This is a genomic window from Endozoicomonas sp. ALC020, from assembly GCF_049275935.1.
In the GTDB taxonomy this organism is placed as follows: domain Bacteria; phylum Pseudomonadota; class Gammaproteobacteria; order Pseudomonadales; family Endozoicomonadaceae; genus Endozoicomonas_A.
The window spans coordinates 6,098,576-6,559,948 of the sequence record NZ_CP184830.1 but is presented as its reverse complement, the minus strand read 5'-3'; the positions used below and the strand labels follow the sequence as shown (position 1 = coordinate 6,559,948).

The window sequence follows — 461,373 nt, the reverse complement described above, 5'->3', positions numbered from 1 at the left end:
ATAAAATACGTGGCCACGATGTCACAACGGCTTACCTGAAGTCTGAAGTGCGGGGTTCGGTAAAGGTTCATGCCAGTGGTATTGAGGGCAATGAGGTGGCAGTTCATAACGATCACATCTACGCCGTTTCAACAACCACTTATGATTACTGGAAAGATCGTCTGGGTGGCAACGATGAAGACTGGCCAAAGGGTCGTTTTGCCGAAAATCTTATCATAGACGGACTGGACGAGGTCGCCCCCAGCCGACCCAGAAGTGCCTACATGCACGAGACTCTGGCGGTCGGAGACAGCTTGCGCGTGTCATCTCCCCTGGGTCAGTTTACCCTTGCTCGTGGCAACCCAAAACCTGTCGTTTTGTTTGCGGGCGGGATTGGCTTGACCCCGCTTCTGGCCATGCTGAAAGCACACACTTCTGTCAAAAACTACCCACCTGTATTTTTCTTTCACGCCGTTCAGGATGGCCTTCATCATGCTCTGCTGTTCAAGACCCGGTTCTGAAAAGGTCACAATCACGCTGCCCTTGAACACAGACAATGGTTTTGATCCTGTTGAAGACTGATGGCAACCTGTCTCGACGTCCAGCTATACCGGTTTGGGTTCAGCGATAGAGCTCTTGATATTTTTTAATTATTCCTGATCGATAGTCAACCGAGTATACCCTGAACTTATCTGAAGAGGTGCTGTAGGCGGCCTCTGGACAATAGGAAAAGCCTGCCAGTGCGCCATCCTGGTCAAATATTGCAACAGTGTTATTGAAGTACCAGTGCCGCAAACTTGCAGGCAGGTGATTGTTCAGGGAGAGTATGTAGGATTGTCTGGTGATGTTAGGTTTTAACCAACGCTTTTGCCATTGCCAGTGAACATCATTCCAGTCTCCGGTCATTGCAAGACACTTCCAGAGAGGCGTCCACCAGATTGGGGTTGCCTGTTTGGAAACTTTGGCAATGCTTTTATTTTCCGGGTGCTCTTCTAAAATGATCGTTACTATCTGTTTCTCATCAATGTTTTTTTTTAGGCTTCTACCTGATTGCCAGTCATGTTGATTGAAACCTTCCCAATAACTGAGTTCCTGCGGGCTTCTGTAGATGGTGTAATTGCCAAATCCACCGTGTTTTGCGCAAGGAACTGAAGTGGTGACCTCTTTCTCTCCTGTTACAACGCCAAGACAAAAGCCGGTCGAAGAAAAGCCATCGTAAATGACAACGAGACTATCTTCCGGGTTGGGGGAGGTTGCCATTGCCTGAAAAGAAAGGGCGAATAGAAATGAAGATGTCAGAAAAAACCTTGCATACAACGGATTAGATGGGACTGGCTGACGTTCTTTATTGTTTGGGTTCCATAACTTTTTCATAATATTGAAGACTATCTCGGATTAAATCAAAACCTCTCAATCTAGCAGACATCAGGATATTAGCCAGTTCACGGGGGGCAGGAAAGCCAGCTCTTGAAAAGATCGATTCTGCCGCAATATAGGATTACAGAAGCAGCCCTATCGGCAAGTAATAAAACGCGGGAGAACTCACTATGCGAGCAGACAGACTGACCAGTAAGCTGCAGTCCGCATTGTCAGATGCTCAGTCACTGGCTGTGGGTAAGGATCACAATCAGATAGAACCTGTCCACCTGTTAATGGCGCTGCTTAATCAGCGGGGTGGTTCTATCAAGCCTCTTTTGAGTCAAGTGGGCTTTAATTTGCAGCAGCTGGCTGATGAGCTCGAGAAGCTGCTTGATCAGGTTTCAGTCATTAATAATCCAACCGGCGATATTCAACCGTCACAGGAAACCATTCGCTTGCTTAATCTGGCCGATAAACAGGCTCAGAAAAGGGGGGATCAGTTTATTTCCAGCGAAACTGTCCTTCTGGTGATGATGGACGGGAGTTCGTCAGTTTCCCGTGTCCTGAAAGGGCAGGGGGTGAGTCAGCAGGCTCTGGAAAATGCCATCAACAATCTCAGGGGAGGCGAATCCGTCAATGATCCCAATGCTGAAGATAATCGCAATGCTCTGGCCACCTACACCATTGATCTAACTGAGCGTGCTGAAGCAGGCAAGCTGGACCCTGTCATTGGCCGGGACGATGAGATAAGACGCATTGTTCAGGTGCTGCAACGCCGTACCAAAAATAATCCGGTGATTATTGGCGAGCCCGGTATTGGTAAAACTGCCATTGTGGAAGGGCTGGCTCAAAGAATTATCAATGGTGAAGTGCCTGACGGTATCAAGGGTAAAAGGCTTTTGTCGCTTGATATGGGGTCGTTGATTGCCGGGGCCAAATTCAGGGGTGAATTCGAGGAGCGCCTGAAGTCGGTACTCAATGAGCTGTCCAAACAGGAAGGGCAGATCATCCTGTTTATTGATGAGCTCCACACTATGGTAGGTGCCGGTAAGGCAGAAGGTGCCATGGACGCCGGTAATATGCTTAAACCCGCTCTGGCCCGGGGTGAACTCCATTGTGTTGGAGCGACGACACTGGATGAATACCGGCAATATATCGAAAAAGACGCAGCGCTGGAGCGTCGATTCCAGAAAGTACTGGTGGATGAGCCTACAGAAGAAGACACTATTGCTATCTTGCGTGGTCTGAAAGAGCGTTATGAGGCCCACCACGGTGTTGACATTACCGACCCGGCCATTGTCGCTGCCGTAAAACTCTCCCAGCGCTACATCACTGACAGGCAACTGCCCGATAAGGCCATCGATCTGATTGATGAGTCAGCCAGTCGTATACGGATGGAGATGGATTCCAAGCCAGAAGAAATGGATCGCCTGGAGCGTCGTCTGATTCAACTGAAAATCGAACGGGAAGCACTTAAAAAAGAAGACGACAACGCATCCAAAGAGAGGCTGGTACTCTTGGATACAGAAGTGGGCCGCCTTGAGAGAGAGTACTCAGACCTTGAAGACATTTGGAAGGCCGAGAAAGTCGTCCTTCAGGGGTCTCAGAAGTTACGGGAGGAGCGTGAGCAATTACTCATTGCCCTGGAAGCTGCACAGCGTTCTGGTGATCTCGCCAAAATGTCAGAAATTCAGTATGGCCAGCTTCCCGAGCTGGAAAAGAAGCTGGCTGAAGCGGATGCTGCCAAGTCAGGTGGAGAAACCAAGCTGCTTCGCAACCGGGTCACGGATGAAGAAATTGCTGAAGTGGTCTCTCGCTGGACTGGAATACCTGTTTCCAAAATGCTGGAAGGTGAGCGTGAAAAGCTCTTGAAGATGGAAGACGCACTTCATGGTCGTGTAATTGGTCAAGACGAAGCAGTAGTTGCTGTTTCTAACGCTGTACGCCGCTCAAGAGCAGGCCTGGCCGATCCCAACCGACCTAATGGCTCCTTCATGTTTCTTGGGCCAACCGGTGTGGGTAAGACAGAACTTTGCAAAGCGCTGGCGGCATTTCTGTTTGATACAGAAGACGCTATTGTTCGCATCGATATGTCCGAGTTTATGGAAAAACACTCTGTTGCCCGCCTGCTGGGAGCGCCTCCCGGCTACGTGGGGTATGAAGAAGGGGGTTATCTGACAGAGGCTGTTCGCCGTAAACCCTATTCGGTGGTGTTGATGGATGAAGTAGAAAAGGCTCACCCGGACGTTTTCAATATTCTCTTGCAGGTATTGGAGGATGGTCGTTTAACTGATGGCCAGGGAAGAACGGTAGACTTTAAAAATACTGTGATTGTCATGACTTCCAACCTCGGCTCTGATGTTATTCAGACCATGCAGGGTGAAGATTTTGAAGCATTGAAATCAACGCTTATAGATGTAGTGGGAGCTCACTTCAGGCCTGAATTTGTCAACCGTGTCGATGAGCTGGTGGTCTTTCATCCCCTGACAGAGAGGCAGATAGAAGGCATTGCGGCTATTCAGTTAAGCCGACTGAACAAACGTCTTGCGGAAAATAGTCTGTCCCTGGAAGTTTCTGATGAAGCAATGAAAAAACTGGCTGAAGTGGGCTTTGATCCTGTGTACGGAGCCCGTCCGTTGAAACGGGCCATACAGCGCAGTATCGAGAATCCTCTGGCAGAATCCATACTGTCAGGTCAGTACTCTCCCGGTGATGTCATCAAGGCAATACTTACAGAGGGTGAGATTACGTTTGAGTAATGCTCTTCAGTCGAGGCCGCTATCCAGCGGCTTCCTTTTTTTGTTATTCCTTCAGGGTTAACCCCTCTGCGTGTAGCAGTCTGGGGATAGTTAGCTCATTAACTTTCGTAGATGCGCCTATTGCCATAAAGTGAGACAAGTGTGCATAATTACAGGGGCTAAGCCACCTGTTTTGTCTGTTCATCACTGTGTCATGAAATAGCATCAGGATACAGATAAAACGTACTCTCTTATGAGGTATACATGTATCCCGTTGTTGTCTCAGACCTTGATGGTACCCTTCTTAATGACCAGCACCAGCTGGCACCTCGCACCAAAGAAGTTATTCGTCGTTTAAGCAATCAGGGAATCCGTTTTGTTTTTGCCACGGGCAGACATTACCTGGATGTTGAAGAGATAAGAGCACAGCTGGACATCGATATGTTCACCATTACTTCTAATGGCGCACGAGCACACAACCCCAAGGGAGAGACGATTGTCAGTCATGATCTTAATCCCAGGTTTATTCAGCCCTTAATTGCGCTTGGCCGTCAATACAGTGATACCGTTTTTTTGAGTGTGTACAGCGAAGATAAGTGGTATGTCGAGCAGCATCATGAAAGCTTGTTGGAGTTTCATAAAGACACAGGCTTCAGCTACACTGTGCAGGATCTGGATACGATTCCTGTCGACAAGATTATCAAAGTGTTCTTTGTAGCCAAAAAGCATGATGAGTTGCTTGATCTTGAGCGGGATATTCATGAAACCTTTGGTGACTCGGTGAATATGGCTTTCTCTCTGGATACCTGCCTTGAAATCATGGCGCCAGCGGTGAGCAAAGGTGCAGCTCTGGAAGAAGTCATGAAACTCAAAGGTCTGGAGCCCAAAGACGCAGTAGCTTTTGGTGACGGCATGAACGACGTTGAGATGTTACAGGTGGTAGGCAAAGGACTGGTTATGGGGAATGCGACAGAGCGTTTGAAAGCGAAACTGCCTGATCATCAGGTGATTGGCCAATGCAATGATGATGCTGTGGCTCAATACCTCGAAAATCATTACCTGAATTGAGTTGCGAACAAGCTCACCGGTGTCCCGGTGAGCATTAATCAATGCCTTTACGAAATTCTTTCGAAACAGCCAAAAAGCACTGAAAATCATTATCAAAAGTCATGTTTTGGCTAGCTCTGACTGGAATCTCAAGTTCCACTTGTGATATTGCGGTAAATGCTCAAATTGTGTTCATTTCTAACGCGAGCAAATTTCTCGAACGATTTAAATATCCCGGAGTCAGGTAAATCTGAGTTTCTTGTCTAGAATAATTTCTTCATTTCTATTTCAAGCTCAGGTATCTCATGACTTTTGTTTTTATTGTGCCTATCTTGCTTTTGTCGTGTAGTAGTCAGGCTTCAGTTCCTCTCGCTTCATCTTTCGTTTCCGGCGACAGTGTCGAAGCAATTCTTGCTTCTTTCTTACCTGATCCCATTCGTCTACCAAAATCTGACGTTGCCCAGCTGTTGCTGTTACAAAAGGGTAAAAAAGGCTCGATAATCAGTTTGCCTGTCTCTGAAAGGGATCGGCTGCAGCCGAATAAAGGTACAACGTTTACTGGCTATCCATTCGAATTAAACCGTTATGGCAATGAAAACAAGGAACAGTCTAAAACCGGGGGTAAATCTCCGCCACCGCAGCAAGAGCAACAAAGCAAAAAGCAAAGCGAGAAAGGGCAGGGCGGTTCTGGCTCTTCTGGCTCATCAGGCTCTGGTGCCGCATCAGCATCAGCTTCCGGTAACGATGAGAGTCATGCCAGGCATCTTGAAAAACTGAAAGAAATCCTCAAAGCCGCTGAAAAGTCATTGAAAACAATGGATCAGAAAAAAAATATTGATGAGTTTCATGCAGAATTGAAAAGATTGTATGCGGAATCCCCCGATATTTTGAAGGAGAAGGGCTCCCTGGAGAGTGGTGAACACCGTTGGAAAGCGATTTTGAGGTTGCTTAAGCTTCATTTTCCCAACAAGATGGAAAAAGGTGAAATGTCACACGTTTTACTTGAATATCCTGGTCTAGCGAGCCTGCCAGAAGAAGTGATCAGATTTTTTGCCAGACAGAAGCTGACAGAACCTGCATTAGCTGAAAGTTTGCCCAAACAGTTGTTAGTTGACAGCATTGTGGATGCTGCCAGCCCGTCAATCCTGAGGTATATACAAGCTCATCTGGGCTACCCCTATTGTCTTCAGCAGCTGATTGGGCTATTTATAACCCAGCTGTCTTTAGTGGCAACGGGTGAATCTAAAGAGTTTATTTTTCAGGATCATACAGGGGGGCAAGTTAGTGTTTTTTCTATCCGGAAAAATGCTAAAGGACGTTATCGTGTTTTTGTCGTTGATGGTTTAAGTGTTGTTAAGCGTTGCTACGAAGATCAGGTCTATTCATCTCTACCACATTTTGTCATTTTCGCTTTGGCACTGGCTTTAAAATATCATGGCTTTACTGATTCCCGATTTTACTTCCTGTCTCAACGTCAGGCTGGTGACTTTGGCTCTGAATCATTCATGCTGCACGACCTGGAAACATTGTTGCAATCCCCTATGGTGACTGGTAACGGTTATTATGCGGATAAAGAACCTATTCCTAATGACAAAGTAGCCATGTTTTCGTTGCAAATAACATTTGACGAGAGTGCTGAGCAACTCGGTCGATTGCGAGTCAATGGGGAGATTAAGTATTTTACGGACACAGCAGATAAACCTGAACTTAATGCACATGACCTAAGCACCCTTATTATTATGTCGTTGCAAACCTGGGTTACAATGGGGCTGGAACCAGATTTGTTTAAATTTTATCAGTTGCGTCAGTTTCCTCAGAGGTTTGCACATCTGACCCAAGGGCAGCAGCGACTAAAGCGATTGCTTGAGAAATTCCCTGAAGAACGGCAAAAAGAGGTGGAACAGGTAGTTGATGAAACACGGGGCTTGTTGTCTGGCGATGATGGAGTCTGCAATAACAATGCTAATCTGGCTGCTACCCTGCTGTGGATGAAAATGAACATTGAGTTGCTGGAAATGAACAACCGTCCCGGGCAGGAAGAATAAACAAGATATCCGTAAGTTCACCATCATCGGTTATGATCAATTTCATAGCATGAAATTAACTCAACCTTCGTGATTTGTTCAAGTAGTTGCCATAAGCAGCTCTCACAAAAAATCCGGTACTGCTTCACCTGTCACTCAGGTGTCCAAAGTCGTCTTTTAGCTAACTCTGAGACTGGACATCTCAGATTCTGCTTGTGATAGTGGGATAAATACTCAAATTGTACTCATTTTTAACCTGAGTGAATTTTTCGAACGATTTAAATATCATGGAGTCAGCAAAATCTGAGTTTCTTTTCTAGAATGATCCTTTTATCTTTACTTGAAGCTCCGGTATTTTATGACTATCGTCTTTATTCTGCCTGTCCTGCTTTTGTCGTGTAGTAGTCAGGCTTCAGTTCCTCTCACGTCATCATTCGTTTCCGGCGACCGTGTCGATGCAATTCTTTCTTCTTTCTTACCTGATCCCATTCGTCTACCAAAATCTAACGTTGCTACTCTGTTGCTGTTAAAAAAGAGTAAAAAAGGCTCAATAATCAGTTTGCCTGTCTCTGAAAGGGATGGGTTGCAGCCGAATAAAGGTACGACGTTTACTGGCTATCCATTCCAATTAAACCGTTATGGCAACGAAAACAAGGAACAGTCTAAAACCGACGGTAAATCTTCGCCACCGCAGCAAAAGCAACAAAGCAAAAAGCAAAGCGATAAAGGGCAGGGCTCTTCTGGCTCCTCAGGCTCCGGTGCTGCATCAGCATCAGCATCAGCTTCCGGTAACGATGAGAGTCGTGCCAGGCATCTTGAAAAACTGAAAGAAATCCTCAAAGCCGCTGAAAAGTCATTGAAAACAATGGATCAGAAAAAAAATATTGATGGCTTTATTGCAGAATTGAAAAGATTGTATTCGGCATCCCCTGATCTTCTCGAGGAAAAGGGGTCACTGGTGAGCAGGAAATACAGCTGGAAAGCGATTCTGAGGTTGCTTAAGCATCATTTTTCCGACAAGCTGGAAGAAGGTGAAATGTCGCACGTTTTACTCGAATATCCCGATATTGAGGGCCAGCCAGAAGAATTAATCAGATTACTTGCCAGAGAAGTGCTCCCGGAAACTGAATTACCTCAGGAGGTGCCCAAAGAGACGTTAGTTCACTTCATTGTGAATTCTGTCAATCCGATAACTCTATGGTATATGCAAACTCATCTGGGCCATCCTCAGTGTCTTCAACAGCTGCTTAGGTTATTTATAACCCAGCTACCGCTAATGGCAAAAGGTGAATCTAAAAAGTTTATTTTTCAGGACCATACGAGTCACATTAACGTTTTTTTTATCCGGAAAAATGCTAAAGGGCGTTATCGTGTTTTTGTCGTTGATAGTTTAAGTGTTTTTAAGCGCTACGACGAAGGTCAAATTTATTCGCCCCTGGCACATTTTGTCACTTCAGTTTTGGCACTGGCGTTAAAATATCATGGCTTTACTGATTCCCGGTTTTACTTCCTGCCTGAACGTCAAGGTCCTAACCTTGGCAGTGAGTCATTCATGTTGCACGACCTGAAAACGTTGTTGGAATTCCCCATGTTGGCTGGTAACGGTTATTATTCGGACAAAGAACCTCTTACTAATGACAATATGTTCAGGTTTTTTTTGAACATAACGTATGATCCGGAAGGTGAGCAACTCGGTCGATTGCGAATCAATGGGGAGATTAAGTCATTTACGGACACAGCAGATAAACCTGCAATTGCTACACATGACCTGAACACCCTTATTCTTATGTCGCTCCATACCTGGACTACAACGGGTCTGGAACCAGATTTGTTTAAATTTTATCAGTTGCTTCAGTTTCCCCAGAGGTTTGCACATCTGACCCAAGGGCAGGAGCGACTGAAGCGATTGCTTGAGAAATTCCCTGAAGAACGACAAAAAGAGGTTGACCAGGTAGTTGATGAAACACGGGGCTTGTTGTCCGTCAGAGGTGGAATCTGCAATAACAACACTAATCTGGCCGCTATTCTGCTGTGGATGAAAATGAATATTGAGTTACTGGATATGAACCCTCCTGGGCAGGAAAAATAAAAAAGATTTCAGGAAATTCGCCATCAATGGCAATGATCAATTTTATACCATGAAATTAACTCAGCCTTGATGACTTGTTTGAGCGGTTGCCATAATCAACCCTCTCAAAAAATCCGGTAACGCTTCACCTGCCACTCAGGTGTCCAAAGTCGTCTTTTAGCTAACTCTGAGACTGGACATCTCAGATTCCGCTGGTGATAGTGGGGTAAATACTCAAATTGTACTCATTTTTAACCTGAATGAATTTCTCGAACGATTTAAATATCATGGAGTCTGCAAAATCTGAGTTTCTTTTCTAGAATGATCTTTTTATCTTTTCTTGAAGCTCCGGTATTTTATGACTATCGTTTTTATTCTGCCTGTCCTGCTTTTGTCGTGTAGTAGTCAGGCTTCAGTTCCTCTCACTTCATCATTCGTTTCCGGCTACAGCATCGATGCAATTCTTTCTTCTTTCTTGCCTCCCATTCGTCTACCAAAATCTAACGTTGCCCCGCTGTTGCTGTTACATAAGAGGAAAAAAGGTTCGATAATCAGTTTGCCTATCTCAGAAAGGGGTTGGCTGCAGCCGAATAAAGGTACGACGTTTACTGGCTATCCATTCCAATTAAACCGTTATGGCAACGAAAACAAGGAACAGTCTAAAACCGACGGTAAATCTCCACCACCGCAGCAAGAGCAACAAAGCAAAAAGCAAAGTGATAAAGGGCAAGGCAGTTCTGGCTCTTCAGGTTCCTCAGGCTCTGGTGCTGTATCAGCATCGGCTTCCGGTAACGATGAGGGTCATGTCAGGCATCTTGAAAAACTGAAAGAAATACTCAAGGCTGCTGAAAAGTCATTGAAAACAATGGATCAGAAAAAAAATATTGATGACTTTAATGCAGAATTGGAAAGACTGTATGCCAAATCCCCCAATCTTTTGAAGGAGAAGGGTTCCCTGGAGAGCGCTGGATACCGTTGGAAAGCGATTCTGAGTCTGCTTAAGCATCATTTTCCGGGGAAGCTGGAAAAAGGTGAAATGCTACACGTTTTAATTGAATACCCCAAGCTAGAAAGCCTGCCAGAAAATTTAATCAGATTATTTGCCGGACGTGCGTTTCCGCAGCTTGTTTTACCTGAAGGGATGCCCAAAGAGTTATTAATTGACACGATTCTGGATGTTGCTAGCCCGTTAACTCTGAAGCTTATGCAAACTTACATTGGCTTCCCTCAGTGTCTTCACCAACTGGTTGGGTTGTTTATAACCCAGCTGCCATTGATGGCAATAGGTGAGACTAAAAACTTTATTTTTCAGGAGCAAACAGGCCATGTTAACGTTTTTTCTATTCGAAAAAATACTGAAGGGCGTCATCGCGTTTTTGTGGTTGATAGTTTAAGTGTTTTTAAGCGTTACTACGAAGATCAAGTTTATTCGAACTTGGCGCATTTTGTCACTTTAGCTTTAACACTGGCGTTAAAATATCATGGTTTTACTGACTCCCGGTTTTATTTCCTGCCTGAGCGTCAGGCGAGTGGCTTTGGCTGTGAGTCATTCATGCTACACGATCTCGCAACATTGTTGGAAGCCCCCATGTTAGCTGGTAACGGTTATTATGCGGACAAAGCCCCCCTTAGTAATGACAATATGGTGAAGTTTTTTTTGCAAATAATGTATCAGGTGGATGCCGAACAACTTGGTCGATTGCGACTCAATGGGGAGATTAAATATTTTACAGACGCAGCAGATAAACCGGCATTTGATACCCATGACCTGAACATCCTTATTATTATGGCGCTCCGGGCTTGGGAGGTGTCTGGGCTGGAACCGGATTTGTTTAAATTTTATCAGTTGCTTCAGTTTCCCCAGAGGTTTGCACACCTGACCCAAGGGCAGCAGCGTCTAAAACGGTTGCTTGAGAAATTCCCTGAAGAACGACAAAAAGAGGTGGACCAGGTAGTTGATGCAACACGGGGCTTGTTGTCCGGCAATGGGGGAGTCTGCAATAGCAACATTAACCTGGCTGCTACTCTGCTGTGGATGAAAATGAATATTGAGTTGCTGGAAATCAACCAGCCCGGGCAGGAAGAGTAAACGGAATATCCGGAATTTCGCCATCAACGACTATTCACATCATGAGATTAACTCAGCCCTGATAATTTGGTCGAGTGGTTGCCATAAGCCACTCTCTCAAAATTCCGGAAACGATTTATAAGCCTCTTTATAACCAGCCGCCCAGATCCTTCCAGCGGTTGACGATAGAGCAAAATAGCTCGGCAGTTTTCTCTGTGTCATAACGGGCAGAGTGGGCTTCACCCTTGTCGAAATGAATCTCTGCGGCCTCGCAGGCTCTGGCCAGCACGGTCTGCCCGTATGCCAGTCCGGACAGGGTGGCTGTATCAAAGCAGGAGAAGGGATGAAAAGGGTTGCGTTTGATATCACAGCGCTCTGCTGCGGCCATCAGAAAGCTAAGGTCAAATGATGCATTATGACCCACCAGCACTGCCCGGTTACAACCCTGTTTTTTAACTTCCTTGCGCACTGTTTTGAAGATACCGTTCAGTGCCTGCTCTTCTTCTGTGGCAATGCGAAGCGGGTGGAAGGGATCAATACCGATAAACTCTATCGCCGCCTGTTCAATATTGGCGCCTTCAAATGGTTTGATATGGAAAGACTGAGGCTTACCGGGGTGCACATAGCCGCTTTCATCCATTTCAATGACCACAGCTGCAATTTCCAGCAGGGCATCGGTGGCGGAATTGAAACCTCCGGTTTCTACATCCACCACAACAGGCAAAAAACCACGAAAGCGGTTGGCCATCAAATGGCTATCATCGACCACGGAATCTCCTTAATTCATTCAGAGTCAGTGGAAAGTCAGCCTTCTGAGGGCTGACTTTCCGGTCTTCAGTGTTAGTCCTGGGTTTGTAAACGCCAGTTCAGGGTTTCGCCTGCACGCAGAGGAATCACCTGATTGTCGCCCAGGGGGATAGACTCTGGCAATTGCCATTCTTCTTTAATCAGGGTTACAGAAGCCTGGTTTCTGGGTAGACCGTAAAAATCCGGACCAAAGTGGCTGGCAAATCCTTCCAGTTTATCCAGTGCATTCATGCTCTCAAAGGCTTCAGCATACAATTCCAGAGCTGCCGGTGCGGTATAGCAACCTGCACAGCCACAGGAGGTTTCTTTTGCATCTACCGTATGAGGTGCAGAGTCGGTGCCAAGGAAAAATTTCGGATTGCCACTGGTTGCGGCTTCCAGTAAGGCCTGCTGGTGGCTATTACGCTTCAGGATTGGCAGGCAGTAATAATGGGGGCGAATGCCTCCTGCCAGCATATCGTTGCGATTGTAAAGCAGGTGGTGTGCAGTAATCGTGGCGGCGACATTGCTGTGGCTGCTTTTGACAAATTCGACCGCATCAGCGGTGGTGATGTGTTCCATGACCACTTTCAGGTCAGGGTGCCGAAGAGTAATGTCTCGCAGGTAACGATCAATGAAAACTTTTTCACGATCGAAGATATCAATGTCTTTGTCAGTGACTTCAGCATGTACCAGCAGCAGCAGGCCAACCTCAGCCATGGTCTTCAGACTTTCCTCAATATTGTTGATATCAGTGACACCTGAGTCAGAGTTGGTGGTCGCTCCGGCTGGATAGAGCTTCAGAGCTTTGACATCGCCTCTGGCCTTGGCTTCACGAACCATTTCGGGGGTGGTGTTATCCGTCAGGTAAAGTGTCATCAGTGGTTCAAACTGACTACCAGCAGGCGCATGCTCAAGGATTCGGGCCTTGTAAGCGGCAGCATCATCGGCGTCCAGTACCGGTGGACGCAGATTAGGCATGACAATAGCCCGGGTAAAGTTTCTGGCTGCTGAACGCACTGTTTCAGCCAGGGCTGCGTCGTCTCTCAGGTGGATATGCCAGTCATCAGGACGTGTCAGGGAGAGCTTTTCTTTCGCTATGGGCATTTGCGTCATCTTCTGAAGAGTACCTGTTCCGGAAAAGAAAGGTTGACTGCTAAATAGCAACAGTTTAATCGTGTTTTTATCTTGAGTCCGCTAAATACAGCACGGGATGATCAAAAAAGCACGTGAATAAAATGGAGTAGATTGGAGAGTTCAGGAGACCCCCTTCACCGGGCTAGCATCGTATCTAAAATCATGCAGGCTTGGTAGTAATATTTGCCGTTCAGAGCATGCCCTTCGATCAATTTGCAGGACTTCAAAGGCGTTGATTTTCAGTTGTTTGCACATTTTCGGTCTTTATCAGTTCAGGTGAAGTGCTTTTGAGATTCCCCGGTCTGGAAAATAGGGAAGCATTCGAGAATAATGGTGTCCGCTCTGTGGCTATCGGAAGTCGGTTGGGTAATTTCCACATCGGGCTTTCAGAGTTAAGAGGTAGCCATAAAAAATGGGAATATTGAATTAATATGTAGGTTTTTTGAATAAATATTGATTTTCAATTTTGGATCATCAATACTCTTCAATCAATCAGGTTTACCGTATCGGGAATTGGGAGTGCACGGTGAAAGAGATCAAAAAAGTGGTACTGGCCTATTCGGGTGGACTGGATACCTCAGTCATTGCCAAATGGCTGGAAGATACTTATCAGTGCGAAGTTGTTACATTTACTGCGGATCTGGGTCAGGGTGAAGAAGTTGAGCCTGCCAGGGCCAAAGCAGAGGCACTGGGCATCAAAGAGATCTATATCGAAGATTTGCGTGAAGAGTTTGTTCGGGATTTTGTGTTTCCGATGTTCCGGGCCAATACCATCTATGAAGGCGAGTACCTGCTGGGTACTTCTATTGCCCGTCCTCTTATTTCCAAGCGTTTGATTGAAATTGCCAATGAGACGGGAGCCGATGCTATCTCCCACGGTGCTACCGGCAAGGGTAATGACCAGGTGCGTTTTGAACTGGGCGCTTATGCTCTGAAGCCAGGTGTACAGGTAATAGCTCCGTGGCGTGAGTGGGATCTGAATTCCCGTGAAAAACTGCTGGCCTATTGTGAAGAGCACGGTATACAGGTTGAAAAGAAGAAAGGTAAGTCTCCTTATTCTATGGATGCCAACTTGCTGCACATTTCATACGAAGGTGGCATCCTGGAAGATCCATGGGCTGAAGCCGAAGAGGATATGTGGCGCTGGAGTGTAGCTCCGGAAAATGCCCCGGATCAGCCACTGTATATTGAGCTGACCTATAAGAAAGGTGATATCGTTGCTATCGACGGTCAGGAAATGACACCCGCAAACGTTTTGACTTACCTGAACAAGGTGGGTGGAGAGAATGGTGTGGGTCGTCTGGACATCGTTGAGAATCGTTATGTCGGTATGAAGTCCCGTGGTTGCTACGAGACTCCGGGTGGAACCATCATGCTGAAAGCGCACAGGGCAATTGAGTCCATTACTCTTGATCGTGAAGTGGCACACCTGAAAGACGAACTGATGCCCAGGTATGCGAAACTGATTTACAACGGCTACTGGTGGTCTCCCGAGCGTGAGATGCTTCAGAAGATGATTGATGAAAGTCAGGGTTGCGTGAATGGTGTCGTACGTCTGAAACTCTATAAAGGTAATGTAACGGTTGTTGGTCGTCAGTCTGATGACTCCCTGTTTGATGAGAATATTGCCACCTTTGAAGATGATGCCGGTGCTTATGATCAGGCAGATGCTGAAGGCTTTATCAAGCTGAATGCATTGAGGCTGAGAATTGCTGCCAATAAGGGGCGTAATCCTGGTTAATTGAGTGAGTAAAATGTTGCTTTTTGAACTCAGTTCATTACCCGCCCCCTACTTCGGGTGTTCTAAAGCTTTCTAAAGCTTTGGTTCCCATGCTCCAGAGGCTGTCGCAAGAGTGCGAGCAAGGCTGAGATAAGGCAAAAAGTGGCAAAAAAGCGCAGTTTACAGCGAGTAAATGAGCATTTTGAGCCACTTTTTAACGCGGTATCAGCGAAGCGCGGCACTTTTGCGACAGCCTCGAAAGGGCTAGATCAGGCCGTTACTTGTGCATTTTACCTTCTGGATTGCTGAATTCATCGTTATTGAACACATCAACATGTTTGCGTTTTCGATGCATTCTTTTATGACAACAAAGTGCTTGAGCATTGTCACAGATCTTTCCGCATGGTCGCAGTTGGCCATCTTTCCCAATCATCTTTTCGTAACAGGTTTGTTGCCCGGTGTGTTCTCTTCTTTTATGATCCGACAGGGCTTTAGGATTCTTGCAGACCGTCCCGCATAGCTGAGGCTGGCCATCCTTCCTGGTCACTTTTACGTCACAGGTCTGTTGCCCGGTGTGTTTTATTTTTTTGTGATCCGTGAGGGCTCGAGAATTCCTGCAGACCGTTGCACATGGCCGCAGCCGACCATCTTCCCCGGGCACTGCTACATTACAGGTTTTTTGTCCGGTGTGATATCCGGCTTTGTGATCTGACAGGGCTTTACCGTTCTTGTAGATCCTTCCGCATGGTCGCGTCTGGCCATCCTCTCCGACCACGATTTCGGCACAGGTTTTTTGCCCGGTATGGCGTCTTCTTTTGTGTTCTGACAAGACTTGAACACTTTTACAGAGCACCCCGCATGGCTGCGGCTGGCCATCTTCCCCGACCGTGGTTACGTCACAGATTTTTTGCACGCCGTGGTTTCTTTTTTTGTGATCCCGCAGGGTGCGAGCATGTAAGCAGACCTTACCGCATGGTAGCGGCTGACCATCTTTTCCAGCCACGATCGCGTCACAGATTTTTTGCTGATAGTCGTATTTGTTTCTGTGACCCGATGAGTCTTGAGGGTTTTTGCAGACCGTCCCACAGGAATCAGGCTGGCCGTTCTCTCCGACCAGGGTTTCGCCACAGGTTTGTTGCCCGGTATGGTGACTTCTTTTGTGATCTGACAAGACTTGAACACTTTTACAGAGCGTCCCGCACGGCTGCGGCTGGCCATCTTCCCCGACCAGGGTTACGTCACAGGTTTTTTCCACGCGGTGGTATGTTCTTTTGTGTTCCCGCAGGGAGCGAGCATGTAACAAGACTCTTCCGCATGGCTGCAGCTGACCATCCTCTACGGCCACGATCGTGTCACAGATTTGTTGCCCAGAGTGGCATCTGTTTTTGTGTTCCGACAGGTCTTGAGCGTTCTTGCAGACCGTCCCGCATGGACCAGGCTGGCCATCCTCCCTGACCAGGGTCACGTCACAGGTTTTTTGCCCGGTGTGAAATTTGCTTTTGTGAGTCGACAGAGTTGGAGAGTTTTTGAAGATCTTTGCGCATGGCCGCAGATAACCATCCTCTGAGGCCACGATCTTGTTACAGATGAATTGCCTGTGGTGGTGCTTGCTTTTGTGACCCGACAGAGCCTTTTGGCAATGGGCAGTGGCTTCGAGAGCAAGGCAATCATTCTCTGGTATTGCCAGATCATCACTGACTGGTCCGGTAGATGCATTTGTATAGGCAGCCCCTGCGCTCATTGAGTCTAAAGCGAACCCATTCAGGGCGACCTCGTCCAGGGCGACCCCGTCTATAGGGTTGCAGTTATTAGCCGGGTTGACATCAATGTCATGCGCCTCTGTCTTAAATACTTTATCAGAATCAAATACTGGAGTGTCAGGGCAATTACCCAATAACCTGAAAATTGAGTTGTTTTGAGAATATGTAGTGTTTGGAGGATCAAAATAGTCCATGCAAATAAAACAGTATCCATTGACCAAATGAGAGCAAAAGCTATTTTCGGCTATCGAAACTTCTTCGATATCCAGCGTCCGTTCTGCGCGCCCCCCGGGATCGGATAATGGTCGGAATTGACAAACGCCATGACAGGGATGGATGAAACAATTTAAACCCAAAGTATGTGAGTCTTGATGAGGGCCTCGGTTACCGCCCCGATAGTCAGTATTCTGAGGGGCAATAAAAGAGCCTGCAGTGCGGGTGTTGGCTTGCGGAGCTTGCTGGTTGGACGATTCTGACGGCTGGTATTGATGTTGGTCGTGTCCGGAGCCAAACGTTACAGTAATGGCCTGATGCGGATGATCATGACTCGGCGCTTGTTGTTCTATGGCGTTAAACAGTGGTGAATCGGCGCTCCAATAGCTTTGCAAAAGCCAATCGACTAATGCAAGCACTTCTGGAGATAGCCGTGAAAAAGGGGATCTCAAGGGAGTCTTTTTGATGGTCAGGATCAGTTTGTAATCAACCAACATATGAGTGGCGAAAAGCAATGGCCAGGAAATCGACTCAATAAGGGGCGTTTTTACCCCATCACCATCGGGTCTCTGTGGTTTGTCATCGGGCGGTGAACCTGCTTCTGCATAGCCGCTTGAGTCGGTGATGTCTGATGATGAGCTGTGCCGTTCAAGCTTTATAGAGAGGCTCTGTTTTTGAAAGCCTGTATGCTGTTCAAACTCGACCAGCAAAGGTTTTGTCAGTGGTTTGGCCTGACAGATGGCAGGCAATGACAGGAACAGCAAAAATGGTGCTACAAAGAGTGGGTGTTTAATAATTCTATCCTTGCTATCCGGTTTCAGGAAGAAAAAATAGATCACCCTATGAAATAGAGTGTTGCAAAAAACCAGGTTCACATGCTCCAGCTCCGGGGCTCTGGGTTTCTCTCAAGTTGTCGATACAGGTTATTCTTTTCTACATTTCTCAAATTCACTTTTTGCAAATTGATAACCGGGAGCATCAGGAGCATAATAGAGTTCATTAAATAAGTCTTCGGTTTTAATCCTTGCTGACTCCCCAGACGTCCAGTGACCTTCAAATCTATCTTCACTGCCAGTTTGTGTTACTGTGAATAACACCTTACCCCTGTAGTAGACGAGATACCAAGTATCGCTATAGCCATCATGGATTGAGTAGTTACAATTTGAGTCAGTCACTTCCGGACCTTGTGAAATATCGGAAGGGTCAAGATGTTCAAGTAATTCAATGGCATTCCTGAATACCTGAATATCCGGGGTAGGGGATTCGACTTTATAATGCGCATCGTTTTCAATGAGAATAGTTATTAATGTATTCATGTGCTCTATGATTTCTGAAACAATGTCATCTGCTGTTGTGTTTGATTCATCAATTTCGATGTCAGGCACGGCGTTAGCAAGTGACTCAGAATACTCGTCTACTTCCTGTAACCTGTTTTTTTTCGCCTTTTGTCCTGTCGAACTTTCTGTGGAACTCAGCTTCTCTTCCTCACTACTATTGGATGCCTGTCGGAGTTTACAAACGCCATGACAGGAATCGACGTAACACTCCAAACCTAAAGTATGCTGGTCTTGTTCAGGGTCTTCTTTATCTTTGTTACATAAAGACGACAATAGTCTTTTGATAGAACCTGTAACATGGCGGGTTGCCCCTAGGGCTTGCCGACCCGATGATTCTGATGGTGGGTTTTGTTGGTTGCTTTGTTGTTTGTTTTGTCCTGGGAGCGTCATAGTGGTGATCGTAAACGGGTCATCCCGACTCAGTTGATCCATTGGGTTAAACAGCAATGAATCGGGGGTCCAATAGCTTTTTAAAAGCCAGCCGACAGCGACAAACACTTCTTCAGGTATCCATGAATAAGTTTTGCCCCTCAGGGCAGGGTTCCTGGTGTTCAGGGCCCATTCGTATGCAACCAGCACGTTAGAGGCGTAAAGCAATGGCCATGAAATAGACTCAATAAAGGTCATTGGTAGCCCGTAAACGCCAAGTTTGTGTGGTTTGTCATCAGGCGGCAAAAAAACTGCGTAGACATTTGTGTCGGGAAGGTGCTTCCGATTGTCCGGCAATGAAATAAGGCTGCGCTTAACAGAAAAGCTCTGAGTGTTCTGTTTATGCTCGACAACAAAATGTCTTGTTAACGACTCTGCCTGACAGATGGTAGACAAAGGCGAAAGCAACAACATCAGTGCAGCAAAGAACGTTTGTTTCAATGTTCGATCCATGTGTTACTGGTTTTATAGTTGGAAATTCCTGCTGTGTTGTCCATTGCAACGCTTTGGAATAGAGCTGTCTTGATCATCAGCCTTCTTATGCACCTGAACATTCACAGGAGTTGTTTGCAGTTTACCTGACTGCTCTGTTTTTTCCTTTGTTCCTCAAATTCCCTTTTTGCAGATTGGTAACCCGGGCCATCAGGTGCATAATATAATTCATTAAATAAGACTTCGGTTTTAATGCTTACTGAAATCCCACATGTAAGAGCAGATGCAAAGCTTGTTTTATTTGCAGTGCGTATTATAGCGAACAGCATCTTGCCTCTGTAATAGACGTGATAATAAGCATAGCCATCGATATCGTCATCGCTATCGCTATCACCATAGGCATGATTGAGGTGATAGGCATTATAGAAATCAATCTCTGGATAGAGACTAAACGGTTCCAAGTCTGTTGAAATATCGGAAGGGTCAAGTAATTCAAGTATCTCGATGGCATTCTCAAATGTCTGAATATCCGGAGAAGGGGAATTCGCGTTGGCATGCACATCGTTTAACGTGTGATTAAATATTAATCGATTAATGTGCTTTATGATTTGTGAGACAAGCACACCTGCTTTGCTCGCGACTTTTGCGACAGCCTCATGGATCTCTGGTTTAAGGGGATGTTCAGCTAGCTCACTACTATTGGATGATTGTCGGAGTTTACAAACACCATGACAGGAATTGACGAAACAATCTAAACCCAACGTATGCTGGTCTTGTTCAGGGCTCTCATTACCATCGTTAGAGCCAGACGACAGGGTGTTGGTGACAGAGCCTCTGACATGGCTGGTTGTCCCTGAGGCTTGCTGGCCAGATGATTCTGATGGCGGATTTTGTTTGTTGCTTTGTTGTTGGTCACTTTGTTGTTTGTTTTCTCCGGGGAGCGTCATAGTGTTGATCGTAAACGGATCATCCCGACTCAGTTGATCCCTCGGGTTAAACAGCAATGAATCGGGGTTCCAGTAACTTTTTAAAAGCCAGCCGACAGCGACAAATACTTCTTCAGGTATCCATGAATAAGGTTTGCCTCTCAGGGCAGGGTCCCTGGTGGTCTGGATCAGTTCGTATGCAAGCAGCACGTTGGTGGCGTAAAGTAATGGCCAGTAAATGGACTCAATAAAGGTCATTGGTAGCCCGTAACCCCCAGCTTTGTGTGGTTTGTCATCAGGCGGCAATAAAACTGTATAGCCTTTTGTGTCGGGAAGGTGCTTCCGATTGTCCAGCAACGAATTCAGGCTGCGCGTAACAGAAAAGCTCTGAGTGCTCTGTTTATGCTCGACAGCAAAACGTCTTCTTAACGAGTCTGCCTGACAGGTGGCAGACAAAGAGAAAAGCAGCAACAGGAATTTCGCAAAAAACGATCGTTTCATTATTCGATTCGTACATTACTGATTTTGGAATAAGGAAAGGTAGAGCAGGGCAGTGGCAATTCAAGAAAGTAAGTGTGTTTTGCCGTCAAAAACTAAATTCAGACATCACCGTTGTAAAAGTCTTTCTGAGCTTTGGTGACTTTTTTCAGATAGTTTCTTGATTCCTGTCTGGGGTGTTTGCGGGTGAGAGACCAATACGCTTCTTCTGGTTCCATCTCATTGAGGATTTCTATAGCCCGGGTGCGATTGGAATGGAAGGTTTTCAAAACATTGCCTGTTCCACCGTTGTAGGCAGAGATAATAGCGTAATGCTTTACCAGTGGATCTCTGACATTTTTCAGATAGCGGGTTTCAAGAAGGTGCAGATAAGCGGTGCCTGCATCAATATTGTTAAACGGGTTGAAAAGATAGTGTCTGCTGGGCTGTCCACTGCGACGTTTGACCAGCTTGAAAACATCTCTTCCTGCCGTTGATGGGATAATCTGCATAAGACCGTAGGCATTAGCATGGCTCACCGCGTAGGGGTTGAAACTGCTCTCTGTCCTCATGATCGCATAGATCAAACTTTCCTTAATCTTGTATCTTTGCGACATCTGTCGAACGATACCGGCGTATTGATACTGTCTTTTGATCATATGGTCGCCAACCAGATCAAGATCAACAGAGTAAACGGTACCCTTGCTGCTGGCACGAGTGGTTAACTGATGGTCGATCAGGTAGTCGGCAAACTGACTGGCCCGCCACTCCCAGCGTATGGGCTGCCCCTGATGGTCCACGACCTGTCCATAAAGCATGGGCTCTTCCCCGATGGGGACGGCTTTGTCGCTGAACAGGTCAACTTCATCAGGATTGTAAGGCGTCAGCAGGGTGACAATAATCGCTTGTTTCAGGTCTTCTCTATCCAGCGTTTCAACGTGAACCTTGCCCTGTTCGAAGTTAACAAATACCCGGGTGCGGTAATGGTTGGTGTATTTGACGTATTCCTTCCTGCTGGCACTTTTTTCGTCACCCCAGTTAACACGGGCCTCTGTTGACAGAATCCTGACCAGGGCTTCAAAGGCGATTACATCTTTCTGGATACTCTTGACGGCCTTAACCGTTGAGTAGACTTCAGCTGCAGGTCCACCCAACTCTCGAACCACAACATCAGTCGCATAGTTAACAGCTGAATGACTGGAGCAGCCTGAAAGCAGAGGGAACATCAGGCAGAGGGCAGCTATTCTCTGAGTCTTTTTGCTAGAGGTATCGGAAGGTTTTTCAGGATTGTCTGGCATTGACTGGTTCACTTCCCTGTGTTTTTTCCTTATCCCTGAAGTCCCCGGGATGCGCTTTTGTTCTGGATCATTTCGATTTTGTAGCCATCGGGGTCTTCTACAAAGGCGATCTCTGTCGTTCCGCCCTTGACCGGACCCGGTTCACGGGTGATCTTGCCACCGTTGGCACGGATGCTCTCACAGGTTGCATAGATATCATCAAAGCCAATGGCTATATGACCAAAACCCGTACCAGGGTCATAGTCACTGGTACCCCAGTTATACGTCAGTTCAATAACGGCCTGTTCTGATTCATCGGCATAGCCAACAAAAGCCAGAGTGTATTTGTATTGCTCGTTATCGTGCTTTCGAAGCAGTTTCATACCCAGGATATCAGTATAAAAAGCAATGGAGCGATCAAGGTCGCCCACTCGAAGCATAGTGTGGAGAAGTCTCACGGAAAGCTCCTGACATTGAGGTAAAGGAGTGTTGCAACAGAAGCCGCCATTTTATCGGAAACCCGAAGCAACAGACAGCGGGTTCGTTATATCCGTAACACAAAACCAGATAGTCTTTTATGAAGCCTTTGTATCGGGACTGGCTGAGATCCCCCGCAAGATCTATTTGGATGGCTTGGGAGTAATTCCTTTAATCGTTTTGCCATCCAGTTCACCACCTTTGAACTGAATCAGATAGTCTGAGCCGTTTTCTTTCTGATGCAGTTGCACAAGAACATAATCCCAGTCTTTGGCAAACCAGATCCAGGTCTCGCGGTCTTTATCTTCGCGAACCACTTTTACACGGGTCGTATTGAGTGGGCCGGCGGGTGTATTCAGTATTTCATCGGCTTCAATCACAAACCGCCTCTCGTAGACTTCATCATCCTCAACAATCGGGTAAACCAGCTCTTTTTTTCCAGCCTTCAAGTCCAGCCGAAGTTGAAGCTGGTATGAGAGAGGGTCCTGGGCGCCAGATTTAAATGAGATCTTTGATTGTTTCTCAGCCTGCTGCCAGGAGGCTTCCATGGATTTCCAGTCAAATCGGGCAGTTTTAGCCGGTTTGCTACCTATTCCCTTTCGCTCGTACTGGTAATCCTGGGGAAGTGCCTGACCCTTTTGTAGATTGAAGCGACTGGTTTCATCCAGACTGATGGAAGCAATGATGACCGATGCACTGGCCCCAAAATCCAGAACCCACTGGTCGCCCTCTTTTTTCAGACTGCGTGTACCTGAGCCACTGATACCGGAAACTTCCGCTTTATACTCCGCTGTGAATGGCTTTAACGTAGCTTCTGTGGGTTGTGCAATGGAAGGAGTGCTGGCGATCAAAAGGCCAGAAGCCAAAATGGCTGAGACGGTCTTGAAAGGGGTCATCAGGATAATTCCTTTTTAAGGGAATACCTCCTGCCAGGAACAGCGAGGTATTCACAGCTTATGGCCACTCATCAATGAAACCGTTTTTAATGCTCGAATCAACAAGAAAAGTCTAAAACGGAATCAGTTTGCCGTGGCGATACTTTTTTCAGATATACGATATCCTTGAGGGCCAAGCGGCTTTTTGTCAAGTAATATGGCATCGTTCTGGATTGTTATCCGGCCAGAAACAATCCAGTCTATAGCCTTGGGATAAAGGTGGTGTTCCATGACCTTGACTCTCTGTTCAAGCGTCTTCGCTGTATCAACATCAGTGATATCCAGCGTCGCCTGCATCACAACAGAACCACTGTCCAGCTTTTCCGTGACATAGTGAACCGATGTTCCATGCTCTTTGTCACCGGCATCCAGTGCTGACTGATAGGTATTCAAACCTTTATGCCTGGGGAGCAGGGAAGGGTGTATATTGATCAGTTTTCCCTGATAGCGCTTAACAAAAGCACGGCTGAGTATGCGCATATAGCCTGCAAGTACAACCAGGTCAGGTTTAAACTCATCAATACGTTGCACCAGCTCAAGATCAAATGATTCCCGGCTTGAGAAACCTTTGTGGTCAAGGCTAAAGGTGTCAAGCCCCGCTTTCCGGGCTCTCTCCAGGCCATAGGCATCAGGACGGTTGCTGAGCACCCCGACCACCTGATAGCAATACTGTTTCTGCTGATCAAGAATGGCCTGTAAAGTGGTACCACTGCCCGATAGCAATACGACGACTCGATGGTTATCCGTCATTTCCGCTCTCAAGATTTTTATCTGCTTTGGTAAAAGGCTTGAAGAACACTAGCAGCCTGTCGGACTTAAGACTGTCCTACTGCGGTCGCGATAAATTGGTCTAAAAATTCCTGCTCCCTCGTCAAATAGCTCGCTATTCTCCTCGGAATCAGAAATTTTTATCCTCAATTTCTCGCAATCCTCGCTACGGACGCTCAAGTCCGACAGGCTGCTAGGAGCCTGACCGAGAATAGACTGCCCTACTGCGGCGGCAGCAAATTGGTCTGAAAATCCGCTTTTGTTCGTCAAATAGCTCGCTATTCTCCTCACAAAACCGAATTTTCATCCTCAATTTTCTGCCGTCCTCGCTACGGGCGCTATTCTCGGTCAGGCTCCTAGGAAAATGTTGATCAAGCCTTTTTTTACCTTAACGGTAAACGACTTTGTCACCAGAACCTGATTCCATATGACCGATGATGAAGGCCTCTTCACCCAGTTCATTCAGTCTGGCTACGGCCTGTTCAGCCTGTAATTGAGGAACACAGACCACCATGCCAACACCGCAGTTGAAGGTCAGGTACATTTCTGACTGGGCAATGTTGCCCGCTTGCTGCAGATGTTTGAAAACTTCCGGGATTTCCCAGCTTTTGGTGTTAATGACGGCGACACAGCCTTCAGGAATAACCCTTGGCAGGTTTTCAGTCAGACCGCCGCCGGTAATATGTGCCATGGCATGGACTGGCAGTTCTTTCTGGAGCTGTAGTAAGGGTTTGACGTAGATTCGGGTTGGAGCCATCAGGGCTTCAGTCAGTGGCTTGCCATCAACTTCACTGCTCAGGTCTGACTGGCTGACTTCCAGAACCTTGCGGATCAGGGAGTATCCGTTAGAGTGCGGGCCGCTGGATTTCAGGCCAATCAGAGCATCGCCGGCGGCAACTTTGCTGCCATCAATGATATTGGACTTTTCAACGACACCAGTGCAGAAGCCCGCCAGGTCATAGTCTTCGCCCTGATACATACCGGGCATTTCTGCGGTCTCACCACCAATAAGTGCGCAGCCAGCTTGTTCACAGCCTGCACCAATACCGGTAACGACCTGCTCAGCAACGTCAATATTGAGTTTTCCGGTTGCGTAGTAATCCAGGAAGAACAGGGGCTCGGCACCAGAAACCAGCAGGTCGTTGACGCACATGGCCACCAGATCAATACCAATGGTATCGTGCCTGCCCAGATCCATAGCCAGTTTCAGCTTGGTGCCTACACCATCAGTGCCGGCAACCAGAACCGGCTCTTTATAACCTGATGGTATCTGGCACAGGGCACCGAAGCCTCCCAGGCCGCCCATGACTTCGGGACGTGAGGTGGCTTTGGCTACATGCTTGATACGATCAACCAGGGCGTTGCCTGCCTGGATGTCGACACCTGCGTCTTTATAGCTCAGGGAAGAAACAGGGGAATTTGTATCGCGGTCGCTTTTGCTCATCGGAGATGTATCCGCACCGTGGAATCTAAAGTGGATTGATCAGAGCGCGCATTCTAACGTAACCCGAAAAATTCATAAAGCCGCCTGCTATTGCTCAGGTTTTATGGTCGGCCTCCTGATGTTTAAGAAAGATTTTCTACAAAACCAGAAAGTTATGGCAAAATGAAGGGATAATCGGCTCCGGGCGTTTCGTCTGGGTAATTAGTACTCTTTACAAAGATAAGCAGTCTTGTCGGAAGTCGCTGTCATCTGTAAACCGGCCTTTGGCTGTATTGATGTTTATGACGGTTTGTTCACGAAGAGTGCCTGTTTTTGATTCCGGACATTATGTATAAAACATGCAAGCTGGAACGATTGTTCCCTCTTTCCAGACTGATATTCACCCTTCTTTTGGCCCTGTTGTCTATTCAGCTGCCTGCTGCAGAGATGAACGGACTTTATCGTGTCGGCGTACCTGTCACCAGTCAGGGGAATGAGGAAAGGGAAGCAGCCATTAAGCAGGCTCTGTCTGAGGTCCTGGTTAAAGTAACCGGGCAGCGCAGTACCCTCAGTAATGAGGCGGTGTTACAGTCACTTAAGAATGCCTCTGCGCTGGTTCGGAGTTTTGGTTATGAACGCCGTGATACCGGGTCAGGACAGCAACTTTTCCTTCAGGTGCGTTTTAATGAAGCGGCAGTTAATCGACTGCTGCGAGAAAATGATTTGGGGATCTGGGGTTCCAACCGACCAGATACCATTGTCTGGTTAGCCATTGAAAAGCAGGGAGGCAGGCAGATTCTGAGAGAATTGGCAGACTCACCTCTGGTGAATAATCTGGAGCATGTTATGGCTGCCCGCTCATTGCCAGTGACTCTCCCTCTTATGGACTTTGAAGACAGTGCCGCGATTTCTGATGTTGATGTTTGGGGACTGTTTTCGGACAAGTTGGCTCAGGCGTCAAGAAGATATGGCTCTGAGGCTGTATTAGGGGGGCGTCTGAGTGAAATGCGCGGACGCTATAATGGCCGCCTGGTTCTTCTCTTCAAAAATCAGCAGTTTGATGCCACAGTCCAGGACCTCTCTGCAGAAGGACTGGCTCTGGCTATTGCTGATCTTATTGGTAATTCCCTCTCCCGGCACTATGCAGTCATCTCTGGTGGCAGCAGTGTCAATCCGATGCTGGAAGTGGAGGGTATTGACAGCACACAGGACTATGCAGGATTAATTAAATACCTGAAAGGTTTGACGGCGGTGAGGGATGTGATGGCAGTCAAGGTCGGCGGTAATAAAATTCAATTGGAGCTGTTAATTGATGGTACGCTTAGTCAATTATCGGATGCTATTGCCCTGGGACGAAAGATGAGAGCGACTGGTACTGATGAGGTCAACCAGACGTTGCAATACCGTTGGCTGGGAGGCTGACAGGAAGTCAGATATTAAATTCCGGAGTGCGTTTTTTGCATGCACCCTGCAAGGCGAGTTGCAATAGAAGGAAGAAAATGACCAGACAGCAACAGTGGATGCTAGCAGGCATCGTATTGGTTGGCGTAGTGCTGATTAATTTTGTCGGGGCGGTCATGACACCCTTTGCGATCAGTGCTGTGCTTGCCTATTTAGGCGATCCGCTGGTTGATCGTTTGGAAAGACTGAAGCTCTCCCGGTCACTTTCGGTGGCACTGGTTTTTCTGGTGATTTTTACTTTTCTGGTACTGATGCTGCTCATTCTGGTACCGGCATTATTCCAGCAAGTTAAAACCCTTATGCAGTTGCTTCCGGTCTGGGAAGAGTGGCTCAGAATCAATGCCATCCCAAAACTGGTTGAATACACTGGTCTGGACCCTGAGTGGTTTGATATCAGTCATCTGGTCAAGGCGATGGCGGGTGAGTGGCAAAAAGCTGGTGGGCTTCTGGCTCAGCTGGGTCGTTCAGTCACCAGCTCGAGTCTGGCAGTAATAGGTTTTCTTGTGAATCTGTTCCTGGTTCCGGTTGTGACTTTTTACCTCTTGCGCGACTGGGATCATATGATGGAACATATCCGTCTGATGCTACCTGTCAACCTTGAACCTATTGTGGTTGAACTGGCCAGTGAATGCGATGAGGTTTTGGGTGCTTTCCTCAAGGGTCAACTTATGGTCATGCTGGCCCTGGGGTTGATCTACGGTATAGGACTCTGGGCGGTAGGCCTGCAGTTTGCGTTGTTGATCGGACTACTGGCGGGGCTGGTCAGTATCATTCCTTATATGGGGTTTGTGGTTGGTTTCACCACAGCCATCATAGTGGCTATTTTTCAATTTGACAGCTACCTGCCGTTACTTTTGGTGACCGGTGTGTTTGCCCTGGGACAGGCTCTTGAGGGGTGGGTGTTGACACCTTATCTGGTGGGTGACCGGATTGGTTTGCATCCGGTGGCTGTAATCTTTGCGCTGATGGCAGGTGGGCAGATTCTGGGCTTCGTCGGGATGCTAATAGCACTGCCATTAGCAGCCATTATTATGGTACTCTTGCGTCATCTGCATCGAAATTATAAGGCGAGCCACCTGTATAATGCTGGTGAGCCGAGGGAGTAAGGTGATCTATGCCCGCAGCGAACAGAAATTCATTTTGCCATGCCATTCAGACGAGGGATAAGTGAAATGATTTTGTTGCAGCTGTCTCTTGCAGATTCAATCAACCCGCTGAAGCTGGCATTTTTCAATACAAATGCTGCAACAGAGGGTTCGGAATGTCTATCCATTGTTAAGGTTGAGCGGCATTTCCCGCTCAAGGCTATTTAATGTCGTATATGAGCCAGCCTGTGCAATTACCGCTCAGTGTTCAGATCAGGGACGATGCCACCTTTGAAAATTTTTTCAGCGGAGATAATGTTGCGCTGGTCAACATGCTGGATATGGATCAGCAGGTCAGTGGGATAGACTCAGAACAGTTTATCTATCTCTACGGAGCTCCCGGCGTTGGTTGCAGTCATCTTCTTCAGGCTGCCTGTCATCAGGTTGATCGCAGAAAAGGTCGTAGTATCTATCTGCCTATGAAAGAGCTTGTTCACTATCCTTCAAAGCTGCTGGAGGGCATGGAAAGACTGCAACTGGTGTGTGTTGATGATGTGAATGCTGTAGCAGGCATATCAGAGTGGGAAGAAGGTCTTTTTGATCTGTTCAATCGCCTCAGGGATTCCCGGACTCGCCTGCTGGTGGCGGCTGATTGCCCACCCAAAAGACTTTCTATCCTGTTGCCTGACCTGGTCTCGAGACTAAGCTGGGGCCTGGTGTTTCAGGTTCAGCCTCTCAGCGACAGGGACAAAGTGTCGGCATTGCAGCTTCGGGCTCACCTGCGCGGGCTGGATATGAATGAAGATGTGGCCCGGTATATCATATACCGCAGTAACAGGGATATGGGGCATTTATTCAAGATGCTGCAGAAGCTGGACAGTGCTTCATTGAGGGCCAAAAGGAAGTTGACCATACCCTTCGTCAAACAAGTCATGAATTGGTAATCAAGAGAAGAAGTATGCAAACCCAGAAGCCGGCTATCCGGTTTGTGCTCTTTGTCGTTGTTATTCTGGCCATTCTGCTGTTTCTGATTTCAGTGATGCTAATGGTTCCTGGTCGGTATACAGACCAGCTGCTCCAGCAAATAGAAAATCAAACCGGGGTTGAAGTCCTTCCCGTTAAGAAAGAGTACTCTTTCTTATCCGGTAAATTCCTGCTCACCAATCCGGAGCTCAGAATCTCGCCCGGAATTACTCTTAAGTCAGAATCTATGGTTGTCAATGTTGCCTGGACTTCCCTGTGGAAACAAGCCATTGACCTGGATCGAATCGACTTTAAAAAGCCCGGAATTTTTATTGATCTGGCGATCATCGGTCAGAAACCACCCATGCCCAACCTTTATCAATTTCTCAGGGAAACGGAGCAGTTTGTTTTCGAAGACGGATCGATGAGGGTAGTGAACTCCGAACAGACCGGTTCCAGTAAAGTGGTCAGTATTGATTTCAGTAAAATGGAGCTGAAAACCTATCGTCCTGATCAAATAGATGTTGAAGTTGTCAGGGATTCAAGTCACATCAAGTGGTCACTGGGTGGTATTATTGATTTAAAGAAACTGGCACTGTCTGGTCAGTTATCCATTGATGAGCTTCCACTGGCTGATGTTGTCAGCCAGAACTTTCTTGAATGTTCAAATTGTTCGCTGGAAGGCCGCCTTTCGACAGACTTATCTGTTGAATGGTCCGAGGATCACGGGGTGGAACTGACTGGCACGGCGAAAGTGCTGGAGGGTGAATATCGTGATTTGAACTCCGGTCTTGATCTGGGCTGGAAAGAATTATTTGCAGAGGGTTTCCAATTCAGATCCCGGAAAGCTTTTGTCGAAGACCTTTCATTCAGGGGTGGCTTGTTGACGATCAATGGCAGTCCTTTGGAGCAAGTCGCAAAAACGCTTAATCGTTCATTATCCGCTGATGGTTCTGTACCATTCACCGTAAAAAATATCGAATTCAATGGCGCTGTCCAGTCATCCCAAAAGCAGAATCGTAAACTATTCAGTAACAGTCGGGTGGAGCTGGCAGTGATGAATCCGGAACAATTCACCTTTCAGCTCAATGGGCAATGGCTTGAGCGTGTTCCACTCTCTATGAAAGGCAGTGTCGATCTGAAGAATGCAGTAACCTCGAGACTTAACATTGCTGCCAGGGATGTGGATTTGTCTTTGCTGCCTGTTTCAGATCGGTCTGTTGCCGGATATGATCTGGCCGGAAGTCGTGTTAACCTTAATCTTACTTCCTCTGCAGGAGGAGGCAGCAAGGGCAAGTTGACTTTTTCAAAGCTTACAGGCAAGCCTGTCAAGCCTGAGCTGGATATCAATCACGTGAAAGCTTTGATGGCTAACCCTCAGTCCATTATTTCCATAGACGTTACGAATCGCGACGAGCTGTCGCCGCAGGTTGCGGCAGCGGAAGCTACGAGGGAGGCATGGGAGCGTGTGCTGGAACAGCCCCTGCAGTACCTTTCCAGCCAGGCCGGTATCAAGCCAATTTTATCCGGTGATATACAGATGCCGTCGGGTAAGGCTGTGTTGACAGAAAACGACAAAACACAATTGAAGGGCTGGGGTCGAGTGCTCAGAATAAGGCCTGAACTCAGTCTGTCTCTGAAAGCAATAGCCAGCAAGAATAAAGATTGGCCCAGTCTCTCCAGGGCAGAGCTTGAGTCCGATCTGGTTGAACTCTATTCGGCCATCCATCAAACAAAGCCGGGAGAGGTGACAGAGATTCCGGCTGACGTCAGAGGGCATTTGATTGAGCAAATGTATCTCAGGGCCCACAATCGAAAATTACCCGAAGTGGGTGATGCCAGTCAGAGCAAGCGTATCAAAGAGGCAGAGCAATGGCTGTTGATAAACTGGCCAGCGAATCAGGAAAAAATGAATAAGCTGGCCACTGACCGTCTTAATCTGGTTTATGATTTTCTGCGGAATGAAGGTGTCAGCGAGAAACGTATCATCAGCAGTCCACCCTCAACGGTGGAAGAGGCCGGTTCAGCCATCGAAGTTCAGCTGTCCTATTAGAATCGGTTGACGAAAAATAAAGCTCTTGCCAACGCAGGAGCTTTTTTTTGAGAAGAAAAAGGTCGGTCTTTCTGGGAAAGGTTCAGTCAGCGGGCTGATTGTTTAACTGCCCCTGCCAGCGGGTAAACATCATGGCAGATACAAACAGCGCACTGCTGAATGCGGTAATCAGCCATCCATGTATGGAGTTTTTGATAAACCAGGCGTCAAGCACACCGCTGATAAAGTAAAAACAGAGAATGAAGCATAACCAGGCCGATGCCCTTGGCTGTCGCCTGATCAACCCGTAAAGAGGTAGCAACAGTGGAACAATCGTGAAAGACGCAATCATCCATAGCGAATTTTGAGGTGGGTGCAGCCAGAGCACTTTTGCGATCTGCGAAGCTAGCAGGCAGAAGTAGAGTAGCAGGCTCAGCCGATAGCATAGCCTGGCTTTTTGATTCAGGTCCACGATTAAAGGATCTCCAGAACGGATTCTGGCGGGCGACCGACACGCGCCCGACCGTTGCTTACGACGATGGGTCTTTCAATCATTTTGGGGTAGGCAATCATTTTTGCAATTTGCTGCTGCTCTGAAAGTTCCTGGCCTTTGATGTGGTCCTTGTACTCCTGTTCGCCCTTGCGCATCAGTTCTTCGGGGCTCTTACCGAGTTGTTTCAGAATGTCAGTCAAAGCGGCTTCGCTGGGCGGGGTATCCAGGTAAAGCACTACCTCAGGGCTGATACCTTTTGCTTCGATCAGGGCCAAAGTCTGTCTGGACTTTGAGCAGCGGGGGTTATGGTAAATCGTAACGCTCATATGGCTTTGCTCTCGAACTATTTTCATAACAGGCAGTTGTTTCGACAGGCTGGTGCCTGAAGTATTATTTCTGTGATGGGAAGATTATCGTTGAATGGGGTTCGGTGCAATTGAAGTCATGTAGCCCGCAAATATTCTGTAAATTCACACACTTCTAACCAAATCAACCCTATAATTCTCCACCGATTACTGTCAGAGCTGGCTGGTGGACGCAGATCTAACAATAAACCCTTTCCAAGAGTGCCACACCCGAAGAGCGGAGTGAAAAAATTAATGCTGCGGTTGAGGGGATACTGAATGGCTTTCCTCCGGGGCATAAGAACTGATACGCTTCTCTGAGCTGGAGCCTGGCTAAAAATCCTCGGGTCAGGCTCTTTTCAATATCAGGGATTCGTTATGCCAGACTCGCTTTTTTCCACTTCTTCACAGGCTCAATATGTTCAGTGGCTCCGTGCCTATTTCCTGTCTGTCTCTGATACTTTCTTTAAGCACCGTTGCCTCAATAACGCCGCTGCTCTGACTTATACGACACTGTTTGCTGTGGTGCCGATGATGACGGTTACTTATAGCATGTTATCGGCTATTCCTTCTTTCCAGGGGGTTGGCGAGATGGTTCAGAGTTTTATATTCAGTCACTTTGTTCCGACAGCGGGCGAGCAGATCCAATCTTATCTTTCCAGCTTTTCCCAGCAGGCTCGAAAGTTGACTGGCTTGGGCGTTGCCTTCCTGGTGGTCACGGCATTCATGATGCTCAGGACCATTGATGGTGCCATTAATCAGATCTGGCAGGTAGACAGGGTTCGCCGGGGAATTGCCGGCTTCCTGCTCTACTGGGCGATTCTGAGCATGGGGCCCTTCCTGCTCGGTGTTGGTTTTGTGCTGACATCTTATCTGGCGTCCCTTAAGCTGATAGCTGATACCACTGCCTATCTTGGGGTTGATCAGTGGCTCTTACGTTTAACTCCCATTCTGTTGAGCAGCATTGTTTTTACTTTACTCTATATGGCTGTACCCAATCGATATGTACCTTTTCGTCACGCTTTTACAGGAGCGCTGATCGTAGCTTTTTTGCTTGAAATGGCAAAGAGTGGTTTTGCTCTGTTTATTACTCTGTCACCGTCGTATCAATTGATCTATGGTGCTTTTGCGGCCGTTCCCGTGTTCCTGCTTTGGATTTATTTAAGTTGGATACTGGTTCTTTTTGGTGCCGTACTGGTCAGGAGTTTCGCTTTATCCAACCAGACCCGGAACGAGGCGCTTCCACCTTTAATGGGTGTTCTGGTGATCCTGAACGGATTTAATGAGCAGTTTCAAAAAGGATTGAGTTTCAAGCTCGAACAGCTGCACCAGTCGGGATGGAATCTCTCTCTTGAGGATTGGGAGCTATACACCAGCTGCCTGTTGGAGGAGGGAGTGGTCAGTAAAAATGATCTGGGTGAAATGATACTGGCCAGGGATCTCAGACATCTGGAACTCAATAACCTTTGCCAGCAGCTCCCCTGGTCATATCCATCGGATCAGCAGCTGGAGTCTGTTGTGACTCAGGATAAGCCTGTATGGTATGGTCAACTGGTTGATCGACTGAAACAGTTGAATGAACAGCAGCGGGTTGTACTCGATTGCCCTTTGGATGACCTCTTTACTGAATCCTTAAAATACTGACCTCAGTCAAAATTTCATTTAATGAATGTGATCGTTTAGGTTTCATGCACAGCCGCAAGCTGATCATCAGGCTTTCGTAACAGGTGTTATCAGTCATTGCCCGTTGTTTTGAATCCTTGATGTCTGTTATTGCCATTATTTTTGTGTTGCAGTCTCGCTCCAACAGGCTTCCGTGCGACTTTATGAGATATTCCAGCTAGAATCAGAACAAACTCATCACAGGGTCTGAGGCTAATGCGACAATTTTTTTTCCGCTTCTTTCCGTTGGTACTGACCACTCTGTTTCTGTCTGCCTGCTCTAAACCGGATTTGACAGATACTCAGGGAAAAGGCGTTTTTCTCAAAGATGATAAGGGTCGGTGGACTGCTATAAACATCTGGGCCCACTGGTGTGGGCCCTGTCGTGAAGAGATTCCGGAGCTGAATGCCCTGGCCAGTGACGGAAAGGTTCAGGTTCTGGGGTATGATTTTGATGACAGTCAGGGAAAAGAACTGATAAAAAAAGCCAGAAATATGGGTATTCGGTTTCCTGTTATTACCGAGAGTCCATTGGTGTTGCTGGAGACCAGAAGTCCTCAGGTATTGCCTGCGACCATGATTGTTAATCCACAGGGAAAACTGATAGAAATATTGTATGGGCCTCAGACAAAGGAAAGCCTTGAAGAGAGCATCCGGGTATTGATGAATATGGTTGATGAAAATGGCTAATCAGTGCAGACGTGCAATGGTTGAGGGGAGGGTGCAGGGCGTCTGGTATCGCGGCTCAACCCAGCAAGAGGCCAGAAAGCTGGGGATTACCGGATGGGCAAAGAATTTGCCAGACGGGAGGGTTGAAGTTTTAATGTGTGGTGAAGAGAGAGAGCTGGACAAGCTGGAAGCCTGGCTGCAAAGCGGTCCTCCCATGGCTCGAGTTACTGGCGTTAGTGTTTCCCTCGAACCTGAACAGGAGTTTTCCGAATTTACTACGGGCTGATCAGGTGCCGACATAGTTTTATGAAGTACATCTCAGTCATTGCGCCAGTGACGATCCCAGTTTTTATACACTCGCTCCGGGTACCAGGTTTTGCCAAGGCTGCCATTGTAACGGGCTAATGCCCGGGTCAGGTTGCCTTTTTCCTTTTCCAGATAATAACTGAGAATATGGCTACCATATTTCAGGTTGGTCTCTACGTCGGTCAGGTTATCTTGTGGGCGGCCAATGACGTCTTTCCAGAATGGCATAACCTGCATAAGGCCCTGGGCTCCGGCAGAAGAAACAGCAAATCGGTCAAAAGAGGATTCTGTCTGAATTAATGCCAGCACCAGTTCGGGGGAGAGTTTAGCGGCAGTGGCCTTTTTGTGAATTTTTTTGAGCAGCTCCAGGCGCTGTCGAGGACTCTGATGTTTCATGAACGGCGTTAGCCGGCCGGACATATCGACCAGCCAGACTTCTGCCTCGAAACGATCTGAAAAGCTCTCAGTGGTGCTGAGAGCCTCTTCAAGATAGATCCGAAGCCCTTCATCCACTTTTTGCTGACTCCAGCCGGTTGTCGGAGTCAACAAAAGTGCGAGGGTAAAACCTGTAATCAGGCTGTTTTTATTATAAAACGACGGCCGTTTGATAAACGGTTCAGGCCAGACGTTCCTTAAGAAAGTCGGAAATTTCACTGAGTGCCACGTCTTCGCGATCTGCTGCCCTGCGATATTTGTATTCTACCTGACCGTTTGCCAGCCCTCTATCACTCAGGACCACCCGGTGTGGAATACCGATCAGTTCCATGTCGGCAAACTTGACGCCCGGACTGGCTTTACGATCATCCAGAAGGACGTCGTAGCCCGCTTCAGTCAGTTCCTTATAGAGGTTCTCGGCGGCTTCCCGAACGGCTTCAGACTTCTCAATCTTCAGACCAATAATGGCGATCTGGAAAGGCGCAATGCTTGCGGGCCAGATGATTCCCCGATCGTCATGATTTTGCTCAATGGCGGCTGCGACGACCCGGGAAACGCCCAGCCCGTAGCAACCCATTGCCATAGTCACGGCTTTTCCGTTTTCATCCAGAACGGTCGCGTTCATTGACTCAGAGTATTTGGTGCCCAGTTGGAAAATATGGCCCACTTCGATGCCGCGCTTGATTTCCAGGGTGCCCTTACCGCATGGGCTGGGATCGCCTTCTACAATATTTCTCAAATCGGCGATGCGGTCGAAAGATGCGTCTCTCTCCCAGTTGATACCTAATTGATGTTTGCCATCTGTGTTGGCGCCAGCCCCAAAGTCAGACATGACCGCAACTGTGCGGTCAACAATACATGGGATACTGATGCCAACAGGGCCCAGAGAGCCGGGTCCGGCTCCCATGACGGGCTTGATCTCTTCTTCTGTTGCAAAGCGCAGAGGTGCTGCAACTTCAGGCAGTTTTTCCGCTTTTATTTCATTCAGTTCATGATCGCCACGAACCATCAGGGCAACAAAGTCCGCTTCTGATTCTTCGTCTGCTGCAACAATCAGAGTCTTGACCGTCTTCTCAATGGGTAGATCAAATTGCGCAACCAGGTCTGCAATGGTTTTTGCTTCGGGGGTATCGACCAGGCGTATTTCTTCAGACGGAGCTGCTCTCTCGTGAGCAGGTGCCAGAGCTTCTGCTTTTTCAATGTTGGCTGCGTATTCACTCTGGTTGCTGAAGACGATGGCGTCTTCTCCAGATTCGGCCAGGACATGAATTTCGTGTGAGGCGCTGCCACCGATGGAGCCCGTATCCGCTTCTACAGCCCTGAAATTGAGGCCCAGACGAGTAAAGATACGGTTGTAGGTATCGTGCATGTTTTCGTATTCACGACCGAGGCATTGGTCATTGGAATGGAATGAATAGGCATCCTTCATAATGAACTCTCGACCACGCATCAGGCCAAAACGTGGGCGGATTTCATCACGGAATTTGGTTTGGATCTGGTACAAATTCATGGGCAGCTGTTTGTAGCTGCTGATAGTGTCTCGAACCATATCGGTGATGACTTCTTCATGAGTAGGACCAATGACGAAATCGCGCTGATGACGGTCTTTAAATCTAAGCAGTTCGGGGCCAAATTGATCCCAACGTCCGGTTTCCTGCCAGAGTTCAGCCGGTTGCACGGCAGGCAGCAGGACTTCCTGTGCGCCAGAGCGGTTCATCTCTTCACGAACAATGTTCTCTACCTTCTGGAGAACGCGCAGACCCATCGGCATCCAGCTGTAGAGACCGGATGCCAGTTTACGGATCATGCCTGCTCGCAGCATCAGCTGATGGCTGATGACGACGGCATCAGAAGGTGTTTCCTTGAGGGTGGAGATCAAGGATTGACTAGTACGCATGTGCTCAGTTATCCGATTATCAAAACGCAAAAGTGGCATATTACTACGGTTGTGCAGAGACGTCATGGCTACTGAGTGAATCACAGTCGAATTTCACCGGCAGGTTAGCTATAGTGCTGCAAATTATTACTGGCAACTCGGCTTAATCGGAGTAATTATGAGCGAATTTCAGCTGGATAAGAGGCTGGATAAGGACTGCTTTGTCATGGGGGATCTGCCCCTCTGCCGGGTTTTGCTGATGAATGACAGTCAGTATCCCTGGTTTATTCTGGTACCCAGGGTGGCAGGGGTTTATGAAGCTTTTCATCTTGATGAAGAGCAGCAGCTACAGCTGGCCTGTGAGTCGTCATTGACGGCAGCCATTCTGAATGATGTCTTTGAGGCGGATAAAATGAATGTAGCGTCTCTGGGTAATGTTGTGAAACAGTTGCATGTTCATCATATTGTCCGTTATGAAAGTGATGTTGCCTGGCCAAACCCTGTTTGGGGCAGGTTGCCAGCCAAGCCATACGGGCAGGTGCAGGTCGCTGAGATCAAAAAGAAGCTGGAATCATTGTTCAGCTGCTTTGAATGAGTGGGGGGAGTGAAATGAAAGAGGAATTGATTGAGCTGCAGACCCAGCTCAGTTTTCAGGAAGATACCGTTGCCCAGCTTAATGAGGTGGTCACCCGTCAGCAGCAGGAAATTGATCGTTTGAAGCAGGAAATGATTCAGCTGAAGAAGCAATTAATGGCTATGGCCAGCTCTCGGTTGGAAGAACAGAAGGAGACTGCTCCTCCTCATTATTAATAGGGGTCAGAAGCCTTAACGGGGCCGGAAAGAGCCCCATTCATTAAAAGTATTGATGTTAGCGGCCTTTGGGTGCAGCAATCACGTCTTCTGCCTGCAGTCCCTTATCTTTTTCCACCACGATAAATTCTACCCTTTGCCCTTCAGACAGTGTCCGGTGACCCTCTCCACGTATCGTGCGGTAGTGGACGAAGACATCTTCACCACTATCCCGGGTAATAAAGCCGAAGCCCTTTGAAACGTTGAACCACTTGACGGTGCCTGTTTCTCTATCGGAATCTACGATTTCCATTGGGCTTGTGGGGTTGAAGGATCTCAGGTTGATTACGACGTGCAGCAGAACCCCGGCAACGAGGAGTAGTGAGGATGGAATCTCAGGTGTCTGGTGAGAAAATATTGCCCAGCCACTGAGTGCAGTCGCTGCAATCAGCATAACTGAAGCCATTGCCTGCAAAAAGGATTTCTTGCCACGATAGACTGTCAGATAGCAGCCAAGGCAGAGGTGAATCAGTGCGGCAGTGAGCAGCAGCATGGTAGCTGAGGCGATAGCCAGTGCGCCACCCAGCAGCACATTGAGGACAGACCCCTCCACAATTAATGCTGCCAGTGAAAGGATGCCTAAGATCATGTGGATAAATTTAAGATGTTTCAAGTGCTGAGTCCTTTTGGTTGTTATGTGTGTGACTGTAAAAATATGCCGATTTCAGGCATTACTGCATTAAAAAGCGCCTTAAACCGGTAAAACATCAATAAAGCTCCTTGCTGCAAGCTCTCTATGAAGTGACTGCCTCCCGAAATTATGGGAATGCTTTGAAATCAGTAATGCGGTCAATTCAGCGCGCAAACAAACGGGCAACAAAAAGCCACAGCGTAACACTGCTGTAAGGATTAATGTAACGTCATTGTGCCTCTATCTCAAACTCTTTCTATGCCCCTTATATAGAGGGCTATGGCAATGCTTAAAAGGGTGTAAAAAAGACTACCACTGTAAAAAATCACTTGTTATAGTGATTTCAGGTGTTTCAAAAGTCTGGTTTTGCAGGCTCTCTGAGGTTAGGGAAGTTTAATGTCCGATTTTTCGGACTTGCCTCGTGAAACATTAAATCAGCCTGGTGAAGTGGCAGATCACAATCCGCTGGTGCGGAAGGTAACCTACAGGGAAAATCCATCAGGAGAGTAATTGTATGGCAGCGAAGAAAGCCACAGCTATCAAGGATAAGTACAGTAAAACCCAGATTCTTGCTGATATTTCAGAGAGTACCGGTTTGAGTCGGAAAGAAGTGGGCGCTGTGCTGGAAGAGTTGGGAATACTGGTAGAACGTCATATCAAGAAGCGGGGCTGTGGCGAGTTCACTCTTCCGGGACTGCTCAAGATCGTGACCAGGAAAAAACCTGCTCAGAAAGCCAAGAAAGGCGTACCCAATCCATTCAAGCCTGGCGAGTTAATGGATGTGCCCGCCAAGCCGGCCAGTATTCAGGTCAAGGTGCGTCCTTTGAAAAAGCTCAAGGAATACGCCGCTTCGTGATGACGCTGGTGTTGACTCTTTGAGTTCTTCTCAGTCCTTCAAGGGAGGTATTCAGCCTCCCTTTTTAGTGTCTGATGTATTTGTTTAGCAATGATTGCCTTTTGATGGGGTGCTGTTTAAGTCGGTTTGCTGCTTTCGGCAATAAAAAAGCCCCTGCATGTGCAGAGGCTTCATAAGGTTGCTTTTCTGATCGTTAGATCAGAATACAGCGACGTTGTACTTCAGGATGACACGTGTGTCGGTCTTGACAACATCGTCTGCACCTTTGGCTTCAACAGTATTATTTGCGTATCTCAGGCGGGCAGTCAGACCCTCAACCTGAGGAATTGCATAATTGATGTCCAGGTTGTATTCAGTTTCGTCCTCAGACTTAACTTCACCCATGACGTAAATACCCTTGACACTCAGGCCGTCAACGACGCCTTCAAAATCATATCCTGCAGAGAAGCCCCAGGCTTTTTGGCCATTGCTGTTGAAGTCAGAGATCTGGATAGAGTTATAGCCAAAGTAACCGGTGTCATCGTCACCGCCAGCCCAGCCAATTTTGTATGCGCCCAAGTCTGTGCTTTCAACTTTTGTGTACGCAATGCCAAAGTCGGCATGGCCTACACCAGCGGCCACTTTCAGGCCATAAGTGTACTGACTCTTGTCTCCAGTCGCTGGCTTGCTGTCGCCAGTAAGTTCGACTTGCCCGTACTGACCAGCCACACCCACTTCAACACCTTCAACTTCTGTAGAGAAGCTGGCTTCGCCCAAGTATTTCTTGGCATAGTTGCTCTGGCTGGCATAGTCTGCGCTTAATTCCAGACCGTTACCAAAGTCGTAGGCACCACCCAGTGTCATTACTGCTTCACTGTCGTCGCCTACCTCGTAATCTTCAAAGCCTGACTCGGTTTTACCATTGCCTTTCGTAATCCAGGCTGTATGAGCAGACAGGCCGGATAAGGTGATGTCTGCATAGAAACCTTCGCTCAGGCTTGGCAGAACACGGCTATCAGAGTCGTTGACCAGAGGTGTGTCCAGGAACATGCGTCCATATTTCGCTACACCCATGTCAGCAAGATTGAATTTAATTGCGTAGGATGTTTTGCCGTAGCTGTGGGAATCGCCGTCGCTATCCACTCTGAGCAAGCCAGGGTTGCCAACAAAACCGTCAATATCGGAAGCGCCAAGCTTCAGAGAGTAGTAACCACCCAGGTCCAGTCCGACTATGTTCTGAAAGTAGCCAGAGGAGAAGTCAAGACGAACGCCTTGAGCCCACTGAGAGTTGGAGGAGTCGGTCGAACCGTCATCCTTGGTTTTGGTTTGATAGAAGTTGCGCAACTCCAGATTCAGGCTTGATTCGTCCAGGAAGGCGTTAGCCTGAGCAGAGGTAGCCATAAAAATGGCAGCACTCAGTGCACTGATTTGTGCGAGTTTCATTAGTGTTCAGCTCCTTGCTGCATTCGATGTGTGTTCTAGCCCTGGTTTCAAAAATCCTTGTACTGCTCGGACGGAATGTACTGCGAAACCTCCCCATAGGGCTAAGAGTGATTCTTATACAATCCTTAACAGGATGCAACAGGGTTTAGAAAAATCTCACATCTTTTGTACAAGCGTTTAGCGGGGCCGCATCCTTGTATGATAAAGCTATCCAGCAATCCCGCCCCTATAAGGCACCGACTGTATAACCGACATCGAGGTGAGTAACAGTCATGTCCTCGTACTCATAGAAGTGCCGCAGAACCGGACATGAACAGAGTCTTGCTCAATTCTGGCAACGCCTATGATATTTTCCAGACCTAATATGCCACAACTATCTCCATCAGCCGACTTGCCAGCTAAACGAATGCCAACATCAGAGCAGCACTCATCGTAGTTATAACGACAAGTTTCAAACGTAAGAAGACATGAAACTTGAAATTATCAGGCCCAGCCCTTTTTGATTAAGTGTTTAGGCAATATGAGTACTTGAGTAAAACAGCGATCTGATATTTTGCAAATTATCTTAATGAATAAAAATTAGTTCTTTTAATTTCTTTTTGTTGGTTTGACAGGATTAATGAATGAAAGTCAGAAAAAAAATGAATGTTTATAATGAATTGAGATCATTTGTTTTTCAGGGATGAAATATGAACAGCTTGCAGCAAAATGCTGAAGCAGGAAAAGACCTTTGGCTGACTTATTTAAGACGGGGCGGAACGATACGTGAATTAAGAGGGCTGGATCAGGGGCAGATGGAAGCCATCTATCAGCTTGGATTCAGTCATTTTGGTATTGGTCACTATGCAGAAGCTCTTAAAGTCTTCCGTTATCTGGCTCTTCTGGATCATCGCAGTTCTCGTTACTATCTGGGAATAGGGTTGGCGCTTCATCATTTAAGCCAGGATGCAGCTGCAATCCCCGCACTGAGTTATGCCGAAAGGTTGGATAATGAAGATCCTCGTCCTTCAATTTGTATGACGGAGTGCTTTATTCGTCTGAAAAATCGAAAATTGGCGGTGAAAGCACTATCAAATGCAGCGAAAATTCTGAAATCATCCAAAGGGTGGGAAGAAGAGCGAAAGCAGGCCAAACAACTAAAGCACTATCTTATAGAACCTTCAGGGAGGAAGTGACTATGAATCCAGTCGATCCCAATTCCGGAATATCCCAGACTCCTGTGCAACAGAGTGGGCAGGTATCTCAAACTCCAGCACAGGCGCAGGTGAGCCAGGGATTCAGTAATTCGAATTCGATTTCCAGCTCGCAAAATAGCAATAGCGGTCAGGCGGTCAGTGTCAGTCCAGATCAGCCAGGCGTCTCCAATGCCGACAGTCGTGACTTTCTCCAAAGAGCTTTTGACGCCAGACTGGATGGCTTCAGGGCAGCAGTGCATGAATTCAATCGTCGCTTCAATGCTGAGGATATAGATATTAGTGACACTCAGTCACTCATTCTTATTGTCAAAGGGATGATCAGTGATGCTCAGGCTATGGTGAGTGCTGCTTCTATCGATCAGAATTTCAGCAATCGGCTCTATCAGCAAAGCAGGAGGGAGGATAGTGCAGTCAATGCCCTTAATCTAAGAGAAACTATTCGATCCAGAACCAGGGATTTAAATGACATAGCGGCTCAGCGGGAAGTCTATGTAGAACTCCTGGCCAGCAAAAATCTTCATAAAACCCTGAAAGAGGCTGAATTGGCTAGTGCTCAGTCTAATCAAGCCGGTAACAATAGCAGCGGTGGTCAAATAAACCGGTTGATGAATGAAATTACAGCGCTCGAGTATCAAATTGCAGGTGTTGCCACAGAAATCAGTGCTCTGAGTCAGCAGATGAAGACATTGGAAGCCAGTAATACCGCAGATCATGCCGCATTACTCAAAGCTAACAGGCAGCTGAATACAGTGACCTCAGAGTTTGTGCGTGTTAACAGTCTGCTGGGGCGAATTCGTCAGCGGTTCGATCCTGCTGCTATGAAAACCGGTGAAGAAGGTGTGCAAGCCGTAAAAGAGCTCGAACAGAGGGCTCAGAAAGAGCAGGTAAGGGAGTTCAGAAGAAGGGAGCAGAACGAGGACGGAGTAAAGTCGCTGGATAAAGAGCACAAAGAAGGTGAAATCCGGTCAGAGGATGACCGGATTGAGCTTGAGGAGGGTGCTAACCAGTTTCTTGCCACTGAGGATCTGGAGACTCTGCAACAGGTATTCTCTCCCTCTGACCCTGCAGAGCTGAGAAGTGCTGTTCAGCTCCTTGACGATAAACCTCAGGCAAGAAACTCTCCTGCAGTGGAAGAAGGGTTCGCTATTGCTCTGAATAGCCTCCCCTCAGAAAAGGCGCTGGAGGATGCAGTCAACCCTGCAGCGGAGACTCACCGGGGTGATAATCTCAGTTTTGAAGGTGCAAGCAGTCCTCAGGTTTTTGCCCGCCTCTGGATGGAATCAAAGCTGGAAGAAGGTCAGGAAACTCAGGATGTGAAAGAAGATCACCTCGATGAAGTGGCTGAGAATGTGGATGCTCAACGCAAGAGTGTTGCTGAGCATCTGCAGGATTTTGAGTCGATTCTACTGGAAGTCGCTGAGTCGCTGGAAAAGCAGCAGGAGGCAGCTGTTCAAATCAGCAAAAGTAATCGAGTTTGAGAGCAACGGGGAGGGGCTCCCTTCCTCGTCTTTCGTAAAGTCTGCACAGTCATCGAAAATATCCCTGATCCCGTCTCTATTTTCTGATTATTGGTCTGGACACTATCTGGTGAAAATCAAGGGTTCAGGTATAATGCCCCAGTTCTGACAATGGCAAACAAAGGATAGACAGATTCAATGCCGATCTACGAATATCAGTGCGGAAGTTGCGGTGGTGTGCAGGAAGTGATTCAGGCGTTCAGCGATGCACCTCTAACTGACTGTGGTGTCTGTGGTGAGCCTGAATTGAAAAAACTGTTGAGTGCCCCGGCCTTCAGGCTGAAAGGTGGCGGCTGGTATGAGACAGACTTCAAGAGTGGCAATAAGAAGAATCTGTCCTGCAATGATAATCAGGGCCCTGCCAAGGGCTCGGGCGGCACTGCAGCCGCCAGTGAATAATTCGGTCATTTGAGTGCTGAGGTTGTGCTTCACCCGGAGTGACTCAAAACCATAAATTCAGGCACAAAATTTCAGATGATTCTGTGCTGAACCTGAACAGCCCCCCAGTTTCGAGGTATGTTATGCGCAGCCATTATTGCGGCGAACTGAATCTCTCCCATGACGGGCATGAGGTTACCCTGTGTGGATGGGTACACCGACGTCGCGACCATGGTGGTGTGATCTTCCTGGATATGCGAGACCGTGAAGGTATCGCCCAGGTTGTTATTGATCCTGACACCGAAGAGGCGTTTGCTCTCGCTGATAAAGCACGCAGTGAATATGTGCTGAAAATCACCGGATTTGTACGCCCCCGTCCCCAAGGCACTGTAAACACCAATATGGGCACCGGTGAAATTGAGGTGTTGGGTAAGCAGGTAGAAATCCTGAATGAAGCCCAGACACCGCCTTTCCAGATCGAAGGCTACACCGATGTAGGTGAAGAAGTTCGTCTGAAAAACCGTGTTATTGACCTGCGTCGTCCGGAAATGCAGGAAAAAATGATCCTTCGCAGCAAGCTGACCAGTGCTGTTCGCAGCTTTATGGATGAGCAGGGTTATCTGGATGTTGAAACCCCTGTTCTGACCCGTGCGACCCCGGAAGGTGCCCGCGATTACCTGGTACCCAGTCGAACTCACGAAGGTAAGTTCTTTGCGCTGCCACAGTCTCCCCAGCTGTTCAAGCAAATGCTGATGGTGGCAGGTTTTGATCGTTACTATCAAATTGTAAAATGCTTCCGTGACGAAGATCTGCGTGCTGACCGTCAACCAGAATTTACTCAGATCGATATCGAAACCTCCTTCATGGACGAGTCCAGGATCATGGGTATGGCTGAAGACCTGGTTAAGACCACTTTTAAAAAGGTAGGTGGTGTTGAACTGGGTGAATTCCCGCACATGACTTTTGCACAAGCCATGAACCTTTATGGTTCTGATAAGCCAGACCTGCGTATCCCTCTGGAACTGGTGGACGTTGCTGATCTGATGGCCGGCGTTGAATTCAAGGTCTTCAAAGGACCGGCTGAAGATCCGAAGGGGCGTGTAGCCGCACTGAAAGTACCCGGTGGAGCTGAACTTTCCCGTAAGCAGATTGATGACTACACCCGGTTTGTCAGCATCTACGGTGCCAAGGGTCTGGCCTGGATCAAGGTCAATGAAATCGAAAACGGCGCAAACGGTCTTCAGTCTCCGATCATCAAGTTCCTGGGCGACGATGTCACCATGAAGATTATGAAGCGTCTGGATGCCAGCAATGGCGATATCGTCTTCTTTGGTGCAGACAAAGAGAAGGTAGTCAACGAAGCTCTGGGTGCATTGCGTTGTAAGGTCGGTGCTGACCTGGATTTGTATACGAAAGAGTGGGCGCCACTGTGGGTTGTTGACTTTCCAATGTTTGAAGAAACAGACGACGGTGAACTGACCGCGCTGCACCATCCATTCACAGCGCCAACGACTTCACCTGAAGAGCTTGAAGCAAATCCTGCTGAAGCACTTTCCCGTGCCTATGACATGGTTATCAATGGCTATGAAGTCGGTGGTGGTTCTGTTCGTATTCACAACCAGGAAATGCAGCAGACAGTATTTCGTATCCTGAAAATTGAGGAAGAAGAGCAGCAGGAAAAGTTTGGCTTCCTGCTGGACGCTCTTAAATACGGTGCGCCTCCCCATGGTGGTCTGGCGTTTGGGCTTGACCGTCTGGTTATGCTGCTGTGCGGGACCGATAATATTCGTGACGTTATTGCCTTCCCGAAAACTCAGTCCGCAGCCTGTCTGCTGACTCAGGCTCCGGGCGAAGTGGATGCTACCCAGCTACGCGATCTGAATATCCGTATTCGTCGTGATCCGGCGTCTGCAACCAGTCACTGAGCGTCTGCGGCTGTTCCAGAAAACGTCTGCGACCATTTTATAAATTGCTGAGGCCGGTTTTTACCGGCCTGTTCAAGAAGAGATAAAGGGTATTTTCTATGGCAGGTCATAGTAAATGGGCCAATATCAAACACCGTAAGGCGGCTCAGGACGCCAAGCGTGGCAAAATCTTCACCAAGATCATTCGTGAGTTGGTGGTGGCGGCCAAGCAGGGCGGTGGGAATATCGAGGATAACCCCAAGCTGCGTCAGGTGGTTGACAAGGCTCTGGGTGCCAATATGACCCGTGACACCATCAACAGGGCGATTGCTCGTGGTGCCGGTGGTGATGACGATTCCAACATGGAAGAAGTGACCTACGAAGGTTATGGTGCTGGCGGTATCGCGGTGCTGGTGGAATGTCTGACAGACAACCGTAACCGTACCGTTGCAGAAGTACGCCATGCTTTCTCCAAGCATGGTGGTAATCTGGGTACTGACGGTTCTGTAGCCTACCTGTTTGAGCGTAAGGGGCAAATCTTCTTCGAACCGGGTCTGGATGAAGACACTGTCATGGAAGCTGCTCTGGAAGCCGGTGCCGAAGATGTACTGACTAACGACGATGGCTCCATTGAAGTGGTCACTGAGTGGACTGAGTTCATGGCAGTAAAAGAAGCTATTGAAGCTGCAGGTTTGAAACCAGCGGGCGGCGAAGTAGCGATGATCGCTTCTACCCGGACTGAACTGGACAAAGACGGTGCGGAAAAAATCATGAAGCTGGTGGATCGTCTCGAAGACCTGGACGATGTGCAAAATGTTTACACTAACGCTGACATTCCTGCCGAAGTGATGGCGCAGTTGGACTAAGTTGTTCTGTCGGTGTGAAGAGCCTCGATAACGAAAGTGTCGGGGTTTTTTTGTTTCTGTTCCGGAGATACCAGCCCGGCTGGAATATCTGTGAACGCCCAGACATTGAAGCCTACCAGCAGCATAAACAATAGAATAATGATGCCTGTGATAATCATTAATGTTTTTAGCAGGTCGGACATTAATCGTTTCCGGATCATCTTGTGGAGTAAAACAGTCTTGAGCAAGAACAATGATCTTTGCGGTTCTCGCCACGAAAGTATTACCAGAGAAATACTAAGCTGCTTCTATCGTTACTCACAGGCAAATTTGGTAATTCAGTGTTCTTGAATTGTAAGTTTCTGATACCCACCGGCACCGCTGGTATATTGTATGGGTGTACAGTATCCTTTTGACATAACCATGACTTTGAACCCTCGCCTGTCAGATTTTTTTGGCAGAAGCTGTCACACTCATTGACCCCGGGGGGCATCAAACGCTGTCATTGAAAATAGCGACATCTGACTTGAGAATACATTCTGAATGGCCATCCTGATGGGGATAGATCCGGGCTCAAGAATTACCGGCTATGGATTAATTGAAGAAGTAGGCAATAAAACACATTATGTGGCGTCCGGTTGTATTCGCATCCGGGAGGCGCCTCTACCTGAGCGCTTGCAGCAGATTTATGAAGGCATCAGCACTTTGATCGAACGTTACATCCCGCAGTCCGTTGGTGTGGAGCAAGTGTTTATGTCCAGAAATGCTGATTCGGCACTGAAACTGGGTCAGGCCAGGGCTGCGGCCATTGTGGCTGTGGTTAATCACAATATTGAGGTGTCGGAATACTCTGCCCGGCAGGTCAAGCAGGCTGTGGTTGGTAAAGGCTCTGCGGATAAGTACCAGGTAAAGCACATGGTGAAGTCGATCCTTGACTTGAATGATACCCCTCAGGCCGATGCTGCGGACGCTCTGGCGGTTGCTCTTTGTCATGCTCATACTCGTTCCAGTCTGGTCAGGATGGCGGGTGCTACGGGTACTCGACGTCGTCGTCTTACGGGGCAGTCTTAGTTTGGGTGGACACAAAGGTGAAAGGAAGCAATGCAAAACACCAGATCCAGGATCTGTTGTGGCGTGTAGATTTTCTTCAGTTCTTTCCAGTTCTCCGGACTTATGATCTGTTCTTTGTAGAGTTCTTCAGTGGTTTTCAGTAACAGGCGTTGTTTGTTGTCCCAGCCCGGTGCCAGATGGCCACGGGAAACCATTTGTACATCACTGGCTTTCAGTCCCGTATCCAGTGCACATTGAGCAATATCCGGGATCAGGTGTCTGGTATTGCAAATGTACGCACTTCTCAGGGCAACCAGAGCGCGATCTCTCATCGGGAGGCTGCTGTAGCCTTGTATATAACTGATGAAGCTGCGAGCAGGCTTATCAAGCTCAGGTGAGTTTGCCGGGCGTCCCGGGAAATCTTCCTTTAACAAAGATTTTTGTGACTTGATGAAAGGGATGGGAATAGGGCCACCGGATACAGCTGGGTGGTATTCACTGGCCAGGCCAGCCTCGGGCAGGATCTGCCAGAGTGATCCCAGAAATGTGCGAAGTTTCTTCAAGGGGGCAGCTCCTTCAGATCATCGAATTGAACTTCTCTTAGTGATTAGAGAGTGACAATTCTCAGGAGTTCTACGCCCTCGTCGTATTGTTAGGCGTTCTGACCTTATAGTCAGAAAATAAAAGATTTGGAAAACAGGATGATTGGAAGAATTCGGGGCCTTCTGGCTGACAAACAGCCCCCTCATTTGCTGATAGAGACCCATGGTATCGGGTATGAAGTGGAAGCTCCGATGTCGGTTTTTTATAAACTGCCGGACGTTGGTCAGGAGGTCGTGTTATATACCCACTTTGTAGTGCGCGAAGATGCTCAGCTCCTATACGGTTTTAGCAATCGTGATGAGCGGGAGTTGTTTAGAACTCTGATCAAGGTCAATGGGGTTGGTCCCAAGCTCGGACTGACCCTGTTGTCCGGTATAGAAGCTGATGCTTTTGTGCGCTGTGTGCAGGAAGGTGATAGTGCCACTTTGGTGAAGTTGCCGGGTGTGGGTAAAAAAACAGCCGAGCGGCTGATTGTTGAAATGAAAGATAAGCTGGATCGTTGGCAGTCAGCACCTCTGCTGGAAGGTAAGCCTCTGGTTGCCGGTGGCGAAATGGCTGCCGAAGCAAAAGATATTGAACAGGAAGCCGTCAGTGCTCTGGTGGCTCTGGGTTATAAACCCCAGGAAGCCGGCAAAGTCATTGGTAAGTTGCTCAAGGATGGCATGACCAGTGAAGAGCTGATTCGTCAGGCTCTGAAAAGTATGATCTGATAACACCGCGTCTTATTTAAAAGGTGAGACGATTGAGTCTCACCTGCTTGTCTGCTTTGTAGTTTACCGGATGAACTTCCTGACCGAGTCAACGCAGATGGCTGCCGTTGCCAGCCAGATAAAGCTATAGCTGAGCCACTGCTGTAAGGTGAAGACTTCTCCGAGAACGGTGACAGCCACCACAAATATCAAAGCAGGCTCCAGGTAGCTCAACAGGCCAAACAAACTGACAGACAGATGCCTGGAGGCGTTGATGTAGCAGATCAGTGACAGGCTGCAGAGTAGCCCCAGACCTGGCAGCAGATACCAAAGAGTGACGGAATGGGTCAGGTTTTGCATAAAACTCTGATCACTCATCAGTATGAAAATACCAGCCGGAAGGAACAACAGGTGCTCAAAAAGCAGGGCTGGCAAGGTATCGACCTGCAAAGGTTTACGGATGATGAAATACACCGGATAAAGTCCGGCCACCGCCAGGCTGACCCAGGGTAATGAGCCCTGTTGCCAAATCATGGCAAGCACGCCTAATGACGCGGACCCCATGGCAAAGTAATGAGCCTTGTTCAGTCTCTCGTTAAATACCAGCTTGCCGGTTAATGCCAGGGTGAGTGGCAGCAAAAAATAGCCAAGGGAGAGATCCTGTGTTTTATCATTCACGGGGCCCCAGACAAACAGCCACCACTGAAAGCCAACAATCAAACCACCCAGGGATAGCATCAGCACAGTTTTCCGGCAGAGAAAAACCGCCCTGAAGCCCCGGAGCCGGTCCATGCGATAGCAGACCATTGTCAGGCAGAGAGCGCTGAAAATGACCCTGTTCCAGAACAGGGTATTTCCGGACAGCTTAATAAACTGTACATAAATGGGCACAAGCCCGAACATCACGGAGGCCATGACCGAGTTAGTCAGGCCTTTTCCAGAAACCAAATGTGTATTCATTCTGAGTACTTCCTTTAATCAGAATTTAAAACAGAGAGTATAGGAGTCCGATGACTCCGAAGTTTAAAAGGTAATGCACCCCCGGGCAGCTAAGTGCTCGCAAGTGCTCTTTTTACGTTCAGAGTGCTTGGACGATTAAATGTAGCGTTTTGTTCCCAAAGCTGGATTATTTTTTTAACAGACTGGAGATGGTACGCTGAGAGTAATGGTAGACGAGCTAGAACATGATTGAAGCAGATCGATTGATATCCTCCTCAGAACGCCCTCTGGAAGAGGTGCTGGATCGGGCTATTCGCCCGGTAAAACTGGCTGATTATGTGGGACAGCCAAAAGTCAGGGAGCAGATGGAAATTTTTATCCAGGCTGCAAGACTTCGTAATGATGCCCTTGATCATACCCTTATATTCGGACCTCCGGGGCTGGGTAAAACCACGCTTTCCCACATCCTTGCCAATGAGATGGGCAGCAATATTCGAACGACTTCTGGCCCGGTGCTGGAAAAAGCGGGTGACCTGGCAGCTCTTCTGACCAATCTTGAGCCCAATGACATTCTGTTTATTGATGAAATTCACCGCCTCAGTCCGGTAGTGGAAGAAGTATTGTATCCGGCGATGGAAGATTATCAGCTGGACATCATGATCGGTGAAGGCCCTGCTGCGCGATCTATCAAGCTGGACCTGCCTCCCTTTACCTTGGTGGGAGCTACAACCAGGGCGGGTCTGCTGACGTCTCCGCTCCGGGATCGTTTTGGTATTGTACAGAGGCTGGAGTTTTATAATATTGAGGACCTGACTTATATCGTAGAACGTTCTGCCGGAATTCTCGGGGTGGGGATTGATAAGGAAGGTGCAGGAGAGATTGCCCGACGCTCCAGAGGAACGCCCAGAATTGCCAACCGATTGCTGAGAAGGGTGCGTGATTTTGCCGAAGTAAAGGGGAATGGTGTGATCCACAAGGAGACGGCCGATGCCGCATTGAATATGCTGGATGTTGATGCCAGCGGTTTTGATCATATGGACAGACGGCTGCTGTTGGCCATGATCGAAAAGTTTGATGGTGGGCCGGTCGGGGTAGACAGTCTGGCGGCTGCCATCAGTGAGGAGAGGGATACCATCGAAGATGTCCTGGAGCCTTATCTTATTCAACAGGGCTATATGATGAGAACCCCCAGAGGGCGGATGGTCACCAAGCACGCATACTTGCATTTTGGGCTTGACTACCGGATAGAAGAATAAGTCTTTCCGGTTTAATATCTGGATCGTTCTTTTGAAAAACGAGTGGCTAAGGAAACGCTGATGCTCATGAGAATTTTAGGAATCTACTGTCTATTTGTTCTGTCGCTCACTGCTCTGAGTGGTTGTCAGACTATTACTACGGAAGCGGCGCCAATGCGTCCAGGGTTCTACTCTGCACCTTTCTCTGTCTCGGCGGCAAGTTGCTCGCAGGTGCTTCATGGTTCCAGCCAGCTGCCGATTGATCTGTATCATGCCGGAGTCTGCTTCGAGCAGGGAGTGGGTACAACAGCTTCCTTAGCCGAGGCTGTTGAGCGTTACTCCATGGCGGCTCGATGGGGGATTCCGGAAGCCACCCAAGCCTTGAAACGTTTGCACAAACCCGTTCCAGCTCCTGATTTGCTGCAACGCAGAACAGAGCAGGAACAACGCCTGAACAAGCAGAGACTGGATGAGGAAAAACTCAATAAAGGCTCCTATCCTCCGCCTCATAATTTCCCTCATTGTGGTCGTTCATCGTGTTATTAACTTGCCAGGGTATCGGCGTCTCTGGCAGTCTCTGATCTGGTTTAATGTTATGTGTACTGCTCTGTGACTGATACCTTTTCTATTCCCATTCGAGTCTATTATGAAGATACCGATGCCGGCGGCATCGTATATCACGTCAATTACCTGAAGTTTATGGAGCGAGCCAGAACCGAATATCTGCGAACTACCGGTTATGACCACCAGAAGTTGTTGAAGGAAAAGAAGCAGCTGGTAGTGGTTGATGCTTCTGTTCAGTTCAAACACATTGCCCGGTTGGATGACTCTCTTAACGTGACTGTCGCAGTTGAAAGTATGGGTAAAGCCAGGATGGTTTTTCTGCAACAGTGTTTTCGTGAAGGTCTTTTGATATGTGAAGGTCGGTTTGTGGTGGCTTGCCTGAACAGTCAGAGCAGAAAGCCCACAGCGATTACAGAATCCTTACGGAATAAATTAAGTCCTGACAGCAATTCGCCCTGAGATTGGTGGTACTATCCATAACTGCCTGTTTATCATGAAAATGCAGTCACAGCGTCTGGCCCGATTCCAGAATGATTGTCGATGATCATTTCTCTAACAAGTATTAATCAAATTAAAAGCGAGGTTTTCAGTGGCAGATAGCATGTCCATTTGGTCACTGGTAGGCAATGCCAGTTGGATCGTTTTACTGGTGCTGATACTGCTGGTGGTGGCATCTGTTGTTTCCTGGGTGATGATCGTTCAGCGTGGCGTACTCATTCGTTCCGCTCAACGCAATATGACGGCCTTTGAAGATCGCTTCTGGTCGGGGATGGATCTGACCCAGCTCTATAAAGAGCTGGACAAAGAAGAAGACCTGGGTGGTCTGGAATTGGTTTTCCGTTCAGGCTTTAGTGAGTTTTCCCGCATGCGTTCTCAGGGTACTGGAGAGGCTGATGCTGTCATGGAAGCCACACAGAGAGCCATGAGAGTGGCCATCTCCCGTGAGCAGGAAAAACTGGAAACGCATCTGCCCTTTCTGGCCAGTGTCGGTTCGACCTGTCCTTATGTTGGTCTGTTCGGTACCGTAGTCGGCATTATGAACTCTTTCCGTGGGCTGGCAAATGTGCAGCAGGCCACTCTGGCATCGGTTGCTCCTGGTATTGCTGAAGCCCTGATGACGACAGCGGTTGGTCTGGTAGCTGCGATTCCTGCGGTGGTAGCTTATAACCGTTACGCATCCAGAGTGGAAGCCCTGCTGTCGAACTACGAGACCTTTGCGGATGAATTTTCCAGTATTCTTCATCGCAAGGTTCACAGTCGTCGCACTGCAGGCTAAGGGAGCGAGTAAAAAAATCATGGCTCGATCCAGAACCCGGCGCAAGCCGATGTCAGAAATCAACATGGTGCCGTTTATCGACATCATGATGGTCATGCTGGTGGCCTTTATGGTCAGTGCCCCGATGCTGACTCAGGGGGTAAAGGTAGAACTTCCGAAGGCAACCAGTAATCCGATGCCACTGCCTGATGATGCCAAGACTCTGATTATCTCTGTCCAGTCCGATGGCAAGTTCTTTATTGATCTGGGCGGTCATCAGGAAAGTGCCAAAGGAATGGATGAAATCAGTGAGAAGGTAGGTAAGGTTCTTTCTGCCAGTCCCGAGACCCGGGTGTTGATAAAGGGGGATCGTAAAGTTGACTATGGCTCAGTGGTTGAGCTGATGGCCAGATTACAGGGAGTAGGTGTTAATGATGTGGGATTGATTACAGATCCTGCGTTGCTCAATGAACGGACGAAGCGCTGATGATAGAAAGTGTTATCCCCTGGTTTGACTGTCAGTCAGAACAAATCATGATCATGGTGTTGTGGAACGCAGGGCTGTAATGAAGAAAATTCCATTGATCGGTGCTTTATTGAATCATAAGCTTTTTCAGGGTTACGGGTTTGCAGTGGTGTTTTCCTTACTGCTGCACGTTCTGATACTGGGTCTGGTGTCCTGGGACTGGTCAACTGCAGATGAGTTGAGGATTGTAGCGCCAAAAAGTATCAAAGCCAGTGTCGTTGAAATTGCCCAGCCAAAGCCAATACCGCCAGCGCCCAAGCCTGTTGTAGACAACTCGGCACAAAAAGCTCGTGAGCTTGCTGCTCAGAAGCGCAAAGAAGAAGCCCGCCGACAGGCAGAAATTAAAAAACAGAAAGAGCTGGCTCTGAAAAAAGAGCATGCAGCCAAAGAGAAAGCAAAAAAGGAAAAAGCAGCTCGTAAAGAACAAGAGCGACAGCAGCGTCTGGCTGAAGAAAACAGGAAGAAAAAGCAACAGGAAGCGTTACTCAGACAGCTTGAGCAGGAGCGGGTTGCCCGTGAACAGGCTCAGGCAGTTGCTGCCGAGCAGGCAGAACAAGAGGCTGGAGAAGTAGCTTACTACTCCGAACTGCTGAAAAACCTTATTGCCCGGAACTGGAACCGACCGCCCAGTGCCCGTAACAATATGGTGGCTCTGGTTCAGCTCAGTCTGTCGCCTTTTGGTGACTTGCTGGAAGTAAGGTTGCTTGAAGGCAGTGGTAATGATGCCTATGATCGTTCTGTCGTACAGGCGATACAGAGGGCGGCGCCTTTTCCTGAATTGAAAAAGCTGGAACGGCGTGTGTTCGATAATAAATTCAAGCGCATTAACTTTAGGTTCAGGCCAGAGGATCTGGTGAGATGAAGCAACAACTGCAATGGTTTTCTGCCGGATTGTCGGGCAGCTTTAAAAGTAAGCAGACTGTCTTCAGGGAAGACACCTGTCGTCGTGTTTACCTATTAATCTCTTCTGCAATATTTTCATGGTTCCGAAGTAGGAGCGTTTTGGTCTCATCTCTGTTTGTTGCCCTGCTGTTATCAATGCAGAGTGCTCAGGCCATTCTCACAATCGAAGTAACCCAGGGTAATGACAAGGCCGTCAAGGTGGCAGTACCACCCTTCAGCTGGAATGGTAAGAAAATTCTGCCCGAAGATATGGCTTCTGTTGTAGAAGATAACCTTCATTTCAGCGGCCTGTTTGCAGCTTTGCCCAGAAAGGATATGCTCAGCTTTCCATCCAGTGCCAAAGATGTTGTTTACCGTGACTGGAATATACTGGGTGCTTCCTACCTGGTTACCGGAGAGGTTAAACAGGAAGGCAATACGTTTGAAGTGGACTATCAGCTGTTTGATATTGTTCGCCAGAAAAGCATTATGAAAGGCAGGGTTCGAGGCGATGAAAGTCAGCTGCGCGGGTTGGCTCATCATATCAGTGATGCGATATATGAAAAGATCACCGGTATTCCCGGCGATTTCTCGACCCGAATCATGTATGTCACTGCTGATCGTAAAAGTGCTGAACATACGGATTACAGTCTAAACTATGCCGATGCCGATGGTCAGCGCCAGCGCGAGATACTTCGTTCAAGAGAGCCTATACTGTCACCGAGCTGGTCACCCGACGGCAGTCGTGTTGCCTATGCTTCTTTTGAAACCGGTCGTCCGGCTATCTATATTCAGGAACTGGCTACCGGTAAACGTCAGAAGATAACTGACTTCAAAGGGTTGAACAGCTCTCCGGTATTTTCTCCTGATGGCAGGCAGTTGGCACTGGTTCTGTCCAAGGAGCAGAATCCGGACATTTATGTGATGGATCTGGCCACTGACAAACTCAGTCAGATTACATCACATTTCTCGATTGATACTGAGCCAGACTGGATGCCAGATGGGAAAAGTCTGATCTTTACATCTAACCGGGGAGGCAGTGCCCAGATTTATCAGATCGGTCTTGAAAGGTTGTCGAACGGTACTGTGGTTGCTGAAGGCAAACCTAAACGGCTGACGTTTACTGGTAAATTCAATGCCCGTGCTAAAGTATTCCCTGATGGTAAATCTCTGGCACTAGTCCATAAAGGTCAGGGAGCCACAGAATTTAACATCGCCATTCTGGATCTTGATACTGGACGACTGCGTCAGCTTACGTCTGCCCGGTTGGAAGATTCACCCAGTGTTTCCCCTGGGGGCCGTCGTCTAATCTATGCGGTATCGGGAGGCAAAAACGGGGAGCTTGGCATTGTTACAGCGGATGGTCGGGTAAAATATCGCTTGCCATCGGCCGAGGGTGATGTCAGAGAGCCGGTTTGGGGGCCATCAATAGCTACACAGCGCTAAATCGGGTTGGATTGGTTCGCTGGAGTCAGTCGAACTTGGCATTCGAGCATAAAATTCAGTAGAGTGAGCCAGCTCTTCAAATGGTCTTGTGCGAATAGTTAATTTATTCAATCAAATTCATCTGTAGCGCTGGACGCTCTTTCCGGATTTCAGGCCGAAGAAGTTGCAAGTTCAGCTGACCCCCTTGGTATTCGGGCTAGTCCGGAGTCTGCAGTTCTGATACTGTACTGCATCAATCAATACATTGATTTTGATTTACCAACATTGAACGAACAATTGGAGCTTGTCATGCGTTTTGCCAATTTTGTCAAAGCCACCGCACTCACTGCCACTGCACTCTGGCTGGCTGGTTGTGCCTCTACAGGTGGTCAGAGTACTTCTGATGTTGAATCTAACACTGACTTCGCGACTGAAGAAGTTGTGATTGAAACCTTCCCTGCTTATAGCCCTGCTGTTCAAGCCGTAATTGATAGCGGTGAGATTCAGGCTACCCCTGAAGAGATCGAACAATTGCTGGCGCATAAAACTTATCACTTTGCTTTTGACAGCTCTAAGCTGAAAGAGAGCGATTATAAGGCTCTGGACGTACAGGCTATTTATCTGAATTCCTCTGAAGGCCGTGGCAAGAAAATCACCATTCAGGGTAATACGGATGAGCGCGGAACTCGCACATATAACCTGGCTCTGGGCGAGCGTCGTGCTAATGCAGTTAAGAACTACCTGGTCAGCAAGGGTGTATCTCCAAGCCGCATTGAAGTGATTAGCTTTGGTTTTGAGAAGCCTCTGGACCCGGCTCACAATGCAACTGCCTGGGCTATGAACCGTCGTGCTCACATTGTGATCAACTGATGGCCATAGTTTTAGAAAAATATTGATTTCATAATGCAGCCATGGCCCATTCACTGGTGCAAAGCCCTTGGGTGGGCAGCATTTCAGACTCATGGCTGCCCGACAGGGAATGAGACTGAATGCCTCTGAAACGATCTGTTTGCTCTGCTTTTGTTGTTGTCGGCCTGGCCTCTTATGTTCAGGCAGAGGTGCCGGTGGTGGACTCCCAGCCTTCTGGAAATGCTTATTCTGTCAAGAGTTCACAAACTCGTGAATCGACTTCAGTGGCATCATCGGCAGGAGGTACTGCCCACTTATTGAACCTGGTGGATGAGCTTCGTCAGGAGACCATGACCCTCAGAGGGCAGTTGGAAGAGCAGGCTTATCAGATCAGGCAGCTGCAGAAAGAGAACCGGGAGCGTTACCTGGATCTTGATCAGCGCATTTCTCGTCTGGGTGACTCTTCTGGTGAGGCGCCTGCTGCCGCAGGAGGCGCTTCAAACTCCCCGGTGACTTTACCTGCTATCGGTAACAAGCCTTCAGTGTCTGAGACTGGTGCCCGCGAGGAAGCTGCTTATCAGGCTGCTTTCTCCCTGATCAAGGACAAGCGTTTTGATGAGGCTATTACGGCCTTGAAAAAGTTGTTGAAAGACTATCCCAAAGGTCAGTTTTCGGATAATGCCCAATACTGGTTAGGTGAAGTTCAGATGGCTCAGGGCAAATACAAGGAAGCTCTGGGCGACTTTCAGTCTCTGATTGACAATTATCCGGACAGTCCGAAAGTATCTGACGCTACCTACAAGCTGGGTCGTATTCTTGATTTGCAAGGCGAAAAAGACGCTGCCAGGAAACACCTTGAATCAGTGATCAGTCAATACCCCGGCAGTGCTGCTGCCCGATTGTCAGATACCTATCTCAGGAATATGTCCGATTCCTGATTAATTCTGCCTGCCTCCGGGTGGGCGTCGACTCTGTTTGGGTATTTCATCCATTTCCTGTTTTCTCCCTTGAGGGGATCTTGCATTCTGCTCGGGCAGTTAAACCAAAATTGACTTAAGTAGGATGGGCTCCTAGTATTGCCGACCTGAATGTCTGGTGAGAGCTCAATGACTGCTGATACCCTCAGAATTACTGAAATTTTTCACTCCCTGCAGGGAGAGTCCCGTACCTCGGGCCTGCCTACAGTGTTTGTCCGTCTGACGGGCTGTCCACTTCGTTGTGTCTGGTGTGATACCGAGTACTCATTTCACGGTGGCACCCGTATGTCTCTCGACGAGATCATAAAGGAGGTAGACGACTATGGCGCTAAATATGTCTGTGTAACAGGCGGTGAACCTCTTGGGCAGCCAAATTGTCTGCCTCTGCTTGAGCAGCTGGTAGACAAAGGCTATGAAGTATCACTGGAAACCAGTGGTGCTCTGGATGTTTCCCTGGTGGATGAGCGAGTGGTCAAAGTGCTCGACCTCAAGCCACCGGCATCTGGTGAAAGTCACAGGAATCTGTACGAGAATATTGAACACCTTACCGCTAATGACCAGGTTAAGTTCGTCATTGCCAATCGGGAAGATTATGAGTGGTCGGTCAGTAAAATGTTGCAGTACAACCTTGCGGGCCGGGTGTCAGATATACTGTTTTCTCCCGTCAACGACCAGTTGGCTCCTGATCGGCTGGCTGACTGGATCATCTCAGACAAGCTTCCGGTTCGGTTTCAGGTGCAATTACATCGCGTGATCTGGGGCGACAAAGCCGGTGTTTGAGTCAAAATCCTAATCAGGTAGGCTGCAAGCTATTTAAGTTAACTCGTAAGCGTTTTATAACAGTCTGGTCAGCGCTGGATCGTCGATTGTCGCGAGCGTCGCTGTAACCCTCGACTTGGCCGCATTTATAGAAAAGCAGGCCATGAGCGAAGAAAAATAGGAATAAAGAGCATGACAAAAAAAGCAGTCATTTTACTGTCCGGTGGTCTGGATTCTTCCACAGTACTCGCCATTGCCAGAGATCAGGGATATGAGTGCTATACCGTCAGCTTTGATTACGGTCAGCGACACAGAGCAGAACTCGAAGCCTCTATTCGTGTTTCTGAGGCATTGGGTGCCAGGGATCATAAAACCCTGAAACTGGACTTGCGTGATCTTGGTGGCTCTGCTTTGACAGATGATGATATTGATGTCCCTGAGGATCTGGGCGAGGGTATCCCTGTAACTTATGTACCAGCACGAAATACTGTATTTCTTTCTCTGGCACTGGGTTGGGCTGAAATTCTCGGTGCCCGGGACATTTTCATTGGCGCTAATGATGTAGATTATTCCGGCTATCCGGATTGTCGTCCTGAGTACCTCGAGGCTTTCGAGAAAATGGCTAACCTGGCCACCAAAGCGGGAGTTGAAGGGGATCACTTTCATATCCGCGCTCCACTGCTGGAGCTGACCAAGGCTGAGATCATAAAGGAAGGCAGTCGTCTGGGGGTTGATTACGGGATGACCGTTTCTTGTTATCAGGCTGACGAACAAGGTCGCGCCTGTGGTGTCTGTGACAGCTGCCGCTATCGTAAAAAGGGCTTTGCCGAAGCCTCTGTCGCCGACCCAACGCCTTATGTAGAATCTTGAGTGATCCAACCTGACCGCTGAACGTTTGCAGGTCTGTTCAAGTTCATACTGTCGTTCTCAAGCCAGTCCTGAGTACGGCAGTCAGGAGATCTATTGCATCTTGAACAGTTTTTCAGGCACTCTGAAGAAGATAACATCAGTGCTTCTTGGCTTGGGAAAATTGGCACCATTATCGCCAACCAGAACCAGTAGCCTGCTGTCGTCAGTCCCGTGAGGTCCAATCGTCACCCCTTCGATATTGATTCTTTTAAAGTCCGGGAAGGTTTTTTCAAAATCCCGGGTGCTCAGCAGAAGCTTCTTTCTCAGTAAGGGCAGAGACGTATTAGCAGTCTCTTTCGGTTGCTCTTCTGGACAGGTGCATTTATTGCCCTGGGTTGGGGGAAGAGGGTTATCCAGATCAACCAGATAAACTTCCGTGTATGTATAGTTTACGGTTTTTCTGTCGGCTTTCCTGATGAAATTTTTTTCGATGACAAGAAACTGGTGATTGTTGACGGCCTGGGCGTCGCTGATGCTCTGTACAATGACGTCTACCTCGGGGTTGTAAAGCTCTGCAGGAACAGAAGTGGGCTGATAGTGGTATTGAATGTCTGGTTTCACAGAAGCTGAAACCTGATGGACCGCTTCAGCCATTGAGAAACGCAATACCCGACCAGGTACAGGGCCTTTATGATGTTGTTTATCCTGAAGAATCCCCTGTTCAGATATAGCAAGATAATCAGGGGTTCCCGGAAGGTGGATGACAGTTTCGAAGCCCCGGTTTCGCTTGACCCCCTTTTTATTGGGGTCTTCACTGTGCCAGTTGAACTGAGTGTCATAGATGCCGGGTACCCAGTGAGGTATCTTCCAGTCAAAGCGCCAGCCGATATTGGAAAATTCTCTGGGGTATTGGTATGCGCCCAGAAGAGATCCGTCTCTTCCTACTTTCAGAAGAGAGCTGTGAATATTCCATCCAGGGAATCGAATCCAGGGGCAGACCAGGTTGAACAGAAAGGTCGCGTTTTGTTCCGAAGCGACCAGAAAAGCACTGTCGCCAAGAAAGTCAAAGCCTTCTGTATCAATATGCCCATGGGTTGTCCAAAAAACAGAGTCATTAGGTTCAATGACAACTTCTCTGACCCGTCTGCCAGACTCTTGCAAGAAAGTACCTTTGCTTTTTGGAATGCCTTTCCTGGTAATCAGGGTTTCTTCCGGGATGAGATAGTATCGGGGCAAGCCGTTTTTGTTGTAATAGTTGGGAATGGCCCCGGTATCATCTGAAAGCAGAATGAATTGATTGTAGGCTTTGTCGTAACGGATGGAAGAAATTCCCAGGATTGGCTGATCTTCACTGTAATCCAGCTTTTTACTGCCGAGAAGCATTACTCCGTTCTGGCTGGCAATGGCAGCTTCAGAGGATAACAAAGCGTAGGTAAAAAAAAGGGAGAGAGGCCATAATCCTTTGGATGACATGAGGCTACCTTAGTTAAAGGAGGTTTATAGAAACTGGTATAATCCTAGTCTAAATTCAGGACGTTACCGGAGGGTCAACTGGTCAGTTTTAGTGGAATACTTCAGGGTTGGAATCATTCGCAGATGAGTATTCAGTGACTAAACAGATGCGTTAGCGCCTGATACCTGACAGGCAGGGAAGGCTGAAGAAAAAACTTGCAAGATTTAACCGACTGAGTAATATGGCGCCGCGTCGGGTCGTTGGCTCAGTTGGTAGAGCAGTTGGCTTTTAACCAATTGGTCGTAGGTTCGAATCCTACACGACCCACCAACTCCTCTTCTCTTTTTCCCGGCTGTCTGAATCTTTCATTTGTGTTAAAATCGCGTGGATTTGCCTAATAATGTCTTCTAGAGACTTTCAGAACAATTTTTATGAGTGTACTTAGTGATAGAGCATTTGTTCAGGAGCATCTCGGTAGCGCACCCGTTCAGGGCCTGGACGAAGCAAAAGAGCAAGCACTGAAGCAGAAAGTGCGAGAGCTTCTGGAACAGGAAAACGCTGTTCTTGTTGCTCATTATTACACTGACCCTGTCGTTCAGGCGCTGGCCGAAGAAACCGGTGGTTATGTAGCGGACTCCCTGGAAATGGCTCGCTTTGGACGTGATCACTTTGCGGATACTCTGGTCGTTGCTGGCGTTCGCTTTATGGGTGAGACTTCCAAGATTCTCAGCCCTCAAAAACGTGTTCTGATGCCAACGCTGGAGGCAGAGTGCTCTCTTGATCTTGGCTGTCCGGTCGATGAGTTTTCGGCTTTTTGTGATCAGCACCCCGATCGTGAAGTGGTTGTCTATGCCAATACATCTGCGGCGGTAAAAGCACGGGCTGACTGGGTTGTGACTTCCAGTTGTGCTGTGGACATCGTTGAGCATCTGATGGATCAGGGCAAAAAAATCATCTGGGGGCCGGATAAATATCTGGGCAGTTACATCCAAAAGAACACCGGGGCAGACATGCTGCTCTGGAACAGTAGCTGTATCGTTCATGAAGAGTTCAAGGCCAGGGGTATTGAAGACCTCAAACGGGTTTACCCGGATGCTGCGATTCTTGTGCACCCTGAATCACCAGACTCTGTTGTCCAGGTGGCAGACGTCGTTGGTTCTACCAGCCAATTGCTGAAAGCCTCTCAGGAAATGCCAAACTCAACCTTTATCGTGGCAACGGATCGAGGTATTTTCTACAAAATGCAACAGGCTTCCCCAGACAAGTCTTTTGTAGAAGCTCCAACTGCGGGTAGCGGTGCTACCTGCAAGAGTTGTGCCCATTGTCCGTGGATGGCAATGAACTCTCTGGAAGCACTGGTTCAGTGTCTGGAAAAACCAGGCAAGTTGAATCTGGTGAATGTCGATGATGAGTTGCGAGAGAAGTCTCTGATTCCTCTGAATCGTATGCTCGACTTCACGGCATCACTATCAGCCTGAGGTATGGCCGCCGACAATGACGGCCTTTTCTGATCAGCTTTTTTCAAGTTTCTTACGATATTCGAATATGTCGTTTAACTTTTTGTCGATCTTGGCTCTCAGGGCGTAATTATCTCCCACCATTTTTCGAGCAAACTGAAGGTGCTTGATGGCATCGTCAAGATTGCCTGTTAAGAAGAAGTACTCTGCCCGAGCCTGGTGTAAGCCCAGAATGTCATCGGACTGACCCTGGGCTTCCGCCAGTTCATACCAGATATCCGGGTCGTCGGGTCGACTGCGACTCAGTTTCAGAAGAAGGTCTCTGGCTTCGCTGAATTTTTTTGCCTGAATCAGAATATCCGCTTTGGTCGCCATCAACGGATAGTTATCCAGATGAATTGAAAGCGCCGCATCCAGTCGTTTAATCGCTTCATCGGATTTTCCGGTAACTGATTCGAGTCTGGCCTGAGCCATAATCAAATGCAGGTTGCGAGGGTGTTTCTTCAGCAGCGCAGTCAGTTCTTTTTCTGCTGTTTTGTAATCTCGTGCTTCAATGCTCGCCAGTGCAAGACCATAGCGGGTAATGTCTTCCGAGCTGGTATGACTGGACTCCAGCTCCTTCTGTAACTGATGTGCGTAACGGGCCGGATCTTCGGTGCTGAGTACGAACAGTCTCATTCGAATTAAAGAATAATCAAGGCTGCTGCCCTGGGAACCCTTGGAAGGCAATTGTGCAGCTCTGGCTCTGGAGTCTGAAATACGGTTGTCGGTAACAGGGTGCGTCAGTAGAAACTCCGGAGGTCTGCTTTGATAACGCCTGGACTTGTTCATGTTCTCAAATATTTCAGGCATGGCCTGAGGATCAAAGCCCGCCTTGGCAAGAGTCAGAATGCCAATATTGTCTGCTTCGCGCTCAAATTGTCTGCTGAAGCGCAAACGACTGGACTGGATGCCGGCCATCGTTGTTGATAGTGCTGCGGCACCTACTTCAGTTCCTGCTGTTGCCATCAGGACAACCGATGCAAGAACAGCGGCAGCGGTCGGCAGGCTCTTGTTTTTGGCGTCTTCAACATTTCGGGCGTAATGGCGCTGGCTCAGGTGTGCTAATTCGTGAGCGAGTACGGCAGCAAATTGAGCCTCTGTGTCCGCGTTGAAGAACAGTCCGGAGTTGACGCCGATGATTCCGCCCGGTGCTGCAAAAGCGTTCAATACGCTACTGTCTATCACTATGGTGTTTAATCGGTGATCTTTAATCTCACTGAATTCAGCCAGGCGATAGGTGAGTCTTTCGAGGTATTCCTTGACCTCGGGGTCACTCACCGTACGGGTTCGGCTACGTATATATTTCAGATAAGTCTGTCCCAGCTCATACTCCTGTTGAGGCGAGACGACTGCGGAGGTGCTGTCCCCCAGTCTGGGCAGTTCAATTGGGGCCGCGCTTACCACTGCGGAAGAAGTTCCGAGCCAGGTGCTTAGCAGGGCTGCCATCAGGAAACCCGGTTGCTTCATAGAATATCCATACTCGTATAATCTGCGGTACACTGTATCGTCATAGAGGTGCTGGCTCAAACAGCCGTGAAAAAAAACATAGTATTTTACGGCCTCCTTACCTTTCGGGTGAGGCCGGAAGTGCGTTTATCATGACTGGCAACTTCTGGCGATGGAAAGAGCAGTCATCTCTCTATTCTACAGGTCAGCGACGTTTGCACCAGAGCCTTTTAGTGAGAGTCGGGTGTGGTAACAACTTGCCTGCCGTTTTTGGGCAAGTGTATGCATGGCACTTGGAAACATTTTTACACTGTAAGCGCTTTACTGGTTTATTAATTATCAGTCAGTGCAGCATAACATTGGCAGCAGAGTTCCTGTACAGCTGAATTTCAGCTTCGCTGAGGGAGAATGAGTTTCATTATGATAGAAGTGGATGTTGAACTGGATCTGAAGGGAATGAGTTGTCCGCTCCCTCTGCTCAAAGCCAAGCAGGCGCTCAGTAAAATGGATCAGGGCGAAGTGTTGCGGATTCAGGCCACAGATCCGGGCTCGGTTCGGGATTTTGCCAGCTTTGCCTGCATCAGTGGTCATAAACTGTTGGCCAGTGATGAAGCTTCAGGGGTATTTATCTTTACTCTCGAGCATAAATAAGATCGGATTGTTAATATCCCGAGCCAGACTGACAATAGACAACCTGGTCAGTTTTCTGAGTAAGTCATAAGGAAGAAAATATGCTGGATATCATCAGGGATTGGCTGAACCGTTACCTGTCAGATCATGAGGCTCTGGTGCTACTGTTGATGCTGGTGACCGGGTTTTTGGTCATCATCTTTATGGGGAATATGTTGGCCCCGCTGCTGGCGGCAATGGTATTGGCATTTTTGATGCAAGGTGTGGTGAACTTACTCGAAAAATGGGGGGTACCCCATCTCCTGGCCGTCAGCCTCATTTTCACTCTCTTTATGGCGGTTCTGCTTATTTCAATATTCCTGTTGATTCCATTGATCTGGCAGCAAGTCACCGGCTTACTGAATGAGCTGCCGAATATGGTGAGGCAGGGACAGATGATTCTGAAAGAATTGCCAGAGCTCTATCCAGCCTTTATTTCGGAATCCCAGACAGCGGCTCTCAGTAGTGCTATCAATATGCATCTGGCCAAGTTCGGACCCTGGGCGTTGTCGTTCTCTATCTCCAGGTTGCCTGGTGCCCTGGGTATCCTGGTTTATCTGATTCTGGTGCCCATCCTGGTATTCTTTTTTCTTAAGGATAAAACTGAACTGCTCGGCTGGATTGGTAACCGCTTACCTATGCGGCGTCGCCTGATTATTCAGGTGGCGGACGAAATGAATGACCAGATTGCCAACTACATACGGGGTAAGGTTATTGAAATTTTGATTGTTGGTGGAGTCAGTTTTGTGGCTTTTGCCTGGCTGGGGTTGAACTATGCCGTTCTGCTGTCTGTGCTGGTGGGCTTTTCAGTAGTGGTTCCCTATATCGGTGCCACTGTGGTTACCATTCCTATTGCCCTGATTGGTCTGTTTCAATGGGGTGTGGGACATGAGTTCATGATGCTGATGATTGTGTACGGCATCATTCAGGCTCTGGATGGCAATGTTCTGGTTCCCCTGCTGTTTTCCGAGGCGGTTAACCTGCACCCGGTTGCTATTATTGTTGCGGTTCTGGTGTTTGGGGGAGTCTGGGGCTTCTGGGGAATATTCTTTGCTATTCCGCTGGCGACCCTGCTAAAGGCAGTGATGAATGCCTGGCCCAGTGTGCATGATGTGGAAAAGGTCAGCTAGCTTTTCATCAATACAACGAAACCGGTCCATCTGATTATCATTGGAATATTTCTTTGAGGGCCATCACGGATAGATGGCCCGTTTGGATGATTAACCCAGTGCCTGAGTAGCCTGTAGAACGTCTTCTACATGGTTTTTGATCCGTACCTTACGCCACTCGTGTTGCAGGGTGCCCTCACGATCAATGAGGAACGTGCTGCGCTCAATTCCCATGTACTCTTTGCCGTACATATTCTTTAACTTGATGACATCAAACAGTTTGCAGAGTTCTTCGTCCGGATCGGAGATCAGCTCGAACGGGAACTCATGTTTAGCCTTGAAATTTTCGTGAGATTTCAGGCTGTCACGGGAGACACCGAAAATCAGGGTGTCAGCTTCCTGAAATTCCTGGAACAGATCCCGGAAAGTCTGGCCTTCACTGATGCAGCCCGGAGTGTTGTCTTTGGGGTAGAAATAGATGACGACCTTCTTGCCTTTCAGTTCGGACAGGGTGACGGTGGTGTTATTGGTTGCCTGGGCGGTGAATTCCGTAACGGGTTGGCCTAGGGTAAAACTCATTGTTCTTCCTTCGATTCTCTTGTCTTTGATAGTAAGTCTGAATAGTAAACGGTTGTCTCTGCTTCAGCTGGCTTTAATAGATGTCAGAATTTTATATTCAGCCACAAAAACGGCCAGATCAACAGATTGTTTTCAGATGCAGCGAACCTGTAGCATAGTGCGAATGACTGACAATGGTCTATAAAGCTGGACTGAGTCGGGCAGAATGTCAACGCTGCTCTTGTTAATGCCGGTGCGCGTCAGTAACATTATGCACAGCTTATGACTGATCTCTTGGAGTGGATAGATGATTACCGGTAGCCTTGTAGCGCTTGTGACCCCGATGCAGGACGATGGAGAGCCGGACTGGGAACGTCTCCAGAAACTGGTTGAATTTCATATAGAGGAAGGTACTGATGGCATCGTGGCAGTGGGTACTACCGGAGAATCTGCTACTCTGACCGTGCAAGAACACTGCGAAGTGATTAAACGGATTGTCAGACAGGTTAGTGGCCGTATTCCGGTGATTGCCGGTACCGGAGGAAATTCTACCCAGGAAGCTGTTTTATTGACAGCAGAGGCAAAAATCCTGGGAGCTGATGCCTGCCTGCTGGTGACTCCTTATTACAACAAGCCAACCCAGGAAGGTTTGTACCTGCATTATAAAACCATTGCTGACTCTGTGGCCATTCCTCAGATTCTCTATAATGTACCCGGTCGTACCGCCGTGGATATGTTGCCTGAAACTGTGGCGCGTCTTTCCGGTCACGAAAATATCGTGGGTATAAAAGAAGCCACCGGCATTGTCGAGCGTGGCATCGAGATTCGTGAACTGTGCGGTAATGACTTTGCTATATACTCCGGTGATGACGCTACCGGCATGGAGATGATGTTGCAGGGCGCTAACGGTGTTATTTCTGTAACCAATAATCTGGCTCCTCGGAAAATGCATGAAATGTGTGTAGCGGCTCTTAATGGAGATCGCGCTACAGCCGAGGCGATTAACGCTAAACTGGACGGATTGCATCAGAATCTGTTTGTTGAGGCGAATCCGATTCCTGTGAAATGGGCGTTGTCGGAAATGGGACTGATTGGAGAGGGCATACGCCTGCCACTGACGCCCTTGTCCGAAGGTTGCCACCCGGTTCTACGTGAAGCCTTGAAGCAGGCTGAACTGATTTAATTATTCAAGGGACCAGGCGTTGAGCCTGATCCCGGCACCTGATTATGACTGAACCCGGGAAACAAAAGGTATCATCCGGGGGATTGTTATGGAGCTTTTCAGAATGGAGATCGTATGTCGCGAGTGATGAAAACCTTGCCGGTTATGGCCTGTGCTCTGGCACTGGCAGGTTGTTCCAATCCATTCGGCAAGGAGGGTTATTTCCGGGATAAATCCGGTGATTATACTCAGGCACGGGTGACCAGGTCGCTGGAAATACCTGAGCAAATGAATGCAGAGCCCATGGTGGAATCCTTGTCTATTCCGCCCATTTCTGCGGACCACTCGCAACTGGAATCCGATTTTGATGTGCCCAGACCTGACCAGCGCCTGACTCAGGAAGCAGGTGGCGTCTATACCATCGAAAGGGCAGGTGATGAAGAGTGGTTGCTGGTGGGGCATTCGCCCGGTGAAGTCTGGCCAAAAGTTCTGGCTTTCCTGGAAGAAAACAACATTCCGGCCAGATCCCGGGATGTCAAACAGGGCGTTCTTGAAACAGAGTGGACTGATCTGGGCAAAGACCCGGAAAAAGGTTATGTCTCCCGTGCCTTCAGTAAGTTGATGGGTGCTGAGGTGACCGGTCCTGTTGAAGATCGTTTCCAGTTCGAAGTGCGCCAGGGTGTGAAACCAGATTCCTCTGAGGTGCGTTTGAAGATCAAGTCTCGCGCCGTTCCTGAAGAAGGCCAGAGAATCACCACTGAGCCAGGGTGGAACAACTTTGCTGGGCGCAGTCAGAAGATGGTTGACAGTATATTGAATGAACTGCTGCTGTTCATGGTGCGTGATGGCAGTGAAAAATCCGTCTCTTATCTGGCTCAGGATCTGAATCTGGGCAACCAGGCTGTTATGGAGCAGGACGGTGCTGGTAATCCGCTACTGAGAATGGATCAGCTCTCCTATGCCCGTAGCTGGTCTGCTGTTGATGCTGCACTGCAACAGGCTGGGGTGGATGTGACCGATAAGAACCGCTCCGCAGGTATTTTCTACCTGCAGGTAGATCCTGAAGGAGTGGTCAAAAAAGACAAAGAATCCAGTGGCTGGTTCAGTGGTTGGTTTGGCGGCGATGAAAAGAAAGAGGCACCCAAGGATGTTCTGTTAATGAGAGTTTCAGAATTGAATGGGGTCGTCAGGGTCTCGGTAGAAAAGGATGCCAATACCTCAGCACCTGCCGAGATCAGTCGTAAGTTGCTGAATCTTGTGAAGGAAAACCTCAAATAGGGTAGAATCGCATTGTAAAAGCCAGTCTCCATGACTGGCTTTTTTGTTTTGTTTGCCAGGCAACGAAACAGTTCCATGGAGCGGCTCCTGTTCGCTTCAGTTGATTGTCCATTAGTAGAATGCAGGATGTTGGCAATGAGCTTTGCTGATAAAGTACTGGCCGTAAATAACGACCTTCCTATTCGAACAGAGCTTCCCGTGCACTCAGGTAAGGTCCGCTCTGTTTATTGGTTGACAGAGGCGGACAGCCGTCGTCTGATCAGGGAAAAGGGCTATGATGTAGCCGGTGATACGCCTCTGGCTATCATGGTGATTTCTGACCGGATGAGTGCCTTTGACTGCATCTGGAAGGGTGAAGGAAACATGCAGGGTGTACCCGGAAAAGGGGCTGCCCTGAATGCGATCTCCAATCACTGGTTCAAATTGTTCAGGGAATCGGGGCTGGCTGACAGCCACATACTGGATATTCCCCATCCCTTCGTCTGGATCGTTCAAAAAGCCCGGCCAGTGATGATTGAAGCGATCTGTCGTCAATACATTACAGGATCCATGTGGCGTGCCTACAGCAAGGGTGAGCGTGATTTCTGTGGTATCCGGCTTCCGGATGGTCTTGAGAAGGATCAGAAATTACCGGAGTTGCTGATAACACCTTCCACCAAGGGTATTCTGAAAGGGATTCCCGGTGTGCCGGAGGTGGATGATGTTAATATCACTCGTGCTGACCTTGAGGCAAATTACAGGTCTTTTAACTTTCACAAGCCCGAAGATATTGATCGTTATGAAAGGCTTCTTAAAGAAGGCTTTGATGTCATTTCCGAAGCCCTTGGCAAGCTGGATCAGGTGTTTGTGGATACCAAGTTTGAGTTTGGGTATGTCGCCACTGCCAGTGGTCAGGACAGGCTAATTTACATGGATGAAGTAGGAACACCGGATTCATCCAGAATCTGGGACGGTGCGTCATACAGAGTGGGTAAGGTGGTGGAAAACTCCAAGGAAGGTTTTCGCCAACAGTTGCTGAATTATTTTCCTGACCCTGACATTCTGCTCAACAAGGACAGAATGCACGAGCGACGGGCCCTGGCCGAAGAAAACGAGCTGCCTCAATCCATTATGATGGCTGTATCCAGAACCTATCTGGATATTGCTGAGCGCATTACAGGCGAGCCTGTTCAACTCTCAGACAGCCCCAAAGCCGAAATTGTAGCCATTCTCAAGGATCAATATGGTTTGATTGATTAAAGGTTTTAGTCGGGCGTTCTTCAGTCGTTTGAGCCGGTTGACGGGGGTTGGCCGCTTAATAGCGATTGGTTATTAGCGAAAACCTGCGGTATGACGGTAATTTGCCCTCTTTTTTCAATAGATGATCTGAATAAGGCTTACGTCATCTGTTTTTTATGCACAAATGTCAAGCCCTTGACGTCAAAAAAACGCATCGGGTCTAAGTAATTGATTTTATAAGGATGAGTTGTAACTTGTTGAAAATTAAAGAAAAATAATTGATCAAAAAGTGATCGATTTGTATGTGAGGCAGTAAGAATCAGTCTTTCTGAATGATTTGGCAGGTTCTTCCACAAAGTTATCCACAGATTTTGTGGGTAAGATTGCAGTAATGCTTCACTAACAAGTCATATGAGCTGCCTTTAACGCCCTTTATGACAACTTTTTATTAAAGAATGCTGCACTCCTGACGAGGCGGCTAGAGAATCTGAGTATGAACGAATTGCCGAATATTGTTGATCTGACAGAAGAAAATGTTCGAGAAGTATTAGTTGAACAGTCGGCCCAGCGACCGGTGCTACTGGATATCTGGGCTGAGTGGTGTGAGCCCTGCAAAAGTCAGCTACCGATTCTGGCCAATCTGGTAGAGAGCTATCAGGGTAAGTTTTTGTTGGCCAAACTGGATGCAGATCAACCTCTGGGTCAGCAGTTAATGGCTCAGCTGGGTGTCCGCAGTGTCCCGACACTGGTTTTCTTCCATCAGGGACAACCTGTGCAGGTGTTGTCCGGTTTACAGACTGAGGTGGCTCTGAAAGAAGTGCTGGATCCTTTGACAATGAGCCCTGTGGAGCGTATACGTTTGCAGGTCGATCAGTTGATTGACGAGGGGCAGCACGAGCAGGCGCTGCTGCTGTTGCAGCAGATTTTACAGGAAGAGCCCGAAAATCAGGCGCTTCAGGTACTTCAGGTTAACCTTCTGCTGGAACTGGATCGTGTTGACGATGCCAAAGCCTTGATGGCTGCACTGCCTGCCGATGCCGCAGGCATTGCCCAGCCCAGGGCGAAGCTGGCTTTCTATGAGATGGTGGTCCGGGCACCGCAAATGGCAGAACTGGAAGCTCGCCTTCATGATGATGAAAACGATCATGAGGCTCGTTATCAGCTTGCTATCCGTCAGGTGATTGCCGATGACAATGAGCAGGCCCTGGAAAACCTTCTTTTGATTGTCAGAACAGACCGTGCCTTCCGTGAAGACGGAGCCAGACTGTTAATGTTGAAGGTTTTTGATCAGTTGGGGGCTGGAGACCCACTGGCCAAGCGTTATCGTGGCAAGCTGTTTGGGTTGATGCATTGACGGATTAGTGAGTTGGTATGAGTTGGGCTTCCTGTGAAGGGAAGCCCGGTGGCGGGTTTTCTTACCTGAACCGTCGCTTAAGATTCAGTTGTCCCTTCTGTAAGTCCGCCTAGCGCCTCTGCCAGGTCATTGATCAGCTTTCTCAGGGAAAGGCTCATGACTGCGAAATCGGCATCGAATTGTTCCGCCGCAGTTTCTGCTTCTACTTCGTCCAGTTGATCCTGGATCACTTCAGTGAACTTCAGCTTTCGTACAATCAGATCATCACTGAGCACAAAAGTTTGTGCTTCATCCCATTGCAGGGACAATTTGCTCACCTGCATGCCGCCCTCCAGGTGAGCCTGAATTTCTTCTGTGATCAATGCCTGCCGACGGACATTGATTTGCCCACCCTCATCACCAGGCTCTCGCAGGTCGCATTCGTCACCCAGAATAAAGGGGGCTGGGACAGCAGGGTTTTCTGAAAGCCATTGTGTCATGGACGCTGAGGGCAGGTTCTTTAAGGGGGGGTTAATAACCGGCAGGCTACCGAGGCATTCTCTCAGACAGCTGGTCAGTTCTTCTGCTTTCTTGAAAGAAGAAGCGTCCACAACCAGCCAGCCCTCTCTTGTATCCATGTAAGCGAACGTTTTCTGATGTTTGGTGAAAGCTCTGGGCAGCAGCTCCATCATAATGTCGTCCTTGAGCGCTTTTTTTTCCTTACTGAACACTTCCCGTTGTTCTTCCTGTTCTATCGTTTCTATTTTTTCTTCCAGGGCATCTTTGATAACACTGGCGGGAAGAATCTTTTCCTCTTTCTTGGCGCAGATCATGACAAAATCACCACTGGTGTGAGTCAGCATATCTCCATGGCGACCCAAAGGTGGCACCCAGCCATAAGAGCTGATGTCCTGACTGTTGCAGCCACGAAAGCGTTTTTCAGAGAGCTTTTCTTCCAGCTCTTCACTGTTCCATGCAATGGGTTTGGTGAAACGATAGAAAATCAGGTTTTTAAACCACATGATTGAGTCCATGCAAAATTGAGTGCCTGCATTATACGCATCAGGCTTACGCTAAGTGAGAGAATGTGTGTTGTTTTCGGTATTGAGTATTCATAAAGCTGCTTTAACCGGGAAGGTTTCTCGTAGCCTCAATATCCTTTTGCAATGCTATGTTATCGATACTTATAAAAAAAGTGTCTAAAGGCGGTTGCGTGAGGTTCGGTTCGCTGCTTATAATGCGCCGCGTTGTTGAGAGACACACGGCCATGACCGAAGGGTGATTAGCTCAGCTGGGAGAGCATCTGCCTTACAAGCAGAGGGTCGGCGGTTCGATCCCGTCATCACCCACCACTTTGAATGTTAAGACGCAAAGTGGCAGGTTAATTGAGCTGTATAGCGGACCGGTAGTTCAGTTGGTTAGAATGCCGGCCTGTCACGCCGGAGGTCGCGGGTTCGAGTCCCGTCCGGTCCGCCATCTGATTCAGGATGCAGTAGTCGATGATTTCTTTTTCATTACTTCTCTCAATCAGGACTTGAACGACAAATGTCTTCATGTATAGTCGGTACCGACTCGTCAGCCAGGGGTCGTTAAAAAATACTTTGGGTGATTAGCTCAGCTGGGAGAGCATCTGCCTTACAAGCAGAGGGTCGGCGGTTCGATCCCGTCATCACCCACCAGTTTTTATAGAGAGCAGTGATTAAATGTGCTCTTTATTAAATGAATGCGGACCGGTAGTTCAGTTGGTTAGAATGCCGGCCTGTCACGCCGGAGGTCGCGGGTTCGAGTCCCGTCCGGTCCGCCAGGTTTCTTGATTGAAAGCAAAGATTGTACGACAGGCGCAATCGATCTCTGAAGCGAAAAGCTTCAGATCAGGGTGATTAGCTCAGCTGGGAGAGCATCTGCCTTACAAGCAGAGGGTCGGCGGTTCGATCCCGTCATCACCCACCAGATTTATAGAGAACAGTGATTAAATACTGTTCTTTATTAAAAAGAATGCGGACCGGTAGTTCAGTTGGTTAGAATGCCGGCCTGTCACGCCGGAGGTCGCGGGTTCGAGTCCCGTCCGGTCCGCCAGGTTTCTTGATTGAAAGCAAAGATTGCACGACAGGCGCAATCGATTTCTGAAGCCAAAAGCTTCAGATCAGGGTGATTAGCTCAGCTGGGAGAGCATCTGCCTTACAAGCAGAGGGTCGGCGGTTCGATCCCGTCATCACCCACCAGATTTATAGAGAGCAGTGATTAAATACTGTTCTTTATTAAAAAGAATGCGGACCGGTAGTTCAGTTGGTTAGAATGCCGGCCTGTCACGCCGGAGGTCGCGGGTTCGAGTCCCGTCCGGTCCGCCATATTCAAGAACCTAGTGATTTTTGTCGCTAGGTTTTTTTCGTTGTTTAGCCCTAAAAAATACGGTTTTTTCACTCCTGCCCGAGTTTTCATCCCCCACCTTTAGCCGGACAGCTTATCTTTCGGGACTCTGGGGTTCTCCAAGCGTTTATGCAGCTTGGCTTTGAACTGTTCTCTCACCGTGGAGTTGAGTTTCTGTCATTCTTTCCACGCCAGTGCAGAAAAATCCAGCTCATAGGTCATCAATATTTACCCGAATCCTCTCATCATTTTTGCGTTCTTCGACGATGGCAGCGAGTTCCAGGTCGTCCAAAGCATCGAGCATGGCTTCATAAAGATGGGCTGGTACCGCATAAAACACGGGTTGATTGCGATTCAGGATGGCCACGGTTTCACCATTGGCTTCTTTCAGAACGGCCATCGGGTTCTTTTTTAGTTCGGATATCCCAGCACTGACGTCAGCGAGAATAGGATGGACTGAGGCCATAGCAAGCTCCTTTTACGGTTCATTAAAAGATCAAATAATAGACCTATTAATAGATTTCTTCAAAGGTTGTTTAAATGGTTAATAGCCTGTCAGTCAAAAGTCCATATTTTGAAGGCTTCTTCAAAGGGCTGAGACCAGACACTCGCCTGACCGTTTCCGAATGGGCTGATCAAAAGCGGATTCTTCCAGCAAAAGCCACCAAAGAAGCAGGACGCTGGCGAACTTCCCGCACACCGTACCTGAAAGAGATCATGGATTGTCTCTCACCATCGTCACCTGTTGAGCAGGTGGTATTTATGAAAGGTGCCCAGGTGGGCGGCACTGAATGTGGCAATAACTGGCTGGGCTATGTGATTGACCATACGCCGGGTCCGATGATGTATGTGCTGCCCACGCTGGATATGGCAAAGCGAACCTCCAAGCAGCGCATTGCTCCGATGATCGATGAAATGCCAGTTAAGGGTTCATCTCAGGCAGGCAAACCTATCGCCACATTTCCCAAAACCAAAAACAAGAAAGGGGTCTACCTGACATTGGTTGGCACCGATACTGCTATCCGTGAGCTATTCACCACTGGGCAACGCTTCACTCCAGAAGCCCGAAATATCAGCTTCAGTGAAATCCGGTTTGATATTGCCCCAAGCAATGCCCATCTTTCGTTTGCTGACTTGCAGCTACACATTGAAGTCGTCGTTTAATAACAATCCAATGCCATCTGCTCCAGCGTCGCCAAGTCAACCATTTCAAGCGCTGCCATATTGGTCGCAGCCAGGTAAACCGGCGGAGCGACACCTGCCTTATGAGCCTCCACCCAGCGACTTACGCACAGACACCAACGGTCACCGGCTTTCAGGCCGGGAAAGCCAAACGCAGGATTAGGTGTGATGAGGTCGTTACCTTTGGACAGGGAAAATTGCAGGAACTCATCGGTCATCCGGGCGCAGACCGTATGACTGCCGGAGTCCTGTGGACAGGTATGGCAATATCCGTTCCGAAAGAAGCCAGTCATTGGACTCTGACAACAAACCTCTAACTGTCTACCAAGCACATTGAGCTGTTCAAACAGCATTTCTAACATGTAAAACCCTCCCATGATTAACCCATGGCCTACAAGATAGGAGAAAAACCATGTCTAGGATAGATCGTAGTTTTATTGGTGCCGGAAGCATCTACCTCAAACCTGCCGATGGCAGCGCGCCTCTGCTGCCCGTTGGTAACGTCAGCGAGTTCAAGTTCAGTTTTGAAGAAGATAAAAAGGAACTGAAAAACTATCTGGGCGGTGGCGGTAACCGAAACACTATCAGCCGGATCTCGTCTATTTCTGCCAGCCTCACTGCCCACGACTTTACGGCAGTTACCGATGAACCCCACACGTCTTTTGGTGTGGCTGATGAACTGATCCCGTTCGATAAAATGCCTGACCTGACCAAGACCATTACGGTTAAGGACAGTCTGAGTACCACTTTGGTAGTAGGCGTTGACTACACACTGACCAAAAGCCGGGATCAAAGTCATTGCAGGCTCTAAAATGGCAACTTAGAAGTTGCCGCCGTCTTCTATTATCGAGTATCTCAATATTTTCTATGCATGTCCCCGGTTTGATATAACTTTTGGATCATCCGAATCAACACTGGTAACGGTTAAAATCAATGATTCCGAAATAATTGGACACCCTTATATTTGACAAACTAACATTTTTTATTTTTTTCCTTCATATGGACGTCCTATTTTTTTCACTTAACTCTTGCCAGTGGGTGGCAAGGGTCAAAAAATCAACAGAGCAGGGGAACTTAACACCTTTCAGGCTCACATCCCGTGCTGTGAGATAGAAATCGTAAAATTGAACGTTGCGCTCGTTTCGGCTCATTGACGTGGCATTTGATGTTGTTGACTGGGATGAAGATTTTATAACTTTGAACGTTGGTACGCTATACACCAACTACTGATATTTCAGTGGATCTATTTATAAAAATTTGAAATATGGCTGTTATCAGAAAATTCTGCAAACGGTTCCCCACCCACCGCCATACATAAAATCGATTATCTTTGGGTAGTCGTTTTTTTTATTCACAGATGGCCAGGTTTCAGGCGAAAAAAAAGCTAGCACTGAACCAGCTTTTTTGGAAGCGGAACGTGCTTTTTGTCAGAAGCGACGACCGCCTTCACGATTACCACCAAAGCCACGACGAGCGCCGCCGTTGTTGTTGCGGGGACGTTCGGTTGCGATACTGACGCGGATGCTGCGACCCGCTACATCCTGACCATCCAGAGCAAGAGCTGCTTCTGCAGCATCTGCGGAACTGAAAGTTACGAAAGCAAAGCCACGAGAACGACCGGTTTCACGATCAAGGATGATTTTCGCCTCCTCGATTTCGCCGAAGGCACCAAAAGCCTCTTCCAGATCTTGTTCTGTTGCGGCGAAGGCCAGGTTACCAACGAACAGTTTGTTTGCCATTTTTTCTCTATCTCCGGGGACGCTGTAGCTGCTTTTCTGCGACCTTTCAAAGCACCAAGTGTCGTTGGAGACACTGTCTTTTCGGGTATCAGGTAAGAGTACAATGTTTAAGTGAGATTCCATTGTAGCACGTAGATCAGTGGAATGAAGGCTTGTTATATTTATTATTTATTACTGATATCGTTTGTATCACTGGCATATTACGCCATCTTCGTTTACTCAGAGTTAAACCAGAAGAGCAAACAGGGTTATGTGTTTTTTAAATCTTATTGGTAATAGTGTACCTGTTGAAAGAATAAATACTTATCTCGTAGGTAATTGCCCTATTGCTGTTGATATCCTTCGCCTTGATCAAGTTGATCCGCTAATCAGCGGTAACAAGTGGTTCAAGCTTAAATACTTTCTCATTGAAGCGCATTCAAGAAAGATCAGAACACTTTTAAGTTTTGGTGGCGCCTGGTCTAATCATCTTCATGCTATGGCGGCGGCAGGTTATCGTTTTGGCTTTCAGACAATAGGCATTATTCGCGGTGAGAAACCGGCTAAACCTTCTGCCATGTTGCAGGATGCAGAACGCTGGGGTATGAGACTGATCTATGTCAGTCGTGCTGATTATAAGAAGCGATACGAGACTGAATATCAGCAGGCGCTTTTAAAACAACTGTCGCTCTCTCTGGATCAGCTGATGATTGTTCCCGAAGGAGGCTCGGGCGAAGAGGGTGTCAGGGGATGTGAGGATATTCTTGACGCAGGCTCCATCCGGGCTTCGGAATATGATGAGATCTGGCTCGCCTGTGGTACCGGAGCCACCATGGCCGGCATTATTCGCAGTGCAGGCAGTGACACCCGCGTGAGGGGGGTTGCCGTGCTCAGGGGAGCAGGCTTTCTGAAGGATGATATTCAGCAGTATCTCTCCCCGGCCGCAACACGATGGAATCTTGAGCTCGATTACCATTGTGGCGGCTATGGCAAAACCACCCCCGGTCTTATTCAGTTTATTCTGGAATTCGAGCGGGAAACCGGAGTCCCTCTGGACCCGGTTTATACGGGTAAACTATTTTTCGCTCTGAAAAAGATGGCCCAATCGGGAGGGCTGTCGGGGATCAGCAGGCTGCTACTCATTCATACCGGCGGCCTCCAGGGGCGTCGTGGCTTCAGGGAGTGGGCTACTTGAATTTATTAATCAGCGAGCCCACAGTGTCGGTTATCCCCGAAGGAAGAGCCGAACTTAACAGCCCGGCGGCTTTGCCACTGGGGCTAGCCTTGAGATAATCGATCAGTATGGTTGAAAACTTCGAAATCATCTCGTCCTTCAGACCCAGTTTTGTAAACTGCTGACTCAGGGTGTCGAAATTGCCCAGTAAACTGGAACTGCTTAACAGCGACGATGAGTTTTTGTCATGGGTCACTTCCGGAGCTGCCTTTAATAAGTCCGATGTTTCCGGTAGAGCTTCCTTGATTACACTGAAGTCTTCTTTTGATAATTGGGAGTTGGCTAACTGAAGAAGGGCGCCTGCACCTCCTTCGGCCTGGAACTTGCTGACATTTAGTTGGCTGGTCAGGGTATCAATCAACCCCATGGCATGACTTGCCGGTGATTGCAGAACAAAAAGAGTGGCAAGAATGAAGAACAGCTTACTGCAGAAACGGTTGATGAAGAAGCTCCGGCGTTTCATAAAACAATACCCTATTAGCAAAAGTAATCCTTTTAATTATTTATCAATGCCGATAAATAGTTGTTACAAATTGTTATATAAAAATGATTGGTTAACAAGAGTCGTTTATATTTTGGCGGCTATTCTCGCCCTGGCTTCCCAGTCATCGGGCACCACAAAAAAACGACTGTTTTCACACAGTTCACCCTCTTTTTCATGGCATCGAACCACCATTTGAGGGCGCGCACTGTTGGATAGTTGCAGTTGCATGCGCTTGATCAGTTCGTCTCCGGAGAGATGAGTCGCTGCATCAGACAGGCCTCTGTAGGACGATAGCCAGAGCGATTTTGGCAGAGGCAGGTAGCAGACTTCGCCTTCCTCGAGTTCCAGCCAGGACGACAGCTGATTAAAGGGTAGCCAGTGTCCTCTCGGATGATAAACAGAGCAATCTTCAGGGGGTGGGCAGATGCCTGTGACCGGATAAAAAAGGTATCCCTGAAAAAGTATTTCCGTCTCTATCCCTGAGATATCCAGAGCGTTGAGTGCACGTTGTCCAGCCAGCGTCTGTGAAAGCGTAATCTGATGGTGCAACATATGGTTGAGCTTCTTGTCCATGCGGTCGTGCAGACCTGGTCCAATCCAGTGGTGCCATGGGCTGGCCGAGTGAGTGTGGGAGGGAAGACCCAGGTAGTACTTGACGGCGAGTTCCCGGTGAATAAAAACCTCGTCCTTGAGGGACTTGAGAATCAGGTCGAACTCACCCAGTGTCTGGTGATTATTCTGAATCTGAAGATTGCAGGCAATCAGCTGATAGTTTTCTGAATGTCTGAGGATGTATTGCCAGAGTGATTCATAATAGATACCCAGCAGATGACTCCGTCGCTGACGCAGAATCTCTACTAGCTCTGAATAGCCAGAGCCTGTAATCTGGGCATTATGCACCGGGCAGGTTGCCGGGCAGATAAACCTCGCATCATAATCAGGGTTAATGATGGAAGGGCTGCTGAGTAACCATTGCACATCCCGGGCTATCTGCTGATGAGAGAGGCGAATCATTTTTGGCAGTTCATGGTGTCCGAACGATGGCTTTGAATAATAAAATGATGGCTGATCATTGCCGACTGTGAGAAGCCGACAGGTGATGAATAAGAGTAACAGATTCAAATCAGTGTGTTTACATTCAAAGGATAACAACGGTCACCCAATCCTGGGTGTGGTGTCATCCAGGCAGGATAAATTCACCAACGATAAGTGATTTAGACCGATGGAAGAATTCAAGCAGGTTGGGATTACCGGGCGTCAGGGTAAGGCCCATATCGAAGACACCTTGAAGCGTCTGACCGATTTTCTGCAGTTGCAGGGAGTGACTGTATCTCTGGATGAGCAATTGTCGGGCCTTTTGCCGGGGCATGGTTTTCAGGTCTGCGACCGGGCGAGCATGGGTAAAACCTGTGATCTGGTGGTAGTCATCGGAGGTGACGGCAGTTTATTAGGAGCAGGCAGAGAGCTTTCTGTCCATGATGTTCCGGTAGTGGGTGTCAACCTTGGACGTTTGGGCTTTCTGACCGATGTTTCACCCGATGAGCTGGAAACCTGTATTGGCGAAATGCTCAATGGCCATTACCGAATGGAGAAGCGGTTTCTGCTGGAAGCCAAGGTTGAGCGCCAGGGTCAAACCATTGGTTGTGGCGATGCTCTCAATGATGTGGTGCTGCATCCGGGGGTGTCCACCAAGATCATAGAGTTTGAATTGTTTATTGAAGACCAGTTTGTCTATCGCCAGCGTTCTGATGGTCTGATTATGGCAACGCCTACAGGCTCAACAGCTTATGCTCTGTCGGGTGGTGGACCCATCATGCATCCAAAGCTGGATGCTATTGTGCTGGTCCCCATGTATCCTCATATGTTGACTAACCGGCCCCTGGTTGTGGATGGTAACAGTCAGTTGAAGCTTGTGATTCATGAAGGCAATGAAATCCATCCACGCATCAGCTTTGACGGGCAGGTGGATATCGAGCTGATGCCTGATGATGTCATCCTGATTCGTAAAAAGAAGCAAAGTCTGAGATTGTTGCATCCTTTAAATCACAATTTTTACGAAGCCTGTCGATCCAAATTAAGATGGTATCCCAATGAGGATGCAGAGTGACATTTTTGTCTACAATTACCTGTTTGAGCATTACAAGAGTTGACTATGTATAGGGCGCTTGAGCTTTCTGCACATAAGGATTTGAGTGCATTGTCCTACTTTCTTTACCGGCAGGGAGTGCCCCACAGAATTACCGAGGAATCCGGGAAACAGGTACTGTGGACCCAGAATGAGCAGCAGGGAGAAGCGGTAGAAAAGTTTTACCGGGACTGGCAATCCGGAGAACTTGAGCTGGAAGTGGCGCCTCCCCGAAGAGGACCTGAAGTGGGAAACTTTTTCAAAAACATTCCCTGGAAACGCTTTCCCTTCACCTTCCTGATTCTTGCGATTTGTCTGGTGGTGGCTGTCCTGACTCATCTGGGCGAGAATATTCAGGCTATTTCCAGTTTCACCTTCGTAGACTTCAAGCTAGCTAATGGCTACATCTATTATGCCACTCTGGAACATACTCTGGAGAGTCATCAATACTGGCGTCTGATCACTCCGATCTTCATTCATTTCGGGATTCTGCATCTGGTGTTCAATGCCCTGATGTTCTATGTGCTGGGTGGCAGAATCGAAATGCATCAGGGCGGTATCCATCTGCTGGGGCTGGTTTTGCTGACCGGGGTTCTGTCAAATTTTGCCCAATATGCCATGTCAGAGGGGTCTGTGCTGTTTGGTGGTCTTTCCGGTGTGGTGTACGGTCTGATGGGTTACAGCATGGTACGTGAAAGGCTTGACAAAAGTTTTTATATGGGACTGCCACCGGCGATCTACGGCTTTATGCTTGTCTGGCTGGTGATTGGTTATACCGGTGTTCTGGGGCCATTGCTGGGACAGATGGCAAACGCTGCACACCTCGGAGGACTGGTATCCGGGGCTTTATTGGGTGGGCTGGCCGCTTTGATGTTCAAGTCCAGAATTAAGACTTAATGGTTAAGGAGGGGGCTGGCCTGGGTGCTGTCGGTTGCCGTCGGCAGAGCTCGAATGCAGAAGGCTGGTGAAAGAAGCTGCAGGTTCGATGATTGTTTCTGATACCTCCCCGAAATAAGTCGTTTGCGAGGAACTGATACCCAGGGTCTCGTTATAAGAATCTGCCAAGTCCTGCTGTGCCTCCATGCCCGCTACAAAATCCGGTGATTGTGCCAATGATGACAGGTCCCCTCTGCAAAGTGGGCAGGACCATCGTGTTTCTGCCGTCCTCGCTACGGGGTCGCCTAGACGGGCGCTATTCTCGGTCTAGTGATCATAACTGACCCAGACTTTAATCTTGCTGCTATCGCTATTGTCAATCCATAACAATCCGTCTGGATCTGCATCTTCGCCTATCGTTGCATAGGGATCCTGATGCAAATCTTTAAACCACAAAAGTTGGGCTGATCTTCCAGAGTGATTTTTGCTTTTTACCTTGAACAGCACGGAAGCCCAGGACCTGTCACAGATCCCCGTATCAACGTAATGAATATTCATAGTTTGTCCGTTCTCATATCCCGGAACCGTCTGCACAGAGGCCGGTGAGACATAATCAACGCATGCATCCGATGGATCCTGCACTGGCTTAGCTATGTAAACATCTTTATCGGTCCCGATTTTCTGTAAGAATTCTATGTGCCCGAAACCATCGGAGGAAGCATCCGGGGAAGAGAGTAAGAACACAGCCACCAATAGCGCGGGTAGAAAGCTTTGGCTTGTCTTTTGCTTCAACATAATCGAACCTACTGCCGTATAACGACAGTGAGTATTCTAGGACACTCTGGTGTTTTTGCTAGGAGCCTGACCGAGAATAGACCGCCCTACTGCGGCGGCAGCAAATTGGTCTGAAAATACGCTTTTGTTCGTCAAATAGCTCGCTATTCTCCTCACAAAACCGAATTTTCATCCTCAATTTTCTGCCGTCCTCGCTACGGGCGCTATTCTCGGTCAGGCTCCTAGTGCAGCTAAGCTCTGATATCCATACACCCCTCGTTCCCACGCAACAGAGGGTGTCGCAAAAGCCTGGTTCCCCTCCCGTCATTTCCGGCCTCACTCCCGTCATTCCCGCGAAGGCGGGAATCCACACAGACTCACCACCAGAACCATACTGCCCGGTGCCCCCCTGGCCTTTTCATCCGCGAGAAGGCAGAGACCCGCTGTTGGCGCTGGATTCCCGCCTTCGCGGGAATGACGACCTCAGAGTATCGGAACGAGTGGGCTGTATGGATATCAAGGCTTGGCTGCACTAGGAGGCCGACCGAGAATAGACTGCCCTACTGCGGCGGCAGCAAATTGGTCTAAAAATCCGCTTTTGTTCGTCAAATAGCTCGCTATTCTCCTCACAAAACCGAATTTTCATCCTCAATTTTCTGCCGTCCTCGCTACGGGCGCTATTCTCGGTCGGCCTCCTAGCAGCCTGACCGGCAATGTATTCAGATTATGCTTTATGGAAAAGACCCGATCCGGAGAACCTGTCCCCTGATGCGGTGCAAACTCGACAATAAAACGTCTTGTCAGCTTTTCGGCCTGACAAATAACAGACAGCGAAAGCAGCAATAATAGAAGCACCGTAGAAAGTGTTTTTACCATCATTATCCAGACATCTTTTCTTTCTGTTTGTGCAAAGTAGACTAACAACAAGAACAAGTGTTTATTTCTGTCAAAAACCAAAGGTTGCAGCAGGTAAAAGTTTGTTGAGAATAAAATGGCAGGTACCTTGGCGTCATCAAAGGCTATTCTTGATCACGCATTGAATAATAAATTTGGGACAAACAATGAGTGAACTATTAATCTACCAGGCTGGTAACGGCAATATACAAGTCAAGCTTTCCGAGAAAACCGTCTGGCTAAGCCTGAATCAGATGGCAGACCTGTTTGATAGAGATAAATCGGTGATTTCGCGCCATTTGCGTAATATTTTTCATGATGAGGAACTGGTACGTGAGCAAGTAGTTGCAAAAAATGCAACAACTGCCAACGACGGTAAAACGTATCAGGTGGAGTATTACAATCTCGATGCCATTATTTCTATTGGTTATAGAGTCAACTCTAAAAAAGGCACTCAGTTCAGGCAGTGGGCTACAAAAGCTCTGAATGATCACCTTACTCACGGTTTCTCCATCAACCAGCAACGTTTTGAAGAAAACGCCAAAGAGTTGGAAGCTGCTTTAGCGCTGATTCGCAAAGCAGCAGCAACGCCGGAACTGGAAGCAGAGGCGGGCAGGGGGCTGGTTGAAATTGTCAGCCGGTATACTCAGACCTTTCTCTGGCTGCAACGCTACGATGAGGGCTTATTGAACGAACCGGCAGGTCAAACCGGCGGCACCTTGGTCGATGAGCATCAGGCCATGGCATCATTACATGAACTGAAAAAGCAATTAATTCAGCGAGGCGAGGCCACAGAGCTGTTTGCAAAAAACAGGGATGATGGTTTGGGCGCATTATTGGGAAATCTTGAGCAGACGACTTTCGGTGAACCTGCCTACCCAACCGTAGAGAGCAAAGCAGCGCACTTGCTCTATTTTGTGGTAAAAAACCACCCGTTTGTGGATGGTAACAAGCGCAGCGGTGCTTTCCTGTTTGTAGACTTTCTGTATCGCAATGGTCGCCTTATGAACGAGGATGACCAACCAGTGATTAACGACACAGGTCTTGCAGCGTTGACTCTGTTGGTTGCAGAGTCAGACCCGAAACAAAAAGATATCCTGATACGCTTGATTATGAACATGCTGACTCCTGAGGCAGCCTGACTATAAATGACTTCACTTTCAACTGAATCTGTCAATACTCCACGCTGCTTCAACAGTTCAGGAACAGGATGAAAAGAATCCATTATGGCCCTTTCATCCAGCTTTGTTCTCTGTTCCTTCAGATATAAGTGAATCGTCGTCTTTATTCTTTGCTCATAAATTCCAGATGTCTGGAATGCACATCCAGATGGGTCTCCCGTATCGTTTTATCCAGTTCTTCGTCTGACATAAACTGTTCGGAGAATCCCGGCATCACCGGGTCCAGATGAAGTTTTGCACACGCCTTGAACTGTCTTATCAGATCTCTCGGGTTTTCATCGCCCATGGCGACACGAATAGTGGTCAGAAAAATGCCCGCCTCTCTCTGGGCGGATTCGTCCATTTCTGAATGAGACGTTAAGGCCGGACAGAGTACCAAAGTATTGCTCTGACCAAGGCTGACCATATGACCAAAAGCCGGTTCCAGGGCATCAAAGAAACGGATGAAAGCTTCTCTCGGAATCCGGGCTTTCTCCATATCAATACTGAACAGCGGGCTGGGCAGGCCGAGATAGAGCTGCTGTTCCCGCAAGTCTGAGTTAGGGTGGCTGCTCAGGGCATGGCTGTTGACCTGGATCTGGTCGTGGGCATTAAGATAGTGACTGAACACCAGAGTATTAATGCACTTGGATAGCATTCGGTTTTCCAGGGTTTTCAGACCATTGATAATGTCCAGAGATTTATCGGCATCCAGGAAAGCGCCCTTGATGTAGTACACGTCCCAGAACAGGGTTTCATGCCAGCTTACGCCTTCATGCTCAGTGTTCTTGGGCAGGAACATACGACGGCTTTCAGCAACGATACCACCTGCAGTGGCGCTGCCAGAGCCGGAGATGTCTTTGGTGTAACTGTGGATGACCCAGTCAGGTCGCTTGCTCTTGTCCTTATTGCGCAGTGGGCGATGAAGGAAGGGCGTGGCCAGAGTTGAATCGAGAGCCACCAGATAACCTTTCTCATGACTTTTTTTACAGATGCTGGCGACATCAATCACATTGCCGTGGGGATTGCAGGGGGATTCCAGATAAACCAGGATTTTTTTGCCATCTTTCAGGGCTGACTTATATTTCTCTTCGACCTGTTTGAGTTTCTCACTGAATGCTTCGCCAGAAAATCCGTCAAACCATTCCAGCTTGACGGCCATGCGGTCAGGGCGGGCATAGAAATCCTGCATCAGCTGGAAAGTACCGCCATAAACATTGCGGGAACTGAGCAGAATGTCGCCATGCCTGAGCTGGTTTGCCAGCAGGGCATCAATCGCAGCCATACCGCTGTTGAAGTTCCAGGTCATGTAGTCACCGGCATTTTCTCCTGCTTCCAGAGCGGTCAGGGTGTTGGCCAGAGAGATCGATGTCGGGTTGAGCAGGCGGCTGTAAATCGGGTGAGTGCTTTCCTTGCCGTTAAAGGCATCTTCGACCCACTCGGTACAGGCATAGAGATAAGTGGCAGTCTTTACCACGGCGGGCGTGGCCGAGAACAGGGCGCCGACATTGGCAAACAGAGGGTAGTCACCTTTGACAACCCGGCTGCTGACATCCATTCCCAGGGCATGATAATCCTGCTTCATGCTGGGTTGCAGCATGTCGATCAGCTTGGCCAGCTGGAAACAGAGAAACTTTTTGGCATTAAAGTGGCTGATTTTGTCCGACTCAGGCAGTGAGGCTATGGCCTGACAAAGGCTCTCGAACTGGCTGATATCGGAACCTGCCTGATAAAGACTGCTGGCGGCGCTGAGTAAGGATTGGCCAAAGGGCGTGTCAGGTTGAATACCAAAATGTTGAAGCTGCTCAGCGGCCAGCGCATCGGCATCCTGAGCCCGGGTAGTGTTGCGAATGGGTGACAAACGCTGCATAACAGGAATCTGGTTAGTCATGAGTGTGTCCTCTTTATTAAGAAAATGCCCCGACTTCGTGATACAGAGCTGGTGGCACCTTCCGCTTAAGGCTTTTTTTATCGGAAATTACAGCAAACATCCCGGTAAGGTGATGCAGACTGCGTTTTTTCGCTTGTGGCGATTTGATAGTATTATCCTTCCATATTTGTTTTGCCTTGTAACGGGCTAAAAAGCCTGAAAGGCAAAATTCTTTTCCTGGATTGCTAACTGTCCACCAGGAACTATTCAGATGAGGATAAGTGGATTTGATGCAGCTTAAAGACTTTCTGGCTCAGATGACGCCAGAAATTTACCAGAACATGAAACAGTCACTGGAGCTGAGCCGCTGGCCCAATGGTGACAAGCTGACACCAGACCAGAGAGAAGGCATCCTGGAGGCTCTGATCGCCTGGGAGCACGATAACCTGCCCGAAGAAGAGCGCATTGGTTACATGCCTGTGAATTGCAAAAGTGCATCCAGACAGGATGAGTCTGAAACCACCATTCTGCGCTTTAAAGACTGAGGTATAGAACTTGACTCAACGTCTGAGTGGCGCACTGCGCAAAATGGAATCGCTACTGAAAGAAGGCCAGCCGGTGGAGTACCAGCTGCCTGTGGGCGATGATCGGCTGCCCCTGAATGAACTGATGGGAAAAAAGCTGACCCTTGAATACCAAGGCGCAATCAACTGCTGCCACTGTGGCCGCAAGACCAGGAAAAGTTTCAGCCAGGGTTTCTGTTATCCCTGTTTCAAAAAGCTGCCCCAGTGTGACAGCTGTATTATGAGTCCCGAAAAGTGCCATTATCATGAAGGCACTTGTCGGGATGCCGCCTGGGGTGAAAAGTTCTGTATGACCGATCATGTCGTCTATCTCGCCAACTCCTCGGGTCTGAAGGTCGGTATCACCCGCGCAACTCAGGTACCCACCCGCTGGGTGGATCAGGGGGCGACCCAGGCCCTGCCTTTTGTCAGAGTCTCTACACGACAGCAGTCCGGTTTGATCGAAACCCTGTTCAAGGCGTTTGTGAATGATCGAACCAACTGGCGTGCCATGTTGAAAGGGACGGCAGAACCTCTGGATCTCAAAACACAGGCCAGTGATCTGCTGGAGATGAACGCTTCACGGCTGGAAGCGCTTCAGGAACAGTTTGGATTACAGGCCATAACACCGGTGGTCGATCCGGAAGTCGTCGATATTCGCTATCCCGTCGAGCAATATCCTGTCAAAGTGACTTCTATGTCCTTTGATAAAAAACCGCTTATTGAAGGCGTACTGCTGGGCATCAAGGGGCAATACCTGATCCTTGATACCGGTGTCATCAATATTCGTAAGCACACTTCTTATCAAGTCAACGTATCAGTTGCAGCCTGATCGGCATGGAGAGGAAACATACCTCTCCCCCTATTGAGCTAAAAGCTCTAACAACAAAAGCACGACCATGGTAAAGGAAGGTTGAAAATGAAAGACGCCCAACCCAGAGCTATTTACCTGAAAGATTATCAGGCTCCGGATTATTGGATTGATACCACCGACCTGACCTTCGACCTGTTCGAAGATCACGCACTGGTGACCTCGGTACTCGGCTTGCGCCGTAATGAAGATCGTGGACAAGATACCCCCGACCTGACTCTGGTTGGTATCGACCTGGAGCTGGTCAGTGTCTTTATTGACGGTTCCGAACTGACCTCTGATCAGTACATCCTCGGTTCTGAAAGCCTGACTGTACCGGTCACCCGTCTCTCATTCTCTCTGACGGTTGTGACCCGTATTCGTCCTCAGGAAAACACTTCTCTGGAAGGACTGTATAAATCCAACGGCATGTTCTGCACCCAATGCGAAGCAGAAGGCTTCCGCAAAATTACCTACTATCTGGATCGTCCGGATGTTATGTCCAAATTCACTACCAAGGTGATTGCCGACAGAGGCCGTTACCCGGTACTGCTGTCCAATGGTAATGATATTGCCCGTGGCGAGTTTGAAGGTGGACGACACTGGGTGACCTGGGAAGACCCGTTCAAAAAGCCCAGCTATCTGTTTGCCCTGGTAGGCGGTGATCTGGAAATGGTGGAAGATGGTTTCACCACCATGAACGGCAGGGAAGTAGCACTGCGTATTTTCACCGAGTCTCACAATATCGACAAATGCGACCACGCCATGCTTTCTCTGAAAAAGTCCATGAAGTGGGACGAAGAGGTGTATGGCCGTGAGTACGATCTGGATATCTTCATGATCGTAGCGGTAGATCATTTCAACATGGGGGCGATGGAAAACAAGGGTTTGAACATTTTCAACTCTTCCTGTGTACTGGCAAGCCCCGATACGGCTACTGACGCCAGTTATCAGCGTATAGAAGCGATTGTTGCCCATGAGTATTTCCATAACTGGTCTGGCAACAGGGTCACCTGTCGTGACTGGTTTCAGCTGAGTCTTAAAGAAGGCTTCACTGTATTCCGTGACGCTGAATTTTCGGCAGATATGAATTCACGGGGCGTCAAGCGGATTGCAGACGCTGCGGTAATGAAGACGGCACAGTTTGCTGAAGATGCAGGCCCCATGGCTCATCCTATACGCCCGCAGTCATTTATCGAGATCTCCAACTTTTACACCCTGACCGTTTACGAAAAGGGTTGTGAAGTGGTTCGGATGATTCAGACCATTGTCGGTAAAGACCATTTCCGCAAAGGTTCAGACCTGTACTTCGAACGTTTTGACGGTGAAGCAGCGACCTGTGAAGACTTTGTAAAAGCCATGGAAGAGGCTTCCGGCGTTGACCTCGGTCAGTTTCGTCATTGGTATAACCAGGCGGGAACGCCGGTTGTTACCGTGACCGACAGTTTTGATCAGGCGTCAGGTCGGTACCTTCTGACAATAGCTCAGAGTTGTCCGGCCACTCCGGGTCAGGAGACTAAGCTGCCTTTTCATATTCCTGTGGCTGTTGCCCTGCTGGACAAGGATGGCAAAGCCCTGCCACTGAACGAAGCCGGTGAGACTGAACGGGTTCTGCATGTTACAGCGGCTGAAGACACCTGGACATTCGAAGGACTGACTGAAAATCCATTGCCGTCTATTCTGAGAAACTTCTCTGCGCCCGTTCGTGTCAAATACGATTACCGTCGTGAAGATCTGGTTTTCCTGATGAAGTACGACAGCGATAGTTACAATCGTTGGGATGCAGGTCAGCGTCTGGCCACTGCGGTTATTGAAGATCTGGTCGACGGACTGCTGAAGGACAAAGAAACCGCGATTGATTCAAGGCTGGTTGATGCTTTCGGTGTCGTGCTCGCCGATGAAGAGCTGGACAAAGCGGTTAAAGCAGAAATGTTGAAACTGCCCTCTGAAGCGAGTCTGGCTGAGCAGGCGGAAGAAATTCACCCCCAGCAGATCTGTGAATCCAGAAGTCGTGTTCGCAAAGCCATTGCTGAGGCTCACAAAGATAAACTGCTGGAGCTTTATCAAACTCTGCACCTGAAGGGTGAGTATCGCCCGCAAGCCGGAGATATTGCCAAACGTACCCTGAGAAATATCTGCCTCGGCTACCTGGTTGAACTGGAAGACGACAGTCTGCAACAACTGGCTGAAGATCAGTACAACAATGCCAGCAATATGACCGACCTGCGTGCAGCCATGGGCGCCGTCATTAATTCCAGTTTTCAGAGTCGGGAAACCATTGATTCTCTGCTCAATGACTATCTGGATCGTTATAAAGATGACGCAGTGGTCATGGACAGCTGGTTTATGATGCAAAGCAGCAGTCCGTCTCTGGGTACTCTGGAGCATCTAAGGTCACTTCAGGAGCATGAATCTTTTGACAGCACCAGCCCGAATAAGCTGAGAGCTTTATTGGGCGGATTTGCCAGCGGGAATATGAAGCAGTTTCATTCTGGCACAGGCGAAGGCTATGAGTTCCTGGCAGACTGGATCATTACCCTGGACAAGCAGAACCCGCAAATCGCTTCTCGTCTGATGACGCCATTGACACGCTGGAAGAAATACCAGCCAGCTATAAGGGAGCGCATGAGGAAAGCGCTGGAGCGAATCAAGGCAGTGCCTGATCTGTCTACCGATATTTATGAAGTAGTCACCAAGAGTTTGTGATCTCTACCTCTTTCTACCCTGCTGCCGAGTTGGAAGCAGGGTGGAACCCATTTAACGGACACCCTGCCTGCGACAACAATCTTCACTTTTTCCTGAACAGAGCAACAGCTGCGGAACTTATTAGCACTTTAGTGCTCTATATATATAGTGAGCAAATGGATCATGGTAACTAAAAAAAAGAAGGGGGCGCGCGCGCAATGGATCAAATCAAATTAGGTGTTCTGTCGGCACTTTCACATTCGTGGCACAATCATTCAGAATCCTTGATGTCAGTCAGGGCTATAACATCCCTTGTTAATGGCATCAAGGCATGTTTTGGTGGTTATTCTGTCAGCATTTTGCACTCTACCAACACAAAACTGATGAAAGAGCATCCTGATGCATGGTTTACTAAAGCACTCCATAAACCATTAAGTGCTTATAATATTAACATCCCGCTAGCCTGCGAGGGATCAACTCACTATGTTAAAAACAAGGTAAATCAGCTGCATGATCAAGGGCGAAGTCTTCAGGTTAAACTTGCCTTCCAGGAGGATGGTATTAGTGTTCCAATCCCCATCTATGACTCCGACAATTCCCAGTTCCCCACAAACCTTAATTTTCAAGTCCATCGCTCTGATAATGACACCATAGCACCAGGGAAAGAGATAGCCTGCCGTCATTTCGCTTGGGCTTATGCCAGAAGAGTCTTTGGTCGGCGGAAGGATTTTGAAATAATAAATACCCCAGAAAAAATACAGTTAACCTTTGCAAATACAGCTGATGATCCATTAAGAGAGTCATACTATCTTCCAGTTAGATTGGCAGATGGTCAAATGACTAAGAGAGCCTGTTTTGCTGACTTGTATTATTTTCATAAAGGCAAGTTTGCAGAAGCTCTTACAGGGCTGGTAGAAAAGTACTGGAATATGTCGGACAGTGATGAAAAGAATTTTTTTTTCCGTTCCCGAGAACATGGAAGATTTTCTCACTCAATGGCCCTGAGATTAAAGAAGCAGAATGGATGCATGAAGGTTATTTTTTACGACCCTAACGCCACACTCAGGCACAAAACATTCCTTCTCTCGGAACCAGGTTTGGCTGCATATATCGCCGGTGAAGATCTTCAAGCCAGCTTCCTCTCTTATGGAGTGCTTATGAATATTGATGATAGGAAGAAATCTTATGATGAAAGTGATATCCGGAGTTTTGGTGGCTCACTGAAGAGTAATCATTTAATGATAGATCCTGGGCATGAGACTCATGCTGTATTAAGGGGATAGTGGAAATAAGTATTCGGAAAATAGTACTTTTGTTTCAGATAAGTAACTATACAGGCACTTGATATTATCCAAAGATTTATAAGGTAATTATAAATTTTTTGGCGATTTATAGAGGTTTGTTTTGAGTTGGGTTTCAGGTAAACACTGGGTGTTATTTAATTTTTCATTTAATTTGAACTTACTGGCAAGTTTGAACTCTAAGTACCTGGTCAGTTGGTTTCGCATATTCTGGCGAGTGGATTTTTTCATCCTTCAAGGCGCAACGATGGGCGCGTAGCCATAGCTACGCAACCAGAGTTGGAACGCAGAAGGGTGGAAAAAGCCGCCGTCCAGAATATGCGAAACCAACTGGTTAGGTACTTATAGGTTTAAGAAAATTGATCATGATTGTTGATAATGAAAGGAATATCATGAAATGGATCAGATTAATCTTGGTGTTCAGTCGGCACTTTCACATTCCTGGCACAGACATTCAGAATCCTTGATGCCAGTCAGGGCCATAACATCCCTTGTTAATGGCATTAAGGCATGTTTTGGTGGTTATTCTGTCAATGCTTTGCGTTGTCTTACCACAAAGCTGATGAAAGAACACCCTGATGCATGGTTTACTAAAGCACTCCACAAACCATTAAGTGCTTACAACATTAACATCCCGTTAGCCTGCCAGAGATCAACTTGCTATGTTGCCAACAAGATAAAACAACTGCATGAAAAAGGGCGAAGCCTTCAGGTTAAACTTGTTTTCAAACAGGATGGTTCTATCGTTCCAATTCCTATGTATAACTCTGATGATTCCTGGTTTCGAAAAAACCTCAATGGTCAATTCTGCCGGTCTGACAATGACATTAGAGCACCTGGAGAAAAAATAGTCTGCCGACATTTTGCCTGGGCTTATGGCAAAAATGTATTTGGCCGTGGGAAAGATACTTTTGAAAGAATAAATACCTCAGAAAAAATACAGTCAACCTTTGCAAATACATCTAATTTTCCATACGAAGTAGTAAACTACTCTAAATATGGAATATTTGCTGATGGATATTATTTCCTTGAGGGAAAGTTTTCTGAGGCTCTTACAGGGCTGGTAAAAAAATATTGGAATATGTCGGCTGGCGCTGAAAAGAACTTTTATTTTCGTTCACAAAACGATGGCACAATTGACCACGCAATGGCCTTGAGATTAAAGAAACAGGATGGATGCATGAAGGTTATTTTTTATGACCCTAACGCTACACTCATGCACAGAACAATCCTTCTCTCGGAACCAGATTTGGCTGCACACATTACCGGCGACGATCTTCAAACCAGCTTCCTCTCTCACGGAGCACTGATTAATATTGATGATTTTAAGAGATTTTCTAATCAATGTGATGTTCAGTGCTTTGGTGCCTCGCCCAATGTGATGAGTCGTCATATACAAATAGCAATTGGACATTATCCCGAAATACCACGGTGGAAAATGGGTGGCTTTAGATAGATCACTCTGCAGGTAATGCACCCAATCACCTGAGTTAATTCGTGGTGATCGGGTGTCACCCGGATAAGTTTCTTCAGATCAGAATAAGAAACTATCGGTATCCAAATCCCCAGAGGGAATTTCTAACCTGCTTTCACTAACAGGGCGTTGAGAGCTGGGCGTGATACAATCTGGGACTGCTGTTTCTCCCCGGCTATTGGAATGAAAATCGTCAACAGTATCAACCTCCCACCTCTCAAAAGCTACCATCCGAGAAGATTGATTAAATGCTAAAAATTTTTCAGAAGGGGTTGTTTCGAATAACTTCTTATATTCAAAACCCTTTTTTTCCAGCTCCTGTTTCAATCTATCCCAGCTAAAAGATTTAGTAGATGGATCGAAAATGGTGCGAAGAGGCACGGAGTTATGTTCGTCATTGATGAAAATAGCGTTGTATCTCCATAAATCATGATGGAAGATGTATAGATCTGTGCTTAGGTCAAAAATGGCTGGATGCGTGTTTCTCAGGCTGAGAAATAACAAATCGGTTCGCATGTCTTCCAGAAGATTTTTGAAAGCAGCTTCCGGAGTTTTCGCTTTGTTAATATCTTCAGCCCAATAGGACAATTCTATCTCGGGCTGGTTGGGTTTGAGCTGCACAGAAAGCGCAATCGCTGGTTTCTCGTGAAGGTGTACGAATTGGTCTGTTACGCAATGTTTTTCATCATAATGCACATGAGCGGTTTTGTACTTTTTTTCAGCAAATGACTCACGGAGCCATTCAATAATTGGAGCATGGTTGTTCTCCAGAAAGTTTTCTGCCGCTTGATATGGGAAAGTTGCAAGAGGATAAGGGCAGAGCGCTTTCTTGCCGGAGCTAATCGAGGCATTGGCACCTACCACAGAACAAAGGTTTTCAGCGCATTCCAGTGGCAAATCTTCTCTTAATGATGTGCTATTTTGGTAAATTTTAATCGTTGAAGGACTGGCATGATTCCTGCACTCAGGACAGGACTGTTTGTTTAATTTAGTACCGCATTCTGAATGGTACACATGGAAGCATGGCAACAAGGATAATGGTTTGATTTCAGTATTGGTGAAAGGATCCAGGCAAATACTGCACTTACCTTGAAGAGCAGCTTCTACTCGCCGAGATGAATTTGTAGCTTGAAGTTGGTGTCCCTTAAAGTTTGCATTATTAGCTGGAGACGTTGATTCAGAAGAATGGGCTTTAGTCTCAGGCATAGCGCATTTGGGCTCTGTGCCATTGCTGATGTTATTCATGTTGTACCTCACTTATCTAATTGGTTAATTTTATATCTTCGACTATGACTATTTTCACAAGAAAAAGTTCCTAACCGGGCATACAGGAGGTTTCGTTCTAATGGAGGTATGGCCGACAGTTGGGGGGGCATGCAGCCAAAATGCTTCTAACTGGCTGTTATCGTTGATGAAAAATGCAATTTTTCTTTTTTGAGGCAGTGTGTCGAAGAAAAGGTCATCAAGTGGTTCCAAAGGACTGTGAACCAGAGGTTATATCGAGGGCCCAATGACAATTTTATAGTGGCCTCTCAATGAAAGAGCTTCTTTCTATCATTTTCACAGTTCAGAACTCTTCTTTTCCCTGGTTTCAATGACCTCAATATTTTGAACTTCTGTTATAAACCCCACTCTAACAGATTTAATTAATTTTAAATGTCCTTTTTAAGGGAGGACAATTAATGACTTTGTAGCTACGGAAAAATCAGGAATGAACTCTATCAAGAGCAATTTCAGCATACACGAACCAGTCTCGCGAACATTTGAGCAAACCCAACTGGAAGAAGCAGCAACGGGTGTCAGTGAAAGCAGGGAGGTTACTCTGTATCACAACAATAACTCTCCATTCTTTGAGTTGCCCGAATTAATACATTCAAAAATTATTCGCTGTTTGGGTTTGCGTGAGGTTACCCGTTTAGCAGAGGTATGCAGATATTTTCGCCATCTTGTTAAACAAAATAAAGCTCTGGAAAGAGCATGGAATCGCCGTTTCCCTTCATCACACCAATATCAACTGAAGACCACCATTAAGACAAAAAATGAGCACCAGCTCCGTGATTGGCTGAAGCCGTTTGCAAATAAGGAGACCATTGAGCCGCTCATAAAACAACAAAAGAATATTCATTTTCCTGCTCAGTTACTTTTCACCAACAGTAAACTGATGTCTCTATGTAAAAAATTCGAGTTAGTGGAAAAACTGGAAATTACCCATAGTGATAGAGTCTTTGAAGCCAATTTCAGCCCCGATGGCCAACATCTGGCAACCGCCAGTCGCGATGAAACAGCGAAAATCTATGGTCTGGAAGATGATGGCTCGTGGAAACAAAAAGCCATCATTACACATAATGAATGGGTCAGATCAGCCATTTTTAGCCCCGATGGCTGCTATCTGATAACCACCAGTCACGATCAAACAGCGAAAATCTATGGTCTTGAGGACGATGGCTCATGGGAAGAAAAAGCCATCATTACCCATAATAGTTTCCTCCTTTCAGCCACCTTTATTGGTGACGGTCGCCGCGTGGTGACTGCCGCTCTTGGTGATTCGGTGAAAATCACTGGTCGGGGGAACAATGGATCATGGGAACTGGAGGACGCTTTTCATAAAGATACGACCTACTCGACCCTACTTAGCCCTGATGGCCATCACATGATAATTTTCAATCCTGCGAGTTTCGTTATTGAAATCCTTGGTCAGTCAGCTGCTGGATTATGGGCAGTAACATCTAGCATTCAAACAGAGCAGGGCGGAGTCGGCCCGGCCCAGTTCAGTGCCGATAGCTGCCATCTGGTCATCATCACTTTTGCTAGCACAGCGATAATCTGTGACCTACAGGCTGATGGATCGTGGAAAAAAATGGGCACAATCAAACATGATTTCTGGGTCAAATCAGCCAATTTCAGCGCGGACTGCCTCCATGTGGTGACTGCCAGTGACGATCATAAGGCGAAAATCCATAGCCAGAATGCTGGATCATGGAAAGAAAAAGCCTGTATTGTCCACGATAACAAGGTCACCTCTGCAAACTTCAGTGCCGATTGCCAGCATGTGGTGACCGTCAGTGATGATGGCACGGCGAAAATCAGTAGCCTGCAGACCGATGGATCATGGAAACTAAAAGCCAACATTGTCCACCAGGATAAGGTTCTCTCTGCCAGCTTCAGTGCCGATGCTTGCCATGTGGTGACCGCCAGTATCGATGGTGTCGTAAAAATTTATGGCCTGCAGGCCAATGGCTCATGGCTGCAAAAAGCCGCCATTCAAAAAAAGACAGAATTCACCGCAGCCAGCTTCAGCGCCGATAGCCGCAATGTGGTGACCGTCAGTCGAGATAACAAGGTGAGAATCACTGAACTACGCAAGAAGGATTGATGGTTGAATGAGCGTAGACAACTTTTTCGTATGTAAACGCAGAATCTTTATATTGTGCTTCCTTATATTCTTTATTGCGAAAAACTGTGCTGTTGGATAATAAGCTTCTTGAAACTAGATTTCCTGATTTTTCTTGGGGGGAGTGGTGATTGTATTTTGAGTTTTTTAATGGAACTTTTATTTCAAAATCGAATCCAATTTACAGCATCAATTTTGAATGCCCTCTTTAACCGGGGAGATAGTAACTCAGGAGAAACCCAGCATGGACTCTAACGCTAACATTTCCAGCACAGTCGCTTCACTCTCGCTACAGCCTGTGGACACTCCAATAGAGAGCGAGCCATCGGGTGTTAGTGCGGGCAGATCCATCGCTCTACCTGATAAGGACATTGAGAAAACAGTTTCATTGCACTCTTTGCCCGAAGAATTACAAATTAAAATTTTTCGTTTGTTGGAGTTTCGGGATATTATCGGTTTACAACAGGTATCTACTCACTTTAACAATCTTATTAAAGACGATCATTCCTTGGAAAAGGCATGGTATCGCCGGTTTTCTTTACAACACCAGGATCAATTAAAGAACATCCTTCCGACAAAGGATAAAGAACAACTCCGTAATTGGCTGCGACCCTTTACGAAAGATGAAGCGTTAGTTGAATCACTCATCAATCACCGGGAGAAAGTTTATTTTCCTGCTTTGTTCCATTTCAACAAAGCTAGACTGATGTCTCAATACAAAAAGTATTATTTGGATACACAAGCGGTCATTGCTCATAATGGCAGTCCGAACCGAATCGAATTTAGCACCGATGGCCGCCATTGGCTCACCAGCAGTATAAATGGCGAGGTGAAAATCATTGCTCAGAAGGGCGATGGGTCTTGGGAGCAAAGACTCACCCTTTCCCATGAAAACGGTCTCATATCAGCCGTCTTTAGTGCCAATGGCAAGCACTTGGTGACCATCAGTGTCGATGAAACGGCGAAAATCTGTAGTCAGGGTGATGATGGGCGATGGGAAGAAAAACTCACCATTTCCCATTCACATTACAGTTGGTCCTACTCAGCCACCTTCAGTGCCGATGGTCGTCATTTGGTGGTTGCCAGTGACTTCACTGCGGCGAAAATCTATGGTCAGGAAGTCGATGGATCATGGGTAGAAAAATTGACTCTTGCCCATAATCTGACAATCGCCTCAATCACCTTTAGCGCCGATAGTCGCCGAGTAGTGACGGCCAGTGTTGATAAAACTGCGAAAATCTACGTTCAGAAGAGTGATGGTTCATGGGAAGAAGAAACGACTATTCACCATGATGAAACTGTCCAATCCGCCATCTTTAGTGCGGATGACCAGCATGTGTTGACTGTCGGTCAAGATTACAAGGCAAAAATCCTCAGCCAGAAGCTCAATGGATCATGGGTAGATAAAGTCACCATTTCCCATGACCGACTGATCAACTCGGCCACTTTCAGCACCGATGGTTACCGAGTGGTAACGGCCAGTGAGGATAATACGGTGAAAATCTATGGTCTGAAGACCGATGGGGCATGGGAAGAAGAAGCTAATATTTCCCATGATCACTGGGTCAAATCAGCCAGCTTTAGCCCTAACGGCCGCCATGTGGTGACCGCCGATCGTAATAACACGGTGAAAATCTACGGTCATAAGGACGATGGATCATGGGAAGAAAAGCTCACTATTTTCCATGATGAAAATATTATCTCAGTCATCTTCAGCCCCGATGGTTGCCATGTCCTAAGCAGCTGTAAGTATGGTACCAGGAAAATCTCTGGCAGGAAGGCTGATGGATCATGGGTCGAAAAAGCCATCATTTGCTATGGAGATTCTTTTCGCCCAGCCGTTTTCAGTACCGATGGCCGCCATTTGCTTACTACCCATTTAGATGGAACGGCAAAGATTCATGGTCAGGAGATTGATGGATCATGGGTCGTAAAAGCCATCCTTTCCCATGATTGTTCGATCGAATTAGCCACTTTCAGCACCGATGGTAACCATGTATTGACTTTCAGTAGTGATAATAGAGTGCGAATTAATAAACTACGGATGAGTGAATGATTGATTACTGTGACAAATAAAAGGGGCGCCATTCTGGTTGTGAAAGACAAAAAGACAAGCCTTCCTACAGAGGATAAAGAACAACCCCGTAATTGGCTGCAACCGCGTACGAAGTCTGCGTTTTTTACCCACTTTGACCTAACTCCTCAATCTCTTCTTTTATTTCTTGAAGCTTATCTGTTAGTCCTAATTCAGTAAATGAGTTTATAACCTCAGTATTCTCATTAAGTATTTTCAACACCATGAGCAAGACCTTCTTTAAGTCTTCATTCAAACCTTTGTTTCTTTGCAAACCCTCAAGAGTTCTATCAAGTACACCACCTGGCCCGGTAAATGGGGAATCGCTAGCAAAAGTACTTAAAAGATTAGACGGAGTATTGCCAACGCCGGCTTCTACCAAGTTCCATAATTGCCCTAAATATATATCTTTCGGATCTATCGGGTTAGGTTGACCTTCACTTAAAAGCACTGCTCTCATCATTCTAACTGACGCAATCATTGTTGAAAGCCTGGATGATTCACAAGCATCCAAAAGCATTGTATGACTAGCTTCGCTTTTTTTAAATGATATCGTTAAAGCTTTGTCATTCAATGAGATGAGGCGAGTAGCAGTTGAGAGGACTGTTGCCCTTGAATAACAAGAAAGTAAACATATTAATAACACTAAAATCGTATTTGTGAGTCTCATACTAAATTAGTCTCAAATTTACATTACGATGAAAAAGTAGCATTGGATACGTGGAAAAGCAAAGCACCTGAATCAAATTCACCGTTTGCGTCCTTATCTCGATTTTTAGTAGTTATTGGGCCTTATCCCCAGCCTGTCGAAGCGAAGAATAAATAAGGAGATAAATCAAAAATAGAAAAAGTCTGGTCACGCAAAAATTTTATAAATTAGAAACTAATTTATAATTCATCTTGCTTAAGATTCACCGCAACGGCTCAAACTTTTACTTTGGTAATAGCGGCAAACTCAATAAAGCGTTGAAAAACGACTGCATAGGTTTTAAAAGACACACAATGTCATCTCACCAAAGTTATTCAGTAAAAATGATGAAGTATAAGACCAAAAAAATGAATCAAACAGTCAAAATAAACGACTACAATAATTTAACTCACAAAACCATAATTGAACTGTACTTATGAGCCTTCAAAGCCTTGATTCGCCCAACAGCACGATAGAATCGATTATTGCAACTCATGATTCTTAGTCATTCGTCTGCATCGATTGCAAGCCTTTTCAGAACAGGAGTATGCATTCTGATATAGAGCCTTTTCCGTCTTTTCTTACCGCTCTTCCACTCCAGTCGACCGTTTCCGGGTAATCATGAAGAATTTAACATCCTTCTCCATCTGAATACGGTGTTCCAAAACCCGGTTCCCACGCTGAAACATGGGAGCCAGAATTTTGCGACAGCCTCGATTCAGGTGGGGGAGAATGGCAATCAGCACTTAACTCCAATTAATGAACTTTTATTTCGAAATCTACTCTTAAGTACTCAACCATACGAAATCATATTTTCTGACTTATTGTTCAGGTACTCGCGGCAACTGCTCCTGCGTTGCTCTAGCTCCTGCATCCATGCAGTCGTGCTGCGTTGCAACTCTGGTCACATAGTTTGCTATGTTCCCGTCGTTGCGCCTTGCAGAGCACCTGCCCAATAAGCCAGAAATATTCGATTCCGTATGGCTGAGTACTTATTAATTGCATCAGTTTTGAAAGCTCTTTTTTAATTGATTGAAAGTTCTAACATAGGAGAAACCAGGTTTGGATTCTATGAATAGTGAATCCGGCGTAGCCGGTTCAGTCTTGCTGTCAGATGGTTACGCTCGATTGGAGGGAAAATCATCAGGTGTCAGTAAAGTTAGATCCATCGCTGTACCCGACAAAGAAATACAGAAAACTGCTTCATTGCACGATTTGCCCGAGGAATTAACCGTCAAAATTATTCGTTTGTTGGAACTTCGGGATATTGTCCGCTTGCAACAGGTATCGACTCACTTACACAGGGTAATTAACGACAATCATGCTCTGGCAAAGGCATGGTTTCAGCGGTTTTCTTTACCGCACCAATATCAATTAAAGACAAGCCTTCCTGCAGAAGATAAAAAACAACTCCGTCTTTGGTTGAGGCCGTTTACGAAGGATGAAGCGTTAGTCGAATCACTCATAAAATGCCGAAAGAAAGTTTATTTTCCTGCTTTGTTTTATTTCGCCAAAACTGGGCTAATGTCTCAATGTAAAATATTTGATTTAGAGAAAAAAGCTACCATTGCCCACTATGACCGTGTCAGATCGGCCAACTTCAGCGCGGATAGCCGTCATGTGGTGACCGCCAGTAACGACAAAAAGGCGATAATCTATGGCCAGAATGACAATAAGCGATTATGGGTAAAAGAAGCCACCATTTCCCACGATGGTGACGTCAACTCAGCCATATTCAGTGCCGATGGCCGCCACGTGTTGACGATCAGTAAGGATCGCACGGCGAAAATCTATGGGCAGGGAGTCGGTGGGTCATGGGTACATAAACTCACCATTTCCCATAATGGTTTCGTCATCTCAGCCTCTTTCAGCCCGGATGGTCTGCACTTGATAACCGGCAGTATCGACCGCACGGCAAAAATTATTAGCCAGAAGGATGATGGATCATGGGAAGAAAAGCTCATCATTTCCCATAATTACCGGGTCGACTCTGTCACATTCAGCTCTGACAGCCGTCGTGTGATGACCGGCAGTTTCGATAACACGGCGAAAATTTATGGTAAGAGGACTGATGGATCATGGGAGGAAGAAGCCTTCATTATCCATGATCACTGGATCCAGTTAGTCGCTTTTAGCGCTGATGGTAGCCATGCGCTAACCGCCGGTGATGATCACAAGGTGAAAATCCACCACCTGGAAGAGAATGGATCATGGTTAGAAAAAGTGACCATTTCCCATGATAACTACGTGGAGTCAGCTACCTTCAGCGTCGATGGCCATCATCTGGTGACGGGCAGTTTGGATAACACGGCGAAAATCTATGGTGAGAAGACTGATGGCTCATGGGAACAAGAAGCCATTATTTCCCATAATCACTGGGTTGCATCAGCCAACTTAACTGCCAATGGCCGCCATGTGGTGACCGTCGGTAGAGATTACAAGGTCAAAATCCATAGCCGGCAGGTCAATGGATCATGGGTAGAAAAGCTCACCCTGTCCCATAATGATTGGATCAACTCAGCCACCTTCAGCCCTGATGACCGCCATGTGGTGACCGCCAGTATGGATGGCACGGTGAAAATCTGTGGCCTTAAGATCAATGGATCATGGGAAGAGAAACGCACCTTTTTCTGTAATGATTGGGTCAACTCTGCCACCTTTAGCCCCGATGGTTGCCATGTGGTAACCGCCAGTGATGACTGCACGGTGAGAATCATTGGCCAGCAAACTGATGGATCATGGGTCGTAAAAGCCATCCTTTCTCATAAACGTTCAATCAAATCAGCCACTTTCAGCGCCGATGGTAACCATGTATTAACTATCAGTAGGGATAATAAAGTGCGAATTATTAAACTACGGATGAGTGAGTGATGGTTTCCTGTGACAAATAAAAGGGGCGCCATTCTGCATGTGCTGAAAGACAGAAACTCAGGACAGCATTTTATGAACTTTTATTTCAAAATCGACTCTAATTTGCTTCATCAATTTTGAACCTCCTTATCAATCTTCGGTAACACTAACCAGGAAAAATCAGTGATGGAAGCTGCAAATAATAAATCCAGCATGGTCGGTTATTCCTCGGCCCTAACCAAGTTCGCGCGTTCGGCACCCGAACCATCGGGTTACACTGCGGGCAGGTCTGTCGCTGCAGCTGAAAAAGAAATAAAGAAAACACCCTCATTGAACGATTTGCCCGAGGAATTAACCATCAAAATTATTCGCTTGTTGGAACTTCGGGATATTGCCCGTTTGCAACAGGTATCGACTCACTTACACAGGGTTATTAAAGATAATCATGTTCTGGCAAAGGCATGGTATCAGCGGTTTTCTACACCGCATCAATATCAATTAAAGACCAGCCTTCCTGCAGCAGATAAAAAACAACTCCGTTGTTGGCTGAGGCCGTTTACGAAGGATGAAGCGTTAGTCGAATCACTCATAAAATACCGAAAGAAAAGTTATTTTCCTGCTTTGTTTCATTTCACCAGAACCGGACTGATGTCTCGATGTAAAACATTTAATTTAGAGAAAAAAGCTACCATTACCCACGATGACTTTGTCAGTTCAGCAAGCTTCAGCGCCGATGGCCTTCATGCGTTGACCGCCAGTAACGACAAAAAGGCGAAAATCTATGGCCAAAAGGACGATGAATCATGGATAAAAAAAGCCACCATAGCTCACGCCTTTCAAGTCACCTCAGCCAAATTCACTGCCGATAGCCGCCATGTGTTGACCGCCAGTGTTAACACTTCGAACATCTATGGTCAGGGAGTTGGTGGGTCATGGGTACATAAACTCACCATTTCCCATAATGGTTTGATCTGCTCTGCCTCCTTCAGCCCTGATGGTCGCCATGTGGTAACTGGCAGTTGCGACCACACGGCGAAAATCATTAGCCAGAAGGATGACGGATCATGGGAAGAAAGGCTCACCCTTTCCCATAATCACTGGGTCAACTCTGTCTTCAGCACCGATAGCCGTCATGTGATGACCATCAGTTTCGATCACACTGCGAAAATCTTCGCACAGAGAGACGATGGATCCTGGGAAGAAAAAATCATCATTCATCATAATGGCTTGATCCAGTCAGCTACCTTTAGCGCGGATGGTCACCATGTGGTGACCGTCAGTGGTGATCACAAGGCGAAAATCCACCATTTGGAAGAGAATGGATCATGGTTAGAAAAAGTGACCATTTCCCATGATCAGCGTGTGAACTCAGTTGACTTCAGCGCCGATGGGCAACATCTGGTGACGGCCAGTTTGGATAACACGGCGAAAATCTATGGTGAGAAGACTGATGGCTCATGGGAGCGAGAAGCCACTATTTCCCACGATGACTGGGTCTTAACAGCCAACTTAACTGCTAATGGCCGCCATGTGCTGACCTTGGGTGGAGATAACAAGGTCAAAATTCATAGCCGACAGGTTGATGGATCATGGAAAGAAAATGTCACCATTTTCCATGATGACTCTATCAACTCAGCCGCTTTCAGCCCTGATGGTCAGCATCTGGTGACCGCCAGTAATGATCGCACGGTGAGAATTTATGGCCTGAAGGTCGATGGATCATGGGAAGAAAAACGTACCTTTTACCACAATGATTCTGTCAACTCTGCCACCTTCAGCTCCGATGGTCGCCATGTACTAACTGCCAGCGATGACTGCACGGCGAGAATCATTGGCCAGCACACTGATGGGTTATGGGTCGTAAAAGCCATGTTTTCCCATAAACGTTCAATCAAATCAGCCACTTTCAGCGCCGATGGTTACCATGTATTAACTATCAGTAGCGATAATAAAGTGCGAATTATTACACTACGGATGATTGATGATTGTGACAAATAAAAGGGGCGCCATTCTGCATGTGCTTAAAGACAGAAACTTTTAAGTCCATGTTTTGAACTTTTATTTCAAATCCAACTCTAATTTTCTCCATCAATTTTGAACCTCCTTGTTTATCGACGGCAAGACTAGTCCAGAGAAAATCAGGTATGCATAGCGCAAATAACAACTCCGGCGTCGTTGGATTTTCCTTGCCTCCAACCAAGCTCACACGATCGGGCGGAGAACCTTCTGGTGACGGAGCGGGCAGGTCTATCGCTGTCGTTGAAAAAGAAATAAAGAAAACAGCCTCATTGCACGATTTGCCCGAGGAATTAACCGTCAAAATTATTCGTTTGTTGGAACTTCGGGATATTGTCCGCTTGCAACAGGTATCGACTCACTTACACAGGGTAATTAACGACAATCATGCTCTGGCAAAGGCATGGTTTCAGCGGTTTTCTTCACCTCACCAATATCAATTAAAGACAAGCCTTCCTGCAGAAGATAAAAAACAACTCCGTCTTTGGTTGAGGCCGTTTACGAAGGATGAAGCGTTAGTCGAATCACTCATAAAATGCCGAAAGAAAGTTTATTTTCCTGCTTTGTTTTATTTCGCCAAAACTGGGCTAATGTCTCAATGTAAAATATTTGATTCAGAGAAAAAAACGACCATTGCCCATCGTAATATTGTCAGATCAGCCAACTTCAGCGCCGATAGTCGTCATGTGGTGACTGCCAGTGACGACAGAAAGGCGAAAATCTATAGCCAGAATGACAAGGGAAAATGGGTAGAAAAAGCAACTATTGCTCACAATTTTGATGTCAACTCAGCCACCTTCAGTGTCGATAGCCGTCATGTGGTGACTCTCAGTTTCGATCATACGTCGAAAATCTATGGTCAGGGAGTCGATGGGTCATGGGTACATAAACTCACCATTTCCCATAATAATTTCATCAACTCAGCTTTCTTCAGCCCTGATGGTCGTCATGTGGTAACCGCCAGTGACGACCACACAGCGAAAATTATCAGTCAGAAGGATGATAGATCCTGGGAAGAAAAGCTCACCCTATCCCATAATGATTGGGTCAACTATGCCACCTTCAGCGCCGATAGCCGTCATGTGTTGACCGTCAGTGCCGATCACACTGCGAAAATCCTCCACCTGCGGGACGATGGATCATGGGAAGAAAAAGTCACCATCTCCCATGATCATTGGATCAGATCAGCCACCTTTAGTGCTGATGGTAGCTATGCGGTGACCGTCGGTGATGATCGCAAGGCGAAAATCCACCACCTGGAAGAGAATGGATCATGGTTAGAAAAAGTGACCATTTCCCATGATGACTTTGTGCAGTCAGCTACCTTCAGCGACGATGGCCATCATTTGGTGACGGCCAGTTTGGATAACACGGCGAAAATCTATGGTGAGAAGACTGATGGCTCATGGGAACGAGAAGCTACTATTTCCCATGTTTACTGGGTCACTTCAGCCGCCTTCAGTTCTGATGTCTGCCATGTGGTGACCGCCAGTGAAGATAAGAAGGTCAAAATCCATAGCCAGCAGGACAATGGATCATGGAAAGAAAACGTCACCATTTCCCATGATGGCACTGTCAACTCAGTCACCTTCAGCCCTGATGACCGCCATCTGCTAACCGCCAGCAACGATGGCGCGGTGAGAATCTTCGGCCTGAAGGACGGATCTTGGGAAGAAAAACGTACCTTTTACCACAATGATTCTGTCAACTCAGCCACCTTTAGCCCTGATGGCCGTCATGTGGTAACTGCCAGTGACGATTGCACTGCGAGAATCATTGGCCAGCACACTGATGGATCATGGGTCGTAAAAGCCATCCTTTCCCATAAATGTCCGATCATATCAGCCACTTTCAGCGCCGATGGTAACCATGTATTGACTATCAGTAGGTATAATAAAGTGCGAATTATTAAACTATGGATGAGTGAATGATTCTTTGCTGTGATAAATAAACGGGGCGCCATTCTGCATGTGCTCAAAGACAGAAACTCAGGACACCACTTTTTGAACTTTTATTTCAAAACCGACTCTAATTTGCTTCATCAATTTTGAGCCTCCTTATCAATCGTCGGTTACTCTAATTCAGGGAAAATCAGTGATGGATGCTGCAAATAATAAATCCAGCATGGTCGGTTATTCCTCGCCCACAATCAAGTTTGCGCGATCGGCATTAGAACTATCGGGTTACAGTGTGGGCAGGTCTGTCGCTGTCGCTGAAAAAGAAATAAAGAAAACACCCTCATTGCACGATTTGCCCGAGGAATTAACCCTCAAAATTATTCGCTTGTTGGAGCTCAGGGATATTGCCCGTTTGCAACAGGTATCTACCCATTTACACAGGGTTATTAAAGACAACCATGCTCTTGCAAAGGCATGGTATCAGAGGTTTTCTTTGCCACACCAATATCAATTAAAGACGAGCCTTCCTTCAGAAGATAAAAAACAACTTCGTCTTTGGCTGAGGCCGTTTACGGAGGATGAAGCGTTAGTCGAATCACTCATAAAATACCGAAAGAAAGTTTATTTTCCTGCTTTGTTCTATTTCACCAGAGCTGGACTGATGTCTCGATGTAAAACATTTGATTTAGAGAATAAAGCAACCATTGCCAACCGTAACCGTATCAGATCAGCCAACTTCAGCGCCGATAGCCGTCATCTGGTGACCGCCAGTAACGACAGAAAGGCGAAAATCTATGGTCAGAATGATAATAAGCGATTATGGGTAAAAGAAGCCGTCATTTCCCACCATGGTCACGTCACCTCAGCCACATTCAGTGCCGATGGCTACCATGTGGTGACCGTCAGTGTGGATAACACGTCGAAAATCTATGCTCAGGAAGTCGGTGGGGTATGGTTGCATAAACTCACCCTTTCCCATAATGGTTTTATCGGCTTAGCCTCCTTCAGTCCTGATGGTCGCCATTTGGTAACTTGCAGCGACGACTTCACGGCAAAAATTATTAGCCAGGAGGATGATGGATCATGGGAAGAAAAACTCATCCTTTCCCATAATAATTGGGTCACATCTGTCGCATTCAGCTCGGATAGTCGTCATTTGATCACTGCCAGTTTTGATAACACGGCAAAAATCTATGGTGAGAAGACTGATGGTTCATGGCAAGAAGAAGCCTCCATTACCCATGATCACTGGGTCTTATCAGCCACCTTCTCTGCCAATGGCCGCCATGCGGTGACCGTCGGTGGTGATTACAAGGCGAAAATCCACCATCTGGAAGAGAACGGATCATGGTTAGAAAAAGTGACCATCTTCCATGATTACCGTTTGCAATCAGCTACCTTCAGCGCTGATGGCCACCGTATGGTGACGGCCAGTTTCGATAGGACGGCGAAAATCTATGGCGAGAAGACTGATGGATCATGGGAACATGAAGCCACCATTACCTATAATCACTGGGTCGAATCAGCCAGGTTAACGGCCAAAGGCCACCATGTGGTGACCGTAGCCAGAAATGGCAAGGTCAAAATTCATAGTCGGCAGGTCAATGGATCATGGCAAGAAAATGCCACCATTTCCCATGATGGCACCGTCAACTCCGCCGCCTTCAGCCCTGATGATCGTCATTTGCTGACCGCCAGTAACGATGGCACATTGATAATCTTCGGCCTTGAGCTCAATGGATTGTGGAAAGAAAAGCGCACCATTTCCCATGATGGTCCGATCAACTCTGCCACCTTTAGCCCTGATGGTCGCTATGTGGTAACCGCCAGTGATGACTGCACGGCGAGAATTATTGGCCAGCACACTGATGGATCATGGGTCGTAAAAGCCATACTTTCCCACAAACGCTCGATCAAATCAGCCACTTTCAGCGCCGATGGTAACCATGTATTGACCATCAGCAGCGATAATGAAGTGCGAATTAATAAACTGCGGACGAGTGAATGATGGTTGACTGTGGCAATTTATTTCGCAACCGACTCTAATTTACTCCACGTAACACCGTGAAAATCTTTGGCCGGAAAGACGATGGACTATGGGAAGAAAAGCTCACCATTTCCCATGATGGCCGTGACATCTCAGCCATCTTCAGTGCCGATGGCCGCTACCTACTGAGCACTCATATAAACGGAACGGCAAAAATCCATGGTCAGGAGATTGATGGATCCTGGAGCGAAAAAGTCATTATTTCCCATGATGAATCGATCATATCAGTCGGCTTTAGCGCTGGTAGCCAATACGTCATTACGATCACGAAAAATAACAACGTGCATTTTAATAAATTATTGATGAAGCTGGATTAAAACAATAATTGATTGTTTGCTGTGAGAAATTAAAGGGACTCAATCCTGCCTGTGCTGAAAGACTGAAAGTTTATTAGTTGCATTTAAGACCCTCTAATGAACTTTTACTTCAAAACCGAGTCTGATCAACCGTATCAATCTTTAATGATCTTTTTACAGGAAGAATATTAACAAAGGAGAAATCAGATTTGGATCCTACGAATAATAAATCCAGTATGGCTGGTTCGCTCTCGCTGTTAATCAATCGCACTCAGTTGGGGGAAGAACTATCTGGTATTAGTGCGGATAGATCCGTCACTATACCTGAAAAGGAAAAAAACAAAAAATCTTTATTGCTCTATTTTCCTTTCGAAATAACAATCAAAATTATTCGTTTGCTGGAGTTTCGAGATGTTACCCGCTTACAGCAAGTTTGTACTCACTTTAACAATGTCATTAAAAACGATTATGCTCTGGAAAAGGCATGGTATCGTCGGCTTTCTTCACCACATCAATATCAATTAAAGAAGATTCTTCCTATAAAGGATAAAGAGCAACTCTGTAATTGGTTGCGACCGTTTACGAAGGATCAAGCGTTAGTCAATTCACTTGTAGAACAGCGAGAGAGAGCTTATTTTCCTGCTCTCTGCCATTTCACCAAAGCTCGACTGATGTCTCAATACAAAAAGTATTATTTAGTTACAGAGGCTGTCTTTGCTCATCATAGCCAGGTGTACTTTGACACCTACAGCATCGATGGTCGCCATTTGTTGACCGCCAGTAGAGATGGTGAGGTGAAGATCATTAGTCAGAAGGTTAATGGGTCATGGCAGTGTACGCTCTCCTGTTTCCATGGAGACGATATCAGATTAGCCAGCTTTAGTGCCGATGGCAGCCATTTGGTGTTTGGCAATTACAGAGATGATAGGTTGAAAATCTTTGGTCAGGGAGACGATGGATCATGGAAAGAAAAGCTCACCATTTTCCATGATGATTGGTTCGAATTTGCCGTCTTAAGTGCCGATGGTAGTCATTTGGTGACTGATGTTTTCGGAAAGGGGGTAAAAATCTATAGTCAGGAAGACGATGGATCATGGGCAGAAAAAGTCACTATCTGCAATGTCTCATTGGTCAAAGCAGCCACCTTCAGCGCCGATGGTCGCTTACTGTTGACGGCCAACTGTGATAAAACCGCGAAAATCTATTGTCAGAAGACCGATGGCTCATGGGAAGAACAAACCACCATTCGCCATCATGACTTTCTCAAGTCGGCCATTTTTAGTGCTGATGACCGCCACGTGTTGACCCTCGGTGGTCATTACAAGGCGAAAATCCATGGCCAGAAGGTCGATGGATCATGGGTAGAAAAAGTCACCATTTCCCATAAACGATTGGTCAACTCAGCCACCTTTAGCGCCGATGGTTGTCGAGTGGTGACGGCCAGTGACGATGAAACTGCGAAAATCTTCGGTCAGAAGACCGATGGCTCATGGCAAGAGGAAGCCTCAATTTCCCATGATTACGGCGTCAGATCAGCCACTTTTAGCCACAATGGCCGCCATGTGGTGACCATCAGTCTTAACAAGGCGAAAATCTGCGGCCAGAAGGACGGTGGATCTTGGGAAGAAAAACTCACCATTTCCCATGATGGCAATATTATCTCAGCCATCTTCAGCCCGGATGGTTGCCATGTGTTAACCAGATGCAGAGATGGTACCAAGAAAATATCTGGCAAGAAGGTTGATGGATCATGGGTCGAAAAAGCCATCATTTCCCGTGATAATCCGTTTAACCCAGCTATCTTCAGCCCCGATGGCCGCTTAGTGCTTACCACCCGCAAAGATGGAACAGCAAGGATCTATGGTCAGGAAATTGATGGATCATGGAGCGAAAAAGTTATTATTTCCCATAATGATTGGATCACAAGAGTCGGCTTTATGGCTGGTGGCGACTACGTGGTGACGATCACTAGCGATCACATAGTGCGAATTAATAAGTTAAGAATGAAGTTGGATTCAAGCAATAATTGATCGTTGACTGTGGCAAATAAAAGGGACGCCATTCTGCATGCGGCGAAAGACAGAAACTTCGTTAATTGTACGTAAGACCCTGTTTTGAACTTTTATTTCGCAACCGACTCTAATTTACTCCATCAATTTAAAAAGTCCTTGTTAATCGAGGGGAGGACTCATTAAGGAGAAGCCAGATATGGATATCAAGACTAGCAACTCAGGCATGACCGGTTCGCCATTGCCCTCAACCAAGGTGGCACGGTTCGGCGGAGAACGATCTGATTTTGGTGCTGGCAGCTCCATCGTTGCAGCTGACAAAGAATTAAAGGAAACAGCTTCATTACTCGATTTGCCCGAGGAGTTAACCATCAAAATTATTCGCTTGTTGGAGTTTCGGGATATTGTACGTTTACGGAAGGTCAGTACTTACTTTAACAGGGTTATTAAAAATGATTATGCTCTGGAGAAAGCATGGTATCAGCGGTTTACTGCTCAAGACCAAGATCAATTAAAGACAATCCTTTCTGTAGAGGATAAAAAACAACTTTGTCTTTGGCTACCGCTGCAGCCCTTTACAAGTAATCAAGCATTAGTCAACTCACTTATAAAGAAACGAAAGATTTCTTATTTTCCTGCTCTGTTTTATTTCACCAAAGCTCGACTGATGTCTGAATGCAAAACATTTAAAGCAGTTACAAAAGCGATTATTGACCATGATTACTCGGTCACGTCAACCCGCGTCAGCCCTGATGGTTCCCACATTGTGACAGCCAGCTTCGATAATACAGCGAAAATTTATAGTCAGAAGACCAATGGATCATGGGTAGAAAAAGCCATTATTTCCCATGATGGCTTTGTCTACTTTGCCATCTTCAGCCCCGATAGCTGCAAGGTGGTGACCGCCGGACGCGATGGTCAGGTAAAAATCCATGATCTGAAGGCTGATGGGTCATGTGTACATAAACTCACTATTTTCCATAATGCTACGATCAGCACAGTTGACATCAGTCCCGATAGTCGTCACCTGGTGGTCGGCAGTTGGGATCATACTGCGAAAATTTGCAGTCAGAATGACGATGGATCCTGGGAAGAAAAACTGACCATTTTGCATGATCATAGGCTCTTCCTGGTCACCTTCAGTGCCGATTGCCGTCATCTAGTGACCGTCAGTATGGATAAAAAGGCGAAAATCTATGGTCAGAAGACCGATGGGTCATGGGAGGAAGAAGCTACCATTTCTCATAAAGATATTATCTACCAGGCCAGCTTTAGCAACGATAGCCGTCTTGTGGTGACCGCAGGCAGTGGCAAGGAGGTAAAAATCCATAGCCAGAAGGCTGATGGTCAATGGGAAAAAGAAGTCATCATTTTGCATGACGAATGGGTCTACTCAGCCAACTTCAGCGGCGATTCTCGCCGCGTGGTGACCGGCAGCAGAGACGGCACAGCAAAAATTTTTCGTCGGAAGGACAATGGCTCGTGGGAACAAGAAGCCACCATTTTCCACGATCGTTGTATCGAGTCGGCCATCTTTAGCCCTGATGACCACCATGTAGTGACCGCCAGTGACGATAACACCGCAAAAATCTTTAGTCTGAAGGACGATGATGAATCATGGGAAAAAAAGCTCATCATTTGCCATGATAAAGCTGTTACCTCAGCCATCTTCAGCCCCGATAGCCGTCATGTGGTGACCGCCAGTAAAGACGGCAAGGCGAAAATCTGTGGTCAGAAGGCTGACGGATCATGGGTCGAAAAAACCACCATTTCCCATGAATGTGTGGTCGATTCAGTCAGCTTCAGCGCCGATGGCTGCCAAGTGCTGACTACCAGTAAAGATGGAACGGCAAAAGTCTATGGTCTCAGGAAGAATGGATCATGGGTCGAAAAAGTCATCATCTCTGGCAAACGTCCGATCAAATCAGCCAAATTCAGCGCCGATGGACATCACCTTGTGACCAATTCGTACGATAATAAGGTGCGAATTATTAAACTACAGAAGAATAAATGATTGTCTGTGTGCTGTGACAAATAAAAGCGGCGTCATTCTGCATGTATTGAAATACAGAAACTTTTTAAGAGCATTTTTTGAACTTTTATTTCAAAATCGATTCTAAGCTACTTCATCAACTTTGAGCGTCCTTGTTTTTGCGGCGTTACTAACTTTGGAAAAACCAGATATGCTTTATGATGTTAATAAATCAGGCATAGTCGGTTCCTCCTCGACTCCAACCAAGCTCGCGCGATTAGAGGGAGAGTCACCTGGTGTCAGTGTGGCTAGATCCGTCACTATACCTGACAGAGAAATTAAGAAAACAGTTTTATTGCACGATTTGCCCGAGGAATTAACTATCAAAATTATTCGCTTGTTGGAACTTCGGGATGTTGCCCGTTTACAACAGGTATCGACTCAAATAAACAGGGTTATTAAAAGCGATCATTCTCTGGCAAAGGCATGGTATGAAAGGTTTCCTTCTTTACATCAATATCAACTTAAGAAAATCCTTCCTGCCAATGATAAAGAACAACTTCGTAGCTGGCTGCGACCATTTACGAAGGATGAAACGTTAATTGAATCACTCATAAAAAGCCGTAAGAGCGTTTATTTTTCTGCTTTGTTCCATTTCACCAGAACTGGACTTATGTCTCGATGTAAAACATTTAATTTAGGTACAAAAGACACCATTTCAAATAATTGGGTCATTTCAGAAACCATCAGCGCGGATGGCCGCCATTTGGTAGCGTTCTTCGACTGTGATCATAAAAAGGTACAAGTATATGGTCAGGAGGTCGATGGGTCATGGCTAGGAAAAGTGACCATTTCCCATGATGACTGGATCGACTCAGTCACCTTCAGTGAAGACGGTAGCCATGTGGTGACCCTCAGCAGTTTGGCTAAAAAGGTGAAAATCCACGGTCAGAAAGCCGGTGGTTCATGGGAAGAAAAAGCCACCATTGCTCATGATGAATACATCAACTCAGCCTCTTTCAGCCCGGATGTCTGCTATCTGGTAACCGCCAGTAACGATAACACGGCAAAAGTCTATGGTCAGAGCGGCGATGGCTCATGGCAACAAAAACTCACCATTTCCCACAACGATTGGATCAACTCAGTCTGTTTCAGTGCAGATAGCCACCATCTGGTGACCGTTAGTTGCGATAACACGGCAAAAATTTATGGTCTGAAGTTCGATGGGTCATGGGGAGAAGTAGCCATCATTTCCCATACTGGTTGGGTCTCTTTAGCCACCTTTAGCCCCGATAACCGCCATCTGGTGACCGTCGGCGATGATTTTATGGCCAAAATTCACTGTTTGAAGGACGATGGATCATGGGAAGAAAAAGCTATCATTTCCCACGATACCTGGGTCAACTCGGTCACTTTCAGTGCTGATGGTTGCAAAGTGGTGACCACCAGTAACGATTACACAGCGAAAATCTTTGGTCTCAAGACGGGCGGGTCATGGGAAGAAGAAGTTACCGTTAATCACGATCACGAGGTCACCTCAGCCACCTTCAGCCCCAATGGCTGCTATGTAATTACCATCAGTAACGATCACATGGTGAAAATCTGTGGTCTGAAGGTTGATGCTGTATGGGAAGAAAAAGCCACCATTTCCCATGATGACTTTATCAAGTCAGCGATCTTCAGCGCCGATGGACGCAGTGTGGTGACCGCCAGTATAGATGGAACGGCAAAAATCTATGGTTTGAAGGCCGATGGATCATGGTGGGAAGAAGTCACCATTTTCCATACCTCTTCGGTCAACTCAGTCGCCTTTAGCCCTGATGGCCGTCATGTGGTGACCGCCAGTAAAGATCGAACAGCAAAAATCTATGGTCAGGAAATTGATGGATCATGGGTCAAAAAAGCCATCATTACAGAGAATGGTTCGATTGACTCAGCCACTTTTAGCGCTGACAGTAACCATGTAATGACTACCCGTTCTTTTGCACCCGTTGACCAGCTGTTGAAGAAGTATACGTTCACTGCTTTTCCAGGATCCATAAGCCCGCCCTGTAGGGGACAATTTCGGGACGTTACAAATAAAAGGGACGCCATTGTGCATGCGCTGAACTTTAATGGCACTTAAGACAATGTCATGAACTTTTATTTAAAAACCGAGTCTGATTTGCTGACTTAATTTTTAACGCCCTTTTTAATCCGGGGAAAATGCTTACCAGGAGTCACAAGGTTTGGAAGCTACCGATAATAAATCCACCAGGTTTGGTTCACTCTCGCCGTCAACTAATCGTGATCAACCGGAGGGGGAGGGATTATCCGGTGTCAGCGCAGGCCGGTCCGTCGCTATACCTGATAAGAGAAAAACGAAAAAATCTTTATTTTTCGATTTACCTATTGAAACAACCAATAAAATTATTGGTTTGTTGGAGTTTCGAGATGTTACCCGCTTACAGCAGGTTTGTAATTACTTTAACTGGGCTGTTAAAAACGATCATGCACTGGAAAGGGCCTGGTACCGCCGGTTTCCTATACCACACCAGGATCAATTAAAGAAAATCCTTGCTACAAAGAATAAAGAACAACTCCGTCATTGGCTGCGACCGTTTACCAGGGATGAAGCGTTCGTTAAATCACTCGTAAATGATCGAGAGAAAGTTTATTTTCCCGCTCTCTTTTATTTCACCAAAGCCCGGCTGATGTCTGAATACAAAACCTATAATGCAGTCGGAGAAGTCGAGATTACCCATGAAATCGGTGTGTATTCAGTCACCTTCAGTGCCGATGGCAGCCGCCTGATGACCGAGGGAGGCGATGGCGTGAAAATCTACGGCCAAAAGGCCAATGGATCATGGGAAAGAGAAATCTTCATTCCCCACGAAGACAATGTTGAATTGGCCATCTTATGCGACGATGGCCGCCACCTGGCGATCGCCACTTTTGATTATAGGGTAAAAATCTATGGTCAAGTCGATGGGGTATGGGCACAGAAACTCGCCATTTCCCATGATGACGATTGCTCCTCAGTTGCTTTCAGTGCCGATGGCCGCCATTTAGTGACCTCCGGCCATGATAAGACGGCGAAAATTTGTGTTCAGGGAGACGATGGGACATGGGAAGAAAAACTCACTATTTCCCATGATGAATGGGTTGTCTCAGCCACCTTCAGCGCCGATAGTCGCCATTTGGTGACCGCCAGTTGCGACAAGACTGCAAAAATCTATGGTCAGAAGGACGATGGATCCTGGGAAGAAGAAGTCACCATTTTCCATGACGCTAGTATCATATCAGCCGACTTCAGCCCCGATAACTGCCATGTTGTGGCTGTCGGTGTCGATTACAAGGTGAAAATCGTTTACGGATCATGGGGAACAGAAGCCTCCATTGACCATGATGACAGGGTGCGCTCAGCCACCTTTAGTCCCGATAGCCGCCATTTGGCAACGACCGATATGTTTAAAACGGCGAAAATCTGCGGTCAAAAGGACGATCGGTCATGGCAGGAAGAAGTCATCATTACCCATAAGGACTATGTCAAGTCAGCTGTCTTTAGCCCCAATGGCCGCCATGTGGTAACCGCCAGTTGGGACAAGACTGCAAAAATCTACGGTCAGAACGACGACGGATCATGGGAAGAAAAGTGCACTATCCGCCATGGTGACCGTGTCCTCACAGCCATCTTCAGCCCCGATGGTCGCCATGTGGTGACGGCCAGTCTCGATCACACGGCGAAAATCTACGGTCTGAAGACTGACGGATCCTGGATCGAAAAGGCCACTATTTCCCATCTGGGTGCTGTCAAATCAGCCATCTTCAGCGCCGATGGACGCCTTGTGGTGACCACCAGTTCGGATGGTAAGGCAAAAATCTATGGTCAGAATACTTTTGAATCCTGGGTAGAAAAAGCCATCGTTACCCATAGACATAAAGAATCGACCGAAGTAAATCGCCTTAGCGCCAGTGGCCACCATCTGGTGGCACCCCTTAACGATAACTGTGTGATCATTTATAAACTGTCGATGAATGATTGACTGTTTGCTTTCAGAAGTAAAAGGGACGCCATTGTGCCTGTGCTGAAATGCAGAAAAATTTTTAAGACCTTGTTTTGAACTTTTATTTCAAAATTGATTCTAATCTACTTCATCAATTTTGAGCGTCCCTGTATTTTGGGGCATTACTTACTTTGGAAAAACCAGATATGCTTTATGCTGCTAAAGAATCAGGCATAGTCGGTTCATCCTCGACCCCAACCAAGCTCGCACGATTAAAGGCAGAGTCGCCTGGTGTCAGTGTGGGTAGATCCGTCACTATACCTGACAGAGAAATCAAGCAAACAGTTTTATTGCACGATTTGCCCGAGGAATTAACCATTAAAATTATTCGCTTGTTGGAACTTCGGGATATTGCCCGTTTACAACAGGTATCGACTCACATAAACAGGGTTATTAAAAACGATCATGCTCTGGCTAAGGCATGGTATGAAAGGTTTCCTTCATTACATCAAGATCAACTTAAGAAAATCCTTCCCGCCAATGATAAAGAACAACTTCGCAGTTGGCTGCGACCATTTACGAAGGATGAAACGTTAATTGAATCACTCATAAAAAGCCGGAAGAGCGTTTATTTTTCTGCTTTGTTCCATTTCACCAGAACTGGACTCATGTCTCGCTGTAGAACATTTAATTTAGTTACAAAAAACACCACTTCAAATAGTTGGGTCATTTCAGAAGCCTTTAGCGCCAGTGGCTGTCATCTGGTGGCGTACGGCTGTGATCATAAAAAGATGAGAGTCTATAGCCGGGAGGTCGATGGGTCTTGGGTAAGAAAAGTAACCATTTCCCATGATGACTTGATCGACTCAGTCTCCTTCAGTGCAGATGGCAGCCATGTGATGACCCTCAGCAGTTCGGATGGCAAGGTGAAAATACATGGTCATAAAGCCGATGGCTCATGGGAAGAAAAAACTACCATTTCCCATGATGACTACACCAACTCAGCCTCTTTCAGCCCGGATGGCTGCTATCTGGTAACCGCCAGTAACGATAACACGGCAAAAGTCTATGGTCAGAGCGGCGATGGCTCATGGGAACAAAAACTCACCATTTCCCATAATGATTGGATCTACTCAGTCTGTTTTAGTGCCGATAGTCACCATTTGGCGACTGTCAGTTGCGATAACACAGCAAAAATTTATGGTCAGAAGACAGATGGATCATGGGGAAAAGAAGCCACCATTTCCCATGGTAAATGGGTCACCTCTGCCTGCTTTAGCCCCGATGACCGCCATGTGGTGACCGTCGGCGATGATAACATTGCGAAAATCTTCAGCTTTCAGCTCGATGGATCATGGGAAGAAAAGGTCGCAGTTTCCCACGATCTCTGGATCAGCTCGGTCACATTCAGTGCTGATAGTCGCAGAATGGTGACCACCAGTAACGATTGCACAGCGAAAATCTTTGGTCTCAAGACGGGTGAGACATGGGAAGAAGAAGTTACCATCAACCACGATCACAGGGTTAACTCAGCCAGCTTCAGCCCCAATGGCTGCCATGTAATCACCGTCAGTAACGATAACAAGGTGAAAATCTGTGGTCTGAAGGTTGATGGATTATGGGAAGAAAAAGCCATCATTTCTCATGATGACTTAATCAACTCAGCCACCTTCAGCGCCGATGGACGCAGTGTGGTGACCGCCAGTAAAGATGGAACGGCAAAAATCTATGGTCTGAAGGCCGATGGGTCATGGAGGGAAGAAGTCACCATTTTCCATGCTTCCTCGGTCAACTCAGCCTCCTTTAGCCCCGATAGTCGCCACGTGGTGACCGCCAGTAAAGATCGGGCAGCAATAATCTATGGTCAGCAGATTGATGGATCATGGGTCAAAAAAGCCATCATTGTACAGAATGGTTCAATTGACTCAGCTGCTTTTAGCGCTGACGGTCACCATGTAGTGACTACCCGTTCTTTTGCACCTGTTGACCAGCTGCTGAAGAAGTATACGTTCAGTGCTTTTCCGGGATCCATAAGCCCGCCACCTTTGTAGGGGACAATTTCGGGACAAAGCTTGATATGAAAGGCTGAATAGGTGGCCGATAGCAGGTACTATGCAAGCCCGGTACCTAAAGCAGTCACCTTTCGTGCAATACACCCATTTACTGGCAATTTTGTTCAGGCTGTTAATGTAACGCTGCGCTCATTAAGTCCAACGTTATTTTGTGCTCACTTTCCAAGCCAGAACTAGTACACTTTGTTAAAAAAAGCTCATCATTTTTCAACAAATTGTAGAATTTTGATAAAAAATCTTTTGCCTTTTCGCTGATTTCTTTATCTTCCAGCTTGTCTATGTCAGAAAAAGTTACAGTTTGGCAGTCATCATATACTTCTCCTGTTTCATGAAATGGAAAGTAACCCACTCCTTCACAAAGAGATATTAACTGATCTAAATTCTGCTCCTCATGTTGCAAAGAACATTCAGGCACACGGCGAAGCAGTCGTTCTTTCATTTTTCTTGCATAGAACTTTTTTGAAGAAACTGCTCTTGGCTGCTCTCTGGCAAGTAATGAAGCGCGGTATAGATCTAGCATCTCGAGATTTCTATTCAACACGGAATGAGAAAAAGTGTATAAGACCTGTCCAGTTAGTCGAAACTCTTTTAAATGTAACTCATCAATGAGGGTGGTCAGACTGTTGAACGCATTATAGAGCGGTGATGCATTGGCATTATATGTGTAAAAAACAGAAATAATAAAAATAATTCGAGTGATTGCAATGGCTCTGTGATTTTTCATGTGCTTCAGGTTTCTTTACTTTGAAAACTAACCCTGAAAGGTAGCACTTTTTTATTATTCTGCAGGAAGACAATAGCGCTGAAGTCAGCACTAAGTACTCAGCCATACGAAAAGTCCACCATTGCCTGGCTCTCAGGGTCAACTCAGCCAGCTTCAGCACCGATGGAGACACCATTGGGCATGCGCTGAATGACTGAAGCTTCTTGAATGGCACTTAAGGTAATGTCAGGAACTTTTATTTCAAAACCGAGTCTGATTTACTGTCTTAATTTTTAACGCCCTTTTTAATCCGGGGAGAATGCTTACCAGGAGGAATAAGGTTTGGAAGCTACGGATAATAAATCCACAATGGTCGGTTCACTTTGGCCGTCAACCAGTCGCGCTCAATCGAAGGGAGAATTATCGGGTGTCAGTGCGGGTAGGTCCATCGCCATACCTGTAAAGAAAGAAACGGAAAAAAATTTATTTTTTAATTTGCCTTTAGAAGTAACAACACGAATTATTCGCTCGTTGGAGGTTCGGGATGTTGCCTGCTTACAGCAGGTTTGTCATTACTTTAACGGTATTATTAAAAACGATCATGAACTGGAAAGGGCCTGGTATCGACAGTTTTCCTCACCACACCGATATCAATTAAACAAAATTCTTCCTGCAAAGGATAAAGAACAACTTCGTAATTGGCTGAGACCGTTTACGAAGGATGAAGCGTTAATCGAATCAGTCATAACACAACGAGAGCAAGTTTATTTTCCTGATCTATTCTATTTCACCAAAGCTCGACTGGTGTCTGAATGCACAAGGTTTAAAGTAGATAGAGAAATCTTCATTAGCCATTATGAAGATGTATTCTCAGCCATCTTTAGCGCCAATGGAACCCGCTTGGTGACTGGCGGTAGCCATGGGGCGAAAATCTGTGGTCAGAAGGCCAATGGGTTTTGGGAAGAAGAAATCTTTATTTCCCATGTCACCAATGTCAGATCAGCCACCTTCAGTGCAGATGGTCGCCATGTGGCGACCGCCAGCAAAGATCGAACGGCAAAAATCTATGGTCAGGTCGATGGGTCATGGGAAGCGAAACTTACCATTTCCCATGATGATTGGGTTAACTCAGCCACCTTCAGCGCCGATAGTCGCCATTTGGTGACCGCCAGTATGGATACAACGGCGAAAATCTGCGTTCAGGGAGCCGATGGATCATGGGAAGAAAAACTCACCATCTCCCATGATGGTTCTGTCAACACAGCCAGCTTCAGTCCGGATGGCTGCTATGTGGTGACGGCCAGTGACGATAACACGGCCAAAATCTATTGTCAGAGGACTGATGGATCATGGGTAGAAAGAGCCAACATTTTTCATGATAAGTTTGTCCTCTCAGCCACCTTCAGCCCCGATAGCCGCCATGTGGTGACTGTTGGTTACGATCACAAGGTGAAAATCGTCTATGGATCATGGGCGTCAGAAGTCTCCATTGATCATGATGATACGGTCACATCAGCCACTTTTAGTGCTGATAGCCGCCATCTGGTAACGGCCAGTTACGATAAGACGGCGAAAATCTTTGGTCAGAAGATCGATGGCTCATGGGAAGAAGAAACCGTTATTTTCCATGATGACCGTGTTAACTCAGCCGCGTTCAGTCCTAAAGGCCGCTATGTAGTCACGGCAAGTGACGACAAAACAGCGAAAATTCATGGTCAGAAGGGCGACGGATCATGGGAAGAAAAGCGCATTATTTATCATGATGACCGTGTCCTCTCGGCCATTTTCAGCCCCGATGGCCGCCATGTGGTGACGGCCAGTCTCGATTACACGGCGAAAATCTATGGTCTGAAGACTGACGGATCTTGGGTCGAAAAGGCCATCATTCCCCATCTAAGTTTTGTCGAATCAGCCACTTTCAGTGCTGATGGCTGCCTTGTGGTGACCACCAGCTCAGATGGGAAGGCAAAAATCTATGGTCAGAATACTTTTGGATCCTGGGTAGAAAAAGCCATCGTTACCCATAGACATAGAGATTCGACCAAAGTAAATCGCCTTAGCACCAATGGCCACCATCTGGTGGCGCCCTTTGACGATAACAGCGTGATGATTTATAAGCTTTCGATGAATGATTGACTGTTTGCTTTTAGAAATAAAAGGAACGCCATTTTGCATGTGCTGAAATACAGAAACTTTTTAAGACCCTGTTTTGAACTTTTATTTCAAATTAGATTCTAATTTTCTTTATCAATTTTGAACGTCTTTGTTTATCGGGGCGGTACTAACTCAGGAAAATTCAGAGATGCTTTCTGATGCTAATAACTCAGGCTCAGTCGATTCATTCTCGACCCCAAACAATCTCGCACAATCAGAGGGAGAGTCATCGGGTGTCAGTGTGGGTAGAACCGTGGCTGTAGCAGATACAAACCTTAAGAAAACCGTTTTATTGCACGATTTGCCCGAAGAATTAACCATCAAAATTATCCGCTTGTTGGAATTTCGGGATATTGCCCGTTTACAACAGGTGTCGACTCACTTAAACAGGGTTATTAAAAACGATCATGCTCTGGCAAAGGAATGGTATCAACGGTTTCCTTCAGCACATCAATATCAACTTAAGAAAATCCTTCTAAACACAGATAAAGAACAACTTCGTAACTGGCTGCGACCGTTTACGAAGGATGAAGCGTTAATTGAATCAATCATAGAAAAGCGAGAGAACGTTCATTTTTCTGCTTTGTTCCATTTCACCAAAACTGTACTGATGTCTCAATGTAAGACATTCAATTTAGATACAAAAGCGACCATTTCAAAATATTGGGTTTTTTCAAAAGCCTTCAGCGACGATGGCCGCCATGTTTTGGCGACCAATTGTGATAATAAGAAGGCGAAATTGTATGGGCAGGAGGTCGACGGTTCATGGGCAGAAAAAGCGATCTTTCCCCAAGATTACTGGATCATGTCAGCCACCTTTAGCGGAGATGGTAGTCATCTGGTGACCTTCAGTGGTTTTGAAAACATGGTGAAAATCCATGGACAGATAGCCGATGGCTCATGGGAAGAAAAAGCTACCTTTTCCCATGATGAATGTCTCAACTCAGCCTCCTTCAGCCCAGACGGATGCTATGTGGTAACCGCCAGTAACGATAACACGGCAAAAATCTACGGTCAGAGCGTCGATGGCTCATGGGACCATAAACTCACTCTTTCCCATAGTGGTTGGATCAACTCAGCCTGTTTCAGTGCCGATAGCCAGCATCTTGTGACTGTTGGTTGCGACAACATGGCAAAAATTTATGGTCAGAAGACCGATGGAACCTGGAGAGAAGAAACCACTGTTTTCCATAATAATTGGGTCACCTCAGCCACCTTTAGTCCCGATGACCGCCATTTGGTGACCGTCAGCAATGATAGTAGGGCCAAAATCCTCAGCTTCGAGGTCGATGGATCATGGGAAGAGAAAGTCACCATTTCCCACGATCGCTGGATCAGCTCGGTCACTTTCAGTGCTGATAGTCGCAGAGTGGTGACCAACAGTAACGATTACACAGCAAAAATCTTTGGTCTCAAGACGGGTGGTTCATGGGAAGAAGAAGCCACCATTTCTCACCATCTCAGGGTCGAATCGGCCACCTTCAGCCTCGATGGCTGCTATGTAATGACTGTCGGTGACGATGACGTGGCGAAAATCTGTGGTCCGAAGGCTGATGGATCATGGGAAGAAAAAATCACCATTTCCCATAATGACATTATCGAATCAGCCACCTTCAGTGCCGATGGACGCCGTGTGGTGACTGCCAGCAGAGATGGAACGGCAAAAATCTATGGTCTCAAGATCGATGGATCATGGAGAGAAGAAGCCATCATTTCCCAGGATAACTGGATCAACTCAGCCTCCTTCAGCTCCGATGGCCGCCATGTGGTGACCGCCAGTATTAATGGAACAGCCATAATCCATAGTCAGCAGGTTGATGGATCATGGGTCGAAAAAGCCATCATGATACAGAACACTAAGATTCACTCAGCTACTTTTAGCGCTGACAGTCACCATGTGCTGACCACCAGTACTTTTGCACCCATCGACCAGCTGCTGAAGAAGTATACGTTCAGTGCTTTTCCACGATCCATAAGCCCGCCGCCACCTTGATCACTTTTCTTGAAACTTCGAACAGGGTTTTATAGCAATCGAACTTTTATTTCAAAATTGACTCAAAGTTCCTGCGTCAAATTCGAACGTCCTTTTCAATCGAGGGTAATACTAACTCAGGGTAAATCAGGTATGGATAGTGTAAATAATAAATCCGGCATGGTTGGTCCATGCTCGCCTCCAACCAAGCTCCTGCGATCGGAGCGAGAACCCTCTGTTGTCAGTGCGGGCAGGTCTGTTACTGTAGCTGACGAAGCAATAAAGAAAACAGCTTCATTACAGGATTTGCCCGAGGAATTAACCATCAAAATTTTTCGCTTGTTGGAGTTTCGGGATATTGCCCGTTTACAACAGGTCTCGACTCACTTTTATGGGGTTATTAAACGCAATCATGTTCTGGCAAAGGTCTGGTATCAACGGTTTTCTTCACCAGATCAATTTCAATTAAAGACAATCCTGCCTGTAAAGGATAAAAAACGACTCCGTCACTGGCTGCGACCATTTACTGAGGATAAAGCGTTAGTCAAATCACTCATAAAAAAACGGAAGAAAACTTATTTTCCTGCGCTGTTTTATTTCACCAAAGCCCGACTGATGTCTGAATGCGAAACCTTCAGAGTAGTTAAAAAAGTTACCATTACCCACGATATCTGGGTCAACTCAGCCACTTTCAGCTCTAATGGCCGCCATATTGTCACGGCCAGTCTTGATAACACGGCGAAAATATATGGCCAGAAGGACGACGGGAAATGGGTAAAAGAAAGGACTATTATGCATGATCACTTTGTCGACTCAGCCACCTTCAGTGCAGATAGCAGTCATCTGGTGACCGTCAGTGGTTGGGATAATAAGTTGAAAATCCATAGCCAGAAGGCCAATGGGTCATGGGAAGAAAAAGCCACCATTTCTCATGGTGACTATATCAACTCAGTGACCTTCAGCCCCGATAGTTGCCATCTGGTGACCAGCAGTCAGGATAATACGGCGAAAATCTGTGGGCAAAAGGACGATGGATCATGGGAAGAAAAAATCACCATTTTGCATGATAACTGGCTCAACCCGCCCACCTTCAGCCCCGATGGCCGTCATCTGGTGACTATGAGTAGAGATAAAAAGGCGAAAATCTATGGTCAGAAGACCGATGGATCATGGGTAGAAGAAACCACCCTTTCCCTTGATCACAATGTCTACTTAGCCAGCTTTAGTGCTGATAGCCGTCTAGTGGTGACCGCCGGTACAGGCAACAAGGTACAAATCCATAGCCTGGGGGCTGATGGTTCATGGGAAAAAGAAGTCAATATTTTGCATGATCGCTGGGTCACTTCAGCCAATTTCAGCTCCGATGGTTGCCGTGTGGTGACCGCCAGCAGAGATGGCAAGGCAAAAATCTGTGGTCAGAGATTCAACGGCTCATGGGAAAAAGAAGTCACCATTTTGCATGATAATTGGGTCAACTCAGCCTGCTTTAGTCCCGATGACCGCCATGTGGTGACTGCCAGTAAGGATCGCAAGGCGAAAATCTGTAGTCAGAAGGACGATGGAGTCTGGGAAAAAAAGCTCAGCATTTCCCATAATGACGATGTCATCTCCGCCACCTTCAGCCCCGATAGCCGCCATGTGGTGACTGCCAGTATGGATGGCAAGGCGAAAATCTGCGGTCAGAAGACTGACGGATCATGGGTCGAAAAAGCCATCATTTCCCATAGAGATGGGGTCAAATCAGCTACCTTTAGTGACGATGGCTGTCATGTACTGACCGTCAGTCGGGATGGAACAGCAAAAATCTATGGCCACAAGACCGATGGATCATGGGTCGAAAAAGTCATTATTTCCCGCAAAAGCCGGATCAACTCAGTTACTTTCAGTGCCGATGGATACCACTTTGTAACCGTATCTGACGATAACAAAGTGCGAATTAATAAATTAAAGAGGGATAAATGATTGTTTGTTTGCTGTGACAAATAAAGGGTATGCCATTCTGCATTCGCTGAAAGATAGAAACTTAAGACCCTGTCAGGAACTTTTATTTCAAAGCCGCCTCTAATTGTTTTTATCAATTTAGAACCTCTTTGTTAAGAGGGTGTCGCAAAACTCTAACAACTCGTTCCCACGCTCTGCTTGGGAATGCATACCTCCCCTGAAAAGCGGACTCTGCAGCGCGAGATGGGTATGGGTTCCCACGCTGGAGCATGGGAACCAGAGTTTTGCTACACCCTCTTAATCGAGGGGAGATAATAGCTCAGGGGAAATCAGATATGCATTCTGAGTTTAGTCACTCCGGCATATCCGGCTCGCACTCGCTACCGGCCAATCTGGCAAGACCGGAGGGTGAAGAATCTGCTGTCATGGTCTGCAGGACTGTCACTTTAGCTGACACAGAAATAAAGAAAACCGCTTCATTGCAAGGTTTGCCCGAGGAAATAACCGTCAAAATTATTCGCTTGTTGGAACTTCGGGATATTGCCCGACTGCAACAGGTGTCGAGTCACTTGTACAGGGTTATTAAAAACGATCATGCTCTGGCAAAGGCATGGTATCAACGGTTTTCTTCACCACATCAATATCAACTAAAGAAAATCCTTCCTGCACAGGATAAAGAACAACTTCGTAATTGGCTGCAGCCGTTTACGAAGGACGAAGCCTTAGTAAAATCACTCATAAAATATCGAAAGACAGTTTATTTTCCTGCTTTGTTCCATTTCACCAGAACTGGATTGATGTCTCGATGTAAAACATTCCATTTGGATACAAAAGCTACCATTGCACATAATATTGGGGTCTCATCAGCCGTCTTTAGCACCGATGGCCGCCATCTGGTGACGGCCAGTTACGACGACACGGCGAAAATATATGACCAGGAGGACGATGGTAAATGGGTAGAAAGAATCACCATTTTTCATAATCATTTTGTCGGTTCTGCCACTTTTAGTGCAGATGACCGCCACGTGTTGACCGTCTGCGGTTGGGATAACAAGGTGAAAATCCATGGTAAGAAAGCCGATGGGTCCTGGGAAGAAAAAACCACCATTTCCCATGAAGACTTCGTCGTGTCAGCTACCTTCAGCCCGGATGGCTGCTATGTAGTGACCGCCAGCAACGATAACACGGCAAAAATCTATGGTCTGGGCGTTGATGGGTCATGGGAGCAAAAACTCACCATTTCCCATAATCACCAGATCAACTCAGCCACCTTCAGCGCTGATAGCTTTCATGTAGTAACCGCCAGCTACGATATGACGTCAAAAATCCTTAGCCGACAGACTGATGGGTCATGGCAAGAAAAAGCCATCATTTCCCATGATAGCTGGATCGAATCAGCCACTTTTAGCGCCGATGACCGTCATTTGGCGACCATGAGTCGCGCTTTCGAGGTGAAAATCCACAGCCAGGAGAACGATGGATTATGGCAAGAAAAACTCACTATTTCCCACGCTCGCTGGGTCAGCTCAGTCATATTCAGTCCTGATGCCAGCCGTCTGTTGACCGCCAGTTGGGATAAGACGGCGAAAATCTTTGGTCTGAAGGCCGATGGGTCATGGAGAGAAGAAACCACCATTTCCCACAGTCTCGGTGTCCATTCAGCCGCCTTTAGTCCCGATGGCAGCTACACAGTAACCGTCAGTGCGGATAAAACGGCGAAAATCTGTGGTCCAAAGGATGATGGATCATGGGAAGAAAAAGTCACCATTTCCCATCCTAACTCAATCATCTCAGCCACCTTCAGTGCCGATGGACGCAGTGTGGTGACCGCCAGCAAAGATGGAACGGCAAAAATCTATGGCCTGAAGACCGATGGATCATGGCAGGAAGAAGTCACCCTTTCCCATGATTCCCGGATCAATACAGCCTCCTTTAGTCCCGATGGTCGCCATGTGTTGACTGCCACTCGCGATGGTTCGGTAAAAATCTATGGTCAGCAGATGGATGGATCATGGATCGAAAAAGCCATCATTTTCAATGAGGGTTCGATTGACTCAGCCAGCTTTAGCTCTGATGGCCATCATGTGGTGACCACCTGTACCGATGGCCGGGTGCAAATTTATAGGCTAGGGGCGTCTGATTCAGGAGAAACCAGACATGCATCCTAATGCTGACAACTTTGGCGTAGTCGATTCAACCTCGCTACCACCTGTGAGCACTTCATTGGGGGAAGAACCATCGGGTGTCAGTGCGGGCAGGTCCGTCGCTGTGCCTGAAAAAGAAATAGAGAAAACCGCTTTATTGCACGATTTTCCCGTGGAATTAACCCTCAAAATTTTTCGCTTTTTGGAACTTCGCGATATCATTAGTTTGCAACAGGTATCTACTCACTTAAACAGGTTTATTAAAAACGAACATGTTCTGGAAAAGACATGGTATCGCCGGTTTTCTTTACCTCATCAATATCAATTGAAGAAAAGCCTTCCCGTAAAGGATAAAGAACAGCTCCGAAATTGGCTGAGACCGTTTACGAAGGATCAAACGTTAGTCGAATCACTCATAGAACACCGAGAGGCCGTTTATTTTCCTGCCCTTTTCCATTTCGCCAAAGCCCGACTGATGTCTCAATGCGAAAAGTATAATGTCGATACAGAGGACGTTATTGCTCATGAAGACAGGGTGAACTCAGCCACCTTCAGCGCCGATGGTAGCCACCTGGTGACGGCCAGTGACGATGCAACGGCGATAATCTATGGTCAGAGGGCCAATGGATCATGGGTAAAAAAAGGCATCATTTGCCATCAAAACATTGTCAAATCTGCCATCTTCAGCGCCGATGGCTGCCATCTGGTGACTGTCAGTTGGGATTGTAGGGCAAAAATCTATAGTCAAATCGATGGGACATGGGAAGAGAAGCTCACCATTTCCCATGATGATTTCTTCTCAGTCACCTTCAGTGCCGGTGGCCGCCATTTGGTGACCACCAGTGAGGATAACACGGCGAAACTCTGTGTTTTGGGAGACGATGGTACATGGGAAGAAAAACTCACCATTTCCCATGATGATTGGGTCAGCTTTGCTGCCTTCAGCGCCGATAGTCGTCATTTGCTGACCGCCAGTTTTGATAACACAGCAAGAATCTATAGTCAGGAAGCTGATGGGTCATGGGTAAAAAAAATCATCATTTTCCATGACCAACGGATCAACACAGTTACCTTCAGTGCCGATAGTCACCGTGTGGTGACAGCCTCTAACGATGGCACAGTGAAAATCTATGGTCAAAAGGACGATGGCTCATGGGAAGAAGAAACCATCATTTCCCATGATCACCATGTCAACTCAGCTACCTTTAGTGCCGATGACCGCCATGTGGTTACGGCCAGTGAAGATAACACGGCGAAAATCTGTGGTCTGAAGGACGATGGATCATGGGGAGAAGAAACTGTCATTTCCCATAATCGCTATGTCAACTCAGCCGCCTTCAGCCCCAACAGCTGCCATGTGTTGACGACCAGTCACGATAACACGGCGAAAATCTTTAGTAAGAAAGACGACGAATCATGGGAAGAAAAACGCACTATTTCCCATGATAACTATGTCAGCTCTGCCACCTTCAGCCCCGATAGTCGCCATTTGGTGACGGCCAGTAACGATGGCATGGCGAGAATCTATGGTCTGAAGACTGACGGATCCTGGGTCGAAAAGGCCGTCATTTCTCATTTGAGTGCCGTCAAATCAGCCACCTTTAGCGCCGATGGCCGCCTTCTGGTGACCACCAGTACAGATGGAAAGGCAAAAATTTATGGTCAGGATATTAATGGATTATGGGTAGAAAAAGCCGTTGTTGCCCATAGAGGTTTGGCCCAATCAACTGTCCTCAGTGCCAATGGCCACCATTTGGTCTCACCCTTTCCATATAACTATTTGAGAATTTATAAGCTATCTATGAATACTTGATTATTGGCTGTGATAACAAAAGGAACGCCATTGCGCATGTGCTGAAAGGCAGAAATTTCTTTAGTGGCACTTAGCAACCTACTTATGAACTTTTATTTCAAAGCCGACTCTAAGTACCTAACCAGTTGGTTTCGCCTATTCTGGACGGCGGCTTTTTCCATCCTTCTGCGTTCCAACTCTGGTTGCGTAGCTATGGCTACGCGCCCGTCGTTGCGCCTTGAAGGATGAAAAAATCCACTCGCCAGAATATGCAAAACCAACTGGCCAGGTACTTAACTGACTTCATCAATTTTCAATGTCTTTGCTCAGCGGAGAGGTGAAGACTTAAGAGAAACCAGATATGTATTCTGACGTTAATCATTCCGACATAGCCGGTTCACCTTCGCTACCACCTCTGAGCAGTTCATTGGAGGAAGAACCGTCGGGTGTCAATGCGGGCAGGTCCGTCACTGTGCCTGAAAAAGAAATAGAGAAAACCGCTTTATTGCACGATTTGCCCGAGGAATTAACCCTCAAAATTTTTCGCTTTTTGGAACTTCGGGATATCATCAGTTTGCAACAGGTATCTACACACTTAAACAGGTTTATTAAAAACGAATATGTTCTGGAAAAGACGTGGTATCGCCGGTTTTCTTTACCACATCAATATCAATTGAAAAAAAGCCTTCCTGTAAAGGATAAAGAACAGCTCCGAAATTGGCTGCGACCGTTTACGAAGGATCAGGGATTAGTCGAATCACTCATAAAACACCGAAAGGCCGTTTATTTTCCTGCCCTGTTTCATTTTGCAAAAGCCCGACTGATGTCTCAATACGAAAAGTATAATGTCGATACAGAGGCCGTTATTGCTCATGAAGACAGGTTGAACTCAGCCAACTTCAGCCCCGATGGCAGCCACCTGGTGACGGCCAGTGACGATGCAACGGCGATAATCTATGGCCAGAGGACTGATGGAACATGGGCAAAAAAAGGCGTCATTTCTCATCAAGGTGGTGTCAGATCTGCCATCTTCAGTGCTGATGGCCGCCATGTGGTGACCGCCAGTTGGGATCACACAGCAAAAATTTATGGTCAAGTCGATGGGGCGTGGGAAGAGATGCTCATTATTTCCCATGATAACGATGTTACTTCAATTATCTTCAGTGCTGATGGCTGCCATTTGGTGACCGCCAGTAAGGATAAAACGGCGAAAATCATTGTCCTGGAAGACGATGGGTCATGGGAAGAAAAACTCACCATTTGCCATAGTGGTTGGGTCCACTTAGCCAGCTTCAGCGACGATAGTCGTCATTTGGTGACTGTCAGTTACGATAACACGGCAAAAATCTTCTGCCTGCGGGACGATGGATCATGGGAAGAAAAAGTCACCATCTCTCATAATTATTTGATCAGATCAGCCGCCTTTAGCGCGGATAGTAGCTGTGTGGTGACGGCCTCTATCGATGAAACAGTGAAAATCTATGGTCAAAAGATCGATGGCTCTTGGGAAGAAGAATCCATCATTTCCCATGACCACTGGGTCAACTCAGCTACCTTCAGTGCTGATAGCCGCCATTTGGTTACGGCCAGTAACGATAAAACGGGAAAAATCTGTGTTCACAGGGACGATGGATCCTGGGGAGAAGTAGCTGCCATTTCCCATAAGGGCAATGTTGACTCAGCCGCCTTCAGCCCCGATGGCCGTCATGTGGTGACAACAAGTAGCGATAAAACGGCGAAAATCTTAAGTAAGAAGGACGACGGATTATGGGAAGAAAAACGCACCATTTCCCATGGTTACGGTATCAGGTCAGCCACCTTCAGCCCCGATGACTGTCATGTGGTGACTGCCGGTAACGATGGCAAGGCGAAAATCTATGGTCTGAAGACTGACGGATGCTGGGTCGAAAAGGCCATCATTTCCCATGAAGCTTCACTCAAAACAGCCACCTTTAGTGTCGATGGCTGCCTTGTGATTACCACCAGTATGGATGGAACGGCAAAAATTTATGGTCAGTGGGCTAATGGGTCATGGATAGAAAAAGCCGTTGTTACCCATAGAGGTATGGCCAAAACTGTCCTCAGTGCCGATGGCTACCATTTGGTTTCACCTTTTCTCTTTGACAATTTGAGAATTTATAAACTATCGATGAAGAACTGATTGTTTGCTGTGATCAATAAACGAACGCCATTGCGTATGTGCTGAAAGGCAGAAATTTCTTTTAGTGGTATCTAACAACACTCTGTGAACTTTTATTTCAAAGCCGACTCTAAGTACCTAACCCGTTGGTTTCGCCTATTCTGGACGGCGGCTTTTTCCATCCTTCTGCGTTCCAACTCTGGTTGCGTAGCTATGGCTACGCGCCCGTCGTTGCGCCTTGAAGGATGAAAAAATCCACTCGCCAGAATATGCGAAACCAACTGGCTAGGTACTTATACCAATCGTGCTTTCTAACTCCCGTGATGAGCATGGAGATTTGAGCCTTAAGACAAGGCGGCGTGAGGAGTCATAGCCTTAGCTATGGCGACGATCGGCAACGCAGGATTAAGGCTCAAATCTTCAGCGCAATAGGGAGTTAGAAAGTTCGATTGGTATTAACTGACTTCATCAATTTTGAATGTCTTTGCTTATCGGAGAGGTGAAGACTTAAGAGAAACCAGATATGTATTCTGACGTTAATCATTCCGACATAGTCGGTTCACCTTCGCTACCACCTGTGAGCATTTCATTGGAGGAAGAACCATCGGGTGTCAATGCGGGCAGGTTCGTCACTGTGCCTGAAAAAGAAATAGAGAAAACCGCTTTATTGCACGATTTGCCCGAGGAATTAACCCTCAAAATTTTTCGCTTTTTGGAACTTCGGGATATCATCAGTTTGCAACAGGTATCTACACACTTAAACAGGTTTATTAAAAACGAATATGTTCTGGAAAAGACGTGGTATCGCCGGTTTTCTTTACCACATCAATATCAATTGAAAAAAAGCCTTCCTGTAAAGGATAAAGAACAGCTCCGAAATTGGCTGAGACCGTTTACGAAGGATCAAGCGTTAATCGAATCACTCATAAAACACCGAAAGGCCGTTTATTTTCCTGCCCTTTTCCATTTCGTCAAAGCCCGACTGATGTCGCAATGCGAAAAGTATAATGTCGATACAGAGGCCGTTATTACTCATAAAGACATCGTGAACTCAGCCACCTTCAGCGCCGATGGTAGCCATCTGGTGACGGCCAGTGACGATGCAACGGCGATAATCTATGGTCAGAGGGCCAATGGCTCATGGGTAAAAAAAGGCATCATTTGCCATCAAAACATTGTCAAATCTGCCATCTTCAGCGCCGATGGCTGCCATCTGGTGACTGTCAGTTGGGATTGTACGGCAAAAATCTATAGTCAAATCGATGGGACATGGGAAGAGAAGCTCACCATTTCCCATGATGACGCTATCACCTCAGTCAACTTCAGTGCCCTTGGCCGCCATTTGGTGACCGCCAGTAAGGATAATACGACGAAAATCTGTTTTCAGGGAGACGATGGGTCATGGGAAGAAAAACTCACCATTTTCCAGGACGATTGGGTCCGCTGTGCCGCCTTCAGCGCCAATGGTAGTCATTTGTTGACCGCTGATCACAATAACACGGCGAGAATCCACGATCAGGAAGTCGATGGATCATGGGCAAAAAAAATCACTATTTTTCATGACCTACGGATCAACTCAGTCACTTTCAGTGCCGATAGTCACCGTGTGGTGACAGCTTCCACAGATGGCACAGTGAAAGTCTATGGTCAAAAGGACGATGGCTCATGGGAAGAAGAAATCATCATTTCCCATGATGAGAAGGTCAACTCAGCTACCTTTAGTACCGATAGCCGCCATTTGGTAACGGCCAGTGAAGACAGCACAGCGAAAATCTGTGGTCTGAAGGACGATGGATCATGGGGAGAAGAAGCTTTCATTTCCCATAGGAGCTATGTCAATTCAGCCGCCTTAAGCCCCAATGGCAATCATGTGGTGACGACAAGTCACGATAACATAGCGAAAATCTGTAGTAAGAAGGGCGACGGATCATGGGAAGAAAAACGCACTATTTCCCATGATAACTATGTCAGCTCTGCCACCTTCAGCCCCGATAGCCGCCATTTGGTGACGGCCAGTAACGATGGCATGGCGAGAATCTATGGTCTGAAGACTGATGGATCCTGGGTCAAAAAGGCCATCATTTCCCATCTGAGTGTTGTCACATCAGCCACCTTTAGCGCCGATGGCCGCCTTGTGGTGACTACCAGTACAGACAGAACGGTAAAAATTTATGGTCAGGATAGTAGTGGATTATGGGTAGAAAAAGCCGTTGTTGACCATAAAGGTTCGCCCAAATCAACTGCCCTCAGTGCCAATGGCCACCATTTGGTTTCGCCCTTTCGCCATAACAAATTGAGAATTTATAAGCTATCTATGAATACTTGATTATTGGCTGTGATCAATAAAAGGGACGCCATTGCGCGTGTGCTGAAAAGCAAAAATTTTTTGGTGACACTTACAACCTGTTATGAACTTTTATTTCAAAGCCGACTCTAATTGACTTCATCAATTTTGAAATTCTTTGTTAATCGGGGGGGGATAGTCAATCAGGAGAAACCAGATATGTATTCTGAGGTTAATCATTCCGACATAGCCGGTTCACCTTTGCTACCAGATGTAAGCACTTCATTGGCGAAAGAACTAACGGGTGTCAGTGCGGGTGGCAGGTCCGTTGCTGTGCCTGAAAAAGAAATGGAGAAAACCGCTTTATTGCACGATTTGCCCGAGGAATTAACCCTCAAAATTTTTCGCTTTTTGGAACTTCGGGATATTGTCAGTTTGCAGCGGGTATCTAAACACTTAAACAGGTTTATTAAAAGCGAACATGTTCTGGAAAAGACATGGTATCGCCGGTTTTCTTTATCACATCAATATCAATTGAAAAAAAGCCTTCCTGTAAAGGATAAAGAACAGCTCCGAAATTGGCTGCGACCGTTTACGAAGGATCAAGCGTTAATTGAATCACTCATAAAACACCGAAAGGCCGTTTATTTTCCTGCCCTGTTTCATTTCGCAAAAGCCCGACTGATGTCTCAATACGAAAAATATAATGTCGATACAGAGGCCGTTATTGCTCATGAAGGCAGGGTGAACTCAGCCACCTTCAGCCCCGATGGTAGCCACCTGGTGACGGCCAGTGAGGATGCAACGGCGATAATCTATGGCCAGGGGACTGATGGAACATGGGCAAAAAAAGGCGTCATTTCTCATCAGGGTGGTGTCAGATCTGCCATCTTCAGTGCCGATGGCCGCCATGTGGTGACCGCCAGTTGGGATCACACAGCAAAAATTTATGGTCAAGTCGACGGGACGTGGGAAGAGATGCTCACCATTTCCCATGATAACGATGTTACTTCAATTATCTTCAGTGTTGATGGCTGCAATTTGGTGACCGCCAGTAAGGATAAAACGGCGAAAATCTTTGCGCTGGAAGACGATGGGTCATGGGAAGAAAAACTCACCATTTGCCATGGTGCTTGGGTCCACCTGGCCACCTTCAGCGACGATAGTCGTTATTTGGTGACTGCCAGTTACGACAACACAGCAAAAATCTTCTGCCTGCGGGACGATGGATCATGGGAAGAAAAAGTCACCATCTCCCATAATTGTTTGATCAGATCAGCCGCCTTTAGCGCTGATAGTAGCTGTGTGGTGACGGCCTCTAACGATCACACAGCGAAAATCTTTGGTCAAAAGATCGATGGCTCTTGGGAAGAAGAATCCATCATTTCCCATGATCAATGGGTCAACTCAGCTACCTTTAGTGCTGATAGCCGCCATTTGGTAACGGCCAGTGAGGATAACACGGCGAAAATCTTTGGTCTGAAGGACGATGGATCCTGGGGAGAAGAAGCTGTCATTTCCCATAAGGGCAATGTTGGCTCAGCCACCTTCAGCTCCGATGGCCGTCATGTGGTGACAGCAAGTAGCGATGAAACGGCGAAAATCTTTAGTATGAAGGACGACGGATTATGGGAAGAAAAACGCACCATTTCCCATGAATACGGTATCAGGTCAGCCACCTTCAGCCCCGATAACCGTCATGTGGTGACCGCCTGTAGCGATGGCATGGCGAAAATCTATGGTCTGAAGACTGACGGATCCTGGGTCAAAAAGGCCGTTATTTCCCATGTAGGTTCACTCAAAACAGCTACTTTCAGTGCTGATGGCGGCCTTGTTTTGACCACCAGTCTGGATGGAACGGCAAAAATTTATGGTCATTGGGCTAATGGTTCATGGGTAGAAAAAGCCGTTGTTACCTATTTAGGTTCTGTCAAATCAACTGCCCTCAGTACCAATGGCCACCATTTGGCTTCGCCCTTTCACCTTGGCGAATTGAGAATTTATAAGCTATCGATGAATCATTGATTGTTTGCTGTGATCAATAAAAGGGACACCATTGCGCATGTGCTGAAAGGCAGAAATTTCTTTGGTGGTAATTAACAACCTATTATGAACTTTTATTTCAAAGCCGACTCTAATCGTTTTCATCAATTTTGAATGTCTTTACTAACCGGGAAGTGTGAAAACTTAAGAGAAAACAGATATGTATTCTGACGTTAATCATTCCGACATGGCCGGTACACCTTCGCTATCACCTGTAAGCACTTCACCAGGGAAAGAACCACCGGGTGTCAATGCGGGCAGGTCCGTCACTGTGCCTGAAAAAGAAATAGAGAAAACAGCTTTATTACACGATTTGCCCGAGGAATTAACCCTCAAAATTTTTCGCTTTTTGGAACTTCGGGATATCGTCAGTTTGCAACAGGTATCTACACACTTAAACAGGTTTATTAAAAACGAACATGTTCTGGAAAAGACATGGTATCGCCGGTTTTCTTTATCACACCAATATCAATTGAAAAAAAGCCTTCCTTTAGAGAATAAAGAACTGCTCCGAAATTGGCTGCGACCGTTTACGAGAGATCAAGCGTTAGTCGAATCACTTATAACACACCGAGAGGCTGTTTACTTTCCTGCCCTTTTCCATTTCACCAAAGCCCGACTGATGTCTCAATGCGAAAAGTATAATGTCGATACAGAGGCCGTCATTGCTCATAAAGACAGGGTGAATTCAGCCACCTTCAGCGCCGATGGTAGCCAACTGGTGACGGCCAGTAACGATGCAACGGCGAAAATCTATGGTCAGAGGGCCAATGGATCATGGGCAAAAAAAGGCGTCATTTATCATCAAGACGGTGTCGGATTTGCCATCTTCAGTGCCGATGGCCGCCATGTGATAACCGTCAGTTGGGATTGTGCGGCAAAAATCCATAGTCAAATCGATGGGACATGGACAGAGAAACTTGGCATTTTCCATGATGGCAGTTTCTCCTCAGTCACCTTCAGTGCCGATGGCCGTCATTTGGTGACCGTCAGTGAGGATAACACGGCGAAAATCTGTGTTCAGGGAGACGATTGGGCATGGGAAGAAAGACTCACCATTTCCCATGATACCTGGGTCCACTTTGTCACCTTCAGCGCCGATAGTCGTCATTTGGTGATCGCCAGTCACGATAACACAGCAGGAATCTATGGTCAGGAAGCTGATGGATCGTGGGTAAAAAAAATCACCATTTCCCATGACCGACTGATCCAATCAGCCACCTTCAGCGTCGATAGTCACCGTTTGGTGACAGCCTCTGACGATGGCAAAGCGAAAATCCATGGTCAAAAGGACGATGGCTTATGGGAAGAAGAAACCATCATTTCCCATGATTGCCTTGTCAACTCAGCTAACTTCAGTGCCGATGACCGCCATTTGGTTATGGCCTGCGTGGATAACACGGCGAAAATCTTTGGTCTGAAGGACGATGGATCATGGGGAGAGGAAGCCATCATTTCCCATAATAGCTATGTCAACTCAGCCGCTTTCAGCCCCAATGGCAGCCATGTGGTGACGACAAGTTTCGATAAAACGGCGAAAATCTTTAGTAAGAAGGATGACGAATCATGGGAAGAAAAACGCACTATTTCCCATGATCACTATGTCCGCTCAGCCACCTTCAGCCCCGATAGCCGCCATTTGGTGACCGCCAGTCACGATGGCATGGCGAGAATCTATGGTCTGAAGACTGACGGATCCTGGGTTGAAAAGGCCATTATTTTTCATCTGGATGTTGTCATTTCAGCCACCTTTGGCGCCGATGGCCGCCATGTGGTGACCACCAGTACAGATGAAACGGCAAAAATTTATGGCCAGATGACCGATGGATTATGGGTAGAAAAAGCCGTTGTTGCCCATAGAGGTTTGGCCAAATCAACTGCCCTCAGTGCCAATGGCCATCATATGGTTTCGCCCTTTCGCCATAATAAATTGAGAATTTATAAGCTATCGATGAATCATTGATTGTTTGCTGTGATCTATAAAAGGGATGCCATTGCGCATGTGCTGAAAGGCAGAAATTTCTTTTAGTGGCATCTAACAACATACTGTGAATTTTTATTTCAAAGCCGACTCTAACTGACTTCATCAATTTTGAATGTCTTTGCTCATCGGAGAGGTGAAGACTTAAGAGAAAACAGATATGTATTCTGACGTTAATCATTCCGACATAGCCGGTTCACCTTCGCTACCACCTGTGAGCATTTCATTGGAGGAAGAACCATCGGGTGTCAGTGCGGGCATATCCGTCGCTGTGCCTGAAAAAGAAATAGAGAAAACCGCTTTATTGCACGATTTGCCCGAGGAATTAACCCTCAAAATTTTTCGCTTTTTGAAGCTTCGGGATATTGTCAGTTTGCAACAGGTGTCTACACACTTAAACAGGTTTATTAAAAACGAACATGTTCTGGAAAAGACATGGTATCGCCGGTTTTCTTTACCTCACCAATATCAATTGAAGAAAAGCCTTCCTGTAGAGGATAAAGAACAGCTCCGAAATTGGCTGCTACCGTTTACGAAGGATCAAGCGTTAGTCGAATCACTCATAAAACAGCGAAAGGCCGTTTATTTTCCTGCTCTCTTTCATTTCGCCAAAGCCCGACTTATGTCTCAATGCGAAAAGTATAATGTCGATGCAGAAGCCGTTATTGTTCATCAAGACAATGTGAACACAGCGACCTTCAGCGCTGATGGTAGCCACCTGGTGACGGCCAGTGACGATGCAACAGCGATAATCTACGGCCAGAGGGCCAATGGTTCATGGGAAGAAGAAACCATCATTTCCCATAACCGCGATATCGTATCAGCCCTCTTTAGTGCCGATGGCCGCCATGTGGTGACCGAAAGTGTCGTTGGAACGGCAAAAATCCATGGTCAGGTCGAGGGATCATGGGCAGAGAAACTGAGCATTTTCCATGATGGCAGTTTCTCCTCAGTCACCTTCAGTGCCGATAACCGCCATCTGGTGACCGCCAGTTCGGATAACACGGCGAAAATCTGTGCTCAGGGAGACGATGGGTCATGGGAAGAAAAACTCACCATTTTCCATGATGGCTGGGTCGAATTTGCCATCTTCAGTGCCGATAGTCGTCATTTGTTGACCGCCAGCTACGATCACACAGCAAGAATCTATGGTCAGGAAGTTGATGGATCATGGGTAAAAAAAATCACCATTTCCCATGACCGACTGATCCAATCAGTCACCTTCAGCGCTGATGGTCGCCGTGTGGTGACGACCTCTACCGATGGCACAGCGAAAATCTATGGTCAAAAGAACGATGGCTCATGGGAAGAAGAAATCATCATTTCCCATGATGACAGGGTCAACTCAGCTACCTTTGGTGCTGATAGCCGCCATTTGGTAACGGCCAGTGAGGATAACACGGCGAAAATCTGTGGTCTGAAGGACGATGGATCATGGGGAGAAGAAGCCATCATTTCCCATAATCGCAATGTCGATTCAGCCGTATTCAGCCCCAATGGCAGCCATGTGGTGACGACAAGTTATGATGACACGGCGAAAATCTATGGTAAGAAGGACGACGGATCATGGGAAGAAAAACGCACCATTTGCCATGGTCGCGGTGTCATCTCAGCCACCTTTAGCCCCGATGACCGTCACCTGGTGACCGCCGGTTTTGATGGCAAAGCGAAAATCTATGGTCTGAAGGCTGACGGATCCTGGGTAGAGAATGCCATCATTTCCCATGAGGCTTCACTCAAAACAGCCATCTTCAGTGCCGATGGTCGCCTGGTGGTGACCACCAGTAAAGATGGGACGGCAAAAATTTATGGCCAGATGACCAATGGATTATGGGTAGAAAAAGCCGTTGTTACCCATGAAGGTACGGCTGAATCAACTGCCCTCAGCGCCAATGGCCACCATCTGGTTTCGCCCTTTCGCCATAATAAATTGAGAATTTATAAGCTATCGATGAATCATTGATTGTTTGCTGTGATCTATAAAAGGGATGCCATTGCGCATGTGCTGAAAGGCAGAAATTTCTTTAGTGGCACTTTACAACCTATTATGAACTCTTATTTCAAAGCTGACTCTAAGTACTCAACCATACGAAATCATATTTTCTGACTCATTGTTCAGGCACTCGCGGCAACTGCTCCTGCGTTGCTCTAGCTCCTGCATCCATGCAGTCGTGCTGCGTTGCAACTCTGGTCACATAGCTTGCTATGTTCCCGTCGTTGCGCCTTGCAGAGCACCTGCCCAATAAGCCAGAAATATTCGATTCCGTATGGTTGAGTACTTAACAGACTTCATCAATTTTGAATGTCTTTGCTCATCGGAGAGGTGAAGACTTAAGAGAAAACAGATATGTATTCTGACGTTAATCATTCCGACATAGCCGGTTCACCTTCGCTACCACCTGTGAGCATTTCATCGGAGGAAGAACCATCGGGTGTCAGTGCGGGCAGATCCGTCGCTGTGACTGAAAAAGAAATAGAGAAAACCCCTTTATTACACGATTTGCCCGAGGAATTAACCCTAAAAATTTTTCGCTTTTTGGAGCTTCGCGATATCATCAGTTTGCAACAGGTCTCTGCACACTTAAACAGGTTTATTAAAAACGAATATGTTCTGGAAAAGACATGGTATCGCCGGTTTTCTTTACCTCACCAATATCAATTGAAGAAAATCCTTCCTGTAGAAGATAAAGAACAGCTCCGAAATTGGCTGCGACCGTTTACAAGAGATCAAGCGTTAGTTGAATCACTCATAAAACACCGAAAGGCCGTTTATTTTCCTGCCCTCTTTCATTTCGCCAAAGCCCGACTGATGTCTCAATGTGAAAAGTATAATGTCGATGCAGAAGCCGTTATTGTTCATCAAGACAAGGTGAACTCAGCCACCTTCAGCGCTGATGGTAGCCACCTGGTGACGGCCAGTGACGATGCAACGGCGATAATCTACGGCCAGAAGGCCAATGGATCATGGGAAGAAGAAACCATCATTTCCCATAACCGCGATATCGTATCAGCCCTCTTTAGTGCCGATGGCCGCCATGTGGTGACTGAAAGTGTCGTTGGAACGGCAAAAATCTATGGTCAGGTCGATGGATCATGGGCAGAGAAACTGAGCATTTTCCATGATGGCAGTTTCTTCTCAGTCACCTTCAGTGCTGATAGCCGCTATCTGGTGACCGCCAGTACGGATAACACGGCGAAAATCTGTGCTCAGGGAGACGATGGGTCATGGGAAGAAAAACTCACCATTTTCCATGATGGCTGGGTCGAATTTGCCGTCTTCAGTGCCGATAGTCGTCATTTGGTGACCGCCAGCTACGATCACACAGCAAGAATCTATGGTCAGGAAGTTGATGGATCATGGGTAAAAAAAATCACCATTTCCCATGACCGACTGATCCAATCAGTCACCTTCAGCGCTGATGGCCGCCGTGTGGCGTCGACCTCTTCCGATGGCACAGCGAAAATCTATGGTCAAAAGAACGATGGCTCATGGGAAGAAGAAACCATTATTTCCCATGATTACCATGTCAACTCAGCTAACTTCAGTGCCGATAGCCGCCATTTGGTTACGGCCAGTATCGATAAAACGGCGAAAATCTGTAGTCTGAAGGACGATGGATCATGGGGAGAAGAAGCCATCATTTCCCATAATCGCAATGTCGATTCAGCCGTATTCAGCCCCAATGGCAGCCATGTGGTGACGACAAGTTATGATGACACGGCGAAAATCTATGGTAAGAAGGACGACGGATCATGGGAAGAAAAACGCACCATTTACCACGGTCACCGTGTCATCTCAGCCACCTTCAGCCCCGATGACCGTCACCTGGTGACCGCCGGTTTTGATGGCAAAGCGAAAATCTATGGTCTGAAGGCTGACGGATCCTGGTTAGAGAATGCCATCATTTCCCATGAGGCTTCACTCAAAACAGCCATCTTCAGCGCCGATGGTCGCCTGGTGGTGACCACCAGTAAAGATGGAACGGCAAAAATTTATGGCCAGATGACCAATGGATTATGGGTAGAAAAAGCCGTTGTTACCCATGAAGGTACGGCTGAATCAACTGCCCTCAGCGCCAATGGCCACCATCTGATTTCGCCTTTTCCCGATAATATTTTGACGATTTATAAGCTATCGATGAAGGATTGATTGTTTGCTGTGATCAATAAAGGGACGCCATTGCGGGTGTGCTGAAAAGCAGAAATTTCTTTAGTGGCACTTTACAACCTATTATGAACTTTTATTTCAAAGCCGACTCTAAGTACTCAACCATACGAAATCATATTTTCTGACTTATTGTTCAGGCACTCGCGGCAACTGCTCCTGCGTTGCTCGAGCTCCTGCATCCATGCAGTCGTGATGCGTTGCAACTCTGGTCACATAGCTTGCTATGTTCCCGTCGTTGCGCCTTGCAGAGCACCTGCCCAATAAGCCAGAAATATTCGATTCCGTATGGTTGAGTACTTAACAGACTTCATTCATTTTGAATGTCTTTGCTCATCGGGGGGGGGGGAAGACTTAAGAGAAACCAGATATGTATTCTGACGTTAATCATTCCGACATAGCCGGTTCACCTTCGCTACCAGCTGTAAGCACTTCATTGGCGCAAGAACCATCGGCTGTCGGTGCAGGCAGGTCCGTCGCTGTTGTTGACAAAGAAATAGAGAAAACAGTTTTATTACACGATTTGCCCGAGGAATTAACCCTCAAAATTTTTCGCTTTTTGGAACTTCGGGATATTGTCAGTTTGCAACAGGTATCTACTCACTTAAACAGGTTTATTAAAAACGAACATGTTCTGGAAAGGACATGGTATCGCCGGTTTTCTTTACCACACCAATATCAATTGCAAAAAAGCCTTCCTGTAGAGGATAAAGAACACCTTCGAAATTGGCTGCAACCGTTTACGAGAGATCAAGCGTTAGTTGAATCACTCATAACACACCGAGAGGCCGTTTATTTTCCTGCCCTTTTCCATTTCGCCAAAGCCCGACTGATGTCTCAATACGAAACGTATAATGTCGATATAGAGGCCGTTATTGCTCATGACGATAAGGTGAACTCAGCCACCTTCAGCGCCGATGGTAGGCACCTGGTGACGGCCAGTGACGACGCAACGGCGATAATCTATGGCCAGAGGACTGATGGAACATGGGAAAAAAAAGGCGTCATTTCCCATGACGATGTTGTCAAATCAGCCCTCTTTAGTGTTGATGGCCGCCAACTGGTGACCGCCAGTAAGGATAACACGGCGAAAATCTGTGTTCAGGGAGACGATGGGTCATGGGAAGAAAAACTCACCATTGTCCATGATGCCCGGGTCCACTTTGCCGCCTTCAGCGCCGATGCCAGCCATTTGGTGACCGCCAGTGTCAATAACACAGCAAGAATCTATGGTCAGGAAGTCGATGGATCATGGGTAAAAAAAATCACCATTTTTCATCACCAACGGATCAACTCAGTCACCTTCAGTGCCAATAGTCGCCGTGTGGTGACAGCCTCCAACGATGGCACAGTGAAAATCTATGGTCAAAAGACCGATGGTTCATGGGAAGAGGAAACCGTCATTTCTCATGATCATAAGGTCAACTCAGCTGCCTTTAGTGCCGATGGCCGCCATTTGGTAACGGCCAGTGAAGATAACACAGCGAAAATCTACGGTCTGAAGGACGATGGATCATGGGGAGAAGAAGCTGTCATTTCCCATAGGAGCTATATCAGCTCAGCTGCCTTAAGCCCCAATGGCAGCCATGTGGTGACGACAAGTTACGATTACACGGCGAAAATCAACAGTAAGAAAGACGACGGATCATGGGAAGAAAAACGCACTATTTCCCATGATGACTACGTCAGCTCAGCCACCTTCAGCCCCGATAGCCGCCATTTGGTGACGGCCAGTGACGATGGCATGGCGAAAATCTATGGTCTGAAGACTGACGGATCCTGGGTCGAAAAGACCATCATTTCCCATCTGGGTGTTGTCACATCAGCCATTTTTAGCGCCGATGGCCAGCTTTTGATGACCGCCAGTTGGGATCGTACGGCAAAAATTTATGGTCAGTATATTAATGGATTATGGGTAGAAAAAGCCGTTGTTGCCCATAGAAGTTTGGCCAAATCAACCGCCCTCAGTGGCAATGGCCACCATTTGGTTTTGCCCTCTCTCCATAACATTTTGATGATTTATAAGCTATCGATGAAGCATTGATTGTTTGCTGTGATCAATAAAAGGAACGCCATTGCGCATGTGCTGAAAGGCAGAAATTTCTTTAGTGGCACTTTACAACCTATTATGAACTTTTATTTCAAAGCCGACTCTAAGTACTCAACCATACGAAATCATATTTTCTGACTTATTGTTCAGGCACTCGCGGCAACTGCTCCTGCGTTGCTCGAGCTCCTGCATCCATGCAGTCGTGATGCGTTGCAACTCTGGTCACATAGCTTGCTATGTTCCCGTCGTTGCGCCTTGCAGAGCACCTGCCCAATAAGCCAGAAATATTCGATTCCGTATGGTTGAGTACTTAACAGACTTCATTCATTTTGAATGTCTTTGCTCATCGGGGGGGGAAGACTTAAGAGAAACCAGATATGTATTCTGACGTTAATCATTCCGACATAGCCGGTTCACCTTCGCTACCAGCTGTAAGCACTTCATTGGCGCAAGAACCATCGGCTGTCGGTGCAGGCAGGTCCGTCGCTGTTGTTGACAAAGAAATAGAGAAAACAGTTTTATTACACGATTTGCCCGAGGAATTAACCCTCAAAATTTTTCGCTTTTTGGAACTTCGGGATATTGTCAGTTTGCAACAGGTATCTACTCACTTAAACAGGTTTATTAAAAACGAACATGTTCTGGAAAGGACATGGTATCGCCGGTTTTCTTTACCACACCAATATCAATTGCAAAAAAGCCTTCCTGTAGAGGATAAAGAACACCTTCGAAATTGGCTGCAACCGTTTACGAGAGATCAAGCGTTAGTTGAATCACTCATAACACACCGAGAGGCCGTTTATTTTCCTGCCCTTTTCCATTTCGCCAAAGCCCGACTGATGTCTCAATACGAAAAGTATAATGTCGATACAGAAGCCGTTATTGCTCATAATAACTGGGTGAAATCAGCCACCTTCAGCACAGATGGTAGCCACCTGGTGACGGCCAGTAGCGATGCAACTGCGCTTATCTATGGCCAGAGTGCCAATGGATCATGGGAAAAAAAAGGCATCATTTTCCATCAAGAGGGCGTCAGATCTGCCATCTTCAGCCCCGATGGTCGCCATGTGATGACCTGCAGTTGGGATTTTACGGCAAAAATCTATGGTCAAGTCGATGGGACCTGGGTGGAGAAACTCACTATTTCCCATGATCATTGGCTCAACTCAGCCACCTTCAGCGCCGATAGCAGCCATCTGGTGACCGCCAGTAATGATGAATCGGCGAAAATCTGCGTTCAGGGAGACGATGGCACATGGGAAGAAAAGCTCACCATTTCCCATGATGATAGGGTCAAATTGGCTGCCTTCAGCGCCGATGGCCGTCATTTGGTGACCACCAGTCACGATAACACGGCAAGAATCTATGGTAAGGAAGTCGATGGATCATGGGTAAAAAAAATCACCATTTTTCATGACCAACGGATCAACTCAATCACCTTCAGTGCTGAAAGTCGCCGTGTGGTGACAGCCTCTGAGGATGGCACAGTGAAAATCTATGGTCAAAAGACCGATGGCTCATGGGAAGAAGAAACCATCATTTCCCATGATGACTGTGTCAATTCAGCCACCTTTAGTACCGATGGCCGCCATGTGGTGACGGCCAGTAAAGATGACACAGCGAAAATCTGTGGTCTGAAGGACGATGGGTCATGGGGAGAAGAAGCGATCATATCTCACAATTCCTATGTCAACTTAGCCGCCTTCAGCCCCAATGACCGCTATGTAGTGACGGCAAGTTACACTAGAGCGAAAATCTGTATTAAGAAGGACGACGGGTCATGGGAAGAAAAACGCACTATTTCCCATCGTAACTCTATACGCTCAGCCACCTTCAGCCCCGATAGCCGCCATTTGGTGACGGCCAGTGACGATCGCATGGCAAAAATCTATGGTCTGAAGACTGACGGAACCTGGGTAGAAAAGACCATCATTTCCCATCTGGGTATTGTCATATCAGCCACCTTTAGTGCCGATGGCCGCCTTGTGGTGACTACCAGTACAGACAGAACGGTAAAAATTTATGGTCAGGATATTAATGGATTATGGGTAGAAAAAGCCGTTGTTGACCAAATAGGGTTGCCCAATTTAACTGCCCTCAGCGCCAATGGTCACCATCTGGTTTCGCCCTTTTCCCATAACGTTTTGACGATTTATAAGCTATCGATGAAGCATTGATTGTTTGCTGTGATCAATAAAAGGGACACCATTGCGTATGTGCTGAAAGGCAGAAATTTCTTTAGTGGTTCTTAACAACCTATTATGAACTTTTATTTCAAAGCCGACTCTAACTGACTTCATCAATATTGAAATTCCTTGCTAATCGGTGGGAATAATCAACCAAGAGAAACCAGATGTATTCTGATGTTAATTATTCCGACATAGCAGGTTCCCCTTCGATACCAGCTGTAAGCACTTCATTGGCGAAAGAACCGTCGGGAGTCAGTGCGGGCAGGTCCGTTGCTGTGCCTGAAAAAGAAATAGAGAAAACAGCTTTATTACACGATTTGCCTGAGGAAATAACCCTCAAAATTTTTCGTTTTCTGGAGCTTCGGGATATTGTCAGTTTGCAGCGGGTATCTACTCACTTAAACAGGTTTATTAAAAACGAACATGTTCTGGAAAGGACATGGTATCGCCGGTTTTCTTTACCACACCAGTATCAATTGAAAAAAAGCCTTCCTGTTGAGGATAAGGAACATCTTCGAAATTGGCTGCGACCGTTTACGACAGATCAAGCGTTAGTTGAATCACTCATAAAGCACCGAAAGGCCGTTTATTTTCCTGCCCTTTTCCATTTCGCCAAAGCCCGACTGATGTCTCAATACGAAAAGTATAATGTCGATACAGAGGCCGTTATTGCTCATAGTGACCGGGTGAAACCAGCCACCTTCAGCCCCGATGGCAGCCACCTGGTGACGGCCAGTGAGGACGCAACTGCGCTTATCTATGGCCAGAGTGCCAATGGATCATGGGAAAAAAAAGGCATCATTTCCCATCAAAGTGGTGTCAGATCTGCCATCTTCAGCCCCGATGGTCGCCATGTGATGACCTTCAGTTGGGATTTTACGGCAAAAATCTATGGTCAAGTCGATGGGACTTGGGTGGAGAAACTCACTATTTCCCATGATGATTGGATCAACTCAGCCACCTTCAGCGCCGATAGCAGCTACCTGGTGACGGCCAGTGACGATGCAACGGCGAAAATCTGTGTTCAGGGAGACAATGGGTCATGGGAAGAAAAACTTACCACTTACCATGATGATTGGGTCAACTTAGCCAACTTCAGCCCCGATAGTAGCCATCTGGCGACCACCAGTTACGATTACACGGCAAACATTTATGGTCGGGGAGTCGATGGATCATGGGAAGAAAAATTCACCATTTTCCATGGCCTGTGGATCAACACAGTCAACTTCAGTGCCGATGGCCGTCATCTGGTGACTGCCAGTGACGATGGCACAGCGAAAATCTATGGTCAAAAGACCGATGGCTCATGGGAAGAAGAAACCATCATTTCCCATGATGACTGTGTCAACTCAGCCACCTTTAGTGCCGATGGCCGCCGTGTGGTGACGGCCAGTAAAGATAACACTGCGAAAATCTGTGGTCTGAAGGACGATGGGTTATGGGGAGAAGAAGCCATCATATCTCTTAATTGCTGTGTCAACTTAGCCGCTTTCAGCCCCAATGACCGCCATGTAGTGACGGCAAGTTTCACCAGAGCGAAAATCTATAGTAAGACGGACGACGGATCATGGGAGGAAAAACGCACTATTTCCCATCGTGACTCTATCCACGTAGCCACCTTCAGCCCCGATAGCCGCCACTTGGTGACGGCCAGTGACGATCGCACGGCGAAAATCTATGGTCTGAAGACTGACGGATCCTGGGTTGAAAAAACCATCATTTCCCATCTGGATATTGTCTTGTCGGCCACCTTTAGCGCCGATGGTCGCCTTGTGGTGACCAGCAGTACAGATAGAACGGCAAACATTTATGGTCAGGATATTAACGGATTATGGGTAAAAAAAGCCTTTGTTGAGCAGACATGTTTTCCCACATCAACTGCCCTCAGTGCCAATGGCCATCATTTGGTTTCGCGCTTTCGCCATGACAAATATAGAATTTATAAGCTATCGATGAATCATTGATTGTTTGCTGTGGTCAATAAAAGGAACACCATTGCGCATGTGCTGAAAGGCAGAAATTTCTTTGCTGGCATTCAATAACATAGTATGAACTTTTATTTCAAATCCGAGTCAAACTCACTTTATCAATATTGAATATCTTTGCTCATCAGAGGGTGTCGCAAAACTTCAACAGCTCGTTCTCACGCTCTGAAGTCGTCATTCCCGCGAAGGCGGGAATCCAGCGCCAACGGTGGATCTCTGCTTTCTCGGGGATGACAAGGCCAGGGGGACACCGGGCAGTATGGTTCTGGTGGAGAGTCAGTGTGGATTCCCGCCTTCGCGGGAATGACGAGAATGAAGCCGGGAATGACGAGAATGAAGCCGGGAATGACGAGAATGAAGCCGGGAATGACGAGAATGAAGCCGGGAATGACGAGAATGAAGCCGGCAATAACGGGAGTCAGCGCGTTCCCGCGCCGGAGAGAGTTTTGCGACACCCTCTCTGCGCGGGAATGCATACCTCCCCTGAAAAGCGGACTCTGCAGCTCGAGATAAGTATGGGTTCCCACGCAGGGACCCACAGGGCCTAAAAGCATGGGAACCAGAGTTTTGCGACAGCCTCATCAGGGGGAGGGTGAAAACTTAGGAGAAACCAGATATGTATTCTGACCTTAATAATTCCGACATAGCCGGTTCGCCTTCACTTCCACCTGTGAGCACTTCATTGGGGGAAAAATCATCAGGTGTCAGTGCAGGCAGGTCCGTCACTGTGCCTGACAAAGAAATAAAAAAAACAACTTCATTGCCCGATTTGCCCGAAGAAATAATTATCAAAATTGCGCGTTTGCTGAAATTTCGGGATATCGTCAGTTTACAACAGGTATCTACTCACACATACACTGCCATTAAAAACGATCCTGTACTGGAAAAGGCATGGTTTCGCCGGTTTTCTTCACTGCACCAATATCAACTAAAGAAAATTCTACCTGTAGAGGATAAAGAACAGCTCCGTAGTTGGCTGCGACCGTTTACGAAGGATGAAACGTTAGTCGAATCAATATTAGAACACCGAAGTTATGATTATTTTCCTGCTCTGTTTTATTTCACCAAAGCTCGACTGATGTCTCAATGCAAGATGTTTAATGTAGATACAAAAGTGATCCTTAACCATTCTGGTTTTTGGGGTGGTGTGTTCTCAGCCACCTTCAGCGCCGATGGCAGCCACCTGATAACGAGGTGCGCAGACGGAAAGGCCAGAATTTACCATAACAATGGATCATGGGATAGAAAAGCCATTATTCCCCATAGAGATGAGATCGTGTCAGCCATCTTCAGCGCTGATGATCGCTACGCAATGACCGTCAGTTTCGATAAAACGGCAAAAATCTATGGTCAGGTCGACGATGGGTCATGGGAAAAGAAACTCACTATTTCCCATGGTGATTGGCTCAACTCAGCCAACTTCAGCGCCGATAGTCGCCATTTTGTGACTGCCAGTAAGGACCAAACGGTGAAAATCTGTGTTCAGGGAGATGATGGATCATGGGAAGAAAAACTCACTATTTCCCATGATAATTGCTTTGACTTAGCCATCTTCAGTGCCGATAGTAGCCATCTGGTGACCACCAGTTACGACGATTACACAGCAAAAATTTATGGTCGGGGAGTCGATGGATCATGGGAAGAAAAATTCACCATTTTCCATAGCCTGTGGATCAACACAGTCAACTTCAGTGCCGATGGCCGTCATCTGGTGACTGCCAGTGACGATGGCACAGCGATAATTTATGGTCAAAAGGCTGATGGCTCATGGGAAGAAGAAACCATCATTTCCCATGATCACAGGGTCAAGTCAGCCATATTCAGTGACGATGGCCACCATGTGGTGACCGCAAGTAAGGATCATACGGCAAAAATCTATGGACAGAAGAGCGACGGCTCATGGGAAGAAAAGTGCACTATTAACCATGGTCGCCATATCCTCTCAGCCAACTTTAGCCCCGATGGCCGCCATGTTTTGACCGCAAGCAAAGATCATACGGCAAAAATCTATGGCCAGAAGAGTGATGGTTCATGGGAAGAAAAGTGCACTATTAACCATGGTCGCCGTGTCCTCTCAGCCAACTTCAGCCCCGATGGCTGCCATCTGGTGACGGCCAGTAAAGATGGCACAGCGAAAATCTATGGTCTGAAGACTGACGGATCCTGGGTCGAAAAGGCCATCATTTCCCATGAAGCTTCACTCAAAACAGCCACCTTTAGTGTCGATGGCTGCCTTGTGATTACCACCAGTATGGATGGAACGGCAAAAATTTATGGTCAGTGGGCTAATGGGTCATGGATAGAAAAAGCCGTTGTTACCCATAGAGGTATGGCCGAAACTGTCCTCAGTGCCGATGGCTACCATTTGGTTTCACCTTTTCTCTTTGACAATTTGAGAATTTATAAACTATCGATGAAGAACTGATTGTTTGCTGAGATCAATAAAGGGACACCATTCTGAATATACTGAAAGGCAGAAGTTTTTTTTAGTAGCACTTAACAACCTATTATGAACTTTTATTTCAAAGCCGACTCTAATTGACTTCATCAATTTTGAATATCTTTGCTCATCAGGGGCAGGGTGAAGACTTAAGAGAAACCAGATATGTATTCTGACGTTAATCATTCCGACATGGCCGGTTCACCTTCGCTAGCAACTGTGAGCACTTCATTGGGAAAAGAACCATCGGGTGTCAGTGTAGGCAGGTCCGTCACTGTGCCTGACAAAGAAATAAAGAGAACAACTTCACTGCACGATTTGCCCGAAGAAATAATCATCAAAATTGCGCGCTTGCTGGAATTTCAGGATATCGTCAGTTTACAACAGGTATCTACTCACACACACACTGCCATTAAAAACCATCCTGTACTGGAAAAGGCATGGTATCGCAGGTTTTCTTCACTGCACCAATATCAACTAAAGAAAATTCTTCCTGCAGAGGATAAAGAACAGCTCCGTAATTGGCTGCGACCGTTTACGAAGGATGAAACGTTAGTCGAATCAATAATAGAACACCGAAGTTATGATTATTTTCCTGCACTGTTTTATTTCACCAAAGCTCGACTGATGTCTCAATGCAAAACGTTTGATGTAGATACTGAAGTCATCATTGAACATGATGACTCTGTGAAATCAGCCAATTTCAGCGCCGATAGTCGTCATGTCGTGACCGCCAGTTATGACAAAACGGCAAAAATCTTTAGCCAGATGGCCAATGGATCATGGGAAGAAAAAGTGATCATTCCTCATAATTATTGGGTTAAAGCGGCCACTTTCAGCCCCGATGGCCGCCACGTCGTGACCGTCAGTTGGGATAACACGTCAAAAATCTATGGTCAGGGAGTCGATGGGCTATGGAAACATAAACTCACCATTACCCATGATGGTTTGATCGCATCAGCCACCTTTAGCTCTGATGGTCTCCATGTGGTAACCGCCAGTGACGACTGTAAGGCAAAAATTATTAGCCAGATGGCTGATGGATCCTGGGAAGAAAAACTCACCATTTCCCATGATGAATTCGTCAAGTTTGCCATTTTTAGCCCCGGTAGCCGTTTTATGATGACCGTCAGTTACGATCACACGGCGAAAATTTTTTGCCAGGGAGACGATGGAGCATGGAAAGAAAAAATGACTATTTTTCATGATTACTGGATCCTTTTAGCCACTTTTAGCGCCGATGAAGGCCGTTTGGTGATCGTTAGTTGCGACAGCAAGGTGAAAATCTATGACCAGATGGCCGATGGATCATGGGAAGAAAAAGTTACCTTTTTCCATAATCACTGTATCAACTCAGCCACCTTCAGCGCCGATGGCTGCCATTTGTTGACTGCCAGTGAAGATAATACAGCGAAAATCTGTGATGAAAAGGCCGACGGCTCTTGGAAAGAAACCATCATTTCCCACGATGACGAAGTCAACTCAGCCACCTTCAGCCCCGCTGGCGATCATCTGCTGACGGTCAGTAGAGATGGCAAGGTGAAAATCTATTGTCTGGAGGCCGATGAATCATTGGAACATAAAACCACCCTTTCCCATGGTAGCGATGTCGTCTCAGCCCTCTTCAGTGCCGATGGTCGTCATGTTGTGACCGCCAGTGAAGATGGCACAGCGAAAATCTCTGGCAGGAAGTCTGACGGTTCATGGGTTGAGAAAGCCATCATTTTCCATAAAGCTTCGGTCACCTCGGCCACCTTCAGCGCTGACGGCCGCCATGTGTTGACCACCGGTGAAGATGGAACGGCAAAAATTTATGGTCAGGAGACTGATATGTCCTGGGTAGAAAAAGTCATCATTTCCCATAATCATTCGATTAGATCGGCCACCTTTAGCGACGATGGCCACCACGTGATGACCCTCTGTAGTGATAACAAGGTGCGAATTGACAGGCTACGGGGGAATGATTTAATCGGGGTTAAAAACTTAAGAGAAACCAGATATGTTTTCTGACGTTAATCATTCCGACATAGCCGGTTCACCTTCGCTACCAACTGTGAGCACTTCATTGGGAGAAGAACCATCGGGTGTCAGTGCAGGCAGGTCCGTCACTGTACCTGACAAAGAAATAAAGAAAACAATTTCATTGCACGATTTGCCCGAGGAAATAATCGTCAAAATTGCGCGTTTGCTGGAGTTTCGGGATATCGTCAGTTTACAACAGGTATCTACTCACACATACACTGCCATTAAAAACGATCCTGTACTGGAAAAGGCATGGTATCGCCGGTTTTCTTCACTGCACCAATATCAACTAAAGAAAATTCTACCTATAGAGGATAAAGAGCAGCTCCGTAATTGGCTGCGACCTTTTACGAAGGATGAAACGTTAGTCGAATCAACAATAGAACACCGAAGTTATGATTATTTTCCTGCTCTGTTTTATTTCACCAAAGCTCGACTGATGTCTCAATGTAAAACGTTTAGTGTTGATACAGAAGTTGTTGTTTACCATAGTCATTATGTCAACTCAGCTGCCTTTAACCCCGATAGCAGCTATTTGGTGACCGCCAGTGTCGATCAAACGGCAAAAATCTGTTGTCAGAAGGCCAATGGATTCTGGGTAGAACAAGCCAAAATTTCTCATGATAATTTTGTCGACTCGGCGATCTTCAGTGCCGACGGCTGTCATCTGATGACCGTCAGTTGGGATTACACGTTGAAAATTCATAGTCAGGACGATGATGGATCATGGCAAGAAAAAGCCACCATTCCCTATGATCCCTGGATCAACTTAGCCACCTTCAGCCCGGATAGCTGCTATCTGGTGACCGCTACCAGGGATAACAAGGCAAAAGTTTATGGCCAGGGAGTCGATGGGTCATGGAAAGAAAAACTCAGCATTTCCCATAATGACTCGGTCATCTCAGCCGCCTTCAGCGCCGATAGTCGCCATGTGGTGACCACCAGTTACGATAGCACGGCAAAAATCCATGGGCAGAAGACCGATGGATCATGGCAAGAAGAAACCACCATTTTCCATGATCGCTTTGTCAAGTCAGCCATCTTTAGCCCCGATGATCGCCATGTGTTGACCGTCGATGATGATTACAAGGCAAAAATCCACGGCCAGGAGGACGATGGATCATGGCAGCAAAAAGCCACTATTTGCCATAAGGGGGGAGTCAACTCAGCCACCTTCAGCGTCTCCGATGGTCGCCATGTGGTGACCGCCAGTAAAGATGGTACAGCGAAAATTTATGGTCAGAAGACCAATGGCTCATGGGAAGAAGAAGCCACCATTTACCACGATCACTGGGTCACCTCAGCCACCTTCAGCGCCAACGGCTACCATGTGCTGACGGCCAGTGACGATAACACGGCAAAAATTTATGGCCAGAAGGGCGGTGGGGTATGGGAAGAAAAACTCATTATTTTCCATGATGGCGATGTCATCTCAGCCAGCTTCAGCCCCGATGGCTGCCACGTGTTAACCTCCAGTAAAGATGGCACGGAGAAAATCTGTAGCAGGAAGGCTGATGGATCATGGACTGAAAAAGCCATCATTTCCCATAAAGATTGGCTCATGCCAGCCACTTTCAGTGCCGATGGTCGCTATCTGCTGACCACCTGTAAAGATGGAACGGCAAAAATCCATGGTCTGGAGCTTGATGGATCATGGGTCGAAAAAGTCTTCATTTGCCATGATGATCCGATCATATCAGCCACCTTTAGTACTAATGGCCTCTATGTGGTGACGAGCTTTAGCAAACACGTGATTGTTAATAAGCTTCAGATGCATCATTGACTGCCTTGTTGTGACAAATAAAAGAGAGACCATTCTGCATGGTCTGAAAGACAGAAGTTTCGATAACTGCAATTAACACCCTGTAATGAACTTTTATTTCCAAACCGACTCTAACTGGTCACATCAATTTTCCAACTTCTCTGTTAATTAAAATGGACTAACTCAGGAGCAGCCAGACGTGCATTCCAGTAATAACCTCGGAGTAATTGATTCACCCTTACGGCCACCTGTGAGCACTCCATTGGAGAGAGAACCATCGGGTGCCAGTGTCGGCAGGTCCATCACCATACCTGACAAAGAAGCCGGGAAGACAGCTTTATTGCAGGATTTGCCCGAGGAAATAACCATCAAAATTATTCGCTTGTTGGCGTTTCGGGATATTGTCCGTTTACAGCAGGTATCTACTCATTTACACGGGGTTATCAAAAGCGATCATGCTCTGGCGAAGGCCTGGTATCAACGCTTTTCTTTATCACATCAAAATCAACTAGAGAAAATTCTTCCTGCTGAAGATAAAGAACAACTTCGTCATTGGCTGCGACCGTTTACGAAGGATAAAGCGTTAGTCGAAGCAATCATAGAACGCCGGGATAGGCATTACTTTGCTGCTCTATTCTATTTCACCAAAGCTCGACTGATGTCTCAATGCAAAATATTTAACGTAGATACAGAACTCGTTATTGATCATGATTACTTTGTCAGTTCAGCCAGATTCAGCACCGATGGACGCTATATGGTGACCAGCAGTTTTGATAACACGGCAAAAATCTTTGGCCAGGAGGATGATGGATCATGGGATCAAAAAGCCATCATTGAACATGAAGGTTCAGTCGAGTCAGCGAGATTCAGCCCTGAGGGTAGCCATGTAGTGACCGCCAGCAATGATGGCACAGCGAAAATCTATGTCCAGAAGGACAATGGATTATGGGAAGAAACGATCACCATAACCCATGATGATCAGGTTGACTCAGCCATATTTAGTCCCGATGGGTGCCATGTGTTGACATTCGGTGACGATAACAAAGTAAAAATCTGCAGTCAGGGTTTCGGTGGTTCATGGGAAGAAAAACTTATCATTTCTCATGAAGCTAAAATCAACACAGTCAGATTCAGTCGCGATAGCCGTCGTGTGGTGACAGCCAGTGACGACTATGATGCGAAAATCTTCGCTCAGCAGGATGATAAATCATGGAAACTTCAAGCCACCATTTCTCATGATGACGATGTCAACTTTGCCAGGTTTATTGACGATGGCCGCCTTGTGCTGACTGTCACTGAAGATGATGAGGTGAAAATCCATGCCCAGGTGGCCGATGGGTTATGGGTAGAAAAAGTCACCATTTTCCACAGTGGTGCAGTCAACGCAGTGAGCACCGGTGACGGCCTTGTGGTGACGGCCAGTAGCGATAACACGGCGAAAATCTTCGGCCAGAAGAGCGATGGATCATGGGAACAAAAAGCGATCATTTCCCATGGTTGTCAAGTCAGGTCAGCCGATTTCAGTCCCGATGCCCGCCATGTGGTAACCGCCAGTTTTGACAACACGGCGAAAATCTATGGCCAGAAGGCCGATGGATCATGGGAAGAAAAAGTGACCATTCCCCATGATGACTGGGTTACAGAAGCCTCTTTCAGCCCCGATGGCCGTCATGTGGTGACGGCCAGTGTAGAGGGCGTATGCACACTCTTTGATAAGAATAAAGGCGGCACGGCGAAAATCTATGGTATCAGGGCTGATGGATCCTGGGTCGAAAAAGCCATTATTTTCCATAAGCATTCGGTCTCCTCAGCTACCTTCAGCGACGATGGCTGCCTTGTGCTGACCACCAGTAACGATGGAACGGCAAAAATCTATGGTCAGCAGACCGATGAATTATGGGTCGAAAAAGCGATCATTTCCCATGAAGATCCAATCAAATTAGCCACCTTCAGCACCGATGGACACCATGTACTGACTACCAGTAGTGGTAATAAAGTGCGAATTAATAAATTGCAGATGAATGATTGTTTGCTGTGACAAATAAAGGGGATGCCCTTGTAAATGTGCTGAAAGGCAGAAACTTTGTTATTTGCGCTTAACAACATGTTATGAACTTTTATTTTAAAAACACTTCTAAGTTACATATCAATTTTAAATGTCCTGAAATAGTCATTTAGGAGGAACCACAAGTGCATTCTACAACTAATAAATCCGACATGGTTGGTTCATCCATACCCCCAACCAAGCACGCACGATTGGAGGAAGAACCATCGGGTGCCAGTTTGGGTAGATCCATCGCTATACCTGGTACCGAGATAAAGAAAACAGTCTTATTGCAGGATTTATCCGAGGAGTTAACCCTCAAAATTATTCGCTTGTTGGAGTTTCGGGATATTACCCGTTTACAACAGGTATCAACTCACTTACACAAGGTTGTTAAAAGTAATCATGCTCTGGCAGAGGCCTGGTATCACCAGTTTACTCCAGAGCACCGATATCAACTAAAGATAGCCCTTCCTACAGAGGATGAAGAACAACTCCATAACAGGCTACGACCGTTCACGAAGGATGAAGCATTAGTCAAATCACTTATAGAACTCCGGGAGAGTGATCATTTTCCTGCACTATTCTATTTCACCAGAGCACGACTGATGTCTCAGTGTGAAACGTTTAATTTGGAGCCAAAAGCCACCATTGTTCATCGTCATTATGTTGTCTCAGCCAAATTCAGTGCCAATGTCCGCTATCTGCTGACGGCCAGTCTTGATGGAACGGCAAAAGTCTACGGTCAGAAGGCTAATGGAATATGGGAAGAAAAACTCACCATTTCTCATGATGATGAGGTTCATTCAGCTACGTTCAGTCCCGATAGTCGTCATCTTGTGACCGCCAGTAGAGATAATACGGCGAAAATTTATAGTCAGAAGGCTGATGGATCATGGGACAAAAAAGCCGTCATTTCCCATAAAAGTACAGTCATCTCAGCCACCTTCAGCCCAGATAGTCGCTATGTGGTGACTGCCAGTAAAGGTGGCAAAGCGAAAATCTATGGTCTGAAGAGCAATGGCTCATGGGAAGAAGAAGCCATCATTTACCATCATCACTATGTCAACACCGCCACCTTCAGCTCTGATAGCCGTTATGTGATGACCTCCAGTAGTGATAAAACGGCGAAAATCTATGGCCAGAAGGACGATGGATCATGGGAAGAAAAAGTCACCATTTGCCATGAAGGCTGGGTGGCGTCAGCCATCTTTAGCCCCGATAACCGTTATCTGTTGACCATCGGTCTTGATGACAGGGTGAAAATCGTTTACGGATCATGGGAGTCAGAAGTCACCATTGATCATGATGACACTGTCAACTCAGCCATCTTTAGTGCTGATAGCCGCCGTGTGTTGACAGCCAGTGACGATAACACGGTGCAGATCTATTGTCGGAAGGACGATGGATCATGGGGAAAAGAAGACGAAGACAGCATTTCCCATGGTGACCATGTCAACACAGCGGCCTTCAGCCCCAATGGTCGCTACCTGGTGACGGCCAGTGATGATGACATTGCGCTAATCTGTGGTCAGAAAGACGACGGATCATGGGAACTAGAGCGTACTATTAATCATGATGACGCTGTCATCTTAGCCATTTTCAGCCCCGATGGTCGCCATGTGGTGACGGCATGTGTGGATGGCTCGGTGAAAATCTATGGTCAGAAGGCTGACGGAGTATGGGTCGAAAAAGCCAACTTTTCCCATAAAGGTCCGGTCATCTCAGCCACCTTCAGCCCCGATGGTTACCATTTGGTAACCGCCTGTGAAGAGAGTAAGACGGTGAGAATCTTTGGCCAGAAGGCTGACGGATCATGGGTCGAAAAAGCCACCATTCTTCATGATTATTGGATCATTTTCGCCAGCTTCAGTGGCGATGGCAGCCATGTTGTAACCGCCTGTTGTGGTAACAAGGTCCAAATTAATAAACTTTGCATGAATGATTCATCGCTTTCACTCACGCGGCCAGAATCACCCGGCCGACAAGAGTTTTCAGAGCTCAGAATTACTGGCCCGGATAAAGACTGTTAAGGCCATTGTTTGGTTCGCTGCTCTTTTGCTCTTTACGCAGTTGCGTGCACAACATTATCAGCTCCCTTGTATCGAGCTTTTGTTCATGACCTGAATAGAGACTGGCTTCAAGCTGGTTGAACGAAGCCACTAATGGATCACTGTTGAGTTTTTTCAAACACCTGTCCATGGTCGACAATCCTGAGTTGCCAGACAGAGCTTGAACCCATTCAATAAAACATCGGCGGATCTGAATCAGGTCATCGGCATTGCAGGCATTTTCAAATTTTTGCCAGGCTTCTTTCTCATTGAATCCCTGAGGTTCCCTGGTGGCAGAAGACTCAATCGCTGGTTTTCGGGAAGACCGGCATCGCCATAATGCCAATAAAGTGATCAGCCAGAGTAATCCAAACAAGGCAGATAAAGAAGGCCAAAGCCAGCCTGGTCCTTGTGTGGTGAGATTGGCAACCACTGGTGGACAAACTGTTTCTTCATTCTTTTCGGTAGTCCGGGTTGGAATGTCTGGAGTCGTTGTTAATACTTCGCCGTTTTCCGACGGCAGCACGGTAATGGTTTTGGCAGGAATGGTAGCGACTTTCTCGGTCCGGGTTTTGGTATCAAACCATTGATAATGCAACGGAGGGAGTTCAATTTTTCCGGGACGGGTTGGAATCAGGGCGATGGCTTCTATTCGGCTGCCAATAACACCCGTGTCTGTCGCCTTGTCATCGGTCGCAGACTTGTCCGGGTAAGTGTTGATGCCCTCGAGTCTGGGCATAGTAATGGCAGGCAACTGAACACCGGTGAGTCCTTCAGCTTCCACAACAATGGTTCGAGTGATGGCGTCGCCCACTTTGACCTTGTCCAGTGGTGCACTCCAGCCATCGGTCAGGGTCAGTTTTCGGGCAGGCAGCCAGACCGGACCTTTAAAGCTGTCTGGTTGTTGCTGGACATTGAGGGTGATTTCAGCAGATCGGGCTGCAACGGGCTTGCCACTCATTGAAAAAATACTGCCAAAAGTATCCCGGCGGTCTGGCATGGTGGCTGAAAAAGTCAGGCCCGGAATGTCCATCGGACCTGGTTTTTGCGGATGAATCGAGAAGTTCAGTTCAAAGACACCGTATCGGGTACCGTCCATAACCGTATCATAGTTCCGGGTTTCCCCCAGTTGTTGCACAATAGCACCGTCGATATTTACGGGTGAAAGTCGACGGTCGTCGTAAAGCTGGACCCGATAGTAAATCTTCAGGGTCAGGATCACTTCTTCCTGAACATAAGGTGTTTCATTACTGATTTCAGTTCGGATGAAAACCGGGCCGATCCCACCTGATCCGGCTTTTTGTTCAGTGGGCGTGTTGGATACTTCCAATCGAATAGCTTTTGAAGTCATACCTTCTAATTGCAGGCTGGGTATCAGCAAACGACCGGACTTTTTAGGTGACAGCGTGATAATCCAGTCACGCCAGGATTCATTTTTACCGTTAATAATTCGAACCTGACGACTTTGGCGGGTCCCCAGTATGTCAAAGTCATTTTCCAAGGGTGACAAATCGGGGGCAGCACTGGTATCACTGTCTGTTCTGAGGGTGAGTTCCAGAGTCTCGTATTCTGCCAGATGAGTCCGGTCAACAGAGGCAGTCAGTGCAGCCATCCCCTGTGCAGTGAGAAACAACCCTGTCAGCAGGATCAGTACTTTACTGAGTTTGAAAAAAATTGACTTCACCATGACTGCTCCTGTTGTCTTTTTTGCTCTCTCTGTTGTTGAAGGAATTTGCGCCTGAGTAGGCCACCGGGGTCGTCCGGTATGGTTTTTAACCAATTTTCAATGGCTTGCTGGTCCGGGCTGGTGGTTTGCTGTTCTTCAGGATATCGCAGTGCTTGCTGCGCCTGATCACCCTGTTCCTGAGGCTCTCCGGCACTGGCTTGTTGTTGCTTGCTCTCAGCTGGATTCTGTTGTTCAGACTCCTGATCCTGCTGACCAGAGTATGAGCGTTCTTTCTGATCTTCCTGTTGCTGTTGGCCTGGCTGGGATTGAGAAGATTGTTCTTGTTCCTTATTCTGTTGACCAGAGTTCTGCTGTTGCTGATTTTCCTGACCCTTGTCGGAACTTTGTTGTTGATTATCAGAGTTCTGTTGCGGGTTCTGTTGACTCTGACCCTGCTGGCTCTGATCTTTTTGCTGATTCTGCTGATTCTGCTGATTCTGCTGATTCTGCTGATTCTGCTGATTCTGCTGATTCTGCTGATTCTGCTGATTCTGCTGATTCTGCTGATTCTGCTGATTCTGTTGATTCTGTTGATTCTGCTGATTCTGCTGATTCTGCTGATTCTGCTGATTCTGTTGATTCTGTTGATTCTGCTGTTGGTTGTTGTTCTGGCCCTGTTGCTGTTGCTGCTTTATCAGTTCTTCAATCAGCTTTTTATTGGCGGCGGCATCTTCCATGGCAGGGTTTAGCTCAAGGGCTCTGTTGTAGGCTGCTACCGCTTCATCGAGTTTACCGGCTCGGGAAAGAGCATTGCCCTGATTGTAAAAGCCGTCAGCGGTATCGGAACGGGCAAACTCAGTGGCTGCTTCTTCGTACATACCTGCCTGATAGAGAGCTTCAGCTTTCCAGTCCGGTTGGGTGAATTTTTCAGCGGCCTGTTCGGGCTTTTTGTTGTTGAGTTCTTCCATAGCCTGTTGGTTGCTGTTTTGCCAGAGACTATGCCATTCCAAAGCTTGTGCCGGGGGCGAGGGGAGTATCGCTGCCACCAGAAAGATAGTTAACCAGCCTTTTCTGAAACCGGCCATTGCCAGAGGCAAAATCAGCAGTACTAACCAGAAGCCGACATCCTGCCATTGGTCAAACTGACTCTCAACTCTGACTGAGTTGTCATTCAGTCCCGCTTTTGGCAGAACGGCTTGCAAATCACTATCATCCAGAGTCATGTCGGCATAAACGCCACCCGTCGATTGTGCAAGCTGACGCAGTTGCTGACGTTCCTTCTTCGGAATAATAATGGTGCCTTGTTTGTCTTTAAGGAAGCCGCCTTCGGGCAGGCTGATGGGAGCGCCTTCCTCGCTGCCAATGCCCAGAATTGAGAGAGTGCTGCCGCTATCCTTCAGCAGTGAGCGTATCTCGCTGACCTGCGTATCTGGAACCTGGTCGGTAATCAGGAGGATATCGCCCGCTTCTCCTGCCCCCTGCTTGAGTAATTCAACGGCCTCCTCAAGGCCCTTCAGGGCATTATCTCCCTGTTCCGGCATGATCTGGGGGCTCAGCGCCGGAACCAGATTGGCTAAAGTACGATTGTCGTCTGTTAAGGGCGCCGCAGTGTGGGCTGAGCCTGCGTAGGCCACCAGAGCTGAAAGCCCGTCCTTACGCATTTTAAACAGGTCCAGCAGTTTGTAACGAACTCTGGAAAGTCGATTGGGTGTAACGTCTTTAGCAAACATTTTGTGGGACATATCCACCACGACTACCATGGGCTGAAGGCTCTTGTTGACAGGAGTGGGGATTTTTTGCCAGGTTGGGCCTGCCAGTGCCAGAACAGCCAGTGTCCAGCCTGCCAGAAGCAGGTAGACTGGGAGTCGGTTCTGTTTCTTATTGCGACCCTGCAAAAGGTGTTGCAACAATTCAGGGGCGATAACCCGTTTCCAGTCTCCGGACTGCAGCTGTTGACGCCAGAGAGCGATCAGCAGAATCAGACACGGGATGAAGGCCAGCAACCACAGTGGGCGTAGAAAATGGAATTGACTGATAAACGCATTCACTGGCGATTCCTCCCTGTCTGGCTAATAGATGCTTCAGGAAAGACTCTCAGTGTTGCCATAATCAGGCTGAGAATCAGGGCCAGTGCCAGAGGCCAGAAAAACAGCGCTATGCTGGGCCTGAAGCGTTCTTTGTTCTGCTTTACAGGCTCCAGGTTGTCGAGTTCGTCGTATATTTTTTCAAGCCCTTCGGTATTTTTTGCCCGGAAATACTGTCCACCCGTGAGCTCTGCAATTTCTTTCAGGGTTTTTTCGTCCAGGTCTTCAGAAGGGTTGATTCGACGTGCGCCGATGGATGAACCAAAGAGGCCGGGCTGAATCATTTCATCCGCTCCCAGGCCAATGGTATAAATGCGAATGTTTTCTGAAGCGGCCAGCTTTGCAGCCTGGACAGGCGTAATCTCTCCAGCGGTGTTGGCACCATCGGTCATTAGTATCAGAATCCTGCTGTCCTGGGGGCGTTTACGAAGATGCTTTACTGCCAGACCCAGGGCATCACCAATGGCGGTTTTGTTGCCTGCCATGCCAATCGTAGATTCATCCATGAGGGTGCCAATGGTTTTCAGGTCAAAGGTAAGAGGTGCCTGCAGGTAGGCCTGGGTTCCAAATAGAATCAGCCCAAGTCGGTCCCCTTTGCGTTGGTCAATAAAGTCGTTGAGGACGTGTTTGGTCACCACCAGACGATTCACTGCCTGGCCATTCAGTTCCATGTCGGCGATTTCCATACTGCCGGAGAGGTCGACGGCGATCATCAAGTCTCTTCCTGATCTCTCTATTTGAACCGTTTCTCCCAGCCAGACCGGTCTTGAAGCGGCGAGCACCAGCAGCATCCAGATCAGCCAGGGGATCAGGCTCTGCCAACGCTTAAGTGTTTCCCGGTGCTCAGAATGCTCACCGGCAATATCGGCCAGATCTCGATAAAAAGGGACCCTTAAAGCTGCACCAGCGGCACGGGGGGCGGGGCTTACAAAACGATAAACCAGCCAGGGCAGGGGGGCGGCCAGTAACATCCAGGGCCATTGCAACTCAAGCATGGTGTTTCCTGATCCAGCGGACTGTCAGTTTATGGAGCTGGTTCACATCAACCTCTGATTTGTCTTTCGCGGTGGACGTTTCTTTTTCTGTGGACATTTCGTTTGCCACAGGCATTTTTTGAAAACGGGCGTCGCCCAGAGACTGTCCGGGTTCCCCGCTGAATGCAAGGATGCCACTCTTTCGGGAGAGAAACTCCAGCCAGGGGGTCCCGTGAAGAGAAGCAACCTTTTCGGCCGGGTAGGCATGCAGTGCTGTCTGTTTTAGTAAACGGTTGCAGTCGTTAGCAAACTGCAGTGAATTCTGGTGATTCTGATAGGCGCTGAAAATAATATGGGCCTGTTTGCGTGCCTGCCTGCGGTAACGATTTCGACGAATGTAGCGAACCACAAATAAGGTCGTCAGGGTGACAACCACTATTATCAAAACGGCGGATAGCCACCAGCCGGGAGCCAGCGGCCAGAAACTGACCGGGTCGGGTAGACGATTGGGTCGGAGTTGATCCAGAGGATTGGGTGTCATACCGACCTCCGGGGGGTTATACGGGAGCCAAACCAGGCTTGAAGTTGTGAGCCTGTATCCTGATCAGCCCCAAGCTCCAGTAGCGGCACCTTGAGACTGGCAAGCTGGTTTTTCAGAGAGTTCTGAAAACGATGATGCCGGGATCGGTATTCCTGGCGAAGGTGTCTGGAGCGGGTGTTGATGGTTTGCTGATGCATGCCATTGGTAATGTCGTAGCGTCCGGGTCTGGGTAACTCAGATTCCAGCGGATCTGTCACTTGTATGGCCATTAACTCACAATGCCCTGAAAGCCGGGAAAGATGGCGAAAGCCTTCTTCGTCAAGCTGCTGAAAATCACTGATTACGAAAATATGAGTACCCGGATGAGCCACCCTGCGAGCGTGTCGCAATGCTCTGCCCAGATAGTTGTCCTGTGGTTGGTGAGGGATGGTTTCAGCCTTCAGGCTTCTATTATGATGTTCAAGCTTGTTGAGCAGGTGCATCAGGGTTTTTTTGGAACGCTTGGGACGAATCTCACTGAGTCCCTGTTCATCAAAAATCAAACCTCCGATACGGTCACTGTGCTGGAGAGTGGCCCAGGCCAGCAGAGCACCGGCTTCGACAGCAGTGACAGACTTGAAGTTCAACTGACTGCCAAAAAACATCGAATGACTCTGGTCAACCAGAACCAGAACCGGGCGTTCTCGTTCTTCCCTGAAAAGTTTGGTATGAGGTTTCATCCTGCGTGCTGTGACGCGCCAGTCAATGGACCGGATGTCGTCACCAGGTTGATAAGCCCGCACTTCCTCAAAGTCGATTCCTCTGCCTTTGAAAGGCGAATAGCCTGTACCTGCCAGCAAACTGCGGGCACGGTTTTGACGGAAAATGGCCAGTTCCCTGGCCTGAAAACGCAGGCCGACCAGTTCTTTTAGTTGCGAGTATGCTCCACTCATTCTTTGCTCCTGGCTCAGGCAACAGGAACCAGATTCAGTAACTGATCAATGATGTAATCAGCGTCTTTTCCTTCGGCCTCTGCCTCAAAACTCAGCAGAAGACGGTGCCGAAGGACATCGTGGGCAACCGCCTGTATGTCATCCGGGCTGACAAAATCCCTGTCGTTCAGCCAGGCTCTGGCGCGGGCACAGCGATCCAGGGCAATCGTACCACGGGGACTGGCACCGTAATCGAGGTATTCACCCAGACGATCATTGTAGAGGGCCGGGTGACGGGTGGCATTGATCAGCTGAACGATGTATTCCTCAACCACAGGCTCCATGTGAACGGCCAGGGTTTCCTGTCTCGCGGCCAGAACGTCAGCCTGGCTCACGGGCGTAACCGGTTTTACCGGAGACTGCTTCATGGCTTCACCGCGGGCGAGCCTGAGAATCTGCCGCTCGGACTCTACATCGGGGTAACTGACCCGGACGTGCATCAGGAAGCGGTCCAGCTGGGCTTCCGGTAGAGGGTAAGTACCTTCCTGTTCAATCGGGTTCTGAGTGGCCATAACCATGAATACTTTAGGGAGTGGATAGGTTTTTCGACCCACGCTGACCTGGCGCTCAGCCATGGCTTCCAGCAAAGCGGATTGGACTTTGGCCGGAGAGCGATTGATCTCATCGGCCAACACCAGATTCTGAAAGATAGGACCAGGCTGGAAGTGGAAGCTGCCGTCTTCAGGGGTATAAATATCGGTACCGGTAACGTCTGCCGGCAGCAGGTCCGGTGTGAACTGGATACGGTGGAATCCAGCCTCCAGACCGTCGGCCAGGGCCTTGACGGCCCGGGTTTTTGCCAGGCCCGGGGCGCCTTCGACCAACAAGTGTCCATCGGCCAGCAGGGTGATCAATAAACGGTCTACCAGATGCTCCTGTCCGATAATACTGTTACACAGGTACTGCCTGAGTTCATTCAATACTGAATTGTTAGACATAGAATCTTGAATCCCGGATAGCTTCTGGCGGCTGAGCGGTGGACATGCCTGACAGCTGCCTGTGATTATATGAGTTCGTTACCGTATCCGAACAGCGACAACAGATATCTTATTCATCTTGCTTTTATAAGATGCCTCTAGGAGCCTGACCGAGAATAGACTGCCCTACTGCGGCGGCAGCAAATTGGTCTGAAAATCCGCTTTTGTTCGTCAAATAGCTCGCTATTCTCCTCACAAAACCGAATTTTCATCCTCAATTTTCTGCCGTCCTCGCTACGGGCGCTATTCTCGGTCAGCCTCCTAGTAAGGCTTTGATAGTGTTAGCCGGTTCGGTTCACCCTGTTCTACCTGTTGCATTTGGTTTCATCGTTGGGTCCAGCCAGCATTCTCCATGTTGAAAGTCCGGTTGGGCAAAGCCCACGGTCTTTACCTACAGTCAGGTAGAGAATTTGTAATATAGGTTCAGTAGCCGCTCAGGTCTAGTCGTCCATGGGAAGCTGTCCGTTATCTGACAACTTCTTTTCGAATTCTGGACAGAGAGACTCAAGACTCTTTTATAAGAGTGCAAAGGCCGATAAGTTAGTAACAGGTCGGGTGAATTCACTTTAGACAGCGTCTTTCCCTGAAAAGTTTCCTTTCAGGCTATAAACCTGTTCATTGTGCCCATCCCTGCCAAAAGATTTCTCGAACGGAACCGCTATTATTCAGAAGCTGTTGACATAGTCATTATCAGGCTGACAAGGATGTCAACGGGCCTTGGCAATACATTTTTCTTAACCGGAGATGCCAGCATGGGTCATCACGAGACTTTGGAACGAAAGGAGTATTTGGACAAAATTATTGAGGAGTTAAGCCCCCAGATACCCGAACAGCAGAAAGAAGCTCTTCGTGAGTTTGTATATCAGTACTATTTCATGGATATCCGACGGGAGTTGAACAAATGCCGGCGTCGGGACCTTCTGGGTTCAACCCTTTCGTTCTGGAAGTTTATCCAGCACCATGATCCTGAGCGTCCGGAAATAGAGGTATTGAATCCGGATTATCCCCATCACGGCTGGCACTCAACCCATACCATACTCAGACTGATTCACCGGGATATGCCTTTCCTGGTGGACTCCCTCAGAATGAAATTGAATGAGCGTGGCCTGACCATACATAACCTGCGCAATACCGTCATTCATAACCGCAGGGACAGCCAGTTTAATCTGGTGTTTGATATGAACACCGAGGCTACGGTTCACAGGGAAGCGATTATCTTCGTAGAGATTGATCGCCAGGATAATGAAGAAGAGCTTGAGGTCATCGCCGAGCAGGTGGCCGCAGTGATGGCTGATGTGGCCAGGGTGGTTGAAGACTACCGGTCTATTTCGAGTCGTGTCGAACAGTTGGCAAGCTCTATGGTCGGGGGGCAGGCAGAGCAGGTTAAGGAGTTTCTGAACTGGCTGTTAAACAACAACTTCACGTTTCTTGGTTACGAAGAGCTCAAAGTGTCAGAAAGTGAAGGTCAGCGACAGATTATTCGTCCTTCCGATTCATTGTTGGGACTTTTGAGAACCACCCACAAGGGGGAAATCGGTCAGCTCGAACTGGAACCTTTTGTAGAAAAAGATTTCTTTGAACAGAAAGACTGGCTTTCCTTCTCCAAGGCAGCCGTTCGATCCAGCGTTCATCGTCCCGCCTATCCTGACTTCATTACTGTGAGGCAATTTGCAGAGGACGGTTCGGTAGTGGGTGAAGCCAGGATTGTCGGGCTGTATACCTCTCCGGTTTATCGTCAGAGTCCTTTCTCGATACCTTATATCAATCACAAGGCCCGTGAGGTTATTGAGCGCTCCGGACTGGATCCAAAGAGCCATCATGGCAAGGATCTGGAACAGGTTCTGGAAGTTTTCCCCCGTGATGAACTGTTTCAGACACCCAGAGAGCAACTGTTCACCACGGCAATGTCTATCCTCAGGATTCAGGAGCGCAAGAAGATCCGGATCTATATCCGTCAGGATCCTTATGGCACTTTTTGTTCCGCACTGGTGTTTGTCCCCCGAGATGTCTATAGCACCAGCCTGCGGCTCAAGATGGAAGAGATTCTCTGCCAGCGGCTCTGTGCGGTTGACTCGGAGTTCACCACGTATTTTTCCGAGTCTGTTCTGGCCAGGGTGCATTTTATATTCAAGCTGCGTGGGCGAATTGAGTATGATCTGGAGGCGATCAATGATGAGCTGACCCTGGCCACCCGCTCCTGGATTGATGAGTTTCGTTCAGCGCTTCTGGAATCCAATGGCGAAGCCAAGGGCAATCAGCTGGTTGCCAGATATGCCTCAGGATTTTCTGCCGGTTACAAAGAGGCATTTTCGCCAGAGTCAGCGGTTGTTGATGTTGAACACTTTGAGCGCATCAATGAAAAATCATCACTGTCTATGGGATTCTACCGCTCTCTGGACGATGAGCCTGGCCGTATTCATTTCAAGCTGTATCACTATATCGAACCACTGCCACTGGCTGACCAGATCCCGATTATTGAGAACCTGGGGCTGAGGGTGCTGGCTGAGTATCCCTACCTGATTCGCAAGAGCGATGGTCAGCTCATCTGGATTCATGACTTTCTGTTGTGCTATGACCCACAAAAGTCGATGGATATCCAGAAAGTTGACAAGACCTTCAAGGAGGCATTTGAAAAGGTCTGGTTCGGGGAAGCTGAGAATGACCGGTTTAATCTGCTGGTGCTGGCCTGTGGTATGAGCTGGCGTCAGGTAGCCATGCTGCGATCCTATTCCCGGTACATCAAACAGATTCGGATGGGGTTCAGTCAAACTTACATTGCTGAAACCTTATGCAACAATATAGAAATTACTCGCATGCTGGTGGCGTTGTTCGAAACACGCTTTAACCCAGAGTTGTCTCTGTCCAACTCCCAACGGCTTGGACGACAGCAGCAGATTCAGCAAGGGATTCTTGAGACTCTGGATCAGGTGACGGTGCTCACTGAAGACCAGATTGTTCGCCGTTTTCAGAGTGTGATCATGGCCACCCTGAGAACCAATTTCTACCAGCTTGATTCTGATGGTAATACAAAGTCGTATATTTCCTATAAATTGTCACCACGGGAAATTCCTGATATTCCAAAGCCGACGCCACTTTACGAAATTTTTGTTTACTCGCCCAGGGTAGAAGGTATCCACCTCCGGGGTGGCAAAGTCGCGCGGGGAGGGCTGCGCTGGTCTGACCGGGTGGAAGATTACCGGACTGAGGTTCTGGGTCTGGTCAAGGCTCAGCAGGTCAAAAATGCCCTGATTGTTCCGGTGGGTGCCAAAGGAGGTTTTGTTGCCAAACAGCTGCCGGTAGATGGTCATCGCGAAGCCATCATGGAAGAAGGGGTGGCCTGTTATCAGACGTTTATTCGTGCTTTGTTGGATATCACTGATAATCTTTCTGAATCCGATGTTATCCATCCGAAGTCTGTCGTATTTTATGACGATGATGATACTTACCTGGTGGTGGCAGCTGATAAGGGAACCGCCACTTTCTCAGACGTTGCCAATGAGATTGCTCACGAATACGACTTCTGGCTGGGCGATGCTTTTGCCTCCGGAGGCAGTGTCGGTTATGACCATAAGAAAATGGGTATTACCGCCAAAGGGGCCTGGGTTTCGGTACAGCGTCATTTCCGTGAGCGGGGAGTGAATGTTCAGGAAGATCCCATCTCGGTCATTGGCGTCGGGGATATGTCCGGGGATGTTTTTGGTAACGGTATGCTCTCTTCTGAAACGTTGGAAATGGTCGCTGCCTTCAACCATCAACACATATTTGTGGATCCAAACCCTGATGTAAATGGCAGTTATCTTGAACGGCTGAGGTTATTTAATCTTCCCCGTTCCAGCTGGCAGGATTATGACAAGTCTCTGATTTCCAAGGGCGGTGGGATCTTCTCCCGCAACGCCAAGTCCGTAACGATATCAAACGAAATGAAGGAGCGCTTTGATATCAAAGCAGGCCGAATGACGCCTAATGAATTGATACGTTCGCTGTTAAGGGCTCCCGTCGATTTGATCTGGAATGGTGGTATTGGCACCTATGTGAAAGCCATTAATGAAAGTCATGCCGATGTCGGTGACAAGGCTAATGACCCACTGCGTATCAATGGCTGTGAGCTCAGGGCCAAAGTGGTAGGTGAAGGTGGTAATCTGGGTCTCAGCCAGTTGGGAAGGGTTGAGTATTCCCTGCAGGGTGGCGCACTGAATACAGACTTTATTGATAATTCTGGCGGGGTTGACTGCTCTGACCACGAAGTAAATATCAAGATTCTTCTCAACGATATTGTCGCCAGTGGTGACATGACCGTGAAACAGCGCAATGCATTACTGGAACACATGACCGACGATGTTTCCAGACTGGTTCTTTCCAATAACTATCGCCAGACTCAGGCGCTTTCCCTGGCAGAATTAGAAGTCCGTAATCGCATGGATGAATACCGACGCTTCATGGAGTACCTGGAAGGGGAAGGCAAACTTGACCGGTCTATTGAGTTCCTGCCTGATAATGAAGCCCTTGCAGAACGGTTGTCAGCGGGTCAGGGGTTAACCCGTCCGGAATTGTCGTTGCTGATCTCATACAGTAAAGCGGACCTCAAGGAAGCACTGATCAGTTCGGATGTGATTGATGAGCCCTACATGACCCGTGAGTTGCATACCTCTTTCCCTGATACTCTGGTAGAAAAGTTTTCAGAACAGATTGATCAACACCGTCTGAGAAGGGAAATTGTAGCAACCCAGACAGCCAATCATATGATTGACATGATGGGGATCACTCACGTGCTCAGGGTTCATCAGACCACCGGTGCCAGTGCGGCGGAGATTGCCCGGGCCTTTATGGTCAGTCGGGAGGTTTTCGGTATCTCTGATTACTGGCAGGCCATCGAAAATATGGATAACCAGATTCCCAGCAGTCTGCAGCAGCAAATGATGGTGTCGCTGATCAAACTGACCCGTCGTGCCAGCCGCTGGTTTATCCAGCTCAAACGTCAGGATCTGGTAGCAGCAGAGTGTATTGAACATTTTGGTCCACTGATCAGTAGCTTTATCGAGTCGTTTACTGAATACCTCAGTGAGTCCGAGAGAGAAGAGCTGGATAGCAAAATGGCTGAGATGAACAGTCATCAGGTGCCAAAAAATCTGGCCAAAGTCGTTTGTAGCCTGAGACACCTGTTGAGTGCCCTGTCAATTATTCAGGCCGCCGATCAGACCGGGCAACCTATAGAAAAGGTCGCCCGGACTTACTTTGCAGTGGGTGAGCGGCTGGAGCTGAACTGGTACAGCGTACAGTTGGGCAATATAGAGGTGACCAATCACTGGCAGTCATTAGCCCGTAATAGTATTCGTGACGAGTTGACCTGGCAGCAGATCGCTTTGACGGTTGCATTACTCAATACCGGCAGTGAAGAGGAAGACCTTACTCTGAAGCTGGATGAATGGATGGTGCAGCACCAGGGGCTGGTGGCTCGCTGGCAGGCTATGTTATCCGAAATTCGTAATGCCAGTGTGCACGAAATGGTGATGTTTACTGTGGCCAATCGGGAGCTGATGGGGCTGGCTCAGGCCAGCAGCCTGCCGGTACAAACTATTAAGTGAATGATCTATCACTCAGGCACGGAGGCCAGGAGCAGTGAATATAGAAGGCACGGGTGGACCAGGATCGGGTTCTCAGTTCGCTGATTTAATGAAAAATGTCTCAGAGCTTGAGGCGATTCATAAAAAAGGAGGAGTGGGCCGGATTGAAGTGACTGAATGTCCTGAGACAACAGAGCAGGGCTCTTTGACGACTTTCAGAGGGAGAAAGGTTGTCAAGGTTAAACCCCGTAAGAACCTGTTCAAAAGGCTGCTTGACTTTTTTACTCTCAGAAAGTCAGTAAGAGAGATCAGAGCCATACAAAAAAGAGATGCCGAGGCTGTGTTGCACGACCAGGTCTTGATGGCGCTTCGTGACAAACATCTGGATACACAGGATAGAAACCGTCTTATCAATGCTGTTGCCACTGGTGTTATCCCCGGGTTCAGCCAAGAGGAGAGGCAAGGGATGAGAGAAAAAACTCTCAGCCACCTCGAAAGCCTCAACGTGTTTCAGGGACCTGAATCCATAGGAATGATGCTCAATGAGGCAGAAGACGGAGTAAAAGCCTTTCCAAAACTGATTGACACCATTTCGTCCGTCTCTCTCTATGATGCCCGCGAGGCTATTAAAGGTTATTACACGACTTTGCTCCTTGCCCCTGAGCGAATACCGGATAACAGCAGACTGCATCAGGATATTGCGAGGCTGGAAGAGCATTTTAAAGTTACCCGCCAGTTAGATGGCTTTCGGCATTTGGTCAATGAGGTCATTGAGGAGGTTATACACTCTTTGCCTGAACGCCTGTCAGACGATGAATATTCGCAGTTATTGGCTAACTGGAGTCACTTTCCTGATACAAACCGTGACAGGGCCCTGGCTAGAGTTATCGATAAAACGTTCACTAATGTCACCCGCAAAGAACCTTCTATTCACGGCCACCCACGAGAGTTGGTGCAGGAGAAAACTGCTCGCTTTATTGACGCAATGCGCCGTGATCCTGAACTCGAATCGCGATTCGGTCTTGACAGGATTCAGCAGTTGATCATGCAGTTAGCTCAAGATAAAGCTCAGGTGACAGCGGAGCTGGAGCGTTTGAGTGATGAAGTAACCCGGTTAGATGTAGAAGCCATCAGAGAACGCTTGAAAGCTGGTGAGGCGTTGACCAGAGAAGAAAGAGAGCTGATAGCGGAATCAAGACGTGTACTGCTGGATATTCAGTTGACGGCGGGCAGGCGGTGGGACATGGCAATGCTCCTGCAGCCTGACATCTGGATAGCTCAGGAGGAGGAACACGAAAAACTATTGAAGATTCAGGAAATCGGTACTCTGAGGGGAGAAGAGGTTGATCTGGCGCAGCTCGACTGGCTGATCAGGCAGCATGATGAGGCCAGAACTCATCCTCGGGTAGCTATTGAAGGAGCCGGCCCCACAGGGCTGACGTTGGCCTTGTCACAGTTCGAAGCCGGTGCCAATGTTGCCATCTTTGAGAAGAGAAGTACTGAATACGACAGAGTTCAGGTGGTCAGGCTGGACCCCAAATGGTTGGATATGCTGAAGTTTTATCTGGGTGAGCATTATTACGAGCTTTTTGGTGCAGGTGAAGAAAGCAAGGGCATCATTCGTCCCGATGGCTTTGGCGAGATAACCATTCATCGGTTAGAGGAAGCATTACACGACCGACTGACTGAGCTGATGGGCAGGAATTATGATAAGACCAGTGAGACTGACCAGCCTCTCAGTCTGGAAAGAATGGCTGCCTATGAGCTTGAAGAGGTAGAGTCGGGGGAGGAGGGTTTCAAAGTCAGGGCTCGTTATAATCCCGAATATGATGTGGCGCAACGGGGCAGGGCAAAAGATCACACTCCGGAGGAAGCGGTCAAGTATCGGCCTGTAGATATACTGATCTGTGCTGGAGGTAAAAACACCCAGCTGCGAGGCAAGTTCATGGAGGACAAAGTGCTTGTCCGTGCCGAGCCTTACGGTGTCTGTAGCTGGGAAGGTAAAAAAGGTGCAGAGTTACCCAGCCAGAAGCTGGACAGGTTTCAGGATTTCAGGGAGATGGTGGTTTTTGACAAGGAATTTCATGAGCACTTCAGGGAGAGCCTTTCCAAAGAGCTGCTTCTTTTATCAGAACCTGCTGACTCAATAAAGGGTGTCGTCGACCCTAAGGATCTGCTGGAGCTTGAGTTCAAGACTATGAATCGGGTTATGCAGACTCGCTGTTTTGAGAACAAGAATCTGGTTTACATTGGCATGGAGTTGCCAAAGCACTTTGGTCAGTATTGTAAAAAACTGGAGGGGAAAATTAAGCGGAATCTGTCGGTCAGTGTGACTCCGGGATCGGGTATTATTAATCCGGAAGAGGCTGATAAACAGGCTGAGAAAAAAGCCAGAGAGGCTGTCAAGGCAGTTCAAAAAGCCTGGTTCCAGGCGGTTGCCCATTATTACGGAATCGACGACTCCAGATCACTGGGCGCTACATCGGACAAAATCAATCACAAGTTTGCTTCGGCCTTTTCGGTGCAGCAACACAGGGTTGAGAAAAGTGTTGTAACCAGGCAGGCAGACGGACATGAATTAACAGTAACAGTAGCCGGTGATGCCGCAGTCAGCCCTCATTTTATGAGTTACAGTGGGCTGACCGGAGCCAGAGAACATGTTTTGCAATTGCAGGAATTTACCCAAAAAACGGCCAATGATGTCAATCCTTCTGATAGGTTGCTGCACCGGGAAGAGCTTGAGCAAAGGCAGCGGAGAACCGCTGACTTTGTGATTCAGCGAGGCAAAGCGTTCCTGGGTCGCAACTGAAGACCTGATTTTGACGGTTGCATTGATCAATAACGGAATTATTTGTTCATCGTTGTATTTGTTTAATCACACAGGCAGGGAGGCCTGTAACTATGAGCGTTGGAGGTGCAGGTGGACGAACACAAGCGAGTTCTCAGTACGCTGATTTAATGGACAATGTTGGGAAGCTTGAGACGTTTTGCAGACAACGAAAAACAGCCCGGCTTGAAGTGATTAGCGAGTCGGGGGCACCAGGGCAGGACACTTCCGCTAGTTTCAGGGGGAGAAAGGTCATCAGTGTCAAACCCCGTGGAAACCTCTTCAAAAGGCTGATTGCCTTTTTTTCTCCTACTCGCAGCGCAAAAGCGAAAAGGGCCCGTGAGCGTGAAGCAAAGGTTTTGTTGCATGACCAGGTGATGAAGGCTATTGAGGGTGGGGAGCTTAGTAAACAGGACAGAAAACGTCTGGTAGATGATGTGTCTGGTGGGGTTATTCCGGGTTTCAGCCGTTCGGAAAGAGAAAGCATACGGGGTAGAATTCTCCACGCTGTTTTGAGGTCTGAGAACATAAACACGATGCTCAGTGAGGCGGAAGAGGGAATAAAATCCCTGCCAGCACTGATCGACAAGATTCCAGCGGTATCTCTACACGATGCTCGTGAGGCCGTTAAAGGCATCTATAAGGCTTCACTCCTCAAACCAGGTCGAATATCGAATGACAGCAGATTGCAGCAGGATCTTGGCAGGTTGGAGCGGCATTTTGCTGATAGTGCTCAATCAGGGGATTTTCGGTGTCTGGTCGAAGAGGTGATTCGGGAAACGCTTCATTCGTTGCCCGAACGGCTGTCACAGGATGAGTATGACGATTTATTGTCTATCTGGGGTGAGGAATCAAATAGTTTTATAATTCCAGACCATGAGTTGCCCCTCCGCACAGTGGTAAAACAAATATTTTTGAGTGCTGCAAGCGCAGAGTCTTCCATTCACAGCGACCCACGAAATTTAGTACTGGAAAAAGACTACCGTCTTATTCAAGACCTGAAGCGTTATCCGAAACTGAAAATTGAAGTCAATCGTCGCAGCGAATTTTCTTATCTGAAGCGACAGTTATCTGCGGATAAAGCCAAGGTGAGAAAAGCATTGAATCAACTGAGTGCTGAAGTCACCAGGTTAGATGTAGATAACATCAGAGAACGCCTGAAAGCCGGTGAAAACCTGACCAAAGAAGAGGGGCAGCTGATAGCAGAATCACGACGAGCACTGTTGGATATCCAGTTGACAGCGGGCAGACGATGGGAACTGAGCATACTCTCGCAGCCTGAACAATGGCCAGGTCAGCAGGACACTCTCACCAAGCTGTTAAAGATTCAGGAAATCGGCACTTTGAGGGGGCAGGAGATTGATCTGGCGCAGCTCGACTGGTTGATTAAGCAGCATGATGATGCCAGAACTCACCCCCGGGTAGCGATTGAAGGGGCGGGTCCCACCGGGTTGGCTCTGGCCTTGTCACAATTCGAAGCCGGTGCCGATGTTTCCGTCTTTGATAACAGAAGTACTGAATACGACAAGGGTCAGGTGGTCAGGCTGGATCTCAAATGGATGGATATGCTGAAGTTTTATCTGGGTGAGCACTACTATGAGCTCTTTGGTGAAGGTGAGGAAAGCAAGGGTATTGTTCGTTCCGATGGTCTTGGCGAGATAGCGATTCAGCATCTGGAAGAAGTCTTGCAGGATCGATTGAACGAGTTGAGGCAAAGGAATAATCAAACCCATGAGGGTGACGGGCCTGCCAGTCTGGAAAGGATGACTGCTTTTGAGCTGGAGGGCGTTGAGTCGGGAGTCGAGGGCTTCAAGGTCAGAGCACGTTATAACCCTGCTTATGACGCGGCGCAACAGGCCGGGGCAAAGCATGACACCCTTGAGGAAGCGGTTGTGCACCGACCTGTGGATATGATCATTTGTGCCAGCGGGAAAAATAGCAGGCTTGGAAACAAGTTCCTGAAGGATGGCATGGGCAACTATGGCAGGTCATACACTGCCTGCAGCTGGGAAGGTAAACAGGGTGAGGAATTACCCAACCAGGAGCTGAATACCTTTCAGGATTTCAGGAAGACGGTGGTCTTCAACAAAGATTTTCATCAGCACTTCAAGGAACAGCTTTACCAGGAGTTGCAGATGTTAAAAGAGTCTGATGACCCCATAAGGAACGTCGTCTTCCGAAAGGACCTGGAAGAATTGGAGCGCCGGACACTGGATCAGGGTATGCAGACCCGCTGTTTAGAGAACAAGAATCTGGTTTACATTGGTATGGAGTTGCCAGATCCCTTAAATCAGTATTGTCACAAACTGAAGCGAGACATCAGGGATCAGTTACTGAAGAGCTCGACTTCAGGATCGGGTCCCGGCAATTCAGAAGAGGCTTATCAACGGGCTACAAAAAAAGCCCTGGAGAGTGTCAAAAAGGTGGTTCACAAAGCCTGGTTGCAGGCGGTTGCCCACTATCATGGAATTGATCAGTCCGGGTCAATAGGGGCTACATCGGACAAAATCAATCACCAGTTTACTTCAGTCTTGTTTGCGCGGCATCAACGGCGCGAGCAAAATTTTGCGATCAGTGAAGCCCATGGACACCAGTTGGCGGTGACGGCAGCTGGTGAAACTGCAGTCGGTGATCATTTCATGCTTGACAGTGGACTGAGCGGTGCCAGAGAAAATGTTCTGAGTCTGCAGGACTTTACCCATAAAACGGCCAAACATACCGATCCCTTTGATCCAGACTTGCATCGGGCAGAGCTTGAAACCAGGCACCGCAGAATCACTGACGATGTCAGTGAGCACGCCCGGGTATTTCTCAGGTGAAGGCCCGGGTTGATTCTCCGGGCAGGGCAATAACAGCCTGATCAATAATCAGAGCCTGCTCTTCTTCGGTCATATTCTGAAAATCAGGGTTCTCTTTCAGTTGCTGTCGGAAACGGGCAACCCTGAGCCTTTCAACGTCTTGCATGGTCCGACCCTGATCTTCCAGCCGGTTGGCCAGTGCTGTACTCATCTGTTTAAGGTTGACTTTTCGACCCTTGCCAAAGTCGTCCTCAACGCTTTTTGCGGCCGTGTGAACCGCCAGCTGCAGTCGCTCCAGCGCCGCCGATGAAATGTCCTTCTCCAGACGATTATGCAACTCACTCATGACATGGTTTTTGATGGTCAGCAGGTCATCACGACTGAGAGATCGGTGCGAAACACTACCATCCTCGTCTAAAACCCTTTTGACCGGTCTGCCAAGAGCAGCCATTTTCAGCAAATAGTGACCCCTTATCGTTTGCCTCAAAGTGTCTTCCAGAGTCTTCTCAATGGCTGGCAGGGTGGTGCCGGGGGTGGGGGTACCACAATGGCGGTTGATGGCCAGAGGAATCTCCAGTAATTGATCCTGAATGTAATAACCAATGCCACGGCTGATCTCTGGAGGATGAAGCCCCAATTCCCTGAGTTTTCTTCTGAAGGTGTTAAAGGCTTTGTGATCTTTGGTCAGGGTATCGATCCTGTCTTTATAGCTTTGGAGGATCATCAGGGCTTTCTGGTTTTTCAGAATGCTTTCTGCCAGTTCTTTCCTGGAGTCAGCTAATTCGCTGACTTCCATTTCCACCCCGGCGTTAACGCTATCAACCAGATGTTTGTCCTCTTCGGTTTGACACCATGGCTGCCAGTAAGTATTGGCTACTTCGGCGGTGATGGTTTCCCGCAGGTATTGCTTGAACGAGCTCTGGGCGGTCATTTTAGCCATCATCCGTTTTGATGATTCCATGCAATGCGCTTCAATACGGGCTCTTTCATCGGAGCCTTCCGGCAACAGCATCTGGTAATAGTGAAGGCCGTCTTTGTACGTATAAACCAGGGCTTCGACATGATCCAGAGAGTTAGATAGTCGACTGATGACGCTGCCGACAGTCAATGTCGTGACAATCAGTTCGAAGCTGGAGGCGACTATGGGCCATAATGCCGCACTCAGAAGGCTCCCGTAGAAAGCGCCTCCGGCTATCAGGGCTCCGGTTGTGACTGAGCCACCCAGAACGACCAGGCATTTGGCACCTTCAGCGGCGAGCCGACCAAAGGCTCCGGCTTCCTTTTTGTTGTAGGCATGGATCGCTTCTGTCAGTCGGTTGTAACGGACTCGAAAGGGGTTGAAGTAGATGTTACAGAAGCTTTTGGCCAGACCGCCCTCTTTAGAAACGCCTCTGGCAATCTGTGCCAGCTGATCCGTGGGGCTGGATGTGTTGGCAAAGGCTGGTCCATAGTTGATCAAACGATTCAGGACTCGAACCTGACGACCATCCAGTTGATTGACGCCTTCACGGATCGCAACGGCTCCCGTTGCATGAGTTGTTGCGGTAGCAACCGCTCCAGCCAGTCCGCCAACGGTCCAGCCCATTACGCCACCTGCGGGTCCGGCAATCAGGGCGCCTGCTGTCAGTCCGAGAAGATTACCCAGTCTGGAACCTGCCGTATGATTGGCAAGGTCGGCAAAGAAGTTCAGGGCGATAGAGCCTTTCAGGGCCAGGTCTGATACCTGCAGCAGAAATTGGAACCGTTTTAACAATGCCGCCTGTTCAGGGTGGTTGGCATAGCTGTCTGTAGGGTCGAATGTTTCATTAACGGCTTTATCTCCTGCAAAGCAGGAGGCTGCTGATTCAGCCGACATTCTTGCCTGAAGTTGTGAAACCAGTCCTGAATTGCCGGCGCCCACCAGTATTTTTAACTGCTCAATAGTCTGGACAGAGTCTCCGACCAGACGACGGAACATTCGTGGATGACTCTGGGCGATTGCCACTACGCCCGAAAGTGTCTCACAGGCCTGCTTTTCCAACTCTGTGTAACTGCCTTGTACTCCGGTCAGTACACTCCAGGCACTGCCTTTACCGCTATACCAGTCCTGAAGCGTGGTCGCGGTGGGCTGCACAATATTGGACACTCGGTTAATAATACCAGTGGTAGAACCGGGAATGGCCTCGCAGGTTTTCAGAAGCTCTTCACTGAACGAGTAGCCAACGGCTTTCAGATCTTTAAGGTGCTGAAGTTCGGCCAGTTTGTCATCAAAGGATTTTCTATGAGGCCAGATGATCTGATACCCCACCGCCATCATCGCTTCTTCGCCCGAATTGACGGGCCTGACCGGGGCAGTTTCCTGCAGTGCCTGATCCATCACTTTCAGTAGTTGCAGGTTTTCCTGATAATCACCGGAACTCATAACGGGAGGCATTTGAGGGTGTTCTATCAAGGCTCTGGTCTCTGCCATCAACTGCTCTTCCTGAGCCAGCCTGAGGTCATGATGTTTCTGCTGATAAGCGACTATGGATGAGTAGCTTGGGTTTTTATGATAAGCCTGCAGGTGATCACTGTATTGCTGGATGGCGTGATACAGCTTTATTTCTGCATCGTCCTTATGCCTGCAGTTATTCAGCTTGTGCATGAGATGCCGGGTGGCAGGGGGCTTGAGCATAAAGATCCGTTCTGAAACTGGAATTTCCAGCTCCAGTTTCATAAAACGAACCAGTTGAATGGCGTGATGGAAATGCTCTAACTGTGTCAGCATGTCAGCAGGTATTTCCTCATGCTTTTCCATCGCCAGCATATGGCCAACCTGCTGCTCTGTTTCATTCAGCTCGTCGATGGAGAGTTCCGATAACTCTATCGACATTAAGTGTTGGTAGCGCTGTTCGAAGTAGAGCTTTCGGCATTCCATTTCCAGAAAGTCCTGAACCTCTTTATGATCGGGGTTTTCAATGAAGTCCGTCAGTTTTTCGGGCGTGCAGGGCATCTCGGCAAGGCACTTGAGACGGTTTGATAATAACTGCAGTTGCTGACGACTTTGCCACTGTCCGGAGCGCATCTTGTTTCGTGCTTCATTAATATCAGCGCTGCAACGATCCAGCAGCAGTTCGTGAACAACTTGTGGTATTTTCCAAATCATTGTTCCGGTTAACTGTGAGCGGTTGTTCCAGTCACCGGGTGGTGGAAAATAGAGTCCCTTCAGGGCTTTTTGAGCGTTCATTTTTTTCAAGGTTCCGGCAGCTGGGTTGGCGCCGGCATTCTCTGGTTTGAAGGGGTCGGTCTTTACCTTTTGCACGAAGCACTCTTGAAGCCCAAGGTAAAAAGGTGTCTTGCCATGCTGTGTTTCAAATTCAAGTAACTTTTCAAGCAGAGCATGGTAATCATGAGCTGCTAACAGGTCGAATAAAGCCTCCAGCTGCTTTCTGGCTTCCGGTCTGCTGGAAGTGATGCCCCACCAGTTTTTTTCTATGTCCTCAGCCAGTGCCAGCAATCTCTGTTGTAACAGGGCAAAACCGCTTTGCGGGCACTCATCCAGAATCCGTTCGAGAATGCCATAGGGATGCAACATAGAGATGATTTCAGCAGCCATACCTTCTTGTCTGAACCTGTCCAGCAAGTCGGGATACTCACGAATCAGGGTTTCCCGGTCGTGAGCCGAGAATTGCCAGTGATCCTTTTGGGGGATGGGAGGGGGATTTGCAGTTTCCGCCATTCTGGTATCGTAATCTTTCATCCAGTCCGGGTTGTCGTCGGCATCCTCAAAGACTTCATTCTCGTCATCAATATCAGGCGCAGAAATGGACGTTTTTCCGATGAATGCGGTGGGGTTAGATTGAGTGACCTGGTGTTCAGAGAGAGGTCTGGAGAAAGGTATAGCATTGCTTCCGGCCTCCTGACGGGGAATATAGGTTCCTGCATCCGCCAGAGGGTTCTGCGCAGGGCTCAGGCAAGAGTGAGGCTTGCCTGGGCAACCTGTGCTTTTTGGAACACTTCCCATCAATACTTCTAACATATCTGGCCTCCTGCCAATATCAGTTAAATGGGTCCCTTATTAAGTAAGACCCTCGGAATGGCAGAAAATTTCCATTTTGGTCAGAATAACTGTCCGTCTTGTTAGTGTCAGTCAATTCGGAATTATAAAAAAACCTGCGACACTGGTTTTCAAAATGAAGCTGCGTATAATTTCGCAGGTTTATCTACATTATCCGGGGCTTTTCATGTACCAACTGGGCCGAAAGTTGTTATTTTGTCTCTCTGCTGAAAATGCACACGATGTGGCACTAGAGATGATAGGTGCGGGCCAGCGGCTTGGCCTGACCGGTGCTTTTGTGCCATCTGTGCCTTCCCGTCCCAGGGAAGTTATGGGGCTGACCTTTGAAAACCCTGTCGGCCTGGCAGCAGGTCTTGATAAAAATGCAGATTGCATTGATGGTCTGGGCAGTCTGGGTTTTGGTCATATTGAGCTGGGCACCGTGACACCCCGCCCTCAACCCGGCAATCCAAAGCCCCGGTGCTTCCGGATTCCAGAGCGTCAGGCGCTGATCAATCGTATGGGGTTCAACAACAAAGGGGTTGATCACCTGGTTGAAAATGTCCGCAGGTGTCATTACCAGGGCATCATTGGCATTAACATTGGCAAAAACTTTGATACTCCGGTGGAAGACGCTGAAAGTGATTATCTGACTTGCCTGCGAAAAGTGTATCCCCATGCCAGCTACATCACGGTTAACCTCTCATCCCCTAACACTCCGGGGCTGCGTAAATTGCAGTTTGGTGATGCTCTGAAAAGTCTGCTGGATGCCTTGAAAAAAGAGCAGGCTTTATTGACCGACAAATACGGTCGCAGGGTTCCGGTAGCGATCAAAATTGCACCGGACATGAATGAAGATGAAATTGCTGACATCGCCCGTGAACTGGTTTCCTACGAGATGGACGGGGTTATAGCGACCAATACCACCTTGTCGAGGGATGCTGTTGAGGGTTTGGCCAACGCCGATGAACAGGGTGGGCTCAGTGGTGCGCCGTTAAGCGATCGCTCGACAGAAGTGATTAAACTCTTGTCTTGCGAACTGTCCGGAAAACTGCCTGTTATTGGTGTGGGCGGTGTCATGGATGCCAGAACCGCAGCGGACAAGATCAAAGCAGGGGCCAGCCTGGTTCAGCTCTATTCAGGTTTCATTTACAGAGGTCCTTCCCTGATTCGTGAAGCGGCAGAGGCCGTTTATTCTTGTGATCATGGTTGAAACACTTTTAAGCAGGCTCTGACTCAGGGATATGCTTCTGCGTTCATGGTTGTTGCACGAGATGAAAGAAGCCCCGGAGATCCGGGGCTTATATGGGCTTTAACAATAGGGTAACTTATAGAAAGGAGGCATTACTGGCCCGTTGCAGGCCGGAAATGCCAATCAAGCCATCCCAGTTGTCTACGCGACCCTCGCGCCAGCCCGTTAGCCAGGCCTGGCGAAGTTGGGGGTCCGTATGTGGGCAGATATCCTTCGAACGTCCAGACGCACCTGTCCGATATCCTTTGGTAAAGGCTCTGTCTGTCATATCCCTTTTTTGTCTTTTCATCATGTGGTACTGCCTCTTGCTGATTCGTTTATCAATGCCTCCCTGGCACCCTGTTACAGCACTTGGAAAATTCCCTGATCCGGCCTGTTGTGATAACTCCGGAAGCCCACCAGGTTATATGCAAGTTACATGCAACGAGGGAACTGGGAAAAAACCAGAGAGCAAACGTACAGGGAAAGTCTACGGTTTAATTTCTAACGAAGTTTGAACAGGCTGTCGAGAAATCAATCCTAATAAGTATTGAGTTTTTAAATTTTTTTGGAATATAAGTTATGAATACGCCTCTTACAGAGCGTTCTCTGGAACTCTTCGCCAGCTGCCCCAAGGGGCTGGAAATCCTGCTGGCCAGAGAGTTGACGGATCTGGGTGCTGAATCTGTCCGGGAAACTGTCGCTGGTGTGAGTTTCAAGGGCAGTCTTGAGGTTGCTTATCGCAGTTGTCTCTGGTCCAGACTGGCAAGCCGGATTTTACTGCGGCTGGGTGAGATCCGATCCGAGAATAAAGACAGCCTGTATCAGGGTGTCAGAACGTTTGAGTGGGATGATCATCTCGACAACCAGAGCAGTTTTCGGGTCGACTTCAACGGCTCCACGCCAGATATTAATCACACCCGATTCGGTGCCCAGGTCGTTAAAGACGCCATCGTTGACCAGTTAAGAGATGACCATGGCTGGCGGCCCTCTGTCAATGCCACTAACCCCGATATAAGAGTCAATGTTCATGCCAGGGGAAAAACAGCGTTTGTGTCGATTGACCTGTCAGGTCAGAGTTTGCATCAACGGGGCTATCGTCAGGAATCAGGTGAAGCGCCTCTGAAGGAAAATCTGGCAGCGGCCATTCTGATAAGGGCTGGCTGGCCTGAAATGGCGGCACAGGGCAAACCGTTAATGGACCCCATGTGCGGCGCCGGTACTCTGTTAATAGAAGGTGCCATGATGGCGGCTGATATTGCCCCCGGTCTGCTCCGGACCCGTTTCGGTTTTGACCGCTGGATGGGGCATGTGCCAAAGGTATGGATGAAGGTGCTGGAGGAAGCCAGGGAGCGTCGGCAACAGGGGCTGGCTAACCTGAGTTCGGATATTACTGGCTTTGAAGGTCTGGGTTCTGTTGCCCATCGTGCCAAATCCAACCTGGAAAGGGTAGGGCTGTCGAAAAGGGTCAGGATACGACAGCAGGAGCTCAAGGATTTGGCGATGGATTCTGACGTAGATGCCGGATTGGTGGTTTGTAATCCTCCCTACGGTGAACGTATGGGCGATGAAGCCAGTCTGGTCTACCTCTACAAACATCTGGGTGAAAAACTGAAGGAGCATTGCCCGGGTTGGCAAGCAGGCATATTCACTGGTACGCCCAGTCTGGTGAAAAATCTCGGAATGGGGCCAAGAAAGAGTTATTCACTCTTTAACGGTGCACTGCCCTGTAAGCTCTTTCTTTATGATATTCGCAGCCGTGAAGCGAGAGAGGCCGTTGCAGAAAAACAGGAACGGAATCAACCAGAGGCCAGAACGGTTACCTATATTTCTGAAGGGGCTAACATGTTTGCCAATCGTTTGAAGAAGAATTTCAGACAGATGAGCAAATGGGCCAGAAACAACAACATTGACTGCTATCGTCTCTATGATGCCGACATGCCAGAATACGCTGTAGCGGTAGATGTGTATCTTGACTGGGTGCATGTTCAGGAGTATGCAGCGCCGAAATCCATTAACGAGGAAAAAGCTCAGGAGCGGTTAATCGAAGCCCTGGCAGTGACGCCTGAGGTGCTGAATATACCGGATGAAAATATTGTCCTCAAACGACGTGAGCGGCAATCAGGTTCCAGTCAATATGTAAGACAAGACGAACAGAAACAGATGATGGAAGTTGAAGAGGGCGGATGTCGTTTATTGGTTAATCTGCATGATTATCTGGATACGGGTCTGTTTCTGGATCACCGACTGATGAGAATGAGACTGCAGAAAGAAGCGGCGGGCAAACGTTTCCTCAACCTGTTCTGTTATACCGCCACAGCAACCGTTCATGCCGCCATGGGGGGAGCCGTGTCTTCTACCAGTGTCGATCTTTCCAATACCTATCTCGACTGGGGTAAAAAGAATCTGGCCCTGAACGGTCTGAGCGAGCGGCGTCACCGAATGGAGCGGGAAGATTGCCTGAAATGGCTGGAAAAAGATATCAGCGAGTATGATCTGATTTTTATGGACCCTCCCACCTTCTCCAACTCCAGAAAGCTAAAAGATGTTTTTGATGTTCAGAGAGACCATTTCAGGTTAATTGAACTGGCAGTAAAGAGGCTGAGCAAGGGCGGTGTTCTCTATTTCTCAAACAATTTTAGAAAATTCAAACTGGATGAGCGTGTTGAGTCAGAATTTGTTGTCGAAGAGATCACCCGTCAAACCATTGATCGTGATTTTCAACGCCGAAAAGGTATTCATCGAAGCTGGAAGATTATGAAAAAGTAAATCGCACTGATATTTGGCAAAAACGCCGTGATCCCACAGTTTGCCTGAGATGGTTGGTAAAGGATATCAGTGAGTATGAGCTGATTTTTATGGACCTCCCCGCTTTTTCCAACTCTAGAAAACTTAAAGGTGTTTTTGATATTCAGGAAGATCATTTCAGGTTAATCAGGTGGTAGTAAATCAGAGCTATAATTTCCGGTACGATGCAGACGACAACAGGGTATGAGGCTTCATACCCTGACTGCCTGGTTAACTCATCAGTAGGTGAGAAGTATGAAGCTGATTTCCAGACTGGCAGGGTCAACGATTCTTGCGCTCGCGTTCGGAAGTGTTCACGCACTGGACAGGTATATTTACTTTATAAGAAATTATGATTCCGATCATAGCGTGTCCTACTCTTTCAGGGCTGGGTCAGACAGTTCTTGCATGTACGGGGTATATAATCCGAAGACTGACTCAATGCCACCCGATTACTTAAACATCAGCAAACTTGGCCTCCATTATAAGAATGTCATACTTACAGAATGTTCCACTGGCGATAAACCGCGATATCAGGATATCGTCATATCCCGGGACACCCCGCCCAAGGCAACCGCTGTCGTTAGGTGGCATATGCCAGCATGTGATGACAGCACATGTGAACCCTATGCCAAGACGAAATCTGATCCTGCCAACCTATTAAAGTGTCCCTTTGACCATTACGGACATAGCACTGATGTAATGCTCGTTGTGGGTCAGAATATGGCCGGTTCAGGTGGCAGTTGCAGGCACGACAATTTTCGTGAATGACATTGGAAGAGGTCACTCGTCAACTCATCAGTAGGAGAGAAGTATGAAGCTGATTTCCAGACTAGCAGGGTCAATGATTCTTGCACTTGCGTTCGGAAGTGTTCACGCACTGGATCAATTTATTTATTTTATAAGAAATTATGATTCCGATCATAGCGCGTCCTACTCTTTCAGGGCTGGGTCAGACAGTCATTGCATGTACGGGGTATATAATCCGAAGACTGACTCAATGCCTCCCCATTACTTAAACATCAGCAAACTTGGCCTACATTATAAGAGTGACGTGCGTACAGAATGTTACAAAAGTGAAAAACCGCGATATCAGGATATCGTCGTATCCCGGGATACCCCTCCCAAGGCAACCGCAGTCGTTAGATGGTATATGCCAACCTGTGACGGATGTGGACCCTATGCTGAGAAGAGATCTGATCCTGCCAACCTGGTAAAGTGTCCCTTCGATTATTACGGAGATACCATTGATGTAATGGTCGTTGTAGGTCAGGATGTGCCCGGTTCAGGTGGCAGTTGCAGGCACGACAATTTTCGGGAATGACAGCGTAACAGTTTATGGTTGACTTATAACTGAGGGCTCTCTGAAGGTGGTGTTCTCTGTTCTTCAAACCATTGATTTTGATTTTCAACGCCAAAGATGTGTTCGTCGAAGCGAGAAGATTATGTAAAAAGCCATCGGTAAAAGCCATCAGTATGCCAGCCAAGTATGCTATGGGTATGGCCCTGACATCAGGGAGCTTTTTTCTGATTCCTCTGGCTTCCCTGTTTGCCAGCGCTAAGGGGTTGGTTGCTTCTGGATTGTTGGTACTTATCCGGCTCAGGCGCTGGGGGAGCTTCTGATCAGTGGTCTTGGCCTGGCGATGGTGGCTCAGCTGGTGCCTGAGCGTATGCATGGTTTCATTATGGGGTCCTGGTTTCTGATGACTTCAGCAGCCTCTGCAGTGGCTGGTTATGTGGCGAGCTTGACCGCTGTTGATTCCGTTCAGTCGGCGACCGCACTGGTTACTCTGCCAATTTACAGCCATTTCTTCGAAGTTATGGGTGTGATTTCAGCAGTGGTTGCCCTGATCATGTTTCTGACGACACCTAAACTGAACAGGTTGATGAATCCGGTAGAAAAAAGTCAGGAGAAATTGGCAACGGCCAGATTGTTCTGACATTTTAGTGTTATGAAAAGGGGGCTGTTTAGGTGGAGTGCGGAAGATATTGTTAATCATTACCAAGGTTTTAGACAAACCTATTTTTCAATGAAAAGGAGAATAAAAAAGAAGCTTTGTTCTACAGTGCCATGATAAGACTGGTGATAAGTCTTCGATAACTGCTGAAGATAGTCAAAAAATTGTGTAAAACGATAGTGCATGATTATTGCTATCCATCTGGAAAGATTGATAAACCCACAAGATAAAAGCCAGACGAAATTGGCAATAGCCTGATTATGAAGACCTTTTGGTGTTATAAAAAGACGACTGTTTAAACACGGTCGCCTTTTTTGGTGGTTTGCTCTGCTCAGGGCTGTCTGACAGCCGAATCAGTGGCAACAGCGGTTGGCTCGGCTTTTTGGAAGTTGGGGTGAACAACTGCTCGCAGAACGGTTTTATCTTCAAAATATATGGTCATGTCCTGGTACTTCCACTTGGTAATTGCGGGTTTTCCAACCGTTTCAGATATTTCAGGTGCTCCCAGACGATCCTTGACGGACTCCATGCTTTGACCTCTTTCCGGCAACAGAACTGTACTGCGAAGTTCAGCCGACTGACTGCCAACGGGCACCGCAATGGTGTCACCGGTTTCTGCTGCAAAAGCATTCTGGTTGAAACTGACAAGACCCAATAAGGTCATGGATAGGGCTAATGACGGTATTGATAACAGATGTTTCATGACAGGCATACTTTCTCGCTACTTTCTTATTCTCATGGGTTGGCTGCAACAGCTCTGCAGCCCCGGTTATCGTTGTGGGAGACTGTCGCTTTTGCAAGGAAATGCAAACAGCCTTATTGTACCGGGCCGTTGGGGTTATAATAGCGAACTTCGCAACTATTGACGCCTCATAAATTTTAAATGTTCAGACCATTACCGTTTTTTGTCGGCCTCAGATATACCCGGGCCAAACGAAGGAATCACTTCATTTCCTTTATTTCACTCATGTCGATGGTTGGGCTGACCCTGGGGGTCTGTGTACTGATTATTGTCATGTCAGTCATGAACGGTTTTGACCGGGAACTGAAACAGCGCATTCTGGGTATGGTTCCCCATGCCACCATTACGTCAGCATCGGGCGGTATGCAAGACTGGCAGAATATTCTGGAACAGGTCTCCGGACAGGATGGGATTGTTGCTGCAGCTCCTTTTGTGGATGGTCAGGGGATGCTGACCAGTGGCAGCCAGGTTCGTGGGGCCATGGTTTACGGGATTGATCCGGCCTACGAAGAGCAGGTTTCAATTGTTAATCAGCATATGGAGCAGGGATCTCTCGACAACCTGAAACCCGGAAGGTTTGGCATAGTGCTGGGTGAAATCATGGCCCAGTCTCTGGGGGTCACAACCGGTGACAAGGTGACCATGGTTCTACCCGAGGCGAATGTGAACCTTGCCGGTGTTTTCCCCAGACTCAAGCGTTTCACTGTGGTCGGTATCTTTTCGGTAGGTGCTGAAGTGGACGGCAGTCTGGCTTATATCAACATTCAGGATGCTGCACGATTCATGAGAGTCCCTGAAGGTGTTGAAGGCATTCGGCTGAAAATGGAAAATCTGTTTGCTGCACCCAAACTGGCCTGGGATGTAGCTATTCAGCTGCCCGGTCGTTACTACGTGCAGGACTGGACTCGAACCCAGGGGCAACTGTTTCAGGCGATCCAGATGGAAAAAACCATGGTGGGCCTGCTGTTGACGTTGATTGTTGCGGTAGCGGCATTCAATATCGTCTCTACTCTGGTGATGGTGGTGACTGACAAGCAATCAGATATCGCTATTCTGAGAACACTGGGCGCCAGTCCGAAAACTATCATGGGTATCTTTATGGTACAGGGCTCTCTCATTGGTGTTGTGGGCACATTACTGGGGGTTGTACTCGGTATTATTGCTGCCTTGAACGTTTCTGAAATTATTTCAGCTCTTGAGTCCTCACTGGGTATCCAGTTCCTCAGTCCGGACGTTTATTTTATCAGTTATCTGCCTTCTGAATTGCAGTGGCGCGATGTTGCTGTCATCAGTATTGCAGGTCTGTCCATGAGTTTCCTGGCTACTCTGTATCCTGCCTGGAGAGCGTCTAAAACCCGGCCAGCAGAGGCACTTCGTTATGACTGAGTCCGTAAAAGTAATATTGGAGTGCAGGGCACTTGCCAAAAGTTTTGATGAAGGCCCTGAAAAGCTGGAAGTATTGAAAGACCTGAATCTGGTAGTCGCTCCCTCTGAAAGGTTAGCGGTGGTGGGCAGTTCCGGTTCAGGGAAGACGACATTACTGCAACTGCTGGCCGGACTGGATTGTCCTTCTTCCGGTGAAATCAAAGTCTGCGGCCATGACCTGTCGACGATGAAAGAGGCCCGGCAGAATGAGCTGAGAAATCGCCACCTCGGTTTTGTGTACCAGTTTCATCATCTGTTACCCGAGTTCACCGCCCTGGAAAATGTCTCTATGCCTTTGCTGCTAAGAAAGAAAATGCCCATCAGGCAGATTAAGGAGAGAGCAGAACGGCTTTTGGAGGCAGTGGGGTTGCTGGCAAGGGCCAAACATAAGCCCGCAGAATTATCCGGTGGCGAGCGTCAGCGTGTAGCCATTGCCAGAGCCCTGGTCGGCGAACCTGATCTGGTGTTTATGGATGAACCAACGGGTAACCTTGATCCTAACACTGCTGAAAAAGTGCACGGTTTAATGGCGACTCTCAGCAGAGAGTTCAAGACCAGTTTTATTGTGGTAACCCATGACATGAATCTTGCCAGGCAGATGGATCGAGTTTTTCGACTGGAGTCTGGCAGGTTGATTATGGATTCTTAAGCCTGCCGCAGCTCCAAAAACGCTATGCCCACTGGCATGGTTAATGTGGCTCTGATAGCATGGGGCAAACGGCAATATTGCGGTTTGCCCCATGCATCTGCTACCGCACAGGGTGTGCAGGCTGCCTCGATACTGAGTACCTTCTTTCGATATTGTTGTCTTTTAATTCCTTTTATTCCCAAATGGTAGAGACCTATGCTTTCCTATTTGCTGGCTGGTGACCACGGTATTCCTCTGACTCTGATTGAAACTTCAGATTATGATCGTTGGTTTGATGAGCAGTCAGAGCCTCTTCAGAACTGGCTGACCTGCACAGACTACAAAGGAAAAGGCATCAGTCTGATCCCCGGTGAAGAAGGTGTCATGGGGCAGGTCATTGTGGGGGTTGAAGATCTCTCCAGTCACTTTATCTGCGGTGATCTGGTCAATCAGCTGCCAGCCGGAGACTACAAACTTCAGGGGGATGAAAACCTGCTCAAACTGGCTGCATTCAGCTGGGGACTGGGTGCCTATCAGTTTAACCGCTACAAAAAAACTGATCAGAAAGAGTGTCCAAGGTTGATTCTGCCGAGCCAGGCTCAGGTTGAAGAAGCTGAAAAGTATGTTAAAGCGGTGGCTAGCGTTCGTGATCTGGTAAACACCCCGGCAGGTGATATGATGCCTGAGCATTTGGGCGAGGCAGTGGCAAAGCTGGCTGAAGAGTTCGGTGGCAAAGTCAGTCAGATTGTAGGTGATGAGCTGTTGGCCCAAAATTACCCCACCATTCATGCGGTAGGCCGTGCCAGTAGCCATGCGCCACGACTTATCGATATGACCTGGGGTGACGAGAAGCATCCATTGATTACTCTGGTGGGTAAGGGCGTCTGCTTCGACAGTGGTGGTCTGGACATGAAAGGCTCAGCGGGTATGCGCTTGATGAAAAAAGATATGGGCGGTGCCGCTCACGTCATTGGACTGGCGCGTTTGATTATGGACTTCAATCTGCCTGTTCGTCTGAGAATGCTGATTCCAGCCGTAGAAAATGCGGTTGCCGGCAATGCCCTGCGTCCCGGCGATGTTGTGAAAACCCGCCAGGGTCTGACAGTAGAAATTCACAACACCGATGCAGAAGGTCGTCTGGTTTTGTGTGAGGCTCTGACCGAGGCCAGTGCCGAAAATCCTGAAATGATTGTCGATTTCGCCACGCTGACTGGCGCCTGCCGTATAGCCCTGGGTACTGAAGTGGGTGGCTTTTATACCGACGATACGGCTTTGGCGTGTGAACTGATGCAGGCAGGTGATAAAACGGAGGACCCGGTCTGGCGCCTGCCGTTGCACAAGGGCTACAAATACATGCTTAAAAGCGAAATCGCTGACATGACCAACTGTGCCAGGGAGCCTTATGGGGGTTCTATTACTGCGGCACTCTACCTGCAGGATTTTGTCGGCAAGGACATTCCCTGGGTTCACTTTGATATCATGGCCTGGAATATTCGTAATCAGCCAGGTCGTCCTGTAGGTGGAGAAGCTTTCGGGGTTCGTGCCATGTTTGAAGTACTGCTGGATCGCTACGGCCATTAATCTGACTGTTTGTCCCGTCCTGCAATCAATTGATTCAGGACGGGATAGCGGACGAGGTAATCTGTATTTTTGCAAGGCGAGGCTATCTGCCAGGCTGCCTTCTGCCAGCAGGCGATCAGTAGGAATCCTTCCAGACTGCTTCCCGGATAATAAGCAACAAGATACAGTGCGCTAGCCCCTGACTTTGGCACGGGTTGCCCGGCCAGGGCGACGCCCGGCAGTGCCCAGGCAACAATCTTCGATAAGCAGGTGTGGCAAGATTGATCATGTTATTGCTTCTGTCAGGTGCTAAATCGTTCATTCTACAAGTCAATTTCTTCTGAGCTTATAGATTTCTGGAATGTTAATTTATCTGTATTTAACCAAGCTGTTGATTCACAATTCCATCCCGGAATACAAAAATCTTCTGTGCAATGCACAGCATCAAACTCGGTAGCTACTCGTTCCCAGTCGATATAATCATCATTTTCTGCATGGGGGAAGTTTTTCACTAAATTTTCATATTTTTCAAAGGAATCAATCTTTAATATTTTTGCCGTTTCTGAAACTTTAAACTGAGCAGCATCGTTTCCTAACCAGAATCTCAAACTATTTTCTCTACACCACTCTATCCAGGCAGTTGTACATTTGCTGCTTGTGGCGTCTTTTTTTAGAGTGGAGGTCCAAAAAGCATTATCAGGTTTATCTGATGGTATTCTCAGCCACAATGGGATTGCGTTATTTTTAGTGATAGAAGAACTAAGTATGTGTCCGTTTTTTACTTTTGCCACTTTTCTGGTGGTGATTAATCTTTGCAAATCAAAGTATTCATTACCTCTGGGTATAAACACCTGAGATGAATGATAATCTTCAGACGTCGTAACTTGACTGGTTGCAGCACAGGCTTGAAAGTTTGTTGACCCAAAGGGCTGGATAGGGGCTGAATTCACAGTATATTCCTTTCATGTTTTCTTTCTAGAGTGCTCATTCATCATAAAGTTCATAACAATCTTGTTAGCGCATCTAACGTATGCTTCCAGTTCGTTCAGGTGCTTCGCCTTCATCACCCGACGCCCCTCTGGCTCAGGTTTGAATTGAGCGTTGAATTTGAAACCAGTGTAAGAATGAAGACGATCGTGCTATAACCCCAATGTCTGAGCCCATCACGCAAAGTAAATACCAAATCTTTGTAACTTTCACTAAGTCGGTAAAACTGGAAGTTGTCATGGTCTGGCGAAAAAAAGTGACCTCTCTGGCCGACCGAACCTTCAGGGAGTTTGTCAAGGAAAGGTGCGCCAAAAAGCCCTGATGCTTTCTAAGTGATCCAAATTCGCCAATCATCCGTAATAGCTCTAATATTGAGTTTTGAGACCTTACTTAATCACCGCAAGAAGGTGTTTTGTATGTTAAGAGTACTCTATCGTCTGCCTGACCTCGCCTTCGCCCAAAAGCTGAACGACCTTGCCGAAGCTGAAGGGGTCTCTCACAATCGAATCCACATCGCTCACAAAGATCATCTGGCGACGCAGAAAAAGCATTTGAATGATCTGTCCTTTATCGAAGAATACGACACGGTTCGTTCAGGTGAGAGAGGTTTTCTCATTGGTATCCTGCTGACAGTACTGACCGGCCTTGCGGTCCATGAATTAATGGCGGCGCATCCGGTTGCCCCGGTGGTCACTTTTTTCGCATGCATGGTGGTACTGGGTTACTCGACTTGGCTGGGGGGGTTGATCGGCGCTTCCAGTGACAACTTCAGGCTCCAGCCTTTCCATGATCACCTTGAACAGGGTGGCTCTGTAGTCATGCTGGATGTTGAATCCAATTCTGTTTCTAAACTGATGCGCGTCATCGCAATTCACATTCCTGAGGCGGAACCGGCTGGCAGTAGCCAAAGGCTGGACAACCCCTTCATGGGATCCTGGTTACTCAGAAAACATTCGTGAGGCAAGGTTATGAATCTGAAAACACTGACTGCCGTTGTTCGCCAAAAGCAGACACATCTGGAGCTGATTTCGGCTGAAGGTGACATCTATTTGTGCCGGATTAACGACAGGGAATGGCTTACCGAGCGTGCAGAAAATAAGCCCAAAGTCTTTCACAGCATTTTCGAGGCCAAATACACTTTAGGCAAGGATCTGTCGGATCAACTGGATATGGTGATGTTTTCAGCCTATGACGAAATGATCAGCTCAGGCGATTCCGGTGAAGGTAAAACTATCCGTCATGGGCTTTTAAAAATTGATCGATAGCCCGACACCATTGATCGCTTGATCGATCAGGCAACAGGTTCTGATCTCGTAAGTTGAGTCTGAATTCCACAACTGAGCGCCATTCCGTGGAGCCGGGATCAGGGCCGTGTCCCATGCCATCGCCTGTGGGTACTCTCGACTCTGCATACTCATACCAGCTTTCGGTACACATCGACTTTTCTTCTGGTCGACCATGATAAGAACACCCCGTCAGAAACAAGCCGATGACTAGCCCTGCCAGAAGATTGTGAGACTGCATCGCCTGCCCTCCTCCGTTTATTGAATCCCCGCTAAAAACCCCGTAATCATCACCGAGGACGTGAAGGCGGGGATCTGAGCCAGGCTTGCAAAGCAAGCCTCTGGAGCTATTCTACAATGGTCGTCTCTTCAGAGACGATAGCATTCTCCAATTTAAAAGCCTAAGCATCGATCGACCTTTGCAGAATTAATCAAGGTTCGCAGAAGAGAAAATGTCCGTTTTAGTCGATCAGACCTGCTTCACGTGCCTGGGCAGTGAGGGGCTCGCGGAAATCCGGATGAGAGATGGCAATCAGGGCTGCAGTACGGTCTTTGAGGGGTTTGTTGTGCACGTCGGCAACACCGTACTCTGTGACAATGAACATAGCGTCACTGCGTGGTGTGGTCACCGGTGTTCCGGCGGGCAGGGTCAGTTGAATGCGGGATTCCAGGCCGTTTTTGCCTTTGAAGACAGACGACAGGGCGATAAAGGACTTACCACCTTTGGACATGCCAGCGCCGCGAACAAAATCAAGCTGACCACCTGTGCATGAAATCTGGTTCAGACCAACACCTTCAGCCGCAATCTGGCCGGTCAGGTCGCACATCAAAGCTCCGTTGATGGAAATGAAATTATCCTGTTTAGCTATTTCTTCCGGCCTGTTCAGCGTTGACAGGGGCATGACATGGGTGTCGTCGTTGTTATCCAGAAAATCCAGAAGGTCCCGACTTCCTACAGCCAGTCCGTAAACCAGTTTGTTTTTGTCAATGGTTTTATTGCTGTTATCAATAGCGCCAATTTTAATCAGGTGCAGCAGGGAGTCTGTCATCATTTCCGAATGCACGCCCAGATTCTTTTTGTTTTCCAAACCATAGGCAACCGCATCTGAGAGTCCGCCAAAACCGATCTGAATGGTGTCTCCATCATTAATGTAAGGCAGAATGTGGCTCGCAATACTCTGTTCCAGTTCGCTTGGCTGGGCCTGTGGCGCGAAGGGCAGTTCGTGATTGCATTCAACCAGTTTGTCAATCTGGTCTACATGAACAAAGTTACTTTCACCTTTAAGATAGGGTACCTGGTCGTTAACAACCACGATCACCTTTTCGGCATTTTCGACCACGCTGTCGCCTAACAGGGCACCGATATGACCCAGACTCATAAAGCCATTTTCATCAGGTCGGGAAACTTCCATCAACAGAACATTCGGCTTCATGATGTTTTTCATAAAGCTCTGCGTCTGGGAAAAATGCACAGAATTAATCTTTATATTGCCATGAGGTCCCAGAAATTTTCTCTCCAGTGGCCCGGTAAATAAACAGTTGTAATTGATGTGGCCTTTAAATTCTGCCTTGAGAAAATCAAAAGGAAACATTAATAGTGCGCCGAACAATTCAACGTCTTTCAATTCATCTTTACGATGACAAAGCTGTTTAAGAACCGGGATAGCAACACCATTGGCACCACCAATCCAAACCCTGTCCCCGGACTGGATTTCATTTGCCGCACTTTCCAGGGGTGACCATTTACGATCGTAGGTTGATTGCCAGTTTTTGATATCAAATTGAGCAGTCATAGTGACTCCTTTTTTATTTGCACAGAGTGACCCGCCCCGAAAATATCTGTAACTCAGGGTCTTGTCTGGTAACGTTGAGGTCTTCACTTTACATCAATGTTCCATCAAAAACTTGGCAGAGTGCGCCATGTACTTGTTTGTTACCGACTGTCAATAAAGGGTTTGATTTGAGCCATATTTCGTACCGTTTTATTTTTAAACGTTGAAGGATTGGACATTGTGGTACTGCCTTGGCGACAAACCTGTCCAGCTTTTAAACGCTCTGGAAAAACTGCTCAAATCGCCAAACCCTAACTCATAGGCGACAGTGGAAAGGGGCGTATCGCCGGACTCAATCAGGGCAATCGCTTTTTCATGGCGTATTTTGTTAACCAGTTCCCGGTAACTCAGCCCCAGCTCTGTCAGTTTTCTCTGGAATGTACGACTGCTCATATTCATCAGGCTTGCCATTTCACCAGTCGTTGGCGGTATAAGCGGGCTCAACTCCAGGAGTGAGCGACTGACTTTTAAAACAAGGTTGCTTTTTTCGATCATTAACAGCTTTTTCTGAACCAGTGATTCATTTGCCTGAAGCAGCTCTGGGTCAGAGGTGCGCAGAGGCTGATCCAGTGCATCAACACTGAATTCTATGCGAAACTGAGACATGGAGAATTTCAGAGTACTTTCCAATTTCCCCTCAAGTCTTTTGTGGTATGTCGGTTGTTCAAATGGCAGGTGTATCGTGATTTTGGCTTCATTGTCCCAGCGTATTACCCTGGTAACAGCTGAAACCAGGGCCATCATGCCATGTGTGGTCAGGTTGACCTGTTTATCGAGAGCGTCACTGTCAATTAATAATAATGTGGCTGTCCCGGCTTTTTCATTGAAGATGATTCGGGTAGTTGTCGTGACCAATGATTGATACATCTCCAGTTTTTCAATTCGTTGCCTGAGTGATGCAGCACTCCATAAGACGATACCCAGCGACTTGATATCAAGCGGTTGGAGTGAAAGCCCCAGATCGACCGGTAACAGCGGGTTATCAGTTTGCTCCACGGCCCAGTAGAGCAGCCTGCGAGCGCCATCAACCGGGACTGGCCTGTCGCAGTATGACCAGCTTTCAAGAGGAATATTGAAATGCTCGGGAGGTAATGGATCCACCCCATGTTTCTGTAATTGCAGATTAATCAGGTCAAACCAGCGTCCACTGACCGTTCCGCGGTATTTATTAATCACTTCCGATGATGAATCGTTAAAAGACATTTTACGGTACATAAATTTCCGGTTCGTTGAAGAGGTGTGCTGGTAAACGTGCAAACTTGATGGATTAAACTTTCAACCTGGTCTGGGGGGCGACTGGCAGTCCAGCGACGAAAGGCGCATGAAGTTCCGGCGTGTTTGCCATTGTGGTAATGTTTGCATCACTGTCGTTCGGCACTTTTAATGCCTGTTTCAGATTATACCGCTCAAAAAGAGACTTGAAACGGATACTTTCGTGATTCAAACAACGAGCTAACTTCCTTTGGCTGTGATTGCTTTTTCGGCAGAAGACAGTGTCAGAGAGCGAATATACCTATTGTTCATGTGATTTACTGATTAATGTCTCGAGGGAAACCCTTCCCATTACCGTTCAATCCACAATGACGTGTCATCTCGGACTCTCTATCCTCACTGCTGAGTTCAATAAATGAACAGGAAAAAAGCTTTAAAGGCCAATAAACGATGGGTAAAGCTGATTTTTATCCCACGCATAAAGATCAACAGGGTCAGGGGCAAAGTGACTCAATGCCTCCACTGAAATGACCACTGAGCCAGCTGGCGGAAAAGTAATAGTGAACTTACTCTGTAGAATAACGGTCTAAATATATAACTTATATCAATAATGCAGAGGGCCTGATCCATTAGTTTTGGGCACTTGATTTGTGTGAACTGCTTATAAAATGATCGCCCGATAGGTGATTTCCGTTATATCCAGGGGCCTTTCAGACGAGGGGAATGGTACGGAAAGATTGATGAGCAAACAGCCAAAAGCCGGGAGCTCAGCCTTTCCCCGATCGTCAACTGATTGTCTGAAAGGGCGTCAATTTCATTATAAATAAAGTGGGGTATGGTATGGGTGAAACTCAATCTCTATTCGAACGCATGGCCAGCACGAGCCTGGTTCTGAGGATAATCGCAGGTATTGTAATGGGGGCAGGCCTTGGGGTCGTCGCTCCTGATACCGCTATCTCTTTCTCTTTGCTGGGTTCTCTGTTCGTTGGTTCCCTCAAAGCAATAGCACCTGTTCTGGTCTTTGTACTAGTGGTGGCTTCTATTGCCAACCAGAAGAAAGGTCAGCACACCAACATGAGGCCCATCATCAGCCTCTACCTGATCGGCACCCTGGCGGCCTCTCTGACGGCCGTTGCCATGAGCTTTGCTTTTCCGGTTACTCTCACTCTGGTCACTAATGAAGCCAGTGCCAACCCGCCCCAGGGCATTGGTGAAGTTCTGAACACCCTGTTGTTCAACATTGTCCAGAATCCCGTTGAAGCTCTGATGACCGGTAATTTTATCGGTATTCTGACATGGGCTATCGCACTGGGGCTTGCTCTGCATCGTGCTTCTGATAGCACCAAGCGTTTTATTCATGACCTTTCCGATGCGGTATCCAACGTCGTTCGGTTTGTTATCCAGCTGGCACCTTTTGGTATCTTCGGTCTGGTCGCCAACACCATAGCCCAGACTGGTTTCTCTGCTCTGGCTGAGTACGGGCAGCTGTTGATGGCTCTGATCGGTTGTATGCTGATTATTGCGCTGGTCGTGAACCCGCTGATCGTGTTCGCCAAACTCAGGCGCAACCCATACCCACTGATTTTCCAATGCCTGCGTGAAAGTGGTGTAACCGCATTTTTCACCCGTAGCTCCGCCGCTAACATTCCAGTGAACATGGAGCTTTGCAAAAAGTTGAACCTGCATGAGGATACATACTCTGTATCCATTCCTCTGGGAGCGACCATCAACATGGCGGGCGCTGCCATCACCATCACTGTAATGACTCTTGCTGCTGTCAATACTCTGGGTATCCAGGTGGACATGCCAACGGCTCTGATTCTGAGTCTGATTGCTGCTGTGTCTGCCTGCGGCGCCTCAGGTGTGGCAGGTGGCTCTTTGCTGCTGATTCCTCTGGCTTGCAGCCTGTTCGGCATCTCTGCTGATGTGGCTATGCAGGTTGTTGCCGTTGGTTTTATCATCGGTGTTATTCAGGATTCTGCTGAAACGGCATTGAACAGTTCAACCGACGTTTTGTTTACTGCTGCAGCCTGTATCTCTGCTGAAGAGAATGGTCAGGCTGTCGATGTCATCCGGCAAGCTAATGCCTGAGACTGAAGTATTTTTCAGTACTTAAAAAAAACCGCCAGCTGATTCTGGCGGTTTTTGTATTGGTTGAAGCAATCAGGAATCCCTGAGGTCGAACCGGTCAAGATCCATCACTTTCAGCCAGGCGGCAGCGAAGTCGTGAACAAACTTCTCACCGGCGTCGTCCGAACCATAGACTTCGGCTACTGCACGGAGTTCGGAGTTTGAACCAAAAATCAGATCTACCCGGGTTGCGCTCCACTGACTGGCCCCGGTTTTACGATCGTGTCCTTCAAAAATATTTTCATCCACCGATGTAGCTTTCCACTCAGTGTCCATATTCAGCAGATTGATAAAGAAATCATTGCTCAGGGCATCTGATTTAGAGGTGAAAACCCCATGCTGACTCTGGTCACTGTTGGTATTCAGAACACGCATGCCACCAACAAGTACCGTCATTTCAGGGATAGTCAGGGTCAACAGCTGAGCCTTGTCGATTAAAAGTGCTTCCGCAGGAACATCCATAGTATTTTTTTGATAGTTTCTGAAGCCGTCCGCTAGAGGCTCCAGTAGCCGGAAGCTCTGAACATCCGTTTGCTGCTGTAAAGCATCCATACGACCAGGGTTGAATTTCAGGTCAATAGTGTAGCCTGCATTTTTAGCAGACTGTTCAACAGCGGCACAACCACCCAGGACAATCAGGTCGGCCAGGGAAATCTTTTTGTTACCTGATTGAGAACCATTGAACGCTTGCTGGATATCTTCAAGCTGCTGCAGAACGCGAGTAAGTTGTTCTGGCCTGTTGACCTCCCAACTTTTCTGGGGCTCCAGCCGGATTCTGGCGCCATTGGCGCCACCACGCATATCCGAGCCTCTGAAGGTTGAGGCAGAAGCCCAGGCGGTTGATACCAGTTCACTGATTGAGAGAGTAGAACCCAGAATCTGTTGCTTGAGCGCAGCCTGATCCTCCCTATTGATCAGTTCATGATCAACAGAAGGAATGGGGTCTTGCCAGATCATTACTTCGCTGGGCACTTCCGGACCCAGGTAGCGTGAAATGGGTCCCATGTCCCGATGAGTCAGCTTAAACCAGGCTCGGGCAAAGGCATCGGCAAACTGATCCGGATGTTCATAAAAGTTTCTGGATATCTTTTCATAAGCTGCGTCAAAACGAAGTGACAGATCGGTAGTCAGCATGGTGGGCTGATGACGTTTTGTTGGATCATGGGCATCAGGAATAGTGTCTTCACTGTCTTTGGCCACCCATTGATAGGCTCCGGCCGGACTTTTGGTTAGTTCCCATTCGTGTTGGAACAGATTTTCAAAATACAGGTTGCTCCACTGGGTTGGCTGGCTGGTCCAGGTCACTTCCGGACCACCCGTAATGGTATCGCCGGCTTTTCCAGATCCATGGCTGCTGCTCCATCCCAGTCCCTGCTCGGTTATGTCTGCTGCTTCGGGTTCAGGACCGACCAGAGATGGGTCACCCGCCCCGTGACACTTGCCAAAAGTATGGCCACCTGCAATCAGGGCAACGGTCTCCTCATCGTCCATCGCCATGCGTGCAAAAGTACTCCGGATTTCCATAGCAGCAGCTTTTGGGTCAGGATTGCCATTAGGACCTTCGGGGTTAACATAGATCAGGCCCATCTCGACGGCGGCCAGTGGCTTTTCCAGATTACGTTCACCGATGTGGCGCTCGTCTCCCAGCCAGGTTTTCTCGTTGCCCCAGTAAATATCTTTTTCTGATTCCCAGATATCTACTCGCCCGCCGGCAAAGCCAAAGGTTTTAAAGCCCATTGTTTCCAGAGCCACATTACCTGTCAGAATCAGCAGGTCAGCCCAGGACAGTTTTCGGCCGTATTTCTGTTTAACAGGCCAGAGCAAACGACGGGCCTTGTCGAGATTGGCATTATCTGGCCAACTGTTAAGGGGGGCAAAACGCTGGCTACCCGTTCCTGCACCACCACGGCCATCAAGATTGCGATAGGTTCCGGCACTGTGCCAGGCCATCCGGACAAAGAGAGGACCATAATGACCAAAGTCGGCGGGCCACCAGGACTGGGAGTCGGTCATCAGTGATGTGAGGTCGGTCTTGACCGCCCCGAAATCCAGGCTGTTGAACTCAGCCGCATAATCGAAATGCGCACCCATCGGGTTTGAAGCACCACCGTGTTGACGCAGAATTTCCAGATTTAATCGATTGGGCCACCAATCCTGGTTGGAAGTACCACTGCCAGCGGCATGATGCATAATCGGACATTGATTAACAGACATACAAAGCCTCCGATTCGTTCCTGTAGAAACGCAGAACAAACTTCTTAAGGTCAAGGTAGCCGCTCAGAAAGTGTCAGAGAGGTCGCCTGACTAGGAGCCTGACCGAGAATAGACTGCCCTACTGCGGTGGCAGCAAATTGGTCTGAAAATCCGCTTTTGTTCGTCAAATAGCTCGCTATTCTCCTCACAAAACCGAATTTTCATCCTCAATTTTCTGCCGTCCTCGCTACGGGCGCTATTCTCGGTCAGGCTCCTAGGACGAGGCCACCCAGATGCAGTCGGACTTAAGTCAAAAGGATCGGATGATTGTGAAGTTTAAGAGCCATTGGCTGTGTAAGCAAATGAAACAGTGACTTCATTTGAGTAAGGTTTTAGTCTCAGTCAATCACTGCTTCAATAAGTTCCGGATCAATGATCAAAGTCCCTGAGCAAGCTGAACTGACCGAGGCATGAAACTTTGCGATCAAACGACCAGATGGTTTTGCATCGAAGCCCGTAAGTACTCAACCATAGGAAATCATATTTTCTGACTCATTGCTCAGGTGCTCGCGGCAACTGCTCCTGCGTTGCTCTGGCTCCTGCATCCATACAAAGTCCATCTGTCTTGCAGTTTTCTCAGCAAGTTCCTGACTGTGCAGTAAACTCACCAGAGAAAGACTCATATCGATTCCGGCGGTAATACCGGCTGATGTCATGATAGAGCCGTCTTTTACCCAGCGCTGGTCTGAGACCACATCCAGTTTTGGATAATGTTGCCTCAGGTCAGGAATATCTTCCCAGTGAGTAGTGACTTTCTGATCGGTTAGAATGCCCGCTTCGGCCAGGATAAAAGCGCCAGTGCAAACGGATGTTGTCATGTGTGCACTGGCTGAAAAAGTTCGAAGCCAGTCCAGTACCTGAGGCTTTTTCAATTCAGCATCATGAACGCCGCCAACCACCATCAGTAAGTCAACAGGGGGGTGGTTGTAGAATCCATAGTCAGGGTTCACGCTGTATCCGGCTCGGGCAGTAACGGTTTCACCAGTCTCTCCTATCAGAAAGACATTAAAAGGCTCGCCGTCTGCACAGACCCGGCTGGCTGTTGAAAACACTTCATAAGGACCGGAAAAATCCAGTACTTCTGCATTGTCGTATATATAGATGGCAATGTTCATGGATTCTTATTCTTGATTTGAGTGCTATTCAGTTTCTCGAATATAAAGAGACCCGGCCAGCGAGACAAGCGATAAAGCAGAGAAATATGTCTCGGCGAATTTCGAACCCCTCGCAGCACTCAAAGTCACTGACTTCAAAGCCCATCTTTTGTCACCAGATTTTTGTCTGAATTTCGGCTCAAAAAGGACATCAGTTGTTCTAAATTCGGATTTGCGAACAGGGTAAACAGGACGCGTTCACAAGATTCCCCTGCAACCAGACTCATCTTGTTCACTTTGTGTTCCGACCAGAGGTTCTCGAAAAAAAAGCAGCCACTTTCTGGATAGGAATACGTTTTGACCGTTTCAGGAATGTAGCTTGGCGTATAAAAAAACTTAGAATAAAGTCTGGAAAAAAACGTTTCTTGTGCTCGTTCAGCAAAAGACAACTCTCCGCCGGAGTATGTACCGTTTTCCTGCTCGCATGGCGAAACCACTGTTGTCATTGATAAACTGGTCCAGTCATAATGCCAACCCAGATGCGATATTTCCGGGAAGTCTGAATTAAGCGTATATTTTAGTATGCTGGAGTGAAATGGCAATCTCTGATCGGACCAATTGCCTAGTTGAGCCATTTTTTCCAGGCTGGAACAGGTGAAATCAGCCACTGATTCAGTGACATTTTTTTTCTCAAGATAGTCTCTCACCTGGTCTTCGTCAGCTAATTTACAAGACCTGTCAAATGCGATAACGGGTGCCAGCATTTCACCTGAACAAAATGCCCCGAGCACTGGCACATTATAGCGATCCTTGTGGGGACTGCTGTCCAGGAAATTTGGGTAGTATTTCATTTCTTTTTCATGGGCCAGATACTCTAATCCGTTATCGGCAAAGGCATCAAAGCTTCTGGCTTCTTTTGCGTCCTTGCATACCTTAAGCATTAAGTTTTTATCTAAAAAGTTATCGTATCTGGCAATAAACCGGCCATTAAATGTTGGTTGAGTGGTATCATCTGTCTCTTGACCGATTTTAGCGCGCCATTGGTCGAGCAGTCTGTTATTGTTTCCTGGCTGAATTCTTGCCGTTTCCATCATCAAGTCCTCCTTGAAAAATTAAATGGTCAACCTCTCTAACTTGGTACAAAAGTTCTGATCATTCTTTAAATTTGACATTGGCAGTTATGAAAAAGTTCCATGCTGATTTCAACGGCGTTTTGCATCTCTTCCAAAGGGTCGTGCTGATGGGATATTGGTGCCGGGACAGCCGAAGCTTTTGGACATAGGCTGTCATTTTCCGATCATCATGACCGGGCTCAGGTTAAAACAAGCATTCAGTAGTAGTTGACTAAATTTAAATAGTTATAATATAACATAACAATTTAAGACGTACTCACCCGCATATTCACTTGGATCGGAACTATCCGTCATGACTCAACTACCCGTCACTGTGCTGTCAGGCTTTCTTGGAGCAGGAAAAACCACTGTACTGAGCCACATTCTCAACAACCGTCAAGGTAAAAAAGTGGCCGTTATCGTTAACGATATGAGCGAAATCAATATCGATGCAGCACAGGTACAAAACGAAGTCTCACTGAGTCACCAGGAGGAGAAGCTGGTGGAAATGAGTAATGGCTGTATTTGTTGTACCTTGCGCGAAGATTTGCTGCTGGAGATCAACAAACTGGCACAGGAGGGACGCTTTGATTACCTGGTGATTGAATCCACCGGCATTTCCGAACCTTTACCCGTCGCTGAAACCTTTACCTTTGCTGATGAAAAGGGTGAATCACTGTCTGATGTCGCCACGCTGGATACAATGATCACTGTGGTAGATGCGGTGAACTTCCTCAAGGATTATGACGAGGCGAAATACCTTCAGGAAACCGGCGAGTCTTTAGGTGAAGAGGATGAACGCAGTGTCGCTGACTTACTGGTAGATCAGGTCGAGTTCGCCGATATACTATTGATCAGCAAAACTGATTTGATCGAACAGCCCGAACTGGAACGTTTGACTGCGATCCTGAAAACACTCAATACCAATGCCCGAATCATTCCCATTGCTCATGGTCAGGTAAATGTTGACGAAGTATTAAACACTGGGCTGTTTGACTTTGAGCGCGCACAATCAGCGCCAGGCTGGCTTAAGGAAATGCGTGGCGAACACGTGCCGGAAACCGAAGAATACGGCATTGGAAGTTTTAGCTACACCGCCCGCCGACCCTTCCATCCAGAAAAGTTTTACCAGTTTCTCCACTCGGCAAGAGACTATGGAAAACTGATTCGATCCAAAGGCTACTTTTGGTTGGCCTCTCGTCCGGAATTTGCAGGCCAATGGAGTCAGGCTGGCGGTATTGCACGTTATGGTTTCGCAGGGATGTTTTGGAAAGCTGTCCCGAAAGAGAACTGGCCCACCGATGAAGATTACCTTGCCTCCATCAAGAGTAACTGGGTAGAACCTTTCGGCGATATGCGTCAGGAGCTTGTTTTCATTGGTCAGGGTTTGGATCAACACGCCATCACTAAAGCCCTCGACTATTGCCTGTTAACAGAAGACGAGGTTCTCAAAGGTAAAGAGTACTGGGCAAGTTTGAGTGATCCTTTTCCTGGTTGGGGAGAAAGTCAATGAAGACAACATCACTGGGACAATGCACGTTGACTGAAGATCAGATCAAACAGGCTGCAGAGTCTGACTACATGAATACTGAGCAACTGGATTTCTTCAAGCACCAACTGTTACTGCTTCACGAATCGACAGAAGCTCGGATTCAGGAAGCCAAAAGTCAAATGGCCAGCCCACCGGAATTGAACGATGACAGTGATAGAGCATCCTGGGAAGAAGAGTGCAGTACTTCGTTGCGGATTTTAGATCGAGAACAAAAATTGCTGTCCAAGATCAGACAGTCACTGGAGCGTATACGATCAGGTACCTATGGTTACTGTCTTGAATCAGACGAGCCTATAGGAATCCCCCGCCTTCTGGCAAGACCCACAGCTGAATACTGTGCTGAAGTGAAAGCCCGGATGGAATACAGGGAACAGTCATACCGGGACTGAAGGTGTTAGTCATTGAAATAGGCTGCCGTCAAAGATTCCACAAATAGAGGGCGTCACTGGAGAAGACGGTGATCCGACCTATAGTGATTGCAGTACAATTCTATTTAATGCATGCGGAGGCTGGGATCGAATATGCTTTCTATTGAAATGGGCAGGAAAGACGGCATTGCTCTTCTGGAGCCTCATGGACCCCTTTCAAAAGAGGATTTTATTTCTGCCGCTCGACAAATTGATCCTTTGATTGAAGAGAGAGGAGGGCTGGCCGGGTTGATTATCCATACTGATCACTTTCCCGGCTGGGAATCCTTTGGTGCACTGGTCAGTCACATCCGGTTTGTGAAAAACCATCACAAACATCTGAGAAAAATTGCCATTGTGACGGATGCAAAAGAGGTGGGGGCAAGGGAAAAAATGGCCAGCCACTTTATTGCCGCAAAAATCAGGCACTTCAAATACGAGCAGCTGGAGGCGGCAAAGCTCTGGATTCAGGAAGAGGATTGAGTTGTAAGTGAGCAGGCTGATTTCCTTGAGCATTGCATTTCAGAGGTGTTAGGGCATTTGATTTTTAGCCACGGTATTTGTGAAGGACTTCAACAATTTCCACCTGGTAGTCAAGGTACCAGAGTGCTTTGCCTTTTTTCTGGGCTATCAGGTGTTCGGGGTTGTTCTTCCAGGCATGGATGCTGTTTTTGTCTGGCCAGTATGAGATGGCCAGCTCCTGATCACCTTCAGTAGAGGCTATAAACTCAATACAACCGTATTCATCCAGGGCCAGCTCACGCATGCGCTGGGCCAATTCAAGGTACTCTTGATCCAATTGTTTGACTGTAGCTCTGAAAATGACAGCGTACATGGTCGTTCCCTGATTGGAGTTTTTGAAGACTCCTGAAGTGAATGGGCATTATTAACAGAGAGCACTGCAGAAAAGGCCAGGCATTCAGCAGTCACTAGACATTGCAACAAATCCCGGAAGGCTGCGGATTCGCTCAATCCAATTTTGGATTTCTGGGTACTCAGACAAGTCAAAGCCGCCTTCATGGGCAACATGAGTGTATCCGAACAAAGACAAGTCAGCCGTCGTCAGCTGTTCCCCCACCAGAAAAGGGGTTTGTGAAAGCTGCTGTTCCATGACTTTAAGAGCTTTGTGGCCGCCTTCCTGTTTGCTTTCGAATTCATCTCTTCGATCTTCAGGCATTCCCAGATATTTATTAATAAAGCGGGCAACAGCAATATAGGGTTCGTGGCTGTATTGCTCAAAAAACTGCCATTGCTGGATTTTTGCCTGTAAAAAAGAGTCTGTTGGCAGTAGCTCAGAATCTCTGGCCAGGAAGTTCAGGATAGCATTTGACTCCCAGAGACAGAGGCCATCTTCAAGCTCCAGCAATGGAATTTTGCCATTAGGGTTTCTGGCGAGAAAATCGGGAGTCTGTGTTTCATTATTCAGAACATCAATGGCAATCCATTTGTGATTCAGGTCAAGCAGGGCAGTGAGCAGTTTGATTTTGTAACAGTTACCGGACTGGATATCGCCATATATTTTCATATCTGAGGGAACTCCCTGTTTAGGCGCTTTTATTTTATTAAGCGACATTGTACCAGTGTTTTTTATCGGAAGGTAGATATTAGTAGTTGTCTTGAGGTTCAGGAGGTTGAACTCTTCAGGCTGGCAGGGCCTGACAATCAGGCCCTGAGAGGTTATTAACGGTTGGCTGTTTTTTGTTTTGTCTGAATTTGAACCAGATCCACCAGAACCATTCCGGCTTCCTTGATAAAGGCGTCTGTTTCTTTCTTTTTCTTTTTGGTTTCTGAAGAAGATTCTTCCTGCTCGGCTGCTTCCAGTTCATCCAGATTGTTTAACAGGGGGTCCCCTTTGGCCTTTCTTAGCCGGTTCTCAATAGCCAGCCTCTGGCTACGCATGGTCTGGATTTCGTGCTTGCGCTTTGCTTCGTTCAGCGACACTTTTTCCTGATTTTCGTAGCGGGACAGGTACTCCTTCATTTCGTTCAGATAGACGAAATCCGGGTCCTCATCTGTTCGCTTGCGGTGCTTATCTTCGAGAGGTTGCAGATAAGGTTTCATATCTGAATACTTTCTGTAAGGGATTGGCTTGATGGTGTCCCAGGGCAGGGCGTCAGGCAGTTTGCTTTCGCCGATATCACGTCCGTCATACAGTGACGGAAAGGCAATGTCGGGCAGCACACCCTGGTTCTGGGTACTTTCACCGGAAATACGATAGAACTTGGCGAGGGTTAGTTTCAGCTGTCCATGGTTAAGCGGCTGAATGCTTTGCACGGTACCCTTTCCGTAAGTCTGACCGCCAATCACCAGTGCCCGTCCATAGTCTTGCATGGCACCGGCAAAGATTTCCGAAGCAGAAGCACTCAGGCGGTCAACCACAACGGCCATGGGGCCATTGTAGACCTGAGTCGGGTCCGGGTCCTGCTGACGCTCGGTGCGACCTCTGCTGTCCCTTACCAGAACTGTTGGGCCCTGATCAATAAACAGGCCTGTCAGCTCATTGGCTTCCTGCAAAGAGCCACCACCATTGCCACGAAGGTCTATGATCAGGCCGTCCAGGTTTTCTTTCTTGAGCTTTTCAAGCAGCTTGCGCACGTCGCGCGTCGTGCTCTTGTAGTTGGGATCACCGGACTGAGCGGCTTTGAAGTCTATGTAAAAGGTAGGAATTTCGATAACCCCTATACGCTTGTTTTTATTATTCTGTTTAAATTCCAGAATGTGACTTTTCGCGTCTTGTTCTTCCAGCTTGACCTTGTCACGAACAATTTCGTAAATACGGGTGTTGCTGCTTTTGCTGGACCCCGGAATAACCTCCAGTCTGACCAGGGTTTTCTTTTTACCACGGATCAGTTTAACCACATCATCCAGACGCATTCCTACGACATCTTCCAGGGCGCCTTTCTGGCCCTGGCCTACGCTGATGATTTTATCGCCGGGCTTCAGCTTGCCTGCTTTATCGGCAGGACCACCGGGGACTATGCTGACCACTTTCGTGTATTCATCCTCGGCAGACAGCACTGCACCAATACCTTCCAGAGAAAGGCTCATATTAATGTCGAAGTTCTCGGCAGTCTGAGGCGAAAAATACTGGGTATGGGGATCGAAAATACCGGTGAAAGAATTAATGTAGGTCTGGAAAACGTCTTCACTTTTACTCTGATGCAGACGGCGTAAAAGGTTTGTGTTACGTCGTTGCAATTGATCCACAATTTCTTCATCGGTTTTGTTGTTCAGCTTCAAGGTCAGTACGCTGTCCTTGAACTGCTTTTTCCAGAGATCACGCTGGGCCTTTTTATTGGCCAGCCAGGGCTGTTCCTTGCGGTCAACAATCAGGTCTTCGTTCTTTTTCAGGTTCAGTTTGTCGACTCCCTGCCTGACCTGAGCCAGCATGTAACGGGCACGTTCTTCTGCCCTGACTGTGTAACGATTGAATATTTCAAAAGCAGGTTTCAGGTCGCCGCTCTTCAGTGAGCTGTCGAGCTTTTCTTTGTAGGGAGCAAACTGATCAATATCGCTTTGCAGGAAGAAGCTGCGGTTGGGGTCCAGACGATCGAGATAGCGCTGAAATACTTTTTCACCACTCTCTTTGTCCAGCTCAATTTTACGGTAATGGTTACGTGACAGCAGTTGCACCACATTAACACTGGCAATGGCCTGCTGCAGGCTGGGCTTAAGTTCTTCAACCGGGCGCTCAAGATTCTGGTCAGCGGCAAAAACCGAGCTGGTGGTTAAACAGAGCGCGGTGAACAGGGCAAAAAAAACCGATGGTATTTTCCTGGCGTTTAGCAGGGTCGGTATCATGGATTGTGAAGCTCCGTGTCGTTTTTCGATATCGGGTGTGCCGCCTCGGCTCATGAAGGATTACGTCCTGTTATAGAGTGCTTAAGACGACGTTCATCGACTAGACGTTCATCGACTATAGGACACTCCACCCCACTGTGCCTGAAACACTTGTACTAAAAAAATTCAGAACGTGCGTTTCAGCCTACTCTGCACCGGAAATAATCCAAAGCTTGTCAAAGCCTTGTTACCGGGTGAAACTGCGTTTGCCGTATTTGGCACTGCTGGCTTCCAGACAGTTGGTCCATAGACCCATCCCAAAGCATTGGTTGACCTCTATATTTTTAAGTTACCAGTGCTTCGGGGGCTTTCTCAATCAGTTTTCTTCTGTGATTGTGAATATCCCCTGAGACATAATACAGTCTATAACTGAATGCAGCCAGTCAGGCGACTGTCAGAGTCGCTTCAGGCTGGTAAACTCTCATTCAATAAAGCTCAATAATGGAGGTAAGTACTCAGCCATACGGAATCGAATATTTCTGGCTTATTGGGCAGGTGCTCTGCAAGGCGCAACGACGGGAACATAGCAAGCTATGTGACCAGAGTTGCAACGCAGCACGACTGCATGGATGCAGGAGCTAGAGCAACGCAGGAGCAGTTGCCGCGAGTGCCTGAACAATAAGTCAGAAAATATGATTTCGTATGGTTGAGTACTTATTATCATGATACCTGTATCGGCTTGTTCACCGAGGATTGAGTAAAGATGCCAGAGAGCAAAAGCTTTCAAGGACTTGTGGCTATTGACAAGGCGTTGCAATGGCAGTCTTTTCCCAATAAACCTCCGGGTAAAGATCAGGTAAAAGTTCGCGTAGTGGCGGCAGGTCTTAACCGTGCCGACTTGTCGCAACAGGCCGGAACTTACAATCCACCAGAAGGTGTGACGCCCGTTATGGGGCTGGAATGCTCAGGGATTATTGAGACGGTGGGGGCCAACGTCAGCCAGTGGTTGCCGGGTCAGCAGGTGTGTGCGTTGTTACCGGGTGGAGGACTGGCGACAAGCGTAGTGTGTGATCAGCGGCTGTTGCTGCCGATTCCCGGGTCACTGAGTCTCGTGCAGGCAGGAGGCATTGTTGAGGTTTACACAACCGCCTGGTTAAACCTGTTTCATCGTGGCAAGGTCAAAGCCGGAGACAAGGTTCTGCTGATGGCAGGTGCCAGCGGTGTGGGTACTGCAGTTCTTCAATTATGCGGGCATTTTGGCATTGATGTGACGGTAGTGGTCGGCAGTGATGAGAAGCTGCAATTCTGCAGAGGGCTGGGAGCAAAAAATGGCCTGAACAGACATCAGCAGGATTGGCAGGCTCTTAAAGCCTTTGGTCCCTTTGATATGGTGTTGGATTGCTGTGCCGGAGACTGGCTGGAAAGATATCTGCCTTTAATGAATAACGACGGAAGAATTGTCACTATAGGTTTAATGGCAGGTCGAAAAGCACAATTGGATATGGGGCTTCTACTAATGAAAAGAGTTCAGGTGATGGGATCAACCCTGCGCTTTCTGCCAATTACCGAAAAAGAAAGGTTGTTAACCGAAATAATGGAAAAGGTTTGGCCTTTATTTGCTCTAGGCCAATTAAAACCGATTATTGATACGGTTCTTCCCATAGATCAATATCAGAAAGCGTATGATTTAATGGCGTCCAATAAAACAACAGGCAAGGTGATTCTTTCCTTGCCTGCGTAATGATTTTGAGTCGCTTTAAAACAGTCATAAAGGCCTATGATTATTCTGCTTTGGGCTTTGGAAGGCGCTCGGCAGAATGTATCAGTTATACCCGAGCTCAAAGCATTCGTTGCCTTCAGGCTTGCTGGCTGGCAGCTGGCTGCTGTTTTTCATCAGAGGCTTCAGGTTTTTTGGGTAGGCAGTTGCGTTGTATGCGCGAACCTGTGGGCGAATAGTGGTTTTCCGACTTTTAAATGGTGCGGAGTAGTGGTGTTTCATAGTCTTTCCTGACCGTGCTGGCTTTTGCATGGATACAATCTAAGAATAACAGTAAGTCAACCATTCGGTTAGTCTGAATTTGTACTTAAGTGAGAGTTTCAATTGCAGTTTGCAACGCTGTGTTAATAAAACGTTGCAAACTGTTGGAGGCGTTAAGTTCGATTGGTATTAAACAGCTGTTTGATTCAATGCCGGAAAAATACTGGCATAGAAGTAATCTATGCCAGTACTCTATGAGTACAAAGAGAGGAGCAGGCTCTGATTGTCAGGAGCTTTCAGGAAGCTGAACATTGACTTCCAGGGTTGAGCAGTCACCATCTTTGTCCAGTCGAACGGAGATGGTGTTGTCAGCTACCTGAAAATACTTTTCTACAACTTTCAGTATGTCCTCTCTCATAGCCGGGAGAAAATCATGGCCAGAACGGTTCAGTCTTTCGTGAGCAACCAGTATCTGAAGACGTTCTTTGGCTACTGATGCGCTGCCTTCGGATTTGCTGGATTTAAAAAATTGCAGCAGACTCATGCGCGACTCCCAAAAACTTTCTGGAGAAAGCCTTTTTTCGGAGGTTCAATAAACCGGTGGGGTAATTCAGCGCCCAGAAAACGTGCGACCATATCATTGTACGCCTGACCGGCATCGGTGTTCTGCTGATGAATAACCGGAACACCGTGGTTTGATGCCTTCAGTACGTCTTTGGATTCCGGAACAACAGCCAGCAACGGGATGGCAAGGATTTCCTGAACGTCTTCAACATTAAGCATATCGCCCATTTCTACCCTCGTCGGATTATAACGGGTCAGCAACAGGTGCTCTTTAACAGGATCAAGCTTTTTTTCAGCTCGCCGGGATTTGCTTTGCAAAATACCCAGAATCCGGTCTGAATCCCTGACGGAAGAAACTTCAGGGTTCGTCGTTATGATGGCTTCGTCTGCGAAGTACAGAGCCATAAGCGCACCATGCTCAATGCCGGCAGGTGAGTCGCAGATAATGTATTCAAAATCCTTTGCCAGCTCGTCAAAAATTGCTTCAAGGCCTTCGAGAGTAAGTGACTCTTTGTCCCGGGTCTGTGATGCCGGTAATACGCTCAGGTTTTCAGTGTGCTTGTCTTTAATCAGCGCCTGATGAAGAGCTGCTTCGCCATTAATAACGTTCACAAGATCATAAACGACTCTGCGCTCACATCCCATGATAAGATCGAGATTTCGCAGCCCGACATCGAAATCGATCACGACGGTTCTGTGTCCTTTCATGGCCAGACCCGTGGCAAATGAAGCGCTGGTTGTGGTTTTACCAACACCGCCCTTTCCTGACGTTACAACAATTATGCGTGCCAAGTTCAAATCCTGTGAATAGTAAGTGGTGGTCAAGGTTCAAGTATTTATTAAAGCCTGCTGATGTGCAAGTGATCCTCAGTAAGCCTTATTAAGACAGACTTACCCCAGTGACGGCTCCAGGATGATTCTTCCGTCTGATCGGTGAGCTTGTAGTGACCACTGATTGAAATCAGTTCGGCTTCAAATCGATGGCAGAAAATCCTTGCCTCAGGGTTGCCATTAACCCCGGCAAGCGCTTTGCCTCTTAAAAGTCCGTAGACGTGTATGTGCCCGCCAGCCAGTAATTCTGCACCCGGACTGACCTGTGATAGCACAACCAGGTCGCCCGGGGTATAGACTTGCTGACCAGAGCGAACAGGTTGATCGATAATTTTTGTTTCTGAGCCTGAGGTGGCTGAGGTTTCTTCTTTTTGCTCAAAGCGAGCGGGTTCATGACGTTCGACCGGCATCGGTTGACCGTTCTGTTGCATCATGACCACATTTTTCTCTGACTTTGTCTTCTGAAAGGGTAGCCAGGGTATGCCTGCGCGCTCTGCCGTATATCTGAACTGCTCACTGCCACGGATGGCTACCAGAATCATGCCGGACTCCCTCAGTCGCCCGGCAATAGCCCTCAGATCAGAGGCATCAATGGTTGCTGGTAACTTCTCCAGGGCCAGTACCACCGGTGTCTCCTGAAAGAAGTGGGGGGCTTTTTCCGACATCGCCTGCAACTGCCTGCTAAAGCTGATCAGACAGCTGTTGTGCAATTCAAGCGTAGTCAGCGTATAAATGCCGCCTTTGAGCTGGAATGCGGCTTTTGATGGCTTTGAGGTCAGAGTTGAATTCATGGCGGCCATGTTATTTACGGAAGTTAGGTCAGCAATGTTCTTGCTGTATCTGACGGATAATAGGAAAAAGTTACAATGCCTTTCATTTTCTGGCCTATCGCTCCGCATTGCTTGTCAGGCTACGATCAAAAGCAATATTTCTCAAGTCATTTTACAAGCTAGCCCCTGAGAAACATGACCTCGGTCCCGGCAGCTGAGATAATAGTGCCGGACAAGGGCAGGCTGTTGCTTCGCTGATTATGCAAGTTTATTGAAACAGGGTTTCTGGTGAATAGATGAAGTCGGATGAATTAAGTAACACTACGGAAGCCGATCGCTTTCAGTGGTCCTACCTGAAACCAAAGTTCTGGCCAGTATGGCTGGGACTGGGGTTCACCGCCCTGGTGGCATTGCTTCCTTATTCTGTCATGGTGCTCTTCGGGCGTCTGGTAGGTCGTCTTTTATTGCGTTTTGGTGGTAGCAGGGTGCGTATTACCCGGGTCAATCTGGAAAAGTGTTTTCCCCACATAAGTGAGGCGGAAAGGGACGCCCTGTTGCAGAAAAACTTTGAGTCGGTTGGCATCGGTCTAATGGAAGTCATCATGGCCTGGTGGTGGCCAAGAAAGCGACTTGAACGACTGGTGACCTATAAAGGTCTTGAAAATCTCAATTCAGAGACTGGCCAGGGTAACCTTTTGTTGATTCTGCATTTTACAACCATAGAAATATCGGGCGCTCTGATTACGCTAAGGCACAGTGTCGACGCGACCTATCGTGAACACAAGAATCCTGTTTTTGAATACATGCAGAGAAGGCAACGTCTGCGTTATGACCGGGGGAGTCGTCTGTTAGGCCGAAGGGATGTAAGGGGTATGCTGAGATCCCTGAGACAGGGAAAAACCGTCTGGTACTCTCCCGATCAGGATTATGGTCCCAAGCAAAGTGTTTTTGCTCCTTTCTTTGGTGTTCAGACCGCATCGGTGACTGGCACTTCCAGAATGACCAAAATGGGTAAGGCCAGAGTGGTGCCCATGGTGGTCACCCGAAAACCGGGTTCCGAGGGGTATGTTCTTGAGGTGTTTGAGGCCTGGAAAGACTTCCCCCGGGGCGATGATCTTCAGGATGCGATCCGGGTCAATCAATTTGTAGAAGAGCAGGTAAAGAAAAACCCGGATCAGTATATGTGGTTGCATCGCCGATTCAAGACCCGGCCTGAGGGTGAGGTGGGTTTTTATAAAAAGTAATTGCTATGATCTGATGGCTTCTGGGTCTGAAACCATTTTTGACTTAATCATAATTAATAATATTTAATTAAAAGTGAGGTTGTCATGGCTCAAACAGACACGAAGGTACTAACTGCCCATGTGCCAATACCTTTGGCTGAAAAAGTGGAACTGCTCGCACAGAGACTTGAGCGATCACGTGGGTGGATCATCAAGCAAGCTCTTTCCGCCTGGATTGACCAGCAAGAAGAGCGTGACAGGCTAACCCGGGAAGCGCTGTCAGACGTAGACGCAAATGCTGTTATTGATCATCAGGCTGTGCAAGAGTGGGCAGAAAGTCTTGGGACTGATAACCCCTTGCCGGTTCCACCCTAGTGGAAATTAAGTGGACGAGCAAAGCCCTTTCTGATTTGTCGTGGCTGTATGATTTTTTAGCTCTGGTAAATAATCAGGCTGCGGCTAAAACGGTTCAGTCTTTGACATCCTGTCCAGACAGTCTGCTGGAAACCCCAAGGCTTGGTGAACGGCTTGAAACCTTTGGGCCTAGAAAAGTCAGAAAGATACTTATAGGGCAATATGAAATACGCTATGAAATCCAGAACTCAACCATTTATATTTTGAGGCTCTGGCATACTCGTGAAGATCGATAGAAGCAGTAACCTGTTGTTACCTTATAAACAGGACAAAAAAGACACAACAACCAATGGCACTGAACACGAAAAAAATCGCGCCAGTGCCCTATGCGTTGTTAACCGGCGATCATCAATCGCAAACCATCCAGCCTGAGCATCGCTTTCTGAAGACATTGATGACCCAGAGCGGCACGCAGTTTGAGGTGTTCAATCTCTTCATCACGTACGTTCGGGTTCACTGCTTTCAGGGCAGCCAGCCGCTTGATCTCTTCCGTAACATGGCTCAGCAGGTTTTTGCAGGCTTCGGTCACAATCGGGTTAACCTGTTCCTTCGCCGCTTGCTCTGCTCTGGCCAGCATGGTCAGAATTGGCTCCCGTTGCGCTTTCACCAGTTTCTTCGCCATACCTTTTTTGATGGGCTGAAGTTGGGCGTTCAGGGTGTCGAAGGCCACTTTTTCCGAGAGGTTGTTCATGCCGGGATCGATCAGGCAGCGAATCGGTGTCGCAGGCAGGTATCGATCCAGCTGCAGTTTTTTCTCTCCTGAAGCTCCGACGACATAGATCGCTTCCAGCAGCATGGTGCCCGGTTTCAGTGCCTTGTTTTTTAACAGAGCTACCGAGGTATTGCCCATTTCACTGGTGAGCAGCATGTCCATGCTTTCACGAACCATGGGGTGCTCCCAGGTGAGGAAGTGCATGTCTTCCCGGGAAAGGGCCATATCCCGATCAAAGGTGACGGTAATACCGTCAGCCGGAAGGCCCGGGAAGGAGGTCACCATATGGCTGCCCGGACGCACAACAAGACAATGTTTGGAATGATCTTCTGACTCGACGCCAAATCCTTCAAACAGCTTTTCCATATAGCGCTTGAGCTGCCTGGGTTCTTCCTGTGCTTCGATGTCGTTAATCAGATCTTCACTGGAGAGGGTGCCACGGGAGTTGATTTCCAGCAGGCGATCCCGACCATTGTGAAGGTGTTTATTCATTTTTGTATTGAGATCTGCGGTTTCTTCGATCAATGGTTGAATGTCTGCCAGTGTCGTTTTCTTTTCAGGCGCCAGCGCTTCAGTGAATGCTTCACCCAACTTTTCAAAGACCATGCTGCCAGACGGGCAAGTATCGGCGAAGGCATTGAGGCCCTGATCATACCAGTGAAACATTAATTCCTGTCCGGTGCCCTCTATAAAGGGAACATGGATTTTGATGGTCTCAGTCTGGCCAATGCGATCGAGCCGTCCAATACGCTGTTCCAGCAGATCCGGGTGAGCAGGCAGATCAAAGAGCACCAGGTGGTGGGCAAACTGGAAATTGCGACCTTCACTGCCAATTTCGGAGCAGACCAGAACCTGGGCACCGTATTCCTCATCAGCAAACCATGCAGCCGCTCGATCCCGCTCTACGATAGTCATGTTCTCGTGGAACACTGCCGTGGGTATACCAGACAGAATTCTGAGAGCGTCCTCGAGATCCAGAGCGGTATTGGCATTGGCACAGATCACCAGCACTTTCTGTTTTTTAAGCAGCTTCAGCAGGTTAATCAGCCAGTCGATGCGTGGGTCTACCTTCCACCAGGGGTCCATATCATCAACACAGATATGGGATTGGTAAGCCAGTTCGGGGTAGAGCGAACCACGGGCTTCGGTTTCTTCTTCCTGGGCAATCTGATAAAGCTCGGGCAGCTTCTGGGCGTACCCCTGAACAACACGGCCGGGGAATCCTCCCACCGCTGCACGGGTATTTCTGAACAGAACCCGGCCAGTACCATGGCGGTCCAGGAGGGTTTTTAGTAGCTGTTCGCGGGCCGTTTCTTTTTGTTCAGAAGAGCCATTATTGATCAGGTCGATCAGAGGCTGACAATCGTGACCCAGGAAACCGGTCAGGTGCTGACAGGCGACTTCCGGCAGGTGGTTATTTTCCAGCAGCTCCTGAACCGCTTCGGCCACAGGCTCATAGTTTTTTTCCTCTTCCTGATAGGTCACCAGATCGTGGAAACGATCAGGGTCCAGCAGACGGAGCCGGGCAAAGTGACTTTCGGGTCCCATCTGTTCAGGTGTTGCTGTCAACAGCAGCAGGCCGGGAATTTGTGACGACAATGTTTCCACAACCTGATATTCACGGCTGGGGTTTTCTTCTGACCAGACCAGATGGTGAGCTTCGTCGACGATCAATAGATCCCAGTCGACCTCAAGAGCTTGCTGAAAACGATGTTCGGACTGGCTCAGGAAGTCCAGGCTGCAGAGAATCAGTTGCCCTGTGTTGAACGGGTTTTCATCTTCAATCGCACGGCAACGCTCTTCATCAAACAGTCCGAAGTGCAGATTGAAACGACGCAGCATTTCCACTAGCCACTGATGCTGAAGTGTTTCCGGTACCAGAATCAATACCCGACTGGCTCGTTCAGTGATCAGTTGCTGATGCAGGATGAGACCGGCTTCAATGGTTTTACCCATGCCGACTTCGTCAGCCAGCATCACTCTGGGAGCATGACGTCCAGACACTTCACGCGCTATATGCAGCTGATGAGGTATCAGGCTGGTACGGGCACCGAGCAGCCCTCTCACAGGAGAGCTGAGTAGTCGACAATTGTTCAACAGAGTTTTGTATCGCAGGGAAAAGTTGCTGTTTTGGTCTATTTGACCCGCCAGCATTCTGTCCTGCGGCTTGTTGAAATGAATAAAGTTGCCCAGTTCCGATTCGGGAAGCTCTTTGGGCTTACCGTCGGGAAGAACGCCTCTATACAGTAGCAGACCATTCTCTTCGATGACTTCTGTCACCGTCATGGTCCAGCCCTCGTGACTTTCTATCTTGTCACCAGGATTAAATTGTACCCTTGATAGCGGGCAGTTATTAATGGAGTAGAGCCGGGTTTCACCGGTGGTGGGGAACAATAGGGTTACCATGCGACTATCGAAAGTCAGAACGGTACCCAGCCCTTGTTCAGTTTCGGTGTCACTGATCCAGCGCTGTCCAGGAACGAAGCTCGTCATGTCGTGACTACATACCTTGCCAGACAAAAAGGCCGATATATTAGCGGAATTCGCTGTATTAGCAACCAGTACAAGTGCTACTTGGCGGGTTGCTTCACTAGTGTCTTGGTCTGATTATGGGAAAAATGACCTTTAGAACCGCTGTTTTTGGTAAAAAAAAGGGTTTCTCTATCAGGAATGAAAGAAAGACTTTTTTTCACAAAGAGCTATTTTAAAGCTGAATCTGAAGTGAGTCAGAGGGAAATGGATGATTGTTTTTACCCATGCTCTTTATTCCTGATTCGTTCTAAATGGGAGGGGATAAAAAAGGGTTTGTGGCAGAGCGGATCAGGGCTTTCCGCTCTTGGTTATCGGATATTGGCAGGCCAGCTCAGGCCGAAGTCTGATCCTCATTTGGGTCATTGTCTTGCTCAGCAGTCTGGCCTATCTCGAGCACCAGGTCCGGTTTGCCTTTAAAGGCTTTGGCGAAGGCTTCCTTGTTTTTGGCGAACATCAGGCCGATCTCTTCTGCCAGTTGCTCATCAATTTCAAAGTGATCTTCCAGCAGGCTGGTGATATTCCCGGCCAGTTCCAACATGCGATCGTATTCTTCAGCGGCTTTTTTATCTGTAAACATGCTTCCGTCCCGGTCAACTCGCCACATGGGGGTAATAGACATGGGCCTCTCCTGTCAGGTGTGGTTTAGATATAACTGTATATAAGTACAGTTAATCTGTCCAGTGAGAACCCGGTCAGGGCCAGCATGGAAACTCATTAAAGCATATTCAGGGTATCACCAAGAACTCCAACTCGATGGCTGGAGCTCAGATAACATCAGCGATGCCTGTTCTTTTTGAAAGCACCAGGCTTTTTGTGAGGCGAGGGCCGCTTCTTGTTGATAGCAGGTTTACCACGGGTGCCTCTGGTTTTCAGGCCGGTTTTGGTGTGTCTCGGATCGACTCTGCGAGTTGGTGTGTTGGGTGCGGGTGATAGCTGAACGGCAGCCGCCAGTTCGTCGATGTCAGTTTTTTCTACTTCTTCCCATTGACCCATGCGCAGGTGGTCAGGAATGATGACATTGGCAAAACGAACTCGTTTCAAGCGGCTTACTGTCAAATCCTGTGATTCCCAGAGTCTGCGCACTTCACGGTTACGGCCTTCCAGAAGGCAGACATGAAACCAGCGGTTGATACCCGAACCGCCTGAGTCAACAATATCGGTGAAACGGGCAGGGCCATCTTCCAGCTCGACGCCATCGAAGAGGTTTTTAACTTTCTGCTCTGTTGTATTACCCATCACTCGAACAGCGTATTCACGTTCAACCTGGTAAGAAGGGTGCATCAAGCGACTGGCCAACTCACCATCGGTGGTGAACAGCATCAGTCCGGAAGTATTGATATCCAGACGGCCAATGGCAATCCAGCGTTCGCCCTGAAGTCTGGGCAGTTTGTCAAAAACGGTCGGGCGGCCTTCCGGGTCGTGGCGGCTGCAAATCTCGCCTTCCGGCTTGTTGTAGGCGATGACACGACGGATTCCGGAAGCATAGGTTTCCAGTTTGACCGGGCGGCCGTCGACAGCAATCTTGTCTTCAGCTGAGGCTCGGTCGCCGAGGCTGGCCTGTTCTCCGTTGACGGAGATTCGACCTTCGCTGATCCAGCGTTCCATCTCACGGCGCGAGCCCAGGCCGGCGCCCGCCAGGATTTTTTGCAATTTCTCACCCTGGGGAGGAGTGGTTTCAGTTGTCATGGTATTTACGGCTATGCCGCTCTGTTTCTCAATCAAAGGGGCCAAAGTATAGCGATTCAGGATAGGTTAAGACAGCGTGGATTTCCGTGGCTGTTCCATCGGGTCATCATGCATTGCTCAGGGGTTAGTTATTTCGTTTGATATTTCCACGGGTGTTTCTGCTTCGGAAGCAGGCTCTTCTTCAAAGGATGGATTTGTCGCCTGGTGTGCGACTTGATCCTCTTCAGCGAAAAGTCCTACCGACGAATCCGATATATGGGTGTCCTGTTCAGCCTCCTGCTCAACCAACGGTTGTTCAGGTTCTGGTTCATCGATGTTCTTTTTACGGATCAGATCGTCAAAGTTATCTGGCAGATCAGCTTCCAGTTCATCCAGTTCGGCAAATAGCTCATCAGAGGATTGCTCTTCCACCTCAGTGTCCTCCTGAACTTCAGAGTCCTCTGTCGCTGATCTGCTCTGATCGTTATCTTCTGCCAGTTCCCGGGCTGCTTCTTCCAGATTACGAATCTCGGACAGGGGGGGCAGTTCATTGAGATTTTCCAGATTAAAATAATCCAGAAATTGGCGGGTAGTGGCAAACATGGCCGGACGCCCCGGGACATCCCGGTGACCTACCACCCGAACCCATTCGCGGTCCTGAAGGGTTCGTATAATGTTGCTGCTGACGGCCACCCCGCGAATGTCTTCGATTTCCCCCCGGGTGATGGGCTGCCGGTAGGCGATCAGGGCCAGGGTTTCCAGCAGTGCTCGTGTATAGCGCTGTGGTTTTTCTTCCCAGAGTCTGCCAACCCAGGGTGACAATTCCTGTCTGACCTGGAAGCGGTATCCCGATGCCACTTTTTTGAGTTCAAAGCCCCGTCCTTCACAGGCTTCAGAGATAGCTACCAGAGCCTCACGAATCTGGTTGTCATCCGGGCGCTCTTCCTCAGAGTAAAGGTCTTCGGGGAACAGTGCGGCCAGCTTTTCTTCAGTCAGGGGTTTCTGGCTGGCCAGCAGGGCTCCTTCCAGGATACGTTGCAGTTGTTCTGTTTCCATCAGTCAATCCGAGCCTTTACGTGAATAGGGCCAAAAGGTTCATTCTGAATGAGTTCGATCAGGGATTCCTTGATGAGTTCCATCACCGCCATAAAAGTAACGACAACGCCGAGTTTGCCTTCCTCAAGCCGGAACAGGGCAACAAAGGGAGTGAAACGCTCAGAGGTCAGCATGGAGAGAACTTCACTCATCCGTTCACGGGTGGACAGGGCTTCCTGTTCAACCTGGTGACTGACGTACATTTCTGAGCGGCGGAGTATTTCTCCCATGGCCAGCATGATCTCTTTGAGATCCACTGTCGGGTGGGGGCGTTCCTTTTCCAGGTCGGGTGGGGCCGCACTGGCTTCATGCAGATCCCGGGTCATTCTTGGCATTTGATCAATATCTTCTGCGGCTTTCTTGAAGCGCTCATATTCCTGCAGTCGACGAATCAGCTCGGCACGAGGATCTTCTTCCTCGTCTTCGTCCTCAGAGACCCGGGGCAGCAGCATTCGTGATTTGATTTCGGCCAGTGTCGCGGCCATGACAAGGTATTCAGCTGCCAGCTCAAATTGTCCTGATTCCATCAATTCTACATACTGCATGTATTGCTCTGTAATGACTGCCACCTGAATGTTCAGGATGTCCATGTTGTTGCGCTTGATCAGGTAGAGCAGCAGGTCAAGAGGCCCTTCAAAGGCTTCCAGAAAAACTTGCAGGGCATCCGGTGGGATGTAAAGGTCGTCAGGCAACTTGGCCATGGGCTGACCCATAACCCGTATCTGGTGTTCAATGAGTTCAGGCTCAGAGTCCGATTGAGCTGGCGTTGTCAGCTCTTCAGGGGGTTGTTCTCCGGGCTCAGCCACGGTTTCCGTGGAGGTCATTGATGCTTCACCCTGTTTCGAATCCTCTAACTGAAAAAAAGCAGTTTGACCGACAAACGGTAAAACTGCTTTTTATGATGATCAGGCTCGAAGAACCTGACCTGTAGTTTGTAATAGCTGATACTTCACTGAAACACAGTGTTCAACGATAGTCCAGTCCTATGGCTTCCCGAACCTCCCTGAGGGTGTCCTGGGCTTCGTCCCGGGTCTTTTCGGTCCCTTCGGCGATGATACTTTTTACGACATCGGGATTGTTTTCCAGTTCCCTGGCTTCTGAACGAATGGGCTCCAGTTCAGCCTGTACCGCTTCGATCAGGGGCTTTTTGCAGTCAAGGCAGCCGATACCTGCTGAGCGACAGCCTTCCTGAACCCAGTCTCTGCGTTGTTGATCTGAATAGACCTGATGCAGTTGCCAGACCGGACATTTTTCCGGCTCGCCCGGATCATTCCTGCGAATGCGAGCCGGGTCTGTAGGCATCTTTTTCAGTTTTGACGCAATACTGTCCTGGTCTTCCCTGAGGCCGATGGTATTGCCGCAGGACTTGGACATTTTCTGACCATCCAGACCCGGCATGCGGGGCTGTTCAGTCAGCAAAGCCTGAGGTTCCGGCAAGATAACCTTACCTGTCCCTTCCAGATAGCCAAACAGTCTTTCCTGGTCGCCCAGGGTGATATTGCTCTGTTCTTTGAGCAGCGCCTTGGCCGTGGCAAGAGCTTCGTCATCCCCGTGTTCAAGGTAGGCGCGACGGAGCTTGCGGTAGAGGTTGGCAGTTTTTCTGCCCATTTTGCCGATAGCGGCCTCGGCATTATCCTCAAAGCCGGGCTCCCGACCATAAAGGTGGTTAAAGCGTCTGGCGATTTCCCGGGTAATCTCCACGTGGGCTTCCTGGTCAGCACCGACAGGAACCAGACCTGCACGGTAGGCAAGGATATCGGCGCTTTGCAGGAGTGGATAGCCAAGAAAGCCGAAGGTAGAGAGATCCCTTTCCTTCAGTTTTTCCTGCTGATCCTTGTAGCTGGGCACTCTTTCCAGCCAAGAGAGCGGGGTAATCATGGAGAGCAGCAGATTCAGTTCTGCATGCTCCGGAACTCTGGATTGTATGAACAGGGTGGCCGAACCGGGATTGATGCCAGTCGCCAGCCAGTCAATGACCATGTCCCAGACTGAATCTTCGAGTTTTTCCGGCTCTTCATAGTGAGTGGTCAGCGCGTGCCAGTCAGCTACGAAGAAAAAACATTCATACTCATGTTGCAGCCGAAGCCAGTTTTTTAATACCCCATGATAATGGCCAAGATGTAATCGGCCAGTAGGTCGCATGCCAGATAGAACACGCGACTGTGAGTCTACAGCGCTCAAGAGGCTCTCCCGTTAGAATCCTGAGTGAACAGGGTACGACAGTTTGCACGACGGTAAAAGCGTGTTTTTGCCAGCAGTGAATAAATCAGCCATGGTGACTGAAACAAATTTTTGTCGCCCCCGAAGATGAAAAATGTTTCACAGTAAAAAAAATCTGTCATGAAGTCGGATTTCTCTAGCAGCCTGTCGGACTTAAGCGTCCGTAGCGAGGATTGCAAGAAATTGAGGATAAAAATCTCTGTTTCTGAGGAGAATAGCGAGCTATTTGACGAAGAAACAGGGATTTTTAGACCAATTTGCTGCCGCCGCACGACTGCATGGATGCAGGAGCTAGAGCAACGCAGGAGCAGTTGCCGCGTAGGACAGTCTTAAGTCCGACAGGCTGCTAGCAACAGATTAGTGCATTGGATCGGATTCAGTTGAGAAACGGTTCCGGATTGCCTTTACCTTTGCGTAGGACTTCAGGCGTTTCTGCCAGCAAACTGATCACGGTGGTTGGTTCCATACCTCGATAACCTCCATCAATGACTAGGTCCAGCTGGTTTTCAAGTGTTTCACGAATGTCGTATGGGTCCAGCATGGGTTCATTGTCACCTGGCAACTGCAGAGTACTGCTCATTAAGGGCGCGTCCAGTTCATTGAGCAGGGCGCTTACAATACTGCACTCTGGTACTCGTAAACCCAGGGTTTTTCTCTTGGGATGCATCAGGCGGCGAGGCACTTCACGGGTGCCTTTGAGAATGAAAGTGTAAGGGCCGGGTGTATGGTGTTTCAGTAGACGGTATTGAACATTGTCGACCTGAGCGTAGGTGGCCAGTTCAGAGAGATCTCTGCACACCAGTGTGAAGTTATGCTTTTCGTCCAATCGACGAATCTGGCGAATGCGCTCAACCGCTTTCTTGTCACCGATCAGGCAGCCCAGGGCATAGGCTGAGTCAGTAGGGTAGGCAATCACCCCTCCAGCCCTCAGAATTTCTGCGGCCTGGCGAATCAGACGAAGCTGTGGCGTCTCGGGGTGGATCTGGAAAAACTGACTCATGGCTGTTGTATACATGGAACCTGCACCTATTGAACCGTCTTTTGGATACTGTGTTCAAAGGGATGTCGACAGGTTGCCATTCTCTTGCAGTAAAATTGGAGTGCGCATCATACCACCGAAGCAAGCCGGTGCAACGTTTGCGTTCAATTCGGGACGATACTAAGGGCTTTGGTTTAGTGATAAGGTTTCACGATCCTCAGTAAGCTGCGCAAGGGTTATGAGGAAGAAAAGTATAGATTTATGGGTATAAAATGATTTTTGTTTTCAGAAGAGTAGTAATAAGTACTTTCAGTATTAATGAGCTTTTTATCAAAATCGGTGTTTTTAAAAGAGTATGCAGAATCTTTTCTGCGGTCAGTGATGCGAAACTGGTGACGCCCTTTGTTTAATAGTTGCAACTCGTAAATAACGCCTTCCTTGCTATCAAATATTAAATTGGTATGTCTTTTTTTATTGCCCGGAAAAGTTTGTTTAACAGGAATGCTTTTTTCAGCAAGATATTTTTCAGCAAAATCAAAAAATTGCCAGTGTCTCTCATCCGTTCAACAATGCCACCAACAATAAATGTCTGTCTATCTTTAACGGGTGCGAACTGGGTTATTTTCGCAAGCATGAAGTCAAAAGAGGGCTTGCACATATCGTTTTGCAAAAAATGAGTCATTATGGCCGTTTGCGTTTTTTGATCCCAGAAGACTTCAGTATGACAATCATTAACACATGTTGTCGTTAAAAATCTTGGTTGCCCGGGCTTTGAAAGTGATGTCAATGCAGTTTGAAACATGGCTACATGCATACAAGTGTGTTCGTATTCATTTGCTGATACTGACAAGCGGGCAATGGGTAAAGAGTCGACAATGACACCGTCAATAATGTTTTCATCAAGCCGGTGGCTTTTCAATAGAGTGGGGGTCATTCTATTGCTTCCTGAATATTTGAAGGGCAGTAAACAGTGAAGAGGGATTATTTTTTTAATTTCTCTATCAGATGTGATTTTAAATTCAGTGAATAAATGGTCTTCATCAGTTGAGGGTTCAATCAGTAGCTAGCTATGGCGGAGTTGATATTAAATATTGCAATCTTCTAAAACATTAATAACTCTTGGGTTGAAACAAGTGGGTGTCTCTACCTCTTTTAGTTTTAACTGCTCAGAAGTCAGCTTTGAGATTTCTTCGTTTTCTGAGGGATATTGCCTGGTTGATAAAGTATTAGTAAAATATTGAGCATCCATGCTAGGTAACCTCTTCCTGAACTAATTATTATGGCAGAAAATATTAGAAATAGTTCATAACACATATGTTACTCTTTCTTACTTTTTCATAAGTACCGACATATGTGGCTTTTGTGGGATTAAAAAGAAGAAACATGAAAATAGCCTTTTTCCTCGGTTTGTATAAGCTTGAATTTTGAGAGTACTGGGCTGAACTGTGTTTTGATATCGTTATATCTTGGATGAGAATACTCTAATTCAGAATTATTAGTTTCAATCATTCCAATTTTTTTGATATAAAACTGTCTCGCACTGCCCTCAGGGTTAAGTTTAACAGTTGTAATATTTCTTTTAATTGCAACATCAATGGCGCAGCGCATAAGAAATTGACCAGCTCCACGACCTTTATATTCATCCTGAGTAGCCAGCATTTTCACAAACAAAGATTTTTTGTTATCTTGCATAGATATAAAAGCTATAAGATTAGATGTTTGAGAATCTAATAACTCAATAATGACCAAATTGCATGCCCTATCAGAAAGCCTTTTGTTAGAAAGTTTTTCGAATTCTTCTTTCATCTCTTCTATTGGGTCAATGGGAGTAATTTCTTTTAGAGAAGAAAAATACATTGGTAAATATGGGAGGTCTGAGCAATTACATATCACTTTAACCTTGAAGCCCATAAAAGCTGAAGCTTCTTTTAAAGTAGGAGAAATACTAATCTTAGGCTTATTCTGAACGCTTGCTGAATCTATCATTCCATGAATCATAGGAAGACTCCTTTTTAAATACAGAAATTAGACATTCCTAAACCTTGGTAGTTCAATTTTGCCGTAGTGTGTTTCCGAGAGTGCCACATAACCCAGGGATAGAACTCACACGGACATACAGGTTCCGGTAATTCTTGACCAGCGCCATGAAATTGAGTTGCGCGTTGGGGTATTCTGAAACAGATGGCCTGCACGTGTCTTCATTGAGTGCCGAAACAATCTGTATCACGGCCAGGAAAAAAGCAACAAAAATACCCAGCCCATAATAATAGTTGGCCGTTTTTTTAAGGGGCGTTGACGGTGTGCTCATGGTTAACCTATTGCATTATAACCAGGCGCTAGCTTACCGAAAAACACCGAACCGTTCATCCGCACAACCACCTGCCCTCCAGCGGTTGCAAAAGATAGTCTTCGGTCGTGTACCCGCTACTGTCCAGGGGATGGCTGACCTTGTTCAGTATCGATACGGGTTCGACGAGCTCCGGCCACTAATGAAGCGTTGCCCGGCAGGCCAATAAAGATTATTCAGCCCTTAGTCACTCAAATATATGGATTTTCCCCGAAAATGGAGCACTCGGCTACCAGGGCCAAGTTCTGACGGCAGACTGACTTTTCCGATGTTTTACTTTTGCAGTAGCCTGTGGAATGTGTGAATGAGTTAAAAAAATGTTAATTGCAGTTAAGAAAATTTGAACTTTTATTACTATGCAGGTTCTAAGTCACATGGTGAAATGTTGATTCTTTTGACAATCGATAGTAGTTAGTGACTTTGGAGAAATAAAACATGGATGTAACAAGAAACAGTAACAGTATTGCAGGTTCACTCTTACCAGAACCTAAGCGAACTCGAATGAAAGGAGGGTCTTCTTGTGTCAGTGCAGGAAGATCTACCACAATAGTACCCGAAAAAAAACAAGATATTTACATGGATGTCAGTGCCTTTCGCGATAATGCATTTAATGTGGAACGTGTGAAAGTTAATGATAGGGAGTGCTCAATTTGTACTGATCCCATTAAATGGTCGAGGTTATTGCAAACCCCCTGTGATCATCTTTTTCACCTGAGGTGCTTTAATGAGTGGCTGAAAACCAGTCTGGCAGACGGTCGGGTTGAAAACTGCCCTTCGTGCCCGGAAGAATTTAATGGCCTGGGCGAAAAGCTGAACGAATTTGAAAAACTGTTGAATGAGTTTGGTGATTGCAATTCTTTAGCTGTTGCAAATAGGGCGATTTACGATCGGAGTATAAAGGAAACACTTAAAGCAGAAGTAAGTTATGAAACCTTAATTCATTATATCCAGCTTTGCAGGTATAACAGCCAGGAAACAAGTGTATCAGAGGCTGTCAATGTTTTAGGAAAAACAATGCTTCCAGTGACAGTATCCAGTGTTGCTCACAAATCCTGGATCAACTCAGCCAGCCTTGGCCCTGATGGCCGCCATATGATCACCGCCAGTGACGATGGAACGGCGAAAATCCACGGTGTGAAGGCCGACCAATCATGGGCGCAAGAAGCCATCATTGTTCATGATGATGTTGTCAACTCAGCCAGCTTCAGCCCTGATGGCAGCTATGTATTAACTGCTAGCATGGATCATACGGCGAAAATCTATGGCCAGAAGGATGATGAATTATGGGTAGAAGAATTCGTCATTACCCATGGTGATGGTGTCAACTCGGCCAGCTTCAGCCCCAATGGCTGCCATCTAGTCACCGCCAGTATGGATCATACTGCGAGAATCTATGGCCAGAAGGATGACAAATCATGGGTAGAAGAAGCCATCATTGCTCATGACGATGTTGTCAACTCAGCCACCTTCAGTCCCGACAGTTGCCATGTACTGACCGTTGGTAAGGATCATACGGCAAAAATCTATGGGCGAGCGGACGATGGATCATGGGAGCCAAAAATGTTCATTAACCATAATGATTCGATCAGTTCAGCCACCTTTAGTACTGATGGACGCCATGTGGTCAGTGTCGGTAACGATAATACGGTGAAAATCCATGGTCTGCAGGCGGATAAATCATGGAAAACAGAAATCGTCATTGTCCATGATAACTCTGTCAACTCTGCCAGCTTAAGCCCGGATGGCCGCTATCTGGTGACAGCTGGTGATGATCATAAGGCAAGAATCTATGGCCGGGAAGACGATGGAACATGGAAAATAAAAGCGATCATTTCCCACGAAAAAAGTGTTATCTCAGCCGTCTTTAGCCCAGATAGTAGCCGTGTGGCGACCGTTGGTAGAGATGACAAGGTGCAAATCACTGGTAAGAGGACCGATGGATCATGGTGGAAAGAAACGACCATTCATCATAATAATTCGATCAGATCAGCCACCTTCAATGCCGATGGCGATCATTTGCTGACTGCCAGTTTTGATCGCAGAGCTCAAATCATTGGTCGGAAGGCTGACGGATCATGGCAACGAAAAGCCACCGTTTCCCATTCTGAAAAGATCTTATCGGCCAGCTTTAGCAACGATAGTCGCCATGTGGTGACCAGAAGTTCCGGTCACTTAGCAAAAGTTACCGAACTATGGAGGGATGGTTAATTGAGCAAGGGAGCGTGAGAATCAGTGTTTTCTGGCACTCAGGCATTAGTAAATTATCTACCAGTTCTCCCAGACGGGCAGAGCACCCTTGGGAAGTTCTGGCGCTCTGCCCAGTTCTACCCAAGGTTTGGCGGGGGTATGAAAGTCACTGGCTCTTGAGGCTCTGAGTTCAAAGTCCTGGCAAAGGCTTGCCAGTGCTTCCCGCTGTCCGGGAGGTTGTTGGCAGCCACTGACTTCCAGGGCATGGCCGCCAGCCAGTTTGAAGTCTTTGACCAGAGCTCTGAGCTTGGTGCGGGTCATTTTGTATTTTCCGGGGTGAGCTAACACAGCCGTACCATTCAGGGCTCTGATCCAGGCTACGGCCTGACCCATGGGAGGCCAGAAGGCCTTCAAGTTGCCTATTTTCTGGTGCGACAGATGCCTGTCAAAAGCTGCTTGCATCTCTTTGACGTAGCCTTTTTCAATCAGCCATTGGGCGAAATGAGGTCGGCCTGTCTGGATATTTTCTCTGGATAAAACAAAGCCGTCAGGCGATTGTTTCTGCCGGTTCAATGCCAGATCAATGACTTCATTCATCAAAGTGTCAGCGCTGATCTTCAGTTTCAGTTGTTTCATCAGACGGCTGGCGATCATCAGAGATCGTTGCTTTCTGGCGGAGCACTGGTGATGGATGATTCGTTCAAGATCCGGGTTCGACAGGGAAAAGTTAAGACCGACAATATGGATTTCCATGGCAGACCAGGTGGTTGATAATTCCGTCCCGGTGATCAGCCTGGGGCCAGAGAGTGTTTTATTGGAGAGAAACTGATGTGCAGCCACCGAATCATGGTCCGTAATAGCCAGTATATCGACACCTTTATAACGTGCTCGTTCATAAACTTCCAGTGGTCCCATGGAACCATCGGATGCGGTGGTGTGACAATGGAGGTCGACATTCAGGGTCATTGCGATACAAATAAGTAGTAACTGTCTGTACACTCTACCACCAATGGAATTGTAAAGGCTTTTAAAAAGTTGGCAGGGTGGAGTCGACCAGACATGGCAATGCAGCCGTTCCATAGTAAACTACAGGATGATTTAACGAGCTCTGAATTTGGTTAGTGAGAAACCCTGAGCGAAATATCGAAGTAAATCACAAGGTAACCCGACTGGTTTAATATGAAGCAACTGATTGATTTTATTCCACTTATTATCTTTTTTACGGTCTACAAGATGGACCCCAGAATGGTGGATGTAGCCGGATATTCCCTTGAGGTCGGAGGTGCTATCAGTGGCACTTTCTTCCTGATCATTGCCTCTGTCATTGTTTATGGTGGCAGCTTTATCAAGAACAAAACCCTTGAAAAGAGCCAGGTGATTACGCTTATGGCCGTGGTTTTATTCGGTGGCATGACCCTGGCCTTTCAGGACGAAAACTTCCTGAAATGGAAAGCGCCGATTGTAAACTGGATCTTTGCTGCCGCCTTTCTGGGCAGTCAGTTTGTTGGCCAGAAAAGCCTGGTTCAGAGAATGATGGAGCATGCCATCAGCCTGCCGGATGAGATCTGGATTCGTATGAATCTGAGCTGGGTTGTATTCTTTGCACTACTGGGTGCCGCTAACCTTTATGTGGCTTTCACCTTCCACGAGTTCTGGGTTGACTTTAAGGTGTTTGGTAGCCTGATTCTTACTTTTGTCTTTGTTGTCTTGCAGTTTCTGGTCATCTCGAGACATATACAGGCTGAGGAAAAATAAATGCTTTACGCAGTCATCAGTGAAGATGTTGACAATAGTCTGTCTCTGCGCAAGACAGCCAGACCTGCTCACCTGGAAAGGCTTGAGGTATTGAAGTCTCAGGGGCGTCTGATCCTGGCAGGCCCCTGTCCTGCTATCGACAGTAACGATCCGGGCGAAGCCGGATTCAGTGGCAGTATTGTTATTGCTGAATTTGACAGCCTCGAAGCCGCACAATCCTGGGCTGATGATGATCCCTACGTGGCCGCCGGTGTTTATCATTCTGTAAGTGTGAAGCCATTCAAGCGAGTACTGCCCTGATTTTCCTTCCGGAAGTCTGTCATTTTTATAATTAAGTTTTGCAGGATGCTGCCCTGTTCGAATAATTCTGATAACAGGGCAGCCTGGTTAAGAGAGAAAACGTGAAACAAACCTTACCCAAACTGTTTTTATCACTCACCGGTTTAGTAATGCTGGGTTCAATGGTTCAGGCTGAACCAGTACAGGCTGAAACACGTTATGTTACGGATGTCGTTTATGTGCCAATGCGGTCAGGGCCTGGTAATCAATACCGGATTTTGCACCGGGGCCTGAAAACAGGGCTGAAAATGACTGTTCTCGAAGCTGACGCCGGAGAAGGGTTCAGCAAGGTCAGAATGGCCGATGGATCAGAAGGTTATATCCCCCGTCAGTACCTGGTGGCCGAGCAGCCTGCCAGAGAGCGTTTGCCAAAAGTGCTGGCAAACGTTTCGCGGCTGAGCAAAGAAAATACGGCTCTGAAGTCTGAGCTATCTGCCACTGAGAATGAGCTGAAAAGTGTAAAAGGTTCTCTTCAGGAAACTGCAGGATTGCTGGATGACAAAACCTCTCAGTTTATTGCCCTGAGAGAAGCCACCGCCGACCCTCAGGCACTGGATCGTCGGAACAAACAATTGATGGAAGAAAATTTGCAGCTGAAAAACCGGATTGAGGTGGTTGAGGCTGAAAATAACCAGCTGATTCGCAGCAGCACTATGCGTTGGTACCTCTATGGGGGTGGTACGATAATCATAGGGATTCTGCTGGGGCTGTTCCTGCCAATGATCCGATTCCGCAAAAAGCCGGCGTCAGACTGGATTTAAATGTCGTAAATATTTGAAAAGGGCTCTGGTTGATCGTCAGAGCCTCACTTTGATCGGAGTAACATAAATCAACGGTCGTTGTGGCCGAGATTCCGTTCCGGATCTATCAGGTCACGAACTTTCTGTTTGATCTGCTTGGGCTGAGGAAAGCCGCCGTCCTGTTTTCTCTCCCAGATCTGTTCACCGTTCAGGGTGATGATAAAGATACCACCTGTTCCGGGCTTCAGTCTCACCTCCCCCAGGTCAGTACTGAACGTACTGAGCAGTTCCTGAGCTAGCCAGGCAGAGCGAAGCAGCCACTGACACTGGCTACAATATTCTATTTCTATAATGGGTTTTTCTGTCACAGTCTACTGCCTTGGAGGGGTTGGGTGAGTGATGGATTTTTTTTATTTTTTTGATTGAGCCCCTTGTTCCTGTCTGACTTGTTCAGAGGGTTCGGGAAGCTACTTCAAATCCTACCATGAGTTTATCAACCGGGCATGGTTAAAAGGCATTTTTTACTCAGCAGGCTGCTGATAGAATCAGCCCGTTAATGCAGTGAAGGAAGGGCCATGACGGTCATTGTAAATCCCGATATTGAACAATATTGCCATGACATTACCGGCGGTGAATCGTCACTTCTGAAAGAGCTGGCCCAGGCGACGGAGGACCGGACCCGCTACCCGGGAAACATGTCAGGAAGAATGGTGGGACAAACCTTGAAACTGCTGGTGGCCCTGAGCAATAGCAAAAGAGTGTTGGAAATTGGCATGTTCACCGGCTACGCGGCTTTATCCATGGCAGAAGCACTGCCAGAGGATGGGGAAATTTATTGTTGTGAGACCAACCCGCGAGCCATTGCTATTGCAGAGGAGTTCTTTGATCGATCACTTCATTCTCATAAGTTGAAAGTACTGTTTGGCAAAGCGTTGGAAACCATCCCTAGCATTGAGGGCGAGCTCGACTTTGTTTTTATTGATGCCGACAAGAAAAAGTACTTTGAATACCTGGAGCTTATACTCCCCATGCTCAAGCAGGGGGGGCTTATTGTCATTGACGATGCCCTCTGGAAAGGTGGTGTTTTGAATCCTCAGGATGAGCGGGACGAGGTGATTGCAGAGCTTAACCGTTATCTGTCTTCCAGAGAGGATCTGGATAATGTTCTCTTACCTGTCAGGCATGGTCTTCATGTGGTACGGAAGATCTGATTTTTATCATTCTTTTGCAATTCTCTTAATTCTGACCTGGGGCATTAGTCCAACTCACTATTTGCAAAGAAAGATATGTTCTAGACGATCCATTGCGTACCGGGAACTTCATCACCTATAGTTCGACTGAATCAAGACATAAGTGTTAAAGAAGAAACATTTCGGGGGAAGTCAATGGATCTGGAGACCATAAACCGTGAGCTTGCCGAGCGCTCGCCACAAGAGATAATCCGCTGGGCTCTGCAAAAGGCCGTTAAGCCGCTGGTTACCACCAACTTTGGTCCCCATGAGGCTGCCATTCTGCATATGGCTACCCGAATTCAACCTGATTTGCCGGTTATCTGGATTGATTCAGGCTACGGGACGCATGCTACGTACCGCTTCGCCCGGGGTTTAATCCAGAAGCTGGAGTTGAACATTCAGATTTATCATCCAGAGTACAGTCGTGCTTACCGCGATGCCATTATGGGCGGTGTGCCGGAGGTGGATACGCCTGCTCATGACGAATTTACCCGTCAGGTCAAACTGGAGCCTTTTGGACGGGCCATGCAGAGCTTCTCTCCGGACTATTGGTTAACGGCCATCAGGAAAGACCAGACCGCTTTTCGTCAGGGGCTAGAGGTCGTCAGTGAAACCAAAGATGGTTATTACCGGGTGGCCCCTCTGTTGAACTGGTCAGAGCTGGATGTTGAAGAGTATCTGGTCATGAACGACCTTCCTATTGAAGAAGATTATTACGACCCTACCAAAGTGATTGGTAACCGGGAGTGTGGGCTGCACACCTCGGTGTCCTGAGTCGTTAAGGGCTGGCTGCCTGATGTTTCTGACAGGCAGCCATGTTGGTGGGTTTTACTGCTCTTTGTTGGTTAGCTTGTCCAGACCACGGTTGTAGAATTCCAACCAGTCATCCAGAACCGCTTTGACATCTTCCTTGGTGACTTCATCATTATCCGATTGCTTATTGATTCCTTTACGCAGCACTTCACCCTCGAGCTTGCCCGTTTCGCCGTCTCTAAGTTGTACTTCCAAATAGAGGGCTACTATGTAATCCAGTCGGTCGGTGGCTGTTTTGATCAGTGTTCTGGCAACGGCGACGGGGAGAACGAATTGTCTGGGTCTGAGGTCCTGCATTTCTGACACAATGCCGGTAATGGCAGGCTGAATGACCAGGACGCCCGGTCCCGGCTTTTCTGCCAGCATCCCACGCTGCTTCAGACCTTCTCTGAAACCATTGTTCAGGTAGTCAGCGACTTTAGTAGCTACTTCCCGCTGGGCATCATTGGTTGCATTGTAATTCGGGAACAGATTAACGGGTTCAACATAGACCTTTTTATACTTTTTCAGATCACCACTGACCCAGCGCATGGCAGTATCGTCATCAAAAGCAGTCAGTCTTTCATAGTTTTCCAGATAGCCGCTGAAGGGTTGTTCTTCAGTATCAATTTTTTGCTGCGTTGAACAGGCTGTTAGAAACAAGGCGCTGACCAGCATAAAGGGCAGGGCAAAAAGTCGGCGAGTTTTTTTATAAGCTGTCATGGTTTGTGTCGTCGTTTGATTAAGGTATTTGCTTTAACTGAGGTAGAGTGTCTATCAATGTTTGTCTGCTGAAAAGTATGATTTACCGAGATAATCATTGCACTACAGTGTATAACGCAGTGATGAGCTGAACTGATGCCAATAATCGAGACAAGAAAGGAGGGTGGTGCGAGCTGCTGCTAAAAAAGTCCCCCTGATGCGGTTCTGAGGGGTTCCGGTGCATCCATTACTCTGGGCCAACGGTGACTCTTGTGGCAACTTTGTTCGTTCTCTTCTGTTACGACATAAAGCCGGGTAAAAGGGCCATCAGTAGCGATCAGCCCTTGTATAAACTGTTGGTTTTCCAGGAGAAACCAATGACTTTCGCCTGCTTCATCTTTTTCCATAAAGGCATCGACACTTATTTTGACGGGTTTGGGGCTAAACCGATTCCAAATACCCTTTTTAATGGATTCCAGTCTTGCCCAACCTCCTTGTGGTGTGTGACCAGGCTGACCCTCACGGCGTCCCCAGGGAACCAGAATCTGCTGGCCCTGCCGACTCAATACCGGCAAACGGGCTTTGGGATTTGGGAAAAAGGTTTTGATGGTCTGGCCATCCAACTCGAACTGAACACCGCCGCACACGTCCTGGGGCTCTCCATTACCAATTGTGAAATGCCTCTCATCCATGAAGGTGGCAAAACTTACTTTTAGCGGCCTGCTCTGGCTGTGGCCGTTTGAGAGAGTTCAGTGCTTGCTGCCGCCTTTGCAATCCGGACTGACAGGAGCCAGGCCCTTACGCTCGTACCACTCACCGGGGGTATAAGTATGAAGGGCCAGAGCATGAATGCCCCCTTGCATCTCATCAGACAGAATTTTGTAAATCAGCTGATGGCGTTTAACCGGCATCTGCTCCTCAAACGACTGGCTAACCAAAACCACTTTAAAATGAGATTCAGAGCCCGGCGGCACATTGTGCATATGGCTTTCATTGAATATTTCAAAGTGTTCAAGCTCCAGGGCAGTGGTCAGTTTGTCACTGACACGATCTTGCATAGTCATACTTCCATTTCCACCTTTTAAATCATGCTTGGACGATCAGATATATGATTTTAGATTAACAGGAAGACGCGAGGGTTGCGAAGAGAAAAGTGGATCAGAAAAATTCACTGTTCAAGGCCGTGTAGTTGATACCTGGGCGCTGTGAGCAAGATTCCTCAATAGGTTTACAGAATGATGCCTCACCGGCACAAATAACTCTAATCGATGAAGCTTCTGGTAAAGCCGAGTCCAGCCATTGCCCATAATCCTGTCTTCCGGTTGTCAGGGCATAACTGAACTGATCCATTTGTGAAAGTGCTTCCAATAGCGCTATACCGAAGTGATCGTTGCTGCTATACGCCTCGTGGATCAGATGAATTCTAAGTTGTGATGAGGACCCGGTATTGTGCAAAGCTTCACGGACATAAGCCAGTATGGGGGCCAGTGCCACTTCCTGAGCGATCAGTATCTGGTCAGGGATATCCAGCAGGCTTCCACATAGATTGATTCCGCAGGGGCTGCTGATGCTGATTTTCTGTCCTGTTTCGGCAAAGTCGTGCGCCCATGTGCTGAAAGGATCTGCCACCTTGCGCTGGACCTGGATGACCATCGTTTGATCCATTGATGGCACTGAGGCCAGATAGCACTCTTTCTTAAGCCGCAGCTCTGTATCAATACAGACATGCTGGCCGGGAAAATAGTTCATCGGATGCCTGGGGGCGAGAGTCAGAGCCACAACGGTAGGGCATAAGAACTGTTTTCCGGTAATGATGGCCTGGGTGTGGCTCCTGCTGGGCAGGGAGACAGTCATATCATTTTCAGGCAGACACTGGCAGGCAAGAAAATACCCCTCACGAACTTTTTCACTGCTCAGCCCAGCCTGGCTCCGCTCGCTGAGATGACCTGTGTCAGCTTTCATCAGGCAGGCATGACAGATACCTGAACGACAGGAGAAAGGTATTTTTTCACCCTTTGCCAGTAAGGAGTCCAGCAGGTTTTGGTTTTTATCGACCGGGTAGGCCCGGTTAGACAGTGTGATAACAGGCATGGTGGTATCTTACCTTAATGCTTTTTATTACGGAAACACCCATGTTTTTCGTGGGTGCTGTTGTATTTAAGCAATAACGAACTTGTTGTGTCCCCGTGTCCCATCAAATTATAACAAGATCTTCAAATATAGATCGCCTGACGGTAGTGTGGGAAAAATACTGTTTTATAGAGAAAAATAAAGTGCATCTGTAACGATGCAGTTTGCTCAACCAAAAAGTGTGCAAACCAAAAAATAGCTAATAGCCTATTGGTCATTAATGGCTTTATGACAAACTGAAAAGTTTAGATGTACTCAAATGAGTTGATTATCCCTGGCTTAGGGGGGGCGCGTCTGAGTGTCATAACTAATGTCACTCGTTTGACTGCTAATAACTGTTAGTCGCTAAAAGTGCTCTCGTCCACTATAGATGTAGACTAAATAACCCATAGAGTTTAAAGTAACATGAGCTACAGTCGCACTTAGTAAACCATAATGTTTAGTAAATTGTCCTCTTACGAATGAGTTGATCATTGATATCAGGACTTGTGCCATTAATGGGTTCTTGTTGGCAAGGTGTAAAAGTCCAAATGCTGTGGACTTGATGATGTTACTCATAATAAATATTTTTTTATCATGATGGTTGTTACTTAAAGTAAATGTTTTTTCATCAAACTTGGTGCTACTGTTAGTTGCCAATTCTATAGAGTAATTGATTAAAGGGAGTAACAAACCATTAAATATAGCCTCTTCAATGATAGCTCCTGTAACAGCCTCTACAAATGTTAATTTTCCATCGTATGGGTCATGTACTAATGACAGAGGGCGTAAAATGCAAAAATACAAAATTCGATACTGTGTAAAATGTATTGCACCTAATAATAATCCATAATAAATTTGCTTATCAATATTATACCTCTTTATAAAACCGACTATTTTGTAAGGCTCTTTATCTTCAGTATTCACTGAATCTGAATCTGTGAGGCTCATATTTGTTACTGCGTGTAAAGTGCTCAATTCATCCTCTGTTTTTAGGAGAGGTGCATCCGACTTTGTAAGAACGACCGTTATATTAGACTCTTTATCTTCAATAGTTACTGAATCTGTGAGGGTCATATTAATTAATGCGTGCAAAGTGCTCAATTCATCCTCATTTTTTGGGAGAGGGGCTGACTTTGCATATTGAGTTACTAGTGAGCAACATATTGCGATTATTAAAGTATATTTTTTCATTGTACTTATCTCCCTAAAAAACAAGCATAGATGCTAACAAATGATTCCAGTTTCTTCCGAGACTTCGTCCATCCACATGTCTCGCCTTCGGGAAGTGGCTGAAGCAGGCTTTATAAACTTCGATCAACATGCTCATCTGACTTAAAATTATCTGTATTTAAAGTAAACTTTTTCCATATCATTGCACTCAGGGTTTTCTATAGCGCTGCTTGAGCTATCCCTAATATTTTTATTTTGTTCTCTTTAAGAGGATCGATTTGATCGTTAATAATTAGTCAGACTGTTCTGTTGCCAAAGAGTTCAATGAATAGTAACAACTGTGTTAGGAATACTAACTGTTCGCGACCAGTAAAAATAAAAATACCAGCAGGGTGATTGAAGTGCCTACCGCTTCTCTGTTGGGATAACTGTTTATTTATTATTATCTGATTCAGAGGATATAAACTGCATGAGTGTAATATTCAATATCAATTACTGGAGTTCTGAAAGCTGTTACCTGGCACTACCTATTGCAATATGGGCACCTTCCAGAGCCATGTTGTGCCCATTGACGCAGGCATAAGGTACAAAAATAATGCCTATGACAGCCAGCCATCGAAACTTTTCCTACGATCATGTTTTTATGGCAAATAGCGCACTCTCCTAGAAAAAAATCTTCAAACAACGCATCAATTGTCATGATAAGAAAAATATGTTCAAGCTGTTTAAAAGCTAATTTTATGGTATATGCAAGCCATCCTTCAGGCTGAAAAGATAATTTTTCTTTAAATTCGAAAACTAAAGTTTCATTAGAGAAGTTCAGTTGGTTGCTTTTTATTTGTAAAGTATCAGTTTGAGTATTACATATAGAATAAGAAAAGATGTCGGACTCTATCCGTTGTATTTTTGCTACAACAAACTCTTCACTAATTGAAAAGTCAATCCCTTTGGCTCTGTTAAAATTGCTGCCTGAAGCCAGAAAATCATAGTTACCATCTAAAAAAATGACTAACTCATCGACCACTTCTTCTGACAGTACACTTAGTGGTGTTGAGGAAGAAGTATTACAATCAATATATTTGTTGCAACAAAGTTCAAGCCAATAATAGCTGTCAGAATTTAATTTAGGGAAAAAAATATCAAAGAATATTTTATCGTTTTTGCTAATTTGTGTTAACTCTCCTAAAATATGTATTTCGTCGTCTATTATGGAGGAGGTGAATATAATGCTGTTAACACCACGGCTGCGTAATGGTTTTGATATATTCTGAAGAGCACTGTTTTTTGATAAGCTCGAAAGCTCTATTTTAAAAGCAGGGGAACCATTAATTTTACGTGTTTTTATTTTAGGAATATCACTATCACCTGAGGCTGTTCTATCTTCTAAAATATCATAAATAAAATTCGCAGGTATAATTGCAAGCGAAAATCTTAAAAGCCAACGAGTTATTCTATCATCAGCTCTTCGATGTAAATAAAATTTATAGTAGTTTCTGTATCCCATTGCTAATACTGATGACAAACGAAAGATACCTCTTGGACTTATGTAATAATCCACTGGTATATAGATGTAGTAATACAATGACTCTTGAAAAGTGTGATACCAAAAATTTTGATCTTCCATAGTTACTTCATTCTCATCATGTCCTTCATAATTCGAGAAGCAAGCTGATGAGAGACATAAGATTGTGATGGATAGTAAAATTAGCCTCGTCCAAGATTCAAATTTATTCTTCAATTAAGGACCTTCATTTAATCGGACAGAATTAGAATGCTACGAATGTACCGAAGTAGATTCAAGAATGGTGTATTCGTATGTGCCAAGATTTCTTATTTCTAAAGTCCCCTGACCAGATAAAGTCAGATAGGGGATCAGAAAGGTTGCTTGATATCTATTGGTTATTTTCTTGCCTCTGCGAAAGCCGGATTCCTTGAAATTTTGATACGAGGATGAGGGCAGTGACCACAAATGAGACTCTGTTGAGCCCTGAGCCAACATACCGACTCCTGTAGCATGTTTGGAGATAAGTGACATTAACCTATTTCCTGCTTCGGCTTGATCGAAGCTACTCGCAACCTGGCCTGGTGCGGACAAAAAATCAAAACTAAGGAGAGCTGTTCCATCATTCAAAATGACAATAAAACCAATGTTTTCAATCTGGTCAACAAGGCCATCGGGATCAGCTGAAAACTGAATAACGTAAACTTTACTTATAATTCTCTCTTTGAGATTTTTATCAACTCTCAGGGTGGTTTCAGACATGGAAGTAGCCAGTTGTAAATATTGATCAACATTCTCAGGCCTGGTGTGGCCAAGAATTTGTCGAGTTTTTGTACTACCTGTACTATCTGTATAGGTGAAAGTGTTTGGCCCAATGACTTCTACGGTCGCCCAAGTCAAGGAACAGAAAGAAAATATAAAAAATAGTAAAAGATACAGTGTATTAAACATGATCTTACTCCTATAAAAATATTTTTAGTATTTTGTGGCTGCAAAGTACAACAGGTAAAGCATTCCAACATAGTCATAATCCCGCAAACTAACAAATGTTTCCAAAGGAATGCGCTGATGCGCAGCACTTGAACCAGAGGTTATGTGCTATTATAAGTGGCCAATTGGTCATCATGGATCAGCCAGAATGTTTCTGTCTGGTAGTAAATCAGGTAACAAAAGATGCTTTTCTCTAGTCTTTTTGCAAGAACATTCTTTACACTTACGCTTGGGTTTACAGTAATCAATGCTTGTGCAGATGATGATTTTGTTGATAGCACCACCGAATATAGCATTGTTATTAATGAAATATATGACGAAATTGTCGTCGCACATCGGCAAGGGGATAATTGCCACCTTATTATTTCACATACTCTTGGTCCCTCACTTAATCAACAGCCACCACAACCAAGTGCTGCAATTATCTTTCCTGAGTCTTTTTACAGTCAAAGTCCACATTTTGTTGCAGAGCTCTGGCCGCCTTCTTACTCCTCAACTCCGGATCGCTTGTTCTCTCCTTCTTTAGAGGAAGGGGTAATGGCTCTTGATGCTCTTCAGATGCTTACGCACGAGAATTTAATTCAAATGACCGCTGGGGCTGGCCAACAATCTGGTTTCGCAATCGCTCTCCCGATAGGGCCTATTGAAATTGAAATTGAAAACCGGAATCAGTTATATGTGATTGATCCAATACTTCATGATCCAATAGTCACTACTTGCGGAAGCACTGCTTCATCCAGCACTGAAAATAAACCAGCACCAGAAGAACAACCAGCTTCCGACAGAAGCGCCAACAAGGAGACCTCGCGATCAAAGCGGAAAAGAAAAGCGCCTTCTGCCAACACATTGCCTGAGACCACCCCTCGACCGCCACCTGCAGAAGAAGGACCCTCCAATGCAGCCGCTGCCTCTGAAAGCTCCGCTACGAATGAGCAGGATCACTACCAATTTCGTATCACAGGGCATATTAATCTGGGCATCGAAGTCCCACGTACATCAAGAGCAAAGAGCAACAGGAAGAGAAAAGATACGGTTGATGTTCCAGTAACAATGCTTGTCAGCACCAACACAACAGAAGGCACAGTCGAGATAGACTCTCTTTCATCCAGAAACTCAAAATATGCAATTAATATATCTCGCAAACCGTCGCAAGCCAGCTCGTCAGCCAAGGCATTACCAGATAAAAGCCTCCGGGAAGTTTGGGAGATAATACAAAGGCGGGCAATACAAAGAATCATAGGTGAGCTTGAGGGCCCACAAATTTACGGTGTAAGGCAGATAATAAATTCCTCACCACCATCAGACGCCAAAACATTACCGTGGATTCCAAAAATAAATTTACAGGTAATCGATCAAGCTGATTCCAAGGTCCCATCAGTAGATATGTACATAGAATCCAGCCCCTGACTTCACTAGGAGCCTGACCGAGAATAGCGCCCGTAGCGAGGACGGCAGAAAATTGAGGATGAAAATTCGGTTTTGTGAGGAGAATAGCGAGCTATTTGACGAACAAAAGCGGATTTTCAGACCAATTTGCTGCCACCGCAGTAGGGCAGTCTATTCTCGGTCAGGCTCCTAGGTGCGATGTTGCGATGGTGCGGTGTTGAATCAGCTATTTGATCGCTTCGATATAAGGCCAGAATCCAATAGCTCTCTCGGGTGTTGCCAGATCAGATCCTTATTTATTCAGTGAAATCCATAAATACGCATTTTTTCAAGATTGTCGGGATTTATTTTCTGTTTCAAGTTCTTCCAACAATATAAAAGTAAGCTGTATGCTTCTGCATTTTCAGAGTTACAAGTTATAGCTATCACTGCTGAATTTACTGCAGAGTTTACAGTCGATTGATTTATTCCCCTATCTTCTCTGTTTGTAAAAAATAAATAATAATAATGAATTGCATCGTTATGGTTGCCCATCAAAGAGTGAACAAATGAAAGTTCATAGTAAATTTGCAAATTTCTGAGATTTGTTGGGTGGGAAAACTTTGTTTTTACCAGGCATGTATTTAAAGTGCTCAACGCTTGTCCTAGTTTTCCCATATTTCTTAAAGCTACTGCGTGGGCATACAAAAAGAATAAATCATCTTTATGTTCTGAAAATTTACAGAGGTAATCAATATCACGCCATAAGGCTGAAAACCTTCCTTCTTTCCTTGCTCGTTCAAGCAATCTTCTCAAATGATAATGTAGAGATGTGTTGTGTTTATTATTTGTACTGATTCCAGAACTGATATTTTTTCCAATTGCCATTCTGGCGACAGAGTCTTCTCCCCTTAGGCAACCAGTTGGTAAAAGTTGTAATGAAATTTGAAAACCACAATTAGGGCAAAAGTTGCTTGCTGCATTAATTTCAAATTTACAATTATTGCATCCTACTGACCAAGCTTGACCTGTAATGATGACTGGTATCAAAGTTATAAATAAATATCGCATAACGAAATACTAACGTGAAAACTTCGATAATTTGGCAAACTTTTCTGATCTGCACATTTAAGGTAGCCAAATGATAGCTGTCAGGTGAAAAGGTGCAAGTATCATTTTCCATTTGTGAGTTCAGAGTTTCTGGTTATTGGTTTGAGAACGATCAATCAGAACTGATAATGAATACTATCTCTGTCGTTTAGATCAAGGTCTCAGAAGGCCGGACAGGTGTCTTTCAGTAAGAAGAACTTAATGACTTTTTATGTTCTCAGCAGTGGTAACAATCTCTGCTTCTGTGCAAAAATAAATCATGCTCTGGTCTCGACGTGGTCCAAGTTTTTCAGATTTGTACCCTGTCAGGCTTGAAACAGTGCAGCTGACAACTAACAGCCGACTGGGTATTATGACTCCCGATGGAAGATAAGGTAGACCTCTGAGTCGGTAACCGATTCAATTCCAAAATATCAGCCTATTGCACTTGTCGTTTTTTTCCAGTCTGCTCTGTTCTGAAGAGAAATCTGCTTTGCAATGCTGTTGTGTTTTTTACTTTTTTGCGTATTAACCGAGAGCATTATTCAGTTGTGGCTCGTGTTATCAGGTATTGTCTGTCGTTTTGTTTCGGTAATCCGTGACAAAAAGTGATAGATCCTGTTTTCAATCCATGTTTTCTGATGCAAAGCATTGATATACTGGCAGGACAAATGAGGAGGGGAAGCTCGTGGGAAACCGATAAAACTGTCGTGTTTCGAAGGGTTCTTCATTGATGTTCTGATCTATATGACAGAGGTTTCTGTTCAGATCAGAACCAAACAACAGAGCCGGGGAACCGGCCAGGGTCCTGAAGGCTGTTCTTCAGAGATCGCAATAGATTGAAGCTTGCAAATCCGGGGTCTGTTGGAGCTGTGCTTTGAGTCCGACAGGTTTCTGGACCGAACATGGGAGTTGGGGAGCGCAATGTCACTAATTCGTGAAGAGGATCTGATTGAGAGCGTAGCTGACGCTCTGCAATTTATCTCCTGTTATCATCCACTGGACTTTATTCACGCTGTTCATGATGCCTGGAAAAAAGAGCCCTCCAAGGCTGCCAAAGACGCCATGGCCCAGATTCTGATTAATTCCAGAATGTGTGCAATGGGCAAGCGACCCATTTGTCAGGATACCGGTATTGTTACGGTCTTCCTGAAGATCGGTATGAATGTCCGCTTCGAAAGTGACCGAAGTGTCGAGGATATGGTGAATGAAGGTGTTCGCCGTGCCTATACGCATCCGGAAAATGTTCTGCGTGCCTCTGTTCTGGAAGATCCGGCAGGTGCCCGCAAAAACACTAAAGACAACACACCTGCTGTCATTCACATGACTCTCGTGCCCGGAGATACTGTTGATGTCCAGGTGGCAGCCAAAGGTGGTGGTTCCGAGAACAAGTCCAAGCTCGCCATGCTTAACCCCTCTGATGATATTGTTGAGTGGGTCAGGAAAACCGTACCGACGATGGGTGCGGGCTGGTGTCCTCCGGGCATGTTGGGTATTGGTATTGGTGGAACAGCTGAAAAAGCCATGGTGCTTGCCAAGGAATCTCTGATGGACCCCATTGATATCCATGAACTCAGAGAGCGTGGACCCAGTAACCGGGTTGAAGAGCTGCGTTTGGAGATCATGGATGCTGTCAATAGTCTGGGTATTGGTGCACAGGGTCTGGGTGGTCTCACCACAGTGCTTGATATCAAGATCAAGGACTATCCTACTCATGCCGCCTCTCTGCCCGTGGCGATGATTCCAAACTGTGCTGCCACACGACATGCGCACTTTGTACTGGACGGCAATGGCCCTGTTATTCAGGAAGCTCCGAGCCTGGATGATTACCCCGAAGTCGCTCTGGATATGAGTGAAGGGGTGCGCAAGGTTAATGTTGACGATATCTCCAAAGAAGAGACCAAGAGCTGGAAGCCGGGCGACACAGTATTGCTGTCAGGAAAAATTCTGACCGGTCGTGATGCTGCCCATAAGCGCATGGTTGACATGATGTCCCGTGGCGAAGAGTTGCCTGTTGATCTGAAAGGTCGTTTTATCTACTACGTAGGACCTGTTGATCCGGTTCGTGACGAAGTGGTGGGTCCGGCAGGTCCAACCACTTCTACTCGTATGGACAAATTTACCCGTACTATGCTGGAGCAGACCGGTCTGGCTGGAATGATTGGCAAGGCTGAACGGGGTGACGCTGCGATTGAGGCGATCAAGGATAACGAATCTGTCTATCTGATTGCTGTAGGTGGAGCCGCTTACCTGGTTTCCCAGGCTGTCAAGAAAGCAGAAGTCGTTGCTTTCCCTGAACTGGGTATGGAAGCTATCTACGAGTTTGAGGTTAAGGATATGCCTGTGACCGTAGCAGTCGATCACACGGGTAATTCTGTCCACAAAACCGGACCACAAATCTGGAAACAAAAGATAGAAGAGCAGGTTCTGGATATTAAATAAGTTTCCAAGAGCCTGTATCGGGTCAGCCTCTCGGGGCTGGTCCGGCTTTATTCGCTAGTTTATTCAACTGTTACCTCTTTTTTGATGGCCTTTTTTCTCCTTTAGTGGGTTCTTGTAGCGCTCCTTCCTGCCTGATTAAATGGACATAAACACTGCCAAAATCTGGATATTCGGCGAGATATAATCAGGCTTCTATAATCAGTTTATTAGAACAGGCAGTAAGGACGCACCAATGGTTGACGATTCTGATCAGGGTCAGGAGCCCGCCTCCGGCCGGAACAATCCTGAAAATACTGAGTTTCTTTTTTTCTGGCAAAACCTTTTTGCAAGGATTAGACGCTTTGTCTCAGACAGGCAAGATGTTATCAGGATGGATTCTGATGCCAGAATCGTCCGGTCTAATCTATTGAACCTCCAGATTGAAGGTCGATTCGAGCATTTCTGGATTGCAGAGCATCCGGAGGAGGTTGTAGAAGACAATCAATGTGAGTCGATCGTTGATGATGAGCTGTTTTCAGAGTTACTGGCTATTGAAGAGGAGTGGATACGCTTGCAGCAGTTCAGGGATCAATTTCGGAAAAACACTGATTAGATGCCCCCACAGGAATATTGTTAGTCAGACTGACGCTCTGGTTAGTTCTTAATCAGTTTTATCGAATAAGCATAAAGCCCCGTACTTTGAGGACGGGGATGTAAGCTCGGCTTGCAAAGCAAGCCCCTTGTGCTGGTTTCCTATCCGTAAGGTGCTTTTAGCGATTACGCTACCTGACAGGAAAAGTAATAAAGGCATATCAACAGCCCCTGAGAGACTCGTAAAAAGGCCTGGCTGCTATTCGCACCCAGGCTTTTTATGTTTTCAGAACTCAATAAAATATAAACTCAACAGCTACCGGATTCACAGAGCCCGAATCGCTTTGAGCTGTTCATCGAGCCGTTCTCTAGCAGCCAGCGCTTCTGTCAACTTTTCGCGTTCCTTTGCAACTACTTCAGGTTTGGCGTTGTTGATGAACTTCTCGTTGGCCAGTTTGCCTTCAAAGCGCTGAACTTCTTTATTCAGTCGTTCAACTTCTCTGCTCAGACGAGCTAGTTCCTTGTCTTTGTCGATCAGGCCCGCAATAGGCACCAGAACTTCCATCTTGCCGACCAGTTGAGTCGTCGACATAGGTGCTTCCTCGTCAGAGCCCAGAAGACGAATGTCTGACAATTTCGCCAGAGACTTCAGAAAAGCGCTGTTTTCATCAAGGCGACGTTGGTCGTCAGAAGAGAGGTTGCGCAGCAGAACATTGAGTTCACGGCTGGGGCCAATATTCAGTTCAGCACGAATATTACGGATACCGGTAATGAAGCCTTTCAGCCATTCGATGTCTTGCTCGGCAGTTTCGTCCAGCTTGCTTTCGTCCAGAGTCGGGTAACTCTGCAGCATCAGGGTTTCACCTTCAACGCCAGCTTCTTGCTTGATGTTCTGCCAGATCTCTTCAGTAATAAACGGCATGAATGGGTGAGCCAGACGCATAATGGTTTCCAGAACCCGGACCAGTGTTCGACGGGTACCCCGCTTCAGGGCTTCGGAAGCATTTTCACTCCATAGAACAGGCTTGGACAGTTCCAGGTACCAGGCACAGTATTCATTCCAGATGAAGTCGTACAGATTCTGGGAAGCGTGATCCAGACGGAAGTCTGCCAGATTCTTTTCAAGCTGGGCTTCAAGACGTTGCAGCCGGGAAATAATCCACTTGTCCGCCAGAGTCAGCTCAACGTCGGTATTGCTCTGACCACAGTCTTCACCCCTGGTGTTCATCTGAACATAGTTGGCTGCATTCCAGATCTTGTTACAGAAGTTTCGGTAACCTTCCAGGCGCTTCATATCCCAGTTGATGTCACGGCCGGTGGAAGCCAGTGAATATAGGGTGTAACGCAGGGCATCCGTACCGTGCGCCGCGATACCTTCAGAGAAGGTTTTACGGGTTCGTTTTTCAATTTTTGCCGCCAGCTGTGGCTGCATCATATTGCCGGTGCGTTTTGCAACCAGATCTTCCAGGCCGATGCCGTCGATCATATCCAGCGGGTCCAGTACGTTACCTTTGGACTTGGACATCTTGTCGCCATTCTCATCTCGAATCAGACCGGTCATGTAGATATACTTGAACGGTACCTGGGGGTTGCCGTCTTCATCTTTGATGAAATGCATGGTCATCATGATCATCCTGGCAACCCAGAAGAAAATGATGTCAAAACCGGACACCAGAACATCTGTCGGGTGGAAGGTTTTCAGGCGCCCGGTGTTTTCAGGCCAGCCCAGGGTGGCAAAAGTCCAGAGGGCAGAAGAGAACCAGGTATCCAGTACGTCGTCTTCCTGTTTAAGGCTGACTTCGGCCGGGATGTTGTTTTCCTGTCGTACGTCTTCTTCACTGCGGCCTACATAAACATTGCCCTCTTCATCGTACCAGGCAGGAATGCGGTGGCCCCACCAGAGCTGGCGGGAAATACACCAGTCCTGAATGTCCTGCATCCAGGAGAAATACATGTTTTCGTATTGTTTGGGGACAAACTGAATGCGGCCATCTTTGACGGCTTCAATGGCGGGTTTTGCCATAGGCCCGGCACGGACAAACCACTGGTCCGTCAGCAGAGGTTCAATAACAACGTCAGAACGGTCACCGTAAGGCACCATCAGTTCGTGATCTTTAACTTCTTCCAGCAGCCCGGCCGCTTCAAAGTCGGCGATAATGGCCTTACGAGCAGCAAAACGCTCCATGCCACGGTATTTCTCGGGGATGGGGGCTTCCATGTCGTGATTGCTGGAACCATCAATGTTGAAAACTTCACCCTGTTCACTGATATGACCTTCCAGAGTCATGACATTAATCATGGGCAGACCGCAGCGCTTGCCGACCTCGTTATCGTTGAAGTCGTGAGCCGGAGTGATTTTTACACAACCTGTGCCTTTTTCCATGTCAGCATGTTCATCGGCAACGATAGGAATACGACGGTTGACCAGTGGCAGGATAATGTCTTTTCCGATCAGGGCCTTGTAGCGCTCGTCTGCGGCATTAACGGCAACACCTGTGTCACCCAGCATGGTTTCGGGACGGGTTGTGGCTACGACAATGTAGTTTTTGCCTTCAGCGGTTTTTTCGCCGTCAGCCAGAGGATAACGCAGGTGCCACATGTGCCCTTTGATTTCCTTGTTCAGCACTTCCAGGTCAGAGATGGCGGTATGAAGTTTGGGGTCCCAGTTGACCAGGCGCTTGCCACGATAGATCAGATCGTCTTCATAAAGGCGAACGAAGACTTCCTGAACGGCTTTGTAGAAGCCTTTATCCATGGTGAAACGTTCATTGTTCCAGTCAACAGAGGCTCCAAGACGACGCAGCTGACGGGTGATGTGACCGCCGGAATCTTCTTTCCATTCCCAGATCTTGTCGGTAAAAGCTTCACGGCCATAATCGTGACGTGTCTTGCCTTCTTCCGCCTGGACTTTACGCTCTACCACCATCTGTGTGGCAATACCGGCATGGTCAGTACCCACCTGCCAAAGAGTATTGTTGCCTTTCATGCGCTGGTAACGAATCAGGGCGTCCATAATGGAGTCCTGAAAAGCGTGACCCATGTGCAGACTGCCGGTGACATTGGGCGGTGGAATCATGATGGAGTAGGGAGAACCTTCGCCGGAGGGGGCAAAGTAGCCTTTTTCTTCCCAAGTCTGATACCAGCTGCGCTCAATCGCGTGAGGGTTAAACGTTTTTTCCATAACTACAGAGTTCTGACAGGTTCTGATCTAAACGACGCAGTATACACGGAACCGACAGTGCAGTGTTAATAGGAGAAGCCACCTGTCTGAATGATATCGGACGTTAATCCGATAGACCGTCGGGCATCTGATCGAGAAGGTGATCCAGATAGTTGTTAAGCTCACGGTTCAGCTGAGCCTCGACCCTGACCAGCTCTTCATCGATGATCTCCTGAATCAGCAGTCGGGCCTGTTTGCGTAGCCGGGTTTTCAGTTCAGACTCCGTGACACCGGGGTTAAGCAGGGGGCTTAGAATAGGCGGTTCCTGCGAGTTATTCTGTTGATAATCACCGGTGACATTCAGAACTGTGACGGTCTGTCTGGCCCCTTCATGCTCAGCAAGGTCGGTAAGAACAGGAATGTGTTGGTTGAGATGATCATTGCGGTCTATCTCTTCCTTCAGTAGGCTTTTTAATCTTTCCTGTTCATTCAGCAGACCTTTCGTTTTTTTCTGACTCATATTTTCTACCTGCTCATTTTTTTACCAGCGGATGGCTTTTTGCCAGCTAATGGCTTCAATCCCGGATTTGATGGGTTTCCGGCTGGATGCCATCCGCAACATAAGTCCTGAATTTTTCACGGAGAACCTCAACCGGGCCCGGACTCTGGTCAACAATTTCACAAGTTCGGACAAAATTTTTGTAAAAGTTCGGAATTTGGCTGGACAGATTGATCAGCAGGGTGTTGTCGTGCAACGATTCCGGTGGTTTATATCCCAGCGTGATTGGCGCTATTACTGCTTCGCTGTTGATGATCTGGTGTGGCAGAAAACTGTCCTCACGCCACTCCCAGAGCAGTCGGTCCAGAGTTTCGCACTGGATGTCATTATCCGTATGAATATGTACAGGCATACCACTCCGCCATGCCTTGTCGGTCAGTCGACAGGCGAACTTTTTAACGGCTTGGGCAGACTGCTGTTGCAGTAAATAGAAGGTAACTCGAGACATGACGTTGAGTGTAATGGGAAATGATGCTGGTTTAAAGGTCGTTAACTGTCAACGCTTGGGTTAGCTGCGCGCCGAAGGCGCGTCGGGTGGAGCCCTTAAGGACGGAGCCTACTCCACCACTTGTCAGGTAGCCTGGTTATTGGCAGGAAAGGAAGGTCTGGAGCATTTCTTTGATTTCACTGATTTCAGAGCCTTGCCGGTCAACTTTCTGTTCGAGGCCGTCAAAACGGACTTTAACCTCATGAACCTCATGTTCGAGGCCGGCAAACCGCTGATTAACTTCATGTCTGAATTGACTGTGTTCTTTTTCTTGCTGGTCAAACCTTTGGTGCATTTCACCACGGGTCTGACCCAAACCATCAACTACGTCAGTCAAGGTGTTGCGAATATGATTAATCTCTGTCGGCTGAGGCTTTGCTCTTGTATTCACTGGCATAACTCCAATCAATATGAGTGAATGACACAGATTAGCAGAGATTTACGGCAAGACACCTGACAGCAGCTTCACGAATGTTGCGTTGATGATTTTCGGAAACAGGGGTTGTGAGCCTCCAAAGATCCACAACCCTGAGAATATTACAGCTGGTTCAGCAGATATTGAATCAGCATGGGTACAGGGCGACCGGTAGCGCCTTTGGCTTTACCGGAGTTCCATCCCGTTCCGGCGATGTCCAGATGAGCCCACGGGTAGCTTTCTGTAAAGCGCGCCAGGAAGCAGGCCGCAGTGATGGTGCCAGCCGCACGGCCACCGATGTTGGCCATATCAGCAAAGTTGGAATCCAGCTGGGCCTGATACTCTTCACCCATTGGCAGCTGCCAGGCCAGATCGGAAGCGTCTTTGGAAGCTTTCAGCAGTGCTTCGGTCAGCTCATCATTGTTGCTCAGAAGACCGGTGGTGTGGTGACCCAGTGCAATGACACAGGCACCTGTGAGAGTGGCAACATCGATCACTGCTTTTGGCTTGTAACGCTCGGCGTAAGTCAGAGCATCGCAGAGTACCAGTCGGCCTTCGGCGTCAGTATTAAGGATTTCAATGGTCTGGCCCGACATTGAAGTGACGATGTCTCCCGGACGGGTAGCGTTGCCACTGGGCATATTCTCGGCGGCGGCAACCATGCCTACAACGTTGATGGGCAGGTTCAATGCCAGAATGGTCTGCATGGCGCCAAAAATGCTGGCTGCACCACACATGTCGAATTTCATCTCGTCCATGGCTGCACCGGGCTTCAGGGAAATACCACCGGTATCGAAGGTAATGCCTTTGCCCAGAAGTACAACGGGCTTCTCACCGCGCTTGCCACCTTTGTAGTCCATCAGGATCAATTTGGATTCCTGGTCTGAACCCTGGCCTACGGAAAGTAGGGAGTTCATACCCAGATCGGACATCTGTTTTTCACCCAAAATCTTGGCAGTCATCCTGGCATGGGATTTTGCCAGAGCTTTAGCCTGATCTGCCAGATAAGTCGGGTGGCAGATATTGCCCGGCAGGTTGCCCAGAGTACGAGCCAGGTTACGACCTTCACCAATGGCTTGACTTTCAGCAATAGCTTGATTCAGAGATTTTGCCTGCTTGCGATCAGCCAGAAAGGTGACCTTCTTCAGTACCAGTGCATCGGCGCTTTTACTCTTGAATTCGTCGAACTGGTAGAACGCATATACAATGGCTTCTACCAGCTGACGTACTTTCCAGCTATGGTCCTTGCCGTGCACATTGATATCTTCCAGGGATACCAGGGCGTCTTTGACAGAGGTAGCTTTCAGTTCACCAGCAACGGCTCTGGCCAGTTTGATGAATTCACTTTCCTTGAGGGCGGCTTTTCCTTCGCCGGTCGCACAGAGCAGAATCCGCTCAGAGGGCAATTCCGGAACATGCTGGAGCAACAGGGTCTGACCTGCCTTGTACTTGAGGTCGCCTCGTTTAAGGATGCTGTTGATGGCACCCTTGCTGGCTTCGTTTACGGCTGTGGCTGCGGCGGTAAGCTCTTTCTTCTGCACACCCAATACCAGGCAGGCAGTTTTCTGCTTCTCTACCGCTCCGCTTTTTACGATAAATTGCATGGTTGCTCCCATAGGACACTTGTCCGGTTCTAACTCTCGGGGATGACCCGATTTCCTGTTAATCTTTCTGACAAATTCCTGATAAATACTCCTAATCGGGCTTGTGGCTCTGGTAACCAGGAGTCGGGATTTCGAGGGAACCGACGGACACCTGAGTCAGCCCTGAATGCCCCTGGGGGACACACCCTTTTTTAGCAAAAGGCACGTAAATGATGAGACTTCTTTCATCCGGGCTATAAACTCGAAGAGGTTTGTTGGATAATTGTCAGATCGGGTATTTGAACAGAGCTTGCACGAGAAGTGAATTCCCGCAAGGCTTTCAGAGATAGATTTTAGTCCGTTTATTGTATCAATGTGTCGACAACTGATTTTTCGGGCAGAAAAATCATGTTTTGATGGTCGACAAATGTTCAGGATTACTGTCTGTCTTGAAGCGTCATACTTACCGGACCTCTCGGGTAAGTGAGTTTTACTTTTATGAACTATCGGAAACAGTAACTCAAGATCATGCCTTCGATCCTTTTTCGATACCTGGCCAAAGAAATGCTCAAGGTCACATTTGCTGTGACCGGCGTTGTGCTCCTGATTATCATGAGTGGCCGTTTTGTGAACTATCTTGCGCAGGCTGCCAATGGCACGCTGAACGCCGATATCCTTTTTGCCATTATGGGCTACAGAATGCCCGAATTCCTGGTAATGATTATTCCCCTGGGGCTGTTTCTGGGCATTATCATGGCATATGGCAGGCTCTATGTAGAAAATGAAATGACGGTTATGGGGGCCTGTGGTGTCAGTCAGGGCCATCTGCTGCGCATGACCATGATTCCGGCGCTGGGCGTTATGCTAGTGGTGGCTCTTCTAAGTATTCTGGTCGCCCCCTGGGGGATAAAGAAGGTAGAAACCATTCTTCATCAGCAGGATTCCATGACTGAGTTCGACACCCTGGTACCGGGTCGTTTTCAAAAGTTTGAGGGGGCAAATCGGGTTACTTACACCGAATCGCTGACGGATGACAATCAACAGATGGAGAAGGTGTTTATTGCTCACCAGTCATCCGGGCGGGGCAGTTCAGAGATGTCTCTGGTGCTGGCAGAGCGTGGTCGTATATCTACCACAGAGGAAGCCGGTCAGCGCTATCTTATCCTGAGTGATGGTTATCGCTACGATCTGACACCCGGTGGCAAAAAAGTCAGGGTGACTCAGTATGGAACCTATGGCGTCCGAATGGAAGAGAATGCAGTCGCAGATGAAATCAGCAAAGAGCAGGCGCTGCCGACTTCTACATTGTTAGGCTCTGATAATCCCACCTATATAGCTGAGTTGCAGTGGCGTATCTCACTGCCATTATTGATTCCAATTATTGTGTTGCTGGCTGTACCGCTCTCAAAAGTGAGCCCCAGACAAGGACGCTTCGTCAAACTCTTGCCCGGTGTATTGCTCTATCTGCTGTATCTGGCGTTACTGATTTCAACCCGTGGAATGGTTGATGATGGTCGCCTTTCTCCAAAGGTCGGTGTCTGGTGGGTGCATGGGGTTTATCTGCTGCTTGGATTGGTCGTTTATTTTCAGGAGCCTTTGCGGGTCATGATTGCCAAAAGGAAAGTTGCTCATGCGTAAGCTGGACCGTTACATCGCATGGAACGTATTGGCTTCCATGGTCGTGGTGCTTTTGATTCTGGTGGCGCTGGAATCCATGTTCGCGTTTTTGGGCGAGCTGGATAATATTCGTGGCAATTATCAGATGGCGGATGCGGTCGTCTATATTTTGCTTCTCATCCCCAAGAAGATTTATGAGTTCATCCCGGTGTCAGCCTTGATTGGATGTCTTGCTGGCCTCGGCAGTATGGCCTCAAACAGCGAGCTGGTGGTCATGAGAGCCGCAGGTGTTTCGCTGTGGCGGATGGTCTGGTCTGTGATGAAGCCGGCCCTGGTGCTGATTTTCATAGGCATCGTATTGGGTGAATATGTGGCGCCCGCCACAGAGCAGATTGCTGAAAGCCGGAAGAATATCGCCCGATCCCACAATGGCGAGTATTCCGGAGAAGGGGTCTGGCATCGTGAAGGCAATGAATTTATGTATTTTAATGCCGTTGAGCCAAATGGTGTGCTCTACGGTGTGAGTCGATATGTTTTTGATGATGATATGAGACTCAAGGAGAGTTCGTTTGCCAGAAGGGCGATCTATCAACAGGACCACTGGCTGCTTGAGGATGTCACCCTTAGTCGTATGGAAGGCGATAAAGTCGTTTCAGAAACAGTGAATACAGAGCCCTGGGATACCAACCTGACAACAACGCTTTTGAAAGTGGTGGTGGTTAAGCCCGATGGCTTGTCTATATCAGGCCTGAATACTTATACCCGTTATCTGGAAGAGCAGGGACTGGATACGGGTGAATATGCGCTGGCGTTCTGGACAAAAGCACTGCAACCCTTGTCTATTTTCTCCCTGGTGCTGGTGGGAATCTCTTTTGTCTTTGGTCCTCTGCGCTCGGTCAGTATGGGGCTGAGAATCTTTTCGGGCGTGATTACCGGGGTTGTATTTATGATTGTGCAGAACCTGCTGGGGCCTTCCAGCCTGGTGTTTGGTTTTCCGCCAGTCTTCTCTGTTCTGCTGCCGGTTCTGATCTGTATTGGTATAGGGTCATTGTTGCTACACCGGGCTGCCTGATGACAGAGTGCTGTCTTATTTCGGAAGATGGCTGGCTGTATTGAGAGAGTACGAATGGTGTTAAATCCAGGTGCCTGAGGCAGTCATTGAGCTAACATAGGCTGACTGCCTGTGATTTATCCGGTCAGGACTTTTGTTTAGGAATATACAGCGTTCTGGATCGGGACAAGCGATCTTGCCAGCTGAGATGTTCCCGATCCCAGAGACACCAGAAGACTCCCAGTCCGCAGAGTAACAGGGCAGGGATAGCGGTCAGTGTGCGAATCAGACATTGGCCGATAGAGATATAACCTCCTTCCCGATCCACAATCTGAATATTCCAGGCCTGCATGCCCAGTGTCTGGCCACGACGAGTCCAGAAAAAGGCAAAGAAGCTGAAAATACTCAGAAAAAGCGCAGCGTAAAAGAAAGGTCCGCCAATGGATTGTCCGTTCTCTGTCATGGCCTTGAGTTCTTCAGCGCCATATACCTTCATCTGAATGCCCAGGTTGATAAAACCCACCAGAAACATAATGGCCAAAACCAGAAAACTGTCGTAGATCATGGCAGCCAGTCGCCGCCAAACGGGTGCGGGTTGAGCCTGCTTCTTTTGAGATGTGCCTGACATAAAAACTCCTGTAACAGGCTGCGGAGTTTATCAGTTTCTATCTTGTTGGGCAGCTTTGACATAAAGACGCCCATAAAAAGTAAGGCTGTTAATGATCCGCAGGATTGATTCTGGATGTCAGAATATGATCCTGCCACTTTCCGGCAATCTTGAGGTAAGACCGGGCTCTACCTTCTACTTCAAAGCCCAGCTTTTTGAGTAATGCAGCACTTCGATGGTTGTCAGGAATATAGTTGGCCATGATGCGATGAAGCTTTGCTTCCTGAAAGATATAGTCCATGCCCGCAGAAACAATCTCCTGCATTAATCCCTGGCCCTGGTATTTTTTCGAAATAGAGTAGCCCAGGTGACAGGCTTGAAAAGCACCATGGACGACATTGTTAAAATTACACAGGCCAATGATTTCTTTTCGGTCAGGTGTCAGTGCTGTGAGCTGGAAACCTGAACCTTCCTCGAAGCTTTTGTACTGTTCGGTGAGCTGGTGCTCACATCGTTCCAGTGTATAAAAACCTTTGCTTCGTAAAGGTTCCCAGGGGGTAAGATGATCCCGGTTAGTCAGTCTGTACTCCAGCAGCAGTCCGGCGTGTTCGGGCTCAAGCAAGGTTAATTGAGTTCTGGGTGTTTTTATATTGATCATATTTTTATGATGAGCCGGAGGGAGCCTCTGAGTCCTGCCTGTTAATCAAACAGTGAACCCTGTTGATCCGGTAAGCCACCTTCGAGATCAAGTAGCTTTTGTTTAGCCGGTTTACCGCCGGCATAACCTTGAAGTTCACCGTTGCTGGCAATAACCCGGTGGCAGGGAATCAGTATTGAAATGCCGTTTGCACCATTGGCATTGGCTACGGCTCTCAGGGCGTTCCTGTCTCCCATGGATTCTGCCAGTCCGGCATAGGTGGTGGTCTCTCCATAGGGAATATCCATAAGAGCTTGCCAAACCTGCTTTTGAAAGGCAGTGCCAACCAGAAGCAGAGGCACTGAAAAGCTATTCCGCTCTTTACGAAAATACGCTTCCAACTGCTGTCGGGTGAGTGCCATCACTTCGTTGTCCTGCTCGACATACTCTGCTTTGAGCCCATTTCTGACACGCGCGTCAACTTGCAATCTTTTCTTTCGATAGCGCCAGTCACAGAGGCAGAGCTGCTGGTCATAGGTGCCCAGCATCAGCTCACCAACGGGGGATTTGTAGTATTGGATGTTGATGGTGTTCATGGTGAAGGTTTATAACATATTTTGAGCTGAGGTTGTTTGGTTGAGGTGGAAAATATGTCACTGGCTTGCTCCTATGCTTCGCACTGGAGTATATACATCCCGATAAGCGGACCCCGAAACTCAAGACAAAGTGCTGGTTTCCAGGTCTGGAACCAAAGGGCCTGAAGGCGAGGAAACCAGGATTTTTTGGTAGCCTCCATACCATGGGAACAAGCTAAAAAACTGGGTGCATAATATTCGCCAAGAAAATTAATTCCCTGGAAGTTACTGCTAGGAGCCTGACCGAGAATAGACTGCCCTACTGCGGCGCCAGCAAATTGGTCTGTAAATCCGCTTTTGTTCGTCAAATAGCTCGCTATTCTCCTCACAAAACCGAATTTTCATCCTCAATTTTCTGCCGTCCTCGCTACGGGCGCTATTCTCGGTCAGGCTCCTAGGAGCCTTATATGGTCCGCCCCGTTTTGCAAGAGCCTGTTTTGTTAATTAGCAAACAAAGATAACTGCAATCATATATACGGCCTATTCATGAGGTCTAACCCTCTGGCCCTGATGGGTATCCGCGCAACCTGGCCTTATCAGTCCGACGGCCTCAAGGGCCAAGGCTCCTATCAGGTTTCAGGTTGCCGGTTTTTACCTGTTTGCCATCAACTGTACATGCTCATCGCAATCTGCGGGGGGGTCCCCTTTGATTAAGCTTATGCTTTACTTTGCCGCTGCCGCCTTTACCTCATTATGCAGCCTTGTAAACTTCATTTCGGGTCATGATGACCCAGACAATCCGAGCCATTTTATTAGCCAGACCAACGGCGGCAACGTTGTGATTGCTGCGCTCATTAAGTTGGCTAACCCATTTTTTACAGCGGTCATCCTTATTTTTGAGGCAGTGGAGTACCGAACGTGCGCCGTGTATCAATAATGTGCGCAGGTATTTATCACCCCGTTTACTGATGCCCAGCAGGACTGACTTACCGCCTGTGGAATGCTGTCTTGGAACTAATCCCAACCATGCGGCAAGGTGTCGACCAGATTTAAAATACGTCGCATCACCAACGGCTGCCTTCAATGCTGTGGCAGTGATGGCTCCGATACCCGGCATAGTCATCATTCGACGACATTCGTCGTCGTTTTCAGCCAGCTCCTGAATTTTCTGGTCATACTGTTGAATACGCTTGTCAAGACTGGCCAACTCTTCTGATAAACCATGTAGCAGCTCACGAGTCAGCGAATGGAGTCCATTTTCAGCATCTTCCAGAATTCGTGGAAGCTGTGCACGAACTTTACCAATACCCTGGGCAACCACAATACCTTCTTCCAATAGTGACCCCCGGATCTGGTTAACCAGGGCAGTTCTCTGATCAACCGCTTGTTGACGATAGCGGTGCAGAAGTTGCCAGGCCTGCTGCTCTGACGTTTTAACAGGTACAAAACGCATGCTGGGCCGTGAAGCTGCTTCTGCAATCGCTTCAGCATCGTTGTAGTCATTTTTGTTGGTCTTGACATAAGGCTTGACAAATTGAGGTGAAATCAGCTTGACAGTATGCCCATAGTTCTTGAATAACCGAGCCAAATAGTGAGCACCACCACAAGCTTCCATAGCGATAATGCATGGCTCCAGATTTGCCACGTACTCCAGAAGGTTCTTCCTGGACAACTTCTTTCTGATGACTTTGCTACCCTGGTCATCAACACCAAACAGGTGAAAGTTGTTCTTGCCAATATCGATACCAAGTACTGAAATAGTCATGGGTGGTTCGCTCCGGTTAATCCTGTTTAAATGGTTAACTCCATTTTGGCTCATTTGAAGCCGTTTAGGAGGGGCGGACCATCCCATTAGACCGAGAATAGCGCAACCAGACCAACAGAAGTTTTCCCAAATCTTAAAATGAGCAAAAAATATCCAATTATTAGTGGGATTTTGCTCATTTTTGCATATTTATGCCTTCTCACAGCCTCTATGCTGCCTTTTTAGCCTCTTTCAAATCTTCAAGACGGATTGACCTCGTGGAAGCCGCTTTTACAAATTTTTTGATATTATGCGCAGTGCATACCAGTGAAAATTCCGCTGAAACTTTTTCTTTGCCGCGGAGACTGAACCCTCGGAAACCAGATTCTTTTATCTGTCCAAATGGTGGCTCCGCAATAACTTTACGACGCTCATATATGGCTTTCGCACCGGCTGTCTCCATTTTCTTATTCATAGCCTGACGTGCTTTTTCAAACTTATCGGTACGGATAACCCTGCCAGCCTCTTTCTTTGAATCACTGCAATTCCGACGATAAGGGCATTCCCTGCATACCGTCTTGTTTGCCCGGTAGCTTTTTCTTTTGCTTTTGCTGGCCGGGTTCGTTACCAGCTTTTCCCCTGCCGGACAGATAAATACATCAGCTTCGGAATCATACGCAAAATCCGCTTTGACAAACTTCCTGTCAGAGCTTTCAAGGTCGTCAGCGGCAGGCTTCTCCGCCTTGTCGGTTGCGATATAGGCATCAATCTCATGTCGCTCGACTGTATGTAAGTTTGACCCTGAAAAGTAACCATTATCCATACTCCACTTATCTACAGCCGCGCCATCAGTGGCTCCTGATAATGCCCTCAGCGCCGGCTCCACTTCCTGTACATCGTTGGCGTGTTGGCTGACATGCTGGCCAACAATGATCTGGTTATCGGAATCAACTGTAATTTGAGCATTGTAGCTGTACTCACAATACCCCTTCTTGCTCATCACGCGGGCATCGTGATCTGCAAAACTGATCTGCTTTTTGTCGTCTATTGGTTTGTCTGGATTTAAAGCTTTTTCACGTTCTTCAAGTGCTTTCTTGGCCTCTTTGATTTTTTTCAGGCGCTCTTCTTTAAACTGGAGGTCTTCAGGAATGCTGTAACCATTGGTTGCTTTGTAGGCGTCATCTTCTTCCTGATCACACTGACTGGCTTTTTTGATCAGCTCATCCACTTCGGCACTGAGTTCTGCCTCTTTCGCTTTGAGCCTCCCGTAGCTCATGGCCTTGTGTTTTGAGCTGTTGGCTTTGAACTTGGAGCCGTCCAGGCTGATATGACCCAGTGATGCCATTTTGAGTTCAATGGCCAGTTTGACTGACTGTTTGAAGCAGTCATGGAAAAACGACAGATTATCCTTACGAAAGTCACCAAGAACCCTGAAATTCGGGCAGTTCATTTGTGAGATATACATGAACGCCAAGTCTTGTCGACACCGTCGCTCAATCTCACGGGAACTGAAAACACCATGGCTGTATGCGTAGATCAGAATAGCGACAATGAGCTTTGGAGGGTATGCGTGCTGACCAAGGTGGTGATATTTTTTTTCGACTTCAGACGTATTAATGTTCTGAAAAATGCTTTCATAAATAAAACAATCATGATCTTTGGGAAGCAAATCGAAAACGTTGGTTGGGAACAGCAGATGCTGATCAAACTCAACAGGACTGTCCTTAAACTTTGGTGGTGGTGACATTTGGCATAATCAGAGTTGGTTTAAGGCTTATCATAACAGATAAGCCTATTCTCGGTCAGGCTCCTAGAATGTTGAGGCTGTGTAGATGTGCAGAATTGTGTTTTAAATATATAGAGGAAATACACGCTACTGGCCCGTTGTAGAATGTTTACGGGCTTATTCGGGAGTGAATTATGATTAAAGAAGATTATTTAAAGCATATTGAAGTTGATCAGGCAAAACGTTTTGGAAAACCTTGTATAAAAGGGACCCGAATAACGGTTACAGACATACTGGAAATGCTGGCAAGTGGTATGACGCAAGCAGAAATACTTGATGAACACCCTAATCTTCTGGCTGAACATATTAAGGCTGCATTGCTCTACGCAGCCAATCAACTATCTGGTGCCGCCTGATGCTATTGTTGGATGAAACCCTTTCACCAAAACTTGTTGCCAGAATCAATGATACATACCCCGGAAGCTTGCATGTTTTGGATTCAAAGCTGGATAACTCACCTGATATTGAAATCTGGTGTTATGCAAAAAAACAGCAGTTAACCATTGTCACCAAAGACAAAGATTTTCTTCGCTATGCAATTCAGTATGGCCATCCACCAAAATTGGTTTATCTGACAACAGGAAATGCAAAACTGGCTGTTATAGAAGCCATTCTTTTAGAAAATGAAGCGATCATAAAATCATTTGCCACATTGGACAAAGAAGGTGTCTTGAAAATGGGCTAGTGATACAAAAGTTTAGCCACTACCTTACAGGTAAATTATCATGCTACATAGATTCTGCTTCAGCTCCCACTTCAGAGCGACGCATTGTAGGTCTGTCGTGCGCAGGACTGACTTTGTCATGCCACAGGTCATATCCACCTGAAGCAGAATCTTTGACTGCACTTTTTACCCCCCCATATCTTCTCTATCTTTTGGCCCGTATCCAAGCTCCTGTCTGAGAGTGCATTTGGGACTAAGAGAGTGAAAATTATAAGACCGGCCTCAACTTGCTGAATTTATTAATTACAAACAGCTCTCAATTATTTGAAGTCAGTCTTATCATGTCGTTCAGGCAACTGTTCCTCGGGTTCTCCCCAGGTTCTGTTGACCATCTTGCCGCGTTTAACTGCGGGTCGTGAAGCCATCTGTTCTGCCCAGCGTTTAACGTTTTTATAAGAGTCCACGCTCAAAAACTCTGCCGCGTTGTACAGCTGACCCAAGACCAAAGCACCGTACCAGGGCCAGATAGCGATATCGGCGATGGAGTATTCATTGCCTGCGATATAATTGTTTTTCGCCAGTTGCTTATCCAGTACATCCAGCTGGCGTTTTACTTCCATGGTGTAACGATTAATCGGGTATTCAAATTTCTCGGGTGCATAGGTATAAAAATGGCCAAAGCCTCCACCTAAAAAGGGTGCACTGCCCATCTGCCAGAATAACCAGGACATGATTTCTGCACGACCCTCTTTTTGCGGCAAAAATTCGCCAAACTTTTCTGCCAGGTGAACCAGAATGGCACCGGATTCAAAAATACGAACCGGCTTCTCGCCACTGTTATCGATCAATGCCGGAATCTTCGAATTGGGGTTGATATCGACAAACCCGCTACCGAATTGCTCCCCTTCCATGATCTTGATTGGATAAGCATTATATTCGGCTTTATCAATGCCTTTCTCTAACAACTCTTCGAACATGATGGTGACTTTTACTCCGTTGGGAGTGGCTAGTGAGTAAAGCTGGAAACGATGCTCTCCCCTGGGCAGTTCTTTATCGTGTGTTTTACCAGATACCGGACGATTGATATTGGCAAATTGACCGCCGGATTCATCGTCCCAGGTCCAGACCGCCGGAGGGGTGTATTTGTCTTGTTCGCTCATGTTCTAAATCCTCAGATTAGTGGACCCATACTAGCTTTGAATGCTTTTCTTGAACAGACAGTGCAGCGGATAAGGCTATTTCACAGAGTGAGCAGGGGTTATACCGCAATTTGTCGGTTGCTGCCCGGGAATTGGAATTTTTTTTCGTTCTCATTGTCAAAAGGTAAAAATGACATTTTGATAAGGGTGCGCATATATGGATGTAACAGGCAAAAATACCAATACCATGACCGGATCTGGCCTAATTTCCAAAGCCATTGATAGTGAAGGAATAGGGAATTATAAATCGCTCTCAGTAAGATCCACTGAAGGCAACGAGAGACTCTTCAATCCTGGCAATGTTGTATCTGGCAACACCGGAGTATCTGGAACCGGATTTCAACGCATTGACAGCTCGTTTAATCTTACCGACTGTAATATCAGTCATCCCAAGCCTTGCAGCCCGAAAACCATCGGTATAGAAGGTGGGGCAGAAGACAACCACAAAGTAGCACCCGGTTCTGGCCATGGTCAGGTAAAGCAAAAAAAGTTGCTGGAATTACTTACTTCAGAAAATGTTAACGAACAATGTGTAAAAGAAGAATTAGAGAAACTTGTCCAACAATTTGATAAATTACATGTCGGTATCAGTTTAATGGATGAAGTCAATGAGCTGAAAAAAGAGATTAAGGAATATATTGATACGGGTACTTGCAGCTACATAGGGAAAGAATTTGAAACTATAAATGATGCTCAATCAAGAAAAAAAATAGCGGATAAAATTAAAAAAATAGTACGGGATATCGCTATTTGGTCGGGGGTCGAAAAAGACAATCTGAAAGTGCTCACCTATATTATTGAACAAGGGGTTCCTATCGAAAAAAAAGCTGGCTGTATTGATCTTGATCCTGAGTCTACTGTATACCTCCCTTTTGACACGATGAGAAAGCTGGTAGATAACTGCAAGCCAGACTTTCCAGATCTGTTATTTGTCAAGGGTATTTTTGCTGATGCTGATCCTCGCTTTGACGTTCTTTCCGAGGAGATTTTAACTTCCAGATACATTAAAGATGAATTATTTCAGCAGGCAATCGCACAATCAATACCAACGGTTTCATTTAGAAGGTTAATGATTTTTTTTAACTACCTTCGTCGTAAATGTAATGCCAGAGGCATGATTAAAGACCTTAATAGGCATAGTTTCGAAAATCACCGCATTACCAATTGTCACAGGATGGAAAGATACAGTAAAAGCATAATAATGGTATTTGTTCTTGAAGCCATGGCTCAACAATCACAAAAAGAAGCAAAGGAAGAAGTCTGTAATCTTATTGGATCATTTTATCAGGATGAGCAGCAGATGATTGCAATGATTGCACTTTTGGGAGGACTGCACCAATGCTCCGAACTATTGACTGAAATGGGTATTACCGTCTCCAGGCAGGCGTTTAAAAAAGCCTCGGTTAATCTTGAAAATTCTCCTTTTCTTATGGCTAAAGAGGCGGGTCTGACGAATGAACGACTGTTTGCCAATACAGTGAATCGAATAGCTCCGTTTTTATGGTCCTTGCCCAATAAATTCGGGCTATATCTGCACCAGGAACACTGGCTTTTAGATAAAAAATCACTGTCGTTTATTCATCTTGTCATGGATCAATTGTCGATTTGTCAGGAGGGGAGTTATGAATCGAAAAATGGTTTAGCGCCGAAGCATGGAGCAGCATTGGTTCCGGGAGATGTAAGCCTGTGGGCAGCAAAAATTTTTAAGGGAATGAGTGATGCTACTTTGACAAACAGTGCAGGTCTTTTACAGGAAGATGCCCGCTATAGTGAGACATGGAACATCTTAATCAGCCAGGTTAAATGCTGCAATGGTCTGGCCCGTTCCGATGATTTCAAGAAATTCATGGACTGGCTTTTGATGGATGGTTTGTCATGGGTACGGGGGGAATCGAAATACCGTGAGAAAGAGGCACCCTTTACAACCAGACTGAAAAGTTACCGACCGGACTTGTGGCCGGACCCGGGTAATGAGGATTCGACAACATCACCGGCATTATGTGATCAACTTGAAACATATAGCAATCGTGTCACTAACTTACATTTTAACTTCATTGAATCATTTCTACGGCTTGCCCCTCCAGGCCATCGAATTTATGTTCTAAATAACTGGTTAAACAATCCTGATTGCGCAAAGCAGCGGGAAACCCTGTTTTGCAGATCTGTTCATCCCCTCAATACTATGGGAAGTCCTAACATTTGGCAGTTGTTGTTATCACTGGATAAAGATTATCAGCCACAGGGAAATCAGTTTGAACATGATTGGCAAAAACTGGACAATCCACAGCAATGGACAGCGCCCCCTCCGATAACATCGTTAATAGGCAAGTCTATCGAGGTGTATGGGCGTACGCTCGTCATTCAGCGAACGGACGGTGACTGGGATTATCTGAAATTTCTCAGTGATACGGAAAAGCCTGAAGAACTGGCAAAAGAGGGTAATAAAATCAGCCTGATGGCAACCATAGCCAGCCAGCATGGCTTGAAAAGTTCAATTCCCGATGTGGTCGGCAGATATCGCTGGGAAAATGTGCAGACTGGTCTGACGACATTAATACCTCCCACCATAAAGACCAAACTGGAGGAAAAGTGTCGCTACATTGATGACAAGTCAGGTTATTGTCTACATCTGAAATCAACCAAAGATGCGCCTTATCATTTATACCCTTATGTTCTTGATCCAGTAACAAAGGCGGATCAGATTTTCGAGGGACTCTATAAGTATGCACACGATTGCGGCGTTTTATTCAGTTGCGGATTATATGCTCCTGCGGTAACAGCGGCAGATCATGATTCTGTGACGAACCGAAAGCACCATGTGCTTTCGTCTTATGTGAATGCCTCTAGCGAGGGGAGGATGCTCCAGTGGAAAAAAGCCTCAGAACATCCCAACGTGGGTCCCGTAGGCATGCGGGACTCCGGTGATACGAAAAGTATGCATGAGCTGGGTGAAGATTATTTTTTCTCCAGCAGGTGTCAGAAATTTCTTGATTTTGAAAAATCAGAGGATCGGGCCAAGGTGGCCTTTTCTGAACTGGCAAAAAATGCCCAGGGGCTGGTATTGCAATATGCTCTCTGTTTTCAAAAACAGTTCGACTCTGGCAATAGAGAGTCCACACTCAATCATGAGCATAAAATAAAGGTAATGCTGGCTACCCTGTTTCACAAGGCGTTTCCCCGATTCACAGAAGAGTGCACGGTTCAGGCCATGGACGAAGATGGGTTGCTGTCCCAGGCTGTTAGAGAGATTGTCTACTGGTGTAGTCATGACGCCAGATTCGTTAACGATATCAAACATAACGTTATACCGAAATCGACCTACCCAGACTGTCCAGAAACGACCAATATCTTTGATTATTGTACATTGGAACCTCGTGAGCTGGTCCCCGGTGTTGGTTTTGTTACACGGGATAACCAGCCAAACCTTGGCGTTTCTTTTGGTGTCAATCCATTAGTTACGCTGAATGCAGTGATTGTAAAGCTACTGGCCAGGGGCGCTCTGACCTCTCTGTGAGTTTAATCTTTTCAGGATAAACTCACCACTGGATTAATGAGTGCTGATATCGTAGCCCCATACCAGCTTTGAAGCTTTTCTTGAACAGAGAGTGAAGCGGATAAGGCTATTTCACAGAGGAAACCGGGGTTATACCGCAATTGTCGGTTGTGGCCCGGGAATTGGAATTTTTTTTCGTTCTCATTGTCAAAAGGTACAAAGGACATTTTGATAAGGGTGCGCATATATGGATGTAACAGGCAAAAATACCAATACCATGACTGGAGCTGGCCTAATTTCCGAAGCCAGTGATAGTGAAGGAATAGGGAATTATAAATCGCTGACAGTAAGATCCACTGAAGGCAAAGAGAGACGCTTCAATCCTGCCAATGTTGTATCTGGCAACACCGGAGTATCTGGGCCCCGATTTCAACGCATTGACAACTCACCTGATCTTACCGACTACAGTGTCAGTCATTCCACAGTTTACAGTCCGAAAAACATCGATATAGAAGTTGGGGCCGAAGGCAACCAGAAAGTAGCCCCCAGCTCTGGTCATGGTCAGCTAGAGCAAGCAAAGTTGCTGGAATTACTGACTTCAGAACATGATAAAGAAGAATGTGTAAAAGACGAATTTGAGAAACTTTTCCAACAATTTGATAAATTACATGTCAATATCAGTCTAATGGATAAAGTTAATGAGCTGAAAAGAGAGGTTAAAGAATACTTTGATAATGATACTTACATCGTTGGCAGGTATAAATTTGAAATTACAAGCGGTATTGAATCAAGGAAAAAAATAGCAGTTGATGTTCAAACAATAGCACGGGATATTGCTACATGGGCCGGGGTCGAAAAAAACAATCTGAAAGTACTTACCTATATTATTGAGCAAGGGTTCCCCATCAATCCTCTATCCAGCTGTCTTGATTTTAACCTTGAAACTACCGTATACCTCCCTTTTGATACGATGAGAAAGCTGGTCGATAACTGCGAAGATCATTGCCCGGACCTGTTATTTGTCAAGGGTGCTTTTGCTGATCCGGACTCTCGCTTTGACCTTCTTTCAGAGGAGATTCTAAATTCCCGATCCATTGATGGTATGTTATTTCAGGAAGTAATTGCACAATCAATACCAAAGGTTTCATTGGCCAGATTAATGATTTTCTTTAATTACCTCCGTCGTGGATGCAATAGCAGAAACATAATCAGAGACTTGAATGAACATCAATTTCGATACCACCGATTTACTACTAGAAGAGAGATTCACAGATACAAAAAAAACATAATAATGGTGTTTGTTATTGAAGCTATTGCACAACGATCACAAAAAGAAGCCCGCAAACTTATTGTTTCATTTTCTCAGGAAGAACAGAAGCCGATTGCAATGATTGCTGTTTTAGGAGGACTTTACCAATGCTCCGAGTTATTGACTGAAATGGGTGTTACCGTCTCCAGGCAGGCGTTTAAAGACGTATCGGTTAATCTTAATAAATCTCCTTTTCTTATGGCCAAAGAGGCTGGTTTGACCAATGAGCGCTTGTTTGTCAATACAGTCAATCGAATAGCTCCGTTTTTATGGACCTTGCCCGACCAATTCGGAATGCAGATGCACGAGGAACACCTGTATTCAGAGAAGGATGAGCTGCCATTTATCCATCTTGTCATGGAACAAATGTCCATTTGCCATAAGGGGAGTTATGGATCGGAAAATGGGTTATGGGCGTATCATGGGAAATCTTTGGATCTGAGAGATGTAAGCTTGTGGGCAGCAAAAATTTTTAAGGGAATTAATGATACTATTTTGGCAAACAGTGCAGGTCTTTTACAGGAAGATGTCCAGTATAGTCAGACATGGAACACCCTTATCAGCCAGGTCAAATGCTGCAATGGCCTCACCCATCCTGATGATTTCAGGAAATTCATGGACTGGCTTTTGCTGGATGGCCTGTCATGGGTTCGATCGGAATCGCGCTACCGTGAGGCTGAGGCAAAGTTTACAACCAGGCTGAAAAGTTACCGTCCAGACCTGTGGCCGGACCCGGGCAATGAGGCTTCGGCAACACCACCAAGATCATATGCATATACTCAACTTGTAACGTACACCACTGGCGTCACTAACTTACATTTTGACATCATTGAATCATTTCTGCGGCTTGCTCCTCCAGGCCATCGAATCCATGTGCTAAATAACTGGTTAAACAATCCTGATTGTGCAAAACAGCGGGAAGCCTTGTTTTGCAGAACTGCTTACCCCCTCAATGTTGTGGGAAGTCCTAACATTTGGCAGTTACTGTTATCACTGGATAAAGATTATCAGCCACAGGAAAATCAGTATGATAATGATTGGCAAAAACTGGACAATCCGCAGCAGTGGTCAGACCCTCCCCCGACAGCATCATTGATAGGTCAATCTATCGAGGTGTGCGGGCGAACGCTGGTCATTCAGCGAACGGATGGTGGCTGGGATTATCTGAAATTTCTCAGCGATACAGAAAAACCGGAAGAACTGGCAAAAGAGGGTAATAAAATCAGCCTGATGGCAACCATAGCCAGCCAGCATGGCTTGAAAAGCTCAATTCCTGAAGTGGTCGGCAGATATCGCTGGGAAAATGTGCAGACTGACCTGACGACATTAATGTCTCCCACCATAAAGGCAAAACTGGAGGAAAAGTGTCGCTACATTGATGACAAGACAGGTTATTGTCTTCATCTGAAATCAACCAAAGATGCGCCTTATCATTTATACCCTTATTTGCTTGATCCAGTAACAAAGGCGGATCAGATTTTCGAAGGACTCTATAAGTATGCCCATGATTGCGGTGTTTTATTCAGTTGCGGATTATATACCCCAGAGGTAATGGCGGCTGACCATGATTCAGTGACGAACCGGAAGCACCATGTTCTTTCCTCTTATGTCGATGCCTCCAGCGAGGGGAGGATGCTTCAGTGGAAAAAAGCGTCAGAACATCCCAATGTGGGTCCAGTGGGTATGCGGGATTCCGGTGATACGAAAAGTATGCATGAGCTGGGTGAAGATTATTTTTTTTCCAGCAGATGTCAGAAATTTCTTGATTTTGAAAAGTCAGAGGATCGGGCCAAGGTGGCCTTTTCAGAACTGGCAAAAAATGTTCAGGGGCTGGTATTGCAATATGCCCTCTGTTTTCAAAATCAGTTCGACTCTGGCAATAGGGAGTCCACACTTAATCATGAGCATAAAATAAAGGCGATTCTTGTTACTCTGTTTCACAAGGCGTTTCCCCGATTCACAGAAGAGTGTGCGGCTCAGGCAATGGATGAAGATGGGCTGCTGTCACAGGCTGTCAGAGAGGTTATCTACTGGTGCGGTTATGACGGCAGATTTGTTAACGACATTAAACATAATGTTATACCGAAGTTGACCTACCCAGACTGTCCTGAAACGACCAATATCTTTGATTTCTTCATATTTGAACCTCGTGAGCTGGTTCCCGGTGTTGGTTTTGTTACGCGGGATAACCAGCCAAACCTTGGCATTTCTTTTGGTGTCAATCCATTGGTTACGCTGAATGCAGTGATTGTAAAGCTACTGGTCAGGGGAGCTCTGACCTCTCTGTGAGTTAATCTTTCAGGATAAACTTACCACCGGATTAATGAGTGCTGCTATCAGTAGCCCCATACCAGTTTTGAATGTTTTTCTTGAAAGAGGGAACAGGGGTTATATCGCAATTGTCGGTTGTGGCCCGGGAATTGGAATTTTTTTTCGTTCTCATTGTCAAAAGTAGAAAGGACATTTTGATAAGGTTGCGCAAATATGGATGTAACAGAAAAAAATACCAATACCATGACCGGATCTGGCCTAATTTCCGAGGTCAGTGATAGTGAAGGAATAGGGAACTATAAATCGCTGACAGTAAGACCCACTGAAGGCAAAGAGATATACTTCAATCCTGCCAATGTTGTATCTGGCAACACCGGAGTATCTGGGCCCCAATTTCAACGCATTGACAACTCACCTGATCTTGCCGACTACAGTGTCAGTCATTCCACACTTCACAGTTCGAAAAACATCGATATAGAAGTTGGGGCCGAAGGCAACCAGAAAGGAGCCCCCAGCTCTGTACATGGTCAGCTAGAGCAAAAAAAGTTGCTGGAATTACTGACTTCAGAACATGATAAAGAAGAATGTGTAAAAGAAGAATTTGAGAAGCTTTTCCAACAATTTGATAAATTACATGTCAATATCAGTCTAATGGATAAAGTTAATGAGCTGAAAAGAGAGGTTAAAGAATATTTTGATAATGATACTTACATCGTTAACAGGAATAAATCGGAAATTACAAGCGGTATCGAATCAAGGAAAAAAATAGCGGTTGATGTTCAAACAATAGCACGGGATATTGCTATTTGGGCCGGGGTCGAAAAAAACAATCTGAAAGTACTTAGCTATATTATTGAGCAAGGGTTCCCCATCAATCCTCTATCCAGCAGTCTTGATTTTGACCGTGAAACTACCGTATACCTCCCTTTTGATACGATGATAAAGCTGGTCGATAACTGCGAAGATCATTGCCCGGACCTGTTGTTTGTCAAGGGTGCTTTTGCTGATCCGGACTCTCGCTTTGACCTTCTTTCCGAGGAGATTCTAAATTCCCGATCCATTGATGGTATGTTATTTCAGGAAGTAATTGCACAATCAATACCAAAGGTTTCATTGGCCAGGTTAATGATTTTCTTTAAGTACCTCCGCCGTGGATGCAATACCAGAATGATGGTTAGAGACCTGAATGAGCATCAATTTCGATTCCACCGAATTTCTAATAGGAGACAGATTCACAGATACAAAAAAAGCATGATAATGGTATTTGTTCTTGAAGCTATTGCACAACAATCGCAAAAAGAAGCCCGCAAACTTATTGTTTCATTTTGTCAGGAAGAACAGAAGCTGATTGCAATGATTGCTGTATTGGGAGGACTTCACCAATGCTCCGAATTATTGACTGAAATGGGTGTTACCGTCTCTATACAGGCGTTCAAAGACGCATCGGTTAATCTTAATAAATCTCCTTTTCTTATGGCCAAAGAAGCTGGTTTGACCAATGAACGATTGTTTGTCAATACGGTAAATCGAGTAGCTCCGTTTTTATGGACCTTGCCCAATGAATCCGGAATGCAGATGCACGAGGAAGAGCTGAATTCAGAGAAGTATGAGCTGCCATTTATCCATCTTGTCATGGAACAAATACCCATTTGCCATAAGGGGAGTTATGGATCGGAAAATGGATTATGTGCGGATCATGGGAAATATTTGGATCTGAAATATGTAAGCCTGTGGGCGGCAAAAATTTTTACCCTAATGAATGATACCGTTTCGGTAAACAGTGTAGGTCTTTTACAGAAAGATGATCATTATAGTGATAGATGGAACACCCTGATTAGCCAGGTCAAATGCTGCAGTGGCCTCAACCATGCCAATGATTTCAGGAAATTCATGGATTGGCTTTTGATGGATGGCCTGTCATGGATTCGATCGGATTCGTACTTCCGTGAGTGTGATGCAAAGTTTACAACCAGGCTGAAAAGTTACCGTCCGGACCTGTGGCCGGACCCAGGCAATGAGGCTTCGGCAAGACCACCAAGTTCATCTGCATATAATCGATTTGTAGCGTACACCGGCGTCACTTACTTACATTTTAATATCATTGAACTATTTCTACGGCTTGCCCCTCCAGGCCATCGAATTTACGTGCTAAATAACTGGTTAAACCATCCTGATTGCGAAAAACAGCGGGAAACCCTGTTTTGCAGATCTGTTCATCCCCTCAATACTATGGGAAGTCCTAACATTTGGCAGTTGTTGTTATCACTGGATAAAGATTATCAGCCACAGGAAAATCAGTTTGATAATGATTGGCAAAAACTGGACAATTCGCAGCAGTGGTCAGACCCTCCCCCGACAGCATCATTGATGGGTCAATCTATCGAGGTGTGCGGGCGAACGCTGGTCATTCAGCGAACGGATGGCGGCTGGGATTATTTGAAATTTCTCAGTGATACGGAAAAGCCGGAAGAACTGGCAAAAGAGGGTAATAAAATCAGCCTGATGGCAACCATAGCTAGCCAGCATGGCTTGAAAAGCTCAATTCCTGAAGTGGTCGGCAGATATCGCTGGGAAAATGTGCAGACTGATCTGGCGACATTAATTTCTCCCACCATAAAGGCAAAACTGGAGGAAAAGTGTCGCTACATTGATGACAAGACAGGTTATTGTCTGCACCTGAAATCAACCAAAGATGCGCCTTATCATTTATACCCTTATGTGCTTGATCCAGTAACAAAGGCGGATCAGATTTTCGAGGGACTCTATAAGTATGCCCATGATTGCGGTGTGTTATTCAGTTGCGGATTATATGCCCCAGAGGTAATGGCGGCTGACCATGATTCAGTGACGAACCGAAAGCACTATGTTCTTTCCTCTTATGTCGACGCCTCTAGCGAGGGTAGGATGCTTCAGTGGAAAAAAGCGTCAGAACATCCCAACGTCGGTCCCGTAGGCATGCGGGATTCTGGTGATACGAAAAGTATGCATGAGCTGGGTGAAGATTATTTTTTCTCCACCAGGTGTCAGAAATTTCTTGATTTTGAAAAATCAGAGGATCGGGCCAAGGTGGCCTTTTCTGAACTGGCAAAAAATGCCCAGGGGCTGGTATTGCAATATGCTCTCTGTTTTCAACAACAGTTCGACTCTGGCAATAGGGAGTCCACACTCAATCATGAGCATAAAATAAAGGCAATTCTGGCTACTCTGTTTCACAAGGCGTTTCCCCAATTCACAGAAGAGTCCATAGGGCAGGCCATGGATGAGAATGGGTTGCTGTCACAGGCTGTTAGAGAGCTTATCTACTGGTGTGGTCATGACGCCAGATTCGTTAACGATATAAAACAGAACGTTATACCGAAATCAACCTACCCAGACTGTCCAGAAACGACCAATATCTTTGATTTCCACATAATGGAATCTCGTGAGCTGGTCCCCGGCGTTGGCTTCGCTACAAGGGATAATCAGCCAAACCTTGGCATTTCTTTTGGTGTCAATCCATTGGTTACGCTGAATGCAGTGATTGTAAAGCTACTGGCCAAAGGAGCCCTGAGTTCTCTGTGAGTTCAATCTTTCAGGATAAACTCATTAGTGCATTACTGAGTGCTCCTATCAGTACAGAAGCCCCACACCAGCTTTGAATATCTTTCGCGAATAGATATTAAAGCAGATGAAACTACTGCATGGATCGAATGCCCAAACGGAAACTATCTTCAGCTGCCGGTATCATTCCCGTCTTTGATGATCGTCAGAGTAATATAGCCCAAGTCGACACCAAACTTGGTCATGATGGATTCATTGATGATGACTTTATCGCTGACCAGGTACATTTTGTCGTCTATCGACACTTCGAGAGGTTCACCCTTGTAGAAGATGTTCAGTACATACGCCATAAATAAGGCATTGCCAGATGTTTTCACAGGCACGGCTTCTTTAACGTCTCCTGCACTGGCCAGGTAGCTGCCCTTGCCATCCGGTGTGAATGTCCAGATACGTTTTTGTTTTTCACCGTCGTCAAAAATAAAATCCTCATCCAGAGTGCCAATCCCCTCTTCGTCCCAGCTCCCTGTCATGGTGGCGTTAAAGTAGCGTATTACCTCGCCGCTTCGATTCTTCAGAATCCCGTGGGCTGTCAGAGGACCATTGAAAAACTCCGGTAATGAGAGAGTGGGTTGGTTATCTTGATATTGGCTGATATCGACGGAGCTGCAGCCAAATAAAAACAGAACCATCAGCAGAGTGCTAATTCGCAACATAACTAATCTCTTGGTTTTTAATAGGTGTATGGAATTGATAGCGAATAGTGACGTCTTGATAATCACCGTTCTTATCGCTGATATTAGAGCGGCCAGAGAAAATCATCAGCTTTTGGCTTTGCTTGTCATAGCTGAGTGTAAGTGACGACGAGAGCATGCGATATAACCAGCTGTCTGCGGCAATATTGAAGCAAATATGAGTCTTTTTCAGGTCTTTCTTGCATTCAACTGTTTTTATGCGGAGATCGATTTTTCGTTGGTGGCTTGGTATCAGGTATTGAATCACTGTTTCTTTTTCTGCTATGAGGGCGTCCCAGTTTAAACGAATGTAGTGATCGAAGCCGGCATCGATCACCAGGTCAGGGGAAAAGGCAATGTCTGATTGTTGAGTGTCTGCACCGAAGCTTGTTCTGTAAGAAACTTTGATTGCATCGTCCACGAACTCGGTTTTGATCAGTTCTCCATTACGCTGATTTGTCTGGATGATATCAGGCGCAATATAGCTATCGCTGTAGTCGATGGTTTTGCTGGCGAAAATACTTCCGTCAGTCTCTTTATAAACAACATGATGAGACAGGAAGTCCGGGAATGTGTGCTCTTCAGTGTATGCCAGTTGTTGTGTTCCCGAATGATATGCATACCCGATAACTGCCGGATGATCTGCTTGAGCGAACGGAGAGAGTAGTAGAACCGGGCTGAATATAATGATCGATTTTGGGGTTAAAGACGCTAGCATAAGGATTGTTCCTGTTTTCTTGTTGTATGGCCAATCAGAGTCAATAAAACAGCCCAGACCAGGCCTTCCAGCAGCAGTAGCCTTTCCATGGGGATCAAAAGCTGAGACCCTGATAATTTAATGCCTGCCCAATAACTGAATGGCACAACCAGCAAGCCCACCAACGGAGGTAACCAGAAGGTCTTAAATACCCAACTCATCGAATGTTTAAGAGTAGTCGCGAACGCAACCCACAAAACGCATAGCCAGATAGGAATAAGAAAATGATCAGTACTCTGATACTCAATCCATCCTGCATTCATAATTAAAGTGTCAGCAACGATACCAACGACTGGCACGGCTAAGATCAGTCGTAACTCCTGTGCGTCCGGTTTCATTAGCGTGAAGTGCACAACAAGCAAGAAGAGTAATGCCAATAGTGCATACAGATTGTTACCTTGTACAGCAATAAACCAAACCAGCTGAAACAACACGGCGTTAAGGACTAATAAACGCTTGCTTACTTTAGCCATAATATATTGACCCTGCCTGCATCAATCGCCGCTCCGGTAACCCATATAACTTAACTCCTTGTCGTGCCCGCCAGCCAATCTATTGTTATGCCTTTTTCTACGTATAGGCGTGGTGAATGGATCACGAAAAATATAAGACAGCCATAAATAGGCACTGCTACCTACCCTTCAATAGAGAATACTGGCACAATGTCGCTCAATAGAATGTATTCACTCAGGCAGGAAGCTATTGAGCCAAAGGGATAAGTGCTCTTCAGCTGTCTCGGGGAGGTCCCCGTGCGGTAGCGTGCCTGTTATATTTTGCACAAAGGACTCTTTACTGCGTGGCCACCACGGTTTAGCACATGAGTGTAGATCTGGGTTGTCTTCAGGTCTTTGTGTCCAAGAAGCTCCTGAACCGTTCTCGCTTATGCGAGCTTTTAGCTCAGGAATAAGCTGGTCTGGCAAGATGGTTACCCGGTCCTTATTGCCTTTACCACTGCGAACAATAATGGCCATACGGTTGAAATCAATGTCCTTAATACGCAGGCGAAGGCACTCCATTAGCCGCAACCCGGAACCATACATCAGTTGAACCGGTAACTTGTGTGTAGGGCTGATCACTGTGAAAATTGCATTCACTTCATGTCGTTCAAACACCACAGGAATCTTTGTGGCCTTTTTGGCTTTGACCAGATTGCTGACATCCCCCAAAGGTCTACCTAAAACTTGTTTGTATAAAAAGTTCAGAGCATTCAATGCCTGGTTTTGTGTTGAAGTCGCAACCCGACGCTGAACGGCAAGATAAGTCAAAAATTGTCTGACATGATCAGGCCCTAAATACTGAGGATGCTTCATGTGTTGATAACGAATGAAGTACTTGATCCAATAACAATAGGACTGTTCAGTTTTATAGCTATAGCGCTTCACTCTGAGGGTGTTGCGTACATCAGTCATAAAAGGAGATGGCATGGTAAACTCAAAAGCTGTTTATTTGTACAGTATTATTGAAGAAAATACCAAAAATGCAAATAACTCACTTGCGGTCTATCTGGGGCGGTAGGTAAAATGGCTTATAGTCTGTTGATAATTAATGACTTTATGACAGGTTGGAAAGTCGGGATATATCTCAAGCGAGTTGATATTTCTTGATTTAGGGGGATATGCCGCGTGTGAGTGTAATATCTAATATCACTTGCTTGAGATCTAATAGCTGTTAGCAGGCAGCAATAATAGAGAGTTTCTGGTCGTGAAAAGACCAGTTTTCAAAAAGAGTTTTTGGGTTCACTGTCTATGGTGGGTTTCGAGTTAGAACCTCCCAGCAAAAAGACACTGTTACACTAACTTTTCAGTAGTTCTCAGCAGTTCATGTCTGCTGGTGTGAAGTCTGTCGCTGAAAAATCTGCGGTGTATCGTTGGGCATGTCAGCGTTGGTTTTCAGTTTATCGGTACTTTTTGCTCAGTGGCCCTATGCCAGTTCAAAGTTGCATCAGCTTCTTTATCGCCTGGAAGCTTTTAAATATCAGAGATTGTGCGCTTCAATCAGTTCAGCAAGAAAGCTGCTAAACCTCTGCATCATTCACCATTTGCCCTTGCGGGTGGGCTGCCATGCTAACAAGTTGCTGGTGTCGCCCCTAAAGGGGCTGGGACGCCGCTGTGCGGCGCCCCACAGCATGGCGTTATGCGCCTTCATCTAATCCGGCATCTTTCAGCATTTCTTCTTGAATTGCAGCATGGCCAATAGCAATGGGATTGTTTTTACAACACACGCCATTGACTAATTTTGCTGCATCCCATTTAGTGTCTTTCGTTAAAACGATTTGACTCATTGTTAATGGTTCGCCATCTTTGTTTGTTGGCTGACCACACCATCCGCAGCGGTATAATTCTGTTCTCATTTCTGTTAGTCCTCTGCATACCGGCGCATAACAACCCGCTCAACAGGGACGCCCATACTGTGCGCCCGTCAGCTCTGCGGTTAGCAGGCAGCAATAATAGAGAGTTTCTGGTTGTGAAAAGACCAGTTTTCAAAAAGAGTTTTTGGGTTCACTGTCTATGGTGGGTTTCGAGTTAGAACCTCCCAGCAAAAAGACACTGTTACACTAACTTTTCAGTAGTTCTCAGCAGTTCATGTCTGCTGGTGTGAAGTCTGTCGCTGAAAAATCTGCGGTGTATCGTTGGGCATGTCAGCGTTGGTTTTCAGTTTATCGGTACTTTTTGCTCAGTGGCCCTATGCCAGTTCAAAGTTGCATCAGCTTCTTTATCGCCTGGAAGCTTTTAAATATCAGAGATTGTGCGCTTCAATCAGTTCAGCAAGAAAGCTGCTAAACCTCTGCATCATTCACCATTTGCCCTTGCGGGTGGGCTGCCATGCTAACAAGTTGCTGGTGTCGCCCCTAAAGGGGCTGGGACGCCGCTGTGCGGCGCCCCACAGCATGGCGTTAGCAGGCAGCAATAATAGAGAGTTTCTGGTTGTGAAAAGACCAGTTTTCAAAAAGAGTTTTTGGGTTCACTGTCTATGGTGGGTTTCGAGTTAGAACCTCCCAGCAAAAAGACACTGTTACACTAACTTTTCAGTAGTTCTCAGCAGTTCATGTCTGCTGGTGTGAAGTCTGTCGCTGAAAAATCTGCGGTGTATCGTTGGGCATGTCAGCGTTGGTTTTCAGTTTATCGGTACTTTTTGCTCAGTGGCCCTATGCCAGTTCAAAGTTGCATCAGCTTCTTTATCGCCTGGAAGCTTTTAAATATCAGAGATTGTGCGCTTCAATCAGTTCAGCAAGAAAGCTGCTAATCCTCTGCATCATTCACCATTTGCCCTTGCGGGTGGGCTGCCATGCTAACAAGTTGCTGGTGTCGCCCCTAAAGGGGCTGGGACGCCGCTGTGCGGCGCCCCACAGCATGGCGTTAGCTGTACTTAATCAAAACTTTACATATTATCTGATGCAAATAATTCTGAACAAAAAGCCAAACGAAGAAGATATTTCTGATATTAGAGAAAGATTAAAAAGCTATAACCGTCCATTTCTTGAAGGCGTTAAAGATGAAAGTATTGTTTGTTATTGCAATGGGTTAAATGGCGAGAAAGTAGCTGGTATTGTAGGTCGTATCAGAGGTAAATGGCTTTTAGTTGAATACCTGTGGGTATCTGAATCTCAAAAAGGAAATGGTATAGGTTCAAAGCTGCTTTTAAACCTAGAAACTCATGCAATGAGTGAAGGTTGTCATTCTTCTATGCTCCATACAGCAAGCTTTCAGGCAGAGCCATTTTATAGAAAACATGGTTACAAAACACAAATGATTCTTGATGATTACTGCGAAAATATAGATGTCTATTACATGACCAAACAGCTTGAATTTTCTTAAGCAATAATCGTGCAAATCGCACAGCTAACAAATGCTTCCAGTTCGTTCCGGGGCTACGCCCCTCCACCCGACCGCCTTCGGCGGCGGCTGAAGCAGGCGTTATCAGTATCAATCATGCGTATCATAAAATTCATAATAATAATGCTTTTAACTTCAAGCTTGAATGCAAGTGAAATTTATAGATTCAATTTCTATGATGTTTATTTAGCTGCTTTAGGAGTAATTGATGAAAATATTAAAGAGGGTAATAGAGCCTATAACTTGTATGCTTTAGATGCAGAGTTCTCTAGCAATAATCTTGATTTTGTAACTTCATTCTTTATGAAATATGATGATGCTGGTAGAAACAAAAATTATTTCTTGTGTTTAAAATTAAACTCAGCTGGTGATATTATTGAATTTAGGGATCAAATTAAGCCTATATTTAATGACCCGAATAGACCATCAGAGCCTTGTTCTACATTTAAAATAAAAACGAAATCATCAGAAAAAACACTATATGATATAGATTATTTTTTGATTTTAAAAACACTAGATGATTTGCTTACAAAAAACAATGCAAGTATTAATCCAGAATCAAGAACAAAAGTTGTTCCATTCGTAGCAAGAGTGAAGGGCGAGCCTAATTTGTATTTTTCTTCTTACTATAAATACAAGAAGAATGAACAGATATTTTTTGCCTGTCAAATTATTAATAAATATGGTGAGCAAGTCTCATTTGAAAATGATATTCCAGAGAAAAAAGAAAAATCTTTTTTCCCGAATTCCTTTGTCTCAAAGCCGAGTTATAGGTGTAAGGTCTCTTAGCTTCAGAGCAAAGATACTGATAAATCGGGTAAGGACTGGTCTTTCTCCAGCCCTCCCCACAGCACCCGGCATGCGGGTCCGCACCGGGCGGTTCACCGAGGATAGTGAAACCTGATCCATAACTCTTTCAGGGAAACAAGCCCAATATTTGCAAGATAACTGTCGTTGAGTGCCTGCTGTGTTGCAAAGGTTTTGCTTAACCGGTAATACCCTTTGCTGCTGGCTGCAATCGAAGCGGCCTTGATATGGTCAACGCCTAACTTGACTAAATTTCGATAACGGGTTTTCGGCTTGCGCCACTGCTTAATAAAACAGCAACGGATGCGCCGACGTATCCATTGATCCAGCAGCGGTATAGGTCGGTAATATTCGGTTATTCTGAAATAACCCATCCAGCCCCGGATATATTCGGCAAGCTTTCGCAGGCGGTAGCCCATCGAGACTCCCCAGCTGCGGCTGGTGAGTTTGATGATTGTCCGCTTAAAGCGAAGCAGGCTTTTCTGTGACCAGCGGATTCTCTTCCCTGTGAAGGTAAAACTCAGGAACTCGACCTCAGTGGATTTCACCACCTTGCTTTTGGTCGGGTTGATTGTCAGTTTCAGTCGACGCTCAAGGTATCGGGTGATACTTTCCATCACCCTTTCCCCTGCCCGTTGGCTGTGAACCAATATCACGAAGTCATCGCAGTATCTTGCGAAACCGTGACCCCGGTATTCCAGTTCCTTGTCCAGGTCATCAAGAAGTACATTCGACAGCAGCGGTGAAAGTGGACCGCCTTGTGGCATACCCACCCGTGTCGGGTAGCATTGCCCATCAATCATGACGCCAGCACGGAGGTAGCAACCAATCAGTTTTAGCAGGCGCTTGTCGTTAATCTTACGAGCGACTCTCGACATGAGTACATCATGGCTGACGGTATCAAAGAACCGACTCAGATCAACGTCAACCGCCTGATGCAGCCCCTGTTTGATATAGCGTTTAACCTGTTGCACGGCATCTTGTGCAGATCTTCCCGGTCTGTAACCAAAGCTGCTGTTTGAAAATCCGGGATCAAAGATAGGGGTTAACACCTGCACTATGGCCTGTTGTATGACCCTATCCTGAACGGTAGGAATTCCAAGCAACCTTTCTCCTCCATCGGGTTTCTCAATGACAGCCCGAAGCACCGGAGACGGTTTATATGTTCCATCCAGTAAGGCTTGGCGCACTGAAGGCCAATGCTGTTTAGCAAAGTCAGGGTAGGCCTCAATGGTGACTCCATCAATGCCGGGAGCGCCCTTGTTGCTTCTGACCTGTTTCCATGCCTTCAGTAAGTTGGCAGGTTCCAGTGCATAACTTAGTAGATTGTGGTTCAAAGCTGGTTAAAGATTCTGTCGCCAGATACAGTGTTTCGCCGTTCGGCTGCACTGCTCCGAGGGAATCAGTCTCCTCTTTGTCTTCGGTGTTCAGTCCTTCGCTGACGACTTCCGGTCAGTTAATGACTTCTGTCGAACAGCTACTATGACGTCTGCTGACTTCTACCCAAAACACAGACAGGATTACTCCTGAATGCGCTACCGTGTTTCATCGAGTTCGCTCATTCCGGTTGATGAAGCCAGAATGCCAGACCTGTTGAACCAGTGGTCAAACTGGATATTATTCACGGTCGCCGGTTGGGCAGACCTCCCCGAATAAGAGCATGGACTGTCAGTACACAACCGCTGCATTTACCGTATCTCTCAAACCAGAGGGCTTTGTGATCTTGTGCTCACTCGCCCACAAGACTCGGCCTTGTATGCAGTTTCTGTCCGTCGGCTCGCACTTTTGCGCTCAGGCTTCCTCCGCACAATTCCTCGCGGAATTGCACTTGCCGTCGGCTAATGGTTATCATCGGTTGGCTTATTGGGCGCAAGATCCGATGCTGGTTTACCCATAGGGGACTTTCACTCCATAAGTTCATGCCCATGTCGGGCGTACACAAGAAAATCCAGGTGACGCCTACGGCGCACCTGATTTAAGCGTTAGCAGGCAGCAATAATAGAGAGTTTCTGGTTGTGAAAAGACCAGTTTTCAAAAAGAGTTTTTGGGTACACTGTCTATGGTGGGTTTCGAGTTAGAACCTCCCAGCAAAAAGACACTGTTACACTAACTTTTCAGTAGTTCTCAGCAGTTCATGTCTGCTGGTGTGAAGTCTGTCGCTGAAAAATCTGTGGTGTATCGTTGGGCATGTCAGCGTTGGTTTTCAGTTTATCGGTACTTTTTGCTCAGTGGCCCTATGCCAGTTCAAAGTTGCATCAGCTTCTTTATCGCCTGGAAGCTTTTAAATATCAGAGATTGTGCGCTTCAATCAGTTCAGCAAGAAAGCTGCTAATCCTCTGCATCATACACCATTTGCCCTTGCGGGTGGGCTGCCATGCTAACAAGTTGCTGGTGTCGCCCCTAAAGGGGCTGGGACGCCGCTGTGCGGCGCCCCACAGCATGGCGTTAGCTTAAGCAGCAATAATAGAGAGTTTCTGGTTGTGAAAAGACCAGTTTTCAAAAAGAGTTTTTGGGTTCACTGTCTATGGTGGGTTTCGAGTTAGAACCTCCCAGCAAAAAGACACTGTTACACTAACTTTTCAGTAGTTCTCAGCAGTTCATGTCTGCTGGTGTGAAGTCTGTCGCTGAAAAATCTGCGGTGTATCGTTGGGCATGTCAGCGTTGGTTTTCAGTTTATCGGTACTTTTTGCTCAGTGGCCCTATGCCAGTTCAAAGTTGCATCAGCTTCTTTATCGCCTGGAAGCTTTTAAATATCAGAGATTGTGCGCTTCAATCAGTTCAGCAAGAAAGCTGCTAATCCTCTGCATCATTCACCATTTGCCCTTGCGGGTGGGCTGCCATGCTAACAAGTTGCTGGTGTCGCCCCTAAAGGGGCTGGGACGCCGCTGTGCGGCGCCCCACAGCATGGCGTTAGCTGCCAACCCCGTGCAATATTATTCTTTTATCGAAAAAAAAGACTATAAAAACACTACAAAATCTATTTAAGTGATTAATTTTAGATCATCTATAACATTAACTTTAACAATAAAAAGGATGTAAAATGAAATTTTTAATTATATTACTCACAAGTTTTTTATTAAGTGCTTGTAGTAACCTGCAAATTAAAGGAAAAAAGGAAGGTGATTATTTCTTCCCTGCTCCACAAGCTTGGAAAGTTATAGAAGCTGAGCCTCTCGGGAAACTTTCGAAAGATCAAAAAGGAATACAATATATATACAAAAGATCAGTAATGTATTTCTCAGAAGATTATTTCACTACAGTCAATTTCAACAACGGACTTTATTATGTTATTGGTTCTTGCTTTAAAATAAGTAAAAATAGGCTTACTGCAATACCTATGATACCGTTCAAGAAGTATTTTGATAAAAGTTTGGAATTCAAAGTTAATGGAGAAATTATGACTGTTACCCTTCCTAATAAAATGAAGCTCACATTAAAAAAACTCCCAGCTGAATCCTTTAGTGAAGTAAGACATCATAATTATCAACAAGCGCTAGCATATATGCTTAAAAGAAGCACTTTATTCGAATGTACAAGTGACATTGATAAGGCGATCCACCAAAGCAGCTAACAAGTGGGTGGAGGACGTTCCGCCCTAAAGGGCTCCACCCGACGCGCCTGCGGCGCGCGGCTCACACCGGCGTTATACGGCTTAATCAGCTTTTGTGCTAATGTTGTTTAGCGCATTTACCTTGATAACAATTTCATCAATGTCTGCACCAAGGGTTGCCATATTAACATTATTCTTTATGATTTGGCGGCATACGTCCCGCAAATGTTCATTTGATAAATCACAGTTAACAACCCCGTAGTAAAACTTATTGAATGTTTTTGCGTCATCCCAGAAATCAAACTGGATAAAATAGTCTTTCATTTTTTTGCTCTCTGCATTGTGCCAATCACCGTATAACAACACGCTTGTCGGGACGCACATACTGTGCGCCCGTCAGCTTTGCGGTTATGCCGCTATACATAGCTGAGAGTCGTTCACAAAAAAACAGAATGAACAATGACTGAAATACCATTAGGATCATTAAACTCACGTCTATATAAAGAAGATGGAGAAATGTATTACAAAATTTCACCGGTCTTAGGTCAGCAAATTAATTTCTATTTAGATTCGCCTTTGTCAAAAATCAAAGTAATCAAAAAAAATGAAAAAGAGTTGGTTATAAAATCTGGATCATTAAAATTAAAAATGCTATTTAAACCGTATGTAAATGGTTTAGAAAAGCTTCGCATAATTCCAGTTTATCTTGGTTTTTTACCATGTGGTCTATATTTCTGTGAAATTTCAGCAACCAATAAGAAAAAACTATTTCAAGCATTGAATAGTAAGGCTTGTAGCTAGTCAGCAGTCCGAAAGAAGATAAGTGCTAATAGACAAAATAAGTCGTTGAGTAGAGCTACATCATTATTGCCTTAAACAAACAGCGCAGCATAACAAAAGCTTCCAGTTCGTTCCGGGGCTTCGCCCCTCCACCCGACGTGCCTTCGGCACGCGGCTGAAGTTGGCGTTAGCTGCTACTTTATCATCGAGAAATAACGCATGGAAAAAGTTTTGGTAAGCTCTTGTCTGCTTGGGAATAGAGTTCGTTACAATGGACGAGATTTACCATGCAGTAATGATGTTTTAAAAAAATGGCTTCAAGAAGGTCGAATTGTTTCTGTTTGTCCAGAAGTTTCAGCAGGACTTCCTATTCCAAGAGCTCCGGCAGAAATCAAAAATGGAAATGGCGAGAGTGTGTTAAAGCACGATGCCATAGTCATTGAAAATACTGGAGAAGATGTTTCGCAAGCGTTTATTTCTGGGGCTAAAATAGCGTTGAAATTGTGTCAAGAGAACAATATAAAAGTTGCAGTATTAACTGAATCTAGTCCGTCTTGCGGTAGCAGCAAGATTTACAACGGTGATTTTTCAAATACTAAAATAGCTGGGTTTGGTGTCACGTCTGCATTACTGATGGAAAATGGCATTCAGGTTTTTAGTCAGCATAATTTCACAGAAGCAGCTGAATTCCTGAGCAAAATCCAAGCTACACGCAGCTAACAAGTGGGTAGAGTAAGTTTCGCCCTAAAGGGCTCCACCCGATGCGCCTGCGGCTGCGCGCAATCTATCCTTATTCGTTAGCAGGCAGCAATAATAGAGAGTTTCTGGTTGTGAAAAGACCAGTTTTCAAAAAGAGTTTTTGGGTTCACTGTCTATGGTGGGTTTCGAGTTAGAACCTCCCAGCAAAAAGACACTGTTACACTAACTTTTCAGTAGTTCTCAGCAGTTCATGTCTGCTGGTGTGAAGTCTGTCGCTGAAAAATCTGCGGTGTATCGTTGGGCATGTCAGCGTTGGTTTTCAGTTTAACGGTACTTTTTGCTCAGTGGCCCTATGCCAGTTCAAAGTTGCATCAGCTTCTTGATCGCCTGGAAGCTTTTAAATATCAGAGATTGTGCGCTTCAATCAGTTCAGCAAGAAAGCTGCTAATCCTCTGCATCATTCACCATTTGCCCTTGCGGGTGGGCTGCCATGCTAACAAGTTGCTGGTGTCGCCCCTAAAGGGGCTGGGACGCCGCTGTGCGGCGCCCCACAGCATGGCGTTATATCTAAATCAAGTACCGAGAAATTATTTACAAGGAATCATAAGTTGTTACCTAAACTGTTTTTACCAAACCAAGATGGCACAGGTGCCAAAGTTGAAATTGAGCATAATGGCTCTGCAGTGATAGTAGGCGCAAATGGCTCTGGTAAAAGTCGGCTAGGTGCTTGGATAGAAAAGAATATCGACGAAGATGTCGTTGTCCATCGCATATCTGCTCAACGAGCTCTAGATGTTCCCGAATACGCCACCGTCAAATCATTGGAGCAATCATTAAACGATCTTCTCTGGGGTAACGAAGATCCTAAATATGCGAGTCAGCGTTATAAATGGGGGCATAAATGGGGCAATAGACCTGAAACTTTTATGCAGCAGGACTACGGGAAAGTGCTATCCACTCTATTTGCCACTACCGCAGAAAGAGATCGCAAGCACTCTGAAGTGACTAGGAGATTACAGAAGTATATTCCCGTTGAAGATTCTCCCATAGATGTACTCTTAAAGCTTTGGGAAGAAATTCTTCCTCATAGAGAAATAGTACTTGCAGATGGCAAGGTTAAAGTAATTGATAAAGCGCACGGAACTGAATATCACGGAAAGGAAATGAGTGATGGAGAGCGCGTGGCACTCTACTTAATGGGGCAGTGCTTGGTTGCCCCCGCGGGTTCAATCTTTATCGTGGATGAGCCAGAAATACATCTACACACATCAATAATGCAGTCTCTTTGGAACAAGCTTGAAGAAGCCAAGCCAGACTGTCTCTTCGTTTATATCACCCACGACTTGGGGTTTGCATCCACCAGAGTTAGCTCTACAAACATTTGGGTAAAAGAATACGACGGCTCAAACACTTGGAAATGGGACTTTGTTCCAGATGTCGAGGGTTTTCCTGAGAGCCTTTTGCTTGAGCTTATGGGGAACAGGCGAACAATTGTTTTCGTGGAGGGTGAAAAGGGAGGAAAAGATCATTCAATATACCAATCGATCTACCGAAATTACAACATCGTCCCGCGGAGCGGGTGCCAAAGAGTAATAGACTCAGTTAAGGCAATGAAACTAAATAAATCGTTCCACCACGTGAATGTATTTGGAATAATCGACCGGGACTACAGAACGGACCAAGAAATTGAAGGTCTTTTGAGTATTGGGGTTTATGCAATTGACGTCGCCGAGATTGAAAATATTTTGCTAAATGAGTCAACATTAAGGATTGTTGCTGAGAATCAACACCTAGAGCCCAATGAAGTAGTCAATAAATCCCTGAGTATCGCCAAGGATATGCTGTCCAAAGACGTTGACCGTCAAGTTTCGTTACGAACATGCAGGGCGCTAGAAAATAGGCTCAGCAGAATTGATAACAAATCTGTTGGGCTTGAGGCAATCAAGTCAAAGGTAACAGATACGCTTAATGCCATCGATGTGGATGGGATGTATAGAGAAAATTCAGAGTTATATGATGGGCTATCAAAGTCAAATGATCTTGATGAAATACTTAAGTACTTTAATAATAAAGGGCTACTTTCCAGTATCTGTTCAGCCTTCGAACTTGGTAAAAATGGCTATGAAAAATTAGTATTGCGAATGCTCAACTCTGAGAAAAGAGATGCAGTACTCGATGGTCTAAGAAAGTATGTGCCAGAGATATAACAAAGCCAGCCAGAGGGACCAAAAAACCGCCGCTTCGCTCTGGTTTTTCGGCCCCTGCTGGTGGCGTTAGGCGCAAATACAATATCGCAAACTTAAAAGGAAAATATGGAATTAGCAAGAAAACTGGAACTTCATTATTATTTCAATGATGAATCGCATTCAATGGATGCTTTTGTTCGTAATAAATGCGAGACAGAGATTCTTGCGGTAATAAAAGAAGTCGCTGAAACACTTGAAATAAAAATAAGAGTTGAATCAGAAGCTCATAAAGAAGGTGGTCTTCGGGACATATGGAAATTCATGGGAGCTAATAACGCACAAATTGCATTGGTTGTTTCTGTTGTGGCCTTGATTTTGTCACAGGTTCCAAAAATCGATTCTGAAACAGAAAAACTACAAAAAGAACTTTTGCAGCTTTCAGTTCAAGAGAAAAAGCTCCAAATTGAGAAGCTAAAACAAGAAATAAAAGAGAATGAATTATCTGGCAATGCAGTTGAAGCAGCAGCAAATATTACAAATAAAAGCTATAAGGTAATTGCTAGAAAATCAAACTTTTATAAGAAACTATCACATTATGATAAAGTTTCAAATCTTGGAGTTAGCTCCCTCGATTATGATGGTTTGAACGTAGGTTGTGAGGAAATAATTCCGAAAAGTAAGTTCAAGAGATTCATTCTAGCAAGTAATAATTTACCAACACATACTGACGAAAATGCATCGGTTGAAATTATTGCCCCAGTCCTGAAAGAAAGTAACGCTCATTGGAAAGGGCTTTACAAAGATGAGCCTATTAGCTTTTCCATGCAGGATAAAGAATTTAAAGAAGCTGTACTCAACAAATCTGTTAGTTTTCAGCATGGCTCCACCATAGTTTGTGTTCTCAAAATAAGAAGAAAGCTGGATGAAGCTGGTGAGGTAACAGTCACAGGTCACGCAGTAGATACAGTCTTAGAAAAGATTGAAAAAGGTGTCAGCAAGGAAACGACCCAAGGCAGGCAGTACAGATACGCAAGAAAAATGCAAGATAGTCAGCATGAGCTAAGTCTCGAACCCGAAGAAAGCGCCTAACGAATAAGGATAGATTGCGCGCAGCCGCAATCTTATCCGGTTGTTGAATAAGCCCGGATTTGACAGCCACTCGGAATCGTTTATGGGAAATAGCTTTTTCTCTGGCAGCCTTTATAGCTGATGCAGGTTGGTTTTGACTTTTGTTAAGCTGAGCGCGTCCCTGCCCCAGCTATTAATTGAGCATTGTCGTAAAATTATGTATTCAGATTGTGCTGGCTCTCCCCTGTTGAGTGAATTTAAGCCCTTTTTTATCGGTCAGGTTAAACCTGTGAACCGGAATGCTATGACTTTCATATCGCAGCCACAGGTTCTGCAGGCGTGTTTTGGTCGGATGATGGGTTCCAGAGGTTTCAGCATGACTTGCAAGATCAGCTGAATCAGGTTAAGTCTGCGTTTAGCCCGACAGTGCAGGAATCCGTAGTCACGGACTCGTCTCAACCCTTTGGGCAGAACATGCTGTAAAACCAGCCAGAGAAAGTCTTCTCCTTTTATGGTTCGCTGCTCTTTTGCACCGGTTTTGCTGTTCCGGTAGATGAAAGTCACTTGTCCGTCATCATGACCTGTAATCTGCCGGTCAGCGATAACGCCCCGGTAGAGATATCTGGACAAGTATTTCAAAGCAGGTTCGCCTTTTCCGACGTGCTGACAATTCACCACCCAGAGTTCGGGCAGCGATTTTTTAAGCGTTGGTGTCAGTAAACCCGCTTCATTCAGAGCTTTCAACAATCGTCCCCGGAAGACTCTGGCCAGGTTGTTACTGTTGAACAGGTATTTACCCTTGAGCTTTCGCCATTCACGACGGCGAGTATTAATACCACCACCTGGAACTACAAAGTGCACATGAGGGTGGTAATCAAGTCGACGACTGTGGGTATGTAATACGCCGGTCATTCCGAGCTGCCCGTCCAGACTTTTGTGGTTGTAGCCAAAGCTTTTCAGGGTTTCAGCTGCTTCCCTGAACAACAGGTCATAGACTTAGGGAAAAATCATGAAAGCCCCCGAAGCCACTGAGCTCAATGGCTATAAGGATATCCACCTATAGAGTAAAATACACATCCATTGTCTTATACAAAAAAGATTTGGATGTTCTGGAAATGAATGCATTTGATTTAATGAATAGGCTATCTGTCATTTATGACGCACGTCAGCAATGGAAAGTAGATCATAAACTTGCTGATATTCTGCTCTTAACCATCTGTGCTGTCATTGCAGGTTGTGAAGGTTGGGAAGAAATTGAAGACTTCGGCAATGAAAGACTGCAATGGTTAAAAAAGTATGGTGAATTTGGATACGGTATTCCTTCACATCATACAATTTCCAGAGTAGTTGCTGCTATTAACCCAAAGCAATTTCAGAAATGCTTTATTGAGTGGATGCAAGCCTGTCACCAGACAACCAATGGTGAGATCATTGCAATTGATGGAAAAACAGCAAGAGGCTCTTACGATAAAGGCAAGGACAAAGGTGCAATTCACATGGTGAGTGCATTTGCGACTGCAAACGAATTGGTTCTTGGCCAAATTAAAATTAATGATAAAAGTAACGAGATTACCGCCATACCTGAATTGCTTGATCTCCTGGAAATCCGTGGCTGCCTCATAACTATAGACGCCATGGGGTGTCAGAGGGATATTGCCAAGAAAATCGTTGATAAAGGCGCTGATTATTTGTTAGCGGTAAAAGGCAACCAGGGTAAGCTTTATGAAGCATTTGAGGAACATTTCTCTGTTGAAAAAGTGAATCAATGGAATGGTGATACTTTCAGAATCGAAGAGAAAAGCCATGGTAGAATGGAAACACGCCTTCACATAGTAAGTGATACCTTTGATGAGTTCGTTAATTTTTCTTTTGATTGGAAAGGAATGAAAACACTCGGGATTATTTTCTCTGCCAGAATGGAAGATAAAGTGTTCAATGCTGATGATATCAGTGTCCGTTATTATATCTCCTCTGCGAAGTTAACAGCAGAAGAATTTTCACATGCTGCAAGAGAGCATTGGGCGATCGAAAGTGTGCCGCAGGCACACAGGTTGGCAGCTTAAGGATGAACTGCTGAATTGTGGAAAGCTCACGGAGAGATGGTGGTAGACCCACCGGAGTCTGTTGTCGGAAACCGGCTCCAAACCGCCTCAAGCGGCTGTCATTAAGAGTGGTGGTCGTGAGCGTTTGAGGAAACGTCAGCCCTTTGAGGCTGGCCGGTGTGATATAGAGAGGCGAGTTAAAGCGAACCTATGTGGACGCGTCGTAATCCAGAGACTGGCATCAGAACCGAGGGCGTTTCGATACTTCGGGATAAGTCTGCAAGTGAACTCCGAATGCTGTGCAGGCGGTGTCCGGCGTATAGTAGGCGCGACTCTATATCGGGCTTTCCGTGGGAACTGCGGGAACCAGTCATCACGATGTTAAGGGAGAAATACAAATCACTGAATTGATGAGTATGAGAGTACCGATGCGTGATACTGGGGCGGAGCTGCTCGTAGTAGTGCAGAAGTACCTGTAATGAGTATGGAGCGAAGGGGCAGCGTCAGGCCGCTTTCAGCTAGTATTCAACTGCCAGTGGCAGGAGGAAATGCTGGGTGAAAGCAAAACCATTTACCATTAACAAATGGCAAGTGCTCCGGGCTTACGAGTTGGTGAAAGCCAATAAGGGAGCGCCGGGCGTTGATGAACAGTCGCTGGTTGATTATGAAGTCAATTTAAAGAGTAACCTGTACAAACTCTGGAACCGAATGTCCTCTGGCAGCTACTTTCCGACACCTGTGAAAGCTGTTGCTATCCCGAAGAAATCAGGAGGCGAGCGCATACTGGGTATTCCAACCGTTGAGGATCGTATTGCTCAAATGGTGGTAAAGATGGAATTTGAGCCTTTGGTGGAGCCGCACTTCCTGCCTGATTCTTACGGATACAGGCCTAACAAATCAGCATTGGATGCTGTGGGTGTCACACGAAAACGCTGCTGGCAACAAGACTGGGTGCTTGAGTTTGATATTAAAGGATTGTTCGACAATATTCCGCATCAGTTGTTGATGAAAGCAGTACGAAGGCATACCGATAACCCATGGGTGCTACTGTATATTGAGCGTTGGCTGACAGCGCCTTTACAGCAAAGGGATGGGCAGTTAATTGAGAGAATGCAGGGTACACCCCAGGGAGGGGTGATTTCGCCTGTCCTCAGTAACCTGTTTCTCCATTATGTCTTTGACAAATGGATGCAGAAATACTTCCCTAACACCTTGTGGTGCCGGTACGCCGATGATGGTGTGCCACGAGCACAGACTGCTGCGTAAGCAGCACTGATGCGCAACTGCACAGAAGATGAGGGTGGGCCCCTCGGAGCCGTCTTACAGGAGGAGGCTTCAAACCACCTTAAGCGGCGAAGGTAAAGAGCCTTGGTCGTGAGCGTTAAGGAAAAGGCAGGGCTTGATCCTGTCAGGTGTGTGTTAAGGAGATGAACGCAAGTGAACCTTTGATGACGCGTCGAAAGCGTAGGAACGATGTCAAAACCGGGAGGTAGTCGTTAGCCCGGGATAAGTCTGGAGGACACCTGTTTACTGTCCAGATGGCATCCGGCGTGGAGAAGGCATGAACTTAACACAGGCTTCTGTGTGGAACGTGGGAACCTGTCGCCTTGATGTTAAGGGAGCCACTCAAGCAGAGACCCTGCAAGAGTCTGAGTACCAATGCAAGGCACAGGGGCGGACGATCCCGTAGTAGTGATGAAGGCGCTGTAATGGCGTTGGAGCGAAGGGGATCGGTCATCCTGTTGAATTTAGAAGTCAACCACTGTGGCAGCTCGACGCTGTCGGTGGGAGGAATTTTTGGAAACAACAAAACCGTTTGAAATTTCCAAGCACGATGTTGTACGTGCATGGCAACTGGTCAAAGCCAATAAAGGCGCTCATGGCGTTGATGGTGAGACCATTGAACAATTTGAGTCTGACCTGAAGAACAATCTGTACAAGATCTGGAATCGGATGTCGTCTGGCAGCTACTTTCCGCCTGCTGTTAAAACGGTAGCGATACCGAAGAAAACAGGTGGGGAAAGAAAGTTGGGCATTCCAACGGTGTCAGATCGGGTTGCACAGATGGTTGTGAAGCTGCATTTTGAGCCATCGGTTGAGCCTTGGTTCCATCCAGACTCCTATGGCTACAGACCAAACAAATCAGCACATCAGGCGTTGGATATCACCCGTAAACGGTGCTGGCGTTATAACTGGGTGCTGGAGTTTGACATCAGAGGGTTGTTCGACAACATCGACCACGAACTGCTGATGAAAGCGGTTCGCAAGCATACGAATAATCGCTGGCTGATCCTCTACATTGAGCGCTGGTTAACAGCGCCGATTCAGCGGGAAGACGGCACAGTTATTATACGTGAGCGAGGTGTTCCACAGGGCGGTGTGATCAGCCCCGTACTCAGTAATCTGTTTATGCACTATGCCTTCGATAAGTGGATGGAAAGGAATTTTCCTGCGATTCCATTCTGCCGTTATGCTGACGATGGGCTTGCCCATTGTCGGCATGAGGTGGAAGCGAAGGCTTTAAAGGATGCTTTAGAGGCAAGGTTTCGTGAGTGCGGTCTGGAAATGCATCCGGACAAGACAAAGATTGTTTACTGTAAAGACGACGACCGGAGGGAGGAGCACCTTGTCACCAGTTTTGACTTTCTTGGCTATACATTTCGCCCAAGGAGGTCAAAGAACCGATGGGGCAAGCACTTCATTAACTTTACGCCAGCCATGAGTCCAAAAGCAGGAAAGGCCATCAGACAGGTAGTAAGAAGTTGGAAGCTGCATTTACGCAGTGACAAAGAGCTTCCTGATCTGGCTCGAATGTTCAGGGCTCAGATACAGGGCTGGATAAACTACTACGGTCGTTTCTACAAATCAGCCATGTACCCGACACTGCGTCAAATCAACCGCAAACTCAGTTTGTGGGCGACGAGGAAATACAAAAGGCTTAAAAGGCACCGGCGAAGGGCGGAACACAGACTTGGGGAAATCGCCAAGAAATTTCCAAATCTGTTCCCGCACTGGAAATTTGGTGTCAAGCCGTCGGTTGGATGATGGGAGCCGTATGAGCTGAGAGGTTCACGTACGGTTCTGAGAGAGCCTGTAGGGGAGGTTCCTATGGGCTACTTACCGATTGGTACATTGTTACAGTGAGGCTCAGGCTAAAAGCACTCTGGAGAAACTGAAAATACGTTTTCAAGAGTGCGGTCTTGAACTTCATCCACAGAAGACCAAGATCGTGTACTGCAAGGATGGTCAACGGAAAGGCCGGTATGAGAACACTGCCTTTGATTTTCTGGGTTACACTTTTAAACGGCGGCTCTGCAAGAACCGCAGGCATAATAGCCTCTTTGTGAGCTTCACTCCTGCAGTGAGCAAAGCCAATCAAAAAGCCATGCGACGTAAAATTCGCAAACTGCGAGTCAGGATGCGTACAGACCTGAATATTGCTCAAATAGCGGGATGGTTGAACCCGATGCTTTCCGGTTGGTTGGCATACTACGGGCGATACTATCGGTCTGCGTTATACAGTGTGTTCAGGCACCTCAACAAAGCACTGGTAAGATGGGCGAGGCGGAAATATAAACCTCTGCGTCGTCACAAGACTCGAGCTGCAAAACTTCTGGAAGAAATAGCGAAGCGGAGTCCTCGTTTGTTTGCCCATTGGCAGGCAGGAATGGTAGGTGCGTTTGCCTGATGGGAGCTGTATGAGCTGAGAGGTTCACGTACAGTTCTGCGAGAGACTGGCGGGGAGGTTCCGCCGGTCTACTCACCATAAACTCCATTGGAAAATGGATGTTGCAATGCGAGAAGATGATTGTCGAATCAGAAGGGGCAATGCCGCTGAAATGCTCACAGGTTTTCGACATATGGCAGTGAATATGTTGAACAATACCAAAACCTTTAAAGCAGGCTTAAAGCGTAAACAGAAAAAGGCAGCCATGAACACACAATACCTGTCTGAAGTCCTTGCTGGGTGTGGGGTTTCATGATTTTTCCCTATAATGGCCATACGGTTGAAATCAATGTCCTTAATACGCAGGCGAAGGCACTCCATTAGCCGCAACCCGGAACCATACATCAGTTGAACCGGTAACTTGTGTGTAGGGCTGATCACTGTGAAAATTGCATTCACTTCATGTCGTTCAAACACCACAGGAATCTTTGTGGCCTTTTTGGCTTTGACCAGATTGCTGACATCCCCCAAAGGTCTACCTAAAACTTGTTTGTATAAAAAACTTCAGAGCATTCAATGCCTGGTTTTGTGTTGAAGTCGCAACCCGACGCTGAACGGCAAGATAAGTCAAAAATTGTCTGACATGATCAGGCCCTAAATACTGAGGATGCTTCATGTGTTGATAACGAATGAAGTACTTGATCCAATAACAATAGGACTGTTCAGTTTTATAGCTATAGCGCTTCACTCTGAGGGTGTTGCGTACTTCAGTCATAAAAGGAGATGGCATGGTAAACTCAAAAGCTGTTTATTTGTACAGTATTATTGAAGAAAATACTAAAAATGCAAATAACTCACTTGCGGTCTATCTGGGGCGGTAGGTAAAATGGCTTATAGTCTGTTGATAATTAATGACTTTATGACAGGTTGGAAAGTCGGGATATATCTCAAGCGAGTTGATATTTCTTGATTTAGGGGGATATGCCGCGTGTGAGTGTAATATCTAATATCACTTGCTTGAGATCTAATAGCTGTTAGCAGCCTTAATTAATATCGAGTAAACATGAAGTTTCATTATGAATAATAAATTATACGACCTATATGAAAAGCACTGGTTCGAGCTTTTTGAAAACCTTGGGGACAAAAACGATTTTGTCAACCCATTCCTGATAAAAGTAGATCCTGAAAAAATCAAAAATAGTGACTTAAAAGTCATGATTATTGGCCAAGAGACTAAAGGGTGGGATGAAGAAAATGGGGTTCACAAATCAATAGATAAAGGTATTGATCTATATGATAGGTTCTTTATCAAGGAAAAATTCTATGATGGATATGGAAGAAGCGCCTTTTGGAAAGGGTTCAGATTCATACAAAAGGAATTTAAAACTGCCTTCCCGAACAAAAATATTTCATTCATATGGAATAATATTTCCAAGATAGGTAGAGCCGGAACAACGGGTGTCACATCTAGACTAAGAGACATCGAGAGAAAACATTTTCCCGTAGTTCAAGAAGAGTTAAATATCATTAAACCGGATATAGTTTTATTCCTAACTGGTCCAAATCGAGATGGTGATATTAAGTTCCATTTTCCGGACGCAAAAATTGCCGCAGCTGACAGCACCTTCTCTGTTAGAGCACTTGCACGAGTTCAGTCTGAATACCTTCCTAAAATTTCCATAAGAACTTATCACCCATCATACTACAAAGGTTTCAATAATAACCTGAAGCGCCGGGTTTCCCAGCTGCTAACAAGTGCATCGTAAGGACGCCTTCGGCGCCCCACATGCAAGCGTTAGGCTTCATCAAGTCTTGGAAGTGTTTTTAAGTGTTCTGCTACTTCTTGCAGATGATAGTCTCTGTATCCTTCCCATCGTTTTTGACTATCTTGCATAGAGAAAGTAGGTGAATTGCCAATGCTTAATCCAGCTTTAAACGCTCTCTCGACAGCAACGCCCAAAATAAGTTCTGTCTCAGTTTTAGCCTTCGTTATCTGACTGAGTTCAAGAAATAATTTGTCGATTGTTTCTGTTTCCATTTTTTCACCTGTGGTTTTCCAGTTTTAGCCTAACAACACGCTCGGCTGGGACGCACATACTGTGCGCCCGTCAGTTTTGCGGTTAACTGGCAAAGGAGAGTTCATGCCATATGATCTAAAAAAAAGACTCGTTGTAGGTTTAGCATCGAGCGCATTATTTGACCTTACGGAGTCTGATGAAGTGTTTAGGTCAAAAGGCGAACAAGAATACAGAAAATACCAAAGAGATAACCAAGATAAAGCTCTTGCAAAAGGTGTTGCCTTTCCTTTTATAAGGCGCCTCTTAAGCTTGAATAAACTGAATCCTCAAGATCCACCAGTTGAAGTGATCCTTTTATCAAGAAATGATCCTGATACTGGAATGAGAGTTATGAATTCAATAGAGCACTATAAGCTTGGAATCACCAGGTCAGTATTTTTACAAGGGCAATCACCATATCAATATATTCCAGCCTTCGATATAGAGCTCTTTTTATCTGCTAATCCGAATGATGTAAAACAAGCAGTATTGGCAGGCTATCCAGCTGGGCAAATTTTAAAAGGTGATATTGTTGATGATCTCAAAGATACAGAACTCCGTATAGCATTTGACTTTGATGGTGTTATCGCAGATGACGAAGCAGAAGAAGTCTATAAAACTACGGGAAAACTATCTGAATTCCATTCTCACGAAGAATCTAAAGAAGATGTTCCGCACAACCCTGGCCCTCTAAAAGACTTTCTACAACGAATATCAAATATTCAAAAATTAGAGCTTGATAAAGCTGAGCAAGATTCAAATTATGAGCCAGTTTTAAAAATATCTATTGTAACAGCAAGAAATGCCCCATCTCATAAGCGCGTTATCAACACCATGAGGTCATGGAACATAATGGTAAATGAAGCATTCTTCATGGGTGGTGTAGAAAAATCAAGAGTACTTGAGATCATGCGCCCACATATGTTCTTTGATGACCAAAAATTACATCTTGAAGCGTCGTCATCTGTATTACCTTCAGTTCATATACCATTTGGGGTAGCAAACGAATAATTTGCCAGTTAACAAAGCATTCCAGGTGACGCCTACGGCGCACCTAAATGCGGCGTTAGGCCTCTACAGTAAGTCGAAGTAGTTTTAATAAAAATACTTTCCATGTTAAAATCGAACGATTTAATTCAGAAGGAACAGAAAATTGTGTGAAAGTAAGCATGAAAGTCTGAAAAAAGGTAATAGAGAGGTTATTACAGATTTCTATGTTTCGACTGACATTACTTCTGAAGAACAAGCATTTAAGTACCATGTTTTTGTAAGGTTGAATGCTAAGAAAATCACATTCAAAAATGTATCATTCATGCATTGCATTTTTGAGCATTGTTATCTAAATAATTGTGTATTTGATTCTTGTGATTTTACAGGGTGTAAGTTTATAGCGTCAAACTTTCATCAGTCAGCTTTTAGTGGGTGCTCCTTTAAGTATGCAACCTTTGAAAGAACTCATCTTGATGATGATATTTTGTTAAGTGAAGCGCCTCAAGAAGAAAACTTGAAAATGCATTTTGCTCGTTCTTTAAGAATGAACTATCAACAAATTGGTGATGCCAAAGCTGTCAATAAGGCGATAAATGTTGAACTCGAAGCAACATCTATTTATTTGAAGAAGTCTTGGCAATCAAAAGAGACTTATTACACGAAAAAATATCCAGGGATCAAAAATAATCTGATTCAGTTTATTAAGTGGTCAGAGTTTTCTATTCTTAACTTTATCTGGGGGAATGGTGAAAGTGTCATCAAATTTATAAGATTTTTAGCCCTGATTATCCTTTCAATTGGCATCTATGATGCAGTCAATAGTTCTAATCCACATAATTTAAAAGAGTATTGGAGCAGTTTTCTGAATGCGCCTTCTATATTTTTAGGTGTTTCGTTACCTGAAAACTATTCAAATGGTGTTTTGACACTCATAGCAGGAGCAAAATTGATTTCATTTGCCCTGTTAACAACACTATTGATAAAGCGGTTCAGTAGAAGATGAGAGAGCATATATACGCTTTTGGCTCAATTTGCAGGGGCGAGTTTGATTCTGCATCTGATGTGGATCTTCTTGCATGTTTGAGCAAACCAAAAGCAGAGATAGATCCCAAAAAATTCTCAATATACACACATGAGAGAATTGAGGAACTCTGGGCAGATGGCAATCCTTTTGCATGGCATTTACACCTTGAATCAAAGCTGCTGTATAGTTCTGACGGTGAAGACTTTATTTTAAATCTTGGTGAACCATCTGAGTATGTAAATGCACCAGTAGATTGCCTAAAGTTTAAAAAACTTTTTTTAGAATCATATGACTCGTTAGTGAGTTCAAGTGACAGTGCTGTTTTTCATTTATCTTGCATGTTTCTTGCAACTAGAAATTTTGCTACATGTTATTCACTTTCAAAAAATAGCCCTGTTTTTTCAAGGAACTCTCCTCTCTTAATAAGTGAGCCTCTTTCGATAGAAGAAAGTACATTTGAACTCTTCTCAAGAGCGCGAATATTATCTACAAGAGGGTATGGAGAAATCTTGTCAAATGATGAAATAAATTTAGCTAAATCTTCTTCCCAAGTTATTATTAACTGGATGGATAGACTGTTTTCTGAGGGTAACTAATATGAGTGAGTTCAATAACCGTATAGCTGCACAGAGAGAAGTTCTATCAACAGTTAATCGAATTAACTGGAGCGAAGAACTATTTGGGTTGTCAAGTGGAGCTATAGATAGATGGATCAGCAAAAATAAAATAGAAGCAAATGTAAATTTGGTATCTCTTATCAACTTAGTTGCAAGTAAGTTATTTTTTCTCTCCAATAAAAGCCAAGAACAAATTACAGAAGATTATCAAAAACTTTCTTCTGATGTATCGGATATAACAAGACAAATAAGAGAAGAAATTTACAGAAACTACCAAGCCCGAATCAGGCACGAGGCCTAACAAAGCAATCAAGTTCGTCCCGGCCTTCGGCCTCCACCTGACCTCGCCTGCGGCTCAGCGGCTTATTGCGGCGTTATGCCTCAAATCACAAAAACAAATAAGCATGTCTCGACGTGAGGATGTAGATCAGCTGATCTAGCTCGCTAAGCAAAATCGTAGCTATTGCTAACCCCAGAGCCGAAGCAGAAAGAGTTAGATTTAAAATCATTTTTAGATCTTTTTCTATCATTAAAAGTACATCTGAAATTTCGATTGAAAGCGAACTCATTTTTACAATGTAATTAATATTTTCTCCTATAAGAATTGTTGCTTTTCTAATTAACTCAGGTGAATTTGCTACTGTAACACCTGCTAAATATCCAATAGATCCACCGAGGGCGGCTAATAAAGCATTTGCTGTTGTAATTGTGTTGTAATAACTATCACTTCGATTTATTAAAGTGGGCAAAAATAAGCAGGCGAAAGCAAGACCTACGTACTGCTTATAATCAGTTAGTTTTGATGTGAAGTTCTCAATCACTCCAATATCATAAAATTCATTGTTAGCAGAGACGTTAATAGAATTTATAGTTATCAGAATACTGAATAAATAAATCTTTAGCTGTGTCTTCATACCAACTTTCAACCTTCGAAAATATATCGAAGTATAGGCATAACAAAAATTTCCAGGGGACTGCGCCTACGGCGCATGCCCAGAACATGTTTCCAGAAAAACTGCAGGCCATTACGATCGGTTTTGACTGTGCTCCAGGAGTGGCTTTCCACCAGGGCGGCAAAATAGGTTTTTAAATCCTCAGGGCTGAGTCTGTCAGGACAACGATCAAAGAAGGTTGCCAGCCGCCGAATTGGCCTGCTGTATAGATCAATGGTTGATTTTCTTTTGCCCTGAAGCTTCAGGGTGGTGATGTGTTTTTGATACAGTTTGTCAAACCGGATTTGCTCAGAACGTTCCATGCTGCTTCCTTATATAAGCCGCGCCGGAGTGGTACGGATATCAGGAAGTATTGGCAATGTTGGGGTGGCTGGGATGAACGGTATTTTTTTGCCGCGTTAGCGGCTATTGGTAATGTTTTAAGCTGCCCTCAAAAAATCGTTTCATTGTATACCCTTCTGGAGGAGACACTTGATTCTCGCCTTGTGGGTATATATTAATAATCAAGTCTGTTTCATTAGCAGATTCTGTAAATACCAAATCATCTGTTAAATAGTTCTCAGTATTAGCAGTTAATTGTAATAAAGGAATTTGTATTGCTTGGCTGCCTGCGAGCCCTGTCAAAATATTCTGATCAAGATAATTCAAAAAATCACTCGAGAAAAATAATATAAGTGGATGAACTCCTGGGATTTGACAGCCAGATTGATAAAGCAGGTTGTCTTGATTTAGATGAGAAAAAACCACTTGCCAATCCATCATGTCAATAGCTGGCGTTCTTAACAATAAACTAGGTGCGTTAGCGAATGATAAAGTAAAATTCTTAGAATATTCGCGTTCAGCAGTCATACTCATAATTCCTGTCCTGTACAAAGAACGCGAAAAATTCTCTAGAGCTGTAAAGAAGGAATGTGTCCCCAGCCTGCCCCTTACTGTATCTGATAGTAATGATCTGACAATAATTTTATCGGGGACTATATTTCTAGTCCTAGATGCTTGATGATTATATTTGGCTGTGATTTCAAGTACTGGTATTTTGTCAGATTTAATGATTATTCTTTCAAATGCTGCTTCAGGTTTTAGTACAATAAAAAGCAGTAAGGTTAATGTGCAAAGCCTAAAATATTTCATTTCGTTTTGAAAACGCCATAACAAGAAGTAGGTTTTAATATAGTTCATACTTAAATAGCTGCCATATTAGTTATAAAGTAATTCTCGTTCAGAATAACCGCCGCATAACGAATAAGGACAGATTGCGCCCATATTCGCTACTCCTGAAATAATGTTGAAGTGGTTGTAGTATTCCACAGCTCTAACACTTTACACGCCTTGAGACGTGTAAATGTTAATTTTTACTAACTGTGTAGGCTCAGGCAGACAGTGAACTGAATATTCCTTTAAGTATTATATTAAACGAATTTCAAAGGCGAAGTTTGCGAACAGCATCGATCATGTTTATATCTTGAACAAGTAAACGACAGTGGAAGTCAGGGGTGCCAAGGGATTTAGTTCTGCTTTTTTTATACTCTCGCAAACATTTTTAGCTATGAATTTATGTAATCAGTTATATACCTTTACAAGCTCTGGTACTAAAGGGGAATATTTTTTCCTTGCCAACTTACACGACCCTAGATCGTATAAGTAGCGGGATCTGCTGGTAGTATTCACGTACTCAGAGTGTAAGTATTGGCATGAAGTGATAGCTTCGTTTATCTTATGCCTAAACTCAGAGTTCAATTCGTAGTAGATAAGCTTATGAAAACCGCTCGGGTATTTGCTTTACTTGCCAGCTTATCGACTGCTACAGACAGTTTCGCTGTACAGTTTCAAGATGAGGAGCAGACAATAAGTTGGGCGAAAACCCTATCAATTTGGGGACTCTATACTGGCATATTTTGTCACTGTTATCTTGCTACAGACGGGCTCGATGAACAACATAGAGGAATAAATATTGGTTTTCTCTACACTCCTGTAACTCTTGGAACAATTGGCTACAACATCGGGTGTCTAATAGACTACCTTGCTGAATAGAGAGTAATAAAAAAACGGTAATCTTCACAAAGAACAATGAACGACAAGCAAGCATGTTGGAAAAGAAGCGATTCTAAAGCAAAGTACTTCCTAACTGGTTAACGCAGATAACGAATAAGGATAGATTGTGCCCAGCCGCAATCTTATCCTGTTGTTGCACAAGCCCGGGTTGAATTCTGGTAAGGAAGGTCTACTGAAGTTTACTTTTCTGGCGGACCTTGAATCAAAACGTTTTTTCTGAACGCTATTTATTCAGGATGAGTGTCTCCAGACCACTGCATTACGGTAGTCTTGGATATGTCGGATCTGGGAAGTCTTCTCCTGTGTCAACAGAATGGTGTAATCGGGCAGTTTCCGTGCAGTGTTGAGCAGTCGTTCTACCTCTGCAGGCGTCAGGATAACAGGCAGTCGCTTGACGGTCGGTGGTTTGATGATTTCAACAAAGTCCCAGTGTTTGCCCAGAACATGTTTCCAGAAAAACTGCAGGCCATTACGATCGGTTTTGACCGTGCTCCATGAATGGCTTTCCACCAGGGCGGCAAAACAGGTTTTTAAATCCTCAGGGCTGAGTCTGTCAGGACAACGATCAAAGAAGGTTGCCAGCCGCCGAATTGGCCTGCTGTATAGATCAATGGTTGATTTTCTTTTGCCCTGAAGCTTCAGGGTGGTGATGTGTTTTTGATACAGTTTGTCAAACCGGATTTGCTCAGAACGTTCCATGTTGCTTCCTTATATAAGCCTCGCCGGAGTGGTGCGGATATCAGGAAGTATTGGCAATGTTGGGGTGGCTGGGATGAACGGTATTTTTTTGCCGCGTTAGCGGCTTGGTTCAACAAGAGCATCCATCGGCGCCAGCGGCACAGCCCCTGATTTTAGCGTTATGTGCTTCTGGTAAACCTATAGCTGATCAAAATATTTCAGTGGGTTATAATCAGTTGAGCTATTGAACTCAGGATTAATAAATGCCTACTATATCAATGTTTTATGGTCTGATTGTTCGAATGTATTACTTCGATAATCAGAAACACAATATGCCTCACATTCATGTTTTTTATCATGAATTTTGAGGCAATTATCGAAATTCCTACAGGCAAAATACTTGAAGGAAATCTCCCTAAGAACAAGCAAAAACTTGTTGATGCCTGGATAGAAATTCATAAAGAAAGTCTCATGGCTAACTGGGATTTAGCAATAAATGGAGACTCAGTATTCAAAATTGATCCCTTAAAATAGGTGTAAATATGAATCCTGCGGTGAAATCAGTACAAGCTTTAGAGAATTACAAACTCCATATTGAGTTTGAGAATGATGAAGTCAAAGAGTTTGACGTTTCTCCATACTTGGAAAAAGGTATTTTTGTAGAACTTAAAGATATTAATTACTTTAAGCAGGTAAGAGTTTCATTTGGTTCTATAGAATGGCCCAATGAGCAAGACTTCAGCAAAGATACTCTGTATCTTCTTAGCGTAACAATTCAGCCTTCCTCTCAAAGGCATTAATCGGCCACGCACATAACGAATAAGGATAGATTGCGCTCAGCCGCAATCTTATCCTGTTGTTGCACAAGCCCGGGTTGAATTCTGGTAAGGAAGGTCTACTGAAGTTTACTTTTCTGGCGGACCTTGAATCAAAACGTTTTTTCTGAACGCTATTTATTCAGGATGAGTGTCTCTAGACCACTGCATTACGGAAGTCTTGGATATGTCGGATCTGGGAAGTCTTCTCCTGTGTCAACAGAATGGTGTAATAGCGAAGTTTCCGTGCAGTATTGAGCAGTCGTTCTACCTCTGCAGGCGTCAGGATAACAGGCAGTCGCTTGACGGTCGGTGGTTTGATGATTTCAACAAAGTCCCAGTGTTTGCCCAGAACATGTTTCCAGAAAAACTGCAGGCCATTACGATCGGTTTTGACCGTGCTCCAATGGCTTTCCACCAGGGCGGCAAAACAGGTTTTTAAATCCTCAGGGCTGAGTCTGTCAGGACAACGATCAAAGAAGGTTGCCATCTGCTAACTATATTCGAGACACCCACGGGTATTGTCAGCTTCGCCAGTAAAACTCGTGGTGAAATACACCAAAGGTTCGATCAGCAAGAGAAACGTTTTGACTGTCAAGAAAGAGAGATTGCTGCACTGAAAGCAGACAGTGTAAGTACTCAGCCATACGGAATCGAATATTTCTGGCTTATTTGGCAGGTGCTCTGCAAGACGCGACGACGGGAACATAGCAAGCTATGTGACCAGAATTGCAACGCAGTCAGAGTGCCTGAACAATAAGTCAGAAAATATGATTTCGTATGGTTGAGTACTTAGTGTTGAAAGCTGACAATGCGGAAATCAAAGAAGCCTTAAAGATCATTCTGTCCAGGGTTCCTGGGTAACCGCCGCATAACAGGCAAGTGAACGAGATAAGCTCGTTAAGCAAGAAGTTATGTGCCATAGGAAACGAGAGCAATCAATATGAACCGCCACTTCAGGTTAGTATTCAAAATCATGTTCGGTGTCTTGGCACTGGCTTTGATCCTGGGTGTTTTGATTTCAATAGTTGCACCATACTTTTTCTCGGAAGACGAAGTATATAATTGTCTGGATACAGGTGGTAGCTTTAATTACGATACATGTGTCTGTGATTATGAAAATAACCACCAGTTCAAGGCAGATCATCAATGCAAGTAACCATACAAAGACGGTTATCCGGGGCAATTTACTTCCTGTTAATCTCAGGGGCACTACGAGTAAATGGATTTGCGAGTTAGAACGACGTAGGAACTAAAGTCGAGTCATTGATCGGTTAACCGTTAACTCAAGAAGATTTATCTGTCTAGTGGTGAACAACTGGACAGAAAGATGAAAAATGATACTGTTAAGATATAAATGATTCGAATTTTAATAGATGGTGGTGTTTCAGGTTTTTGTGAAAGGAAAATACCTGAGGTCGCTCTCAATAAAGTATCAGTATGAACCTGGAAGGGGATATTTTCTTTGCAATTACCTTCTCTACAGGATACTCAGGCGCAGTCAAATTAATACACAAGGTAAACATGGATATTTCAGGAAAAAAACGATCTTCAATTAATACAATAGATGAATCTCTATCTGATAAAAAACTGAAAAACGGGTGTGATGAGAAGCCCAAGGAAAAAGTAATTCCTGATAAAAAGGCTGAACCAGATTATGGATTAGCACTGAAAGACAGGAAGATTAACGAAATATTTTCACTTGCTAGAGAAAAAAATAAAACTCTTTGTATTACACCAGAAAATCTATCTGAAAGAGGAGTAGTTATAGGCAATGAAGATGATCAGGAGTTAATGTTGAAAGTTGCAAATCTGATTTTCATGGCAATGAATAATACAGATAATCCTTTGTATACATATTCATCAGGAGGGAATACAGTAACAGCCAGAGATGAAGCTCATAGGATAAAGTCTCAGAACTCACTAGAATCTTATGATGAATTAGATCTTTTTATTATGCTTCATTCTGATGGAAAAAGACTAGATACAATGACATTAGTTTGCCATGAAGAACTTAATAGCACCTTTGAAAAGTATGGTGTTGTAATTCTAAATGGACTGAATCCAGATAAACATTCTACTTTAATGCTTGGCTGTGGTCATAAGAATGATCATTATAATCATTACGGTGTAGATACTTTAGATATAAGGGCACGTATTAAACCAGATGTTTTGTTACAATGGGGAGATAAAAGAGCAACTGAATATCTTAGTAGTCTCAATAAATATAAAGAAATTGTTGATGAAGGGCCTTTGTTTTTATTTATGAAATACTCTGATGAATATTTTTCAGCAGTAAGGTCATGTTTGGTTGCAAATGGTAAATTACGACTGCCAAGCTCTAACCTCGATGAAAGTAAAATTCCATTAGACTTTATAAAAGAAGATGTTTCGAAGAGAAATGATTTTGGTTCACGTCATTTTTGTACTACCTATATTTACTCCCCTCGTAGGGAAAAATCATGAAACCCCACACCCAGCAAGGACTTCAGACAGGTATTGTGTGTTCATGGCTGCCTTTTTCTGTTTACGCTTTAAGCCTGCTTTAAAGGTTTTGGTATTGTTCAACATATTCACTGCCATATGTCGAAAACCTGTGAGCATTTCAGCGGCATTGCCCCTTCTGATTCGACAATCATCTTCTCGCATTGCAACATCCATTTTCCAATGGAGTTTATTTTCGATCGCCCAATGCTCTCTTGCAGCATGTGAAAATTCTTCTGCTGTTAACTTCGCAGAGGAGATATAATAACGGACACTGATATCATCAGCATTGAACACTTTATCTTCCATTCTTGCAGAGAAAATAATCCCGAGTGTTTTCATTCCTTTCCAATCAAAAGAAAAATTAACGAACTCATCAAAGGTATCACTTACAATGTGAAGGCGTGTTTCCATTCTACCATGGCTTTTCTCTTCGATTCTGAAAGTATCACCATTCCATTGATTCACTTTTTCAACAGAGAAATGTTTCTCAAATGCTTCATAAAGCTTACCCTGGTTGCCTTTTACCGCTAACAAATAATCAGCGCCTTTATCAACGATTTTCTTGGCAATATCCCTCTGACACCCCATGGCGTCTATAGTGATGAGGCAGCCACGGATTTCCAGGAGATCGAGCAATTCAGGTATGGCGGTAATCTCGTTACTTTTATCATTAATTTTAATTTGACCAAGAACCAATTCGTTTGCAGTCGCAAATGCACTCACCATGTGAATTGCACCTTTGTCCTTGCCTTTATCGTAAGAGCCTCTTGCTGTTTTTCCATCAATTGCAATGATCTCACCATTGGTTGTCTGGTGACAGGCTTGCATCCACTCAATAAAGCATTTCTGGAATTGCTTTGGGTTAATAGCAGCAACTACTCTGGAAATTGTATGATGTGAAGGAATACCGTATCCAAATTCACCATACTTTTTTAACCATTGCAGTCTTTCATTGCCGAAGTCTTCAATTTCTTCCCAGCCTTCACAACCTGCAATGACAGCACAGATGGTTAAGAGCAGAATATCAGCAAGTTTATGATCTACTTTCCATTGCTGACGTGCGTCATAAATGACAGATAGCCTATTCATTAAATCAAATGCATTCATTTCCAGAACATCCAAATCTTTTTTGTATAAGACAATGGATGTGTATTTTACTCTATAGGTAGAAATCCTTATAGCCATTGAGCCCAGTGGCTTCGGGGGCTTTCATGATTTTTCCCTAACTCCCCTCGTTGATAACGTCTAGCAAGTGATTAGGCTGCCAGCAGCTGATTATTTGCTGCTTGGGGGAAACAGTGAACCTCGACTCTGACCATTTAATATGAGTTCGTTGTTTAATATTTTGTTATGAAGTTTAACATTCTTGAGATTAATGCTAATGTCATCGGGAGGAGCGGATAACAGAGCCTTCCAGCTGACCCTACCCCTCCGTTTTGATTCATATACCTGGAATAACAGAACCTTGATATCTGACAGCAGTCCGATATGAAGTTGTTAAAGAAAATGACTCCTCTGCTTATAAAATACAAAGATCGTTATTCATCCGATGAATTTTCAAGGTTCTCAATCTACAGGTACTCATGTGAAGAGAAAGCTGCCCCATAATTTGATGTTATACTTTTTTCAATATTAGTTTTCGGTAATTTGTAATTTATCCATGTTAGGTTCACGCGAACGGTTCACTATTTTAAAGATTAAAATGGAAACGTGACGGAGTTCTTCGTTACCGGCATGAAGTAGGTAAAATAGGAACTGCCTTAGAGAATCAAGAGACAAGTTCGTGTCAAAGCCTCTTTCCTGGTCAATTCCATGAATTTGTACGACTGGCAAGGCAGCGAATGTATTCTGCAAAATGTTTATGTGCAACATAATAAATGGGTTGTCTTCTGTATAAAATGCAATAAATACTTGATTGTTTTGTAAGACTGCATTCATCAAAGTATCTAAAGAGTTATCAAAAACGGGTTGTTCTGATGTAATATCCGGAGGCCAAATACCACAAAAACCGAGCTCTTCACAGAGTTTGGCCAATCTCTGATTATTAGTAAGTTGCCTGTTTCTGGAAAGATTGGCCCAAGTCAGAGCAAAACGCCTTAATAAAAAATAACTGGAATCACTAATGAAATTTAGCTCAGTATGTTTTCGCTGGTTCACTCCAAAATCTTTTAGCAGTACTTCAAGTGTATTTCTTAGTTTAACGATTGGCGTTTGCAAATGGTCTGTTGTCATAAGCTGACCGGACCCGCTGTATCGGGTAGTCTCATCAGGGGGTGGATTTGAAGTAGTAGAGGCTAAAGCCATTTGTTGAGTTTGCGGGGCTTCCTGAACTTGCGGGGTTGGTGGGGCTTGTTGGATTGGAAGGATTTGCGGGATTGTTGGCGTTTGCGGGATTGCTGGCATTTGCGGGATTGCTGGCATTTGCGGGATTGCTGGCATTTGCGAGATTGTTGGCATTTGCTGGATTGATGGCATTTGCGGGATAGGCGTGATTTGGGGGATTGTTGGCATCTGCGTTTGAACAGATGTTTGGTGGGCCAGAAATGGAATGACTCGCAAAGAATTCAGAGCTGGTAAGCCTGCCCCTTTACAAGAAAAACTAAAATCGCGTGTTTCAATATTGAGTTCTAGATTTCCCATAGGAGAAGCCATTCTATTCTGAACGAACAGGGGGCAGAATGGGTATGTGCATCCATATCGTCCCATTGTAAAACTCATTGGGTAGCAACAATGAGGGCAGTCTATAGCGAGAACTTTAACAGAATAAAGAAGCATGAAAAAAACAACACATTCAATGTACTTTAGCTTTACAATAGTATCCATAAAAATGAGGCTCTGTGATTAGTATTTGCATATATTAGCACTTGAATTTTCACATAAGGGTTATTTTAAGTTTTGTTACTTCAATAGTTGTGAATAACAAAAAAAACCAGAGTTTTTTGCTCTCGCAGTGCCCCTGAGTTTGACGTTGGCTTACGATGTAAGCGAGTTTTTTCTCTTTTGCCAGTGGTGAGTGACCGCTAATACCTATGTCAGCATTTTGTCCGATCAAAACCATTTCTGAGTAGCTCTTAGCAGATTACGTCCGTAAGTTACGAGCTGCTCAAATAACAGTCGTAGGTGTAGCGATGGGCGTTTGTATCCGATTGCTGTGGGTATTTGATCTGGTACTTTATTTCAGTTTAAAAGCTGCATCAGTATTGTCACCAAGGCTTCAACAGGCAAAGTTCAGGATTAATAAAAAGTACAGAAGCAATGATTGCAGGTTATGTGTTTCAATCAACATTATCCCTGACATTGGGGTTCCCACCACTTGATAAGTATCTGTCCTTATGTGTATTGTCGCTGAGACGGACAACAAAACTGATGATTATCAGCAGGAAGATTGTAAGTACTCAGCCATATGGAATCGAATATTTCCGGCTTATTGGGCAGGTGCTCTGCAAGGCGCAACGACGGGAACATAGCAAGCTATGTGACCAGAGTTGCAACGCAGTCAGAGTGCCTGAACAATAAGTCAGAAAATATGATTTCGTATGGTTGAATACTTATGCTGATCGCTCAATTGAAATCTGATTAGGCTCTAAAAATGGTCTATATTCCTAACTATTTTGTTAGAAAAGGAACGAATCTGGAATACAGCCATCTACCTATTCATTAAACCGGAGTTAACTAGATGAATTCTATGTTGAAAGTCGAATAAAGTCAGGCTACTTGTCTAACAAAACTCCGAATCTGAAAGTCATTGTTTTTTAAGTCTTGGAGTACATCATGGATAAACCGATTTGTAGTTCTTCTTCCTCTCCCTGCTATGGAGCTCAAGAGCCTTATATCGTTGATCGTACTGATGAGTCTAAATGTTTTGGAATGAAAGTGGATATAGAAACGGCAAAAGTTAAGAAAAGAAAACTAACAGATCAAGAGAGACAAGAATATATTAATGAAAGAAAAATAAAAAATAGAATATCAGCCGCATTGTCAAGAGGAAAAAAGAAAAAATACTTGGAAGACTTGGAAAAAGAAGTTAAGGTATTAACTCAAGAACTTAAAGAAAAGAATCAAAAAATAAAATTACTATCTTTTGAATTGGAGGAGAAAGATAAAAAAATTAATAGCCTTGAAGGAGAGTTAAAAAAGACTAGAGAAGAAAAGGAATATTTCAAAAATAACTTTTTTTCATCTGCAAAAAATAAATAAAAAAAGTAAAATCAAAACCTTCTAACTGGTTTTCCTTTTGAAGGCGGCTCATAAGCTGTCTTTATGTTCTAATCAAATTCTGTGTTTCTATTTTGAGCCCAAGGCTGGGTGAATCGCGATATTGCCTCATCTAAGCCATATCGCTGGATCATATTGGAAAAAATAAAACCTATGGAAAAAGCACCAAACGCTGCTCCAAAAGTTGCCCCCAGAGTCCAACCAATTGATATTCCACTATCCAAAGTGCTGAGGGCAGCTGACATCTCAGATGATGTAGCAACAATAGATATTCCATAATCAGTGGCATGAATACCAAAACTATCTGAGGGCAATGAATTAAGAACATTTGCGTATTCTGGTCAGCTTGAACACCCATTCTGGTTCATTTGAACACCCTGGATCTCCTACGCATCACCCAGTCTGATTTTTAGTCCAAGTGTTCAAGTGTTTCCAGTTTTCCCAGCTTCTTGCGCATGGATTCCCCTTTCAGCGTAATCCTGTGGGCGTTGTGCATCAGGCGATCCAGAATGGCGTCTGCCAGAGTCTCATCACCGATGCTGCCATGCCATTGCCGGGTCGGTAGCTGGCTGGTAACCAACGTTGAACTTTGTTCGTGACGGTCATCCATCACTTCCAGTAAATCGTTGCGTTGCTGCTGGGTCAGAGGTTCCAGCCCCCAGTCATCCAGTATCAACAAATCCACCTTCGCCAGTTGCTTGAGTTGCCTGCTGTAGCTGCCATCACCATGGGCAAGGCTCAGCTCTTCCAGTAAGCGCGAGAGTCGGTAATAGCGGACACTGTAACCCTGTATGCAGGCCCGGTGTCCCAGTGCACAAGCCAGGTAACTTTTACCACTGCCACAAGGTCCGGTAATCAGCAGGTTCCTGTGCCTGTTTAACCAGTCCTCGCTGGACAGTGTGGCTATTTGGACTTTCTTCAACCCCCGGGGATGTTCGTAGTCAATGTCGTCTACCCGTGCAGCCAGCTTAAACCTGGCCGCCCTCAGTAACCGGGCAAGACGTTTGTTATTGCGCTCGGTCTCTTCCTGTTCTGTCAGGAGGGCCAGCCGCTCCACAAAGCTCAGGCTGTCGTAGGTGCCGGGCTGCTCCAGTTGCTGAGCCAGGGCATCGGCCATGCCTGTCAGGCGCAGTGACCGCAGACGGGTCAGAGTTTGATTCATCATGATACGTCTCCGGTTACTGATAGCTGGCTGCACCACGAACATTTTCGTGGCTGTCATGAAGAGGTAGTGTCGTTTGTTTCACCTCAGGTTGAAGAGCCTGTTTGTCTTTACCTGATTGCAGGATCGCCCGGATATTCTTGAGTCGGTAACCTTTGATTTTCCGGGCATGGGCGCAAGCATTGTTTAACCGGTCAGCTCCGTAATCCCGTTTGAGGTTCAATAACCCCAGGCAAGACCGATAAGCCTGCTCCGGATGCTCACGACTGTTCAACAGATACTGAGTTATCCAGTGAACATCGGGGCCCAGCTGTTTTGCCCACTCCAGCAGTCGTTCCGGTGTCCACTCCTGGTGCTTGCTATGTCGTTCAGGCATATGGGCTGATTGAGTGGTAAAACCGGTTGTGAACTTACGGGGGTGACAGGCCACAACTTCACCTTTGCAGAAGACAGTGACCGTATGTTCTGTTGCCTGAACTTCCACCTCTTTCTTGACCAGCTGATGAGGCACTGAGTAGTAATGGCCTTTACAGTGAATGTGATAGTCAATGTTCACCCTGGCTTTGCTGAACTCAGCGTACTCAAAGGCCTGTTTGGGCAAAGGTCGCAAAGCGGGTTCATCCAGTTGCTCAAAGGTACTTCGTCGTGTACCTGGCAGTTTTTGAAAGGGCTTAAGGTTGAGTTCAGTCAATAGCTCCCGTATACGACTGTTCAGTTCTGCCAGGGTAAAAAAGGTCTCATGACGAAGTCTGGCCAGTATCCAGCGTTCAACCAACTGCACACCCACTTCGGCTTTCGCCTTGTCCTTGGGCTTGTAGGGCCGAGCTGGAATGACCGCCACCTGGTAGTGGTTGGCCAGGTGTTGGTAAGCCGGGTTCAAGTCCGGTTCATAACGGCAAGACTTACTGACACCGCTCCTGAGGTTGTCTGGTACCACGACAGCTGGAATACCTCCAAAGAACTCAAAGGCCCGAACATGAGACCCCAGCCAGTCTTCGGACTTCTGGGATAGGGTGGCTTCTGCGTAGGTGTAGTTAGAGGCTCCCATCACCGCTACGAAAATCTGGGCGTTATGGGCGATCTCACCGGTCTTTGGATTAACGACAGGGACCGTAAGACCAGCGTAGTCTACAAACAATTTTTCACCCGCCTTGTGATGCTGTCGCATGGAACGTTTCTGGCAGCCCAGCCACTGGTTGTAGCGGTGACAGAACTGCGAGTAGCTGTAGGCATTGAGAGTGCTCTCCTGGCAGTACTCCTCCCAGAGTGTTTGCTTGGTCACCTCCTTGCGCTTGAGTGACTGGTGAATAACGCCCCAGTCCGGGTCGACCAGCCCCTGGCGGCTCGACAGGGGGGCCTCAGGGAACAATGTTTGCACCAGGGTAGCCTCAGAGCAATCGGAGGACAGAGGCCAGCTCAGTGGGGACCGCTCAAAGGCCTGAACGTAGTTGGACACAGTGCCAACACTGACCCGCGTGCTGCGAGCTATTTGCCGGATGCTGAGGCGGTACTCAAAGCGCATCCGAAGCATTTCTTGAAGTTTTCGCATGGAAATCCTGTTATTTGGCATGGCTGCTGTCCTTACTGTTTAGAAAGGTCAGCGGCTAAAGTTCATGGAAATCAATGCGTAAGAGATAATCTACCGAAAGAAGAGGTTTCAGATTCTGGAGGCTTGAACACGGATTCTGGGCAGTTGAACAGCGATTCTGGTAATCTCGAAAAAGTGTTCAAGAGTTAACAGAATGAGTGTTCAAGCGCCGCCAGAATAGGTGTTCAAGAGTTAACAGAATCAGTGTTCAAGCGATGCCAGAATATGCAACATTAGCATCTTGAAGGAAACAGGCTCCTAAACCACCAAAAAAGCTACCCAATACTGCACCAGATAGTGTTACCGGTAAATTGTATGCTATTGCGGCCATCATCACTCGTGGAGTCAGTACATGACTAATGGGCACATCCCTCAGCACTAATAAGCGCCCTTCCTTTTTAAACACTTCTATGGCTGAACTTATGGGAACATATAGGGTATTTACTATGATCATTATTGCTAAAATGCATTTTAAATAAGTTTTCATATAAGAATTAATTATACTCTTTACCTACAACAAGTCTCAGTTTTAGCATAAAAAGTGCTTTCAGGTGAGGTCTTTGGTGACACCCACTGCAAATTTGAATCAAACGATATACGCTGCAAAATCATTCCTATGTATTTGGACTATTGTTATTCCTGATTTTTGGTTGTAACAGAGAATTTTCATGTGCAGTCGGTCGCTACGTAATTTTGTTCTATTCTCAACGTTGTCAATGCTTTGCATTTTAGGCAAGGCTGATATTCATGATATTTATATAAAGAACGGTTATAAAAATGTTCATTTATTTCATATCGTCCAATTTCCCTTCGTAAATGGTCTCATTGAATATTTAAATGTAATCTCCCACGACCTTTTGGTTCCAATGCTTGACTTTGTGGTTTCAAGTCAAACTGACCTCCGAGATCTGGAAGACTTAATCTATTTAGAAGAAGAACTTGCAACCACTTCCAGTGTTCACTCTGAAATACTTAGATGGCTTAATAAATGGTTGTTTTCTTATTAGTTTTGTTCCAGTCACGCATAATAAGCCCTCCATGAGGCTACAGCTGCGGGGCAGCCTCTGAAGGTGGCTTTATATTTTAAAAAAACAGGTAGATTAACATCGTCAATTGCAGTAACAATCTTGTCAGTTGTTTATGGAACAAATGAGAATATTTTGCATCTAAGTTATTGATAGTAAAATGAAAAGGAGATTGATTATGGATGCAATAAATTTATCTGGAATGAGTACGAATTGTCATTGCAATTCGAGTTTTTTGAAGCAGAAAGATAGCACCGAAAAACAAATCCCGAGCACTACTCGGTTGACTCAAAATAAACCGATCAGTGAATATTCAGTAGCCAAGGATTCAAAAGATTCCTTGTTTGGGGGGGCAAAAATTGTCAGCTTTCAGGAAGTACTGGATAATTTTGAAAAAGAGCATGGACAATATGGTGATACTAACTTTATTGCCAAAAACTATATCAAGACAGCACACAGAGAAATTGTTTTACCAAATCATGGAGGTTGGCTATTCGCAGAACTTCCATTTGAAACAGCGATGAAAGTATTATTGCCAGGGCACACACATGATGGTGAGCGAAAAACCCTTCTTCCAGAGTGTGGTCTAACAGCTAAAGATGCAGCAAATAGTTATAAAGTTTGGACTGAACAAGATAAGCATAATAATCCGTTATGCTCAGGGTCTCTAAATTATCATTTAGGAAAAGACCCTGCTGAAAAGCCAATCTTTTTAACAGTAGAGCCCATCGATATTCGTTACGATTATGGAAAAATCATAGACGATCCTAAACTTGCTGAGGGAAGATTAGTTCATCTGGATGGTTTGCATCGTTTGGTGTCATTAGCAATAAAAGATGACCCGAAAAGCACTATTCCTGCTTTTATTGCATGCAAAAAAACAGCAAAGAAAATTGATGGTTTAGGGGTAATTAGCGGAAGTGGTATCGAGAACAACTAATAAAACTTAATCTGACAAAGAATCTCAGAGGACTGCGCTTTCGGCGCAGTCCCTGAGTTCGGAATTATATTCTAAAGCTCATCTTTAAAGGGGGCATCTTTTTTCATTACAGTAAAGGGGTCATCTTTTTTCATTACAGTGCAGCTTTTATAACTCCCCTTTTTATACTCAATCATACCAATAGAATAAGTTTCATTAATTAACGGCTGAATATTTAAATTGTAAGCTGCTGTCAAAACCTTTGTAGGTAAGTCTTTATTATCAAATTCTTTAGAGTCATCTAAATCGGTTAATAGCAGCATTTTTTGTGTGCTGATTTTATCTTTTCGATCAATGGCATCTATATAAAACCATAATTTATAATACTGGTAATCAATTACTTTATTGTTAGCTTTATCAAAAATTTGCAAAGAATATTGCCCGTATTCACCCGAGCGAAATTTTTCAACAATAATACCCTCCGATAAAGGTACGTAAAAAAAATGATCTTGTGAATATTCAAGTTTGGATTGATATGTAAATAATACATTACAAAAAAAGTCAGTTTTATCTTGATGTCCTTGCCATTCTCCCATGAAAGAGGGTTCAGAGGAAAATGCAGAACAGCCAAAAAACAAAAGCGATAGTGCAGATACTTTTGTAGACAACATAATACACAAGCTCGTGTCAGTGAATTGTCAGTCTATATCCTGGAAAAACGAATATAGACATTGAGAGAATATATACGATATTTCGAGGTTGGTCTGTTATGCTTGGATTTTTTTAAACGACACTGGGTTTTTTGAAAGATGGTCTGACCAAGTAAGACAAAAAAGTCTACCTTAGAGTGTTACCAAACCAATGGATGTAGATTACGAAATGCTACTAATGATTTCATTAGCCGCTTCGTTTTCCATCTCGATAATTACAAACATAGGTTCTATATAGTTATTGACTTTTTTGATTTTGGTTATATAAATTATTTTTATCCAGAAGAAAGGCCCGAGAGCATGAAGCGATTTATCTGGTTAGTGTCAGTCTTGTGTATATTGACACTGCCCCGTACAGTGTATTCTGGAGATAACAGATTTTCCGATTTACTGCCTTTAACAGCATTCCAGCTCTCTCAAATGCTCCGAGTCTTTATAGAAGGAACATTACCGAGATACCTTTTGAATCTAAAACAGGTTAGAGTATGGTCGTTTAACAGGGATCACTACTCATCCGATGGCAGAGTTGACGAACAGACTGTAGATGGAGTTTTGACTGTGACTGCCAGCTTTCGAACTCCTCTGTTAGATGTTGATGTTGGTCCACAACCCCAGTCCTTAAAATCCTATGCTGTGAGTGCCATCATTAACGCCTCCTTTTTATCTATTTTGCCATTATTGACTGAGTATTTTAGAGTTCATTTTAACCCTGATAAAAATTACTATCTGGGCCGGGCCAATATTGAACGCAGCCAAGGATCAGCAGCGGACGCTGACCCTGACGATTCTGGTGATGAGTTTGATCAGAATCCTGATCTCAGCAATGATGAAGGCGAAGCTGCAGCTGCAGAAATAGATAATGGGGCCAGAGCAATCCGCCGAAAATGTGGATGTTTTGAATGTTCAAATACTGATTGTGATCCTGTATTCGAATCTCCACAATATTGGCATGCTCATCTGCTCAGTGACAGGGAACAAGGCACTATCACCTATGAAGCCACATTCTATTATTCAGGGTTCCTTAAACCTGTCTCTATTGCAGAGTCGTGTGGAGAACCAGGCTCTAAACAAAAGGATCGAGACGAGTGGCAAAGTGAGGAAGATGACGAAGCCCTGATTACACAGACACGCCAATGTATTGATCTATATGATGAAGGTCTTGATAAAGGGCTGAGTAAGCATCTGTTTTCTAACTCTGACCCCTCATGTCAGGAAATATGTCGCCCCTTTTTGATTCATGACTCCCAATAACAGAGAAAGGATTAGCGTAATTGTGTTAGCTGACTGCTAACTCAGTTAATCATGAATTTTTTCAGAACTTGCTTCGATCAGTTAAAGCCTCTTCATCACCATTGATCCAGGCACTTCAGGGCTTTAATGTTAGTTTATATAGGATGGTAGTTTTTTTGAATCTAGTTCCTGTTCTTCAAATCTGATCTGCGCTTCGTATGATTCGTACTCATCTTTAAACATCAGAGTTTGCAGAAAATAACTAAATATTTCTGTGCGATCTGATGATTTTGCTGTTCTTGAGTGGGTTAAAATATCTTTAGAAAAATCATCTAAATTCAACGATGAAATAAAATTTTCGATTTCAGACTCACTCATGTTTTGTATTAAACAACTCCAGGTTGGTGCCAACCTTACTAAACCAGCTCCCCATGCAGTAAAGCCGGTATAACAACATTCTGAATTAAAATAGAAGGCCGAGCCATCAATCAATTCACCAAATACATGCCATATGTTGTCAGCTCGTGGACCTATCCAAACATAAGAAATAACGAATTTTATGTTTTCTATTGCGATACTCACCAGAGGTTTATACTCAATCATTCCAGGCATTGGTACGCCCCTGATATGATCATTGATCTCCTGATCATCATCAAAGTCATCTTCATACTCACTAAACCAATATGTAAAAGCTCTGTAGTCATGCCAGCCTTGTTCCTGGTCTTCGCACTCACGCCATAAAGCAGGAGGAATATAGTCAATATTTAAAGCATTAACTTTATCGCACAAATCGTTTTTTATATGCATACTAACGCTTTGATATACCCCAATATTAAGCGCTTCCATTAGAGATAAAAGATCTTTAGCAGAAAGATAACATAGGATTAATACCCTGATTTCATACAGGTTTAATATTCGAAGATCACCTGCATGAACCTTTGTTGTCGCATTTAAAGCTAAAGCTGTTGTAAGAATTACAAATATAAAATATGACCGTATATTAATAAGCATTATCATTATCCTTATTGAATTGAGCTTTCGAGTATAGCCTCCTAGTTAAGTGACTGGAGTAAATTCCACTCTGAAAGTCTTCAACCGACGCACCTGAGGGGCTCGGCTTGCCCTTTCGTTATGCTCTGGCATTGAAACTTCAGCTGAATAATACACTCTGATGATTTGGAATGGGTTGATCTATAATTGTTTCGTCAAACTTTAGGTTTAGTACCTTATTAGATACGTGGGTCTGTTTTATGAAAAAGCTAATTTCATGTCTATTCATTTCCGCCTTTCTTCTTACCGGTTGCAGTTCGAACAGCCCGGAAGAACAAGATTTCCAACCTTTGGTTGGATCTGATCGGGACGAGCACGGGTGCATTGGTTCTGCCGGCTATCTTTGGTGTAAGCGCACAAACAGCTGTGAGAGACCCTGGGAGCTCGCAAAAAAAGCTGGATTTGAAAACTCGGAAAAGGGCTTTTCAAACTATTGCAAACAGCCGCAAAATCAATAAATCTGAACTTGTCCGGAAATACCTGCGTTTTTCAAGATTAAGAGATACGCCACGAATAATGGTAACGTCCAGACACTCCGGCAGGTAGACCAATCTGCTGATGGTCCACCGACTTCGCCAATGAAGAGCAGAGTCAGACACTGACCAGGCAATCGAAGCTTGGCTGCGGGCCTGTCTGGGACAAATATCCTAACACAACCGGCACCCATGGTTAGTATTATTGACTTGAGGAGGATGCAAACTTTTCCTGGCTCGACAAGTGCCATTGACACAATGCCCTATGAACAATCTCCATAGGTAAAAACTCCTGCTCAAGTCTCCCTTTTTCGTGGAGCCTGAGAGCTGTCAGGAATTTCTGTTCTTCATCCTTCAGTGCTGTAGAGTCTTCATTTACCGATGGGTTTGGCTCTGCAACTGCTTTATTTTCCTCGTACTGATTGAACAGCGCCTGATTCATTAAAATTGCCGAAAGCTCTGGATGATATTTGCGTGCCCTGGCCAGCATGGTCAGTCCCCAGGTGTCCATATCACCCCAGTAAGCCAGGGCTTTCGACGATAGCCAGGCAGCTTGCATCCATGACAGGTTAAGCCCTGCGCCCAGAATGGCAATGGTATTGGACAGTGCAGGTAACAGGTGCAGGCATTGTTCGTTTTCCACAATCAGGATATTGTCGGCCGGTAAAGGGGTGGTGACGAGTTCCTGATCTCTGACCCTCAGCTGTTTGAAAGGCAACAGTGCCCCATCAAGGTCTGCGATTAATAACCAATGGTGACTGTCGTCCGGAGCGTCAAGAAACTCCTCAAGCCCCAGTCTGCTTGCCAACCCATCAAACCGGATGTCCAGCAGTTGCCGGATCAGCAGGTGATTGCGCTCGAAAAATTTGGTGTCGGTATTGGCCACCCCGAGAGAGCGCAGTGGCACGCCCTGGGCAAAACCAGGTGTGAGGATCATGGCCAACCTGGCGGCTTTGATCACTTCGTCTGCCGGTTTCGCCAGCCAGCGTTTCTGGCGCACGAAGTATGGATGAAAAATCGGGTCTACCTGACTGATGATGGTCAGTAGTTGTTGATATTCATGTTTGCTGTTTTTACAACCACTTGCTTCAATCCATTCACTGGGTTTTGACAGCACCCAGTAGGCAGGAACCTCAATAGAGGCGGCAGCTCCCCGATAGTTAACCGAAGTCCACACTACTTCACCGATGTTTATTTGCCGCCATTGCTGGAAGTGCTGCCTGATTTTGTCCGGCTGCTGGTTGATGACCTGCGATGTTGGCCTGCCAATTCTGATTTTCAGGGGCCAGCTGTCCGCCATCAGCAGGCGTGTTTCCCTGATGTTGGCGTTATTCCACTGTCTGGTCAGCTCCCGAGCTATGTCATCTGTTGATTTCATGATTGGCTGGCTCATCTGTAGCAACAGGTGATTGGCTTGCGATCAGGCTTTTTTTGTTGGCGTGTTGTGCAAGGGTTTCCCAACGCATGGGCGTCAGCGTGGCTTTCATGCCTTTACGGTGAACCAGAATGGCTGATCGGGTATGTGCCCGTAGCAGGCGGATCTCTTTATTGGGTGTGACAAACAGTGGGTGAAGACCAAACTCATTGAGGGCAGAGATTATTCTGCCTGCCACTGCCTGGGAGCTTTTGGAGAAAGCTTCATCAAGTACAATTGTTCCAAATAATGGGCGAGCTGCACCTGCAGGACAGAGTGCATAGCTCAGGGAAGCGGTCAGAATGTAGCTGGCGAGAATTTCTTTTTCACCGCCACTGCCACTCTGGGACCCTTTAAGCCGTTCAATAATGGTGTGATCCGTACGGTCGCATACTTCAACCGTGAACTGCAGTCGATAGCGGGGATCAAGCAGTGCCCGGGCCCCCAGAGTTCTACGATTGTCACTGGCCTCCCGCAGTAAACTCACCATGTTCACCAGGGCCTGGTAATGGCTTTCACCATCGTCGTCTTTCAGGGAGGCTGCCCGCAGATGGCGACGGGCCGACTCCAAAGTGCGCAGACTCTCATGGACGACGCGCTGGGGTTTTAACTGAAGATATTGCCCGGGCTTGAAATCCACCCGTTGCAGGGTACGGTTCAAGTCTTCAATGCGCTCTTCCACCTGACTGACTTCGTTATCAATAGCATTCAGCAGCTGTGTGACACCCTGATCAGAGGATTGGTTAAGGTAGTTTTTAAAACGCTTCTGTTTCTCTGGTAACGCTTCTTCGGTCAGAACTTTCAGTCGTTCGAGGTATTGAGGCATATCCATTAGCTCGGTGCCCGCTTCACTGAGGGCGCCGGTATCCTGTTTCTGGGCCTCGTTCATTTGCCGGATCAGTTTTCCTTCGGTGGTTTTTATTGTCTCCTGCAGCTCCTTAATTCGGGTCGTTGACTTGTTCTGGGCGTCTTTTTCCCGGTCGGGCAGGTCGTCAGGGTTAACTGCAGAGAGATCAGGCAGTCGTCTTGGGGCCAGTTCCATTTGCTCATTGGTCAGGCCAGGACCAATGGCCGAAAATGCTTTGCTCTTTTTCTGCTCGGCAGCGTTCAGTTGATTGTCCAGTGCACCCAGTTGTCGCCCTTTCGCATCTATTTGTGCCTGTACTTCCTTCTTTGCTGCTCTGACCTGATCCAGCTCCACTTTGGCTTTGGCGGCATCGGAATCGGGTGCTAACAGGGTGGCCAGCTGTTGCTTAAGATGGCTCAGTTGCTGTTCGTATTCCGGCAGGTCGATCTCTTCAAAGCTAATCTCTGATAGCCTGCTTAATAACTCTAGCTTTTGTTGTATCGCCTGTTTCTGCCCCTCGGCTTTTGTATATTTCTGACTGAAGAGCTTTTCTTCCTGCCGCAGTGTCTGAATTTCTGTCTCCAGACTGGCGAGACGGTCGCGGTTATCAAAGCCGGTCATCCAGTTCTCATGCAGGGAGCGTTGATCCTGCTTTTCATAGCGACCGCCGGAGCCAGACATCAAGCCCTGTTGGGTCATGGCGTGCGGGGTTATTTTTAACTGCTCCGGTGAGTCGACACAATGACGATCAATACTGGCCAGAAGCATTTTTAGTGCTTCCCGGTGAGAGTGGTCTTTAAAGTTGAGTTTGCGGGTAAAACCATCGTCATAAAACCGGGGTTGTGTATCCGGTTTCCTGGCATCCTGCAGTCGCACATGGACCCGGTTATGGCGACTGTTGATCCAGCGAAGTGCCGCTTTCATATGCTCTGAAGGGACCAGGATCCGCTCCCGATGGCTGCCAATGGCACGTTCAATCGCTCCGCGCCACGCTTTTTCTTCAGCCTTGACTTCTACCAGCTCTGCTACGAACGGCAGGGATTCCTCTTGTAGCTGCAGTGCTTCAGCCAGATCGCTACGAAAGCTCTGCAGTGATCCCTTGATATTGGAGCCGGGTCTGGCTTTAACGCTGTCGTATTCCTTACTGGCTTCTGTCAGCTGCTTTTCTCTGGATACCAGCTCAAATCCCAGTTCTTTTACTTCGTTTTCCCGTTGTTCTGCCTGTAGCTGTAAGGCTTGCTGCTGCTGGTCTATCTGCTGTTGGTTGGCGGTGAGTGCTTTTGCCGACAGGGTGTCATCAAGGCTGAGATTGCGGGCCAGTGTCTGGTAATTTTTGGCTCGTTGACGACAATCGGCGGTTAGTCTTTCGTGCTGTTCAATTTCACGGCCTAAGGACTCGATGCTGGCCCCTCCCGCCTTCAGATAGACTTCATTTAACCGGTCTTCCTGATCCTGAAGCTGGTTATGTTGCTTCTGACCCGTTTCAATGGCGCTACGGACATCGGCTATTGATGCGTTCAATGCCTCAATCCTGGCTGTCCAGAGTTGGTGGCCTGCCATGGCAAACCAGATGGGAATAATGCCCGACAGTTCCTGCTGCTCGGATAGCTTAAGCGTCTGTTTCTGATAGTCTTTATTAAGGCTCAGCAGGGGCTGGAGTGAACTCTGTTGGCGGCGGGCAGTGTTCAGCTCTTCGTGGATGATAGCAAGATCATCAAATTCCGTAGCAACTTCACCGGCCCGCACAAACATTGAACGGTCTTCAAGCACCAGCTCCCGGAATATCTCGTCAACGCTGTTCAGTTGTTTCAGACCTGCTGCGCGGTTCAGCAGGGGAAAGGCATTTTTGCCCACTTCAAAAAAACGCTGAATCTTATCCAGGTAAGCTCTTTTACTGTCAAACAGTTTTAGATCGGGCGTATTGCGCTCAAACTGCCTCAGTGCGCGTTTACCGCCTTCGTGCAGTCGGGTCAGCCACTCCTCCAGGGTTTGATCGTTGCGTTGGCTAAATAGCCAGAGTCTTTTCAGGTCTGTGGAAGCATTGCCTGGCACATCAATCCAGAACAGACCGCCAATCTGCACCACCTGATCGCGGTGTTCAAAACGGGCAGCCAACCCGGTGATGGTCCTACCGGGGCGGGCGATATGGTTATTATCGCCAGAGTTGTTACCGGCACCTGTCACCCCGCGAACGTAGGAGATCAGATCCCGGTCGCTTTCGTGCCCGCCAGTGGAGGCCAGATTGTATTTGGGTTGAGCGACGATCAAGGTCATCAGGGCATCAACCAATGTGGTTTTACCACTGCCTGTTGGGCCAATAATAGCGGTGCCATTCAGGTCAAACGTAGCCTGGTTGTTTCCCTGGAACGGTCCCCAGTTATAGAGGCTCAGTTCCTTCAGAACAAAAGCGGTGTCCGGTTGATCTGTTGCTTGAAAAAGATCAATGCTTTTTGTCGGGCTATTCTTGTTTTTCGGTGGAAGAGCGTCGTCGTGTTGTGAATTGTTAAGGTCACTCATGGCTTACTGCTCTGCCTCATCACGGACAATGGTCGTGGAAACGTCATCAGACGGACTGTGTAATTGTTTGAAGTGGTTCAACAAGGTTTGCAGGCTCTCAGGATTCGCCAGATGTGTGATGATGGGTCGAATGGTTACTGTTTGCTGTTTGTCGTCTACTGAAACCAGTCCGTGGATGGAGAGTTTGTCCAGCAGATTATCCAGTCGCTTGCGTTCACGGGAGTCGCTCCCCATATCACCCAGGTAGACCTGAAGCTGGGAAAGCAGTTCTTCAATATCAACCCGTGCATCACTGGCACCAATCCCGGCTTCTTGTTCATGGGCGATATACTGTTGTCGCAGTATGGCGATCAGGAGAGATTGTTCCATAGTAATCCGTTGTCGCCTGACCAGTGGATGTGTCCATTCATCACTGTCTGCCCCGTCCTCTTCCTGGTTCTGCCAGAGGTCGCTAACCACCAGAAATGCAAGGCCACGGATATCATCAATGGTGAGTTTCAGATCCAGAGGTTCCAGAATTTGATTGATCTGCTCCCGGGAGACGACGGACTGTTGATAGAGATTGGGTCGACGGCTGGCTTCAAGATAACCGAATTTCATCAGCTCCTGTACAGCCTTCTTTATGTTTTTAGCCGTTATTGTGGTTGAGCTTTCATGCTGCTGGCTGGAGGACTGGTCTTCTGGAGCATCTGCCGGGGGCTGCTGTTTCTGCGTCCCGGAAGCAATCAGTTGGTCAAAAAAATCGCTCATAGCTTTACAGCTCCCAATTAATGGCGGACAGGGTTTCCCCTTCCAAATTAGCTTTTGGCAGATAGAATCGGAGCCAATGTCCATCGCGGTCCTGAATATCCAGTTGCTCCTCATCCTGATCGATAATCAGTTCCGCTTCCCTGGCCATGCTTAACCAGAGTGCCAGGGTTTCCAGGTCGTGGGTCGGGGGCAGGTGTTCTGCCAGCTCGGCGATGGTCATGGGTGTGCCCCGGCGCTTTAACAGGGCAATGGTTTCTTCCAGAAGGGCTTCTCTGTCCAGACCATCAAAGGCGTCCCAGAAATCATCGTCCAGTTCATTCAGATCGACGGCACCTTGAGTGAGCAATAGCTCCCGGGACTCCAGCTGCTCAAGGGATTTGAACGTCAGTCGTTCAATCAGAGGCAGTCCGGATAAGGGGATGGCCAGCGGTTTGAATGGCGCGGGGGCGCGTCGTAATTTCTGGCTCTGCCAATCCAGATTCAATGCGCTTTCCATAATGTCGTTCAGCAGCTGTCCCACGCGATGGTGCTCGGCTGCCAGTCCGGATTTCAGAAAACCTTTCACATCGCGTTCGCTGCGGGCCCTGGCACGAATTACATATTCGGACTCCCGGACCAGGCTGGAGGTGAGCCAGCGCAGTTCGGCGGACTGCGGTTGTGTCAGGGCCTTGCGGCAGGGGGCACTGCCAAGAATACTCCGTAATTGATGCTTCATATTCTCCAGCTCAACCGAGTGGCTTAGCTGCTGATAAAATCCGTGGAAAACCTGGCCTTCGGGTGTGTTCAGGAGGTGGTCGTGGCTATCGAGCAGGCGGTCGACGATCTCTCCCCGGTGGTGCTGTTCACTGATAATGGATTGGCGGAGGTGTCGGTCTGCCTCCCGATAGGAATCTTCAACTCTGCGAAAGTCCGACTTCAGTGTCATGGCCAGGTTATAAACTTCCCGTATATTTTCCACTGCAGATGGCCCGTCAAGCACTTTAAATTCACCACGATTAACCCGTTCCAGCTCCTGTTGCAGTGCATCGATCTGTCGTTTCAGTGCATTTGCCCGACTTTTCTGATCGGGGTTGAGCTTGGCTTCAAGATTATCGATCTCCCGTTGAACGGTGGCCAGACGGGAAGCAGTAGACGTCATAATGCGGTTATCCATGCCGTCAATAAACTCCATGGCCTGTTGCAGGGCATCCGTAGCAAACAGCTGACCTTCCCGTTCTACGATCAGCTTGCGTCGACGCCACTCTCTCATCTCCTTTTTGGCTAGTAACAGAAAGTCTTCGGTATCGATATCAAACTCATCGTGATTGACAAACTGACTGAGAATTTCGGCCAGAACGTGGAGGGCTTCTTCTTCTGAAACTGCCTCCCGTTCCTGCTCGAACAGAGTCTTAAGGCAACTGATCATCAAGGGGCCACGTCGGGATGCCAGCAGCTGCCAGGCTGGATTCTGGTTGCGGGCCAGCACAAGGTCGTTGCTGAGTTTACTATCGGGGGAGAGCATTTTTGTAGTCCCGTCAGGTGCTGGAATAGGGGCTGTTTTTATAATAGTTGGCGATATTATCGGACTACAGAACTTTTTAAAAGCTCATCGTCTTGATATGTCCTTTCCCTTTCCCTTTCCCTTTCCTTGACGATGGTTGCTAACAAAAGCCCTGAATTTTGATGCGGAGTTTTTCAACAAGGTTTGCAGGTTCTCGGGATTCGCTCCCCATATCCTTTAAATCAGTGGTTGCCGACAGGCAATCCACTGGTTTTGTTGTTAAGTGGCGTGTTACTTGCTGGCCAGGTGGTTCACGATCTGGATCAGAAGTTCTTCGCTCTTGTCGAAACGACGATCAACCGCTTTGAACTTCTCATCAACCGCTTTGAACTTCTCCCGTTGTTCATTGAGGATCAGAGAGACCACCCCGTGAGTAGTTTCAAGAATTTTGTTGTTTTCTCGGAAGGCATACTCAAGGTGTTCAACCTTTTGCTCTAGCTTGGTAACTCTTGCCTCTAGCGACATAGGTACTACCCATTTTTATTGAATGAGCCATCAGAATAGCAGACTTTGAGAGATGGTACAGAGACACCTGACATCCAGACAGACTTGAAACTGGGAAAGCAGTTTTTCAATATCTATCTGTGCATCACTGGCACTAATTCCGGTTTCTTGGCCCGTATAAAACTGTCGAGTAGGCTAATTTTGATCGCATGTATACCTATTCATCAAACAAAGCATTCTTAAGTCATCAGTCAGCTGGTGATATATGACTTATCAATCCTTTGAAAATGACCAGGTCATTGATACCGAACGGGGCACATAATTGTTCCGTTCCACGTGCCATAATTCAGTAATTCAGGGTGTCTCGAACGGTAGCCAGAACACTACATTAGGTTCATGGATTCATACTTCCCAGTCAGTTCATTAATATTATTATGTTTCCAATAGTCATTACCAACATGGAGCTTTATTGACTTAGATCCAAGATCACCTGTAAACGTAATGATCGTTTCTCCATTTTCCGACTCCATTTTAACCCTGCCATGCTTTGAACTGGCCAAGGGAATAAAATTAACTCCAACACCTTCTGAGGTTGGGATAATATTGATGTGGCATTTCAACAAATCTTTAAAAACCAGACATTCGACAATTTTCTTTTTTACATCGCTGGCATCCAATTTCAGGTGCACAGAAGGGTGATGTATTTTTTCCAAACGAGCTATCTTTGCACCTTTGAAGTTGAAAGAGCAAGGCGATTTTCTATGTTTGTTAACTGTAAAGCCCCGGAGATCGGAATGCCCTTCATGGCGAATGGATTTCAAGGTTGATGGCTGGGTGTCCTGATTTTGCACTCTGATTTTGCACTTCATAAATATCATTCATTCGTCCTCCAGTTCCCACCCTGTATCATATCTATCCAGCGTATCAAGGTATTGTCTCAGCTCGGAGATTTTTTGTTCAATGGCTTCTCTTTCACTGGGGAATTTTTCTTTGTACCCAGGAAGATGTGCCAATGTACAGTATGTCACAGCTTGAATTGTAACTTTATCGCCTTTTGACCAGTTATTGTTGAGGGGATGGGTGAGTAAGTCATTAGCGACTTGCAGCACTTCATCGAGGCTCAGTGATAGACAACCAGGAGCCTGCTTCATCATCTGATTAACATGATCCCCGTAATACAAACTAACGGTTCTTTCCTGAAAAGACCGAAGACAATACCCCCTGTTTTCTGGCCAGCAATGAGAAAGTTTGTTACTAATATCACTGGTTTTAACCTCCATGCTACCAGCAAAAGCATGTCCGGCTTCTTCAGCAGTTGACTGGGGTACATCCACTTCTTGAGGTGGAGTATTGGTTCGAAATAAGCTAATCATTCCTGTTCTCCTCTTTGTAAGCGTATAAATTTGAGATTTTCTAACACATATATATTTTGACCAACAAATCAGAAAATAGTTCAAGTGACCCACCTGAATGCTCAAGAAATTACTGAACATCTAAAGAATCTAGAGCCAGAATAACCAGACCGGCTTCTATCAGCAGCTGAGCCACTCGATTGAGCTGGAAAATATGAACCATCAATTACGGAGTATTCTTGGCAATTCCGCCTCCCGCAAGACCCTGACACAACAGCAGTCCGCCGAACTGTGCTGGCTCATCTCCAGCCTGGTCCGGGAGTCCGAATAGGTGATTCGTGCCAGGGCCCGCAGCGAACGGGATATGAAAAGGTTTCTGAAATCCGGACTGGCAGCCGAGCATCATCCTGTGGGACAACTGCTGAATGACATTTTGTAAAGCGCATTGAATCTGGATTGGGCGAGCCAGTAATTACGACGCAGCCTCGCGCCGTTCAAACCGCTGGCTATCCCCTCATCCGAACTGCCCCTGATCGAAAGACTGACGTTCAAATCCCTTGAACAGCTGGAGTCCCGGGAGCTTATGCTCACTCAAAGTGCCGTAGATCTGAATGAACTGGACGATGATTTCTGGGACGCCTTTGATGGTCTTGACAGAAAAGCGTTACTGTGAAGGGACCATTGCCTTCTTAAAGCGTAGGGGCACATCCATGACCATCGCTGAACAGGCGGAACACCAGCCCCCAACTCACGACCTGGAAACCCTGGCACTCTGGTTAAGCATGACAAGGAAGCGGAACTGATTATCGATCAGGATTAAGCATTTAGAAGTCATTCTCGATAGATTGCAGGCTTTCGATAAAATTCCACGGTCTATGGTAATGATCGATAGTGAGTATTTGATGAGTGCCGAGGTAGTTACCGAAAGTGATGAAAAGAAGATCAATAAATATTGAACTTTCAGTCAATTTACTTGCTCAATGTTTATTGAACTGAATGTTGTCAAAATTAAATCTTAAATAGGACTCTCACCCCATTGGCTGATATTGGGTAAGTAATGAAAAGTAGTATTATCAATGAATCCACTTAGTAATAGTGTTGGCCAGTCCGGTTGCAGTGGTGGTTATAGCAATTCAGATGACGGATTGCCCCATAAAAATGAAAGCGCAGGCTCATACGTCAATCGCTCCGTTTCTCGTCAAAATCAGGACATCCAGCCTTCAATACAGAAACCCACTGGGCATGAAGAGCATTCTGATCGAGAGGGCTATTCCGATGCCGGAGGCTTTAGTGTTTTCAAGCATGAAGCACCACCTCTCTATTTTGGACACGACATAGTCAGAGCGGCAAGGATAGCTCGTTTGGAAAAATTACATCACCCTTCTGTACATCTGAAAGTGGATAGCTATCTTAAAAAGACAGTTGTCGGATGTCTGGATTTTAAAGAATTGTTGAAAGGCCGCATCGAAATTCTCCCAACCATATCAATTACTGATTGAAACGTATAAATCCAAGAACCTCATGTAGTTTTCTGGACCATCCAGTAGGTCATTTGAACTATTTTCTGATTTATTGGTCTTAACAACAGAGTTTAGAAAATCTCTAATTTATACAATCAAAAAAGGGAAAAAAGGAATGAACAGTATACCTCAAATCAGTACTGCAACTTCAGCAGTAAGCGGTTTGCCGCCAACAGATGATGAAGAAGTCGTCCGTGCTTTTGATGATAACAAGGAGGTTAAACCCAGTGATATTGGTAATGAACTTTCTCAACGTTGGCCAGAAAATGCAGGGTGTCTTCTTCAGGAAAGAAGCGTTGCTTTGTTTTGTGGGGATCGGGTCAAACAGATGCGTAGAGAAATCGAAGCTTTCTTGAGGTCTCTCGACTCTAATCATCATGGTTACTTTACAACCAAGTTCTATGATTTGCTAAAAGTTGCTGATGACACACTCTCTCACCCCCTCAACCAGGACTGGTCAAAGATTGATGCAGATATGATGAGTGGCCTGGCACATATGATAATTGCCCATCTTATTCATTATGGCAACGAACTCCCTAGTGAAAGAGTAATCATTGAACATAAAATAGAAGAGCTGAGACAATACATTGATACGATAAAACGTAACACTGTTGAAACCAGTGTATGAATGGGCTTACTTCTGGTACCGGTGGGCGGACTCGAACCGCCACGCCCGCAAAGGCGGGGGATTTTGAATCCCCTATGTCTACCAATTCCATCACACCGGCACTGTTTTCAGGACTGGGCTGTCCCGAGAAGATGTGGCGTAGTATACATAAGCCCGAATCGTTTTCAACAGCCGTTTTGCCCTGAGAGCTGGTATTCGGTATTTCTGATTATTTTTTCTTCCTTACGTAGTAACTGAAACCAAAGTGCATAGAATGTCGCCTGACAGAGTTGGAGTTTTACAGTATATTGTCCTGCTTTTTTTGAGAAATGGCCCTGTTTGCCCGTACTCGTGATTCGAATCGGTTGAGCTGTCTAAGGCTGTTTAGTTTTCAAGTACCAGGTCACACACCCACTATGCGCGTCAGTGATTTTGATTTTGAGCTGCCCGACGAACAGATTGCCCGGTTTCCTGCCAGGGAACGAACCGGTAGTCGTCTGTTGCGGCTTGATGGTCCGACAGAAACCATTACCCATGGGCAGTTTGCCGATGTAGAAAGTCTTCTGGAGCCCGGCGATCTACTGGTTATGAACAACACCCGGGTGATTCCTGCGAGGCTGTTTGGCCAAAAGGAGACCGGTGGTAAACTGGAAGTTTTGATAGAACGTGTTTTGGAAGAACGAAAAGTTTTAGCGCACATACGTTCCAGTAAAGCGCCTAAGCCCGGCAGCCGTATCTTTCTGGCTGATGGTTGTGTGCAAGCAGAAGTGACAGGTCGGCAGGGGGCTCTGTTTCTCATTGACTTTGATATGCCCGTGCTGCCTCAGTTACAAGAGCATGGTCATATGCCGCTTCCTCCCTACATCGACCGTGAAGATGGTAGTGCGGATCGTCTGAGGTACCAGACGGTGTTTGCTCAAAAAGACGGTGCTGTGGCAGCGCCAACGGCCGGCCTGCATTTTGACGAAGCCATGTTACAACGCCTGAAAGATAAAGGTGTTGAGCAGGCTTTTGTTACTTTACACGTAGGTTCTGGCACTTTTCAGCCAGTGCGGGTTGAGCATATCGCCGACCATGAAATGCATTCTGAGTACATAGAGGTGCCGGAAGAAGTCTGCGAAGCAGTCAATGCCGCTCGTGCCCGGGGTAGCAAAGTGGTGGCTGTAGGGACTACATCGGTACGTTCCCTGGAGTCAGCGTCCAGAGATGGGGAAATCAAACCCTTCTTCGGTGATACCGATATCTTTATTTTCCCGGGTTATGAATTCCGTTCTGTAGATGCAATGATCACGAACTTCCACCTTCCACAGTCAACATTGCTGATGCTGGTCAGTGCCTTTTCAGGCAAAGACGCCATACTTCGGGCTTATAATGAGGCGGTGAAAGAAGGCTATCGATTCTTCAGTTATGGCGATGCCATGTGGCTGACCCGCAAAGCCTGAATATGAAAGTCGGTCGTCGGGCTTGAAAAAAACGGATCCGTTCCCACCTTAAACTTGATTTTATTTTAGATATGACTCGGATGAATGCAGTCTGCTGTGTCGTCTGAATTGAGAGGCTCATGAGTAGAGAAGAGTGCTTCATGCAGTTCCAGGAGCTCGCCACTGATGGTGAAGCTCGACGTGGACGGCTGACCTTTCCCCGTGGCACGGTTGAAACGCCCTGTTTTATGCCCGTTGGTACCTATGGCACCGTTAAAGGCATGATGCCCAGGGATATTGCCGACACCGGCGCGGAGATTATTCTCGGGAATACTTTCCATCTGATGTTGCGTCCCGGCACTGAAATTATCCGTGAGCATGGGGATCTGCACGATTTTAATCAATGGCAGGGGCCGATTCTGACCGACTCGGGTGGTTTTCAGGTTTTCAGTCTGGGCAAATTGCGCAAGATCACTGAAGATGGTGTTTCTTTCAAGTCGCCTGTGGATGGTTCTCCTGTATTCCTGAGCCCGGAAGTCTCCATGCAGGTTCAGCGTGAGCTGGGTTCAGATATTGTCATGATCTTTGACGAGTGTACCGATGGCGAGGCTTCTGAAAAGGAAGCAGAAGCGTCCATGGAGTTGTCCCTTCGTTGGGCCAAGCGCTCCAAACAGGCTCATGGCGACAGTCCTTCGGCTCTGTTTGGGATTATCCAGGGCGGCATGTTTGAGCATCTGCGCGATCGTTCTCTGGAAGGGTTGACCGAGATTGGCTTCGATGGTTATGCCATTGGCGGTCTATCTGTGGGTGAGACCAAGGCGGATATGATGCGTATTCTGTCGCATATTACCAATAAGGTGCCCGAAGGTTATCCACGTTACCTGATGGGCGTAGGCAAGCCGGAAGATATTGTTGAAGCCGTACGCCGTGGTGTGGATATGTTTGACTGTGTGATGCCGACCCGAAATGCCCGCAACGGCCATCTTTTTGTAGACGAAGGTGTCATTAAAATTCGTAATGCCGTTCATAAGCGGGATAACCGGTCATTGGAAGAGGGTTGCGACTGCTATACTTGCCAGAATTTCAGTCGCTCCTATCTGCATCATCTGGACAAATGTGGCGAGATCCTGGGCTGTATGCTCAATACAATCCACAATCTTCGCTACTACCAGAGGGTCATGGCAGGTTTGCGAGACGCCATTGAACAAGGTAAATTGGACGACTTTGTCGAAGAGTTCTACCGAAAGCGTGGTCAGGCAGTGCCGGTACTTTAATTGGTCGGTAGGATCCTGTTTTTGATCTAACGGAATTTAACTGTGTATTGTTTTAAGGAGCATTTGAATGATCCCATTCATCAGTCCGGCATTTGCTGAAGCAGCTGGAGCAGCCCCAGCGGGTCCTGGCATGTACGGTCAGCTGATCATGCTGGGTGGTTTTGTCCTGATTTTCTGGCTGCTGATCTGGCGCCCACAGTCCAAGCGGGCCAAGGAGCACAAAAACCTGCTCAGCAATCTGTCAAAGGGGGATGAGGTCGTGACCACTGGTGGTATCGTTGGTAAGGTCGTAAACACTACCGATGAGTTTATTACCTTGAAGGTTGCTGAGAACATCGAACTGAATTTCCAAAAATCTTCAGTAGCTGCTTCTCTACCCAAGGGCACTATTAAAGCTATTCAGTGATAGTTATGAGCTAATTAACAGCCATGAGCTGTGGAAATTGTTTTTCTGAATCGTTGATGATGAAAAATTTTTTCAAGATAAAAAGCGTGACCGGGAATCGAGGATGGTTTCCGGTTATTTCTGGAGAAACGGACTTTGCCTGAGCATCAGGGAGAGTTTTGTTCCTTGAACAGGCTTCTGATCCAGGCATTTAAAATTTAGAACAGGAACCGGTGGGCCATGCTCAATCGATATCCGCTGTGGAAGTACCTGCTGATTGCAATCATCGTTGCCCTTGGCTTTGTGTACGCTCTGCCCAACTTGTACCCCGATGACCCTGCTATTCAGATATCGGGCGCCAGTTCATCTGAAACCATCAATGCTGGCGTGCAGGATAAGGCACAAAAAGCGCTTGCTGAGGCCAATATTGAGGTTAAGGCCAGTGATAATAATAACGATGCCTTGTTGATTCGACTGAAGCATGCTGATCAACAGCAGTTGGCTAAATCGGTGATTAAGGATGCCTTGGGCGATGACTACATCGTAGCGCTCAATCTGGCTCCGACGACACCAGAATGGCTGACATCCATGGGCGCCTACCCCATGAAGCTGGGTCTCGATTTGTCGGGGGGTGTGCACTTCCAGCTGGAGGTGGATACGGATCGGGCTGTTAAGACCAAGCTGGATATTTCGAATACTGAAATTCGTACACTGCTCCGAAAGGAAAGGTTGCGCTATCGCACTATGCCTGATCGTGTTGACGGTGCCCGTCAGCTGGCATTCCTGGATGAAGCAACCCGTGACAAGGCAGAGCGTCTGATCAAGCGCGAGTTTCCTGATTTGCTGGTAGAGGCTGAAGACCTGGGGGAGCGTTATGCTGTTTCCTATCGCTACTCCGAACAGTATATTCGTGAACTGGAGGATTATGCGGTCAAGCAAAACCTGACGACTGTTCGTAACCGTGTTAACGAGTTGGGTGTTTCTGAACCTCTGGTGCAGCGTCAGGGGCGTAATAGCATTGTTGTTGAGCTTCCGGGTGTTCAGGACACCGCAGAAGCCAAGCGTATTCTCGGTAAAACCGCTAACCTCGAGTTTCGTCTTGAGGCGCTGCCAAATGCTTCCCGCAGTAATTCGGAGGCTTTCAATTACCAGGGGCGTACAGTTAACCTGGAGCGCGACATAATTATCACCGGTGAGCGAGTTTCCAGTGCTCAGTCGAACTTTGATACCGAAAGTGGTCAGCCTCAGGTAAATATTAGTCTGGACAGTACCGGTGGCAAGAAGATGAATAACGCCACGCGGAATAATGTCGGGCGCAGCATGGCGGTCATCTTTATTGAGCAGAAGCCTGTCACTCGAACCGAATCCCGTGAAATTGACGGAAATCTGGTCAAAGTTAAAGTGCCCGGTTTCCGTGAAGAAAAACGAGTGATCAGTCTGGCTACTATTCAGTCGGCACTGGGTAATCAGTTCCGTATTACTGGTCTGGATTCTTCGGGTGAAGCCTCTGAGCTGGCCCTGCTACTGAGAGCTGGCTCCCTGGCGGCGCCAATGTATTTTGTTGAAGAGCGAACAGTCGGCCCAAGCCTGGGTGCCGAGAATATCAAAATGGGGTTGGACTCCACTCTGATGGGATTGGGTCTTGTCGTCATGTTTATGGTGGTGGTCTACCGGGTTTTTGGTTTGCTGGCGAATATTGCCCTGGCAATCAACCTGATGCTGTTGATTGCTGTCATGAGTATCTTTGGTGCTACCCTGACAATGCCCGGTATTGCCGGTATCGTTCTGACACTGGGTATGGCGGTGGATGCCAACGTGCTGGTGTTCTCGCGTATTCGAGAGGAGATTAAGCTGGGGCGTCCGGTACAGCGTGCGATTCATGATGGTTATGACCGTGCTTTTGTATCAATTTTTGATGGTAATATTACTACGCTTTTGGTCGGTCTGATTCTCTTTGCCGTGGGAACCGGTCCAATCAAGGGCTTCGCTGTGACTCTGTCTATCGGTATCGTCACATCCATGTTCACCGCGATTATGGTGACCCGCTCACTGGTGAATCTGGTGTACGGCGGACGTCGTGATCTGAAGAAACTGAGTATCTGAGGTGGTCACAATGGCAGACAAGAAAGCAGCCTTGAGCGAAAAAGCAGCCTTGAGCGATAAAACCATTAATTTTATGAAGTTGCGTACCTACGCAACTATTCTTTCCGTTGTGATGATCCTGGGCTCCCTGGCTTCCCTGGCCACTAAAGGAATTAACTGGGGTCTGGATTTTACCGGCGGTACCTTGATCGAGCTGGTTTATGATCAGCCTGCTAACACGGAAGAGATTCGTAACCAGCTGGGTGAGGCTGGTTATAATGACGCCGTCGTGCAGGAGTTCGGTTCTGTACGTGACATTCTGGTTCGTATTCCCGGTGATGATCCGGCTCTGGGCCATAATATTGCCAGGCTGCTGGATCAGAATCACGATGGTAGCGTTGTCGTCAAGCGAGTAGAGTTTGTTGGTCCTCAGGTAGGTGAGAGACTGAGAGAGCAGGGTGGCCTGGGGATGCTGATGGCTCTGGGTATGGTTATGCTTTATATCGCTTTTCGATTCCAGTTCAAATTTTCTGTCGGTGCCGTTCTGGCGTTGACCCATGACACCATTATCGTTCTGGGATTGTTCTCCTTTATGCAATTGCAGTTCGACCTCACCGTTCTGGCGGCGATACTGGCGGTTATTGGTTACTCGTTGAACGATACCATTATTGTGTACGACAGAATTCGTGAAAACTTCAGGAAACTGAGGAAGGGTGATGCGGATGAAATCATCAATGTTTCCCTGACTCAGACACTGGGCCGGACATTAGCAACCTCGGGTACTACCTTGATGGTACTGCTCTCGCTGTACCTGTTTGGTGGTGAGATGATCAATGGTTTTGCCACAGCGCTGATTGTAGGTATTGGTGTGGGTACTTATTCCTCCATCTATATTGCCTCCAATCTGCTGATCTACATGAAGATCAGTCGTGAAGACCTGATTGTTCCTGTTAAGGAAGATGACGCTGATCACAGACCCTGATGGTTGTCGTCAACAGGTGTCTTTATTGAGACACCTGTCAGTCTGATGAAGAACCGGCCGTATAAAGGCCGGTTTTTTTTTGCGCTCTGACTCAATATTTTAAATCTTGTCACGCTGCATAAAAAGCAATCTGTGCAATGGCTTTGGTTCAGGTCCCAAATATTATTAAACTGTTTGTACTACCGCGTTGAGGTGTCAGTATGCTGAGTCAGAATAATACTGCTCTGGTTGTTGTTGATGTTCAGGGTAAGCTTGCCACATTGATGTATAAGCAGGAGAAAATGCATGACGCTCTGGTGAAAATGATCAAAGGGGTTCGAATGCTGAATTTGCCTGTTTTATGGCTGGAGCAGTTGCCCGAAAAATTGGGACGAACGACTCCAGAAATTGCAGATGAGTTGGAGGGTGTGGCCCCCATAGCCAAGACAACATTCAGTGGTTGTGGGCAGCAAAAGTTTATGGATTCATTGATGGCAACTGGAAAAACATGCATTTTACTGGCAGGTATTGAGACTCATATTTGTGTCTATCAGACGGCTCTGGATTTAATGGCTTCAGGCTACGAAGTCGAAATAGTGGCTGATGCGACTTCATCCAGATCTAAGCACAGCAAGCGACTGGCGTTAGATAAATTGGCACGCAAGGGTGTTGAGATGACCAATGTTGAAATGGCACTGTTTGAACTGATGAAAACCGCCGGGAGTGATGTTTTTCGAGACGTGGCGAAACTGGTGAAATGACTTTGCCTGAAAAGCGAGCCTTAGCCCGGAAGGGTAAGGCTCTAGGAGGTTAGCGTCACATGTTTTCGTGGGCAAATGGGCGAATACGTTGCAGTACTTCCTTGAAGCATTTGGGGTTGGCGGCAACGACCTGTCCCTTGTCCAGGAAGTCGTGTCTGCCATTGAAATCGCTGCACAGACCACCGGCTTCCTGGATTAATAGTATGCCAGCTGCCATGTCATATTTCTGCAGACCGAATTCCCAGAATGCGTCCAGACGGCCGCAGGCAACGTAGGCCAGATCCAGTGCAGCAGCCCCTGCGCGACGAATGCCGGCGGTATCGCCCAGTAAGGTGCGCATCATGTTCAGGTAGCCATCCAGATAGTTCAGGTTGTTGCCGGAGAAAGGGATGCCTGTCCCGATTAATGCACCTTCAAGGCTTTTGCGACTGCTTACGCGAATGCGTTTGCTGTTCATTGTGGCGCCTTGTCCACGACTCGCGCAAAATGCTTCGTCACGAATGGGGTCAAGCACAACAGCGTGTTCAATGCGGCCGCGATATTGACAGGCGATGGAAATAGCAAAAGTGGGGATGCCACGGATGAAGTTGGTGGTGCCATCCAGTGGGTCAATGATCCAGAGGTAGTCCTTACCTTCACCTTTTCCTTCAATAGTACCGGACTCTTCACCAAAGAATCCGTGGTCGGGGTACGCCTTCTTTAATGCGCCGATAATGGTTTTCTCGGAAGCTCTGTCGACTTCAGTGACAAAGTCGTTCCGGTCTTTTGCCTGCACCTTGAGACTCTCGAGGTCTTGATGGGCGTGAAGGATGATTTCGGCGGCCGAGCGAGCTGCTCGCAAGGCCATATTCACCATGGGTTGCATAGGCTGGACTACGTCTGACTGTGAAAGATCGAAATGCTGACCGAGGGGGTCGGCAGCCTGGTACAGACTGGTTTCCTACACGGAAAATAAAGTTCCGGGTATTGGGCCAGTGACTGGGAAAACAAGCGGTGGAGTATAACAGTGTTATTTAAGGCTGGAAACCTTTCATTGTGCTTGTGTGTAGTCTCTGATTTAACGCTGATGATCAGGATGGAGGTATTGGTTGTTAACTATATCGGTTTTAAGGCCAATCGAAGCTTCCCTTACGTGGCTGTCAGTCATTGTTTGGGTTAAACTCGTCGGCTTGATCGTATATATCATAAAAATCATCCGTTACAGATTTTGGATGGGTTTTATGGCATTTAATGAGCTTCTGGCTCCTTGTTTTTGGTGCAAACGAGATATCCCCCAGTGAGTGACGCAGTCGCAATTGAGCCTTTGGTGCTCGACAATATTTCCATTGTTCTGATTAATACCACTCATCCCGGTAATATCGGGGCGGCAGCAAGGGCTATGAAGACCATGGGGCTTAGTAAGCTGGTGTTGGTGGAGCCGCAGGAGTTTCCTTCAGACAAGGCTAGTGCGCTGGCTTCCGGAGCGGATGATCTGCTGGCTCATGCCAGCGTGGTGAGTACTTTGGAAGAGGCAGTAGCTGACTGTCACTTTGTGGTCGGTACCAGTGCCAGAGTCAGAGGGGTGTCACTCCCTCTCGTTGATCCACGCGCCTGCGCTAACCAGATTCTTTCTGAAGCGAGTTCAGGAAATATTGCTATGGTTTTTGGCAGGGAGGATCGCGGAATGACTAATGAAGAATTACAGATGTGTCATCTTCAGGTGCATGTTCCGACCAATCCGGATTTCAGCTCGCTGAACCTCGGAGCTGCTGTCCAGGTTATGACCTATGAGTTGAGAATGGCATGGCTGGCTATAACTCGGGGTGAAGTTCCGCTACCTTCACCGCGAACCCATGAGCTGGCATCCCAGGATGATGTAGAGCGTTTTTATGAGCATTTATATAAGACGCTGATTCAAATCGGCTTTCTTGAGCACAGTAGTCATGAGAAGATTATGGCCAAGCTCAGGCGAATGTACGGTCGCATTCGTCCAGATCGCGTCGAGCTGAGTATCCTTAGAGGCATTTTGTCAGAGACCGGGAAGTTTGCAGGTTGTTCCGGCAGAACTGAAGAGGCTGAGGAGACTCAAAAGAAGTAAAAATGTACATTCAATAATAATAACAGCACCCAGAAAACAAGTGACGAATTGACCCATGTTTGAACGTTTAAAAGAAGACATAAGAACGGTCATGATGCGTGATCCGGCTGCCCGGAGCACCTTTGAAGTTCTTACCAACTATCCGGGGCTTCATGCTTTGTTGTTGCATCGTGCAGCGCATAAAATCTGGAAGTCCGGTTTCTGCTGGTTGGGCCGATCGCTGTCTACATTCAGTCGCTGGTTAACTGGTATAGAAATACATCCTGGTGCCAGCATTGGTCGACGTTTTTTTATAGATCATGGAATGGGTGTGGTGATCGGCGAAACGGCCATCATTCACGACGATGTGACTCTCTATCACGGTGTGACGCTGGGAGGAACTTCGCCGAATAGAGGTAAAAATCACCCTTCGAATCAGGGTAAGCGTCATCCGACACTTATGGAGGGAGTTGTGGTTGGTGCAGGTGCCAAGGTGTTGGGTCCCTTTATTGTTGGCGCAAATGCCAAAATTGGTTCCAACTCGGTGGTGGTTCGTGAAGTGCCTGAAGGTGCTACGGTGGTTGGCATACCGGGGCGTATCGTCAAAAAGCGTGAAGAAGTGGATTCTCGGCGCCAGAAAATGGCGGAAAAGATAGGTTTTGATGCCTATGCAGTGACAGAAGATATGCCGGATCCTACCGCAAACGCTATATCTGCGATGCTGGATCATATGCAGGCAGTGGATAGTCGTATAGAAGAGCTCTGTATGACGCTCAGGGAGCGTGGGCTTGATTGTGGTGACAAGCAGCTGCCTGAATTAAGAAAAGAAGATTTTGCCAGCGTAAAATCAGGCACGGAGGGTGAAGTGCTTACGCATCCATAATTTGCTTGGATGCGGGGTGCTGCTTGTATACAATAGCGTCGGCTTGCAGGTCGCTGAGTTTTTTAATGGTGCTTTCGTTAGTAACGTTTCCAGATGGTTGAGCAACAGGTCCTTAATTCAGATGATCTTTTTCGGTTGGCTTGATCTCGACTTCGCCTGATCCCTCTCTGAACCCCTCTCCTCGCAATGGCTGGCTTAAGGCCAAAGCAGGGCTCTCGGACTATTATTTATAATACTTGACTAAATTACTAGGGTATTTCATAATTCGCACGAATACTGATCCTGTGATGGTTTTATTGCGTATGCAGGATAGAGCTGCTGTCTGGACAAGCAGCAAAAACAGTAGATTGGATTCTTTTGATAACACCGGCTCTGGTCGGCTAGTTCGGAGATATTGCCAGCATGCGATTAACAACGAAAGGGCGTTATGCCGTGACCGCTATGTTGGATCTGGCTCTTCATGCTGGAGAAGGGCCTGTAGCACTGGCTGATATTTCCGATCGTCAGGGTATCTCTCTATCCTACCTGGAGCAGCTGTTTTCTCGTCTCCGTAAGGGAGACCTGGTATTCAGTGTTCGGGGGCCCGGAGGTGGTTACCGCCTGAGTCGTGATATTGATGAAATCTATGTGGCAGAAGTGATTGATGCGGTTAATGAGTCGGTTGATGCCACACGATGTCATGGCAGTGGTTCCTGCCAGAAAGGGGCTAAATGCCTTACCCATGACCTCTGGCATGATCTTAGCCAGCAGATCCACGAATTCCTCAGTGGTATCAGTCTTGCTGAACTCGTAGCCAGACGTGAAGTTCAGAGTGTTGCGATCCGTCAGGATGAGCAGCAGGGACTGAAAAACAAGAGCGCGATCAATAGCCTTCTTTGATGAGGGAGGGCAGTTGATCGCAGGGACAAACAGCCTTGAGTGACTCGAACAACACCAATGTCCGAGCGCCTGGAGATGTACGGGATGAAACTACCTATATACCTGGATTATTCAGCAACAACACCCTGTGATCCGCGTGTTGCTGAGAAGATGAGTCAATGCCTGTTGTCTGAAGGCAATTTCGGTAATCCTGCATCCCGTTCACATGTATTTGGCTGGAAGGCAGAAGAAGCCGTTGAAAATGCTCGTAGACAGGTTGCGGATCTGTTGAATGCTGACCCCCGTGAAATTGTCTGGACTTCAGGTGCCACAGAGTCTGACAATCTCGCCATTAAAGGCGTAGCGCACTTTTACAGCAAGAAGGGTAAGCACGTCATTACTTCCAGGATTGAACACAAGGCGGTTCTGGATGCCTGTCGTCAGTTAGAGCGTGAAGGCTATGAGGTGACTTACCTCGAGCCAGATTCTCAGGGGATGATTACACCCGAGCAGGTAAGCAGTGCATTGCGTGAAGACACTGTTCTGGTCAGTCTCATGCACGTCAATAATGAAATTGGTGTGGTCACAGATATCGCAGCCATTGGCGAAATTACCCGAGCCAACAAGGTTTTGTTCCACGTTGATGCTTCGCAGAGTGCGGGTAAGCTGCCTATTGACCTGGCCAGTCTCAAAGTGGATCTGATGTCTTTATCGGCTCACAAAATGTATGGCCCTAAAGGTGTGGGCGTGCTGTACGTGCGTCGTAAGCCGCGCGTTCGTATCGAGGCTCAAATTCATGGTGGCGGTCATGAGCGTGGAATGCGTTCAGGTACTCTTGCTACACACCAGCTCGTCGGCATGGGTGAAGCTTGTCGTATCGCCAAAGAAGAGATGGCTGTTGATAACGAGCACAGCCTGAAGCTGCGTCAGCGCTTTATGAACAGTATTGCAGATATGGAAGAAGTCCATGTCAATGGCAGTCTTGAACACCGTGTTGCCGGTAATCTCAATATCAGCTTTGCCTTCGTAGAAGGTGAGTCCCTGATTATGTCTCTGAAAGATATTGCTGTCTCTTCCGGGTCGGCCTGTACTTCAGCCAGTCTGGAACCGTCTTATGTGCTGCGTGCGCTGGGCGTCAGCGATGAGCTGGCACACAGTTCCCTGCGTTTCAGCTTTGGTCGTTTCACAACCGCTGAAGAGGTAGATCATGCCGTTGCCCAGGTCAGAGAGGCCGTAGGAAAACTGCGTGAACTTTCACCTCTTTGGGATATGTACAAGGATGGCGTAGATCTGAGCACTGTTCAGTGGGTAGCACACTAATATCGAACCGGGTGGGAGGAAAATATCATGGCATACAGTGAAAAAGTAATCGATCACTACGAGAATCCCCGTAATGTCGGCAAACTAGACGACAAATCTGACAAGGTAGGTACGGGTATGGTCGGTGCGCCCGCCTGTGGTGATGTAATGCGTCTTCAGATTCAGGTTAGCGATGAGGGTGTGATTGAAGATGCTCGCTTCAAAACCTATGGATGTGGTTCTGCTATTGCCTCCAGCTCTCTGGCAACAGAGTGGATGAAAGGCAAGACGCTGGATCAGGCAGCAGAAATTAGAAACACAGATATTGCTGAAGAGTTGGCGCTTCCCCCTGTGAAGATCCACTGTTCAGTGTTGGCTGAAGATGCAATCAAGGCTGCAATCGACGATTATCGTACCAAACACGGCGGGTCATAAGGTTGGTGATATTCCATTGACCTGCTGGATTTATGTATTGAGTTGGAGTATTTCATGGCGATCACCATGACGAAAGCCGCAGCCCGGCATGTAAGGGATCAGCTGAAGAAGCGCGGCAGGGGTCTCGGTATTCGTGTAGCGGTGCGAACTTCTGGCTGTTCGGGCATGGCTTATGTGCTGGAGTTCGTGGATGAAACTGCCAAAGACGAGCTGTCTTTTAAAAGTCAGGGTGTCTACATATACTCGGATCAGAAGAGTCTGGTCTACCTTGATGGCACTGAGCTTGATTTTGTCAGGGAAGGTTTGAACGAGGGTTTTCAATTCAACAACCCCAATGCAGCCAGCGAGTGTGGTTGTGGTGAGAGCTTTAACGTTTGAACTTTGACGTACAGTGATACCCATGCAGCCTGACCCTCGTTCCTTTTACAATGCATTAAAAAGTCTTTTATCACGTGAGTGGTGAAAGACTTTTTGACATTGAGAGAGAGTTGTAATAAAGGCTGCGTAATGAATAAGTTTCGGGATTTCTGGTATTTTATTTGTTGATGGAATTCCGGCCTTCACCTATTTGGAATGTTCGGTATCGTGGTCGATTTAACCAAGAATTTTTTCGAGTTGTTTCAGTTGCCTGTCGAATTTCAGGTCGATCAGGCGTTGTTATCCGAGCGATATCGCGAATTGCAAAAGTCGGTTCATCCTGACCGGTTTGCCGGGGAAGATGAGCGTCAGCAAAGGTTGGCGGTTCAGTATGCGGCCTATGTTAATGAAGGGCTCGAAACACTGAAGTTGCCTCTCAATCGCTCACTTTACCTACTGGATCTGGCTGGCCATTCTGTTGATCTTGAAAATAATACGATTATGGACACGGCCTTCCTGATGGAGCAGATGGAGCTGAGAGAAGCTGTCAGCGAAATTCGTGAACATCAGGATCCTGAGTCTGAACTGGATCGGCTGATGGCTCAGGTGGACCAATCTGTAACGGATTATCAAAACGAATTTGCCTCTCTCTGGCAAAAGGGCGATGAGGCTTCTCTGGAGCAGGCTGCGGCTGTCGTTCAAAAAATGCAATTCATGGTTAAGCTGTCTATCGAACTGGAACAGCTGGAAGCCGAGCTCCTGGATGATTGAGAATCGAATATGGCACTTCTTCAGATATCTGAACCCGGGCAGGCTCCGGAACCTCATCAGCAAAAACGTGCAGTAGGCATCGATCTGGGAACGACCAACTCCCTGGTAGCGACCATTCGATCCGGCTCTGTGGAAACATTACCGGATCACGAAGGCCATCATATTCTGCCCTCAATAGTCCGATACGCAGACCAGGGTATCGAGGTGGGGCTGGCTGCGAAACCTTACGTCGTAGAGGATTCCCTGAATACCATTGTCTCAGTTAAGCGACTGATGGGGCGCGGTCTGGAAGATGTCAGCACACTGGGTGAGGTGATGCCTTATCACTTCACACAATCAGAAAGCAGTATGCCTTTGATTGAAACCCGTCGGGGTGCTGTCAGTCCGGTTGAAGTGTCTGCTGAAATTCTTCGTTCATTATCAGAGCGTGCCAGGGAAAGCCTGGGTGGTGAGCTGGATGGTGCGGTCATTACCGTGCCTGCTTATTTTGATGATGCACAACGACAGGCAACTAAATATGCAGCCAGGCTGGCAGGTTTACATGTATACCGTCTTTTGAATGAGCCCACTGCAGCTGCTGTTGCCTACGGACTGGATGACGGGGCTGAAGGGGTTATTGCTGTCTTTGACCTGGGTGGTGGTACCTTCGATATTTCTGTGCTCAGGTTGAAGAAAGGCGTGTTTGAAGTCATGGCTACGGGTGGAGATACAGCCCTGGGTGGTGATGATTTTGACAAAGCCGTTGCCCATTGGATTCTGGAGTCTGCTTCTGTTTCTGAAGCGGAACTTGACAGCGGGCTTTTCAGGGCCGTAATGACAGAGGCCTGCAGGGCTAAAGAAGCCCTGACTGACCTGGATAGCGTCCCCGTCGCCTTTGCTGGCTGGCAGGGTGAGCTGAGCCGTGTTCAGTTTAATGGGCTGGTTAAGCCACTGGTTTCCAGAACCATCAGAGCATTCAAACGAACCCTGCGTGATGCAGGCGTTAAGGCGGCTGACATTCGTGAAGTGGTTATGGTGGGTGGTTCTACCCGTGTACCCTTTGTTCGAGAGTCTGTGGCTGAATTTGTCGGCAAGCAACCCCTGACGTCTATTGATCCGGATCGGGTTGTAGCAATGGGCGCTGCGCAACAGGCCAATGTTCTGGCAGGGAACAAGTCTGCTGAAGAAATGTTGCTGCTGGATGTTATTCCTCTTTCGCTCGGTCTGGAGACCATGGGCGGATTGATGGAAAAAGTCATTCACAGAAATACCACTATTCCGGTCAGTAGGGCCCAGGAGTTTACAACCTATAAAGAAGGCCAGGCCGCAATGGCCATACAGGTTCTGCAAGGTGAGCGGGAGCTGGTGAGTGATAATCGTTCGCTGGCTCGCTTCGAGTTGCGCGGTATTCCACCACTGCCTGCCGGTGCTGCCAAGATTCGTGTGACTTTCCAGGTTGACGCGGACGGCCTGCTGGATGTTTCAGCGGAAGAAATGGCTACGGGTGTTAAAAGCAGTGTACAGGTCAAGCCCTCATTTGGTCTGACCGATGATGAAATCGCCCGTATGCTGAAAGAGTCCGTGAGTAGTGCTGTTGAAGACAGGGATGCCAGAAAACTGAGGGAGCAGGAAGTAGAGGCTGATCGTTTGACAGAAGCTCTGACAACGGCACTTAAAGCCGACGGGCGTGAACTGCTGAGTGAAGATGAATTTAACCGCCTGGTGGCTGATCTGGAACAACTCGGAACTGTAAGGCGTCTGGGGGATGCCGATGCCATCAAGCTTGAAATAGAACGTATCAGTAAGGCCACTGATGAGTTTGCTGCCCGTCGAATGAATTCGGGTATACGAAAAGCACTCTCGGGTCATAAGATTGACGAATTCAAGGAGTCCTGAACAATGCCGCAAATCGTATTTCTGCCCCATGATGAAATCTGTCCGGAAGGGGCTGTGATTGAAGCTGAGGCGGGGGTGACCGTATGTGATGCGGCTCTGGCTAATGGTATTGAGATTGAGCATGCCTGCGAAAAATCCTGTGCCTGTACCACCTGTCATGTTGTTGTTCGTGAAGGTTTTGACAGTATGGAAGAAGCTGATGAGCTGGAAGAAGATCTGCTCGACAAGGCCTGGGGTCTGGAGCCTGAATCTCGTTTGAGCTGTCAGGCGGTGGTTGCTGAAGAGGATCTGGTGGTAGAAATACCCAGGTACACGCTCAACCAGGTGTCAGAGAAACACTGATCCTGATGTGTTTTCGCTACAGAGGCTCCAATGAGTCTCTTTCTTTCCATAGAGTGGATCATCGAATAGGAGGAAGAAAGGCAATGAGATGGACAGATGTTTTCGACATTGCTGCTGAGCTGGTCGATGCCCATCCGGATGTTGATCCAAAATTTGTCAATTTTGTTGATCTGAGAGGCTGGGTGATGGCTCTGGAAGATTTTGATGATGATCCAGAGCGTTGTGGGGAAAAGATTCTGGAAGCAATTCAGGCGGCCTGGATAGAAGAGCTTGAGTGATCAGCCCAGCCAGCAGTACCAATGAGAGCTTTTAGCAATTATTGATTTATTCTTCCAGTTAACGATAGTTAAGGTCTTCAGGGTGAAGTATCTGCCCGATAAAGAGTATTCTCTCTGTTTTCTTATGTCGTAATATATAAAGAAATGGCCTGTTAAAATTAATTTTGATATTTTTTCTGATACCATCGACAAACATAGTTTGAGTGACTGCTGAAGCTTCAGTCCCTAATTCGTTGACTTTTATGGCGCAATTTTGTTGAACGCCGCTTAAAAAGATCTCTTTCGAAGAACCCACTAGCATGCCACCTAAATTGACTCTGCCTTGCTCAAACAAACATCCCAGACCCGTGTTTTGTAAGGCGGAATACAAGTCACTTTTGGAACGGGTCTCAAAAGCGGGTAAAGTAAGATCCACTTCTGGTACAGTTTGTATTGACGCAAGTAAATTGGCCATTAATCCAGTGGATATTCCTGAAACTGCTGTTCCTTCCGGGGGTAAAACCAGAACCATTTCATAGTTACCCCGGTAGGGAACCGTTACTGCTTGCCACTCATTGTGGGTAGCGTACCCTGTGTGTTGTATTTCCTGATGTAAAACTCTTCTGAGATGCACTCTTCCGTTTGCTAAAGTAAACATTCCTCCTTCCTGTTTACGATAAAAAGGTTGTTTCCACAGCCCTCTGAAGTAAACAGAATTGATGAGAATAAGTGCAGTCTCTGTGTTCCAATCATCAGCATTGCAAAAAGATCGAATCATGCCATGGGTTAAATAGCAGAACTCTTCGTTAAGATACCTTGCGAGTGCTTTCACGGATGGTCTGTTAGTAAAGTCTATATTCTCATGAACAATCGTATTCATCTTTTCAGCTTCCCTTCGATAGGTATCCTGAAGCTGGTGTCGGGAGGCCAATAATAAAGCGTTAGCTACAGAATAGACCTCGCCTCGCCCTGAACCGGCACATGGTTCTTCTGTTGTGGTGGGGAAAGCACAGCTTTCCAGAAATTTTGCGAGCAACTCCCGGGTGGTACCAGAGGCTCCCGCGAGTAGGGCCGACAGGGCGTGAAAAAGGCTGTCAGGGGAAAAAACAAAATTTGAATCTGGATGGGCCTGAGCTGCCAACATAAAAAGTCGCATCACCACTTCCACTTGTTGGGAGTGTTGTGTTGCTGGTTGAGTTACTGGATCTGGTGTCGTGCAGCTGGCGATAGGCGGATTGGCAGTTGGCAAGGACTTAGCTGGATAGTTAGCTGCCGGGTGGCAAACTGGGCAGACCAGAAAGACATCATCATTGAAAGCAGACATACACTCCTCGCATGTTTGGGGGGCGGCCCGAAGCGGAGGTGATGTTAATAAGAAACACAATGTCAATAGTGAAAGCTGTATTGCAGCGCATCGAGAGGAACGGTTGCTCAACTTATTTGTTAAAGTCAATTTTATGCCTGCCTTAGTGAGTGAGTTATTAAGCTTGAATAAATAGAAATGTTATGGCACTTGCGGGAGTGCGTAAGAATTGTAGACACACATTAGCTGCACTGCTGATCTCTCAAATGAGACAAGCGTGGTATTGGCGTTTTGAAATGCAATGATATGAGTTTGTTTTTTTCTCTTGTATGATTTTTACGGATATGACTGACACAGGGATAGTGATCGTTTACAATGCCGACCAAGCTTCCCCAATGACTGGAGGTGGCGCATTGAATTATAAACTTGACCCTTAATGGGCCAATAAAAGAACATTTGGAGAGTGTAATGGCCGTAGAGCGCACTTTATCAATTATCAAGCCTGATGCCGTTGCTAAAAATGTCATCGGCGAGATATTTAGCCGCTTTGAAAAAGCCGGCCTGAAAGTTGTCGGAACCTGCATGGTTCATCTGAGCAAAGAGAAGGCAGAAGGTTTTTATGCAGAGCATAAAGAGCGTCCTTTCTTTAAGGATCTGGTCGCTTTCATGACGTCGGGTCCGGTCGTTGTGTCGGTTCTGGAAGGTGAGAATGCGGTCGCTCATCACCGTGAGCTGATGGGCGCTACCAACCCGGCCGAAGCCGCTGCGGGAACTATCCGTGCCGATTTTGCTCAGACTATTGATGAAAATGCAGTGCATGGTTCGGATTCTCCGGCTTCTGCTGCCAGAGAAGTGTCCTACTTCTTTGAAGATGCAGACGTTTGTCCTCGCACCCGATAATGACATAACGGGGCATTCTTTCTGCAACCTGAAATCAGGGGTAGGCGTATGCCCTGTATTTTTATCTATAAAAATGCCGTGGCTATTGTGGTTTAATAGCGCTCATGTTTTTATCGTGAATCATTTTTCATTGGCTCAGTGTCGACGACTTTTCTCTATAGTCAATCATGGCAGTTAGTGAGAATGCAGCCATTTCAGGTTTGCATTAAATTCCGGCGAGGGATAATGCGAGTCCACCCCATGGCTGTTGGGCGGCTTATAGCGCTCATGGCTTTTTGAGGTATTAAGAATGTCAGAATTAATCACCGTAAGCGCTGAGGCCGGTGAGGTTCAAAACACACCTGTTAACCTGTTGGATCTGTCCCGCAGCAAGATGGTGGATTTTTTTCTCAGCATAGGTGAAAAGAAGTTTCGTGCTGAGCAGATGCTCAAGTGGATTCACCACTTCGGCGTCGATAATTTTGATGAAATGACCAATATCAGCAAAACTCTCAGGCAAAAGCTGAAAGAGGTGGCTGAAATTCGTGGTCCCCAAGTCGTCAGTAGCCAGTTTTCTGAAGATGGTACCTGCAAGTGGGTGGTCAGAGTCGCTTCGGGCAGTTGTGTCGAGACAGTCTATATACCGGAAGGAAAGCGCGGCACCCTCTGTGTATCCTCCCAGGCAGGGTGTTCACTGGACTGCAGTTTCTGCTCCACCGGTAAACAGGGTTTTAACTCCGATCTCACTGTGGCGGAAATTATCGGTCAGGTCTGGATTGCCGCGCGTCACTTTAATAATGTTCCCGCAAAGAAAGATCGTTCTATCACCAACGTCGTAATGATGGGGATGGGTGAGCCTCTGATGAACTTTGACAATGTCGTTGATGCCATGAACCTGATGATGGATGACCTGGGTTATGGCCTGTCCAAGCGCAGGGTAACACTGAGTACTTCGGGGGTTGTTCCCGCCCTGCGTAAACTGGGTGAGGTGACCGATGTGTCACTGGCAGTGTCGCTTCATGCAGCTAACGATGAATTGAGAAATGTGCTGGTTCCGATTAACCGTAAGTATCCGTTGTCAGACTTGCTGGATGCGATCGAACAATATATGAGTGGGCTTCCAGACAAACGTGTCGTAACCATTGAATATACGCTGCTGGCGGGAGTGAATGATCAGCCTGAGCATTCCATTGAGCTGATTCAGTTGTTGAAGAATGTCCCCTGTAAAATCAACCTGATCCCCTTTAATCCGTTCCCGCATTCCGGTTATGAACGCCCCAGCAACAATGCTGTACGTCGCTTCCAGGAACAACTTCAGGAAGCCGGCTTTAATGTCACCGTGCGCAAGACTCGTGGTGACGATATTGATGCTGCCTGTGGCCAGCTGGTGGGGCAGGTTGCAGACAAAACACGAAGAAGTGAACGCTATATCGCTGCTCGTCAGGTAAATGTTGGCTGATCAGAGTATCCGGTTTCCAATTCATTGATTCTGGTAAAAGCCTGTTTGAGCTGAAAATTATGACCGCAGGGGCCAGATTTCTGTGGCCTCGACTATCCCGGTTCACTTACTATGTTCAAAATAATTAAAAAACGGGGAGAAGTATGATCGCAAAACTGGGAATCAGTGCAGTTTTGTTCAGTATCATCCTGAGTGGTTGTGTGACAACCGGCGGGCCTGAACCCGTCAATGAAGGTGAAGCTGTCCGTAGCTACCTTGAACTGGCCAGGGGGTATGTGCAACAGGGTCTAACCGAAAAGGCAGTCAAGCCGATTAATCGAGCGTTGGAGATCCAGCCCCGATCAGCCGATGCCTTCGGCATGCTTGGGTTGGTTTATCAGCTTCAGGGAGAAGCCAGCCTGGCAGAGACATCTTTCAGGAAAGCCCTGTCTTTTAATCCTGACTCTTCTGAAATCCACAATAACTTTGGTGTATTTCTCTTCAGTCAGAACCGCCTGAGTGAGGCTTACCGTGAATTTGAGCAAGCCGCCGGTGACGTTCGTTACAGTAGCCGCAGCCGAGCTTATGAAAACCTGGGGCTGGTGGCATTAAAACAAGGCCGACGATCTCTGGCTGCAGAGCATTTTGACAAAGCTCTGAAACTGAACAGTAATTTACCTCGTGCAAGTCTGGAATTAGCGGCGATACTTGAAGAGCAAGGCCAGTTTCGTGAAGCCTGGAAGTACTATCAGGTCTTTACCCGTCTTTCCCGTCAGAATGAGCGATCCCTGAGGCTGGGGGTTCGCTTGGCCAGAGTTAATGGCGATCAGGATGCTGCAGCCAGTTATTCTTTGCAATTAGGGCGTTTATTCCCTTCTTCCACTGGAGAGGGAGTGCGGAGTAGAAGCGGTTATGAGTACTGATGAGCAAAACAGCCAGGAAGACCAGGAGGAGGCTTCTGCTGTCGCTCCTGGTCAGTTACTGAGTGCTGGAAGGCAAAAAGCAGGTCTTTCAATAGGTGAGGCTGCAGACCTTTTGAAGTTGCCAGAGTCTTATATTCTGGCGTTGGAAAGTAATGAGTTTGAGACACTGCCAGGTCTGGTTTTTGCCCGGGGGTACGTCAGACGCTATGCCCGGGCTCTCGGATTGGATGGTGATGAACTGGTGGATCACTTTGATCGTTTCACCGGGCACAGTGGCGCCGAAACCCCTCATTTGAAAGCAGGTGCTCCATTGACAACCTGGCGTCCAATGTCTTCTTTTTTTGCCTGGGGAGCAAGCCTTCTCACGGTTATTCTGGTGGGGGCGGGCAGTTATTATGGATGGAATCTGGACAAACGTTCTGCTTCGCAATCGGAAGTGATTTTTCGGCAGCAGCCCTCCGTTGTTATCGAGTCGTCAGAAGATGTTTCTGAAGCAGAAAAAGTGATGCCCGTGCAGGTTGACTTTGATGATTCTGAAATGGAAGTGACAGAGCCTGAGAACGAATCAGAAAATGATGATATACCTGCGGTTGGTCAGGACAGTGAAGAACCTCTTGGTCAAACTGAACGGGTTCTTCCCGAAGTGGGCAGTTCTCTTTCCGATGTTGACGGCTCTCTCTCTGGTGCTGAGGGCTCTCTCTCCGACAATGGCTCCCCTGTCAGGCTGGCTATTGACTTTGTTGAGGACTGCTGGATTGAAGTCAAGGATATGAGTGGTCGTGCTCTCTATACCGATGTTCAGAGGGCAGGCTCAAACCTGGAGCTTGAAGTACCCTCATCCGTTCAGGTCCGCTTTGGGAATGTGAAAGGTGTGGCGGATCTAAAATTTGATGGCAAAAAAGTCGCGGTCAAGACGTCTGGCTCGGGTCGCAGGGTAGCAAGCCTGTTACTGAAAGCTGGCTGATTGAGAATCCGGTTCTGCGACAAGCCAGTCTGCCTATACTCAGGGCCCCGGAAAAGTTATAGTTGGCGCTTTTGTCGTTGGAATAAGCCTTTTTGAGCAATTTTTGCCGGTTGATAGTAATGCTTCAGGCATTATCTGCCATTATTACCTGCTCACCAACGTTCATTTAGAGGATTGAGAGGGCGTCAGAACTTGGCAAAGCAACTTCAAGCCATTCGCGGGATGAATGACATCCTGCCAGATCAGAGTCCTGCCTGGCAGTACCTGGAGTCCAGACTCCGTAACCTGATGGCGACTTACAGTTATCGCGAAATCAGGATGCCTGTGGTTGAGCCCGGTCCACTATTTAGCCGGGGCATCGGTGCAGGTACAGATATTGTAGAAAAGGAAATGTACACCTTCGAGGACCGCAACGGCGAGAGTCTCTCTCTGCGTCCCGAAGGGACAGCCGGTTGTGTTCGAGCCGGTATCCAGCACGGTTTGCTCTATAACCAGACACAAAGACTCTGGACTATGGGGCCTATGTTCCGTTATGAGCGTCCACAGAAAGGTCGTTATCGTCAGTTTCATCAGTTTAGTGTTGAAACCTTCGGCATGGCTGGCCCCGACATTGACTCGGAACTTATATTGTTGACTGCCAGACTCTGGAAAGAGTTGGGTATTGATCAGCATGTGCGTCTGGAACTCAATACTCTGGGTACGTTGGAAGCTCGGCAGAATTATCGTGAGGCTCTGGTCGAGTATTTATCCCGCTTCGAACAGGAATTGGATGAAGACAGTCGGAATCGTCTGGGTATCAATCCTCTGAGAATTCTTGACAGTAAAGATAAACGCACCCGGGAAATTGTTGCGGATGCACCGGTATTGCACGATTATCTGGACGCTGAATCGGCCGAACATTTTGAAACCCTGAAAAGTATTCTTGATGCGGCAGGGATTTCTTATGTCGTTAATCCACGTCTGGTGCGCGGGCTGGATTACTATAGCCGGACCGTGTTTGAATGGATAACAGACAGTCTTGGCGCACAGGGAACCGTTTGCGGTGGTGGCCGTTACGATGCTCTGGTTGAACTGCTGGGTGGCAAGCCAACCCCGGCAGTAGGATTTGCCATGGGGCTGGAACGCCTGGTACTGATGCTGGAAACGTTGAATCTGATTCCCGAGTCGGTTCAAAAGACAGTTGATGTCGCTGTGGTCACCCGTGGAGAGGGTGTCAGTGCTAAAGCTCTGCCCCTGATTGAGCAAATAAGAACAGCGGTTCCGGATGTGCGCATTCTGGTCAATTGCGGTGGAGGCTTTAAAGGACAGATGAAAAGGGCCTTTAACAGCGGAGCTGACTTCGCCTTCATCATTGGAGAAGATGAGTTGGCCAGTCAGTCGGTAACCGTTAAGTCTCTGTCAATAGATGGTGAGCAGGAAAGCATGGATATTCCTGCTGTGGTTGAATTTTTGAAAAAGCGAATTCAGGAGTAAAGAGTGAGCCGTACAGATGAAGAAGAAGTAGAACTGCTTAAGAACCTCTGGCAGGAATACGGCAAGCCGGTTGTTGCTGGCGTTGCTATCACTGTCGTAGCTATTTTCGGCTACAAGGCTTACCAGAAGAATCAGCTGGAAACGGCAGCTGCTTCATCACAGCTTTATCAGAGCCTTCTGGAAGTCACTACTCAGGGGCAGTCGCTGTCAGAGCAACAGAAATCCACCGTTAAACACGTGGTGGAAACTCTGCAGTCTGATTACGAGAGCTCTGATTATGCGGCTTTTGCAACACTGCTTCAGGCCCGTGAACAGGTTCTGGATAATGATCTTGATGGTGCCCGTTCTTCCCTTGAATGGGTGCTGGCTCAAAAGCCCGATCTGGAAATTGAGCTGGTGACTCGTGCCCGACTGGCGCGAGTGATGCTGAGCCAGTCTGACGATAACGCACAAGCGGCGCTGGATGTTTTGGCCAAAGCCGATTCGGAAGCCGGTTTTGTAGCGACTATCGAGTCCGTTCGAGGCGATGCACATCTGGCAATGGGTCAGAGAGACAAAGCACGTGAATCCTATGAAAAGGCACTGGAAGCTGCCCGTACTAACGGAGAGTCCCGGCCTCTGCTGCAGTTCAAACTGGATGATCTGGCAGCTAACGTAAAAGAGGGCTAATGGATGGAGAGGATAATAAGATCACTGCTGATCGTTTCCCTGACGCTGGGGCTGGCTTCCTGTAGCCTGTTTTCCGATGACGAGGATATAGTCCGCAAACCAAAGACCCTCACCGGGTTTGAGCCGGATATTGAATTGCAAGAGGTCTGGTCCAGAAGTATCGGTAAAGGTGTCGAAGACAGCTATGAGCGACTGGTGCCTTCTGTTTCAGGCGATGTGATTTATGCTGCAGGCGCTCAGGGGGATGTCATTGCCCTGAACCTTGAGACTGGTAAGGAGATTTGGAAGAAAAGTCTGGAATTAGCTGTCGGTGGTGGCATTACTGCTGACTTCGGGATACTGCTTCTGGGAACCCTGGATGGGCATGTCATTGCCCTGAAAGAGGAAGATGGCAGTGAGCTCTGGAAAGCCAGAGTAAGCAGTGAAGTGATTTCTTCTCCCCAAACCAACGGTCGTGTCGTCATGGTTCAGAGTATTGACGATACGATTACGGCTCTCGATGCTGAAACCGGCAAGGAGCTTTGGCATCAGGAAAACCTGCAACCTGCACTGACTTTGAGAGGCTCCAGTACGCCGCTTATTGAAGGCGAAGCGGTGTTTGTTGGGCTCTCCAATGGTGAGGCGAAGGCATTCAGGGTGAATGATGGTGGTCCTCTCTGGAACAGTCGGGTTTCTATTCCGAAAGGTTCTTCCGAGCTGGAAAGAATGGTCGACATTAAGGCGGAGCCACTGATCGTAGGTGACAACCTGTTTATGGTCAGCTTTCAGGGTAATGTAGCTGCCATGGATATGTACAGTGGCCGTGTCCGCTGGAGTCGGGAATTATCCAGCTACAAGTCGATTGCAGAAGGTTTCGGCTCCCTGTATCTGACGGATGACAGCAGTTATGTCAGTTCTCTGGATCAGCGCAGTGGTGCGGTCAGCTGGAGGCAGGATAAGCTGGAATATCGTTTGCTGACAGCGCCAACGACATACAGCAGCTATGTAGCTGTGGCTGATCTGGAAGGCTATGTTCATCTATTGTCTCAGGTTGATGGTGTTATGGCAGGTCGGTTCAAGGCCAGTTCATCAGCGATCAAAGCCCCTCCTGTGGTATCGGGTGATTTCCTCTTTGTGCTCAGTGCCGAAGGTACTTTGACTGCGGTCAACCAAAAATAATTTGCTGAATCAAACAGTGACTTTGGCAAAGGATTAAAGCCGGGCTGAATCTTGGAAGGTTCAGCCCTTTTTCTGTTATTTGAATGCTGGGAATCTGTTGCAATTGACCCGTCAAGGTCTGTCAGGACAGATTTCATGACAGACTGCTCCCACTTAAACGGCAGTTTGTCTGTAACTGGTTTAAAGTTTTGGGGGTATTCAATAGCCCCAGTGGAATGAAGTGTATGGTTCCTGTAATTGCCCTGGTGGGGCGTCCCAATGTTGGCAAGTCTACGCTGTTTAATCGTCTGACTCGCTCTCGTGATGCTCTGGTTGCCAATGTAGCCGGTCTTACCCGTGATCGTAAATACGGGGAAGGCAGAATGGGCTCGAGACCTTATATTGTTGTTGATACCGGTGGAATCAGCGGTGATGAGGAAGGCATTGATTCAGCTATGGCTGAACAGTCCCTGGCGGCCATCCGGGAAGCTGATATTGTTCTGTTCCTGGTCGATGCCAGAGCCGGATTGACTGCCGCTGATGAAATGATTGCTGGTCATCTGCGTAAGCAGAACAAGCAGTACCATCTGGTGCTTAACAAGACGGATACCGTTGATGCTGATCAGGCAGAAGCCGATTTTGCCATTCTTGGCTTTGGTGAAGCCTTCCATATTGCTGCTGTTCATGGCCGTGGTGTCAAAGGCATGATTGAAGGCGTTCTCGAAGAAGTGATGGGGCCAGAGTCCGATGAGTTTGAAGAAGATGAAGACGACCCGGAAACGGTCAAGGCCAGAGGTATCAGGATTGGCATTGTAGGACGACCCAATGTGGGTAAGTCGACACTGGTCAATCGTTTGCTGGGGGAAGAACGTGTTGTCGTTTATGATCAGGCCGGAACAACCCGCGACAGTGTTTACATACCTTATGAACGCTGGGGTCAGGATTACACTTTGATCGATACGGCAGGTGTTCGCCGCCGTGGTAAAGTCCATGAAGTGGCTGAAAAGTTCTCAGTAATTAAAACCCTTCAGGCTATTGAAGATGCCAATGTCGTGGTACTGGTTGTGGATGCCAGAGAAGGGATTGTGGAACAGGATCTGCATCTGCTGGGCTTTGTGCTGGAAGCTGGTCGTGCCGTTGTGATTGCCGTAAACAAGTGGGACGGCATGAAAGAAGAAGAGCGAAAAAAGGTTAAAGAAGAACTGTCCAGAAGGCTGGAGTTTATCAATTTTGCCCGTATTCACATGATCTCTGCCAAGCACGGAACTAATGTCGGTCATCTCTATGACTCTATCGACGAAGCCTATGAGTGTGCGACTCGCAAACTGTCTACCAACCAGCTGACCCGAATTTTGGAAGATGCTACCAAGATTCATCAGCCACCTATGGTTCGAAATCGTCGTATCAAATTAAGGTACTGTCATGCGGGTGCCATGAATCCACCGACTATCATTATTCATGGTAATCAGACAGAAGAAGTTCCTGCTTCCTATAAGCGCTATCTGGAAAATACGTTCAGAAAGGTGCTAAAGATCATGGGAACACCCATTCGGATTGAATTCCGTTCTTCAGAAAACCCTTATGCAGAACGCAAAGCGGTTCACAAGAAGAGCTCTGGGGGTGAGCGGAAGGTAACTCACAAGCGTCGTGTTATTGAACTGAAAGGCAAGAGGAAGGATGATAAAAAGAAAAAACAAAAATCTCGCCGCTAGATAGACTACGTGGGCTGATAAAAAGCTGGGTGCAAGCGTTGCACTCAGGCCCATTCTCTTCAGTATTAAATGGATTTGCATCTGTAACATTCTGATTAACGACGATTTTCTCTCCTTTAGGGGGGCAAATCTTATAGCTGCCAGTAAATTAAACAGTTGTTTGAAAATGGTTATGCTGTACATTGGTACTTACTATGATTTGAGATTGCATTGACATGAATAGCGATGAGCAGATAGTAAGCATTGTTCAGCAGTTTTTCCAAGCAGTTCCCCATTGTCGTGTATTGGAGATGAAGCCGGAGCATGCCTCTTCTGAAGGTGTTGTCATTAACATGCCGTTTAGTGACGAACTGGAAGCCAACCCGGGAAGTGGAATCATTCATTCAGGTGCGATAACAACCCTGATGGATAGCGCTTTCGGTATAGCCGCCTGTATAAGTCTGCCAGGCTTTGAGACTTGTCCTACCATTGACCTGCGAATTGATCATCTGGGTTTTCCGGCTCCTTTCAAGCCGGTTCGCTGCTTTGCTGAAGCCTATCGGGTTACTAAAACCGTTGTCTTTACAAGAGGGGTAGTCTATCAGGGCAATCGTGACGAGCCTTTTGCGCACGGCGTGGGAACCTTTATGAGATCCGGGCGAACCTTGAGCCAAATGGCTAAGGGGTTGGCAAAATGAAGATTCAGAACGACTTTCGTGAGGTTCTGCTTCAGGCCAGAGCGACCAGTGATTACAGTTATCTGACGGAGCTCTTGCCCTACGCCAGGAAAATTGGCATGAGTTGCCAGTCTCTGGGTGATGATGCCCTTTTTGTTCTGCCTGAAAACAGAGATAACACGGGTAATCCGGTGTTACCAGCACTCCATGGTGGTGTGCTGGGTGGTTTTATGGAAATGTCGGCAGCCATTCACTTGATGTTGTTTATGGATGAGCCAAAAATTGCCAAGATTGTGGATTTTTCTATTGATTATTTAAGAAGCGCAAAAATTCAGGATGTTTTTGCAGAATGCGATGTGGTGAGACAGGGTAGCCGGATCGCCAATGTTGCGATCACCGCCTGGCAGAGCCGCAGGGAAATACCGGTGGCAACAGCAAGAGCACACTTTCGGCTTGATAGCTTATAAGTACTCAACCATACGAAATCATATTTTCTGACTTATTGTTCAGGCACTCGCGGCAACTGCTCCTGCGTTGCTCTAGCTCCTGCATCCATGCAGTCGTGATGCGTTGCAACTCTGGTCACATAGCATGCTATGTTCCCGTCGTTGCGCCTTGCAGAGCACCTACCCAATAAGCCAGAAATATTCGATTCCGTATGGCCGAGTATTTAGAACCTGATCTCATGAGCTCGGGCATGACTGCAATTCATGCCTGAGTGATGCTTTCCTGAATACTTCCTGATACATTTCCCGACAATTTTGTACAGATGCAGAGAAGCTCATGAGCGGAACCTTTGATTTAGCGATTTATGATGCACAGAGTCTTGCCGGGGAAGCAGTCTTGGCTATTCTGGAAGAGAGCCATTTAACCCCCGGAGTTGTCTATCCGCTGACAGGGCCTGAAGAGTCCAATACGCCTGGAGATGAGACTACAGTAGCTTTCAAAGGCGCTGAAGTCGATGTGATTAGTGCGTTGACGTTTCATTATGCCGATGCCGATCTTCTGATTATACCCGCTGGCTCACAAATTAATCCTGAGGTTCTGAATCTGGCCAGTGAGTGTGGCTGTCGTGTAGTTAATGGTGCTATCGGTGCCGAGGCCGAGATGTACCTGCCGGGTCTGTCTGATGCTGCGGAACTGTCAGGCTTGCAGGAGATCGCAATTCCTGCCAGTCCTGCTGCCCTGATGCTTCAGGTCATGAAGCCGCTTCAAGATGCAGTCGGCATTGATTCTATCAATGTCATGGCCAGCCTTTCACTGGCTGAAGCTGGTCAGAGAGGGATTGAAGAATTGCGTGGGCAAACGATTGATTTGCTCAGTGGCAAGCCAGTGAAGAAAAAGCTTTTTGAGCAGCGAATTGCTTTCAATGTCCTGCCGCAGGTGGGTGTCGTCACTGAGGCAGGTTTTACATTACCGGAGCGAATGATTGCTAAAGAACTCATGAAAGGGCTGGATCAGGATGATCTCAGGGTCAGTGCTACCTGTGTGCGTGTGCCTGTATTCTTTGGTGACAGCCTCGCAGTTCACCTGGATCTGGACCGTCCAGTTGATGAGCAGACTGTCAGGGATCTCCTTGCAGGGGTTGCTGGTATTGAGTTGGCGGCCGATGATGAAATGCCTTCTGTTGAAACTGTGGCAGGAAAAGATGCCATTGTCGTTGGTCGGATTCGTCAAAATCCGGATCATGCCGATCAAATATGTCTCTGGATTGTTGCTGATCCGGTGCGATGTGGCGCATTTCAGGCATTGGCAGTGGCAGAGATATTGCTAAAAGACTTTTTAAAATGATAACTTAGCTTAGAATAGTGACAGTTCCTTATTGAAATTGTCAGAATAATAAAAATTTTATCCTGAAGCCTTGCTTTGACTAGAGCAGCGTAGGGCTTCAGGTAATCAGGAACTGTTAGCCGTACCGGTTTTATGGCTATGAGTGATCATAGCTTTTGGTGTATTCCATGTTGGAGTACAGATTGGGCACCTGTCTTCTGTTTGAGGGTGCAGCACACATCTGGAAAGCTGTTTGTTATAAAAAGTGTCGTCAAAGAAAACCTCATGCCCCGAAAGGCGGGGGTTGAGAATAGTTGACGACCTGAATTGTTCAGTTTTTAACTCGGTTCTGCTTCTGGCTGTCGATGTAAGGTGTGTTTACGGGCGGGTTTTCTGATTCGTGCAGATAACAAGGACTCATAATGAAACTGCAAAAGCTTGTAGCAGCTATGGTCATATCAGGAGCAATGGGTTCCGGTCTGGCGAATGCACTGGGGTTGGGTGAAGTGCGCTTGAATTCTGCGCTCAATCAACCGCTGGATGCCGAGATTGAATTGCTGCAAGTCAGAGAGTTGACCCGGAACGAGATTCTGCCCAATCTTGCCAGTCGTGCAGATTTTCAACGGGCGGGGCTCGACAGGCCTTTCAGTCTGACTGGCCTGAATTTTAAAACCATTCTGAGAGAGGACGGTACGGGCTATATTCATGTCACCAGCAGTCAGGCGGTTCGTGAGCCCTTCCTTAATTTTCTGCTGGAAGTGCACTGGCCCAGTGGTCGCCTGCTCCGGGAATACACCATGCTGCTGGATCCGCCAGCCTTTAGCCAAGAGGCAGCGGCTCCGGTAAATCCTGCTTCTACCCAGACATACAACAGTGGTTTTCCTGAGCCTTCACGTGGTCAGAGTGTGAATCCGTTCGATCAGAGAGGGTACTCTGAGAGTCAATCTTCATCCTACCAGCCAGAAGAATCATCCAGGCCGATCCAGGTCAATCCGGTCAGGGAAGAGCCTGTTCGCACCGGTGTCCGTAGCTATTCTGGACCAGGCCAGCGAGATACTTATGAAGTGCAGCCTAATGATAGTCTCTGGAATATTGCCAGAAGTGTCAGGCCTGCCAGTGATCTGAGTATTCAGCAGACGATGCTGGCTCTGCAGAAAAAGAATTCACAAGCCTTTGTTCAAAATAACATCAACCGTCTTAAAAAAGGACAGGTGTTGCGCTTGCCTGACAGAGATGAAATTGCACAAGTGAGCTTTCAGGATGCTGTTAGTGAAGTGGCTCGACAGAATCGTGAGTGGCAGGCTCGTCTGGAGCAACTGGATGCAACACGACGCAGCTCAGCCGAGTCGGGTGGAGAAGGTGCTGGAAACAATGGGCGTTTGTCGATTGTTGCCACAGATAATAGCTCTGGTGCGGGCAGTGATCTGGGAAGAGGGTCTGCAGACACGGCAACCACGGCGCTTCAGAATGAGTTGGCAATGACTCGTGAGAAGATGGATAACCTGACTCGCGAGAATGAAGAGCTTAAAAGCCGTTTAAAAGATCTCGACGATCAGATCAGTACCCTGAAAAGACTGATAGATCTGAAAGATGATCAGATGGCCGCACTGACACAACAGCCTGCCGGGACACCGGCGCAAATAGCGCCGGAAACCAGGCCGCTTCCTGTGGCTGAGCAACCAGTACCAGAATCTGAGCCTGGCTTCCTGAGCTTCCTGTTTGGTCACCCTCTTTATCTGGTCTTGTCAGCTCTGCTGCCATTAGGTCTGATTGCGGCCCTGTTAGTTTACCGACGTCGCAAGCAGGAAGAAGAGGACGAGATCGAAGTTGAGGAAGCGTCCAGCCTGGAGCCGATGTCGCTGATTCCTGATGAACCTCAACAGGATGATCAGGAAGAGTTCGAGCTGGATGAGACACTCGAAATCGATGAAGACAGTCTGCTTGAAGATGAAGAGCCAGAAGAGACGACTCAGCAGACCGAGGATGCAATCAGTGAAGCCGATATCTATATTGCCTACGGCAGATTTCCGCAAGCTGTTGAGCTTCTGGAAAAAGCCATTGCAAATGAGCCGGATCGTTCGGATCTGAGACTCAAGCTGCTGGAAGTTCATGCTGAAAATAATGATCTGGATAACTTTAAGGCAGCTCTGGCAGGTGTTGAGTCGCTGGATGATCAGGATGCCCTGCGTCAGGCTGATGCCTATAAAGCCCGGTTCCCGGCTGAAGCTTTCTTTGGAGATGTTACTCAACAAGCGGCTACTGAAGAGGCAGATGACGATTTTGAGCAATTCGACCTGAATGAAGCACTCAACGATGAAAGCGATGTTGATTCTGATGGCGAGCTGGGTGATTTGGAGTTTGATCTGGATGACCTGGAGTTCAATGATGAGCCTGCTGAGTCGGCTGATGATCTGGACTTCCAGCTGGATGATCTTGATCTGGAGCCAGAACAGGGCGAAGACGATACTTCTGAGGCACTTGAAGAACTGGAGCTGCCTTCAGAATCGGACGTAGCTGCTCAGGAAGCGGTTCCTGCTCCAGGCGATAATCTTGATGATCTGGAGCTTGAACTGGATGAACGCTATGCCGATGATGACGAACAGTCGCTGAGCTTCGATGATGGCCTGCCTGACCTGGAGTCGGTTCTGGAAGACGATGATCTGGAGTTCCTTTCTGATGACGATGAAGCAGCAACCAAGTTGGATTTGGCAAGGGCCTACATTGACATGGGTGATATAGAAGGTGCCAGGGACATTCTGCAGGAGGTGCTTGAGTCTGGCTCTGATGAGCAGAAGCAGGAAGCTCAGGCACTGATGGAGCATGCGGTTTAACATTCCCCAGCCTCAATTCAATAAGTACCTGGCCAGTTGGTTTCGCATATTCTGGCGAGTGGATTTTTTCATCCTTCAAGGCGCAACGACGGGCGCGTAGCCATAGCTACGCAACCAGAGTTGGAACGCAGAAGGATGGAAAAAGCCGCCGTCCAGAATATGCGAAACCAACTGGTTAGGTACTTAAAGCCCGGAATGGTTCACATCGGGCTTTTTTTTAGCCATCGGAATCAGGGTTGAAGCAACGCGACGAGTGTCTGTCAGAAGTTTAACCAGCATTGCAGCAAAGGCAAAAAAACAGACATTTTTTGCCCTGTTAAAAAATCCAGATAATATTTGAGCTGCCTGTTCATTCTGGAAGTGTCTTTTAATAGAGGCTGAAAGCTGGATCACTCTTTGCTTTCTTCTGAAGGGTTTAAGTCATTTTCATTCTGCTTTGTATCAGGAAGTTGCTTGCCTTTTCGATGCGCTTCTGTCTGATAGGGCAGCTGTTCACAGTTCTCGAAGGTTGTTCCACATGACTGTTGTTGATCATCCTCTCCGAGCGCTGGCTCATCATAAGTTTGTGACCCTGTGTGGAATCTTTTTTTGTGACGCTTGAGGGCTGAAGCGCTGACTGAGACCCGATCGCATCGGTGCTCCTTGCCATCCGCCCTGACCACTGTCTCGTTACAATGGTGTTGCTCGAAGAGACTGGATCTTCTTCTATTCAGACTGCTGACGGTGCTATGTAAGCGCTTGGGTTGCTTCTTGTAGGCTCTTCTTTGCTCCTGCGGTTCATTTTCCGGCTTGATAAACGATGCTGTAAGGGCGTACGGCTGAAGATCGTGCAGGGCTTGAATGAGATCACCCATTCGTGCGTATTGCTTGCTTTGTTCTGGTGTCACTGCAGTTTGGTTTGTTGGAGTTTCTGCGGCATTCAGCGACCTCTCTTCTGATGACTCGCCGCTATCAGATGATTGTCGTAGTTTACAAACGCCATTACAGGAGTCGACGTGACAATTTAAACCCAAAGTGTGCTGTTGTTGTTCGGGGCCTTTGTTGCCGTCACCGGAGCCCGAACGGTAGGTGAGAGTGGCTTTAAGCAGCGTGGTTGAATGAGAGGCTTGCTGACCGGGTGATGCTGATGGCTGGTTTGGTTCCTGGCTTTTTTGTTGACCACGTCCGGGGAGCATCATCGTGGTGATCACAAACGGATCATCCTGACTTGCCTGCAGTTGCCCTATCGGATTGAACAGCGGTGAATCGGTGTTCCAATAGCTTTGCAAAAGTGAGCCGACAGCGACAAGCGCTTCTGCAGGTACCCCTGAATAAGGTTTGGCGCTCAGCATAGCATCACTGGTGGTTATAATCAGTTCGTAAGCAACCAGAAAATGAGTGGCGTAAATCAATTTCCACGAGATCGACTCAAATAAGGAGGTTTTTACCCCGCAGCCAAGTCTGTCTGCTTTCTCTTCTGGCGGCAAAATTGCTTCTGCATAGTCGTTTATATCAGTAAGGTATGACGGGGTGCTCATTAAGGTGTGCGGGTCTTGCAGTATAGAAAAGCTGCCTGTTGGAGAGCTTTCATCCTGCTGCAACTCGACAACAAAGCCTCTTTTAAATGATTCGGCCTGGCAAATAGCGGGCAATGAGAGTAACAGCAGCATAAGACCTGCAGAGAGTGGTTTTCTGAAAACTCTGTCATTGCATCTATTGGAGAGTAGGTTTTTCAAAAATCTATCCTTACATCTATTTGTGTTTTTGTAGGGAGTAAAGATAGACCAGGAAAGTGACGCATCTGGAAAAGAAACGTGTTTTTCATTCGAGTACCAAAAATTGCGTCTCAGTGTCTAAAAACCAGGCGGACCCTATGTTTATTCGGCTTGCTGCCCTACCAATTGTTTCTGCCTCCTGATAAATTTCCCTCCTTTTAGTGGCTGTTGTAAAACTCTGGCACCTATGCTCAAAGGCTCTCCTGGTCCCAGCGTGGAAATGAGTTATTGGAGTTTTGCAGCAGCCTCTTTAATGGATGGAGTGAGTATTTTTCATGCCGCGATTAGCTGCCAGTGTTCAATACGATGGTTCCCGTTACCATGGTTGGCAGAGTCTGAAGTCAGGGCTTCCCTCGGTTCAGGCTGCTGTAGAAAAGGCGTTGTCGAACGTAGCCAATCATCCTGTCTCTGTCGTTTGTGCAGGAAGGACGGATGCCGGGGTGCATGGTTGCAACCAGATTATTCATTTTGATACTGAGTCCGTTCGTAGTGGTTATGGTTGGACATTTGGAGGGAATACCAACCTGCCGGATGACATCTCCTTCAACTGGGTTCAGCCTGTCAGTGAAGACTTTCATGCCCGCTATTCTGCACTGTGGCGCAGATATCGCTATGTGATTCTTAATCGACCGGTGAGACCCGCTCACCTGCCTAAAGGTGTCACCTTTTACTACCGGCCACTGGATGTAGAGTTGATGAATATTGCCGGGCAGCAGCTTATTGGTGAGCATGATTTTGATGCTTATCGGGCGGTACAGTGTCAGGCGAAACATGCGGTTCGTGAAATTCAGCATCTGAATGTCTACAGACATGGCGATATGGTGGTGATTGATGTCAGGGCGAATGCTTTTCTTCATCATATGGTAAGAAACATCACGGGTGTTCTTCTGGAAATTGGTGCGGGCAGAAAACCACCGGTCTGGGCAAAAGAAGTGCTGGAGGCCCGAAAACGTTCTGAAGGAGGTACTACAGCCAAGCCCCATGGTCTTTATTTTGTTGATGTGGGTTATCCGGCAGATTTCGAACTGCCAAAAAGTGAACCGAATCCTTTCTTCGTAGCCTCGACGCTGCCCTGGTGACCTGAAAGTCACTTGACAATCGGGCTGGCAAGAGGTCTTTTTATTATATAAAGCATTTGTCTTTATCGATTGATATTTTTATAGCCAAGGAAATAGGCAACCAGGGATGGATTATGAGAAAACGACATCGGTCTACAGCAGGCTTTATCGTCTACGTTTTAGTTTCATTGGTCTTGAGTGGGATAGCTCGGGCCGGATCACTGGAATCGGGTGGTCAGGAGGAGGGAGTCTGTCTTCAGGAGGGGTCCAAGGATCGAGACCAATGGAGTCAAAATATTAGAAAGAAGTTTAACTGGCTACCTCACTTTAGCAGTGGAAGGATGGTCTATTCCCGTTCTTGTGATCAGAGCAGACTGCAGGACTGGGAGGTGGATGAAGATGAGGTGGTTTCTCTTGAAGGCAGGACGCTGAATGTTTTCCGATGGCGCAAGCAGTTCTATCCGGTAGCGTCTGAGCGCAAATTCGGTGTCCTTTATCCGGTTCAGTACCTGCAACAACGTTTGAGTTTTGAGTTCAGAAACAGTCGCTACTGTCTGATATTGAACAAAAACAAGCGCTTTGAAAGTCTTTCCTGGGAGCAGTGTCTGCAATCTGCCGAAACCCGCTGGTTATTTGATCTGCCACCCGATCCTGGTGAGGATGGCTTGATAGGTTTAGCTGGAATTGACAGTAATCAAGATGGTGTTCGTGATGATATTGAGCGGTTTATTGAGAAAACTCTGACTGATTCTGAACAAGAAAAGAAAGCAGCCAGGCAGCTGGCGAAAGTAAGTCAGAAGAAACTAGAGAATGCCTATGACAGAGAAAGAATTATTGAGTTGGACGATGAGTCGGGTGCGGCAGTTATTTGTCTATGGCATGTGATGGGCAGGGATGCAACGGCGTTTCGCCATAAAATGAAAGCGAAAATGTATAACACGTCAGAGCGTATAGAAGCATGGAATAAAATGAATGGCCATCTAAGTGGGGTGCCTTATACGTTACCGGAAGATTTTGCGAGTCAATGTAATTTTGCAGTGAATGGTTCAACCGAATAGTTCTGGATGAGTCACTGTCTCAACTTCTTTCAGGGATGATTATGAAGAAAGTAATACTCTTGTTTCTTGTGTGCTTTAGCTTGAATTTATGGGCTGCAGAGTGTCCTGTTTCAAGACCTGATTTAACAATGGCTTATGGTAATGGGATGTTTAACGATCGGGAGGATGCCGTTGAGTCCCAGATTATGCTGAAGGAGATGATGGCAAGTCAGCTTCCCGGCTACCGGGTCAGCTATAGGCTCTCTTATAACCACAATGAAAGTCTTCTTGATCAATTGCTCGAAGTGGCGCGACAAAGACTGCTGCAGGATTACAGTAATTTTTTTCTGTGGCTTGCAGGAATAGAGTTGGCACCTAATTGGTTCCGGGAAGGATTGGAGCTGATAGTGATCAGCTATGATGCATTCAGTTATGTGTTCGATAGTGACCTTCGCAAGCATATTAGTCAATACACGCAAGACATCAGCCAATGCCGAAAGGTTTTGCTGGTGGCTCATTCTCAGGGGAACTTTTATGGTAATGAGTCCTGGCGTTCGGTTTATCAGACTTTCACTGCTGGCATCGCCTGGGATCAATTGAAGTTAATGGGGATGGTGTCAGTGGCTACTCCGGCCAGTCAGGTAGGCTACCCCTTGAGTTACCCCGTTGATCAACAGAGTGTGACCCGATACCTGACGCTTTCTGATGATCTGGTGATTAATTTATTGAGAAGTGTTGCCTTCGGACCTCTGCCCGCCAATGTAACAAACAGTACTGTGAGCGACGACTGGAAAAATCATAGTTTTGGAATGAGTTATGTTTTAGGCGATCCCAGCGGCCAGATGTTGAGGGAGCAGATCAGAAGTGTTGCTTATAGTCTTGAAACCTTACCCTTTGATCGGCAGCCAGTAGACTCAACTGCGCTGGCATCTGCGGGCTATGATCCAACAGCCCGGATACTGGAGATCCAGTTTGTGGGTAGTGACAGTCTCTATCGATATTATGATGTACCTGAGAGCGTTTACCAGGATTTGCTGTCTGCCGAATCTGTCGGTCGCTATTACAATCTGGCCATCAGAGGACAGTACCCTTCCAGGCGTTTGAATTGAAATAAGCTTTACTCTTGATTTGGCTCTTGTCTCTTCACTATGAGACAAGGGTCGGCTGTTTCTGCTAACATCCACGTTCTGCTTTCTGATCCTGTTTTTTTCCTTCTCCTTGAGGAGGGGTATGGAAGCATCCTGTTCAATGACTCCCATCGCTCACTCATCAAAGAAGCCGTATTTAACCGGTTTGTCTGATGACCGGGAGAGTTCACTGTTATCGAATGCTTTAGGCGTTCTTTACTGGAAATAGGCACATACGGGAGAGGTATCGTTGAAGACTCGGATCAAGGTCTGTGGAGTCACCTCTGTAAAAGAAGCACTTGAAGCGGTTAATGCGGGTGCCGATGCACTGGGTTTGGTGTTTTATGCACCCAGCAAGCGGTTTGTGTCCGTTGGTAAGGCTCGAGAAATTGCCAGTGCGGTCCCACCCTTCATCACTCTGGTGGGTTTGTTTGTTGACGCTGAAGAAGCGGTTATCCGGAACGTTCTGGATCAGGTCCCCCTGGATCTGTTGCAGTTTCATGGCAATGAGACCGATCAGGAGTGTGAGCGATGGCGAAGAAGATATATCAAGGCACTCAGAGTACGTCCCGGGACGTCTGTTGAGGAAAGTGCTGCCGCTTATCCCGGTGCCAGTGGTCTGCTTTTGGATTCTTATCGTAAAGGTATACCCGGTGGAACCGGTGAGGCCTTCGACTGGCAGCTGATACCCGACAGTCTGGATAAGCCTGTTATTCTGGCGGGTGGCCTGAATCCTGAGAACGTTTCGCAAGCCATAGAACAGGTTGCGCCCTTTGCTGTCGATGTCAGCAGTGGTGTAGAGAATGACAGGGGTAAAGACCCCGAAAAGATGAAAGCCTTTGTCGAGGCGGTAAAACAATGACTGTAGATTATAAAAAGTTGCACGAACTGCCGGATGAATCCGGCCATTTTGGTCGTTTTGGTGGACGTTATGTGGCTGAAACGCTCATGTGTGTCCTTGAAGAGCTGGAATCGACCTACAAGAAGCTTTGGAATGATCCGGATTTTCAGGCTGATTTTGACCGTGATCTGGCTCATTACGTAGGCAGGCCTTCACCGCTCTATCATGCCGAGCGGTGGTCTGAAAGTCTGGGTGGTGCTCAAATCTACCTGAAGCGTGAAGATCTGAATCATACCGGTGCCCACAAGATCAATCATGCCATTGGTCAGGCTCTGCTGGCCAAACACATGGGGAAAAAGCGGATTATTGCTGAAACCGGTGCCGGCCAGCACGGTGTGGCCACCGCTACTGTTGCTGCCAGACTGGGTCTGGAGTGCATCGTTTACATGGGCGCTAAAGACGTAAAACGACAGGCGCTGAATGTCTACCGAATGAAGCTGCTTGGGGCCACTGTGGTACCGGTCGAGAGCGGCTCTCAAACACTGAAAGATGCCATCAACGAAGCACTGCGTGACTGGGTAACCCGTCCTGAAGAAACCTTCTATATTCTGGGAACGGTTTGTGGTCCACATCCGTATCCGGAAATGGTGCGTAATTTTCAGAGTGTTATTGGTCGTGAGGCTCGCAGGCAATGTCTGGAAATGACTCAGCGTCTGCCTGATGCGCTGGTGGCCTGTGTGGGGGGTGGCTCTAATGCTATGGGATTGTTCTATGAATTCCTGCCGGATGAAGACGTCAAAATCTACGGTGTTGAGGCCGGTGGTCACGGTGTTGAGTCTGGAGAGCATGCCGCAAGAATGTCTGGTGAAAGACAGGGCGTTTTCCAGGGGCAGCGCAGTTTCCTGATGTGTGACGACGATGGTCAGATAACTGAGAGCTATTCTGTATCGGCTGGACTGGATTATCCGGGAGTAGGGCCAGAGCACAGTCATCTCAGAACTGTGGGTCGTGCAGAGTATCCTTGCGTGACAGATGATGAGGCCCTGGCGGCATTCAGAAGCCTGACACGTATGGAAGGTATTATGCCGGCGCTTGAGAGTTCTCATGCCCTGGCTTTTGTTGAGCAGCTGGCTCCCACCATGGCAAAGGATCAGATTATTCTTGTCAATCTGTCTGGTCGGGGTGACAAGGATATTCACACCGTGGCCGAGATTGATGGACTTACGTTCTAAGCATTCAAGGAGAAATCATTATGAGAATTAAAACATGCTTTGAGCGATTGTCTTCAGAAGGTCACAAGGCTCTGATGCCTTACATAACAGCGGGTGATCCGGCCAGTAAGACCGTAGACGTTATGCACAAGATGGTAGCCAGTGGTGCTAACCTGATTGAGCTTGGGTTTCCGTTCTCTGACCCCATGGCGGACGGGCCGGTGATTGCAGAGGCTCACGAGCGGGCATTATCACAAGGTGTTACATTGAATGACGTTTTTTCAATGGTAACTCGCTTCAGGGAAAACGATAATAATACACCGATTGTCCTGATGGGCTACCTGAACCCGGTTGAAATCATGGGTTATGAGGCGTTTGCTACCCGGGCAGCTGAAGCCGGTGTAGACGGTGTACTGATTGTTGATCTGCCTGCGGAGTTTGCCGGTGATCTGGTTGAGCATTTAAAGCCCAGACAGATTGATATGATCAACCTGATTACGCCGACTACCACCGATGAGCGTATTCAAAAGATCTGTTCTGTTGCTTCAGGGTTCGTATATTACGTTTCTGTAAAGGGAGTCACAGGCTCGAACAAGCTGGATCTGGACAGCGTTCAGTCCAGAGTGGCTCACATCAAAGGGTTTACCGATCTGCCTGTAGGGGTAGGATTTGGTATTCGTGATGGTGAGTCTGCCGCCGCCATTTCTTCGGTTGCGGATGGTGTGGTAGTAGGGTCCCTGCTGGTCTCTGAGCTGGCTAATTATGAAAGCCAGGGGGATGGTGCTATCGACCGGGTTTCTGACCATCTGGAAGCCATGCGTCAGGCAATGGATAAAGGTTAACCCAATGAATTAAGGCGATAGAAAATGGGGGATTGCCCTGAATATTCAGGTGCCCCCTTTCAGTCTTGCTAACAGACAGGAAGCGTGAATGAGTAACTGGCTAGTCGACAAACTGATACCTTCGCTGTCACGCTCTGCGAGTCAGCAGAAGAGCAGCAATGTGCCAGAAGGATTGTGGCGCAAGTGTGTTAAGTGTGAGTCGGTATTGTATCGTCCAGAGCTTGAGAGAAATTTATACGTTTGTCCAAAATGTAATCATCACATGCGCATCGGTGCCCGAAAGCGTCTGCAGTATTTTCTGGATAAAAACAGCACAGAAGAGCTGTTCTCTGAGATAGAGCCTGTCGATAAGCTCAAGTTCCGGGATTCAAAGAAATACAAGGATCGCCTGTCATCGGCCCAAAAGCAGACGGGGGAAAAAGATGCTCTGGTGGCCATGAAGGGCCAGCTTGATGGCTTGCCTGTGGTCGCTGTGGCATTTGAATTCAGCTTTATGGGTGGGTCAATGGGTTCTGTTGTTGGCGAGAAGTTTGCCCGTGCGGCAGAGCTGAGCCTGGAACTCAAGATTCCTTTTGTGTGTTTTTCTGCCAGTGGCGGCGCTCGTATGCAGGAAGCCTTGTTCTCCCTGATGCAGATGGCTAAAACCAGTGCGGCACTGGAGCGTATGAAACAACGCGCGGTACCTTATTTCTCAGTGTTGACAGATCCAGTTTATGGCGGTGTGTCTGCCTCTCTGGCAATGTTGGGTGATGTGAATATTGCCGAGCCTGGCGCCTTGATCGGTTTTGCCGGTCCACGGGTAATCGAACAGACCGTTCGTGAAAAGTTGCCGGAAGGCTTCCAGCGCAGCGAGTTTCTGCTAGAGCATGGTGCCATCGATATGATTGTTGATCGAGGCGATATGCGTTCGACGATTGCTCGACTTTGTAGAAAAATGCAGGGGATGGGCCCTGCGCCTGCTGAGCCGGATTCAGATTTTAGTGCAGTTGAGGAAGAGGTGATTTCAGCGGCTGGGTGAGGTGTGATTAGAATAAAGAAAATCATGCCTTCCTTGAGGGAGGGAGTTGAAAGTCTCTAGTAATGAATCGATAAGCTAGTCTGGCCAAAATTCATCATTGATCACCTGTTCAAAGCGCCACTCGCATTGTGTTGGGAATGTGGCTTCTTGCAGGCCCGTTTCCTTGAATGCTGTGATCTTCGCAGCGTTATAAGCTTCAGCAAAGATCTCAGGGAATTTGGGTTTGAGTCCGGGGTTTTCCTTGATGAGTTTTTTCAGACGGAATCGTTGTTCTTTGACTGAGCCTTGCCAGCTTGCGCTCCTGTTTTCGGGTTGAAATTTCCACTTCAAAAGATGCATGAGCAAAACGTCCAGTCGATGACTAAGCTGGCGATATTCACTTCTGCCCATGCTTTCGATTTCCTCGAGAATGTTATCCAAATCCAGTTCTCCCAGTCGACCCTGACGGATTAAGTTGGCTTGTTGCTGCGTCCAGCTATAAAAATCAGTTTCGTAAAGCTGCTGAGTCATCGAATTGCCTCATAAAGGATTCATCCAGAGCAAGATATAGAATGATTTGGGCAAATATGCAACCATTCGTCCTTCACGATGTACTACCAAGGAATCCCTGCATGACATACCAGCAAAACAGTCAGCCTCCCTTCGAGCAGCTGTCTGATTGGCTTGACTGGTTGGAAAACACCCGGCCTGAACACGAAATGGAACTTGGATTGGACAGAATCAGAAAGGTGGCCGAAAGACTGGATCTTATCAAACCCGCTCCGCTCGTAATCACGGTAGGTGGTACCAATGGCAAGGGATCAACGGTCGCTATTCTAGAGTCCATTCTCCTGGCGGCTGGTTATAAGGTCGGCGTTTACACCTCTCCGCATCTACGCAGATTCAATGAGCGAATTAAAGTTAATCGTGTTGAAGCGAGCGATGAAAGCCTCTGTGACTCTTTTCAAAAAGTAAATGACGGGCTGGGTGGTGACTGGCTATCCTATTTCGAGTTCGCAGTCCTGTTGGCCGTCGATGTGTTCAGGAAAGAAAAAGTAGATATCGCTCTCATGGAAGTTGGACTTGGCGGTCGTCTCGATGCCACCAACATGATTGAGCCCGATATTTCAATTATTACAACAGTAGGGTTGGATCATCAGGACTGGCTGGGTTACAGTATTGAAGCGATAGCAAAAGAAAAAGCAGGAATTTTTCGCTCTGAAAAACCAGCAATATTTGGTGGTGTGGAGACGCCAAACAGTATCGTCGATCAAGCTGTCAGACTGGAGTCAGCTCTTTACAGAAGAGATAAAGAGTTCGAGTTAACAGAAGAAGACAGAACATGGAGTTGGAAAGGTTTGAACAAAACGGGTGATTGTATTGATTATGTTGGCCTCCCTGTGCCTGCGTTAGTCATTGATAACGCTGCTACTGCTCTGCAAGCGATTCAGTTTTTACCTCAAGTTGTAAACCGTGATGCCATCGTAGAAGGTTTAAAAGCATCGCACCTCCCTGGTCGCTATGAAAAAGTCCTTGAGACTAATAAAAGCGGGGAGGAAGTTCAGATTGTTTTCGATGTTGCTCATAACCCCCAGGCAGCAGCAAAGCTGGCGGAGTGCCTGAAGTCAGACCCGGTATCAGGGAAGACTCGTGCACTGATAGCTATCTATAAAGACAAGGATTATCACGGAGTGATTGAGTCACTGTCTGAAGTGGTAGATGAGTGGGTTGTTGCTGATTTCGACTCACCCAGAGCACTTAATAAAGTCGATCTCAGTGAAGCAGTGGCCAGATATTCTGGTCTGCCTGTCATCGCTGAAAATGCAGAACAAGGTTTCCAGCAACTTAAAGAAGAGTCAAGAACCAGTGACAGAGTGCTTGTTGTTGGTTCGTTTTTGACGGTTGGTGCAATTTTGAGCATTGACAGTTAGGTGTTCCTTTTTAAATAAGAATTCTGGCATGAGTGTTACGTGCTCATGGGTATTTTTATAAAAAATATTTGTATTTAGACGTGTGTTTTGGGTGACAGGTACTTGTCAGTGTATGTATAACTGGTACTCTTGTTGTGCTACTTCATGACATCTAGAGAAGGCTCTTGGCTAACGGTTGCCTGGTTTTTGCGTGCCCGTCAGTGGTTGTGTAGTGAATAAAAATTAGACGGTTTTTAAGCTGCTTTTCAGAGGGAGGTGTTATCTGGAGGGCGGTAGCGTTTCTAAAAACAATGATTGAGAGAAAGCACGGTGCGATTGACTGAATCGTAGCAGCAAGCCATTGTGACTTTTATTCGACAGATTGATACTGATCGTTTGCCTGTATTAGTGACATTCGTTACAAAAAATATTCCGCCTGATTGATACTATTGACCTTGATGATGTCGGCACCATCAGAGACAGAATCAACTGTTGCAGCTACACTCACCCTGCTGGATATTGCTTGAACGGGTATGAAAAGACTGCCTGTGGTATGAGCCCTGAAAATTCCGGAATGCTTGCTTAATAGATAATAGCGAGAGGTCAATACCATTGAGAATCACAAGCGAACATGCAGACCATATTTGCAACGTGCTTCAGCATTACTTTGGTGCAAAAACTGATATCTGGCTTTTTGGCTCCAGAGTTGATGATAATCAGCGTGGCGGTGATATTGACCTCTATATAGAAACCGACCTGCAAAGCTCGGAAGCAGTTTTTGATGCTAAACTCCATAGCCTGGTGGACATCAAACAGCACATCGGTGACCAGAAAATTGACCTGGTTATTTATCGACGAGGAAAACACCGAGAAGCGATTCATCATGAAGCCAGAAATACCGGGATTTAACTGAGTGGCAGCAGAGCAGGGTAAGGGATGAGTAGCGGTAGACAATTTGTAGACGTCATTGGGCGCACTCTTTGGATTTGTGACCGTCATGCTTTGCGCCTTGAGTGGGTGATGGGCGAAGTGAAAAGATTGTAACAAAGGTGATAAAGAGCCGGTGTCTGATATAAAAGCGATGGTTGAGGGAGTGCCTAGTGCGGCTGAGTGAATCTGAGCGTAAAGCTATTGTGTCAGCTATTCAGCAGTTTGACCCAGATGCCGAAATTTGGCTTTTTGGTTCAAGGGTTGATGATCAGGCCAGAGGTGGGGATATAGACTTACTGATTCTTTCAGATAAGTTGAATCCTGACGATAAAATGAGGATCAGGTTGGCACTCTACGAAAAGCTGGGTGAGCAGAAAATAGACTTGGTCATTGCCGCTGATGATTCCGATCCGTTTACTCGAATAGCATTGGCAGAAGGTGTTTCTCTGTGAGTGAAGGTAAAGTCGGCAAGCAACAAGTAGCAATAAAAGAAGACCAGTTCTTGTTATTGCAGCAGCAGCTGGAAAGCATGAGGCAGATGGAGGAGTTGCTCAAATGGTCTTTGGCTCGCTGTAAGACTGTAAATCTTGAAAAGGGAAGTATGCCAGACCTTGAAGGTCTGGAAAAATTTGAATCCCTCACCGCTCGCTTTGCTCGTTTTAACGACATCTTACTACAAAAAATATTCCGTTTGATCGACGTCATAGACGTGGAGCATGGGGGTACCGTTCGCGACAGAATCAACCGCGCCGAGAAAAAAGGTCTGATTGATAACGCCATTGGATTTATAGAAATTCGTGAGCTTAGAAACAGCATTGCCCACGAATACCAGCCGGAGGCTTTGAGCCGGATTTTTCCCAGGGTTCTTGCATTTGCGCCAGTGTTGCTTGATGTTGCTGACAGGGTTAGGGGGTATTGTCGGCAGTATGATGGTGGTTAGTGCTATGCAATATTCTGATTCAACTGCATAAATAGGCGATATCTCCCCTGAAAGTCACCGTTTGGATACGGTGCCATTTTCCGGATTAAGGAAAATCATGAAAGTTCTAATCGTTTTTGGTACACGTCCTGAAGCCATTAAAATGGCGCCTGTCGTCAAAGCATCATATTCACATCCCAAAATTGAAGCCCGAGTTTGTGTGACAGCACAACATCGGGAAATGCTTGACCAAGTATTGAAGCTATTTGAAATAGAGCCAGATTATGATCTAAATGTCATGCTGCCGGGCCAATCATTGACGGATATAACCAGCAATATTCTAAAAGGTATGGAATCCGTTCTCCACGAGTGTAAGCCAGATGCAGTCTTGGTACACGGTGATACTACAACAACTTTGGCTACTTCACTGGCTGCATTTTATCAGCAAATACCCGTGGGGCATGTTGAAGCAGGCCTCAGAACTGGGAATTTGTATTCACCGTGGCCAGAAGAGGCGAACCGAAAAATTACCACAGCTCTTGCTAAATGGCACTTTGCGCCCACTGAAAGTGGAAAAGCCAATTTGCTGGCCGAAAACATTACGGAAGAGAATATTCTGATTACCGGTAATACAGTCATTGATGCGCTGTTGGAGGTAAAAAATAAACTGGAAAATGATCATGGGCTTAAATCACGTTTCTCTGATCAGTTTGCTTTTATTGCCGACAATTCCAGGCTTATTCTGGTTACTGGACATCGCAGGGAAAGTTTTGGTGATGGCTTCGAGCGCATTTGTGAAGCACTGGCAGTAATAGCCAAGCAGGAACCCGACGTACAGATCATTTACCCGGTACATTTGAATCCAAATGTCAGGGAACCCGTTAATCGGTTGTTGAGTGATATTGATAATATCTATTTGATTGAACCATTGGACTATTTGCCTTTTGTTTGGTTAATGAACCGTTCGGATATTATCCTGACCGATTCTGGTGGAATTCAGGAAGAGTCTCCGTCCCTTGGTAAGCCAGTATTGGTAATGCGTGACACAACAGAGCGTCCAGAGGCAGTAACGGCAGGTACCGTTAAATTAGTCGGAACGGATTCCTCAAAAATTATTGAAACCATCACTACTTTGCTGAATGACAGCAAAATCTACGAAAAAATGAGCAAAGCCCAGAACCCTTTCGGGGATGGTAAAGCCAGCGACAGAATTATCGGTCATCTGATCAATTCATAATTCACATCTTCTTTTTTGCTGCCATATTGCGGCATTTCGTGTGGGCTGGTTTAGGACAAAAGTTACCCATTCCTGGATATAAAAACAATGCATGACTCAACATTTAAAACTGTTTCAGTATTAGGTCTCGGTTATATAGGCCTACCTACAGCGGCCATGTTTGCTTCCCGCAAGATGAACGTTATCGGGGTAGACGTGAACCAGCTGGCCGTTGACACCATCAACGACGGTAAAATCCATATTGTTGAGCCCGACCTGGACATGCTGGTGAGTGCAGCTGTTACTGCTGGTTATCTGCGGGCAACAATAACACCGGAACCTGCTGATGCTTTTCTGGTGGCAGTACCGACTCCTTTCAAAGAGGGGTATGAGCCAGACCTTTCTTATATTGAATCGGCAACTAAAGCCATTGCTCCGGTACTTAAAAAAGGCGACTTGGTTGTGCTGGAATCCACTTCACCGGTGGGTGCCACAGAACAAATGGCGAATTGGATAGCAGAAGCCAGACCAGATCTACTGGTACCACTCAATGAAAAGCAGAGTGGTGACTTGTTTATCGCCCATTGCCCTGAACGGGTTTTGCCGGGTTATGTGGTAAAAGAACTGGTAGAAAACGACAGAGTTATTGGTGGCATAAATAGAGCGAGTTCGGAAAAAGCTATAGAACTCTACCGTGCGTTTGTAATGGGTGAATGTATTACTACCACAGCCCGAACTGCTGAAATGGCCAAACTCACAGAGAATGCCAGTAGAGATGTAGGCATAGCTTTTGCCAACGAACTTTCAATAATCTGCGATGAGCTGGATATCAACGTCTGGGAATTGATCGCTTTGGCTAACCGACACCCAAGGGTGAATATACTTCAGCCCGGTCCGGGGGTGGGGGGGCACTGTATTGCTGTTGATCCATGGTTTATTGTTAGTAAAACGCCGGAAACAGCTAAATTGATCCGACAGGCAAGAGTAGTAAACGAAAATAAACCGGCTTGGGTCATTGAAAAAGTAAAAGAGAAGGTGGATCAGTTTCTGGCAGACCATCCCGGAAAAAAAATGGTTGAGGTCACCATTGCCTGTTTTGGTTTGGCCTTTAAGCCTGATATTGATGATTTGCGAGAAAGCCCGGCGCTGCAAATTACTAGAGAGTTAGTTAACAGCCTGAGTTGTAAGATTGTTGCTGTGGAGCCAAATGTCGATAGTTTGAACGAAGACTTTGAACTGGTGAATCTGGATAATGCCTTTGTTAAAGCTGATGTTTATGTGTTGTTGGTTGATCACTGTCAATTTAAGAAGTTCAAACCGTCGATCAGCTATATCGTAGATACAAAAGGAGTATGGTGATATGGCTAAGAAGATTCTTATTACGGGTGGAGCTGGGTAGGGAAAAATCATGAAAGCCCCCGAAGCCACTGGGCTCAATGGCTATAAGGATTTCTACCTATAGAGTAAAATACACATCCATTGTCTTATACAAAAAAGATTTGGATGTTCTGGAAATGAATGCATTTGATTTAATGAATAGGCTATCTGTCATTTATGACGCACGTCAGCAATGGAAAGTAGATCATAAACTTGCTGATATTCTGCTCTTAACCATCTGTGCTGTCATTGCAGGTTGTGAAGGTTGGGAAGAAATTGAAGACTTCGGCAATGAAAGACTGCAATGGTTAAAAAAGTATGGTGAATTTGGATACGGTATTCCTTCACATCATACAATTTCCAGAGTAGTTGCTGCTATTAACCCAAAGCAATTCCAGAAATGCTTTATTGAGTGGATGCAAGCCTGTCACCAGACAACCAATGGTGAGATCATTGCAATTGATGGAAAAACAGCAAGAGGCTCTTACGATAAAGGCAAGGACAAAGGTGCAATTCACATGGTGAGTGCATTTGCGACTGCAAACGAATTGGTTCTTGGTCAAATTAAAATTAATGATAAAAGTAACGAGATTACCGCCATACCTGAATTGCTCGATCTCCTGGAAATCCGTGGCTGCCTCATCACTATAGACGCCATGGGGTGTCAGAGGGATATTGCCAAGAAAATCGTTGATAAAGGCGCTGATTATTTGTTAGCGGTAAAAGGCAACCAGGGTAAGCTTTATGAAGCATTTGAGAAACATTTCTCTGTTGAAAAAGTGAATCAATGGAATGGTGATACTTTCAGAATCGAAGAGAAAAGCCATGGTAGAATGGAAACACGCCTTCACATTGTAAGTGATACCTTTGATGAGTTCGTTAATTTTTCTTTTGATTGGAAAGGAATGAAAACACTCGGGATTATTTTCTCTGCAAGAATGGAAGATAAAGTGTTCAATGCTGATGATATCAGTGTCCGTTATTATATCTCCTCTGCGAAGTTAACAGCAGAAGAATTTTCACATGCTGCAAGAGAGCATTGGGCGATCGAAAATAAACTCCATTGGAAAATGGATGTTGCAATGCGAGAAGATGATTGTCGAATCAGAAGGGGCAATGCCGCTGAAATGCTCACAGGTTTTCGACATATGGCAGTGAATATGTTGAACAATACCAAAACCTTTAAAGCAGGCTTAAAGCGTAAACAGAAAAAGGCAGCCATGAACACACAATACCTGTCTGAAGTCCTTGCTGGGTGTGGGGTTTCATGATTTTTCCCTAAAGGAGTATGGTGATATGGCTAAGAAGATTCTTATTACGGGTGGAGCTGGGTTTATTGGTTCAGCGCTTATTCGGCATATAATTTACAATACAAAAGATCTCGTCTGTAATGTTGACAAGCTTACCTATGCTGGTAACCTTAAATCTCTGAAAACGGTCGACCACAGTGAACGCTACCATTTTGTACAAGCTGATATTTGCAATCCAGAAATCATGGAACACACTTTTGCAGAATTTCAGCCAGATGTGGTTATGCATCTGGCCGCAGAAAGCCATGTAGATCGTTCCATTGATGGACCTGCAGAGTTCATTCAAACTAATATAGTGGGAACTTGCACACTACTGGAGATAGCCAGGCAGTACTGGAATACTCTAGGTTCTAGGAAACAAGCCTCTTTTCGTTTTCACCATATTTCAACCGATGAAGTATATGGGGACCTGGAAGAGACCGATGACTTGTTTACTGAAACTACACCTTATGCACCCAGCTCACCGTACTCGGCAAGTAAAGCAGGCTCCGATCATTTGGTAAGAGCGTGGCATCGTACCTACGGTTTACCGGTAATCATCACCAACTGCTCTAATAACTATGGTCCTTATCACTTTCCGGAAAAACTGATACCGCTGGTGATTTTAAACGCCTTGGAAGGAAAGCCGCTGCCGGTCTACGGTAAGGGTGAACAGCTTCGAGACTGGCTCTATGTAGAAGACCACGCCAAGGCACTTTACAAAGTAGTCACAGAAGGCAGAGTAGGTGAAACTTACAATATTGGCGGCCATAATGAAAAGAAAAATATTGAAGTGGTGCAAGCCATCTGTACCTTATTAGAAGAGCTTGCCCCTGTTAAACCCAAAGGTATTGACCGATATAAAGATCTCATCACTTTTGTTACCGATCGGCCAGGCCATGATATCCGCTATGCTATCGATGCCAGCAAAGTTGCTAAAGAGTTAAATTGGAAGCCAGAAGAAACCTTTGAAACTGGGTTACGTAAAACAATCCAATGGTATTTGACTAACCAGCAATGGTGTAAATGGGTGCAAGATGGTAGTTATCAGCGTGAACGACTTGGCTCCAATAAGGTATAAAAAATGAAAGGAATAATCCTCGCCGGTGGCAGTGGTACCCGGCTGCATCCAATTACCAAAGGGGTTTCCAAGCAACTCCTGCCGGTTTATGACAAACCGATGATTTATTATCCTCTTTCAGTACTTATGCTAGCAGGTATTCAGGATATTCTGCTCATCACCACGCCCGAGGATCAGGTTCATTTTTTTAATGTGTTGGGTGATGGTAGTCAGTTTGGTATTAATTTAAGTTATGCTATTCAGGCTGAACCCAAAGGGCTAGTACAAGCATTCACAATCGGGAAATCATTTATTGGCAATGATAGGGTTGCACTTATATTAGGGGATAACATTTTTTATGGTCAGGGTTTTACACCCAAATTGCAAGAAGTAGTATCTAGGGTTGAAGGCGCAACGATATTTGGGTACAGGGTTAATGATCCAAAAAGATTTGGTGTTGTTGAATTTGATGAAAATTATAATGCGATAACATTAGAAGAAAAACCAGACAACCCAAAGTCCAATTATGCTGTAACCGGTCTTTATTTTTATGATAATCAGGTAATTGAACTTGCAAGTGAAGTAATTCCCTCTGTTAGAGGTGAGCTTGAAATAACCGAGCTGAATAATTTATACCTTGTGCAGAACAAGCTGAAGGTTGAGTTACTTGGTCGTGGTTTTGCCTGGCTCGATACCGGTACACATAATGCTCTCTTAGAGGCTGGTCATTTTGTACAGACAATTGAGCAGCGTCAAGGCGTAAAAATTGCCTGTCTTGAAGAAATCGCATTGAGTAATGGATGGCTTTCTCTAGACAAAATTTTTGAAATAGCGAAAGATTTGGAAAAAACTGAATATGGTCAATATTTACAGTCTCTGATAAATACAGTTAGTATAGACATTAAGTCCAAAAGAATAGCATTGCCAGCGAAAGAGCTTACCTTGTAACAGCCAAAATAAGCTTGGGCACTCCCATCAAGGTTGAAGCAGGTGAGTATCAAGTAGTAGATTAGTGAAAAAGATTACTGATCTGTTTCGATCAGTCAGATAACCACCGAATAGTTGTAAACTTGGTTTCACTATAAGCAGCGGTATACACAACCCTTCGTTTTTATCCTGTCAATCATTGCAGTACATGTTTGCCTTGTTGGCAACAGAAGCTCTGACACAGCGGTGTGGTTATTAGAGCACACTATTACTCTGAAATCATCGGGCACATTCACGGTTTTGTCGTGAATGTCTACTCTTAGGCTAAATGTGTAACTTCAGAATATTTAACTAATGTTACCGGATCATAAACAATGAAAAATCTTGTTATTTTTGGGAATGGCGAACAGGCAGAGTTAGCATGGTTCTATTTTAGTAAAGATACCGAATATAACGTTGTTGCATTTGTTGTAGACAAAGACTTTAAAGAAAGTGACACATTTTGCGATTTACCATTAATAACTACTGACGATTTAACAAGAGACTACCCGCCAGAAAAGAATAGTGTTTTTGTTGCTATAGGTTATAACCAGGTAAACAAGTTGCGAGAAAGTAAGTATCTTCAAATGAAAGAAAAAGGTTATAGCTTGGCTAGCTATGTGAGCAGTAATGCAACAATATGGAGCAAATATATTGGAGAAAATTGCTTTATTTTAGAAGATAATACGATCCAGCCATTTGTTACGATTGGGAATAATGTCACTTTATGGAGTGGTAATCATATTGGTCACCATTCAACAATTGAAGATCACTGTTTTATAACTTCACATGTTGTTATTTCTGGTGGCGTCACCATTGGACATCATTCGTTTATTGGCGTTAATGCCACGTTACGTGATCATATCAAAGTAGGATCTTCAAATGTGATCGGTGCTAGTGCTTCGATTATGCATAATACCGAAAATGATCAGGTTTATGTGGCAGATAAAACTAAAGTCAGGGCAATTCCTAGTTACAAGATGAAAGGCATATAATATGAAATGGATCAAACTAGGATTAATATTTAGTCCAGCAAGTACTGATGAAAAACTTATTAGTCATGCGGCAAACCCACTACCAATTCATTTAGAAAAGGATATATATAGATTTTTTTATAGCGGTAGGGATTGTAAAAATAGATCATCTGTAGGTTTTGTAGATATTGATATATTAACAAAAGAAATTATATACACAAAAAACGAGCCTGTAATTAAACATGGATCACCTGAAAGTTTTTACTCGCACGGTATAAGTATTGGTGATGTATATCAGAGTCAAGGTAAAGATTATATTCTTTTTATGGGATGGAAAATTACAGGTGACGAACATTGGCGTGGTGATATTGGCAGATTAGAGTTAACTAATAAAGAAAATTTAAAATCAACTAGCGATAATCCTTTTATAAGTGTATCTGATACCGATCCAGTTAGCCTTTCGTACCCAGCAGTATATAAAGATAATAATTCATTCAAAATGTGGTATGGATCAACATTGACTTGGGATAGCGGTAATGGCGAAATGCTACATATAATTAATCACGCATCCTCTCATAATGGCGAATCTTGGGATTTAAAAGGTTTGGCAGTACCATTTTGTTTGGGTAATGCACAGGCATTTTCAAGGCCAACAGTTTTTGTTTGTGATAAAAAAATATATCATATGTGGTTTTCTTACAGAGGCAAGCCACCAAATAAATACCGAATAGGCTATGCAAAAAGTTTTGATGGTATAGCTTGGTTACTAGAAAACGAGAGCTCAGGTATTGATGTATCTGAAAAGGGTTGGGATTCCGATATGATTTGTTATCCCTATGTATTTAAACATAAAGATAAGATTTACATGACTTATAATGGGAATGGTCATGGTAAAACTGGTTTTGGTTTGGCTATGTTAGAGTGCTGGTAATGGTGATAAATAGTTACGGAGTAAGAGAACAGTATGATATAAAAAAAGAGTTTGATCTTGAAAAAGAACAGTTTGAACGAAATGGTTACGCTCTAATATCATCAGGGTTTTCAAAAGAAAAAATACTAGAGATTAAAGAAGAGTTTACGTCTATAAGAAAGAAGTATATTCAAAAATACTCCTCAAGCTACTTGGAGAGTAGGAATGAACATAATGGTATACGGCTACCATTATTATTGAGTAATGTATTTCTAGAGTTAGCTGCAAATGAACGAGTGATAAAATTTCTCACCCACTTTTTAGGTGAAGGTTTTATTTTAAATCAGCAAAATGGCGTTGTTAATCCTGCAGGTGAAGAGTACAACCAAGGAAAATGGCACAGGGACTTACCATATCAGCATTTTACTACATCAAGACCAATTGCTATCAATGCCCTTTATTGTGTTGATGAGTTTACACTTAATAATGGGGCGACAAAAGTAATACCTTCATCTCATTTGCATGAGACATTTCCATCAAATGAATATATAGATGAAAATGAAAAACAAATCATAGCAAATGCTGGTGATTATTTAATTTTAAACTGTATGCTTTATCATTCTGGTGGTAAAAACGTAACTATTTATGATCGGTGTGCAGTTAATCACGTTTATGCGGCACCTATATTTGCCAAACAAATACAGCTTGATAAAGAAATGTTTGTATATAAATTTGATATTGAAAAGTTTGAGAAGTTACTTGGGCTCAGATTTAGTGTTAAAAGTGGTGTGTCAGAATATTTGGAGTCTAGAATTCAAGTATGAAAAAGGTTGCGATCAGCCAGTCCAATTACATCCCTTGGAAAGGTTACTTTGATCTGATTAATAGCGTTGATGATTTTGTTTTATATGATGATATGCAGTACACTCGCCGTGACTGGAGAAATAGAAACAAGATATATACTGCTCACGGATTAAAATGGCTAACTGTTCCCGTAAATGTGAAAGGGAAGTATTTTCAAAAAATTAATGAGACAACAGTTTCTGATTTGGGTTGGCGTGAACAACATTGGAGGATAATTAAACAAGAGTACAGTAAGGCTCCTTACTTTAAAGAATACTCAAATTTATTTGAAAACCTTTATTTAAATGGTGATGAAACATTTTTAAGCAAGATTAATTACAATTTTATTATCTTGATTAATAAGATTCTTGATATATCTACAAATATCTATTGGTCGAGTGACTTTGATTTGTGTGATGGAAAATCAGAACGTTTGCTGGGTATTTGTAAGGATTTAAATGCAAAGATATACTTGAGTGGGCCATCTGCAAAAGGCTATCTTGATTCTAAGATATTCGAAAACGAAAACATAAGAGTAGAGTGGATGGATTATTTTGATTACCCAACTTACCAGCAAATCCATGCACCATTTGAATCAGGTGTTAGCATACTGGACTTAATTTTTAATAAAGGTCCCGATGCAAAAGAGTTTATGAAGAGTTTTTGATGACAATGATACCGTTTAATAAGCCAGCCTGTGTTGGGAATGAAGAAGCGTATGTTCTTGATGCTATGAAGAGCACAAAAATCTCAGGTGATGGTCAATATACAAAAAGATGCCACCATTGGTTTGAAAGTACCTTGCCATGTAAAAAAGCATTGCTTACACCTTCTTGTACTCATGCTTTGGAAATGGCAGCCATTCTTATCAATACCCAGCCCGGCGATGAGATCATCATGTCGAGCTTTACCTTTGTCAGCACAGCCAATGCCTTTGTATTAAGGGGTGCAAAAATTGTCTTTGTAGACATTCGCAAAGACACAATGAATATAGATGAGAATCTTATAGAGGCGGCTATAACCGAAAAAACGAAGGCTATTGTTCCAGTACATTATGCAGGTGTGGCATGTGAAATGGATAAAATAATGGAGCTAGCAAAAAAGTATAAGCTGTATGTAATAGAAGATGCTGCCCAAGGAATGTTGGCTGAATATAATGGTTATAATCTAGGCACCATAGGGCATATTGGTACGTTTAGTTTTCATGAAACTAAGAATTTTACCAGTGGTGGTGAAGGTGGTTTACTTATTGTTAATGATGAAAGCTTAATAGATAGGGCGGAAATCATCAGAGAAAAAGGGACGAATAGAAGTAAATTTATAAGTGGGTTAGTTGATAAGTATTCATGGGTAGATGTTGGTAGTAGTTATTTACCATCAGAACTACAAGCTGCATATTTATTCGGTCAAATACAACACTCTGAAGAAATTATTAGCTATAGGTTAGATGCATGGCATAATTACTATGAAAGATTGAAGCCATTTTCAGATGATTATAAATTTGAATTACCTCCGATAACCGTGAATAAAGCCAAACATAATGGCCATATTTTTTGTGTAAAGGTAAAAGAGCAAGCAATACGAGATGATCTTATAGCGTACTTAAAAAGTAGAAATATATCTGCTTGCTTTCACTATATCCCTTTACACAGCTCTGAGTTTGGAGCTAGAGTTAGCGTGTTTCATGGTGTGAATAAGTTTACTTCAACAGAGTCATTGAAACTAATCAGGTTGCCAATTTATCATGGAATTACCGATAATGAAATTTCGGTAGTTTGTCAGTCAATAATAAATTACTTCAATGCAAGAGATTCTTTATAAACTTAAAAATGTATTTTCTTCATCAGGAAGTACTTTAATTGCGCTTGTTATTTCAATAATTCTAAATAAGTTTGCTGCTATAAACTTAAGTGAGGAATCATATGCTCTTTATGGGCAATTCTTATTGTTTTCAACATTTCTAATGGCTTTGTTTACTTCAGGATTGTCGAATAACTTAATTAGTTCCTCTATATCAGACCATAAAACAACTGTTTTTTATACTAGCTTTGGATACCTTTCAGTACTTCTTGTAATCATTTTTTCCTCTAAAGTTGAAAAGTTTTTCAGCATTCAGCTTTCCCTTCCTGTTTATGTTGTATTATTATTTCTTCCAATAGTCTATCAGTTGTTTATTTCAGTTCAAGCTGTCAATGCAAAACAGAATAATAGTCGTGATTATTTTTTATTCTCTATTGCAAATACCGTAGTTGGAATGTTTATAGTATGTCTTGCTATAAGTTATGAAAGCTATTTAGTTCTCATCGTTGCTGTTTTAATCCGACCTGGAGCTTTGTCTTTCTATTTAATTTTTAGTGGTAAGGTAGCTATGGTGAGGAGTGGTGAGCCAGTTAAAGAAGAAAAAGGGAATCCAACACCATTCTATTTATATGGATTTATCTCTCTTATGTCGGGGATAATTACAACTGGTCTTATTAGAGATAGTCTAAATGATAGCTATGGTTTTTCTGAAATGGGGCAATATTTTGCTGCACAAAGAATATTTGAGATCATGTTGAGCTTGTCAGCAGCTTTTTACAGCACATTTTACTTTTCTAATGTAAGTAAAATGACCTTTAGTGATGCAAAGCTTTATATGTATAGAGTAAGTATCACCTCATGCATTCTATTCAGTCTAAGTAGCTTGCTTTTAAATTTATTTTCAAGTGAGTTAGTGACATTATTACTATCTGAAAAACAGTTAGGGGCTATTTCGTATTTTTTTCCACTATCAATAAATTTGGTGTTAAATTCTATAGGCTATTGTAGTGGCTATCTAATATTATCGAGGATTAGTAAGTATAAAGTTTCATTGATCGAAACTTTATTTTTAATAATTTTTTGTTCTTTGTCACTCTTTTTTACTGGAACTCAACTGATATGGTTAATGGTTTTAATATCAGCCTCTAAAGTTATTTTGAATTATATAATTTTACATTTTGTAAGTGATTATGAATAAGAAGTATTTATTTATTTATACGGATTTTCTTATTGGTGGTATTCAGACTCAGTTACTTGAACAATGCAGACAATTGAAGAAGAGAGGCAATGAGATTAGTGTTGTTCTTTTGACAAAGGAGTATGATGTATCGCTTTTGAATGAAATTAAAGCTGTAGCAACTGTTTATTTCATTGATGATCATATCTCATCTGTTTATAGACTTAAGTTTTTTCAGAGATTTAAGATATTTTTATTTTTGAGTTACTATAGTGTCGAGTTTAGAAAAGTTTTGGCAGAAGCTGATGTATGCCACTTTTGCAATCTAATAGGTTGGTTTTTTTATAATCTGTTATATTACAGGAAGCTGTTATGCTGTACGGCCTCATTCGGACTATATCACTCGGCTGAAATAATAGCCTTCGAACGCGATAGTTATTTTAATAAAATATTAATTTCTAAGATCATTGATTATTATCCAGTTCAAAATTTTATGGCGACCGGTGCAGTAACTAGAAATGTTGTTGCGGATCAATATTATTCGTCTCAGAACGATGTGTTTTTATTGAAAATGGGTGTTCCAATTCATAAAAGCTTTCTATCAAAAGGAAAGGGTTTAAAATTTAAAATTATATCAATTGGTCGATTGGTTGATTTTAAAACCTATAATCTCTCTATGTTACAAGTCATGAGGGAATTAATTGATGATGGTATTGATGCAGAGTATTGTATCTATGGAAATGGACCTTTATCAGGTGAGATAAATTCAAAAATAAAAGAATTAGGTTTACGAGATTGTGTGCATTTAAAAGATAACATTGCATACGATAAGTTAGGAGATATTATTGACTCAGCAGATTGTTTTGTTGGTAGTGGTACTACATTAATTTTAGCCGCTGGTCGTTCTTGTCCTTCCATTATAGGTATTGATTCTCTTAAAGAACCATTGAGCTACGGTTATATTTATGAAACGGAAGGCCAATATATCCAAGAGGATGGCCTTAAATATCAAAAATCTAAAATAACTGACATTGTTAAATCTTTATTCAATTGTAGTGACGAAGATTACAATAAAATACGGAAAAAAAACTATATTAGAGCTAATGAGTTTTCTTTAGAAAAAAGCTCAAAAGATTTTGATGATTTTCATGATCATTTAGTCCCAATAACTAAGTTAAGATTTTTATCAATTATACATATATATGGTGTACTTGTTTTTTCTATTTTTGTTTCATTTTTTAAAGATCAGAAAGTAGCTAAGTCTTATGAAAGTTGATATAGCCTTTATATTAGGTAGTTTGCAATCTGGTGGTGCTGAAAGAGTTGCATCGAACTTGTGTAATAGTTGGTCAGAGATTGATGGTGTAAATGTTGAGCTTGTGACTGGAGACTTAGCTGAAAATGACTTTTATAAACTGTCTAACAATATTACAAGAACATCTTTAAAATTTAACTACAGATCAAAAAATAAATTCTCTTTTGTTTTTGAACAGTTTCGTAGGTTTTTCATATTGTATGGTTTTTTAAGGAGTAGAAAGAGTAAAGTCTTAGTTTTGTCTGGTACTGATATATCCATTCGTTTTTTGTTTTCCTTGCTTTTCTTTAAAAACAAAGTGATTGTCTGCGAGCATAATAATTACTATGCATATAAAAATAGATTAAAAAGAGTGATTAGATTGATTGCATTTTTCAGAGCAGATAAGTTGTTTGTATTAACAGATAGAGATAAGAAGGTCTACTCTAAAAAAAATCCTTTTAAAAGAGAATCTACCTCTGTGATGGTAAATCCACTCACAGAGCTGCCTGGGCAAGGTGTAATTTCTAATAAAACAGTGAGTAAACCAGTAAAGTTATTATCAGTAGGAAGGCTAGTTGAACAAAAAGGTTATGATAGGTTAATGTCAATCGTAAGTAATTTAAAAATTGATTTTCAATTGACAATCATAGGGGAGGGTAATCTTAAAGATGAAATTCAAAATTTGATAAATAAATATGAGTTATCAGATAGGGTTCAGTTAGTTGGACTGGTAAGTAATATTGAGGACTATTATAGAGACTCTGATATATTATTACTGACTTCTTACTATGAAGGGCTTCCAATGGTATTAATTGAAGCAAACTCTTTTTCATTGCCTTTGATATCTTTTGACTGTCCTACTGGGCCTAGAGAATTGATAAAAAATGAATTAAATGGTTTTCTTGTAAATGATGGAAATGAGACCGAATTTATCGAAAAGGTTGAGTTGCTTGCTACTGATCAAGTCCTATATTCCCAGTTGGCACATAATGCTTATTCCATGAGTTTGCGCTTTAGTTTAAATAATATTAATAACAAATGGTTTGAGCATATCGTTGAATTAGATAATAGATGATCTATTTTGATGCTATATGCGATTATTAAGTTGGCTGGCGGTATATAGATTTTGTTAGATTATTATTTTCTTGTTTTTTATTTGACTTTAATTGCCTTAATTTCACCTTTTCTTAATAAGAAAGATTTACAGGCTTGTCTTTATCTATTTTTGTTTCTGATTATATTATTTACGGCCTTTAGGCATTTTTCTGGAGCTGATTATGAAGCTTATATAAATATCTATGAGGCATCACGCCTGAATATTTTAAAGTTTGATTTCTTCGATCGTAATGGAATGGAACCGTTATACTCGATAACAAATTCGTTTTTTAGCACACTTGGGATGCCAGGCTTTCTATTTTTAGCTTTACTTGCTGCTATTAGTATCTCTAGCAAAGGGTATATTTTTAATAAACTCTCATTAAATCCTGTGGTTTCCCTATTTGTTTATTTTTCGTTGGTTTATATAAGTTCAGAGTTTATTCAAATACGATGGACTCTTGCATTGTCACTAATTTTTGCAGGATTTTATTTTTATAACGTTAAACGATATTTTGCCTCATTTTTACTTTTGTTCTTGGCCTCTTTCATCCACATATTTTCATTTTTAGTTTTGCTTCTCGTTATAGCTAATAAAGTTATTTTTGAAAGATGTAACACTGGGGCTAGATTTTGGACTTTACTAGGGCTTTCATTAGTATTTTCAATTCTTATCGATTTAGTTTATGTTGTAAATTGGTTCCAAGCCTTTGTTGGTGAAAGTTATCTGAAATATAAAATACTTGGTTATACCAATAATTTCAAAGAAGCTGCGTCTAATCTATTTGTCTTTAAATATATATTATTTGGATTAGCTGTTCTCTACTTTAAAATCAAATATAATGATTTAAATAGCAATGCTTTGATCTCTCTGTTTTTTACATTTTTATGTGTGTTTTTTATATTGCTAGATATACCTATGCTTGCTAGTAGATTATCACTTGTTATTGATTTTCTATTCAGCATTATTGTAATCAATAATGTAGCTAAATTTAAGTTTTATAATTCATTGATTGTTAATGTTACTATTGTATTCATCAGTTCTGCTTATTGGTGTTATAATATATTTGTCTCATTTCTAGCGGGTAATATTTTTCCCTACAAGACATGGTTGTATTAGTATTTATATGAATGTTGTTGGTATAGTAGCTCGATTTCCTCCACCTTTGGGTGGAGTTAGTGTCTATGCAGATCGCCGTTTAAATCAATCTATTGATAATGAAGTTACAAAAAAAATAGATCTTGGTAGTTTCAGTTCTATCCTAAACTTGATTTTTGGTAACTTCTCTATTTACGAAGTTCATAGCTTAAACATAAAGTTGGTTTTATTTCTTACTCTATTTGGGAAATCTAAGAGATGCATTTTTTATGATCACAATGCATCTAGACATTTTTCAGGTATGAAAAAGAAACTTTTGCTTTATTTTTTAAAGGGTTCATTCGGAATTAAGGTTGTGAATGAAAAGCTTATTTCATTTTATAGCCCTATTAAAGAAGCAGTAAATGTAGAGGTCTTTATTCCTTTCATTCCACCTCGAATTGCAGATGAGGAAAAAATTATAGAAACTTATGATAAGGATGTTAGATCATTTGTTGATAATGGTTCGTTCTGGATTAACTCTGCATGGCGATATATACCGTGCTCTAATGGTTTAGATTTATATGGTATATCAACTAGCTTAGAGTTGTTGAGTGTCTATAGGAGTGAAAGGCTCTTACTTGCGATACCTGAGTATGAATCTGAAAAACTTCCTTCAAATGTCTTGAACATGATCAAATCCTTTCAAAAACAGGGTCGACTATGCCTTCTTGTTGGTCAAAAACAGTTATGGCCTTTATTTAGACATGCGAAGTTATTTTTCAGACTTACATCGACGGATGGTGATAGCGTCAGTGTGAGAGAAGCTCTATTTCTAGGATGTAGTGTTATAGCTTCAGATGTGGTTGTTCGACCTGATGGAGTTGAAACGTATCAATATAACTCTTTCGATGATTTAGTTCGCTGTATTAATTTAGCCAAATAATATTTCAGTTAGTATTTGATTTATGTTGCAAATCCTCCAAAACATGTCCACCGGTGAAACCACACTAGTTGAAACACCATCACCCAAATCTAAAAGCGGCCAGCTATTAATACAAAGTAAAACATCGCTAATTTCTGCTGGCACGGAACGTATGCTAGTTGAATTCGGTCAGGCCAACCTGTTAGAAAAAGCACGACAGCAGCCAGATAAAGTAAAAATGGTGATTGAAAAAGTGCGTACCGATGGTTTGGCTACCACACTGGACGCTGTCAAGTCAAAGCTGGATCAGCCATTGCCATTGGGCTATTGCCATACTGGTGTTGTGCTTGAAACGGGCAATGGTGTTAGAGGGTTTTCTATTGGTGACCGAGTGGTCAGTAATGGCCCCCATGCAGATATTGTGCGGGTACCACAAAACCTGTGTGCAAAGATTCCAGATAATGTAGACGATGAATCGGCAGCCTTTACCGTCCTTGCAGCGATTGGCTTACAAGGCGTTCGACTGGCCCAACCAACGCTGGGTGAATGCGTGGTGGTAACTGGCCTTGGTCTAATTGGTTTGGTGACGGTACAGCTGCTTCGTGCCCAAGGTTGTCGGGTATTGGGTGTTGATTTTGATGAAGATAAATTGGCGCTGGCTCGGTTGTTTGGTGCTGAAACGGTTAATCTTGCTCAAGGTGAAGACCCAGTTGCGGCAGGTATGGCGTTTTCCCGGGGTAAAGGCGTGGATGCCGTATTGGTTACAGCCAGTACCAAATCTAATGATCCAGTGACTCAAGCTGCACGCATGAGTCGTAAGCGTGGCCGCATTATTTTGGTAGGGGTTACCGGCCTTAATCTGAGTCGGGCGGACTTTTATGAAAAAGAGCTCATTTTTCAGGTTTCCTGCTCTTACGGCCCTGGTCGTTACGATAGCAACTATGAAGAAAAGGGGCAGGACTATCCAATGGGCTTTGTCCGATGGACGGAGCAGCGTAACTTTGAAGCCATTCTGGATATGATGGCGGATGAGCGGCTGGATATGAAACCATTGATCTCCCATCGGTTTGCATTTAATGATGCCCTTAAAGCCTACCAAACCTTAACGGATGAACCGAAGACATTGGGTATTCTTTTGCAGTATCCCAAGCAATCGGTTGATGCATTGCGGGTTGATCGAGTAGCACTGTCTAATAAAACACCTGCTTATCTCACCACTGATCCTGTATGTGGGTTTATTGGAGCTGGCAATTATGCATCACGTATTCTTATCCCTGCGTTTGATAAAGCCAGGGCAAAATTTCACACTATTGTCACTAGCGGTGGTGTAAGTGGTGTTCATCATGGCAAGAAGGCCGGTTTTACTGAGGCTTCCACCTCTGTTGATGACATGCTGGCTAATCCTGCTATTAATACCGTCACCATTGTCACTCAGCATAACAGCCATGCTGCTTTTGTTACTGAGGCTTTGCAAGCAGGCAAAAATGTGTTTGTAGAAAAGCCACTGGCTCTCAATCATGATGAGATCGACGGTATAGTTGAAGCGCTGGGCGTAGCGGAAATTCAGCCGCGTTTGATGGTTGGTTATAATCGACGCTTCTCCCCACAGATTCAGAAAATGAAAACTCTGTTGGATGCTATAAAAGAACCCAAATCTTTTATAATGACCATGAATGCGGGAGCTATTCCGGCTGATCACTGGACTCAGGATCCAGCTGTCGGTGGTGGTCGTATATTAGGTGAAGCCTGTCACTATATTGATCTAATGCGGTACCTCGCGGGCAGTCCTATAACCAGTTATCAAGCCACCCAGGTTGGTAACGTGCCTTCGGTGGCGATTCGGGAAGACAAAGCAGCTATTATGTTGAATTTTGCTGATGGCTCTTTTGGCGTGATTCACTACCTCGCTAATGGTGGCAGCAGTTTCCCTAAAGAGCGTATTGAGGTGTTTGCCGCCGGCGCAACCCTTCAGATTGATAATTTTCGCAAGATGACCGGTTTTGAATGGCCGAGCTTTAAAAAGATGAATCTTAGTAAACAGGATAAAGGTCAAAAAGCTTGTGTTGAGGCATTTCTGAGAGCCATTCGTGAAGGCAAACCTTCGCCAATTCCAATGGAAGAAATTATTGAGGTGGCACGTGTAGCTGTTGATGTGGCTGATTACCTGCGTGAGGGCTGAGACACTTCGGAATTATCAGACATTCGCACTAATTGTCTTATTTCAGCAACGTTTAATTGAAAAGTGCGTTAAATTTTTTTCTGAGTCGAAATTATCTGAAATGAGTTTCAATAAATTAGCAGGTTGAAACTGTAAGGTATCCTTTTTCTTTGTAGAGCTCTTTCTACAGGTTCGCTATATGATTTAGAAAATATTAGAGATTAAAACTATGAAAATAACATTAATTTCACATGCATGTATTGTAATTCATACTGAAGACATAAAAATATTAACTGATCCATGGCTTTTTGGTACAGCCTTTAATGATTCTTGGTCATTAAAACCTCAAGCATCGAAAGAATCGTTAGACTATGAAAATATAGACTATTTATGGATTTCACATGAACATCCTGACCACTTTCACATCCCAACACTTAAAACTTTACCAGAATCTTTTAAAAATAAAGTTACAGTTCTTTATCATAAGAATAACTCAAATAAAATGATAAAAGCATTGAAGGGCTTTGGGTTTAATAGTTTTGAAATATTGCCTCACCGTGAAATTGTTAAGCTTTCAGATCAAACAAAAGTCTATTGCTATCAAGTAGGAGGTATGGACTCTGCACTTGGTGTTATGGCTGACGAGGAAGTGATTTTTAATATCAATGATTCTGAACTAAACCAAAGAGATTGCAACATTGTGAAAGGTGATATTGGTTCACCTGATGTGGTGCTTAACCAATTCTCAATTGCTGGCTATTCTGGACAGGCAGACAGGGGTAACCACCTTCCACTAATGGCGAAAAATACTCTGATAAACTGCTCTAATAATCATATTGATCTAGGGGCTTCTGTCACTATACCTTTCGCCAGCTTGGTGTACTTCTGTAAAGATGATAATGCCTATATGAACAATTATCACAATTCACCATTAGATTTTTGCGAACACATGATGAGCAAGTCGTTAGACTACACCCTCTTATATCCTGGTGATACATATACGCTTGGCATGGCATTTAACAATGTAGCTAGTAAAAAAAAATACGAAGCACTTGAAAGTAACTTTGACAATACTTTTGAAACGTCAGCATTAAAATCTATTGAGGCTGTTAGAGAGGCTTTTAATGAAAGGTTTAAGCAGATAAAGTACGACTTTTCTAGTTTGTTTAGGTTTATTCTTAAACCTGTCACTGTAGAAATTAATGATATATCAAAGAAAGTAGAGTTTAGCTTCAAGGATGGTACTTTTAGTGAGCTAAATACGACAGATGAATGTGATCTTGTAATTAATAGTCAGCCACTTTGGTTTGCATTTAAATTTCCTTTTGGAATTCAGACCTTAGGGGTGTCTGCAAGATATACTTTAAATAAGAACGAAAAAAATTGGAAATATTATAGAGTGCTTTGTTCGCTCAATAACGCCGAAATATATCTATCATGGAAGTTTTTTAATAAATCAAATTTACAATGGCTGGCTGCTAGGTTTAGCGGAATAATGAATCAGTTAATTTATCAACTAAAGAGAATGTAGAAGTTGACTAATATAACAAGTTCAACTCTCAGGTCTAAAAGAGCTGCGACTGTGTTTGAGATGTTAGCTATTTCACCAATATCTAGACCGCATATTTCATTTCTGGTAGTTCATTCTACCCACCGGATCAATGGCTGGTTAAAAATACATTGATTTTGCCTTTATCGGCAGCCCCATTTGGCAAGTATGTAGGCGCTGCTGGAACCGGTGAAAGCTTCAAAAATTTTAATTATGACCATGAGTACCGGTGCCATTCCCGTTGGTCACTGGACACAGGATCCGACAGTCGGTGGTGGTCGTATTATTGGTGAAACCTGTCACTATATCGACCTGATGCGCTTTCTGGTGGGTAGCCCGATTACCGGCTTCAACGCCGACATGATGTGGGATGCGCCAGGCGTTGAAGTACGAGAAGACAAGGCCAGTATTACTCTGAGTTTTGCGGTTCGTACTTTTGGCACCATTCTTTACTTGGCCAAAGGTGGCAAGAGCTTCCCTAAAGAGCGGATTGAGGTTTTTTGTAACGATGCAGTGTTGCAGCTGGATAACTTTCGTCGACTGAATAGCTTCGGCTGGCCCGGTTTCAAGGGTCTAAAGCTGATGCAGCAGGATAAGGGGCAGAAGGCTTGCGCCAAGGCGTTTGTTGATGCCATTCGGCAGGGTGCACCATCGCCGATTCCATTCGAAGAAGTGATAGAAGTGGCTCGTGTGTCCATTGAAGTTGCTCAATCTTTACGCGGGTAATTTTTTTATTAACCATGAAGGACACGAAGTTTTATTCTTTTAAGCCTTCGTGCTCTTCGTGACCTTAGTGGTTCCAAAAACAAAACCAATGAGTTTCGCTCTTGTTGAAAACCAGTACTTTTTGCCGCTATTTCCATACGCTAAGGCATCTTAAGCCTGTTCAGTTTTATGGCCGACTCGGGCATCGATTGCATAAAATCCGTCTGGATACCCGACCGGCACCTCTAGGGCGACCGTTGGCTTCAAATGGTCAATGGCACCTGCCTGCACAGATCAAAGCCTCCATTCTAAATCTTGAAACTTTCCACTTTTTAAATGAAACCCATACCCTGTCTTCTGCCAGTGACTGGAATAACCCGAAATGGGAAAAGCTATGGCTATACAACCTCCATTACTTTGATGACCTGAATGCTGAAGATGCAGAATTACGGTTGCCCTGGCATGCAGAGCTGATTGAACGATGGATTAAGGAAAACCCGGCACCTAGGGGGAATGGCTGGGAACCTTATCCATTATCGCTGCGGATAGTTAACTGGGTGAAATTCTTTCTGCGAATTTCAGCGAATCAGCCACCGAAAAAACACTGGCTTGATAGTCTGGCATTGCAGGCTCGGGTTTTGATGCAAAAACTAGAGCACCATCTACTGGGTAATCATTTGTTTGCAAATGCCAAGGCTCTGGTATTTGTTGGCCTCTATTTTCAGGGGGCTGAGGCAGAAAAATGGTTGCAGACTGGTTTGGCAATTTTGCAGCGGGAAGTTCCTGAACAGGTTTTAGACGATGGTGGTAACTTTGAACTGTCCCCGATGTATCACAGCATTATGCTGATGGATATGCTGGACCTGATCAACATCAGCCAGTGTTACTCAGCAACAACAGTGCAACCTTTTATTAACGGTTGGCAGCAATATGCTGAAAATATGGTTACCTGGCTGCAAGCCATGTGTCATCCGGATGGTGATATTGCTTTTTTTAATGATGCGGTCGTGGGGATTGCTGCCTCACTGAAAACTATGTCTAGTTATGCCAGATCATTAGGTATTGCTACTAAAAGTTATTCAATACAGTCTTCTGCTAAACCGCAGTTATTAAAGCTTAAACATCTAAAGGCTTCTGGCTACGTGCGTCTTGAAAATAAACGGGCAGTGGCTTTTCTGGATCTGGCAAAAGTGGGGCCTGACTATATTCCAGGCCATGCCCATGCCGATACGCTGTCGTTTGAGTTATCCCTGTTTGGTCATCGTGTGTTCGTTAATTCTGGCACTTCCTGCTACGGCTTGGGTGATGAACGCATGAGGCAACGTGGCACTGCTGCTCACAATACCGTGGTGATTGATGACCAGAATTCCTCCGAAGTATGGAGTGGCTTCCGGGTAGCTCGCAGGGCTTACCCTGGGCAGCCTTTCTTTTCACTAGAACCGGAATCACATCGAGTGAGCTGTAGCCACAATGGTTACCGCTGGCTAAAGGGTAAGCCTTTGCATTCCAGAGAGTGGGCCTTGACGGCTCGAACCTTTTCGATAAAAGATCGTATTACTGGCAAGTTTCAAAAGGCGGAAGCCCGTTTCCATTTGCATCCGGATATTCGCTGTGCTGAACGCGAAGAGTGTTTAGTGCTCACCCTACCTGGAGGGCATGAAGTGCTGGTAAATAATCAGAGCAGCAAACGCAGGATAGAACAAACTAGTTGGCATCCAGAGTTTGGCCTTTCCATACCAAATCTTTGCCTGATTTTTGAGTTTGTAAATAGCGAATGTGTAGTAAAACTTGATTATTAGCATTCAGCAGCGCGGAATAATTGAGTGTTCTGTTTGGCTATAACTATGTTTGCAAACAGCGGTGAACCACAGACCAATTCCATGAAAAGCTTTCTTTGTTTCATATATTTTCGGATTCAACAACTTTTTCTATTCTAGGTTTTAAGTGAAGGTTTTAATTTTTTCGTTTTATTACCAACCGGATTTGTGCGCTGGTTCTTTTCGTTGTACTGCCCTGGTCGAGCAACTGAGTCCGTTAGTTACTGAGATTGAAGTCATAACAACCATGCCTAATCGTTATGCTTCGTTTGGTGTCGATGCGCCACCAGCTGAGCGTAATGGAAATGTAACAGTCCGACGCATCCCCCTACCTGCCCACAAAAGTGGGATGTTTGATCAGATGAAGGCTTTTATTACATACTGCCGGGCTGCTTTAGGTTTAGTCAGTGGAAAGCAATACGATATTGTCTTTTCAACATCTTCAAGACTCTTTACAGCATTTTTGGGAGCGATTGTTGCCAGCAGATCTAAAACACCACTTTATCTGGATATTCGTGACATCTTCGTAGACACACTCAATAATGTGCTTTCTCCGAAAATCTCGTGGCTTGCCGGTCCGGTATCGTCAATTGTCGAGCACTTCACCTTTAGCCGTGCAGAACGTATCAATCTCGTCTCGAAAGGTTTTTCTGCATACTTTAAGAAGCGGTACACAACCATTGAATATCGTTGGTTCACAAATGGTATCGATGATGAGTTCTTGCGTGTAGTTCCGGATACAATACAGCGTCAGGGTTCCAATACTGAAATTACCATACTTTATGCGGGCAATATTGGTGAAGGTCAGGGCCTTCATACTATTGTACCTTTTTTGGCAAAAAAATTAGATACTAACGTTAAGTTCCGGATTATTGGTGATGGTGGTAGAAAACAACAGTTGATTGATGAATTGGAAAATTGCAATGTGAAAAATGTCACGCTTCTCCCCCCTGTTAACCGGGAGCTGCTTATTGCTGAGTATATGAATGCAGATGTGTTATTCCTTCACTTGAATGATTATCCGGCATTCAAGAAAGTTCTACCCTCTAAGATATTTGAGTACGCTGCCTCAGGGAAACCTATATTAGCAGGTGTCTCTGGATATTCTGCTGATTTCCTTACAATGGAAGTGAATAATTGTGCAGTATTTTATCCGTCTGATACACAACAGGCTGTCGAAGCTTTCGCAGGGCTTAAGTTAACTACAACACCAAGAACAACATTTACAGAAAAATATGCGCGACGGGCGATTATGAAGGCGATGGCATTAGATATTGTTGAATTTGGCAGCAGCAATGTGGGGGAGGTTCCAATTGCCTACTCACCTTGCGATGAGAGAAGACGAGTGTCATATCCGAAGAAATGACGGTGCAGAAATTTTGGCAGGCTTTAGACATATTACTGTCAATCTGCTGAACAATACGAAAACCTTCAAAGCAGGCCTGAAGAGAAAACAAAAGAAAGCTGCTTTGAGTAAACGATAACTCACTGAACAGTTTGCTGGGCAAGAGCTTTCATGATTTTTTCGTGGTTAGAGCGGTTGAGATAGGGAAAAATCATGAAACCCCACACCCAGCAAGGACTTCAGACAGGTATTGTGTGTTCATGGCTGCCTTTTTCTGTTTACGCTTTAAGCCTGCTTTAAAGGTTTTGGTATTGTTCAACATATTCACTGCCATATGTCGAAAACCTGTGAGCATTTCAGCGGCATTGCCCCTTCTGATTCGACAATCATCTTCTCGCATTGCAACATCCATTTTCCAATGGAGTTTATTTTCGATCGCCCAATGCTCTCTTGCAGCATGTGAAAATTCTTCTGCTGTTAACTTCGCAGAGGAGATATAATAACGGACACTGATATCATCAGCATTGAACACTTTATCTTCCATTCTTGCAGAGAAAATAATCCCGAGTGTTTTCATTCCTTTCCAATCAAAAGAAAAATTAACGAACTCATCAAAGGTATCACTTACAATGTGAAGGCGTGTTTCCATTCTACCATGGCTTTTCTCTTCGATTCTGAAAGTATCACCATTCCATTGATTCACTTTTTCAACAGAGAAATGTTTCTCAAATGCTTCATAAAGCTTACCCTGGTTGCCTTTTACCGCTAACAAATAATCAGCGCCTTTATCAACGATTTTCTTGGCAATATCCCTCTGACACCCCATGGCGTCTATAGTGATGAGGCAGCCACGGATTTCCAGGAGATCGAGCAATTCAGGTATGGCGGTAATCTCGTTACTTTTATCATTAATTTTAATTTGACCAAGAACCAATTCGTTTGCAGTCGCAAATGCACTCACCATGTGAATTGCACCTTTGTCCTTGCCTTTATCGTAAGAGCCTCTTGCTGTTTTTCCATCAATTGCAATGATCTCACCATTGGTTGTCTGGTGACAGGCTTGCATCCACTCAATAAAGCATTTCTGGAATTGCTTTGGGTTAATAGCAGCAACTACTCTGGAAATTGTATGATGTGAAGGAATACCGTATCCAAATTCACCATACTTTTTTAACCATTGCAGTCTTTCATTGCCGAAGTCTTCAATTTCTTCCCAACCTTCACAACCTGCAATGACAGCACAGATGGTTAAGAGCAGAATATCAGCAAGTTTATGATCTACTTTCCATTGCTGACGTGCGTCATAAATGACAGATAGCCTATTCATTAAATCAAATGCATTCATTTCCAGAACATCCAAATCTTTTTTGTATAAGACAATGGATGTGTATTTTACTCTATAGGTAGAAATCCTTATAGCCATTGAGCCCAGTGGCTTCGGGGGCTTTCATGATTTTTCCCTAGCGGTTGAGATGAGTAGATGATCTTTGAATATATTCGCAACAAAGAAGCAGAAGAGAAACGGCAGGAGCAAATGAAGCTTTCTAGCGTTAAGCTAACCACCCCCCTTCTGAGGGGCCTTCACAATCCCGCCTGCATTACAGGTGATTCTGTTTAAGTTTTATGAGTTTAGAAATGAAAAAGTTTAATTTTTAATGAATTTTATTTCTATTCGTTATTTGAGAGCTCCAATTTGACGATTTTAATAACGGGTGCCAGTGGTTTTGTTGGTCAGTCTCTGCAAGCTCAGCTGGCGGAAAAATCATTCAGTTACAAAGCAGCTTTTCGTAAACTACCATCTGTCTCTGATGAAGATGCCATTGCTGTTGGTTCAATCGATGCTACTACTGATTGGTCTGTAGCATTGCAAGGAATAGATGTTGTTGTTCATCTTGCTGCTCGTGCACATATCATGAAGGACGAAGTCACTGAATCAATAGCAGAATATCGCCGGGTCAACACCGATGGAGCATTGAATTTAGCAAGACAGTCTGCATCTGCTGGAGTAAAGCGCTTCATATTCATAAGTTCAATAAAAGTCAATGGTGAAACAACTTCTGGTGCTTCAGCATTTACGGAACAGCATAGCCCTCTAACTCAAGATGCATATGGTATTTCAAAAAAGGAAGCTGAAGATGGGTTACGTAAAATAGCTTTGGAAACTGCTATGGAGGTTGTAATTATTCGTCCTCCTCTTGTTTATGGGGCAAACGTAAAAGCTAACTTTCTAAATTTAATGAAGCTTGCTGATACAAAAATTCCACTTCCTTTTAGCATGATTAAAAATATGCGCAGTATGGTGTATGTTGAAAATCTTGTAGACTTTATAATCACCTGTATTGAGCACCCAATGGCGGCAAATCAAACTTACCTTATCTCTGATGGAAAAGATGTCTCATTGTCAGAGTTAATAAAAATGATGCGATATTCACTTAGAAAGCCAATAAGACTGTTTCCAATTCCAGGGTTTACTTTTCGTTTTGCAGGTGCTCTAACTAGGAAAAGCTCAATTGTTGATCGATTGATAGGTGATTTACAAGTAGATTCTTCAAAGGCAGAGAAAACGTTGTCGTGGAAGCCACCTTATACAGTTCAACAAGGTATAGATGCGACAGTGGCTAATTATATTAAAGGTAAAAAGTCTGGAGGTAATGGTTAAGGTGTACCGTTTTTTGGATTTTACTTTAGCAATTTTTGGATTGGTCTTTGGCTTACCAATCATGCTACTAATTTATATCATAGGTCTATTTGACACTGGCTCACCTTTATTCCGTCAGGAAAGAGTGGGGCGCAAAAAAAAGCCTTTTATATTGATTAAATTCAGGACAATGAGTATAGAAACTGCCTCAGTGGCTAGTCATCTTGCTTCTACAAGTTCCATAACACGACTTGGCAAGTTCCTTAGAAAAACGAAATTGGATGAACTGCCACAGCTATGGAATGTCCTGAAAGGTGAAATGAGTCTGGTCGGTCCAAGACCCAACCTATTTAATCAGAAAGAGCTTATTGAACATCGTGATGGATTAGAAGTTTACGATGTGAGGCCTGGAATTACAGGTTTAGCCCAAGTTTCAGATATTGATATGTCAATGCCTGAATTACTGGCTAAAACAGATGCGGAAATGATTAAAGGTATGTCTTTTTCTAACTACTTTCGATATATTTTCATGACTCTGGCTGGACGTGGTCAGGGTGATAGAGTAAATCAGTCTAAATGATAGAGTTTTGATAAAGTAATTTAAGTTTTACTTCAGGTTACACATGCGCAAGACACTGCTCTCACTCCCACGCTCAGGCAAACGGCTGGTTACATTGCTATTCGATTCAATAGCAATAATCTTCTGTCTATGGATGGCGTTTTATATACGCCTGAATATGGTGGACTCGTTCACTCAATATTATCCTGCATTCACCATTGCTGTAGTAGTCACCTTGCCCTTCCTGGTTAAGATGGGACTTTATCGGGCTGTCCTCCGGTACATGGGCTCAGACTCTCTTATCGTTATCTTTAAAGCCTGTTCCTATGCTGCTATCTGCCTGATGTTGGCAGGGTTTCTTTCAGGTCAGGCTCATCTTCCCCGGTCCATTCCCTTTATATATTGGCTCCTGTTGCTACCGACAATGATTATCTCTCGCTATTTGATCAGAAGCTGGTTATTAGAGGAATCTATAGCAGATATTTTTCCTGAATTTTTTCCACGCAGGGAACGCCACTCACGCCGGGGAGTTCCTGTCGCCATCTATGGCGCAGGCGCTGCAGGCGTGCAGGTAATGTCTGCTTTAGACAGGGGGATTGAATATCAGCCAGTCGCATTTCTGGATGATAAGCAGGACAATGTCGGTCGTGCTATTCAAGGGAGGCGTATTTATCGACCCTTAAGTTTCGAGCAGATGGTTCAGGAAACTGGCGTTCAGGAGGTGTTACTGGCTATACCCTCTGCGAGCAGGCAAAGGCGAATGGAGATAGTTCATACTCTTGAACAACATGGTCTACCTATCCGAACTATACCCGCCATGGCTGACCTGGCCAGCGGCCGCATGAAAATGCAGGAAATTCAGCCAGTTGATATTGGTGATGTGCTCGGAAGAGACGAGGTAGAGCCAAGGCAAGAGCTTTTGCAGAAATGTGTCACCGGTAAGGTTGTCATGGTGACTGGGGCAGGGGGTTCTATCGGTTCTGAACTCTGTCGTCAGATTCTTAAAAAGAAACCTTTATGTCTTGTGCTATATGAGCACAGTGAGTTTAGCTTATATTCTGTCGAACAGGATTTAATTAAGACGCAAAATAGTTCGAATGACTTTAAAGCGGTTCAGATAGCAGCAGTACTCGGTTCGGTGAATAATCCGGAGCGTTTAATTGAAACCTTGCGAAGATTCGCTGTGAATACGGTTTATCATGCTGCTGCCTATAAACACGTACCTATCGTTGAACAAAATATTGAAGAAGGTTTACGCAATAATACTTTGGGTACGCTTTATACGGCACAAGCCGCCATTGTTGCTCAGGTAGAACGTTTTGTTCTTATATCTACCGATAAGGCAGTACGTCCCACAAATGTTATGGGTGCTTCAAAGCGTCTGGCAGAGATGGCTTTGCAGGGATTGGCTGATGAAAGTTCAGTGAATCTGTTCCATTCCGACAGGTTTGGCTTTAGGCCAGAAACAAAAATACCCGTTAATACCTGTTTTACAATGGTGCGGTTTGGAAATGTATTGGGTTCGAGTGGTTCAGTGATCCCCGCGTTTCGCGAACAGATTCGGGTCGGTGGTCCTGTGACGGTGACTCACCCAGACATTAATCGTTATTTTATGACGATTCCTGAGGCTGCACTTCTGGTGATTCAGGCCGGTGCGATGGCCAGCGGAGGGGAGGTCTTTGTGCTGGATATGGGGAAGCCTGTCAAAATAGCCAACCTGGCAAAGCGTATGATTAATTTATCTGGTTTGACCCTGAAGGATGAAAGTAACCCTGAAGGCGAGATTGAAATTGTCTACACAGGATTACGCCCAGGTGAAAAGCTCTATGAAGAACTGTTGATTGGAGACAATGTGACAGGTACCAGTCATCCTAAAATCAGTATGGCTATGGAAAGCAAAGAATTATGGAGTAACTATAGGCTGGTCCTGGAAACTGTTTTTGAAGTGGCAAGAAGTGGGCGTTTTACCGATCTGAGAGATCTGCTTTCCAGCTGTGTGAATGGTTTTAATCCAACCTCTGATGTGGTGGATTGGATGGATCAGTCCAGACAAGCTGAATCAAAACCAGAGCGAGAAGTATTGAAATACCATTGATTTGTCGTTTGCTATGATTTCTGCTTAATCCCTGACTATATTGAACGGCTCATATTTCTGAAATGATCGGTGAGCCAGATGCAAAATGCTATGAAAAATCCACTGTTATCCGTTGATGAATATTTAGAGTCTGAAAAGACGGCTGTTCAGAACAACAACAATCAATGCCCCTCATGCTCCAGAAAAAGAGTCACCGGCAAATCAAACCGTTTAGTCAGGCTTTGCATCTGTCGCAGGTTCAGCGGTCGCTTGCCGTTTAATACTTCCGAAACAACACCCTGGCTGCCGATCTCAGGCAGTTCGGCCTGAGTCAGGCCGTGCTGGCGCATTAATACTTTGATCAGGGCAATTGTGCCATCCTGTTGGTCCCACTGGGAAAGCACCGGGTCTGTCTGGTATTCATAGTGCTCTATTTTCTGGGCGATCATATCCAGAAGGAGATTTCTGGGATCATTCGGGTTATCGCCGATGGTTCTGTACAGCAGTTCCGTGGCGCCAAGGGCCTGTTGATATTCGTTTTCGTTATTGATGCCTTCCAGAAAGGGGGCAACTTCCAGTAAATGGTGAAAACGCCGGGTTAATTCGGCCATGCCTTTTGAATCGTTAAGGTCCACAGACTTCCTCCTTTCCGGCAGCGTTTGGTGCTTTCATCGTAGCCCTCGTGGAGTAACTATAGTCCGGCCCTGGAAACTGTTTTCGAGGTGGCAAGAAATGGACGTTTTACCGATCTGAGAAATCTGCTTTCCAGCTGTGTGAATGGTTTTAATCCAACCTCTGATGTGGTGGACTGGATGGATCAGTCCAGACAAACCGAATCAAAATCTGAGCGAGAAGTTCTGAACTACCATTGAGCTGTCGTTTGCTATGATGTCTGCTTAATCCCTGTCTATGTTGAACGGCTCATATTTCATAATGATCGGTGAGCCAGATGCAAAATGCTATGAAAAATCCACTGCTATCCGTTGATGAATATATAGAGTCTGAAAAGACGGCTGAATCGAAAAGCGAGTACATCAATGGATATGTCTTCGCTATGGTGGGTGGCAGTCGAAAGCATAACTTGCTAACGGTTTCTCTTGCCACGAGACTTCATCAGCATCTATCGGGCACTGGCTGTGATGTCTTTGCTTCTGACATGAAAGTCAGTGCAGGTTCTGAAAGCGATAATATCTTCTTTTACCCTGACATAATGGTGTCCTGTGGCAGTGGCTCTGGTGATGATTATATTGAAGAGAATCCAAAACTGATTATTGAGATCCTTTCAAAATCTACAGAACAGCATGATCGTTTTGCGAAACTTGAGGCATATACTCAAATAGCAACTCTGGAAGAATACATGCTGGTTTCTCAATATGAGCTTCTGGTGGATCTATACCGACGGGAAGGAGGACAATGGTGTTCACAGCGTTACGGAGAAGGAGACTCTTTGCTGTTGCGCTCAGTCGGTCTCGAACTTTCTGTTCTGGATATCTACAAGGATATTAGAAGAGTTGAGCATTAAGGCCAGAATTCCGGATCCATTGCCTGCTCATAGCTCCAGGGGCATTCTTTTGGGAAAGTAGTGGAGGGGAGTTCTGTTTCATCTGAGGCATCTTCCATAGCGTCGGAGTAGGCTTCAAGCAGAATTTCTGGCAGCTTGCCTTTCAGTCCTGGATTTTTTCTTAGAATCCGTCTGATCTGCTTGCGTTGCCCCCGGATAGTCCTTTCCCAGCTGTGGCCGGTTTGTCTTTTTTCAGGCTGGTACCGCCATTTCAACAAATACATGAAAAGCAAACATATTCTGGATTCTAATGCCCTGTAGTCACTGCGCCCCATGCTTTCGATTTCCTCCAGGATATTTTCCAGATCGAGTTCTGCGAGTCGACCCTCACGGATCAGTTTTGCCTGTCTCTGGGTCCAGCTGTAAAAGTCGGTATCGTATAAATCACGCACAAAGATCACCTGCTGTTTTTATAAGATTTCATAGTCACCTTTCAGTTTATATTATTGCCTGGAGAATTATCAGGGCCAGAACTCGGTGCTCATAGCTTGCTCATAGCTCCAGGGACGCTCTTTGGGGAAGGTTGAAGGTGATAGTCCAGTTTCTTCAGTAGCATCTTCGACGGCTCTTTTATAAGCGACAGGAAGCATGGCATCAATTTTGTTTTTGAGGCCCGGAGAATCCTGGAGAATTCGTCGTGCCTGTTTTCGTTGCTCACGAATGGTGCGTTCCCAACTGTGACCCATCTGCCTTTTTTCTGGCTGATACTTCCATTTCAACAAGTGCATGTAGAGTATTTCCAGCCGGGATTGTAAAGCTCTGTAATCACTGCGACCCATACTCTCAATTTCCTCAAGGATATTTTCCAGATCGAGTTCTGCGAGGCGACCTTCACGGATCAGTTTTGCTTGCCTCTGGGTCCAGCTGTAAAAGTCGGTATCGTACAAGTCACGCATATAGGCCACCTGCTTTGTCCATTATCACACTTTCCTACAGTCTATCTTACCTACTTTGTACCTTACGAATCTAAACTGCACCAACAACGATAGTGCAAGTTTCATTTATAGGGCTGTGCGTAGTTTAATGAAGAGTCATTAGGTGATACTGGTTGCAGCCATGAGTGCACTCAATACTTCGGCTCGTTTTGTTCTGAAATTTATACTCGAAGTCATCAATCCGAAAGGCTCCTGACGGTTTGTTTTGCTCTTGACTTTTTGTTGTCAGAGCCTGAAGAAATAGTTTTATTCATGCTTTTATCGAACTTCAGCGTAAGACCCCCACCGAAATGGGTGGGGGATGTAAGCTCGGCAGTTGCCACAGAGAGCCAAGCGACTATAATTAGTCGCATACTGGAGAGCAATTATTGTGGCTCAGAAAAAGAACATTGAAAAACTGAAGGAAGGCCCGAACACCTTTCCATGGAAAGATGTCTGCTCACTATTAAATTATTTTGGCTACAAGCAGGAGGAAAAGGCTGGCTCACGGGTACGATTTTACAACAAAAACACGAAACGAATGATAAGACTGCACAGGCCACACCCGGACAAAAATCTGAAAGGGGGAGCCCTGAAGGCACTTATTGAGTTTCTGGATAACGAGGGGCATCTGTCATGACTCAATACCTCAAATACAAGGGCTATCAAGGCACAATAGAGCCACAGATTGATGATGGTACGCTGTTTGGCAAAGTAGCCTTTATCCGAGATCTGATTACTTATGGAGCGGACACGCTGCCAAAGCTGATAGAGGAATTTCAGCAGTCAGTAGATGACTACCTGAAAGACTGTGAGGAACTAGGCAAAACCCCTGATAAACCATTCAAGGGCTCGCTGAATGTTCGCGTCGGTGAGGAACTTCACAAGGCCATGGCCATAGCCATCCTCGAAGCACCACTTAATCACACAAGGCCAAAGTCTATCAATGCGTTCATTTGTGAGGCGATAGAGGAAAAGCTAAGCAGGGAAAGAAGCAAAGGGATTAGCACCGACACGATTAATTAATTATCGAATGAGCGTAAAAACCCGTCCCTTAGGACGGGGCGGACATCAAGTTTCATTTATAGGGCTGGGCGTAGTTTAATACAGAGTCAAAAGGTGATACTGGTTGCAGCCATGAGTGCACTCAATACTCCGGCTCGTTTTGTTCTGAAATTTATACTCGAAGTCATCAATCCGAAAGGCTCCTGAGGGCTTGTTTTACTCTTGACTTTTTGTTGTCAGAGCCTGAAGAAATAGTTTTGTTCATGCTTATATATTGTCAAAACATTGGCTTCGCTGTCTGAGTACTTATTTTGGAGACTGTCCCGACTTCTTTATAAAATCAGTCGTTTACACCAAATGGCTCTGTCATAGTCATAGTTTTTTTTCAATGCGTTTGGTTTTTTTTTAAAATCCGTCTAGAACTGAAAATAACGGTTTTAGAAATATCTAAAGCCAAACTCAAATAATCAATAAGGAAGTTTGATTATGAATAATTTTTTCCCAGCTATCGCTCTTTCCAGTCTTTTGATGTTCTCTGCAGGCTCATTTGCCAATAGCGACGAAAAAGAATGGGTCGTTAATGTCAACACAGCCACTGTTCAGGAACTGGACGAAAAGCTTATAGGTGTAGGTCGACGAACAGCAGAAGAGATAGTAAAACACCGAAAAGCCCATGGTCCTTACAAGAATATGGATGACCTGGATCAGGTGAAGTTCATCGGTGAAGCCTTTATGAAGAAAAACGAATCCAGAATAATTTTTGAAGAGTAGGAATAATACACACAAAAAAGCCCGTCCATAGAGACGGGCTTTTTTGTGTGTTGAGTAGCTGTTCCAAAACCGATAATCTGACCCGAATAAAGACTAATGCAGGAGTTTTCCTTTGACGTTTACCTGGATCGACTGGGTCATTGTGGCCATAGTGGCTGTGTCCTCTCTTATCAGCCTTAAACGTGGCTTTTTTAAGGAAGTTCTTTCTCTTCTGACTTGGGTAGTGGCCATTTTTGTGGCCTGGACTTTTAATGGCAGTGTTGCCAGCTTGTTGACCCAGTATGTAGAGACCCCATCTGTTAGAGTAATTTCCGCATCAATCCTGCTTTTCGTCGCAACTCTACTGGTAGGGGGGTTAGTGAATCGTTTGTTTGCAGAATTGGTAGAAGCCACTGGCCTTACTGGGACTGACAGGGTGTTGGGTATGGTTTTCGGAGGACTCAGAGGCTGCCTGCTTGTAGTGCTTGTGGTGGGACTAATGACATTTGCCCCATTAGAGAATGACGAAGCATGGCAAGATTCGGTATTATTGCCCCACTTTTTGCTGCTTGCAGACTGGTCCAGGCAAACAGTGGTCCAGTGGGTTGAACCATTGATGCAAGCCGGTTGAAATAATCTCTGAAAGCTTCCCGGGAACAGGCAAACGTCCAGGGAGTGCTTTCAATGAACTTTTGAGAAAAAACAGGCTCTAAAGCCAACCAAAAGCATAAAATGCGGGGAGAGCCGATTTTCAGGTTACCCTGCCATAGCTTTAGAGCCGCTGATCCAGCCTGAGGATGTGATAAATGTGTGGAATTGTCGGTATTTCGGCGACAGTGAATGTTAACCAGCTGTTGTTCGATGCGCTGACCGTGCTTCAGCACAGGGGGCAGGACGCAGCCGGAATGGTCACTCTGGGGGGAGGGCATTTTTATCTGAGAAAAGATAACGGGCTGGTCCGTGATGTCTTCAGAACCCGGCATATGAAAAAACTGGTAGGGAATATGGGCATCGCTCATGTTCGGTATCCTACTGCAGGGACTTCGAGCTCAGCCGAAGCCCAGCCATTCTATGTGAACTCTCCCTACGGGGTTGCCCTTGCCCATAACGGGAATCTCACCAATGCCCAGAGCATCAAGCAAGAGCTCTTTGAAGCAGATCTTCGTCATATCAATACCAGCTCTGATTCAGAGATTCTGTTGAATGTATTTGCCCATGAACTGGAGCAGTCTGGCAAGTTGCAGCCCAGTCCGGAAGATTTTTTTCAGGCGGTTCGTCGCGTCTATGAGCGTTGTGAAGGAGGTTATGCTGTCGTTGCTATGATCAATGGTCACGGTATCATTGGTTTTCGTGATCCTTATGGTATCCGCCCCCTGATTTACGGTAAGCGAGAAAGCGAGAAAGGTACAGAGTATATGATGGCTTCTGAATCCGTCGCTCTGAGTGCCTCTGGTTTTGAAGTGATCCGTGACGTTGAACCAGGCGAAGCCGTATTTATAGACTCAAACAATCAGCTGCACACTTTCCAGTGTGTCGAGGGCACCAAGCACCCATGTATGTTTGAATACGTCTATCTCGCTCGGCCTGACTCAATTGTGGACGGTATTTCGGTCTATCAGGCGCATCAGAGAATGGGGCAGATCCTGGCCAACAAGATTCTCAGAGAGTGGCCAGAGCACGATATCGATGTGGTCATGCCTATTCCTGACACCAGCCGAACATCGGCACTGGAGATTGCCAACCGGTTGGGGCTTCCTTACAAAGAAGGCTTTGTTAAAAACCGTTATATCGGTCGAACCTTTATCATGCCTGGTCAGGAGGTCCGCAAGAAGTCCGTTCGTCAAAAACTCAGTGCTATACGTCAGGAATTTGAAGGCAAGAATGTGCTGTTGGTGGATGACTCTATCGTCAGGGGCACAACCTGTCAGCAGATCATCGAGATGGCCAGAGACAGTGGTGCAAAGAAAGTCTATTTTAGCTCTGCTGCCCCTGCGATTCGTTACCCCAATGTTTACGGGATCGATATGCCGACATCAGAAGAACTCATAGCCTACAATCGGACAGATAAGGAAATTGAGCAGGAAATCGGGGCAGATCGTCTGATCTTCCAGGATTTGGATGATCTGAAGAAAATTGTTTCTTCGTTGAATCCCGAGATTACCGACTTCGACTGTTCTGTTTTTGATGGTAAATACATTGCTGGCGGTATCGACAGTGAATACCTCAGTCGTCTTGCTGCCAGCAGGAACGAACAAACCCGGGCGAATAAAGGAAGTGATTCGATCATTGACCTTCACAATGATGAAGAGCTTGCCTGATTTATCCCTCAACAGCGCCAGTTACCAGAGTCAAGCCCTTGTTAGCTTTGCTAACAGGGGCTTGACTCTACCTAGTTTAATTAGCTGGGGGGACGGCTTAATGTCAGGGTCACAACAAATTACCGTTGGAATGCATGAGGTAATAAGCAGGTTTCCAGAACTTGTCAGACTGGCAGTTGAAGAAGATGCCGGTATTATTATTACTCGCAGAGGTAAACCTGTTGCGAAATTGGTTCCTTATAAAGAGCAACCCGGAAATAGAGGGTTTGGTGCTTTGAAGGGGAAGATTGAGATATCCGATGATTTTGATGACACTATCATTTTCTCCTAAACAAGTTACTCTCCGGATACCGTCTCATACCTCAAATCTTTCATCCTCACCCCAATCTCAAGATCACAAGCCAAAGTTGCCAATTTCAGGCTTAACAATGCCCGTTCTTTCTGCTTCACTACTTTTCCCGCCGCCCCTTTAGCCTCCTCTCCCAACAAAAAGATATTGCTTATTTCCTGATGTTCCAGAATCAGGGAGGTCGCTCCCTTATCGCCTACGCCCTGAACGCCGGGCACATCGCCCACACCGGCAATTGCCCAGAACTGAGTTAGCTTTTCAGCCCCGAAGCCGTAAAGGTTCTGTACACTCTCTCCCTGATAATCAATCTTCTGGAAATGATCACGCAGTTTTATCTGCGGAACATTCAACAGTTGCAGGAAAATACGGTCGGTTGAAAGGATGGTGGTTTCGGCGTTGGCTTTTGATGCCTTGGAGGCTACAGCGGCAATGACATCATCCGCTTCCAGACCTGTTTTTCTCAATGTTTTTACCCCCATTTTCAGAAAAGCTCTGTTAAAGTCGCCCAGTCTTTTTCTCAGTGCTTCGGGCATGGGCTTGCGACCCTTTTTATAGTCAGGAAAAAGCTCATGTCGCCAGGTCGGAGGGTTGCCATCAAAAACCATCAGGCAATGCGTTGGCGATGTTTCCTTAATGGCCCGAGTTAGCGAAGCAACGGTAGCTGAAATTGCTCCGTCTATCTGGCTGTTTTCATCCGGGGCCCTGACAGCAGCGTGTACTCTTCGGATAAGATTCAGAGCATCAATCAAAAGCAGGTGAGGGCGCATTCTGTTTTTCCTGAACAGCCATGGATGTATAAATCAACACTAAACATTTAATAATCGTGTTCCCAGATTACCACATTCAGGGGCCGGGAATTTTCTTTTATCTTTCTAAAACCGAGTAGTGAGGGTGGTTATTTCTACTGTCAACCGCCGGTTTTTTTCGCTATCTTTGGCATCTCAGCCATCCGGGATATGTCAGACTCAAGGTTCTTTCAGGCCGGGTAGAAAACCTCAGCATGACATATAATCGAAGCCTTGGAATTGTAGGCTCAGAAACAGCCATGAGTGAAAAAATACAGCGTAATTTCTGAATAGCAGAACAAAATATTATTCATGGTAAACTGCCCTAAGCGATACAAAGGACCAGAAATGAAAGACAACGATGTGAGTAATAACCAGGATCAATGGGCGTTTGAAACTCAGGCTATCAGGACTGGCGTCATACGCAGTGGTGAAAGAGAGCACAGCGAAGCTATTTATCTGACTTCCAGCTTCACTTATGACAGTGCTGAGCAGGCTCAGGCTGTTTTTGCCGGAGATGAACAGGGCAATGTTTATTCACGGTATACCAACCCCTCAGTAAAAATGTTTGAAGAGCGTATGGCGGCCCTTGAAGGGGGAGAGTTGGCCTGTGCCGCCTCTTCAGGCATGGCGGCTATCCTGGGTATGTGCATGGGGTTGTTGAAAGCCGGTGATCATGTGATTTGCTCTCGCAGTGTTTTTGGTACGACGGTCACCATATTTGCCAAATACCTGGGCAAATTTGGCGTAGAAACCACTTTTGTTGATTTCACGGATTACCAGCAGTGGCGAGATGCAATGCGTCCTGAAACACGTCTTTTATTTCTGGAAACGCCTTCAAACCCTCTGGGCGAAGTAGTGGATCTGGAAATCATGGCCGCCATTGCTCATGAGAATGATGCTTTATTGATGGTGGATAACTGTTTCTGTACACCGGCTCTGCAGCAGCCTCTGAAGCTTGGGGCAGATATTGTCGTCCACTCTACCACCAAGTTTATCGACGGTCAGGGACGCTGCATGGGGGGAGTAGCTGTCGGCAGCAAGGAACTGATCAGTGAGATGCATCTCTGGCAACGAGCGGCTGGTGCTTCAATGAGTCCTTTTAATGCCTGGAATTTCTACAAGTCCCTTGAAACACTTAATCTCAGGGTCAATGCTCATTGCCGCAATGCAATGGCTCTGGCCCAATGGCTGGAAGCGCATCCTGCTGTTGAAAAGGTTCACTACAGTGGTCTTGAGTCTCATCCCGGTCATAGTTTGGCAAAACGGCAGCAGAAAGCCTTTGGCGGTGTTCTTGCCTTTGAAGTCAAGGGCGGTCGAGAGCAGGCCTGGAAAGTGATGGATGCGGTAACCTTTATTTCCAGAACCGCTAATCTGGGTGATACCCGCACAACGATCACCCATCCGGCCACCACAACGCACTGTCGTCTTTCTGATGAAGACAAAGCAAGAGCCGGTATTACCGAAAATCTGATCAGGGTGGCTGTAGGCCTTGAGAACCTTGAAGATCTCAAGGCTGATCTGGAAAAAGGATTAGCTCAACTTTAAATAAGCCCCCCGGAACAGAAAAGGAATTCTGTTCTTTTGTGTCGATTGACCGATAAAACAGCCTTGAGTACAAAAAAGCAAAGTCTTCAAAATAATAAGAATGGTTCCCAATCAATGAATGAAGTCAATCAATGTATTCATGCGCTGAATACGATTATCCGTGGCAAGGATCAGGAAATTCGGCTTGCGGTATGTTGTCTTCTTGCCCGGGGCCACCTGCTCATCGAAGATCTGCCCGGCATGGGTAAAACAACGCTGGTTCATGCACTGGCGCGGGTCATGGGGTTAGATTATCAGCGAGTGCAGTTTACCAGTGATTTGCTACCTGCTGATATTATCGGGGTCACTGTTTTTGATAAAAATAGTGCCAGCTTTGCTTTTCACCCCGGGCCGGTTTTTTCCCGGCTGTTGCTGGCGGATGAAATCAACAGGGCTTCACCCAGAACGCAAAGTGCCTTGCTTGAAGCCATGGAGGAGCGTCAGGTTTCGGTAGATGGTCAGCCGCACTCCCTGCCCGAACCTTTTTTCGTGGTGGCCACCCAGAATCCTGTCTATCAGGAAGGCACTTTTCCCCTGCCAGAATCCCAGCTTGACCGATTCTTGATGAGATTAGAGTTGGGCTATCCCGACCCTGAATCAGAGAAAGCCATTTTGAAAGGCGAAGCCGGCAGGGCAGAACTGAATGCACTGCCTGTCATCTTTAATGCAGATCAATTGATCAAGGCTCAGAATGCATCAGCCCGGGTACATGTCGGGGAGATGTTATTGGATTATGTCATGAGGCTGATTTCTCGTACCAGGGAGGCGGGTTTCTTCCATGTTGGACTCTCGCCACGGGCGGGACTGGCGTTAATGGCGGCTGCAAAAGCCTGGGCCTGGATGGAAGGTCGGGACTATGTTATTCCCGAGGATATTCAGGCTGTGTTTGTCTCTGTTGCCGATCACCGATTACAAGCAAAGGAAAAAGGTCAATCGGTCAGGGAGTTGCTGACTAGCACTCAAGTGATGGGTTAACGGGTATGTCAGAAGGCGCTGTAAAACGGCGATATCGTCAATGGCTGGATCGACGGATTCCTCCGGCTGCCCGGGTGACTCTGGATCAAAAACGGATATTTATCCTGCCTACAAAAGGGGGCTACATCTGGCTGTTTGTTGCTGCCCTTATTTTTATTCTTGCCGCCAATTATGCTAACAGTCTGGCGTTTGGTCTGTCCTTTTTTATGGTCAGTCTGTTTATGCTGTCCATCCTTCACACTTGGAGAAACCTGGCGGGCATCACTCTGATTTCAAAGTCTGCCGGTTCGGGACATGTTGGGGACCTGATACCCGTTCATCTGCAATTGCAGACAGGTGGGCGGGGTCGGCAATCTGTGAGATTAGGCTGGCCCGAAAATGAGCAAGTGACCTATTCATTCGAAACGGATCTGGACGTGAGTCTGAGGGTAAAAGCAACATCCAGAGGCTGGTTTCGTCCGGGAAGGATGAGACTCGAGAGCCTGTATCCTCTGGGATTTTGCAGGGCCTGGAGCTGGGTTCAACTTGAAATGCAGACACTGATCTATCCCCGACCTGATTACACCCACCCTGTTCCAAGCCTACTGGGCGCGGGGGAGGAAACCGGTGTCCAAACACGATCAGGGCAGGATGATTTTGCCGGCTTTCGCCGCTTTAAAGAGACGGATCTTGCGGGTCATGTTGACTGGAAAGGGTATGCGAGAACCAGTGAGCTGAATACCAAGCTGTTTGAAGAGCCTATTGGTCATCAGGTTAAGCTCTCCCTGGAGCATAATCCCGGCGTAAGTCTTGAAGATAAACTGTCTGTTCTGGCTGGATGGTGTCTGAGATGCGAAGCCACTAACAAACCTTTCAGCTTGTCTGTTCCCGGGACAGAGTTGGCAGCCGATGGAGGGCGCAAGCATTTAAAACAGTGCCTTGAGACTTTGGCTCTATTTGCTTCTGGCTCTGACAGGGCTTCGGGCAGTGTAAAGTCAGGAGGTGGTCGTGCTGAGTAATGCTCAGGTGAGCAGAACCTCAACACTGTGGTTAACTGCAGCCCTTCTGTCAGTCCTGTTGCCCATTTGGAAGCAAGTTCCGACGCTGATTATTTTACTGGGTTGTCTTTCAGCAGGCTGGCGGATTACTATTTTGCTGGGTAGAGGGCAGTGGCCACCTTTTTTGTTGCGTCTGGGACTGATTCTGATTGCACTGGTTACGGTGATAGTCAGTTTCAGGCCGTTGATATCTCTGGAATCATCGGTCTCTGTTCTGGCAGCAGGGTATGCACTCAAACTGTTGGAAATGAGAAGCCAGCGTGATGCGCTTATTGTGGTTTACATCGGCTATTTTCTGGTGGCGACAGCCGTTCTTTTCTCCCAGTCGTTACTACAAACACTCTACCTGATGTTTTGTCTGGTGATGTTGATCGCTGCCCAGCAGGGCTTGTTCCGATCAACGAATGCGGCACCTGTTGTTTCCAGTATAAGGTTTGCAGGCCTCCTTGTTTTGCAGGCAGCTCCTTTAACCATTCTCCTGTTTGTCCTGGTGCCACGGATGGGGCCGCTCTGGTCAGTACCCCTTCCCGATAATAGTGCCAGAACTGGCTTAACCGATGCCATGACGCCAGGCGATATAGCAAGACTCAGTCGTTCAGATGAGCTGGTGTTTCGGGCACGCTTTGCTGGTGATGTACCACCACCTCGGCAAAGATACTGGCGGGCTGTAGTTCTGGATCAGTTTGATGGCAAGACCTGGAAGCAAACGGACAAGCCTTTTTCTGTTGCCGCCATGTCGCAGAAAGATTGGGTCAGCAGGCAACCTGAAATTGAAGGCTGGTGGAAGAATCGTCAGGGAAGCTATCAATATGAAGTGATGATGGAGCCTACCGGAAAACCATGGATGTATACATTGGGAGCTGCTGGCACAGTGGCTGAAAACAGCTTTTTATACAGGACAATGAGACTGGCATCGGAACGACCGATTGACAGCCGATTGTTGTACTCACTGGATGGGATGTTGCCTCAGGCTCGATCTGTCTTAATGCCTGACTGGCTTGCTGCCTTGAATACTCAGATTCCGGATTTTGGAAATGACCGGAGTCGACAATATGCCCTCAGGCTGTTCAACCAGGCAGGTCAGGATCCCGTCAAAATGGCGGCTCGATTGCTGTCGCTGTTCCGTCTGGATGATTTCTACTACACCGTTGCACCGCCTTTGTACGATCAAAACTCTACGATTGATGAATTTCTGTTTGAAGGTAGGCGAGGTTTTTGTGCCCATTATGCCGGAGCATTCGTTTATCTGATGAGGGCTGCGGGTGTTCCGGCCAGGGTCATCGGCGGTTATCAGGGTGGAGAGTTTAAGGAAGCTGATAACCTGATTCAGGTTCGGCAGTTCGATGCTCATGCCTGGGCTGAAATCTGGGTGGCAGGGCAGGGCTGGCAGAGGTTTGATCCAACTGCTGCAGTTTCACCCCAGCGCATAGAGGCGGGTCTGGAAGCGGCTATTGGCAGCTCCGGAACTTTTTTGCCAGACAGTCCTTTGTCTCTCTATCGTTACCGTGATTCAGGCATTATTAACAGAGTCAGGCTGGCCTTTGAGAAGGCAGAATATCAATGGCAGAGATCGGTCGTGAATTTCAAGCAGGATCAGCAGGAAGCGTTTCTGAGAAGCCTGTTGGGTGATGAAGATTTTTATTGGCGACAAGGGGTGGCTCTGACGATAGGGGTAAGCGTGATACTGGCCATACTGTCCCTGACTTTACTGTATCGCCGACAGACTCTGCCTCCGCTTCAGAAACTCTATGCTCGCTTCCTGAAAAAAATGGCCAGAAGAGGCTTTGTTCCTCGAAAGGGTGAAGCAGAGTTGAGTTTTGCCCGTCGTATTTCCCAATCGGATGACTCGCTTGCAGAACCTGTAATGTCGTTTTGTGAGGCTTATATGCGAGCGGCTTACGGAGAAAAACATTCGGAAATGGACGAGTTGAAGCGGCTTTTGGCTAATTTTTAGGGCTAGATGATTTCTCGTTTAGGTGGCTTTGGCATCTTCTGGCTCAGATAATGGTTAATATATCGCTGGGTTTCCTGACCTTTTTCAGTGCCGGGGCAAACCAGATACACTTTTGGCGGTTTGGTTTCATAAGGGTGACTGCTCATGTATCGGCTGATGGCTACACAAACAATGGTCGCTGCTCTTTGTGGGGAAAGGTTCATTTCAGAACTGAAAATGGGGATGGCTATGCTCGACAGATTTTTCCTGTGAGCGGCTTCGATGGTGGATTGGTAGGCGGCGACCAACTCTGAATTAATATTCCCGGAATCGACATGTGGAAGCATGGCATGAACCATGTGACTGAAGCCCCTGTCCTGCAGTGCAGGGCTGGGTGCAATGACGGCCAGTCCTGGTTGCACCTTTTTAATAGCTTCCAAAAAACCTTTTTTTGCCAAACCGGTATCAATTTCGGAAAGCTGCTTCAGTAAAACCGTCTCATTTTTTGATCCCTTGGGGGTGTACGGGCAGGCAATGGCTTGAATAGGCGGGGTTTGTAATTCATTCATTCGGCTGATATCCCCGGACATCAAAAAGACCTCTTTTCCTAGCAGTTGGTCAGCAGGTATTCTGACATCCGTTTGCATCAGAGTGTCCGTAGATGGTTGTGCTGAAGCAGTGATAAGAAGCTCAAGAGGCCTGACAAAATCGGCAAGTTTGTGAGCCTCTCCAGCAGGATGCCTCAGAGTCAGATCATTCAAAACAGCTGGCCAGTTAGCGGCGCCCACCTGGTTCACAAGTTTGGAAAAAGCCTGCATGTCTTCCAGCGTTCCCTGTTTGTAGGTTTTGATTTGAAGGCGCCTGGCTTGGGTTAGCAGTTTGTTCTGAAGTTCAGATAAAAGGTCCGTCTCTACAGTGACTGAGCTGACATCAATACCAATACGGGCAAAGTCATTCCTGAAGTGTTGAGCGGCTCTATTAATCCGGGATCTGGGATTATCATGGCGTTTGATGTCTCGAAGTCTTATGCGCGAATAAGGGTTGTCGCCCCTGGCTCTGGCTTCCTGGAGCAGGGCGGCAGGGTCTTCCAGTACCCGGGTTTTCCGGTTCCAGGTAAAGGCTGAGCGCAGTTTGTGTTTTACCCAGCTTTTGAAAAGCTGCCAGTTGGATGCCGAACTGAACACGTCAGACGTTGGAATCATGCATAAGCCAGAAAATCTACTGATAGTCTTCAGTATAATCAGTTCATTCCTGATCTGGATTTACAAGGCTAAAAGGTATCTGGCAAGGCTGGCTGACAACGTCAGCCGGATAAGTTATCGACTTTCTGACGAGTCTTTCTGCTGGCTGGAAATAGGCTGTCAATTTTCCCACTCTGGCAACCAGGCTTAGTAAAAAAAATCCCCGCACAATGGCGGCTGTCGCAAAACTCTCTCCAGCGTGGGAACGAGTTGACTCCCGTCATTCCCGGCTTCATTCTCGTCATTCCTGGTTTCATTCTCGTCATTCCTGGTTTCATTCTCGTCATTCCCGGTTTCATTCTCGTCATTCCCGCGAAGGCGGGAATCCACACTGACTCACCACCAGAACCATACTGCCCGGTGCCCACCTGGCCTTGTCATCCCCGAGAAGGCAGAGATCCACCGTTGGCGCTGGATTCCCGCCTTCGCGGGAATGACGAGCTTAGAACGTGGGAACGAGTTGTTAAAAAAATCCCCGCACAATAGCGGGGATTTCAGGTGGACAATCAGGTTACTGATCAGCTTGCTTTGGCGATAACATCATCAGCTGCCTTCTGGTAGGACTCTACCTGATCAAAGTTCAGGTAACGGTAGACTTCACTGGACATGGAATCCAGATTTTGAGCGTATTCCATGTACTCATCAGCTGTAGGAATCTTACCCAGAATCGCGCCAACAGAAGCCAGCTCGGCAGAGCACAGGTATACGTTAGCCCCGTCACCGAGACGGTTCGGGAAGTTACGGGTAGACGTTGACAGTACTGTAGCACCGGGTTCTACCCGTGCCTGGTTACCCATACACAGTGAGCAACCCGGGATTTCGGTACGTACACCGCTGTCCTGATAGATGTTGTAATAGCCTTCTTCTTCCAGTTGGGCCTTGTCCATCTTGGTGGGAGGAGACATCCAGAAGCGGGTTTGCAGAGGGGCCTTGTTCTGCTCCAGCAGTTTACCGGCTGCACGGAAGTGACCGATGTTGGTCATGCAGGAACCCAGGAAAACTTCGTCAATCTTGTCGCCAGCCACGTCAGACAGTGTACGGGCATCGTCCGGATCGTTGGGAGCACACAGGATAGGCTCTTTGATTTCAGACAGGTCGATTTCAATCACTTCAGCGTACTCTGCGTCAGCATCAGCGCGCATCATAACCGGGTTGGCTAGCCACTCTTCCATCTTGCGGGCACGGCGCTCCAGAGTACGAGGGTCGCCGTAACCTTCGCTGATCATCCAGCGCAGCATAGTCACATTCGACTTCAGGTACTCAGCAATGGACTCTTCAGACAGAGTGATAGTACAACCTGCAGCGGAACGTTCAGCAGAAGCGTCTGACAGTTCGAAGGCTTGCTCGGCTGTCAGGCTTTCCAGACCTTCGATTTCCAGGATGCGGCCGGAGAAGGCATTTTTCTTGCCTTTCTTCTCAACGGTCAGCAGGCCTTGCTTGATACCGTACAGTGGAATGGCGTGAACCAGATCACGCAGAGTGATGCCGGGCTGCATTTCGCCTTTGAAACGAACCAGAATGGACTCCGGCATATCCAGAGGCATAACACCGGTGGCCGCAGCAAAGGCGACCAGACCGGAACCGGCAGGGAAGGAAATACCCAGTGGGAAACGGGTATGAGAGTCACCCCCTGTACCCACAGTGTCTGGCAGCAGCATACGGTTTAGCCAGCTGTGGATGATACCGTCACCCGGGCGCAGAGATACACCACCGCGGTTCATAATGAAGTCTGGCAGAGTGTGGTGAGTTTCAACATCAACCGGCTTTGGATAAGCCGCCGTGTGACAGAAAGACTGCATCACCAGGTCGGCAGAGAAGCCCAGGCAGGCCAGATCTTTCAGCTCATCACGGGTCATTGGGCCCGTGGTGTCCTGAGAACCGACGGTGGTCATTTTTGGCTCACAGTAAGTACCGGGACGAACGCCTTCAACACCACAGGCTTTACCGACCATTTTCTGAGCCAGGGTAAAGCCTTTCTCGGAGGCTTCAGGAGCAACAGGGCGACGGAATATCTCGGAATGTCCCAGACCCAGAGCTTCACGGGCGCGGTCGGTCAAGCCACGACCAATGATCAGGTTAATACGGCCGCCAGCTTGTACTTCGTCCAGGATGACATCGGATTTGAAGCCAAATTCAGACAGTACTTCACCGGATTCGGACAGGATTTTGCCGTCGTATGGACGGATCTCGATCACATCACCCATGCCCAACTTATCAACGGGGGCTTCGAAAACCAGTGCGCCAGCATCTTCCATCGTGTTGAAGAAGATGGGTGCTACTTTTCCGCCAATACAGATACCGCCTGCACGCTTGTTAGGTACGCCCGGAATATCATCACCGAAGAACCAGAGTACAGAGTTGGTCGCGGATTTACGGGAAGAGCCGGTACCTACTACGTCGCCCACAAAAGCAACGGGCAGGCCTTTGGCCTTGATGTCGTCGATCTGCTTCAGAGGGCCGGTAACACCGTGCTCTTCAGGTTCCAGACCGTCGCGGGTCATTTTGTACATGGCTCGGGCATGAACTGGAATGTCTGGTCGAGACCAGGCATCAGGGGCAGGAGAAAGGTCGTCGGTGTTGGTTTCACCGGACACTTTGAAGACGGCAACCTTGATGCTTTCCTGAACCGCTTGACGCTGGGTGAACCATTCGGCGTCTGCCCAGGACTTCAGGACAGCTTTAGCATGGGCGTTTCCGGCCTTGCTTTTCTCTTCGATGTCGTGGAAAGCATCAAACACCAGCAGGGTGCTTTTCAGTTGTTCTGCGGCCAGCTCTGCCAGTTCGGTGCTGTCCAGCAGTTCAACCAGCGTCTCAATGTTGTAGCCACCATGCATCAGGCCCAGCAGTTCAACCGCTTTTTTCTTGTCCAACAGTGGGGATTCTGCCTCACCTGTAGCAATGGCAGACAGGAACCCGGCTTTCACATAGGCAGCTTCGTCCACGCCGGGCGGAATGCGGTTTTCCAGCAGGTCCAGCAGATACTCTTCTTCACCGGCGGGTGGGTTTTTCAGCAAGGCTACCAGTCCGGTGACTTGCTCAGCGCTTAATGGCTTTGGTGGGACACCTTCTGCTGCACGCTCTTCGACATGTTTTCTGTAGGCTTCTAGCACGGATCAACCCTCATCATCTGTGCGGCCTGCCCGTTCACCCTTGCTGTAATGTTTACAGTGATGGGGCGGACAGTTGCTGATGTTCCTGTGAATATAGGTCCTGCACGGTATGGCTGGGCGGGTAATGAAGAAAGCTCTGCCGGATACTTCTGCTCCTCCTCTAGAACAGGAGTTTACTTTAGATCACTTTCATGCCCATGACGATGTGTGCAGGCATCGTAAACCGGTCGGAATTATTCTGTATAGATTAGCAGTGAAAAGAACTGTAACCTTCGCTTATTCAGCCAACCGGCGGCGCGGGCAGTATAGCGGATAGCGTTATTCAAGTTAAGGGAAGCCCGCAATCTTTGATATAAATTTGGTGAATACTGGTTGAATCGGTCGGAAAAGCCCTTGTTGCGCCGGTTTTTTTCGTATATCGCTGATTATTACCGCAAATGATGAATGCCATCTGGTCTGAATGAACTTCGATGTCTATTCATTGAAATGACTTAACCCAACTGATCAAGTGATCGGTTTAAGTAGGTCAAGTTCCCATAAAGGTGGGGCAGGGGCATTAGAATATGATGCACTATGATGCCATTATTGTGGGTATGGGGATTATGGGATGCGCTGTTGCAGCCCGACTGACCCAAGCTGGTTTAAGTGTGCTTTGTCTGGAGCAATATGAGTTAGATAATAAAAGAAACAGTTCTCACGGCCAGACCAGACTCTTTCGACTCTCTTATTTTGAAGACTCTCGCTACGTTCCCCTGCTTAAAGAAGCTCTGGTCGACTGGCAGGATATCAATCGTGTTACAGACGGGAAGATACTCTCTCTGAACGGGCTGCTAATTGCTGGTGATCTGATGTCAAGCCAGACTTTAAAGGGAGTTTTAAGCAGTGCCTCTGAGTATGATCTGGACGTTAATATCCTGAAAGGCAGTGAATGCAGCGAACTTGTTTCCGGTCTGAAAGTCCCTTCAGTCTGGACAGGCATACTGGACCGGCAAGCCGGTTTTTTGGATCTTGATAAGTCATTGCAATATTTCCTTGAAGTATTGAGAAGTCACTCAGGTCAGATACTGGAGAACACTTTAATGGAGTCATTTAAGGAGCATGATAGTGGTGTTGAGGTTACAACCAGTAAAGATGTTTTTTCCTGTTCACACCTGGTCGTAACCGCAGGCTCCTGGCTGAACAGCATTGTCGGTGGAAAGTATCCGCTGGAAATTGAGATGAATCTTCAGTATTGGTTTAAGAGCAGAAACAGTGAGAATTTGTCAGCGGATGCGCCAGCTTTTGCCTTCGACACTCCCGATGGATTTTATTATGGTGTGCCTCAATATGGTACTGAGCGACTGGTGAAGATTGGCAGACACAAAACGGGTTTTCTGTTGGATAATCCTGAACAGTTGCTTCAAGATTCTCGCAGCAATCTTTCAGAGATCCAGTCAGTTATTGAAAAGTATTTGCCAGGGGTGGTGCCTGAAGTTATCAGGGAAGAGCCATGTCTTTACACTAATAGCCCCGATGGGCATTTCATTATGGAGGCATTACCAGATCACCAGAGAGTCATTGTAGCAGGGGGCTTTTCAGGTCATGGCTTCAAGTTTGCCCCTGTGGTGGGGAGTATTATCAGAAAAATGGTTTTGGAGGAGCCACTGCCTGAAGTATTGGAGCTTTTTAAGCACTCAAGGTTTCAGAATATGTAAAGAAGCAAAAATAAACTATGGCGCTTTGTTTATTTATGAGAAAGGCAGTTATGTGCTTAGATCTTTAACAACCCTTAGACTTCCTTTTTTCCATAGTTCAAAAGTATCTAATATTGATTCAAGATCCTGAATGTAAATATCTTCCTTAGAAAGCTTGCTAATGTATTTTCCATTACCGATATAAACCACACTATGAAAAACTAAAGGTTTTCTTTCAGTGTGGGAAGTATTGTTTGTTATTTGCACAATGTCTCCAAAGTCTAAATCCTTTTCTCCAGTAAATTCATAAATTTTTATGTTCGAAAGCGATTCGTAAAAAGAATCATGAGTGTTATCTCTCGTAGATATTAAAACTGAAAGCCCAAAGCTCAAATAATAAGCAAAGTCGTGACATACACCCTCTATTTTTGATTTATCATCTGGATAGAAAACAGTGCAAACATTTCTAAAGCCTTTTGTTATGATGTCAGAGAGTCTCTTTATTAATTGTTGGTTTTTCTCTTCTTGTTGTCCTGCACAATGTTCTATAAAAATCTCATCATTTTCTGAAACGGAGTCACAACCTGAGGCTTTGTCAATATGGTAATAAGTCTTGCCGTTTAGAATAAATGGATAGACTTTAAAGTCTCCCATATTGTCTCTATTAGTTACTTTATATTGGCATATCTCCAGTTTTCGATTTACTGGCTGATCAGTTTGAGAGATGGATGGGATGTCCATTGCTGGTTGAATTGATGCCGTGCTATTTTGAAATGGTTGCATGGTTCTTCCTTGATAACAGATTGAATGATTAATTAAATCTGTATAAAAAGAAGATGTCACTAACATTCGAGTCAGCGAATATAACAAAGAACTAAAGGGAACATCGGTTATGTCATACTTCGTCTTTGGGATGATTCGGTGGGTCGTGCTATCTGGATTTGTATTCTTCTGGAAGGGAATGATGATCGGCCGGGAACCAGCCGATCATTTGTGCTGGTGGTTTCAGAGACCTTTGATTTTGTCGTAAGTCTTGTAGAGAACGGCTTCTTCTTTGGAAATTCGCTTGCTTAACGCCCTGATGATATTGTTGCAGTCCTGCTGAAAGTTTTCGATGGTATTATCACCATTTTCATAAAGGTTGAAAAAAATCATCACTTTGGCAGAAATCTTATCCATATCAAGCGCGTAGTCAGTCAGAGTCGACTTCAGGCTTTCATCGTTCTCAGCGGCTTCTCTTAATACGGGATACAGGAGCTTATCTTCTTTGTTTAAATGTGCCAGTAGTATTTTTTTGGCGGACAGTATTAAATCCCGACCTTTCTGGTTACCAATGCCAATATCACGTGCTTGTAAAAGTAAGTCACTGATTTGCACATGTTCGCTTTTGAATTCCTCAATTAACTGAGACATTTTTGTTCGCTCCCTGAACATAATGGTTACTAATAGTTTAGGAGGTGATTGCCAGATTTGTCTCAAATCATTAATTATTTACCGTTATGTGTGACTGACTTACCATCCGGGAGTTTTTCGTGGGGGCGTTATCTGTTATTGCCCAGACTCTTCGAGCTGCATGACGATAAGAACTCGTGCAGATATAATGTGGAAATTTCAACCACAACTTCTGGGATGAGCCAATGACAACGGCAAAAGATACTGTTTGGGGTATGAACCCTGATCCTGCGATGGCCAGGCAGCTTGCCGTTCGTGATATTCCTTCCCTGGTTTATGACGCTGTCAACCTTGAAGGGGTTGCGATGACTCTTCCAGAAATTCAAACATTATTAGATGGGATTACTGTTGGAGGCCATAAAATAAGTGACCAGAATATGGCTCTACATCAGGCAGAGGCTTGGAAATATTTGTTTGCTCTGGCTGCTGAAGGAAAGTTCTCTTTTTCCAAAGACGTTGCCTTGGCAATTCACAAGATTGCGGGTAAAGCAGAAGCTCTGGTGTGGGGGGCTTTTCGAACTGGTAACGTCACGATAAGTGGATCAGCATACGAACCTCCCTCGCCCAATGAGCTGGATAACGTCTGGGCTGAGATTGAGTCGGAAATCGCTACCTGTAACGATGTTTATGATATGGCATTTACCGCTTTTTTGAGAATGGCGAGAGCACAGTTCTTCTGGGATGTGAATAAGCGTATGGGGCGATTTATGATGAACGGTATTTTGCTTTCTCATGGGTTTCCCATTGTCAATGTTCCAGCAAAACGTCAGAAAGAGTTTAACCAGTTGATGCTTGATTTCTATGCAACGGCAGACACAATCCTAATGAATACATTTCTGAGATCGTGCCTTAATGAGAAAATTATTGAAAATTTCAAATCCGATCCATCGAACGGCTAAAAAAAATTCATGGGATTGCCTTTGGATGAGGCATTAAATGGTTGGGTAAGAGTCATTGTGCTAAAAAAGGAGAAAGCGAAGATGTAAGTACTCAACCATACGAAATCATATTTTCTGACTTATTGTTCAGGCACTCTGACTGCGTTGCAACTCTGGTCACATAGCTTGCTATGTTCCCGTCGTTGCGCCTTGCAGAGCACCTGCCCAATAAGCCAGAAATATTCGATTCCGTATGGCTGAGTACTTATCACTTTGCTTTCCAGAACTACTTTTTTTAGCTTTCGATCTCGTAACAGGGGACATAATGACTGCCCGGCAGCTTCATTCTGAATTGTTCTACAAAAGACTGAAGCAGGCTATCGACCTGTTTCATCAGTTCAGGCTCTCCCTTCAATTGATAGGGGCCTTTTGCCCTGATCTGGCAAACGCCTTCTTCTTTTATATTGCCTGCCACAATACCTGACATGGCGCGTCGAAGATTGGCCGCCAGAATATGGGGAGGCAGCTGGGTATTTAACTCGAGGTTCGCCATGTTTTCGTGGGTTGGGTCAAAGGGGGTTTGAAAGTCCTCGTCAATTTGAAGCAACCAGTTAAAGTAGTAGGCGTCGCCATGCTTTCTGCGATAGCGCGTAACCTGCTCCAGTCCACTTCTCATCACCCGGCTGACTTCCAGCGGATCATCAATAATAATCTGGTAGCGTGACTGGGCTTCTTCCCCCAGTGTGTTGCCGATAAATTCATCAATTTTTTCAAAATATTCCCTGGTGGCTTCTGGCCCTGTAAAAACCAGTGGGAAAGGGATTTCCCTGTTGGCAGGGTTGAGTAAAATGCCGAGAATATAGAGAATTTCCTCACAGGTTCCCGGTCCACCCGGAAAAACGGTGATACCATGACCCAGACGAACAAAGGCCTCCAGACGCTTTTCAATATCCGGCAGGATAATCAACTCGTTGACAATAGGATTGGGGGATTCGGCCGCAATAATGCCAGGCTCTGTTAAACCGATGAATCGTCCACGGGACATTCGCTGTTTGGCATGACCGATATAAGCCCCTTTCATGGGGCCCTTCATGGCACCCGGACCACAACCTGTGCAAATGTTCATGCTTCTCAGGCCCAGCTGGTAACCCACTTTCTTGGTATATTCATATTCATGTCGGGCAATGGAGTGTCCGCCCCAGCAAACCACAATACTGGGAACCTGTTGGGTAATAAAAGCGTCAGCGTGTCTGAGAATCTGGAAAACCAGATGCGTGATATCCGTGGAACTGTTTACAGCAAAGCGAGGGTCTTCTGTGATGCGAGACGACACATAAAGTATATCTCTGAGGACAGAAAACAGGTTTTCCCGAACGCCGCGAATCAGTTTTCCTGCTACAAAGGCGTCGGCGGGAGCATTAATTAATTCCAGTTTTAGTCCGCGGTGTTCCTGAACAATACGAATGTCGAAATCCTGGTATTGCTCCATGATTTCTTCGGTGTCATCACCTTCCTGTTCACAGTTGAGTATGGCCAGGGCGCACTGCCGGAACAAACGATGCAACCCTTTCTGACTGGTGTCCTGAAGGCTGCTGACCTCATGGTTTGAGAGAACACGCATGGAGCCTACAGGGTTAACAATAGTGGAAACAGTATTTCTGGCGGTCATGGCACCCCCTGGTTTTTTTTATCGTGAAAATCGTCCAGCGATTTGGATAGCAAAGTGGTTCTGACCTTGTGGCCATGTTATTTAATCGGCCACAGTCTGATTATATGTGGATATAAGACATTTTTTCAGTCTTGACGGATTGTCCATCCTCTGACAAATTGGGAGTGTTAACACCTTGTTGAGAGCCGAATGGTTGACTCACTGGCTCACATTTCATTTCGGCTCTTTCAGGCTTTGCCAGAGGTAGTGAAAATGGCTAAACAAAGAGTAGTGGGCTATCTGAATCATCACTATGTGACCTTTTCAACCCATCGCCAGCCATCCGCTTTTACGGCTTAGGAAGTTGCCGAACAGGCACAGATCAGTGGTCATAATTTGGCCAAAACAGTGATGATATCTCTGAACTTTTGATACTGGGTTGGCAAGACTTTCAGGAGCTCGTGCATCCGGTTGTGCTCTCGAAGAGACAGAGAGATACGATTGCGTGAAAATGTCTCACGGTAAAATAAAACGAATATCCGGAGCCTGGTATTTATGCCATCTAACCCAGAACTGCAGCCTGCATCAGAAAAGGTCATTATTGTCGATGAAAGTAACCAGGTGCTTGGTGCTTTACCCAGAAGCCAGATGAGAGAAAAGAAACTTTGCCACCGGGCTACTTACGTCTTTGTTTTTAACAGTAAAGGGCAGCTCTACGTTCAGGAAAGGACGTTGAGCAAGGATATTTACCCGGGTTATTTTGAGCCGGCAACGGGAGGCGTAGTCGCTGAAGGTGAGAGTTATGACGTGGCTGCCGTCAGGGAACTGGCGGAAGAGCTTGGCATAGAAGACACACCTTTGGAGCCTCTGTTTCACTTTTACTTTCAGAATGATGACTGCAAGGTTTGGGGGAGGGTCTACAGCTGTCAATATGAGGGGGAGCTGAGGTTGCAGGAAGAAGAAGTGGCAAGGGTAATCATGGAGTCGCCTGAAGAGATTCGGTCAAACCGCTTCAACCGGACATACACACCAGACAGTCTCGTGGCTCTTGAACGTTTGATGAATCTCTATGGTGACAGAGAAATATCTGCCTGAACTTTCCGGTCAAATCGACATCATCTTAAGTATTGAGGCCCACTCACGCTTGAGCCCCGGGTCAAGAAAACCTTTCGAAGATCTGGAAAATACAGGTTGGCTAAGCAGCGATGCATAGCTTGAGAAAGAGTTTGAAAGCAAGAAGTTCTCTTCTTCCAGATGGCCCGTTTCATCGGTTGGAGAGATCTTTATTTCCTTATCTTCATCATCGATTGCTATAGGCAAGTCTTCATTGAAGGCAGTGGACTTTTGATCAATCGTTGGGTTGTAGGGTGTATCCAAAGCATCGAAAAACTCATCATCTTCTTTCATGCCAGATATTGTCTCAGAGGCCGTGTTGTTTTCGATGCTGGTTTCGGCAACCGGGCCTTGAGATGTCAGCATGGTCAGCAGGTTGGGCTCAACAGGTCCCCTTACTTTTATCAGTAATTCCATAACCCGATCAACCTGCTGATTTGCATCCTGAATCTTCTTCAGCAGCAGAGGTTTGCTTAAGTAGGCTGACTCATCAGTTCGGGCAGTTTTCAGATGCTGTTCAACCTGATTCAGGATTCTCACGCGATCATTCAGACTCAGCGCTTCTCCCTTTTGAAGGTTAAACAGCTTATTGACTGCTTTCACGAAAGAAGCCTTTTTTTCCTCTGTCATCAAAAGATCTTCTGTGAAAATCCCTGCAAGTTCCGGATGGGGTTCTTCTGTAACAAGATCAGCCAGGACGGAAATAGCTGCCTCTCTCATGACCTCCGGGGTTGTGGGAGTCTCTATCAAATGCCTGAGGCGACGAACTTCCTTTTCTAACGTTACACCTTCAGCTAGCTCATCCCTTACCGCCAACTCCACTTTCACCTTAAGAGCTGATGGGTTGCCCTGCCTGATACCAAGGTCAAGCATTCTTGCAGCCTGTCTGGGATCCCCTGACTCAATCAAAAGGTCAGCGGCTTCTTTAAAGCGACCATGCTTGATCAGCAGGATTTTAAGATAATTCAGAGTGCTATGAGCTTGAATGTTGTCATCTGCCCAGAGGTTTTGAAGAAGAGTCTGTATCGGAAAGTGTTCCAGTGAGCGGGCAACGATATCCGGATGGCTTTGGTCAAGCAGGTTTAATAATGAGATGAGATGATGAGGGTCTGCAAAGTAGGGATGGTGACTGACCAAGTCTTGAATAAGATCATTCAGCTGCTTTGTTTTATAGAGATTGTTTTTATTGCAGTCGATAAGCAGCTTGATCACTTCTTCTGCTTTTTCCGGATTGGATTTATAGGCAAACTCGGCTAAGCGGAAGGCAATGGCTTTTTCCTCGGGCGTGTTTTTAGGGAGGTTTTTTGCCAGATGGATCAGCCATTCAGTGTCAGTCACCAGTTTACTGGCATTTTCGATGTCTTTTCTTTTCAACAGCTGTCTGTATAGCTCAAAGGCTTTCTGTCGTTCAACGACAATCAGCCTGTGTGCGACACTCTCAAGCCATAGCCATTGCTCATCATCTGCTTCTGCAGCTTCCCTGGCATAGAAAGCTTCAGGGATAGCCTGCAGGGCGATCATGCAGTCACTTTCATGCTTAAATCTTTCCTGATCCCGGACAAAGCGGAGCAGGATCCGGCAGGCGGCCTCGTCACCTCTTGCCGCTTCTATGCAACGTTTTTCCATTAATCTTGGCACCATCCTTACTGGCTGGGCTAAAGCCTGGTCTTCTGAGATGATGTCACTGAGCACTCTACTGAAGGCATCGGGTACAATGAGTACACCCTCTTCTTTTTTGAGTGCTTCTATATGCTGGTGGTGAAGTGCAGGTGACACTTCATCTGGCGTATTGCCTGATTGAGATTGACCTGGTATTGAAGCATCTTGAGTGTGCATCTGATTCAGTCGCTCATAGGTGACCTGATCGTGATCTTCTATTCTGGTTGCCGGTTTTCCAGGGAGCAGACCGGGTATCTCGATTTTGCATGCGATAAATTCAAACGGCCAGCCTATTTGCAGTCCTGTTCCACCTTCGTAGGGAACCAGGCGTGTTTCTTTGGCTGTTAGCGCTTTTTTTACCAACCACCCAGTCAGGCTTCCACCTGAAACTCTGATACCGTGTTTCAAATCTTTTATCCTGACTTCGCCGTGCTGCATAAAAGCGAAGATATCGAGATGAACAGGTTTTGAGAAGAGAGGAGCTAATAGCCAACCAATGTAGGGGATGTTTCGAATGGTTTTGGGGTGAATGATCAGTGAGCTGTTGAAGGTTCCATTATGAGTATCATCGAAGTGCTGAATGTTGACTTTCTTAACCTCCAGCAGGGCAGGCCGGGCTGACTCGTTGACAAGCTTTAACGCATCGAAAGCAAGTATGGATGTTTGTTTTGGTGAAGCTTTAAGCAGGTCGAGAGGTTTGCAAAAGCGGACGCCTTTCATGGTCAGCTTTCCTCTCTCATAACCTACTATGCAGTCTGATTCTTTTGAAGGGTCAGGTACTGCCGTCAGCTCTTCATAAGAGTCCAGATTTTCATATCGGACTTCAACTCTTTCAGCGGAAAGTTGCACCGCTGTTCGATCCTCGGAAGAGGAAATGAATGAGTTTTTCAATATCTGGGAGATGCTGATATCGGTGCCGACTGAGATAGTCGTGTTCTCGAGTCTGATTTGCAACGTCAGTGGAGGTTTATCTTTAACCGGAATTTCAACCGTACAGGAAAGATCCCCTACTTCAAAATGGTTTTTTGTGGCTTGTCCATTGATTAAATAGCTCTCTGATGCCTGGACGACTCTTTTCGAGTCGAAGTTCAGCGCTGTAATTCTAACGGGCAGATCATCGCCATTCTTTATGAGTATCTCATTAAAGTTGAATGGAGTTTGCTCTCCGTCGACAATGACCGCCGTATAACTGCACAGCAAGTCATATAATAAAGAGCGCCACTGGCGTCTTTCATCCTCACGGCTGATCTCTATACCAGCCTGATGATTGACGAAATTATCAAGCTTTGATGCGACTTTCTCGAAACCTGCACCAGGAAGGTTCGCCAGTGCTCCGACAGCTCTGCCTGGAAGATCTTTCAGTAAACCAAGGTAACCGGTCTGCTTTTCCGCTTCTTCAGGTTCAAAATCCTTAGTAGGAGGAAGTGTCGAGTTTTTCTTGCCGATGTAACTTTTGTACCATCGCCGGAAGAACCAGGGGCGTCTTTCAGCTTTTCGCTCATTAATCTGAGGGGATTGAGGTGCCCGTTGATCAGATGATTCGTGGCTCAATTGACTCCTGGTGCTTGTCTCACTGATTTGTCTGCCCAGATGGTCCTGTCCAGTGAGTGGAGAAGGGGGCGGATTACGATCGCCAGAAGATCTGGAGGAAGGGGGCGAGTTGTTGCTGCCAGGTGTAAGAGGTGATGACATGTCGCTGCAGTCCGTTATGAGCTTTCGGGTTCATCAGCATTTCAGTATTTATTAACACAGCTTAGCTGATAGCAATAGAGCTTGGCAGCTTGGTTGAGGCGGTAGGAGAAATTGTGTTTTTGCGCTGCTAAAAAGTGTCGAATGAATGGCAGACTGTCAAAGGAAATGGCTGGCATTTTGCAGCGTGACGAAAATTGACTTAAAAAAAAATTCTTATGCTTCAAAATTCTTGATTGCAGATGGACAGCAATCTTTAAGAAGTCAATACTTAGCTCGCTCACTAATGTGTCCTAACGGGGGTCTCCCTCGTTGTTAGAGCATTGAATCATGTGCCGCCCCCTAAGGGGCGGCACAGTTCGTTGTGGGGAAAGAAATTTCCAAGTCCGGGTCGATCTGATTGAACTCAACGCTTCCTCACAGGCTTTTTACGTGCAGTTTTCTTTGTGCTTTTCTTTACAGGCGATGTCTTTACAGGCGATGTCTTTTCAGGAAATGCTGCTTGGCGCACATCTTCGAAGGTTGTGGCAAAGTGAATGGTCATATCTTCTCGAATATAATCCGGCAGTTCATCGTAATCTCTTCGGCATTCTTCCGGAATGATCAGGGTATGAATACCTTGTCGTTTGGCGGCTATGACTTTTTCCCTGACCCCGCCAACAGCCAGAACTTTTCCGGTTAGAGTCAGCTCTCCGGTCATGGCTAGAGAGGCGGGCTTTTTGCTCGTGGCAAGAGATAATAGTGCGGTTGCCATGGTAATCCCGGCTGAAGGACCGTCTTTGGGAGTTGCGCCTTCAGGCACATGAAGATGGATAAAGGCTTTTTCAAAATAGGCTTCCGGAATGCCTAATTTTTCAGCCTGGCTTGAAACAAAGCTATAAGCTATTTCAGCAGACTCCTTCATGACATCCCCCAACTTACCGGTCAGTTTGAAGCCAGCTCGCTGATGATGAATAAGGCTGGCTTCTACTGGCAGGGTTGCGCCTCCCATGGCAGTCCAGGCCAGACCTGTCACTACACCAATGCCTTCAATGCGCTTCTCTTTTCTGAAGTAAGGTGCACCCAGATAGTCAGATAGATTCCTGGTAGTCACACTGAGACTCTTACCGGTGCCTTCAAGCAGTTGAACAACGACTTTGCGAATAATTTTATGAAGCAGTTTTTCAAGGTTTCTCACGCCAGCTTCCCTGGCATAGCCCTCAATGACTGCCTTAAGAGTGAGGTCGGAGAGCCTGATCTGGCTCTTTTTTAAACCCGACTGTTTCAACAGTTTTGGCCACAGGTGATTTTTGGCGATAGCCATTTTTTCTTCTGTGATATAGCCTGAAAGTCTTATGACATCCATTCGATCCAGAAGAGGGCCGGGAATCGTGTCCAATTGATTGGCAGTACTGATAAACAGCACTTTTGAAAGATCGATTCTCATGTCCAGATAGTGATCGAGAAACTCACTGTTTTGTTCCGGGTCGAGCACTTCCAGCATTGCGGATGCGGGGTCTCCACGATAAGAGGCACCGATTTTGTCAATTTCATCCAGCATGATAACGGGATTGGCAACATCGACTTCCTTAAGGGCCTGAACCAGTTTGCCCGGCAGTGCACCGATATAGGTCCGGCGATGACCTTTAATTTCTGCTTCATCCCTCATGCCGCCCAGGCTGAAACGATAAAACTTTCTGCCTAAAGCACGGGCGACGGATCGTCCTATGGACGTCTTACCAACGCCGGGAGGGCCTGCCAGTAACATGATAGTGCCTGATATTTCCTGTTTGTAAGCACCAACAGCCAGAAACTCGATGATTCGGTCTTTGACGTCTTCAAGTCCATCATGATCTGCATTTAAAATTTTTCTGGCATGGGCAAGATCAAATATGTCTTCGGAGTATTTGCCCCAGGGGACCGAGGTAGCCCAGTCAAGATAGTTCCGGCAGATGGCATATTCAGGGGAGCCCACTTCGAGAATCGAGAGCTTTTTCATCTCGTCATTGATCTTTTTAAGGGGCGTTTCCGGAATAGCCAGCTCGGCAATCCGTTTTTCAAATGCCTCAATTTCAGCCGTTCTGTCGTCTTTCGAAATGCCAAGCTCTTTCTGAATGACTTTCAGCTGTTCTTTTAGAAAAAATTCACGTTGATGCTTGCTGATCTTGCGGTTCACCTCAGCGTTAATCTCACCCTGAAGGCGGGCCACTTCCTGTTCCTTGCGGATGAGAATCAATACTTTCTCCATTCGACGCTGAACAGAGAATGTTTCAAGGACTTCCTGCAACTCCTTACCCGGCGCAGTGGTGATGGCGGCTGCAAAGTCCGCCAGTGGGGACGGGTCTTTTGGACTGAATCGATTGAGGTAATTTTTCAGTTCTTCGCTGTAGAGGGGGTTCAGCGGGATTAATTCTTTGATGGCCTGAATCAGTGCCAGTGCGTAGGCTTTGATTTCATCGGTGTCATCTTCGATATTGTCAGGGTACTCTACCTGAACCAGGTAGGGTGGGCGTTTTCGAAGCCATTGCTTGATACGAAAGCGCTGCATGCCCAGAGCGATGAACTGGATCTGGTCGCCTTCCGGAAGGATATTATGAATTCTTACGGTGCAGCCCACCTGCGGGAAATCTCCCGGACTGACTACATGGCCAGCTCCTGTCATGCCAGCAACATAACTAAGTCCCACTACTTTATGTGGGCTCTGGGCGACCCGATGAAGTGTTTCTTCCCACTCCTGACTACTGAATACCAGAGGTTGAACCTGTGCCGGGAAAAACGGCCGGTTTGAGACAGGGATGAGGTAAAGCTTGTCAGGCAGAGCGTGTTCCGGGAGCACCAGTCCGGTACCCATATCCTCTACCTGTTCATCAGCTGAAATAACTTCGGGTTCCTGATTGTCCTGATCTGTCATAGTCTTTTCGGATAACGTCTCGGAATGAATAGTAAGCGGATAATGACTATCTGGAGTCATCTCCAGTGATTTCAATAGGCGATGTAATTAAGTATGGTTGAGTAAAATCTGCGTGCCACTCAACTGACGCGATCAAGGGAGTTAATAATATGAAAAGTTTTCAGGAAGTTTTGGGTTTCTGGTTTGAAGGTGAACCCCTTGGCGATGTGCAAATGTCCCGCTGGTGGAAGAAAAGTGAGGCTCAGGATCAGCAGATCCGCAATCAATTTGCTGGCTTGCCGGAGGCGGTAGAGTCCGGAGAGTGCGACGAGTGGCTGGAATCCGCTGAAGGGCGGTTGGCAGCGATTATTGCGCTGGATCAGTTTCCCCGGAATATGTTCCGGGGCGATCCCAGATCCTTTCAGTACGATCATACTGCTCTGACGATTTCCAGAGAGGGTGTAGAGCTGGGTCAGCTGGATCAGCTGACAGAGCTGCAACAGGCTTTTTTTGTCATGCCTTTCATGCACAGTGAGTCGCTTGAAGATCAGGAGCAATGTGTGAGGCTGTTTGAGAGCATTCTTGGCGGGGCTGGAGATGGCTATCAACAATACCTCGCAGGTTCACTGGATTTTGCTGTCAGACATCGTGATATTGTTGCCAGATTTGGACGCTTTCCTCATCGCAACAGCCTGCTGGAACGTGAGAGTACCGATGAAGAATTGAGCTTTCTTCAGCAGCCTGGATCATCTTTCTGAGCTTTTTTCGCCATGTCCGTGGTAAAAATGGGAATAAAGTATCAGCTGCTGTAATATGTCGCGACAAACAATAATAATACCCAAAGGATACTTATGAAAAAGTTGTTTATTGTCGCATTTGGGATGGCCCTCTGGCAGTCAGCTCAGGCTCTTTCGATGAAGGGTGTGGAGATCCCTGATGTTGTGAAGTCAGACGACACTGTTTTGCAACTTCAGGGTGCAGCAGTTCGAACATGGTATTTGGTGGTAGACGGTTACATTGGTGCACTCTATCTTGAAAACCCCACCACTGACGTATCCCGCATACTCTCTGAAGAAAGTTATCAGAGAATGAGCTTCACCATTCTGTTATCGAAAATGAGTGCGAGACGTATGGCCAATGCCTTTTACGAAGCGATTCAGATTAATACATCTGAGGAAGAGCAGAAGGAGCTGGAAAAAGGTATCGCTCAGTTTATGGGCATGATTGATGGCACTCTGAGCAAAGGAGAATCTGGAACCTTTGAATACATCCCTGGTAAGGGAGCCAGAGTCATTATTGCCGGGGAGGAAAAGGGGATCATACCCGGCAAGAAACTATTCAACGCAATACTTAAGGTTTGGATTGGTGAAACCCCGCCCAACCAGAAGTTTAAGGAAGGTATTCTGGGTTTGAATGCCAAGGGGTAGAGCTTTTCACTAGATAGTGCTTTTCACAAGATAGTGCTTTTCACAATAGGGTGCTTTTGGTTTTGTCTTCGGGGCTGCTCACAAGGCCACTTTCCTCCGCTGCTAAAGTCGAAACTAACCGGTCAGGTATTTATGACCTGAATTCAAGCAATGTTTTTCTCTTCTCAGCCGATGCATGGATAGAGGTGTCGTCGATCAGCCAAGAGGAGAAACTGATGAGTAAGTCTATAGAAAAAGCCGTTCTCACCATGACTGAATCGACCCAGGGGGAATATGTTATCCGGGTAACCCAGGGTGGCACGATTCTCTTTGGGGATGTCATTCTCCGCCTGCCTGCGGGTTTGGGAGAGTCGCTAAAAAGTGATCTGGCTTCAGTCATGGCCAATGCTGTCCTGAGGCACATCAGTAGTGCTGACAAAGAAGCTATCCGCGAAGTTGAAGGCCTCTTCCTCGAGTGGGGATGCTTTGATATTGCGGATGATAGCTGCATCTAACTGAATTAATATTCCCCCCAAACATCTTGCCTTCTCAGGTTAGAGGTGCCTGTCACAGAAGTGCAATCACGAGTCAAATGTTCAGGGTGGTATTTTTTGTCCTCTCTTGCAGTAGAATGTTTGAGAGTCGGTCAGTTCTGTCGGATACTGGCTGTATTGTATCGCTGTTCTGCCGTAATCGTTTCAGTGCGATGAAGTGCAGACGAAGTGCAGATGTATTGTACAATGGAGCTTTTTGCCGTATGTGCATTTAGCATCAACAAAAACAAGAGATTACCATGTCTGATCAAGTTAGTATTGTCATCGTTTCAGCTTCACGTACTCCCATGGGAGGTTTCCAGGGGAGCCTTTCAGACGTCTCAGCGCCTGAACTGGGCGCTGTTGCTATCCGTTCTGCCCTTGAGAAAAGTGGCCTTTCTCCCTCCGATATCTCTGAAGTTCTGATGGGCTGTGTGTTGCCTGCAGGCTGTCGTCAGTCTCCCGCCAGACAGGCAGCCAGAGGAGCAGGTCTGCCGGACTCTACTTGTACGACAACTGTCAATAAAGTGTGTGGCTCAGGCATGAAAACCGTCATGATGGGCGCGGCTCAGCTAAAATTGGGCGAGGCTGACGCCGTGGTTGCAGGCGGTATGGAGAGTATGACGAATGCGCCCTACTTTCTGGAAAAAGCTCGCTCAGGTTTGAGATTAGGGCACGGAGAGATTAAAGATCACATGTTCACTGACGGGCTGGAAGATGCCTATGAAGGCCAGGCCATGGGCGTTTTTGCCGAGCAAACCGCCAAACGATTTGAAGTATCCAGAGAATCGATGGATGACTATGCTCTGGAATCACTGAGAAGAGCCCTGGCTGCCAATGAGGAAGGGGCATTCGCAGATGAAATTGCTCCGGTGGAAACACGTCGTAATGGTGAAGTTACGGTGGATGAACAGCCCGGCAAGGCCCGTCCTGAAAAGATTCGGCAGCTGAGACCCGCGTTCGAGAAGGACGGGTCTGTCACAGCAGCAAACTCCAGCTCTATTTCCGACGGTGCGGCGGCCCTCGTTTTGATGCGTGAAGAAGATGCTTTGGCCAAAGGTTTGGCACCTATTGCACGCATCAAAGGCTATCAGAGCCATGCCCAGTTACCGGCGGAGTTTACTATTGCCCCCATTGCTGCTATCAGTAAATTGCTGGAAAAGGTGGATTGGCAGGCAGAAGATGTAGACTTGTTTGAAATCAATGAAGCTTTTGCGGTTGTCACCATGGCGTGCATGCAAGAGCTGGGTCTGGATCACAGCAAGGTCAACGTCTACGGTGGCGCCTGTGCGCTGGGCCATCCACTGGGAGCCAGTGGCGCCCGAATTATTGTGACGCTTCTAAATGCCCTGAAAAAGAAGGGGGGCAGCAAAGGTGTTGCATCCCTCTGTATTGGTGGTGGTGAAGCTACTGCTATCGCACTTGAGCTTATTTAATGTGTCTTGAGCTCAGGATTTTTGACGACTTGGTCGTTTATTAATCGCCACAAGCAAAAGGAGTCTGTAATGGTTTTCTGAAGTCCGGCAGGCTCCTGAGGCTTACAAACAATAAGAGGCCGTTAATGAACTTTACCCTGACAGAAGATCAAATCGCTTTCCGTGATCTTGCCGCCCAGTTTTCCCGGCAAGAGCTGTTACCCCATGCGGCTGACTGGGATAGAGATAGCACTTTTCCCGTTGAGACCCTCAGAAGAGCTGGCAAACTGGGATTTTTATCCCTGTATGCACCTGAATCAATGGGGGGGATGGGGTTATCACGGCTCGACTCAAGTCTGGTTTTCGAACAGCTTGCAATGGGATGTACGTCAACCACGGCTTATATGACCATCCATAACATGGTCGTCTGGATGGTAGGACTGGCTGCCAGCGATGAGGTGCTGTCCGAGTGGAGTGAGGCTCTGGTGACGGGTGAAAAACTGGCTTCTTATTGCCTGACAGAACCGGGTTCCGGGAGTGATGCTGCTTCTCTGAAAACCCGTGCCGTCAGGGAAGGAGACGAGTATATCCTTTCCGGTTCGAAAATGTTTATTTCAGGTGCGGGCAGCACCAGTCTGCTGTTGGTCATGGCCCGAACGGGGCAAGAGGGTCCAAAAGGTATCTCTGCTTTTGCGGTTCCTGCCGACAGTGAAGGAATTACTTATGGTCGTAACGAAAAGAAAATGGGTTGGAAAAGTCAGCCAACCCGGCTGGTAAGTTTTGACAATGTCAGGATTCCCGCCAGCTCTCTTCTGGGTATGGAGGGAGAAGGCTTCACTCTTGCTATGAAAGGTCTGGATGGTGGTCGAATTAACATAGCCACCTGCTCTGTCGGTACTGCTCAGCAGGCGCTGAATACTGCTAGAGAATACCTTAGGGAGCGTAAGCAATTTGGAAAAGCTCTGGCCGAGTTCCAGGCCTTGCAGTTCCGGCTGGCCGATATGGCCACAGAGTTGACGGCAGCCAGACAGATGGTCAGGCTCGCGGCTTTCAAGCTGGATCAAAAAGACCCTGAAGCCACTGCCTATTGTGCCATGGCGAAACGTTTTGCCACGGATGTTGGTTTTAAAATCTGTGATGAGGCGCTGCAACTCCATGGGGGTTATGGTTACATCAATGAGTATCCTCTTGAGCGGCATGTCAGAGATACCCGGGTGCACCAGATTCTGGAAGGGACCAATGAGATAATGAGACTGATCATTGCCCGTAGAATTCTGGCTGATGAATACGCAGGACTGGAATGAACTATGTCTGATCTTTTGAAGCTTTCTCTCGAAGGCCATATCGCCACCATCCAACTGAATAACCCGCCGGCCAACACCTGGACACTGGAAAGTCTGAAGCTCCTTCAAGAGATGGTTGAAGACTTGAATGAAAATCCGAGGGTCACCGCCCTGATTATTTTCTCTGAAGAAGAAAGATTTTTCAGTGCCGGAGCCGATCTTAAGCTGTTTGCCGATGTTTCGCCTGAGCAGGCCCGGCCCATGGCGGAAGCATTTGGCATGGCTTTTGAAACACTGACAGAATTTAAGGGCATCTCTATTGCAGCAATCAATGGGTTTGCCCTGGGGGGTGGGCTTGAAGTGGCGCTGGCCTGTGATCTGAGAGTGGCTGAAAGACAGGCCTTGTTGGGGCTGCCAGAAGCATCAGTGGGTCTGCTGCCTTGTGCAGGTGGTACTCAAAATTTAATGTGGCTGGTGGGCGAAGCCTGGACCAAGCGGATAATATTGCTGGGTGAGAAATTGGACGCAGAGAAAGCCTGTCAGATTGGTCTGGTGGAAGAAGTCGTAGAGCAGGGGCAGGCCTGTTCAATGGCTCGGGAGCTTGCTGAAAAGGTCAGTCAGCAAAGCCCTGATTCTGTTGTCGCCAGTAAAAAGCTGATTCAAATGAATCGGCTTTCCTCAAGCAATAGGTACGCTGTTGAGCGAGATCTGTTCCTGAAGTTGTTTAAAGGTCAGAATCAAAATGAAGGTGTTAAGGCTTTTCTGGAAAAGCGCTCACCTGATTGGCGCTACGAGTAAAGCCAAACCCGGCTTGGCCGGGTTGCTATTTGAGTGTCAGTCGTTGCGAAACAGTGTTTGTACCAGGTGGAAGCCGAATTGAGTTCTGACCGGACCATGAACCTTAAGAACTTCTTTTCGAAACACCACCTGGTCAAAGGCTTTTACCATTTGTCCCTGACGAAATTCTCCAAGGTCTCCTCCCTTCTTGCCAGAGGGGCAATGGGAGTGTTTTTTGGCCAGCTGGCCAAAGTCAGCCCCTTTGTCCAGCTGTTTTTTGAGCTTTTCTGCTTCTTCCTGCGTTTTAACCAGGATGTGTCTGGCACCGGCAGTCGCCATAAGATTACTCTTGAGTGGTTGAATTTTGGTTAGTGGCCGTTTTGCAAGTGTCACTTTGAGCGTCACTTTGAGCGGGTTGTCCGGTCACTACCAGTTTGAGTTGCCCCACAAAGACTCGTTCGTTCTTTTTCTGGCGAGTCAGTTGTCTCTGATACAGAAGAATTTCGGCGTTGACAGCTTCTTTCAGTTTGACTTTGCCGGCAGGTTTGCCATTCAGGTCGACGCGGTTTCTGCCTTCCTTGATCGATGATAGGTAGCGATCCTGCTGAGTAAAGAGTTTCAGGGCTTTTTTGATGGTGCTGGCCGGAAATTCACCGGTCTGATTCATTTCATTATGGATGCCGACTTTAAGGGGGCGCGGTGAAGCCACCCGAAAGGCTTCAGGCCAGCGTTCCCTGATCAGGCGGAGTGCTTCAGAACTGGATATTTCATCTCTATCGTTAGCTGAAGTCTGTTCATCAGAAGAAGAAAGGTTACTGCATTGAGTATCTGCCCTTGAAATAGTCAGATCTTCTCTTTCTGCATTGTGCATATTGTGCTCATGACTGATTACTTGGGATGTTTGTTCTGTGCAATTGTACTGCATTGTGGACTTCTAATGATATGTTTTGAAACCGAACACTTGTGTCGTTTATTAATGAATATCAAGGGCTTTAGATTTCAATACACCAAAGCTGATCATTTCAAGAGCCTTTTCGTGTGTCGATCTCAAGTAGACTGGAGGGGCGACGTCGGCTTCATAGGCTTGTATCCACCTCTGTGCACACAGACACCATTGGTCGCCTTCTTTGAGTCCGGGAAAACGGTAGGCCTGATTGGGGGTAATCAGGTCGTTACCCTGTTCGAGGGAAAACTCCAGGAAATCCTTAGTGACTCTGGCGCAGACAACGTGCTGTCCAATGTCATTCTTGTCAGTATGGCAATACCCATCCCGGTAGATTCCGGTAACAGGATCAAGGCAACAGGGTTGAAGAGGTTCCCCGAGAACATTTTTTTGATCAGAAGCCGATGTGCTCATGCCGTTTTCCGCAGACAGTCCTGAGGTGAGAGTTAACAGCAGGTTGCTTCGGCAGTCAATGAAGAATTTTCAGTAATACCAATCGTGCTTTCTAACTCCCGTGATGAGCATGGAGATTTGAGCCTTAAGACAAGGCGGCGTGAGGAGTCATAGCCTTAGCTATGGCGACGATCGCCAACGCAGGATTAAGGCTCAAATCTTCAGCGCAATAGGGAGTTAGAAAGTTCGATTGGTATAAGATCCTGACGGTAAAGAGAGGAGTATCAGGACCTTGATTCTTATTGCTGTTTGTAGACACAGTCGTTTACTTTGTTTTAAGGCATCACTGCTTGTATCAAGGTCTGATAGAGGTGTGGTTTTTTGCCTGTTTGAGAGTCATTTGCAGGGCCTGTTCTCTTGGCAGGACTTTATAAATACTTCTCAGATATTCGGCTTCAAGCGCTAAAGAGTCTTTAGCGTTTAAAGAACCTTCTGTCTTGACAGTTTCTTCTAATCTGAGGCTGTTGATTTCTTGATGTTTTTCTTTCAGCTGCACATTGGCTCTGAGGTATTTCAGATAAGCTTCCATGTGACTTTGTTCAGGTTTGCTCATTCTTGTTCCAAATCGCCTTGGTCGAAAAGTGCGTGTTTAGCTAAAAAGTGATCTGTTCGAGCTAAACGTACTTTCAACATTAAAAATAATGAATCCTGTTCACCTGTTGTCCTGACATCTTGCTTCGGACGGGCTGCTCTTTGTCGGAAGGTAGCATGCATAGTGCGTGCCAATGATAGGGGGGATGGGTATTAATACCTATTCTGGTGCGTTTCCTTTACGTGGGGTGAGTGCTTAAGTGGCTTTTTTTGAGTTGTTCTTCGTAGTGCTACGTTACGATTGGGATCGCGGGTTACACATTGTTCCGGGGTGAATCCCGTCGGCGAGTGCTTTTTCTCATTGGTTTGACAGATTTTTGTCACTCGAAGCTCAGGGGTAACCACCCATTAATGAAATCTGCTCTTTGTCGGCCAGCCAGGCCTCCTCTTTGCCTGATCGTTTGTAGCGCTCTTTAGTCTTCATATAGCTACCAATTTTGTTTCCCCAGACATTCTCTGTCTCCAGAGCGCAGCTGAAAACGAGGATATTATGCATAGATGGGTTGTCATGCTGATTGGGTTCACGCTTTATGCCAAGGCCGATAATACTGCTTATATCAACTGGATTGCCGGTTTACCAGAACAGGGTATTCCTGTGGAGGACCCGGACTGGCAGCGCCTGGTTGCCAGTCCTTCTTCTGCAGCACTTCAACAAATAGTTCGTCGGTACGCTTTGTATGTTGATAGAGGGCGTCTTGATAAAAGATTGTTTCAGCCAGGCTGGCAGATAGATGACCAGCCACGTAAAGAAAAAGATCAATCGCAACGCTATTCCATTGATGACCTTAAGGGTCTTGAGCCTGACCTTCCCCAATATCGTGCTTTGATCAACAGTCTGAAAAAACTCAAGAACTGGAGCCTGGTGGCTGCTCAGGAATTTCCGGATGATCTGATTTTCTTCAAAGACGATCGGCACTCTGCTGTTGCCCGCCTGAATCAGTGGTTGATGGATCTGGACCTTGCAGAGCATTTGGAAGGAAGTGTTTACACTCAAGCGCATAAGGATGTCCTGACGCAAGTACAGCTTCAGTTTGATCTGATGCCGGATGGCAGGCTGGGGGTCATGACGCGTCAGGCATTGTTAGCCATAACTCACGAAAGAATCAGAACGCTTAAGGCTAATCTTGAGCGTCTTCGCTGGTTGCCATCGACACTGCCATACCCTCACATTCGTGTGGATATTGCGGGTTTCAATGTTGCCTGGGTCAAGAATAAAACCAATCAGAAGATTCATAAGGCGATCGTTGGAATGCGTCATAAGCAGACGCCGGTTTTCAATGATCAGGTCGAAAGTGTGACATTCAATCCCGTCTGGAAAGTTCCTCATTCTATAGCCGCCCATTCGATGTTAAGGGCTGAAAGGAAAGAACCGGGATTTTTAAAGCGTGAAGGTTTCGTCGTCTATGAAAGCTGGGAGGACCGGGCACCTGCTGTTGCTATCGATAAAGTCAATTGGCGATCCTTGACGCCCGGAACATTTCGTTACCGGCTTGAGCAGCAACCCGGTGAGAAAAACCGATTAGGGCGCTTTAAGCTGGATCTGCCGAATCCGTTCGGTGTCTATCTCCACGATACGGATAAGCCTGAGCTGTTTGCAGAGGAAAGGAGGATGTTTAGTTCAGGCTGTACCCGGGTTGAAGGGATTGCCGATTTGATCCAAACCATCTTTCATCAGCAATCTATGGCGTGGGTGCACAAAACCACCCCTGGAGAGCTGACGTACAAAAGAATGCTTTTCCAGCCTGTGCCTATCTATTTTGTTTACTTTACAGCCTGGCCCGATGAATCGGGCAGAGTCCGGTTCAGAGAAGATATCTATCAGCAGGACGCTGCCATGACCAGCTGGTTTTGAACATCTGGCAGAGAGACACTATAAGTAGTTGACGGAGTAGGGCGTTTTGTGGAAAATGCGCTGCATCCAGACGAGACGTCTGTTTTTTTGGTGGGCCCTGTCGGTCCCCTCGCAATGATCAGCTGTGAACCCCGCCAGGCCCGGAAGGGAGCAACGGTAGCAGTGACATCATGTGCCGGGGTGTGGCTGGTGGGGTTTGCCTCCATCTGTATTGCCCTGTCCTTGAAATATCCTTATCAGATCCCTGTGAATCGTGCATTCTTTCGCTTTCTTGGTTAGCATAGAGTCCTCAGTTTCAGTTACCGGTATTTAAGCTTTTCAATGAGCTATCAGGTTCTTGCACGCAAATGGCGACCCCGTTCTTTTAAAGAGCTGGTGGGCCAGACTCACGTATTACAGGCTCTGGTCAATGCGTTGGACCAGGATCGGCTGCATCATGCTTATCTGTTCACGGGCACACGAGGCGTGGGTAAGACAACGATTGCCAGAATTCTTGCCAAGTGCCTTAACTGTGAAACAGGTGTCAGCTCTACTCCCTGTGGGCAGTGCGCTGCCTGTTGCGAAATTGATGAAGGTCGTTTTGTTGATCTTATTGAAGTGGATGCTGCTTCCAGAACCAAGGTGGAAGATACCAGGGAGCTGCTTGATAATGTCCAGTACGCTCCTACCAGAGGGCGTTATAAGGTTTATCTGATTGACGAAGTGCACATGCTCTCGGTGCACAGTTTTAATGCGTTGCTAAAAACCCTGGAAGAACCACCTCCCCATGTAAAGTTCCTGTTGGCTACCACTGATCCTCAGAAGTTACCGGTCACCATTCTGTCGCGATGTTTACAGTTTGGGCTGAAAAATATGACGCCGGAAAGGATTGTCGGTCACCTGGAAAATATTCTCGGCCAGGAAGCTATCCCTTTTGAAGGTCCGGCCCTCTGGCAGCTGGCCAGAGCAGCCGATGGCAGTATGAGGGACTCTCTGAGCCTGACCGATCAGGCCATCGCATTCGGTAATGGTCAGGTAACCGAGCAGGAAGTCAGTGCCATGCTCGGTACCATTGATCAGGGCCAGGTCATGAAGATGGTCAGGGCACTTTCTTCGGGTGGGGCTCCTGAAGTCCTGGCCGCTGTTGCCAGCCTGGCTGAACATGCACCGGACTATGGGGCAGTGCTGGACGATATGCTTTCCATGCTGCATCGGATTGCCATTGCCCAGGCAGTTCCAGAGGCAGTGGACAATAGTCAGGGTGATCGTGAGCAGGTTCTGGAGCTGGCGGGTAATATGCTGGCTGAAAACGTTCAGCTCTATTATCAGGTCGGTCTGGTCGGGAAAAAAGATCTTCCGCTGGCGCCGGATCCACGGGGCGGCTTCGAAATGGCTCTCTTGAGAATGCTGGCATTCAGACCTGAGCCTGTTGCCATTCAGGTGCCACAAAGTGCCCGGCGTGAAGTGGAGGCTCAGTCAACAGAGGCTTCAGAACCTGTTGTATCATCTCCTGATCCGGAACCTGAGCCTGCTGCTGTATTGCAGTCCGAAAATCAGCAGCAGAGGGATACTGAAACAAGCGAGCCTGAAAGTTCTCTGTCATCGCCTGTGACTGAAGAATATCAACCTCAGGCCTCAGCTGAGCGGCCTGTTACCGCTATTACAGAAAATTTCTTGCCGGAAGATTTTTCTCCTTCAACGCCATCCAGTCTGGAGCCAGCTCAGGTATGCGGGCCTGATCAAAATGTCGATGAAGAAGTTCCGCCAACGGTTGAAGCTTCTCAGAAACAGCAAGTGGAGGAGGATGGAGTTCCGCCATCGGTATCCACTTATGAAGCTTATGCATCTGAGCAGGCATCAAGAGAGACGGTCGCTCAGCCAGAGCCAGAGTCAGCACAGGTGATAGAAGAACCTGTTCAGAGTTCTGCTCCTGAAGAAAGAATTTCTTTTGCTGATCTGAATGTTCAGTCCTGGGTGCCTGTTTTTAGAAGTCTTCCTCTGGGTGGTGTGACCCGAACGATAGCCTCTCACTGTGAGTATGTCAGTCATTCAGCAGGTAGAGTCGATCTGCGACTGGATAGTGGCAGAAGTACTTTGTACAACGACATGCATCGGCAAAGGGTTGAGAAAGCGCTGAGCGACTATTTTGATCAGCCGCTCAGGGTTCGGGTGGAAATTGGTCAGGTTCAGGCAGAAACGCCTGCCGCCTGGCGAGAGCGCAAAATGGCTGAACGAATGGCTGATGCTCGCTCCAGTATTTTTAATGATCAGCATGTGCAAAGTCTGATTGATAAATTTTCTGCTGTCGTCATCGAAGACAGTATTCAGCCAGTTGGCAATGTCGTTAAGTGATGAATAGCCGGGTATTTCAATCATCCGGCGGTTGTATTTGTGTTTAGTTCGTCGCTTTTAATAAGCCAAAAGATAACGTAAAGGAGTTTTTATGTTTAAGGGCGGTATGGGTAACCTGATGAAGCAGGCCCAGAAAATGCAGGAAGACATGCAGCGTATCCAGGAAGAGCTGGCTAACGCTGAAGTGACTGGTGAGTCTGGTGCCGGTCTGGTGAAAGTGATTATGAACGGTCGTCATGATGTCAAGGATGTCCAAATCGATCCAAGCCTGATGCAAGAAGACAAGGAAATGCTGGAAGATTTGCTGGCGGCAGCAGTGAATGATGCGGTACGTAAAGTGGAAGAAAACAGCAAGGATAAAATGAGTGGTCTGACCGCTGGTATGGGTCTGCCGCCTGGCTTCAAGATGCCTTTTTAAGCGTCATTTTCTTGCTCGTTCAAAACACCTTTGGACAGTCATTGGCTACCAGGGTCTACTTAAGGTGAGTGGGCCCTGACCGGAATTTGAGTGCATTTATGTTCAGTCCTCTGATCAAGGAATTGATAGAATCCCTGCGTTGTTTGCCCGGGGTGGGGCCCAGGTCATCCCAAAGAATGGCGTTGCATCTATTGGAAAAAGACCGGGAGGGTGCACTTCGGCTGGCTAAAGCTCTCACCGAAGCAGCAGAAGGGGTTGGGCGCTGCAAGTCTTGCAGAACATTATGTGAGAGTGAATTGTGTGATATTTGCAGTCATCCGGGTCGCGAGAAATCAACACTTTGTGTGGTAGAAAGCCCTTCTGATGTAATGGCCCTGGAACAGGCCGGTGGCTATTCCGGACGCTATTTTGTTCTTATGGGGCACCTTTCACCGATCGATGGAGTTGGTCCTGACGAAATCGGTGTGACCGACTTGCTGGAGCGAGTGTCCGATTTTCAGGTTAAAGAAGTCATTTTGGCAACTAACCCGACGGTTGAGGGTGAAGCCACGGCTCACTTTATTGCAGAAGAGCTCAAAAATATGGGCGTTGAAGCCAGCCGGATAGCACATGGTGTGCCGTTGGGTGGTGAGCTGGAATACGTTGACGGCGGCACTCTGGCCCACGCATTGGCAGGCCGACGAAAGCTTGAACTATAAAGCAGCAGAGGCCAGGAGATGTCCTGGTTTACTTAGGACAAAAGTACTGAATTCGATTTACAAGGCCCGTGGTTTTCGCTTCACCTGTTCGTATTCGGGTGTACTGGTCCGTCGTCATCCAGTCAATGGTTTTCTGTGTGCCTGGTAAAGAATCCGGAAAATAAGTGTTGATATAGAGGGTGAAGCCGCCATTATCTGTACCAAAAGCGGTTTGCCAGCTTGTGTCACTATCGAGCTGCACTCGATAAAAGCAATTTCTGCTGAAGCTGCTGGCCTGAAGCTTTCTGCCTCTGGCTTCATGAATCACTTTTTTAGTTGAATCCGAATCAGGAAACTCTTTCCATTCAATATTTTGACACTGGCTCAGTATTGTATGGGTCGGCACTTTGCTGGCTTGTCCATCCGCTTTCTGAACAAGGGTAGTATTTTTTCTGTCCGACTGAATATGGGCTTTCAGTACGGTTTTCTGGTCGCCGAAGTCTTCGGGTATCAGTTCAAGCCGGGTTTTGTTGTAACAGGTGGACAGGTAATTGTAAAAAGCCTGTTCTCCATTGATCCAATGGAAACAGTCAGGATTAAAGCTGCTGTTGCTGTTGAGATCTAATTTCTCTGGAACAGAAGGGCACCATCTGCGAATGGATTCAAAGCCAAGAGGTTTTTCACTGGTGCCGTCACTGCTTTCAACGATCAGAGTGTTTTTTTGTGCGGCAGAAATTTTGAGTATATAAGTCTCGGCATTTTCCAGGCTGCCGTAGGGGGTAAACAAGAGAGCATCTTTATTGACGGCGGCTGCAAAGAACCAGGCTTGATCGAACTCAACCTGATAGTGGCAATGAGGGTTGAAATCCTCCGGGGTGTCTGTTGCTACATCCACCCAAGGAGATTCCAGAGGCATCCAGGCAGCAAAAAATCCAAAAATTGTCGATAAGCCAACAGCCATTGGAATACACCATAACACTATGATGTATCCATTCTAGTTAGTGTTTTAGAAGGCTGCTGACTAAGTGATTACCAGTTGTAGCCAAATGTCACCGAATGAAAATCAATGGATTCATTCATGCTGTGCAGTCCGGCATTGGAGTAATGGAACCAGCCATAGCTGAGTTCAAATTGCTGATTAGCTCCAAATTCAATACCTGCCATGAGCCGGATCTCGAATTGGGAGTGACCGCCCATATTAATAGGTGATCTCTTTTCTTTCTCCAAATCTTGTTCAGACAGGTAGGCGGCACCCACCCCAAGATCTATAAACGGACGCACGCTGGCGTTGGGGAGAAATCCCATTCTTAATACCGGCGAAAAACTAATAGTGGTTACTTTGTCTTTGCCGTCAGGACTGGGATTGTCACTGGCCGAGAGATTACTTTTCCACGAGCTGGCAGCCAATTCAAAATAGCTGCTGAGTACAATGCTATCAGACTGATAAAAGTCCTTTTTCCAGTCCCAGGTGATACCCAGGCGCAGATTGGTGTAATCCGCTGAACGACCTGAAACAAGGTCAAGGTACTGGCCATAGCTAACATTGATACCATCTGGAACAAAGTCCTCTGCGTGAACGCTCTGTGTCTGGATCAGCAGCGACGCTGATAAGCACAGGCTGGCAATAGCACTCTTCATATACTTCCCCTTGATATTATTCTCTTAGTGGTTTCCACGCATTAGCTATCGGCCGATAAAAATGAAACTTTATGAGAGATTTTCAGACAGCTTATTGCCGGGGGGATTTGATGAGAGAAGAGGGCTAAAATCCTTTGCGCATTGGTCACGCAGACTTGTTTGTAATAAAGAGTAGTTCTTCCACAACTGTTCTCAACTGGCTGGACATTTCAAGTGACTAACAGGAATCTCCCACCGATATTAGGTAGAGAAGGGTGTTGAGCAGAGGTGTATACAAAGAGAAGGAGAGCCCTAAATGAATATGGCTCGGGTGGTCAATGCTGCTCTACGCAGCACTGCTATAAGAGGAGGGCAGGGGTTTGGCTTGTTCAGAGATCAGGACAGGCGCTTGTTCTGATGGTCTGAATGTTGAAGTGGGTTTCAGAAATTCTTCGTAAAAGCGCAGACTGCTATCACAGGTAAGCCGGTAGTATTTGAAAAAACTGCCATTGATCTGGGTTTTCTGAAACAGGTAGGAATGCAGTTGTTTGAATAAATGACGGTCAACAGGCTCCGGACTTTTCCAGAATGACTCCAGAGATCCCTGATGGGTAATGCCGTCGATATCATAAAAAGCTCGTCCCATGACCTTGGTAGGCAGGTGGTGCAGAAGGGCGGAGATCCCAACGGTACTGTTAACGGTTACTACGCCGCAGGTGTGATGATATAAATCGGGTAAAGGGATGTCGTGGCAGTAAAGCACTCTGTCCTGGATGCCCAGATTTGTTGCCAGGTCTTCAATAAACTGCCCGTATTCTGTGTAGCCTCTGTCCATCGGGTGGTGTTTGAAGCACAACACCTTGTCTAAATCTGCATGCTTCCAGAAGGAGACTATGACTTCCTGAATAAAAGCTTTCACTGACTCATAAGGAGAGTGAAAAATCATCTGGGAGTCGTCGTGAACTTGCAGCGGAACCAGATAAAATCTCTGATCAAACTCATTATCCAGACGAAATTGCGTTTGCTTGTCATAACTTTTAAACAGCAGTTTTCTGGCAAACCCTCTCAACCAGTAAAAGCCTTCTTTGACCGGATTAGTAGCCCTGTGATGCCTGTACTCAGAAAATTCATCCCTTGAGAAAGAACTGGCCCAATAATAAAAAGCAGCGTAGCGGGTCCTTCGTTTCATGGTGCCGCCGATTGTCTGGCTGGATTTAGCTGAGCATGGCGTTATTCTCTCCAGGCTTTCGCGGCTGAGATCCATCTGGCTCAGTGAATTAACGCCTCCGGACTCCAGTGTAATGGTATCAGGTCGTAAGTAACCTTCTTCGAAGACACAAAATTGAACCCCCAATGCATCACAGACCGGCTTTGCAGTTCTGTGATAATAACGGCAGTCACCAAGGAGAAAAACGGCTTCGATACGATGTTCGGTGAGGTACTGTTCAAGAAAAGCGGCCCAGTCAGCTGGTTTTCCCTTGTAGTGGGTCTGAACATTAGCCCATGAAAAAAACCGGTCGCCGCCATTAAAGTTGATTTTGTGGGTGGTGTAACCCGCTCTGGAAAAGGTGCGTGCCAGCCGCTTGAAAAATGGCCCCAGTGGGCCTTGAAGAAAAAGTACGGCAGATTTGGTCATAGCCTAAATCCGATCCTTGTGTATGACCTTGGTCGCTTATCGGTGGTTGTGTGTTGTGCAAATCCTAGCATAAGCCAGTCTAAAAATATAACTGAATGTAATTGAATTGCCGTAGCAAGCAAACTGGTTTGGGTTTTAATATGGTTGCCTTAAACAATACTAGGTTCTGCATTGGGAAGGCTATACGTATAGTACGTGGTAATGATTAAACTCACCTTAACACTGGGTCCTGAAGTGGTTAAACAATTTAAAGTTGATGCAGCCAGCCAACAGAGCCTGTCCAGGCAGGTAGAAAATTGCCTGAGATCACTGTCAATGTCTTGAGAGCGCGATGAAATAAAGTTAGAGGGAGAGGTTGCAGAGCTGTCAGGAGTGATATGCGAGAACGATTCGATCATTCTCATCATGCTATCTGCCAGCGCAAGAGGCACATAACCATGGTCTGACAACAGGGAAAACGAGTCCCGACTTCCCTGAGGGATGCCCAACTGTTTCAGGCGAATTACCCGGTTCGCCAGGTCCAGTGCGGCCTGTGATGCTCGCTGGATATTTAAAATAATGGAGTCCTGGCGGGTAAAATTCGTCGTCAACTCATCTTCGTACCCGACATACTCTTCTTCGATACGGGCAAGGCACCGTTGAATAATACTGTATTTGTTCAGAATCACATCATCCATTTTTAATCCTGCTCAATAAGTCATTAATAATCTCGCGGCGATCTTCCTGAAGTTGCTGATAGTGTGAAAAAACATGCGTTTCAAACAGGTCGCATGCCATTTCATCTATCCTGGCCATCCAAACACCATGCTGAAATACTTCTTTCTGGAGCACGGTAGTCGCGCCTTTCAAGTCAATCAGGTCAACATACTTACCAAAGTGGCAAGCGAGCTCCTGTGCTTTATCCCACAAAAGTTGTTGGGAGGTTTTTCCGGATATAAAGACCGCCAAATCTATATCGCTTCCAGCTGTGGCGTGCCCAGTCGCCTGGCTGCCATACAAAACGACTCCCAGCAAAGTTTTACCAAATGCCGCTCTAAGTGACTCTTCGATATAGGAAGCATCCAAATCTGCGTGCATACTTTCTCTTTGAGTGATGTTTGAACCATTAGAATAACACTGCTCAAAGCAAATTGGACATAATACAGTGGGCAGATGGTTAAGTTGACACTGGTTCTCTTTCCTTTTTCAGGCCCTGTTGGCCCCTGCGAGGGAAACCGGACTTTATATTAAGGTGAAGAGGAGAAACCCCGGAAGGAATCAGCAGTATTTGATAGAGATTACAGTTGCCTTAGATGATTGATATTAATGGCCATTACTTTGTGGTATGCAAAGTTGTTATAAGCTCTCAGATCATCTGTTAAAATTAAACATTTCAAACTCTTTGCTGCCAAAATGATGGATGTATCAGTAATCCCTATATGGTTAAAGCCATATGTACTCATTACTTCATCTTTATGAATATACTCTTCATTCACTAAATAGAGTGTTGGGAGAATTGAATCTAAAAAGACCTTGAATCTGTGTTCAGGTATTTTTTCCAGAAAATTTCAGGCTTCAGCTAAAACCTGAGGAGTAACGACGATTTTTGAAAACTGAGACACATAACCATTAAGCCAATGGAAATCTTGTTCAGAATACATTGTGGTACATATGTAGGTTGATATTTACCAATTAGATATAGAATAAGTAAATTGGTATCCAAGAATGCACCACCGTTCCTGTACTCTATCAATAAATCAGTGAGCATTGTGAAATACTAGATTTTACGAATTTTCATAGAGATTACTTCACCTGTGTTAGCATCGACTTTAAATGTTTTATAGCTTGTTACTTTATTTCCTATGCTTCCAAGTGCGTAAGAATCAGACATGCCAAGAGTAATTAACCAAAAACCATCTTCCAGTTCAACTTCCTCAATTGACAATCTTACCCTCTCTGATGACACATCTTCGAAATACTTTGCTGCTGCTTGAGCCGCTTCTTTTGGGCTAATAGCCATTATATTTTCCCATAGATTATTAATGTTGAGCAGAATAGCGAAGAATCTACTTAAAAACCAGCATCCTCTTTAAGTTGATTAGAGAACTCATCTACATACCCAAAAATAGCTGGCTTTGCAACTTTGGAGCTGAATATGCAGAGGATCTCATACACTGAACAGTTGATTAAGTTAAGTTTTCTGGCTACAACATGGCCCTTCAGGAGGGAATCGTGAATACCAATTCAGCTATCTCAGAGAATGCCACTGAATGTATAAGAAATATCTAACTAAACAGAGCCTCTATTAAATAGCCCACCTTTCTTCGTTTTCTGCTCAACCATCGGTTTATAAAGTGCCCACTCTCTGATGTTGAACAACGTTCTTGCTCGATAGCGGCAATAACCCTCTCTGGTGTCGTATACCTTCGGGTTTGCCAGTTGATATACATGGGGTAATAACAGTGCGCAAAATAGATCAGTTCCTCCAGGTTTCTCGTACGATAACGCCTGTTGCTGGTTAAATGATCAACGGTTACCCCCCATCCCCCATAAAAAGGCTGGCCCCAGCAGTGGACTGTTTTTCCGAGTGTCAGGGCTTCAAAACCTGCCAGAGAGGTCATGACGTGCAACTCATCACATTGCTCTATGCAATCAAAAATATCACCATTCGCCACAACATGGTCAACCCAGTTCAATGCCAGACTGTCAGGAATATGTCCCTCTCTTCCTGCTAAAAGAACATCAGGGTGAGGCTTGTAAACAATAAAAGCATCAGGCGCACAGGTTCTGACTGCCTTGATCAATTCAAGATTGGATGAGATCTCGGGGCTGCCCCATTGAATGGAAGCATCGCTGTCCACCTGACCGGTAATCAGTATCTTGCGCTGATCCGTTCTGGCTGACGCAAACAAGGATTGTTCTGAACCTTGCAGATTATATTTGCTGATTCTTTGCTCTTTCAGCGTTTTACGCAAAGCTTTCGCCTGTTCGAGCTGCTTATCATTGAGCTCAATGGTATTGATCGCAGTTTCAAGATCAGAAGGTCGTGAAGCATCAAAATAGATACCCGTCTGATCCAGAATCAATGAACTGGGTCTTCGCAGGTCTGCGCCGAGACCTACTGAACGAATAAATGCGTCTTCTGCTCTGAAAAGCTTAATATTTGATGGAGGTTTATAATCATGATGTTTAGCTCCCCAAACCAGAACACCATCTCCTGATTTAGCCTTTGCTTCAGCCTGCTGAACTGATTTTACAAACTGAACCTTCTCTGAAATTGCCCGGGTAAAACTCTTTAAAAAGGCTCTTTTCCATAGGCTGAAGCCAACCGCATAGAGTGTTTTGACGGGTTGGCAGCGTGATCTTCTCTGCAGGGGGATAAGTTCAAGAATAGCTTCCAGCTCACACCGTTCAAACGTTTCCGGATCGATATAACGAGTGTATTTCAGGCAGGCAGCAGCAAAGAGGCTTTCAATAGTATGCACTTGTTTTCGACGAGGGCAGGGAACTCGGTCATCGGTTAACCCCCAGCCACTGTAAAAGGGGACACCAAAACAAACGACATTCTTCTTGTGCCAGAGTGCTTCAAAGCCTAATTGAGAGGTAACAACGTAGACTTTTTCAAAATAGGGGAAAAGCGACTGGGCATTAACCTTGTCGGCAAGAATGCGTATTCTGGGATTATCAGGAAGATTGCTGCCGAGGTAGCCCTTTTTGGTACCCAGAACAACATCGGGATGAACTTTTATCCAAACTTCAGAATCCGGATTCTCAGCAAGAGCTGCATTCAGCATTTTATTAAAGCTGGAGTCATCGGCTAACCCAAATTTGACGGAACAGTCCCCGTAAGTCTGATCAACCACAAGAATACGTTTCTGCTCTCCAGCTTCAGGCTTCCAGCTATCTAAAGGCTCATGATTATATTTAGTGATTTTGTTTTCAGTAATCAGAGCCAGAAGGGTTGAAGACCGCTCTTTTAATGCTGAGCTGAACCAGTCTGGATGGTTGAGAAGATCTTCAATATCTGAAGGGCAGGTAGCATCGTAATAAATGCCCCGTTTATCAACGATCAAAGCAAAGCGTTTGTCACCCAGGGCAGGGTGGCCCAGGTAGCTGATAAAGCCGTCTTCAAGGTGCCAATAAGGGACCTGGTGTTTTTCTGCAAGTTTTACAGCCTGTTCTGTGTTGGCTTTTTTACCCCAGCCCAGAACAACGTGAGATGGCTGTATTTTTGTGTAAGGCTTTTTCTTCTCTATGTCATTGCACTGTAAGAGAGCTTTTAGTTCTCTGGCGTCACTGATCCCTTGAGAAAGGGTGATAAAAGCTGGTTTTGGTTTTGGAGAAGACGGCAAGGTAGTCACTGATAGTTGATTGGAATAAATAACCTGGAATCTGAAAATCGACAGGTCTAAAGTGAAAATGTGTAAGACAATGTGTAACTATGGGTGTTACAAGACCTGCCTGCGGTACCTACCTCTCCAAAATCAGAGGTTTTGCCTTATTATCAATATGAGCCTTCAAAGGCTCATGAGTGATTGTTCCATAATCCACTACATCAAACAAATAAGGTGTTGGAAGTTCATCCAGAGCCGCAGCAATACGAGCTACTGTGTGAGGGTTATCGGTGGTTAACCAAATTACGATATCAATATCAGATCCTGCCCGATATGTGCCCATAGCACGGGAACCAAAAATAGCCGCCTGACTGATTTCAGCGAAGCCGGACAAGCAGGCAATAATTTGTTGCAGGGTTGCTTCAGGAAGCCCAAACATCAGGGTGTCACTCGCCCGGTAAAGTAATCTGACAGCGCCACTAAAGCTGGGTGATAACTGTGCTGTATAGCCTTGGCAGCTTGTTGCGCCTTCTGGTTGTCATAGGCATGACTCATGGTATTACGGGCTTCCAGCATATCTATCCATAACTGGCCATCTGATATTATCTGCTGTTGAAATGCCTGCTTAATAACCTGTCTGGGCGACGGTTGAACGTCGATACCCTCATAGTTCAGGTAGTCTTTCAGTACTTTCCAGCCAAGCTCCCAACTGAACTTGAAAGACTGGATCAGGGCGATTCGATATAAAATATCTTCGGGTGCTGCCTGAACAGCAGCTACAGCGGAGTCCAGAACAGCAAGGGCATTCTGATAGTTCTCGAAGCGCTGTTTCCAGCGATTATCAGGCGTTGGGGTCATGTGGATAAATCAGCAATGATAAAAGGATTAAAATAACAGAAAAACGTACATCAGGTGAATTTTTGGATTGTGGTGCGCAAGAACGGTTACCCGAAGCAGCTCTGGTTATTAAACGTCTTATAAGGCAGCACAGAGCCGCAATGATTGCCTCAGTTCTGCAAGAGGTGCTAACTTGTTCAAACGATGACGAACATTATCACCATCCAAGACGTAGGTATGATAACCCTGTCCATGCAGGAGACCGTCAACTGCGTTGGCAACGGTAGACTTACCTGAGCTACTCAGGCCAGTGAACCAGATCAGGCAGGGCTTTTGTGATTTCAGGTTCGAACGTGCTTCTCTGGAAACCCTGTGACTATGCCAGGCAATATTTTCTATAAGACGAAGCTCCGGCTTCGGAGGCTGTAACATGGCAAAATCATGAAAGTGCCAGTTCAGCAAGAGCCTGAGCGGGGAAGTGTGTACTCTTTGAATTCGACACTGATTTTCTCATCGTAACATCAAACTTCCAGTTAAGCTTATACTCGATGTGCTAATGTTTCCCGACCGGCCTTACCCAATTGCTCTGTCGTTAAGTCTGCCAGGCTGATGAAAGAGCAGGGGAGGGGGTTAATCTTTTCCTGTCTTCAAACCAGGCAAAGCTCTTGATAACAGGATTTAATATTAGTTTTAAAAGACTCTGGTATCGCAGACCAGGACAATGCCTGCACAATTATGGGAATGTTGGAGTCACGTAAGGCTTCATTAAACGCCGCTAGCTGAGCGAAGCTATCATTCTCATCTTGCTCATCAGGAAAGTGAACGACAATGTCCAGGTCACTGGCATCATAATTAGTACCTTTTACACGGCTTCCATAAGCCCACAGCATGGTACCAACGGGGAATATCTGCGATGCCAGATCACAGACGGACTTGCGATCTTTTTCTCGTAAATCAATCATCTCTGACTCTTCCTAGATGCTGCACTATAGCTTTCTCCAAGGTAATGGCATCAGCGATAAAACCTGGCAGCAACGTTAGCGTGTATTCAGCAAATTTCTTACCATAATCGTGGGCCGTGTTATTACGATTATCCCGATAAATCAACCAGCGTTCGGTTTCCTCAACAGACAAAAGGCTATGTTGCCCCGCCTGCCTGAAGACTTCTTTGAACACAAGGCGATTTATCGCCTTGGGGCTATGAGCAAAATCCTTCAGACACTTGCGGAGAAGTTTACCAGCCTGTTCGAGGATGATTTCAAACTCTTTCACACAGGCTGAACGGTACATATCGTACTCTATACTGCCTTCTTCACAGCCGAGTAAACGGTTATAAGCAGTATCCAGTGTCTTGATGCAACGAGAAAAAAAAGTAGTGTCTATAGTCATGTGTCTTACTGACAATTGATATTTAGACCATCATATCTCAGAAATTTGATTAGTACAGTCAGTGAAGCTTATTCTCGATGTGTCAATATTCCCGGATGGCCTCACCAATTGTTCAGCAGTTAGCTCTTCAGAGCTGATGTAATGGTGAATGCAGACATCATTCAGGCTCACTAGCTCACTCTCAAGTTATCACCGATAAATTACAACCCAATAATTACGACACATTCAAGTCAATCAAAAAGGCAGGGAGGAATCCGGAGTATAACAGAGTTAAAGGATGTCAAGAATCAAGATCTGACCCCGCTTACTTCTCATTCGCTACGCTACCTGATTAAAATCAATGCGTTCAAGGTTTGCTGTATCGACCACTTGCCTGGCTTTCCACAAGTCAAAGCTTTCCTGAAGTGTCATCCAGCTTTCAGCAGAACCACCCAGTACTTCGGACAATCGAATGGCCATTTCCGGAGAAACACCTGCTTTTTCATTCAACAAACGATTGAAAGTACTTCTGGCCACGCCCAGTTGGTCGGCAATTCTGTTAGCGGTCATTGAGGTGAACGGCTCAATGTAGGTACGGTAGATCAATGCCCCCGGGTGAGGTGGGTTAAATGGTTGTATAGCCATCAGTGGTAATCCTCATAGTTTACGATATAGGCATCACCGTCTTTAAATTCAAACACAATGCGGCGGTTACCTGATACGTTTACGGCTCAAACACATGACATCAGTTTTGTGTTGCCGAGTCTCACCACACGGGTTTCTCCGAGTTTCTTCTTTTGGTTACGCGGCATCAAACCTGACTAGCTTACCTGCCTTATCCAGTTTCTCATGCAAGCTACCTGGACTCAGCTCAAAACCATTAGGCCAGCACAAAGCGCCCAACTCAAGGAAAAAACGGCAAAAATACTGTGAACTCTCCAAGGGTAATGTCATAGCTGTTTTTTTAGACAGCAACGGAGAAAAATCCATCACTCTGTGGGAACCATCAGAGAAAGAAAGTCGAATTTCTTTATCGTATAACCACTCAGCTTTTATCAATTTAATCATAATCAGCTCCCGGAATACGCTCTGGCGGCTGAAGCTCCACTGCTTATTGACAGTTATCAAGCAGTGATGTTTTATGGTCACCACACCAGTCAGATACCAACCTTGCGGCCTTCTTTGGAAGATGGCCATTGAGAACTGTACCATCATTAATACACACCAAAGCCTCGTGACCTTGGGCTGAAGGTTAGATACCTCCGACTACCAATTTATGTCCTGGCTTGCCATGTGATGTCGATTTTACGATGCTGTATCATACAATCTTTGAGATAGAGGTTGATCAGACTTTGATAAGGTACACCCGTTTCTTCTGCCATTTTTTTGAAATATTCAATCACATCTTCACTAAGGCGCATTGTTACTGATTTTTTCAGCTTTGAAGCGTAAGGGTTTCTGCGGGCTTTCATTTTTGAAAAATCATATTCATCTTTCATGATAAGTTCCCTTCATAATAACTGCGCTCAGTATTAGTGGCTTTCCTTGCTGAGATAATACGGATGGTCTCACCATCGTCTCTCTCGCAATGACATACCAGTAAAACACGGGATTGTTGACTCACACCAACCATTAAAAATCTATCTTCGACCTCAGAACTTTCCTCGTCATAAAACTGAATAGCATATTCATCATAAAATATACTTTTTGCCTCCTCGAAGGAGATTCCGTGCTTTTTTCGGTTGGATCGGTTTTTAGTCTGATCTCATTCAAATTTAATCGTATGTACACTGTATGTGCGTGTTGGGATCTGTCAAGTTTTATTGAGGCGTGACGCGCAGCAAATCATGCAATTGCCTCCTCAGCAAGGGCTTCAGCGAGAGAGCCTGTACCCATATTGGCAATAGCTCTTGCCTTGAGGGAAGCAGGACAACGGGTGATGTTCATGAGCCTTAACAAGTTGATGGCCACGCTGGAAAAAACACAAGAGGAAAACTGGCTTGAAAGATAAGTGCAGCAACTGATGTATTCAAGTTGGCTGATACTGGATGAAATCAGTTACTTCCTCATGCATCAGGATGAAGCGTTCGTGATACAGGACTCATTACTGCATTACGCAACCACTCTGAATTATCAAGGGTCAAAGCTACTGTGAAGGAGAAACGAAAAGCAGGACTTCTGAAAGACTCTACCGGAAAGAAGTAACCAATTGAAAGAAAAAGGAATGAACTTAACCGTTGATTTGAGGTCAAAAACACTACTGAAAACGGGTCACCGCAAAGCGGTGGAAGAAGGTCATTTTAAAGGGGAGTTAACATCGCAGCCAATCAGTTATCTTGTGCCAGGAAAAGGGTAAGAGAGTCACTGTTATTGAATAGAAGTTTGGAAATGCATATCCAACAACTAACTGTTTAAAATCTGAAAAGATCAAACCGCTTCGTTCAGAGTACGGCTTGAAGATTCCACATCCAGGATCAGTTGGTTTGCGTTGTTCAGCATATCCTGTTTATCCAACTGTATAAGATGTTCAATAGCCTCAACCCATGAATCCACCCTGTCATCAATAACTAAGCCTGCGTTACTTTCTTGTATCTTGTTCGACAAAGGAAAGCGAGCAGAGTATATACCCACAGCATTCTGACGACAGATATCAAGCATTTTGGTATGGGATCGTGAATGATTAAACGAGGTGTTCATCAGAGGTGCCAGACCAATATCCATGGTTCTTGATGCAGTCATGGTGAGATAGTCTGGCCAGGGCATGGGATGGAGGATCTGCACACGGGGAATACCTCTGGCTGCTTTATACAGTGAATGGTCACCGATGAGTTCAAACCAGGTATTCAGGTTGCGTGACTGGACTTTTCTGATAACGCTTAAAACAAAACTCCAATCTTCCTTATGAGAGCTGCTACCGTGATAAAAACATCGAACTAAAGGCAGTCTTTCTGTTTCTATCTGGGTGGGAGAGAGAACAGCTTCTGCCGGTAACTGATATTTTTCTGCCAAGTGCGTTGTGGAAACCCAGACCCTGTCACACACCTTAGTAAGCAGAGGTTTTGCTTTTTTGTACCAGGAAGAAAGACGTCTGCGATAAGAGCTTGGCAGCGTGTCATCAAGATGAGCACCCGGCATATCGTCGTCAATAAACCAAATCACACCAGTTGGCATAACAGTGGCATTAATAAGGTATTTTAAAATATTGAGAGGAACATCTCTGACCAAAATGATCAGGCAACCGGTGGTGATTGAATTGGATAGCTGTGCCTGAAAGTCATCGCGGCTAATATCAATTTCGGTATATTTTTGAACCTGATGATTTCTATTGCGAAAGTAGAAGTCAATTGTTGGGGAAATGGACTTACCAACGACAACGATTTCCCCATTCCATTTTTCAGAATATTTCTTTCTCGTTCTGAACAGACTTGGCTTGGATCTAAATCTGGCTAGCATAAGTTATATTCTGAGAGAGAAGTCTTCTTTTGTGTGAGTCAGGTTAGGATTATAGTAAGGGTCTGACTCTATTTTACCCTTCCATTTTCTCTTCATATAAGCGAACTCTTTTTCAAATCGAGCTTTTTTTTCAGGGGTGTCATCCAGACCGCGACTAATCGATTCATGGTGATAGAGTTCTGCATAGGGCGTCCACAAGTTTCTATAACCCGCTTCTCGAACTTTTAAACAGAAATCAACGTCATTAAAAGCGACTTTAAGATGGTCTTCTTCCAAACCATTAACTTCCAGATAAATATCTTTTCGGACAACTAAAGTCGCAGCAGTCACAGCAGAAATATTTTGGACGCAATTCAATCGATTCATATGGCCATTCTGGCTGCGTTTAAAATGTTTGTGTGAGTGTCCGGCAACACCACCAAGACCACAGATGACGCCTGCATGCTGAATAGTATCATTTGCATAGTACAGTTTTGCGCCGACACAACCAATTTCGGGTCGCAAGGTATGGGATACCATTTCCGTTAACCAATTACCTGAAATGACCTCAATATCATTATTGATTAGACCAATCACGGAACCAGTGGCATGCGTAACGCCATAGTTGTTTATGGCTGAATAATTAAAAGGCTGGTCGTAATCGATAATCTTTATTTTCTCGTGATTCTTTATCTCTTCGAAGTAGCTCAGCGTATCGGTACAAGTTGTTTGATTGTTCAGGATTATAATTTCAAAATCGGTGTAGGTGGTATTTTTCAGGATACTTTCTACACATTGACTGAGTATGTCAAAACCATCTCTTGTTGGGATAAGCAGACTAACTTTAGGTAATGTCGTAGGCAGTGGCCATTGAATCTTATGTGCACCTTTGTAAGATTCTACTTTGATATCGGGATTTATTTTTGAAAAATGATCCCTAATGCAGCTTAATCTAGCTGTAGGTTCAACACTGCTACCATCTCTATACAGATTATGAGCAAGAATATGGGGAACATGAGTAACTTGGTTCGGCTTAAGGCTACATGACTGTTCTAGCAGGAATTTATATACTCCCAGCCCAATATTGTCTGTCTTTATTAAAGAAGTCGAATCTATAAAATCCTTTCTGAATGTCACAAAACCAGAAATATAGTCTTGTGCGTAAAACAGATCAGGTGACCAATCTGGCTTCAAATTAGGAGAACTGTACTTTCCTTTCTCTAATAGATCTTCGTCTGTATAGATGACTAATGAGTCAGTATTATTATTTATGCTTTTTAAAATAAAATAAACGGCATGCTCGCTAAGAAAGTAAGGCTTGTTAATAAATGTAATGTACTTTCCTTTTGCCGAAGATATTAGTTCGTTTTTTGTATATGATTCTTTCTTTAGATCGAATAATTTGATGTTTTTTGAGTTTTTTAAATTATCAAGATTTATAGGGTTTAAATCTTTAGTTTGATCCGTGCTGATAATAACTTCAAAGCATCTGTGAGTCTGATTATTTAATGAGTCTAAAATGCTGGAAATATAAGGCGATCTTAAAACGGAGCTGTCTAGTATGATAGAAATTATCTCAGAAGAATGAATATTTTTATTTTCTTCTGATAATGTTCTTGTTAGGTAAAGCTTTCTCCACTCATGATAACTTATCACCTCTTGATTTCGTAGAAAGCATAGCTCATATTTTTCTTTTAGATCCTGAATGGACTCATTGAGATATTGTTTTCCAAGTATACTACTGACTTTTTTTCTCATAAACTTTTCTGCATATGAGGATGTCAGTTTTGATAATTCAAAATCCTCTATTGTAAATTGAAACTGCTCATTACTGGGATCAAAACGGATTGAGGTGGGTTTTTCTGAAAAGTAACATATTTTTTTAAAAAGAGATCCTGATTTTAAAGGTAGTCGGATAGCTGTGCTTTCACTCATACCCGTTCCATAATTTACATAAAGCTTGGCATCCAATCTGGGAATAGAGGCCTTTACTTTAAGTGTTAGCATGTACCAGCCTTTAGGCATGGAGCCATAGCGCTTTAAAATAAAGGCAGGATCTTTATCAATAGCTCTCCACTCATAGTCTGAAGACTTTTCCAAGTCGGAAAATGGAATAAGAGAAAAGTTCATCTTTCTCTCCAGCCATCGGCCTGCTTCACCTGTAAGGGAGAGTAAGCCTTTAAAGTGCTTGAACGCAGAATTCCTGGTTTGGTGGTATCTACTTAGTAAAAGCTTATATTCAATGTTTTTTACCTCACTTCGAACGTCCTGATAAAAGCGATCCATACTATCATCAATTTCATCATTCATGTCGTGGGCCTTAAAAAAGCCATCTTTTCTCAATTCATTGACGGTAGCTCTACCTCGTCGCTGTTTGCGAGTCTTGAACTCTTCAAAAGACTTAACAACGTAGTGGTTTATACGGACGGGTGACCAGTCAATAGTTTCACTGGAACCATGACGGTTTCTCTCATAAAAGCTGAAGGTTTCTCCAGTGATTTTTACATACTCACCTTTTGATAAAGCAACCTTATGAGGATTAAGGAACTGTTCGCAGTAATCGGGCTTTACCAGAGTTTTTATATGCCGGTTGACACCTGTCGACTGCTTGGCTCTGTATTTGAAACGCTCAATAACCGGTTCATCTATATACTTTTCGTGACCGGAAGAGCCAAAGATTGCCCAGTTCAGTGCAATGGCACCTATAGAATTGTTATGTAGTAAAGGTGTTAAGTTTTTCTTAAGAGAAACCCCTTCTTCAGGAACTATAAACTCATCGGCATCAATAAAAGCCAACAGGTCTACAAGATGACCATACTCTCTCAGTATGAGGTTATAAGCAGGGACCTGTGGCCCCTGCTCATTTTTTGTAGGATAGGCAATACGAGTGATATAGCCTGCCTGATCCAGATCTTTCAGAAGCTCGGTTGAGCCATCATCACTGATGTTATCAGCAATGAAGAACTGATCGACTCCGATCAAGCGATGAAAAGCCAGCCATTCGAGAATATAAGGCTTTTCATTTTTAAATATCGCAGCTATACCTAATTTCATATCTACTGTTGTGAATACCAGCTTTAAAGTGAAAGTTAACACGTTTCCAGGAGCGATTTCAGATACTCTCTGAACACAGCATTTAGTTCAGGATGCCGTAAAGCATATTCAACATTTGCTTTCATATGACCCAGTTTACTTCCGCAGTCGTAACGGGTACCGTCGAACTCATAAGCGTAAATATTCTCTTCTTCGAGCAGAGCCGCAATAGCATCAGTTAACTGTATTTCACCACCTGCACCGCGAGTTGTATTTTCAAGAAGTTCAAAAATTCGCGGCTGCAACACATAGCGACCGACAATCGATAAATTGGAAGGCGCTTTTTCAACAGGGGGCTTTTCAACCACACCTTTGAGCCGATAGAGACGATCACTCAGTTTAATGGGATCAATGACACCGTATTTATTCACACACTCTTTGGGCACTTGCTCTACGGCTACGACTGAGCATTTATCTTCCTGTGCCATTCCTATCATCGTATTCAGGCAGGGCGTCTTTGGGCAGTGAATCATATCGTCAGCTAATAAAACCGTGAAAGGTTCATTGCCTACGATATCTTTTGCACAAAGCACGGCATGGCCTAATCCCAGGGCCTCTTGCTGGCGTACGTAAAAACAGTTTACACCCTTTGGAAGTATGCCTTTAACAATCTCAAGCAGCTCATTTTTACCCGCTTGCTCAAGCTTGTACTCTAGCTCAAAATTTTTATCAAAATGATCTTCAATAGATCGTTTGGTCCAGGAAGTAACGAAAATCAGGTCAGTGATACCTGCAGCGATCGCTTCTTCAACGGCATATTGAATTAAGGGCTTATCCACTACGGGGAGCATTTCCTTTGGGCAAGCTTTAGTTGCTGGCAGAAAGCGAGTGCCCATACCCGCTACAGGAAATACGGCTTTTTTGATTTTTGAATTCATAAAACTAGAAGGCTGTCAGGAATCAGGATAGTTAAGGCTTTGTTTAGTCAGAGCCAAAAAGGTCACGAGTATAAACTTTGTCTGCTACGTCAGCTAACTCATCGACCATACGGTTTGAGACGATAACGTCAGAAATATTTTTAAACTCGGTAATGTCTTTCACCACTTTTGAGTGAAAAAACTCTTCTTCTAGCAAAACCGGTTCATAAACAACGACTTCAATACCTTTAGCTTTTATACGTTTCATTACACCCTGAATAGATGAAGCGCGAAAGTTATCAGAGCCTGCTTTCATAATCAAACGGTAGATACCTACTACTTTGGGGGCTTTTTTGATTATGGATTCAGCAATGTAATCTTTTCGGGTTGTATTGGCATCAACAATAGCCCGGATAATATTATTGGGTACATCTTGATAGTTAGCCAAAAGTTGCCTGGTATCTTTTGGCAGGCAGTAACCGCCGTAGCCAAATGAGGGGTTGTTGTAGTGCTTACCGATTCTTGGGTCCAGTCCTACGCCATCAATAATCTGACGTGCATCCAAGCCATGGGTTTCTGCATAGGTATCCAGTTCGTTAAAGTATGCAACACGCATCGCTAAATAGGTATTGGAAAATAACTTTACTGCTTCTGCCTCTGTTGAGTTGGTAAACAAAAGGGGTATGTCTTGCTTAACAGCACCTTGAATCAGCAACTCTGCAAAACGTTCTGCTCTTTCAGAGCATTCACCTAAAATGATTCGTGACGGATAGAGGTTATCGTGCAGTGCTTTCCCTTCCCGTAAGAATTCAGGCGAGAAAATAATATTTTTACAGTTCAGTTTGTCTTTGATTCTCTCAGTATAACCAACAGGTACGGTGGACTTAATCACCATAACTGCTTCCGGATTGATAGCGATGACAGTTTTTATCACAGCTTCCACAGAACTGGTATCAAAAAAATTGGTTTCAGGGTTGTAATCTGTAGGCGTAGCAATGATAACAAAGTCAGCATTCTCATAAGCCTCTCTGGGGTCTGTTGTCGCTCGCAGATTCAGAGCTTTGTTAGCCAGAAAATCCTCGATCTCGGCATCAACGATAGGCGACATCCTGTCGTTAATCATATCGACCCTGCGGGGTACAATATCGATGGCTTTGACTTCATTATTTTGGGCAAGAAGTACGGCGTTGGACAATCCAACATAACCGGTGCCTGCAACTGCTATTTTCATTGACATAAGATTTAATATTTATAGATGAGTGAATATTATTGAACACTCATTATTATGAGAAAAATTACTTAGAGTTAAGATGCCAACCAACCGGAATAGATTGTGTCCAACTGCTGGCAGAATATATTGGAAGAAAATGTTTCGGTTACTTTTTTGATGCCCGCTAAACCCAGTGCTCTTCTATGTTCGGAGCAGCGCGCCAGGAGTTCTGCACGTTTCAATAAGCCATCAATATCGCCCAGATGAACAAGGTAACCATTGACACCATTATCAATAAGTTCCGGGATGGCACCCCAGCGATAGCCTATAACAGGTCGACCAGACGCCATGGCCTCGGCAATGGTGCGTCCAAATGATTCTTGAAAGGTTGAGAGGTTTAAAACAACATCTGCATTCTCAAGTGCTTCATTGGGTGTTTGTGCATAGCCATGGTACACAAGATTATCTGGTTTATTTTTAGAGTTAAGTCTGGCCCCAGTGTATTCATTCTCAGGGCCTATCAACACGAATTGAGCATTTTTGATGCTGTTTTCAGCCCTCCTGGCCAGCTGAATAAAATCATCAATTCCCTTTTTAGGTATATTGCTACTGATCAGAGCAAAACGAACC

The 461,373-nt window shown here is 46.3% G+C and carries 393 protein-coding genes, 10 tRNA genes, 1 other RNA gene and 5 pseudogenes (2 of these 409 only partly in view); 249 read left to right on the top strand and 160 right to left on the bottom strand.

Going from position 1 to position 461,373, the window contains the following annotated elements; genetic code table 11:
• Positions 1 to 500, top strand: partial view of an MOSC domain-containing protein gene (locus ACOJUO_RS24540; protein ID WP_422134501.1) — the 3' portion only. The gene continues 40 nt to the left of window position 1, outside the view; only the last 500 of its 540 coding nucleotides appear in the window; its start codon lies beyond the left edge, outside the window; its stop codon occupies positions 498 to 500.
• Between the two features lie 100 nt (positions 501 to 600).
• On the opposite strand, the gene ACOJUO_RS24535 is transcribed toward ACOJUO_RS24540, so the two are convergent.
• Positions 601 to 1,353 (bottom strand): hypothetical protein, encoded by a 753-nt coding sequence (locus tag ACOJUO_RS24535; RefSeq protein WP_422138469.1) that lies wholly within the window; start codon positions 1,351 to 1,353, stop codon positions 601 to 603.
• 173 nt (positions 1,354 to 1,526) lie between these two features.
• Between ACOJUO_RS24535 and clpB the strand changes: the two genes are divergently transcribed.
• The 5 genes from clpB to ACOJUO_RS24510 all read left to right on the top strand — a co-directional run bounded on the left by clpB (position 1,527) and on the right by ACOJUO_RS24510 (position 11,304).
• Positions 1,527 to 4,097, top strand: a complete 2,571-nt coding sequence (gene clpB / locus ACOJUO_RS24530) for an ATP-dependent chaperone ClpB (protein WP_422138468.1) — start codon at positions 1,527 to 1,529, stop codon at positions 4,095 to 4,097.
• Between the two features lie 243 nt (positions 4,098 to 4,340).
• Positions 4,341 to 5,144, top strand: a complete 804-nt coding sequence (locus ACOJUO_RS24525; RefSeq protein ID WP_422138467.1) for a Cof-type HAD-IIB family hydrolase — start codon at positions 4,341 to 4,343, stop codon at positions 5,142 to 5,144.
• A 284-nt stretch (positions 5,145 to 5,428) separates the two neighbouring features.
• On the top strand, positions 5,429 to 7,168 hold the full coding sequence (locus tag ACOJUO_RS24520) for a hypothetical protein (RefSeq protein ID WP_422134497.1): 1,740 nt from the start codon (positions 5,429 to 5,431) through the stop codon (positions 7,166 to 7,168).
• Positions 7,169 to 7,505: 337 nt separating this feature from the next.
• Positions 7,506 to 9,236: a hypothetical protein gene (locus tag ACOJUO_RS24515; RefSeq protein WP_422138466.1), complete on the top strand. Its 1,731-nt coding sequence runs from the start codon at positions 7,506 to 7,508 to the stop codon at positions 9,234 to 9,236.
• A gap of 835 nt (positions 9,237 to 10,071) precedes the next feature.
• Complete coding sequence (locus tag ACOJUO_RS24510) at positions 10,072 to 11,304, top strand: hypothetical protein (protein ID WP_422134495.1); 1,233 nt, start codon at positions 10,072 to 10,074, stop codon at positions 11,302 to 11,304.
• Between the two features lie 127 nt (positions 11,305 to 11,431).
• Here ACOJUO_RS24510 and rnt read toward each other — a convergent pair whose 3' ends face one another.
• Both rnt and pyrC read right to left on the bottom strand, forming a co-directional pair.
• Positions 11,432 to 12,031, bottom strand: a complete 600-nt coding sequence (gene rnt / locus ACOJUO_RS24505) for a ribonuclease T (protein WP_422140098.1) — start codon at positions 12,029 to 12,031, stop codon at positions 11,432 to 11,434.
• A 92-nt stretch (positions 12,032 to 12,123) separates the two neighbouring features.
• The gene (gene pyrC / locus ACOJUO_RS24500; protein WP_422134494.1) at positions 12,124 to 13,176 is read right to left on the bottom strand and encodes a dihydroorotase; all 1,053 of its coding nucleotides are present in this window, start codon (positions 13,174 to 13,176) and stop codon (positions 12,124 to 12,126) included.
• 556 nt (positions 13,177 to 13,732) lie between these two features.
• Here pyrC and ACOJUO_RS24495 point away from each other — a divergent pair.
• Positions 13,733 to 14,947 carry an argininosuccinate synthase gene (locus ACOJUO_RS24495; protein ID WP_422138465.1) on the top strand — a complete coding sequence of 405 codons (1,215 nt, stop codon included), beginning with the start codon at positions 13,733 to 13,735 and terminating at the stop codon, positions 14,945 to 14,947.
• A 256-nt stretch (positions 14,948 to 15,203) separates the two neighbouring features.
• Here the strand turns inward: ACOJUO_RS24495 and ACOJUO_RS24490 are convergent, their stop codons facing one another.
• The 8 genes from ACOJUO_RS24490 to purM form a co-directional block, all read right to left on the bottom strand.
• Positions 15,204 to 17,774 carry a hypothetical protein gene (locus ACOJUO_RS24490; protein WP_422134492.1) on the bottom strand — a complete coding sequence of 857 codons (2,571 nt, stop codon included), beginning with the start codon at positions 17,772 to 17,774 and terminating at the stop codon, positions 15,204 to 15,206.
• A 48-nt stretch (positions 17,775 to 17,822) separates the two neighbouring features.
• Positions 17,823 to 19,106 (bottom strand): hypothetical protein, encoded by a 1,284-nt coding sequence (locus ACOJUO_RS24485; RefSeq protein ID WP_422138464.1) that lies wholly within the window; start codon positions 19,104 to 19,106, stop codon positions 17,823 to 17,825.
• 113 nt (positions 19,107 to 19,219) lie between these two features.
• Entirely contained in the window at positions 19,220 to 20,524 is a 1,305-nt protein-coding gene (locus tag ACOJUO_RS24480; RefSeq protein WP_422138463.1) for a hypothetical protein, read from the bottom strand.
• A 98-nt stretch (positions 20,525 to 20,622) separates the two neighbouring features.
• Positions 20,623 to 21,798: a membrane-bound lytic murein transglycosylase MltC gene (gene mltC / locus ACOJUO_RS24475; protein WP_422138462.1), complete on the bottom strand. Its 1,176-nt coding sequence runs from the start codon at positions 21,796 to 21,798 to the stop codon at positions 20,623 to 20,625.
• A gap of 29 nt (positions 21,799 to 21,827) precedes the next feature.
• On the bottom strand, positions 21,828 to 22,235 hold the full coding sequence (gloA, locus tag ACOJUO_RS24470; RefSeq protein ID WP_422134488.1) for a lactoylglutathione lyase: 408 nt from the start codon (positions 22,233 to 22,235) through the stop codon (positions 21,828 to 21,830).
• Positions 22,236 to 22,397: 162 nt separating this feature from the next.
• Positions 22,398 to 23,150, bottom strand: a complete 753-nt coding sequence (locus ACOJUO_RS24465; RefSeq protein ID WP_422134487.1) for a DUF3108 domain-containing protein — start codon at positions 23,148 to 23,150, stop codon at positions 22,398 to 22,400.
• Positions 23,151 to 23,273: 123 nt separating this feature from the next.
• Positions 23,274 to 23,939: a phosphoribosylglycinamide formyltransferase gene (purN, locus tag ACOJUO_RS24460; protein WP_422138461.1), complete on the bottom strand. Its 666-nt coding sequence runs from the start codon at positions 23,937 to 23,939 to the stop codon at positions 23,274 to 23,276.
• A 406-nt stretch (positions 23,940 to 24,345) separates the two neighbouring features.
• Positions 24,346 to 25,401 carry a phosphoribosylformylglycinamidine cyclo-ligase gene (purM, locus tag ACOJUO_RS24455; RefSeq protein WP_422134485.1) on the bottom strand — a complete coding sequence of 352 codons (1,056 nt, stop codon included), beginning with the start codon at positions 25,399 to 25,401 and terminating at the stop codon, positions 24,346 to 24,348.
• 327 nt (positions 25,402 to 25,728) lie between these two features.
• Here purM and ACOJUO_RS24450 point away from each other — a divergent pair, with 327 nt between their 5' ends.
• From ACOJUO_RS24450 to ACOJUO_RS24430, 5 genes are all read left to right on the top strand, one after another.
• Positions 25,729 to 26,802 (top strand): DUF2066 domain-containing protein, encoded by a 1,074-nt coding sequence (locus tag ACOJUO_RS24450; RefSeq protein WP_422138460.1) that lies wholly within the window; start codon positions 25,729 to 25,731, stop codon positions 26,800 to 26,802.
• Between the two features lie 77 nt (positions 26,803 to 26,879).
• Positions 26,880 to 27,947 (top strand): AI-2E family transporter, encoded by a 1,068-nt coding sequence (locus ACOJUO_RS24445; RefSeq protein ID WP_422134483.1) that lies wholly within the window; start codon positions 26,880 to 26,882, stop codon positions 27,945 to 27,947.
• A gap of 66 nt (positions 27,948 to 28,013) precedes the next feature.
• Entirely contained in the window at positions 28,014 to 28,154 is a 141-nt protein-coding gene (locus tag ACOJUO_RS24440) for a hypothetical protein (protein WP_422134482.1), read from the top strand.
• Complete coding sequence (hda, locus tag ACOJUO_RS24435; protein WP_422138459.1) at positions 28,154 to 28,870, top strand: DnaA regulatory inactivator Hda; 717 nt, start codon at positions 28,154 to 28,156, stop codon at positions 28,868 to 28,870. Before ACOJUO_RS24440 ends, hda begins: the two co-directional genes overlap by 1 nt.
• A gap of 14 nt (positions 28,871 to 28,884) precedes the next feature.
• Complete coding sequence (locus tag ACOJUO_RS24430) at positions 28,885 to 30,942, top strand: hypothetical protein (RefSeq protein WP_422134480.1); 2,058 nt, start codon at positions 28,885 to 28,887, stop codon at positions 30,940 to 30,942.
• Between the two features lie 82 nt (positions 30,943 to 31,024).
• Here the strand turns inward: ACOJUO_RS24430 and ACOJUO_RS24425 are convergent, their stop codons facing one another.
• Positions 31,025 to 31,393 carry a DUF2069 domain-containing protein gene (locus ACOJUO_RS24425; RefSeq protein WP_422134479.1) on the bottom strand — a complete coding sequence of 123 codons (369 nt, stop codon included), beginning with the start codon at positions 31,391 to 31,393 and terminating at the stop codon, positions 31,025 to 31,027.
• Positions 31,394 to 31,395: 2 nt separating this feature from the next.
• The gene (arsC, locus tag ACOJUO_RS24420; RefSeq protein WP_422134478.1) at positions 31,396 to 31,740 is read right to left on the bottom strand and encodes an arsenate reductase (glutaredoxin); all 345 of its coding nucleotides are present in this window, start codon (positions 31,738 to 31,740) and stop codon (positions 31,396 to 31,398) included.
• A gap of 396 nt (positions 31,741 to 32,136) precedes the next feature.
• On the opposite strand from arsC, the gene ACOJUO_RS24415 reads away from it, so the two are divergent.
• The 3 genes from ACOJUO_RS24415 to ACOJUO_RS24405 all read left to right on the top strand — a co-directional run bounded on the left by ACOJUO_RS24415 (position 32,137) and on the right by ACOJUO_RS24405 (position 34,375).
• Positions 32,137 to 33,402, top strand: a complete 1,266-nt coding sequence (locus tag ACOJUO_RS24415) for a YihY family inner membrane protein (RefSeq protein WP_422138458.1) — start codon at positions 32,137 to 32,139, stop codon at positions 33,400 to 33,402.
• 234 nt (positions 33,403 to 33,636) lie between these two features.
• The gene (locus ACOJUO_RS24410) at positions 33,637 to 34,110 is read left to right on the top strand and encodes a TlpA family protein disulfide reductase (protein ID WP_422134476.1); all 474 of its coding nucleotides are present in this window, start codon (positions 33,637 to 33,639) and stop codon (positions 34,108 to 34,110) included.
• Entirely contained in the window at positions 34,103 to 34,375 is a 273-nt protein-coding gene (locus ACOJUO_RS24405) for an acylphosphatase (protein ID WP_422134475.1), read from the top strand. Before ACOJUO_RS24410 ends, ACOJUO_RS24405 begins: the two co-directional genes overlap by 8 nt.
• A 32-nt stretch (positions 34,376 to 34,407) precedes the next feature.
• On the opposite strand, the gene ACOJUO_RS24400 is transcribed toward ACOJUO_RS24405, so the two are convergent.
• Together ACOJUO_RS24400 and ACOJUO_RS24395 are read right to left on the bottom strand one after the other, a co-directional pair.
• Positions 34,408 to 34,908 carry a lytic transglycosylase domain-containing protein gene (locus tag ACOJUO_RS24400; protein ID WP_422138457.1) on the bottom strand — a complete coding sequence of 167 codons (501 nt, stop codon included), beginning with the start codon at positions 34,906 to 34,908 and terminating at the stop codon, positions 34,408 to 34,410.
• Between the two features lie 103 nt (positions 34,909 to 35,011).
• Positions 35,012 to 36,727: a proline--tRNA ligase gene (locus ACOJUO_RS24395; RefSeq protein WP_422138456.1), complete on the bottom strand. Its 1,716-nt coding sequence runs from the start codon at positions 36,725 to 36,727 to the stop codon at positions 35,012 to 35,014.
• Between the two features lie 157 nt (positions 36,728 to 36,884).
• Between ACOJUO_RS24395 and ACOJUO_RS24390 the strand changes: the two genes are divergently transcribed.
• Both ACOJUO_RS24390 and ACOJUO_RS24385 read left to right on the top strand, forming a co-directional pair.
• A complete protein-coding gene (locus tag ACOJUO_RS24390; RefSeq protein WP_422138455.1) occupies positions 36,885 to 37,301 on the top strand; it encodes an HIT domain-containing protein in 417 nt (138 codons plus the stop codon).
• A 14-nt stretch (positions 37,302 to 37,315) separates the two neighbouring features.
• Positions 37,316 to 37,516, top strand: coding sequence for a SlyX family protein (locus tag ACOJUO_RS24385; RefSeq protein WP_422138454.1), 201 nt, complete (start codon positions 37,316 to 37,318; stop codon positions 37,514 to 37,516).
• A gap of 58 nt (positions 37,517 to 37,574) precedes the next feature.
• On the opposite strand, the gene ACOJUO_RS24380 is transcribed toward ACOJUO_RS24385, so the two are convergent.
• Positions 37,575 to 38,168 carry a cold-shock protein gene (locus ACOJUO_RS24380; protein WP_422134470.1) on the bottom strand — a complete coding sequence of 198 codons (594 nt, stop codon included), beginning with the start codon at positions 38,166 to 38,168 and terminating at the stop codon, positions 37,575 to 37,577.
• Between the two features lie 532 nt (positions 38,169 to 38,700).
• Between ACOJUO_RS24380 and ACOJUO_RS24375 the strand changes: the two genes are divergently transcribed.
• Complete coding sequence (locus ACOJUO_RS24375) at positions 38,701 to 39,042, top strand: HU family DNA-binding protein (RefSeq protein WP_317142335.1); 342 nt, start codon at positions 38,701 to 38,703, stop codon at positions 39,040 to 39,042.
• Positions 39,043 to 39,240: 198 nt separating this feature from the next.
• Here the strand turns inward: ACOJUO_RS24375 and ACOJUO_RS24370 are convergent, their stop codons facing one another.
• Positions 39,241 to 40,464 carry an OprD family outer membrane porin gene (locus ACOJUO_RS24370; RefSeq protein WP_422134469.1) on the bottom strand — a complete coding sequence of 408 codons (1,224 nt, stop codon included), beginning with the start codon at positions 40,462 to 40,464 and terminating at the stop codon, positions 39,241 to 39,243.
• 689 nt (positions 40,465 to 41,153) lie between these two features.
• Between ACOJUO_RS24370 and ACOJUO_RS24365 the strand changes: the two genes are divergently transcribed.
• The 5 genes from ACOJUO_RS24365 (at position 41,154) to ACOJUO_RS24345 (ending at position 46,325) form a co-directional block, all read left to right on the top strand.
• Positions 41,154 to 41,639: a hypothetical protein gene (locus ACOJUO_RS24365; RefSeq protein ID WP_422134468.1), complete on the top strand. Its 486-nt coding sequence runs from the start codon at positions 41,154 to 41,156 to the stop codon at positions 41,637 to 41,639.
• A 2-nt stretch (positions 41,640 to 41,641) separates the two neighbouring features.
• Complete coding sequence (locus ACOJUO_RS24360; protein WP_422138453.1) at positions 41,642 to 43,138, top strand: hypothetical protein; 1,497 nt, start codon at positions 41,642 to 41,644, stop codon at positions 43,136 to 43,138.
• A gap of 177 nt (positions 43,139 to 43,315) precedes the next feature.
• A complete protein-coding gene (locus ACOJUO_RS24355; protein WP_422138452.1) occupies positions 43,316 to 43,576 on the top strand; it encodes an FmdB family zinc ribbon protein in 261 nt (86 codons plus the stop codon).
• A gap of 122 nt (positions 43,577 to 43,698) precedes the next feature.
• Positions 43,699 to 45,480 carry an aspartate--tRNA ligase gene (gene aspS, locus ACOJUO_RS24350; protein ID WP_422138451.1) on the top strand — a complete coding sequence of 594 codons (1,782 nt, stop codon included), beginning with the start codon at positions 43,699 to 43,701 and terminating at the stop codon, positions 45,478 to 45,480.
• A 98-nt stretch (positions 45,481 to 45,578) separates the two neighbouring features.
• Complete coding sequence (locus ACOJUO_RS24345) at positions 45,579 to 46,325, top strand: YebC/PmpR family DNA-binding transcriptional regulator (protein WP_422134464.1); 747 nt, start codon at positions 45,579 to 45,581, stop codon at positions 46,323 to 46,325.
• Here the strand turns inward: ACOJUO_RS24345 and ACOJUO_RS24340 are convergent.
• Positions 46,322 to 46,507, bottom strand: a complete 186-nt coding sequence (locus tag ACOJUO_RS24340) for a hypothetical protein (RefSeq protein WP_422138450.1) — start codon at positions 46,505 to 46,507, stop codon at positions 46,322 to 46,324. The two genes, ACOJUO_RS24345 and ACOJUO_RS24340, sit on opposite strands and share 4 nt — an antisense overlap.
• Positions 46,508 to 46,847: 340 nt before the next feature.
• Between ACOJUO_RS24340 and ruvC the strand changes: the two genes are divergently transcribed.
• Positions 46,848 to 47,375 (top strand): crossover junction endodeoxyribonuclease RuvC, encoded by a 528-nt coding sequence (gene ruvC / locus ACOJUO_RS24335; protein ID WP_317142327.1) that lies wholly within the window; start codon positions 46,848 to 46,850, stop codon positions 47,373 to 47,375.
• Here the strand turns inward: ruvC and ACOJUO_RS24330 are convergent.
• Positions 47,372 to 47,917 (bottom strand): carboxymuconolactone decarboxylase family protein, encoded by a 546-nt coding sequence (locus ACOJUO_RS24330; protein ID WP_422134462.1) that lies wholly within the window; start codon positions 47,915 to 47,917, stop codon positions 47,372 to 47,374. The two genes, ruvC and ACOJUO_RS24330, sit on opposite strands and share 4 nt — an antisense overlap.
• Positions 47,918 to 48,055: 138 nt before the next feature.
• Between ACOJUO_RS24330 and ruvA the strand changes: the two genes are divergently transcribed.
• Positions 48,056 to 48,667 (top strand): Holliday junction branch migration protein RuvA, encoded by a 612-nt coding sequence (ruvA, locus tag ACOJUO_RS24325; RefSeq protein WP_422134461.1) that lies wholly within the window; start codon positions 48,056 to 48,058, stop codon positions 48,665 to 48,667.
• A 63-nt stretch (positions 48,668 to 48,730) separates the two neighbouring features.
• Here the strand turns inward: ruvA and rarD are convergent, their stop codons facing one another.
• Positions 48,731 to 49,606 (bottom strand): EamA family transporter RarD, encoded by an 876-nt coding sequence (rarD, locus tag ACOJUO_RS24320; protein WP_422134460.1) that lies wholly within the window; start codon positions 49,604 to 49,606, stop codon positions 48,731 to 48,733.
• Between the two features lie 224 nt (positions 49,607 to 49,830).
• Between rarD and ruvB the strand changes: the two genes are divergently transcribed.
• From ruvB to queC, 11 genes are all read left to right on the top strand, one after another.
• Positions 49,831 to 50,841 (top strand): Holliday junction branch migration DNA helicase RuvB, encoded by a 1,011-nt coding sequence (gene ruvB, locus ACOJUO_RS24315; RefSeq protein WP_422134459.1) that lies wholly within the window; start codon positions 49,831 to 49,833, stop codon positions 50,839 to 50,841.
• Positions 50,842 to 50,901: 60 nt separating this feature from the next.
• Positions 50,902 to 51,366, top strand: a complete 465-nt coding sequence (locus tag ACOJUO_RS24310) for a hypothetical protein (protein WP_422138449.1) — start codon at positions 50,902 to 50,904, stop codon at positions 51,364 to 51,366.
• 63 nt (positions 51,367 to 51,429) lie between these two features.
• On the top strand, positions 51,430 to 51,843 hold the full coding sequence (ybgC, locus tag ACOJUO_RS24305) for a tol-pal system-associated acyl-CoA thioesterase (RefSeq protein ID WP_422134457.1): 414 nt from the start codon (positions 51,430 to 51,432) through the stop codon (positions 51,841 to 51,843).
• A gap of 142 nt (positions 51,844 to 51,985) precedes the next feature.
• Positions 51,986 to 52,660: a protein TolQ gene (gene tolQ, locus ACOJUO_RS24300; protein WP_422138448.1), complete on the top strand. Its 675-nt coding sequence runs from the start codon at positions 51,986 to 51,988 to the stop codon at positions 52,658 to 52,660.
• 19 nt (positions 52,661 to 52,679) lie between these two features.
• Positions 52,680 to 53,126: a protein TolR gene (tolR, locus tag ACOJUO_RS24295; protein ID WP_422134455.1), complete on the top strand. Its 447-nt coding sequence runs from the start codon at positions 52,680 to 52,682 to the stop codon at positions 53,124 to 53,126.
• 79 nt (positions 53,127 to 53,205) lie between these two features.
• The gene (locus ACOJUO_RS24290) at positions 53,206 to 54,027 is read left to right on the top strand and encodes an energy transducer TonB (protein WP_422134454.1); all 822 of its coding nucleotides are present in this window, start codon (positions 53,206 to 53,208) and stop codon (positions 54,025 to 54,027) included.
• Complete coding sequence (gene tolB / locus ACOJUO_RS24285) at positions 54,024 to 55,493, top strand: Tol-Pal system beta propeller repeat protein TolB (protein WP_422138447.1); 1,470 nt, start codon at positions 54,024 to 54,026, stop codon at positions 55,491 to 55,493. Before ACOJUO_RS24290 ends, tolB begins: the two co-directional genes overlap by 4 nt.
• 288 nt (positions 55,494 to 55,781) lie before the next feature.
• Positions 55,782 to 56,342 carry an OmpA family protein gene (locus tag ACOJUO_RS24280; protein ID WP_422134452.1) on the top strand — a complete coding sequence of 187 codons (561 nt, stop codon included), beginning with the start codon at positions 55,782 to 55,784 and terminating at the stop codon, positions 56,340 to 56,342.
• Between the two features lie 119 nt (positions 56,343 to 56,461).
• Positions 56,462 to 57,259, top strand: a complete 798-nt coding sequence (gene ybgF / locus ACOJUO_RS24275; RefSeq protein WP_422138446.1) for a tol-pal system protein YbgF — start codon at positions 56,462 to 56,464, stop codon at positions 57,257 to 57,259.
• Positions 57,260 to 57,427: 168 nt separating this feature from the next.
• Positions 57,428 to 58,078: a 7-carboxy-7-deazaguanine synthase QueE gene (queE, locus tag ACOJUO_RS24270; protein ID WP_422138445.1), complete on the top strand. Its 651-nt coding sequence runs from the start codon at positions 57,428 to 57,430 to the stop codon at positions 58,076 to 58,078.
• 171 nt (positions 58,079 to 58,249) lie between these two features.
• Positions 58,250 to 58,927, top strand: coding sequence for a 7-cyano-7-deazaguanine synthase QueC (gene queC / locus ACOJUO_RS24265; RefSeq protein WP_422134449.1), 678 nt, complete (start codon positions 58,250 to 58,252; stop codon positions 58,925 to 58,927).
• A 90-nt stretch (positions 58,928 to 59,017) separates the two neighbouring features.
• Here the strand turns inward: queC and ACOJUO_RS24260 are convergent, their stop codons facing one another.
• Positions 59,018 to 60,379 (bottom strand): esterase-like activity of phytase family protein, encoded by a 1,362-nt coding sequence (locus tag ACOJUO_RS24260; RefSeq protein WP_422138444.1) that lies wholly within the window; start codon positions 60,377 to 60,379, stop codon positions 59,018 to 59,020.
• A 234-nt stretch (positions 60,380 to 60,613) separates the two neighbouring features.
• On the opposite strand from ACOJUO_RS24260, the gene ACOJUO_RS24255 reads away from it, so the two are divergent.
• Positions 60,614 to 60,689, top strand: a tRNA-Lys gene (locus ACOJUO_RS24255).
• A 101-nt stretch (positions 60,690 to 60,790) separates the two neighbouring features.
• Positions 60,791 to 61,837: a quinolinate synthase NadA gene (gene nadA / locus ACOJUO_RS24250; RefSeq protein WP_422134447.1), complete on the top strand. Its 1,047-nt coding sequence runs from the start codon at positions 60,791 to 60,793 to the stop codon at positions 61,835 to 61,837.
• A 33-nt stretch (positions 61,838 to 61,870) separates the two neighbouring features.
• On the opposite strand, the gene ACOJUO_RS24245 is transcribed toward nadA, so the two are convergent.
• Positions 61,871 to 63,325 (bottom strand): M48 family metalloprotease, encoded by a 1,455-nt coding sequence (locus ACOJUO_RS24245; protein WP_422138443.1) that lies wholly within the window; start codon positions 63,323 to 63,325, stop codon positions 61,871 to 61,873.
• A gap of 387 nt (positions 63,326 to 63,712) precedes the next feature.
• On the opposite strand from ACOJUO_RS24245, the gene ACOJUO_RS24240 reads away from it, so the two are divergent.
• Both ACOJUO_RS24240 and ACOJUO_RS24235 read left to right on the top strand, forming a co-directional pair.
• Positions 63,713 to 63,955 carry a sulfurtransferase TusA family protein gene (locus ACOJUO_RS24240; protein ID WP_422134445.1) on the top strand — a complete coding sequence of 81 codons (243 nt, stop codon included), beginning with the start codon at positions 63,713 to 63,715 and terminating at the stop codon, positions 63,953 to 63,955.
• 80 nt (positions 63,956 to 64,035) lie between these two features.
• Positions 64,036 to 65,103 carry an AI-2E family transporter gene (locus ACOJUO_RS24235; protein ID WP_422134444.1) on the top strand — a complete coding sequence of 356 codons (1,068 nt, stop codon included), beginning with the start codon at positions 64,036 to 64,038 and terminating at the stop codon, positions 65,101 to 65,103.
• Positions 65,104 to 65,193: 90 nt separating this feature from the next.
• On the opposite strand, the gene ACOJUO_RS24230 is transcribed toward ACOJUO_RS24235, so the two are convergent.
• A complete protein-coding gene (locus ACOJUO_RS24230; RefSeq protein WP_422134443.1) occupies positions 65,194 to 65,661 on the bottom strand; it encodes a peroxiredoxin in 468 nt (155 codons plus the stop codon).
• A 286-nt stretch (positions 65,662 to 65,947) separates the two neighbouring features.
• On the opposite strand from ACOJUO_RS24230, the gene dapA reads away from it, so the two are divergent.
• The 4 genes from dapA to ACOJUO_RS24210 all read left to right on the top strand — a co-directional run bounded on the left by dapA (position 65,948) and on the right by ACOJUO_RS24210 (position 70,652).
• A complete protein-coding gene (dapA, locus tag ACOJUO_RS24225; RefSeq protein ID WP_422138442.1) occupies positions 65,948 to 66,823 on the top strand; it encodes a 4-hydroxy-tetrahydrodipicolinate synthase in 876 nt (291 codons plus the stop codon).
• A gap of 114 nt (positions 66,824 to 66,937) precedes the next feature.
• Positions 66,938 to 68,080 carry an outer membrane protein assembly factor BamC gene (gene bamC / locus ACOJUO_RS24220; RefSeq protein ID WP_422138441.1) on the top strand — a complete coding sequence of 381 codons (1,143 nt, stop codon included), beginning with the start codon at positions 66,938 to 66,940 and terminating at the stop codon, positions 68,078 to 68,080.
• Between the two features lie 135 nt (positions 68,081 to 68,215).
• Positions 68,216 to 69,319, top strand: coding sequence for a phosphoribosylaminoimidazolesuccinocarboxamide synthase (locus tag ACOJUO_RS24215; protein ID WP_422138440.1), 1,104 nt, complete (start codon positions 68,216 to 68,218; stop codon positions 69,317 to 69,319).
• A 472-nt stretch (positions 69,320 to 69,791) separates the two neighbouring features.
• Positions 69,792 to 70,652 carry a tetratricopeptide repeat protein gene (locus ACOJUO_RS24210; protein WP_422138439.1) on the top strand — a complete coding sequence of 287 codons (861 nt, stop codon included), beginning with the start codon at positions 69,792 to 69,794 and terminating at the stop codon, positions 70,650 to 70,652.
• 77 nt (positions 70,653 to 70,729) lie between these two features.
• On the opposite strand, the gene rdgC is transcribed toward ACOJUO_RS24210, so the two are convergent.
• Positions 70,730 to 71,653 (bottom strand): recombination-associated protein RdgC, encoded by a 924-nt coding sequence (gene rdgC, locus ACOJUO_RS24205; protein ID WP_422138438.1) that lies wholly within the window; start codon positions 71,651 to 71,653, stop codon positions 70,730 to 70,732.
• A 254-nt stretch (positions 71,654 to 71,907) separates the two neighbouring features.
• On the opposite strand from rdgC, the gene ACOJUO_RS24200 reads away from it, so the two are divergent.
• The 8 genes from ACOJUO_RS24200 to ACOJUO_RS24165 all read left to right on the top strand — a co-directional run bounded on the left by ACOJUO_RS24200 (position 71,908) and on the right by ACOJUO_RS24165 (position 72,979).
• A tRNA-Val gene (locus tag ACOJUO_RS24200) sits at positions 71,908 to 71,983 on the top strand.
• 47 nt (positions 71,984 to 72,030) lie between these two features.
• Positions 72,031 to 72,107 (top strand) — tRNA-Asp (locus ACOJUO_RS24195).
• Positions 72,108 to 72,234: 127 nt separating this feature from the next.
• Positions 72,235 to 72,310, top strand: a tRNA-Val gene (locus ACOJUO_RS24190).
• Between the two features lie 48 nt (positions 72,311 to 72,358).
• Positions 72,359 to 72,435 (top strand) — tRNA-Asp (locus ACOJUO_RS24185).
• Between the two features lie 70 nt (positions 72,436 to 72,505).
• Positions 72,506 to 72,581 (top strand) — tRNA-Val (locus ACOJUO_RS24180).
• Between the two features lie 49 nt (positions 72,582 to 72,630).
• A tRNA-Asp gene (locus ACOJUO_RS24175) sits at positions 72,631 to 72,707 on the top strand.
• A 70-nt stretch (positions 72,708 to 72,777) separates the two neighbouring features.
• Positions 72,778 to 72,853 (top strand) — tRNA-Val (locus ACOJUO_RS24170).
• A 49-nt stretch (positions 72,854 to 72,902) separates the two neighbouring features.
• Positions 72,903 to 72,979 (top strand) — tRNA-Asp (locus ACOJUO_RS24165).
• Between the two features lie 230 nt (positions 72,980 to 73,209).
• On the opposite strand, the gene ACOJUO_RS24160 is transcribed toward ACOJUO_RS24165, so the two are convergent.
• On the bottom strand, positions 73,210 to 73,464 hold the full coding sequence (locus tag ACOJUO_RS24160; protein ID WP_422134437.1) for a type II toxin-antitoxin system Phd/YefM family antitoxin: 255 nt from the start codon (positions 73,462 to 73,464) through the stop codon (positions 73,210 to 73,212).
• 74 nt (positions 73,465 to 73,538) lie between these two features.
• Between ACOJUO_RS24160 and ACOJUO_RS24155 the strand changes: the two genes are divergently transcribed.
• On the top strand, positions 73,539 to 74,162 hold the full coding sequence (locus ACOJUO_RS24155) for a phage terminase large subunit family protein (protein ID WP_422138437.1): 624 nt from the start codon (positions 73,539 to 73,541) through the stop codon (positions 74,160 to 74,162).
• Here the strand turns inward: ACOJUO_RS24155 and ACOJUO_RS24150 are convergent.
• Complete coding sequence (locus ACOJUO_RS24150) at positions 74,159 to 74,542, bottom strand: DUF2237 family protein (RefSeq protein WP_422134435.1); 384 nt, start codon at positions 74,540 to 74,542, stop codon at positions 74,159 to 74,161. The two genes, ACOJUO_RS24155 and ACOJUO_RS24150, sit on opposite strands and share 4 nt — an antisense overlap.
• 50 nt (positions 74,543 to 74,592) lie before the next feature.
• Between ACOJUO_RS24150 and ACOJUO_RS24145 the strand changes: the two genes are divergently transcribed.
• Positions 74,593 to 74,991, top strand: a complete 399-nt coding sequence (locus ACOJUO_RS24145) for a hypothetical protein (protein ID WP_422134434.1) — start codon at positions 74,593 to 74,595, stop codon at positions 74,989 to 74,991.
• Positions 74,992 to 75,607: 616 nt separating this feature from the next.
• Here the strand turns inward: ACOJUO_RS24145 and ACOJUO_RS24140 are convergent.
• On the bottom strand, positions 75,608 to 76,042 hold the full coding sequence (locus tag ACOJUO_RS24140; protein WP_317142302.1) for a hypothetical protein: 435 nt from the start codon (positions 76,040 to 76,042) through the stop codon (positions 75,608 to 75,610).
• Between the two features lie 127 nt (positions 76,043 to 76,169).
• On the opposite strand from ACOJUO_RS24140, the gene ACOJUO_RS24135 reads away from it, so the two are divergent.
• Positions 76,170 to 77,093 carry a 1-aminocyclopropane-1-carboxylate deaminase/D-cysteine desulfhydrase gene (locus tag ACOJUO_RS24135; protein ID WP_422138436.1) on the top strand — a complete coding sequence of 308 codons (924 nt, stop codon included), beginning with the start codon at positions 76,170 to 76,172 and terminating at the stop codon, positions 77,091 to 77,093.
• Here the strand turns inward: ACOJUO_RS24135 and ACOJUO_RS24130 are convergent.
• Together ACOJUO_RS24130 and ACOJUO_RS24125 are read right to left on the bottom strand one after the other, a co-directional pair.
• A complete protein-coding gene (locus ACOJUO_RS24130) occupies positions 77,086 to 77,595 on the bottom strand; it encodes a DUF2780 domain-containing protein (RefSeq protein ID WP_422138435.1) in 510 nt (169 codons plus the stop codon). The two genes, ACOJUO_RS24135 and ACOJUO_RS24130, sit on opposite strands and share 8 nt — an antisense overlap.
• 105 nt (positions 77,596 to 77,700) lie before the next feature.
• On the bottom strand, positions 77,701 to 78,630 hold the full coding sequence (locus ACOJUO_RS24125; protein WP_422138434.1) for a DUF1853 family protein: 930 nt from the start codon (positions 78,628 to 78,630) through the stop codon (positions 77,701 to 77,703).
• Between the two features lie 208 nt (positions 78,631 to 78,838).
• Between ACOJUO_RS24125 and ACOJUO_RS24120 the strand changes: the two genes are divergently transcribed.
• Both ACOJUO_RS24120 and ACOJUO_RS24115 read left to right on the top strand, forming a co-directional pair.
• Positions 78,839 to 79,723, top strand: coding sequence for an NAD(+) kinase (locus ACOJUO_RS24120; protein ID WP_422134424.1), 885 nt, complete (start codon positions 78,839 to 78,841; stop codon positions 79,721 to 79,723).
• A gap of 45 nt (positions 79,724 to 79,768) precedes the next feature.
• Positions 79,769 to 80,638, top strand: coding sequence for a rhomboid family intramembrane serine protease (locus ACOJUO_RS24115; protein ID WP_422134423.1), 870 nt, complete (start codon positions 79,769 to 79,771; stop codon positions 80,636 to 80,638).
• Positions 80,639 to 80,944: 306 nt separating this feature from the next.
• Here the strand turns inward: ACOJUO_RS24115 and ACOJUO_RS24110 are convergent, their stop codons facing one another.
• Positions 80,945 to 81,412, bottom strand: coding sequence for a hypothetical protein (locus ACOJUO_RS24110; RefSeq protein WP_422138433.1), 468 nt, complete (start codon positions 81,410 to 81,412; stop codon positions 80,945 to 80,947).
• Positions 81,413 to 81,687: 275 nt separating this feature from the next.
• Here ACOJUO_RS24110 and ACOJUO_RS24105 point away from each other — a divergent pair, with 275 nt between their 5' ends.
• The gene (locus ACOJUO_RS24105; RefSeq protein WP_422134421.1) at positions 81,688 to 81,927 is read left to right on the top strand and encodes a hypothetical protein; all 240 of its coding nucleotides are present in this window, start codon (positions 81,688 to 81,690) and stop codon (positions 81,925 to 81,927) included.
• Positions 81,928 to 82,452: 525 nt separating this feature from the next.
• Positions 82,453 to 83,427 carry a RhuM family protein gene (gene rhuM / locus ACOJUO_RS24100; protein WP_422138432.1) on the top strand — a complete coding sequence of 325 codons (975 nt, stop codon included), beginning with the start codon at positions 82,453 to 82,455 and terminating at the stop codon, positions 83,425 to 83,427.
• 142 nt (positions 83,428 to 83,569) lie between these two features.
• Here rhuM and ACOJUO_RS24095 read toward each other — a convergent pair whose 3' ends face one another.
• Entirely contained in the window at positions 83,570 to 85,336 is a 1,767-nt protein-coding gene (locus ACOJUO_RS24095; protein ID WP_422138431.1) for a trans-sulfuration enzyme family protein, read from the bottom strand.
• 269 nt (positions 85,337 to 85,605) lie between these two features.
• Between ACOJUO_RS24095 and ACOJUO_RS24090 the strand changes: the two genes are divergently transcribed.
• The 5 genes from ACOJUO_RS24090 to ACOJUO_RS24070 all read left to right on the top strand — a co-directional run bounded on the left by ACOJUO_RS24090 (position 85,606) and on the right by ACOJUO_RS24070 (position 92,170).
• Positions 85,606 to 85,860: a DUF1315 family protein gene (locus tag ACOJUO_RS24090; protein WP_422138430.1), complete on the top strand. Its 255-nt coding sequence runs from the start codon at positions 85,606 to 85,608 to the stop codon at positions 85,858 to 85,860.
• 10 nt (positions 85,861 to 85,870) lie between these two features.
• Positions 85,871 to 86,710: a DUF2797 domain-containing protein gene (locus tag ACOJUO_RS24085; protein ID WP_422138429.1), complete on the top strand. Its 840-nt coding sequence runs from the start codon at positions 85,871 to 85,873 to the stop codon at positions 86,708 to 86,710.
• An 87-nt stretch (positions 86,711 to 86,797) separates the two neighbouring features.
• Positions 86,798 to 89,434 carry an aminopeptidase N gene (pepN, locus tag ACOJUO_RS24080; RefSeq protein WP_422138428.1) on the top strand — a complete coding sequence of 879 codons (2,637 nt, stop codon included), beginning with the start codon at positions 86,798 to 86,800 and terminating at the stop codon, positions 89,432 to 89,434.
• Between the two features lie 197 nt (positions 89,435 to 89,631).
• A complete protein-coding gene (locus tag ACOJUO_RS24075) occupies positions 89,632 to 90,696 on the top strand; it encodes a ShET2/EspL2 family type III secretion system effector toxin (RefSeq protein ID WP_422138427.1) in 1,065 nt (354 codons plus the stop codon).
• A gap of 415 nt (positions 90,697 to 91,111) precedes the next feature.
• Positions 91,112 to 92,170 carry a ShET2/EspL2 family type III secretion system effector toxin gene (locus ACOJUO_RS24070; RefSeq protein ID WP_422138426.1) on the top strand — a complete coding sequence of 353 codons (1,059 nt, stop codon included), beginning with the start codon at positions 91,112 to 91,114 and terminating at the stop codon, positions 92,168 to 92,170.
• A gap of 78 nt (positions 92,171 to 92,248) precedes the next feature.
• Here ACOJUO_RS24070 and ACOJUO_RS24065 read toward each other — a convergent pair whose 3' ends face one another.
• Entirely contained in the window at positions 92,249 to 93,433 is a 1,185-nt protein-coding gene (locus ACOJUO_RS24065; RefSeq protein WP_422138425.1) for an RING finger domain-containing protein, read from the bottom strand.
• Positions 93,434 to 93,899: 466 nt separating this feature from the next.
• Between ACOJUO_RS24065 and ACOJUO_RS24060 the strand changes: the two genes are divergently transcribed.
• Both ACOJUO_RS24060 and ACOJUO_RS24055 read left to right on the top strand, forming a co-directional pair.
• Positions 93,900 to 95,561, top strand: coding sequence for an F-box/WD repeat-containing protein (locus tag ACOJUO_RS24060; RefSeq protein ID WP_422138424.1), 1,662 nt, complete (start codon positions 93,900 to 93,902; stop codon positions 95,559 to 95,561).
• A 262-nt stretch (positions 95,562 to 95,823) separates the two neighbouring features.
• Entirely contained in the window at positions 95,824 to 97,635 is a 1,812-nt protein-coding gene (locus tag ACOJUO_RS24055; protein ID WP_422138423.1) for an F-box/WD repeat-containing protein, read from the top strand.
• Between the two features lie 124 nt (positions 97,636 to 97,759).
• On the opposite strand, the gene ACOJUO_RS24050 is transcribed toward ACOJUO_RS24055, so the two are convergent.
• Positions 97,760 to 98,323 carry a hypothetical protein gene (locus ACOJUO_RS24050; RefSeq protein ID WP_422134409.1) on the bottom strand — a complete coding sequence of 188 codons (564 nt, stop codon included), beginning with the start codon at positions 98,321 to 98,323 and terminating at the stop codon, positions 97,760 to 97,762.
• Positions 98,324 to 99,412: 1,089 nt separating this feature from the next.
• Here ACOJUO_RS24050 and ACOJUO_RS24045 point away from each other — a divergent pair.
• The 10 genes from ACOJUO_RS24045 (at position 99,413) to ACOJUO_RS24000 (ending at position 117,466) form a co-directional block, all read left to right on the top strand.
• Entirely contained in the window at positions 99,413 to 101,212 is a 1,800-nt protein-coding gene (locus tag ACOJUO_RS24045; RefSeq protein WP_422140097.1) for an F-box/WD repeat-containing protein, read from the top strand.
• A gap of 165 nt (positions 101,213 to 101,377) precedes the next feature.
• Positions 101,378 to 103,189 carry an F-box/WD repeat-containing protein gene (locus tag ACOJUO_RS24040; RefSeq protein WP_422134408.1) on the top strand — a complete coding sequence of 604 codons (1,812 nt, stop codon included), beginning with the start codon at positions 101,378 to 101,380 and terminating at the stop codon, positions 103,187 to 103,189.
• A 188-nt stretch (positions 103,190 to 103,377) separates the two neighbouring features.
• Positions 103,378 to 105,138, top strand: coding sequence for an F-box/WD repeat-containing protein (locus ACOJUO_RS24035; protein ID WP_422138422.1), 1,761 nt, complete (start codon positions 103,378 to 103,380; stop codon positions 105,136 to 105,138).
• Between the two features lie 166 nt (positions 105,139 to 105,304).
• Positions 105,305 to 107,113, top strand: a complete 1,809-nt coding sequence (locus tag ACOJUO_RS24030; RefSeq protein WP_422138421.1) for an F-box/WD repeat-containing protein — start codon at positions 105,305 to 105,307, stop codon at positions 107,111 to 107,113.
• Positions 107,114 to 107,169: 56 nt separating this feature from the next.
• Positions 107,170 to 107,469: a hypothetical protein gene (locus tag ACOJUO_RS24025; protein WP_422134405.1), complete on the top strand. Its 300-nt coding sequence runs from the start codon at positions 107,170 to 107,172 to the stop codon at positions 107,467 to 107,469.
• A 188-nt stretch (positions 107,470 to 107,657) separates the two neighbouring features.
• Positions 107,658 to 109,478, top strand: a complete 1,821-nt coding sequence (locus tag ACOJUO_RS24020; protein WP_422134404.1) for an F-box/WD repeat-containing protein — start codon at positions 107,658 to 107,660, stop codon at positions 109,476 to 109,478.
• Between the two features lie 178 nt (positions 109,479 to 109,656).
• Positions 109,657 to 111,471 carry an F-box/WD repeat-containing protein gene (locus ACOJUO_RS24015; RefSeq protein WP_422134403.1) on the top strand — a complete coding sequence of 605 codons (1,815 nt, stop codon included), beginning with the start codon at positions 109,657 to 109,659 and terminating at the stop codon, positions 111,469 to 111,471.
• A gap of 262 nt (positions 111,472 to 111,733) precedes the next feature.
• Entirely contained in the window at positions 111,734 to 113,554 is a 1,821-nt protein-coding gene (locus ACOJUO_RS24010) for an F-box/WD repeat-containing protein (protein WP_422138420.1), read from the top strand.
• Positions 113,555 to 113,657: 103 nt separating this feature from the next.
• Positions 113,658 to 115,454: a WD40 repeat domain-containing protein gene (locus ACOJUO_RS24005; RefSeq protein WP_422138419.1), complete on the top strand. Its 1,797-nt coding sequence runs from the start codon at positions 113,658 to 113,660 to the stop codon at positions 115,452 to 115,454.
• A 167-nt stretch (positions 115,455 to 115,621) separates the two neighbouring features.
• The gene (locus ACOJUO_RS24000; RefSeq protein WP_422134400.1) at positions 115,622 to 117,466 is read left to right on the top strand and encodes an F-box/WD repeat-containing protein; all 1,845 of its coding nucleotides are present in this window, start codon (positions 115,622 to 115,624) and stop codon (positions 117,464 to 117,466) included.
• 133 nt (positions 117,467 to 117,599) lie between these two features.
• On the opposite strand, the gene ACOJUO_RS23995 is transcribed toward ACOJUO_RS24000, so the two are convergent.
• Positions 117,600 to 118,211: a hypothetical protein gene (locus ACOJUO_RS23995; protein ID WP_422134399.1), complete on the bottom strand. Its 612-nt coding sequence runs from the start codon at positions 118,209 to 118,211 to the stop codon at positions 117,600 to 117,602.
• 321 nt (positions 118,212 to 118,532) lie between these two features.
• Here ACOJUO_RS23995 and ACOJUO_RS23990 point away from each other — a divergent pair, with 321 nt between their 5' ends.
• The 14 genes from ACOJUO_RS23990 to ACOJUO_RS23925 all read left to right on the top strand — a co-directional run bounded on the left by ACOJUO_RS23990 (position 118,533) and on the right by ACOJUO_RS23925 (position 147,009).
• Entirely contained in the window at positions 118,533 to 120,326 is a 1,794-nt protein-coding gene (locus ACOJUO_RS23990; protein WP_422138418.1) for an F-box/WD repeat-containing protein, read from the top strand.
• 166 nt (positions 120,327 to 120,492) lie between these two features.
• Positions 120,493 to 122,337 (top strand): F-box/WD repeat-containing protein, encoded by a 1,845-nt coding sequence (locus ACOJUO_RS23985; protein WP_422138417.1) that lies wholly within the window; start codon positions 120,493 to 120,495, stop codon positions 122,335 to 122,337.
• A gap of 132 nt (positions 122,338 to 122,469) precedes the next feature.
• Entirely contained in the window at positions 122,470 to 124,278 is a 1,809-nt protein-coding gene (locus ACOJUO_RS23980; protein WP_422138416.1) for an F-box/WD repeat-containing protein, read from the top strand.
• Between the two features lie 314 nt (positions 124,279 to 124,592).
• The gene (locus ACOJUO_RS23975; RefSeq protein WP_422138415.1) at positions 124,593 to 126,425 is read left to right on the top strand and encodes an F-box/WD repeat-containing protein; all 1,833 of its coding nucleotides are present in this window, start codon (positions 124,593 to 124,595) and stop codon (positions 126,423 to 126,425) included.
• A complete protein-coding gene (locus ACOJUO_RS23970; RefSeq protein ID WP_422138414.1) occupies positions 126,415 to 128,214 on the top strand; it encodes an F-box/WD repeat-containing protein in 1,800 nt (599 codons plus the stop codon). The genes ACOJUO_RS23975 and ACOJUO_RS23970 overlap by 11 nt, the downstream gene beginning before the upstream one ends.
• Before the next feature lie 340 nt (positions 128,215 to 128,554).
• Positions 128,555 to 130,354 (top strand): F-box/WD repeat-containing protein, encoded by a 1,800-nt coding sequence (locus tag ACOJUO_RS23965; protein ID WP_422138413.1) that lies wholly within the window; start codon positions 128,555 to 128,557, stop codon positions 130,352 to 130,354.
• A gap of 502 nt (positions 130,355 to 130,856) precedes the next feature.
• The gene (locus tag ACOJUO_RS23960) at positions 130,857 to 132,659 is read left to right on the top strand and encodes an F-box/WD repeat-containing protein (protein WP_422138412.1); all 1,803 of its coding nucleotides are present in this window, start codon (positions 130,857 to 130,859) and stop codon (positions 132,657 to 132,659) included.
• A 177-nt stretch (positions 132,660 to 132,836) separates the two neighbouring features.
• Complete coding sequence (locus ACOJUO_RS23955; RefSeq protein ID WP_422134391.1) at positions 132,837 to 134,642, top strand: F-box/WD repeat-containing protein; 1,806 nt, start codon at positions 132,837 to 132,839, stop codon at positions 134,640 to 134,642.
• Between the two features lie 178 nt (positions 134,643 to 134,820).
• Positions 134,821 to 136,623: an F-box/WD repeat-containing protein gene (locus tag ACOJUO_RS23950; RefSeq protein ID WP_422138411.1), complete on the top strand. Its 1,803-nt coding sequence runs from the start codon at positions 134,821 to 134,823 to the stop codon at positions 136,621 to 136,623.
• 178 nt (positions 136,624 to 136,801) lie between these two features.
• Positions 136,802 to 138,604: an F-box/WD repeat-containing protein gene (locus tag ACOJUO_RS23945; protein WP_422138410.1), complete on the top strand. Its 1,803-nt coding sequence runs from the start codon at positions 136,802 to 136,804 to the stop codon at positions 138,602 to 138,604.
• A gap of 384 nt (positions 138,605 to 138,988) precedes the next feature.
• Complete coding sequence (locus ACOJUO_RS23940) at positions 138,989 to 140,791, top strand: F-box/WD repeat-containing protein (RefSeq protein ID WP_422138409.1); 1,803 nt, start codon at positions 138,989 to 138,991, stop codon at positions 140,789 to 140,791.
• Positions 140,792 to 141,176: 385 nt separating this feature from the next.
• A complete protein-coding gene (locus ACOJUO_RS23935) occupies positions 141,177 to 142,850 on the top strand; it encodes an F-box/WD repeat-containing protein (RefSeq protein WP_422138408.1) in 1,674 nt (557 codons plus the stop codon).
• Between the two features lie 383 nt (positions 142,851 to 143,233).
• Positions 143,234 to 145,033 (top strand): F-box/WD repeat-containing protein, encoded by a 1,800-nt coding sequence (locus ACOJUO_RS23930; protein WP_422138407.1) that lies wholly within the window; start codon positions 143,234 to 143,236, stop codon positions 145,031 to 145,033.
• Between the two features lie 176 nt (positions 145,034 to 145,209).
• Complete coding sequence (locus ACOJUO_RS23925; RefSeq protein ID WP_422138406.1) at positions 145,210 to 147,009, top strand: F-box/WD repeat-containing protein; 1,800 nt, start codon at positions 145,210 to 145,212, stop codon at positions 147,007 to 147,009.
• 179 nt (positions 147,010 to 147,188) lie between these two features.
• Here the strand turns inward: ACOJUO_RS23925 and ACOJUO_RS23920 are convergent, their stop codons facing one another.
• On the bottom strand, positions 147,189 to 147,506 hold the full coding sequence (locus tag ACOJUO_RS23920; RefSeq protein ID WP_422134384.1) for a hypothetical protein: 318 nt from the start codon (positions 147,504 to 147,506) through the stop codon (positions 147,189 to 147,191).
• Positions 147,507 to 147,646: 140 nt separating this feature from the next.
• On the opposite strand from ACOJUO_RS23920, the gene ACOJUO_RS23915 reads away from it, so the two are divergent.
• The 5 genes from ACOJUO_RS23915 (at position 147,647) to ACOJUO_RS23895 (ending at position 157,331) form a co-directional block, all read left to right on the top strand.
• Positions 147,647 to 149,455, top strand: coding sequence for an F-box/WD repeat-containing protein (locus ACOJUO_RS23915; RefSeq protein WP_422138405.1), 1,809 nt, complete (start codon positions 147,647 to 147,649; stop codon positions 149,453 to 149,455).
• Positions 149,456 to 149,635: 180 nt separating this feature from the next.
• Entirely contained in the window at positions 149,636 to 151,480 is a 1,845-nt protein-coding gene (locus ACOJUO_RS23910) for an F-box/WD repeat-containing protein (protein WP_422138404.1), read from the top strand.
• Positions 151,470 to 153,275, top strand: coding sequence for an F-box/WD repeat-containing protein (locus ACOJUO_RS23905; RefSeq protein ID WP_422138403.1), 1,806 nt, complete (start codon positions 151,470 to 151,472; stop codon positions 153,273 to 153,275). Before ACOJUO_RS23910 ends, ACOJUO_RS23905 begins: the two co-directional genes overlap by 11 nt.
• 178 nt (positions 153,276 to 153,453) lie before the next feature.
• Positions 153,454 to 155,292 carry an F-box-like domain-containing protein gene (locus tag ACOJUO_RS23900; RefSeq protein ID WP_422138402.1) on the top strand — a complete coding sequence of 613 codons (1,839 nt, stop codon included), beginning with the start codon at positions 153,454 to 153,456 and terminating at the stop codon, positions 155,290 to 155,292.
• Between the two features lie 152 nt (positions 155,293 to 155,444).
• On the top strand, positions 155,445 to 157,331 hold the full coding sequence (locus ACOJUO_RS23895; protein WP_422134379.1) for an F-box/WD repeat-containing protein: 1,887 nt from the start codon (positions 155,445 to 155,447) through the stop codon (positions 157,329 to 157,331).
• On the opposite strand, the gene ACOJUO_RS23890 is transcribed toward ACOJUO_RS23895, so the two are convergent.
• The 6 genes from ACOJUO_RS23890 to ACOJUO_RS23865 are packed head-to-tail and all read right to left on the bottom strand — an operon-like array spanning position 157,306 to position 164,523.
• Positions 157,306 to 159,036, bottom strand: coding sequence for a BatD family protein (locus ACOJUO_RS23890; RefSeq protein WP_422134378.1), 1,731 nt, complete (start codon positions 159,034 to 159,036; stop codon positions 157,306 to 157,308). The genes ACOJUO_RS23895 and ACOJUO_RS23890 overlap by 26 nt on opposite strands.
• Positions 159,030 to 161,063: a VWA domain-containing protein gene (locus ACOJUO_RS23885; protein WP_422138401.1), complete on the bottom strand. Its 2,034-nt coding sequence runs from the start codon at positions 161,061 to 161,063 to the stop codon at positions 159,030 to 159,032. Before ACOJUO_RS23885 ends, ACOJUO_RS23890 begins: the two co-directional genes overlap by 7 nt.
• On the bottom strand, positions 161,060 to 162,094 hold the full coding sequence (locus ACOJUO_RS23880; RefSeq protein WP_422138400.1) for a vWA domain-containing protein: 1,035 nt from the start codon (positions 162,092 to 162,094) through the stop codon (positions 161,060 to 161,062). Before ACOJUO_RS23880 ends, ACOJUO_RS23885 begins: the two co-directional genes overlap by 4 nt.
• Positions 162,087 to 162,614 carry a DUF4381 domain-containing protein gene (locus ACOJUO_RS23875; protein ID WP_422134375.1) on the bottom strand — a complete coding sequence of 176 codons (528 nt, stop codon included), beginning with the start codon at positions 162,612 to 162,614 and terminating at the stop codon, positions 162,087 to 162,089. The genes ACOJUO_RS23880 and ACOJUO_RS23875 overlap by 8 nt, the downstream gene beginning before the upstream one ends.
• Positions 162,611 to 163,546 (bottom strand): DUF58 domain-containing protein, encoded by a 936-nt coding sequence (locus ACOJUO_RS23870; RefSeq protein ID WP_422138399.1) that lies wholly within the window; start codon positions 163,544 to 163,546, stop codon positions 162,611 to 162,613. The genes ACOJUO_RS23875 and ACOJUO_RS23870 overlap by 4 nt, the downstream gene beginning before the upstream one ends.
• Positions 163,547 to 163,560: 14 nt before the next feature.
• Positions 163,561 to 164,523, bottom strand: a complete 963-nt coding sequence (locus tag ACOJUO_RS23865; RefSeq protein WP_422138398.1) for an AAA family ATPase — start codon at positions 164,521 to 164,523, stop codon at positions 163,561 to 163,563.
• Between the two features lie 743 nt (positions 164,524 to 165,266).
• Here ACOJUO_RS23865 and ACOJUO_RS23860 point away from each other — a divergent pair.
• From ACOJUO_RS23860 to ACOJUO_RS23850, 3 genes are all read left to right on the top strand, one after another.
• Entirely contained in the window at positions 165,267 to 170,144 is a 4,878-nt protein-coding gene (locus ACOJUO_RS23860; protein WP_422138397.1) for an NAD-glutamate dehydrogenase, read from the top strand.
• Positions 170,145 to 170,232: 88 nt separating this feature from the next.
• On the top strand, positions 170,233 to 172,932 hold the full coding sequence (locus ACOJUO_RS23855) for a hypothetical protein (RefSeq protein WP_422138396.1): 2,700 nt from the start codon (positions 170,233 to 170,235) through the stop codon (positions 172,930 to 172,932).
• Positions 172,933 to 173,024: 92 nt separating this feature from the next.
• Entirely contained in the window at positions 173,025 to 175,769 is a 2,745-nt protein-coding gene (locus ACOJUO_RS23850) for a hypothetical protein (protein ID WP_422138395.1), read from the top strand.
• On the opposite strand, the gene ACOJUO_RS23845 is transcribed toward ACOJUO_RS23850, so the two are convergent.
• On the bottom strand, positions 175,762 to 179,745 hold the full coding sequence (locus tag ACOJUO_RS23845) for a hypothetical protein (RefSeq protein WP_422138394.1): 3,984 nt from the start codon (positions 179,743 to 179,745) through the stop codon (positions 175,762 to 175,764). The genes ACOJUO_RS23850 and ACOJUO_RS23845 overlap by 8 nt on opposite strands.
• Positions 179,746 to 179,899: 154 nt before the next feature.
• On the opposite strand from ACOJUO_RS23845, the gene ACOJUO_RS23840 reads away from it, so the two are divergent.
• Positions 179,900 to 180,976, top strand: coding sequence for a quinone-dependent dihydroorotate dehydrogenase (locus tag ACOJUO_RS23840; RefSeq protein WP_422138393.1), 1,077 nt, complete (start codon positions 179,900 to 179,902; stop codon positions 180,974 to 180,976).
• A 115-nt stretch (positions 180,977 to 181,091) separates the two neighbouring features.
• Here ACOJUO_RS23840 and rmf read toward each other — a convergent pair whose 3' ends face one another.
• The gene (rmf, locus tag ACOJUO_RS23835) at positions 181,092 to 181,304 is read right to left on the bottom strand and encodes a ribosome modulation factor (protein WP_257281103.1); all 213 of its coding nucleotides are present in this window, start codon (positions 181,302 to 181,304) and stop codon (positions 181,092 to 181,094) included.
• 272 nt (positions 181,305 to 181,576) lie between these two features.
• Between rmf and rlmKL the strand changes: the two genes are divergently transcribed.
• The 4 genes from rlmKL to ACOJUO_RS23815 all read left to right on the top strand — a co-directional run bounded on the left by rlmKL (position 181,577) and on the right by ACOJUO_RS23815 (position 185,721).
• Complete coding sequence (rlmKL, locus tag ACOJUO_RS23830) at positions 181,577 to 183,763, top strand: bifunctional 23S rRNA (guanine(2069)-N(7))-methyltransferase RlmK/23S rRNA (guanine(2445)-N(2))-methyltransferase RlmL (RefSeq protein ID WP_422138392.1); 2,187 nt, start codon at positions 181,577 to 181,579, stop codon at positions 183,761 to 183,763.
• Positions 183,764 to 184,835: 1,072 nt separating this feature from the next.
• Positions 184,836 to 185,105: a hypothetical protein gene (locus ACOJUO_RS23825; protein WP_422138391.1), complete on the top strand. Its 270-nt coding sequence runs from the start codon at positions 184,836 to 184,838 to the stop codon at positions 185,103 to 185,105.
• 71 nt (positions 185,106 to 185,176) lie between these two features.
• Positions 185,177 to 185,404 (top strand): hypothetical protein, encoded by a 228-nt coding sequence (locus ACOJUO_RS23820; RefSeq protein ID WP_422138390.1) that lies wholly within the window; start codon positions 185,177 to 185,179, stop codon positions 185,402 to 185,404.
• Positions 185,362 to 185,721, top strand: a complete 360-nt coding sequence (locus ACOJUO_RS23815; RefSeq protein WP_422140096.1) for a hypothetical protein — start codon at positions 185,362 to 185,364, stop codon at positions 185,719 to 185,721. Before ACOJUO_RS23820 ends, ACOJUO_RS23815 begins: the two co-directional genes overlap by 43 nt.
• A gap of 349 nt (positions 185,722 to 186,070) precedes the next feature.
• Here the strand turns inward: ACOJUO_RS23815 and ACOJUO_RS23810 are convergent, their stop codons facing one another.
• Entirely contained in the window at positions 186,071 to 186,442 is a 372-nt protein-coding gene (locus ACOJUO_RS23810) for a hypothetical protein (protein ID WP_422134364.1), read from the bottom strand.
• Positions 186,443 to 186,622: 180 nt separating this feature from the next.
• Between ACOJUO_RS23810 and ACOJUO_RS23805 the strand changes: the two genes are divergently transcribed.
• From ACOJUO_RS23805 to ACOJUO_RS23795, 3 genes are all read left to right on the top strand, one after another.
• Positions 186,623 to 187,867 (top strand): lipoprotein-releasing ABC transporter permease subunit, encoded by a 1,245-nt coding sequence (locus ACOJUO_RS23805; protein WP_422138389.1) that lies wholly within the window; start codon positions 186,623 to 186,625, stop codon positions 187,865 to 187,867.
• On the top strand, positions 187,860 to 188,555 hold the full coding sequence (locus tag ACOJUO_RS23800; protein ID WP_422138388.1) for an ABC transporter ATP-binding protein: 696 nt from the start codon (positions 187,860 to 187,862) through the stop codon (positions 188,553 to 188,555). The genes ACOJUO_RS23805 and ACOJUO_RS23800 overlap by 8 nt, the downstream gene beginning before the upstream one ends.
• Positions 188,556 to 188,750: 195 nt before the next feature.
• Positions 188,751 to 190,115: a leucyl aminopeptidase family protein gene (locus ACOJUO_RS23795; protein ID WP_422134361.1), complete on the top strand. Its 1,365-nt coding sequence runs from the start codon at positions 188,751 to 188,753 to the stop codon at positions 190,113 to 190,115.
• A 302-nt stretch (positions 190,116 to 190,417) separates the two neighbouring features.
• On the opposite strand, the gene ACOJUO_RS23790 is transcribed toward ACOJUO_RS23795, so the two are convergent.
• The gene (locus ACOJUO_RS23790; RefSeq protein ID WP_422138387.1) at positions 190,418 to 191,044 is read right to left on the bottom strand and encodes a hypothetical protein; all 627 of its coding nucleotides are present in this window, start codon (positions 191,042 to 191,044) and stop codon (positions 190,418 to 190,420) included.
• Positions 191,045 to 191,497: 453 nt separating this feature from the next.
• Between ACOJUO_RS23790 and ACOJUO_RS23785 the strand changes: the two genes are divergently transcribed.
• Positions 191,498 to 192,040, top strand: a complete 543-nt coding sequence (locus tag ACOJUO_RS23785) for a hypothetical protein (RefSeq protein WP_422134358.1) — start codon at positions 191,498 to 191,500, stop codon at positions 192,038 to 192,040.
• A gap of 9 nt (positions 192,041 to 192,049) precedes the next feature.
• The gene (locus ACOJUO_RS23780) at positions 192,050 to 192,346 is read left to right on the top strand and encodes a DUF6482 family protein (RefSeq protein WP_422134357.1); all 297 of its coding nucleotides are present in this window, start codon (positions 192,050 to 192,052) and stop codon (positions 192,344 to 192,346) included.
• Here the strand turns inward: ACOJUO_RS23780 and ACOJUO_RS23775 are convergent.
• The 3 genes from ACOJUO_RS23775 to ACOJUO_RS23765 form a co-directional block, all read right to left on the bottom strand.
• Positions 192,329 to 192,541, bottom strand: coding sequence for a hypothetical protein (locus ACOJUO_RS23775; RefSeq protein WP_422134356.1), 213 nt, complete (start codon positions 192,539 to 192,541; stop codon positions 192,329 to 192,331). The two genes, ACOJUO_RS23780 and ACOJUO_RS23775, sit on opposite strands and share 18 nt — an antisense overlap.
• Before the next feature lie 284 nt (positions 192,542 to 192,825).
• Entirely contained in the window at positions 192,826 to 194,157 is a 1,332-nt protein-coding gene (locus tag ACOJUO_RS23770; RefSeq protein WP_422134355.1) for an acetyl-CoA hydrolase/transferase family protein, read from the bottom strand.
• A gap of 195 nt (positions 194,158 to 194,352) precedes the next feature.
• Positions 194,353 to 195,399, bottom strand: a complete 1,047-nt coding sequence (locus ACOJUO_RS23765) for a helix-turn-helix domain-containing protein (protein ID WP_422138386.1) — start codon at positions 195,397 to 195,399, stop codon at positions 194,353 to 194,355.
• 849 nt (positions 195,400 to 196,248) lie between these two features.
• Between ACOJUO_RS23765 and sstT the strand changes: the two genes are divergently transcribed.
• Positions 196,249 to 197,499, top strand: a complete 1,251-nt coding sequence (gene sstT, locus ACOJUO_RS23760; RefSeq protein ID WP_422138385.1) for a serine/threonine transporter SstT — start codon at positions 196,249 to 196,251, stop codon at positions 197,497 to 197,499.
• Between the two features lie 72 nt (positions 197,500 to 197,571).
• On the opposite strand, the gene katG is transcribed toward sstT, so the two are convergent.
• The 3 genes from katG to ACOJUO_RS23745 form a co-directional block, all read right to left on the bottom strand.
• On the bottom strand, positions 197,572 to 199,752 hold the full coding sequence (gene katG / locus ACOJUO_RS23755; RefSeq protein ID WP_422134352.1) for a catalase/peroxidase HPI: 2,181 nt from the start codon (positions 199,750 to 199,752) through the stop codon (positions 197,572 to 197,574).
• 503 nt (positions 199,753 to 200,255) lie between these two features.
• Complete coding sequence (locus tag ACOJUO_RS23750) at positions 200,256 to 200,906, bottom strand: DJ-1/PfpI family protein (RefSeq protein ID WP_422138384.1); 651 nt, start codon at positions 200,904 to 200,906, stop codon at positions 200,256 to 200,258.
• Positions 200,907 to 201,040: 134 nt separating this feature from the next.
• Positions 201,041 to 201,979, bottom strand: a complete 939-nt coding sequence (locus tag ACOJUO_RS23745; RefSeq protein WP_422138383.1) for a hypothetical protein — start codon at positions 201,977 to 201,979, stop codon at positions 201,041 to 201,043.
• Between the two features lie 331 nt (positions 201,980 to 202,310).
• Here ACOJUO_RS23745 and zigA point away from each other — a divergent pair, with 331 nt between their 5' ends.
• The 3 genes from zigA (at position 202,311) to ACOJUO_RS23730 (ending at position 204,439) form a co-directional block, all read left to right on the top strand.
• Positions 202,311 to 203,510: a zinc metallochaperone GTPase ZigA gene (zigA, locus tag ACOJUO_RS23740; protein WP_422138382.1), complete on the top strand. Its 1,200-nt coding sequence runs from the start codon at positions 202,311 to 202,313 to the stop codon at positions 203,508 to 203,510.
• Entirely contained in the window at positions 203,507 to 203,938 is a 432-nt protein-coding gene (locus tag ACOJUO_RS23735) for a TraR/DksA family transcriptional regulator (RefSeq protein WP_422134348.1), read from the top strand. Before zigA ends, ACOJUO_RS23735 begins: the two co-directional genes overlap by 4 nt.
• 132 nt (positions 203,939 to 204,070) lie before the next feature.
• Positions 204,071 to 204,439: an STAS/SEC14 domain-containing protein gene (locus ACOJUO_RS23730; protein ID WP_422138381.1), complete on the top strand. Its 369-nt coding sequence runs from the start codon at positions 204,071 to 204,073 to the stop codon at positions 204,437 to 204,439.
• Positions 204,440 to 204,503: 64 nt separating this feature from the next.
• Here ACOJUO_RS23730 and ACOJUO_RS23725 read toward each other — a convergent pair whose 3' ends face one another.
• The 3 genes from ACOJUO_RS23725 to ACOJUO_RS23715 all read right to left on the bottom strand — a co-directional run bounded on the left by ACOJUO_RS23725 (position 204,504) and on the right by ACOJUO_RS23715 (position 207,811).
• On the bottom strand, positions 204,504 to 204,791 hold the full coding sequence (locus tag ACOJUO_RS23725; protein WP_422138380.1) for an antibiotic biosynthesis monooxygenase family protein: 288 nt from the start codon (positions 204,789 to 204,791) through the stop codon (positions 204,504 to 204,506).
• 84 nt (positions 204,792 to 204,875) lie between these two features.
• Entirely contained in the window at positions 204,876 to 205,481 is a 606-nt protein-coding gene (locus ACOJUO_RS23720) for a glutathione S-transferase family protein (protein WP_422138379.1), read from the bottom strand.
• Positions 205,482 to 205,636: 155 nt separating this feature from the next.
• Complete coding sequence (locus ACOJUO_RS23715) at positions 205,637 to 207,811, bottom strand: carboxy terminal-processing peptidase (RefSeq protein ID WP_422138378.1); 2,175 nt, start codon at positions 207,809 to 207,811, stop codon at positions 205,637 to 205,639.
• Positions 207,812 to 208,499: 688 nt separating this feature from the next.
• Here ACOJUO_RS23715 and ACOJUO_RS23710 point away from each other — a divergent pair.
• A complete protein-coding gene (locus tag ACOJUO_RS23710) occupies positions 208,500 to 209,477 on the top strand; it encodes an NAD(P)H-quinone oxidoreductase (protein WP_422138377.1) in 978 nt (325 codons plus the stop codon).
• Positions 209,478 to 209,558: 81 nt separating this feature from the next.
• On the opposite strand, the gene ACOJUO_RS23705 is transcribed toward ACOJUO_RS23710, so the two are convergent.
• From ACOJUO_RS23705 to minC, 4 genes are all read right to left on the bottom strand, one after another.
• On the bottom strand, positions 209,559 to 209,735 hold the full coding sequence (locus ACOJUO_RS23705; RefSeq protein WP_422134341.1) for a hypothetical protein: 177 nt from the start codon (positions 209,733 to 209,735) through the stop codon (positions 209,559 to 209,561).
• Between the two features lie 265 nt (positions 209,736 to 210,000).
• A complete protein-coding gene (gene minE, locus ACOJUO_RS23700; protein WP_422138376.1) occupies positions 210,001 to 210,258 on the bottom strand; it encodes a cell division topological specificity factor MinE in 258 nt (85 codons plus the stop codon).
• Positions 210,255 to 211,070 carry a septum site-determining protein MinD gene (minD, locus tag ACOJUO_RS23695; protein ID WP_422138375.1) on the bottom strand — a complete coding sequence of 272 codons (816 nt, stop codon included), beginning with the start codon at positions 211,068 to 211,070 and terminating at the stop codon, positions 210,255 to 210,257. The genes minE and minD overlap by 4 nt, the downstream gene beginning before the upstream one ends.
• A gap of 47 nt (positions 211,071 to 211,117) precedes the next feature.
• A complete protein-coding gene (gene minC / locus ACOJUO_RS23690; RefSeq protein ID WP_422138374.1) occupies positions 211,118 to 211,900 on the bottom strand; it encodes a septum site-determining protein MinC in 783 nt (260 codons plus the stop codon).
• A gap of 275 nt (positions 211,901 to 212,175) precedes the next feature.
• Here minC and lpxL point away from each other — a divergent pair, with 275 nt between their 5' ends.
• From lpxL to ACOJUO_RS23675, 3 genes are all read left to right on the top strand, one after another.
• Positions 212,176 to 213,123, top strand: coding sequence for an LpxL/LpxP family Kdo(2)-lipid IV(A) lauroyl/palmitoleoyl acyltransferase (lpxL, locus tag ACOJUO_RS23685; RefSeq protein ID WP_422138373.1), 948 nt, complete (start codon positions 212,176 to 212,178; stop codon positions 213,121 to 213,123).
• An 84-nt stretch (positions 213,124 to 213,207) separates the two neighbouring features.
• A complete protein-coding gene (locus ACOJUO_RS23680) occupies positions 213,208 to 213,477 on the top strand; it encodes a CopG family ribbon-helix-helix protein (RefSeq protein WP_422138372.1) in 270 nt (89 codons plus the stop codon).
• A complete protein-coding gene (locus ACOJUO_RS23675) occupies positions 213,477 to 213,752 on the top strand; it encodes a type II toxin-antitoxin system RelE/ParE family toxin (RefSeq protein ID WP_422138371.1) in 276 nt (91 codons plus the stop codon). Before ACOJUO_RS23680 ends, ACOJUO_RS23675 begins: the two co-directional genes overlap by 1 nt.
• A 98-nt stretch (positions 213,753 to 213,850) precedes the next feature.
• On the opposite strand, the gene rapA is transcribed toward ACOJUO_RS23675, so the two are convergent.
• From rapA to ACOJUO_RS23630, 9 genes are all read right to left on the bottom strand, one after another.
• On the bottom strand, positions 213,851 to 216,721 hold the full coding sequence (rapA, locus tag ACOJUO_RS23670; RefSeq protein ID WP_422138370.1) for an RNA polymerase-associated protein RapA: 2,871 nt from the start codon (positions 216,719 to 216,721) through the stop codon (positions 213,851 to 213,853).
• A gap of 370 nt (positions 216,722 to 217,091) precedes the next feature.
• Positions 217,092 to 217,379, bottom strand: a complete 288-nt coding sequence (locus tag ACOJUO_RS23665; protein ID WP_422134334.1) for a YebG family protein — start codon at positions 217,377 to 217,379, stop codon at positions 217,092 to 217,094.
• A 155-nt stretch (positions 217,380 to 217,534) separates the two neighbouring features.
• Positions 217,535 to 218,446 carry a 23S rRNA pseudouridine(2605) synthase RluB gene (gene rluB, locus ACOJUO_RS23660; RefSeq protein ID WP_422138369.1) on the bottom strand — a complete coding sequence of 304 codons (912 nt, stop codon included), beginning with the start codon at positions 218,444 to 218,446 and terminating at the stop codon, positions 217,535 to 217,537.
• A 117-nt stretch (positions 218,447 to 218,563) separates the two neighbouring features.
• Positions 218,564 to 219,481 carry an SMC-Scp complex subunit ScpB gene (scpB, locus tag ACOJUO_RS23655; RefSeq protein ID WP_422138368.1) on the bottom strand — a complete coding sequence of 306 codons (918 nt, stop codon included), beginning with the start codon at positions 219,479 to 219,481 and terminating at the stop codon, positions 218,564 to 218,566.
• The gene (locus ACOJUO_RS23650; protein ID WP_422134331.1) at positions 219,481 to 220,344 is read right to left on the bottom strand and encodes a segregation and condensation protein A; all 864 of its coding nucleotides are present in this window, start codon (positions 220,342 to 220,344) and stop codon (positions 219,481 to 219,483) included. The genes scpB and ACOJUO_RS23650 overlap by 1 nt, the downstream gene beginning before the upstream one ends.
• 142 nt (positions 220,345 to 220,486) lie before the next feature.
• On the bottom strand, positions 220,487 to 221,701 hold the full coding sequence (locus ACOJUO_RS23645) for a tryptophan--tRNA ligase (RefSeq protein WP_422134330.1): 1,215 nt from the start codon (positions 221,699 to 221,701) through the stop codon (positions 220,487 to 220,489).
• Positions 221,702 to 222,116: 415 nt separating this feature from the next.
• Positions 222,117 to 222,740 carry an L-threonylcarbamoyladenylate synthase gene (locus ACOJUO_RS23640; RefSeq protein WP_422137123.1) on the bottom strand — a complete coding sequence of 208 codons (624 nt, stop codon included), beginning with the start codon at positions 222,738 to 222,740 and terminating at the stop codon, positions 222,117 to 222,119.
• Positions 222,741 to 223,170: 430 nt separating this feature from the next.
• Positions 223,171 to 223,653 carry a hypothetical protein gene (locus ACOJUO_RS23635; RefSeq protein WP_422134329.1) on the bottom strand — a complete coding sequence of 161 codons (483 nt, stop codon included), beginning with the start codon at positions 223,651 to 223,653 and terminating at the stop codon, positions 223,171 to 223,173.
• Positions 223,654 to 224,087: 434 nt separating this feature from the next.
• A complete protein-coding gene (locus ACOJUO_RS23630) occupies positions 224,088 to 224,717 on the bottom strand; it encodes a GNAT family N-acetyltransferase (RefSeq protein ID WP_422138367.1) in 630 nt (209 codons plus the stop codon).
• A gap of 784 nt (positions 224,718 to 225,501) precedes the next feature.
• Between ACOJUO_RS23630 and ACOJUO_RS23625 the strand changes: the two genes are divergently transcribed.
• Positions 225,502 to 227,274 (top strand): RING finger domain-containing protein, encoded by a 1,773-nt coding sequence (locus ACOJUO_RS23625; protein ID WP_422138366.1) that lies wholly within the window; start codon positions 225,502 to 225,504, stop codon positions 227,272 to 227,274.
• Between the two features lie 57 nt (positions 227,275 to 227,331).
• Here ACOJUO_RS23625 and ACOJUO_RS23620 read toward each other — a convergent pair whose 3' ends face one another.
• Positions 227,332 to 228,252 carry a PHP domain-containing protein gene (locus ACOJUO_RS23620; RefSeq protein WP_422138365.1) on the bottom strand — a complete coding sequence of 307 codons (921 nt, stop codon included), beginning with the start codon at positions 228,250 to 228,252 and terminating at the stop codon, positions 227,332 to 227,334.
• A gap of 180 nt (positions 228,253 to 228,432) precedes the next feature.
• Here ACOJUO_RS23620 and ispZ point away from each other — a divergent pair, with 180 nt between their 5' ends.
• The 3 genes from ispZ to ACOJUO_RS23605 all read left to right on the top strand — a co-directional run bounded on the left by ispZ (position 228,433) and on the right by ACOJUO_RS23605 (position 230,108).
• Positions 228,433 to 229,008, top strand: a complete 576-nt coding sequence (gene ispZ / locus ACOJUO_RS23615) for a septation protein IspZ (protein WP_422134325.1) — start codon at positions 228,433 to 228,435, stop codon at positions 229,006 to 229,008.
• Complete coding sequence (locus ACOJUO_RS23610; protein WP_422134324.1) at positions 229,009 to 229,308, top strand: YciI family protein; 300 nt, start codon at positions 229,009 to 229,011, stop codon at positions 229,306 to 229,308.
• A 101-nt stretch (positions 229,309 to 229,409) separates the two neighbouring features.
• Positions 229,410 to 230,108 (top strand): TIGR04211 family SH3 domain-containing protein, encoded by a 699-nt coding sequence (locus ACOJUO_RS23605; RefSeq protein ID WP_422134323.1) that lies wholly within the window; start codon positions 229,410 to 229,412, stop codon positions 230,106 to 230,108.
• A 68-nt stretch (positions 230,109 to 230,176) separates the two neighbouring features.
• On the opposite strand, the gene ACOJUO_RS23600 is transcribed toward ACOJUO_RS23605, so the two are convergent.
• The gene (locus ACOJUO_RS23600; RefSeq protein WP_422134322.1) at positions 230,177 to 230,455 is read right to left on the bottom strand and encodes a SelT/SelW/SelH family protein; all 279 of its coding nucleotides are present in this window, start codon (positions 230,453 to 230,455) and stop codon (positions 230,177 to 230,179) included.
• A 207-nt stretch (positions 230,456 to 230,662) separates the two neighbouring features.
• On the opposite strand from ACOJUO_RS23600, the gene ACOJUO_RS23595 reads away from it, so the two are divergent.
• Together ACOJUO_RS23595 and ACOJUO_RS23590 are read left to right on the top strand one after the other, a co-directional pair.
• Positions 230,663 to 231,298, top strand: coding sequence for an O-methyltransferase (locus tag ACOJUO_RS23595; RefSeq protein WP_422134321.1), 636 nt, complete (start codon positions 230,663 to 230,665; stop codon positions 231,296 to 231,298).
• A gap of 174 nt (positions 231,299 to 231,472) precedes the next feature.
• The gene (locus tag ACOJUO_RS23590; protein WP_422134320.1) at positions 231,473 to 232,093 is read left to right on the top strand and encodes a phosphoadenosine phosphosulfate reductase family protein; all 621 of its coding nucleotides are present in this window, start codon (positions 231,473 to 231,475) and stop codon (positions 232,091 to 232,093) included.
• A 54-nt stretch (positions 232,094 to 232,147) separates the two neighbouring features.
• Here the strand turns inward: ACOJUO_RS23590 and ACOJUO_RS23585 are convergent, their stop codons facing one another.
• The 7 genes from ACOJUO_RS23585 to ACOJUO_RS23555 form a co-directional block, all read right to left on the bottom strand.
• Positions 232,148 to 232,834, bottom strand: a complete 687-nt coding sequence (locus ACOJUO_RS23585; protein WP_422134319.1) for a DUF3313 domain-containing protein — start codon at positions 232,832 to 232,834, stop codon at positions 232,148 to 232,150.
• A gap of 179 nt (positions 232,835 to 233,013) precedes the next feature.
• The gene (locus tag ACOJUO_RS23580; RefSeq protein ID WP_422138364.1) at positions 233,014 to 233,505 is read right to left on the bottom strand and encodes a hypothetical protein; all 492 of its coding nucleotides are present in this window, start codon (positions 233,503 to 233,505) and stop codon (positions 233,014 to 233,016) included.
• Positions 233,506 to 233,562: 57 nt separating this feature from the next.
• Positions 233,563 to 233,877 carry a BolA family protein gene (locus ACOJUO_RS23575; RefSeq protein WP_422134317.1) on the bottom strand — a complete coding sequence of 105 codons (315 nt, stop codon included), beginning with the start codon at positions 233,875 to 233,877 and terminating at the stop codon, positions 233,563 to 233,565.
• 94 nt (positions 233,878 to 233,971) lie between these two features.
• Positions 233,972 to 234,904 (bottom strand): 2Fe-2S iron-sulfur cluster-binding protein, encoded by a 933-nt coding sequence (locus tag ACOJUO_RS23570; protein WP_422138363.1) that lies wholly within the window; start codon positions 234,902 to 234,904, stop codon positions 233,972 to 233,974.
• Between the two features lie 384 nt (positions 234,905 to 235,288).
• Positions 235,289 to 236,116 carry a type II CAAX prenyl endopeptidase Rce1 family protein gene (locus ACOJUO_RS23565; RefSeq protein ID WP_422138362.1) on the bottom strand — a complete coding sequence of 276 codons (828 nt, stop codon included), beginning with the start codon at positions 236,114 to 236,116 and terminating at the stop codon, positions 235,289 to 235,291.
• A gap of 502 nt (positions 236,117 to 236,618) precedes the next feature.
• Entirely contained in the window at positions 236,619 to 237,719 is a 1,101-nt protein-coding gene (locus ACOJUO_RS23560; RefSeq protein ID WP_422138361.1) for an RING finger protein, read from the bottom strand.
• 150 nt (positions 237,720 to 237,869) lie between these two features.
• On the bottom strand, positions 237,870 to 238,547 hold the full coding sequence (locus ACOJUO_RS23555) for a hypothetical protein (protein ID WP_422138360.1): 678 nt from the start codon (positions 238,545 to 238,547) through the stop codon (positions 237,870 to 237,872).
• A 222-nt stretch (positions 238,548 to 238,769) separates the two neighbouring features.
• On the opposite strand from ACOJUO_RS23555, the gene ACOJUO_RS23550 reads away from it, so the two are divergent.
• On the top strand, positions 238,770 to 239,993 hold the full coding sequence (locus tag ACOJUO_RS23550; RefSeq protein WP_422138359.1) for a hypothetical protein: 1,224 nt from the start codon (positions 238,770 to 238,772) through the stop codon (positions 239,991 to 239,993).
• Between the two features lie 279 nt (positions 239,994 to 240,272).
• Here ACOJUO_RS23550 and ACOJUO_RS23545 read toward each other — a convergent pair whose 3' ends face one another.
• The gene (locus ACOJUO_RS23545; protein ID WP_422134311.1) at positions 240,273 to 241,022 is read right to left on the bottom strand and encodes a hypothetical protein; all 750 of its coding nucleotides are present in this window, start codon (positions 241,020 to 241,022) and stop codon (positions 240,273 to 240,275) included.
• A 942-nt stretch (positions 241,023 to 241,964) separates the two neighbouring features.
• Between ACOJUO_RS23545 and ACOJUO_RS23540 the strand changes: the two genes are divergently transcribed.
• On the top strand, positions 241,965 to 243,482 hold the full coding sequence (locus ACOJUO_RS23540; protein WP_422134310.1) for a fumarate hydratase: 1,518 nt from the start codon (positions 241,965 to 241,967) through the stop codon (positions 243,480 to 243,482).
• A 232-nt stretch (positions 243,483 to 243,714) separates the two neighbouring features.
• Entirely contained in the window at positions 243,715 to 244,074 is a 360-nt protein-coding gene (locus ACOJUO_RS23535) for a hypothetical protein (RefSeq protein WP_422134309.1), read from the top strand.
• Positions 244,075 to 244,377: 303 nt separating this feature from the next.
• Here the strand turns inward: ACOJUO_RS23535 and ACOJUO_RS23530 are convergent, their stop codons facing one another.
• The 5 genes from ACOJUO_RS23530 to ACOJUO_RS23510 form a co-directional block, all read right to left on the bottom strand.
• Positions 244,378 to 247,233, bottom strand: coding sequence for a valine--tRNA ligase (locus ACOJUO_RS23530; protein WP_422138358.1), 2,856 nt, complete (start codon positions 247,231 to 247,233; stop codon positions 244,378 to 244,380).
• A gap of 103 nt (positions 247,234 to 247,336) precedes the next feature.
• Positions 247,337 to 247,732 carry a hypothetical protein gene (locus tag ACOJUO_RS23525; RefSeq protein ID WP_422134307.1) on the bottom strand — a complete coding sequence of 132 codons (396 nt, stop codon included), beginning with the start codon at positions 247,730 to 247,732 and terminating at the stop codon, positions 247,337 to 247,339.
• A 55-nt stretch (positions 247,733 to 247,787) separates the two neighbouring features.
• Positions 247,788 to 248,219 (bottom strand): DNA polymerase III subunit chi, encoded by a 432-nt coding sequence (locus ACOJUO_RS23520; RefSeq protein WP_422134306.1) that lies wholly within the window; start codon positions 248,217 to 248,219, stop codon positions 247,788 to 247,790.
• 136 nt (positions 248,220 to 248,355) lie between these two features.
• Positions 248,356 to 248,649, bottom strand: a complete 294-nt coding sequence (locus ACOJUO_RS23515; RefSeq protein WP_422138357.1) for a hypothetical protein — start codon at positions 248,647 to 248,649, stop codon at positions 248,356 to 248,358.
• Between the two features lie 146 nt (positions 248,650 to 248,795).
• Positions 248,796 to 250,277, bottom strand: coding sequence for a leucyl aminopeptidase (locus ACOJUO_RS23510; protein ID WP_422138356.1), 1,482 nt, complete (start codon positions 250,275 to 250,277; stop codon positions 248,796 to 248,798).
• Positions 250,278 to 250,784: 507 nt separating this feature from the next.
• On the opposite strand from ACOJUO_RS23510, the gene lptF reads away from it, so the two are divergent.
• Both lptF and lptG read left to right on the top strand, forming a co-directional pair.
• Complete coding sequence (gene lptF / locus ACOJUO_RS23505) at positions 250,785 to 251,894, top strand: LPS export ABC transporter permease LptF (RefSeq protein ID WP_422134303.1); 1,110 nt, start codon at positions 250,785 to 250,787, stop codon at positions 251,892 to 251,894.
• Positions 251,887 to 252,945, top strand: a complete 1,059-nt coding sequence (gene lptG / locus ACOJUO_RS23500) for an LPS export ABC transporter permease LptG (RefSeq protein ID WP_422138355.1) — start codon at positions 251,887 to 251,889, stop codon at positions 252,943 to 252,945. Before lptF ends, lptG begins: the two co-directional genes overlap by 8 nt.
• 124 nt (positions 252,946 to 253,069) lie before the next feature.
• Here lptG and ACOJUO_RS23495 read toward each other — a convergent pair whose 3' ends face one another.
• The 5 genes from ACOJUO_RS23495 to ACOJUO_RS23475 all read right to left on the bottom strand — a co-directional run bounded on the left by ACOJUO_RS23495 (position 253,070) and on the right by ACOJUO_RS23475 (position 258,234).
• Positions 253,070 to 253,552, bottom strand: a complete 483-nt coding sequence (locus ACOJUO_RS23495; RefSeq protein WP_422134301.1) for an RDD family protein — start codon at positions 253,550 to 253,552, stop codon at positions 253,070 to 253,072.
• 88 nt (positions 253,553 to 253,640) lie between these two features.
• Positions 253,641 to 254,189, bottom strand: coding sequence for a GNAT family N-acetyltransferase (locus ACOJUO_RS23490; protein WP_422138354.1), 549 nt, complete (start codon positions 254,187 to 254,189; stop codon positions 253,641 to 253,643).
• A 41-nt stretch (positions 254,190 to 254,230) separates the two neighbouring features.
• Positions 254,231 to 254,764 carry a methylated-DNA--[protein]-cysteine S-methyltransferase gene (locus ACOJUO_RS23485; protein ID WP_422138353.1) on the bottom strand — a complete coding sequence of 178 codons (534 nt, stop codon included), beginning with the start codon at positions 254,762 to 254,764 and terminating at the stop codon, positions 254,231 to 254,233.
• Positions 254,765 to 255,494: 730 nt separating this feature from the next.
• Positions 255,495 to 256,508, bottom strand: coding sequence for an IS110 family transposase (locus tag ACOJUO_RS23480; RefSeq protein WP_422132667.1), 1,014 nt, complete (start codon positions 256,506 to 256,508; stop codon positions 255,495 to 255,497).
• A gap of 208 nt (positions 256,509 to 256,716) precedes the next feature.
• A complete protein-coding gene (locus tag ACOJUO_RS23475; protein ID WP_422132798.1) occupies positions 256,717 to 258,234 on the bottom strand; it encodes an IS1182 family transposase in 1,518 nt (505 codons plus the stop codon).
• A gap of 173 nt (positions 258,235 to 258,407) precedes the next feature.
• Between ACOJUO_RS23475 and ACOJUO_RS23470 the strand changes: the two genes are divergently transcribed.
• Together ACOJUO_RS23470 and ACOJUO_RS23465 are read left to right on the top strand one after the other, a co-directional pair.
• Positions 258,408 to 258,629, top strand: coding sequence for a DUF433 domain-containing protein (locus tag ACOJUO_RS23470; protein WP_422134298.1), 222 nt, complete (start codon positions 258,408 to 258,410; stop codon positions 258,627 to 258,629).
• Entirely contained in the window at positions 258,629 to 258,958 is a 330-nt protein-coding gene (locus ACOJUO_RS23465; RefSeq protein WP_422138352.1) for a DUF5615 family PIN-like protein, read from the top strand. The genes ACOJUO_RS23470 and ACOJUO_RS23465 overlap by 1 nt, the downstream gene beginning before the upstream one ends.
• A gap of 299 nt (positions 258,959 to 259,257) precedes the next feature.
• Here ACOJUO_RS23465 and yghU read toward each other — a convergent pair whose 3' ends face one another.
• The gene (yghU, locus tag ACOJUO_RS23460; protein ID WP_422138351.1) at positions 259,258 to 260,097 is read right to left on the bottom strand and encodes a glutathione-dependent disulfide-bond oxidoreductase; all 840 of its coding nucleotides are present in this window, start codon (positions 260,095 to 260,097) and stop codon (positions 259,258 to 259,260) included.
• Positions 260,098 to 260,293: 196 nt separating this feature from the next.
• Between yghU and ACOJUO_RS23455 the strand changes: the two genes are divergently transcribed.
• From ACOJUO_RS23455 to ACOJUO_RS23445, 3 genes are all read left to right on the top strand, one after another.
• Positions 260,294 to 263,650, top strand: coding sequence for a hypothetical protein (locus tag ACOJUO_RS23455; RefSeq protein WP_422138350.1), 3,357 nt, complete (start codon positions 260,294 to 260,296; stop codon positions 263,648 to 263,650).
• 226 nt (positions 263,651 to 263,876) lie between these two features.
• Entirely contained in the window at positions 263,877 to 267,227 is a 3,351-nt protein-coding gene (locus ACOJUO_RS23450) for a hypothetical protein (protein ID WP_422138349.1), read from the top strand.
• Between the two features lie 195 nt (positions 267,228 to 267,422).
• The gene (locus tag ACOJUO_RS23445) at positions 267,423 to 270,770 is read left to right on the top strand and encodes a hypothetical protein (protein ID WP_422138348.1); all 3,348 of its coding nucleotides are present in this window, start codon (positions 267,423 to 267,425) and stop codon (positions 270,768 to 270,770) included.
• A gap of 149 nt (positions 270,771 to 270,919) precedes the next feature.
• On the opposite strand, the gene ACOJUO_RS23440 is transcribed toward ACOJUO_RS23445, so the two are convergent.
• The 5 genes from ACOJUO_RS23440 to ACOJUO_RS23420 all read right to left on the bottom strand — a co-directional run bounded on the left by ACOJUO_RS23440 (position 270,920) and on the right by ACOJUO_RS23420 (position 274,587).
• The gene (locus ACOJUO_RS23440) at positions 270,920 to 271,462 is read right to left on the bottom strand and encodes a DUF3833 domain-containing protein (protein WP_422138347.1); all 543 of its coding nucleotides are present in this window, start codon (positions 271,460 to 271,462) and stop codon (positions 270,920 to 270,922) included.
• Positions 271,449 to 272,198, bottom strand: coding sequence for a hypothetical protein (locus tag ACOJUO_RS23435; protein WP_422138346.1), 750 nt, complete (start codon positions 272,196 to 272,198; stop codon positions 271,449 to 271,451). Before ACOJUO_RS23435 ends, ACOJUO_RS23440 begins: the two co-directional genes overlap by 14 nt.
• Positions 272,192 to 272,710 (bottom strand): DUF2878 domain-containing protein, encoded by a 519-nt coding sequence (locus tag ACOJUO_RS23430; protein WP_422138345.1) that lies wholly within the window; start codon positions 272,708 to 272,710, stop codon positions 272,192 to 272,194. The genes ACOJUO_RS23435 and ACOJUO_RS23430 overlap by 7 nt, the downstream gene beginning before the upstream one ends.
• 210 nt (positions 272,711 to 272,920) lie before the next feature.
• The gene (locus tag ACOJUO_RS23425; protein WP_422138344.1) at positions 272,921 to 273,661 is read right to left on the bottom strand and encodes a phage integrase N-terminal SAM-like domain-containing protein; all 741 of its coding nucleotides are present in this window, start codon (positions 273,659 to 273,661) and stop codon (positions 272,921 to 272,923) included.
• A 707-nt stretch (positions 273,662 to 274,368) separates the two neighbouring features.
• Complete coding sequence (locus ACOJUO_RS23420) at positions 274,369 to 274,587, bottom strand: hypothetical protein (protein ID WP_422138343.1); 219 nt, start codon at positions 274,585 to 274,587, stop codon at positions 274,369 to 274,371.
• 748 nt (positions 274,588 to 275,335) lie between these two features.
• On the opposite strand from ACOJUO_RS23420, the gene ACOJUO_RS23415 reads away from it, so the two are divergent.
• Positions 275,336 to 276,052, top strand: a complete 717-nt coding sequence (locus tag ACOJUO_RS23415) for a GNAT family N-acetyltransferase (protein ID WP_422138342.1) — start codon at positions 275,336 to 275,338, stop codon at positions 276,050 to 276,052.
• Positions 276,053 to 276,166: 114 nt separating this feature from the next.
• Positions 276,167 to 276,859, top strand: a complete 693-nt coding sequence (locus tag ACOJUO_RS23410) for a hypothetical protein (protein WP_422138341.1) — start codon at positions 276,167 to 276,169, stop codon at positions 276,857 to 276,859.
• A gap of 92 nt (positions 276,860 to 276,951) precedes the next feature.
• Here the strand turns inward: ACOJUO_RS23410 and ltrA (ACOJUO_RS23405) are convergent, their stop codons facing one another.
• Positions 276,952 to 278,214 carry a group II intron reverse transcriptase/maturase gene (ltrA, locus tag ACOJUO_RS23405; protein ID WP_422138340.1) on the bottom strand — a complete coding sequence of 421 codons (1,263 nt, stop codon included), beginning with the start codon at positions 278,212 to 278,214 and terminating at the stop codon, positions 276,952 to 276,954.
• 193 nt (positions 278,215 to 278,407) lie between these two features.
• Between ltrA (ACOJUO_RS23405) and ACOJUO_RS23400 the strand changes: the two genes are divergently transcribed.
• Together ACOJUO_RS23400 and ACOJUO_RS23395 are read left to right on the top strand one after the other, a co-directional pair.
• Positions 278,408 to 278,533 carry a hypothetical protein gene (locus ACOJUO_RS23400; RefSeq protein WP_317142120.1) on the top strand — a complete coding sequence of 42 codons (126 nt, stop codon included), beginning with the start codon at positions 278,408 to 278,410 and terminating at the stop codon, positions 278,531 to 278,533.
• Positions 278,534 to 279,917: 1,384 nt separating this feature from the next.
• Positions 279,918 to 280,448 carry a hypothetical protein gene (locus ACOJUO_RS23395; RefSeq protein WP_422138339.1) on the top strand — a complete coding sequence of 177 codons (531 nt, stop codon included), beginning with the start codon at positions 279,918 to 279,920 and terminating at the stop codon, positions 280,446 to 280,448.
• Positions 280,449 to 280,529: 81 nt separating this feature from the next.
• Here ACOJUO_RS23395 and ACOJUO_RS23390 read toward each other — a convergent pair whose 3' ends face one another.
• Entirely contained in the window at positions 280,530 to 280,751 is a 222-nt protein-coding gene (locus ACOJUO_RS23390; RefSeq protein ID WP_422138338.1) for a hypothetical protein, read from the bottom strand.
• 135 nt (positions 280,752 to 280,886) lie between these two features.
• Here ACOJUO_RS23390 and ACOJUO_RS23385 point away from each other — a divergent pair, with 135 nt between their 5' ends.
• From ACOJUO_RS23385 to ACOJUO_RS23370, 4 genes are all read left to right on the top strand, one after another.
• Entirely contained in the window at positions 280,887 to 281,228 is a 342-nt protein-coding gene (locus tag ACOJUO_RS23385) for a hypothetical protein (protein ID WP_422138337.1), read from the top strand.
• 198 nt (positions 281,229 to 281,426) lie between these two features.
• Positions 281,427 to 281,927, top strand: a complete 501-nt coding sequence (locus ACOJUO_RS23380; protein WP_422138336.1) for a DUF523 domain-containing protein — start codon at positions 281,427 to 281,429, stop codon at positions 281,925 to 281,927.
• Positions 281,928 to 282,514: 587 nt separating this feature from the next.
• A complete protein-coding gene (locus ACOJUO_RS23375) occupies positions 282,515 to 284,113 on the top strand; it encodes a DUF4435 domain-containing protein (RefSeq protein WP_422138335.1) in 1,599 nt (532 codons plus the stop codon).
• 105 nt (positions 284,114 to 284,218) lie between these two features.
• Entirely contained in the window at positions 284,219 to 285,181 is a 963-nt protein-coding gene (locus ACOJUO_RS23370; RefSeq protein WP_422138334.1) for a hypothetical protein, read from the top strand.
• Between the two features lie 255 nt (positions 285,182 to 285,436).
• Here the strand turns inward: ACOJUO_RS23370 and ACOJUO_RS23365 are convergent.
• A pseudogene (locus ACOJUO_RS23365) lies at positions 285,437 to 286,156 on the bottom strand (IS91 family transposase); the annotation flags it as partial.
• 119 nt (positions 286,157 to 286,275) lie between these two features.
• Here ACOJUO_RS23365 and ACOJUO_RS23360 point away from each other — a divergent pair.
• From ACOJUO_RS23360 to ACOJUO_RS23335, 6 genes and pseudogenes are all read left to right on the top strand, one after another.
• Positions 286,276 to 287,190: pseudogene (locus ACOJUO_RS23360) on the top strand (ISAs1 family transposase); the annotation flags it as partial.
• Between the two features lie 567 nt (positions 287,191 to 287,757).
• On the top strand, positions 287,758 to 288,468 hold the full coding sequence (gene ltrA, locus ACOJUO_RS23355; RefSeq protein WP_422138333.1) for a group II intron reverse transcriptase/maturase: 711 nt from the start codon (positions 287,758 to 287,760) through the stop codon (positions 288,466 to 288,468).
• Positions 288,469 to 288,763: 295 nt separating this feature from the next.
• Positions 288,764 to 288,892, top strand: a complete 129-nt coding sequence (locus ACOJUO_RS23350; protein WP_262599910.1) for a hypothetical protein — start codon at positions 288,764 to 288,766, stop codon at positions 288,890 to 288,892.
• 107 nt (positions 288,893 to 288,999) lie between these two features.
• Positions 289,000 to 290,247, top strand: coding sequence for a group II intron reverse transcriptase/maturase (gene ltrA / locus ACOJUO_RS23345; protein ID WP_422137883.1), 1,248 nt, complete (start codon positions 289,000 to 289,002; stop codon positions 290,245 to 290,247).
• Between the two features lie 79 nt (positions 290,248 to 290,326).
• The gene (locus ACOJUO_RS23340; RefSeq protein WP_422138332.1) at positions 290,327 to 290,890 is read left to right on the top strand and encodes a group II intron maturase-specific domain-containing protein; all 564 of its coding nucleotides are present in this window, start codon (positions 290,327 to 290,329) and stop codon (positions 290,888 to 290,890) included.
• Between the two features lie 76 nt (positions 290,891 to 290,966).
• Positions 290,967 to 291,185 (top strand): annotated as a pseudogene (locus ACOJUO_RS23335) (transposase); the annotation flags it as partial.
• A 219-nt stretch (positions 291,186 to 291,404) separates the two neighbouring features.
• Here ACOJUO_RS23335 and ACOJUO_RS23330 read toward each other — a convergent pair.
• A complete protein-coding gene (locus ACOJUO_RS23330; RefSeq protein WP_422140095.1) occupies positions 291,405 to 291,644 on the bottom strand; it encodes a site-specific integrase in 240 nt (79 codons plus the stop codon).
• 301 nt (positions 291,645 to 291,945) lie between these two features.
• On the opposite strand from ACOJUO_RS23330, the gene ACOJUO_RS23325 reads away from it, so the two are divergent.
• Positions 291,946 to 292,635 (top strand): hypothetical protein, encoded by a 690-nt coding sequence (locus ACOJUO_RS23325; protein WP_422138331.1) that lies wholly within the window; start codon positions 291,946 to 291,948, stop codon positions 292,633 to 292,635.
• Between the two features lie 29 nt (positions 292,636 to 292,664).
• Here the strand turns inward: ACOJUO_RS23325 and ACOJUO_RS23320 are convergent, their stop codons facing one another.
• Positions 292,665 to 292,907, bottom strand: coding sequence for a hypothetical protein (locus ACOJUO_RS23320; protein WP_422138330.1), 243 nt, complete (start codon positions 292,905 to 292,907; stop codon positions 292,665 to 292,667).
• Between the two features lie 103 nt (positions 292,908 to 293,010).
• Between ACOJUO_RS23320 and ACOJUO_RS23315 the strand changes: the two genes are divergently transcribed.
• The 4 genes from ACOJUO_RS23315 to ACOJUO_RS23300 all read left to right on the top strand — a co-directional run bounded on the left by ACOJUO_RS23315 (position 293,011) and on the right by ACOJUO_RS23300 (position 295,858).
• A complete protein-coding gene (locus ACOJUO_RS23315; RefSeq protein WP_422138329.1) occupies positions 293,011 to 293,937 on the top strand; it encodes a 5'-nucleotidase in 927 nt (308 codons plus the stop codon).
• A 142-nt stretch (positions 293,938 to 294,079) separates the two neighbouring features.
• On the top strand, positions 294,080 to 294,919 hold the full coding sequence (locus tag ACOJUO_RS23310) for a pentapeptide repeat-containing protein (RefSeq protein ID WP_422138328.1): 840 nt from the start codon (positions 294,080 to 294,082) through the stop codon (positions 294,917 to 294,919).
• Positions 294,916 to 295,536 (top strand): nucleotidyltransferase domain-containing protein, encoded by a 621-nt coding sequence (locus tag ACOJUO_RS23305; protein WP_422138327.1) that lies wholly within the window; start codon positions 294,916 to 294,918, stop codon positions 295,534 to 295,536. The genes ACOJUO_RS23310 and ACOJUO_RS23305 overlap by 4 nt, the downstream gene beginning before the upstream one ends.
• A 1-nt stretch (position 295,537) precedes the next feature.
• Positions 295,538 to 295,858 (top strand): hypothetical protein, encoded by a 321-nt coding sequence (locus tag ACOJUO_RS23300; RefSeq protein WP_422138326.1) that lies wholly within the window; start codon positions 295,538 to 295,540, stop codon positions 295,856 to 295,858.
• 85 nt (positions 295,859 to 295,943) lie between these two features.
• Here ACOJUO_RS23300 and ACOJUO_RS23295 read toward each other — a convergent pair whose 3' ends face one another.
• From ACOJUO_RS23295 to ACOJUO_RS23280, 4 genes are all read right to left on the bottom strand, one after another.
• Complete coding sequence (locus ACOJUO_RS23295; protein ID WP_422134271.1) at positions 295,944 to 296,471, bottom strand: hypothetical protein; 528 nt, start codon at positions 296,469 to 296,471, stop codon at positions 295,944 to 295,946.
• Between the two features lie 8 nt (positions 296,472 to 296,479).
• Complete coding sequence (locus tag ACOJUO_RS23290; protein ID WP_422138325.1) at positions 296,480 to 296,812, bottom strand: site-specific integrase; 333 nt, start codon at positions 296,810 to 296,812, stop codon at positions 296,480 to 296,482.
• Between the two features lie 103 nt (positions 296,813 to 296,915).
• Entirely contained in the window at positions 296,916 to 297,689 is a 774-nt protein-coding gene (locus ACOJUO_RS23285; protein ID WP_422134269.1) for a hypothetical protein, read from the bottom strand.
• 1,104 nt (positions 297,690 to 298,793) lie between these two features.
• Complete coding sequence (locus tag ACOJUO_RS23280) at positions 298,794 to 299,261, bottom strand: site-specific integrase (RefSeq protein WP_422138324.1); 468 nt, start codon at positions 299,259 to 299,261, stop codon at positions 298,794 to 298,796.
• 242 nt (positions 299,262 to 299,503) lie between these two features.
• Here ACOJUO_RS23280 and ACOJUO_RS23275 point away from each other — a divergent pair, with 242 nt between their 5' ends.
• Genes ACOJUO_RS23275 through ACOJUO_RS23265 form a run of 3 tightly spaced genes read left to right on the top strand, consistent with a single transcriptional unit; the run spans position 299,504 to position 300,040 of the window.
• Positions 299,504 to 299,608, top strand: coding sequence for a DUF4160 domain-containing protein (locus tag ACOJUO_RS23275; protein ID WP_422138323.1), 105 nt, complete (start codon positions 299,504 to 299,506; stop codon positions 299,606 to 299,608).
• Positions 299,598 to 299,774 (top strand): DUF4160 domain-containing protein, encoded by a 177-nt coding sequence (locus ACOJUO_RS23270; protein WP_422138322.1) that lies wholly within the window; start codon positions 299,598 to 299,600, stop codon positions 299,772 to 299,774. Before ACOJUO_RS23275 ends, ACOJUO_RS23270 begins: the two co-directional genes overlap by 11 nt.
• Positions 299,775 to 299,782: 8 nt before the next feature.
• Positions 299,783 to 300,040: a DUF2442 domain-containing protein gene (locus ACOJUO_RS23265; protein ID WP_422134266.1), complete on the top strand. Its 258-nt coding sequence runs from the start codon at positions 299,783 to 299,785 to the stop codon at positions 300,038 to 300,040.
• Positions 300,041 to 300,212: 172 nt separating this feature from the next.
• Here ACOJUO_RS23265 and ACOJUO_RS23260 read toward each other — a convergent pair whose 3' ends face one another.
• Entirely contained in the window at positions 300,213 to 300,545 is a 333-nt protein-coding gene (locus ACOJUO_RS23260) for a phage integrase N-terminal SAM-like domain-containing protein (protein ID WP_422134265.1), read from the bottom strand.
• A 950-nt stretch (positions 300,546 to 301,495) separates the two neighbouring features.
• Between ACOJUO_RS23260 and ACOJUO_RS23255 the strand changes: the two genes are divergently transcribed.
• Positions 301,496 to 302,521, top strand: coding sequence for a hypothetical protein (locus ACOJUO_RS23255; RefSeq protein ID WP_422138321.1), 1,026 nt, complete (start codon positions 301,496 to 301,498; stop codon positions 302,519 to 302,521).
• On the opposite strand, the gene ACOJUO_RS23250 is transcribed toward ACOJUO_RS23255, so the two are convergent.
• Together ACOJUO_RS23250 and ACOJUO_RS23245 are read right to left on the bottom strand one after the other, a co-directional pair.
• Positions 302,516 to 303,649: an ISAs1 family transposase gene (locus tag ACOJUO_RS23250; protein ID WP_422138217.1), complete on the bottom strand. Its 1,134-nt coding sequence runs from the start codon at positions 303,647 to 303,649 to the stop codon at positions 302,516 to 302,518. The genes ACOJUO_RS23255 and ACOJUO_RS23250 overlap by 6 nt on opposite strands.
• 525 nt (positions 303,650 to 304,174) lie before the next feature.
• Positions 304,175 to 305,182, bottom strand: a complete 1,008-nt coding sequence (locus tag ACOJUO_RS23245; protein WP_422138320.1) for a hypothetical protein — start codon at positions 305,180 to 305,182, stop codon at positions 304,175 to 304,177.
• A 1,131-nt stretch (positions 305,183 to 306,313) separates the two neighbouring features.
• Between ACOJUO_RS23245 and ACOJUO_RS23240 the strand changes: the two genes are divergently transcribed.
• Positions 306,314 to 306,739, top strand: coding sequence for a hypothetical protein (locus tag ACOJUO_RS23240; RefSeq protein ID WP_422138319.1), 426 nt, complete (start codon positions 306,314 to 306,316; stop codon positions 306,737 to 306,739).
• A 427-nt stretch (positions 306,740 to 307,166) separates the two neighbouring features.
• Here ACOJUO_RS23240 and istB read toward each other — a convergent pair whose 3' ends face one another.
• Both istB and istA read right to left on the bottom strand, forming a co-directional pair.
• Positions 307,167 to 307,925 (bottom strand): IS21-like element helper ATPase IstB, encoded by a 759-nt coding sequence (istB, locus tag ACOJUO_RS23235; protein WP_317146525.1) that lies wholly within the window; start codon positions 307,923 to 307,925, stop codon positions 307,167 to 307,169.
• Between the two features lie 10 nt (positions 307,926 to 307,935).
• Positions 307,936 to 309,489 (bottom strand): IS21 family transposase, encoded by a 1,554-nt coding sequence (gene istA / locus ACOJUO_RS23230; RefSeq protein WP_422138318.1) that lies wholly within the window; start codon positions 309,487 to 309,489, stop codon positions 307,936 to 307,938.
• Positions 309,490 to 310,710: 1,221 nt separating this feature from the next.
• Here istA and ACOJUO_RS23225 point away from each other — a divergent pair.
• Positions 310,711 to 311,472, top strand: a complete 762-nt coding sequence (locus tag ACOJUO_RS23225) for a DUF6309 family protein (RefSeq protein WP_422134260.1) — start codon at positions 310,711 to 310,713, stop codon at positions 311,470 to 311,472.
• A gap of 71 nt (positions 311,473 to 311,543) precedes the next feature.
• On the opposite strand, the gene ACOJUO_RS23220 is transcribed toward ACOJUO_RS23225, so the two are convergent.
• Positions 311,544 to 312,122, bottom strand: a complete 579-nt coding sequence (locus ACOJUO_RS23220) for a hypothetical protein (protein ID WP_422138317.1) — start codon at positions 312,120 to 312,122, stop codon at positions 311,544 to 311,546.
• A gap of 597 nt (positions 312,123 to 312,719) precedes the next feature.
• On the opposite strand from ACOJUO_RS23220, the gene ACOJUO_RS23215 reads away from it, so the two are divergent.
• Complete coding sequence (locus tag ACOJUO_RS23215) at positions 312,720 to 313,412, top strand: hypothetical protein (RefSeq protein ID WP_422138316.1); 693 nt, start codon at positions 312,720 to 312,722, stop codon at positions 313,410 to 313,412.
• A 129-nt stretch (positions 313,413 to 313,541) separates the two neighbouring features.
• Here ACOJUO_RS23215 and ACOJUO_RS23210 read toward each other — a convergent pair whose 3' ends face one another.
• The 8 genes from ACOJUO_RS23210 to ACOJUO_RS23175 all read right to left on the bottom strand — a co-directional run bounded on the left by ACOJUO_RS23210 (position 313,542) and on the right by ACOJUO_RS23175 (position 323,883).
• Positions 313,542 to 314,402, bottom strand: a complete 861-nt coding sequence (locus tag ACOJUO_RS23210; RefSeq protein ID WP_422138315.1) for a hypothetical protein — start codon at positions 314,400 to 314,402, stop codon at positions 313,542 to 313,544.
• A 714-nt stretch (positions 314,403 to 315,116) separates the two neighbouring features.
• Positions 315,117 to 316,292 (bottom strand): Wadjet anti-phage system protein JetD domain-containing protein, encoded by a 1,176-nt coding sequence (locus ACOJUO_RS23205; RefSeq protein ID WP_422138314.1) that lies wholly within the window; start codon positions 316,290 to 316,292, stop codon positions 315,117 to 315,119.
• Positions 316,276 to 319,692: an ATP-binding protein gene (locus tag ACOJUO_RS23200; protein ID WP_422138313.1), complete on the bottom strand. Its 3,417-nt coding sequence runs from the start codon at positions 319,690 to 319,692 to the stop codon at positions 316,276 to 316,278. Before ACOJUO_RS23200 ends, ACOJUO_RS23205 begins: the two co-directional genes overlap by 17 nt.
• 3 nt (positions 319,693 to 319,695) lie before the next feature.
• Complete coding sequence (locus ACOJUO_RS23195; RefSeq protein ID WP_422138312.1) at positions 319,696 to 320,442, bottom strand: DUF4194 domain-containing protein; 747 nt, start codon at positions 320,440 to 320,442, stop codon at positions 319,696 to 319,698.
• 4 nt (positions 320,443 to 320,446) lie between these two features.
• Entirely contained in the window at positions 320,447 to 321,943 is a 1,497-nt protein-coding gene (locus ACOJUO_RS23190) for a DUF3375 domain-containing protein (protein ID WP_422138311.1), read from the bottom strand.
• A 270-nt stretch (positions 321,944 to 322,213) separates the two neighbouring features.
• On the bottom strand, positions 322,214 to 322,447 hold the full coding sequence (locus ACOJUO_RS23185) for a hypothetical protein (protein WP_422138310.1): 234 nt from the start codon (positions 322,445 to 322,447) through the stop codon (positions 322,214 to 322,216).
• 362 nt (positions 322,448 to 322,809) lie between these two features.
• Positions 322,810 to 323,304 carry a hypothetical protein gene (locus ACOJUO_RS23180; protein ID WP_422138309.1) on the bottom strand — a complete coding sequence of 165 codons (495 nt, stop codon included), beginning with the start codon at positions 323,302 to 323,304 and terminating at the stop codon, positions 322,810 to 322,812.
• Positions 323,305 to 323,883: a hypothetical protein gene (locus ACOJUO_RS23175; RefSeq protein ID WP_422138308.1), complete on the bottom strand. Its 579-nt coding sequence runs from the start codon at positions 323,881 to 323,883 to the stop codon at positions 323,305 to 323,307.
• 971 nt (positions 323,884 to 324,854) lie between these two features.
• Between ACOJUO_RS23175 and ACOJUO_RS23170 the strand changes: the two genes are divergently transcribed.
• Together ACOJUO_RS23170 and ACOJUO_RS23165 are read left to right on the top strand one after the other, a co-directional pair.
• Complete coding sequence (locus ACOJUO_RS23170; RefSeq protein WP_422138307.1) at positions 324,855 to 325,277, top strand: hypothetical protein; 423 nt, start codon at positions 324,855 to 324,857, stop codon at positions 325,275 to 325,277.
• A gap of 136 nt (positions 325,278 to 325,413) precedes the next feature.
• On the top strand, positions 325,414 to 325,926 hold the full coding sequence (locus ACOJUO_RS23165; RefSeq protein WP_422134248.1) for a hypothetical protein: 513 nt from the start codon (positions 325,414 to 325,416) through the stop codon (positions 325,924 to 325,926).
• Between the two features lie 13 nt (positions 325,927 to 325,939).
• Here the strand turns inward: ACOJUO_RS23165 and ACOJUO_RS23160 are convergent.
• A tRNA-Leu gene (locus tag ACOJUO_RS23160) sits at positions 325,940 to 326,026 on the bottom strand.
• A 295-nt stretch (positions 326,027 to 326,321) separates the two neighbouring features.
• On the opposite strand from ACOJUO_RS23160, the gene queA reads away from it, so the two are divergent.
• The 6 genes from queA (at position 326,322) to ACOJUO_RS23130 (ending at position 332,789) form a co-directional block, all read left to right on the top strand.
• Complete coding sequence (gene queA, locus ACOJUO_RS23155; protein WP_422138306.1) at positions 326,322 to 327,347, top strand: tRNA preQ1(34) S-adenosylmethionine ribosyltransferase-isomerase QueA; 1,026 nt, start codon at positions 326,322 to 326,324, stop codon at positions 327,345 to 327,347.
• Positions 327,348 to 327,487: 140 nt separating this feature from the next.
• Positions 327,488 to 328,600 carry a tRNA guanosine(34) transglycosylase Tgt gene (gene tgt, locus ACOJUO_RS23150; RefSeq protein WP_422140094.1) on the top strand — a complete coding sequence of 371 codons (1,113 nt, stop codon included), beginning with the start codon at positions 327,488 to 327,490 and terminating at the stop codon, positions 328,598 to 328,600.
• Between the two features lie 67 nt (positions 328,601 to 328,667).
• On the top strand, positions 328,668 to 329,006 hold the full coding sequence (yajC, locus tag ACOJUO_RS23145) for a preprotein translocase subunit YajC (protein ID WP_422134246.1): 339 nt from the start codon (positions 328,668 to 328,670) through the stop codon (positions 329,004 to 329,006).
• A 219-nt stretch (positions 329,007 to 329,225) separates the two neighbouring features.
• Positions 329,226 to 331,088: a protein translocase subunit SecD gene (gene secD / locus ACOJUO_RS23140; protein ID WP_422134245.1), complete on the top strand. Its 1,863-nt coding sequence runs from the start codon at positions 329,226 to 329,228 to the stop codon at positions 331,086 to 331,088.
• A gap of 10 nt (positions 331,089 to 331,098) precedes the next feature.
• On the top strand, positions 331,099 to 332,049 hold the full coding sequence (gene secF / locus ACOJUO_RS23135) for a protein translocase subunit SecF (protein ID WP_422134244.1): 951 nt from the start codon (positions 331,099 to 331,101) through the stop codon (positions 332,047 to 332,049).
• A 200-nt stretch (positions 332,050 to 332,249) separates the two neighbouring features.
• Positions 332,250 to 332,789, top strand: a complete 540-nt coding sequence (locus ACOJUO_RS23130; protein ID WP_422134243.1) for a hydrolase — start codon at positions 332,250 to 332,252, stop codon at positions 332,787 to 332,789.
• Between the two features lie 55 nt (positions 332,790 to 332,844).
• Here the strand turns inward: ACOJUO_RS23130 and ACOJUO_RS23125 are convergent, their stop codons facing one another.
• Positions 332,845 to 333,654, bottom strand: a complete 810-nt coding sequence (locus tag ACOJUO_RS23125) for an inositol monophosphatase family protein (protein WP_422138305.1) — start codon at positions 333,652 to 333,654, stop codon at positions 332,845 to 332,847.
• Positions 333,655 to 334,065: 411 nt separating this feature from the next.
• On the opposite strand from ACOJUO_RS23125, the gene trmJ reads away from it, so the two are divergent.
• From trmJ to iscX, 10 genes are all read left to right on the top strand, one after another.
• Positions 334,066 to 334,866: a tRNA (cytosine(32)/uridine(32)-2'-O)-methyltransferase TrmJ gene (gene trmJ, locus ACOJUO_RS23120; protein WP_422134241.1), complete on the top strand. Its 801-nt coding sequence runs from the start codon at positions 334,066 to 334,068 to the stop codon at positions 334,864 to 334,866.
• Positions 334,867 to 334,921: 55 nt separating this feature from the next.
• A complete protein-coding gene (gene cysE / locus ACOJUO_RS23115) occupies positions 334,922 to 335,728 on the top strand; it encodes a serine O-acetyltransferase (RefSeq protein ID WP_422134240.1) in 807 nt (268 codons plus the stop codon).
• 402 nt (positions 335,729 to 336,130) lie between these two features.
• Complete coding sequence (gene iscR, locus ACOJUO_RS23110) at positions 336,131 to 336,607, top strand: Fe-S cluster assembly transcriptional regulator IscR (RefSeq protein ID WP_422138304.1); 477 nt, start codon at positions 336,131 to 336,133, stop codon at positions 336,605 to 336,607.
• 84 nt (positions 336,608 to 336,691) lie between these two features.
• Positions 336,692 to 337,906, top strand: a complete 1,215-nt coding sequence (locus ACOJUO_RS23105) for an IscS subfamily cysteine desulfurase (protein WP_422134238.1) — start codon at positions 336,692 to 336,694, stop codon at positions 337,904 to 337,906.
• 27 nt (positions 337,907 to 337,933) lie between these two features.
• Positions 337,934 to 338,320, top strand: a complete 387-nt coding sequence (gene iscU / locus ACOJUO_RS23100) for a Fe-S cluster assembly scaffold IscU (RefSeq protein ID WP_422134237.1) — start codon at positions 337,934 to 337,936, stop codon at positions 338,318 to 338,320.
• Between the two features lie 54 nt (positions 338,321 to 338,374).
• Positions 338,375 to 338,698: an iron-sulfur cluster assembly protein IscA gene (gene iscA / locus ACOJUO_RS23095; protein WP_317142071.1), complete on the top strand. Its 324-nt coding sequence runs from the start codon at positions 338,375 to 338,377 to the stop codon at positions 338,696 to 338,698.
• A gap of 207 nt (positions 338,699 to 338,905) precedes the next feature.
• A complete protein-coding gene (gene hscB / locus ACOJUO_RS23090) occupies positions 338,906 to 339,448 on the top strand; it encodes a Fe-S protein assembly co-chaperone HscB (RefSeq protein ID WP_422134236.1) in 543 nt (180 codons plus the stop codon).
• A 9-nt stretch (positions 339,449 to 339,457) separates the two neighbouring features.
• Positions 339,458 to 341,323 carry a Fe-S protein assembly chaperone HscA gene (gene hscA, locus ACOJUO_RS23085; RefSeq protein WP_422134235.1) on the top strand — a complete coding sequence of 622 codons (1,866 nt, stop codon included), beginning with the start codon at positions 339,458 to 339,460 and terminating at the stop codon, positions 341,321 to 341,323.
• A 3-nt stretch (positions 341,324 to 341,326) separates the two neighbouring features.
• Positions 341,327 to 341,665: an ISC system 2Fe-2S type ferredoxin gene (fdx, locus tag ACOJUO_RS23080; RefSeq protein WP_422134234.1), complete on the top strand. Its 339-nt coding sequence runs from the start codon at positions 341,327 to 341,329 to the stop codon at positions 341,663 to 341,665.
• An 83-nt stretch (positions 341,666 to 341,748) separates the two neighbouring features.
• Positions 341,749 to 341,943: a Fe-S cluster assembly protein IscX gene (iscX, locus tag ACOJUO_RS23075; RefSeq protein ID WP_422134233.1), complete on the top strand. Its 195-nt coding sequence runs from the start codon at positions 341,749 to 341,751 to the stop codon at positions 341,941 to 341,943.
• Positions 341,944 to 342,001: 58 nt separating this feature from the next.
• On the opposite strand, the gene ACOJUO_RS23070 is transcribed toward iscX, so the two are convergent.
• The gene (locus ACOJUO_RS23070; protein WP_422138303.1) at positions 342,002 to 343,375 is read right to left on the bottom strand and encodes a serpin family protein; all 1,374 of its coding nucleotides are present in this window, start codon (positions 343,373 to 343,375) and stop codon (positions 342,002 to 342,004) included.
• 318 nt (positions 343,376 to 343,693) lie between these two features.
• Between ACOJUO_RS23070 and ndk the strand changes: the two genes are divergently transcribed.
• The 12 genes from ndk to ACOJUO_RS23010 all read left to right on the top strand — a co-directional run bounded on the left by ndk (position 343,694) and on the right by ACOJUO_RS23010 (position 357,677).
• Positions 343,694 to 344,125, top strand: a complete 432-nt coding sequence (gene ndk / locus ACOJUO_RS23065) for a nucleoside-diphosphate kinase (RefSeq protein ID WP_422134231.1) — start codon at positions 343,694 to 343,696, stop codon at positions 344,123 to 344,125.
• A gap of 289 nt (positions 344,126 to 344,414) precedes the next feature.
• A complete protein-coding gene (gene rlmN / locus ACOJUO_RS23060; RefSeq protein WP_422134230.1) occupies positions 344,415 to 345,563 on the top strand; it encodes a 23S rRNA (adenine(2503)-C(2))-methyltransferase RlmN in 1,149 nt (382 codons plus the stop codon).
• 143 nt (positions 345,564 to 345,706) lie between these two features.
• Positions 345,707 to 346,465, top strand: coding sequence for a type IV pilus biogenesis/stability protein PilW (pilW, locus tag ACOJUO_RS23055; RefSeq protein ID WP_422134229.1), 759 nt, complete (start codon positions 345,707 to 345,709; stop codon positions 346,463 to 346,465).
• Positions 346,455 to 347,429, top strand: coding sequence for a helix-turn-helix domain-containing protein (locus tag ACOJUO_RS23050; RefSeq protein WP_422134228.1), 975 nt, complete (start codon positions 346,455 to 346,457; stop codon positions 347,427 to 347,429). The genes pilW and ACOJUO_RS23050 overlap by 11 nt, the downstream gene beginning before the upstream one ends.
• 192 nt (positions 347,430 to 347,621) lie before the next feature.
• On the top strand, positions 347,622 to 348,902 hold the full coding sequence (gene hisS, locus ACOJUO_RS23045; RefSeq protein ID WP_422138302.1) for a histidine--tRNA ligase: 1,281 nt from the start codon (positions 347,622 to 347,624) through the stop codon (positions 348,900 to 348,902).
• Positions 348,903 to 348,905: 3 nt separating this feature from the next.
• Complete coding sequence (locus tag ACOJUO_RS23040) at positions 348,906 to 349,571, top strand: YfgM family protein (RefSeq protein WP_422134226.1); 666 nt, start codon at positions 348,906 to 348,908, stop codon at positions 349,569 to 349,571.
• A 3-nt stretch (positions 349,572 to 349,574) separates the two neighbouring features.
• The gene (gene bamB, locus ACOJUO_RS23035; protein ID WP_422138301.1) at positions 349,575 to 350,729 is read left to right on the top strand and encodes an outer membrane protein assembly factor BamB; all 1,155 of its coding nucleotides are present in this window, start codon (positions 349,575 to 349,577) and stop codon (positions 350,727 to 350,729) included.
• 224 nt (positions 350,730 to 350,953) lie between these two features.
• Complete coding sequence (der, locus tag ACOJUO_RS23030; RefSeq protein ID WP_422134224.1) at positions 350,954 to 352,420, top strand: ribosome biogenesis GTPase Der; 1,467 nt, start codon at positions 350,954 to 350,956, stop codon at positions 352,418 to 352,420.
• 215 nt (positions 352,421 to 352,635) lie between these two features.
• Positions 352,636 to 353,097, top strand: coding sequence for a PaaI family thioesterase (locus ACOJUO_RS23025; RefSeq protein WP_422134223.1), 462 nt, complete (start codon positions 352,636 to 352,638; stop codon positions 353,095 to 353,097).
• Positions 353,094 to 353,543, top strand: coding sequence for a PaaI family thioesterase (locus tag ACOJUO_RS23020; RefSeq protein ID WP_422134222.1), 450 nt, complete (start codon positions 353,094 to 353,096; stop codon positions 353,541 to 353,543). Before ACOJUO_RS23025 ends, ACOJUO_RS23020 begins: the two co-directional genes overlap by 4 nt.
• A 316-nt stretch (positions 353,544 to 353,859) precedes the next feature.
• A complete protein-coding gene (locus ACOJUO_RS23015; protein WP_422138300.1) occupies positions 353,860 to 354,867 on the top strand; it encodes an Asd/ArgC dimerization domain-containing protein in 1,008 nt (335 codons plus the stop codon).
• 401 nt (positions 354,868 to 355,268) lie between these two features.
• A complete protein-coding gene (locus tag ACOJUO_RS23010; RefSeq protein WP_422138299.1) occupies positions 355,269 to 357,677 on the top strand; it encodes a FimV/HubP family polar landmark protein in 2,409 nt (802 codons plus the stop codon).
• Between the two features lie 389 nt (positions 357,678 to 358,066).
• Here the strand turns inward: ACOJUO_RS23010 and ACOJUO_RS23005 are convergent, their stop codons facing one another.
• The gene (locus tag ACOJUO_RS23005; protein ID WP_422138298.1) at positions 358,067 to 359,326 is read right to left on the bottom strand and encodes a hypothetical protein; all 1,260 of its coding nucleotides are present in this window, start codon (positions 359,324 to 359,326) and stop codon (positions 358,067 to 358,069) included.
• 380 nt (positions 359,327 to 359,706) lie between these two features.
• On the opposite strand from ACOJUO_RS23005, the gene truA reads away from it, so the two are divergent.
• The 7 genes from truA (at position 359,707) to accD (ending at position 366,565) form a co-directional block, all read left to right on the top strand.
• Positions 359,707 to 360,510, top strand: coding sequence for a tRNA pseudouridine(38-40) synthase TruA (gene truA, locus ACOJUO_RS23000; protein WP_422134218.1), 804 nt, complete (start codon positions 359,707 to 359,709; stop codon positions 360,508 to 360,510).
• Between the two features lie 113 nt (positions 360,511 to 360,623).
• Positions 360,624 to 361,547: a hypothetical protein gene (locus tag ACOJUO_RS22995; protein WP_422138297.1), complete on the top strand. Its 924-nt coding sequence runs from the start codon at positions 360,624 to 360,626 to the stop codon at positions 361,545 to 361,547.
• A 128-nt stretch (positions 361,548 to 361,675) separates the two neighbouring features.
• Positions 361,676 to 362,635, top strand: a complete 960-nt coding sequence (locus ACOJUO_RS22990; RefSeq protein ID WP_422138296.1) for a KTSC domain-containing protein — start codon at positions 361,676 to 361,678, stop codon at positions 362,633 to 362,635.
• A gap of 268 nt (positions 362,636 to 362,903) precedes the next feature.
• Positions 362,904 to 363,515 (top strand): phosphoribosylanthranilate isomerase, encoded by a 612-nt coding sequence (locus ACOJUO_RS22985; protein ID WP_422138295.1) that lies wholly within the window; start codon positions 362,904 to 362,906, stop codon positions 363,513 to 363,515.
• The gene (trpB, locus tag ACOJUO_RS22980) at positions 363,512 to 364,726 is read left to right on the top strand and encodes a tryptophan synthase subunit beta (protein ID WP_422134214.1); all 1,215 of its coding nucleotides are present in this window, start codon (positions 363,512 to 363,514) and stop codon (positions 364,724 to 364,726) included. Before ACOJUO_RS22985 ends, trpB begins: the two co-directional genes overlap by 4 nt.
• A gap of 17 nt (positions 364,727 to 364,743) precedes the next feature.
• Positions 364,744 to 365,547 carry a tryptophan synthase subunit alpha gene (gene trpA, locus ACOJUO_RS22975; protein ID WP_422137120.1) on the top strand — a complete coding sequence of 268 codons (804 nt, stop codon included), beginning with the start codon at positions 364,744 to 364,746 and terminating at the stop codon, positions 365,545 to 365,547.
• Between the two features lie 88 nt (positions 365,548 to 365,635).
• A complete protein-coding gene (gene accD / locus ACOJUO_RS22970; RefSeq protein WP_422138294.1) occupies positions 365,636 to 366,565 on the top strand; it encodes an acetyl-CoA carboxylase, carboxyltransferase subunit beta in 930 nt (309 codons plus the stop codon).
• A gap of 75 nt (positions 366,566 to 366,640) precedes the next feature.
• Here the strand turns inward: accD and ACOJUO_RS22965 are convergent, their stop codons facing one another.
• Positions 366,641 to 367,075 (bottom strand): DUF29 domain-containing protein, encoded by a 435-nt coding sequence (locus ACOJUO_RS22965; protein WP_422138293.1) that lies wholly within the window; start codon positions 367,073 to 367,075, stop codon positions 366,641 to 366,643.
• A gap of 101 nt (positions 367,076 to 367,176) precedes the next feature.
• Here ACOJUO_RS22965 and folC point away from each other — a divergent pair, with 101 nt between their 5' ends.
• From folC to ACOJUO_RS22845, 24 genes are all read left to right on the top strand, one after another.
• Positions 367,177 to 368,475: a bifunctional tetrahydrofolate synthase/dihydrofolate synthase gene (folC, locus tag ACOJUO_RS22960; protein ID WP_422138292.1), complete on the top strand. Its 1,299-nt coding sequence runs from the start codon at positions 367,177 to 367,179 to the stop codon at positions 368,473 to 368,475.
• A 591-nt stretch (positions 368,476 to 369,066) separates the two neighbouring features.
• Positions 369,067 to 369,363, top strand: coding sequence for a nucleotidyltransferase domain-containing protein (locus ACOJUO_RS22955; RefSeq protein WP_422138291.1), 297 nt, complete (start codon positions 369,067 to 369,069; stop codon positions 369,361 to 369,363).
• Between the two features lie 191 nt (positions 369,364 to 369,554).
• Positions 369,555 to 369,836, top strand: coding sequence for a nucleotidyltransferase family protein (locus ACOJUO_RS22950; RefSeq protein WP_422138290.1), 282 nt, complete (start codon positions 369,555 to 369,557; stop codon positions 369,834 to 369,836).
• Entirely contained in the window at positions 369,833 to 370,324 is a 492-nt protein-coding gene (locus ACOJUO_RS22945; RefSeq protein WP_422138289.1) for a hypothetical protein, read from the top strand. Before ACOJUO_RS22950 ends, ACOJUO_RS22945 begins: the two co-directional genes overlap by 4 nt.
• A gap of 97 nt (positions 370,325 to 370,421) precedes the next feature.
• Positions 370,422 to 371,540 (top strand): non-hydrolyzing UDP-N-acetylglucosamine 2-epimerase, encoded by a 1,119-nt coding sequence (wecB, locus tag ACOJUO_RS22940; RefSeq protein WP_422140093.1) that lies wholly within the window; start codon positions 370,422 to 370,424, stop codon positions 371,538 to 371,540.
• An 87-nt stretch (positions 371,541 to 371,627) separates the two neighbouring features.
• Positions 371,628 to 372,878, top strand: a complete 1,251-nt coding sequence (gene wecC, locus ACOJUO_RS22935) for a UDP-N-acetyl-D-mannosamine dehydrogenase (protein ID WP_422138288.1) — start codon at positions 371,628 to 371,630, stop codon at positions 372,876 to 372,878.
• Positions 372,879 to 373,033: 155 nt separating this feature from the next.
• A complete protein-coding gene (locus ACOJUO_RS22930) occupies positions 373,034 to 374,167 on the top strand; it encodes an ISAs1 family transposase (RefSeq protein WP_422138217.1) in 1,134 nt (377 codons plus the stop codon).
• 25 nt (positions 374,168 to 374,192) lie between these two features.
• On the top strand, positions 374,193 to 375,266 hold the full coding sequence (rfbB, locus tag ACOJUO_RS22925; protein WP_422134204.1) for a dTDP-glucose 4,6-dehydratase: 1,074 nt from the start codon (positions 374,193 to 374,195) through the stop codon (positions 375,264 to 375,266).
• A 3-nt stretch (positions 375,267 to 375,269) separates the two neighbouring features.
• Entirely contained in the window at positions 375,270 to 376,193 is a 924-nt protein-coding gene (rfbA, locus tag ACOJUO_RS22920; protein WP_422134203.1) for a glucose-1-phosphate thymidylyltransferase RfbA, read from the top strand.
• A gap of 353 nt (positions 376,194 to 376,546) precedes the next feature.
• Complete coding sequence (locus tag ACOJUO_RS22915) at positions 376,547 to 377,206, top strand: acetyltransferase (RefSeq protein ID WP_422134202.1); 660 nt, start codon at positions 376,547 to 376,549, stop codon at positions 377,204 to 377,206.
• Position 377,207: 1 nt separating this feature from the next.
• Complete coding sequence (locus ACOJUO_RS22910; protein ID WP_422134201.1) at positions 377,208 to 378,116, top strand: hypothetical protein; 909 nt, start codon at positions 377,208 to 377,210, stop codon at positions 378,114 to 378,116.
• Positions 378,116 to 378,919: a phytanoyl-CoA dioxygenase family protein gene (locus ACOJUO_RS22905; RefSeq protein WP_422134200.1), complete on the top strand. Its 804-nt coding sequence runs from the start codon at positions 378,116 to 378,118 to the stop codon at positions 378,917 to 378,919. Before ACOJUO_RS22910 ends, ACOJUO_RS22905 begins: the two co-directional genes overlap by 1 nt.
• Positions 378,916 to 379,605, top strand: a complete 690-nt coding sequence (locus tag ACOJUO_RS22900; protein ID WP_422134199.1) for a WbqC family protein — start codon at positions 378,916 to 378,918, stop codon at positions 379,603 to 379,605. Before ACOJUO_RS22905 ends, ACOJUO_RS22900 begins: the two co-directional genes overlap by 4 nt.
• Entirely contained in the window at positions 379,605 to 380,759 is a 1,155-nt protein-coding gene (gene rffA, locus ACOJUO_RS22895) for a dTDP-4-amino-4,6-dideoxygalactose transaminase (RefSeq protein WP_422134198.1), read from the top strand. The genes ACOJUO_RS22900 and rffA overlap by 1 nt, the downstream gene beginning before the upstream one ends.
• Positions 380,740 to 381,936, top strand: coding sequence for a hypothetical protein (locus ACOJUO_RS22890; RefSeq protein ID WP_422138287.1), 1,197 nt, complete (start codon positions 380,740 to 380,742; stop codon positions 381,934 to 381,936). Before rffA ends, ACOJUO_RS22890 begins: the two co-directional genes overlap by 20 nt.
• A complete protein-coding gene (locus ACOJUO_RS22885) occupies positions 381,929 to 383,191 on the top strand; it encodes a hypothetical protein (RefSeq protein ID WP_422138286.1) in 1,263 nt (420 codons plus the stop codon). The genes ACOJUO_RS22890 and ACOJUO_RS22885 overlap by 8 nt, the downstream gene beginning before the upstream one ends.
• A complete protein-coding gene (locus ACOJUO_RS22880; protein WP_422138285.1) occupies positions 383,181 to 384,287 on the top strand; it encodes a glycosyltransferase family 4 protein in 1,107 nt (368 codons plus the stop codon). The genes ACOJUO_RS22885 and ACOJUO_RS22880 overlap by 11 nt, the downstream gene beginning before the upstream one ends.
• Positions 384,288 to 384,338: 51 nt before the next feature.
• A complete protein-coding gene (locus ACOJUO_RS22875) occupies positions 384,339 to 385,427 on the top strand; it encodes an EpsG family protein (protein ID WP_422134194.1) in 1,089 nt (362 codons plus the stop codon).
• Between the two features lie 7 nt (positions 385,428 to 385,434).
• Positions 385,435 to 386,331: a hypothetical protein gene (locus ACOJUO_RS22870; protein ID WP_422134193.1), complete on the top strand. Its 897-nt coding sequence runs from the start codon at positions 385,435 to 385,437 to the stop codon at positions 386,329 to 386,331.
• Positions 386,332 to 386,353: 22 nt separating this feature from the next.
• A complete protein-coding gene (locus ACOJUO_RS22865; protein WP_422138284.1) occupies positions 386,354 to 388,489 on the top strand; it encodes a bi-domain-containing oxidoreductase in 2,136 nt (711 codons plus the stop codon).
• Between the two features lie 208 nt (positions 388,490 to 388,697).
• Complete coding sequence (locus ACOJUO_RS22860) at positions 388,698 to 389,999, top strand: MBL fold metallo-hydrolase (RefSeq protein ID WP_422138283.1); 1,302 nt, start codon at positions 388,698 to 388,700, stop codon at positions 389,997 to 389,999.
• 231 nt (positions 390,000 to 390,230) lie between these two features.
• Positions 390,231 to 390,743, top strand: a complete 513-nt coding sequence (locus ACOJUO_RS22855; RefSeq protein ID WP_422138282.1) for a Gfo/Idh/MocA family oxidoreductase — start codon at positions 390,231 to 390,233, stop codon at positions 390,741 to 390,743.
• Between the two features lie 101 nt (positions 390,744 to 390,844).
• A complete protein-coding gene (locus tag ACOJUO_RS22850) occupies positions 390,845 to 392,521 on the top strand; it encodes a heparinase II/III family protein (protein ID WP_422138281.1) in 1,677 nt (558 codons plus the stop codon).
• A 145-nt stretch (positions 392,522 to 392,666) separates the two neighbouring features.
• A complete protein-coding gene (locus ACOJUO_RS22845) occupies positions 392,667 to 393,905 on the top strand; it encodes a glycosyltransferase family 4 protein (RefSeq protein ID WP_422138280.1) in 1,239 nt (412 codons plus the stop codon).
• Between the two features lie 190 nt (positions 393,906 to 394,095).
• Here ACOJUO_RS22845 and ACOJUO_RS22840 read toward each other — a convergent pair whose 3' ends face one another.
• Complete coding sequence (locus ACOJUO_RS22840; RefSeq protein WP_422138217.1) at positions 394,096 to 395,229, bottom strand: ISAs1 family transposase; 1,134 nt, start codon at positions 395,227 to 395,229, stop codon at positions 394,096 to 394,098.
• 348 nt (positions 395,230 to 395,577) lie between these two features.
• Here ACOJUO_RS22840 and ACOJUO_RS22835 point away from each other — a divergent pair, with 348 nt between their 5' ends.
• The 3 genes from ACOJUO_RS22835 to ACOJUO_RS22825 are packed head-to-tail and all read left to right on the top strand — an operon-like array spanning position 395,578 to position 399,176.
• Entirely contained in the window at positions 395,578 to 396,543 is a 966-nt protein-coding gene (locus ACOJUO_RS22835; protein ID WP_422138279.1) for a UDP-glucose 4-epimerase family protein, read from the top strand.
• A gap of 1 nt (position 396,544) precedes the next feature.
• Positions 396,545 to 397,102, top strand: coding sequence for a sugar transferase (locus ACOJUO_RS22830; protein WP_422140092.1), 558 nt, complete (start codon positions 396,545 to 396,547; stop codon positions 397,100 to 397,102).
• Positions 397,103 to 397,145: 43 nt separating this feature from the next.
• Positions 397,146 to 399,176: a polysaccharide biosynthesis protein gene (locus ACOJUO_RS22825; protein ID WP_422138278.1), complete on the top strand. Its 2,031-nt coding sequence runs from the start codon at positions 397,146 to 397,148 to the stop codon at positions 399,174 to 399,176.
• A gap of 161 nt (positions 399,177 to 399,337) precedes the next feature.
• Here ACOJUO_RS22825 and ACOJUO_RS22820 read toward each other — a convergent pair whose 3' ends face one another.
• Positions 399,338 to 399,790 (bottom strand): helix-turn-helix domain-containing protein, encoded by a 453-nt coding sequence (locus ACOJUO_RS22820; RefSeq protein ID WP_422138277.1) that lies wholly within the window; start codon positions 399,788 to 399,790, stop codon positions 399,338 to 399,340.
• 314 nt (positions 399,791 to 400,104) lie between these two features.
• Here ACOJUO_RS22820 and ACOJUO_RS22815 point away from each other — a divergent pair, with 314 nt between their 5' ends.
• Positions 400,105 to 400,677 (top strand): Uma2 family endonuclease, encoded by a 573-nt coding sequence (locus ACOJUO_RS22815; protein WP_422138276.1) that lies wholly within the window; start codon positions 400,105 to 400,107, stop codon positions 400,675 to 400,677.
• Here the strand turns inward: ACOJUO_RS22815 and ACOJUO_RS22810 are convergent.
• Entirely contained in the window at positions 400,674 to 401,108 is a 435-nt protein-coding gene (locus tag ACOJUO_RS22810; RefSeq protein WP_422138275.1) for a DUF29 domain-containing protein, read from the bottom strand. The genes ACOJUO_RS22815 and ACOJUO_RS22810 overlap by 4 nt on opposite strands.
• A 69-nt stretch (positions 401,109 to 401,177) precedes the next feature.
• On the bottom strand, positions 401,178 to 401,612 hold the full coding sequence (locus ACOJUO_RS22805; protein ID WP_422138274.1) for a DUF29 domain-containing protein: 435 nt from the start codon (positions 401,610 to 401,612) through the stop codon (positions 401,178 to 401,180).
• A 409-nt stretch (positions 401,613 to 402,021) separates the two neighbouring features.
• Here ACOJUO_RS22805 and ACOJUO_RS22800 point away from each other — a divergent pair, with 409 nt between their 5' ends.
• From ACOJUO_RS22800 to ACOJUO_RS22775, 6 genes are all read left to right on the top strand, one after another.
• Positions 402,022 to 402,270, top strand: a complete 249-nt coding sequence (locus ACOJUO_RS22800) for a type II toxin-antitoxin system HicA family toxin (RefSeq protein WP_422134182.1) — start codon at positions 402,022 to 402,024, stop codon at positions 402,268 to 402,270.
• Entirely contained in the window at positions 402,267 to 402,656 is a 390-nt protein-coding gene (locus tag ACOJUO_RS22795) for a type II toxin-antitoxin system HicB family antitoxin (RefSeq protein ID WP_422134181.1), read from the top strand. The genes ACOJUO_RS22800 and ACOJUO_RS22795 overlap by 4 nt, the downstream gene beginning before the upstream one ends.
• A 465-nt stretch (positions 402,657 to 403,121) precedes the next feature.
• A complete protein-coding gene (locus ACOJUO_RS22790; RefSeq protein WP_422134180.1) occupies positions 403,122 to 403,406 on the top strand; it encodes a ComEA family DNA-binding protein in 285 nt (94 codons plus the stop codon).
• A gap of 112 nt (positions 403,407 to 403,518) precedes the next feature.
• A complete protein-coding gene (locus ACOJUO_RS22785; protein WP_422134179.1) occupies positions 403,519 to 404,016 on the top strand; it encodes a CvpA family protein in 498 nt (165 codons plus the stop codon).
• A 175-nt stretch (positions 404,017 to 404,191) separates the two neighbouring features.
• A complete protein-coding gene (purF, locus tag ACOJUO_RS22780; protein ID WP_422134178.1) occupies positions 404,192 to 405,703 on the top strand; it encodes an amidophosphoribosyltransferase in 1,512 nt (503 codons plus the stop codon).
• Entirely contained in the window at positions 405,696 to 406,034 is a 339-nt protein-coding gene (locus tag ACOJUO_RS22775; RefSeq protein ID WP_422138273.1) for a type II toxin-antitoxin system Phd/YefM family antitoxin, read from the top strand. Before purF ends, ACOJUO_RS22775 begins: the two co-directional genes overlap by 8 nt.
• A gap of 5 nt (positions 406,035 to 406,039) precedes the next feature.
• On the opposite strand, the gene ACOJUO_RS22770 is transcribed toward ACOJUO_RS22775, so the two are convergent.
• The gene (locus ACOJUO_RS22770) at positions 406,040 to 406,819 is read right to left on the bottom strand and encodes a 5'-3' exonuclease H3TH domain-containing protein (protein WP_422138272.1); all 780 of its coding nucleotides are present in this window, start codon (positions 406,817 to 406,819) and stop codon (positions 406,040 to 406,042) included.
• Between the two features lie 366 nt (positions 406,820 to 407,185).
• Here ACOJUO_RS22770 and ACOJUO_RS22765 point away from each other — a divergent pair, with 366 nt between their 5' ends.
• The 4 genes from ACOJUO_RS22765 (at position 407,186) to ACOJUO_RS22750 (ending at position 412,390) form a co-directional block, all read left to right on the top strand.
• A complete protein-coding gene (locus ACOJUO_RS22765) occupies positions 407,186 to 408,385 on the top strand; it encodes an O-succinylhomoserine sulfhydrylase (protein ID WP_422138271.1) in 1,200 nt (399 codons plus the stop codon).
• A 114-nt stretch (positions 408,386 to 408,499) separates the two neighbouring features.
• Entirely contained in the window at positions 408,500 to 409,399 is a 900-nt protein-coding gene (locus tag ACOJUO_RS22760; protein ID WP_422138270.1) for an AAA family ATPase, read from the top strand.
• A gap of 5 nt (positions 409,400 to 409,404) precedes the next feature.
• Positions 409,405 to 410,397: a DUF58 domain-containing protein gene (locus ACOJUO_RS22755; protein ID WP_422138269.1), complete on the top strand. Its 993-nt coding sequence runs from the start codon at positions 409,405 to 409,407 to the stop codon at positions 410,395 to 410,397.
• Positions 410,387 to 412,390: a transglutaminaseTgpA domain-containing protein gene (locus ACOJUO_RS22750; RefSeq protein WP_422138268.1), complete on the top strand. Its 2,004-nt coding sequence runs from the start codon at positions 410,387 to 410,389 to the stop codon at positions 412,388 to 412,390. The genes ACOJUO_RS22755 and ACOJUO_RS22750 overlap by 11 nt, the downstream gene beginning before the upstream one ends.
• Before the next feature lie 2 nt (positions 412,391 to 412,392).
• Here ACOJUO_RS22750 and ACOJUO_RS22745 read toward each other — a convergent pair whose 3' ends face one another.
• Positions 412,393 to 413,571 (bottom strand): macro domain-containing protein, encoded by a 1,179-nt coding sequence (locus tag ACOJUO_RS22745; protein ID WP_422138267.1) that lies wholly within the window; start codon positions 413,569 to 413,571, stop codon positions 412,393 to 412,395.
• 249 nt (positions 413,572 to 413,820) lie between these two features.
• Here ACOJUO_RS22745 and ACOJUO_RS22740 point away from each other — a divergent pair, with 249 nt between their 5' ends.
• Positions 413,821 to 414,096: a hypothetical protein gene (locus ACOJUO_RS22740; protein WP_422138266.1), complete on the top strand. Its 276-nt coding sequence runs from the start codon at positions 413,821 to 413,823 to the stop codon at positions 414,094 to 414,096.
• A 32-nt stretch (positions 414,097 to 414,128) separates the two neighbouring features.
• Here ACOJUO_RS22740 and acnB read toward each other — a convergent pair whose 3' ends face one another.
• The gene (gene acnB / locus ACOJUO_RS22735; RefSeq protein ID WP_422134170.1) at positions 414,129 to 416,720 is read right to left on the bottom strand and encodes a bifunctional aconitate hydratase 2/2-methylisocitrate dehydratase; all 2,592 of its coding nucleotides are present in this window, start codon (positions 416,718 to 416,720) and stop codon (positions 414,129 to 414,131) included.
• Positions 416,721 to 417,283: 563 nt separating this feature from the next.
• Here acnB and solA point away from each other — a divergent pair.
• Positions 417,284 to 418,414, top strand: coding sequence for an N-methyl-L-tryptophan oxidase (gene solA / locus ACOJUO_RS22730; RefSeq protein WP_422138265.1), 1,131 nt, complete (start codon positions 417,284 to 417,286; stop codon positions 418,412 to 418,414).
• A gap of 48 nt (positions 418,415 to 418,462) precedes the next feature.
• Here solA and ACOJUO_RS22725 read toward each other — a convergent pair whose 3' ends face one another.
• Positions 418,463 to 419,176 (bottom strand): hypothetical protein, encoded by a 714-nt coding sequence (locus ACOJUO_RS22725; RefSeq protein WP_422134168.1) that lies wholly within the window; start codon positions 419,174 to 419,176, stop codon positions 418,463 to 418,465.
• A gap of 222 nt (positions 419,177 to 419,398) precedes the next feature.
• Complete coding sequence (locus ACOJUO_RS22720; protein ID WP_422134167.1) at positions 419,399 to 419,806, bottom strand: hemerythrin domain-containing protein; 408 nt, start codon at positions 419,804 to 419,806, stop codon at positions 419,399 to 419,401.
• A 224-nt stretch (positions 419,807 to 420,030) separates the two neighbouring features.
• Between ACOJUO_RS22720 and ACOJUO_RS22715 the strand changes: the two genes are divergently transcribed.
• The gene (locus tag ACOJUO_RS22715; RefSeq protein ID WP_422134166.1) at positions 420,031 to 420,744 is read left to right on the top strand and encodes a Fic family protein; all 714 of its coding nucleotides are present in this window, start codon (positions 420,031 to 420,033) and stop codon (positions 420,742 to 420,744) included.
• A gap of 274 nt (positions 420,745 to 421,018) precedes the next feature.
• On the opposite strand, the gene ppnN is transcribed toward ACOJUO_RS22715, so the two are convergent.
• Positions 421,019 to 422,392, bottom strand: coding sequence for a nucleotide 5'-monophosphate nucleosidase PpnN (ppnN, locus tag ACOJUO_RS22710; RefSeq protein ID WP_422138264.1), 1,374 nt, complete (start codon positions 422,390 to 422,392; stop codon positions 421,019 to 421,021).
• 534 nt (positions 422,393 to 422,926) lie between these two features.
• Between ppnN and yfcD the strand changes: the two genes are divergently transcribed.
• A complete protein-coding gene (gene yfcD / locus ACOJUO_RS22705; RefSeq protein WP_422134164.1) occupies positions 422,927 to 423,466 on the top strand; it encodes an NUDIX hydrolase YfcD in 540 nt (179 codons plus the stop codon).
• A 9-nt stretch (positions 423,467 to 423,475) separates the two neighbouring features.
• Here yfcD and ACOJUO_RS22700 read toward each other — a convergent pair whose 3' ends face one another.
• Entirely contained in the window at positions 423,476 to 426,835 is a 3,360-nt protein-coding gene (locus ACOJUO_RS22700) for a hypothetical protein (RefSeq protein WP_422138263.1), read from the bottom strand.
• Between the two features lie 403 nt (positions 426,836 to 427,238).
• Complete coding sequence (gene lon, locus ACOJUO_RS22695) at positions 427,239 to 429,722, bottom strand: endopeptidase La (protein WP_422138262.1); 2,484 nt, start codon at positions 429,720 to 429,722, stop codon at positions 427,239 to 427,241.
• A 149-nt stretch (positions 429,723 to 429,871) separates the two neighbouring features.
• Between lon and ACOJUO_RS22690 the strand changes: the two genes are divergently transcribed.
• The 6 genes from ACOJUO_RS22690 (at position 429,872) to ACOJUO_RS22665 (ending at position 435,136) form a co-directional block, all read left to right on the top strand.
• The gene (locus ACOJUO_RS22690) at positions 429,872 to 430,459 is read left to right on the top strand and encodes a DUF924 family protein (RefSeq protein ID WP_422138261.1); all 588 of its coding nucleotides are present in this window, start codon (positions 429,872 to 429,874) and stop codon (positions 430,457 to 430,459) included.
• Between the two features lie 93 nt (positions 430,460 to 430,552).
• Positions 430,553 to 431,128, top strand: coding sequence for a chalcone isomerase family protein (locus tag ACOJUO_RS22685; RefSeq protein WP_422134160.1), 576 nt, complete (start codon positions 430,553 to 430,555; stop codon positions 431,126 to 431,128).
• 215 nt (positions 431,129 to 431,343) lie between these two features.
• Positions 431,344 to 431,622 (top strand): hypothetical protein, encoded by a 279-nt coding sequence (locus ACOJUO_RS22680; protein WP_422138260.1) that lies wholly within the window; start codon positions 431,344 to 431,346, stop codon positions 431,620 to 431,622.
• A gap of 278 nt (positions 431,623 to 431,900) precedes the next feature.
• Positions 431,901 to 433,076, top strand: a complete 1,176-nt coding sequence (locus ACOJUO_RS22675) for a thiolase family protein (RefSeq protein ID WP_422138259.1) — start codon at positions 431,901 to 431,903, stop codon at positions 433,074 to 433,076.
• 125 nt (positions 433,077 to 433,201) lie between these two features.
• Entirely contained in the window at positions 433,202 to 434,359 is a 1,158-nt protein-coding gene (locus ACOJUO_RS22670; protein ID WP_422134157.1) for an acyl-CoA dehydrogenase family protein, read from the top strand.
• Positions 434,360 to 434,362: 3 nt separating this feature from the next.
• Positions 434,363 to 435,136, top strand: a complete 774-nt coding sequence (locus ACOJUO_RS22665) for an enoyl-CoA hydratase (protein ID WP_422138258.1) — start codon at positions 434,363 to 434,365, stop codon at positions 435,134 to 435,136.
• A gap of 36 nt (positions 435,137 to 435,172) precedes the next feature.
• Here ACOJUO_RS22665 and ACOJUO_RS22660 read toward each other — a convergent pair whose 3' ends face one another.
• From ACOJUO_RS22660 to ACOJUO_RS22640, 5 genes are all read right to left on the bottom strand, one after another.
• On the bottom strand, positions 435,173 to 435,454 hold the full coding sequence (locus tag ACOJUO_RS22660) for a peptidylprolyl isomerase (RefSeq protein WP_422134155.1): 282 nt from the start codon (positions 435,452 to 435,454) through the stop codon (positions 435,173 to 435,175).
• Between the two features lie 4 nt (positions 435,455 to 435,458).
• Positions 435,459 to 435,986: a ProQ/FINO family protein gene (locus tag ACOJUO_RS22655; RefSeq protein WP_422138257.1), complete on the bottom strand. Its 528-nt coding sequence runs from the start codon at positions 435,984 to 435,986 to the stop codon at positions 435,459 to 435,461.
• Between the two features lie 102 nt (positions 435,987 to 436,088).
• Positions 436,089 to 436,472 (bottom strand): DUF2237 family protein, encoded by a 384-nt coding sequence (locus ACOJUO_RS22650; RefSeq protein ID WP_422134153.1) that lies wholly within the window; start codon positions 436,470 to 436,472, stop codon positions 436,089 to 436,091.
• Between the two features lie 334 nt (positions 436,473 to 436,806).
• Complete coding sequence (locus tag ACOJUO_RS22645) at positions 436,807 to 437,064, bottom strand: hypothetical protein (protein WP_422138256.1); 258 nt, start codon at positions 437,062 to 437,064, stop codon at positions 436,807 to 436,809.
• Positions 437,065 to 437,433: 369 nt separating this feature from the next.
• Positions 437,434 to 437,598 carry a hypothetical protein gene (locus tag ACOJUO_RS22640; RefSeq protein WP_422138255.1) on the bottom strand — a complete coding sequence of 55 codons (165 nt, stop codon included), beginning with the start codon at positions 437,596 to 437,598 and terminating at the stop codon, positions 437,434 to 437,436.
• Between ACOJUO_RS22640 and ACOJUO_RS22635 the strand changes: the two genes are divergently transcribed.
• The 5 genes from ACOJUO_RS22635 (at position 437,593) to recR (ending at position 442,401) form a co-directional block, all read left to right on the top strand.
• Positions 437,593 to 438,954, top strand: a complete 1,362-nt coding sequence (locus ACOJUO_RS22635) for a L,D-transpeptidase family protein (RefSeq protein WP_422138254.1) — start codon at positions 437,593 to 437,595, stop codon at positions 438,952 to 438,954. The two genes, ACOJUO_RS22640 and ACOJUO_RS22635, sit on opposite strands and share 6 nt — an antisense overlap.
• A gap of 98 nt (positions 438,955 to 439,052) precedes the next feature.
• Positions 439,053 to 439,149, top strand: an RNA gene (gene ffs / locus ACOJUO_RS22630) — signal recognition particle sRNA small type.
• Between the two features lie 126 nt (positions 439,150 to 439,275).
• Complete coding sequence (gene dnaX, locus ACOJUO_RS22625) at positions 439,276 to 441,285, top strand: DNA polymerase III subunit gamma/tau (RefSeq protein ID WP_422138253.1); 2,010 nt, start codon at positions 439,276 to 439,278, stop codon at positions 441,283 to 441,285.
• Between the two features lie 91 nt (positions 441,286 to 441,376).
• Complete coding sequence (locus ACOJUO_RS22620; protein WP_317146116.1) at positions 441,377 to 441,703, top strand: YbaB/EbfC family nucleoid-associated protein; 327 nt, start codon at positions 441,377 to 441,379, stop codon at positions 441,701 to 441,703.
• A gap of 98 nt (positions 441,704 to 441,801) precedes the next feature.
• A complete protein-coding gene (gene recR, locus ACOJUO_RS22615) occupies positions 441,802 to 442,401 on the top strand; it encodes a recombination mediator RecR (protein ID WP_422138252.1) in 600 nt (199 codons plus the stop codon).
• Between the two features lie 28 nt (positions 442,402 to 442,429).
• Here the strand turns inward: recR and ACOJUO_RS22610 are convergent, their stop codons facing one another.
• The 17 genes and pseudogenes from ACOJUO_RS22610 to ACOJUO_RS22530 all read right to left on the bottom strand — a co-directional run.
• Complete coding sequence (locus ACOJUO_RS22610; RefSeq protein WP_422138251.1) at positions 442,430 to 443,275, bottom strand: hypothetical protein; 846 nt, start codon at positions 443,273 to 443,275, stop codon at positions 442,430 to 442,432.
• Between the two features lie 134 nt (positions 443,276 to 443,409).
• Positions 443,410 to 444,018 (bottom strand): acyloxyacyl hydrolase, encoded by a 609-nt coding sequence (locus tag ACOJUO_RS22605; RefSeq protein WP_422134147.1) that lies wholly within the window; start codon positions 444,016 to 444,018, stop codon positions 443,410 to 443,412.
• Positions 444,019 to 444,343: 325 nt separating this feature from the next.
• A complete protein-coding gene (locus tag ACOJUO_RS22600; RefSeq protein WP_422134146.1) occupies positions 444,344 to 445,633 on the bottom strand; it encodes a capsule biosynthesis protein in 1,290 nt (429 codons plus the stop codon).
• Between the two features lie 149 nt (positions 445,634 to 445,782).
• The gene (gene hepT, locus ACOJUO_RS22595; protein WP_422138250.1) at positions 445,783 to 446,310 is read right to left on the bottom strand and encodes a type VII toxin-antitoxin system HepT family RNase toxin; all 528 of its coding nucleotides are present in this window, start codon (positions 446,308 to 446,310) and stop codon (positions 445,783 to 445,785) included.
• Positions 446,303 to 446,710: a type VII toxin-antitoxin system MntA family adenylyltransferase antitoxin gene (gene mntA, locus ACOJUO_RS22590; protein ID WP_422138249.1), complete on the bottom strand. Its 408-nt coding sequence runs from the start codon at positions 446,708 to 446,710 to the stop codon at positions 446,303 to 446,305. Before mntA ends, hepT begins: the two co-directional genes overlap by 8 nt.
• A 679-nt stretch (positions 446,711 to 447,389) precedes the next feature.
• Positions 447,390 to 447,632: a hypothetical protein gene (locus tag ACOJUO_RS22585; protein ID WP_422138248.1), complete on the bottom strand. Its 243-nt coding sequence runs from the start codon at positions 447,630 to 447,632 to the stop codon at positions 447,390 to 447,392.
• Positions 447,633 to 447,897: 265 nt separating this feature from the next.
• Positions 447,898 to 449,964, bottom strand: a complete 2,067-nt coding sequence (locus ACOJUO_RS22580) for a capsular polysaccharide biosynthesis protein (RefSeq protein ID WP_422138247.1) — start codon at positions 449,962 to 449,964, stop codon at positions 447,898 to 447,900.
• Between the two features lie 118 nt (positions 449,965 to 450,082).
• Positions 450,083 to 450,385, bottom strand: a complete 303-nt coding sequence (locus tag ACOJUO_RS22575; RefSeq protein WP_422138246.1) for a nucleotidyltransferase domain-containing protein — start codon at positions 450,383 to 450,385, stop codon at positions 450,083 to 450,085.
• Positions 450,385 to 450,804, bottom strand: a complete 420-nt coding sequence (locus ACOJUO_RS22570) for a nucleotidyltransferase substrate binding protein (RefSeq protein ID WP_422138245.1) — start codon at positions 450,802 to 450,804, stop codon at positions 450,385 to 450,387. The genes ACOJUO_RS22575 and ACOJUO_RS22570 overlap by 1 nt, the downstream gene beginning before the upstream one ends.
• A gap of 117 nt (positions 450,805 to 450,921) precedes the next feature.
• Positions 450,922 to 451,215 (bottom strand): adenylyl-sulfate kinase, encoded by a 294-nt coding sequence (locus ACOJUO_RS22565; protein ID WP_422138244.1) that lies wholly within the window; start codon positions 451,213 to 451,215, stop codon positions 450,922 to 450,924.
• 215 nt (positions 451,216 to 451,430) lie between these two features.
• Positions 451,431 to 451,745 (bottom strand): nucleotidyltransferase domain-containing protein, encoded by a 315-nt coding sequence (locus tag ACOJUO_RS22560; RefSeq protein WP_422134137.1) that lies wholly within the window; start codon positions 451,743 to 451,745, stop codon positions 451,431 to 451,433.
• A complete protein-coding gene (locus ACOJUO_RS22555; RefSeq protein WP_422138243.1) occupies positions 451,738 to 452,172 on the bottom strand; it encodes a nucleotidyltransferase substrate binding protein in 435 nt (144 codons plus the stop codon). The genes ACOJUO_RS22560 and ACOJUO_RS22555 overlap by 8 nt, the downstream gene beginning before the upstream one ends.
• Before the next feature lie 318 nt (positions 452,173 to 452,490).
• Complete coding sequence (locus tag ACOJUO_RS22550; protein WP_422138242.1) at positions 452,491 to 452,796, bottom strand: HigA family addiction module antitoxin; 306 nt, start codon at positions 452,794 to 452,796, stop codon at positions 452,491 to 452,493.
• Positions 452,797 to 452,952: 156 nt separating this feature from the next.
• The gene (locus ACOJUO_RS22545; protein ID WP_422138241.1) at positions 452,953 to 453,219 is read right to left on the bottom strand and encodes a DUF2442 domain-containing protein; all 267 of its coding nucleotides are present in this window, start codon (positions 453,217 to 453,219) and stop codon (positions 452,953 to 452,955) included.
• A 43-nt stretch (positions 453,220 to 453,262) separates the two neighbouring features.
• Positions 453,263 to 453,385: pseudogene (locus tag ACOJUO_RS22540) on the bottom strand (DUF4160 domain-containing protein); the annotation flags it as partial.
• A gap of 40 nt (positions 453,386 to 453,425) precedes the next feature.
• Positions 453,426 to 453,650, bottom strand: a complete 225-nt coding sequence (locus ACOJUO_RS22535) for a CopG family antitoxin (protein ID WP_422134133.1) — start codon at positions 453,648 to 453,650, stop codon at positions 453,426 to 453,428.
• Positions 453,647 to 453,904: pseudogene (locus ACOJUO_RS22530) on the bottom strand (BrnT family toxin); the annotation flags it as partial. The pseudogene ACOJUO_RS22530 and the gene ACOJUO_RS22535, both read right to left, overlap by 4 nt.
• Positions 453,905 to 454,360: 456 nt before the next feature.
• On the opposite strand from ACOJUO_RS22530, the gene ACOJUO_RS22525 reads away from it, so the two are divergent.
• Positions 454,361 to 454,507, top strand: coding sequence for a hypothetical protein (locus ACOJUO_RS22525; RefSeq protein WP_422138240.1), 147 nt, complete (start codon positions 454,361 to 454,363; stop codon positions 454,505 to 454,507).
• Positions 454,508 to 454,578: 71 nt separating this feature from the next.
• Here the strand turns inward: ACOJUO_RS22525 and ACOJUO_RS22520 are convergent, their stop codons facing one another.
• The 5 genes from ACOJUO_RS22520 to ACOJUO_RS22500 all read right to left on the bottom strand — a co-directional run.
• The gene (locus ACOJUO_RS22520; protein ID WP_422138239.1) at positions 454,579 to 455,604 is read right to left on the bottom strand and encodes a hypothetical protein; all 1,026 of its coding nucleotides are present in this window, start codon (positions 455,602 to 455,604) and stop codon (positions 454,579 to 454,581) included.
• A gap of 3 nt (positions 455,605 to 455,607) precedes the next feature.
• On the bottom strand, positions 455,608 to 458,637 hold the full coding sequence (locus ACOJUO_RS22515; protein ID WP_422138238.1) for a glycosyltransferase: 3,030 nt from the start codon (positions 458,635 to 458,637) through the stop codon (positions 455,608 to 455,610).
• Between the two features lie 35 nt (positions 458,638 to 458,672).
• Entirely contained in the window at positions 458,673 to 459,554 is an 882-nt protein-coding gene (gene galU, locus ACOJUO_RS22510) for a UTP--glucose-1-phosphate uridylyltransferase GalU (RefSeq protein WP_422138237.1), read from the bottom strand.
• 43 nt (positions 459,555 to 459,597) lie between these two features.
• Positions 459,598 to 460,764 carry a nucleotide sugar dehydrogenase gene (locus ACOJUO_RS22505; RefSeq protein ID WP_422138236.1) on the bottom strand — a complete coding sequence of 389 codons (1,167 nt, stop codon included), beginning with the start codon at positions 460,762 to 460,764 and terminating at the stop codon, positions 459,598 to 459,600.
• Positions 460,765 to 460,838: 74 nt separating this feature from the next.
• Positions 460,839 to 461,373: the 3' end of a glycosyltransferase gene (locus tag ACOJUO_RS22500; protein WP_422138235.1), read on the bottom strand. Its footprint extends 2,198 nt past the window's final position; 535 of the gene's 2,733 nt are visible here — the last part of the coding sequence; its start codon lies off the right edge, out of view; its stop codon occupies positions 460,839 to 460,841.

What these genes read in the sequence shown, in the direction of transcription:
- ACOJUO_RS24535 (WP_422138469.1), bottom strand. Translation starts at nt 1,353, where the DNA reads ATGAAAAAGTTATGGAACCCAAACAATAAAGAACGTCAGCCAGTCCCA.
- clpB (WP_422138468.1), top strand. Translation starts at nt 1,527, where the DNA reads ATGCGAGCAGACAGACTGACCAGTAAGCTGCAGTCCGCATTGTCAGAT.
- ACOJUO_RS24525 (WP_422138467.1), top strand. Translation starts at nt 4,341, where the DNA reads ATGTATCCCGTTGTTGTCTCAGACCTTGATGGTACCCTTCTTAATGAC.
- ACOJUO_RS24520 (WP_422134497.1), top strand. Translation starts at nt 5,429, where the DNA reads ATGACTTTTGTTTTTATTGTGCCTATCTTGCTTTTGTCGTGTAGTAGT.
- ACOJUO_RS24515 (WP_422138466.1), top strand. Translation starts at nt 7,506, where the DNA reads ATGACTATCGTCTTTATTCTGCCTGTCCTGCTTTTGTCGTGTAGTAGT.
- rnt (WP_422140098.1), bottom strand. Translation starts at nt 12,031, where the DNA reads ATGGCCAACCGCTTTCGTGGTTTTTTGCCTGTTGTGGTGGATGTAGAA.
- pyrC (WP_422134494.1), bottom strand. Translation starts at nt 13,176, where the DNA reads ATGCCCATAGCGAAAGAAAAGCTCTCCCTGACACGTCCTGATGACTGG.
- ACOJUO_RS24480 (WP_422138463.1), bottom strand. Translation starts at nt 20,524, where the DNA reads ATGAAACGATCGTTTTTTGCGAAATTCCTGTTGCTGCTTTTCTCTTTG.
- mltC (WP_422138462.1), bottom strand. Translation starts at nt 21,798, where the DNA reads ATGCCAGACAATCCTGAAAAACCTTCCGATACCTCTAGCAAAAAGACT.
- ACOJUO_RS24465 (WP_422134487.1), bottom strand. Translation starts at nt 23,150, where the DNA reads ATGACCCCTTTCAAGACCGTCTCAGCCATTTTGGCTTCTGGCCTTTTG.
- purN (WP_422138461.1), bottom strand. Translation starts at nt 23,939, where the DNA reads ATGACGGATAACCATCGAGTCGTCGTATTGCTATCGGGCAGTGGTACC.
- purM (WP_422134485.1), bottom strand. Translation starts at nt 25,401, where the DNA reads ATGAGCAAAAGCGACCGCGATACAAATTCCCCTGTTTCTTCCCTGAGC.
- ACOJUO_RS24450 (WP_422138460.1), top strand. Translation starts at nt 25,729, where the DNA reads ATGTATAAAACATGCAAGCTGGAACGATTGTTCCCTCTTTCCAGACTG.
- ACOJUO_RS24445 (WP_422134483.1), top strand. Translation starts at nt 26,880, where the DNA reads ATGACCAGACAGCAACAGTGGATGCTAGCAGGCATCGTATTGGTTGGC.
- ACOJUO_RS24440 (WP_422134482.1), top strand. Translation starts at nt 28,014, where the DNA reads ATGATTTTGTTGCAGCTGTCTCTTGCAGATTCAATCAACCCGCTGAAG.
- hda (WP_422138459.1), top strand. Translation starts at nt 28,154, where the DNA reads ATGTCGTATATGAGCCAGCCTGTGCAATTACCGCTCAGTGTTCAGATC.
- ACOJUO_RS24430 (WP_422134480.1), top strand. Translation starts at nt 28,885, where the DNA reads ATGCAAACCCAGAAGCCGGCTATCCGGTTTGTGCTCTTTGTCGTTGTT.
- arsC (WP_422134478.1), bottom strand. Translation starts at nt 31,740, where the DNA reads ATGAGCGTTACGATTTACCATAACCCCCGCTGCTCAAAGTCCAGACAG.
- ACOJUO_RS24415 (WP_422138458.1), top strand. Translation starts at nt 32,137, where the DNA reads ATGCCAGACTCGCTTTTTTCCACTTCTTCACAGGCTCAATATGTTCAG.
- ACOJUO_RS24410 (WP_422134476.1), top strand. Translation starts at nt 33,637, where the DNA reads ATGCGACAATTTTTTTTCCGCTTCTTTCCGTTGGTACTGACCACTCTG.
- ACOJUO_RS24405 (WP_422134475.1), top strand. Translation starts at nt 34,103, where the DNA reads ATGGCTAATCAGTGCAGACGTGCAATGGTTGAGGGGAGGGTGCAGGGC.
- ACOJUO_RS24395 (WP_422138456.1), bottom strand. Translation starts at nt 36,727, where the DNA reads ATGCGTACTAGTCAATCCTTGATCTCCACCCTCAAGGAAACACCTTCT.
- ACOJUO_RS24390 (WP_422138455.1), top strand. Translation starts at nt 36,885, where the DNA reads ATGAGCGAATTTCAGCTGGATAAGAGGCTGGATAAGGACTGCTTTGTC.
- ACOJUO_RS24385 (WP_422138454.1), top strand. Translation starts at nt 37,316, where the DNA reads ATGAAAGAGGAATTGATTGAGCTGCAGACCCAGCTCAGTTTTCAGGAA.
- ACOJUO_RS24375 (WP_317142335.1), top strand. Translation starts at nt 38,701, where the DNA reads ATGGCAGCGAAGAAAGCCACAGCTATCAAGGATAAGTACAGTAAAACC.
- ACOJUO_RS24370 (WP_422134469.1), bottom strand. Translation starts at nt 40,464, where the DNA reads ATGAAACTCGCACAAATCAGTGCACTGAGTGCTGCCATTTTTATGGCT.
- ACOJUO_RS24365 (WP_422134468.1), top strand. Translation starts at nt 41,154, where the DNA reads ATGAACAGCTTGCAGCAAAATGCTGAAGCAGGAAAAGACCTTTGGCTG.
- ACOJUO_RS24360 (WP_422138453.1), top strand. Translation starts at nt 41,642, where the DNA reads ATGAATCCAGTCGATCCCAATTCCGGAATATCCCAGACTCCTGTGCAA.
- ACOJUO_RS24355 (WP_422138452.1), top strand. Translation starts at nt 43,316, where the DNA reads ATGCCGATCTACGAATATCAGTGCGGAAGTTGCGGTGGTGTGCAGGAA.
- aspS (WP_422138451.1), top strand. Translation starts at nt 43,699, where the DNA reads ATGCGCAGCCATTATTGCGGCGAACTGAATCTCTCCCATGACGGGCAT.
- ACOJUO_RS24345 (WP_422134464.1), top strand. Translation starts at nt 45,579, where the DNA reads ATGGCAGGTCATAGTAAATGGGCCAATATCAAACACCGTAAGGCGGCT.
- ACOJUO_RS24340 (WP_422138450.1), bottom strand. Translation starts at nt 46,507, where the DNA reads ATGTCCGACCTGCTAAAAACATTAATGATTATCACAGGCATCATTATT.
- ruvC (WP_317142327.1), top strand. Translation starts at nt 46,848, where the DNA reads ATGGCCATCCTGATGGGGATAGATCCGGGCTCAAGAATTACCGGCTAT.
- ruvA (WP_422134461.1), top strand. Translation starts at nt 48,056, where the DNA reads ATGATTGGAAGAATTCGGGGCCTTCTGGCTGACAAACAGCCCCCTCAT.
- rarD (WP_422134460.1), bottom strand. Translation starts at nt 49,606, where the DNA reads ATGAATACACATTTGGTTTCTGGAAAAGGCCTGACTAACTCGGTCATG.
- ruvB (WP_422134459.1), top strand. Translation starts at nt 49,831, where the DNA reads ATGATTGAAGCAGATCGATTGATATCCTCCTCAGAACGCCCTCTGGAA.
- ACOJUO_RS24310 (WP_422138449.1), top strand. Translation starts at nt 50,902, where the DNA reads ATGCTCATGAGAATTTTAGGAATCTACTGTCTATTTGTTCTGTCGCTC.
- tolQ (WP_422138448.1), top strand. Translation starts at nt 51,986, where the DNA reads ATGTCCATTTGGTCACTGGTAGGCAATGCCAGTTGGATCGTTTTACTG.
- tolR (WP_422134455.1), top strand. Translation starts at nt 52,680, where the DNA reads ATGGCTCGATCCAGAACCCGGCGCAAGCCGATGTCAGAAATCAACATG.
- ACOJUO_RS24290 (WP_422134454.1), top strand. Translation starts at nt 53,206, where the DNA reads ATGAAGAAAATTCCATTGATCGGTGCTTTATTGAATCATAAGCTTTTT.
- tolB (WP_422138447.1), top strand. Translation starts at nt 54,024, where the DNA reads ATGAAGCAACAACTGCAATGGTTTTCTGCCGGATTGTCGGGCAGCTTT.
- ACOJUO_RS24280 (WP_422134452.1), top strand. Translation starts at nt 55,782, where the DNA reads ATGCGTTTTGCCAATTTTGTCAAAGCCACCGCACTCACTGCCACTGCA.
- ybgF (WP_422138446.1), top strand. Translation starts at nt 56,462, where the DNA reads ATGCCTCTGAAACGATCTGTTTGCTCTGCTTTTGTTGTTGTCGGCCTG.
- queE (WP_422138445.1), top strand. Translation starts at nt 57,428, where the DNA reads ATGACTGCTGATACCCTCAGAATTACTGAAATTTTTCACTCCCTGCAG.
- queC (WP_422134449.1), top strand. Translation starts at nt 58,250, where the DNA reads ATGACAAAAAAAGCAGTCATTTTACTGTCCGGTGGTCTGGATTCTTCC.
- ACOJUO_RS24260 (WP_422138444.1), bottom strand. Translation starts at nt 60,379, where the DNA reads ATGTCATCCAAAGGATTATGGCCTCTCTCCCTTTTTTTTACCTACGCT.
- nadA (WP_422134447.1), top strand. Translation starts at nt 60,791, where the DNA reads ATGAGTGTACTTAGTGATAGAGCATTTGTTCAGGAGCATCTCGGTAGC.
- ACOJUO_RS24245 (WP_422138443.1), bottom strand. Translation starts at nt 63,325, where the DNA reads ATGAAGCAACCGGGTTTCCTGATGGCAGCCCTGCTAAGCACCTGGCTC.
- ACOJUO_RS24240 (WP_422134445.1), top strand. Translation starts at nt 63,713, where the DNA reads ATGAGTTTCATTATGATAGAAGTGGATGTTGAACTGGATCTGAAGGGA.
- ACOJUO_RS24235 (WP_422134444.1), top strand. Translation starts at nt 64,036, where the DNA reads ATGCTGGATATCATCAGGGATTGGCTGAACCGTTACCTGTCAGATCAT.
- ACOJUO_RS24230 (WP_422134443.1), bottom strand. Translation starts at nt 65,661, where the DNA reads ATGAGTTTTACCCTAGGCCAACCCGTTACGGAATTCACCGCCCAGGCA.
- dapA (WP_422138442.1), top strand. Translation starts at nt 65,948, where the DNA reads ATGATTACCGGTAGCCTTGTAGCGCTTGTGACCCCGATGCAGGACGAT.
- bamC (WP_422138441.1), top strand. Translation starts at nt 66,938, where the DNA reads ATGTCGCGAGTGATGAAAACCTTGCCGGTTATGGCCTGTGCTCTGGCA.
- ACOJUO_RS24215 (WP_422138440.1), top strand. Translation starts at nt 68,216, where the DNA reads ATGAGCTTTGCTGATAAAGTACTGGCCGTAAATAACGACCTTCCTATT.
- ACOJUO_RS24210 (WP_422138439.1), top strand. Translation starts at nt 69,792, where the DNA reads ATGAACGAATTGCCGAATATTGTTGATCTGACAGAAGAAAATGTTCGA.
- rdgC (WP_422138438.1), bottom strand. Translation starts at nt 71,653, where the DNA reads ATGTGGTTTAAAAACCTGATTTTCTATCGTTTCACCAAACCCATTGCA.
- ACOJUO_RS24160 (WP_422134437.1), bottom strand. Translation starts at nt 73,464, where the DNA reads ATGGCCTCAGTCCATCCTATTCTCGCTGACGTCAGTGCTGGGATATCC.
- ACOJUO_RS24155 (WP_422138437.1), top strand. Translation starts at nt 73,539, where the DNA reads ATGGTTAATAGCCTGTCAGTCAAAAGTCCATATTTTGAAGGCTTCTTC.
- ACOJUO_RS24150 (WP_422134435.1), bottom strand. Translation starts at nt 74,542, where the DNA reads ATGTTAGAAATGCTGTTTGAACAGCTCAATGTGCTTGGTAGACAGTTA.
- ACOJUO_RS24145 (WP_422134434.1), top strand. Translation starts at nt 74,593, where the DNA reads ATGTCTAGGATAGATCGTAGTTTTATTGGTGCCGGAAGCATCTACCTC.
- ACOJUO_RS24140 (WP_317142302.1), bottom strand. Translation starts at nt 76,042, where the DNA reads ATGGAATCTCACTTAAACATTGTACTCTTACCTGATACCCGAAAAGAC.
- ACOJUO_RS24135 (WP_422138436.1), top strand. Translation starts at nt 76,170, where the DNA reads ATGTGTTTTTTAAATCTTATTGGTAATAGTGTACCTGTTGAAAGAATA.
- ACOJUO_RS24130 (WP_422138435.1), bottom strand. Translation starts at nt 77,595, where the DNA reads ATGAAACGCCGGAGCTTCTTCATCAACCGTTTCTGCAGTAAGCTGTTC.
- ACOJUO_RS24125 (WP_422138434.1), bottom strand. Translation starts at nt 78,630, where the DNA reads ATGATTCGCCTCTCTCATCAGCAGATAGCCCGGGATGTGCAATGGTTA.
- ACOJUO_RS24120 (WP_422134424.1), top strand. Translation starts at nt 78,839, where the DNA reads ATGGAAGAATTCAAGCAGGTTGGGATTACCGGGCGTCAGGGTAAGGCC.
- ACOJUO_RS24115 (WP_422134423.1), top strand. Translation starts at nt 79,769, where the DNA reads ATGTATAGGGCGCTTGAGCTTTCTGCACATAAGGATTTGAGTGCATTG.
- ACOJUO_RS24110 (WP_422138433.1), bottom strand. Translation starts at nt 81,412, where the DNA reads ATGTTGAAGCAAAAGACAAGCCAAAGCTTTCTACCCGCGCTATTGGTG.
- rhuM (WP_422138432.1), top strand. Translation starts at nt 82,453, where the DNA reads ATGAGTGAACTATTAATCTACCAGGCTGGTAACGGCAATATACAAGTC.
- ACOJUO_RS24095 (WP_422138431.1), bottom strand. Translation starts at nt 85,336, where the DNA reads ATGACTAACCAGATTCCTGTTATGCAGCGTTTGTCACCCATTCGCAAC.
- ACOJUO_RS24090 (WP_422138430.1), top strand. Translation starts at nt 85,606, where the DNA reads ATGCAGCTTAAAGACTTTCTGGCTCAGATGACGCCAGAAATTTACCAG.
- pepN (WP_422138428.1), top strand. Translation starts at nt 86,798, where the DNA reads ATGAAAGACGCCCAACCCAGAGCTATTTACCTGAAAGATTATCAGGCT.
- ACOJUO_RS24075 (WP_422138427.1), top strand. Translation starts at nt 89,632, where the DNA reads ATGGATCAAATCAAATTAGGTGTTCTGTCGGCACTTTCACATTCGTGG.
- ACOJUO_RS24070 (WP_422138426.1), top strand. Translation starts at nt 91,112, where the DNA reads ATGGATCAGATTAATCTTGGTGTTCAGTCGGCACTTTCACATTCCTGG.
- ACOJUO_RS24065 (WP_422138425.1), bottom strand. Translation starts at nt 93,433, where the DNA reads ATGAATAACATCAGCAATGGCACAGAGCCCAAATGCGCTATGCCTGAG.
- ACOJUO_RS24060 (WP_422138424.1), top strand. Translation starts at nt 93,900, where the DNA reads ATGAACTCTATCAAGAGCAATTTCAGCATACACGAACCAGTCTCGCGA.
- ACOJUO_RS24055 (WP_422138423.1), top strand. Translation starts at nt 95,824, where the DNA reads ATGGACTCTAACGCTAACATTTCCAGCACAGTCGCTTCACTCTCGCTA.
- ACOJUO_RS24050 (WP_422134409.1), bottom strand. Translation starts at nt 98,323, where the DNA reads ATGAGACTCACAAATACGATTTTAGTGTTATTAATATGTTTACTTTCT.
- ACOJUO_RS24045 (WP_422140097.1), top strand. Translation starts at nt 99,413, where the DNA reads ATGAATAGTGAATCCGGCGTAGCCGGTTCAGTCTTGCTGTCAGATGGT.
- ACOJUO_RS24040 (WP_422134408.1), top strand. Translation starts at nt 101,378, where the DNA reads ATGGAAGCTGCAAATAATAAATCCAGCATGGTCGGTTATTCCTCGGCC.
- ACOJUO_RS24030 (WP_422138421.1), top strand. Translation starts at nt 105,305, where the DNA reads ATGGATGCTGCAAATAATAAATCCAGCATGGTCGGTTATTCCTCGCCC.
- ACOJUO_RS24015 (WP_422134403.1), top strand. Translation starts at nt 109,657, where the DNA reads ATGGATATCAAGACTAGCAACTCAGGCATGACCGGTTCGCCATTGCCC.
- ACOJUO_RS24000 (WP_422134400.1), top strand. Translation starts at nt 115,622, where the DNA reads ATGCTTTATGCTGCTAAAGAATCAGGCATAGTCGGTTCATCCTCGACC.
- ACOJUO_RS23995 (WP_422134399.1), bottom strand. Translation starts at nt 118,211, where the DNA reads ATGAAAAATCACAGAGCCATTGCAATCACTCGAATTATTTTTATTATT.
- ACOJUO_RS23985 (WP_422138417.1), top strand. Translation starts at nt 120,493, where the DNA reads ATGCTTTCTGATGCTAATAACTCAGGCTCAGTCGATTCATTCTCGACC.
- ACOJUO_RS23980 (WP_422138416.1), top strand. Translation starts at nt 122,470, where the DNA reads ATGGATAGTGTAAATAATAAATCCGGCATGGTTGGTCCATGCTCGCCT.
- ACOJUO_RS23975 (WP_422138415.1), top strand. Translation starts at nt 124,593, where the DNA reads ATGCATTCTGAGTTTAGTCACTCCGGCATATCCGGCTCGCACTCGCTA.
- ACOJUO_RS23970 (WP_422138414.1), top strand. Translation starts at nt 126,415, where the DNA reads ATGCATCCTAATGCTGACAACTTTGGCGTAGTCGATTCAACCTCGCTA.
- ACOJUO_RS23965 (WP_422138413.1), top strand. Translation starts at nt 128,555, where the DNA reads ATGTATTCTGACGTTAATCATTCCGACATAGCCGGTTCACCTTCGCTA.
- ACOJUO_RS23960 (WP_422138412.1), top strand. Translation starts at nt 130,857, where the DNA reads ATGTATTCTGACGTTAATCATTCCGACATAGTCGGTTCACCTTCGCTA.
- ACOJUO_RS23955 (WP_422134391.1), top strand. Translation starts at nt 132,837, where the DNA reads ATGTATTCTGAGGTTAATCATTCCGACATAGCCGGTTCACCTTTGCTA.
- ACOJUO_RS23950 (WP_422138411.1), top strand. Translation starts at nt 134,821, where the DNA reads ATGTATTCTGACGTTAATCATTCCGACATGGCCGGTACACCTTCGCTA.
- ACOJUO_RS23945 (WP_422138410.1), top strand. Translation starts at nt 136,802, where the DNA reads ATGTATTCTGACGTTAATCATTCCGACATAGCCGGTTCACCTTCGCTA.
- ACOJUO_RS23940 (WP_422138409.1), top strand. Translation starts at nt 138,989, where the DNA reads ATGTATTCTGACGTTAATCATTCCGACATAGCCGGTTCACCTTCGCTA.
- ACOJUO_RS23935 (WP_422138408.1), top strand. Translation starts at nt 141,177, where the DNA reads ATGTATTCTGACGTTAATCATTCCGACATAGCCGGTTCACCTTCGCTA.
- ACOJUO_RS23930 (WP_422138407.1), top strand. Translation starts at nt 143,234, where the DNA reads ATGTATTCTGACGTTAATCATTCCGACATAGCCGGTTCACCTTCGCTA.
- ACOJUO_RS23925 (WP_422138406.1), top strand. Translation starts at nt 145,210, where the DNA reads ATGTATTCTGATGTTAATTATTCCGACATAGCAGGTTCCCCTTCGATA.
- ACOJUO_RS23920 (WP_422134384.1), bottom strand. Translation starts at nt 147,506, where the DNA reads ATGCATTCCCGCGCAGAGAGGGTGTCGCAAAACTCTCTCCGGCGCGGG.
- ACOJUO_RS23915 (WP_422138405.1), top strand. Translation starts at nt 147,647, where the DNA reads ATGTATTCTGACCTTAATAATTCCGACATAGCCGGTTCGCCTTCACTT.
- ACOJUO_RS23910 (WP_422138404.1), top strand. Translation starts at nt 149,636, where the DNA reads ATGTATTCTGACGTTAATCATTCCGACATGGCCGGTTCACCTTCGCTA.
- ACOJUO_RS23905 (WP_422138403.1), top strand. Translation starts at nt 151,470, where the DNA reads ATGTTTTCTGACGTTAATCATTCCGACATAGCCGGTTCACCTTCGCTA.
- ACOJUO_RS23890 (WP_422134378.1), bottom strand. Translation starts at nt 159,036, where the DNA reads ATGGTGAAGTCAATTTTTTTCAAACTCAGTAAAGTACTGATCCTGCTG.
- ACOJUO_RS23880 (WP_422138400.1), bottom strand. Translation starts at nt 162,094, where the DNA reads ATGCTTGAGTTGCAATGGCCCTGGATGTTACTGGCCGCCCCCCTGCCC.
- ACOJUO_RS23875 (WP_422134375.1), bottom strand. Translation starts at nt 162,614, where the DNA reads ATGACACCCAATCCTCTGGATCAACTCCGACCCAATCGTCTACCCGAC.
- ACOJUO_RS23870 (WP_422138399.1), bottom strand. Translation starts at nt 163,546, where the DNA reads ATGAGTGGAGCATACTCGCAACTAAAAGAACTGGTCGGCCTGCGTTTT.
- ACOJUO_RS23865 (WP_422138398.1), bottom strand. Translation starts at nt 164,523, where the DNA reads ATGTCTAACAATTCAGTATTGAATGAACTCAGGCAGTACCTGTGTAAC.
- ACOJUO_RS23860 (WP_422138397.1), top strand. Translation starts at nt 165,267, where the DNA reads ATGTCAACGGGCCTTGGCAATACATTTTTCTTAACCGGAGATGCCAGC.
- ACOJUO_RS23855 (WP_422138396.1), top strand. Translation starts at nt 170,233, where the DNA reads ATGAAAAATGTCTCAGAGCTTGAGGCGATTCATAAAAAAGGAGGAGTG.
- ACOJUO_RS23850 (WP_422138395.1), top strand. Translation starts at nt 173,025, where the DNA reads ATGAGCGTTGGAGGTGCAGGTGGACGAACACAAGCGAGTTCTCAGTAC.
- ACOJUO_RS23845 (WP_422138394.1), bottom strand. Translation starts at nt 179,745, where the DNA reads ATGTTAGAAGTATTGATGGGAAGTGTTCCAAAAAGCACAGGTTGCCCA.
- ACOJUO_RS23840 (WP_422138393.1), top strand. Translation starts at nt 179,900, where the DNA reads ATGAAGCTGCGTATAATTTCGCAGGTTTATCTACATTATCCGGGGCTT.
- rmf (WP_257281103.1), bottom strand. Translation starts at nt 181,304, where the DNA reads ATGAAAAGACAAAAAAGGGATATGACAGACAGAGCCTTTACCAAAGGA.
- rlmKL (WP_422138392.1), top strand. Translation starts at nt 181,577, where the DNA reads ATGAATACGCCTCTTACAGAGCGTTCTCTGGAACTCTTCGCCAGCTGC.
- ACOJUO_RS23810 (WP_422134364.1), bottom strand. Translation starts at nt 186,442, where the DNA reads ATGAAACATCTGTTATCAATACCGTCATTAGCCCTATCCATGACCTTA.
- ACOJUO_RS23805 (WP_422138389.1), top strand. Translation starts at nt 186,623, where the DNA reads ATGTTCAGACCATTACCGTTTTTTGTCGGCCTCAGATATACCCGGGCC.
- ACOJUO_RS23800 (WP_422138388.1), top strand. Translation starts at nt 187,860, where the DNA reads ATGACTGAGTCCGTAAAAGTAATATTGGAGTGCAGGGCACTTGCCAAA.
- ACOJUO_RS23795 (WP_422134361.1), top strand. Translation starts at nt 188,751, where the DNA reads ATGCTTTCCTATTTGCTGGCTGGTGACCACGGTATTCCTCTGACTCTG.
- ACOJUO_RS23785 (WP_422134358.1), top strand. Translation starts at nt 191,498, where the DNA reads ATGTTAAGAGTACTCTATCGTCTGCCTGACCTCGCCTTCGCCCAAAAG.
- ACOJUO_RS23780 (WP_422134357.1), top strand. Translation starts at nt 192,050, where the DNA reads ATGAATCTGAAAACACTGACTGCCGTTGTTCGCCAAAAGCAGACACAT.
- ACOJUO_RS23775 (WP_422134356.1), bottom strand. Translation starts at nt 192,541, where the DNA reads ATGGTCGACCAGAAGAAAAGTCGATGTGTACCGAAAGCTGGTATGAGT.
- ACOJUO_RS23770 (WP_422134355.1), bottom strand. Translation starts at nt 194,157, where the DNA reads ATGACTGCTCAATTTGATATCAAAAACTGGCAATCAACCTACGATCGT.
- ACOJUO_RS23765 (WP_422138386.1), bottom strand. Translation starts at nt 195,399, where the DNA reads ATGTCTTTTAACGATTCATCATCGGAAGTGATTAATAAATACCGCGGA.
- sstT (WP_422138385.1), top strand. Translation starts at nt 196,249, where the DNA reads ATGGGTGAAACTCAATCTCTATTCGAACGCATGGCCAGCACGAGCCTG.
- katG (WP_422134352.1), bottom strand. Translation starts at nt 199,752, where the DNA reads ATGTCTGTTAATCAATGTCCGATTATGCATCATGCCGCTGGCAGTGGT.
- ACOJUO_RS23750 (WP_422138384.1), bottom strand. Translation starts at nt 200,906, where the DNA reads ATGAACATTGCCATCTATATATACGACAATGCAGAAGTACTGGATTTT.
- ACOJUO_RS23745 (WP_422138383.1), bottom strand. Translation starts at nt 201,979, where the DNA reads ATGATGGAAACGGCAAGAATTCAGCCAGGAAACAATAACAGACTGCTC.
- zigA (WP_422138382.1), top strand. Translation starts at nt 202,311, where the DNA reads ATGACTCAACTACCCGTCACTGTGCTGTCAGGCTTTCTTGGAGCAGGA.
- ACOJUO_RS23735 (WP_422134348.1), top strand. Translation starts at nt 203,507, where the DNA reads ATGAAGACAACATCACTGGGACAATGCACGTTGACTGAAGATCAGATC.
- ACOJUO_RS23730 (WP_422138381.1), top strand. Translation starts at nt 204,071, where the DNA reads ATGCTTTCTATTGAAATGGGCAGGAAAGACGGCATTGCTCTTCTGGAG.
- ACOJUO_RS23725 (WP_422138380.1), bottom strand. Translation starts at nt 204,791, where the DNA reads ATGTACGCTGTCATTTTCAGAGCTACAGTCAAACAATTGGATCAAGAG.
- ACOJUO_RS23720 (WP_422138379.1), bottom strand. Translation starts at nt 205,481, where the DNA reads ATGAAAATATATGGCGATATCCAGTCCGGTAACTGTTACAAAATCAAA.
- ACOJUO_RS23715 (WP_422138378.1), bottom strand. Translation starts at nt 207,811, where the DNA reads ATGAGCCGAGGCGGCACACCCGATATCGAAAAACGACACGGAGCTTCA.
- ACOJUO_RS23710 (WP_422138377.1), top strand. Translation starts at nt 208,500, where the DNA reads ATGCCAGAGAGCAAAAGCTTTCAAGGACTTGTGGCTATTGACAAGGCG.
- ACOJUO_RS23705 (WP_422134341.1), bottom strand. Translation starts at nt 209,735, where the DNA reads ATGAAACACCACTACTCCGCACCATTTAAAAGTCGGAAAACCACTATT.
- minE (WP_422138376.1), bottom strand. Translation starts at nt 210,258, where the DNA reads ATGAGTCTGCTGCAATTTTTTAAATCCAGCAAATCCGAAGGCAGCGCA.
- minC (WP_422138374.1), bottom strand. Translation starts at nt 211,900, where the DNA reads ATGAATTCAACTCTGACCTCAAAGCCATCAAAAGCCGCATTCCAGCTC.
- lpxL (WP_422138373.1), top strand. Translation starts at nt 212,176, where the DNA reads ATGAAGTCGGATGAATTAAGTAACACTACGGAAGCCGATCGCTTTCAG.
- ACOJUO_RS23680 (WP_422138372.1), top strand. Translation starts at nt 213,208, where the DNA reads ATGGCTCAAACAGACACGAAGGTACTAACTGCCCATGTGCCAATACCT.
- rapA (WP_422138370.1), bottom strand. Translation starts at nt 216,721, where the DNA reads ATGACGAGCTTCGTTCCTGGACAGCGCTGGATCAGTGACACCGAAACT.
- ACOJUO_RS23665 (WP_422134334.1), bottom strand. Translation starts at nt 217,379, where the DNA reads ATGTCTATTACCCCCATGTGGCGAGTTGACCGGGACGGAAGCATGTTT.
- rluB (WP_422138369.1), bottom strand. Translation starts at nt 218,446, where the DNA reads ATGACAACTGAAACCACTCCTCCCCAGGGTGAGAAATTGCAAAAAATC.
- scpB (WP_422138368.1), bottom strand. Translation starts at nt 219,481, where the DNA reads ATGGAAACAGAACAACTGCAACGTATCCTGGAAGGAGCCCTGCTGGCC.
- ACOJUO_RS23650 (WP_422134331.1), bottom strand. Translation starts at nt 220,344, where the DNA reads ATGACCTCCACGGAAACCGTGGCTGAGCCCGGAGAACAACCCCCTGAA.
- ACOJUO_RS23640 (WP_422137123.1), bottom strand. Translation starts at nt 222,740, where the DNA reads ATGAGTCAGTTTTTCCAGATCCACCCCGAGACGCCACAGCTTCGTCTG.
- ACOJUO_RS23635 (WP_422134329.1), bottom strand. Translation starts at nt 223,653, where the DNA reads ATGACCCCCACTCTATTGAAAAGCCACCGGCTTGATGAAAACATTATT.
- ACOJUO_RS23630 (WP_422138367.1), bottom strand. Translation starts at nt 224,717, where the DNA reads ATGATTCATGGAATGATAGATTCAGCAAGCGTTCAGAATAAGCCTAAG.
- ACOJUO_RS23625 (WP_422138366.1), top strand. Translation starts at nt 225,502, where the DNA reads ATGGATGTAACAAGAAACAGTAACAGTATTGCAGGTTCACTCTTACCA.
- ispZ (WP_422134325.1), top strand. Translation starts at nt 228,433, where the DNA reads ATGAAGCAACTGATTGATTTTATTCCACTTATTATCTTTTTTACGGTC.
- ACOJUO_RS23610 (WP_422134324.1), top strand. Translation starts at nt 229,009, where the DNA reads ATGCTTTACGCAGTCATCAGTGAAGATGTTGACAATAGTCTGTCTCTG.
- ACOJUO_RS23595 (WP_422134321.1), top strand. Translation starts at nt 230,663, where the DNA reads ATGACGGTCATTGTAAATCCCGATATTGAACAATATTGCCATGACATT.
- ACOJUO_RS23590 (WP_422134320.1), top strand. Translation starts at nt 231,473, where the DNA reads ATGGATCTGGAGACCATAAACCGTGAGCTTGCCGAGCGCTCGCCACAA.
- ACOJUO_RS23585 (WP_422134319.1), bottom strand. Translation starts at nt 232,834, where the DNA reads ATGACAGCTTATAAAAAAACTCGCCGACTTTTTGCCCTGCCCTTTATG.
- ACOJUO_RS23580 (WP_422138364.1), bottom strand. Translation starts at nt 233,505, where the DNA reads ATGGATGAGAGGCATTTCACAATTGGTAATGGAGAGCCCCAGGACGTG.
- ACOJUO_RS23575 (WP_422134317.1), bottom strand. Translation starts at nt 233,877, where the DNA reads ATGACTATGCAAGATCGTGTCAGTGACAAACTGACCACTGCCCTGGAG.
- ACOJUO_RS23570 (WP_422138363.1), bottom strand. Translation starts at nt 234,904, where the DNA reads ATGCCTGTTATCACACTGTCTAACCGGGCCTACCCGGTCGATAAAAAC.
- ACOJUO_RS23565 (WP_422138362.1), bottom strand. Translation starts at nt 236,116, where the DNA reads ATGAAAAAATATACTTTAATAATCGCAATATGTTGCTCACTAGTAACT.
- ACOJUO_RS23560 (WP_422138361.1), bottom strand. Translation starts at nt 237,719, where the DNA reads ATGGAAGATCAAAATTTTTGGTATCACACTTTTCAAGAGTCATTGTAT.
- ACOJUO_RS23555 (WP_422138360.1), bottom strand. Translation starts at nt 238,547, where the DNA reads ATGTTTAATACACTGTATCTTTTACTATTTTTTATATTTTCTTTCTGT.
- ACOJUO_RS23550 (WP_422138359.1), top strand. Translation starts at nt 238,770, where the DNA reads ATGCTTTTCTCTAGTCTTTTTGCAAGAACATTCTTTACACTTACGCTT.
- ACOJUO_RS23545 (WP_422134311.1), bottom strand. Translation starts at nt 241,022, where the DNA reads ATGCGATATTTATTTATAACTTTGATACCAGTCATCATTACAGGTCAA.
- ACOJUO_RS23540 (WP_422134310.1), top strand. Translation starts at nt 241,965, where the DNA reads ATGTCACTAATTCGTGAAGAGGATCTGATTGAGAGCGTAGCTGACGCT.
- ACOJUO_RS23535 (WP_422134309.1), top strand. Translation starts at nt 243,715, where the DNA reads ATGGTTGACGATTCTGATCAGGGTCAGGAGCCCGCCTCCGGCCGGAAC.
- ACOJUO_RS23530 (WP_422138358.1), bottom strand. Translation starts at nt 247,233, where the DNA reads ATGGAAAAAACGTTTAACCCTCACGCGATTGAGCGCAGCTGGTATCAG.
- ACOJUO_RS23525 (WP_422134307.1), bottom strand. Translation starts at nt 247,732, where the DNA reads ATGAGTCAGAAAAAAACGAAAGGTCTGCTGAATGAACAGGAAAGATTA.
- ACOJUO_RS23520 (WP_422134306.1), bottom strand. Translation starts at nt 248,219, where the DNA reads ATGTCTCGAGTTACCTTCTATTTACTGCAACAGCAGTCTGCCCAAGCC.
- ACOJUO_RS23510 (WP_422138356.1), bottom strand. Translation starts at nt 250,277, where the DNA reads ATGCAATTTATCGTAAAAAGCGGAGCGGTAGAGAAGCAGAAAACTGCC.
- lptF (WP_422134303.1), top strand. Translation starts at nt 250,785, where the DNA reads ATGCCTTCGATCCTTTTTCGATACCTGGCCAAAGAAATGCTCAAGGTC.
- lptG (WP_422138355.1), top strand. Translation starts at nt 251,887, where the DNA reads ATGCGTAAGCTGGACCGTTACATCGCATGGAACGTATTGGCTTCCATG.
- ACOJUO_RS23495 (WP_422134301.1), bottom strand. Translation starts at nt 253,552, where the DNA reads ATGTCAGGCACATCTCAAAAGAAGCAGGCTCAACCCGCACCCGTTTGG.
- ACOJUO_RS23490 (WP_422138354.1), bottom strand. Translation starts at nt 254,189, where the DNA reads ATGATCAATATAAAAACACCCAGAACTCAATTAACCTTGCTTGAGCCC.
- ACOJUO_RS23485 (WP_422138353.1), bottom strand. Translation starts at nt 254,764, where the DNA reads ATGAACACCATCAACATCCAATACTACAAATCCCCCGTTGGTGAGCTG.
- ACOJUO_RS23480 (WP_422132667.1), bottom strand. Translation starts at nt 256,508, where the DNA reads ATGACTATTTCAGTACTTGGTATCGATATTGGCAAGAACAACTTTCAC.
- ACOJUO_RS23475 (WP_422132798.1), bottom strand. Translation starts at nt 258,234, where the DNA reads ATGTCACCACCACCAAAGTTTAAGGACAGTCCTGTTGAGTTTGATCAG.
- ACOJUO_RS23470 (WP_422134298.1), top strand. Translation starts at nt 258,408, where the DNA reads ATGATTAAAGAAGATTATTTAAAGCATATTGAAGTTGATCAGGCAAAA.
- ACOJUO_RS23465 (WP_422138352.1), top strand. Translation starts at nt 258,629, where the DNA reads ATGCTATTGTTGGATGAAACCCTTTCACCAAAACTTGTTGCCAGAATC.
- yghU (WP_422138351.1), bottom strand. Translation starts at nt 260,097, where the DNA reads ATGAGCGAACAAGACAAATACACCCCTCCGGCGGTCTGGACCTGGGAC.
- ACOJUO_RS23455 (WP_422138350.1), top strand. Translation starts at nt 260,294, where the DNA reads ATGGATGTAACAGGCAAAAATACCAATACCATGACCGGATCTGGCCTA.
- ACOJUO_RS23450 (WP_422138349.1), top strand. Translation starts at nt 263,877, where the DNA reads ATGGATGTAACAGGCAAAAATACCAATACCATGACTGGAGCTGGCCTA.
- ACOJUO_RS23445 (WP_422138348.1), top strand. Translation starts at nt 267,423, where the DNA reads ATGGATGTAACAGAAAAAAATACCAATACCATGACCGGATCTGGCCTA.
- ACOJUO_RS23440 (WP_422138347.1), bottom strand. Translation starts at nt 271,462, where the DNA reads ATGTTGCGAATTAGCACTCTGCTGATGGTTCTGTTTTTATTTGGCTGC.
- ACOJUO_RS23435 (WP_422138346.1), bottom strand. Translation starts at nt 272,198, where the DNA reads ATGCTAGCGTCTTTAACCCCAAAATCGATCATTATATTCAGCCCGGTT.
- ACOJUO_RS23430 (WP_422138345.1), bottom strand. Translation starts at nt 272,710, where the DNA reads ATGGCTAAAGTAAGCAAGCGTTTATTAGTCCTTAACGCCGTGTTGTTT.
- ACOJUO_RS23425 (WP_422138344.1), bottom strand. Translation starts at nt 273,661, where the DNA reads ATGCCATCTCCTTTTATGACTGATGTACGCAACACCCTCAGAGTGAAG.
- ACOJUO_RS23420 (WP_422138343.1), bottom strand. Translation starts at nt 274,587, where the DNA reads ATGAGAACAGAATTATACCGCTGCGGATGGTGTGGTCAGCCAACAAAC.
- ACOJUO_RS23415 (WP_422138342.1), top strand. Translation starts at nt 275,336, where the DNA reads ATGTCAGCGTTGGTTTTCAGTTTATCGGTACTTTTTGCTCAGTGGCCC.
- ACOJUO_RS23410 (WP_422138341.1), top strand. Translation starts at nt 276,167, where the DNA reads ATGCGTATCATAAAATTCATAATAATAATGCTTTTAACTTCAAGCTTG.
- ACOJUO_RS23400 (WP_317142120.1), top strand. Translation starts at nt 278,408, where the DNA reads ATGCGCTACCGTGTTTCATCGAGTTCGCTCATTCCGGTTGATGAAGCC.
- ACOJUO_RS23395 (WP_422138339.1), top strand. Translation starts at nt 279,918, where the DNA reads ATGAAATTTTTAATTATATTACTCACAAGTTTTTTATTAAGTGCTTGT.
- ACOJUO_RS23390 (WP_422138338.1), bottom strand. Translation starts at nt 280,751, where the DNA reads ATGAAAGACTATTTTATCCAGTTTGATTTCTGGGATGACGCAAAAACA.
- ACOJUO_RS23385 (WP_422138337.1), top strand. Translation starts at nt 280,887, where the DNA reads ATGACTGAAATACCATTAGGATCATTAAACTCACGTCTATATAAAGAA.
- ACOJUO_RS23380 (WP_422138336.1), top strand. Translation starts at nt 281,427, where the DNA reads ATGGAAAAAGTTTTGGTAAGCTCTTGTCTGCTTGGGAATAGAGTTCGT.
- ACOJUO_RS23370 (WP_422138334.1), top strand. Translation starts at nt 284,219, where the DNA reads ATGGAATTAGCAAGAAAACTGGAACTTCATTATTATTTCAATGATGAA.
- ACOJUO_RS23350 (WP_262599910.1), top strand. Translation starts at nt 288,764, where the DNA reads ATGAACTTAACACAGGCTTCTGTGTGGAACGTGGGAACCTGTCGCCTT.
- ACOJUO_RS23330 (WP_422140095.1), bottom strand. Translation starts at nt 291,644, where the DNA reads ATGACTGAAGTACGCAACACCCTCAGAGTGAAGCGCTATAGCTATAAA.
- ACOJUO_RS23325 (WP_422138331.1), top strand. Translation starts at nt 291,946, where the DNA reads ATGAATAATAAATTATACGACCTATATGAAAAGCACTGGTTCGAGCTT.
- ACOJUO_RS23320 (WP_422138330.1), bottom strand. Translation starts at nt 292,907, where the DNA reads ATGGAAACAGAAACAATCGACAAATTATTTCTTGAACTCAGTCAGATA.
- ACOJUO_RS23315 (WP_422138329.1), top strand. Translation starts at nt 293,011, where the DNA reads ATGCCATATGATCTAAAAAAAAGACTCGTTGTAGGTTTAGCATCGAGC.
- ACOJUO_RS23305 (WP_422138327.1), top strand. Translation starts at nt 294,916, where the DNA reads ATGAGAGAGCATATATACGCTTTTGGCTCAATTTGCAGGGGCGAGTTT.
- ACOJUO_RS23300 (WP_422138326.1), top strand. Translation starts at nt 295,538, where the DNA reads ATGAGTGAGTTCAATAACCGTATAGCTGCACAGAGAGAAGTTCTATCA.
- ACOJUO_RS23295 (WP_422134271.1), bottom strand. Translation starts at nt 296,471, where the DNA reads ATGAAGACACAGCTAAAGATTTATTTATTCAGTATTCTGATAACTATA.
- ACOJUO_RS23290 (WP_422138325.1), bottom strand. Translation starts at nt 296,812, where the DNA reads ATGGAACGTTCTGAGCAAATCCGGTTTGACAAACTGTATCAAAAACAC.
- ACOJUO_RS23285 (WP_422134269.1), bottom strand. Translation starts at nt 297,689, where the DNA reads ATGAACTATATTAAAACCTACTTCTTGTTATGGCGTTTTCAAAACGAA.
- ACOJUO_RS23280 (WP_422138324.1), bottom strand. Translation starts at nt 299,261, where the DNA reads ATGGAACGTTCTGAGCAAATCCGGTTTGACAAACTGTATCAAAAACAC.
- ACOJUO_RS23275 (WP_422138323.1), top strand. Translation starts at nt 299,504, where the DNA reads ATGCCTACTATATCAATGTTTTATGGTCTGATTGTTCGAATGTATTAC.
- ACOJUO_RS23270 (WP_422138322.1), top strand. Translation starts at nt 299,598, where the DNA reads ATGAATTTTGAGGCAATTATCGAAATTCCTACAGGCAAAATACTTGAA.
- ACOJUO_RS23265 (WP_422134266.1), top strand. Translation starts at nt 299,783, where the DNA reads ATGAATCCTGCGGTGAAATCAGTACAAGCTTTAGAGAATTACAAACTC.
- ACOJUO_RS23260 (WP_422134265.1), bottom strand. Translation starts at nt 300,545, where the DNA reads ATGGCAACCTTCTTTGATCGTTGTCCTGACAGACTCAGCCCTGAGGAT.
- ACOJUO_RS23255 (WP_422138321.1), top strand. Translation starts at nt 301,496, where the DNA reads ATGAACCTGGAAGGGGATATTTTCTTTGCAATTACCTTCTCTACAGGA.
- ACOJUO_RS23250 (WP_422138217.1), bottom strand. Translation starts at nt 303,649, where the DNA reads ATGAATGCATTTGATTTAATGAATAGGCTATCTGTCATTTATGACGCA.
- ACOJUO_RS23245 (WP_422138320.1), bottom strand. Translation starts at nt 305,182, where the DNA reads ATGGGAAATCTAGAACTCAATATTGAAACACGCGATTTTAGTTTTTCT.
- ACOJUO_RS23240 (WP_422138319.1), top strand. Translation starts at nt 306,314, where the DNA reads ATGGATAAACCGATTTGTAGTTCTTCTTCCTCTCCCTGCTATGGAGCT.
- istA (WP_422138318.1), bottom strand. Translation starts at nt 309,489, where the DNA reads ATGCCAAATAACAGGATTTCCATGCGAAAACTTCAAGAAATGCTTCGG.
- ACOJUO_RS23225 (WP_422134260.1), top strand. Translation starts at nt 310,711, where the DNA reads ATGGATGCAATAAATTTATCTGGAATGAGTACGAATTGTCATTGCAAT.
- ACOJUO_RS23220 (WP_422138317.1), bottom strand. Translation starts at nt 312,122, where the DNA reads ATGTTGTCTACAAAAGTATCTGCACTATCGCTTTTGTTTTTTGGCTGT.
- ACOJUO_RS23210 (WP_422138315.1), bottom strand. Translation starts at nt 314,402, where the DNA reads ATGCTTATTAATATACGGTCATATTTTATATTTGTAATTCTTACAACA.
- ACOJUO_RS23205 (WP_422138314.1), bottom strand. Translation starts at nt 316,292, where the DNA reads ATGAAATCAACAGATGACATAGCTCGGGAGCTGACCAGACAGTGGAAT.
- ACOJUO_RS23200 (WP_422138313.1), bottom strand. Translation starts at nt 319,692, where the DNA reads ATGAGTGACCTTAACAATTCACAACACGACGACGCTCTTCCACCGAAA.
- ACOJUO_RS23195 (WP_422138312.1), bottom strand. Translation starts at nt 320,442, where the DNA reads ATGAGCGATTTTTTTGACCAACTGATTGCTTCCGGGACGCAGAAACAG.
- ACOJUO_RS23190 (WP_422138311.1), bottom strand. Translation starts at nt 321,943, where the DNA reads ATGCTCTCCCCCGATAGTAAACTCAGCAACGACCTTGTGCTGGCCCGC.
- ACOJUO_RS23185 (WP_422138310.1), bottom strand. Translation starts at nt 322,447, where the DNA reads ATGTCGCTAGAGGCAAGAGTTACCAAGCTAGAGCAAAAGGTTGAACAC.
- ACOJUO_RS23180 (WP_422138309.1), bottom strand. Translation starts at nt 323,304, where the DNA reads ATGATATTTATGAAGTGCAAAATCAGAGTGCAAAATCAGGACACCCAG.
- ACOJUO_RS23170 (WP_422138307.1), top strand. Translation starts at nt 324,855, where the DNA reads ATGAATCCACTTAGTAATAGTGTTGGCCAGTCCGGTTGCAGTGGTGGT.
- ACOJUO_RS23165 (WP_422134248.1), top strand. Translation starts at nt 325,414, where the DNA reads ATGAACAGTATACCTCAAATCAGTACTGCAACTTCAGCAGTAAGCGGT.
- queA (WP_422138306.1), top strand. Translation starts at nt 326,322, where the DNA reads ATGCGCGTCAGTGATTTTGATTTTGAGCTGCCCGACGAACAGATTGCC.
- tgt (WP_422140094.1), top strand. Translation starts at nt 327,488, where the DNA reads ATGCAGTTCCAGGAGCTCGCCACTGATGGTGAAGCTCGACGTGGACGG.
- yajC (WP_422134246.1), top strand. Translation starts at nt 328,668, where the DNA reads ATGATCCCATTCATCAGTCCGGCATTTGCTGAAGCAGCTGGAGCAGCC.
- secD (WP_422134245.1), top strand. Translation starts at nt 329,226, where the DNA reads ATGCTCAATCGATATCCGCTGTGGAAGTACCTGCTGATTGCAATCATC.
- secF (WP_422134244.1), top strand. Translation starts at nt 331,099, where the DNA reads ATGGCAGACAAGAAAGCAGCCTTGAGCGAAAAAGCAGCCTTGAGCGAT.
- ACOJUO_RS23130 (WP_422134243.1), top strand. Translation starts at nt 332,250, where the DNA reads ATGCTGAGTCAGAATAATACTGCTCTGGTTGTTGTTGATGTTCAGGGT.
- ACOJUO_RS23125 (WP_422138305.1), bottom strand. Translation starts at nt 333,654, where the DNA reads ATGCAACCCATGGTGAATATGGCCTTGCGAGCAGCTCGCTCGGCCGCC.
- cysE (WP_422134240.1), top strand. Translation starts at nt 334,922, where the DNA reads ATGTTTGAACGTTTAAAAGAAGACATAAGAACGGTCATGATGCGTGAT.
- iscR (WP_422138304.1), top strand. Translation starts at nt 336,131, where the DNA reads ATGCGATTAACAACGAAAGGGCGTTATGCCGTGACCGCTATGTTGGAT.
- ACOJUO_RS23105 (WP_422134238.1), top strand. Translation starts at nt 336,692, where the DNA reads ATGAAACTACCTATATACCTGGATTATTCAGCAACAACACCCTGTGAT.
- iscU (WP_422134237.1), top strand. Translation starts at nt 337,934, where the DNA reads ATGGCATACAGTGAAAAAGTAATCGATCACTACGAGAATCCCCGTAAT.
- iscA (WP_317142071.1), top strand. Translation starts at nt 338,375, where the DNA reads ATGGCGATCACCATGACGAAAGCCGCAGCCCGGCATGTAAGGGATCAG.
- hscA (WP_422134235.1), top strand. Translation starts at nt 339,458, where the DNA reads ATGGCACTTCTTCAGATATCTGAACCCGGGCAGGCTCCGGAACCTCAT.
- fdx (WP_422134234.1), top strand. Translation starts at nt 341,327, where the DNA reads ATGCCGCAAATCGTATTTCTGCCCCATGATGAAATCTGTCCGGAAGGG.
- iscX (WP_422134233.1), top strand. Translation starts at nt 341,749, where the DNA reads ATGAGATGGACAGATGTTTTCGACATTGCTGCTGAGCTGGTCGATGCC.
- ndk (WP_422134231.1), top strand. Translation starts at nt 343,694, where the DNA reads ATGGCCGTAGAGCGCACTTTATCAATTATCAAGCCTGATGCCGTTGCT.
- rlmN (WP_422134230.1), top strand. Translation starts at nt 344,415, where the DNA reads ATGTCAGAATTAATCACCGTAAGCGCTGAGGCCGGTGAGGTTCAAAAC.
- pilW (WP_422134229.1), top strand. Translation starts at nt 345,707, where the DNA reads ATGATCGCAAAACTGGGAATCAGTGCAGTTTTGTTCAGTATCATCCTG.
- ACOJUO_RS23050 (WP_422134228.1), top strand. Translation starts at nt 346,455, where the DNA reads ATGAGTACTGATGAGCAAAACAGCCAGGAAGACCAGGAGGAGGCTTCT.
- bamB (WP_422138301.1), top strand. Translation starts at nt 349,575, where the DNA reads ATGGAGAGGATAATAAGATCACTGCTGATCGTTTCCCTGACGCTGGGG.
- der (WP_422134224.1), top strand. Translation starts at nt 350,954, where the DNA reads ATGGTTCCTGTAATTGCCCTGGTGGGGCGTCCCAATGTTGGCAAGTCT.
- ACOJUO_RS23025 (WP_422134223.1), top strand. Translation starts at nt 352,636, where the DNA reads ATGAATAGCGATGAGCAGATAGTAAGCATTGTTCAGCAGTTTTTCCAA.
- ACOJUO_RS23020 (WP_422134222.1), top strand. Translation starts at nt 353,094, where the DNA reads ATGAAGATTCAGAACGACTTTCGTGAGGTTCTGCTTCAGGCCAGAGCG.
- ACOJUO_RS23015 (WP_422138300.1), top strand. Translation starts at nt 353,860, where the DNA reads ATGAGCGGAACCTTTGATTTAGCGATTTATGATGCACAGAGTCTTGCC.
- ACOJUO_RS23010 (WP_422138299.1), top strand. Translation starts at nt 355,269, where the DNA reads ATGAAACTGCAAAAGCTTGTAGCAGCTATGGTCATATCAGGAGCAATG.
- ACOJUO_RS23005 (WP_422138298.1), bottom strand. Translation starts at nt 359,326, where the DNA reads ATGCTGCTGTTACTCTCATTGCCCGCTATTTGCCAGGCCGAATCATTT.
- truA (WP_422134218.1), top strand. Translation starts at nt 359,707, where the DNA reads ATGCCGCGATTAGCTGCCAGTGTTCAATACGATGGTTCCCGTTACCAT.
- ACOJUO_RS22995 (WP_422138297.1), top strand. Translation starts at nt 360,624, where the DNA reads ATGAGAAAACGACATCGGTCTACAGCAGGCTTTATCGTCTACGTTTTA.
- ACOJUO_RS22990 (WP_422138296.1), top strand. Translation starts at nt 361,676, where the DNA reads ATGGCTTATGGTAATGGGATGTTTAACGATCGGGAGGATGCCGTTGAG.
- trpB (WP_422134214.1), top strand. Translation starts at nt 363,512, where the DNA reads ATGACTGTAGATTATAAAAAGTTGCACGAACTGCCGGATGAATCCGGC.
- accD (WP_422138294.1), top strand. Translation starts at nt 365,636, where the DNA reads ATGAGTAACTGGCTAGTCGACAAACTGATACCTTCGCTGTCACGCTCT.
- ACOJUO_RS22965 (WP_422138293.1), bottom strand. Translation starts at nt 367,075, where the DNA reads ATGACTCAGCAGCTTTACGAAACTGATTTTTATAGCTGGACGCAGCAA.
- folC (WP_422138292.1), top strand. Translation starts at nt 367,177, where the DNA reads ATGACATACCAGCAAAACAGTCAGCCTCCCTTCGAGCAGCTGTCTGAT.
- wecB (WP_422140093.1), top strand. Translation starts at nt 370,422, where the DNA reads ATGAAAGTTCTAATCGTTTTTGGTACACGTCCTGAAGCCATTAAAATG.
- wecC (WP_422138288.1), top strand. Translation starts at nt 371,628, where the DNA reads ATGCATGACTCAACATTTAAAACTGTTTCAGTATTAGGTCTCGGTTAT.
- ACOJUO_RS22930 (WP_422138217.1), top strand. Translation starts at nt 373,034, where the DNA reads ATGAATGCATTTGATTTAATGAATAGGCTATCTGTCATTTATGACGCA.
- rfbB (WP_422134204.1), top strand. Translation starts at nt 374,193, where the DNA reads ATGGCTAAGAAGATTCTTATTACGGGTGGAGCTGGGTTTATTGGTTCA.
- rfbA (WP_422134203.1), top strand. Translation starts at nt 375,270, where the DNA reads ATGAAAGGAATAATCCTCGCCGGTGGCAGTGGTACCCGGCTGCATCCA.
- ACOJUO_RS22915 (WP_422134202.1), top strand. Translation starts at nt 376,547, where the DNA reads ATGAAAAATCTTGTTATTTTTGGGAATGGCGAACAGGCAGAGTTAGCA.
- ACOJUO_RS22910 (WP_422134201.1), top strand. Translation starts at nt 377,208, where the DNA reads ATGAAATGGATCAAACTAGGATTAATATTTAGTCCAGCAAGTACTGAT.
- ACOJUO_RS22905 (WP_422134200.1), top strand. Translation starts at nt 378,116, where the DNA reads ATGGTGATAAATAGTTACGGAGTAAGAGAACAGTATGATATAAAAAAA.
- ACOJUO_RS22900 (WP_422134199.1), top strand. Translation starts at nt 378,916, where the DNA reads ATGAAAAAGGTTGCGATCAGCCAGTCCAATTACATCCCTTGGAAAGGT.
- rffA (WP_422134198.1), top strand. Translation starts at nt 379,605, where the DNA reads ATGACAATGATACCGTTTAATAAGCCAGCCTGTGTTGGGAATGAAGAA.
- ACOJUO_RS22890 (WP_422138287.1), top strand. Translation starts at nt 380,740, where the DNA reads ATGCAAGAGATTCTTTATAAACTTAAAAATGTATTTTCTTCATCAGGA.
- ACOJUO_RS22885 (WP_422138286.1), top strand. Translation starts at nt 381,929, where the DNA reads ATGAATAAGAAGTATTTATTTATTTATACGGATTTTCTTATTGGTGGT.
- ACOJUO_RS22880 (WP_422138285.1), top strand. Translation starts at nt 383,181, where the DNA reads ATGAAAGTTGATATAGCCTTTATATTAGGTAGTTTGCAATCTGGTGGT.
- ACOJUO_RS22870 (WP_422134193.1), top strand. Translation starts at nt 385,435, where the DNA reads ATGAATGTTGTTGGTATAGTAGCTCGATTTCCTCCACCTTTGGGTGGA.
- ACOJUO_RS22865 (WP_422138284.1), top strand. Translation starts at nt 386,354, where the DNA reads ATGTTGCAAATCCTCCAAAACATGTCCACCGGTGAAACCACACTAGTT.
- ACOJUO_RS22860 (WP_422138283.1), top strand. Translation starts at nt 388,698, where the DNA reads ATGAAAATAACATTAATTTCACATGCATGTATTGTAATTCATACTGAA.
- ACOJUO_RS22855 (WP_422138282.1), top strand. Translation starts at nt 390,231, where the DNA reads ATGACCATGAGTACCGGTGCCATTCCCGTTGGTCACTGGACACAGGAT.
- ACOJUO_RS22840 (WP_422138217.1), bottom strand. Translation starts at nt 395,229, where the DNA reads ATGAATGCATTTGATTTAATGAATAGGCTATCTGTCATTTATGACGCA.
- ACOJUO_RS22825 (WP_422138278.1), top strand. Translation starts at nt 397,146, where the DNA reads ATGCGCAAGACACTGCTCTCACTCCCACGCTCAGGCAAACGGCTGGTT.
- ACOJUO_RS22815 (WP_422138276.1), top strand. Translation starts at nt 400,105, where the DNA reads ATGCAAAATGCTATGAAAAATCCACTGCTATCCGTTGATGAATATATA.
- ACOJUO_RS22805 (WP_422138274.1), bottom strand. Translation starts at nt 401,612, where the DNA reads ATGCGTGACTTGTACGATACCGACTTTTACAGCTGGACCCAGAGGCAA.
- ACOJUO_RS22795 (WP_422134181.1), top strand. Translation starts at nt 402,267, where the DNA reads ATGACTCAATACCTCAAATACAAGGGCTATCAAGGCACAATAGAGCCA.
- ACOJUO_RS22790 (WP_422134180.1), top strand. Translation starts at nt 403,122, where the DNA reads ATGAATAATTTTTTCCCAGCTATCGCTCTTTCCAGTCTTTTGATGTTC.
- purF (WP_422134178.1), top strand. Translation starts at nt 404,192, where the DNA reads ATGTGTGGAATTGTCGGTATTTCGGCGACAGTGAATGTTAACCAGCTG.
- ACOJUO_RS22770 (WP_422138272.1), bottom strand. Translation starts at nt 406,819, where the DNA reads ATGCGCCCTCACCTGCTTTTGATTGATGCTCTGAATCTTATCCGAAGA.
- ACOJUO_RS22765 (WP_422138271.1), top strand. Translation starts at nt 407,186, where the DNA reads ATGAAAGACAACGATGTGAGTAATAACCAGGATCAATGGGCGTTTGAA.
- ACOJUO_RS22760 (WP_422138270.1), top strand. Translation starts at nt 408,500, where the DNA reads ATGAATGAAGTCAATCAATGTATTCATGCGCTGAATACGATTATCCGT.
- ACOJUO_RS22755 (WP_422138269.1), top strand. Translation starts at nt 409,405, where the DNA reads ATGTCAGAAGGCGCTGTAAAACGGCGATATCGTCAATGGCTGGATCGA.
- ACOJUO_RS22745 (WP_422138267.1), bottom strand. Translation starts at nt 413,571, where the DNA reads ATGATTCCAACGTCTGACGTGTTCAGTTCGGCATCCAACTGGCAGCTT.
- solA (WP_422138265.1), top strand. Translation starts at nt 417,284, where the DNA reads ATGATGCACTATGATGCCATTATTGTGGGTATGGGGATTATGGGATGC.
- ACOJUO_RS22725 (WP_422134168.1), bottom strand. Translation starts at nt 419,176, where the DNA reads ATGCAACCATTTCAAAATAGCACGGCATCAATTCAACCAGCAATGGAC.
- ACOJUO_RS22720 (WP_422134167.1), bottom strand. Translation starts at nt 419,806, where the DNA reads ATGTCTCAGTTAATTGAGGAATTCAAAAGCGAACATGTGCAAATCAGT.
- ACOJUO_RS22715 (WP_422134166.1), top strand. Translation starts at nt 420,031, where the DNA reads ATGACAACGGCAAAAGATACTGTTTGGGGTATGAACCCTGATCCTGCG.
- ppnN (WP_422138264.1), bottom strand. Translation starts at nt 422,392, where the DNA reads ATGACCGCCAGAAATACTGTTTCCACTATTGTTAACCCTGTAGGCTCC.
- yfcD (WP_422134164.1), top strand. Translation starts at nt 422,927, where the DNA reads ATGCCATCTAACCCAGAACTGCAGCCTGCATCAGAAAAGGTCATTATT.
- ACOJUO_RS22700 (WP_422138263.1), bottom strand. Translation starts at nt 426,835, where the DNA reads ATGTCATCACCTCTTACACCTGGCAGCAACAACTCGCCCCCTTCCTCC.
- lon (WP_422138262.1), bottom strand. Translation starts at nt 429,722, where the DNA reads ATGACAGATCAGGACAATCAGGAACCCGAAGTTATTTCAGCTGATGAA.
- ACOJUO_RS22690 (WP_422138261.1), top strand. Translation starts at nt 429,872, where the DNA reads ATGAAAAGTTTTCAGGAAGTTTTGGGTTTCTGGTTTGAAGGTGAACCC.
- ACOJUO_RS22685 (WP_422134160.1), top strand. Translation starts at nt 430,553, where the DNA reads ATGAAAAAGTTGTTTATTGTCGCATTTGGGATGGCCCTCTGGCAGTCA.
- ACOJUO_RS22680 (WP_422138260.1), top strand. Translation starts at nt 431,344, where the DNA reads ATGAGTAAGTCTATAGAAAAAGCCGTTCTCACCATGACTGAATCGACC.
- ACOJUO_RS22675 (WP_422138259.1), top strand. Translation starts at nt 431,901, where the DNA reads ATGTCTGATCAAGTTAGTATTGTCATCGTTTCAGCTTCACGTACTCCC.
- ACOJUO_RS22670 (WP_422134157.1), top strand. Translation starts at nt 433,202, where the DNA reads ATGAACTTTACCCTGACAGAAGATCAAATCGCTTTCCGTGATCTTGCC.
- ACOJUO_RS22665 (WP_422138258.1), top strand. Translation starts at nt 434,363, where the DNA reads ATGTCTGATCTTTTGAAGCTTTCTCTCGAAGGCCATATCGCCACCATC.
- ACOJUO_RS22660 (WP_422134155.1), bottom strand. Translation starts at nt 435,454, where the DNA reads ATGGCGACTGCCGGTGCCAGACACATCCTGGTTAAAACGCAGGAAGAA.
- ACOJUO_RS22655 (WP_422138257.1), bottom strand. Translation starts at nt 435,986, where the DNA reads ATGCACAATGCAGAAAGAGAAGATCTGACTATTTCAAGGGCAGATACT.
- ACOJUO_RS22650 (WP_422134153.1), bottom strand. Translation starts at nt 436,472, where the DNA reads ATGAGCACATCGGCTTCTGATCAAAAAAATGTTCTCGGGGAACCTCTT.
- ACOJUO_RS22645 (WP_422138256.1), bottom strand. Translation starts at nt 437,064, where the DNA reads ATGAGCAAACCTGAACAAAGTCACATGGAAGCTTATCTGAAATACCTC.
- ACOJUO_RS22635 (WP_422138254.1), top strand. Translation starts at nt 437,593, where the DNA reads ATGCATAGATGGGTTGTCATGCTGATTGGGTTCACGCTTTATGCCAAG.
- ACOJUO_RS22640 (WP_422138255.1), bottom strand. Translation starts at nt 437,598, where the DNA reads ATGCATAATATCCTCGTTTTCAGCTGCGCTCTGGAGACAGAGAATGTC.
- dnaX (WP_422138253.1), top strand. Translation starts at nt 439,276, where the DNA reads ATGAGCTATCAGGTTCTTGCACGCAAATGGCGACCCCGTTCTTTTAAA.
- ACOJUO_RS22620 (WP_317146116.1), top strand. Translation starts at nt 441,377, where the DNA reads ATGTTTAAGGGCGGTATGGGTAACCTGATGAAGCAGGCCCAGAAAATG.
- recR (WP_422138252.1), top strand. Translation starts at nt 441,802, where the DNA reads ATGTTCAGTCCTCTGATCAAGGAATTGATAGAATCCCTGCGTTGTTTG.
- ACOJUO_RS22605 (WP_422134147.1), bottom strand. Translation starts at nt 444,018, where the DNA reads ATGAAGAGTGCTATTGCCAGCCTGTGCTTATCAGCGTCGCTGCTGATC.
- ACOJUO_RS22600 (WP_422134146.1), bottom strand. Translation starts at nt 445,633, where the DNA reads ATGACCAAATCTGCCGTACTTTTTCTTCAAGGCCCACTGGGGCCATTT.
- hepT (WP_422138250.1), bottom strand. Translation starts at nt 446,310, where the DNA reads ATGGATGATGTGATTCTGAACAAATACAGTATTATTCAACGGTGCCTT.
- mntA (WP_422138249.1), bottom strand. Translation starts at nt 446,710, where the DNA reads ATGCACGCAGATTTGGATGCTTCCTATATCGAAGAGTCACTTAGAGCG.
- ACOJUO_RS22585 (WP_422138248.1), bottom strand. Translation starts at nt 447,632, where the DNA reads ATGGCTATTAGCCCAAAAGAAGCGGCTCAAGCAGCAGCAAAGTATTTC.
- ACOJUO_RS22575 (WP_422138246.1), bottom strand. Translation starts at nt 450,385, where the DNA reads ATGTTTGGGCTTCCTGAAGCAACCCTGCAACAAATTATTGCCTGCTTG.
- ACOJUO_RS22570 (WP_422138245.1), bottom strand. Translation starts at nt 450,804, where the DNA reads ATGACCCCAACGCCTGATAATCGCTGGAAACAGCGCTTCGAGAACTAT.
- ACOJUO_RS22565 (WP_422138244.1), bottom strand. Translation starts at nt 451,215, where the DNA reads ATGTTACAGCCTCCGAAGCCGGAGCTTCGTCTTATAGAAAATATTGCC.
- ACOJUO_RS22560 (WP_422134137.1), bottom strand. Translation starts at nt 451,745, where the DNA reads ATGATTGATTTACGAGAAAAAGATCGCAAGTCCGTCTGTGATCTGGCA.
- ACOJUO_RS22555 (WP_422138243.1), bottom strand. Translation starts at nt 452,172, where the DNA reads ATGACTATAGACACTACTTTTTTTTCTCGTTGCATCAAGACACTGGAT.
- ACOJUO_RS22550 (WP_422138242.1), bottom strand. Translation starts at nt 452,796, where the DNA reads ATGGCTATACAACCATTTAACCCACCTCACCCGGGGGCATTGATCTAC.
- ACOJUO_RS22545 (WP_422138241.1), bottom strand. Translation starts at nt 453,219, where the DNA reads ATGATTAAATTGATAAAAGCTGAGTGGTTATACGATAAAGAAATTCGA.
- ACOJUO_RS22535 (WP_422134133.1), bottom strand. Translation starts at nt 453,650, where the DNA reads ATGAAAGATGAATATGATTTTTCAAAAATGAAAGCCCGCAGAAACCCT.
- ACOJUO_RS22520 (WP_422138239.1), bottom strand. Translation starts at nt 455,604, where the DNA reads ATGCTAGCCAGATTTAGATCCAAGCCAAGTCTGTTCAGAACGAGAAAG.
- ACOJUO_RS22515 (WP_422138238.1), bottom strand. Translation starts at nt 458,637, where the DNA reads ATGAAATTAGGTATAGCTGCGATATTTAAAAATGAAAAGCCTTATATT.
- galU (WP_422138237.1), bottom strand. Translation starts at nt 459,554, where the DNA reads ATGAATTCAAAAATCAAAAAAGCCGTATTTCCTGTAGCGGGTATGGGC.
- ACOJUO_RS22505 (WP_422138236.1), bottom strand. Translation starts at nt 460,764, where the DNA reads ATGAAAATAGCAGTTGCAGGCACCGGTTATGTTGGATTGTCCAACGCC.